The sequence below is a fragment of the Curtobacterium sp. ZW137 genome (assembly GCF_003762905.1).
Taxonomy (GTDB): Bacteria; Actinomycetota; Actinomycetes; order Actinomycetales; family Microbacteriaceae; genus Curtobacterium.
In genome coordinates this window covers 624915-1086287 of record NZ_RJKS01000001.1, presented here as the reverse complement: position 1 = coordinate 1086287, position 461373 = coordinate 624915, and the positions used below count along the sequence as shown (strand labels likewise).

Here is a 461373-nt window from a genome sequence, read left to right as displayed (position 1 = left end):
TGCAGGGAGTAGAAGGAGCCGTTCAGCTCGACCGTGGAGAACCGCTCGGCGACGTACTCGAGCCACCGCCGCTTGGCCAGTCGTTCCGGGTAGAAGTCGCCGCGCCAGCCGTCGTACTGCCACCCCGAGAGCCCGATCCGCGCGGTCATCGATCCACCGTATGCTCCGAGCGGCATGGCGGCACACCCGGGCGACACGCCTCGTTTTGGCAGGTTGCGAGCCGTGTGCCATACTTGTCGAGTTGTCGGAACGGCCCCATCGTATAGCGGCCTAGTACGCTGCCCTCTCACGGCGGTAACGCGGGTTCGAATCCCGCTGGGGTCACCACAGGTGGCTAGCCTCCGAGTCCGACAACATGCCTGCCGCGGCCCCATCGTATAGCGGCCTAGTACGCTGCCCTCTCACGGCGGTAACGCGGGTTCGAATCCCGCTGGGGTCACCAACCGAAGGTCCTCGTCCACCCGGACGGGGACCTTCGTCGTTCATGCCCGTGCTGGTTCCGCCCCGCTGGCCGTCGAGTGCGCACACGTTGCGCGCGAAGGGCGCCCTGGCCGCAACGACTGCGCTCTCGATCGGCCTGGTCGGTATGGTGGGGCGGCTCGGCGAGAGGAGAACCGCGTGACCGTGCCCCGCGACGCCCGACCACCGCACCTGCAGTGGGGGTACATCGGACTCGTCGTACTCGGCGGGGCGATCGGCACGGCGATCCGCGCGGTGCTCGCCGACCTGCTGCCCGCCGTGGACGGCGTGAGCTGGACCATCGTCGGCATCAACGTCGTCGGGGCGTTCTGTCTCGGGCTGCTCCTGGACACCCTCGCCCGCCGCGGTCCGGACGTCGGGCGACGTCGTGCGCTCCGGCTGTTCGTCGGGACCGGCGTGCTCGGCGGCTTCACGACCTACAGCACCCTGGCGGACGACACGGCGCGGTTGCTCGACGTCGGGCGGTGGGGCGCCGGCTCCGGGTACGCGCTCCTGACCGTCGTGGCCGGTCTCGCGGCGGTCGTCGCCGGGCTCTGGGTCGCGTCGCTGCTGCGTCCGCGTGGAGCCACCCGGTGAGCGCGCTCGAACTGCTCCTGGTGGCGATCGGCGGTGGCGTCGGTGCCGCGCTCCGGTTCGTCCTCGACGGCCTCGTCAAGGCGCGGGTCACCGGCTTCCCCGTCGGCACGGCGATCATCAACGTCACGGGGTCGTTCGTCCTCGGGCTCCTCACGGGACTCGGGGAGTCCGGCACGCTCGCGATCCCGGGAGTCGCCATCCTCGGCACGGGCATGATGGGTGGGTACACGACGTTCTCGACGGCGAGTGTCGAGACCGTGCAGCTCCTCCGATCCGGCAAGACCCGGCTCGCCGTCCTGAACGGCCTCGGCATGCTCGTCGTCTCGGTCGGCGCAGCCGCGCTCGGCCTCTGGATCGGAAGGAACCCATGACCTCGGAACGCCCCGGCGAACTCGTCCTCGTCCGCCACGGAGAGACGGAGTGGTCGAAGAGCGGTCAGCACACCGGCCGCACCGACATCCCGCTCACCGACAACGGCATCGAGCAGGCGGAGCGTGCCGGCCGGTACCTGGCGGACCGTGACTTCGCCCTCGCGCTCTCGAGCCCGCTGCAGCGCGCCCGCGACACCGCGGCGCTGATCGGCGTCGACCCGGAGCTCGACGAGGACCTCTACGAGTGGGACTACGGCGCGTACGAGGGACTGACCACGCCGCAGATCAAGGTGCAGCGGCACGGGCCGTGGGACCTCTGGACCGACGGCGTGCCCGAGGGGGACACCCCCGGCGAGGGCGCTGCCGAGGTCCGGGTCCGTGCGGAGCGCGTGCTGAACCGTGCGCGTCCGGTGCTCGCCGAGGGCCAGGACGCGGTGTTCGTCGCGCACGGGCACGTGCTGCGGGCGATCGGTGCCGCCTGGATCCGGCTCGCGCCGCAGGACGGCGCCGTGCTGAAGCTCGGCACGGCCTCGGTGAGCATCCTCGGGTACGAGCACGGCCGCCCGGTCATCGACGCCTGGAACATCCAGCCCGACTGACGGACGCCGCGACGGAGGTACCCGTCGCTGGCCGACTACCGCAGGACGGCTGCCATCCCCAGGCTCGGAGCGACGTCGTCGAGTCCGAGCGAGCGGTACAGCCGCTGCCCGGGCGGGTCCCCGATGAGCGAGACGTACGCGCCCTCGGGGGCTCGTGTCCGGATGTCGGCGATGAGCCACTCGAGCACGCGCCGCCCGAGGCCTCGGCGCTGGTGCGCGGGGTCGGTGGCGATGTCCGCGATGTGGAAGTACCAGCCGCCGTCACCGAGCACTCGGCCCATCGCGACGGGTGCGCCGTCGGCGGCCACCACGTGACAGGCGGACCAGCTGCCGCTGATCGCCCCGGCTCCCTGGTCCGGACGGACCGGGGTCAGCCCGGAGTCGCGGCGGAGGCGGAGGTAGTCGTCGAGCGGCGGCGGGCCCTCGACGATCCGGTAGTCGTCGTCCATGCTCTGATCCTGCCGGGCGCCGCCGACAAGCGGCCCGGCATCAGACCGTGCGGATGGCGCTCGTGGCGCCGAGCGCGCGGCCTCGCCGACGCTCGATCGCGCGCCCGACGACGAGCAGCGCGACGCTGACGAGGGCGCCGAGCGTGGTCTGCGCGACGCGGTCGAGCGCGAGGAGCTCCGGCGCCTCGGGGAGACTCAGCCACGACACCGCGAGCGCGAGCGGCGTCAGGAACAGCAGGCACACGGCGTAGTTCCGGGCGACGAAGATCTCCGCGAAGAACTGCCCGACGACGGCGATCACGACGATCCACCACGCTCCGGGTTCGAGCAGCAGGATCCCGACCGCGATCACGGTGCCGCCGATCGTGCCGATGAAGCGCTGGAACGCCCGGAGGACGGTGTGCCGCTGCCGGAGCGCCGGCAGCGTCGACACGACCGCGATCACGGCCCAGTACGGGTGCCCGAGGCCGGGGATCGACTCCGCGATCGCGCCGGCGACGAGCGCCCCGACGACGTTGAGCCCGACGGTCTCCCAGAGCGCCCCGGTCCGGAGGATGCCGAGCCCGCGCTCCTTCAGCGGCGCGAGCGGACGGAAGCGGTGCGGGGCCCGCGGGTGCCAGAACCGGCGGATGACGAAGCCGGACATCGCGACGAGCCATGCCCATGCGACGGACCCGAGGATGATGGTCACGACGAGCGGCAGGTCGGCGGGCTTCAGCGGCACGAGCGCGGACACCACGAACGCGAACGTCGGGAAGATCGGCTGTGCGGGGATCGTCCGCAGGGTGCTGAGCGTGCACACGGCCACCACGAGCACCCCGACGAGCCCGACGGCCTGCAACCAGAGCTGCGAGCCGGCCAGGGACACCGCGATCCCTGCGAACATGCACAGGATCTGCAGGCCGCCCGCGACGCCCGTCGTCACGGCACGCTGCCGGTACTGCTCCGTCGCGCCGAAGATCGCGGTGAACCCGGCGAACATCGCGAAGGCCGCGTACCCGGGCATCCCGAGCGCGATGAGCAGGGCGAGCGGAGCGCCTCCAGCGATCGCGGCGCGTGCGGCGCCCTCGAGGTTGACCGTTCGGGTGGAGTGCGCGGGGTTCGTCATGACCCGGCCATTCTCCCACCGCGACAGGTGTTGCAGAACGCACGCCGAGCCTCCCGGCCGGGTGGAACCGGCCCCGTGGCGGAGGTGGGCCAGTTGGTATACCAGTGCTAGAGTGACCGGATCGCGCCGCGACAGCGGTGTCCGACGAACGCGAACCGAAGGGTCGAGAGCATGGGCAGGACGCTCGCCGAGAAGGTGTGGGACGACCACGTCGTCGTCAAGGGTGAGGACGGGAACCCGGACCTCCTCTACATCGACCTGCACCTCGTGCACGAGGTCACGAGCCCGCAGGCCTTCGACGGGCTGCGGCAGGCCGGTCGCCCGGTGCGCCGACTCGACCTCACGATCGCGACCGAGGACCACAACACCCCGACGCTCGCCATCGACCGGCCGATCGCCGACCCGACGAGCCGCACCCAGATCGAGACGCTCCGTCGCAACTGTGCCGAGTTCGGCGTCCGCCTGCACTCGCTCGGCGACAAGGAGCAGGGGATCGTGCACGTCGTCGGCCCGCAGCTCGGCCTGACGATGCCCGGCATCACGGTGGTGTGCGGCGACTCGCACACCTCGACGCACGGCGCGTTCGGCGCGATGGCGTTCGGCATCGGCACGAGCGAGGTCGAGCACGTCCTCGCCACGCAGACCCTGCCGCTGAAGCCCTTCAAGACGATGGCGATCACCGTCGAGGGCGCACTCCGCCCGGGGGTCACGGCGAAGGACATCATCCTCGCCGTGATCGCGAAGATCGGCACCGGCGGCGGGCAGGGCTACGTGCTCGAGTACCGCGGCTCGGCGATCCGGGCGCTCTCGATGGAGGGCCGCATGACGATCTGCAACATGTCGATCGAGGCCGGCGCCCGTGCCGGCATGGTCGGCCCTGACCAGATCACCTACGACTACGTGCAGGGCCGCGACCACGCACCGGCCGGCGCCGACTGGGACGAAGCGGTCGCGTACTGGGACACGCTGAACACCGACGACGACGCGGTGTTCGACGCCGAGGTGTTCATCGACGCCGACTCGCTCGAGCCGTTCGTCACCTGGGGCACGAACCCCGGCCAGGGCGTCTCGCTCTCCGAGTCCGTGCCGAACCCGGCCGACTACGCGGACCCGAACGACCAGGCCGCCGCACAGCGCGCGCTGGAGTACATGGACATCGAGGCCGGCACGCCGATGAAGGACATCGCCGTCGACGCGGTGTTCATGGGCTCGTGCACGAACTCGCGCATCGAGGACCTCCGGGCCTTCGCGTCCGTGATCGAGGGCCGGACCAAGGCCGAGGGCGTCCGCGTGATGGTCGTGCCGGGGTCCGCCCGGGTGCGGCTCGAGGCCGAGGCCGAGGGGCTCGACAAGGTCTTCATCGACTTCGGGGCGGAGTGGCGGTTCGCCGGCTGCTCGATGTGCCTCGGCATGAACCCCGACCAGCTCGCGCCGGGGGAGCGCTGCGCGTCCACCTCGAACCGCAACTTCGAGGGACGCCAGGGCAAGGGCGGCCGGACGCACCTCGTGTCGCCGCTCGTCGCCGCCGCCACCGCCGTCCGTGGCACGCTCTCGAGCCCGTGGGACCTGGCCGAGGACGATGCACGCACCAACGTCGACGCGATCGCGTCGGAGAACACCGAAGGGGTCCGCTGATGGACAAGATCGGCACCGTCACCGGGATCGCCGCACCGCTGAAGCGGTCGAACGTCGACACCGACCAGATCATCCCGGCGGTCTACCTGAAGCGCGTCACGAAGACCGGCTTCGAGGACGCACTGTTCTCCGGCTGGCGCCAGGACCCGGCGTTCGTGCTCAACCAGCCCGAGTACCAGGGCGCCCAGGTGCTCGTCGCCGGCCCGGACTTCGGCACCGGTTCCTCGCGCGAGCACGCGGTGTGGGCACTCCGTGACTTCGGCTTCAAGGTCGTGGTCTCGCCCCGCTTCGCGGACATCTTCAAGGGCAACGCGGGCAAGCAGGGCCTGGTCACCGCAATCGTGACCGAACCGGAAGTCGAGCGGCTCTGGGCCGCGATCGAGGCGAACCCGGGCATCGAGGCGACGGTGGACCTGGCGACCCAGCGCGTGTCGCTGGGCGATGTGGACGTGGCTTTCGAGATCGACGCTTACACTCGTTGGCGGTTGATGGAAGGGCTCGACGACATCGGGCTCACCCTCCGTGACGAGACCTCGATCACGGAGTTCGAATCCCGCCGGGGAACCTGGCGGCCGAAAACATTGCCGGTGAAGTAGTGAACTCTCTCGTACAGGACGCAGCAGCTGCAGGGGCGCGCGTGGGACTCAAGTCGGACGAGATCGTCATCCGCGGCGGGAAGCCGCTGGTCGGACGCATCGAGGTGCGCGGCGCGAAGAACCTCGCGACGAAGGCCATGGTCGCCTCGCTGCTCGGCGACACCCCGTCGATCCTCAAGGACGTCCCGGACATCTCCGACGTCAAGGTCGTCCGCGCGCTGCTCGAGGTGCACGGCGTGCGCATCACCGATCCTGCACGAGGCGAGCTCATCCTCGACCCGTCGAACGTCGAGTCGGCGCACTTCGCCGAGATCGACGCCCACGCCGGGTCGAGCCGTATCCCGATCCTGTTCTGCGGCCCGCTGCTGCACAAGCTCGGTGAAGCATTCATCCCCGACCTCGGTGGCTGCCGCATCGGCGACCGCCCGATCGACTTCCACCTCGACGCGCTCCGCGCCATGGGTGCCGTCGTCGACAAGCAGATCTCCGGCATCCACATCACGGCGCCGAACGGCCTCAAGGGCGCGAACATCGAGCTCCCGTACCCGAGCGTCGGTGCGACGGAGCAGGTCCTGCTCTCGTCGACCCTCGCCGACGGCGTGACCGAACTCCGGAACGCCGCGATCGAGCCCGAGATCATGGACCTCATCGCGATCCTGCAGAAGATGGGCGCGATCATCACGGTCGAGCCGAGCCGCACGATCTTCATCGAGGGCGTCAAGTCCCTCCGCGGCTACACGCACCGTGCGATCAACGACCGCAACGAGGCAGCGAGCTGGGCGTCCGCCGCACTCGCGACCAACGGCGACATCTTCGTCGAGGGCGCGAAGCAGCAGGAGCTCATGACGTTCCTCAACGTCTTCCGCAAGGTCGGCGGCGGCTTCGACATCCAGGAAGACGGCATCCGGTTCTACCGCGAGCTCGACGTCCTGAAGCCCGTCGTCATCGAGACCGACGTGCACCCCGGCTTCATGACCGACTGGCAGCAGCCGCTCGTCGTGGCGCTGACGCAGGCCGAGGGTCGGAGCGTCGTGCACGAGACCGTCTACGAGAACCGCTTCGGCTTCACCGACGCGCTCAACGAGATGGGTGCGGACATCGTCGTGCACAAGGAGGGGCTGCCCGGGCACGACCGCCGTGTCGCCCGCCGCCCGTTCGAGCAGGCCGCGGTCATCACCGGCCCGACCAAGCTGCACGGGGCGAACGTCCGCGTGCCCGACCTCCGTGGTGGCTTCAGCCACCTGATCGCGGCGCTGACCGCGGAGGGCGAGTCGCACATCACGAACGTCGGCATCATCTCCCGCGGGTACGAGCACTTCATCCCGAAGCTGCGGAAGCTCGGCGCGGACTTCGACTTCGCGGGCTGACGTGGCAGCGAACGACGGCCCCGGCGCGCCGGACGCCGACGCGACCGGCACCGGCGCGCCGAACGCTGACGCGACCGCTGCCGGCGCGCCGGCGTCCGGCCGTGACCTCGACCGGGTCACGACCGGCCTGCCGAATCCCGGCCGCCGGTGGAAGCGCGGCGACCTGAACCTGGCGTTCCGGATCACCGCGATCTTCGTGATCCCGACGTTCCGGTTCACCGCGCGTTACCACTGGCACGGCCCGAACCGCCTCCCCGAGGACGGTGCGTTCGTGCTCGCGCCGAACCACTACACGAACATCGACCCCCTGGTCGTGGGCACCGCGGTGTACATCAGCCGCCGGCAGCCCCGCTTCCTGGCGAAGGCGTCGCTGTTCCGCGTCCCGGTGCTCGGCAAGCTGATGAGCGGCATGGGGCAGATCCCCGTCGAGCGGAGCGGCCGGACCCGGCTGAACGACCCGCTCCGCGGGGGCAAGTCCCTCGTCGAGTCGGGCGGCGCCGTGATCGTCTACCCGGAGGGCACGCTCACCCGTGACCCGGACCTGTGGCCGATGCGCGGCAAGACCGGTGCGGTGCGGATCGCGCTCGAGAACGACGTCCCGCTCATCCCGATGGCGCACTGGGGCACGCAGAAGATCATGGCGCGGTACTCGAACAAGCTCCGGCTGTTCCCGCCGTCCCGCGTGGACATCGTCTTCGGCGACCCCGTCGACCTGTCGGCGTACCGCGGCCGACCGATCGACCAGCAGATGCTCATCGAGGCGACCGCCATCGTGATGGACCGGATCACCGAGCTCGTCGAGCAGCTCCGCGGGGAGCAGGCACCGGCGAAGCGCTGGGACCCGTCCGCGAACAACCAGAAGGAAACCGGCAAGTTTGAGTGACGCAAGCGCCGCCAGCGGACCCGACCGGGCCGCCGCACCCGGCCTCCGCCCGCACGACGACCACCCGGATCCCGCCGCCGCCGCTCGTGGCGCCGTGGACACCGCCGCCATCCGTGTCGTGATGCAGTCCACCGACAAGCCCCGCGTCGCCGTGATCGGCGCCGGGAGCTGGGGGACCACGTTCGCGAAGGTCCTCGCCGAGGGCGGTGCGTCCACCGTCCTGTGGGCACGTCGTCCCGAGGTCGCGCGCGAGATCACCGAGACGAAGCGGAACTCCGAGTACCTGCCCGGCATCAACCTGCCCCGCACGCTGACCGCGTCGACGTCGCTGGCGTCCGTGCTCGACGGCGCGGAGCAGGTCTACGTCTCGGTGCCGTCGCAGACGCTGCGCTCGAACCTCGCCGCGATCCGGGAACTGCTGCCGGCCGGCGTCCCCGTCGTCAGCCTGATGAAGGGCGTCGAGAAGGGCACCGGCCTCCGGATGAGCGAGGTCCTGCTCGAGGGCCTCGGCATCGACCAGGACCGCATCGCCGTCGCGAGCGGCCCGAACCTGGCGCTCGAGATCGCCCGACGCCAGCCCACCGCGGCCGTCGTGTCCTCGTCGAGCGCCGACACCGCCAGCGCCGTCGCCGCGGTCGCGACGAACCCGTACTTCCGGTCGTTCATCAACACCGACGTGATCGGCACCGAGTTCGGCGGGGTGCTGAAGAACCTCATCGCCGTCGCGATCGGCATCGTCGACGGTGTCGGCTACGGCGAGAACACGAAGGCGTCGATCATCACGCGCGGCCTCGCCGAGATGACCGACTTCGCGGTGTCGCTCGGCGCGCAGCCCTCGACCCTCTCCGGGCTCGCCGGCCTCGGCGACCTCATCGCCACGTGCCAGTCGCCGCTGTCGCGGAACAACACCGCCGGGCGCCTGCTCGGCCAGGGGTACCGCTTCGACGAGGTCGTCCGGCAGATGAACCAGACCGCCGAGGGCCTGGCGTCCGTCGCGCCGATCCTCGAGCTCGCCGCGGCGAACGGCGTCGACATGCCCATCGTGGGGCAGGTCGCCGAGGTGCTCGCCGGTAGGCTCGATCCGCGCAACATCGCGCCGCACCTCACCGAGACCGACGAGCCCCAGGGCGAGTGACCGGTCCGGCCACTCTGCACCCGGGAGCGCCCATGACCAGCACCACCACCGTCGTCGTCCTGTTCGGCGGCCGGTCCAGCGAGCACGAGATCAGCTGCGTGACCGCCGGCGGCATCATGGACGCGGTCGACCGCGCCGCGTACGACATCGTGCCGGTCGGCATCACGAAGGACGGCGCGTTCACGCTCCAGCCCGACGACCCGGAACAGTGGGCGCTCGTCGGGCAGCAGCTGCCGACCGTGCCCGACAACGGGACGCGGGTCCGGTTCCCGAGCGCCGCGGAACCGCGCGCACTGACCGTCGAGCACGCGGACGGCAGCGTCACCACGATCCCGGTCGACCTGGTGTTCCCGATCCTGCACGGCCCCTTCGGCGAGGACGGCACCATCCAGGGCCTCCTCGAGACCGCCGGCCTGCCGTACGCCGGGGACGGTGTCCTCGCGAGCGCGCTCGCGATGGACAAGCACGTCGCGAAGGCCGTCCTGGAGCACGCCGGGCTCCGGGTCGCACCGTGGACGACGGTGCTCCGCCGCGAGTGGGAAGCGGACGAGCTCGACGTCGCCGAGCGCATCGCCGCGCACGGCTGGCCGCTGTTCGTGAAGCCGGCGCGTGCCGGGTCGAGCATGGGCGTGTCCCGTGTCGACTCGCCCGAGGACCTCGCAGCCGCCATGCGGCTCGGCTTCGAGCACGACAGCAAGGTCATCGTCGAGCCCCGGATCGTCGGCCGGGAGGTCGAGGTCGCCGTGCTCGAGGGCCGCGACGGTGTGCCGCGCACGAGCCTCCCCGGCGAGATCGTCGTCGCCGAGGACGGCTTCTACGACTTCGCCGCGAAGTACCTCGGCGGTGACGAGCAGCTGCTCTGCCCGGCGCCCCTCACTGAGGCCGAGACGGACGAGATCCGGTCCATCGGCGCCCGGGCGTTCGAGGCCATCGGCGGCTCCGGGCTGGCCCGCGTCGACTGCTTCCTCACCGACGACGGCTTCGTCGTGAACGAGGTCAACACGATGCCCGGCTTCACCCCGTTCTCGATGTACCCGCGCTGCTGGGCGGCGACCGGGGTCACCTACCCGGAGCTGGTCACCGAGCTCATCGAGCTGGGGCGCGCGGCGGTCCGCTGACCGCACCACGGCCTGTGGCCGGTTCCGTACCGGACGGGAGGCTCGGTGCGGGCCCGACCCGTGCCTCCCGGCCGGTACCGGGTCGCGTCAGCCCTGCACGTCGCGACGAGCGTCGGGGCGCGTCAGCCCTGCACGTCGCGACGAGTGTCGGGGCGCGTCAGCCCTGCACGTCGCGACGAGTGTCGGGTCGAGTCAGCCCTGCACGTCCGAGGGATCGAGGCACTTGTGCCCGTCCTTCGGCAGGGTCTCGACGGCGGTGCCGATGTCCTGCAGGACCTGACTCGTCGTCTTCGAGGTGTCGATGACGACCTGGACGGCCGGGTCGCGGCCGAAGGTCGTGTACACGATGCGCTTGTCCTGGTCGTCCCGGATCCAGTCGACCGACCCCTGCGAGAAGCACGGCAGGTCGGACACCGTCGGGACCGCGACACCGCAGTGGTAGAGCGCCGCGGACGGGTCGCCCCACGCGGCGGTCGACTGTGCGTTCGTGTTGCGGAGCGCGTACTTCGTGTCCACCGTGTCGGGCAGGCGGACCTGGGCGGCGGCGCACGCGGCGGCGTCCGCGGACGGGGCAGCGGTCATCGCGACGGCGTTCGTGCAGCCCGTCAGGCCGGCAGCCAGGGCGACGACGACGCCGAGCGCGGCGAGGATCCGGGTGGGGCGGCGCACGGTGTCCATCGGCTCCAGGCTACCGTTCTCGTGTGGACGCGAGGGACGAACGGGCTGCGCCGGTGGACTGGACCGGGCCGACGGTGGGGGAGTTGGGGGAGCTGGTCGTGCTCGACCGGGTGACCTCCCGGTTGCCGGCCGGGTCGCCGATCGTCGGACCCGGCGACGACTGCGCCGTGGTCGCAGCGCCCGACGGCCGATTCGTGGTGACGACGGACATGATGGTGCACGGCCCGGACTTCCGGTGGGCGTGGTCCTCGCCCGAGGACGTCGGGTGGAAGGCCGCGGCGACGAACCTGTCGGACGTCGCGGCGATGGGCGCGGTGCCGTCTGGACTCGTGGTCGCGATCGCGGCGCCGCAGGACACGCCCGTCGCGGTGCTCGAGGGTATCGCGGACGGGTTCCGGCTCGCGGTCGATGCGTTGGTGCCCGGGTGCGGCGTGGTCGGCGGGGACCTGTCGACCTCGTCGGCGTTCACCCTCGCGGTGACGGCGTTCGGCGACCTCGGGGGACGGGCTCCGGTGCTGCGGTCCGGTGCCCGCGCCGGGGACGTCGTGGCGGTGTCGGGAGAGCTCGGGCGTGCGGCGCGGGGGCTGTCGCGGCTGTTCCGCGACGGCGTCGATGCGTCGGGGGCGCCCTCGGCTGCGGCGACCCGGGCGAGCGGAGCCGACGAGGACCCGGACGTGGGACGGCAGCGCCGGCCGGTGCCGCCGATCGCGGACGGGCCGGCTGCAGCTGCGGGTGGGGCGACGGCGATGCTCGACCTGTCGGACGGGCTGGCGATCGACGCGGGCCGGCTGGCGCGGGCGAGCGGGGTGACGCTGTCGTTGTCCGTCCACCTCGACGATGTCTCCCTGCACGGCGGCGAGGACCACGGGCTGCTCGCGACGTTCCCGCCGGACGTGGCGCTGCCGGGTGGGTTCCGGACGATCGGCGTGGTGGTGCCCCGGGGCGCGGCGGACCTCGTCCGCGGCGGCGTGCCCGTGCCGACCACGGGGTGGGACCCGTACGCCGACTGGGACGGCGTCGCGGGCTGAGCCGCGCGCGGGCCGGGCGGTCGGGCGGGCGGGCGCTGGGCGGGCGCTGGGCGGGCGGGCGGCGCCGGGCGGGCGGCGCCGGGCGGCCTCCTGTGGAACGACAGCGTCGCTGTCGTACGACAACGAGGATGTCGTTGCCGCGCGCGTGCAACTGTTGCGGACGCGTCGGAACGACAGGGGCGCTGTCGTACGACAACGAGGGTGTCGCTCCGCGTCGGTCCCGCGGCACCCGGAAGGCGCACGGAGGGACGCTCAGGGCGCGGCGACCACGGCCTCCCAGGCGATGGTCTCGCCGTAGCTCCGCTTGCTGAAGGGCTCGAGTCCCGCGGGCCAGGTCGGCTCCGGGGAGCGCTTGCTCCGCTCCACGACGACCACGGCCTCCGCGGTGAGCCGGGGCACCAGCGCTTCGAGGACGTCCGCGATCTCGGACTCGGCGACGTCGTACGGCGGGTCGATGAACACCAGGTCGAAGGTCCGCACGGTGCCCCGCAGGAACCCGAGCACCGGCTGCGCGTGCACGTCGATCCGCACACCGGGGACCCGCTTCTGCACGGCCCGCGCGTTCTCCCGGCAGGACGTCGCCGCCGCGGAGGCCCGGTCGACCAGCACGACCTCCACCGCACCGCGCGACGCTGCCTCGAGCCCGAGCGCACCCGTCCCCGCGTAGAGGTCCGCCACCGCGGTGTCGTCCACGAGCCCCCGCGCTTCGAGCGAGGAGAACAGGGCTTCCCGCACCCGGTCGCTCGTCGGACGGGTGCCCGACTTCGGCACCCGGAGCGTCAGGGAACCGGCGGCGCCGGCGATGATGCGGGTCATGCTGCAACCGTAGCGGCCAGCGGGTGCCCACCAGGCGCTCTCCACGGGCCCATCCGGTCGTCCACAGGCCCGCCTGGTCGTCCACAGGCCCGCCGGGAGGCCCGGTGCGGGTCGGCCGTCCCGGGTACCGTTGCCGTGTGGTCACCTCCAGAGCCGCCGCACCGGCCGACACGACGCCCGACGGCCCGTCGGACGTGCCCGCGGGGACCGACTGGGGGCCGGCACCGCTCGACACCCGCCTCGCGAACGTCCTGGGCGGGCGCACCGCGAAGGCCGTCGAGAAGGCGTTCGGCTACCGCACCGTGGGGGAGTTCCTCGAGCACGCACCCCGCCGGTACGCCGAACGCGGCGCGCTGACCGCACTCGACTCGCTCGCCATCGGGGAATCGGTGACCATCGTTGCCGAGGTGGTGGACGTCCGGGAACGCACGATGCGGGCACGCCGCGGCTCCATCCTCGAAGCCAAGATCGGCGACGGCAAGGGGCTCCTGACCCTCACGTTCTTCAACCAGGGCTGGCGGACGAAGGACCTCGTCGTCGGCGCGCGGGGCATCTTCGCCGGCAAGGTCGGCGACTACCGTGGCGCCCGGCAGCTGGCGCACCCCGACTACGAGCTCTTCGACGCCGACGACCCCCGGGCCACCGCCGACCCGGAGTCCGACGAGGCGATCCGGTTCTCCCGGCAGCCGATCCCGATCTACCCGGCGACGGCGTCGCTGTCGTCGTGGCAGATCGCCAAGGCCATGGCGGTGGTGCTCGACACCTTGCCGGACATCGCCGACCCGATCCCGTCCTCGGTCCGCACCCGGCTCGACCTGGTGCCGTTCCGGCGCGCCCTCGAGCTGCTCCACCGCCCGGAGAAGGTGGCCGACTTCAAGCGCGCGCAGGACGCCCTCCGCTACCGGGAGGCCTTCGTCTTGCAGACCGCCCTCGTCAAGCGCCGGATCGCCGCGCGTGCGACCGCCTCGACCCCGCGTACGGCCACGCCGGGCGGCATCCTGGAACGCTTCGACGCCACGCTGCCGTTCACGCTCACCGACGACCAGCGCTCGGTCGGCGCGGAGATCGCCGAGGACCTCGCCGGCTCGTGGCCGATGCACCGTCTGGTCCAGGGTGAAGTCGGCTCCGGCAAGACCCTCGTGGCGATCCGCGCGATGCTGACCGTCGCCGAGTCCGGCGGGCAGTCGGCGCTCATCGCCCCGACCGAGGTCCTGGCGGCGCAGCACCTCCGCTCGATCGTGAAGTTCCTCGGCCCCGACCTGGCCGCCGAACTCCGCCCCGTGATCCTCACCGGCTCGCAGTCCACCGACGAACGCCGGCGGGCGCTCCTCGCGGCGGCGTCCGGCGGCTCGCGGCTCGTCGTCGGCACGCACGCGCTCCTCGGCGACCGGGTGGACTTCGCCGAGCTCGGGCTCGTGGTGGTGGACGAGCAGCACCGCTTCGGCGTCGAGCAGCGCGAAGCCCTGCGCACCAAGGGCCAGGCGCCGCCGCACGTGCTGGTGCTCACCGCGACGCCGATCCCGCGCACCGTGGCGATGACCGTGTTCGGCGACCTCGACGTCTCCACGATCGCGGGCATGCCTTCCGGTCGCGCGGGCGTGGAGACCTTCGCGGTCGGGCTCTCGGAGCACCCGGGATGGGAGTCCCGTATCTGGACCCGGATGGCCGAGGAACTGAGCGCCGGGCGGCAGGCCTTCGTGGTCTGCCCCGCGATCGACGACGCCCACACCGAGGACGACGGCGAGCCCGCCGTCGACGGTGAGGAGGACACCCCGAAGCGTGCTCCGTCGACGGTGCTGGCGACCGCGGAGCGGATGCGCACGATGCCCGTGCTGCAGGGACGCCGGATCGAGGTCCTGCACGGCCGGATGTCCGGCGACGAGAAGGACCGCGTGATGACCGCGTTCGCCGCGGGCGACGTGGACGTCCTCGTCGCGACCACCGTGATCGAGGTCGGGGTCGACGTCCCGAACGCCTCGATGATGGCGATCCTCGACGCCGACCGGTTCGGGGTCTCGCAGCTGCACCAGCTCCGCGGCCGCATCGGCCGTGGGCAGTACGCCGGCGTGTGCCTCCTCGTGACCACGGCAGAAGCGGAAACGGTCTCGCGGGAGCGTGTGGACGCCGTGGCCGCCTCGGACGACGGCTTCGAGCTGGCGCGGGTGGACCTCGAGCTCCGGCGTGAAGGCGACGTGCTCGGCGAGCGGCAGTCGGGTGGGCGGTCCTCGCTCAACCTGCTCCGGGTCGTGCGGGACGCGGACCTCATCGTCGACGCCCGCGGGGAAGCCGAGCGGCTGCTCGAGGCCGACCCGACGCTCGACGGGCAGGCGGAGCTCCGTGCTGCGCTGGCCCGGCGGCTCGACGAGTCCGACGCCGCATTCCTCGGCAAGAACTGACCTCGGCAAGCACTGGCCTCGGCAAGCACTGACCTCGGCAAGAACTGACCAGGCGGGGCACGCGTCCCCGCCGCCCCGGTATCGTCGGGGGCATGGCGCAGATCGCGGTCGTCCCCGGCTCCTTCGACCCCGTGACCCTCGGTCACCTCGACGTGATCGGCCGCGCGGCCCGGCTCTTCGACGAGGTGCACGTCCTCGTCGTGCACAACCCGGAGAAGCCGTCCGCGATGTTCGACGCGGTCGACCGGGTCCGGCTGATCGAGGACTCCCTCGCCGAGGTCGGTGCCCCGGCGAACATCCGGGTCGGGGAGTGGACCGCCGGTCTCCTCGTCGACTACTGCCGGCAGGTCGGTGCGACGGTCCTGGTGAAGGGCGTCCGCTCCGGTGAGGACGTGGCGTACGAGACCCCGATGGCGATCATGAACCGCCACCTCGCCGACGTCGAGACGGTGTTCCTGCTGCCGGAGGCCTCCCGTGCGCACGTGTCCAGCTCGCTCATCCGGCAGGTCTCGACGCTCGGCGGCGACGTGAGCCCGTACGTCCCCGCTGTCGTGGACGCGGCGCTCCGCACGCGGAGCCGCTGAACGCGACACGGCACGCCGCTCCTCGACCTGACGGCGAACCCGCGCTAGGATGGTCGATCGTGTCTTCCCCCGTGAACAGCCCCTACGCCCTGCGCGTGCGTGACCTCGCGCACCGCCCGGGCGAGATGCGCGAGCACACGCTCGACATCGCCGTCCCCGAGACCCTCGGTGCCGGCGTGGTGGCCGTCCGTGAGGGCGCTGACATGCACATCGAGTTGCGGCTCGAGGGCCTCCACGAGGGCGTGCTCGTCTCCGGACACGCCTCCGCTGAGGCGACGGGGCAGTGCTCGCGCTGCCTCATCGACATCTCCGAACCGGTCGAAGTCGATTTCGCCGAGCTGTTCGCGTATGATCCCTCGGAGGATTTCGACTTCCATGTTCACGATGACCACGTGGATTGTGAACCGGTCGTTCGAGACGCGGTGGTGCTGTCACTGCCGTTCCAGCCGGTCTGCCGGCCGGACTGCCCCGGACTCGACCCGGAGACGGGCGAACGCCTGGCAGACCTGGGTGACCGCGCGGCTTCCGAGCCCACGGATCCCCGCTGGGCAGCACTCGGCGGACTGATGTTCGACGACAGCGACCGCACTCCCACCGACTGACCAACCGACCAACCGAAAGAGAACCACCATGGCCGTTCCCAAGCGCAAGCAGTCCCGTGCCAACACGCACGCCCGTCGTTCGCAGTGGAAGGCCGCGCCGGTCCAGCTCGTGAAGACGATCGAGAACGGCCAGGTCACCTACAGCCTCCCGCACCGCGCGAAGGTCGTCGAGGACTCGGCCGGCACGCCCCTGTACATGGAGTACAAGGGCCGCAAGGTCGCCGACGTCTGATCGGACGAACCACATGAGCACGACGTCCGGCTCCGCGGGGTCCAACCCCGCGGGGTCGGACGTTGCTCGTCTGCGTGACCTCCTCGGGGTCCCGGTGGACCCCGAGCTGCTCCAACTCGCACTGACCCACCGCTCGTTCGCGTACGAGCACGGCGGGATCAAGCACAACGAACGCCTCGAGTTCCTCGGGGACTCGATCCTCGGCCAGGCCGTGACGGTGAAGCTCTACCGCGACTTCCCGGACCTCGACGAAGGCGACCTGGCGAAGCGCCGGGCGAGCCTCGTCTCGACGGTCGCCCTCGCGGAGATCGCCCGGATCAACGGTCTCGGCGCCTTCCTCCGGCTCGGCAAGGGCGAGGAACAGACCGGCGGCCGTGACAAGTCGTCGATCCTCGCCGACACCGTCGAAGCCATCATCGGTGCCACGTACCTCTCCGCCGGGCCCGATGAGGCCACTGCGCTCGTGCTCCGGCTCGTCGAACCGCTGCTCATCGACCCGGATCGTTTCGGTGCCGCGATGGACCCGAAGACGAGCCTGCAGGAACTCGCGTCGGCGCAGTCCCTCGGCAACCCGGCCTACCGGGTCACCGAAGAGGGCCCTGACCACGACAAGACCTTCCACGCGACCGTGGTGCTTCAGGGCGAGGACATCGCCTCCGGTTCCGGTTCCAGCAAGAAGACGGCCGAGATGTCCGCCGCGCTCGACGCCTGGACGCGACTCTCCGGCCGCACCAGCGAGACGCCGGCAGCGTAGGGCGTGCCCGAACTCCCCGAGGTCGAGGTCGTCCGCGCCGGCCTCGAACCCGCCGTCAGCGGCGCCCGGGTCCTCGCGGTCCACGTCCTGGACGACCGGGCCCTGACCCGGCACGACGGCCCAGCCGAGGACTTCGCGCACCGCCTGACCGGCCGGACGATCGCCGCCGCCGTCCGTCGCGGCAAGTTCCTCTGGATGCCCCTCGCCGAGCCCGGTGACGACGGACGTCCCGAAGCCCTCGTCGCGCACCTCGGCATGAGCGGGCAGATCCTCCTCGGCCGTGACCGCCCCGCGGCGAAGCACCGACGCATCCTGCTCGAGGTGCAGCCGGCCGGCACGGACCGCGACGGCAGCCCCGAGCAGCCGGTCGAACTCGAGTTCGTGGACCAGCGCACCTTCGGCTCGATGGCGCTCGACGCGATGGTCCCGACGATCGACGGCGCTCCCGCCGGGTTCGCCGGCGTCGTCGACGTGGCCGAGCCGGATGCCCCGTGGCGCCGGAACGTCCCCGGGCAGGTCTCGCACATCGCCCGCGACCCGCTCGACCCGGCGTTCGACGACGCCCGGTTCATCCAGATGGCCCGGAAGCGCTCGAGCGGCATCAAGCGGGTGATCCTCGACCAGGGCGTCGTGAGCGGCATCGGCAACATCTACGCGGACGAGTCGCTGTGGGCCGCGAAGCTGCACTACGACCGCCCGGCCGACCGGCTCCCGCGGGCGAGCCTGCAGCTGCTCCTCGACGAGGTCCGGAGCGTGCTCGCGCGTGCGCTCGAGGACGGGGGCACGAGCTTCGACGCGCAGTACGTCAACGTGAACGGGCAGTCCGGGTACTTCTCGCAGCGGCTCAACGTCTACGGGCAGCAGGGCAAGCCGTGTCCCCGGTGCGGCACGACGATCGTCCGGGAGGAGTTCATGAACCGGTCGAGCCACATCTGCCCCGTGTGCCAACCGCGCCCACGCCTCCGGACGCGTTAGCCTGCCCGGGAGCGAGCCAACGACCCACCCGGAGACCGCATGTACTTGAAGAGCCTGACCATCAAGGGGTTCAAGTCCTTCGCGCAGCCGACGACGTTCGCGTTCGAGCCGGGCGTCACGTGCATCGTCGGTCCGAACGGGTCGGGCAAGTCCAACGTCGTCGACGCCCTCGCCTGGGTGATGGGGGAGCAGGGGGCGAAGACCCTCCGCGGCGGCAAGATGGAGGACGTCATCTTCGCGGGCACCTCGACCCGCGGGCCGCTCGGTCGCGCGCAGGTGCTCCTGACGATCGACAACGCCGACGGGCTGCTGCCGATCGACTACAGCGAGGTGACGATCTCCCGCACGCTGTTCCGGAACGGGGGCAGCGAGTACGCGATCAACGGCGAGAACTGCCGCCTGCTGGACGTGCAGGAGCTGCTGAGCGACACGGGCCTCGGCCGTGAGATGCACGTCATCGTGGGCCAGGGCCAGCTCGACAAGGTCCTGCACGCCACCCCCGAGGACCGCCGCGGCTTCATCGAAGAGGCCGCCGGCATCCTGAAGCACCGTCGTCGCAAGGAGAAGACCCTCCGCAAGCTCGACGCGATGCAGACGAACCTGACGCGGTTGTCCGACCTGGCGGGGGAGATCCGCCGCCAGCTGAAGCCGCTGGGTCGCCAGGCCGAGGTCGCCCGCAAGGCGCAGTCCGTCGCCGCGGTCGCCCGTGACGCCAAGGCCCGGATCCTCGCGGACGACGTCGTCCGCCTGCGCCGCGAGCTCCACGAGCACCAGGAGGTCGAGGCGGGCCGGAAGTCCGAGCGGATCGTGCTCACCGAGCGCCTCGACCAGACCCGCGCACGCCAGCAGCACGTCGAGCAGAGCATGGTCGGCGACGACGTCGACCGCGCCCGCACCGTGGTGCACCGGCTGGAGAGCGTCCAGGAGCGGCTCCGGGGGCTGTCGAGCCTCGCGAACCAGCGCTTGATGTTCCTCGCCCAGCAGGCCGACGCCCCACAACAGGGCCCCACGATCACGCCGGAGCGGGTGGCCGGTGTCCGTGCCGAGGCCGACCGGCTCGGCGCGCGGGCGACCGAGATGGCGAGCGGACAGGTCGCGGCGGCCGAGGCGGTCCGGAACGCCCGCGCCACGCTCGACGCCCTCGACGAGCGGATCGCCGCGCAGGCTGCGCTCGTCTCCCAGCACGACCTCGACGCCCAGCGCCTCGCCAGCACCGTGGACGTCGCGCGGTCGAAGCGGGGCTCGGCCGTCGCCGACCGTGAACGCCGCGAGCGTGCGCTGGCCGAGGCCACCGAGCGCGCCCGCACCGCAGAGGCGGCCCTCGCCGAGGTCGGCACCGACCCGTCCGCCGACACCGACCCGGAGGCGCTGCAGGCCGCGCTCGAGACCGCCCGCGAGCGGCTCGAACGCGCGCAGACCGCCCGCGACGACCTCCGTGACCGGCTGCACGCCCTCGAACGCGAGCGGGACGCCCTCGACGCCCGCGTCGCCGCGCTCGGCATGTCGATCGACGTCCGCGACGGCTCGCAGGCACTCATCGACGCCGGCCGCGCCGGCATCGTCGGCCGGCTGGCCGACCGCCTCACCGTCACGCCCGGGTTCGAGGGGGCGATCGCGGCGGCCCTCGACGGGCTCGCCGACGCGGTCCTCGCCGAGGACCGCACCGTCGCGCTCGACGCCGTCGCGCACGCCCGCCACGAGGACATCGGCCGCATCGACGTCGTCGTCGCCGACGGCGGAGCGCCCGGAACGGCAGACACCGCGGCCGTCCCGGTCCCCGCCGGCGTCCGCCGCGCACTCGACCTGGTCACCGGCCCGCCGGCACTCGCCGCGATCCTCGCCGACACGTTGGTCGCGGTGTCCGACGACGTCGACCTGGAGGCCGTGCTCGCCGCCGCCCCGCACGCCACGGTCGTGACACGCTCCGGTGACCTCGTCCGCGCGGTCCGGGTGACCGGTGGCGGTGAGCGGACCACGTCACGCATCGAACTCGTGGCGGAGCGGGACGCCGCCGTGGAGCGACGCGACGCGATCGCGACCGACGCCGAGGACGCGGCTACGGGCCTCCAGGCCGCGCGGAGCGCCGTGGACGAGGCGAGACGCGCCGCGGACGACGCCGACCGGGCGAGCCGTGCGCATGCCGCAGCGGTTGCGGAGTACGACCGGACCAGCGCCTCGGTGCGGGCGAAGGCGGAGAACGCGAGCGCCGAGGTGGAGCGGCTGCGCGCCGCGCTCGGCGAGACCGACGGTGCCGTGGAGGCCGCAGAGGCCGTGCTGGCCGAGGCGGAGCGGACACGGGACGCACACGCCGGCGAGCCCCGACCGACCGTGGATGCCTCCGAGCGACCGGCGCTGCTGGACGCACTCGAGGCCGCTCGGGCCGCCGAGATCGAACAGCGCATCCAGATCGAGACCGTCCGGGAACGCGTGCGGTCCGAGCGGGGGCGCGCCGCCCAGCTCGCCCGGCAGCTCGAGGCCGAGCGTGCCGCGGCGGAAGAGGCGGCACGGCTCGCGGTGATCCGACGTGGGCAGATCGCGACGGCGGAGAGCGTCCTCGCAGACCTGCCCGAGGTGCTCGCCGCGGTGGACCGCTCGCTCGCCGAGGCGCGGGTGCAGCTCGCGACCGAAGAGGCCGAGCGCGCGAAGCGGAACACCGAGCTGCAGACCATCCGGAACGAGGAGCGCGAGCTGCGGGACCGGCTGCAGTCCATCACCGACGGGGTGCATTCGCTCGAGATGGAGATCTACGAGAAGAAGCTGCACGTGTCGGGGGTGCTCGACCGGGCGCAGAGCGAACTCGGGCTCGTCGAGGCCGTGCTCGTGTCCGAGTACGGCCCGGACGTGCCGGTGCCCGTCGACGTGCTCGTGGACCCGCGGGTCCTGGCCCGGAAGCACCGGGAGGCGGAGCGGGCGGCTGCTGCTGCTGCGGCGGCGGACGGCGGCCTCGCCGACCCGGCGGACGACGACGGCGACGCCGCTGACCTGGCGGACCTCGACGACGGTGACGCGGTGGACCTCGTCGACGCCGAGTCGACGCTGCCGGGCGGCCCCGCGCTCCCCGATGACCTGCCGGACGCGCTGCCGGAGTTCGACGCGACCGCCGACGTCGACCTCGCCGACGTCGAGACCGTGCCCTACGTCCGCGCCGAGCAGGAACGACGCCTCAAGGCCGCCGAGCGTGACCTGGGTCAGCTCGGCAAGGTGAACCCGCTCGCGCTCGAGGAGTTCCAGGCGCTCGAGCAGCGGCACGGGTTCCTCACCGAGCAGCTCGATGACCTGCAGAAGACCCGCACGGACCTGATGACGATCATCGAGGAGCTCGACCAGAAGATGCAGACCATCTTCGAGTCGGCGTTCAACGACACGAAGGACGCGTTCGACGTCATCTTCCCGATCCTGTTCCCGGGTGGCTCCGGGTCGATCACGCTGACGAACCCGACGGACCTGCTCGCGACGGGCATCGACGTGCAGGTGAAGCCCGCCGGCAAGAAGATCGACCGCCTGACCCTGCTGTCCGGCGGGGAGCGGTCCCTGGCGGCGGTGGCGCTGCTCGTGGCGATCTTCACCGCGCGGCCGTCGCCGTTCTACATCATGGACGAGGTGGAGGCGGCGCTCGACGACGCGAACCTCGGCCGGCTGCTGACCGTGTTCGAGCGGCTCCGCGAAGCGTCGCAGCTCATCGTCATCACGCACCAGAAGCGGACGATGGAGATCGCCGACGCGCTGTACGGGGTGTCCATGCGGCAGGACGGCGTCTCCGCGGTGGTCGGGCAGCGCGTGCAGCGCCGCGTGCCGGCGACGGCGGAGCCGGAGCCCGCCGTCGCCTGACCCGGGGCACACCGCCTGCCGGTCCGGCGCGCGCCGCCCGCCGGCCCGGGGGCGCTACGAGGCGTCGGAGGACACCGTGGGCTGCGAGCCCGTCGGGGTCAGCCCCCGCGCCTGCCGCTTGCTCGACACCACGAGCGAGGCGACCGTCGCGACGGCGATCGTCAGCATGATGAACCCGAGCGAGAACCAGATCGGGATCTCCGGCGCCCACTCGATGTGCTCGCCGCCGTTGATGAAGGGCAGCTCGTTGACGTGCATGGCGTGGAACACGAGCTTCACGCCGATGAAGCCGAGGATGACCGCGAGGCCCTGGCCCAGGTAGATGAGTCGCTCGAGCAGCCCGGCGATCAGGAAGTAGAGCTGCCGGAGGCCGAGGAGCGAGAACGCGTTCGCGGTGAACACGATGAAGGCGTCCTGCGTCAGGCCGAAGATCGCCGGGATCGAGTCGAGCGCGAAGAGCACGTCCGTCAGGCCGATCGCGACCATCACGAGCAGCATCGGGGTGAAGAGCCGCTTGCCGTCGACGCGCGTGGTGAGTCGGTCGCCGTCGTAGTGGTCCGAGGTCGGGATGACGCGCTTGAGGATCCGGATGAGCCGCGAGTCGCCCTCGTCGGCGCTGTGGTCGTTGCCGCTCCGGGCCTGGGACCACGCGAGCCAGAACAGCAGCGCGCCGAACAGGTAGAACACCCACGAGAAGTTGTCGATGATCGTCACGCCGAGGGCGATGAACACACCGCGGGCGGCGAGGGCGATCGCGACGCCGACGAGCAGCACCTTCTGCTGGAACTCCTTCGGCACCGCGAAGGAGCTCATGATGATGAGGAAGACGAACAGGTTGTCGACGGACAGTGCCTTCTCGGTCAACCACCCGGCGAAGTACTCACCGCCGGCCTGGTGTCCGCCGAACACCCAGACGCCGATGCCGAAGACGATCGCGAGGGCGATGTAGACCGCGGACCAGATCGCCGATTCGCGGATGTGCGGCACGTGCGGGGTGCGCACGTGCGAGAAGAAGTCGAACACCAGCAACGCGAGGATGCCGGCGATGGTGATGAGCCAGACTGAGGTGGGGACGTCCAACGGAGTTCCTTCAGGTCGGGAGGCACACCCAGGTGATGGGTACGCCGAGGCCTGAAGGTCTCTTCCGTCGCGATCGGTCCGAGATCCGGGCCGCTCACGACCGGCGCCCCGGGCCCGGGTCGTTCCGGGCCGTACTGACGGGGTCACCGAGAGGGAATACTCCCCTTCGTGTCACCGAGCATACCGGGGACCGGCCGGGGGCGCCGCGCCCTAAGCTGGGAGCATGGCGAGTTCCTGGTCACTGTCCTCCCGGCTGCGCGGTCTCTTCCAGCGGAAGACCATCGACGAGACCACCTGGGACGACCTCGAGACTGCGCTGATCGGTGCGGACTTCGGCCCGGACATCTCCGAGGAGATCATCGAGGACCTCCACGCACGCGTCGACCGGTACGGCACGACCGACCCCGCCGACCTGCAGCGGATGCTGCGCGAGGTGCTCGAGGAACGGCTCTCGAAGCTCGACACCACCCTGAAGCTCAGCGCCCGGCCCGCCGTCGTGCTCGTCGTCGGGGTGAACGGCGTCGGCAAGACCACCACCATCGGCAAGTTCGCCAAGTTCCTCAAGACGTACGACCGCACCGTGCTGGTCGGCGCGGCGGACACCTTCCGCGCCGCCGCCGTCGAGCAGGTCGCCACCTGGGCCGAGCGGGCGGGCGTCGACGTGGTCCGTCCCTCGCAGCCCGGGCAGGACCCGGCGTCGGTGGCGTACCAGACGGTCGAGAAGGCCATCGCGGACGGCACCGAGATCGTCGTCATCGACACCGCCGGGCGCCTGCACACCAAGGCCGGCCTGATGGACGAGCTCGGCAAGATCAAGCGCGTCGTCGAGAAGCAGACCGAGATCGCTGAGGTGCTGCTCGTGCTCGACGCGACGACCGGGCAGAACGGCCTCGCGCAGGCACAGGCGTTCATCGAGGGGGCCGGCGTCACGGGTCTCGTCATCACCAAGCTCGACGGCTCCGCGAAGGCCGGGTTCGTGCTCAGCGTCCAGGAGAAGACCGGCATCCCGATCAAGCTGATCGGCCAGGGCGAGGGCATCAACGACCTCACCGGCTTCACCCCGCACGTCTTCGTGCAGAACCTCGTGGGCTGATCTCGGGTACCGTCTTCGCAGTACAGGGATCGTCCAGGTACGTCGGAAGGAGTCCCCACATGCCAGCACTGCTGATCATCGCGATCATCGTCGGCCTCGTCCTGCTCTTCAGCGGCATCTTCGTCGGTGCACTGAAGTTCCTGCTGTGGGTCGGGATCGTCCTCATCATCCTGGCCGTCATCGGCTGGTTGCTGCGGAGCATCCGCGGCCGCGCATAGGCGCGGAACGACCGACGGGAGGCACGGTGCCAGCTGGCACCGTGCCTCCCGTTCGTCGTGGGTCGCGCGCACCCGCCGAAAGCGACACCGCACGCCGGTTCGCGCCGCGCAGACGGCCGCGCGTTGTCGCTTCCGTCGCGGTCAGACCGCCTGACGTCCCGCCGGGGCGTCCACCAGGTGCGCGAGGTGAGCCGGGACCGTGCCGCCGCGCGCGACCGTCGCCCGCGCCCACAGCCGGCCGGCACGGTACGAGGACCGGACCAGGGGCCCGGCGAGGACCCCGGCGAAGCCCATGCCCTCGGCGAGTTCGCGGAGCTCGACGAACTCCTCCGGCCTGACCCAGCGCGCGACCGGCAGGTGCCGCGGCGAGGGGCGGAGGTACTGCGTCAGCGTGATGATGTCGGTGCCCGCGTCGTGGAGCTGCTGCAGGGCGTCCTCGATCTCGGCGCGCTCCTCGCCCATCCCGAGGATGAGGTTCGACTTCGTCACGAGGCCCGCGTCGCGCCCCTGCGTGATGACGTCGAGCGAGCGCTCGAACCGGAAGGCCGGACGGATGCGCTTGAAGATGCGCGGGACCGTCTCGACGTTGTGGGCGAAGACCTCGGGCCGGGCGGCGAAGACCTGCCCGAGCTGGTCTGGCCGGCCGTTGAAGTCCGGCACCAGGATCTCCACGCCGGTGCCGGGGGAGTGCTCGTGGATCGCCCGGATGGTCTCGGCGTAGAGCCAGGCGCCGCCGTCGTCCAGGTCGTCGCGGGCCACACCGGTGACCGTGGCGTAGCGGAGCCCCATGTCGGCCACGGAGTCCGCGACCCGGCGGGGTTCGTCGCGGTCGAGGGGGTCGGGCTTCCCGGTGTCGATCTGGCAGAAGTCGCAGCGGCGCGTGCACTGCGAGCCGCCGATGAGGAAGGTGGCCTCGCGGTCCTCCCAGCACTCGAAGATGTTCGGGCAGCCGGCCTCCTGGCACACCGTGTGCAGCTGCTTGTCCTTCACCAGGGCCGAGACGTCGCGGAACTCGGGGCCCTGGGTCGCGCGGGTCTTGATCCACGCGGGCTTGGTCTCGATCGGGGTCTCGGCGTTCCGGGCCTCGACACGGAGCATGCGGCGGCCTTCGGGGGCGAGGGTCATGCGGGGATCCGTTCCTTCGTACTCGTGCTCGTGGGCGTCCTCGCCGGCGTGCTCGCGGGCGAGCTCTGCGGGTGCGCGATCCGGGTGCCGGTCTGCATGCCGTGCACCGCGCCCTGGACGCGGGACGCGACCACCGCGGCGATCTCGTCGACGGTCACGGGCCTCCCGGCGGCCCTGGTCAGGGTGGTGACGCCGGCGTCGGCGATGCCGCACGGGACGATCGCCCCGTAGGCGTCGAGCGCGTTGTCGCAGTTGATCGCGATGCCGTGGCTCGTCACGCCCTCGGCGACGTGCAGGCCGATCGCACCGACCTTGGCGGTGCCGCCGCCGTCCGACCGGACCCACGCGCCGCTCCGGCCGTCGACGCGCTCGGCACGCACGCCGACCGCGGCTGCCGCGTCGAGGATCACCTGCTCCAGGTCACGGACCCACGCGACGACGTCGAGCGGTTCCGCGAGACGGACGATCGGGTAGGCGACGAGCTGGCCGGGGCCGTGCCAGGTGATGCGGCCGCCGCGGTCGACCTCGACGACCGGTGCGCCGTTCGTCGGGAGGTCGGAGGGCTCCGTGCGTCGACCGGCGGTGTACACGGGCGGGTGCTCGCAGAGGACGAGTGCGCCGGGGGAGCGGTCGGCGACGACGTCGGCGTGGAGGGCTCGCTGCAGGGCGAGGCCGTCGGCGTAGGGGAGCAGGCCCGGTGGGCGGACGACCTCGAGTTCCGGCATGCGGCGAGCGTACGGCAGTTCTTGGACTCCGTCCAACAACTCAGGTCGCCTGTCGATCTCGTCCGGAGCCGGGGCCTGTAGAATCGTCGGATCATGGCGCAATTCGGATCCCTCTCTGATCGGCTGACCGAGACCTTCCGCAACCTGCGGACGAAGGGACGACTCTCCCCGGCGGACGTGGACGGCACCGTCCGCGAGATCCGTCGGGCCCTGCTCGACGCCGACGTCGCGCTCGAGGTCGTCAAGGCCTTCACCGCCGCGGTGCGTGAGCGTGCCCTCTCCGACGAGGTCAACCGCGCGCTGAACCCGGCGCAGCAGGTCGTCCAGATCGTCAACGAGGAACTCGTCGGCATCCTCGGCGGCCAGCAGCGTCGTCTCGAGTTCGCGAAGAAGCCGCCGACGGTCATCATGCTCGCGGGCCTCCAGGGCGCCGGCAAGACGACCCTCGCGGGCAAGCTCGGCAAGTGGCTCAAGAAGGACGGCCACACCCCGATGCTCGTCGCGGCGGACCTCCAGCGTCCGAACGCCGTGCAGCAGCTCCAGGTCGTCGGCGAGCAGGCCGGCGTGCACGTCTTCGCCCCGGAGCCCGGCAACGGCGTCGGCGACCCGGTCAAGGTCGCGAAGAACGCCATCAAGGCCGCGGTCGACCAGCAGTACGACACCGTCATCGTGGACACCGCCGGTCGTCTCGGCGTCGACGCCGAGCTCATGAAGCAGGCGGCGAACATCCGCAAGGCCGTCGACCCGGACGAGGTCCTCTTCGTCATCGACGCGATGATCGGTCAGGACGCCGTCACCACCGCCCGCGCGTTCCAGGAAGGCGTCGACTTCACCGGTGTCGTCCTGTCGAAGCTCGACGGTGACGCCCGCGGTGGTGCAGCCCTGTCGGTCGCCAGTGTCACGGGCCGCCCGATCATGTTCGCCTCCACCGGTGAGGGCCTCGACGACTTCGAGCCGTTCCACCCGGACCGCATGGCGAGCCGCATCCTCGACCTCGGCGACATCCTGTCCCTCATCGAGCAGGCGCAGGGCGCCTTCGACGAGGAAGAGGCGCGCAAGGTCGCGGACAAGATCGCGACCGACAACTTCACGCTGAACGACTTCCTGCAGCAGATGCAGCAGCTGCGCAAGGCCGGCTCGATCAAGGGCATGCTCGGCATGCTCCCCGGTGCCAAGGGCATGCGCGAGGCGCTCGACAACTTCGACGAGCGCGAGATCGTCCGCACCGAGGCGATCATCCAGTCGATGACCCCGAAGGAGCGCGAGCTCCCGAAGCTCCTCAACGGCTCGCGTCGTCTCCGCATCGCGAAGGGTGCCGGGTCGACCGTCACCGAGGTCAACCAGCTCGTGAACCGCTTCGAGCAGGCGGCGAAGATGATGAAGACCGTCGCTCGGGGTGGTGTGCCGCAGATGCCGGGCATGGGTCCGATCCCGGGCATGCACGGTGGCAAGAAGCAGCAGCAGGGCGGCGGCAAGAAGAAGTCGAAGGTCGGGAACCCGGCGAAGCGTGCGGCGATCGCGGCCGGCACGGCGGCTGCGCCGCAGCAGGCACCGCAGGGGTCCGGTCTGGGTCTCGGTGGCGGCGCCAAGGGCGGCAAGGCGCCGACCGAGGAAGAGCTGGCGAGTCTGCAGAAGTTCCTCGGTCGCTGACGCGACCACCTGAGCGACGGGAGGCCCGGTGCCAGCTGGCACCGGGCCTCCCGTCCGTCGTCTGGTGACGCGCGTTCTTTCCCATCACGGGTGCGCTGGAAAGTCGAATCGCGCGTAGGCGGTCGAAACTTCCGACCGCCCACGCGCGATTCGACTGACCACGCGCGAAACGACCCGGGCAGGTCAGAGGGAGTCGGTGAACTCCTGGACCAGGTGGCGGACGACGGCGCGCAGGTCGCCGCCGTTCTCCTGCGCGACCTTGAGCTGCCGCTGGTAGGACGCACCGCGCTCGATCATCGTGTCGAGGTGGTGCAGTTCCTCGAGGCAGCCGAGCCGTTCGGCCACGGGGTCGAGCCGGGTGACGAGGTCGTGCACCTCGTCGGTGACGAGCCGCTCGTCGCCGGCGGTGTTCGTGATGATCTCCGCCTCCATCCCGTAGCGGGCGGCACGCCACTTGTTCTCGCGGATGAACCACGGCTGCATGGTCGGCAGGGTCTCGCCGGCGTCGAGCCGGTCGGAGCACGCGGTGACGAGGCACTGCACGAGTGCGGTGACGGCGCCGACTTCCTGCAGGGTGGAGATGCCGTCGGACACGCGGTTCTCGAGCGTGCCCCACTTCGGCGACGGCCGGATGTCCCAGCGCAGGTCGCCGACGCCCTCGATGACGCCGGTGTGGGTGAGGTCACCGACGACCTCCTCGAAGTTCGCCCACGCGCCGAGCTGCGGCGGCAGGCCACCCGTGGGGAGCTGCTGGAACATCAGGGCACGGTTCGACGCGTACCCGGTGTCGGTGCCCGCCCAGAACGGGCTGGAGGCGGTGAACGCCTGCACGTGCGGCACGTACGCGAGCATCGCGCCGAGGATCGGCAGGGCCTTGTCGCGGTCGTCGATCCCGACGTGCACGTGTACGCCCCAGATCAGCATCTGGCGCCCCCACCAGCGGGTCCGGTCGATCAGCGTCGTGTAGTGCTCGCTGTCCGGGGTGATCTCCTGCTGGTCCCAGACCGCGAACGGATGCGTGCCGGAGCACATGACCTGGGCGTCGAGGGGTGCGGCCGCGTCGATGACCTCGCCGATGGTGCCGGACAGCTCGCTCGTCGCGTCGCGCACCCGGGAGTGCACACCGGTCACGACCTCCACCGTGTTGGTCAGGAGCTCCTCGGTGACCTTGTCGTGGTCGCCGAGCCGCTCGTGCACGGCGGCGATGACGGCGGGGGCGCGAGGGGTCAGGTCGCCGGTCTCGCGATCGACCAGCGGGAGCTCCCACTCGACGCCGATGGTCGACGGGCGGGACTCGGTGAAGCGGATGTCCATGGAGCCATCCTGCCGGGGCGTTGTCGGACACGCACAAGGAAGAGTTGTCCCCATCGTGCGGATCGGTTTCTCAGGACCTTCCCACCGGGACTACCGTAGAAGCGCTCAACAGGGAAGAGGAACGCATGCAGCTGGTCGTACGCGGTACGTCCGCACCGCTCGTCGGAGAGCTCGACATCCCGGTCTCGAAGTACCACGCGCACCGCGCGCTGGTGCTCGCGTCCCTGGCGAAGGGGACGAGCATCGTCTCCGGGATCAGCACGACGCGGCAGGTCGAGTGGACCGTCGGCACCCTCCGTGCGCTCGGGATCGACATCAAGCGCCGCGGGAACGAGTACCACGTCACCGGTCTCGGCGGGCGGTACGAAGCGACGGACGTCGTCGACCACGGGTCACGCGGCGCCGACGGCATCCTCAACATGGGCTCCTCCGGCACGACGCTCTACTTCATGACGGGCCTGGCGTCCCTCGCGGACAAGCCGATGACCCTGTCGGGCATGAAGTACTTCCAGCGCCGCCCGATCAAGGCGCTGCTCACCTCGCTGACGCAGATGGGCGTCGAACTCGAAGCGACGAACGACTGCCCGCCGGTCACCGTCCAGCCGAAGCGCCCGCGCGGCGGCGACGTGCAGATCGCCGGCACGCTCTCGCAGTGGATCTCCGGCCTGCTCCTCGTCGCGCCGTTCGCCGACCAGGAGACCCGGATCCACATCACCGGCGGCCGTCTCAACGAGCAGCCCTACGTCGAGCTGACGGTGCGCATGATGCGCCAGTTCGGCCTGACGGTGGAGGTCTCCGACGACTGGCTCGAGTACCGGATCCCGGCGAACCAGCAGGCGACCCCGCACGACTACGTGATCCCGCCGGACATCGGGTCGGCCGCGTTCGGCATCGCCGCCGCCGGCATCCGCGAGTCCAACGTGCTGCTCCGCGGCATGACCTCGTTCACGACCGCCGACACGGACCACCCGGAGAGCGAGTTCCTCGACCTCGCGACGGCGATGGGCGTGCCGATGCGCATCGACGAGGAAACGGGCTTCGTGCGCATCGAGCACGACGGTTCCCCGCTGAAGCCCCTCGACATCGACTGCCAGCCGATCCCGGACCTCCTGCCGATCCTGTCCACCATGGCGACCTTCGCCGAGGGCACGACCCGGCTCTGGAACGTGGCGCACATCCGCCTCAAGGAGTCCGACCGCGTCGCGGCGATGCTCCAGCTGAACCGGATGGGCGGCCGCGCCGAGCAGGGTGCCGACGAACTCCGGGTGACGGGCGTCGGCGCGGGGGAGCTGCACGGGGCCTCGATGTCCTCGTTCAACGACCACCGCGTCCTGATGTCGCTCGCGGTCGCCGCGTCCAAGGCCGAGGGTGTCTCGGCGATGACGTACCCCCGTGCGTACCGGATCTCGTACCCGACCTTCCTCGAGGCGATGAACTCCGTCGGCCTCGAGATGGAGGTCGGTGACGCCGAAGCAGCGATGGCCGCGGCCGACGCCCGTGCCGACCGCGCGGACGTGGCGAACCAGCACACCGACCTCGGTGAGGACACCGACGCGGTGACCCGCGCCGAGGACCTCCCCGAGCTGACCGGTGTGGACGCCGACCCGCTGGTCCTCAGCGAGAAGGTCCGCACCCTCTCGCAGGAGGACCCGGACGGCCTCGCCGTGATCGAGGTCGGCGGCCCGGAGCCGGTCAACACGACGTGGAAGGAACTGCAGGACGAAGCCGACAAGGTCTCCGCGCTGCTCCTCGAGCTCGGGGTCCGCACCGGCGAGTCCGTCGCGATGCAGCTCCCGAACTGGCGCGAGTTCGTCTCCATCACGCTCGGCGCGATCCAGATCGGCGCCGTCGCGACGCCGATCATGCCCGTCTTCGGCCCGCGCGAGACCACGATGACGCTGGCGCGCTCCCGTGCCCGCGTGGTGTTCCTGCCGAACGTGTTCCGGAAGCGCCGTCCCGCACTCGAGCTCCTCGACGTCGTCGACGAAGCGAAGGCGCAGAACCGCCGCCTCGCGGTCGAGCACGTCGTCGTCATCCGCTCGGAAGCCCGCGGCCAGGGGGACACCCCGACCAACCAGGCACCCCTGCCCGCTGATGCCGCCGAGCGCGTCGCCGCGAGCGAGTGGAACTGGCGGTACTTCGACACGGCGCTCGAGAGCGTCCAGGTGGACGTCGAGCAGATCGCCTCGCACGCCCCGACCCCGGACGACATCTGCCAGCTGCTCTTCACCTCCGGCACCACCGGCGAGCCCAAGGGCGTGCAGCACCCGCACCGCACGCTCGGCCTCGCCACGGCGATGCACGTCGCGCAGTCCGGGTTGACGAGCGCGGACCGGATCTACATCCCGTCGCCGCTCGCACACCAGACCGGGTTCCTCTACGGCATGCTGCTGGCGTTCCGCCTCGGCGCACCGCAGGTCATCCAGCCGGTGTGGGACGGCCGTGTCGCCCTCGAGCAGGCCTTCGGTGCGGCCGGCGCGACGTTCGTGCAGTGCGCGACGCCGTTCCTGACCGACCTCGTCGACCTGGTCGAGGCCGGGGCCCCGCAGCCCGAGGCGCTCCGGATCTTCGTCCCGACCGGTGCCGCGGTTCCCCGTGCGCTGGCCCAGCGGGCGGCGACGGTGCTCGGCACCGCGATCCTCGGTGCCTTCGGCACGAGCGAGACGTGCCTCGGTGCGCTCTCCAGCCCGACCGACGACCCGTCGGACGCGTACGGCCACGACGGCCGTGCCCTGCCCGGGATCACGATCCGCATCGTCGACGACGAGGGCAACGAACTCCCGGCGGACACCGAGGGCAACTTCGAGCTGTACTCGCCGACGATGTTCGACGGCTACCTCGACCGCCCCGACCTCACCGACGACGTCTTCACCGAGGACGGCTGGTACAAGACCGGCGACCTCGCGAAGCTGTCCGAGCAGGGCTTCCTGTCCATCACCGGACGCATCAAGGACGTCATCAACCGTGGTGGCGAGAAGATCCCGGTCGTCGAGATCGAGAACCTGCTCTACCAGCACCCGCTCGTCACCGACGTCGCCATCGTGGCGATGCCCGACGAGCGTCTCGGGGAGCGTGCCTGCGCGTTCGTGGTGTCGGCCCGCGCGGACGAGTCGCTCGACTTCGACGCCATGCAGCAGTACCTCGAGGCTGCCGGCGTGTCCAAGTACTACTGGCCGGAACGGCTCGAGTACATCGCCGAGCTGCCGCGCAACGCGGTCGGCAAGGTCCAGAAGAACGTCCTGCGCGAGCAGGCTGCAGCGCTCGTCGCGACCAAGGAGAACGAATGATGACGATGGTGATGGAAACCGCCGCCGAGCAGGACTTCCAGCAGCTCAAGGCCGAGGTCACCGAGTGGGTGCGCGGCCGTGGCGAAGAGTGGGCGAACGAGATCGAGCGCACCGGCCAGGTCGCGCCGGAGCTCTTCCAGGAGCTCAAGGACAAGGGCTGGCTGAGCCTCGCGGCGCCGACCGAGCTCGGTGGGCGCGACATCCCGTTCTCGCGCTACCTCGAGATCATGGAGATCGTGTCGCGCTCGCACGCGTCGATCCGGATGCTCGTGCACGTGATCAACGGCACCTGGCGCGCGATGGCCCCGTACGCCACCCCCGAGCAGATCGAGGAAGTGGTCAAGCCCTCCGTCGCCGGTGACAAGCTCGTCGCGTTCACGCTGACCGAGGCCACGGCCGGCACCGGCGCGGACATCCGCACCACGGTCCGCCATGATGGCGACACCTACGTGATGAACGGCGAGAAGCACCTCATCACGTTCGGCGTCAAGTGCGACTACTGGCTGATCGCGGCCCGGCTCGAGGGCACGACGGGCCAGGACGGCACCGTCGCGTTCCTGATGCCGAACACCGGGCTGCCGGGTGCTGAGGTGATCGACGACTCGGACACCATGGGCATCCGCGGCACCGACCACGCGATCCTCCGCTTCACGGACACCCCGGTCCCGGCCAGCGCGCTGCTCGGGGAAGTGGGCCAGGGCCTCGAGGTCGCGCTCGGCGGCTTCCTCCTGCCGAGCCGCGTCTCGGTCGCGATGAGCGCCGTCGGGCTGGCCGAGCGGGCGAACGAGCTCGCCGTCGAGTACGCCAACGAGCGCGAGACGTTCGGCAAGAAGCTCTCCAGCCGCCAGGCCATCCAGTTCTACATCGCGGAGAACTACGCGGACATCGCCGCTGCGCGTGCGCTCGTCCTCGAAGCCGCCCGCGCCTACGAAGAGAGCCGCCCCGATGCCGGCACGCTCTCCAGCGCCTCCAAGATGGTCGCGGTCGACATGCTCGCCCGCGTCACGGACAAGGCACTGCAGGTGCACGGCGGCCAGGGCTACTGGAAGCGCAACGCGATCGAGCGCGTGTACCGCGACGCCCGCGCGCAGCGCTTCGAAGAGGGCACCAACGAGATCCAGAAGCTGGTCGTCGGCCGCGCCGTCGTGACCGGCCAGGCCGGGTTCTAGCCGCAACCAACCACCGGACGGGAGGCCCGGTGCGGGCCCGCCCCGAGCCTCCAGTCCGTCTCGCACCACGTCAGCAAAGGACACAAGTGACCGACAGCACCGCACCCATCGCGCTCATCACCGGCGCCTCCCGCGGCATCGGCCGTCTGCTCGCGCAGAAGCTCGGCCAGCGCGGCGTGACCGTCGTCGTGACGTACAAGGGCAACGCCGACCTGGCCGAGGAGTCGCTCGCCGACGTCAAGGCCGCCGGTGGCGACGGGATCACCGCCCAGGTCGACATCGAGCAGCCGGAGTCGATCGACGCCCTGTTCGACGTGGTGCGCGACACGTACGGTCGCCTCGACTACTTCGTCGCGAACGCCGCCGCGAGCGCCTTCAAGCCGGTCGCCGACCTGAAGCTGCACCACCTCGACCGCAGCTACGCCACGAACGCCCGCTCGTTCGTGCTCGGTGCCCAGCGCGCCGCACAGCTCATGGACAAGGGCGGCCGCATCGTCGTCGTCACCTCGTACGGCTCGCTCCGTGCGTTCCCGACGTACGCCGCGCTCGGTGCCGCGAAGGCGATGAGCGAGTCCTACATGAAGTACATGGCGGTCGAGTTCGGTCCGCGCCAGATCACCGTGAACGCGGTCAACGGCGGGCTCATCGACACCGACTCGCTCGAGTACTTCTACACGAAGGTCCCCGGCCAGGCGCCGATCGAGACCGTCTACGAGAAGCTGCCGCTGCAGCGCCCGGGCACCGCGGACGACATGGCGGACGCCGTGGACTTCCTGCTCTCCGACAAGGCGTCGTACATCACGGGTCAGGTCCTCTCCGTCGACGGCGGGCTCACCGTCATCGCGCCGCCGTACTGGGCGGACACGACGTCGCCGCTCCGCGACGCGGTGCTGCCGTCGGACGGCTCGGTCACGAACGCCGCGGACGCCTCGTAGCCATGACCGTCGCCGCTCCCGACACCGCCGTCGCGACCGTCGCGTCCCCGTGGACGCTCGGCCCGCTGCACCTGCCCAACCGGGTCGTGATGGGGTCGATGCACACCGGGCTCGAGGTGCACGACGACGGCGGGGTCGGGATGGCGGCGTTCTACCGTGAGCGTGCGGCCGGCGGTGCCGCGTGCATCATCACCGGCGGGATCGCGATCTCCGACGGAGCGCGTGGTGGCCCGGACTTCGCGGTGTTCGGCGTCGACGGCGCGGACGAGCGGTTCCGCCTCGCGGTCGAGGCCGTGCACGAGTCCGGCGGCACCATCCTCGCGCAGCTGTTCCACGCCGGCCGGTACGCGCTCGTCGCGGGCATGACGGACCGGCACGGCGCTCCGCAGCGTGCGGTCGCGCCGTCCGCGCTGCCGTGGGCGGCCGCCCGTGGCGTGGTGCCGACGGAGCTGACCGGCGCGGAGGTCGAGCAGACCATCGCGGACTTCGCCGCCGCGGCGCGGAGTGCCCGGGACATCGGCTTCGACGGCGTCGAGATCATGGCGTCCGAGGGCTACCTCATCAACCAGTTCGCGTCGCCGCTGACGAACCTCCGCGACGACGAGTGGGGCGGATCGGCTGCTGCGCGGCGGCGGTTCCCGGTCGAGGTCGTCCGCGCCGTGCGTGCCGCAGTGCCCGACCTCGCAGTCACGATCCGGCTCTCCGGTGCCGACCTGATGCCCGGTTCCTCCACGGACGACGACGTCGACGCCCTGGTGCACGAACTCCTGCCGCTCGGGCTCGACGGCATCTCGGTCGGCATCGGCTGGCACGAGTCCCGCACCCCGACCGTGCAGGCCGCGGTGCCGCACGGGGCGTGGCTGTCCTACGCGGAGCGCATCGCCCGGGTGGTGCGCGCCTCGGATCACCCCGACGTCCGGGTGATCGCGTCGAACCGGATGACGGACCTCCGCGACGGTGAGGCCGTGCTCGCGGACGGGCTGATCGACGCCGTCGCCCTCGCGCGCCCGTTCCTCGCCGACCCCGAGATCGTGTCGCGTTCCCTCGGCGGACGATTCGACCTCGTCAACACCTGCATCGGCTGCAACCAGGCCTGCCTCGACCGCTCGATCATCGGCCAGCCGGTGTCCTGCCTGGTGAACCCGCGCGCCGCACGCGAAGTCGCGTTCCCGGCGCGGCCCACCGCCGAGCCGAAGCGCGTCGACGTCGTCGGCGGGGGACCGGCCGGTCTCGCCGCCGCGGTGGACGCCGCACGGCGCGGGCACCGGGTCACCCTGTGGGAAGCAACGGACACGCTCGGCGGTCAGTTCGGCCTCGCCGCGCTCGTCCCCGGGAAAGAGGACTACGCCGCGACCATCCGGGCCGCGCGCACCGAGCTCCACGACCGGGGTGCCACCGTGCACCTCGGCCGTGCGGCGACCGCTGCCGACCTCGCCGACAGCGAGGCCGTGGTCCTCGCCGCCGGGGTGGTCCCGCGCCTCGTCGACATCGCGGGCGCCGACCTGCCGCACGTCCGCTCGTACGAGCAGGCCCTCCGCGAAGGTGTCCCTGACGGCACCGTCGCGATCATCGGCGGCGGTGGGATCGGGGTCGACACGGCCGCGTTCCTCACCGAGTCCCCGGACGAGGTCGTGCGCGCAGCGGAGTTCGCTGCACGCTGGGACCTCGCCGTGGCGACCGAGGTCGTCGGCGACCTGCCGCAGCGCCAGCCCACGGCGCTCCGGACCCTGCGTCCCGGCGACCAGGTCACCGTGCTCCGCCGCTCGGGCAAGTTCGGGCAGGGCGTCGGGCTCACCTCGCGCTGGGTCGCCCTCGGCCGGCTGCGCGACGCCGGGGTGCGCATGGTCGGCGGTGTCCAGGAGTACCTGCGCATCGAACCCGGTGCGCTCTGGATCCGCGACGAGGACGGCGCGGAGCGCATGGTCCCGGCGGACAACGTCGTGATCTGCGCGGGGCAGGAGCAGGCGATCGACACCGACGGTGACGACCCCACCGGACTGGTGTCGGGCCTCCAGGCCGCGGGGGTGCCGTACGCCGTCGTCGGCGGCGCACGCGACGCCCGGAGCGTCGACGCGGTCCGCGCGACGTCCGAAGCGCTCGAAGCCGTGCGCGCACTCGCACCGTAGCGGCGCGTCCCGGCTCGCTTCTCGGGCCGACATCTGTAAGAATGAACGGTCGAAACGTGTCCGCTCGACCCTCTATCCAGCGGATCACGTATCTCTCGAGCTTCCACCGCGCGTGCCCCCACGCCCGCGGTTCCGGTTCAACCACAACAACACGCAACAGGAGCATTTGTGGCTGTCAAGATCCGTCTCAAGCGTCTCGGTAAGATCCGGGCGCCGTACTACCGCATCGTCGTCGCCGACTCGCGCACCAAGCGCGACGGTCGCGTCATCGAGGAGATCGGCAAGTACCACCCGACCGAGGAGCCCTCGTTCATCGAGGTCAAGTCGGACCGTGCGCAGTACTGGCTCGGCGTCGGCGCGCAGCCGACCGAGCAGGTCGCGGCCCTCCTCAAGCTGACTGGCGACTGGGCCAAGTTCAAGGGCGAGAAGGACACCGAGTCCAAGGTCCAGGTCAAGCAGCCGAAGGAAGCCTTCGTCGTCGACTCGTCGAAGAAGGCCGTCCTGAAGCCCAAGTCGGAGAAGAAGGCCCCGGCCGCTCCGGCCGAGGCCGACGCTGACGCAGAGACGACCGAGGCGTAATTCCTTGCTCGAATCCGCGCTGACGCACCTCGTCAAGGGGATCGTCGATCACCCTGACGACGTGCGCGTCGCCAGTTCCACCTCCGCGCGGGGCGAGGTCCTCGAGGTGCGCGTGCACCCCGAGGACCTCGGCCGCGTGATCGGACGCGCCGGTCGGACCGCCAAGGCGCTCCGCACCCTCGTCACGGCTCTCGCCGATGGCAAGCGGGTGCGGGTCGACGTGGTCGACACCGATTCCTGACGAGGCGACCCAACTCCGGGTGGGTCGCATCACCAAGGCGCACGGGCTCAAGGGCGGTCTGAAGCTCGAGCTCTACACCGACGACCCGGATCGTCGGTTCACGCACGGAGCGGTCTTCACGCTCCAGGTCCCCGACGACTCACCGTGGTCGGGGAAGACCATCGCCATCGACGAGCTCCGCTGGTACAACGGTCACCCGGTCGCCTTCTTCGAGGGCATCGCGGACCGTTCCGGCGCCGAGACGCTCGCGCGGGCGATCCTCTGGGTCGACCAGGACCCGAACGAAGAGACCGGCGAAGAAGACGCCTGGTACGACCACCAGCTGGTCGGCCTGAGCGTCGTCCGTGACGGCGTCACCGTCGGCACGGTCGCCCGTGTCGACCACCTGCCGGCGCAGGACCTGCTCGCCGTGTCGACGCCCGACCGGGGCGAGGTCCTCGTGCCGTTCGTCTCCGCGATCGTGCCGTCCGTGGACATCGCGGCCGGCATCGTCACGGTCACGCCCCCGCAGGGTCTGTTCGAGGACCCCGAGGACACGTCCCGACCCGAGACGTTCTAGCCGTGCGCATCGACATCGTCACGATCTTCCCGGAGTTCTTCGGGGTGCTCGACGTCTCGCTGCTCGGCAAGGCACGGCAGGGCGGGCTCCTCGACCTGCACGTGCACGACCTCCGCTCCTGGACCACCGACCGGCACCGCACCGTCGACGACACCCCGTACGGCGGCGGTGCCGGCATGGTGATGAAGCCGGAACCGTGGGCACAGGCGCTGTCCTCGATCCTGCGGTCCGACGGCTCGTCGACGCTCGTCGTCCCGACCCCGGCCGGCACCCCCTTCACGCAGTCGATCGCCCGGTCGCTCGCCGCGGAGTCCGACCACCTCGTGTTCGCCTGCGGACGCTACGAGGGGATCGACGCCCGTGTGTTCGAGTGGGCGGCGTCGCGCTGCTCCGTCGTCGAGCTCTCGCTCGGCGACTACGTGCTGAACGGGGGCGAGGTCGCGGCGATGGCCATGATCGAGGCCGTCGGGCGACTCGTCCCGGGGGTCGTCGGCAACCCCGAGTCCCTGGTCGAGGAATCGCACGAGGACGGCCTGCTCGAGTACCCGTCCTACACGAAGCCCGCCGTCTGGCGTGACCTGTCCGTTCCCCCGGTGCTGCTGAGCGGCCACCACGGGAACGTCGCCGCGTGGCGGCACGAGCAGCAGCTGGAGCGGACGCGGCGCGTCCGGCCGGACCTGCTGCCGGAGGACGGCGCGTAGGTTCCAGCGGTCTCGCGGGGGTTCCGCGCGTAGGCAGTCGTTTCGCGCGTGGGCAGTCGTTTCGCGCGTCGGTGGTCGTTTCTTTCGACCACCGACGCGCGTTTCCGCTTTCTCGCGCGCGCGGCATGGGACGAAACGGTCCACGGCCGGGAGGCTCGTGGCGGGGCCGCCACGAGCCTCCCGGCCGTCACACGGTTGCGTCTGCGCGCTGGGCGCGACGCAGCGTCAAGATCTCGGGACCGGTCTCGGTGACCGCCACGGTGTGCTCGACGTGCGCAGCACGGGACCCGTCGACGCTCTTGAGGGTCCAGCCGTCGTCGTCCTGGTACAGCTCGGCGGTGCCCTGCATGAGCCAGGGCTCGATCGCGACGACGAGCCCGGGGCGGAGCTTCAGCCCGCGCCCGGGGCGACCGTCGTTCGGGACGTGCGGGTCGCCGTGCATCGTGCGGCCCACGCCGTGACCGCCGAACTGCAGGTTGACGTCGTAGCCGCCCTGGTGCGCGACCTCGCCGATGGCGTGGGAGACGTCGCCCAGCTTGTTGCCGGGCGCCGCCTGTGCGATGCCCGCCGCGAGCGCGCGTTCCACCGTGTCGATGAGGCGCTGGTCCTCGGCCTGGTGCGCGCCGACCTGCACCGTGACGGCCGAGTCGGCGACCCAGCCGTCGACGCTCGCGGCGAAGTCGAGGCTCACGAGGTCGCCGTCCTGCAGGGAGTAGTCGAACGGCAGTCCGTGGAGTGCGGCGTCGTTGACGGAGGTGCAGAGGTTCTTGCCGAACGGTGACTTGCCGAAGGACGGGTGGTAGTCGACGTAGCAGCTCACCGCGCCGCGCTCCGCGATCATCCGCGCGGCCACCCGGTCGAGGTCGAGGAGGTTCACGCCGACGTCCACCGTCGTGAGGAGCTCGTCGAGCACGTCGGCGACGAACCGGCCGGCGACGCGGAGTCCGTCGAGTTCAGCGGGGGTGCGGAGTTCGATCATGCGTCCATCCTCCCGTGTTTTCTGCCTCCGCTGTTTTGTGCGGTGCGACCTCTGTGGCAGTATGGACAGCTGTGCCCTGGCTGGACTCTGCCACGGGGGAGTCGCCGACACCGGGCACATCACCACTTCATCCAATTCGATCCGCGGCGACCCGTGTGCGTCCGCAGAGAGTGACCCAATCATGAGCCAACTCCTCGACAACGTCGACGCAGCATCGCTGCGTACCGACGTCCCGGACTTCCGCGCCGGTGACACCGTCAAGGTCCACGTCAACATCATCGAAGGCACGCGTTCGCGTATCCAGGTCTTCCAGGGTGTCGTCATCGGCCGTCAGGGCCACGGCCTCGGCGAGACCTTCAAGGTCCGCAAGGTCAGCTTCCAGGTCGGTGTCGAGCGCTGGTTCCCGGTGCACTCCCCGATCATCGACCACATCGAGGTCGTCACCCGCGGTGACGTCCGTCGCGCGAAGCTGTACTACCTGCGCGAACTGCGCGGCAAGGCGGCCCGTCGCAAGATCAAGGAGAAGCGCGACAACTGATCGCCTTCACAGCGAGCGTCCGCGAGCCGGACTCTGCTGGCAGCCCCTCGTCCATGTACGGTTGTGCATCGACGGGGGGCTTTCCCGTTGCGCGGGTCCGGCCCGCGTGGGCCCCTGTTCTGCCCGCCCGCGTGGGCCCTGTTCTGCCCGTTGCGCGGGTTGTGTTCTGAACGAGAGCGGAAATGACCGACACCACCGAGGAACCGGGGCGCAGGCCCCGTCCGCACAAGCAGCGGAACGGTGTCCTGACCTTCCTCCGCGACCTGCTCATCATCTTCCTCGCGGCACTCCTGGTCTCGTTCCTCGTCAAGACGTTCCTGATCCGCTCGTTCTACATCCCGTCCGCGTCGATGGAGAACACGCTGCAGATCAACGACCGCGTGATCGTGAACGAGCTCGTCCCCGACACGGTGTCGCTCAAGCGTGGCGACGTCGTCGTCTTCAAGGACCCGGGCGGATGGCTCACCGGGTCCGAGGTGCCGAGCGTCACGCCGACCTCGCAGCCCGCGAAGGCGATCGACTGGCTCCTGACCCAGGTGGGGCTCGGGACCGGTGACAGTGACGACCACCTCATCAAGCGCGTGATCGGTCTGCCCGGGGACAAGGTGGCGTGCTGCAACGACCTCGGCCAGATGACGGTCAACGGCGTCCCCATCAAGGAGCCGTACCTGAAGCTGCCTGCGGGGGAGACCCGCGCATCCGGGACCGACTTCTCCGTCACCGTGCCGAAGGGCACGATCTGGGTGATGGGCGACAACCGCTACGACTCCAAGGACTCCCGGTACAACGGCGACACCCCGTCCAAGGGCTTCGTTCCGCTGTCCGACGTCACCGGGCGTGCGTTCGTGATCTCCTGGCCGACCAGCAGGTGGACCTGGCTCGACGACTACCCGGACGTCTTCGCCGGCGTGGAGGAGAAGGACAAGTGACCCCCGTCCGCCCGTCGCTCCGCCTCGAGAAGTCCTACTTCGCCGAGGGCCGCGTGACGGTCATCGGGGTGGACGAGGTCGGACGCGGCGCGATCGCCGGACCGGTCGCCGTGGGGGTCGCGGCGGTCACCGTCGACGTGCGCCGGGTGCCACAGGGGCTCGCGGACTCGAAGCTCCTCTCCGCGGCACGTCGTACCGAGCTCGTCCCCGTCGTCACGCGGTGGGCCCGCACGGCGGTGGGCATGGCGTCGGCCGAGTTCGTCGACGAGCGGGGGATCATGCCGGCGCTCGGACTCGCGGGAGCGCGTGCGCTGGCGTCGCTCGCGTCGTCCGGGGTGTCGTTCGACGGCGCGATCGTGGTGCTCGACGGTTCGTTCGACTGGTTGTCGAGCGCCCTGCCGCCGTCGTTGGCGCCGGTCTCGTCGCCGCTCGACGTCGTGGTCCGTGTGAAGGCGGATCGCGACTGCGCCTCGGTGGCGGCCGCGTCGGTCGTCGCCAAGGTCGAGCGTGACGCCCTGATGGTGGCCGCGCACGACGACGCCCCGCACTACGCGTGGGCGTCGAACAAGGGGTACGGGTCGACGGCGCACTACGACGCGATCCGGGCGGTCGGGCCGCACGCGCTGCACCGGAAGAGCTGGCTGCACGCCGCGTCGAGCGTCGCGCTGGACGGGTTCGACGAGCTCGTGGGGTGAGGTCGTCCGCGGTGCGCGGATGAGCTCGTGGGGTGAGGTCGTCCGCGGTGCGCGTGTGCGCCGTAGACTGTGGGCGCAATGGATGACGACGAATTCGACGACTACGACCGAGAGGTCGAGCTCGCTCTCTACCGTGAGTACCGCGACGTCGTGGCGCAGTTCCGCTACGTGGTCGAGACCGAGCGACGGTTCTACCTCGCCAACGAGGTGGAGCTCGCGCGTCGCGACACCGAGCACGACTTCTACTTCGAACTGACGATGAACGACGTCTGGGTGTGGGACGTCTACCGTTCCGACCGCTTCGTGAAGTCCGTCCGCGTGCTGACGTTCAAGGACGTGAATGTCGAAGAACTCACCTCGCGTGAACTCGAACTCCCGAAGGAACTCGCACTCGACGAGTGATCGTCATTTCGACGGAATCGCTGTGAAACGCCCAGTGCATTTCCGTGGGTGATGTATTTCCCGCTACGCTGGTCGGGAAATACATCCACCGTGCAGAGGAGTACGTAATGGCGCAGAAGGTCACCGTTCAGCTCGTCGACGACCTCGACGACTCACCGATCACCGCGGGCGACGGTCGTACCGTCGAATTCGCATTCGACGGATCCACCTACGAGATCGACTTGAGCAACGACAACGTCGACAAGTTCCGTGAAGCGATCTCCGACTACGTCGCCGCAGCGCGCAAGGTGAGCGGGCGCCGCACCGGTGGGACCGCGCCGAAGTCCGCGCCGAAGCGCGGCAATTCCGAAGAACTCGCGAAGGTCCGTGAATGGGCCAAGGAGAACGGGTACGAGGTCTCGACCCGCGGCCGTATCTCCACCCAGGTGCAGGAAGCGTACGCAGCCGCACACTGACCCTGCTCCGCGAAGCCCGGTCGACCGTCATGGTCGGCCGGGCTTCGTCGTTCCTCCACAAGGGCTCTCGAGTGCACCGCCGTCCACAGGTCTTCGTGACGGGCTTGGGTTCTGCGACGGCTTCGCGAGTCTTGCCGCATGGGAACAGCGACATTGGGAGCCCGCGGCGAGACGATCGCCGCCGAATGGCTCGAAGCACACGGCTACACGGTGGTCGAACGGAATTGGCGGTGTGCCCGCGGCGAGATCGACATCATCGCCCGACATTCCGGTGATCTCGTCTTCATCGAGGTGAAGGCCCGCGCCGGCGCCACGACCGGGCATCCGCTCGAGGCGATCACGGCAGCGAAACTCAGTCGGTTGCGGCGCCTCGTACCCGCCTGGTTCGCGGCACATCCCGAAGCGTCGGCGCGGCACATCCGGATCGACGCGATCGCCGTGCACGTCCTCGGCGCTGGCTCTGTCGTCGAGCACGTCGAGGCGATCGCATGACCGAGATCGGTCGCGCCGCCGCCGTCGCGCTGCTCGGGGTGAGCGGACGTCTCGTCGAGGTCGAAGCACACCTGACCAGCCAGCTGCCGGGGTTCAGCATCATCGGCCTGCCCGACACCTCCCTCGGCGAAGCCCGGGAACGCGTCCGCTCGGCGGCGACGAACGCCGGGTGCCCGTTGCCGGCACGGCGGATCACCGTGAACCTGACGCCCGCGGCGATCCCGAAGCGGGGATCCGGCTTCGACCTGGCGATCGGGATGGCGGTGCTCGCCGCCACGGGCACCGCGCCGCGGGCGTCCGGCCGTGTCGTCTACATCGGTGAACTCGGGCTCGACGGTCGAGTCCGTCCGGTCCCGGGCGTGATCCCGATGACCCTCGCGGCACGGGCGGCCGGAGCCGACCGCGTGGTCGTCCCGATCGGGAACCTGGACGAAGCACGGGTCGTGCCCGGAGTCGTCGTCCACGGCGTCGACTCACTCCGCGGGGCAGCGATCGACGCGGGTGCGCTCCTGCCGCCGGTCGAGGTCGACCCGGTCCTGCTCGAGTCACCCGCCGACACCGCGATGCCGCTCGCGGAACTCGGCGACGTCGTCGGCAACGAAGTGGGCGTCCGCGCGATGATCGCGGCCGCCGCCGGTGGGCACCACGTCCTGCTCCTCGGACCACCCGGAGCGGGCAAGACCATGCTCGCCGAACGGCTGCCGGGCATCATGCCCGACCTCCGTGGTGAAGCCGCGCTCGAAGTCGCGGCCGTCCGCTCCGTCGCCGGGCTCGGATCCCGGTCGTGGACCACACGGCCGCCGTGGGAAGCCCCGCACCACTCCGCATCCGCAGTCGCGCTCATCGGCGGCGGGTCCGGCACCATCCGACCGGGCGCGGTGTCCCGGGCCACCCGGGGGATCTTGTTCCTCGATGAAGCCCCCGAGTTCCCGCGGGTCGTGCTCGATGCGCTCCGACAGCCACTCGAGTCCGGGCGCATCACCGTGCACCGTGCTGCCGGCGCCGCCGAGTTCCCGGCACGGTGTCAGGTGGTCCTCGCGGCGAACCCCTGTCCGTGTGGCCACGCCGGCGCCCGCCCCGACCTCGGCGGTCCCGCGTGCGACTGCAGCCCGACGACCGTCCGGCGGTACCTCGGACGGATGTCCGGGCCGCTGCTCGACCGGATCGACATCCGCGTGCACGTGCAGCGAGTGACGACCGGCGCGATCCGACGTGCCGACGGGGCGACCCCGACGAGTGCGGGCGCCCGGGGGATCGTCGCGACCGCGCGGGACCGGATGACGACGCGGCTCGAGGGCACCGGGTGGGGCACGAACGCCGAGGTCGCGGGCAGTTGGCTGCGCAGAGCCGGACGCTCGGAGCCGGGGGCGACGTCGCTCCTCGACCGCGCACTCGACCTCGGCACGCTCACCATGCGGGGATGGGACCGGGTCATGCGCCTGGCGTGGACGATCGCCGACCTGGACGGCGTCGACCGTCCGGGTGAGGCGCAGGTCAGGGCCGCTCTGGCACTCCGGAGCGCACTGTGATGCCGGCGACTCAGGCCCGACCCGAAGCAGTCGACCTGCGGTCGGTTCGGCCGTGGGGCCTGCCCGAGGACACCGCCGACGCCCTCGCGCGCATCGCGTGGAGCACCATCGTCGAGCCGGGTGACTCGACCGCGGGCCGGCTCGTCGCGATGCTCGGAGCGTCGCGGTCGCTCGGCCTGGTGCTCGACACGATCAACGGCCGCGGCTCGTCGATCGTTCGTGCCTGCTGGGACTCCGGCGAGGTCACGGGCGACGACCTCCACTCGCTCGAGCCATCGCTCGACGCCGGGCTCGCGCGGTGGCGCCCCCGTGCCGACCGAATCGACGTGGCCGAGGTCGTCCGTGCCGCGGCAACCGTTGGCGGAGCGCTCGTCCTGCCCGGCGACCCGGACTGGCCGACGCGGTTCGACGACCTCGAGGCCCACGCACCGCTCGTGGTCTGGAGCCGAGGCACTCCGCTCGCCGACCGGTCACCCCTGGTCCACCCGCCGACGCTCGCCGTCGTGGGGTGCCGGGCGAACACGCTCGCCGGCGCCGAAGCCGCGGCAGAGATCACGTCGTCCGCGGCCGATGCGGGATGCACCGTGGTCAGTGGCGGCGCGTACGGGATCGACGCCGTCGCGCACCGGGTGGCGATCGCCGCGGGCACGCCGACGGTCGCGGTGCTCGCCGGCGGGATCGACCAGCTGTACCCGACGGGGCACGTCGAACTCCTGCGCAACGTCAGCCGGCAGGGGGTGCTCCTCGCGGAGTCGCCGCCCGGCACCCGGCCGACACGGTGGCGGTTCCTCGCCCGGAACCGGCTGATCGCCGCGCTCGGGGATGCCGTCGTCGTGGTCGAAGCCGCAGCCAGATCCGGCGCGCTCAACACCGCCAACCACGCGGCGCAGCTCGGGCGGCCGGTCCTCGCCGTACCCGGCGCGTTCTCCTCGCCCGCGTCCGTCGGGTGTCACCGGCTCGTCGCCGACGGTCGTGCCGTGCTGGCCGTCCGCCCCGAGGACCCCGCGCGGGCGGCGATCGCGGCGCACTCCGGAGTGGACCGGTTCGAGGACACCGCGCTCACCCTCAGCGGGCCGGCCGAGGACCCGGAGGTCCTGCGGGTCATCGACGCGCTCGGACGCCGCCGGGCGACCACGACCATCGACGTCGCCCGACGATCGGGGCTGTCGGTCATGGCCGCCACGGACGCGCTGGCACTCGCCGAGCTGCAGGGGCTCGTCCACCGCCGGTCCGACGGTTGGGCGGCCGTCCCACCTCCAGCGAGGCGGTCGTGATCGCGCGTGCACGACCCGCCTACGCTGGGCGGCATGGACGACCACCGAGGCGGTGCTCCCACTGGCAGGCTCGACGTGGCCGTGGAGGCGTTCCTCGCGCACGCCGCCCACGGGCGCGGGCTCAGCGAACAGACGGTCCGTGCTTACCGCGGGGACCTCGAGGACCTCCTCCGGTCGGCCGCGGTCCGTGGTGTCGAACAGCTCGACGGGCTGACGCTCGACGTCCTCCGCGACTGGCTGTGGGAAGTGAACGAGCGGGGACTGGCCCGGGCGAGCATCGCCAGGCGCTCGTCGTCCGTCCGCGCGTTCACCCGGTGGGCGAGCGAGACGGGGCTCCTGCCGACGGACCCGGGGGTGCGGTTGCGGGCGCCGAAGGGGGCGTCGCACCTCCCGCGCGTCGTGTCCGAGGACCAGGTGCGCGTGCTGCTCGACGGGCTCGCTGCCCGTGCGGCGGGGGACGATCCAGGGGCGCTCCGCGACGTCGCACTCGTCGAGCTCCTCTACGCGGCGGCGATCCGCGTGAGCGAGCTGGTGGGCATCGACACAGCCGACGTGGACCGCGGGCGGCTCACCGTCCGGGTCCTCGGCAAGGGCGGGAAGGAGCGGGTGGTGCCCTTCGGCGTGCCCGCCCGGGACGCGATGGAGGCCTGGCTGTCGCGAGGCCGCCCGGTGCTCCTCGAGCGCGCCGCGGCCGCGAGCGCAGGCTCGGCCGCTGCCGCTGCCGCTGCCGCTGCCGCTGCCGCTGCCGCTGCCGCTGCCGCTGCCGCTGCGTCTGCGGCTGCGGGCGCGGGCACGGGCGCGGGCACCGCGACGGGGAGATCGGCTGCGGCCACTGACGCGCTGTTCCTCGGGGATCGCGGTGGTCGGCTCGGGGTCCGGAGCGCGTACCGGATCGTGGCACGGCTGCTCGAGGACCTGCCCGGCGAGGGGCCGAGCGGACCGCACACCTTCCGGCACACCGCGGCGACGCACCTGCTCGACGGGGGAGCGGACCTCCGGGCCGTGCAGGAACTCCTCGGCCACGCGAGCCTCGGCACGACGCAGATCTACACCCACGTTTCCTCCGCCCGCCTCCGCGAGGTCTACCGCACGGCCCATCCCCGCGCCTGACCGCGCGCAGGTCAGCGACTCGGCTCGGTCTCGGTCTCGGTTCGGTCGCGGGACCGGCTCGTTCCCGCGGGACGAATTCGTTCCCGCGCGACCGGCTCGCTCCGGCACGACCGCCTCGGTCACGATCGGCTCGGTCTCGCGCGACCAGTGGGTCACCCGGGCCACGCCGACTCGGGCAGCAGTACCGGCCACTCCGCGGCGGGCAGGTAGGGCGTCGGATCGACGTACCGGTCGTCGAGTCGGGCACCGAGATGCACGCACGGAGCCGTCGCCGGGCAGTGCCCCACGGCGACGGCACCGACGGGATCGCCCTTGCGCACCGCGTCGCCCTTCGCCACGAGTGGCGTGACCGAGTCGAGCGTGCTCACCAGCCCCGAACCGTGGTCGATCGTCACGACCGGGCGTCCGCCGACCGACCCCGCGAACGCCACGACCCCGTCGTCGACCGCCGCCGCCGGGAGCCCGAGCGGCGCGGCCACGTCGATCCCGCGGTGTCCCGCCGAGTAGTCGTCCGCGGGGGCTTCCCACCCGCGCTCGACCACGCGAGACCCGGTCGGCCACATCCACGGCGGCTCGGTCTCGCCCGGTTCGGTCACGCGCACGGTGACGCTCGCCGGTGCCGGTGCCGGTGCCGGTGCCGGTGCAGCCGAGTCGAGCGGCCCGACCGCGCCCACGAACAGCGCCGCCACGAGGAGCGCGGGCGGTGCCAGGGATCGTTGATTCATGAGAACCAGCGTCGTGCGCTGGAGCCGCAGCGCACCGGGGCGGAGGTCCATCTGTGGATGGTGGGAGGAGCCTCCAGGCTGTGGGGGAGTCGGCGTTCCTGCATGCGTCTGCATCTTCCGACACCGCGGGTGTCGTTCGACTGGCGCGGTGTCGACGCATGCGGGTGCATCCGGTACGTCTGCATCGTCCGACACCGCGGGGCCGTTGCGCGGGCAAGCAGCGACGATGCTGATGTCGTACGACAGCGACCTCGTCGTTCCGCATCGGGCGGGGCCGTTGCGCGGGCAAGCAGCGACGATGCTGATGTCGTACGACAGCGACCTCGTCGTTCCGCATCGGGTTCCGCCCCGCCGCGCCGCCGCCCCGCGCCGCCGCCCTGCCGCTCGCCGCTCGCCCCGCCGCCCCGCCGCCGCCCCCGAACACAACCCGGTTATGACCACCAGCCGATCGGAGAGTAACGTCGGGGCCGCTCCGGACCACGCAACGCCGCTCGGACGGCGAATCGAGCCGACCGCCGGGGCACCGTGCACCATCCCGCACGGCGGCAGAACACCAGGAGCATCGTGTCGAACACAGCCACCGGGCACGGCGAAGACCGTGCGTTCAAGGGGAAGGTCACCGCGTTCGCCATCGCAGCAGCGGTGGGCGGTTTCCTCTTCGGATTCGACTCGTCCGTCATCAACGGCGCGGTCGACGCGATCAAGGGCGAGTTCGGCCTGTCCGAGGCCGCCAGCGGCTTCGCGGTCGCCTCAGCCCTCATCGGCTGCGCGTTCGGCGCGTACTTCGCCGGCCGCCTCGCGGACCGCTGGGGTCGCACCCGCGTGATGTTCTGGGCGGCGGTGCTGTTCTTCGTCTCGTCGATCGGTGCCGGCTTCGCCTTCGCCACGTGGGACTTCGTGATCTGGCGTCTCGTCGGTGGTCTCGGCATCGGGACCGCGTCGGTCATCGCGCCGGCGTACATCTCCGAGGTCTCCCCGAAGGCGATCCGCGGCCGTCTGGCGTCGTTCCAGCAGCTCGCGATCACGCTCGGCATCTTCGCCGCGCTCCTGTCCGACCAGTTCTTCGCGGTCACGGCGGGCGGCGCGTCCGAGGTCGTCGCCGGTCTTCCGGCGTGGCGCTGGATGTTCCTGGTCGGCATCGTCCCGTCGGTGGTCTACGGCATCCTGGCGATCACGCTGCCTGAGTCGCCGCGGTACCTGCTCGCGAAGGGCCGCAAGGACGACGCGCGCGAGGTCATGACGAAGATCGTGCCGCGCGACACCGTGAACACGAGCCTGGAGGAGATCCAGGACGGCATCGAGAAGGAAGCCAAGGAGAAGAAGGGCTCGATCCGCGGCAACCGCTTCGGGCTGCAGCCCATCGTCTGGGTCGGCATCATCCTCGCCGTCCTGCAGCAGTTCGTCGGCATCAACGTGATCTTCTACTACTCGACGACGCTCTGGCAGGCCGTCGGCTTCAAGGAGAGCGACTCGTTCCTGATCTCCACGATCACCTCGGTGGTCAACGTCGCGGTGACGTTCATCGCGATCTTCCTCGTCGACAAGGTCGGTCGGAAGCCGCTCCTCGTGGCCGGCTCCGCGGGCATGTTCGTGTCGCTCCTCATGGTCGCGATCGCGTTCTCGCAGTCGAAGCTCGTGGACGGCGCCCCGAGCCTCCCGGGCGCATGGGGCCTGATCGCCCTGGTCTTCGCGAACCTCTTCGTGGTGTCGTTCGGCGCCACGTGGGGACCACTCATGTGGGTCCTGCTCGGTGAGATGTTCCCGAACCGCATCCGCGCCACGGCGCTGGGGATCGGTTCGGCGGCGAACTGGATCGCGAACTTCATCGTCACGATCACGTTCCCGGTGCTCTCCGGCTTCAACCTCACGGTGACCTACGGCATCTACGCGCTGTTCGCGCTCGTCTCGCTCTTCTTCGTCATCGCGAAGATCCCCGAGACGAAGGGCCGCTCCCTCGAGGAGATGGGCATCAGTGCCGAGGGTGACACGGTGAAGGCCAAGTCCTAGCAAGACCGGAAGAACCGGCCTGGAGGCACGGTGCGGGTCCGACCCGCACCGTGCCTCCTTTCTGTTAGCATTTCTCCAGCAGTGCGCTGATGCGCGCTGACTTCGCGTGTCCACAGTGCTTGTCATCGAGCACGGCATCCGACCACCGGTCCCGCTCTCACGAGCGGGCGGTCGTGTGCCAGGACACCAGGGATCGCGACCTCCGGTCGCGTTCGACACAACCGCAACAGGTCCGCAGCACGCCTGCGCGCCGAAACACAGAAGGAGGACGGCACATGGCCGTCGTCACCATCCGCCAGCTGCTCGACAGCGGCGTCCACTTCGGACACCAGACCCGTCGGTGGAACCCGAAGGTGAAGCGCTTCATCCTCGCCGAGCGCTCGGGCATCCACATCATCGACCTGCAGCAGTCGCTGGCCTACATCGACCGCGCGTACGACTTCGTCAAGGAGACGGTCTCGCACGGTGGCACGATCCTCTTCGTGGGCACCAAGAAGCAGGCGCAGGGCTCCATCGCCGAGCAGGCGACCCGCGTCGGCCAGCCGTACGTCAACCAGCGTTGGCTCGGCGGTCTGCTCACGAACTTCCAGACGGTCTCCAAGCGCCTCGCGCGCATGAAGGAGCTCGAGGAGATCGACTTCGACGACACGACGAAGGGCTTCACCAAGAAGGAGCTCCTCATCAAGAAGCGCGAGCTGGACAAGCTCCACAAGACCCTCGGTGGTATCCGCAACCTCACGCGGACCCCGAGCGCGCTCTGGATCGTCGACACCAAGAAGGAGCACCTCGCCGTCGACGAGGCGCAGAAGCTCGGGATCCCGGTCATCGGCATCCTCGACACCAACTGCGACCCCGACGAGATCAACTACCCGATCCCGGGGAACGACGACGCGATCCGCTCCGTCGGCCTGCTGACCCGCATCATCGCGGACGCCGCTGCCGAGGGCCTCAAGACCCGCCACAACGGTGGCTCCGACGAGGAAGCGGCCGAGCCGCTCGCCGAGTGGGAGCAGGAGCTCCTCGGTGGCGAGACGACGACGGCCCCGGCCGCCGACGCCGCGCCCGAGGGCAGCACCGTCGAAGAGAACGACGCTGACGCGCAGGTCGCCGCCAAGGAGATCGGCGAGCCGATCGCCGACGAGGCGAAGAACGCCGAGCCGACCGCTGAGGCCGAGGCCGCTGCGGAGACCACCCCCGCCGAGTGAGTGTCCGAGGGCGTCGGGCCACACGGCCCGGCGCCCTCGACTCCGCTCTCCACACACGCATAGTCCAGAAAGGACGCCATTCAATGGCAAACTTCACCGCTCAGGACGTGAAGAAGCTCCGCGAGGACCTCGGGGCCGGCATGATGGACGCGAAGAACGCGCTCGTCGAGGCCGACGGCGACTACGACAAGGCCGTCGAGCTGCTCCGCATCAAGGGTGCGAAGGCCGTCGCCAAGCGCGATGACCGTGCCACCTCCGAGGGCGTCGTCGTCGCGACCGCCGACAACGGTGCCGCCACCGTCGTCGAGCTCGCCAGCGAGACCGACTTCGTCGCGAAGAACGAGAAGTTCACCACCCTCGCCGACAAGGTCCTCGCCGCGGTCGCCGCTGCGGGTGCCACCGACGTCGCCTCGGCGAACGAGGCCCCCCTCGACGGCAAGACGGTGCTCGACGTCGTCAACGAGAGCGCCGCGGCGCTCGGCGAGAAGCTCGAGGTCCGCACGGTCCGCCGTGTCGAGGGCTCGAAGTTCGAGATCTACCTGCACAAGACGAGCCAGGACCTGCCGCCGCAGATCGCCGTCGTCGTCGCCTACGACGGTGACAACGCCGCCGAGGCCCGCTCGATCGCGCAGCACGTCGCGTTCGCGAACCCGTCGTACCTGACGCGCGACGAGGTCCCGACCGAGGCGATCGAGAAGGAGCGTGCGACCGTCGAGGCGATCACGCGCGAAGAGGGCAAGCCGGAGGCCGCCCTCCCGAAGATCGTCGAAGGTCGCGTCAACGCCTTCATCAAGGGCATCGCGCTCCTCGACCAGGACTACGCGAAGGACAACAAGATCTCCGTCGCGAAGGCCGCCGAGAACGCCGGCATCACGATCCAGGGCTTCGCCCGCGTCAAGGTCGGCGCGTAACGAACCCATGACGGGGTCAGGAACCAATCGGTTCCTGGCCCCGTTTTCGCGCCCGCGGCCCACCGGCCGCCCGGGCGCTAGTAGATTCCACGAGACTCCGTAACGAAGGGCGAGCACATGACCGACGAGAAGACCGGACGACGACGGGTCCTGCTGAAGCTCTCCGGAGAGGCCTTCGGTGCCGGCTCCCTGGGCGTGAACCCCGACGTGATCGGCAGCATCGCGAAGGAGATCGCCGTCGCCGCGCGTGACGTCGAGGTCGCCATCGTGGTCGGCGGCGGGAACTTCTTCCGCGGCGCCGAGCTCTCCCAGCGCGGCATGGACCGTGGGCGTGCCGACTACATGGGCATGCTCGGCACCGTCATGAACGCCCTCGCGCTGCAGGACTTCCTCGAGCAGGCCGGTGCAGCCACGCGCGTGCAGTCCGCGATCAGCATGACCCAGGTCGCGGAGCCGTACATCCCGCGGCGCGCGGAGCGACACCTCGAGAAGGGCCGCGTCGTGATCTTCGGTGCGGGTGCGGGACTGCCGTACTTCTCGACCGACACCGTCGCCGCACAGCGTGCGCTCGAGATCGGTGCCACCGAGGTCCTCGTCGCCAAGAACGGCGTCGACGGCGTGTACTCGGCGGACCCGAAGAAGGACCCGACCGCCGAGAAGCTGCACCACGTGACCTACCAGGACGCGCTGCTCAAGGGCCTCAAGGTCGTCGACGCAACCGCGTTCTCGCTCTGCATGGACAACGGCATGCCGATGCACGTGTTCGGCATGGAGGGCGAGGGCAACGTCCAGGCCGCGATCCGCGGTGAGCGCATCGGCACGGTGGTCAGCAACTGACCTCCTCGGCTGACTAGACTCGACGACGTACCGAAGGAGAACCACCGTGATCAGTGATGTCATGAGCGAAGCCACCGAGAAGATGGCCAAGGCCGTCGACGTCGCCAAGGACGACTTCTCGACCGTCCGGACCGGCCGCATCAACGCCGCGCTCTTCCAGAAGATCCCGGTCGACTACTACGGGTCCCCGACGCCGCTCGCGCAGCTCGCGTCCCTCCAGACGCCCGAAGCGCGCACGCTGATCGTGACGCCGTACGACAAGACGGCGCTGAAGGAGATCGAGCGGTCCATCGCGACCTTCCCGAACCTCGGCGCCAGCCCCACGAACGACGGCGAGATCGTCCGTGTGACGATCCCGGAACTCACGCAGGACCGCCGCAAGGAGTTCGTCAAGCTCGTCCGGAGCAAGGGCGAAGACCACAAGGTCGTCATCCGCAACATCCGCCGGAAGGCGAAGGACGACCTCGACGCGCTGAAGGGTGAGATCTCCGACGACGAGATCGCCCGCGGCGACAAGGACCTCGAGGCCCTCACGAAGAAGCACGTCGACCTCATCGACGACGCGCTGAAGAAGAAGGAAGCCGAACTCCTCGAGGTCTGATGCCCCGTCGTGACGAGGGCGCTGACCGCCCCACAGCAGATGACCCCCGTCCGGCGGCGAAGGGCCTCAGGCACGATTTCGATGCCAGGGCCCGCGCCGCTCGGACGGACTTCGAGGCGCAGATCCGCCAGCGCCGCGCGTCCTTCGACGCCCGCAACGAGGCGCTGACCGCGCGCACCGGACGGAACCTCCCGGCCGCCATCGCGATCGCCCTGGCGTTCGCGGTGGTGATGCTCGGGTCGCTCCTGATCTGGGAGCCCGCCTTCATGGTGGTCGCCGCCTTCCTGATCGGCTTCGGTGTCTGGGAGCTCGCGAGCGCCATGCGCTTCGCCGGCCGTGACGTCCCGCGGATCCCGAGCGTCGCCACCGCCATCGCGATGGTGCCGGCGGCGTTCCTGGGCGGTCAGGTCGAAGCGCTCTTCACCATCCTCGGTGGGATCGTGCTGATCACGGTGTGGCGCCTGGTCGAGGTCCTGTTCGCCCGGCAGAAGCCGTCGGCGGGCAACGTCTTCCGTGACCTGACGAACGGCTTGTTCGTCCAGGCGTACGTCACCCTCCTCGGCGCCTGCGTCGTGCTGCTCTCCGCGCTCCAGGACGGTGCGCTCTGGGTCGTCGGCTTCATCCTCGTGGTCGTCGCGGTCGACACCGGCGCCTACGCCACCGGCCTGAACTTCGGGAAGCACCCGATGGCCCCCCGGATCAGCCCGAAGAAGACCTGGGAGGGCTTCGCGGGCTCCGTCGCGGCGAGCATCATCGTCGGGATCCTGGTCGCCTGGCTCATGCTCGGGCTGCCGTGGTGGACGGGCGTGGTCCTCGGTGTGCTCATCTCCGGGTCCGCGACGCTCGGCGACCTCACCGAGTCGATGATCAAGCGTGACCTGGGGATCAAGGACATCTCGTCCTTCCTGCCCGGGCACGGTGGGCTGCTCGACCGGATCGACAGCATCCTGCCGTCCGCGGCAGTGGCGTACCTGCTCTACCTCGTCGTCAACCACTGAGCCGCGACCGGGACCCTCGGAGCCGCTGCCCGCGCGTCCAGCTCCCACCAGGGGAGTGTGCTGGCAGAATGTCGGCGTGCCCACGACGTTCCCGACAGCTCCCCGTTCGGTCCTCGGTTACGACATCGACGAGGTCGAGCGTTTCCTCGAGGATGCCCGCAGCGCCTACACGGCCAACGACAGCGCCCCCGGCATCGAGGCGGCGAAGATCCGCGCGACCGCCTTCTCGATGAAGAAGGGCGGCTACTCGACGCAGCACGTCGACGCCGCACTCGAGCGGCTCGAGGACGCCTTCGCCACCCGGGAGCGCGAGCGCGAGATCGCCGACGTCGGGCAGAAGTCCTGGTACGCCGAGGCCCGCACGAAGGCGTCCGACGTGGTGGCCCGCCTCGAACGTCCCGAGGGGCAGCGCTTCCACCGGGTGAACTTCCTGTCGACGGGGTACCACCCCAAGGACGTCGACGCGTTCGCCAAGCGGCTCGACGGGTACTTCCGTGAAGGCAAGCCGCTCAGCCTCACCGAGGTCCGCTCGATCGTGTTCCGGCCGAAGCACGGCGGGTACCGCGAGGCCCAGGTGGACGCCCTCCTCGACGCCGTCGTCGAGGTCATGCTCGCGGTCCGGTAGCCCCGAACCGCGCCGCCGACCGCGCGAACCGACGCGCCGGGCACCGGTGCTTCGCTTTCCGTGATCGTTCCGTTATCCTGGACGGACTCATGGGCAGGCACACGGCAGACATTCGATCCGACCGCGCAACCCGGCAGCAGTTCGACCACCCCGTGGTCAGCGAACGCCGCGCGGCACAGAACCGAATCCGCACCGCGGACACCTCGGTTGCTCAGACGAACCCGACGGCGACGATGCCGGCACCCGGGAACGTCGCTCCCAAGTCCGTCGCGGAGAACCGCGTCAGTCCGCAGGTCGAACTCGCTCCGGCGACGCCCGCTGACCCGCGCATCGTGAAGCAGCGCCGCGCGAGCGTCGCCCGCACCACCACGCCGAAGGCCCTCAAGCCGGTCTCCGAGCGGGGGCTCAACGGGTTCATGCGCAAGCGCGCCACGATCCCCGCGCTCTCCTTCTTCGCCGTGTTCGGCTTCGTCGGCGGTTCGCTCTTCAACCCGCTGCAGGCGGACGTCGCGCAGGCCGCGGTCTCCACGCCCGTCCTGACGAAGGCCCCCGCGGTCCCGCAGCAGTACACCGCGCACGGCACCTACGCCGCGTTCGACGTCACCCGCGACGGCTACGACATCACGAAGCCGGCGCCGAAGGTCGTCAAGCCCGCCGTCACCGCGACCGATGACACCGACACCGCGACCGACAGCACCGCGGCCAAGACCACGGTCACCGCGTCGAACAGCATCGCCGCCGTCGCAGCGACCCCCGACCCGGGCAGCGCGCAGGCCATCGCACTCCAGCTCGTCACCGCACGCGGCTGGGGGACCGACCAGTACAACTGCCTCGTCTCCCTGTGGAACAAGGAGTCGGGCTGGCGCGTGAACGCCTACAACCCGAGCGGCGCGTACGGCATCCCGCAGGCACTGCCGGGCAGCAAGATGGCCTCGGCCGGCGCCGACTGGCAGACGAACCCCGCCACGCAGATCACGTGGGGTCTCAACTACATCTCCGGCGTCTACGGCACCCCGTGTGGCGCCTGGGGTCACAGCCAGTCCTTCAACTGGTACTGATCGGCGGTTCCGGATGCCGCGCAGCAACCGGCCGCGGCGTCCGCGTGGTCGGGTCGACGATCGTCGCGTCGCGACCCCTGACCCCGAGGAGTCCGGCCTCGACCTCCTGATGAGCGGGTGGAAGCGGACCGAGGTCCGTCGTGGGCGCGAGTACGCCGTGCAGCCGATCTCCGCCGCGTCGGCGCAGAAGGAGTACGTCTGCCCGGGCTGCGGCGGTGCCGTGCTGCCCGGCGTCGCGCACGTCGTGGTCTGGCGCACCGACGGGGTCCTGGGCGATGCCGCCGACCTCGCGTCCCGCCGCCACTGGCACACCCACTGCTGGAGGACCGCATGACCGGTGAGGAAACCCCGACCGACGGGCCCGACACGGAGATCCGCTCCGCCACCGTCCTGCCGGCCCGTCGCACCGACATCGAGCTCATCACCGACGACCACCTGACCCTCGTCGGGGAGCTCGCCGAGCCGCTCGATCGCCCTGCCCGCGGCACGATCGTCACGCTGCACCCGCTCCCCACCGCGCAGGGCTTCATGGACTCGCACGTCCTGAAGAAGGCCGCCGCGCGGCTGCCGGAACTCGCGGACATCGCGGTGCTCCGCTTCAACTTCCGCTCGGTGTCCTCACCCCGAGGCACGTCCGAGGGCACCTTCGGTGAGGGGGTCTCGGAGGGCTTCGACCTCCGCGCCGCGGTCACCGACGTCGTCGACCGCGGATTGCCGACCCCGTGGCTCGTCGGCTGGTCCTTCGGCACCGAGGTCATCCTCAAGCACGCGCTCGAGCACGTCGACGCCGGTACCGTTGCCGGGATCGTCCTGCTGTCGCCACCCCTGCACCGCACCACGGACGACGAGCTCGCCCGCTGGGCCGCGGTGTCGGTCCCGGTCGTGGCGCTGGTCCCCGAGCACGACGACTTCCTGCAGCCGGCGGAGGCCGCCCGGCGTTTCGCGCTCGCACCGAACGTCCGGGTCGTCCCCGTGGCCGGTGCGAAGCACCTCTGGGTGGGGGAGCGCTACGTCCGCATCGTGCTCGACGCGATCGCCGACCTGGTGGTCCCGGGCAGCGCACCGCTGCCGACCCGCTGGCCCCGCTGAGACCCTGCACCGGGCCGCGTGTGGGCCCGGAACCGGCCGTCTGAGCGCGGTGACCCGGTCTGGAGGCTCGTCACGGGCCTCCCGACCGGATCCGTCTCAGGAGTTGGTGGCGTCCACCCCGGCCGGGGAGTCGTCGACGACCCCTGCGGCATGCGACAGCACGCCCCGGAGGTTCTCGAGGTACCCAGCGACGGCTTCGCGCTCGGTGCGGATCGCGGCGAGGCGGTCCTCCGCCTCGGCGATCTGCTCTGCCGTGCGCTCCTCGGCTTCGGCGACGATGCGGTGCGCGCGCTCGTTCGCCTCGTGCAGGACGGTGCGCGCGTGCTCCTCAGCGTCAGCGGTGCCGGTGCGCTCGAGGTCGTTCGCCTCTTGCTGCAGGCGCTCCGCACGCTCCCGGGCCTCGGTCGCGCGGCGGGTGGCCTCCGCGAGCTGCAGGTTCGCCTCGTCCAGGTACTTCTGCGTCTCGGTGACCGTCTCGTGGTGCTTCTGCAGGTAGTCCTGCTCGGCATCGTCGCGGCGACCGGCGAGCTCGGACTCGAGCGTCGTGCGGGCTTCGTCACGCTCCCGGGCGATCTCGGCGCGGACCTCGTCGCGTTCCTTGGCGAGGTCGGCGCGCGCGGTGTCGATCTCCTGACGGAGGGCGGTGCGCTCGGCTTCGAGGGTGCCGAGTTCGGTGCTGCGGCGGTCGGCGATCTCGGTGTCGACCTCGGCGTGCTCGCGCTCCCGCCGGGCGGCGAGCTCGGCGTCGTGGTCCTGTGCTGCGCGTTCGGCGGCGGCGAGGGCCTCGGCGCGCTCCCGCTCGATGCGGCTGCGGTGCTCCTCGGTCTCGCGGGCGATCCGATCCGCGGTCTCCTGCGACAGGCGCTCGTTCTCGGCGGCCGTCTGCTCGGCGTCGACGCGGAGCTGCGCGCGAGCGGCTTCGATCTCCTGCGCGAGCGCGGTGCGGGCGGACGCCAGCTCACGGTCCCACTCGGCGCGGGCGGCGGCGAGTTCCTCGTCGAGGAGTCGGCTGCGGTCGGCGAGTTCGGCGTCGAGTTCCGCGCGGCGGCCATCGACCTCTGCGGCGAGGTCCGCGCGCCCGGTCGCGATCTCGAGCTCGAGGGCGCGGCTGCGCTCGGCGTGCTCGTGCTCCCACGCGGCGCGACCGTCGGTGATCTCGCGGTCGAGGGCTTCGCGGCGGGTGCGTTCGTCGCGGTCGAGGTCGTCCACGCGTCGGGCGTGGTCGGCATCGAAGACGCTGCGACGGTGCTCGGTCTCGCGGTCGAGGTCCGCGGCGGCGCTCCGGGCGTCCGCAGCTTCGCGCTGGGCGAGTTCGCGGAGCTCGGCGACCTCGTGCTCGACACCGGCACGGAGGGCGTTCGTGTCACGGATCGCGACCGAGCGGGTCTCTGCGGCTTCGGTCACGGCGGCACCGCGGATGGCGGCGGCTTCGTTCCGGGCGTCCTGCGTGAGCATGCCGGCTTCGGCGCGGGCGCGCTCGACGGTGTCGGCGGACTCGGCGCGGGCACGGGCGAGTTCGTTCGTCGCGCGGGTGCGGGCGTCTTCGAGGGTCTCGCGTGCTTCTTCGGTGGCTTCGCGGACGGTGCGGTCGGCCTCGGCGCGGCTGGAGGCACGGAGGCGCTGTGCGTCGATGTCGGCCTGGCTGATCAGCCGGGTGGACTGTTCTTCTGCGACGCGGAGCGTGGACTCGAGGCGTGTGCCGAGTCCGCTGTAGGTGGGGGTGCCGGCTTCGTCGAGCTCGGCCTGCACGTCGGTGAGACGGGTCTGCAGGAGACGGATCTCCTTCGCGGCTTCCGCTCGGTCGTTGTTCGACTTGATGAGCTCGCGACGCAGGTCGTTCAGAGCGCGGTCCACGTCGTCCTTGCGGTACCCCCGCATCTCGGTCCCGAACTCTGCCTCGTCGTTCGCCACGTGTCGCTCCCGCTGCTCCTCCGGACGGCTCGGTGCCGCCCGCGCGTCGAGTGTAGTGGTGCCGCTCGGGCCGCGTCTGAGCCTGTGGAAAGTGCCCCGGGATGCGCCACCCAGCGTCTCTCGCGTATCCTGGGCCGTTGATTCGCGCGCCGATTCCCCCACCCCGGCGCGGAGGGAGAGAGATCCGTGCGATTCGTCCTGGCGATCGTCGCCTTCGTCATCGGGTTGCTGCTCGTCGGCCTCGGTGTGGCACAGCGGACCGTGTTCGCCCCACCGTCGTCCATCGTCGCGCAGTCCTCCACGACCACGAAGGCGCCGGTGACCGTCATCCCGGGCACCGTCCTCAACGCGAACCCGGGGTACCAGCGGATCAACATCGCCGGTTCCGGCACGGTGTTCGCGGCCTACGGCAAGACCTCCGACGTCACGGCGTGGGTCGGTGACGCGGAGCACAACACGCTCCGCTACGACGCCGACACGTCGAAGCTCGTCGCGAAGACGACCGGCAGCGAGTCGACCGTCCCGGACCCGAAGGGCAGCGACCTCTGGTACCAGGAGTACGACGGCGCCGGGCAGTTCACGGTGCGTCTGCCCGCGGACACCTCGGTGATCATCGTGGGCGACGGCAAGTCCGCCGCTCCGGCCGACGTCTCGGTGACCTGGCCGCGTGACACCGCGACCCCCTCGGTCGGCCCGCTGATGACCGCCGGCGGGGTCTTCGTCCTCGGCGGGATCGCCCTGCTGATCTGGGCGTTCCTGCACCAGCGGCGCTCCCGCGGACCGCGTCGTCGGAGCGGTGGCACCCGTCCGCCGCGCGTGCGTGCCTCGCGCCGTGCAGCCGCCGCCGGTGCGCAGGTCCCGTCGCGGTCCCGTCGCGGCCGCCGCTCGATGATCGCCGTCCCGGTGGTCCTCGTCGGTGCACTGGCCCTGACCGGGTGCTCGTCCGAGTACTGGCCGCAGGGCGGTGGCGCCGATTCGGCGACCCCGACCCCGACGGCCTCCGCCACGGGAGCCGCCGAGCAGGCCGAGCCGACCGCAGCCACCCGGCAGCAGATCAGCCGCGTGGTGACCCGCGTCGCCGCCGTCGCCACGAAGGCGGACGCCGACCGTGACTCCACGCTCGCCGAGACCCGCTTCACGGGACCGGCGCTCGAGCTCCGCGAGGCCAACTACGCGATCCGCGCGAAGGACACCGACGTCGACGCCCCGCCGGCGATCTCGGCGTCCGACATCTCGGTGTCGCTGCCGCAGCAGACCGACAGCTGGCCGCGCACGGTGTTCGTCGTGGCGTCCGACCCCGACGACGCGAAGACCGCGCCGCAGGCGTTGACGCTCGTGCAGGAGTCCGCCCGCGACGACTACAAGGTCATGTACGACGTCTCCCTCGAGGCCGACGCCAAGCTGCCGTCCGTCGCCCCGGTGTCGATCGGCACGGCGCAGCTCGCGTCCGACACGAAGCTCCTCGCGCTCGCGCCCGACCAGGTGGCACCCGCCTACGGCGACATCCTCTCGAAGGACACCGACAGCGAGTACGCAGACCTCTTCCAGGCCGAGGGCGACGACCTCCGCGAGAAGATCGGCAAGGCGTACAAGGACAAGAAGTCCGCGTCGCTGCCGGACACCGCGAAGATCGAGTACTCGTCCGAGTCGCCCGAGGACACCGCGATCGCCCTCGCGACGAACGGCGCCGGCGCCCTCGTCTCGGTGAACCTGAACGAGATCGAGAAGGTCACCCCGACCGCGTCCGGCGCCGAGGTGAACACCGAGGGTGCCGTGAAGGCCCTCTCCGGTGTCGACTCCAGCAAGAAGGGCGTGAGCGCCACGTACGGCGTCCAGCTGCTCTTCTCCGTGCCGGCCGTCGGGTCGGACGACAAGATAGTCCTGCTCGGGTTCACGCAGGGCCTGACCGCAGCGAGTGAGGTGCAATGACGAACGTCCCCCCGACCCCGTCCGGACTCCGCGGAGCCGTCGACCTGTCATCCCTGGTCGACCGTGCGCAGCGACCGGCAGCACAGCAGCAGCCCGGCGGCGCCTCCGGTGCTGCCGGCGGCCCCGGTGGCGCCCCGTCCGGCCCCGGATCCGAGACCGGCGCGGACGTCACCGTCCCGTCGCTCGTCGTCGACATCACGGACGACACCTTCCAGGACGTCCTGCAGCTCTCGACCATCGTCCCCGTCATCGTGGACATCTGGGCCGAGTGGTGCGGGCCGTGCAAGCAGCTCTCGCCGATCCTCGAGCAGCTCACCGAGGAGTACGCGGGCCGCGTCGTGCTCGCCAAGGTCGACGCGGACACGAACCCGCAGCTCGTCCAGGCGTTCCAGGCGCAGTCGATCCCGACCGTCGCCGCGCTCATCGGCGGTCGCCCGCTCGGGCTCTTCGTCGGCGCGCTCCCCGAGGCGCAGGTCCGCGACGTCTACGAGCAGGTGCTCCAGGCCGCCGAGCAGAACGGTGTCTCCGGGCGCGTGACCGTGGACGGCGCTGCCGCCCCGGTCGAGGGTGCCGAGCAGGGCGAGCCCGAGCCGGAACCGCTCCCACCGCACCACCAGGCCGCGTACGACGCGATCGAGCAGGGCGACTACGCCACCGCGGTCCAGGAGTACAAGACCGCGATCGCGCAAGACCCGCACGACCAGATGGCCGTCGCGGGTCTCGCGCAGGTCTCGCTGCTCGACCGGCTGAACGGCCGGACCGCGGACGAGATCCGCAGTGCCGCAGGTAGCGCACCGTCGGACGTGTCGGCGCAGCTCGCCGTCGCCGACCTGGACATCAGCGGCGGCCACGTCGAGGACGCCTTCGGGCGGCTGCTCGACCTGGTCCCGACGGTGTTCGGCGAGGACCGCGAAGCACTCCGTGTCCGGCTCGTCGAGTACTTCGAGCTGATCGGTGCGGAGGACCCGCGGGTCGTGGCGGCGCGCCGCCGGCTCGCGAGCGCGCTCTACTAGGAGTCCCGGAAAGCGACAGTGCCCACGCGGGATCCGCGTGGGCACTGTCGCTTTTCCGTACCGGACGGGAGCCCGGTACCGGACGGCAGCCCGGTACCGGACGGCAGCCCGGTACCGGACGGGAGCCCGGTACCGGACGGGAGGCCCGGTGCCAGCTGGCACCGGGCCTCCCGTCCGTGGGGGGGGTCGCGACTACCGCGTCAACTTCAGCCAGACCGCGCCGAGCGGCGGCACCACGAGGTGCGCCGACGCCGGGCGCCCGGCCCACGGGGTGTCCTCGGCGGTGACGACCCCGAGGTTCCCGACCCCGGACCCGCCGTACTCGGCGGCGTCGGTGTTGAGCACCTCCTGCCACTGCCCGGCGACCGGCAGCCCGAAGCGCCGCTCGACCGGCACGCCGGAGAAGTTCACGAACACCGCGAGCCGCTCGTCCCCGGTCTTCCGGAGGAACCCGATCGTGGAGTGCGGAGCGTCGCCGCCCTCGATCCACTCGAAGCCGTCGGCCGTGGAGTCGTGCGTCCAGAGCGCCGGCGTGTCCTTGTACACCCGGTTCAGCGCGGCGACGAGGTCCTGCACGCCACGGTGGCCCGGGTCGTCGAGGTGCCACCAGTCGAGCCCGCTGGCCTCGGACCACTCCGAGATCTGCGCGAACTCCTGCCCCATGAACAGCAGCTGCTTCCCGGGGTGCGCCCACATGAACGCCAGGTACGCCCGGACGTTCGCGAGCTTCTGCCACTCGTCGCCGGGCATCTTGCCGTAGAGCGAGCCCTTGCCGTGCACGACCTCGTCGTGGCTGATCGGCAGCGTGAACTGCTCACTGAACGCGTACACGAACGAGAACGTCAGCTCGTCGTGGTGGTAGGCGCGGTACGCGGGGTCGCGCTGCACGTACTCGAGCGAGTCGTGCATCCACCCCATGTTCCACTTCTGGCCGAAGCCGAGCCCGCCGGCACTCGTCGGCTGGGTGACCCCCGGCCACGAGGTGCTCTCCTCGGCGATCATCACGATGCCGGGGTAGCGCTTGTACGCGGTGGCGTTGGTCTCCTGCAGGAACGAGATCGCCTCGAGGTACTCGCGGCCGCCGTGGATGTTCGGCAGCCAGTCGGTGCGGGAGTAGTCGAGGTACAGGATCGAGGCGACGGCGTCCACGCGGAGCCCGTCGATGTGGAACTCCTCCATCCAGTAGAGCGCGTTCGCGACCAGGAAGTTCCGCACCTGCGGCTGCCCGAAGTCGAACACGTAGGTGCCCCAGTCGAGCTGCTCGCCGCGGCGGGGGTCCGGGTGCTCGAACAGGGCGTGCCCGTCGAACTTCGCCAGTGCCCACTCGTCCTTCGGGAAGTGCCCGGGGACCCAGTCCATGATCACGCCGATGCCCGCGGAGTGCAGGCGGTCGATGAGGTACCGGAGGTCGTCGGGGGAGCCGAAGCGGGCCGTCGGTGCGTAGTACCCGGTGACCTGGTAGCCCCACGAGCCGCCGAACGGGTGCTCGGAGAGCGGCAGGAACTCGATGTGCGTGAACCCGAGGTACTGCACGTGCCCGATGAGCTGGTCGGCGACCTCGCGGTAGCTGAGGCCGGGGCGCCACGAGCCGAGGTGGACCTCGTAGACGCTCATCGGCCGGTCGTGCGTGGTCGTCTTCGCGCGGTGCTCCATCCACGCCCGGTCGCCCTCGGACCACTGGTAGTCCGAGCTGGTGATCACGGAGGCGGTGAGCGGCGGCACCTCGGTGCGGCGTGCGAACGGGTCGGCGCGCTCCACCCAGCCGCTGTCGGTGAGGATCTGGAACTTGTAGCGCTGCCCCTCGAGCGCCCCGGGCCAGAACAGCTCCCAGACGCCGAGGTCGCTGAGCCGGCGCATCGCGGTGGTGCGGCCTTCCCAGCCCTCGAAGTCGCCGATCACGCGGACGGCGGTGGCGCGGGGTGCCCAGACCGAGAACGCCGCGCCGTCGACGCCGTCCATCGTGCGGACGTGCGCACCGAGGTGGTGCCAGAGCTGTTCGTCTCGGCCTTCGCCGAAGAGGTGCAGGTCGAGTTCGCCGAGCGTCGGCGGGAACCGGTACGCGTCGTCGGTCGTCCATGTGGCGTCGTCGGTGTCCGTCGTCTCGTCGTAGTCGTAGTCCGCTTCGACCCGGTACCGGCCGAGTGCTTCGGAGGTCGCGCCGGCCCAGAGGCCGTCGCCCTCGTGGGTCAGTTCGATGTCGTCGCCGTCCAGGCGGACGAGGCGCACGGCGTGCGCCAGGTGCCGGACGACGCGGACGCTCGTGCCGCCGTCGACGGGGTGCGGGCCGAGGACGTCGTGCGGCTGGGACCAGCGGCCCTCCGCGACGGCCTGGCGCAGCCAGTCCTCGATGGGGGCGGGACGTGGCTCGGCGTGGGTCTGCTCGCCGGTGCCGGAAGCCGCCGTGTCGGTCGAGCCCGAGCCCGAAGCCGACGCCGACGCAGGGGCAGAGGCAGATGCAGAGGGCGGAGTCGGGCCGGAGGCTCGGGTCTGCTCCGCGAGGACGCTGCGGTCGTCGGGTGCGTCGCTCACGTGCCGCGGGTGCGCCGCGTCGGGGGAGTGCCCCGCGAGCGTGGCCGACTCCTCGACGCCGCGGTCCGGTGCCTCACGGCGCGGCAGGCGAGCACCCGGCAGGTCCTCACCGGGCGCCGACGTCCGCGGTTCGGTCCGCGGAGCGGGCTTCGCGGTGGCCGCCGGGACGCGCGGGGGCGCCGGGGTCGGCGCGGGCGTCGGCGCCGACGAGCTCGGGCGCGCCGCGACGGGCGGGGGTGGCGGCTGGACCGGCGGCACGCTCGGCCCCTGTCCGCGGTCCCGGGGTGTGGTCCGGTCGGCCTCGTTCGGGTCGGTGGTCATCGGTGCGGTCCTTCCACGACGAGCAGGTGCACGGGCTCCTGGAATGCGTCCAGGCGGACGTAGTTCGACGATCCCCAGACCCAGCGGGCGCCGGTCACGACGTCGCGGACGTCGAACTGCTGCTCGGGGTCGAGTCCCAGCGCGGTCAGGTCGAGGTGCACGGTGGCTTCCCGAGCGGAGTGGGGGTCGACGTTCGCGACGACGATCACGGTGTCGTCGCGGCCCGAGCGGATGAACCGTCCGGGGAGGTGCTTGGAGTACACGACGATGGCGTCGTCGTCGCTCTCGTGCACGTGCAGGTTCCGGAGCTGCCGGAGTGCGGGGTGTGCGGAGCGGAGCCGGTTCAGCATCGTCACGTACGGGGCCAGGCTCGCGCCTTCGGCTTCGGCGAGGGCGAAGTCGCGCGGCTTGTACTCGTACTTCTCGTTGTCGATGTTCTCTTCGGAGCCCGGTCGTGCGACGTCCTCGAAGAGCTCGTAGCCGGAGTACATGCCCCACGTCGGAGCACCCGTCGCGGCGAGCGCGGCCCGCACCTTGTAGCCGGCACGGCCGCCGAACTGCAGGTACTCGGTGAGGATGTCCGGCGTGTTCACGAACAGGTTCGGACGGAGGTAGTCGCTGGTCTCGTGGGCGAGCTCGTCGAAGTAGTCCGCGATCTCGTCCTTGGTGTTCCGCCACGTGAAGTACGAGTACGACTGCTGGAACCCGGCTTCGGCGAGCGCCCGCATCATCGCCGGGCGGGTGAACGCCTCGGCGAGGAACACCGTGTCCGGGTGCTCGTCGCGGATCTCGCGGATGACGCGCTCCCAGAACCACAGCGGCTTGGTGTGTGGGTTGTCGACGCGGAAGATCCGGATGCCGAGGTCGATCCAGTGGCGCAGGACCCGCTCGACTTCCGTCACGAGCCCTTCCGGGTCGGTGTCGAACTGGATCGGGTAGATGTCCTGGTAGCGCTTCGGCGGGTTCTCCGCGGTGGCGATGGAGCCGTCGGCGCGGGTGGTGAACCACTCCGGGTGCTCGGTGACCCACGGGTGGTCGGGGGAGCACTGCAGCGCGAAGTCGAGTGCGACTTCCATCCCGGTGTTCTTCGCGGTCTCGACGAAGTCGCGGAAGTCGTCTTCGGTGCCGAGGTCCGGGTGGATCGCGTCGTGGCCGCCTTCGGCCGAGCCGATCGCCCACGGGCTGCCCGGGTCGTTCGGTCCGGCGTCCAGCGTGTTGTTCGGCCCCTTGCGGGCGGTCTGCCCGATCGGGTGGATCGGCGGCAGGTAGACCACGTCGAAGCCCATCCGCGCCACGCCGGGCAGACGACGGGCAGCGGTGCGGAAGTCGCCGCTCTTCCAGGAGCCGTCCGCGTTCCGCTTCGCGCCTTCGCTGCGGGGGAAGAACTCGTACCAGGCGCCGACGCCGGCGCGGGTGCGCTCGACGTCGAGCAGCTGCACGGGGGAGTGCGTGCGGAGCGAGGTGAGCGGCGCTTCTTCGACCTCGGCGGTGATGCGGGGGTCGTCGACGGCGGCGAGGCGCTCGGCGGGGTCGAGGTCGGTGTCGCGGACGCGGGCCGCTGCACGGCTGGCAGCGGGGGAGTCGGTCTCGGTGGCGAGCCGGTCGAGCAGGACCGCGCCGTCGAGCAGCGTCGCTTCGGTGTCGACGCCCGCCGCGATCTTCAGGCGTGCTCCGTGCAGCCAGGTGTCCCAGTCGTCGGAGTACGCCTCGACGTGCCAGGCCCAGACGCCCACGTGGTCGACCTGCACGGTCGCTTCGTAGCGGTCGGTGCCCTCGGCGACGAGCCGCAGCGGGACGGTCCTGGTGCCGCCGTCGGGGCGTTCGAGGACGAGGTCGGCGCCGATCACGCCGTGTCCTTCTCGGAAGACGGTCGCGCCGAACGTGATCACCTCGCCGTCGAACGCCTTGCCCGGGAAGCCGTTCGGCGTCCTCGGGGCGAGTTCGGTGATCGGGATGCGCCCGATCTTCGGACGCCGGGGTCGGTCTGCGGTGGCCACGGACCCGACGCTACCCGGCGGCGCCCTCCGTGTTCCCCGGAACGGGCGACCTGTGGACAACTCGTCGGGGCAGTGGGGCCTCCATGCACCGGACGGGAGCCTCGTGGCGGCCTGGCACCGAGCCTCCCGTCCGGTGTGGACGCGCGTCCGCACCCATGGTGGGCGGCGTGGGTCAGAGGACGTCGAAGACGTGGATGCCGGGACCGTAGGCGGTGAACACCGTGCCGGCCGGCCGGTGCCGGTCGTGGTCGCGGTGCTTCTCGCTCGACCACGCCAGGCGGTACGCGAGCACGTCGTCCCGCACCGGCAGGGCCAGGTCACGGGTCCGACCGCTGCCGTGCACCACGACGAGCACCCGGTCGTACGGCTCGTGCTCCGGTGTCGACTCGACGAACCACTGCACGGCGCGGTGGATCGGCTGGTCCCACCACTCGCCCGTCATGGGGCCGCCGTCCGGCCCGTACCAGGTCATCCGGGACGCGCTCGGCGTGCTCTGCCCGTCGACCCCGTACCGGTACGGCCGGAGCGCGGGGTGCGCAGCACGCAGCGCCGTGAGTGCGGCGACGGTCTCCGTCATCGCCTCGGCGTCCTCGTCGTCGGACCAGCCGACCGGGGTGAGGTCCTCCGAGACCACGTACGCGTTGTTGTTGCCGTTCTGGGTGCGGCTGCGCTCGTCACCCGCGGTGAGCATCGGGATCCCGGCGGAGAGGAAGAGCGTGCCGAGCAGGTTCCGCATCGACCGCCCCCGGGCCGCACGGACACCGCGGTCCTCGGTCTCGCCCTCGACGCCGTGGTTGAACGAGCGGTTGTCGTTCGACCCGTCGCGGTTCTCCTCGCCGTTCGCCGCGTTGTGCTTGGTGTTGTACGCGGTGAGGTCGTGCAGCGTGAAGCCGTCGTGCGCGGTCACGAAGTTCACGCCCGCGAGCGGCCCGCGGGGGACCCCGAAGATGCTCCGCGACCCGGTCAGTGCGCCGGCGAGTGCGCCGATGCCGGAGCCGGGGACCCCGGAGCGGCGCTCCTGCGCGATGTCGGTGAGCCAGAACTGCCGGACGGTGTTGCGGAAGCCGTCGTTCCACTCGCTGGTGCCGGAGCCGGAGCCGCTTTCGGAGCCGCTTTCGGTGCCGGTGCCGGTGCCGGTGCCGGGGCCTCCGGTCGGTCCGAATGACCCCGTGCGCCACCCGTCCGGCCCGACGTCCCACGGCTCCGCGATGACCAGGACGTCCTGCAGGTCCGGGTCCTGCCGGATGCGTTCCAGCAGCGGGTGCGCCGGGTCGAACACGTGCGACGCGTCGCGGGCGAGTGCGGCCATCAGGTCGAAGCGGAAGCCGTCGACCTGCACCTCGCGCGCCCAGTACCGCAGGCTGTCGAGGACCAGGTCCGCGGTGGCCTCCACCGAGGTGTCGAGGGTGTTGCCGCAGCCGGTCGTGTCGAAGTACGTGTCGTCGGACGCCCAGCGGTACCGGTTCGCGCCGTCGATGCCGCGGAGCGAGGACGTCGGACCGCCGAGCCCCTCTTCTGCGGTGTGGTTGTAGACCACGTCGAGGACGACCTGGATGCCGGCCTCGTGCAGGAGCCGGACCATGCCCTTGAACTCCCGGAGCACCCCGTCCGCTCCCCGTGCCCGGGCATCGGCGGAGGCGTGCGCGGCGTGCGGCGCGAAGAACCCGAGGGTGTTGTACCCCCAGGCGTTCTCCCGCCCGGCGTCCTGCAGCCAGTGCTCGGTGTCGAACGCGTGCACGGGGAGGAGCTCGAGCGTCGTGACGCCGATGCGCTGCAGGTGCGCGATGGTGCTCTCGTGCGCGACGCCGGCGTAGGTGCCGCGGAGGTGCTCCGGCACCGCGTGGTTCGCGGCGGTCAGGGTGCGGACGTTCGCCTCGTACACGACGGCGCGGTCGAGCGGGATGACGGGCTTCACCGAGTCGCCCCAGTCGAAGGCGTCGTCCACGACGACGCTCGTCCAACGCTGAGCGGCGTCCTGGTGCTGGTCCTCGTCCCTGTCCTGGTCCTTGCCCGGGTGCTGGTCCTGGTCCTGGTGCTGGTGCTGGTGCTGGTCCGCGTCCGCGGACACGGTCGGCGTCCGGACGATGCCCCGCGCGTACGGGTCGAGCAGCGGCCGCGTCGGGTCGAAGTCGTCCCGTGGCCCCGACGGCCCGTCGACGAGCAGGTGGTACGTGTCCCCGGGGCGGACGCCCTCGAGCGACCCCGTCCACACGTCGGTCTCCGGCAGCCGCTCGAGCGTCACGGACCCGCGTCCGTCAACGACGAGTGTCGCCGAAGTCGCGGTGGCCGATCGCATCGCGAAGTGCGCGGCACCGTCACCGAGGCGGAGCCCCTGGTCGATGTCCATCGCGATCTCGTGCATCCGTCAAGAGTACGAGGACCCGCGGGTATCCTGAAAACGCTCGAAAAGGGGGTACCCATGCCGGTCTACCTCGACCACGCTGCCACGACACCGATCCTGCCCGAGGCGCTCGCCGCGTTCACCGACGCCCTGGCGACCGTCGGCAACCCCTCGTCCATCCACAGCGCCGGCCAGCGCGCGAAGATGCTGCTCGAGGACGGCCGCGCCCGCGTCGCCGCGTCGCTCGACGCCGAACCCGTCGAGATCGTCTTCACCTCCGGCGGCACCGAGAGCATCAACCTCGCCATCAAGGGCCTGTTCTGGGCCCGCCAGCAGGACCGTCCGCGCCCCCGCATCGTGGTCGCGGCGGGGGAGCACCACGCCACCGTCGACACCGTCGACTGGCTGGAGCGCCACGACGGCGCCGTCGTCGACGTGGTCCCGTTGGACGCGGACGGTCGCGTCGACCTCTCCGGCCTGGAGGCTCGGCTCGCCTCCGCCTCGGACGTCGCCCTGGTCACGTTCCTCTGGGCCAACAACGAGGTCGGCACCATCCAGCCGGTCGCCAGGATCGTGGAGCTGGCGCACGCCGCCGGCGTCCCCGTGCACTCCGACGCGGTCGCCGCCTACGGGCAGGTCCCGGTGTCCTTCCGCGGCTCCGGACTCGACGCCCTCAGCGTCTCTGCGCACAAGATCGGCGGGCCCGTGGGGATCGGCGCGCTCGTCCTCGGGCGCCGCGCCACGGTCGAGCCCCTCATCCACGGCGGTGGCCAGCAGCGGCAGGTCCGGAGCGGCACGCAGGACGCACCGGCGGCGATCGCGTTCGGGGTCGCCGCGTCCGCACCGCACGCGTCCGTGCAGGCCCTCCGTGACCGGCTGATCGCCGGGGTGCTCTCCGCAGTGCCCTCAGCGGTCCTCCGGGGCGACCCGATCGACCGGCTGCCCGGCAACGCGCACTTCACGTTCCCCGGGTGCGAGGGGGATTCGCTCCTGTTCCTCCTCGACGCAGCCGGCGTCGCCGTGTCCACGGGATCCGCGTGCCAGGCCGGCGTGCCGGAAGCGTCGCACGTCCTGCTCGCGATGGGGCTGTCCGAGGACGAAGCCCGCGGGGCGCTCCGCATCACGCTCGGGCACACCTCGACGGACGCCGACGTCGACGCGTTCCTGGCGGCGCTGCCCGACGCCGTCGCGCGTGCGAGTGCGGCGGGCATGGCGTCCCGGGAGCCGCTGCTCGGGCGGTAGGGCGGGGCGGGCGGGGCGTCCGTTCGGCGACCGCCTACCGGACGTTGAGGAGGACCGCGTGCTCCTCGGACGCGGTGAGACCCGAGCGGCGTGGCCGGCCAACTCCGCGGGAGCGTTCGTCCGCGAGGACATCGGTCACCGTGGCTTCAAGCGGCCGAGTACGGCCACCCGTCTCGTCGAACGCCCGTGCGGATCGCTGAGCGAACGCAGCATCGGAGAGGGGCAACCACAACGGCAGGGACCGAGGTCCCGCCCAATAACGAACATCCTCGGCGAGGAGTGTCTCGTCCTCGACCTCGACGAGCTCACCGTCATGGCCGGCGACGTCCGCCACACGTCGGAAGAAATCGCCCATCGCCACCGCTTTCCCGACCGCGTTGACGAGGCCGGTGTGGCCGGCACGTCCGGCCTGGCCGATCCAGGCCGCAAGATCGGCGACATCGACGACCTGAACGAAGCGACCGGAGGTTGTCGGGACCAGCGTCGGCCCGGATCTGCTGAGTCGCGCCGGCCAGTACCCGAATCGATCACTCGGGTCGCCGGGGCCGACGATGAGGCCGGGTCGTCCGATCAAGAGACGGGACCCCAGACGGGCAGCACTGCTCCGCTCGGCAGCGACTTTCGCATCCGCGTACTCCGTCATGTTCATCGGCTCCACGAGCGAGGCCCACTCGTCCGCACCCGGCTCGTCGTTCTGCGCGTACACGGAAACCGTCGAGACAAGCGTCCAGTGGGCGGCACCGTCAGCGAGCACGTTGAGGGCCGGCTCGACGAGGTCGGGCTCGTACGAGAGCTCGATCACCTCGTCCCACTCGCCATGGACGGGCCCGTAGGCGCCTGCTGCTCGCCGATCGGCCCGGACGAGACGTGCTCCCTCGGGCGCGTCACCTGACTCGCCCCGGGCAAGGCATGTGACATCGGCCCCCGCTGCGAGGAGGTCCTTGACGACCGCGCGTCCCAGCCATCCAGTTCCACCCAGCACCAGTGCTCGCATGACCCCAGTCAAGCGTGCAAACCACCCCTCGGGGCACGTGTCCGCTCCCGGCGAAGCCGAGGCGTCGCAGTGGCCGATTGGCCAGCGGGCGGTTTGCGCAGCACTCGCTGCATGCGTCTGATCGAGAGGTGTTGGCCGACCGTGAGCTCGTGCCCGAGAACCTCCTGGTCCTCATTCGCCAGGTACACATCAGCGGTGCACAGTCCACAGCGTCCAGCAATGCCGACGACCGTGTCGCCAGAGGCGACCACGTCATCGAATCCGTTCGGACCTCCGGATGCCGCCCCCGTTGCCGCTTCTTGTGGCCCATGGTCCGAGGCCGCAGCTGTCGCGGTGGTTCGGGGCGTTGCGGAGGAACTCGGTGTGGCGGCTGTGGTCGGTCCGCCCGTCGAGTTGAACCCAGACGGATCCGAGCAACTCGTCACTGTCGCGATCACTGCTGCTGTACAAGCGAACGCGAACACACCTCGGCTCGCTGCGTACATGACCACCACGGTGACGGCCGACCGCCCTGCCGCAGCGATGGTCCGTAGTCTCGCTGTGTGACGGACCGGCTTCGGCACCAGCAAGACCCGACGGAGTCCCGCACCCACGACCGATCCGGGCGGACACCCGCCGGCTGGGTCGCCCTCGGGCTTGTGCTGCTCTGGTCCGCGCTGATGGCGCTTGTGCTCTCGGTCGCCAACAGCGTCACTGCGGCAGATCTCGCCGGAACAGGCGCTCCACGGCACCCGTTCGACGACCCTCCCGTCGCCGTCGCTCGAGCAGAATTCCTGGTCGGTCTCGTCGGCATCGCCGCGCTCCCCACCGCCCTCGCCGTGATCGCGCTCGGGCACCGCGGAGTCGTCCGGGGCTGGGCCGCCGGGCATCGTGTCGGCTGGGTAGCGCTGATCATCGGTGGGGTCGGCCTCCTCCCCGCCCTGATAGCCAGCCTCTTCGGAGTGCTGATCTGCGTCCTCGACGGCGGAGTAGTCGCGGCTGGGTGACCGGCTGCACCGCCGGCGCTGGCGCCCCCTGACCCCGTGATCGGCCGTGGCGGCGCCAGCTCAGCGCCGACCATCGCTCGTACCCGGCGCCCGTCCCGCAGACCGATCCCTGATCGGCGGAGCGGTGCGAGAGCATGAGTCATGACCTACTCGCCGGTGACGAACGACGATGTCCAGGAGCTCCGCGCGTTCCTCAGCGAAGCTGACCTCACTATCGCTGGGCTCGACTCGACCGCGGTCCGACTGTGGGTAGAGCGCGACCACGATGGCAACATCGTCGGCAGCACCGGCTACGAAGCCAGCACTGACGGTGCGGACGTCTTGATCCGGAGCGTCGCGGTATCGAGCGCGCGGCGCACCGCGGGTGCCGGCACCCGTCTCGCGAGGTTCGCCCTCGAAGAAGCAGCTAGCTCGGGCGCGACGCGGGCATGGCTCTTCTCACGCCGATCGGGGCCCTTCTGGCAAAAACTCGGATTTAGTCCGGCAGACCGGGATGAGCTCGCCGCCGTGCTGTCCGACACGCAGCAGGTGTGCCTCTTCACCGAAACCGGCCAGCTCGAGCGGGAGGTCGCGTGGATGCGCGAACTCAAAGCCCTCCGCTCCGCACTTGGCGGTCCTGCCCGGTAGCCGATCCGCTGTCGGGCTTCGCCGCCTCTCCTAGAGTCAGCGCGTGAAAAGCTACGCCGTTGTTGCGCTGTTTGATCCGCTGGAAGTCGGTGCTGTCATCAATCGCCGAGCATGGCCGGCCCACGTCACCCTCGCGTCGAACTTCGTCACTTCCGCGTCGACCAGCGGGATAGCCCGGGCGGTGTACGAAGCCGCGCCCGTCGATGCGCCCATGAGGGTCCACGTCGGCGAGCAGGCTCTCTTTGGTCCGAATCGCGACGTACGAGTCCGTCTCGTGGATTCGAACCAGGCCGTCAGCGTGCACAACCGCCTTGCCGATCAGCTCGAATCTCTCCCCGGTTTCGTTCCGGAGGAGCCCGCCTACTGGCGTCAGGGATACCGCCCGCATCTCACTCTCGGCCCGGCGGCGGCGGCGGGCGAGGGCGACCGCGAGACCTCGAATTGCGTAGTCATCGTCGATATTTTCGACACCGACGCCAGGATCCTCGCTGCCTTCAACTCGCGAGGTGCGCTGTAGCCGGTCCTCGGGCGGGTACCTGACTCGTCAGCGCCTGATGAGTCCGACGACCAGCGTTACTGCTGCGATGAGGCCTCCGAGGAAGAATACGCATCCGATGAACCGCGTCAGCTCCGGAGTGATCTGGCGTCCCCGGAACTCTCCTTCGACCTTCCTCGCAATGCGGGCGATCGGGTCCGGGAAAAGCACGAGGGCACAGCCCCAGGCGATACAGATCACCGCTCCGACCGCAAGGAAGAGGACACCCACGTCCCGGACGGGACCGGATGACTGCCCGAGATGAGTGCTCTGCGTTTCGGCAGAGGATCGGCTATCGAAACGCTCGTGGTAGGTGGACGCCCGCCGATATGGCTGGCCTCTGTCTCAGTCACCGATCGGCTTCCGGTCGAGTCCGCTGTCGGCCTGGAGGCGCCTACGCACCCGCCGCTCTTGCTTGCCGTGCTCGTGGTGTGCTGCTTCTCGCGCTCCGTGCGGCGACCGTGATCGTGCTGGTCGTCGTCGTGCCGCATCTCGAGGGCGGGCGCGCCGTCGTCGCCGCCCCGCAGCGATAGACCACCAAGCGTCGGGGTCGTACTCGTGGGCGACGACTTGACACGGCTCTGACATGATCGACGCGCTCAGTGCGCCGGAGGTGTCCTCATTGCTTGAGCATGGCGACGGCGAGCTTGTGCTCGTCGTCGATCAGGTGCGAATGGTCGTCATCACCGAGGTCGATCCGCACCCACTCGATGGAACCGGTGAAGGCGTTGTTGCTCGCCTCGTACTCGGGCGAGACCGGCGAGGCCAGGTCCACACCGACGTCCACGGTCTCGTCGAATGTGAACTGGAACGGGATCGTCTTGTGCACGCGGCCCTCGCCGATCTGCTCGTCGTCGACGGACAGCGTCACGGTGCCGCCCTTCGCCAGGCCTCCGCCGTCGTAGGCGAAGTGGGCACGGAGATCGTGTTCGCCCGCCGGCACCGGACTGGTCGAGTGCACGATGTCGACATCGATTCCGAGCAGGTTGTAGGCGAACGCGAGCTTCCCGCCAGTGGCGTAGAACGACCAGCCGCCGTACGCGCCGCCCTGGGCGATGAGCACGCCCTCGGCGCCGGCGTCCGCGACCGCCACCCGGGCGGAGACGGTCCACGACTTGTTCTTGATGTTGATCGTCGTGTTCTCGCTCAGGCGTTTCATCCCCGGGTAGAACTTCTGCGAGGTGCCCGTCACGAGCTGCGGCCGACCAGCAATGTCGGGGTTCATCCGTTCCGCCGAGCGGATATCGAGCGGCAGCACGTTGAAGCGGGCGGCCTGGATCAGGAACAGGCGCTGCAAGTGCGCGAGCTTCTCCGGTTCGGCTGCGGCCAGGTCGTGCGACTGGGTCCAGTCGTGCTCGACGTCGTACAGCTCCCAAACGTCGTCGTCGAGGCCGTGAGTGGACCCTGCCCACGGGTCCTTGTGCTTCGCCACGGCCGTCCACCCCTTGTGGTAGATCGCCCGGTTGCCGACCATTTCGAAGTACTGGGTGGTGTGCTGTTCCTCGGCTTCGGCATCGTCGAACGTGTAGTTGAGCGGAGTGCCCTCGTATGGCCGCTGCGTGACCCCGTTGACGGAGCTCGGCTCCGGGATGCCCGCCGCTGCGAGCACGGTCGGCGCCACGTCGATGACGTGGGTGAACTGGTTGCGGATCCCACCCTGTTCGACGCCGCCGTTCGGCCAGCTGACGATCGTGCCGTTGCGAGTGCCTCCCCAGTGGCTTGCGACCTGCTTGGTCCATTGGTACGGGGTGTCCATGGCGTGCGCCCAGCCCACCGCGTAGTGGTTGTACGAGCGCGGCGTGCCGATGTCATCGATGTGCTCGGCGACGAACTCCTCGGTCTCGAGCTCGTTCATGTGGTTGATGGTGAACGCCTCGTTGGTGGTGCCGTGCATGGACCCCTCAGCACTCGCCCCGTTGTCGCCGATGATGACGAACACCAGGGTGTCGTCGAGGATGCCGAGCTCTTCGTAGGCGTCGAGCAGCAGACCGACATGGTGGTCGGCGTAGTCGAGAAACCCCGCGTACACCTCCATCTGGCGAGCGAGAGCGGGCTTGATGAGGTCGCTCATCTCCTCCCAGGCAGGGATCCCGGCGCTGCGTTCCGTGAGCACTGCATCGGCCGGGATCACGCCGAGCTCAATCTGACGTGCGAAGGTCTCCTTGCGCACCTCGTCCCAGCCCTGGTCGAACTGGCCTTTGTACTTGTCGGCCCACTCGGCGGGTACGTGGTGGGGTGCGTGCGTGGCACCGGGCGCGAAGTAGACGAACGAGGGGACGTCGGGAGCGAGGGTCTTCTGCTCACGAGCCCAGGCGATCGCCTTGTCGGTCATGTCGCCCATGAAGTGGTAGCCCTCCTCCGGGGTCCCCCAGGGTTCGACCGGCGTGGTGTTCTCGTACAGTGCGGGGTACCACTGATTGGTCTCGCCGCCGAGGAACCCGTAGAAGTGCTCGAAGCCGTTGCCGGGGCTCGGCCAGCCGGAGAACGGGCCGATCGCGCTGGCCTGCCACACCGGTACCTCGTGGCACTTGCCGAACTGCGCCGTGTTGTAGCCGTTGAGCTTGAGGGTCTCGGCGAGCGGGGCGCAGTTGTTGGGCCGGACCGAGCTGTATCCGGGGGCCGACGTGGCGATCTCGGTGATGCCGCCCATGCCGACCGTGTGGTGGTTGCGACCACTGAGCAGCGCCGCGCGCGTGGGCGAACACAGCGCTGTGGTGTGGAACCGCGTGTACTTCAAGCCCGCGTCGGCGACTCGTTCGAAGTTCGGCGTCTGCACCGGGCCACCGAACGCGCTGGACGCTCCGAACCCGGTGTCGTCGATCAGGATCACGAGCACGTTTGGTGCGCCCAACGGCGGGCGCACCGGGGTGATCGGCGGGAACGCGGTGTCCGGGTCGGTCGCGTCGTAAGTGACCGTGCCGGTGTAGGCGAGGTCGGGGATGGGGAGACTGGAACGCTGCAGGTCGGACATACCGCTCCTCAGGGCTTGACGACGGACCGCCCTGGTTCGTCCGAGCCGCAGTCCAACACTCGCGGTCGCACGCAGGCACACCCGTTCCGGGTGAGACCACTGGCGGTGGCCCTCGACGCTGCGCCTCCGAAGGCTCCAGCCAGACGCCTTCGCGAAGAACCGCAGACTCGTCCGCGAAGTCGAGCTGATCGGATCAGAGTTCGGGGCCACCATCGAGCATCGCTCTCGTGTGTGCTCAGTGGAGGCTTCGACGCAGCACGCATCGCGTTCGCACTTTTCGCGCGGAGCGCGACGACGATTGACAATCTGGCCTCGATGCGTTCGCACGTCCGTCAGTCGATGGGTCACCGGGCACCCATGAGCGCACCCGCAGTCGACTGCTGCGTGTCAGGACGTGGCCTGCGCCTCGGCTGACCGTCCGGCAACCAGCGCGTCGCTGAGGTCCGCCAAGGTATCGAGTCGGATGTCCGCGAGATGTGCTTCCGGCTGCTCAGCGTGAAGATGACCCCACGGGCCTCTCCGGACGAACGCGGTGCGCATGCCGGCAGCGCTTGCAGGTAGGACGTCGTTATCGAGCCGGTCACCGACGTAGAGGATCGCCCCGGGCTCGCGGCCTGCCTCCGCGACGACGCGAGCGAAGAACTCGGGTGAGGGCTTTTCCACGCCCCAGGCCGCGGAGGATGCCAGGAAGTGTGGTGAGAAACCGGCCGCGCGCAGCTGTGCCTCCACTCCCGCCGGCTGATTTCCTGCGATGCCGACGACGAGGCCGCACTCGGTGGCCGCACGAAGGCACGACAGTGCGTCGGGGTAGAGGTCTGCTTCCTCAATCAGCACGCGCCCCGCGGGCTTCTCGACGCCGAGGAGCGCCCAAACTCGACGGTGGTCTTCACCACGCGCGATCATCGCACCGAGCACTCCCATCTACGTGAACGGTGAGACGCCCGCCGCCTCCGCTTGAGCCGACCAAGCATGCGACTCGTCGACGAGCGTCTCGCCGACGTCGAAAACGACGGCGAGGATTCCTGCGGGAAGCTCGATCGGCACGAAGCGATCCTCTCACCCGAACGGCCTCCCTCAGCAACCCACCTGGCGAGCGACGGCGTCCGATAGCCGATCGGCTACCGGACGGCGTTCGTCCTGAGTGGTGAGCACATCGCCACGACCACGGAGGCAGCGAACACGAGGGTCACCGCGAGCAGCGCGACGCTATCCCCGGCGATGGTCATCAGAGCGCCGCCGCTCACTGCTCCCGCAGCCGCAAGGGTTCTGTTTGCACTGCGCATCGTGCCGTTCATCCGACCGAGAAGCGCGTCGGGTGTGACAATCTGGCGGAGGCTCATCTCATTGGCGTTCTCGCAGCCCGCGGCAGCGCCGTGCACGGCGAACGCGACGAACAAGACCACGACAGTCGCCGGCGGTGCTGCGACGCCGAGGCCAACGGTCGTGAGCGCGATGGCCGCCCACGCGATCGGGTACGCGGCTCGAGCGGCGATGATCGTCCGGCCGGCGCCGAAGCGGGCGCCGAGGCGCGGCGCTGCAGTGGCGCCGAGGAGCATCGCGACGCCGCTGACGGCGAGGATTGCCCCGTACACGGCCGCTGGGAGCGCGAGGGTGCGGAGCGCGAGTGTCGCGAAGACCGTCAATCCCGCGGCATTGGCGAGGAACCAAAGATGTGTCGACAGCGCCAGCGGCGCGAGCATCGCATGACCGTACGTCCACCGCAGACCATCAGCGATATCGCTCCGCAGCCGCGCACCCGCCACGCGTGCTGCCTTCTGCTCGACAACCTGGACCCGGGCGATGAGGACAGCGTCGACAAAGTAGCTCACCGCATCGAGCGCTACAGCCACCGGGGCGGTCACGATGCTGACCAGGACACCTCCGAGAGCCGGGCCCACCGTCTGCGCTGCCGCGTCACTCTGATCCACACGCGCATTCGCCGCCAGGAGGAGCGAGCGGGGCACGATCCGAGGCAGAAGTGACTGCGTGGCGGCGAAGCCCACGACCGACAAGATGCCGAACACGAACAGTGCTGCCGCCGTGACCCAGAGATTCAGGAGCCCCGCCGCCCAGAGCACCGGGATCGCACCGAGGCACACTCCCCGACCGACACTCGCCCAGATCAGCAGCGGCTTCCGTCGGAAGCGATCGACGTACGCGCCGACGATCAGACCGAACAATGCGTACGGCAGGAACTGGGCAGCGTTCACCAGCCCCACCTCGAACGGGCTAGCGTGCAGCACCGTCACCACGAGAACCGGCACGGACACCGCGCTCACTGCTGATCCGAACGACGACACGGTCGCGGCAGACCAGTACGGGCGGAACCCGGGCACTCGACGCAGCGTGGTCACGTCGTCGCCCATGCGCCAACGCTGGCAGACCGCAACGCTGCGAGCAAGACAAGTCGCACCACGCTCGGCCCGAGTGCCCGAGGCGTGTCCGTTCGCCGATCCGCTATCGAGACGGGGGAGAGGCCCCGCGACCGGCCGCTGGGCCCCGCGGACGAAGCGGCCTGGTCGCGCGTTCACGCAGCCAGGCCGCCTCGTCCTCCAGGTGGCAGCGAGTGCTCAGAAACCGCCGGCGGGTCGGACCTGGTAATGCGCTTCGAGCGCGGTGACTTCGTCCGGGGCGAGGTCGATGTCGACCGCGGCGGCTGCGTCGTCGAGGTGGTGGGGCTTGGTCGCGCCGATGATGGGTGCGCTGACGACCGGGTTGTTCAGGACCCACGCCATCGCGATCTGCGCCATCGGCACGTTCCGCGCCTCGGCGATCTCGTGGACGGCGTCGATGACGGGGCGGTCGCGTTCGGTGTCGGCGAAGAAGGTGTTCCCGACCGGATCGTCGGAGGAGCGCTTTGTCTGCTCGCCGGCGGGACGTGCGACGCGGCCCTTCGCCAGTGGGCTGTAGGGAATGCTCCCGACGCCCTGGTCGGCGAGGAGGCCGAACATCTCGCGCTCTTCTTCCCGGTAGAGCAGGGAGTACTGGTCCTGCATGGACACGAACCGGGTCCAGCCGTGCAGGTCCGCGGCGTGCTGCATGTTCGCGAACTGCCACGTCCACATCGCGGACGCGCCGATGTAGCGGGCCTTCCCGGCCTTGACGACGTCGTGGAGGGCTTCCATCGTCTCTTCGATCGGGGTCTCCGGGTCGAAGCGGTGGATCTGGTACAGGTCGACGTAGTCCGTGCCGAGACGGGTCAGGGACGCGTCGATCTGCTGCATGATCGCCTTCCGCGACAAGCCAGCGACGTGCAGGCCGGGGCCGGTGCCGGGTTTGTCGGAGAAGTGCGCCTTCGTGGCGAGGACGATCTCGTCACGGTTGGTGAACTGTCGGAGCGCTTCGCCGACGATGCGTTCGGAGTCGCCGTAGGAGTAGACGTTGGCGGTGTCCCAGAAGGTGATGCCGAGGTCGAGCGCCTGCCGGAAGTAGGGCAGTGCGTCGTCCTTGGGGAGGGACCACTGCAGATGGCCGCTGGCCGGGTCGCCGAAGCTCATGCAGCCGAGCGCGATGCTGCTGACTTTCAGTCCGGAGTTGCCGAGGCGGGTGTACTTCACGGGTGGGTCCTTTCGATGGGCCGGGCGAGGCCGGCCGATGTGGCCGGGTCGTCGAGCGAGAGCAGTGAGGAGCGGGCGAATTCGCCGCGGTCACTGGGTCTTGGTGGCCTCCGCGGCCGTCGTCTTGCTGGCGGCCCAGCTGGCGAGGACGCGGAGGCGTTCCTCGGACACGGAAGCGGGTTCGGTGACGTAGGTGATGATCGTGATGTCCGGCTCGCTGGCGAGCGTGAGTGCTTCACCGGTGACCTCGACCTCGCCAACGGTGGGGTTGTGGAGCGTTTTGGTGGCGCTGGTGTGCAGGCGGACGTTGTGGGATGCCCACCAGGTGCGGAACGGGTTGCTGCGGGTGCTCAGCTCACCGATGAGGTCAGTGAGAGACCGGTCGAAGGGGGTGCGGCCGGCTTCGATGCGGAACGCGGCGACCATGTCGCGGGCGACGCGTTCCCAGTCGTCGTAGAACTCCTGGGATGACGGGTCGAGGAAGAGGTACCGGGCGATGTTCGCCTGCTCCTTCCCGTTCGGCACCAGGCCTGGCATGAGGGCGGCGCCGAGCGGGTTCATCGCGATGATGTCGGTGCGGCCGTTCCGGGCGTAGGCAGGGAGTTCGGTCATCCCGTCGAGGATCCGCTGCACCCGGTTACTGGCACGGAACCGGGCTGGCGTGCGCTTCGGAGCGGGTCGGGTCAGGGCGTGCGCGGCGTTCGCCGAATGGGCGAGGTCGAACAGGTGCTGCTCTTCGGATTCGTCGAGTTGCAGCGCTCGTGCGACGGCGTAGAGGACGGATTCGGAGACGCCGGCGAGCTTGCCGCGTTCCATCCGGTTGTAGTACTCAGCGCTGACCCCGGCAAGGGTTGCGACCTCTTCTCGCCGGAGCCCCTTGACGCGCCGCCCTGTCGCGGAGGCGGTGAGGCCGACCGCTTCGGGGCTGATGCGGGCGCGGCGGGTGCGGAGGAAGTCGCTGGCCTCGGTTCCGGTGTCCATGTTCGTCAGCGTAGGCGGGCCCATGACGGTGGAACAGACACTGCCAGTACACCAAACAGCGCGGCCTGTTCCCCGCGCGGAGAGCGCTGTTCTATGGGATCACCGGCCGAACCGCAGCCGCTCCCGCTTCTCGGAAGGAACGCTCATGAGCACCATCCCCACCGTCACCCTGAACACCGGCGAGACCATGCCGCAGCTCGGCTTCGGGGTGTTCCAGATCCCCGCCGACGAGACCGAGCAGGCCGTCACCGACGCGATCACGGCCGGCTACCGCCTCATCGATACTGCAGCCTCCTACGGCAACGAGGAAGCCGTCGGGCGCGGCATCGCCGCCAGCGGCGTGCCCCGCGAGGAGCTGTTCATCACCTCGAAGCTGTGGATCCAGCGCCGCGGCGAGGAAGGCGCTCGCGACGCGATCACTGTGTCGCTGCAGAGGCTCGGTCTGGACTACCTCGACCTGTACCTGATCCACCAGCCGTTCGGTGACTACTACGGCGAGTGGCGTGCCCTCGAGCAGGCGCACAAGGACGGTCGGCTCCGCGCGATCGGCGTCTCCAACTTCGCCTCCGACCGTCTGGTGGACCTCATCGCGTTCGCCGACGTCGTGCCCGCGGTGAACCAGATGGAGACCAACCCGTTCCACCAGCAGGTGGACTTCCAGGAGCTGCTGCAGAACGAGGGCGTGCAGCTCGAAGCGTGGGCGCCGTTCGCCGAGGGCAAGAACGACCTCTTCACCAACCCGGTCCTGTCCGAGATCGGTGCCGCGCACGGCAAGTCCGTCGCGCAGGTCGTCCTCCGCTGGCTCGTCCAGCGCGGCGTCGTGGTGGTGTCGAAGTCGGTCAAGCCCGAGCGCATGCAGCAGAACCTCGACGTGCTCGACTTCGAGCTCACCGACGAGCAGATGACGAAGATCGCCGAGCTCGAGGCAGGCGCGTCCCAGTTCTTCTCCCACGCCGACCCCGACATGGTGCGCCGGCTGACCGGCCGTGCCGAGGCGTGACCCGTAGTGCCCGCCCAGCAGCCCACCCGCAGGAAGCTCCTGTGGACCGCCGCGGCCGGCACGATCAGCGCCGCCGCGGCCGGGCTGCTGGCAGCCTGCACCACCTCCGACCGTGAAAGCCGCACCGTGACCACACCCAGCAACCCCGTACCGAGCAGCCCAGATCGAACGCTGCTGGTGTACTTCTCCCGCGCCGGGGAGAACTACTGGAACGGCGGACGCCGCACTCTCGACGTCGGCAACACCGAGGTTCTCGCGAACCTGATCCGCGATCGCGTCGAGTGCGACGTGTTCCGGATCGAAGCCGCTGACGCGTACTCGGATCGGTACGACCCCACCGTCGCCCGCAACGTTGACGAGCAGAACAGCGACGCGCGCCCGGCGATCGCCGGGAACCTGCCCGACTTTGCCGGCTACGACACGGTCCTGCTCGGTAGTCCCATCTGGAACGTGCAGCCGCCGATGATCATGGCGAGCTTCGTCGAAGCCGTCGACCTCACCGGCAAAGACCTCCGGCCGTTCGTCACGTACGCCGTCAGCGACCTCGGCAGCACCGCATCGTTCTACCGAGGTCTCGACAGCGGAGCACGTCTCGGGACGGGTCTCGCCGTCCGCGGTGAAGATGTCCGCGGCGCGTCAGTGGGCACCGACGTCGACCGGTGGCTCCGCGCCGCCGACCTGGCATGAAAGGCAACACCATGACTGACCAGCTCACCGTCCTCGTCGTCGGCGCCACCGGCAGCATCGGCCACCACGTCGTCCAGACTGCGGACTCCGCAGGCCAGTCGCATTCTGCGGACGCTCAACTGAGCCGATTGCACGCCGAGAACGCGTCTCCCGAGACGATGACCCGCATCTGCCTCCAGGGGGCCGAACACGGCGACTGCATCCTGACGCGACGGCTCACTACGTCGCCGACCGAAATCAGGTGTGCGTGGCGTCCACGATCGACCAGCGAGGAACGTCCGGCGCGGAACCCGGCACCAAGAGCTGGAGCTGGTGTTGGATCCGGACCGCCGACGGCTGGCGGCTGTGGACCAGGGGCAAGGCTGACAGTGCTGACTGGGAGCGCCAACACCAACCGTTCAGCAATCGTCAACCGGACGGTTCGCAGTCCGCTGGCGCAGTGCTCACTGTGACGGTGTGAGCATTCCACCGCACCTCGGGTTCTGGCATTGTCGAGCCGTGCGCCCGTCGACGATCCTCCTCGCCGCCATCACCGTCGTCTTCGGCGCCGCGACGGTCGTCCTCGTGGTCTTGATCGGCATCGACGAGGGACGGGCCCTGTCCACCGAGCTCCGTCTCGGCATCCTCATCACGTTCGGGTTCGGCGCCGCCTGTGTCACCACCGAGGTCAACCACCGCCGGCGGGCGCGCTTACAGCAGAAGGCCGAGACCCATCCCGGCAACGTGTTCGTCACCGCGCACGCGACGGAATCGACGGCCGCCGACCTCACGGCCTGGAGCCCCAGACTGCGCGTCTGGTTCCCGTGCGACCTCGGCTTCGACAGGGCTGGCATCACGAGCTGGTCGACGCGCAACGACGGGCAGGGCACACCGATCGCCCTCCGTTCAGAGGTACTCGGCTTCGACGTGTTCAGGGAGCCCACACCGCGCGGTGTCGCATATCGATGGGGGATCGTGGTCTGCCTCGCACCCAGGACGTCGGGTCCCGGAGCGGTCCACCTGTGGGTGGCCGACGACCAGCCGGCGCAGGACGAGTACGCGATGCGCCGGACCATCAGCCGGATCGAGTCCGCGCTCGGCATGGGCCGCTGACCAAGCCCGTGCGGTACCGGCGACTCCGAGCCGTGGGGTCTACCGCTCGAGGCGGTCAGCCCGTCCGAAAGCGGATCCTCGAACGGGACGCCGGCGGCTTGAGGTGTGCCGGTCCGATCGTCCACCGGCGAACGGACGCAGGACGTGGCGGGATCCGCCCGCCGGAAGGGCGCGATCGGTACCTACGGGTCGGAGGTCGTCGGGGTCGGGACCCGTGGAATCTGTCACGTGGTGATGGTCGGGTTTCGGCGGGTCCAGTGTTCGTTGTCCGCGCAGGAGATGACGAAGTCTGCGACGTCTTTTCTCGAGATGCTGATGCCGCCCTTCGGGTTCTCGCCGTCCTCGATCCGGTAGTTCCCGGACGGGGCCTCGTCGAGGAGCCGCCCCGGCCGGACGAAGGTCCAGGGCAGGTCGCTCGCCCGGAGCGTCGATTCCATCTGTCGCATATCGCCGTAGGTGTTCTCCATGAACGGGACCATGAACGATCGGTACCACCAGGGGTGGTTCGGGTCGTCGTCGCGGACCCCGCTGGAGGTGATGCCGACAAAACGGTGGCTACCACCGACGGTCGCGTCGACGACGGCTCGGGCGACGGCGGAGTACAGACCGTTCGACTTGCGACCGGACGGGCCGACTGCTGAGACGATGACATCGCCCGGTCGGAGAGTGCTCCGCAGGACGCGGGCATCGCGAGCGTCGGCAGCGATGACCTCGAGGCCGTCACGGGCGGCGAGGTTTGCGCGTTCCGGCGAGCGGACGAGGGCGACTGCCTGGTGGCCTCTGTGGAGGGCTGATTCGAGAACGAGCCGGCCAGTGCGGCCGCCCGCGCCGAGGACGATGATCCGTGTTCGAGGGGTGGTGGTCATGAGGTGCGTGCCTTTCAGCAGGTGTGGGCGTGCGTGGGGATGCGGAGGACGAGCAGCGCGGCACACGCCATGAGTGCGATGACCACGGCGAGGCCGGTGATCATGGAGGCTGTGCTGGTGCTGGCGAGGAACACGGTGCCGAGGATCGAGATGCCGAGCGCCGCGGCGATCTGCTGCAGGGAGGTCATGGCGCCGGCGGCGCTTCCGATCTCGTGACCGTCCGCGGTGCCGAGGATCGTCTGGATGACCGGGCCGAAGAGCAGGCCCTGGCCGAGACCCGTGACGAAGATCCCGACCTCGAACACGCCGACGTTCTGGTCCATCAGCACGGCCGTGGCGATGAGGACGAGGCCGATGACCTCGACGAGGAAGCCGATGTGCAGGCCGTGTCGTCCGACGGATGCTCGGAGGCGCGCGGCGATCGGCGCACCGACAGCGATGCCGATCGCGAGGGGCGCGAGTGCGAGCCCGGTGGCGATGGCGTCCTGGCCCCCGCTCAGCTGCAGGAAGAGCGACAGCAGCAGGTTGAGTCCGCCGGTGCCGGCGAACAGGGCGGCTGCGACGGCGAGCCCCGCAACGAAGGTCGGCTTCCCGAACAGGCTCGGCTCGAGGATCGGAGCGCTGCTGCCCCGGATCTGGCGGACCAGCGCCCATCCGGCGGGGACCGCGAGTGCGAGGAGCACGAACGACCACCAGGGCCAGCCGGACTCGCGTCCCTGGATCAGCGGGAAGACGAGGAGCGCCGCTGACACGGCGACGAGCGCCGCCCCAGCAACGTCGATGCGTGTACCGGGTCGACCGTCGTCGCGCGGGAGACACCGGACCGCGGCGATGAGGACGAAGAGTCCGATCGGGACGTTGATCAGGAAGATGGCACGCCATCCGCTCCCGCCGATGTCCCAACCGATGAGCGCTCCGGCGAGGATGGGCCCACCCACCCCGGCGATCGCGTTGATCGGGCCGAAGAGGGAGAACGCCCGGCCCTGTTCGCGCTGGTCGCGGAACAGGGCTCCGACGATGCCGTACCCCTGCGGGATCAGTAGTGCGCCGAACGCGCCCTGGAGCCCCCTCGCAGCGAGCAGGATGCCGATGGACGGTGCGAACGCGCAGGCGAGTGATGCGACCACGAAGCCGGCCGCGCCGACGAGGAAGACCCTGCGGCGGCCGAGGCGGTCACCGAGTCGCCCGCCCAGGATCAACAGGATGCCGAACGGGAGCGTGTACGCCGCGGTCAGCCACTGCAGGACGGCGTCTCCTCCGTGCATTGCTTCCTGCACCGAGGGAGCAGCGACGACCATCACGGTCGAGTCCAAGAGATCCATCGCGGTTGCGCAGAGGACAGCTGCCAGAGCGACCCACCTGTGATTGTTGTGGTGTTCCAAGTTGACTCCTAAGCGAACAGCGTTCGGGGCGAACACTGTTCGTGACGAACACTGTACGCCTCGAACGTCGTTCGCCGCGTACGCTGGTCGCATGACGCCCGACACTCATCGGTCCGACTCGGCCCGGACGCGCCCTGCCAAACCACCGCTGAGCCGCGAGGCAATCGTCCGGACCGCGCTGCTGCTCATCGACGAGTCCGGGATTGACGCCGTGTCGATGCGGAAGGTCGCGACGCGCCTCGACACGGCAGCAGCGTCGCTCTACGTCTACGTCGCCGACCGCAAGGACCTGCTCGAGGCCGCCTACGACCTCGCGCTGGCCGACGTGCCGGTCGGACACGGGGGGCCCGCGGACTGGCGAGCCGAATTGGAGGGCCTCGTCACGGATCAGATCCACGTGCTCGCGACCCACGACGACATCGCTCTCGTCGCCCTGGTCGAGGCGCAGGTCGGCCCGAACGCCCTCGCCATCACTGAACGTGTCCTCGCCCTCCTCCGGAGGGGAGGTTTGGCTGAAGGGTCACTCCTGGCAGCCGCGGACCTCCTCGACCAGTACACGGCGTCGACCGCGGTCGAGCGAGCCAGCTGGGCACGCCGAGTTCGAGCGGAAGCGGAGCGTGCCGATGTGTCTGACGCGTCGATGCAGGCCGCTCGAAACCGCCTCGGGCGGGTGTACGACGCGCTTCCGGAGACCGAGTTCCCGGAGATCCGCGCGTTGCGAGCGCAACTCGACGAGTCCGACCCGGACGACCGTCACCGGTGGAAGCTCGGGGCGATCATCACCGGCATCACGAGCTGAGGCCTGATGCGAGTCGCGCAGGTCAGGCTTCATCGGAAGGACCGGACAGCTCCACATCCCATCGCCCGCAGCTGTCGCAGAAGACGATGAACAGGGATCAGCCGCGATCATCGGGGGGCTGGTGGCAGTGTTCGCCAGCGTGGGTGTGATCGTCGCATGGGCGACGGGGTTCAGCAGCTTGTAGCGATCGACCAGGAGTCGCTGAGCGACCGAGCATCGGACACGGCTCTGACGTGTGCGCGTTCTCTCCGTCGTGCGCTGCCGCTGCTACGGGAGCATCTGGTGGAACAGTGCTACCGATCGGGTGATGCCGAGGACCACGCCGATGACGAACACCGCGAGGTAGACCCACAACGGCCACATTGCCCGTCCCGGGGCGACTCTGCGCACCACGACGTACCGGCCGATGACGTAGACGATCGGCGACAGGAATGCCCACGGCCACGAGAACGGGCGAACCACGCCGCGGCGTTTCAGCACCCGGTGGTCGAAGAGCGCCAGCAGTACGTTCGCGGCGTAGAGGAGCACGCTCACGCCCTGCACGATGGCGTACCCGGCGGTGTAGATCGACGTCGGGTCGATGGTCCGGATGTGTGATGGGCCGATGAACTCGTACCGGAAGTGCGGCTGGTAGACGAGCAGCAGCGGCGCCGTGACGAGGGGGAGCAACGCCATGAGCCACACGAAGACCGTGTCGGTTCGCGTGGTGTCGGGAATCGGCGGGCGAGGCACCTGCGACGTCGGCGGTCCGACATGCTGTGTCCACTGCGCCCCATCCCACCAGCGGGTCCCGCGGGGGCCGGACGGGTCCGGGTACCAGCCTGGCGGCGGGGCATACGACATCGGCAGCTCCTCGAACGTGAACAATGATCGTTACAGCGTTCGACGCTAGACCGGCCCTGACCCGACCACAAGCGCCCGAGCGTTCCAGGCCGCGCGGTGAGGCCCTGGCTCGTCTCAGCGGTGCTGGGAAGAGGTCCTTCTCAGCTGTGTGCGGTTGTGAGACCGCGACGAGCTCCAGCCCCGATGAACACTCGGCTTTCCGCGCCTGATCGCGGGGCGAACGATCTCAAGCACTCATCGACCTTCTTCGAGCACGTCGCGTGATGCGTTCTCAGTGTCGCCCGCCTGCGGGGGGTGCCACGTCGGCGCGGCGTCCACCGCGCCCGCGACACCCCGCGCGATGGCGCCGAGCTGGCGCGCCTGCGCCGTACTGATCGTGTCGAAGACCAACCGTCGGACGAGTGCCTGGTGCGCCGGCGTCGATTCCACGACCTTCTCGTGTCCGTCGTCGGTCAGCACTGCGAGCGTGAACCGGCCGTCCGTCGGGTCGACGACACGGCGCACCCACCCCTTCCGTTCGAGTCTCGTGACAGCTCGGGACAGTCGGGAGAGTGTCGAACTCGCGTACCCGGCGAGGGTGCTCATCCGCAGAGTCCGATCAGGAGCGGTGTCGAGGGCGGTGAGTACCCCGTGTTCGAAGTGGGTGAGCCCGCTGTCCCGCTGCAGTTGCGCGTCGAGAGCGGCTGGGAGTCGCTCGAGCAACGTCGCCACGGCCGCCCATGTCTCGAGTTGCTCGCCACTGAGCTCGGGCTGCGCCATTCCCACAGCGTAGGGGAAATGACTTGCCCAGGCAACTCATTCGCTCTACGGTACTTGCTCAGGCAAGTCATCGCGTCGTCCGGCGCGGGACGATCGAGGAGGAACCGTGGACCTGCAGCTCCAGGGCAAGACAGCGTTCATCAGTGGATCGACGCAGGGCATCGGCTACGCGATCGCATCAGCTCTCGCCGCCGAAGGCGCGCGGGTGATCGTGAACGGCCGGGATCGCGTCCGCGTCGACGACGCCGTCGAGCGCCTGCGGCGAGAGCACCCGGGCACCGACCCCTCCGGGATCGCGGCCGACTTCGCCGATCCCGACGAGGTCGCGCGACTGCTCGAGGCACTCGACCACGTGGACGTCCTGGTGAACAACGTCGGACTGTTCGGCCTCGCCGACTTCGACTCGATCGCCGACGAGGACTGGGAACGGTACTTCGCGGTCAACGTGATGAGCGGTGTGCGGTTGTCACGACACCTGCTCAACGGGATGTTTGAACGGGGCTGGGGTCGCATCGTGTTCATCGGCAGCGAGTCCGGCGTCAACGTGCCGGTCGACATGATCCACTACGGCATGACGAAAGCGGCCATGATCGCCCTCGGTAACGGCCTCGCCAAACGGACACGTGGCACGGCCGTCACGGTCAACACCGTGCTCGGCGGGCCCACGTACTCGGACGGTGTCGCGTCCACGGTCGAGGCGATCGCGGCGACCCGGTCGCTCCCCGTCGAGACGGTGCAGCGGGCGATCATCAGCGAGAACCGGACTCTGCTCCTCGAACGCTTCATCGCACCGGCCGAGATCGCAGCCCTCGTGACGTACCTCGCGAGCCCGATGGCTTCCGCGACGAACGGTGCGGCCGTCCGGGCCGACGGTGGTGTGCTCACGGGTCTTCTGTAGCCGCGGCAGCAGGAGACGCGCTCGCCGGCGGACATGGAAGCCGGTGCGAAGGCGAAGGTGCAACGGGAGCAGGAGCAGTTCCGTGACCACGACATGGCCCAGGGCGCGAACACGACAGCGGCGGGGACAGCCCGGTGTGCGGAGAGCCTCGACTACGCCAGGATCTCGAGGAATCCGAGTACCGCGAGGACCACGCCGCCGATGCACCCAGCGACCCCGATGACCGTGGCGATCTGAGCGAACGCGCGAGCAGCTCCTTCGGCGTGGAACCGGTCTTGTGCCGCGGACGCCAGGAGCGTCGCTCCGAATGCCACCGGGAGGGAGGCCATCCACGTGAGGCTGAGGAGGTGACTGGCAGCCGTGACTTCCGGAGCTCGGGCTCGGAGTACGCCTCGGCCATCCGCCGGGAACGCAGCGTCGATTCGAGCGAAGTGCATGGACGCGATCGCACAGACCAGAGCGCACGCGGCCACGAGGACGACCGTGACGGTAGGCAGGACCCATACGGCCACTCGCTCGCGCGTCATGTCCTTCACGCCGTCAGCCTGCCAGACCCGCCGGGCAGATCATCGCGAGGTGATGGGCTTCGGCTCCCACGCTGGGTCCCCTGTCGGGTGTTCCTCGACGTACCGCCGCGCGCGGCGGATGCGCATGGTCATCCACGGGAGCGCCCACGCGAGGAACCCCGCCATGAGCACGAGGAAGACGGTGGAGAACGTGATCAGGTCGCCGCGCAGGATCCCGCTGGCGAGCTGGAACGCGATCGAGACGTAGAAGAGCGTGATGTACGCCGTGTTGAACTGCAACACGAGCTGCACGACCTGCGCGTACCGCACCGCGCTCGGCTGCTCGGCCTCGTCGATCGGGATGTCCTTGCCGCGGAGCACCACCTTCGCGTACCGACGCAGCCGGTCCACGTCGCGCCCGCCGGCATCGCGGAGCAACCGGCTGAAGGGGAGGGCGACGACGATCGACGCGAACGCCGTGGCGAGGAACGTGAGCTGCCCCGCCAGCAGAGCCGCGATCAGCGCATCGTGGGGAGGGTTGTGCACGAGGATGTCGAGCACGGCGACACCGACCGCCGAGACGATCGCGGCGATGACGAACGTGATGCCGATGACGACGACCTTGCGCCGGATGACGTCCGGACCGGGGAGGACCTGGTCATGGAGCGCGACCATCGGTGGTTCCAGACGGCGGAGCCGGCTCCCGATCGGACGCGCGACGACGAACAGCACCGCGGCCCCGCCGACGAGCACCACCGGCACCCACACCGGCGCCCGGGCGGACACGCTCGTAACCACGACGACGACCGCTGCGACGACGTCGACGGCGAGCACGACGAGGGAGACGCGCTGCAGGTACCGGCTGCGGCCGGACGGCGTCTGATCGTCGAAGTACGCGGCCCAGGAGCCGATGACCAGCGGCCCGAACACGAGGAACGGTGACGCGGCGGCGGCGGCGATGAGCAGTGCGTCGGGGGCTTCCCGCAGGTACAGCGCGGTGAGCAATCCTGCACCGAGAGTGAGCGCGGTCGTCACGATGATCGTCACCAGGAAGGCCAGGACTCGCATGTGTGCTCCTCGGATCGCGTCGACGCGGTGTCCACGCTGCTCCCGATCATGGCCGACTCGTACCGCGTCGGAACGAACCATGCGGTTCCCCGCAGGAGCCGTGGCGGTGCTCCTCACGATCAGCGATCCGCGCGCGCGGCGCGTGTCCGCGTCCGGCGCGCGGTCCGGTGACCAACTGCTGACGGGAGGCTCGTGGGGGCGCCGCCACGAGCCTCCAGTCCGGACAGCCATCCAGTGACGTCATCGTCGCCATCGAGCGGTGGGGGACGTCGTGGGTCGGCCCGCGCATCTGCGCCAGGCCGACTCAGGGACGTCCTGTGCGTCGCAGGGTCGCGGAGGGAAGCTCGCCGAAGCGTTCGGCGTACGTGCTGGCGAACCGGCTCACGTGGAGGAAGCCCCAGCGGGCGGCGATCTCGGACACGGTGATGCTGCCGGGGCTGGCAGTGATGAGATCCTCGCGTGCCCGCTCCAACCGGAGCCGTCGCAAGTAGGCCATCGGTGTGGTGTCGAGTGTCCGTCGGAAGCTCTCCTGGAGGCTGCGGACGCTCGTCGACACGGCGGACGCGAGCTCCCCGACCGTCCATGGCCGCACCGGGTCGTCGCGAAGGAGATCGACGGCGCGCGAGACCGATCGGGCCCCGGACCCCCCTCTCGGCATGTCGAGCGCCGTCGAGTAGTTGTGCGGCTGCCCGAGCAGCAGGCTGTGGAGGAACACCTGCTCGAGGCTGCGCACGGCGAGTGGATGTGAGAGAGGGCCTGACGTCCGCCGAGCGCCCTCGTCGACGATCCGGACGGCCTGCATCACGGCCTGGCCGCCGTCGGTGGTGAGGTCGAACTCGGTGTCGAACTCCAGCGGTGTCGAGGTCGGTGCGTCCAGCAAGAGCTCCAGCTCGGTCTGCAGGTCGCGGTGCGGGATCATGATGGCGACCTGCGCGAACCAGTCGGTGCAGTCCAGCTCCACCGATCGGCCCGGCATGAAGACCCCAGCGGTCTGCGCGGTCCCCCGGAACCGCGTCCCCCGGGCAGCACGCATGGTCATCTGCGACCGAACGGGGATGTCGAGGTGGTAGTCGACGGGTTCCGCGGTGTGCATCCGGACAGCCTCACGGAAGCGCATGTAGCCGAACGTGATGCGACCAGCGGTGAGCGCGTTCAGGTGCATGCGCAGGCCCGGACCTGGGGCAGACGGGGAGATCTGTACCGGGAGGAACACCTCACTGAGCACGGCGGCGGCCTCGTCCACGGTCGTGCTGGCGGCGACCCGGTGCGAGGCGAACATCTCCATTGCAGCCCCGGTCATGGCGCGACTCTACCGGCCGCGTTCACGTCCAACGAGCACGAACCCGCGCAGATCGACGGTGACGCCGCGCGCAACGGATGGCGCGTGGTCACGGGTTTGTCTACGGTCGGTCCAACGAGTTCGCCGCGGTCAACCACCCGATGTGCTCTCGGAAGAACCAGAGACGTGCAGGATCAGCTGCCTCAGACAGGGAGGTTGGAGATGACCATGCTGGGAGCCCCGCAACTGCCCGACCGGTCGCTCACGCCACGCGTCGTGACCGCGTCGGCGAGCGGCCCGGACTCGGACCGGATCCTCGTGTTCGGTGATGCGGTCTTCGCGCCCGATGAGCCGCTCCACAGCGCCGCGCGGACGATGGCGGAGACCTTGGCTGCGCGGTCCGGACGTGGTGCCGACGTCACCGCGGTGCCGTGGTCGAGCTGGTCCGGCCAGTCGCTGGTCTCGGCCGGGAGCGGGATCCACGTCGCCAACTACGACGTGGTGGTGGTCTGCCTGTCCGGCAGCGTGGTCCACAGCCGCACGACGAACAGCGCGGTCGTCAGCGCCGTCGAGGAAGCGCTCGTCCTGGTCGATCAGCTCCGACCGCAGCTGCTGCCCACCACGGAGATCGTGCTCACACTCGCGCACAAGGAGGGCCAGACCGCGCTCGTGACCGCATTGCAGCAGGCACGACAAGACCTGATCGTGCTCGGCGTGGACACCGACGTGACCACGTCCGTCCCTTCGCTGTTCCTCGAGGTCACGCACCTGCTGCTCGAGCAGCAACGTGCCCGCGCCGGGAGCCCCCAATGGCTCCGCTCGACGCCGCAGCCGGTCCAGCACCGGTACGACGCCATCCGTCGCATGGGCATCGTCGATGCCCCGGCCGACGCCGCCCTCGACCGGATGGTGCAGGACATGACAGAGCTCTTCCACACCAGAGGGGCAGCGATCACGTTCCTTCCAGCAGGACGGCAGTGGTCCGCTGCGAGTCTGTGGTTCCCGCGTGGGACCGGAGCGCTGCAAGACTCCTTCTGCCGTTCGACCGTGCTGCGCTCAGGACCGACGGTCATCGGGGACGCATGGGACAGGAACCGTCCGCAGGTCGCGCGGCGGGGACGGATCCGCTTCTACGCGGGACATCCGTTGGAGGACCTGGACGGGACCCGCGTCGGAGCGGTCTGCGTGTTCGACCCTTCTCCACGCGGCGAGGACGCCGTGGAGCTCGACCTCCTGCGCGACTTCGCCGTGCTGGCACGCAACGCCCTGTACCGCCGCTGAGAACTCCACCAGTTTCGGGACTGGTGGAACGCCCCGCGCCGGACGGAGCGGGGCGGAACGACGGACGGGAGGGACGGGGTCGGGTACCCCCGCCCCTCCCGTCCGCACCGATCGAGTGACGACCAGAATTCATCGTGGGCGGTAGCGTGCGCTCGTGCGGGCCGTCGAGGGCGTGTGCGTTCAGCGGAGCGATGACGACGGGTGGGGCGCGCTCCGAGACTGTTGGTGCAGTCCCTGAAGGTCGTCGTACCGATCCTGATCGTCCCGACCGTCCTGGCATCCGTCGCCGTTCTCGCGGTGACCGGAGCGGACGGCGGGTTCGGGTGGCGCATCGCCGCCATGGGGATGCTGGTGGTGTTCCTCCTTGCCTCGTTCCTCGGAACCGTCCCGATCAACATCCGTGTCAACGACTGGGACCCGACACACCCGCCGGCGGACTGGAAGCGGGTCGTGGTGCGATGGGAGCGGATCGACGTGCTCAGGTGACGGGGGATCGATGAAGATCGAGCTGTTGTGGGAACAGGGCGACCCGAACGAGGTGCTGCGGACCCGGTTCGGCTTCGCGGGCGCCGAATCAGCGCGCGATTGGGTCACGGCGGCGGTGGCGCGTCGATGGGGCGTCCATGTCGAGTCCCCTGACCGCGTCGTGATGAGCGGTGGCAACGCCCTCGCGTGGGTGCGCAGCGGCGACGAACTTCTCCTGGTCAAGTGGTCGGTCGCGCCCGAGCGGTTCGAACGGCTCGCATTCGCCGCCCACCTGACCGCATGGCTCGGAGCGCAGGGGTTGCCGGTGTCCGCACCGCTGCCGACCCTCGCGGGTGCGGTCCAGGTGAGGAACGGCGGCACGTCGATGGGCCTGCAACGCGTCATCGAGGGGGACCACCTCGATGTCGGCGACGCCGATCAGGTCGCGGCCGCAGGGGCGACGCTTGCTCGGCTGCACGACGCGCTCCGTTCTTGCCCGCTGCACGACTCGGACCACGAGGTCCTGGCTCCGCCGTCACCGCTCCGTCAGCAGGTCTCCGACTGGCTCGCCTCCGAACCGTCGACGTCGTCCCCGCACGCTCGCGACGTCGTGGAGCGCATGCTCGAACGAGCACCGGAGGGTCTTCCGCCCATGCAGATCGTGCACGGCGACTACCGTGCTTCGAACATCTTGCGTGCAGGCAGCGAGGTCGTCGGCGTGCTCGACTTCGAGGAGCTTCGACTCGACCATCGAGTCGGCGAGATCGCGCGCTCGGCGGTCTTGCTCGGCACGCTCTTCCGGGACTGGGGGCCCGTGTCGGCGTCCGTGCGACAGCAGTTCCTGGACGGCTACCAGGCAGTCCAGCCCCTCACGGACGAGGAGCTTCGCTGGTGGCCGGTCCTCGTGCTCTGGTACTCCCTGGCGTTCGTCCCTTCGGACGATGACCCCAACGGGTGGGGCCGAGCAGCGGTCGAGCAGCTCGGGCACTCAACGAGGTAGCTGGTGGCTGGTGAGGGCTTCGTGGATGAGGCGGATGTCCTTCGCGCCCTGTCCCCAGTCGGAGAACGAGAGTCGCAGCGACGGGGCGGTCCGCACCTCGATGCTCGTGCCGCCGTCCTCCTGAGCGTCGAGCTCAACGGTGATCAAGTCCCCCCAGGTCCTCCAGCTCGGTGACGACATCAGCACCACGCGTCGCGCTGTCACGTACCGAACGCGCATGCCCCGGATGTCCTCGGCAGCGGCAACCAGCCGGTCCTTCACGGTGTCGGGAGCAAGCGGCAGGGAGAACCGGGCGCTGGAGCGCGACCACCGAGTGTGGATCTCGAGCATGGATCCATTCAAGCCGCTCCGCTGCAGGTCGAGTGAGGTCGGCTGGTGCCCTGGCAGCCACGTCCGGGAAATGACCGGTTCGAGCTACCATCCCGTCGTGGCTGCAACAGGTCTCCTCGTGGCGAGCGTCGCGATCTTGGTGGGTACAGTCGCGCTCTTCGGATGGCGTGTGCGGAACCCGGCCTGGGTACGCGACGCGCAGCTCACCCAGAACGCCAGCCCCGTGATCAGCCTGCTGATGCTCGTGTTCGGCGTACTCGTGGTCGCGGTCGTCCTCGCCCTCGGGATCTTCTGGGTCGCGACCGAGCACGGCGTCGTCGGGTGGGTGATGGTCTGCGTTGCTGCGACTGGACTCGTTCACGTCTGGGTGAACGTCTGGATCCGACGACGACCACTGCTGTGAGCACCTCCCGCACAGCAACGCCAGGCTCGTGGTGGCGGTCCGCATCGGTAGTGCTCGTGAGCCGGGGGTTGATGAACACCCGCCGCGACCCGCGTGGCTGCTGACCGTCCTCCTTCACACGCGGTCAGTCGGGAGAACGGGCTGCTCGAGTTCGGCGTCGGCGGGCAGCGATGGCCATGGCGAGAAGCACTCCACCACCGACCGCGAGCAGGACTCCACCGACGACGGCACCGGGGACCGCATTGCCCCGTTGGGCGTCATCGATCGAGAATCCGGCGGCACCGAGAAGCAATCCGAGTCCGGCGAACAGGAGGACGGAGAGCCCCGCGGCGACCCAGTGGCCACGTGTCGCCCGGGCGCCTGCCCGTCCGCGACTCTTCCACGCAGCGCCGAAGGTGGACCCGTATCCGGCGATGACCAGGGTCGCGACCGGGAACGCCGTGCCGAGGGCAACCAGTGCCATCCCGCTCACCAGGAAGCCCATAAGCCAGGGAACCCACCACCGTGCGCCGACCACGTGCTTCGCGCCGTCGTCCGGGATCGATTCCACACGGGGAGCGTATTGCGTGGGCGCCGGCAGGACGACTTTCATCTCGCGGCAACGTCCGCGCTGATGGTTGTCGTCAGTACGGTCGCGTCCGGCTCGTAGCGCCCCGGCCCCAGAACGCCGCGCGTCACCTCGTTGACACGATCAAGTGATCAGACGACAGCCCAAGTCGGGGTGCCTGTCAAACCACGTGAGCGCGTCCGGTAGTCGATCCTTCACCGGGCGGTGAGTCTCTTTCGATGTCTCTGGCCGCCATCGGGCGACTCAATTCCGTCACCGACACTGGCGCCCTGAGCGCGCTTCAGCGAACAGGACGAACCCCCGCGCTGAACGCGAACGCCACGAGCTGTGCGCGGTCGCGCGCGCCGACTTTGGCCATCGCTCGGTTGGCGTGTGTCTTGACGGTGTACGGCGACAAGAAGAGCGTGTGCGCGATGGTGTTGACATCGGATCCAGCTGCGATCGCGCGCGTCACGTCGAGTTCTCGTGGCGTGAGAGTGGCGAACCGCTCGACGAGTTGCTCGTCGATGGGGTGATCGGGTTCATTTGCGACGCGCCCGATCAGTGCTGCTGCGGCCGCGGCGGACAGCGCGCCACCACCACCGAGGACTTCCTCGATCGCCGCCACGAGTTCGCGAGGTCCGGCGGACTTGCTGAGGTATCCGTTCGCTCCGGCGCGAAGCGCGGCCAGTACCGTCTCGTCGTGCTCGAAGGTGGTGAGCACGACGATCTTCAGCTCATCGCCATTCCACCGTTGACGAAGCCGCCGGGTCGTCTCGACACCGTCGATCCCCGGCATGCGGATGTCCATCAGCACGACGTCGACGGGGCTGGCTTCCATGGCTTGGATGGCCGCGAGGCCGTCCCCTGCTTCCACTGCCACGTCGAAGCTCTCATAGGTGGAGAGGATCGCGCGGAGCCCGAACCGGATCATGTCCTGGTCGTCAACGAGTGCGATCTTGATCATGTGGGGAGTCCATCCGTTGTGGGAAGTTCGACTGAGACCACGAACACGACGCTGTTCCCGTCGATCGTCACGGTGCCGCCAGCCTGGGAGATTCGTTCGCGCAAACCGATCAGTCCCAGTCCGCTGCCGCTTTGCCGTCGATCGTCGTGTGGCGCGTTCCGGACCTCGAGGTGCACGCGTCCCGGGCTGGACCAGCACGACACCGTCGCCGATCCTCGGCCGTACCTGTGCGCGTTCGTGAGGGTCTCTTGCAGGACTCGGTAGAGGGTCACTCCGACGGAACCGCTCACCTCGGCGTCGACGTCGACACGGAGGTCAGCGTCGACTCGGAGACCGATTTGTCGGTACGACTCGATGAGATCCGGGATGAGCGTCAATCCGGGAGTCGGGGCTGAACCCGGGTGGTCTTCCGCGGTCCTCAGCAGCTCCAAGATGCGCTGTGTCTCGTTCAGGACGTTGCGGATGCCTGTCCGAGCGTTGCGCAGCGCCTCTCGTGCTTGGGTTGCGTCCTCAGGAAGCACGACTTCGGCGACGCCGATGTTCATGCTGACCACGGCGACTTCATGTCCGACGACATCGTGGAGGTCCCGCGCGATTCTGAGCCGCTCTTCCGCGACACGTCGCTGCGCTTCGACTTCGCGAGTCGCGACAGCGTCCTCGGCGCGCTGCTCCAACGCAAATCGGTACTGCGTTTGCGATCGGAGGCCGAACGCGATGCCGGCACCAGCACCGATCGAGATGACCACGCCGATGGTGGTCGCAATCGGGTCTCCCAGTTCTCGGCTCGAGAGAGTTCCGATGACCACCGGGATCGCTGTCGACACCGCCATCAGAATCGGTCGCCCTCTTCGCAGAGTCACCGCGAAGAGAAGGAACACGGCGCAACTCCACTCCACCAGCGGTTCCCAACCGAACACGCCCGCGGTGAGAGCCGCGCACGATGCGATGAGCAGACCGATGTGCGGAAAGCGCAGGCTCATCACGGAGCCGACTGCGAGGAGCACCACGGCGAGTGCGCCGCCGAGCGGTACGGGACGTTCCGAGCCGACGCGGATCGCTTCGGCGATGATCGCCGCCGAAATCGCTCCACCGGTGACGAGGTAGAGCGTGCGCCCGCCGCGCATCCACGAACGCGGGGGCACGTTGGAGCGTTCGAGTGGAGTCACCCTCCCATTCTTCTCCTGAGCCGTGCCCGCACGTACTGCGATCGCAGTAGGTGCGGTTACCGCGGAGAGACGATGAGCGGGCGCAGGACGACGGCGAACATCGATGTAGGCCAAGTCGGCCGACCAACGAGCAGAAGGACATCCCATGAGCACCGAAACTCCCCTCGCCGGCACCTACGTCCCGTACGAGTACACCCGTGTCAGCGTTCCGAAGAACAAGGTGACCCTCTACCGCGACACGTACCGCAACTTCGGATGGGAAGGCGGCACCGCTGAGCGCCCCCGCCCGGGTAGTGCCACTACCGAGATCGAGTTCAAGCGCAACCGCGACATCCGCAACCGTGACGAGGTCATCGATCTGCAGCGCAAGGCGCAGGGAGCGCTCGAGACCATCACCGGTCTGGAACGGTCCCGAACGATGGTCGCATCAGTACTCGCGTACTTGATCGGCATCGTGGGAGCGGCATTCCTCGGGCTGTCCGTCTTCGCGACGCAGAGCGACGTGAACGTGCCCGCCATCGTCGAGAACGCTGCCGGGATGCCCGCAGTCATCTCGGGCGCGATCGGCATCGTGCTGTGGGTTGTCGCGCCACTGGTGTACCTCGGCGCCCGTGCCTGGCGCTCCGCGCGGGTGCAGCCTCAGATCGACCGTCAGTTCGCGGTCGTTGATGGTGCCTGCGAACAGGCGAGCCAGCGCCTCCGCCGGGTTGCGTGACATCCAGGCAGACGGCTTCTCTTCACGACGACGATCAGCAGATCGCAGCGGAGGCAGCGGGCAAGTGCCGCGGTGAGGGAAAGGGTGGGGGTTGTATTGGAACCCTCGCCCGTCTCCTCGCGCTGATCCCTGACGCGAGATGGTCCACCGCGTCGGAGGAACACAACTGCCGCGACAAACCGAATCCAGAACGCCGGCGCGCTCCGCTTGTGGGAGGCAGATGGACCTCCGGAACGGAGGCGGGACTCGGGGGGACCTGATCGTCGTCTTCCATGACGCGGAGATCGGTGATCACCGTGATTTGTTCCACCTCGCACGAGCGGTGTGCGATTCCATCGCGTTCGTCGACTACCAAGGTCGTGCGTCGCGCGAGGTCACCGAGGGAATGCCGCCGCTGGACCTCTTACATCTCGCGGCAGCGTTCGCTCTGATCGTCTTCGTCAGTACGGTCGCGTCCACCTTGTGGCGCCCCGGCCGGTACGGGGATGGGCAGAACGCGGTGCGGTCACGTCGTTCACCGAATCAAAGTAACCAAATAGACCGTCAAGACCCTTTCGCGCGCGAAACCGTCGCACTCGCCTGCAAGCAACGGCGCCTCGCAGAAGGCAAGACCAGGAGAGCGGTGAAGTGCGTGCTCAAGCGCTACATCGCCTGACGATCTTCCGCCACCGCACCGTCGCCATGCCCGTCCGGGGCTTGCTGCGAAGGTCTCAGCTCGGTCGCAGGAACACCGAGACAAGCAGCACAGCGATACCGATCCACACCAGTCCGATCGCAGGGCCCTTGAGGAGGTCCGGTTGGTGACGACCCTCCTCGTCACCGCCACGACTGACCGTGTGCAGCAAGTCAGAAAAGACACCCGGCCGGATGAACAACAGGATCCCGGCTGCGATCGCTGCTGGGCCGAGGATGAGACCTGGTATCCACATGGTCACTCCTTGTCGCGTGAATCAGGCCTCACGAGACGGCTAGTGCGCATTGCCCTGGGCGCCGTCGACATCTCTTCCGGCCTGGCGACGCCGCCTGCGAGCGAGCTGTTGGCGGAGCTTGTGGATGAAGGTTGCTTCGAGGAACCCGACCAAGGCGAGCGCTGCGATGGCGAAGAGCACGTTCGCCGGGGCCTGAGCCTGCGTGAAAACGATGATGGGCAAGCCGATGACGAGTGCGGCACACACGATGACGTTGATCCACGCGCCGACGAGGCCGCCCGGAGCGTCGGGCACTCCATCCATCCATCGGTCCGCCATACGGCGGACGCTACTCCCTTGACCCCGCACAACTGGACTGCCGCCGCGTTGAGCGCGGACATCATCAACAGAGCTCGAAGTTGTACCCGTCGAGTACGGCTGCGCAGAACGGTGCTACCGCTACGGGGTCCTCGCAGTCCACCACGACGCCACTGACTCGGCTCATGGCGCGAGCGCGTCCTCGTCCGCCGCGACGTTCTTCTGGACCGCGAACTGGGTGCGGTGCAGTTCTTCGTACCGCCCACCCATGGCCAGCAGTTCCTCGTGCGTCCCGCGCTCCACGATCGAGCCGTCCTCGACGACGAGGATCTGGTCCGCACTGCGGATGGTGGAGAGACGGTGCGCGATCACCATCGCCGTCCGTCCCTCGAGCGCCTCGCTGAGCGCCGCCTGCACCGCGGCCTCCGACGTCGAGTCGAGCGCCGCCGTCGCTTCGTCGAGGATGACGACCCGCGGCTGGGCGAGGAGGAGCCGCGCGATGGTCATCCGCTGACGCTCACCGCCGGACAACCGGTAGCCACGCTCACCGACCATCGTGTCCAACTGGTCCGGCAAGGACCGGATGAGGGATTCGAGCCTCGCGCGGCGGACGGCGTCCCACACCTCGTCGTCGGTCGCCTCGGGCCTTGCGAGGCGCAGGTTCGACCGGATGGTCTCGTGGAACAGGTGGCCGTCCTGCGTCACCATGCCCATGGTGTGCCGCATGGAGGCGAAGGTCACGTCGCGGACATCAGCCCCGGCCAGGCGGACGGCACCGCTGTCGACGTCGTACAGGCGCGAGAGGAGCTGCGCGATGGTGGACTTGCCGGCACCGGACGTGCCGACCAGGGCGACGGTCTGCCCCGGCTCGATGCGGAAGGACACGCCGTGCAGCACCTCGTCACCGCCGCGGGTGTCGAGGGTGGAGACCTCCTCCAAGGAGGCGAGGGACACCTTGTCCGCGGCGGGGTAGGCGAAGCGGACGTCGTCGAACTCGACGGACACCGGTCCGTCGGGGACGGCGTCGGCGTCGGGCTTCTCCTGGATGAGCGGCTCGAGGTCCAGCACCTCGAAGACGCGCTCGAAGCTGACCACGGCGCTCATGATCTCCACGCGAGCGTTGGCGAGGCTGGTCAGCGGCGCGTAGAGGCGGGTGAGGAGGAGCGCGAGGGTGACCACGTCACCCGTGTTCAGCTGCCCGCCGAGTGCGAGCGCCCCGCCGACCCCGTACACGAGCGCGAGGGCGAGGGCGGACACCAGGGTGAGGGCAGTGACGAAGACGAACTGCAGCAGGGCGCTCCGCACCCCGATGTCGCGAACGCGGGCGGCGCGGACCCGGAACTCCTCGGCCTCTTCGTCGGGACGGCCGAACAGCTTGACGAGCGTCGCGCCGGGCGCCGAGAAGCGCTCGGTCATCTGCGTGCTCATCGCGGCGTTGTGATCGGCGGCCTCGCGGCGCAGCGCTGCGAGACGGGTGCCCATGCGGCGTGCCGGGATCAGGAAGATCGGGAGCATCACCACCGCGAGGACCGTCACGAGCCAGGACGTGCTGAGCATGACGACCAGGGTGAGGATCAGCGCCACGACGTTCGTGACCACTCCCGACAGGGTGCCGCTGAAGGCCTGCTGCGCGCCGATCACGTCGTTGTTGAGGCGGCTCACCAGGGCGCCCGTGCGAGTGCGGGTGAAGAACGCGATCGGCATCTTCTGCACGTGGTTGAACACGGCGGTGCGGAGGTCCAGGATGACGCCCTCGCCGATCCGTGCGGAGTACCAGCGGGTCAGCAGCGACGAGGCAGCATCCGCCACGGCGACGAGGGCGATGACGACGGCGAGCCAGACGATCGTGCCGACCGCGCCGCGCGCCGCGATGACGTCGACCACCTGACCGGCGAGCACCGGCGTCGCGACCGCGAGGAACGCCCCGACGACCGAGAGCGCGATGAAGAGCACGAGCTTGGCCCGGTAGGGCACGGCGAACGTCATGATCCGCCGCACCGACTCACGGGAGAAGCCGTGCTTGCCGTCCTTGGCGGTCGAGATCTTGTAGAGCGAGCTCCAGGCTGCGCCTTCCATGCTCATTGCAGTTCCTTCCATGGGCAACGCCGACTGCGACGTCGTGCGCCCGAGCTCGGGATCCTCCCCAGTGGGGGCGAGCAGGCAGTCAGGATACGGCTCAGGACAGGATCGTGAGGAGCCGGTTGCCGAGCGCGTCCACGTTCATCCCGAAGGTGCTTGGGAAGTAGGCGCTTCCGCGACTGCCGACTTGTCGCTCAGCGGGTCGCGGACTCCCCGTCGTCGTTCTGGGTGCGCTGCAGTTCCTGTCGACGGGCGTAGGAGATCGAGCCGATCTGGACGGCGGCGAGGATCGACCAGACGATCGCCATGGACCTGTGGAATCCGGACGGATCGACGACGGCAAGGACGATCCAGACCACGGCAAGGGCGACCCACACCCACGCGAGCCACGGGAGTGGCTTGCCGACGAGTCGTTCGAGGAGGCTGCGCCGCGTCGTCTCGCTCATGTGCGCGATGCTAGCTGGCGAAGACAGGGTCTGAACGCGATCATCGCGCGCTGCGCGCGCTCATGAAAGGCAGAGTGCATGACCGAGAAGCAGGATGTTGCGCACGAGCTCCGGCACATCGTCGAGGTCGATGGGGTGCCTTACGACACGATCGGAGCGATCACCGGCACGACGCCAGAGAAGTTGCGGTCGTACGTCGAGACATCCCCCAACGGATTCGCTGACCCTGCCGACGGCGGCCTCAGCCCCGATGAAGGGGCGCGCGTGTCCGTTCTCGTCGCGCACCTCTCGGCCGTCAAGGAGATCCCCGACGCAGAACGCGTCGAGGGCATGTTGGCAGTTCTGACGCAGACCTTCGGGTTCCCGTCGATGCGCTGGCGTCCGTCATCGGCGTCGAAGCCGCCGTGCTGGACGACCTCGCAACGACTTTCGACGACCTGCCCGCGACAGTCCGGACAGCGGTCGCGTTGCGCTTGTCCTCCCTCGTGAACGCGATCAACCTGGCATCCCCGACGAGTTGATTCGACGACGACCGTGCGCCCAGGCGGGAGTCGGTCTCAGCGCACACCCCGGGGCGGTGGGTTCACGTCGTCATCGGGGCGCACGCTCCGTCGCACTGCTCGGCGGAACCGGGCGAGCACGGTGGCGCCGCCGAGCCCGACGACGACGCCGAGCGCCATCCCGCCGGTCGACCCGGCTCCGTAGTTCGACCACGGCAGTCCGAGCGCCCACTGTGCCGCGGGGCCGATCACGAGCAGTGCGCCGGCAGGACCGGCGACGACGCTCAAGGTCCGCGCGCCGCTCCAGTCGGGGTGCAGGAGCACGACGATGCCGGCCAACGCCGCGACCGCCAGGGCACCGTAGATCCACGACGCGCCGGACATCCGCCAGCCGTCGTGTGCGAACCAGTCCTGGACTCCGCGGACGGTTCGCGCCCAGGCGTGCTGTCCCGAACCGCCGTGCCTCGACGAGATCACGGGCAGCGGCCACCCGATGACGGCGAGGACACCGGCGACCGCACTCACCACTCCGAGGACCACCATCCAGAACCGTGGCCCGACGACGGGCTCGATGTCGAAGTCCGGGATGTTCACGCGGCGGACACTACCCCTCCGCTCGCATTCTCCCGCCGCGGTCACAGACCGACGTCGACCGGTGTCCCATGCCCGGAACCGTTTTCGGAAGGGGAACGAACATGTCGGAACACGTCGTGGTGATCGGTGGAGGGTACGCGGGTGTCATGGCCGCGAACCGGGTGGCGGGGAGCGGTGGCAGCGGCGCGGTCGTGACGACCCTCGTGACGGCGGAGGAGGCGTTCGTCGAGCGGATCCGTCTGCACGAGTTCGCGGCCGGGTCGTCGGCGACGGCCACGGTCACGTTCGCGTCGGTGCTCCACCCAGCCGTGCGGCTGCGTGTCTCCCGCGTCGACCTGATCGATGCGGGGGAGCGGGTCCTCACCCTCTCGGACGGCAGCCTGCTCCCGTACGACCACCTCGTCCTCGCGGCGGGGAGCAGCGGGCGCATCCCTGCTGGTGACGGTGTCCACTCGCTCGCGGACCTGCAGTCCGCAGCGCGGCTCCGCGCCGCTCTGGCGGATCTCCCGTCGGGCGCGGCCGTCGCGGTGGTCGGCGGTGGCCTGACCGGTCTGGAGGCTGTCAGCGAGATCGCGGAACGGCATCCGTCCCTGACGGTGCGGCTCCACACCGCGGGCGCGATCGCGCCGAGTGTCTCGGCCGCGAGCCGGGCCCGGCTCCGACGTCGCCTCGTCCGCCTCGGGATCGAGCTGCGCGAGGGACTGACCGTCCCTGCCGGGAGCGACCTGCGTGCGGAGCTCGACGCCGAGCTCGTGGTGTGGTGCGCGGGGTTCGCCGCGCCGGCGCTCGCCGGGGACAGCGGCCTCCCCACCGCTCCGGACGGACGCCTCCGGGTCGGCCCGACGCTTGCGGTCGTCGGCGGTGACGGGCGCGTCTTCGGAGCGGGTGACGCGGCGGTCATCGACGACCCGCGGTACGGCTACCAACGGATGAGCTGTGCTTCGGCCCTCCCGATGGGCGCCCACGCGGCCGACAACGTCCTGCGACGGATCGCCGGCGAGGCGCTGCGCCCGCTCTCGTCGGGCTTCGTCGCGCAGTGTCTCAGCCTCGGGCGGCGCGACGCGCTCGTCCAAGGCGTCACTTCCGACGACCGACCTCGCCGGGTGGCGCTTTCGGGTCGTGCCGCCGGCGTCGTGAAGGAGATGATCTGCCGTCAGACACTCCGGTGGCTGCGCGGGGAGGCCCGGCGGGGCGGCTCCTATTCTTGGCCCAGCGGCCCGGTCTCGACGGCGCCGATGGCGATGGAGGAAGCCGCGTGGAACTGACTCGGGCGGATGTGTTCCAGCAGCATCGCGGACTCGTCTTCACCATCGCGTACGACATCACCGGGTCGGTGGCCGACGCCGAGGACGTGACGCAGGAGACGTACCTGCGATGGCAGTCGGCCGACGCCGACGTGGCGGACGGCCGTGCGTACCTCGCCACGATCGCCGCGAACCAGGCCCGGAACTCCCTGCGCACGAGTGCGCGTCGCCGGGAGGACTACATCGGCCCGTGGCTCCCGGAGCCCCTCATCACCGGTGCGTCCCGGGACGACGCTCCCGACGACCCGGAACGGATGGCGCTGCAGGCCGACGCGGTGTCGACCGCGCTCCTCGTCATGCTGCAGCGCCTCAGCGACGACGAACGGATCGGCTTCCTGCTGAAGGAGGTGTTCGACTTCCCGTACCCGATGATCGCCGCGGTGTTGCGTCGGAGCGAACCAGCCACCCGGCAGCTCGTGCACCGTGCACGGGGTCGGGTGCAGAACCGCCCTCCACGGAACGAGGTCAGCGCCGCCGAGCACCGACGGGTGGTCGACCAGTTCCTCCGAGCCGCGAGCACCGGCGACGTCGAGACGCTGCTCGGCACGCTCGCCCCGGACGTCGTGCTGGTGTCCGACGGTGGCGGCAACGCCACGTCCGCGCTCCGCCCCGTCGTCGGCGCGGAGAAGACGGCGCGGTTCGTCCTCGGGCTCGCCGAGAAGCACGGATCGACCTCCGTGGCGGTCCCCACGGAGCTCAACGGCCTCGACGCCGTCCTCTTCGCCGAGCACGCCGCGATCACGACGACGTTCCAGTTCGACGTCGCCGACGGGCTGCTCCAAGCGATCTACGTCGTCCGGAACCCGGTCAAGCTCCGACACCTGCAAGCACCACCGCGCGAGGACTAGGGCTTCTCGTCGACTAGGGCTTCTCGTCGACGAGGGCGACGAACCGGCTGCCGATGCCCTCGACCTCACGCCGGACGTACCCGGCGGTGGGTTCGGGCGCCTGGTACGGCGCGTGGTAGTCGCAGACCAGGTGGTCCCAGTCCGGCCACCACTTCTTCGGCCGCGCCGTCTCGTCGTACCCGCAGACCGCGCACACGAGGTGCACCCAGACCTTCTTGGCGCCCGTGCGGTTGGCCCGGGACTGCACGAGCCAGGCCGGCGGGTCCTGCTCGATGGCGTCGAGTTCGGCTTCGCTGAGTCGCGAGGGGATCCCGTGGTGCGTCGCCATCTCGATGGGGATGTCGAGTCGAACGGCGGCGTCGCGTCGGGAGAGCATCCGTCAAGCGTAGGTCGTGCCGGAGTGTGGGGGAGGACCACCGCGACCGGCGGGGCGGGCCCGCACCGGGCCTCCAGGCCGTCGTCCGTGTCCCGCGCGCGCCGGTAGACTCGCTGACCATGGTCGAACTGGACTTCACCGAGCAGATCTCCGCCCTCCGAGAGACCTTCGGCAACATCCGCTCGGTGGTCGACGTCGACCGCCTGCAGCGCGAGATCGCCGACCTCAGCGAGCAGGCCGGGGCCCAGGACCTCTGGGACGACGTCGAGCACGCGCAGCAGGTGACGAGCGCGCTCTCGCACCGGCAGTCGGAGCTGAAGAAGATCACCGACACCGAGCAGCGCATCGACGACCTCGAAGTGCTGATCGAGATGGCGAACGAGGGCGACGACCAGGACTCCGCCGACGAAGCGGCCGCCGAGCTCAAGGCCATCACCAAGACCATGGGTGACCTCGAGGTGCAGACGCTCCTCGACGGCGAGTACGACGACCGCCCCGCCGTCATCACGATCCGCGCCGGTGCCGGTGGTGTCGACGCCGCGGACTTCGCCGAGATGCTGATGCGCATGTACCTGCGGTACGCGGAACAGCACGGCTACAAGACCACCGTGATGGACACCTCCTACGCGGAAGAAGCGGGCATCAAGTCCGCCACGTTCGAGGTCGACGCGCCGCACGCCTTCGGCACGCTCTCGGTGGAGGCCGGCACGCACCGCCTCGTCCGGATGTCGCCGTTCGGTGCCGCCGGCAAGCGCCAGACGTCCTTCGCCGCGGTCGAGGTCATCCCGCTCATGCCGGAGACCGCCGTCATCGACATCCCGGAGAACGACATCCGCGTCGACGTGTTCCGCTCGTCGGGCCCCGGCGGACAGTCCGTCAACACGACGGACTCCGCGGTCCGCCTGACCCACCTGCCGACGGGCACCGTCGTCTCGATGCAGAACGAGAAGTCGCAGATCCAGAACCGTGCGGCCGCCATGCGCGTGCTGCAGTCGCGCCTCCTGCTCCTGAAGAAGGAAGAGGAGAACGCGAAGAAGAAGGAGCTCGCCGGCAACATCACGGCGAGCTGGGGCGACCAGATCCGCTCGTACGTCCTCGCGCCGTACCAGATGGTCAAGGACCTCCGGAGCGAGCACGAGGTGAACAACCCCTCAGCGGTGTTCGACGGCGACCTCGACGGGTTCATCAACGCCGGCATCCGCTGGCGGAAGCAGTCGGTGGAGTCCTGAGCGCGGCCGCTGACGGACGTGAGCCGCGCGCCTCGCTTGCTTTCCAAGCGGGGCGACCTACCCTGATCCGGTCATGATCAAATTCGACCAGGTCACCAAGCTGTACTCGGGCAACCCGAGTCCCGCGCTCGACAACATCACCCTCGAGATCCTCAAGGGCGAGTTCGTCTTCCTCGTCGGCGCGTCCGGCTCCGGGAAGTCGAGCTTCCTGCGCCTCGTGCTCAAGGAGGAGAAGCCGACGCGCGGCCAGATCCACGTGCTCGGTCAGCGCCTCGGTGCCCTGTCCTCGCGGAAGGTGCCGTACTTCCGACGGAACCTCGGCGTGGTCTTCCAGGACTTCCGGCTGCTGCCGAACAAGAACGTCTTCGACAACGTCGCGTTCTCGCTGCAGGTGATCGGCAAGAGCAAGGGCTTCATCAGCGAAGCCGTCACCGACGTGCTGAAGCTCGTCGGCCTGAACGGCAAGGCCACCCGCATGCCGCACGAACTCTCCGGTGGTGAGCAGCAGCGCGTGGCGATCGCCCGCGCCGTCGTCAACAAGCCGTCGGTGCTCCTCGCCGACGAGCCCACCGGCAACCTCGACCCGACCACGTCGGCGGGCATCATGGCGCTCCTCGAACGCATCAACCAGGGAGGCACCACCGTGCTCATGGCGACGCACGACGCCAGCATCGTCAACCAGATGCAGCGCCGGGTGATCGAGCTCTCCGGGGGCGTCGTCCTCCGCGACGAGCAGTCCGGCGGGTACCAGACCCAGGCGCTGCCGACCATCCAGCAGGCCGGCGTCTCGAACACGACCGGCATCCAGACCATCCCGGGGCTCATCCGATGAGGCTCGGGCTCGTCATGTCCGAGGTCGGTTCCGGCCTCCGGCGGAACGCCTCGATGGTCGTCTCGGTCGTCCTGGTCACCTTCATCTCGCTCACCTTCGTGGGCACCGCGATCCTGCTCCAGATGCAGATCAACCAGATGAAGGGGTACTGGTACGACCGGGCGCAGGTCGCCGTGTACCTGTGCACCGACACCGACACCACCGGCAACTGCACGGGGGCGAAGGCCACCGACGACCAGCGCGAGCAGGTCGAGGAGCAGCTCAAGGGCTCCACGCTCGCGCCGTACATCGAGAAGACGTACTACGAGGACCAGCAGCAGGCGTACACCCGCTTCAAGCAGCAGTTCAAGGACTCGCCGGCCACGGAGTTCGTCAAGCCCGAGTACCTCAACGAGACGTACTGGGTGAACCTGAAGAACCCGTCGCAGGCGGACGTGCTGCAGGAGAGCCTGTCGAAGGTCGCCGGCGTGCAGAGCGTCGTGGACCAACGCGGGTACCTGCAGCCGATCTTCAACCTGCTGAACGCGTCCTCCTACACGGCGATCGGCATCGCGGCGCTGATGCTCATCGCGGCCGTGCTGCTCATCGCCACGACGATCCGGTTGTCCGCGTTCAGTCGACGGCGCGAACTCGGGATCATGCGACTGGTGGGCGCGTCGAACCGGTTCATCCAGACACCCTTCGTGCTCGAGGGGGTGATCGCCGCGGCAATCGGAGCAGTCCTTGCCGGCGGCGCGATCACCGCGGTGGTCTGGTTCTTCGTCCGGAACTACCTGACGAAGCGGTTCACCGGCACGGCGTTCATCGGGATGAGCGACGCCGCGATCGTGGTGCCGGCCGTGATCGTCATCGGTGTGATCCTCGCTGCGGTGTCCGCGTCGATCGCGATCCGCCGGTACCTCAAGGTCTGACGCCGCGCCGCGCCGTCCCGGGGCCCCGCCGCGCCGTCCCGGGGCCGCGCCGCGCCGGGAAGGTGCGGCGGGCCGCGGTTGTTCAGTAGGCTGTAGGGCTGCACACCGGCAGCGGACCAGCGAGAGGAGACGCGCATGGCGAAGGAACGCGGCGAGAAGATCGTGGCGACGAACCGTCGTGCGCGCCACGACTACCTCATCGAGGACACGTACGAGGCGGGCATGGTGCTCTCCGGCACCGAGGTGAAGTCCCTCCGCGAAGGCCGGGCATCGCTCGTCGACGGGTACGCCTTCGTCGACGCCGGGGAAGCCTGGCTCGACGCCGTGCACATCCCCGAGTACACCGAGGGCACGTGGAACAACCACGCACCTCGGCGCAAGCGGAAGCTGCTCCTCCACAAGCAGGAGATCGTGAAGATCTCGCACAAGACCCAGCAGGGCGGGTACACGCTCGTCCCGCTGCAGATCTACTTCCACGACGGCCGGGCCAAGGTGGAGATCGCGGTCGCGAAGGGCAAGCGCGAGTTCGACAAGCGCCAGGCCCTCCGTGAGAAGACCGACAAGCGCGAGGCCGAGCGGGCCATGCGCACCAAGAACCGCCTCGGCGACTAGCGGACGCCCAGTTCGTTCGGTAGACTGAACAGCTGCCTGCGGAAGCAGGCCTTGAAAACTCCACAGTGTGACAGCGGCTCGCTGTTCGGCCCGTACGGGGATGATCGGTTTCGACATCGCCTGTGTGCCGACGGGAAGCGGGCCGAGGACCCACGGTTATCTCGTGAACGATCCGTGGAAAACAACAAGTGCCAATTCCAAGCGCACTGACTTCGCTCTCGCTGCGTAAGCAGCCCAGCACATGAAGTCCGTCGGCCAGGTGATCGTCTCCTAACCTGAGTTCCGGCGTCATCCAGGGGGCTTGCTGCACGGTTGCGCCTCAGGGCCGTGCGGGACTTGCACTGAGACTGGGCCCGTCGTCCTAGAAGCCGGTAGCAAAGGACGGGGCCGAGCAGAACGAATCATCCGGATACGCCCGTAGAAGACGTCGAATTGCAGCGATGGACGGGGGTTCGATTCCCCCCATCTCCACCAACGCCGTAGCGACGCAGCCGCTGTCACACCGTGGTCGCCCCTCCGGTTCACCCGGCAGGACTACGCTCCGCACCAGGCGCAGGAACACGCCGGCGCCCGTGAGTGGAAGGTCCCGTCGTGCAGGAGATCGCGATCCGTGTCCGGCTGCGAGAGCAGGAACGAGTCGGCCTGGCCGAGTACGAGCGCATCGTGGGGTCCGTCGCCACGGTCGCTGCGCTCACCGCCTGGCTGCCGACGCCCGATGCCCGCCTCGTGATCCGGGGGAGGGGCGCCGAACCGGTCCGGCTCGAGACCGTCTCGTACGGCTCGACCTTCGAGATGCTCGTCGTCCTCGACCAGCGGAGCGCCGCCGTCGAGCGCGCTGCCGCTGCCGTCGCCGCACTCATCGAGTCCGTCCGGCACGAGCACGTCGAGGACGACGTGTCCGGGGTCGCCGGCGAACTCGACCGCCTCGACCGTTCCGCGCCCCGGGGCCGATCGGCCGTCGAGCGCTCGCTCCGCGCGTTCCTCGAAGGCGCTCGGGCCGATGTGCTGGCGCGGAAGAGCACGACCCGGCTCCGCGCCGCGTCCGCCCTCGTCCGCCTCGCCGAGGACGCCGCCGAGCTCACCGTCGAGCGGGTGGAGGACGCGTTGGCGTCGGAGCTCACCGAGCAGCCGGTCGACGTCCTCGCGGACACCGGTGCGGCGATCGTCGTCGAGCCGGTGGACGGCGTGGATGCGCCGGACGAGCCAGGGGCCGAGCCGGTGCCAGCGCCAGCGCCCGCGCCCGCACCGAGCCCGAAGTCGAAGCAGCAGGACAGCGGCAAGAAGAAGGACGACGGCAAGAAGGCCGACAAGAAGAAGTCCGACAAGAAGAAGGCCGACAAGAAGAGCGACAAGAAGTCCGACAAGAAGAAGGCCGACAAGAAGAGCGACAAGAAGAAGTCCAAGAAGTCCTAGCCTGAGTGCTTATACAGGGCATTTGTTTCCACCTCGTTAACAAATCGTCCGAGAACGCCGCACAGTGCCAGAGTCGATGACCACGACCCCTGCAAAGGGGCCGTGGTTCATCTCGACAGGAGCAACTGTGGCTACATCCACCTCGCAGGCGCTGCCCGATTCCGGGCTGAAGCGCAACGTCGGCTTCATCGGCCTCATCTGGGCCTCGACCGGATCCATCATCGGTTCCGGCTGGCTCTTCGGCTCGCAGGAAGCCCTCAAGACCGCCGGCCCCGCGGCGATCATCTCGTGGCTCATCGGCGGGGTCGCGATCCTCGTCCTCGCACTCGTGCACGCCGAACTCGGCGGCATGTTCCCGATCGCGGGCGGAACAGCGCGGTTCCCCCACATCGCCTTCGGCGGCGTCGCCGGAGCCTCGTTCGGCTGGTTCTCGTGGCTGCAGTCGGTCACGGTCGCCCCGATCGAGGTGGAGGCCATGATCAAGTACGCACAGCACTGGCAGTTCGCGCACCCCTGGCTGCACACCACGACGGTGGACGGCGAGACGCAGCAGCTGCTGACGGGCGCGGGCATAGCGGTGGCGGTGTTGCTGATGGCGGTCGTCACCGTGATCAACCTGCTCAGCGTGAAGATCCTCGCGAACACGAACTCTGCCGCCACGTGGTGGAAGGTCGCGATCCCGCTGCTCGTCATCATCGTCCTGGCGTTCAGCGGCTTCCACGGCTCGAACTTCACGGCGGCGGACGGCTTCATGCCCGAGGGCGCGAAGGGCATCCTCGCGGCGGTGTCGACGTCGGGCATCATCTTCGCGTTCCTCGGCTTCGAGCAGGCGGACCAGCTCGCCGGCGAGGCCAAGAACCCGAAGCGCGACATCCCGCGCGCGGTCATCGGGTCGGTGCTCATCGGCCTCGTGATCTACCTGCTGCTGCAGGTCGTGTTCCTCGGCGTGCTGCGACCCGAGGTGATCCAGGGCTCGTGGGCGACCGCGGACTTCACGAAGTACACGGGTCCCTTCGCGGACATCGCGATGGCGGCGGGCATCACCTGGCTGGCCGTGATCATCTTCATCGACGCGATCATCTCGCCGGCAGGCACCGGCCTGATCTACGTCACGGCGACGTCGCGCATCTCCTACGGCCTCAGCCGCAACGGCTACTTCCCGAAGGCGTTCGAGTGGACGACCAAGCAGGGCGTGCCGTGGGTCGGTCTCATCACGGCGTTCGTCGTCGGGTGCGCCTGCTTCGCGCCGTTCCCGTCGTGGCAGGGGCTCGTCAGCCTCATCACGAGCGCGTCGGTGCTCATGTACGCCGGGGCGCCGCTCGCACTCGGGGCGTTCCGGAAGCGGATCCCCGAGATCGAGCGTCCGTACCGGATGCCCGCGGCGACGGTGCTCTCACCGATCGCGTTCATCGTCGCGAACCTCATCATCCTCTGGACCGGGTGGGACACCGACTGGAAGCTCGGCGTCGCGATCCTGATCGGCGCCGCGGTGATCATCCTCAACAACGTGTTCCGCGGTGCTTCGAGCGTCCGGCCGCGGTGGGACTGGAAGGCGGCCCAGTGGCTGCTGCCCTACCTGGTCGGCATGGGGCTGATCGTGTTCCTCAGTGACTTCGGTCCGCTGACGAACCCGGTGTTCCCGCTCTGGATCGACATCGTCGTGGTCGCCGTCTTCTCGCTGATCATCTACTACTGGGCGATCAACTCGGCGTCCCCGCGTGAGGAGATCCTCCGCACCGCCGAGGACGTCCGCGACACCGAGGAGTCCTCGGTGGTGGACCCGATCCGCCACTGACGCCGTCAGAAGTCGAACAGGTTCGCGCGGATCCCTCCGGCGCCGTACTCGCGCCGGAGGAGTCCGCGCTGCCGCAGCACCGGTACCAGGTCGCCGAACATCCGGTGGACCTGGGCCGGGTGCAGGTCGCCGGAGAAGATGATCCCGTCGTTGTCCGCGTCCGCGCCGAGCTCCTCGATGAAGTCCGCGAACTCCCCGGCGGTCCCGACGAAGCCCGAGCGGGAGGACACCCGCCCCTTGCGGGCCTTCCGCGTCAGGAGCTCGCGGAGCGGTGCGTCCGGTGTGTCACCGACGAGGCCCCGGATCGTCCCCGCTGAGACGTGGTCGCCGAAGGTCCCCGCGGGGATCGGGGCGTCGAGGTCGAGCGCCAGCAGGTCGGTCTCGGAGTCGCTCGACCACGCGATGGCGGCGGTGCGGAGGTCGTCGTCGGACGGGTGCAGGGAGGCTTCCACGATGCGATCGGCCTCCTCCGGGGACACCGCGATCTCCGGCTTCAGGACGAACAGGATGCGGAGCTCGTCCGGGGAGCGCCCGGCGTCCGCAGCGGCCGACAGCACGCGCGCCCGGTAGTCCGACACCGCGGACGCCGACAGCGGCGCCAGCGCGAGCTGGACGTCCGAATGGGTCCCGGCGAACCCGAGTCCGCGGCCGGAGCCGCCGGGGGAGACGACGATCGGATCGGAGTCGAGCGGCAGCGCGTTGAGCGGCCCGTCGGCGGTGAAGTACGCGCCCTCGTGGTGGAACGCGTCGAGCTCGTGCCCGTCCGCGAAGTGCCAGTCGGGGCGTGACCCGACGTACCCGTCGGACCCCCAGGAGTGCCAGAACCGGCGGAGCAGGGTGATCCACTCCTCGGCGCGGTCGTACGCCTGGTCGTGGGGGAGCGGCGGCAGGCCGGCGTGCCGGGCGCTCCCGACGTCGGTCACGACGTTGATGCCGAGGCGCTCCGACGACAGGTGCGCGAGCGTGGCGAACTGCCGTGCGGCGAGGTACGGCGGGGTGATCCCCGCGTTCACGGTCGGCGCGATCCCGATGTGCGAGGTCGCGGCGAACAGGTACGGGGCGAGCAGCAGCGGGTCGTGCTTCGGGCCGCCGTACGCCTGCCGGATGCGCAGGTCGAGCGTCGACGGGTTCCCGAGCGAGATCGCGTCCTCCGCGATGACCAGGTCCATCCCGGCCTGCTCCAGCGCCCGCACGGACTGCTGGTACAGGTCCGGCTTCGTCCAGTCGTGGCCCCAGTCCCAGTCGGACCGCCCCCACGCCTGCGGGCCGAACCCGCGCGAGAAGAAGTACCCGAAGTGCTGCAGGTCCGCCATCGTCAGATCTCCTCCGCGATCACGTGACGCTCCGGGACCGTGTGTCCCATGGACTCGAGCTCCGTCCCGGAGCCGAGCCGAGCCTCCGGACCGGTTTCCCCACGCACCGCGGCGAACCCGCGTTCCAGGTCGCGGAGCAGGTCCGCGACGTCCTCGATGCCGACCGACAGACGGATCAGGCCGTCGTCGATGCCCTGCGCGGCCCGTTCCTCCGGCGTGCGGCCGGCGTGCGTCGTCGTCGCCGGGTGCAGGATGAGCGACCGGACGTCACCCAGGTGCGTCATCCGGCTGAACAGCTGCACCGCGTTGATGAAGTCGCGTGCGGCCGGCTCACCGCCGGCGAGCGTGAACGCGAACACGGACCCGGCTCCCCGGGGCAGGTACCGCTCCGCCAGGTCGTGGTACGGACTGGAGGCCAGACCCGCGTGGTCGACGCTCGTCACCTCGGGCTGCTGGTCCAGCCACTCGGCGATGGCCAGCGCGTTCGCGCTGTGCCGCTCCACCCGCAGGCTCAGGGTCTCGATGCCCTGGCGGAGCAGGAACGCGTTGAACGGGGACGGCGTCGGGCCGATGCGGGAGCTGATGACGTCACGCGCGAAGACGATGTACGCGCGGTTGCCGTACTTCTCCACGTAGCTCTGTCCGCCGAGGGACCGCTCGGGGTTCGTCAGGTGCGTCCAGCGCTCCGGCGAGGCGGACCAGTCGAACGTGCCGCCGTCGACGACCACGCCGCCGAGGCCGGAGCCGTGGCCGCTGAGGAACTTCGACGCGGAGTGCACGACGACGTCGGCGCCGTGCTCGATCGGGCGGACCAGGTACGGCGTCGCGAGGGTGTTGTCCACGATGAGCGGGACACCCGCCCGGTGCGCGGTCTCCGCGACGCCGGTGATGTCGAGCACGTCGTTCTTCGGGTTCGGGATCGTCTCCGCGAAGAAGGCCTTCGTGTTCGGACGGACCGCCGCCGCCCATGCGTCGAGGTCCCGCGCGTCGGCGACGAAGTCCACCTCGATGCCGAGCCGGCCGAGGTTCTGGAGGAGCAGCCCGCGGGTGCCCTCGTAGATGCTCTGGGCGCTGACGACGTGGTCGCCGGCCTGCAGCAGCCCGAGGAACGCCACCGTCGCCGCGGCCTGCCCGCTCGACACCAGGATCGACTCGGAGCCGCGTTCGAGCAGGGCGATGCGGCGTTCGACGTCGCCGTTCGTGGGGTTGCCGAGACGGGTGTACGTGTAGCCGTCGTCGGTTCCGGCGAAGCGGTCGCGCGCCTGGTCGAAGTCGTCGAAGAGGAAGCCGGACGACATGTGGATCGCGGGCACCCTCGCACCGTGACCGGCGTCGGGAACGAACCCGCCGTGCACCTGCTCGGTCGCGAAACCGTGGTCGTCGTTCGACATGGCATTCCTCCGATGATCTGTTGTCCGTACTCTCGCAGGCCTCGCTCCGCGGATACTCCATTGCGGCCCCCGGTTACGACGGGATGGGGGCGGCCGTGGCATCCCGGTGGGACGGTGTTCGACGGCGCCGACCTGGCACGGCGCGGCACGGCGCGGCGCGGCACGGCACGGCACGGCACGGCACGGCACCCCAGGTTCCTTCTGCGCGGTGACCGATCCGGTTCACGATCCCCGGGAATCGTGAACCGGATCGGTCACGGCCAGGAACCGGAACGTAAACCGGCGGGCGGCGGTCGGCGGACGACCAGCGGCGTGCGGTGCCCGTTCGGGTCAGTGCACCCCGTCCCGGACCGCCGACAGGACGCCCTCGAGCCGCCGAGCGAAGCCGTCGGGCAGCGCGTCGGGGAGGGCGTCGACGGGGAACCACCGGACGTCGTCGCTCTCGTCGCTGACCGTGGTCGCGGTGTCGCGTGGGACGACCGCGACGAAACCGACGTCCCAATGTGCAGCACAGGAGAATCCACCGTGCAGGTCGTGGCGGTCGAGGTCGACGATGCGGTATGACGAGAGTTCGAGGTCGGGGATGCCGGACTCCTCGCGTGCTTCGCGGCGGGCGCTCGCGGCGAGCGAGGGGTCGTCCTGCTCGAGGTGTCCGCCGAACTGCACCCAGAACCCGCCCTTGCGGTGGTGGCAGAGCAGCACGTGCGCCAGGTCTGGCGAGAACACGAAGCACGACGCCGTGAGGTGCTCGGAGCCGCCAGCTCGCCACAGCGCGGCGTCCCCGTGCTCCCCGACGAACGCCAGGTACCGGTCTCGGAGCCCGCCGGCGGGTGCAGCCCGGAGCTCGGACGCGACGGAGTCGACGCGCATCAGACGAGCGCGCGGACGCCGGCGGCGATCGTGTCCCAGACCTCGAGCAGGGGATCCCGCGCGAGCCAGACAGCGACGCCGTTCACCAGGACGAACAGCACGAACCAGAGCCCGGCGGGCAGCCGCATCTCGGCGGCCGCGATGTGGAAGTCCGTCTGCACCCGAGCGCCGGTGAGGAGCCAGCGCGCGACCTGCACCACCGACCGCAGCCCGTCCACGACGAACAGCGCACCGACCGCGGCGACGACGAGCACCGTCGCCTCGGACGGCCGCAGCGCCACCCAGAGCGCCAGCGCGTCGAAGCCGACGACGACCAGCAGCCCGAACCAGTTCCGCACGAACACGAGCGCGACCAGCCCGATCACGCCGAGCACCACGACCGGGAGCCATCGCGACCCGTGCAGCACCCCGGTGAGCAGCAGCGCGCCGGCCCAGAGCGGCGCGCTGTACCCGGCGTAGAGGTTGAGCACCCGGACGAGCCACCGGATCGCGCCGGGGACACCGCCGAGCTGCACCCAGGCCTCACCGGAGCCGTCCGGGCGGAGGTCGATGCGGCGGATCCGCCCGCCGAAGGGCACGACGACGATGCAGTGCCCCACCTCGTGCGCGATCGTCGCGGCGATCCGGGCGACCCGTCCGACCACGGGGACGAACGGGAGCACGGCACCGACCAGGATCGCGACGAACACCAGCGAAGCGGACGACACCAGCGGGACCGACGAGACCAGTGGGACCGACGAGATCAGCGAGGCGGAGGACATCGTCCGCAACTGTGGCAGATGCGGCTAGGAGAGCACCGAGGGGAGCACCAGGATGACCACCAGCGTCACCAGGACGGCCACCACGGTGAGGACGGTGAGGAACACCGTCAGACGGTTCATGCGCGGCTGCCTCGCTATTCGACCGTCACCGACTTCGCGAGGTTCCTCGGCTTGTCGACGTCGCAGCCGAGCTGCAGCGCGAGTTCGCGGGCGAGCATCTGGAGCGGCACGACGGCCTCGAGCGGACCCCACGGTCCGGTCTCCCCGAGCGCGGGGATGTCCGAGCCGTGCCCACCGATCGTGATGACGAAGCCGCCGCGGGCACGGACCTCGGCGATCGCGGCCTGCAGCCGGTGCTCGCCGTGGTCGATGACGACGACGGGGGTGCCCTCGTCGACGAGCGCCAGCGGGCCGTGCTTGAGCTCGCCGGACGGGTAGGCCTCGGCCCACCGGTAGCTGAGCTCCTTGAGCTTGAGTGCCCCCTCGGCGGCGTACGGCAGTCCGACGCCCCGCCCGAGGAACAGGAACCCGGTCGCCTCGCGGACGCTCGACACCAGCAGCGGGATGCGGTCGGCGGCGACGCGTCCGGCGTGCTCGATGCGCGCGGGCAGTTCGCGGAGCGCGGTGACGTGGACCGCGGCCTCGGCGGGGGAGATCCGCCCGGAGACGACGAGCGCCGCGATCATCGCCGCGACGCCGACGACGACCTGCGCGGTGAAGGTCTTCGTCGCGGCGACGCCGATCTCGGGGCCGGCCTGGCAGTCGAGCACCGCATCGGCGCGGCGGGCGAGCGAGGAGTGCACGTTGTTCGTCAGCGCGAGGACGGGGTGCGCGTCCCCGAAGCGGTCGAGGGCGCGGAGCACGTCGGCGGTCTCGCCGGACTGGCTGATCGCGATGACCAGGGTGCCGGGGCCGAGGACCGCCTGGTCCGCCTCGCTGGCGACGACGATGTCGGTGGGGACGCCGCCGATGCCCCGGAGCGCGGTCGCGATGACCTGCCCGGCGTTCAGCGAGGTGCCGCACGCCACGATCGCGAGCCGGTGGAACCCGGGGAGCCCGAGGCCGACCCACATGCTGCCGTCGGCGGTGCGGGCGGCGATGCGCTCGACGATCTCGGCGACGACGGCGGGCTGCTCCTCGATCTCCTTCGCCATGTGGTCCGGGTGGTCGCCGAGCTCGAGCGCCGCGGCCGCGAACGGCGAGGGCGTCGGGAACGGCACCGGGACGGACACCCCGGCGGAGGACCAGTTCCAGGACTCGCCGAGCTCGACGACGTCACCGTCGCGGAGCGCCACGAACGTCTCGCACCACTCGGCGATCGCGCCGATGTCGCTCGCCACGAAGTCCCCGCGGGGAGCCCGGGCGACGACGAGCGGCGAACGCTCGGCGGCGACGACCATCCGGCCGCTGCGGGAGTCGAGGACGACGATCGCCCACGACCCCTCGAGCTGTGCCGCCGCGATCTGCACCGCGAGCATCAGGTCCTGGTCCACGGCGAGGGCGCGCTCGACGAGGTGCGTGATGACCTCGGAGTCGACGTCCGAGCGGAACACGTGTCCCTGCGCCTCGAGCATCGTGCGCAGTCGCTCGGCGTTCTCGATGATCCCGTTGTGCACGACGCTGATCCGGCCGGTGCAGTCCAGGTGCGGGTGGGCGTTCCGCTCCGAGACGCCACCGTGCGTGGCCCAGCGGGTGTGGCCGATGCCGGTGCCGGTGAGGGCATCGCCGGAACGCGCTGCGACGAGCGTCCGGAGGTCACCCACCCGTGACACGGACCGGATGGTCTCGAAGGAGCCGGAGGCCGTCCGCACGGCGATGCCCGCGGAGTCGTAGCCGCGGTACTCGAGCCGTTCGAGGCCGTCGAGCAGGTACGGGGTCGCGTCGTCGGAGACGCGGGCCGCGATGATGCCGCACATCGGGAGTCCCTTCGGGTGGGAAGCAGGCGGTGGGGGAGCGGGGTCGGCACCGACCGCCGCTCGGGTCTGCCACGCGATCGGGGCCGTGGCCCGTACCGGCGCCCGTCCTCGGATCAGGCGAGGACGGACGTCGGCGTACGTGGGCCGACGGTTCGGGTACCGATCGGGGTACCGTGGGCTGGCCTCCGGGGAGACGCGGCGGTCGGTGCAAGAACGAGCATCACCGGCCGGGCCGCCCTCCGACAACGCTCCGCGACGCTTGTTGCGGTTCTTCGCGCGCACCGTGCGAGACCGCGCGGTGGCGTGCGGAGTCGCGCAACGGCCCGCACCGTGGGCAGACGACGAACGGGAGGCACGGTGCCAGCTGGCACCGTGCCTCCCGTCCGGGGTGACGCGTGTCCTCGATCAGGTGAGCAGCGCGACCAGGTGGGACCGCGAGCGCGCCCCGACCTTCCGGTAGATCTGCGTGAGCCGCAGCTCCACCGTCCGCTGGGACATGTAGAGCGACGAGGCGATCTCGCGGTTGCGGTACCCCTCGGTCACCTTCTGCACCACCGCACGCTCCTCCGCCGTCAGCGAGGTGAGCACCGCCGCTGCGTCCGGAGCGCTCCGCGGGGTCCCCGGCGTCATCGGGGTCGTCGCGGACAGCAGCGCGCCGGAGCGCACACCGCCCGTGAACGGACCGGAACCGATGCCGGTGCCACCGAACGACGGCATCGCGACGGTCGGGGCCGGCGTCGCGAGCGGACGTCGGAGACCGGCGGCCTCGTACGCCGCCGCGGCCGCGGCACCGAGCCGGGCACGGTCCGCCGGGACACCGATCGCGGCGAGTGCCGCGAAGGTGCGAGCACGCTCGAACTGCGAGTCCGCGGGCTGGAAGATCTCCAGTGCACGACGCCGCGAGGTGTCCCTCGTGGTGTCGTCCGCGATGAGCGCGAGGCTCCTCGCGAGGACCAGCGCACCCCAGCGGGACGGCCGGGCGTGGTGGTCGGCCGCGAGCCGCGCGGTGATGTTCCGCGCGTCGTCGGTCCGGCCGAGCCGGGAGTACGCCTCCACCAGGTCCCCGAGGTGCCGGAGCACCGCCGGGTTCCGGAGGCTGCGACCGATGGCGTCGGCGGCCTCGAGGGACGCAGCCGCCTCCTCGAGACGACCGTCGAGGAGCAGCACGCGACCACGGAGGGCGTACAGCTTCGCCGTCGCTCCCCACAGCCGGTTCGTGGAACGCTGCCGCAGGCAGTGGTCGACGACGTCGAGGGCGTCGGCGGACCGGCCCTCGGCGAAGTGCCGCCACGCGACGGCGATCGCCCGCGACGGTTCGCGGAGCCGTTCGACGACGGCCGAGCCGGCCTCCCACACGTCGATCGCGCGGAGCGCCTGCCGGAAGTTCCCGGAGCGCACCTCGTTCTCGGCGGACAGGTAGCGGGCGGCCTCGAGCCACACCGGCGCGGTGTCCGTGGCGCGGGCCAGGACGAGCGCGAAGACCCGGCGGGCGCTGCGGTAGCGCTCGGCGAGGCTCAGCGCGTGGGCGAGGAGCAGCAGTGCGGGGTCGGACATCGCGAGGAGCTTCTGCGCCGCGAGTCCGTCGTGCAGCTCCGCGTCCGGCGGCAGGGTGCCGTCGACCGCGGACACGAGGTCACGCGCCGTGCCGAGGATCTCCACGGTGTGTGCGGAGCCACGGGCTTCGAAGAGCTCGGCCCGGTGAAGCAGGTCGCGGGCCTGGTCGAGCTCCCACGCCTCCGCCCGGAAGGACGCGACCATGGCCAGGAGCCCGGCGAGCGAGTCCGCCTCGCTGTCGTCGTCGGTGTCGATCGGCACCATCAGCTCGTCCGCGTGGACCGCGTCGCCGCTGAGGTACTGGACGGAGTACTGCAGCCGGAGCCGCCGCACCTCGTCCGCGAGCTCCTTGAACGGCTTGATCGCCGCGAGGTAGCGCGCCGCGAAACCGAGGAGCCGGTGTCCGAGGAGGACCTCGGCGACACCCAGCAGGGCGACGTGCTCCGCTTCCGATCCCGTCCCGATGTGCAGGGCACGTTCGGTCAGGGCGACGGCGGCGTGCGAGTCGCCGTCGACGGCGTAGGAACGAGCGGCGCGGAGCAGCGCGGCGGCGTCGGGGACGTCGTCGACGAAGCTCGCGTGCCACGCGGCCGAACGGTCGTCGTGGGCAGCGGCGCTCGCCGCCAGCTCGGTGTGCGCCTCGCGGCGGTCCCGTGCGGGCATGCTCCAGTACAGCGCGGAGCGGACGAGCGGGTCACGGACGGAGATCGACTGCCCGCGGACCGTGGCGAGGCCGGCGCCCACGAGGTCGTCGATCGCGTCACGGTCCCAGCCGGCGACGCGCGCCGTCGGGACGAGGGCCAGCCGGGCGAGGACGTCCAGATCGCGTCCCGCAGCGGCTTCGAGGACGAGCTCCGCGGCTGCGGAGGTCGTCGGGGTCGGTCGCAGGGGCACGACGATCGGCTCGGTGCCGACGAGCTGTTCACGGCGGAGTGCGCCGATCTGCTCGCGGAGGGCACCGGGGTTGCCGCCGGTCTCCTCGGCGAGGACGGCGAGGACGCCGTCGTTCGCCTCTTCGGGTGCCATGTCCCGGGCGAGCACGAGTGCTTCGTCCGGCTGCAGCGGTTCGAGCCGCAGGATGGGCAGCGACGCCAGCGGACCGCCGGCGGGGACACGGCGGACCGTGGCCACGAGGCGGAGTGCCGTGCCGGCGAGCCGTCCCGCGAGGAACGCGATGAGCTCTTGGCTCTCGGCGTCCATGCGGTCCAGGTCGTCGATGAGCACGAGCGTCGGCGGGAGCGTCAGCGCGTGCACGGCGTCGAGGAAGTCGTGCGCTGCGGCGAGGCCCTCGTCGACGTTCCGGACCAGGCGCGCGATGTGCGCCGAGGCCCGGGGGTCGTCGAGGGCGGTGAACAGGGAGGTCACTCCCGACATCGGCCAACGGGCTTCAGAGCCGTTGACGCCGAGCCGGACGACGGGGATGGAGACGCGGTGCGAGACCGCGTCGAGGACGCTGGAGCGTCCGGAGCCAGGGTCGCCGACGACGACCATCGCGGACTCCCGAGGGAGCACTGCGAGGGTCGCGATCCGGTCGACCTCAGAACGTCGACCGGTGAGTTCCATGCGGACTCACCGGCCTCCGGGTCCTGAGACGGACTGGACGGCGGGGCGCACGGAGGCGGATCGGACGAGGGTGCGGGGGTTGGCCGCACGACTGATCGATCGTGAAGCGCTCATCAGGGGAGCGCCGGAGGATTCGTGGTTGGAATGCGGTCGAGTGAGGGTGCACTCGATCTCGCTCGGGAACGATGATGTCATCGTCTGTATCACCCCTCGGGTTAGGGTTTCGACGAACACGACCGGCCGGATCTGCATCGGGACTAGGGATCCCGAGACGCCACCTGACCTGCCGTCTGACAGCGACGATAACCCAGGCGCGGGTCGGATGAGCCAGTCCGCGCAATCGGATGTGACGCTTCATCACCCCAGTACGGGGGGTGTGACCCCCCGCGCGGGGGGTCACGATTGGTGTTGGCGAGTACTTCGTGGTACGGAAACGGGGTACACCCGTGTCCCCTGCTGCTCGGCCGCGCCCGGCGTGGTCCGGGTAGAACCGGTGGGGTAACCGACGACCTCCCCGACGACCGGACGCGCTGGCGGGCCTTCGGGGTCTGCGTGGCGGTCGCCGCACTGACGATCCTCGACCTCTCGAAGGTCAACGTGGGCCTGCCGTCGATCGAACGCTCCCTCGACGCGACGAGCTCGTCCCTGCAGCTCATCGTCGCGGGGTACGCCCTGGCGTTCGGGCTCGCACTCGTGCCCGCCGGGCGGCTGGGGGACCTGAAGAGCCGGCGTGCCCTGTTCATCACCGGGCTCGTCGCCTTCACCACCGCGAGCCTCCTCTGTGCGATCGCCCCGACCATCGAGGTGCTCATGGTCACGCGGATCCTGCAGGGGTTCGCCGCCGGCACGCAGATGCCGCAGGTGATCGGGCTCGTCCAGCAGCTGTTCCGCGGTGCCGAGCGCGGTCGTGCCTTCGGGCTGTTCGGCGCGATGATCGGCATCTCCACCGCGCTGGGTCCGACGATCGGCGGCGGGCTCATCGCGATCGGCGGCGAGCAGGACGGGTGGCGGCTGCTGTTCTGGATGAACGTGCCCCTCGGCATCGCGGCGCTGCTGTTCGCACTGAAGCTCCTGCCGAAGGGATCGCAGCGCCCGGCGGCCGACCGCGAACTCGACATCGTCGGCATCCTGCTGCTCGGCGCCGCGATCGTCACCCTGATGCTGCCGTTCGTGCTCACCACCGGTGCGGGGGACTCCGGCGCCCGGTGGCTGTGGCTCGTCGCCTTCGCGGTGTTCCTGGTGCTCTTCGTGCTGTGGGAGATGCGGTACAAGCGGCACGGGAAGTCCCCGGTGGTGCACTTCGAGCTGTTCCGGCTGTCGTCCTACCGGAACGGGCTCGCGATCGTCGCGGTCTACTTCGCGGCGCTGCCGGCCTCGTTCCTCATGGTCACCCTGTACCTGCAGGAGGGCCTCGGGCTCGCGCCGCTCTTCGCAGGCATGGTGAGCATCCCGTTCGCGGCGACGAGTGCCGTCGGCGCCTACGTCGGCGGGCGGATCGTGAACCGCGTCGGGCGGGCCCTCGTCGTGTTCGGGCTGTTCATGGTGGTCGTCGGCTTCGTGCTGCTCATGCTCGCCGCGACCCTGACCACGCCGGACGTCACCCCGTGGGCGATGGCGGGCGCGTTCCTGGTCGGCGGGCTCGGCGGCGGGTTCGTGGTGTCGCCGAACCAGACGCTGACACTCGCGGAGATCCCGGTGGAGCAGTCCGGGGTCGCCGGGTCGATGCAGCAGCTCGGGCAGCGGGTCGGCACCGCGATCGGGACGGCGGTGGTGACGAGCATCTTCTACGGGATCGTGCGCGGGTCGACGGCGGCGTCCGGGTCGGGGTCCGGGTCCGTCGGGTCTGCTGCGCGGTTGGACGCGTACCACGAGGCGTTCCGGAGCGGCACGACGTTCACGGTGTCGCTGATCGCGCTCGCGCTGGTGCTCGCGGTGGGGGACCTGGTGGTGCGGGTGCGCGCATCACGGCGCGAGGCCGTGGACGCGGGGTCCGCCGGAGGCGAGGCGCGCGCCTGACGCGGACCGGGCCTCCCGGCGGGTCGAGGGCGGGGCGCTGCGGACGCGGCCCGGCGGGCGCTCCCGACGCAGCACGGCCGGGCGCTCCCGACGCAGCATGGTCGGGCGCTCCCGACGCAGAACGACGACGTCGCTGTCGTACGACAGCCGCCCTGTCGTCGCCACGCGCCTGCAACTGTTGCGGGCGCGCGGTTGCGACGACGTCGCTGTCGTACGGCGACGACCGTGTCGCCCGCCGCGAGCGCGACGAGCGGGGTCAGCGGCGGATGACCTCGACGACGGCGTCGTGGACGAGGCCGTTCGTCGCCAGCGCGCTGCCGTGCCAGGGGCCCGGGTCGCCGTCGAGCGAGGTGAAGCGGCCGCCGGCCTCCTCCACGATGGGGACGAGCGCGGCCATGTCCCACGGCTTGAGGTCCGGTTCGCCGGCGATGTCGAGGATGCCCTCGGCCACCATCATGTACGACCACATGTCCCCGTACGCCCGGGTGCGCCACACCTTGCGGGACAGGTCGATCAGCGGCTGCAGGCGGTCGTCCTCGTCCCACTGCTGGATGCTGTTGTAGCTGAGGCTCGCGTCCTGGAGCTCGGCGACCCCGGAGACGTGCAGCTCCCCGTCGAAGGAGTGCGCGCCGAGCCCCTCGGCCGCCCACCAGCGCTTGCCGAGGGCGGGGGCGCTCACGACGCCGAGCACCGGGCGGCCGTCGACCGCGAGGGAGATCAGCGTCGCCCAGACCGGCACACCGCGGAGGTAGTTCGCGGTGCCGTCGATCGGGTCCACGACCCACTGGCGATGGCCTTCGCTGGTGGCCTCGGCGCCGGAGTCCGCGGTGGTCTCCTCGCCGAGGAACGCGTCGTCCGGGCGTTCGGCCGCGATGCTCTCCCGGAGGACCCGCTCGACGGCCTGGTCCGCGTCCGTGACGTGGGTGCTGTCGGCCTTCTTCGACACGTGCAGGTCAGCGGCGCGGAAGCGCTCCAGGCTGATCGCATCGGCGGTGTCGGCGAGGGAGCGGGCGAAGTCCAGGTCGGCGCTGAGGTCCACGGGTCGAGCGTAGCGGCGCTACGCCGCCACGACCTCTTCCTCTTCGAGGCGGCTGACCTCGCGCTCCCGGGCGATGCGGGTGCGGCGGGCGACGAGGCCGTGCACGACGACGCAGAGCAGCACCGCGCCGACGAGCCACAGCGTGAGCACGAGGGAACTCCGGCCGAGCGACGCACCGGGGAAGTACTGCAGGTCCTGCGCGGCCTGCAGCCAGGCGGCTCCGCTCCAGAAGGTGTTGAGCGCCGCGAAGAACCCGGGCTGGAACGCCGGCTGGAAGATCCCGCCTGAGGACGTGAAGTTGAGCATCACGAACAGCATCGTGAGCACCGGCGTGGTCCACCGCCCGAGGATCGGGTGCAGACCGATCCCGAGACCGATGATGATCGCGTCGTACATCCACGCGAACAGGAAGATCTGCCACTGGTGCGTCGTGATGACGCCGTAGATCGGTCCGGCGATGACGATCCCCATCCCGGCGACGACACCGGCGGTCGCGAGGCCGATGACCGCAGTCCACACCGTCCGGAGCTTCGTGGCGAACGCGGCGACCGCGATGGCCGAGGCGTACCCGCCGACGCTCAGGGCGACGAGCAGGAAGAACAGTCCCTGGCCGGTGCTGTCCTGGTCACCCGAGGGCACGACGTCCACCACGTGGAAGGGCAGGTGCTGGTCGTAGGCGATCGGCATGAAGATCTTCTGCGCCGCGGTGGCGGTGGTCTCGCTGGCCGCCGAGGAGACGTAGAGCGTGGCACCGGACGCCGAGGTGGAGAACACGGCGGCGAGGTCGCGGTCCTTCACCTGCTGCTGTGCCTTGCTGTCGCTGGCGACGACGTGGGCGACGAGGGCACCGTCGGACTGGTCCGTGACCGTCTGCGCGAAGACCTGCGTGGCGGCGCTCTGCCCGACGATGCCGACGGGGAGGTCCTTCGGCGCGGGGGCGTGGAACGCGCCGAGGTAGGCCAGGCCCATCCCGGCCGCGAGGAACAGCGGGACGAGGATGTGCGTGGCGAAGGTCAGGAGGGTGCGGCCGAGTCCGACGGGGCGGAGGACGTTCGGGGCGCGGTGCGGCGGTCGGGGAGCGGCGTGGCCCCGGTGCTGGTTCGCGGCGTCGTCGGCGCGGTCGATGGAGGCGGGAGCGTCGACGCGGGTCGGCGCAAAGTTGTACTTTGCAACTTCAGACACGAGGGGCAATGGTACGCCTCCGGTACGACTTTGTCGACGCCGGGGCCCGCCAGCGCCCGCCGGGCCCCGCCGGGCCCGCCGGCGCCCCTCGAGGCGGGCGCTGAGATCGCACTTCGTGTCGGCTTCACGCTGCGGAGGCGACACGAAGTGCGATCTCACCGGGCGGGCGGCGGCCGGGCGGCCAGGCGGGCGGCGGCCGGCGGCCGGCGGCCGGCGGCCGGCGCCGCGCGCGCCGCGCGGCTACTCCGTGCCGGGGTCGTGCGCGCCCATGCCCGTCAGGAGCGCACGGAAGGAGTCGAGCCGCTCGATGCCCGTCGGGCCGAGCTCCCCGGCCTGCACCCGGTCGACGATCTCCCAGTCGTGCGCCTGGTCCAGCGGGATGCCGTCGACGGGCGCGGCGACGGGGATCGCGTGCGAGGCGAACGCCCGGAACACGTTCGCGGGGTCGACGTGCCCGAGGCCGAACGACCGGACGCCGGGCGTGTCGATGATCCAGCCGCCGTCCCGGACCTGCAGCGCGATGGAGGACGACGACGTGTGCCGCCCGCGCCCGGTCACCGAGTTCACGACGCCAGTGGCCCGCGTGGACCCGGTGAGCGCGTTCACGAGCGTCGACTTGCCGACGCCGGAGTGCCCCACGGTCACGGTGACCTGACCGTCGAGGACCTCGTGCATGGCCTCGAACGGGACGTCGTCCGCGCGGCTCGTCACGATCCGCAGGTCGAGGCACGCGAAGTGCGCCAGGAACGGTGCCGGGTCGGCGAGGTCGGTCTTGGTGATGCAGAGGATCGGGTCGAGGCCGGCGTCGAACGCGGCGACGAGGTACCGGTCGATGAGGCGGGTCCTGGGCTCCGGGTCGGCGGCCGCAACGACGACGAGCATCTGCGTCGCGTTCGCCACGATGACGCGCTCGACGTCGTCCGAGTCGTCGGCGCTCCGGCGGAGCAGGGTCGACCGTTCCGCGACGCGGACGATGCGGGCCAGGGACCCCTCGGAGCCGGAGACGTCCCCGGCCAGGAAGACGTTGTCCCCGGTGACGACGGACTTCTTGCCGAGCTCGCGGGCCTTCGTCGCGGTGATCAGCCGGTCCCCGTCGGGTGAACTCACGAGGACGCCGAAGCGGCCGCGGTCGACGTTCGTCACCCAGCCGGTCGGGGCGTCGTCGTACGTCGGACGGACCTTGGTGCGCGGCCGGTTGCCCTTCGGGTTCGGCCGGACCCGGACGCTCGACTCGTCGTACTGGCCGTACGGCTCGTCCTCGTCCGCGTCGCCGTCGACGTCGTCCCACCAGCTCACGTCAGACCCCCGACCCGGGAGCAGGAGCAGGAGCAGGAGCAGTGTCAGAACCGGACCCGGCACCGGTCGCCACGAGCTCGGCCCACAGCTCCGGGAACTGCGGCAGCGTCTTCGCCGTCGACCCGATGTCGTCCACCGCGATGCCGTCCACGACCAGCCCGACGATCGCGCCCGCCGTCGCCATCCGGTGGTCCTCGTACGCGGCCCAGCCGCCGCCGTGGAGCCGCGCCGGCTGGACCAGGAGGCCGTCGTCGAGTTCCCGCACCGTGCCTCCCGTCTGGTTGACGTCCGCCGCCAGCGCTGCCAGGCGGTCCGTCTCGTGCCCACGCAGGTGCCCGATGCCGGTGACGGTGGTCGGTCCGTCGGCCAGCGCCGCGAGCGCGACGAGGGCGGGTGCGAGCTCGCCGCCGCGGGTCAGGTCGAGTTCGAGACCCGGGACGGAGGCGCCACCCCGGATCCCGACGCCGCCGTCGAACACCAGGTCGTCACCGTCACGGGCCACGCTCGCCCCCCACAGGGGCAGGAGCGTCTCGAGGTCGGCGCCGACCTGCGTCGTCGCGGTGGGCCAGGTGCGGATGCGCACGGTGCCGCCGGCCACGAGGGCCGCGATCGCGAAGGGAGCCGCGTTGGAGAGGTCCGGTTCGATGGTGACGTCGACGGCGGCGATCGGACCCGGGTGCACGACCCACTCACCGACGGCGGGCTCGTCGACGCGGACCCCGCGGGCGCGGAGGGCGGCGACGGTCATCTCGATGTGGGGGAGGCTCGGCAGGCGCTCACCCACGTGCGTCAGGTGCAGGCCCTCGTCGAAGCGGGGCGCGGAGAGGAGCAGGCCGGAGACGAACTGGGACGAGGCGGAGGCGTCGATCGTCAGCGCGCCGCCACGGACCGAGCCGGTGCCGGTGAACGCGAACGGCAGGGACCCGTCGCCGTCGTCGGTGACGTCGACGCCGAGGGCGACGAGGGCGTCGATGACCGGGCGCATCGGACGGCGGCGCGCGGCCTCGTCGCCGTCGAACACGACCGGGCCGGTGGCCAGGGCGGCGAGCGGCGGCAGGAAGCGCATCACCGTGCCGGCGAGGCCGCAGTCGACGCGCACGTCGCCGTGCATCGGGGCGGGGGTGATGCGGAGATCGGGGCCGTAGGGGTTCTCGCCGGGCAGTTCCTCGATGCCGACGCCCAGGGCGCGGAGTCCCTCGATCATCAGGGCGGAGTCGCGGGAGTGCAGGGGGAGCCGGATGGTCGAGGGGCCGTCGGCGAGGGCGGCGAGGACCAGCTCCCGGTTCGTCAGCGACTTCGAGCCGGGCAGCGAGACGTCGCCGCTGAGGGGGCCCGCGGCGACGGGGGCGATCCAGGGGGCGGGCTCGTGGTTCGCGCGCTGGGAATGCTGTGTCTCGGCCATCGGTTCACAAGACTACTGAAACGATCGGGAGGACCCTTGGCGACAGCACTCGCACCCACGCGGACAGACCTGCCCGCCGCGGTGACCACGCTCGCTGGACCGGGCGTCGGACACGCCGTCGCTCTCGGCGGCGTCCGCCTAGACTGGCCCGCGATGACCACCGACGAGCCGCAGGCCACACCGCACGACCTGGTCGAGGAGACCGAGGAGCAGCTCGACGCCGTCTCCGAGGAAGCGGCGGCGCTCGAAGCGTCGGACGCTGACGTGGTCGACGCGAAGACCGTGTCCGCGACGGAACTGCGGAGCCTGTTCGAAGACCAGGCGCTGCCGTTCATGGACCAGCTCTACGGCGCCGCGATGCGCATGACGCGGAACCCCGCCGATGCCTCGGACCTCGTGCAGGAGACCTTCGTCAAGGCCTTCGCCGCGTTCCGCCAGTTCCGCCAGGGCACGAACCTCAAGGCGTGGCTGTACCGGATCCTCACGAACACGTTCATCAACACGTACCGCAAGAACCAGCGGAACCCGTACCAGGGCACCATCGACGAGCTCGAGGACTGGCAGCTCGGCGGCGCGGAGAGCGTCACGCAGTCGATCTCCGCACGATCGGCCGAAGCGGACGCGATCGACCACCTGCCGTCCTCCGCCGTGAAGGACGCGCTGCAGGCCATCCCGGAGGACTTCCGGATGGCGGTCTACTTCGCCGATGTCGAGGGCTTCTCCTACCAGGAGATCGCCGACATCATGAAGACCCCCGTCGGGACGGTCATGAGCCGTCTCCACCGTGGTCGCCGGCTCCTCCGGGGGCTCCTGGCGGACCACGCCCGAGAGACCGGCATCGTCCCGGACGCAGCGTCGACGGCGACGATGCGCGGACGAGGCCGGAACACCGCGACCACTGGTCGCACCGCGAACCCGGGCCGCACCGCGGCTCAGGGCCGCACGGATCGAAAGGGTGAACGATGAGCGGCTGCGACTGCTCCAAGGCCAAGGCGGAGCTCGAGGAGTTCCTGCACGACGAACTCCGCCGCGAAGACGCGGCGGACATCCGCGAGCACATGGACGACTGCGAGGACTGCACCACCGAGCACCGCGTGAACGTCGTCCTCATGGAGACCGTGAAGCGCGCGTGCAAGGAGACCGCTCCGGACCAGCTCCGGACCGAGATCCTGGCGCGCATCCGCGTGGAGCAGGCGACGCACTGACACCCGTGCGACGCGTCGTGCGGTGTGCTCCCGGCGTCACACGGTGTGTGGCGTCGGTAGGGTCGCCAGCATGACCTTCTCCGTCGAGTCGATCACCAGCTGGTCCGACCCGGACGTCGCCGACGTCGCCGCCCTCGTCCGGACCCTCGGGCACACCGCGGACGAGTCCGCGATGCGCGCCCGGCTCGAACGCCTGACCGCCGAGGCGGGCCACCGCACGTGGTTGGTGCGCGACGACGACGGCCGCGCGGTGGCCGTCGCGGGAGCGCAGGTCACGTGGGCGTACGCGTCCGACGAGCCGACGGCGCAGCTGCTCCTGCTGGTGGTCGACCCCACGGCCAGGAGGCTCGGCACCGGTTCCGCGCTCATCAGCACGTTCGAGACGTGGGCCGTTTCGCAGGGCGCCCGGCAGCTGTCCGCCGTCAGTGCGGCCGCGACCGACAGCGCGCACCGCTTCTACCAGAAGCGCGGCTACCACGACGCGGGGGTGCGCTACACGCGCATCGTGTAGCGGCGCGCTGCGCGCGCCGCACCCGCGCGGGTCGTTCCGTGCGTGGTGAGTCGAATCGCGCGTAGGAGGTGAGAACTTCCGACCCGCTACGCGCGAATCGCCTTCCCAGTGCACCCGAGATGGGAAGGAACGCGCGACGTGCGTGGCGGAGGCGTGACGAGCCTCCCGGCGGATCCGAGCGGACGACGCGCCCCCGGACGCACAACGCGCCCCGCTGTGACGGGGCGCGTTGTCTGCGCGAGGGCGCGAAGCCGGTGTCCGGCGAGCCGAGGGGCTACCCGAGGGCCTTCGTGATCACCTCGGTCGCCTCGTGGGCGCTGCGCTTCGAGGAACCCGTCGCGGGTGCCGCACTGGCCGCGCGCGACGCGACCGAGAGCGGGCGTCCGTCGAGGTGCGGCGAGAGGTTCATGCACACGAACGGCCAGGCGCCCTGGTTCTCCGGCTCTTCCTGCGCCCACACGACGTCGGCGTTCGGGTAGCTGCCGAGGACCTCGAGGATGCGCTCGAGGGGGAGCGGGGCGAGCTGCTCGAGCCGCACGAGGGCGACGTCGGTCGTCCCGCGCTTGTCGAGCTCGGCGCGGAGGTCGTGGTGCACCTTGCCGGAGTGCAGGACCACGCGGCGCACGGCACCCTTGTCGGTGATGTGCGCGTCGTCGAGGACCTCTTCGAAGGTCCCGCTCGTGAAGTCCTCCACCGCGCTCGTCGCCTGACGGAGTCGCAGCATCGCCTTCGGGCTGAACACGATGAGCGGCTTCTGCGGGCGCTCCCAGGCCTGGCGGCGGAGCAGGTGGAAGTACGACGCCGGCGTCGACGGGCGTGCCACGACCATGTTGTCCTCGGCACAGAGCTGCAGGTAGCGCTCGATGCGTGCGGACGAGTGGTCCGGCCCCTGGCCCTCGTAGCCGTGCGGCAGGAGCAGGACGAGGCCGGAGCGCTGTCCCCACTTCTGCTCTGCGGAGGAGATGAACTCGTCGATGACCGTCTGCGCGCCGTTGGCGAAGTCGCCGAACTGCGCTTCCCAGAGCACGAGCGCCTCGGGCCGTTCGACCGAGTAGCCGTACTCGAACGCCATCGCCGCGTACTCGCTGAGCAGCGTGTCGTAGATGTAGAAGCGGGCCTGGTCCTCGGTCAGGTTCGACAGCGGCAGCCACTCCTGGCCGTTCACGCGGTCGTGGAAGACCGCCTGGCGCTGGACGAACGTGCCGCGGCGGGCGTCCTGCCCGGCGAGCCGGACCGGCTTGCCCTCGGTGAGGATCGAGCCGATCGCCATGAGCTCGGCCATCGCCCAGTCGACGCCGCCCTTGCGGGTCATGTCGGTGCGCTTGGTCAGCAGGGCCTGCAGCTTCGGGTGCACCTGGAACCCGGCGGGCGGGTTGCCGTGCGCGTCGCCGATGAGCTCGACGAGTTCCTGCGAGATCGCGGTCTCGTGGACGTCGTTCTCCGAGTCGTCGCGCTGCGAGGTCGGGCGTTCGAGCCCCTGCACGGCGCCGTCGTCGTCGACGGTGATGACCGGGATGGTGCCCGTCTGCGCTTCGTGCGTCTCCGCGAACGCGCGCTCGAGGCGGTCCTGGAAGTCGCGGTGCGCTTCGTCGTACTCCTCTTGCGTGATGTCGCCGCGGCCGACGAGCGCCTCGGTGAACAGGGTGCGGACGGAACGCTTCGCCTCGATCAGGTTGTACATCAGCGGCTGCGTCATCGAGGGGTCGTCGCCCTCGTTGTGGCCGCGTCGGCGGTAGCAGACCAGGTCGATGACGACGTCGCGGTGGAACTCGTCGCGGTACGCGAACGCGAGGTCCGCGACACGTGCCACGGCTTCGGGGTCGTCGCCGTTCACGTGGAAGATCGGCGCCTGGATCGTCTTCGCCACGTCGGTCGAGTACACCGAGGTGCGCCCGGAGTCCGGCGGGGTGGTGAAGCCGACCTGGTTGTTGATGACGAGGTGCACGGTGCCGCCGGTGCGGTACCCGCGGAGCTGGGACATCTGCAGCGTCTCGACGACGACGCCCTGGCCGGCCATCGCCGCGTCGCCGTGCACGAGCACGGGGAGCACACCGAAGGTGCCGGCGGGCTTCCGGTCCTGCTTGGCGCGGACGATGCCCTCGAGCACGCCGTCCACCGCTTCGAGGTGGGACGGGTTCGCGGCGATCGTGATCGGGATCGACGTGCCGTCGGAGGCGCGGAACACGCCTTCGGTACCGACGTGGTACTTGACGTCGCCGGAGCCCTGGCCCTGCACGGCGCCGGGGAGCGTGGTGCCCTCGAACTCGCGGAAGATCTGGCCGTAGGTCTTGCCGGCGATGTTCGTCAGCACGTTGAGACGACCGCGGTGCGCCATCCCGATCGCGACCTCTTCGAGCCCGGCGAGCGCTGCCTGCTGGATGAGGGTGTCGAGGAACGCGATCGTGGACTCGCCGCCCTCGAGCGAGAAGCGCTTCTGGCCGACGTACTTCGTCTGCAGGAAGGTCTCGAACGCCTCGGCCTCGTTGAGCTTGCCGAGGACGCGGAGCTGTTCTTCCTTCGACGGCTTCGAGTACGGGACCTCGATGCGGGACTGCACCCAGCGGCGCTGTTCCGGGTCCTGGATGTGCATGTACTCGATGCCGACGGTGCGGCAGTAGGCGTCCCGGAGGACCCCGAGGATGTCGCGGAGCGGCGCGGTCGTGGTGCCGGCGAGGCCGCCGGTGACGAACTCGCGGTCGAGGTCCCAGAACGTCAGCCCGTGGCTCTCGATCTCGAGGTCGGGGTGGGTGCGCTGGCGGTACTCGAGCGGGTCGACGTCGGCCATCAGGTGTCCGCGGACCCGGAAGCTGTTGATGAGCTCCTGCACGCGGGCCGTCTTGCCGACGCGGTGCGCCAGGTCGACGTTGATGTCGTTCGCCCACTGGATCGGCTTGTACGGGATCCGGAGGGCGGAGAAGATGCCCTCGTAGAAGCCGTGTTCGCCGATGAGCCGCTCGTGCACCTTCTTCAGGTACTCGCCCGACCCGGCGCCCTGGATGACGCGGTGGTCGTAGGTGCTCGTCAGCGTGATGGTCTTGCCGACGCCGAGCTCGACGAGGGTCTTCGGCGCGGACCCCTGGAACTGCGCGGGGTACTCGAGCGCGCCGGCGCCGATGATCGCGCCCTGGCCCTTGGTGAGGCGGGGGACCGAGTGCACGGTGCCGATGCCGCCCGGGTTCGTCAGGGAGATCGTGGTGCCCTGGAAGTCCGTCGGGGTGAGCTTGTTGTCGCGGGCTCGCTTGACCAGGTCTTCGTAGGCGGTGAGGAACTGGCCGAACGTCAGGGTCTCCGCGCGCTTGATGCTCGGGACGAGGAGCGAGCGGGTGCCGTCCTTCTTCGGGACGTCGATCGCGATGCCCAGGTTGACGTGCGCGGGCTGCACGACGAAGGGCTTGCCGTCGCGCTCCTCGTAGAAGACGTTCTGGCTCGGGAAGTCCTTGAGCGCCTGGACCATCGCCCAGCCGATGAGGTGCGTGAAGGAGATCTTGCCGCCGCGGGCACGGCGCAGGTGGTTGTTGACGACGATCCGGTTGTCGATCATCAGCTTCGCCGGGATCGTCCGGACGCTGGTCGCCGTCGGGACCGTGAGCGAGGCGTCCATGTTCGAGGCCAGCGTCTTCGCCATGCCGCGGAGCGGGGTCGCCACGTCTTCGTGGGTCTCCTCGTGGTCGTCGGCCTCGTCGTTGGCCTCGGCCGGGATCGGCTGCGGCGACGGCTGCTTCGACGTCGTCCGGGCCTGGATCTGGCCGCCCTTGCCCTCGGCGGGGGCGGCGTCCGACTGCGCGGGAGCCGAGGCGGCAGGCGCCGAGCCCGCGTCCGCGGGAGCGCTCTTGCCGGCGGCACTCTGGTGGTAGCTCTCGAGGACCGGCCACCAGGACTTGTCGACCGAGTCCTTGTCGGCGATGAACTGCTCGTAGAGCTCGTCCACGAGCCACTCGTTCGCGCCGAATTCGCCCGCGGTCTCGTCAGTTCCGGTCAGATGGCTCGACACAGCCGATCGCCCACTCTCCGTCGATTGATGCTCGTGTGTGTCGTGCGGCGCAACCCTGCCCCGCACGACGTCAAGCGTAGCCGTTTCCACATGTCCGTTCGGTGTCAGCCCGAGGCATGTCGTCGAGCAGTACGGTGGGCCGCATGAGGTTCTACGAGACCCGGCCGACGCACGACCTGACGTACTCCGACGTGTTCCTCGTCCCGAGCCGATCCGCCGTGACGAGCCGCTTCGACGTGGACCTCGCCGCGAACGACGGCTCGGGCGCCACGATCCCGATCGTCAGCGCGAACATGAACTCGGTCACGGGCCCCCGGCTCGCGGCCACCCTCGCCCGACGGGGCGGGCTCGGGGTGCTCCCGCAGGACATGCACCTGCAGGACCTCGACGCCGCGATCCGCTGGGTCAAGGACCAGCCCGTCGACTTCGACACCGCCGTCGAGATGGGGCCGGACACCACCGTCGCGGAGACCCTCGAGCAGCTCCTGCCCGTCGCCGGCCGCGGGGTCGTGGTCCGGGGCGGTGACGGCGACTACCTCGGGTGCGTCCCCGCCACCCGGCTCGGCACCGCCGGCCCCGACGCCACGCTCCGCGACCTGCTGCACGGCGCCTCCACGGGCATCGACGCCGAGGACGCCGGCACCCCGCGGCACGTCTACGACGTCCTCACCGCGGCGGGCGCGGACTTCGCGCCGGTGACCCGGCACGGCCACGTCGTCGGCACCACCAGCCCGACCAGCGCGATCCGGTCGAGCATCTACCGTCCGGCGGTGGACGCCTCCGGTCGGCTCCGTGTCGGCGCCGCGATCGGCATCAACGGCGACGTCGCGGCCAAGGCGCAGGCCCTCGCCGCTGCCGGCGTCGACGTCCTCGTGCTCGACACCGCCCACGGCCACCAGGAAGGGATGCTCCGCGCGCTCCGCACCGTCGCCGCCCTCGACCTCGGGATCCCGCTGGTCGCCGGCAACGTCGTCACCGCGGACGCCGTCCACCACCTCGTCGAGGCGGGCGCGTCGATCATCAAGGTCGGTGTGGGCCCCGGTGCCATGTGCACGACCCGGATGATGACCGCGGTCGGGCGTCCGCAGTTCTCCGCCGTGCTCGAGACCGCCGCGGCGGCGAAGGCCCTCGGCGCGCACGTCTGGGCCGACGGCGGCGTGCGGTACCCCCGTGACGTCGCACTCGCCCTGGCCGCGGGCGCGAGCGCGGTGATGATCGGCTCGTGGTTCGCCGGCACGCTCGAAGCGCCCGGTGTCCTCCGGCGCGACGCGAAGGGCGCCGCCTACAAGGAGAGCTGGGGCATGGCGTCCGCCAAGGCCGTGCGCGAACGCTTCGAGCGCCTCGACCCGTACGAGCGGGCACGCAAGGCGCTCTTCGCCGAGGGCATCTCCTCCTCGACGATCTACCTCGACCCGGAGCGGCCGAGCGTGGAGGACCTCCTCGACATGATCACGACGGGCGTCCGCAGCTCCGCCACGTACGCGGGCGCGACGAGCCTCGCGGAGTTCCACGACCGTGCGCTCGTCGGCATCCAGTCCGCCGCCGGGTACGAAGAGGGCAAGCCGCTCCCCGTCAGCTGGTAGGGGCACCACACCCGACCCCGTGACGGACGGGAGGCCCGGTGCCAGCTGGCACCGAGCCTCCCGTCCGCTTGTCCGGAGCGTCTACCGGCGTCTGGTCGCGTCCTCGACGGTGCCGACGAGCTCCTCGAGGATGTCCTCGAGGAACAGGACGCCCGTCGTCCGGCCGTCCGCGTCGAACGCCCGCGCCACGTGGCGGCCTGCGGCGCGCATCGTGGCAAGCGCGTCCTCGAGGTCCATCTCGGTGTAGAGCGAGATGAGCTGGCGGATGCGCTTCGGGGGCACCGGGTCGTCGAACTCGTCGGGGCGCAGGTCGATGACGTCCTTGACGTGCACGTAGCCGGTCGGCTCACCGGTCTCGCCGGTCAGCACGTAGCGGGAGAACCCGCGCTGCGCGACCGCGCGTTCGACGTCAGCGGGGGTGGCGTCCTCGGGGAGCGTGACCAGCTCGGACATCGGCACTGCGATGTCCCGGACCTTCTTCTCGGTGAACTCGAACGCCATCCGGAGCGTGCCGCCGTCGTCGGACAGCGTGCCCTCGCGGCGGGACTGCTCGACGATGGTCTGCACCTCCTCGACGGTGTAGGCGCTGACCGCCTCGTCCTTCGGCTCCACCTTGAACAGCCGGAGCACGGCGTTCGCGATCTCGTTGAGGCCGACGACGACCCAGTGCAGGCCGTGGCCGATGTACCAGAGCGTCGGCACGAGGAGCAGGGCCGCACGGTCGGGCATCGAGAACGAGATGTTCTTCGGCACCATCTCGCCGAAGACCACGTGCAGGAACGAGACGAGCAGCAGCGTGAAGACGAACGCCACGATGCCGATCACCTCGACGCTCCACCCGGTCAGGTGCAGCGGGACCTCGAGCAGGTGGTGGATCGCCGGCTCGGAGACGTTGAGGATGAGCAGCGAGCACACGGTGATGCCGAGCTGGGTGGTCGCGAGCATCCGGGTCGCGTGCTCCATCGCCCACAGGGTCATCTGCGCGGCGCGGGAGCCCTCTTCGGCACGGGGCTCGATCTGGGAGCGGCGTGCGGAGATCACGGCGAACTCGGCCGCGACGAAGTAGGCGTTGCCCGCGAGCAGGACGAACAGCCAGAAGATGCCCCACCAGTCGCTGCTCATCGGGTGCTCTCCTTCTGCTTGCTCTTCGCGGACGAGTTCGGGATCGTCACGCCGCCGGGCGGGGTGTCCGTGGGGGTCGGCGTCCAGCGGACCCGGTCGACCCGCCGTCCGTCGAGGCGCTCGACGCGGAACACGCCGTCCTCGAGCGGGACCTCGTCGCCGACGACCGGCAGCCGCCCGAGTGTCGACATGATGAAGCCGCCGACGGTCTCGTAGGGGCCGTCCTCGGGGACCTTGACCCCGGCGCGGTCCTCGAGCTCGTCGGGACGGAGCAGCCCGGGGAAGGTCAGCCAGTTGCGGGAACGGACGACGTCGATGCGGGCGCGGTCGTGCTCGTCCGACACCTCGCCGACGATCTCCTCGATGAGGTCCTCGAGCGTGACGACCCCGGCGGTGCCGCCGTACTCGTCGACGACGATGACCATCTGGTAGCCGCGACCGCGCACCTCGGTGAGGAGCGTGTCACCGGGCATCGTCTCGGGGACCCGCTCGGCGTCGGTCATCAGCGCGCCGACGGGGACCTCCGGACGCTTCTCACGCGGGACGGCGACGGCCTGCTTGACGTGCACGATCCCGACGACGTCGTCCGCGTCCTCCTCGATGACGGGGAAGCGGCTGAAGCCGGTCCGGCGGGCGAGCGTGATGACGTCCTCGGCGGACTCCGAGACCCGGATCGTGGACAACCGCGGGCGCGGGGTCATCACGTCGCTGGCGTCGAGCTCGGAGAAGGACAGCGTGCGCTGGAGGAGCGTCGCGGTGTCCTGTTCGAGCGAGCCCTCGGACGCCGAACGACGGAGCAGCGAGGTGAGCTCCTCGGCGCTGCGCGCACCGGAGAGCTCCTCCTGCGGCTCGATGCCGATCGCGCGGAGCACGGCGTTCGCGGTGCCGTTCAGCACGGCGACCGCTGGCTTGAAGACCGTCGTGAACGCGATCTGCAGCGGCACCACGAGCTTCGCGGTCTGCAGCGGCAGCGCGAGCGCGAAGTTCTTCGGCACGAGCTCGCCGAGGATCATCGAGAGCAGCGTCGCGATGACGAGCGCCACGATCGAGCCGACCGTCTCGACGATCCCCTCGGGGAGCGCCAGCGCCAGGAACGGTGCCTCGAGCAGCTTCGCGATCGACGGCTCGAGCAGGTAGCCGGTCAGCAGCGTCGTCAGCGTGATGCCGAGCTGTGCGCTGGACAGGTGCGTCGAGGTGACCTTGAGCGCACCGATGACCGGCGCGAGGCCGGGCTCCCCGCGGTCACGGCGCGCCTCGACGTCGGCGCGGTCGAGGTTCACGAGTGCGAACTCCGACGCGACGAAGACGCCGGTGCCGAGCGTCAGCAGGATGCCACCGACGAGCATGACGATGTCGATGGGGCTCATCGGGTCCACCCCCGGGGGCTGGACGTGCTCCGCGAGCGGACAGCGCTGCGGGCACACGACGAGTCAGGGCAGCTCACTGAGTGAGCGCCGGATGAGTGGTGGGGCGAAGAAGGATTCGGAGGATCGTCCACAGTGGTCATCATCGTAATCACGAGGTCGGGCCGGAACCCGAGAATCCGCCCTACTTCGTGACGCTTGCTCGGTGGTACTGCTGGGGCTCGTAGTCGAGTTCGACCCCGAGCTCGACCGCCGCACGGAGCGGGAAGCCCGGGTCACGGAGGAACTCACGCCCGACCATCACCACGTCGGCCTGCCCGGTCGCCACGATCTGCTCGGCCTGGAACGCCTCGGAGATCATCCCGACGGCGATCGTGCCGATGCCGGCGTTCCGCTTGATCTCCGCGGCGAAGGGTACCTGGTAGCCCGGGCCGACGGGGATCGGCGCACTCGCGACGTTGCCGCCGGTCGAGACGTCGGCGAGGTCGGCACCGTGCTCGGCGGCCCAGCGGGCGACCTCGGTGACCTCGTCGAGCGTCAGACCGCCGTCGGTCCAGTCGGTCGCGGAGAAGCGGACGACGATCGGGAAGCCCTCGCCGACCTCGGCACGCACGGCGTCGACCACGTCGAGCAGCGCGCGGGCCCGGTTCTCGAGCGAGCCCCCGAACTCGTCGGTGCGGTGGTTGCTCAGCGGGGAGAGGAACTGGTGCAGGAGGTACCCGTGCGCGGCGTGCAGCTCGACGAGGTCGAAGCCCGCCTCCACGGCACGACGTGCGGCGACGGCGAAGCCGACCGCGACGAGGCGGATGTCCTCGGTGGAGAGCTCGCGCGGGACGTCGTACCCCGGGAACGCCTCGGCGGACGGGCCGACGGCGGTCCAGCCGCCCTCGGACGCCGGGACCGTGCCGTGGGACGATTCCCAGGGGCGGTAGGTCGAGGCCTTGCGGCCCGCGTGGGCGAGCTGCACGCCGGCCGCGGCGCCCTGCGAGTGGATGAAGTCGACGATCGGGCGGAACGCGTCGCGCTGCTCGTCGTTCCAGAGGCCGAGGTCCTGCGGGCTGATCCGTCCCTCCGGCACGACCCCGGTGGCCTCGACGACGACCGCGCCGGCGCCGCCCTTGGCGAACCCGCCGAGGTGCACGAGGTGCCACGGCGTCGGGACGCCGTCCTGCTGCTCGACCGAGTACTGGCACATCGGCGAGACCCAGATGCGGTTGCGGACCGTCAGGTCGCGGATGGTGATCGGCTCGAACAGGGCGTGCGTCACGCGGTGGCTCCTTCGTGCGGGGTGGCCGTCACCGACAGCTCCTCCAGGAACCCCCGGAGCAGCGCTGGTGACGTGTAGTGGTGGCCGACCGCCCCGATCGCTTCCGCGCCGGCGGCGTTCTCGGCCCTGTTGTCCACGAACACCATCTGCGACGGCTCGATTCCCAGACGCTCGCAGGTGTCGCGGTAGATGGACAGGTCGGGCTTCAGCACGTGTTCCTCGGCGCTCACCACGACGGTCTCGAACAGCGACCCCATCGGTGACCGCCGGTACGGGTCCCCGAAGTCGAACCCGGCGTTCGACAGGAGCGCCAGCCGGGTGCCGGCGTCGTGCAGCTCCTCGACGAGGTCGAGCACCGCGGGGTCGACCTCGAACCAGCCCGTGTAGTCGATCGCCCAGAGCCGGTGGATCTCGCTGACGGACCAGGACCGGCCGGTGCGGGCAGCGATCGCGCGCCAGTACTCCAGCACGCTGAGGTCGCCGCGGTCCAGGTCGTGGCGGAGCTCCTGGTAGACGGGGAAGAGTTCGTCCTCCGGCAGCCCGGTGGCCTCGAGCAGGGCGTCCCGCGCGGCGGTGGGCGTGCGGCTGATCACCTCGCCGTAGTCGAACACGACGACACGACCGGGCAGGAACAGGCTCATGCGCTCCACCGTAACGTGGGGTCGATGAACGACTTCGTGCCCTTCTCCGTGTCCGACGCCGCCGCGTGGACGACCGCGCCGACCGGGGAGTCCACGAAGTACCGGCGAGGGGTGCTCGGCGTCGCGACCGGTTCGGCCGCCTACCCGGGTGCGGCGATCATGGGCGTCGACGCGGCCGTGCACACCGGGGTGGGGATGGTCCGGTACGTCGGACCCGACCGTGCGACGGACTTCGTGCTCGCCCGCCGTCCCGAGGTCGTGTCCGGCATCGGCCGCGTGCAGGCCTGGTTGGTCGGGTCCGGGATCTCGGCGTCCTCGCTCGGTTCGCTCGACCCGGCGACCGCTGCCGCCTTCGAGCACGCGTCCGAGGACGGCGTCCCGGTGGTCGTCGACGCCGGGGCGATCCCGCTGGTCGACCTCGGACCGCTCGCGGTGCTGACGCCGCACGCGGGGGAGCTCGCCGCGCTGCTGCACGTCTCCCGTGATGCAGTCGAGGAGGACCCGCGGGGCTCCGCGCTCCGCGCCGCCGAGCAGACCGGGAGCGTCGTGCTCCTCAAGGGCTCCGACACGCACGTCGTCACCCCGGACGGGTCCGTGCGGCTCGTCGCGTCCTCCGCCACGCCGTGGCTCGCCGCCGCCGGCGCGGGGGACGTCCTCGGTGGGGTGCTCGGGGCGCTCGTGGCCACCCGGGCGGGCTCCGGGGAGGTCGGTCCGGCGGACCTCGCGCACCTCGCGGCGGCCGCGGCGGTCGTGCACGGCACCGCGGCGCGGCGGGCGTCCGGCGGTGGGCCGTTCACGATGACGACGCTCATCGAGGCGCTGCCCGGTGTCGTCCGTGACCTCCTCGTGACCGGGGACGCGCCCGCCTGAGGCGCGCCGGGGTCGCCCGCTGCCGAGCCGGAGCGACAGGGTCGCTGTCGTACGACAGCACGGTTGTCGGTGTGCGGCGCGGCGCGCGGCGCGCGGCGGGAGCGCGGCGGGCGTGAGCGGCGCGCGGTGGCCGCCGCGTGCACTGGTCGCGACCACGGCCGGCCGGGAGGCTCGGTGGCGGACGGGTGCCGAGCCTCCAGGCCGGTGGGGTGTGCGTCCACGGCACGTGCGTGCGCATGTTCCGACACCGCGCCGGTCGATCGACTCCTGCGGTGTCGGAAGGCATCAGCGCACCCGCGGGGACGCGGCGCGTGCTCGCGGGAAGCCGCAACGACCGCGGGATCACGCATGCGGCGCGGGAGCCCGCACCGATCCCGCTGGCGGGGTGCGGGGTCCTCGTGGTGGACCCGGTGGACGCGTAGACAGACCTGTGAGGGACACCGCCGGACCGCAACCACGGGCCGGTCCGGTCCCCGGAACCGCTCGACCCAGAAAGCGATCCACGACCATGCAGGACGCACACCGCGCCGTGCGCCACGTCGATGACGACGACGGCAGCACCGCAGCTCCCACCCGACGCCGGGACGACCGATGAAGGTCTCCAGGTCACTGCTCGTGTTCGCCGCGGTCATCGCCGCCGGTGTCACCCTCGGCACCGTCTCCACGGCCGATGCCCGCGGGTGGGTGGGCGACCCCGCCTCGCCCTCCGCGACGTCGGTGTCCGCGCCGACCCCGACGCCCACCGTGCCGGCGAACGGCGCCGCCCCGACCTTCTCCGAGGACTTCGACACCCCGGCAGCTGCTGGTGGGCAGTTCGCCACCACCTACGCGGGGTCCTGGCAGCCGTACCCGGACGGCATGGCCAACCGGTACTGGTCGAACGAGATCATCAGCGCGCACGACGGCTACATGGACGTCGCGATGGACGGCAAGCGCGGGGCGGCCGGCACGTTCGGCACCCCGACGGGCGCGTGGGGACACGTCGGCGGGACGTTCAGCGTCCGGGCCCGGGCCACCGGGGGCGACGGCAACGGTGCCGCGTTCCTGCTGTGGCCGACCTCGAACGTCTGGTCCGAGGGGGAGGTCGACTTCCCCGAGGGCACGTTCCAGGGGACCGTCGGCGCGTTCAGTCACTCGATGGTGAAGGGCCAGGAACGGAGCGCGGTCGGGCTGCACACGGACGCGACGTGGCGGCAGTGGCACACCTACACGACCGAGTGGATCCCGGGGGAGGCGGTCCGCTACTACGTGGACGGGCAGATCGTCCTCACGGTGACACAGCACGTGCCGACCACGGCGCACCGGTTCATGTTCCAGATCGGCAACTGGGGGAAGCCAGGGCACCTCGAGATCGACTGGGTGAAGACCTGGGACCGTTCCTAGGCGGACGTCACCCCGCGGGCGTCGCGTGGACGAGGAACTCGACCGTGCCGTCGTCGTCGACCTTGACGAACCCGAGGCTCGGGGCCTGCACGCCGTAGTCGGCGAAGGTGATCGGGATCGAGCCGGAGATGTCGACACTGTCGCCGTTCAGGCCGACCTCGAGCGTCGCGGTGACCGCCTTCGTGACGCCGTGGAGCGTCAGGTTCCCGCTCGCCTCGACCTGCTTCGTACCGGAACCGGTGGGGACCGCGTCGGCGATCGGACCGGTGAGCGTGAACGTCGCGGTGGGGAACGCCGAGGTGTCGAGCGCGGAGTCGCGGAAGTACGAGTCGCGCTGGGCGGAGTCGGTGGCGATGTCGGCGACCTGCACCGTGATCGCGGCCGCGGTGATCGAGGAGCCGTCCACCGTGGCGGTGCCCGTCACGCTGTCGGTGCGGCCGGTGACCGTGACGTCCGAACCGTTCAGCACCTCGTGCAGGCGGTAGCCGGCCTCCGAGTCCCCGCCGACGGTCCAGGTGCCCGCGAGGTCGCTCGCATCGAGCGTCGAGGGGGCGCGGCTGGCGGCGACGCTCGGTGCGGCCGAGGCCTTCGCGTTCTCGGTGTTCGAGTACACGTTCGTGCCGATCAGGACGCCGGCGACGCCGAGGACGACGACGGCTGCGGCGACGGAGATCCAGATGGTGGCGGTGCGGCGGCGGCGGGTGGGCTTCGGCTGGCGCCCGTTGCCGCTCCGCGGGTGCTCGGGGGTCCCGTTCGTGGTCACGGGGAGACGGTGACACGTCACTCTCGGGAAGTGCTGGGTGTCGCCGCTCCGCTCATCCGGTGCTCGCTACGCTCATCCGGTGCTGAAGTCGCGCTGGTTCGAGGTCGTCTGCTTCGCCGTGGCGTTCGTGATCGTGCACGCGGTGCTGTGGTGGCTGACGTCGGTGACGGCGAACCTCCCGCTGGGTGACGTGACGATCACCTACCGGCGCTGGATCGAGACCGGGCTGCACGCGCACTCCTGGGTCGGGATCGACTCGGACTGGGTCTACCCGATCGTCGCGATCGTGCCGATGGCCGCGGCGGCACTCGGCGGGGTCGCGGCCATCGGCACCGGCTGGCTCCTGCTCATGGTCCTGCTCGACGCTGTCGCCTGCTGGTTCCTCTGGCGGTTCCGCGCGCTCGGCGTCCGCGTCGTCTGGTGGTGGCTGGTGTTCCTGCTGGCGCTCGGCCCGATCGGCCTCGGGCGGATCGACACCGTCGCGACCGCCGTGGCGCTCGTCGGTGTGGCGTACGTCGCCTCCCGTCCCGCCGTCGCCTCGGCCGTGTTCACCGTCGCGGCGTGGATCAAGGTGTGGCCGGCCGCGCTCGTCGGGGTGCTCCTCGTCCTGCGGCGCGGACACCGGCGGGGTGTGCTCACGGGTGCGCTCACCGTCACCGCACTCGTCGTGCTCGTCGACGTGCTGTTCGGCGGCGCCGCACACCTGCTCTCGTTCGTCGGGCAGCAGTCCGGCCGTGCGCTCCAGATCGAGGCGCCCCTCGCGACGCCGTTCATGTGGGTGGCCGCCGCGCACGTGCCCGGCGCCGCGGTGTTCTACGACACCGAGATCCTGACGTTCGAGGTGTCCGGCACGGGGACCCACCTCGCCGCGGCCGTGTCGACGCCGCTGATGGCGCTCGTCGTGCTGGCCGGGTTCGGGCTGGCGGTCTGGGCGGTCGCGCGCGGCGCCAAGCGCGCCGAGGTCGCTCCGGCGCTCGCGCTGCTGCTCGTCGCGGCGCTGGTCGCCACGAACAAGGTGGGGTCGCCGCAGTACATCGGGTGGTTCGCGGTGCCGATCGTGTGGGGGCTCGTCGCCGGGCGGGGGAGTGCGCGTCGCTTCCTGACCGTGGCCGTGCTCGCGCTGCCGATGGCGTTCCTGACGCAGCTGATCTATCCCGCGTACTACGACCAGGTGCTCACCGTGCAGCCGTGGATCCTCGTGGTGCTCACCGTGCGGAACGTGCTCGAGGTCGTGATCCTGGTCTGGGCGGTGGTGCTCGTGGTGCGGCTGGGGCTCCTCGCGAAGCGATCCCGCGACACGGACGGGCGGCCGACGGTCGCCGAGGGCAGGATGGACGCATGATCGTCGCGTTCTCCATCGCTCCGTCCGGCGGCCCGTCCGCGTCCTCCGACGGCTCCGTCCACGATGCGGTCGCCGCCGCAGTGCGGGTCGTGCGGGAGTCCGGGCTGCCGAACCGCACCTCCTCGATGTTCACCGAGATCGAGGGTTCGTGGGACGAGTGCATGGCCGTGGTGAAGGCCGCGACCGACGCCGTCCTGCCCTTCGGGACCCGCGTCTCGCTCGTGCTCAAGGCCGACATCCGGCCCGGACACACCGGTGAGCTGGACGGCAAGATCGAGCGGCTCGAAGCGGCGCTCGACGCCTGAGTCTCCCGGCGTGCACGCCCGGGACCCTGTGCCCCGATCTGGGGTCGACTGGGAGTTGGCTGCGTGAGAGATGCTCTCCTAGCGTGAGGACGTCCACATCCGTGGCGTCATCAGGGGGAGCACCACATGCCGTACGGCAACTACGAGTTCAGCAAGGACATGGGGGCCATCCGGGCCGACCAGGCAGCGTCCGCGAAGTCACTCAAGAGCATCGAGTTCGCCAGCGGGGCGAGCATGGTGTTCAACGGGCTCACCGCGCTCAACGCGGCGAAGGCCGCACGGAGTGCCCAGGAGCAGATCGCGCTCCAGCAGGAGCAGAACGCGCTGCAGCAGGCCATGGCGGAGCAGACCGCCCGTCACGAGTTCTCGATGTGGCGGCAGACGCCCGAAGGTGCGGCCTTCGTGGACTGGCAGCAGCGCGCGGCCGCACTCATCCCGTTCCTCCGTGACCGGGACCGGTCGTGGCAGTCCGCGTGGGCCGGTGCCATCGGGCGCGCCCGTGCGGCGACCCCGGTCGACGAACAGCGTCGTGTCGCGGGGCAGCCCGCGAGGCTCCGCCAGACGCCGCTCAAGGTGCTGTCGATCGTCGCGTTCGTCCTGCTCGTGTTCCCGCTCGTCGGACTCGGGCTGGCGGCGCTGACGTCGGCGTTCTCGAACGGGCAGCAGGCGTACCAGGACTGCCTCGGGAACGTCAGCGAGATCCTCACGCGTGCCGAGTGCGAGGCGATCAGGCCCGGGAACCCGTTCGTCGGCCCGATCGTGTGGCTCGTGCTCCTCGCCGGCCTCGGCGTCCTCTTCACGGTGCTGCGTCGTGTCCGGATGCGCGCCGCGCGGAACGACCGTCGACTCGCGGACGAGTCGGCGGCGCGCACCGAGCGGTGGGGCTTCGACCCGCTGCTGACCACCGGCGCCTGGTACGGCTGGCACGAGTCCGAGTCCTTCCAGGGGTACGCCGACCGGCTCGAGCAGCTCGTCCGGAGCGGCGCCACGACCCGCCCGACCGCCGGGCAGCTCATCCGCCTCCAGGTCCCGACACCGTGGCAGCCGGCCGACCACCTGCCCGCCGAGGTGAACGCCTTCCTGGCGACCGTCCAGCAGGAGAACGCGTCGCTCGCGGTGTGAATCGGGGGTGTCCTCCGGCGGGTCGCCGACACGCCGGAGGCCTCCCGCGGATGTCGGTGGTCGGGTGTCTCATGGGGTTCATCGAGCCGCACCCGGTGGCCCGATGACGACGAGGAGATCGCGATCATGGCGGACCTGACGATGCACGACGGTTGGTGCGAGGACTGCGATGCGCGGACGGTCGTCATCGACACCGACGCGCACGGCGAGCACGCCTGGGCGACCTGCGTCGAGTGCGGAGCGGGGTGCGTGCACCGTGACGACGCAACGGCCCCGACCGTCGTCGAGCGCGAACTGGAGCGCCGCGCGGCCTGACCTGCAGGACGCCCGCTCGAATCGTTTCGTGTCGGTGTCTTCCGTGGGTGTTTGGAGCGGTCTACACTGATCCGACCGGACCGTTGCCGCGGTCTGGCCCCGACCGGCTCCGGCTGGTCCCCGACCGGCTCCGGCCGGTTGCTTCCGTTCACCGTCGAGCGGACCGGCTGCACGCCGGTCGCGATGACGCGGTCCCCAGCCTGGAGGCCCGGCGCGGCCCCGCAGCACGCCGCACCTCCAGCCACGGCTGGGTCCAGACCCGCCCTCCCGTTCGAAGACCAGGCACCATGTCACAACTCACGCCCGCGCGCCGCGCACTCGCGCTCATCGCGCTCGCCCTCGGTGGCTTCGCCATCGGTTCCACGGAGTTCGTGGCAATGGGGCTGTTGCCGAACATCGCCGCAGCACTCCTGCCGACGCAGTACGCCGCCGACCCGGACGCCGGGGTCGCGCACGCTGGCTGGCTGGTGAGCGCCTACGCCCTCGGGGTCGTCGTCGGCGCGCCGACCATCGCCGCGATGTCGGCGAAGTTCCCGCGCAAGGGCCTCCTGCTCGTGCTGCTCATCGGCTTCGTGGTCGCAACGATCGCCAGCGCGATCCTGCCGTCGTTCGGGCTCGTCCTGGTCGCGCGCTTCGTCGCCGGGCTGCCCCACGGTGCGTACTTCGGGATCGCGTCGATCGTGGCCGGCGACATCATGGGTCCTGGCAAGCGCGGCAAGGGCATCGCGATGGTGCTGCTCGGCCTGTCGATCGCGAACGTCGTGGGTGTTCCCGCGATCACCTGGATCGGGCAGAACGCCGGCTGGCGTGTGGCGTACGGCGTCGTCTCGGTGCTGTTCGCGGCCACCTTCCTCGCCGTCGCGGCGTTCGTGCCGCGGAGCGCCCGTGACGAGTCGGCGTCCATCGGCCGCGAGCTCCGGGCCTTCCGCGTCCCGCAGGTGTGGCTCGTGATGGGCCTCGGCGCCGTCGGGTTCGGCGGGTTCTTCGCCGTCTACTCGTACATCTCGCCGCTCGTGCAGAACGTCACCGGGTTGTCGGAGGGCGCGGTGCCGCTCGTCCTCGTCGTCGTCGGGCTCGGCATGGTCGTCGGCGGTGTCCTCGGCGGGCACCTGGCGGACCACAGCGTGAAGCGCACCATCTACTTCGGGATGTTCGCGCTCATCGGGGCGTTGCTCGTGACCGTGCTGACCGCGCAGTTCACGGTCGGCATCTTCGTCGGGGCGTTCCTGCTCGGTGCGACCTCGTCCGCGATCCCGCCCGCGGTGCAGTCCCGGCTGATGGACGTCGCCGGCGACGCACGGACCATCGCGGCAGCGCTCAACCACTCGGCGTTCAACATCGGGAACTCGCTCGGCGCAGCGCTCGGTGGCGCGGTCATCGCCGCCGGGTTCGGCTTCGTCGCACCGGGGTGGCTCGGCATCGTGCTGGCGCTGCTCGGCGTCGGCATGACCGCGATCAGCTACGGCGTCGAGCGCCGTTCGACCCGCCGTGCGCGCGTGTCGTCCCCGCACCCCACGACCGGCCCGATCACGTCCCCGATCCCGATCGTCTGACCCCGCTTCGCGCCGCCCGATGCGCTGTCCCGCTCCGTGAGCGTGCTCGATCTCGGTCGGCGCAGCTCGCTCGACGGGCGGTCACGACGCACCGTGCTCGGCAGACGTGAGCGGTGTGTCGTGACCAGTGGGGTCACGCCGCAGTGCCAGGCACGCACCAGCGTCGCACCGCGCGGCACCGCACCGGGAAACGGACACAGCACCACGGGATCCCGTGGTGCTGTGTCCGTTCCGTGGTGCGAAGCCCGGAGCGCGGGCATCCCGGCGCCCGGGCCCCGCGCCGCACCGAGCGCGCGACTACAGCCCGTGCGGGCTGCCGTCCTGCACGATGATGCCGTCGGTGATCGCCCGCTTCCGGAGCGCCACCTTCGTGCCGACGTCGAAGCCGGCCACGCGGTACTTCTCGCGGATGCGCTTGAGGTAGCTCTTCGCGGTCTCCTCGGAGATGCCGAGCTGGTACGCCACGCTCTTCACCGGCTCGCCACCGCCGTAGAGCGCCATCACCCGGCGCTCCTGCGCGCTGAGCTTCGGCACGCCGCCGACGTCGCCGCTGTTGATCGCCAGGTCGAGTTCTGCGGAGACGTACTGCTCGCCGCGCTGTGCGGAGCGGATCGCCTCGACGATCATCTCGGCGTCCTCGCTCTTCACGAGGTAGCCGAGCGCGCCGGAGCCGAGGGCTTCGCGCACGACGTTCGGCTCCGAGTAGGTGCTCATCACGACGGTCTTCACGCCGGCCGTCTTGAGCGTCGAGATCTTCAACGAGACCGGGATCGAGTCCTTGAGGTCGAGGTCGAGGAGCACCACGTCGACCGGGAACGCGGGGCTCGTGAGGAGCTCCGGCCAGGTCGTCACGGCGGCGACGAGCGTGATGTCGTCGGCGGCGCCGCGGATCCACTCGGTGAGCGCGCCGAGGAGCATCTTGTGGTCGTCGACGAGGGCGAGTCGGATCGGTTCCTCTGGAGTCGCCATGCTGGCGTCCTTTCTCGTGGTCTGCGTGGCCGAGCCTAGGTGGCGGGCCCACTCGGCGAGGACAGGCTGGTCAGGGTGTCCGGCAACCCGTCACATCGTGGGGTGCCGGTCGACGACGCAGTGCGCGACGATGTGCAGCGCGCCGTCCCGCATCGTGTCGGTGTACGGGCCGATGCGCGCCAGGCCGCTCCACGCCGTCGGACCGAGCCGGCGCCGGGTGACCCCGCGCGACTCGATGACGATCGGGACGTCCATCGTGTCGTCGGAGACCGGGTGTCCGGCGGTGCCGACGGGGCCGAGCGTCACGGAGACCATCGGGACGCCGGGCTGCAGACCGCGTCCGTCGCCGACCATCTGCCAGAGCGCCTGCAGCAGGCCGTCGCGCTGCGCGGGCGTGAGGTGCCCGGCGAGGGAACTCGGATCGGCGACGCTGACCGCACGGCCGAGGTGGTCGGACTCCGTGATCGCGTGGTAGAGCCAGGTCTCGCGGCGGCCCTCGATGAGGTGCAGGCGGAGCTCCGTGGCCAGCGACGCGGCGACCGAGGACGATGCGTCGGACAGGGGGAGCGGGTCCGTGCCGTTGGCGACCGCGTCGAGGAGCTTCTCCGCGGCGAGGTCGAGTCGGGCGAGTTCGTCCGAGGCGAGCATCCCGACCGCGAACTGCGGCGCGGTGACGTTCGACTGCACGAGCACCCGGTCGAGCTCCCGCTGGACGAGCTGCCGGAAGCGGTGGGTGACGAAGATCGCCACAGAGGGCGGGACGATCACGAGCGCGAGCATCGACAGCAGCCCGGGGATCGTCTCCGAGGTGATCGGGGTCGACGCGATCGACATCCCGACGAACGCCAGGCCGAGGACGGTGATGGCTGCAGCGACCTCCCGCGCGGGGCGGAGCGTCGCCACGGGCAGGAGCGCGAAGCCGGCGGCCACCGAGGCGCTCGCGGTGTGGGCGAGGTCGTGCTCCGGCCAGACGCCGATGAAGTCGAGGGTGACGACGCAGCCGAGCACCACGCAGATCAGCGCGAAGGCCAGCCCGGTCAGGCGTTCGCCGTAGGTCATGACGCTGAGGCCGACCCCGACGGCGGCCACGATGAACAGCATCCACGCGGCGGCCGGCAGCCACGGATCGGTGTAGCCGTTCCAGTGGGCGAGGAAGACCGCGATGCCTGCGACGGCCTCGACCGCGGTGAGCACCGCGGCGCCGAGACCGAGGTGTCCCGCACCGAGCGAGGCTCCTGGCTTCGCCGCCTGCCGCAGCGATCGTGCCCCGGTCGAGGTGGAGGGGAGGCCGCGCGCCTGCCGACGTTCGGTGCCCCGATAGCGCTCACGGGCCTCCCGTCGGGTCCGCGGAGCGGGCTGCGCGCTCTCACCGGGGAGACCGCGACCGATGGTGTCCTCGGGGATGCGGCTCATCGGGGCGCCTCCAGGACGACGGTGGTGCCGGAACCCGGCGCGGAGAAGAGGCGGGCGTCGCCGCCGACTTCGCGGAGGCGGTTCACGACGCTCTCCTTGAACCCGAGCCGTTCTTCGTCGATCGCGCCGATCTCGAAGCCGACGCCGGAGTCGGTGACCATCGCGCGGACCATGTCGTTGTCGTGCACGATCGTGACGTGCGCCTCGGCGACGCCGGCGTGCCGGCGGACGTTCTCCAGGCACTCCGCGAGGGCGAGCAGGAACGCGTCGAGGACGTTCGTGGGGAGGAGTACCTGGCCGGTGCCGTGCCAGCTGACCTCGAGCCCCATCCGGCCGAAGCGCTGCTTGACCGACTCGAGGGTCTGCCCGAGCGGGGACTCCTCGGTGCGGGTGAGGGAGTAGTCGCCGGACTGCTGCGGCTGCGGCGTCGCGCCGAGCCGGAGGTGCCGGAGGAGTCTGGCGTCCTCCGCCGCCTGCTCGCGCATGGCCTGCTCGGAGACGCCGACGCCCGAGTGTGCGAGGAGTGTGAGCGTGGCGAGGACCGTGTCGTGCAGGAGGCGTGCGCCCTGGCGGCGCTGCGCCTCGGTCTCGCTGGCCTGCCGCTCCGCGCGGTGTGCCGTGCCGATGCTGTAGATGCGGCGGGCGACCCGGGGGATGCTCCGGGAGATCCAGAACGCGACGACCGCGGTGAGCACCCAGCCGAGGGCCGCGCCGCCGACCGGGGAGGTGAGGACACCGCCGGTGGCGTTGACCATGATCGCGAGCGACGCGACACCGCCGAGGACCGTCAGACCGAGGCCGACCAGGTGTCCGCGCTGCGCCATCAGCAGCGAGGAGAGGCCGCCGGCGGCGAGGGGGACGAGTGCGCTGGCCACGACCGGGCGGGCGTCGGCGTCGGCACCGGTGGTCAGGAGGAAGAGCGCTCCGAGCCCGGAGACGAGCGTCAGCGCGGTCCACCACACGGCGCCGTTCCAGCCGAAGACGACGAGGGCGGCGACCATCACGACGATGCAGGCGACGCCGGCGGCGAGCGGTCCGGCGGGGACGGCGAGGGAGCACAGGATGCTGACCAGGCTGACGAGCGTGCAGATGATCCCGACCACACGGGTCGTCGACCGGAGGAGTCGGTCACGTTCCTGTGCGAGGGGTTCCATCGGGGTCCTGATCGGTTCTGTTCTCGTCGGTGGTGCGATCGGCCGGGCGGCGGTGCGTTGCGGTGCGGTGCGGCGGCGGTGCGCTGCGGTGCGGTGCTGTGCGGCGGCGGTGCGCGTCGGCGCGGCTGGTCCGGCCATCATTCCACGGGCGACACCCATTGGGGGGTGTTCGGCACGCCCGCCAGTTGGGTTTGGCAACGAAGTTGTTATTGCAGTTGCGATCAGAACCGGGGGACCGGCGTCAGCTGGACGGAACACGTCCAGCAGGTGCGCACATCGTCCAGGCGGCCGGCCGGCCGCCGCGCCGGGCGGCCAGCAGCCGCGCGGGCGTCGCGCCCGGCGCCGCGCGGCTCAGCCCAGCAGCCGCCGCAGGTGCGCCCCGACCGCCTCGTGCTCGATGAGGAACCCGTCGTGCCCGAACTCGCTCTCGATCACCGCGGCCCGGTCACCGTCGAGCGTGTCCGGGATCCCCGCGGCGATGCGGTGCTGGTCCTCCACCGGGAACAGCCGGTCGCTCGAGATCCCGACGACCAGGGTCCGCGCCGTGATCCGCCCGAGCGCCGCAGCGACACCGCCCCGCCCCGCGCCGAGGTCGTGCGAGTCCATCGCGTGCGTCAGCGTCACGTAGGTGGACGCGTCGAAGCGCCGGGTGAACTTGTTCCCGTGGAAGTCGAGGTAGCTCTCCACCGAGAACCGTCCGTCGTCGCCGAGCGGGGACACGTCGGACTGCCAGGAGCGGTCGAAGCGCCCGTTCAGCTCGTCGGACGCGCGGTACGTCATCATCGCCATCCGCCGGGCGAGGGACAGCCCGCGGGAGGGACCGTCGCCGGGGTCGGCCTCGAAGTAGTCGCCGCCGGCGAACCCGGGGTCCATCTGGATCGCGGCGCGCTGCAGCGAGTTCGCGGCGATCTGGTCGGCGGTGGTCTGCGCCGTGCTGGCCAGGACGGCCAGCCGCGCCACCCGCGACGGGTACGAGGCGGCGAACTCCAGCGCGTGCATCCCGCCCATGGAGCCGCCGACGACCGCGGCGAACGTGTCGATGCCGAGCGCGTCGGCGAGCTGGGCCTGCGCGGCGATCTGGTCCCGCACGGTGACGAACGGGAACCGGGAGCCCCACTCGACGCCGTCCGGGGACACCGACGACGGCCCCGTCGAGCCCTGGCACCCGCCGAGCATGTTCGGTGCGACGACGAACCACCGGTCCGTGTCGATCGCGCGCCCGGGGCCGACGACGTCGCCCCACCACCCGGCGGTGCGGTGCCCGGGGCCGGCTGCGCCCGCCACGTGGGAGTCGCCGGTGAGCGCGTGGAACACCACGATCGCGTTGTCCCGAGCCGCGTTCAGTTCGCCCCAGGTCTCGTAGGCGATCCGGACGCTCGGCAGGCGGCCGCCGCGGACCCACTGCTCGCCGAGTGCGGTGAAGTGCCGGGATCCGGGGTGGTCACCAGGGCGCCAGGCACCGGTGACCGGGGGTTTCCCCAGTGTGCCGAGTGCGGTGCCCGGCACCAGGGTGGACGGCACGGAGTCCTCGGGAGTCGTCTGCCAGTCCATGGTGCGTCCATTCTCCCGGACGGGGGCGTGCCCGGTCGCCGTGTTACGTCGTCCCGGTCGCGTCCGGCGGTGGTGTGGTCGGACCGGACGGGAGGCTCGGCTCGGCTCCGCCGCGGTCGTCGCGTCCGCGGGGGGCGACACCGTCGCTGTCGTACGACGACGGGGACGTCGCTGTCCGGCGGGTGCAACAGTTGCACACGCGAGGGAACGACGAGGTCGCTGTCGTACGACAGCGACCTCGTCGTTCCGGGTCGGGAGCGCGGGTCGGGAGCGCGTGTCGGGAGCGCGGGCCGCGCTACGCGCGGAGGCCCTCCTGCGCGACGGCACGGGCTGCGGCGAGCCCGGCCTCGAGGTCCGCCTTGAGGTCCTCGACGTTCTCGATGCCGACCGACAGGCGGACGAGCCCCGGCGTGACACCGGTCGTCAGCTGCTGCTCGGGCGTGAGCTGCGAGTGCGTCGTGGACGCCGGGTGGATGACGAGCGAGCGCACGTCGCCGATGTTCGCGAGGTGCGAGAACAGCGACAGGTTGTCCACGAGCGCCCGGCCCGCGTCGACACCGCCCTTGAGCTCGAACGACAGCACCGCGCCGACGCCCTTCGGCGCGTACCGCGTGGCGGCGCCGTACCAGGGCGAGGTCGGCAGCCCGGCGTACGCGACCGTGGCGACGTCGGGGTGGCGGTCGAGCCACTCCGCGATCTCCTGCGCGTTCGCGACGTGCCGTTCGATGCGGAGCGAGAGCGTCTCGATGCCCTGCAGCAGCGCGAACGCCGTGTCCGGGGAGCTCGAGGCACCGAGGTCGCGGAGCAGCTGCACGCGCGCCTTGATGATGTAGGCCAGCGAGTTGCCGACCGCCTCCGCGAAGACGGCCCCGTGGTACGAGGGGTCCGGCGTGTTGAACTCGGGGAACTTCTCCGGGTGCTGCGACCACGGGAAGGTGCCGCCGTCGACGATGACGCCGCCGATGACGGTGCCGTGTCCACCGAGGAACTTCGTCGCGGAGTGCACCACGATGTCGGCCCCGTGCTCGAACGGACGGATCAGGTACGGCGTCGCGATCGTGTTGTCGACGATGAGCGGCACGCCGGACTCGTGCGCGATGTTCGCGACGGTGGTGATGTCGAGGACGTTGATCTTCGGGTTGCCGATGGTCTCCGCGAAGAACAGCTTCGTGTTCGGGCGGACCGCGCGGCGCCACTCCTCGGGGTCGTCCTGGTCCTCGACGAAGGTGGTCTCGATGCCGAGGCGCGCCAGCGTGTACTTGAACAGGTTGTAGGTGCCGCCGTAGATCGACGACGACGACACGATGTGGTCGCCGGCCTGCGCGATGTTCAGCACGGCGTACGTCTCGGCGGCCTGGCCGGAGGCGACGAGGAGCGCACCGGAACCACCCTCGAGCGCCGCGATGCGCTGTTCGAGGACGTCGTTCGTCGGGTTCATGATGCGCGAGTAGATGTTGCCCGGCTTGGCGAGGGCGAAGAGGTCACGCGCCTCGTCCGAGTTCGCGAAGACGTACGAGGTCGTCTTGTAGATCGGCGTGGCCCGGGCACCCGTGGTCGGGTCCGGCTGTGCGCCGGCGTGGACCTGCGTGGTCTCGAACCGCCACTGCGCGGCGTCGTTCTCGGTCATCTCGTGCTCCTGTCCGTGCAGCTGGTCGTCGGGTCGCCGTGGGCGCCGGTCGGGAGGAACGGCGCGCCTTCACGTCGTCGCACACGCTACGGACGTGGCCGGTCCGGCACCACTGCCCCCGTCTCGTGACGTAACGCATGTCGACGCCTGCGCGGGGATGTCACTGCCGGAAGAGCCAGCGCACGTTCGGCTCGAGGAGCCAGTGCATGCCGCGGCGGACGAACGGCTGCGCCAGGAACAGGCTCACCGCGCAGGCGATGGCGACCATGAGGAGCACGAACGGCCACGCGGAGTGCGGTCCGGCCAGGACGCCGGACTCGCGGATCGGGTAGAGCACGAACGTGTGCAGCAGGTAGACGTACATCGTCGCCGCGCCGAACTGCGTGATCCAGACGTTCCGCCGGGGGACCAACACCAGGAAGGACGCCGTCAGCAGCGTCGCGAGGAGCATCAGCCCGAAGCGCACTGCCCCGGCCCACCACGCGTCCTCGCCGAGCCCGGAGTAGGAGTCGTCGTAGAAGAACCAGTGGTGCAGGTCGAACTCCTTGAACTGCGGGATCCACAGCGCGCAGGACACCGCCCACGCCAGGAACACGATCCCGGCAGCGACCCGGACCCGGACGACGGTGCGCCGGGACGCCTCGTACCAGCGGTCGAACACGTCCCACTGCTTCACCTGCCACCCGAGCAGGAAGAACGGCAGCAGGCTGATCGCCCGCGACAGCGAGAGCGTCGAGTCGACGTTGTCGAAGTACCCGACGCCGATGCTGAACACGACGGCCCAGAACAGCGGCCACCGCAGCTGCGCGAGGTACGGCAGGATCAGCTTGAAGATCCCGAGGGCGAGCAGGAACCAGAGCGTCCACGTCGGCTGGGTCGGGTTGAACTTCTTCCCGCCCTCGACCAGCGCCTGCACCACGGTCCAGATCGTCTGCATGATGATGTACGGCACGACGATGTCGGTGATCGTCCGGCGCATCCGCTTCGCCGTCGGGGTGTCCGCGGACGAGAAGTACCCGCTGATCACACCGAACGCCGGCATGTGGAACGCGTAGATGAACGTGTACAGCGCCAGGGCGTGCTCGCTCGCCGTCGTCTGTCGCTGGATCGCGTGGCCGATCACCACGAGCGTCACCGCGATGAACCGCGCGGTGTCCCACATCGGGATCCGGCGAGGGGTCTTCCCGGGTTCGAGCCTCGTGTCCGGGGCCGAGGGTGCCGGGGGCGCAGCGTCCGTCGTCATCGGCGGTCACGTTACCGGATCGTGATGTGCGCGGTTCGGTACGGTTGTCCGGACATCGCATCGGTGTCGGATCTGACCTGCGCTGGAGGAAGCACATGGCACGTCGCGTCGTCGTCACGGGAGCGAGCTCGGGGATCGGGGCGGCCACCGTCCGTCTGTTCACCGCGCACGGATGGGACGTGCTGGCCGTCGCCCGACGCGCCGAACGACTCGCGGCGCTCGCCGAGGAGACCGGCGCCGACACCCTCGTGGCCGACATCACGGTGGCCGAGGACGTGGCGGCGCTCGCTGCGCGCGTCGCAGAGCTCGGGGGAGCCGACGTGCTCGTCAACAACGCCGGCGGCGCCTTCGGGTCCGCGAGCGTCGAGGACTCCGACGTCGACGACTGGCGCGCGATGTTCGAGGTCAACGTGATCGGCACGAAGCGCGTCATCGCGGCACTGCTCCCGCAGCTGCGCCGCCGCGCGGCCGATGCCGGGAGCGCCGACATCGTCACGGTGACCAGCACCGCGGGCTTCACCGCCTACGAGAACGGCGGCGGGTACAACGCCGCGAAGTTCGCCGAGCACGCGCTCGTCGGCGCGCTGCGGCTCGAGCTGAACGGCGAACCGATCCGCGTCGTCGAGATCGCCCCGGGCCTGGTGAAGACCGACGAGTTCGCGCTCGTGCGGTTCGGCGGCGACGAGGCCAAGGCCGCCGCGGTGTACGACGGCGTCGAGGACCCGCTCACGGCGGACGACGTCGCGGCGGCGATCGTGCACTCGGTCGAGCTGCCCGCCCACGTGAACCTCGACCTCATCACGATCCGTCCGGTCGCGCAGTCGGCGCAGCACAAGCTCGCGCGCGGACACCTGTCGCCCAAGTCCTGAGCGGCACCGGACCGCCCGGGCTCGCGTCCGCACGCGCCCGGGCGGCGACTGCGGGTCGCGGCAGTGGCATCCCTGCCGGTACCGTGGTCGGATGCCGATCAGCAGCGAACCCGCCGAGTCCCCGTCGCCCGCTGTCGTGACCGTGACGAGCGGGCCAGAGGTCCTGGGCTGGCTCGAGTTCGGCGACGCGGCACGACTCCTCGCGAAGGACGTCCTCTCCGCCGGGTTCGAACCCGAGGTCGTGGTGGCCGTCGCCCGCGGCGGACTCATCATCGCCGGGGCCGTCGCCTACGCGCTCGGCACCAAGGAGTGCGGCTCGATCAACGTCGAGTTCTACACCGACGTCGAGCAGCGCCTCGAAGAGCCCGTCGTGCTCGCACCGGCGCTCGACGCCCCGAGCCTGGCGGGCAAGCGCGTCCTCGTCGTGGACGACGTCTCCGACTCCGGGCGCACCCTCGCCCTCGTCGTGGACATCATCGCGAAGGCCGGCGCCGACGTCCGCAGCGCGTGCCTCTACTCCAAGCCGGGCACCGTCCTCGAGCCCGACCACGTCTGGCGTCGCGTCGACGGCTGGATCACGTTCCCCTGGAGCGCCCTCGCACCCGTGACGGCCGAGTCGTGAGCATCCACCTCGTCGGTGGCGGACTCCTCGCCGCGTCCGACGCCGCTGCTCCCTTCCTCGCCGAGGCGACCGCCCGGTCCGCCGCGGTCGGCCGCACCGTCCCGCGCATCGGGCTCCTCTCGGTCGCCGGCCCGGACGGCTCGAGCCCCTCGTCCACCGCGGACATCGCGGAGACCCTCGGCGGCGCCCGTGCCGCGGAGGTCCTCGTGACCGAGGTCGCGCCCGGCCAGCCGTTCAGCACCGCCGTCCTCAGCGACATCGACGCGCTCGTCGTCGGCGGCGGCCGCACCCCGGACTACCTCGACGCCGTCGCGCCGCTCGTGGACCAGATCCGGCTGCTCGTCTCGGACGGGCTGCCCTACCTCGGCTACTCGGCCGGCGCGATGATCGCGTCCGACCGCGCGCTCCTCGGCGGCTGGCGCGTCGGCGGCGTCGAGGTCTGCCCGGAGGGCGCGTCCGAAGGTCTCGACGAGGTGGAGCTCCGCGAGGGCCTCGGCCTGGTCGACCTCACCATCGACGTGCACGCGGTGCAGGCCGGCACCCTCGCGCGGCTCATCGCCAGCGCGGAAGCCGAGTTCGTCACCGCCGGTCTCGCCATCGACGAGGACACCGCGCTCGTCGTCGGCGAGGGCGCGCTCGAGGTCCGCGGCTCCGGCAGCGTGTGGCGGGTGGTGGCCGGCGACGAGTCGGTCTCCGTCGGGACCATGGGCGCGTAGCAGCGCACCGACACCCCGATGCAGCCCGTCCCGCTCGCCGACCTGGTCGATCCCGGCTGGGCGACCGCGCTCGCCCCGGTGGAGGACGACGTCCACCGCCTCGGCGCCTGGCTCCGCGAGGAGACCGCCGCCGGTCGTCCGTACCTGCCGGCGGGCGCATCGGTGCTCCGCGCATTCGAGTACCCCTTCGACGAGGTCAGGGTGCTCGTGATCGGGCAGGACCCGTACCCGACGCCCGGGCACCCGATCGGGCTGTCCTTCGCGGTCGACCCCGGCGTCCGCCCGGTCCCGCGCAGCCTGGCGAACATCTACCGCGAGCTGCACGACGACCTCGGGGTGACCCCGCCCGAGCACGGCGACCTCCGCCCGTGGTCCTCGCGCGGCGTGATGCTGCTCAACCGGGTGCTCACCGTCGGCGCGGGGGACGCCGGCAGCCACCGGAACAAGGGCTGGGAGCGGGTCACCGAGCAGGCCGTCCGGGCACTGGTCGCCCGCGGGAAGCCGCTCGTCGCGGTGCTCTGGGGCGCCCAGGCCGGGTCCGTCCGGCCGTTCCTCGGGGACACCCCGGTCGTCGCGTCCGCGCACCCGAGCCCGCTGAGTGCCTCCCGCGGGTTCTTCGGCAGCCGTCCCTTCTCGCAGGTGAACGAGCTGCTCGTCGCCCAGGGTGCCGACCCCGTCGACTGGACGCTGCCCGCGCGGGTGTGACGAGCCTCCAGGCCGGCCCCGTGACCGCGCGTCGGACGCGACCCTGCCCCGCGCGTCGGGCGGGACCCGTAGGCTCGGAGCGTGCTCGAGGAGGAATACCGCCAGCGGCGGGTGCTGCCGCGCCATCTGCGTGCGCCGGCCCCGTCGGAGACCGCGTTCGTCTGGTCGATCCGCGCTGCGGAGCCGTCGGACCTGCCGGACATCCGTGACATCCATTCGCACTACGTGCGGAACTCGTCGGTGACGTTCGACGGGTCGGTGCTGTCCTTCGCGGCGTGGAAGCAGCGCTACGACGAGATCCGGCGGCGGAAGCTGCCCTTCCTCGTCGCGGTGAACCCGTCCGGGCAGATCCTCGGGTACGCCCTCGTCGACCCGTGGAACCCGCGCGACCGGTCGAACCACGTCGTGGAGAACTCGATCTACCTGGGGCCGGCGTCCGGCGGCAAGGGGCTCGGACGCGCGCTGATGGAGGCGCTGCTCGACGAGTGCCGGGCCGCCGGCGTGCGCGAGGTCGTCGCGGTCATCGCCGACCGGTCCGCCGACGCCTCGATCCGGTTGCACCAGCGGCTCGGCTTCGAGGAGATCGGGCGGATGGGCAAGGTCGGCTACAAGTACGACCGGTGGCTCGGCACGGTGACGATGCGACTGCGGCTCCGCGGGCCGCGGACGCGGCGCGGCGCCCGCCGGTAGCGGCGCGGCGCCCGCCGGTAGCGGGCGCCGAGCCGGGTCAGCCCACGGCGTCAGCGCGCGGGGGTCAGCGCGCGGGAGCCAGCGCCAGGCGGGCGATGACCTCGGTGGCCTCCTCGGACGGGGTGCGGTCGGCGGCGATCGTGATGTGCGCCTCGTCCGACCCCGGGCGCTCGAGGATCGCGAGCTGGGACGCCAGCAACGACGTCGGCATGTAGTGCCCCGTGCGTGCGGACATCCGCTCCTCGATGAGCGCCCCGTCCCCTGCGACGTGCACGAACACGACCCCGGGTGCCCGGAGGACGTCGCGGTACGAGCGCTTCAGCGCCGAGCAGGTCACGACCCCGTGCGAGCCGTCGGCCAGGTGGTCGTCGATCCAGCCGGAGACCACGTCGAGCCAGGGCCACCGGTCCTCGTCGTCGAGGGGGATGCCGGCGTGCATCTTGTCGACGTTCGCCGGCGGGTGCATCGAGTCGCCCTCGGCGAAGTCCCACCCGAGTCGTTCGGCGACCATCGCGGCGACGGTGGACTTGCCGGAGCCGGAGACCCCCATCACCACGAGGACGCGGGCATCGCGCGCAGCGGAATCGGTCGAGTCGCTCACGAGATGAACACCCCGGCCAGCAGGACCCCGAGCAACCCGAACACGGAGATCAGGCACTCCAGGACCGTCCACGTCTTGAACGTCTGCCCGACGGTCATGTTGAAGTAGCTCTTCACCAGCCAGAACCCGGCGTCGTTGACGTGCGACAGGAACACCGAGCCGGCGCCGATCGCCAGGACGAGCAACGAGGTCTCTGGCGTGGACAGCCCCTGCGCGATCGGGGCCATGATGCCCGCGGCGGTGACGGTCGCGACGGTGGCGGAGCCGGTCGCGACACGGACGAGCGCGGACACGACCCACGCGACGAGGAGCACCGAGACGCCGGAGTCCTTCACCGCGTCGGCGATCACCCCGCCGATCCCGGTGTCGATGAGCACCTGCTTGAACCCACCACCGGCACCGACGATGAGGAGCACCCCGGCGACGGGCGGCAGCGCGCTCTCGAGGGACTTCGACACCGCGGACCGGTCCATGCCGCCGCCGATCGCGAAGAAGACGATCGCGTAGAGCGCGGCGAGGCCGATGGCGATCATCGGCGTGCCGAGGAAGTCGAGGAGGCCCACCCAGGTGCCGGAGGCGTCGGGGACCGTTGCTTCACGGATGGCCGCGGCGAGCATGAGCACGACGGGCAGCAGGATGCCGATGAGCGCGACCGTGAAGGACGGGCTGCGCGGTTCGGTGATGGTCCGCGTGAAGTCGCTCTTGCCGTTCGGCAGCGACGCGGTGTCCTGCGAGGGCCGTCCGCGTCGGGCCTGACGGCCTTCGTGCGCGGGATCCGAGCCGGCGCCGGAGCCGCCGCCGGAGCTCGAGCCCGAACCGGACTCGGAGCCGCCGCGCGACCCGAACAGGTCCGGCGCGGGGATCGGGACCCAGCGGGCCGCGAAGGTGGCGAAGAGCGGCCCGGAGAGGATGATCACCGGGATCGCCAGCACGATGCCGAACGCCAGCGTGGTGCCGAGGTTCGCCCCGACGGTCGAGATCGCGACGAGCGGGCCGGGGTGCGGCGGGACGAACGCGTGCATCGTGGAGAGGCCGACGAGCGCCGGGACCGCGATCTTCATGACCGGGACCTCGCTGCGCTTGGCGACGAGGACGATGATCGGGATCAGGAGCACGAGGCCGACCTCGAAGAACATCGGCAGGCCGATCAGCGCCCCGATGAGCGCCATCGTCCAGGGCAGTAGCGCCTTCGACGACTTCCGGACGAGCGTGTCCACGACCCGGTCGGCAGCGCCCGAGTCGACGAGCATCTTGCCGAACATCGACCCGAGGCCGACCAGGATGCCGACGCTCGTCATCGTGTCGCCGAATCCGGTGCCGAAGCTCTCGACCGCCTTCGCCGGGGCGAGGCCGGCACCGATGCCGACGCCGATCGCGCCGATCGTCAGGGCGATGAACGGGTGGATCTTGAGCCAGGTGATCAGCACGATGATCACGACGACGCCGGCCAGCGCTGCGATCACGAGCTGCGGCACGGTGCCGGCGGCCTTGACCGTCTCGGTCCCGGCGGCGAGCACGGTGCTGGTGACCGGGCCGCTCGCGGTGAGGGGGTGAGGCATCGGTGCCCCTTCCTGGAGCCGCTGATGCGTGGCTCCGTCGCCTTGGTTCTCGGTGGTGCTGGCGCGTCACGCCGTCACCCAATAATCTGATTAATCAGACTACATGGCGATCTGCCGCGCGGCACACTCCCGTCCGCGCAGTCTGCCGGTCTGATGGAGATCGCGTCACACCGACGCGCACGACGTACTGCACGGAGGAACGATGACGACCCCACGCGGCCTGCACGCGCAGGTGCTCGAGACGCTGGGCCAGCGGATCGTCGCCGGAGCGGTCGTCGCCGGCACGGTGCTCCGCCCCGAGGACGTCACCGCGGAGTTCGGCGTCTCGCGCTCGGTCGTGCGCGAGGCGCTCCGCGTCCTGCAGTCCCTCGGCCTGGTCGAGCCCCGGCAGCGCGTCGGCACCCAGGTGCTCCCGCCGACGTCGTGGGAGCTGCTCGCGCCGGAGGTGATCCGGTGGCGCGGTGCCTCGAGCGGGTACTTCGTGCAGCAGCGGGAGCTCCTCGAGCTCCGCCTCGGGATCGAACCCGTCGCCGCCTCCCTCGCGGCGACCCGCGGCACGGGTGCCACCGCCCCGGTGCTCGCCGCCGCGCTCGACATGGTGGACGCCGCACGGTCCGGGGACGGGACCGCCTACCTCGAGGCCGACGTGCGCTTCCACCGCGCGCTCCTCACCGGCTCCGGGAACACCGTCTTCGCGCACTTCGCGACCACCGTCGAGGCACTGCTCCGCACCCGCACCTCCGAGTCCCGCGACACCATCACCCGGTGGACGGGCGCCGCCGCAGCCCGGCACGAGGCCGTCGGACGGGCGCTGGCCGCGGGCGACGCGGCTGCGGCCGCGACGGCGACGACCGCCCTGGTGGGCGTCACCCGCGACGAGTTCATCGCCGAGGCGCCCGGCCACTGACGCCGACGTGCGATGGCCGGCCCGGGCGGTGAGCGCGCGTCACCACCGGACGGGAGGCTCGATGCGGGCCGGCACCGGGCCTCCCGTCCGGCGGTCTCAGCGTTCCGTCACGTGACCCGCCTCGACACGCCACTGGCGGTCCAGACGAACCGTCTCGAGCATCCGGCGGTCGTGCGTGACGAGCAGGAGGGTGCCGTCGTAAGAGTCGAGCGCCTGCTCGAGCTGCTCGATCGCGGCGAGGTCGAGGTGGTTCGTCGGCTCGTCGAGCACGAGGACGTTCACCCCGCGGGCCTGCAGCAGGGCCAGCCCGGCACGGGTGCGTTCGCCGGGGGAGAGCTCGCCGGCGGCGCGGCCGACGTGGTCTGCCTTGAGGCCGAACTTCGCCAGGAGCGTGCGGACCTCGGCTGTGGCCATCTCCGGGACGAGGTCCTCGACGAGCACGGCGAGCGGCTCGGTGCCGGTGAAGAGCCCGCGCGCCTGGTCGATCTCGCCGATCGCGACGTTCGCCCCGGTGCTCGCCGTGCCCGTCGTCGGTGCCTGCTTGCCGAGGAGTGCGCGGAGGAGCGTCGACTTGCCGGCGCCGTTCGGGCCGGTGATGCCGATGCGGTCGCCGCCGTCGACCTGCAGCGTCACCGGGCCGAGCGTGAAGTCGCCCTGCGTGAACGTGGCGTCGGACAGGGTCGCGACGACGGCGGAGCTGCGCGGGGCCTGGCCGATCGTGAACTCGAGCTGCCACTCCTTGCGGGGCTCCTCCACCTCGTCGAGGCGGGCGATGCGCGATTCCATCTGCCGGACCTTCTGCGCCTGCTTCTCGCTCGACTCGGACGCGGCCTTGCGGCGGATCTTGTCGTTGTCCGGTGCCTTCTTCATCGCGTTCCGGACGCCCTGGCTCGACCACTCCCGCTGCGTGCGGGCACGGGACACCAGGTCGGCCTTCGTCGCGGCGAACTCGTCGTACGCGTCGCGCTTGTGCTGCCGGGCGATCTCGCGCTCTTCGAGGTACGCGTCGTAGCCACCCCCGAAGAGCCGGTTCGAGGACTGTGCCAGGTCCAGCTCGAGGACCGCGGTGACCGAGCGGGCGAGGAACTCCCGGTCGTGGCTGACCAGGATGGCGCCGCCGCGGAGGCCGTGCACGAAGTCCTCGAGACGGCGGAGCCCGTCGAGGTCGAGGTCGTTCGTCGGCTCGTCGAGGAGCACGATGTCGAACCGCGAGAGCAGGAGCGCCGCGAGGCCCACCCGTGCCGCCTGCCCGCCGGAGAGCGCGGTCATCGGCGCCGTCGTGTCGACGGTGAGCCCGAGGTCCGCGAGGACGACCGGGACGCGTTCGTCGAGGTCCGCGGCTCCCGAGGCGAGCCACCGGTCGAGCGCGGTGGAGTAGCGGTCGGGGGCGTCGGCCCCGGCGTCCGGGTCCCCGAGCGCCGCAGCGGCGGTGTCCATCTCGGCGGTGGCCGCGGCGCAGCCCGTTCGCCGGGCCAGGTACGCCGCGACCGTCTCGCCGGCGACGCGCTCGTGCTCCTGGGGGAGCCAGCCGACGAAGGCGTCGGTCGGGGCGAGCGACACCGTGCCGGCGAGGGGTTCGTCGACGCCCGCCAGCAGCCGGAGCAGCGTCGACTTGCCGGCGCCGTTCACGCCGACGACCCCGATCACGTCACCGGGTGCGACCGTCAGGTCGAGGGAGTCGAACAGCGTGCGTGCGGCGTAGCCGCCGGCGAGGCCCTTGGCGACGAGCGTGGCGGTCATGGTGCCATCGTCCCATGGCGCGCGGGCCCGTTTTGCGGTAGCCATGGGGGTGTGAACCGTTCCGTCGCCGTCGTGGGCCCCGGCGCGATCGGGACGACCGTCGCGGCGGCGCTCCACGAGGTCGGCAGGACGCCGGCGCTGTACGGGCGACGAGCGCGTGCCGACGTCACGCTCGTCGTCGACGACCGCCGGATCGTGGTGCCGGGGCCGGTCGTCGGCGTTGGTCCCGCTCCGGCCGTGTCGGGTCCTGCTCCGGCCGTGTCGGCTCCTGCTCGGCCGGTCGATGTGGTGTTCCTCGCGGTGAAGGCGACGCAGGTGGCGGCGGCCGCCGGGTGGCTCGACGCGCTGTGCGGGCCGGACACCGTCGTCTGCGTGCTGCAGAACGGCGTCGAACAGGTCGCGGCCGTCACCCCGTACGCCGGGAGCGCGCAGGTCGTCCCCGCCGTGGTCTGGTTCCCCGCCGTCGGCGAGCCGGACGGCGCCGTGCGGTTGCTCGCGCCGGCTCGGCTGACGCTGCCGGAAACCCCGGCCGCAGCGGTCGTTCGCGACGTCCTGGACGGGTCGCGCTGCTCGGTCGAACTCGCGGACGACTTCACGTCCGTCGCGTGGCGGAAGCTCGTGCAGAACGCCGTCGCGGGACTCATGGCGCTGACGGGCCGGCGCGCCGGGGTGTTCGGCCGGCCGGACGTCGCCGAGCTCGCCCTCGCCTACGCGGGCGAGTGCGTCGCGGTCGCCCGTGCCGTCGGGGCGGACCTCGGGGACGACGTGGCGCCCGCCGTCGTCGCGGGCTTCGTCGACGCACCCGCCGACTCCGGCACCTCGATCCTCGCCGACCGCGACGCCGGCCGCCCGCTCGAGTGGGACGTCCGCAACGGCGTCGTCCGTCGGCTCGGACGCGCCCACGGAATCCCCACCCCGATCAGCGACGTCGTGGTGCCCCTCCTCGCCGCCGTGAGCGACGGACCAGGGTGACGACCGCGCTGTTCCTCCTCGCCGCCGGGGTCGTCGCCGGGGTGATCGGCACGGCCGGTGGGATCACGTCGCTCGTGGCGTACCCGGCGCTCCTCGCCGTCGGGGTGCCGGCACTCGCCGCGAACGTGACGAACTCCGTCGCGTTGCTCGGCAGCGGTGCGAGTTCGGCGCTCCGGGCCCGCGGCGACCTCGACGGGCACGGCGCGACGCTGCGGCGGTGGCTCCCGGTGACGGTCGTCGTGTCCGCCGTCGGCGCGGTGCTCCTCCTCGTGACGCCGGCGCACGTGTTCGACCGGATCGTGCCGTTCCTCGTCGCCGCCGGGTCCGTGCTGCTCCTGGCGCAGCCCTGGATCGACCGCCGCCGGGGAGCCGCGCGGATGCGCCGTGGCTCCGCCGCCGCGAGCGTCTCAGCCGTGTCGCTCTACAACGGGTACTTCGGGGCGGGGTCCGGCGTGCTGATGATCGCGGTGATGCTGCTCGACGGCGAGCCCGTGCTGCACCGGGCGAACGCGCTCAAGAACGTGCTGCTGCTCGCGGCCGACATCGTGCCCGCGGTGCTCTTCGCGGTGTCGGGGACCGTGGTGTGGGCGATGGTGTGGCCGCTCGGGGCGGGGGCCGTGATCGGTGGGCTGATCGGGCCGTCCGTCGCCCGACGGGTGCCGCAGACGCCGCTGCGGATCGCGATCGCGGTGTGCGGGTTCGTCCTGGCGGGGTACCTGCTCGTCGCGGGGTGACGGGTGCCCGGTGGCGCGTGGCGCGTGCCGGGTGTGTGGTGGCGTGTGGTGGGGCACTTCGCGCATGGTGAGTTGAATCGCGCGTAGGGGGTCGGTTCTTTCGACTGCCCGAGCCCGATTCGACCTTCCAGCGCGGATGCCATGGGAAGGAACGCGCACCGGGCACTGTGGCGGGTCGGCCTCTCGCGCCGCGCTCGGCTCGGGAGTGAGTCGCTCGATCGTCTCCGCGCGCTCGGTGAGTGCCCGCATCTGCGAGCCTCGATGCCGAGGGGTCGGTCCGACCGTCGCCCGACGGGTGCCGGGTGCTCGATCTGGTCGGCCGCGCCGCGGGGGGTTGTGTATGCATACCGGGTATGGGCATACTCGGTATGTCCGGAGCCGTCCACGAGGACGACGTCACGACGGACACGACCGCGAGGGGGATCGCATGAGCGTCAGGATGGGTGTACTCGCGCTGCTGGTGGGAGGACCCGGGTACGGGTACCAACTCCGGGGGGAGTTCGAGCACAGGACCGGCGGGACCTGGCCACTGAACATCGGCCAGGTCTACACGACGCTCGACCGCCTCGAGCGGGACGGCCTCGTGGCCCGCGGCGACGCCGACGACGACGGTCACGTCGTCTACACGGCGACGGACGCGGGCCACGAGGAGGTCGCCCGCTGGTTCAGCGAGCCGGTGCCGGCCAAGCGCAGCCGGGACGAGCTCGCGATCAAGTTCGCGCTCGCGGTGACCGTGCCCGGCGTCGACGTCGCTCGACTCGTGCAGGTGCAGCGTGCCGCGGCACTGCGGAACCTGCAGGACCTGACCCGGCTGAAGCGCTCGGCGGACCCGGCGGCGGACCTCGCATGGTCACTGGTCCTGGAGTCGATGGTGTTCCAGGCGGAGTCCGAGGTGCGGTGGCTCGACCACGTCGAGTCCTCCGTCGCGCGGTACCGTCCGTCGGCCGCGCCCACGACTACGTCGGCTTCGTCGTCTGCTGCGTCTGCTTCGGCTGCTGCGTCTGCTGCGTCTGCTTCGGCTGCGGGCTCCGCGCGAGGTGCCCGGTGACCGCGACGGGGTCGACGGTCGTGCCGCTCCTCGAGCTCGACGCCGTCAGCGTGCAGTACGGCTCCGGTGCCAAGGCGGTCACGGCGCTCGCCGGCATCGACCTGCGGGTGGCCCGGGGCGAGATGGTCGCCGTGATGGGCACGTCCGGCTCCGGGAAGTCCACGCTGCTGGCGTGCGCCGGAACCCTGCTCCCGCCGACGAGCGGCGAGGTCGTCATCGACGGCGACTGGCTGTCCGACCGTCCGGCACGGGACCTCGCGGCACTGCGCCGACGGCTCGTCGGGTTCGTCTTCCAGGACTTCAACCTCATCCCGTCGCTCACCGCTGCCGAGAACGTCGCGCTCCCGCTGGAGCTCGACGGGTGGAAGCCGAGCCGCGCCCGGCGCGCCGCCGAACTCGCGCTCGACAACGTGGAACTCGCGCACCGCATGGACGCCTACCCGGACGACCTCTCCGGCGGGCAGCAGCAGCGCGTGGCGATCGCCCGCGGCGTCGTCGGCGACCGTCGGCTCGTGCTCGCCGACGAACCGACCGGCGCGCTCGACTCCCAGACCGGGGAGGTGGTGCTGCGGATGCTCCGCCGGCACGTCGACGCCGGTGCCGGAGCACTCCTCGTCACGCACGACGCGCGGCACGCGGCGTGGGCGGACCGGATCGTCTTCCTCCGCGACGGACGGATCGTGGACGAGACGGCGTACTCCGGCGTCGAGCTGACCCTCGCGCACGGACGGTCCGGCTCGTGAGCGGCCGACGGGACTCCGCCCGGGGCCACCGTCGATCGGCAGCAGCGCGACCGGACCTCGTGGTCCGGACGCCGCTCGCGCTCCGGTCGGCGGTCCGACTCGGGCGACGGCTCGCCTTCGCCAGGCTCGGACGCGCGGCGCTGATCGTCGCGCTCATCGGCGTCCCGACCGCGGGCTTCGCGGCGGCGGCGGTCGTGGTGCAGTCGACCCAGGCGACGACGACCGAGAGGCTGGACTACTCCCTCGGGCACGCGGCCGCCCAGATGCGGGTCGTCGGGCCGGACCTGTCGGGCATGCGGCAGGACCCGGTCGACTGGCAGGTCACCGACACGCGCCGGAACTCCCCGGCGTTCCGCTCCTCCGATGCCGACCAGCCGTGGGCGTCGGTACTCGACCACGTCCCGGCCGGCGCGGTCTCGATCCCGGTGGGCTCGACGAACGTCGTCGTGGACGGGCCGAAGGGGCCCGTTGCGCTGCCGGGGACCGAGGGCAGCACGTGGGACGACGCCCTCGACGGGCACTGGCGCGTCCTGAGCGGCCGGGCGCCGACGACGCCCGCCGAGCTCATGGTCACGCCGGCGACGCTCCAGCGGCTCGACGCCCGCGTCGGCGACACCGTCGACGTCACCGACCCGATGACGAAGCGGTTCACCATCACCGGGACCATGCGCGACCTCGGGTCCGTCCCGGACGTCCAGGGCGTGTTCCTGCCATGGGGGACGACGCTCGGCAACGCGGCGGACGCCACCGCTGTGGAACCGTACGACCTCACCGTGTACCTCGCGACCGACGCCCCGACGTGGTCGGAGATCCACGCGCTCAACGCGCACGGCATCGTCGTCGAGTCCCGCCCGGTGGTCCTCGACCCGCCGGACGACCGCGTCGGTGGGCAGGGCAGCGGGATGAACTGGTACCTCGCCGGCCTCACGCTGATCGGCGTGTTCGCGCTCTTCGAGGTCGCGCTCCTCGCCGGTGCCGCCTTCCTCGTCGGGACCCGCGCGGACTCCCGCTCCTACGCGATCCTCGCGAGCGTCGGCGGCGACCGGCGGTTCGTCCGGACCGTCGTCGCCGGCTCCGGCCTGGTGCTCGGGGTCACGGCGGCCGTCCTCGGCGTCGCGGCCGGCGTCGGCATCGGACGGGTCGCGTTCGGCGTGCTCGACAACGGCGACGTGACGTCCTACCCGGGCTTCCACGTCCCCGCGCTCCTGCTGCTCGCGATCGCCGGTGCCGGGGTGCTCGCCGGACTCGTCTCGTCGCTCGTCGCCGCGCGCGCTGCGACCCGCATCGACGTCCTCAGCGCCCTGCGCGGTTCCCGACGGCCGGTCACCCCCAGCCGGAAGACCCGCGTCCGGCGACGGATCTGGGGTCCCGTGCTCGTCGTGGTCGGGGGTGTGATGACCCTCGCCTGCGGTGTCGGCGTGCTGATGCTCAACGACCGCCCGGTGCAGCACGACGACCTCGCCTGGATCGTCGGCGCCGGGGTCGCGCTCGGTCCGTGCCTCGTCCAGCTCGGCGTGGTCCTGTGCGCGCCTGAGGTGCTCGGAGCTGTCTCCCGCGCCACGGAGCGACTCGGTTTGGCGCCGCGACTCGCGGCTCGGGACGCCCGACGCAACCCGATCCGCACCGTCCCCGTGCTCGCCAGCGTCATGAGCGTGGTGTTCGTCGCGTCCGTCGTGATGACCTGGACCGCGTCGTCGCACGCCGCGTTCGTCCGCGACTACGAGTACCGCACGGCCGTCGGCGTCGCCACCGCCGACGTCTCCGTGACCAACGGCGGCTACGACGCGGCGGTGACCCGGCACGCGGCCGACGTCCTCGGCCACGTGCTCGACCACGACCGCATCCGGGTGCTCGGCGTCGCGCAGGAGCAGACGACCGAGAAGCCCGGCACACAGACGCTCCCGCACGTCTGGGAGCAGCGCGACTGCCCGACGAACGACACGACGGGGTGCTCCCGGTTCCTGCAGTCCACGGACAGCACCGCCCCGCACATCTGGGCGGGGACCGCGGACGACCTCGCGGTGCTCACCGGGCACCGCACCTCGGCTGCCGTCTCGGCAGCGCTCGCCTCCGGCAAGGCGGTCTCGCTCTGGCCGGAGTACGTCCGCGACGGTATGGTTCGCATCGACAGCTTCGAGAACCGGAAGTGGGACGACCCACTCCCGACCGGTGACACCCGACCGGATGCGAGCGTCAGCATCCCAGCGGTGCTCGACGTGCAGAGCCCACGGATCATGGTCGGGGTCTTCATGACCCGCGAGACCGCTCGGCAGCAAGGCGTGCCGACGGTTGACGGCATGCTCGTCACCCGCCTGCCCGGGCAGCTCACGACGTCGCAGTGGGACGACCTGAACTCGGCGTGGCAGGGCCGCGGGGGAGCGGACCGCGACCTGTGGGGCGGTCCGGCCTTCGGCTACGAGGCCGGACCGGTCGACGGTTCGGCCCCGGTGATGGCCGTCGCCCTGGCGCTCGCTGCCGCCGTGACGATCGGCGCGACCGGTGTCGCGGTCGGCCTGGCGCGGGCAGACGGCCGGCGCGACGACGAAGTGCTCGACGCCGTGGGGGCGGCACCGCGGCTGCGCCGGCGGATCTCCACCTGGCAGGCGGCGATCCTCTCGGCGGTCGGCGCGGTGATCGGCACGGCCCTCGGGCTGCTCCCGATCCGCGCGCTCACGCTCCGGTTCACGGACTCGGCCGTCGGTGTCACGCACACCCCCTTCGCGCCCGACTGGACGATGCTCGTGCTCCTCGCGCTCGGCCTGCCGGTCGTCGTCACGCTGGGCACCTGGCTCACGTCCGGCCGTCGGCGCCGCCCGACGGTGCGTCGCGCGCCCTGAACCCGCTCACTCCGCCGGCCCCCGCCGCCTTGCGTTGAATCGGTGTCCGAAAGCGACAGTGGTCGCGAGCCGCGCACACGACCACTGTCGCTTTCGCGCACCACTTCGCGCCGGGTAGCGTCGCGGACGTGGCGAACGTGCGGGTGGTGGCGTACCGGGAGGCGTGGGCCGGGCGGTTCGGCGAGCTGCGGGATGCGTACGCGGCCGCGCTCGGCGCATCTGGACTGGCGCCGATCGCGATCGAACACGTCGGGAGCACGGCCGTGCCGGGGCTCGCGGCGAAACCGGTGATCGACGTCGACGTCGTGGTGGACGCCGCGGACGTCGATCCCGCAATCCGAGCGCTCAGACGGATCGGGTTCGAGCCGTCCGGCGCGGGCGGCGTGCCCGGCCGGGTCGCCTTCTTCACGCCGGAGCGCTTCCGGCCCAGCAACACGTACGTCGTGACGGCGGGGTCGCTGGCGCTCCGGAACCACCTCGCGGTGCGCGACGTCCTGCGGTCCGATCGCGCACTCCGAGACGAGTACGGCACGGTCAAGCTCCGCGCGGCCGAGACCGCGGCGGACATCGACGCGTACCTGGCGGCGAAGAGCGAGGTCCTCGAGCGGATCCTGCGCAGGGCCGGGCTCAGCGACGAGGACCGGGCAGCGATCGCGGCGGCGAACCGGGCGATCGCGGAGCGGGGCGCGCTCGGCTAGGGAGTGAGTCGCTCGATCGTCTCCGCGCGCTCGGTGAGTGCCCGGATCTCGGAGCCTCGATCCCGAGGGGTCGGTCCGAGACGCTCGCCCGTGAACCGCACGAGGTCGAGGAGGACGACCGCGACACAGGCGCGGAGCACGACGGCTTCGGCGGCTCTCGCACCCGCGGTGACGATGCGTTCGACTGCAGCCGGGGTGATCCGCGCGTGGCTGAGCAGCGTCGCGAAGTCGAAGACGCGGGTTCCGCTGCCGATCGCCTCGATGTCGACGACGCCACGGACGACGCCGTCCTGGAACAAGAGGTTCGCCGGACGGAGATCACCGTGCACCATGTCGGTCCGCGGCCACGCGACACTGCCGGCACCGTCGGCCAGCCGCTCGCACACCTCGAGCAGGCGACGGTCGGCGCCCTGCTCCCGGGCGCTGGAACGGAGGCGCTCCCAGCCGTCGCCGAGTTGCTCGAGCGCGAAGTCGGTCCAGGAACGGCCCGGGTCCGGGTCGAGGCCGGCCTGCGACTCGACGACGTCGACGATCGCCGCGGCGGTGCGTTCGTCGACGAGCTCGATGGTCCGTCCGGGGCAGAACTCCTGCAGGACGTACGCGGTGCCCGTCGTGGTCGTACCGACCTCCGACCACGCCGGGGTCGGGTACCCCGCTCGCCGGACCGCGGCGACGGGACCCGCCGCGGCCGTCACCCGACGCGCCCACCCGGCGTCGGCCGTCAGCTTGAGGACCGCCGTCCGTCCGTCGTCGTGCCGGACCGACCACGCGCCGGACTGCAGCCCGCCCCGGAACGGTGAGCCGAGCCTCCATCCCGGTGCCCTGCCGTGGACCTCGTGCAGCACCTGCTCGGCGAGGGAGCGGTCGGTGGTCACGGGCACGACGCTAGCGGGTGGGCGCGGGCAGGATGGGCGCATGACACGCATCCTCGTGACGGGCAGCACCGACGGCCTCGGACGCGCGACCGCGCAGTCCCTCCTCGACGACGGGCACGACGTGGTCGTGCACGCCCGGAACGACGAGCGCGCCGCCGCGCTGGCGTCGCTGACGGACCGTGGGGCCGAGCTGCTCGTGGTCGACCTCGCGGACCGTGGGGCGGTCGTCGCCGCGGCGTCCCGGCTCGACGCGGAAGGGCCGGTGGACGCCGTCGTGCACAACGCCGGCGTCATCTCCGGCCGCTCGCTCGTCCCCGTGAACGTGGTGGCGCCCTACCTGTTCACCGCACTGCTCACGACACCGACCCGCCACGTCTACCTCAGCAGTGGCATGCACCGCGGTGGCCGCGCGGAACTCGACCGGATCGACTGGAGCGGGTCGACGGACTCGGCGAGCTACTCGGACACCAAGCTCCTCGTCACGGCGCTCGCCGCAGGCATCGCTGAGCGCTGGGCTCCCGACGTGCTGGCGAACGCCGTCGACCCCGGGTGGGTGCCGACGAAGATGGGTGGCGCGGGCGCACCCGACGACTTCGAGCTGGGGCACCGGACGCAGGAACGCCTCGTGACGGACCCAGACCTGCGGGTCAGCGGCGGGTACTGGTTCCACGGGGAGCAGCAGGAGCCGCATCCCGCCGTCCACGACCCTGCGTTCCGGGAGCGCCTGTTGGACGTGCTGGCCGCGGAGACCGGGGTGTTGTTGCCGTCACGGTGACGGCGCGTCCGGTCCGTGCGTGGCGAGCCATGCGGACGCGAGGTCGATCGCGTGTGTGGAGTCCGGCGTGCCGGGGCGGTTCAGGAACGCGTGCCTGCTGCCCGCCAGCACGTGCCGCACGACCTGGACACCCGCGGCGGTGAGCTCGGCCGCGAACCGTTCGCCGGACGCACGCATCGTGTCGTGCTCCGCGTCGACCAGGAGCGTTGGCGGGAAGGCGTCGAGCGGGTGGCCGCCCGGAAACGCGCGGGGATCCGCTCGAGCGTCGCCGTTGCGGGCATGGGCACGGTTCGCGGCGTCGAGGGCCCACGGGGCGTGCGTCAGACGACGGTGCCCGCGGACGGTCCGGGTGATCGCCGGGACACGGGGCGTGCGGGAGTGGAAGAACCCGTACGCGAGGAACGCCCCGACCGGCGCGGGCAGGTCGTCGGACGCTGGCGTCCCGGACGCGGCGAGCGCCGCCGCTGCGGCCAAGCACGCCCCCGCGCTCGCACCACCGAGCACCACCCCGTCGGAGGCGGCCTCGCTGACCGCGCGGTACGCGGCGAGGACCTCCCGGTGCGCCAGCGGGAACGGCGTCCGCGCACGGGGCCCACGCCGCGCCGCCCACGGCATCCCGGGGAGGGGTGAGAGCCGGTAGTCGACGGTCACGACGGGGACACCGCGCGCCGCGAGTGCCCGGGCGACGGCGTCCGACTCCGGCAGGTCCAGGTCACCTCGGAAGAAGCCCCCACCGTGCAGCCAGAGCAGGGTCGGTGATCCGGGGCGGACGGCGGCGGGCTCGTACCGGCGGAGCGGCACCGGACCGGACGGCCCCGCGACCAGGTCGTCCGCGAGTGAGACGGTCACGGGAGGACGTCCACCACGCGGGCGTCGCCGACGATCGGGTCGAGTGCCCCTGCCGAGGCCGCGGCGAGGTCCGCGCGCAGCACGTCGAGTTCCTGCGCGGGCACCCACAGCTCGAACGTGGCCGCTGCGCCGTAGGTGGTGTCCCCGAGGGTGGCGTCGTGGTGGTCGACCCAGGAGCGCAGCACGTTGTCGAGCCGCCCCGCGTCGGCGTGCTCGACGTCCACGCTGACCCGGGTGAGCGCGACGCGGCGGACGACCGTCGCCCGGTCGAGCGCCTCCGACACCGAGGTGGAGTACGCCCGGACGAGCCCGCCGGCGCCGAGCTTCACGCCGCCGAAGTACCGGGTGACGATCGCCACGACGTCCGTGAGGTCCCGACGGCGCAGCACCTCGAGCATCGGGACGCCCGCGGTGCCCGACGGCTCGCCGTCGTCGGAGGACCGCGCCTGGTCGCCGAGCACCCCGGTGACCATCGCGGTGCAGTGGTGGCGGGCGTCCCAGGCCGCGCGGCGAACCTCGGCGATCGCCCGGTCCGCGTCCGCGACGTCCGCCACGGGGACCACGTGCGTGATGAACCGCGACTTCGTGATCACGATCTCGTGCTCGAGGGGCGCAGCGATGGTGGACGGGTAGCTGCGGCTCACCCGACGAGCGTACCGACGGGCGACGACCGGACGCCGACGACCGGACGCCGACGACCTGGCATGCGACGGGCCTACAGTGCACCATGACCGAAACCGAACCGACACCGGGCCTCATGCGCCTCGGTGTCGTCGCGACCTCCCGGAAGGCCGATGAACACCGGCTGCCCATCCACCCCGCGCACTTCGGCCGCATCGACGCGGACCTCCGTGCGGCCATGGTCGTCGAACGCGGCTACGGGCTGCGCTTCGGCGTCCCGGACGAACAGATCGCACCCCTCGTCGGCGCCGTCGCCGACCGCGCCGAGGTGCTCGCAGCAGCCGATGTCGTCCTGCTGCCGAAGCCCCAGGCGTCCGACCTCGCCGACCTGCGGGACGGGCAGGTCCTCTGGGGCTGGCCGCACTGCGTCCAGGACCAGGAGATCACCCAGCTCGCGATCGACAAGCAGCTGACCCTGATCGCGTGGGAGGCCATGAACCACTGGCAGCCGGACGGCGGCTTCGGGCTGCACGTCTTCCACAAGAACAACGAGCTCGCCGGGTACTGCTCGGTGCTGCACGGCATGCAGCTCTGCGGCTCCACCGGGGACTACGGCCGCCGCCTGACCGCCGTCGTGATCGGCTTCGGCGCCACCGCCCGCGGCGCCGTCACCGCGCTCAACGCGCACGGGGTCCACGACGTCCGGGTGCTCACGAACCGCCGCCCGGCCGCGGTCGGGTCACCGATCCCGTCCGTCGACGTCGTGCACTTCGAACACGACGCAGCGGCCCCGCACACCAGCACCGTCAACACGGACCAGGGGCCGGTGCGCCTCGCCCCGTACCTGGCCGAGAACGACATCGTCGTGAACTGCACCCTGCAGGACCCGAACGCGCCGCTGACGTACCTCCGCACCGAGGACCTCGACGCGTTCCGCCCGGGGAGCCTCATCGTCGACGTGTCCGTGGACGAGGGCATGGGGTTCGAGTGGGCACGAGCCACCACGTTCGCCGAGCCGATGGTCACCGTGGGGGACTCGACGAACTACTACGCGGTGGACCACAGCCCGTCGCTGCTCTGGAACTCGTCGACGTGGGAGATCAGCGAGGCGCTGATGCCGTTCCTCCGGACGGTGATGACCGGGCCGTCGGCGTGGACCGGGTCCGAGACGATCCGCCGGGCGATCGAGATCGAGAACGGCCACGTCCGCAACGAGGCGATCCTCACCTTCCAGGGACGGTCGCGGGCGTACCCCTACCCGATCCGCTGAGCGTGACCGGACGCGCCAGCGCGGCCGGTCACGCCAGCGGGGCCGGCCGCGCCAGCGCCGCCGCTCACGCCAGCGGCTGCTCGCGCCAGCACGGCCGGTCACGCCAGCCGCGGCACCACCGTCGCGAAGCTGCCGTCCAACGCCGCCATGAAGGACGCGTGCACCAGGTTCCCCGGGACGGTGGTGTCCCCGAGCGTCAGGTCCGGCGCCGCGCAGGCGTCGGACACGACGGTCACCGTGAACCCGAGCTCCGACGTCGCCCGCACCGTGGAGTCGACGCACATGCTGCTCATCATCCCGACGACCACGAGCTCGGTGACCTCGGCATCGGCGAGGAGCGACTGCAGCCCCGTCCCGACGAAGCTGTTCGGCTCGTGCTTCTCCAGCACCGGCTCACCGTCCGCCGGCGCCACGAGCGGGTGGAACCCGACACCCGGCGTCCCCGGCACGAAGAAGCCGGCATCCGCCTCGGTCGCGGTGTGGAACACGTGCACGACCAGCTCACCCGAGGCACGGAACGCATCGAGCACCTCCCGCGCCGCGGCGGCCGCCGCCTCCGGCTCGACGAGGGGGAACGCGCCCCCGGGGAAGTAGTCGAGCTGGATGTCGACGAGGACGAGCGCACGGGTCATGGATGCAGCGTAACTAGGCTCGGGAACCGTGTTCGAACTCCACCACCTCTCCGCGCAGGAACTCTGGGACTGGATCCGCCGCGGCGACACCACGGCCCGCGAAGCGACCGAGCACTTCCTCGCCCGCGTCGAACGGCTCGACCCGGAACTCGGTGCCTTCGTGACGGTCACTGCCGACGACGCACGCGAGCGAGCCGACCGTCTCGGCCACCTGGTGCCGACGTCCAGACCGCTGTGGGGCCTCCCGTCCGGTGACAAGGACCTGTACGACCGGGCCGGCGTGCCCACCGGATCCGGGACCGTCTCGCTGCCGGAGCGGCCCGCGACCGCCGACCACCCGCTGGTGGCGGCGCTCGCCGCGGCCGGCGCGGTGAGCCTCGGGAAGACCGCGAGCCCCGAGTTCGGGATGTCGTCCTCGTCGGAGACCCGCCGCGGCGTCACGCGGAACCCGTACGACACCACCCGTGCGCCGGGCGGCTCGTCGAGCGGTGCGGCCGTCGCGGTGGCCGCCGGACTGCTGCCGGCGGCGGTCGGGTCCGACGGCGGGGGATCCGTGCGGATCCCGGCGGCAGCGACCGGCCTGGTCGGGCTGAAGCCGAGCCGCGGGCGGGTGCCGTCCATGCCCGGGCGGTCGGGGGCCGGCGGGCTGTCGGTCGCCGGGCCGCTGACGCGGACCGTGGCGGATGCCGGGATGTACCTCGACGCGCTCGTCGCGCCGACCGGGCTCGACGAACCCGTGCCGTACGCGCTCGTGACCCCCGACGTCGGCGACGGGCCGTTCACCGCTGCGGCGGTGCGTGGCGAGGGGCGCTTCGTCCTCGGGGTGCTCGACGGGTCCCCGTGGGACGACACCGTCGACGTCGTCGTCGACCCGGCAGCCCGTGACGCGGTCGACACCGCGGTGCGGGTGCTCTCCGAGCTCGGGCACGGGATCGAGGACGTCGCGATGCCCCGCACGCCCTACGCCTCGGCGTTCCGGGTCGCGTGGGAGAGCTCCGCGGCGCAGCTGCCGTCTGTGCCGGGGATCGACCTCACCGCCCTCACGCCGCTCGTGTCCTGGCTCGTCGCCCGCGGGCAGGCGCTCACCGGGACCCAGGTGCTCGCCGCGATGACGGCGCTCGACACGTTCTCGACGACGCTGATCAGCGCGTTCGGCCGGTTCGATGCGGTCATCACGCCGACGCTGGCGCTCACCCCGCGGCCGCTCGGCTGGTACGGGGACGACCCGTCGGAGGACTTCCGGCGCCAATGCGCATACTCGCCGTGGACCTCGATGGCGAACGTCGCGGGGCTCCCCGCGATCACGCTGCCCGTCGGGGTCACTGCGGCGGACCACCCGGACGGCGGCGGGCTGCCGATGGGCGTGCAGCTGATCGGGCGGCCGGGCGGGGAGCGGACGCTGCTGGCGCTCGGAGCGCAGCTCGAGCGGCGGCTGCGCTGGCAGCGGAGGCACCCGCCGGGGTGGTGAGCGCGGCCGCGCGGCGCGCGGCGGCGCCCGGCGGGGCGCGGCGCGGCGGGCCCGGCGGGACGGGCGGACTCGGAACGACGACATCGCTGTCGTACGACAACGCAATTGTCGTTCCCCCGCGTCCACAACCGTTGCAAGCGTCCGCCGACGACAGCCTCGCTGTCGTACGACAACGCAGTTGTCGTCGGTTGCGGACGCAACGAACGTGCCCCGCGGCCTCCACCCACCGGCCTGGAGGCTCGTGGCGGCCTGGCACCGAGCCTCCCGGCCGGCACGTGGTCGCGAGCTCCGACACGGCATCGGTCGATCGACGCCCGTGGTGTCGGAACATGCACACGCACCGGATTCGTCCGCATGATTCGACACGGCGGCAGTCGATCGACGCCCGCGATGTCGGAACATGCACACGCACCGGATCCGTCTGCATGAGTCGACACGGCGGTAGTCGATCGACGCCCGCGATGTCGGAACATGCACACGCACCGGATCCGTCTGCATGAGTCGACACGGCGGTAGTCGATCGACGCCCGCGGTGTCGGAACACTTCTGTCGCCGCCCACGCCCGCGCCCGGCGCGCGCACCGCGCCGTGCCCCGCGCCCGCGCGCCGCGCGCGCGCCGCGCCTACGGCAGCGTCGGCGCCGCCGCCACCAGCGCCCGCGTCACCGGGTGCGCCGGCGCGTCGAGCAGGGACACCGGCCCGTGCTCCACGATGCGACCGGCGGACATCACCGCGACGGTGTCGCACAGCCGCTGCACCACGCCGATGTCGTGCGACACGAGCACCATCGTCAACCCGAGCGACTCCGCGAGGGACTCCAGCAGCGCGATCACCCGCGCCCGCACCACCACGTCGAGGGCGCTCATCGGCTCGTCCCCGAACAGGATCCGCGGCCCGTGCACGACGGCCCGCGCGATCGCGATGCGCTGCCGCTGCCCGCCGGAGAACTCGTGCGGGTACCGGTCCACGGCGTCGGTGGGCAGGTCCACGCGCGCCAGCGCCGACGCGACCATCGACCGGTGCGACCCCGGGATGCGCAGGGCTCGGAGTGGCTCGGCGACGATCGACCCGACGCGCATCCGGGGGTCGAGCGAGGCGTACGGGTCCTGGAACACCACCCCGGTCTCGCGCCGGAACCAGCGCATCGCGGCCGCGGACCCGGACGCGACCACCGGTCGACCGTCGGCGGACACGCTGCCGGCGGAAGGAGCCTCCAGACCGGCGAGGAGCCGCACCAGCGTCGACTTGCCGGATCCGGACTCCCCGACGATCCCGAGTCGTTGCCCGGTGGCGACCGTCAGGTCGACGCCGTCGACGGCGGTGCGGATCGGCCCGGGTTCGAACGGTCCACGGCGGGGGAGCCGGTAGGTGCGGTGCAGGCCGGTGCCGACGAGGGCGTTCACGGGAGCCTCCTGGCGGTGGCGCGCGCGGCGTCGACGAGCGCGCGTGTCGCGGCGTGTCGCGGCGCGGCGAGCAGGTCGGCGACGCTGCCGCTCTCGACGACGCGCCCGGCGTCGAGCACGACGACGGTGTCGGCGATCCGCGCGAGGACCGCGAGGTCGTGCGTCACGAACAGGATGGAGACGTCGAGGCCGGCGAGCAGGTCGAGGATCCGCGCCTCGGTGGTGACGTCGAGCGCCGTGGTGGGCTCGTCCGCGATGATCAGCCCCGGCTGCCCCGCCATCGCCATCGCGATGCAGATCCGCTGCCGCTGCCCGCCGGAGAGCTGGTGCGGGTACTGCCGGAGCAGCGACGTCGGGTCGGGCAGACCGACCGCGCGGGCGAGGTCGAGGGCGGCCGCATCGGCACCCCGGCGGTCGAGTCCGCGGTGCAACCGGAGCGGTTCGGCGATCTGCTTCCCGACGCGGCGCAGCGGGTCGAGCGCGGTGCCGGGCTCCTGGAAGACCATGCCCATCCGGGCGCCACGGAACGCGGCGCGCGACCGGTCGGGCATCCCGACGAGTTCCGTCCCGTCCAGGCGGATGCTGCCCGTCACGTCCGCGCCGGTCGGCTCCAACCCCATCAGGGCCAGTGAGGTCATCGACTTCCCGGATCCGGATGCGCCGATCACGCCGACACGACGGCCGGGAGGCACGGTGAAGCTCACGTCGTCGAGCACCGTCCGCCCCGTGATGCGGACCGACAGGCCACGCACCTCGAGTCCGCCGGCTGCGGTCGTGCTGCCGGCCGCGGTGTTGCTCGTCGCGTCGCTGCTCGTCGGGTCGCTGCTCGTCATGCGGTCACCCCGGTCTCGGCGGAGCTCGCGTCGGTGCGGGTGGCGGTGTCCGCGCGGGCGGTGCCGCTCGCGCGGTCGCCGGACGTCAGCCGCGGGTCGGACGCGTCGCGGACGGCGTCCCCGAGGAGTGAGAGCGCCGCGACGACGAGGGCGATCGCCGCTCCCGGCCAGGTCGCGCTCCACGGGTGCACGCCGATGTACGTCTGCAGGTCGGCGAGCAGGCTGCCCCAGGACGCGGTGCCCGACCCGGCGCCGTAGCCGAGGTAGGACAGCCCGGCCTCCGCGAGGACCGCGGTCGCCATCGCGAGGGAGAGCTGCACGGTGAAGATCGGGGCCGCGTTCGGGATGAGGTGCCGGAACAGCACCCCGCCCGGTCCGACGCCGGAGGCCCGCGCCGCCGTGACGTAGTCGCTCCGCGCGATGCGGCGGATCTCGCTGCGGGCGACCCGGGCGATCGTCACGCCGAAGCTCAGCCCGACCGCCACGATCACGACTCCGAGCGAGCCGCCGAAGACCGCGGTGAGGAGCATCGCCGTGAGGAGCGTGGGGAACGCCACCAGGATGTCGAGGAGGACGGCCGTGCCCTCGCGGACCCAGCGGGCGGTGAGCGACCCGATCGCGGTGAGCACGATCCCCACGACGCTCGCGATCAGCCCGGCGCCGATCGCCACGACGAGCGTGGTCCGCGTGCCGGCCAGCAGGTAGCTGGCGATGTCCCGGCCGATGCCGTCCGTGCCGAACCAGTGCGCGGCGCTCGGCGGGTCCCACTGGTGGAACGGGTCGGTGCGGAACGGGTCCTGGGGCGTCCAGAACAGCGACACCACGGCCAGGACCACGAGCAGGCCGAGGACGACCACGGCGAAGGCCCCGGTCGGGCGGGCGACGAGTCGGCGGATGCTGGCTCCGGTCATCACGCTGCCTCCCGCTGCCGGGGGTCGAGCGTGCGGTGCACCACGTCGACCGCGAACCCGACGAGCAGCACGAGCCCGGTGAGCACGAGGAGCTCCGACTGCACCTTCGTGATGTCGCGGCGTCCGACGTCGGTGACGAGCATCCGGCCGACGCCGGGCAGCGAGAACAGTTGCTCGACGACGACGGCCCCGACGAGGAGCCCGGCGATCTGCACGCCGAGGACCGCGAGGACCGTCAGCGCGACCGAGCCGAGTCCGTGCCGGAGGAGCGCCTGCGTGCGGGTGAGCCCGATCGCCGCCGCGGTCCGGAGGTGGTCCGCGTCGAGCACCGACAGCGTCGCCGATCGGGTGAAGCGGAGGATCACCGCGCCCTCCACCGCACCGATCGTCAGCGCGGGGAGCACGAGCGAGGAGAACGCCCGACCGGGTTCTGACCAGCCGTCGAGCGGGAAGCCCTGCGTCGGCAGCCAGTGCAGCGTGACGGCGAACAGCGCGACCATGAGCATGCCGGCCCACACGATCGGCACGGACGCGACGGCCTGCGCGACGAACGCGATGACCGCCCCGCCGGCACGACGCCGGAGCACCGCAGCGATGACGCCGAGCGGCACGCCGATGACGAGCGCCGCCGCCAGGGACATCCCGGCGAGGGGCAGCGTGACGCCGAGCTTCTGCGTGATCTCCGGGGCGACGGCGCCGTTCGTGACGAGCGAGCGCCCGAGGTCACCGCGGAACACCCCGCCGATCCAGTCGAGGTACTGCACGATCGCGGGTCGGTCGAGGCCCAGCTGCTGCCGGAGCTGCTCGACCTGCGCCGGCGTCGCCTGGGTGCCCGCGACGATCTGCGCGACGTCGCCGGGCAGCACGCGGAGCGTGGCGAAGATGATGATGCTCGCCACGAGCAGGCCGACGACGAGCAGCAGCAGTCGCCCGATGAGGAACCGGGTCACAGGACGATCGTAGTTGGGTGCCGGACCCGGGCTACTTGATCGCCAGCTTCGACAGGTCCAGGCGCGAGTTCCCGCCGTCGTACGGGAAGCCCGTCACGCCCGTGCGGACCGCCGTGATCGACGTCGCGGTGTACAGCCACTCGCTGGCCGCGTCCTCGCTGACGATCTTCGCCGCCTTCCGCAGGTCCTCGGTCTTCGTCTCGGTCGACGTCGTCGCGACGGAGTCGGCGTACAGGGCCTGCACCTCGGCGTTGTCGTACCCGAAGTAGTAGTCCGGGTTCGCCCAGTTGCCGAAGTCACGTGCCTCGACGTGGTTCACCATCGACAGGTCGAAGTCCTTCTTCTCGAACACCTGCGACAGCCACGTGGCGAAGTCGACGCGCTTGACCGTGAGCGTGATGCCGACGTCGGCGAGCTGGGACTTCAGGACGTCCCCGATGGTGGTCGGGTAGACGTTCGCGTACGTGAGCGTCAGGTTCAGCTTCGGCGAGCCCGCTGCGGCGAGGAGCTTCTTCGCGTTCGCGGGGTCGTACGCGTCGATGTCGGTCAGGTCCTGGTACCCGGGGTCGAGCGCGGGGATCGGGCCGCCCTGCTCGACGCCCGTGCCGCCGATCGCCTTGATGAGCGCCTTCGCGTCGATCGCCTGGCGGATGGCCTGCCGGACGCGCTTGTCGGTGAACGGCGCCTTCGCGTCGTTGAACGCGAGCGTGTACTTGTCCGTCGTCTTGCCGGAGTGCAGCGAGATGTCCGGGTTGCCCTGCAGCTGGCTCTTCAGGGTGCCGTCGACGGCGGTCTGCACGTCGAGGTCCCCGTTCGCCATCGCGTTCACGGCCGTCGAGGGCTGGGTGATGTACCGGAAGACGATCTTCGCGACCTTCGCCTTCGTGCCCCAGTAGTCGGCGTTCCGCTTGAACGTCAGGGAGTCGCCCTGCTTCCACGAGGCGACCTCGTACGGGCCGGTGCCGTTCGCGGTGTCGGAGAGGTCGTTCTTCGCAGCCTTCTCGAGCACCAGGCCGGAGCGCCCGGTGAGGTTCCAGAGCAGGTCGGAGTCCGGCTTCGCGAGCTTGAGGACGACGGTGTCGCTCGACGGCGACGTGATCGAGGACACCCCGGCCAGGCGGGCGGAGTCGACGTAGGACGCGTTCGACTTGACCTGCTCGAGCGACCACACGACGTCGGCGGCGGTGACCGGCTTGCCGTCCTGGAAGGTGGTGTCCTTCCGGAGCGTGAACGTGTACGTCAGGCCGTCGCTCGACACGTCGTGCGACGATGCGAGGACGTTCCGGATGTCGCCGGTCGAGGTCCGGCCGACGAGGCCCTGGTAGACGTTGTCGATGAGGACCTGGTCGAGCGCCGCACCCGACTGCGTGCGGATGTCGAGGCTCGTCGGCTCGAGGACCAGGCCGACCCGTGCGGTGGCGTCGTCGCCACCGGTCGTGGTGTCCGAGGACCCCGAGCACCCGGCGAGCGTGACGCCGGCGACGAGTGCCATCGCGGCCGCGACCATCGCGGTACGACGGCGGCGGGAGAGGGAGAAGCTCATGGGTCGTGGGTTCCTTCCGGCGCACGTGGAGCGACGGTCGTCGCGCGCGCTCGGAAGAATCTACCGGCGCGCAGGGGTTTGTTCGATCCCGTGCAACAAACCGTTACGAGCGGCCCATTCCCGGATCGCGGTGGCCAGCGCGAGGGGCGCCTGGGTCTGCACCGCGTGGCGCGCCTCGACCGTGACGATCTCGGCGTGCGGCAGCCGCTCGGCGAAGGTCGTGACGAGCTTGGGGGAGACGTACCCGCGGTCGCCCCGGACGAGCAGGATCGGGACGTCGAGCGCCTCCAGGTCCGGCCAGGCGTCCGCGAACCGCCCCACCGATGACGTCCGTCCGGCGGGCAGGTGCGGGAAGTGGTGGCGACGGACGAGCTTCCCGTCCTCGCCGAGGCGCGTGGTGTGCCGGGCTTCCCGCAGCAGCACGGCGCGGTCGTCACCGACACGGGCCTCGATCGCGCGGTCGACGACCTCGTCGAGGGACGCGAACGGCTCCTCGGTCTCCAGCGCCCGCGCAATCCGGTCCACGGCACGCTGGGCGAAGTCGGGCGACATGTCGACGAGCACCAGGCCGGTCACGCGCTCGGGTGCCGTCGCGGCGATGCGGGCAGCCAGGATCGCGCCGAGGGAGTGCCCGACCAGGACACCCGGCGGGACCTCGAGCGCGTCGAGTGCGGCGAGGACGGCCGGCGCGGTCGCTGCGGCCGCGTAGTCGGCGTCGTCCCGCCACGCCGACCGGCCGTGGCCGGGCAGGTCGAGGGCGACCGCCGGCTGACCGACGGCCAGGGCCGTCGCGTCGAAACTGTGGGCGTCGATGCCGAGCCCGTGCAGGTAGGTGACCCGAGCCTCCAGACCGGGTTCCGCCGGGTCCTGCCAACGGATCGCGGAGATGTCGCCACCCTGCTGGGTCCGGATCTCCTGCCGGGAGGCTCGGAGCGGCGCCGTCACGCCGCTCGCGCGGGCGAGGTCGGCCAGGTCGCGGAATTCGTCGTCGGCATCGAGCACGGTGCCCAGTCTCGCACCCGGCGCAGTCCTTCCGCCTTCAGGGCGGTCCTTCCACCCTTAGGTTAGGCATGCCATACTTGGTCCTCGTGGCAGCCCGGTTCCGTGTCTTCTCCGTCCGTGTGGCAGCCGTCACGTCCCTCACCCCGAACTTCGTCCGGGTGACGCTGACCGGCGACGAGCTCGGCTCCTTCTCCGCGGTCGGACTCGACCAGAGGATCAAGGTCGTGCTGCCGATCCCCGGCCACGGCTTCACCGACCTCCCGGACGGCGCCGACTGGTACACGGCGTGGCGCGAGCTGCCCGATGCCACGCGCAACCCGCTCCGCACGTACACGGTGCGCTCGTTCCGCCCGGACGCCCGCGAGCTCGACATCGACTTCGTCGCGCACGGCGACACCGGCCCCGCGTCGCGCTGGGTCTCCTCCTGCATCGTGGGGGACGAGCTCCGGATCGTCGGACCCGCCGTGCCGTCCTCGCCCGCCGAGCTGCCCGCCGGCGGTGCCGAGTTCGCCCCGGGTGCCGCGAACCGGATCCTCCTCGCCGGTGACGAGACCGCCGCGCCCGCCATCTGCGCGATCCTCGAGTCGCTCGACGTCACGACCGTCGGACACGTCTTCATCGAGGTCCCGACCGATGCCGACCGGCTGCCGATCACCGCGCCCGCCGGGGTGGAGGTGCGGTGGATCGCCCGGAACGGCGCGTCGCACGGGGTCCGGATGACCGACCAGGTGCACGCGTGGGCATCGACCGCCGTGGCGGGCGCCGCGCCGTGTTCGTCGGCGGACGAGCTGGCCGACGTCGACGTCGACGAGCAGGTCCTCTGGGAGATCCCGCCCGTCACCGACTCGCAGCTCTACGCCTGGATCGCGGGAGAGGCCGGGTGCATCAAGGAGCTCCGCCGGCACCTCGTGCGCGGGGTCGGGCTCGACCGGAAGCAGGTCGCGTTCATGGGCTACTGGCGGCACGGCAAGGCCGAGAATTGACCGTGGGCCTCGCTGGTGTCGCAGTGCCGACCACGGCGCTCGGTGCCCGGGGACTGACCCTCGCCTACGACGACCGCGTGGTCGTCGAGGGGCTCGACGTGGACATACCGGACGGTGAGCTGACCGTCATCGTCGGACCGAACGCGTGCGGCAAGTCGACGCTCCTGAAGTCCCTCGCGCGGACGCTCAAGCCGAACGCGGGGACCGTGTACCTCGACGGTGCGCCGATGTCCTCCTTCCGCCCCAAGGCCGTCGCGCGCCGGGTGGCGATGCTGCCGCAGACGCCGATCGCGCCGGACGGGATCACCGTGCGGGACCTCGTGTCGCGCGGACGGTTCCCGCACCAGGACCTGCTGCACCCGACCTCCGGATCCGACCGGGCCGCCGTGCAGCTCGCGTTGACGCAGACGGACACGCTCTCCCTCGCCGACCGCGGGGTCGACGAGCTCTCCGGCGGGCAGCGGCAGCGCGTCTGGATCGCGATGGTGCTCGCGCAGGAGACCGACATCGTGCTGCTCGACGAGCCCACGACGTTCCTCGACATCGCGCACCAGTACGACGTGCTCGAGCTCGCCGCGTCGCTGCACGCGGCCGGGCGCACCGTCGTCGCGGTGCTGCACGACCTGAACCAGGCGGCGCGGTACGCGACCCACGTCATCGCGATGCGCGCGGGGTCGATCGTGGCGTCCGGCCCGCCGGCGTCGGTGGTGACGGCCGACCTCGTCGAGGACGTCTTCGGCCTGCCGTGCGTGGTCGTCCCCGACCCCGAGACGGGCACGCCCCTCGTGGTCCCGCGCCGCGCGCGCTGACGCGCCGCCGCGCCCGCGCCCGCTGAGATCGCACTTCGTGTCGGGTCCCGCACCGGAACCGGCCCGCTGAGATCGCACTTCGTGTCGGGTCCCGCACCGGACCCGGCCCGCTGAGATCGCACTTCGTGTCGGGTCCTGGTGCGGGGCCGGCCCGCTGAGATCGCACTTCGTGTCGGGTCCTGGTGCGGGCGTCAGACACGAAGTGCGATCTCACCGCTCAGGGCGAGGCGAGGCGGGCACCGAGACGAGCGGGCACCGGTCAGCGGTAGTTGCCGTCCTCCAGGCCCGCCTCGATCTCGAAGCGGTTGCGCAGGGGATCACGCCCCGCGAGCGCGTACAGCAGCGGCATCAGCATGCCGTAGCGCCGCCACTGGGCGACGTGCACGCGCTCGTGCCGGAGCACCCCTTCGCCGTCGTTGTCCCGCGTCAGGTACACCGACCCGACGCAGGTCCCGCCGCGCCGGAACACCCAGCGCGGCAGGCCCGAGCAGACGATCAGCCCGTCGACGACCCGCACCGGTCCGGTCGACAACGGCAACCCGACCGCGAGCCCGACGAGGGTCGCGAACCCCCAGCCGGCGCGGGAGACGGGGGAGTCGAGCAGCGGGTTCCGCACCCGTTACTCCGGGCGGCCGTAGGTCTCGAGGAGGCGCAGCCAGATCTCGTTCATGGTGGGGTAGGCGGGGACGGCGTGCCAGAGGCGGTCGATGGGGACCTCGCCGACGACGGCGATGGTGGCCGCGTGGAGCATCTCGGCGACGTCCTGTCCGACGAAGGTCATCCCGACGACGACCTTGCGGTCCTCGTCGACGACCATGTTCGCCCGGCCGGTGTACCCGTCGGCTTGCAGTGACGCGCCGGCGACGTTGCCGAGTTCGTACTCGACGACGCGGATGTTCAGGCCCTGCTGGCGTGCCTTGGCTTCGGTGAGGCCGATGCTGGCGACCTCGGGGTCGGTGAAGGTGACCTGTGGTGCGGCTGCGTGGTCGGCGGTCGCGACGTGCGCACCCCACGGCTCGGTGTGCAGCGGCGTGCCCTGGTGGCGGGCGGCGATCGCTTCACCGGCGGCGCGCGCCTGGTACTTGCCCTGGTGCGTCAGGAGCACACGGTGGTTGACGTCGCCGACGGCGTAGAGCCAGTCGGTGCCGGTGACGAGCATCGTGTCGTCGACGTCGAGCCAGTCCCCGGCGGTCAGGCCGACGGACTCGAGGCCGAGGTCGCGGGTGTGCGCGGAGCGGCCGGTCGCGGCGAGGACCTCGCTGGTGATCACCGTGGTGCCGTCGTCGAGGGTCGTGGTGACGAGTCCGTGCTCGTCCCGGTCCACGCGGGTCGGGTTCACGCCGGTGCGGACGTCGATGCCGGATTCGCGCATCGCGTCGGCGACGAGTTCCCCGGCGAAGGGTTCCATCCCGCCGAGGAGTCCGTGTCGTGCGACGAGGGTGACCTTCGACCCGAGCGAGGCCCACGCGGTCGCGAGCTCGGAGCCGGACACGCCGCCGCCGATGACGAGGAGGCTCTCCGGGACGTGCTGCGCACTGGTGGCCTCACGCGTGCCCCAGGGCTTCGCGTCGGCGAGGCCCGGCACGTCGGGGAGGATGTGGAGGGAGCCGGTGACCAGGGCGATCGCGGCGGCGGCGGTGTAGGTGGTGCCGTCGACCTCGATGGTCTTCTCGCCGGTGATGCGGGCGTGTCCACGGATCAGGTCGATGTTCGCGGAGTCGAGCCAGGACACCTGGCCGTCGTCCTTCCAGTCCGAGGTGAAGGAGTTGCGGCGGGCGAGGACCCGTGCGGCGTCGAGGTCGCCGGTGACGGCCTGCTTCGCGCCGTCGAGCCGCTTCGCCGCGGCGAGGGCGTGTCCGCTGCGGAGCAACGCCTTGGAGGGCATGCACGCCCAGTAGGAGCACTCGCCGCCGACGAGCTCGGCCTCCACGATCGCGACGCTGAGGCCGCGCTTCTTGGCGTAGTCCGCCACGTTCTCGCCGACAGCGCCGGCGCCGATCACGATGAGGTCGTAGTCCGTCATGGAGCCGAGCGTACGCGGAAGGGCATGGACGGCGTCAGCCGACGCGTGCGGCCGCCGTGAGTGCGCCCACCGCGCGGAGGATCACGCCCATGTCGTCGACCGCGCGGTCCGGGTCGACGGGGGCGAAGCCGGTCAGCGCCGCCCCGACCAGGCGGCGACCACGGGTGGCTGCCTGGATGCGTTCGACGAGCGCGGCCCCGTCGAGTCCGAACGGGACGGGTTCGAGGAGCCCGTCCACCTCGGACGGGTCGAGGACGTCGAGGTCGACGTGGACGTAGACGGAGTCGGCTCCGGTGGCGTCGACGGCTGCGGCGATCGCGTCGGGGGTGGCGGCGTCGACGTCGAGGTGTCGGATGCCCGCGCGCTCCACGGCGTTGGTCTCGGAGTCCTCGACGCCACGGGTGCCGGCGAGTACCACCGAGGGGGAGGCCAGGGTCGGCAGCCCGGGGAACAGCTCGGACGGCCGGTCCACCAGGATCCGCAGCGCTGCGGTCTCGGCGGCGATCGGCTGCGCGCGGTTCAGCGGGCGGTACCCACTGGAACCGGAGATGCGGACGAAGGCGGTCCCGGGTTCGAGGGCGACGCTCCCGCCGAGGGCACTCGCGCCGTCGCCTCCGATGACGAGCACGGGCTCGGAGGCGATCGAGACCTCTTCTGCGACGCGCTCGGCGACCTGGAGCACCGAGGTGTACCGGGCGACGGCCGTCTCGAGGCGGTCGCCCGCACCGGTCGGGACGTCGATGACGGTGGTGGCGGCGCGGGGGAGGTCGGCTGCTATCGCGGCGGCGCCGTCGCCGAGGCGCATCGCGCGCGACGACGCCGAACCCTGCCACTGACCGACGACGAGGAACTGCATGTCCTCATCCTGTCAGGCCGGGCCCGGCGTCGTCCGTGCGCGACGGGTCAGGACGTCAGAGCGACGAGGATCCGCCGGACTTCAGTGCCGCGAGCCGTGCTTCGACCTCGGCGTCACGGCCGACGTCCTCGAGCGACTCGAACTGCGCGTCGAGGCTCGACGACTGCAGTTCCTGCTGGCCGATGACCTTCGCTTCTTCGCGACGGACCTTCTCCTCGAAGCGCGCGAGGTCGCTCGTCGGGTCGGTGATGTCGATGTTGCCGATCGCGTCGTTGACCTTCGACTGCGCTTCGGCGGTCTTGGCACGCGCGACGAGGGTGTTGCGCTTGGACTTCAGCTCTTCGAGCTTCTGCTCCATGCCCGCCAGGCCCTGCTTGAGCTTCTCGACCTGCTCGTTCTGGGTGGCGAGCGGGGTCGCGTTGTCCTTGACTTCCTGCTCGGCGGCGATCTGCTTGCCGATCGCGATCTTGGCGAGGTTGTCGAACTTGTCGGCGTCGGCGGGCTTGCCTTCGGCGCGGTACTTGTCGGCGGCGGTCGAGGCGTTCGCGGCCTTCTGCCCCCACTCCTGCGCGGCGCGGACGTCTTCCTCGTTGTCCTGCTCGAGGAGGCGGAGGTTGCCGATGGTCTGCGCGATGGCGCTCTTCGCGTCGGCGATGTTGTTCGTGTAGTCACGCACGAGCTGGTCCAGCATCTTCTGCGGGTCCTCGGCGTCGTCGATGATCTGGTTGATGTTCGCCCGGACGAGCGAGGAGATGCGACCGAAGATCGTCTGCTTTGCCATTGCTGTTCCCTTTCTGGGGTGGTTGTCCATCGGGTTGGTACGTCAGCGGTGCACGGTCAGAAGCGACCACCGCCCGAGAAGCCGCCGCCGCCTCCGCCGCCACCGCCACCGCCACCGCCGAAGCCGCCACCCCCACCGCCGAAGCCACCGCCGCCGAACGAGCCGCCGCCGAAGCTGCCGCCGCGTCCGCCGAGGAGCCCGCCGAGGACGATGCCGGTCACGAGGCCGCCGAGCTGCGCACCGTTCCCGCCGCCCCCGGCACCGGGCCAGCCGCCCATGTCGTTGCCCGCTTCGTCCATCGCGGCCGCGGCGTACTGCTCGGCGGCACGCGCTGCCTGCAGGGCCCGGAGCGGATCGGTCGTGGCGAGCTTGACGGCGTCGTCGAGGGCGCGTTCGGCTTCGGAGAGGCGTGTCCGGGCGGTCGGCCCGACTGCGCCGCGGCGCATCGAGATGAACTCCCGCGCCTGGCTGATGCGGGTCCGGGCGTCGCGGAGGGCGGCGTCGAGGGCCTGCAGCGCACGCTGGTTCTGCTCGTCGGCGGTGCGGGCCGTGGCGAGTGCGGCGTCGATCGCGGTGTTCGCCTTCGTGAGGGCGTCGACCGCGGCGATCGGGTCCTTCGGGTCGAGGCGTTCCCGGAGCACCGTCTCCGCGGTGGTGACCGCCGCGGCGAGGTCCGGGCCACCGGTGCGCAGGGTCCGGGCGGCGGCGACGTCACCTTCGATGTCGAGGCGCATGGCGTCCACCCGTGCCGAGGCTTCCTGGAAGGTCCCCGCGGCGCCGACGGCCGAGCCGGTCAGCTGCTGCACCTGGGCGAGGGCGTGCTGGCCGTCGCGGACGGCGACGACCGCTTCGCCCTTGTCGCCGTTGGCGATCGCGGCATCGGCCGCTGCGGAGCGTTCGGTGGCGTAGGCGAGGACTTCACGCGCCTGGTCGACGCTGTCCGACACGGTCGCGAGGGTCCGCCCGGTGTACGAGCCGCGGATGCGTTCGAGCGCGGCGGCCGCCTGGTCGAGCGTCGGCGGTGCGGCCCGGACGGCTTCGGCGAGGGCGACCGCGGCTTCGTCGACGCCGTCTTCGAGAGCGCGGAGCTGGTCGAAGGACTCCGTCTGCTCGGCGATCGCCGCGTGCGCCTGCTCGCAGATGGCGATGATCTGGTTGGACCAGTCGGCGCGCTGCTGCGGGGAGTCCGGGATCTCGTCGTCGAGCTGCTGCTGGAAGGTGAAGGCCTTCCGCACGTTCTGCTTGGCCGTGGCGACGGCGTCGGCGAAGGGCTTCGCAGCGTCGGCGCCGAACTGGGCCGTGGCGAAGCCGACTTCCTGTTCGGCGGTGCGGAGTTCGTCGTCGATGGTGACGAGGGCGGCCCCGGCCGTGCGTTCGAGGTCGGCGAGGGAGGCTTCCTGCGCCTTCGTCGCCGCGGCGGTCCTGCGCTTGTTCCGGGTGCGGATGACGAGGACGATCACGACGACCGCGATGACGACGACGAGCAGCAGGATCCACAGCCACGTCAGGTTCGGCGGGTCCTGCGAGGCGGAGAGCCCGTCGGCGAAGGCGGTGGCGGCACCGGCCCAGTCGCTGTCGCGCAGCTTCGGCACGAGGTCGTCGTTGACCGCGTTCTGCACGTCCGAGGAGGTGATCGCGGTCTCGTTGGTCTGCTGGATGTCGTAGGTGCGGGCGTCCGTCGCGATCGAGAGCAGGATGCCGTTCGAGTCGATCTGGTTGAGCGACATCGTCTCGTCGCCCCACGCGGCGTGGTCGCTCGGGTCGGTGAACTCCGGCACGTAGACGACGTAGAGCTGCGTGTCCGTCTTGTCCGCGAGGTCGCGGACGGCCTTCTCCACCGCGGTCTGCTGCGAGGCGCTCAGGGCGTCGGCGTCGTCGAGGACGTAGGCACCGTCGAGCTGCACGGGCGCGGTGGCCCGGGCAGCCGTGGCCGGAGCGAGCACCAGGAGCGCCGCGATCACCGCTGCTGCGAGCCGTGCGCCCCAGCGTCCGGACGTCCCCCTGCCAGCGTCGGGCCGCCTGGTGTGCGATCCACTCTGGACCGTTCGCATCCGTTCTCCGTCCGTTCGGCAGCGCCGCCCCCGAGGGCCGCGAAGCCCGGACTGCTGCGGGAGCGCGCCGTCGCCCGGAGTCTATCCAGGGACCGCATCGCTTGGCCCGGGACGTCCAGCACCTGTGGAGAGAGTTCACCGGAGCCGGTTCCTGTCCCCCGATCGGGGTAGTATCCGCAGCAGACCGTTTCGACGACGAAAGGGGTCGGCAATGGAACGAACGATGAACACGGAGGTCGTCCCGCTCGAGGACGGCTTCCACCGGGTGTCAACACCCGCCAGCGGAGTGATCGGTTTCGTGCGCGAGCACAACGGCCGCTACGAGGTCCTGCGCGGCCGCGTGCGCCAGGCGACCCGGTCCGAGGGTCTCTACTCGACGATGAACGTGGCACTGATCGCGCTGACGCACGCCTGAGCACCACGCACGCCTGAGCACGACGCACGCCTGAGCACGACCCACGCTCGAGCATGCCGCTCACCACACGAGACACCGCCGGTCCCGGCGGCGTCTCGTTGCGTCCGGGGCGTGCCGACGACAGTTTGCCCCGGCGACAGTAGGGTGCCTGCGTGGGTGAGTCGAGCCTCCAGGCCGTGTCGGTGCGCGTGTGCACGCCGGGCGCGACCCGACAGACCGACCGGGAGGCCCTGCTCGCCTTCGTCGCGGAGGTCACCGGAGCGGATCCCGCGTCCACCGCACTCGGCCGCCGGTGCCCGCACTGCCGCGGCACCGACCACGGGCGCCCCTGGGCGACCGCGGACGGCCGCCCCGTGGGCGTGAGCCTGTCCCGCACCGACGGCGCACTCGCCCTCGCGGTGGGACCGGCTCCGCTCGGCGTCGACGTCGAGCGCGTCACCCGGGTCGCCGCGGCACCCCTCGACGCGTCCACGCCCGGGGAGCGCGTGCGGTACGGGGACGACCAGCGCGCCCGCACCGCCTGCTGGTCCGCCAAGGAAGCGGTGCTGAAGCGGGACGGCCGCGGGCTCCGCGTCGACCCGGCGACCGTCGACGTGGACCTCGACGCGGACCTCGCCGCGGGCACGGCAGCACTCGACGGCGTGCGACACCCCGTGCAGGTGCACTGGCTCGACGACGACCTGGTCCTCGCGGTGGCCGCGGGCGGCGTCCCGATCGACGTCGAGGACGCGCGCCCGGGGGACCGGCGCTAGGGGAGTTCCGGGACCCCGGACTCGTCGATCCAGGGGCCGATGACCGTCTGGATGGCGGCCGTGCTCCGGCCCGACGTGGTGGCGAAGGCGTCGACGACGTCGGACGGGGTGACCGTGCCGTGCCGGTGCCGTTCGGTGATCGTCCTGAGCCCCTCGGAGAACGCCGGGTCGCCGACCGTCCGGCGGAGTGCGTGCAGGGCGAGGGCACCGCGCTTGTACACGCGGTCGTCGAACATGTCCTTCGCGCCGGGGTCACCGACCACCAGGTCCGACGGGTGGTCGAGCAGCGCCTGACGGTGCTCGGCCGCGAGCACGTCCGCGGTGTCGCCGCCACTGTGCTCCGACCAGAGCCACTCGGCGTAGCAGGCGAACCCCTCGTGCAGCCAGATGTCCCGCCAGCGGCCGAGCGTGACCGAGTTGCCGAACCACTGGTGCGCGAGCTCGTGGGCGATGAGCCGGTCGGTGCCGTGCTCGCCGTCGACGTGGTTCCGGCCGAAGACCGCGAGGCCGTGCGCCTCGAGCGGGATCTCGAGTTCGTCGTCGGTCACCACGACGCCGTAGGCGTGGAACGGGTACGGGCCGAACCGGTCGGCGTACAGCGCGAGCATCTCCGGCACCTGCCCGAAGTCCGTCTTCACGGCGGCGGTCAGGTCGGCGGGGTGGTGGATCGTCACCGGGACCGGCGCGCCACGGAGCGTGTGGGTGCGGTAGCGGCCGATCTGCACCGTCGCCAGGTACGTCGCCATCGGGTCGGTCGTGGCGTAGGTCCACCGGGTGCCGCGGCCGGCGCGCTCTTGGCCGAGGAGCTCTCCGTTCGCCAGCACGTCGTACCCGGACTCGCACGTGACCTCCATGCGGTACGTGGCCTTGTCGTCCGGACGGTCGTTGCACGGGAACCACGACGGCGCTCCCGTGGGCTGCGCGGCGACGATGACGCCGTCGGTGAGTTCCTCCCAGCCGATCTGCCCCCACGGGCTGCGGAGTGGGTGCGGGGTCCCGCGGTACCGGACGTGCAGCGTGAACTCGGCACCGGCGGCGATCGGTTCCGCCGGGGTGACCGTCAGCTTGTGCACCGCGGTCGACGTCTTCTTCGCCCGCTGCCCGTCGACGTCGGCCCGGTCGACCGTCAGCCCGTGCAGGTCGAGGACCACACGGTCGAGCGGTTCGAGCGCGGTCGCGGTGATCGTCGCGGTGCCGTCGAGGCGGTTCGTGGCGACGCGGTAGTCGAGCCGGAGGTCGTAGTGCGTGGCGCTCCAGCGTCGGTCGCCGCTGTGCGGGGTGTACGGGTCGGCGGCTGTGTTCGTCGGCTTCACGGTGCCGGTCAGTCTGCCACGACGCCGGCGGTCGGGTCCGTGGACGCGGCCCTGGCTGTCCAGGGTGCGCTCTCCCACGGTGCGATCGGGTTGCCCGCCCAGGACGTGCCGCCCGGGACCTGCTCGCCGCGCATCACGAGCGACGCGGGTGCGATCGTCGCCCCCGGGCCGATCCCGGCGGCCGGCAGGATCACGCTGTGCGGTCCGAGGGTGCCGCCGGCATCCAGCCGGACCTCGTCGAGCTGCATCACCCGGTCGTGGAACAGGTGCGTCTGCACGACCGTGCCGCGTGCGATGGTGGCGCCGTCGCCGATCGTGACCAGGTCGGCCTCTGGCAGCCAGTACGTCTCGCACCAGACGCCGCGGCCGATCGTCGCGCCGAGGCTCCGCAACCAGGCGGCGAGCGCCGGCGTGCCGATGGCCTGCTCCGCGAACCACGGACGCGCGACGGTCTCCACGAACGTGTCCTGCACCTCGTTGCGCCAGACGAACGAGGACCACAGCGGGTGCTCCCGTGCGCGGATCCGACCGACGAACACCCACTTCGCGATCGTCGACACGGCGGCGGCCACGGCGCCGGCGACGACGAGGACGACCGCGGCGAGGAGCACCGTCCACCCGATGCCGACCGCCGACCAGAGCGCCAGGAGCGTGCCGCCGACCCCGAGGGCGATCGCCCCGGACACCATCGGCGCGACCACGCGGAGGACCTCCCAGCAGCCGCGCGCCACCCGGAGCCGCCGCGGAGGACGGAACGTGCGCTCCTCGTCGAAGGACGTCGCCGCGCGTCGGAGCCGCACCGGGGGAGAGCCGAGCCACGACGAGCCGCGCTTGGCCTTCTTCGGGACGGCGGAGAGCACCGCGACGAGCGCCTCACGCGGGACGCTCCGCCCGGCGCCGGTCATCCCGCTGTTCCCGAGGAACGCACGGCGACCCACCTTGGACCGGCCGATCGTGATGCGGCCGCCGCCGAGTTCGTACGTGGCGACCATCGTGTCGTCGGCGAGGAACGCACCGGACGCGATCTGCGTCAGGGACGGCAGCAGCAGCACCGTCGAGATCTCGGTGTTCCGCCCGACCCGTGCCCCGAGGAGCCGGAGCCACACCGGGGTGACGAGGCTCGCGTAGAGCGGGAAGAGCAGTGTGCGCGCGGCGTCGAGCACCCGTTCGGTGCACCACGCCTGCCAGCCGATCCGGGAACGCACCGGGTGCCGTCCCTCGTGCAGCCCGATCCCGAGCAGCCGGACCGCGGCGACGACGAGCCCCGCGTAGACGATCCCGGCGACGACGGTCGCGAGCGGGACGAGTGCCAGCGCGTGCAGCACCGCGGCGCCGAGCGTCGGCGCCCGCCCGACCAGCGCAGCGGTCACGAGGAGTCCGACCGCGACACCGGTCACGGGCAACCCGGCCACGGCGACGGACCCGGCCCCGTACGCGGCGAGCCAGCGTCGACGTGACGCGGGGCGAGCCTCCCGGCCGTGCCTGGCCGACCCGACGCGTTCCGCCGGCGAACCAGCCCAGCGCTCGCCCACCGGGACCCGGCCCTGGACGGCGGAGCCCGCCTCGACCTCGGCACCCGCGCCGACGACCGCCCCGGGCATGACCGTCGTGCGGCTGTGCACCACCGCGTCCGACCCGACGACGACGCGGCCGAGCCGGAACACGTCTCCGTCCACCCAGTGCCCGGCGAGGTCCACCTCGGGCTCGATCGACGCGCGCCGGCCGATCGTCAGCATCCCGGTGACCGGCGGCAGCGTGTGCAGGTCGACGTCCCGGCCGATCCGCGCCCCGAGCGCCCTGGCGTAGTAGCTGATCCACGGGGCACCCGCGGTGGAGGGCCCGTCGACCGCCTCGGCGATCCGTTCCGCGAGCCACACCCGCACGTGCACCGAACCGCCCCGCGGGTGGTCGCCCGGCCGGACGCCGAGGAGCACCAGGCGGGCGAGCGCCACCGTGACGGCCATCTTGCCCACGGGCGTCACGAAGACCAGCACCGCGGCGACGAGGACCGGCCACGGCAGCACCGGGAGGAACGGCAGGGTGGTCGCGTGCAGGACCGCTGCCACGAGGGCCGTCCACGTCAGGACCCGGAGGCCGCGGAGCACCTGGACCGGCAGCCCGAGGAGCGTCAGCGCGATCCCCGTCGCCGGCGGGGTCGGCCGGACGTCACGGTGCGCGGCGGCGACCGGGCCCGACGCGTCCAGCGCGTCCGCGAGCGCCCCGATGCGCGGGTGGTCGTAGACGTCCGCCACCGTCGTGGTGGGGTAGCGCTCGCGGATCGCCGAGACGAGCTGCGCCGCCGTCAGGGAGCCGCCACCGTGCGCGAAGAAGTCGTCGTCGACGCTCGTCGGGGGGATGCCGAGGATCGCGGCCCACCGTTCGGCGATCCACGCGACGGTGGGAGGGAGCGAGAACTCGTCCCCTCCACCCGCTGCACCCAGCGGCCACGGGAGCGCCGCCCGGTCCACCTTGCCCGACGTCCGCGTCGGCAGGGTGTCCACCACCACGAGGAGCGGCACCAGCGCCGCCGGCAGCTCCTCCCGCAGCCGGGCGTTGGCCGCCGCCGCGTCCACGACCGCACCCGCGACGGGAGCGACGTACCCGACGAGCACCTGATTCCCCGCCGGCGTCCGCTGCACCACGGCAGCCCCACCGGCGACGTCGTCGAGCGCCTGGAGCGCCGCGTCGATCTCCCCCAGCTCGATCCGCCGCCCACCGAGCTTCACCTGGTCGTCCGCCCGACCCTGGAACACCAGCCCCTCCGGGTCGTACCGCACCAGGTCACCACTCCGGTATGCCCGCTCCCACCCGAGCTCCGGGAAGGGGGCGTACTTCTCCGCGTCCTTCGCCGGGTCGAGGTACCGCCCGAGCCCCACCCCGCCGATGACGAGCTCCCCGACCGCACCCGGCGCCACCCGCGCACCCGCGGCGTCGACCACCGCGAGGTCCCAGCCGTCCAGCGGCAGCCCGATCCGGATCGGCACGCTGCAGTCCAGCAGCGAACCGCACGCCACGACCGTCGCCTCCGTCGGCCCGTACGTGTTCCAGACCTCCCGGTCCCGACTCGCGATCCGGGCCGCGAGCTCGGGCGGACACGCCTCACCACCGAAGACCACCAGCCGGACCTGCTCCAGCGCGTCGTCCGGCCACAGCGCCGCGAGCGTCGGGACCGTCGACACCACCGTGATGCCGTGCACGATCAGCCACGGCCCGAGGTCCACGCCCGTCCGCACCAGGGAGCGCGGAGCCGGCACCAGACACGCGCCGTGCCCCCACGCGAGCCACATCTCCTCACAGGACGCGTCGAACGCGACGCTGAGCCCGGCGAGCACCCGGTCACCCGGGCCGATCGGCGCCCGCTGCAGGAACATCCGCGCCTCGGCGTCGACGAACGCCGCAGCGGAACGGTGCGTCACCGCGACGCCCTTGGGCACGCCCGTCGAGCCGGAGGTGAAGATCACCCATGCGTCGTCGGCCACGTCCGGTCCGTCGGCGATCGCCGCGGGGTCGACGACCGGAGCGGGCACGCCGGGCACCCCGTCGGCGGCGTCCCCGTGCAGCACGCCGCCGGCGCCGATCACGCCGACGACCCCGGCCTCCCCGAAGACGAGCGTCGCGCGCTCCTCCGGGTCGTCCGCGTCGACGGGCACGTACGCCGCGCCGGCCGCCAGGACCGCGAGGACGGACAGGTACAGGTCGCGCCCGCCGGACGGGATCCGGATCCCCACGCGGTCGCCGCGTCGCACACCCCGCCGGGCGAGGTCGTCGGCGCGCTCCTGCACGAGCCGCAGCAGCGTCCGGTAGTCGATCGCGCCGTCGGGGTCCTCGAGCGCGAGCGCGGTCGGGTGCGCATCCGCGGTCGCCCGGAGGACGTCGAGCAGCGTGCGCGCCGGCGGTGCGAGCGTGCCGCGTGCCAGCTCGGTCTGCGGGTTCCCGGTGGCGAGCGTCATCGAGTCCTCTTCCCGGTCGTGTGCAGGTCGACCGGCCCGTGATCCTAGGGGGCCGAGGTGTCCTGTTCGGAAACAGCAGCCCGCGCCGCGTCCAGCGACGCCGCGAGGCCGATCGACTCGTCCAGTCCGTGCAGCGGCGACTCCGTCCGTCCCTCGGCGACGTAGTCCGCGAGCGCGACCGCCTGCCACACGAGTCCCTGCCGTCCACGCAGCCCGCTCGGCTCCGACCAGCGGTCCGCGTCCGCCCCGTGGTGCAGCGCGAACGAGGCCGGGAACACGAAGTGGTCCGTGTACCGCACCGTCGCCCGGCTGCCGGCGATCGTCGCCAGGCCCGGCGTCCACGCGGTCATCGACGTGGTCGCCACGGACTGCGCGCCGCCGGTGGCCGTCGACACGGTGACGGACTGGAGGTCCACCCCACCGTCCGAGACCACGCCCGTCGTGCTGCTGGTCACCGGGGCGCCGGTGGCGAACCGTGCGAACCAGTGCGCGTAGACACCCGCATCGAGCAGGGCACCGCCGCCCTGCGCCCGGTCGAACATGCGGTCGTTCGGGTCCGGCTCGTGCGGCCAGCCGACGTCGACCATCGCCAGACGCACGTCGCCGAGCTCCCCGTCGGCGAGGAGCTGCGCGATCACGGTGGTCCCCGGGAGGTACCGGGTCCACATCGCCTCCATCGCGAACACGCCGGCGTCGCGCGCGGCGCTCGCGAGGCGTCGCGTGTCGGCCTCGGAGGTGGTCATCGGCTTCTCGACGAGCACGTGCTTGCCGGCGGCGATCGCGAGGAGCGCGTGCTCGAGGTGCTGCGGGTGCGGCGAGGCGACGTAGACGACGTCGACGGTGGGGTCCGCGACGAGGGCCTCGTACGAGTCGTGCGCGGTGGGGACGCCGTGGCGTGCGGCGAAGGCGGCGGCGCGCTCGGGGGAGCGGGAGCCGACGGCGACGACGCGCTGGCCGGAGTTGGCGTGCAGCGTGGCGGTGAAGTCGTTCGCGATCTCGCCGGGGCCGATCACGCCCCACCCGAGCGTGGTGCCCCCGCGGAGCGGAACGGTGGTCGGCAGCGGAAACGTCATCGTCATCCCCCGAACCTACCGACGGACCCGCCGCACCTGCCGGAACGAACCACGGACCGCAGCGCGCTTGTCGGAACGAACACGGACCCGCCGCGCGCCTGTCGGAACGAACCACGGGCCGCAGCGCGCTTGTCGGAACGAACCACGGGGGATCAGTCGCGGCCTGCCGCGACATCGCGGGCTGCGGACTGAGCGAAGCGAAGACCACAGCTTCCGCGGAAATGTGACAGTGCCCCCAGGAGGATTCGAACCTCCGCCCCTGCCTCCGGAGGGCAGTGCTCTATCCCCTGAGCTATGGGGGCCCGGGGTGGGAACAACCGTAGCAGGTCCCAGCCGCCCCCCAGGACCACCGGTTCCCTCGTGGGGCCGTGGTCCGGTCACGGTCGGACTGGAGGCGCGGTGCGGGCCCGCACCGCGCCTCCCGTCGGGTGGGCGGTGACGCTGCACGGTGTCGCTCGCGTCAGCCGGCCGGAGTCGCGGTGGGGGTCGGCGTGGGCGTCGCGGACGGCGAGACGGACGCCCCCGGTGTCGCGGACGCGTTCGGCGCGAGCACCTGCCGCACCGCGTCGACGACCGGCTGTGCCGAGCCGGGTTCGGTGAACAGGGTGGAGGAGGTCGTGATCCAGTACGGGTCCGCGAAGGCATCGGCGCGGCCGACGTCGTCGGTGAGGGAGAAGTAGCCCTCCACCGTGTAGGTCGGCACCGAACCACCCCGCTCGTACAGGGCGTCCTTGAGGTTCGTAAGTGACTTCTCAGGCAGGTCGGCGACCGCGACGGTGATCGTGACAGAGCTGTCGGCGACCTCGTCGAAGACGCAGACCCGGCCGCGCTGCTGGGCGATCCGGGCGGCGGCGGAGCCCTTCGCGGGCTCGGCCGAGGCGTCGAGTTCGAACTGCTGGCCGTAGACGGCGAAGGCGGTGTCGGGGAGGAGTTCTGCGCACGTCTGGGTGACGCGCTTGCCGATCGGCGCCGCGGTGGCGGAGGCGCTCGGCGTCGCGCCGGCGGAGCGTGTGGCGGTGCCGTCGGCGTCGCCACCGGAGCAGGCGGCGAGCACGAGGGCGGCGGGGACGGCGAGCGCGGCGACGCTGATCGCCCGGACCGATCGTCGGGAGGTCATGCGGCCATGATGCTGCATGCGTCCGTGTGAGCGAAGGGTGCCGTCGCGTGTGCAACGGGTGCCGTCGCGTGTGCAACGGGTGTCGGCGCCACGCCCGGTAGACTCGTCCGCCGTGACTCCTGCCGAACTCTCCGCCGCGTACCTGTCGATCCTGACCGGGATCGTCGAGCGCCGAGGCGCGTCCGACACCGTGACCGTCGAGGAGTCGCACGTCGCCCTCGAACGCCCGAAGAACCGGGCACACGGGGACTGGGCCTCGAACGCCGCCATGCAGCTCGCGAAGCGCCTCGGGACCAACCCACGCGAACTCGCGACGGAGATCGCCGGCGAGCTGACCGAGCTCGACGGCGTGGACACCGTCGACGTCGCCGGCCCCGGCTTCATCAACATCACGCTCGAGGCGGCTGCTGCCGGCGAGATCGCCCGCACCATCGTGGAGAACGGCGAGACCTTCGGGCACGGCGACCTCTACGACGGCGTGCGCATCGACCTCGAGTTCGTGTCCGCGAACCCGACCGGCCCGATCCACATGGGCGGCGTCCGCTGGGCCGCGGTGGGCGACAGCCTCGCCCGCGTGTTCCAGGCGCAGGGTGGCCTCGTCACGCGGGAGTACTACTTCAACGACCACGGCAGCCAGATCGACCGGTTCGCCCGGTCGCTCGTCGCCTCCGCGCTGGGGGAGCCCACGCCGGAGGACGGCTACGGCGGCGCGTACATCGCCGAGATCGCGGCCCGGGTGCTGTCGACCTTCGACGGGGACGTGCGCGACCTGCCCCGCGACGAGGCGCAGGAGCTGTTCCGGCGCGAGGGCGTCGACTTCATGTTCGCCGACATCAAGCAGTCGCTGCACGAGTTCGGCGTCGACTTCGACGTCTACTTCCACGAGAACGCGCTGCACGAGTCGAAGGCCGTCGAGCGCGCCATCGAGCGGCTCCGCGCCAACGGGCACATGTACGAGGCCGAGGGTGCGCAGTGGCTCCGCACGACCGAGTTCGGTGACGACCGGGACCGCGTCGTCATCAAGTCCGACGGGGAGCCCGCGTACATCGCCGGCGACCTGGCGTACTACCTCGACAAGCGCGAGCGCGGGTTCGAGCGGAACCTGATCATGCTCGGTGCCGACCACCACGGCTACGTCGGCCGGATGATGGCGATGTGCGCCGCGTTCGGGGACGAGCCGGGCAAGAACCTCGAGATCCTGATCGGCCAGATGGTCAACCTGCTCAAGGACGGCGAGCCGATGCGCATGTCGAAGCGTGCGGGCACGATCGTCACGATGGAGGACCTCGTCGACGCCGTGGGTGTCGACGCGGGCCGCTACTCGCTCGTCCGGTTCGCCAGCGACACCGCGATCGACATCGACCTCGACCTGCTGACCAAGCGCACCAACGACAACCCGGTGTTCTACGTCCAGTACGCCCACGCCCGCACGCAGTCGGTCGCGCGGAACGCCGCGGCCTCGGGTGTGGACCGCTCGGCGTTCGACGCGTCGCTGCTCACCCACGACACCGAGGGCGCGCTGCTCGGGGCCCTGGCGGAGTACCCGCGCGTAGTCCGGCAGGCCGCCGAACTCCGCGAGCCGCACCGCATCGCGCGCTACATCGAGCAGCTCGCGGGCCTGTACCACCGCTGGTACGACGCCTGCCGGGTGACCCCGCTCGGCGACGAGACCGTGACCGACCTGCACCGCACGCGCCTGTGGCTGAACGACGCCACCGGCCAGGTCGTGCGGAACGGCCTCGGGCTGCTCGGGGTGAGCGCGCCCGAGCGCATGTAGCGCCGCGCGCCGGTCGCGCGTGCCGCGCCGCCCGCGCCGGGGCCGCGCCGGCCGCGCCGCCGGCCGAGCCGGCCGCGCCGGCGGCCGAGCTTCGCGTAACCGAAACCACTCCGCACCACGGAAGTCCGTGGTGCGGAGTGGTTTTGGTTGTGCGGCGCCGGCCCGCACCGCGGCGGGCGCACCGCGGCCCGCCGCACCGCGCCCGCACCGCGGCGCCGGCACCGCCCCGCCCGCACCGCGGCACCCGCCGCGCCCGCCGCGCCGGGCCCGCACCGCGCCTCCAGGCCGCATCCCGGGGGACGCTGGCAAGGTGGGACGCATGTCCACCGCACCCGCCGCCCCACGCAAGCGCCGCCGCGGCCGCACCGCAGCGATCGTCGTCATCGGCATCGTGGTGCTGCTCGCCGTGCTCGTCGTCATCGCCGAGTTCGTGCTCCGCGGCGTCGTCGACCGGATGATCGCGCAGCAGGTCGAGCAGTCGCTGCCCGACGGCACGACCGGCACCGTGGACGCCCACGCCGAGGGCGTGATCATCCCGCAGCTCATCAGCGGCACCCTCGACGACGTGGCGATCTCGTCGACGAAGCTGACGGTGGACGGCATCCCGCTCGCCGCCGACGTCACCGCGCACGACGTCCCGATCGACGGCAAGGGGAACGTGCACGACGTGGACGGCACGGTGACCCTGGCGGCGTCGAGCGTGAAGGACCTCGCGAAGTACAGCCCGCTGTTCGACCGCCTGTCGCTCGTGGACGGTGGCGTGCAGCTCTCCGGGACGACGGCCGTGCTCGGCTACGACATCTCGTACCAGGCCCGTGGCACCGTCGCCGCGCAGTCCGCGGGCAAGGGCATCACGATCACCCCGAAGACCGTGCGCATCACGAACTCGGCGCTGGACCTCAAGGTCGACGACATCCCCGGCGTCACGAACACCCCGGTGCAGGTGTGCACCGCGCAGTTCCTGCCCGAGGCGCTCCGCGTGCGATCGCTCGACGTCACCGCCGCGAAGGCGACCGTGCGGATCACCGCCGACGAGCTGCCCCTCAGCGAGGACGGTCTGCAGACCGTCGGCACGTGCTGACTTCTCCACAGCGTGCGTAACACCGGACGGGAGGCCGGGCCCGGCTCGGTAGGATCGGGTCCCGTGAGCGAGAACCCACTTGCCCCGCCGCGGCTGCGGTTCCCGACGGACGCCTCCGCGCTGACCGCGCGGATCTGGCCCGCCTCCGCGACGCGCACCGACGACGGCTCGCTCGCGATCGGCGGTGTCGCCGCATCCGACCTCGTCGCGCAGTTCGGCACGCCGCTGTACGTGGTCGACGAGCGGGACGTGCAGTCCCGCGCCGTCCGCGTGCGCAACGCCTTCAGCGAAGCGTTCGGCCGCATCGGCGCGCACGCCCACGTCTACTACGCCGGCAAGGCGTTCCTCACCACCCAGGTCGCGGCGTGGATGGCCGAAGCGGACCTCCGTGTCGACGTCTGCACCGGCGGTGAACTCGCGGTCGCCCTGGCCGGCGGCGTCGACCCCGGCCGGCTCGGGTTCCACGGCAACGACAAGTCCGACGCCGAGATCGCCCGCGCGGTGCAGGTCGGGGTCGGCACGATCGTCCTCGACTCCCACGAAGAGATCGACCGTGTCGCCGACGCCGCAGCGGCGGCCGGTGTCGTGCAGCGCGTCCGCATCCGGATCAACAGCGGGGTGCACGCCTCGACGCACGAGTACCTGGCGACCGCGCGCGAAGACCAGAAGTTCGGCATCCCCCTGACGGAAGCGGTGGACGCTGCGGAGACCATCCGGTCCCGGCCGTCGCTCGCCTTCGTCGGGCTGCACTCGCACATCGGTTCGCAGATCTTCGACGAGTCCGGGTTCCGTGAAGCCGCGCGTCGCCTGATGGACGTGCACGCCACGCTCGTGCAGTCCGGGCCGGTGCCGGAACTCAACCTCGGCGGTGGCTGGGGCATCGACTACACCGAAGCCGACTCCGCGTTCGAACCCGAAGACGTCGCCGACGCCCTCGCGACCATCGTCGCCGACGCCTGCGCCGAGCGCGGCATCCCGGTGCCGGACGTCGCGGTGGAGCCCGGGCGGTACATCGTCGGGCCGGCCGGCATCACGCTCTACCGGGTCGGCACGATCAAGCCCGTCACGCTCGAGACGACGGACACCGACGGCGCTGCCGACGGCGGCAGCGCCACCCGCACGTACGTCTCGGTCGACGGCGGGATGAGCGACAACGCCCGCCCGGCGCTGTACGGCGCCGAGTACACGGCACGGCTCGCCCGGACCTCGGACGCACCGGCGGTCCTGAGCCGGGTCGTCGGGAAGCACTGCGAGAGCGGCGACATCGTCGTCCACGACGAGTACCTGCCCGGGGACGTGCACCGCGGGGACCTCCTGGCCGTCGCGGCGACCGGTGCCTACTGCTGGAGCCTCGCGAGCAACTACAACCACGTCGGTCGTCCGCCGGTCGTCGCGGTCGCCGACGGCCGAGCACGTATCCTCGTCCGTGGTGAGACGGTCGACGACCTCCTCGCCCGCGACACCGGGGTGTCGCCCGTGGCCGCTGCCGGTGCCGCGCGGTGAGCCCCCGAGATCCCGGAGACACGCACCACATGATCGAATACCGCAACGTCCGCGTCGCGCTGCTCGGAGCCGGCTCGGTCGGCTCGCAGGTCGCGCGACTCCTGCTCGAACACGGTGACGAGCTGGCCTCGCGTGCCGGCGCCGGCCTCGAACTCGTGGGGATCGCCGTCCGTGACGTCGACGCCGAGCGGGACGTCGACCTGCCGCGCGAGCTGTTCACGACGGACGCTGCGTCGCTGATCCTCGGCGCGGACATCGTCGTCGAGCTCATCGGCGGCATCGAGCCGGCGCGCACCCTCGTGCTCCAGGCCCTGCAGTCCGGCGCCGACGTCGTCACCGGCAACAAGGCACTCCTCGCCACGCACGGCCCCGAGCTCTTCGCCGCGGCGGAGCAGGTCGGCGCGCAGCTCTACTACGAGGCAGCCGTCGCCGGGGCGATCCCGATCATCCGGCCGCTGCACGACTCCCTCGCCGGTGACCGCATCGTGCGGATCATGGGCATCGTCAACGGCACCACGAACTTCATCCTCGACCTGATGGACCGCGAAGGCGCCACGTTCGACGACGCCCTCGCCACCGCGACGGAGCTCGGGTACGCCGAGGCCGACCCGACCGCCGACATCGAGGGCTACGACGCCGCGCAGAAGGCGGCGATCCTGGCCTCGATCGCGTTCCACACCTCGGTGCCGCTCGCCGCCGTGCACCGTGAGGGCATCACCTCGGTCACCATCGAGCAGGTCCGCGCGGCGCGGAAGGCCGGCTACGTCGTGAAGATCCTCGCGACGTGCGAGCGCCTCACCGACGAGAACGGGCGCGAAGGCGTGAGCGCCCGCGTCTACCCGGCCCTCGTCCCGGAGTCGCACCCGCTCGCCAGCGTCCACGGCGCCAAGAACGCCGTCTTCGTCGAAGCCGAAGCGGCCGGCGACCTGATGTTCTACGGCGCCGGAGCCGGCGGGGTCGAGACGGCCTCCGCGGTCCTCGGCGACCTGGTCTCGGCCGCCCGCCGGCACGTGATCGGCGGCCCCGGCATCGCCGAGTCGACCCGGTCCGACCTGCCCGTCTTCCCGATCGGCACGGTCCGGACCAGCTACCAGATCACCCTGCACGTGACGGACGCCCCCGGCGTGCTGTCCACCGTCGCGGGCATCCTGGCGAAGCACGGCGTCAGCGTCGAGACCGTCGAGCAGTCGAGCGCACACGGGGTCGGCGGCACCGCCACCCTGGTGATCGGCACGCACGAAGCCCGCGAATCGGACCTCGCCGACACCGTGGTGTCCCTCCGCGGAGAGGACGTCGTCACCGACGTCGCCAGCGTGCTCCGCGTCGTCGGCGCCTGAGCCGCTCCCGATCCACCAGTCCCCACCAGCACTGCAGCACCGACAGAGAGAGAACCCCGATGGCCCACCAGTGGCAGGGCGTCCTGCGCGAGTACGCCGACCGACTCGACGTGACCGAGGCGACACCCGTCATCACGCTGGGGGAGGGCGGCACGCCGCTCATCCCGGCGCGGCGTCTCTCCGAGCGCACCGGCGCCGAGGTCTGGGTGAAGTTCGAGGGCATGAACCCGACGGGCTCCTTCAAGGACCGCGGCATGACGATGGCGATCTCGAAGGCGGTCGAGCACGGCGCGAAGGCCGTGATCTGCGCCTCGACCGGCAACACCAGCGCCTCGGCGGCCGCGTACGCCACGCACGCCGGCATCACCGCCGCCGTCCTGGTGCCGGAGGGCAAGATCGCGATGGGCAAGCTCAGCCAGGCCGTCGCCCACGACGCCCAGCTGCTGCAGGTCCAGGGCAACTTCGACGACTGCCTGGACATCGCGCGCGACCTCGCCGCGAACTACCCGGTGCACCTGGTCAACTCGGTCAACAACGACCGCATCGAGGGCCAGAAGACCGCCGCGTTCGAGGTCGTCGACGTCCTCGGTGACGCCCCGGACTTCCACTTCCTGCCCGTCGGCAACGCCGGCAACTACACGGCGTACTCCCGCGGCTACCGCGAGGACGTCGCCGCCGGTCGCTCGTCGAAGCTGCCGCGCATGTTCGGCTTCCAGGCCGCAGGCTCCGCCCCGATCGTGAACGGCGCCGTGGTCCAGCACCCGGAGACCGTCGCCTCGGCGATCCGCATCGGCAACCCGGCCTCGTGGAAGTTCGCCCTCGAAGCGCGTGAGGAGACGGACGGCTACTTCGGTGCGATCACCGACGCCGGCATCCTCGCCGCGCACCGCATCCTCTCGGCCGAGGTCGGCGTGTTCGTCGAACCGGCTTCCGCGATCGGTGTCGCCGGGCTCCTCGAGCGTGCGGACGCCGGCGAGATCCCGAAGGGCGCGAAGGTCGTCATCACGGTGACCGGCCACGGCCTCAAGGACCCGCAGTGGGCGCTCCGCACCGAGGACGGCTCCGACGTCACGCCGACCAGCGTGCCGGTGGACACCGCCGCGGTCGCCGACGTGCTCGGACTGGCCGGCGCGCGGTGAGCCCCGACCGCTCGTCCGGACCGGAAGCGGGCACGACCGCCCGCATCGCTGTACCGGCCGGACGGGCGGTCCGTGTGCGCGTCCCGGCGACCTCCGCGAACCTCGGCCCGGGGTTCGACTCGCTGGGGCTCGCGCTCTCCCTCTACGACGAGGTCGACGTCCGCGTGCGCCTCGAGCCGGGCGCGACCGTCACGGTGCAGGGCGTCGGTGCCGGTGAGGTCGCGACGGACGACACGAACCTCGTCGTCCGTGCCGTCCGCCGTGGGCTGGAGCACGCCGGAGTCGAGCAGCCCGGCCTCGAGCTGACGGCGGTGAACGCCATCCCGCACGGTCGCGGGATGGGCTCCTCCGCCGCGGCGATCGTCGCCGGGCTGATGGCAGCGCGTGGGCTGCTCGAGGGGATCGTCGACCTCGACGCCTCGACGCTCCTCACCCTGGCCACCGAGATGGAGGGGCACCCGGACAACGTCGCGCCGGCGCTCTTCGGCGGGCTCACCATCGCCTGGATGACGGCGGAGGGGCCCGCGTACAAGCGGCTCCTGGTGCACCGCGGTGTCGCGCCGGTGGTCTTCGTGCCGACCTCGACCCTGTCCACGAAGCTCGCGCGCTCCCTGCAGCCCGAGAGCGTCCCGCACGCCGATGCCGCGTTCAACGTGTCCCGGTCGGCGCTCCTCGTCGCCGCGCTCATCCAGAGCCCGGAACTCCTGCTCGCTGCGACCGAGGACCGGCTGCACCAGACCTACCGGGCGAGCGCGATGCCGGAGACGGACGCGCTGATCCGCCTGCTCCGGCAGCACGGGCTCGCCGCGGTCGTGTCCGGCGCCGGACCGAGCCTGCTCGTGCTCGGGTCCGACCCGGCGCAGCGCCTGACCGCAGCCGATCTCGTCGAACGACACGCCGAATCCACCTGGCGGCCGCTCATGCTGGCCGTCGATCTCGGTGGTGCTACAGTGAACCCGCACCCGGTGAACCACGGAGGAAACCCGTAGCGCGGCTTCGTGCCCAGCACGAACGACAGCCAGCACGTGTTCCACGGTTCGCAGGTGTGATCTCCCTCAGATCACCGCTTCCCGGTCCGTCGTCTGAACGGCGGCCGTCGCAACAGTGTCGGCACATCCCGAGTGCCACGCACCGCGCCGGAAGTCGGTGGAAACTCTCCGCGCTCTGCGGTTCGGAAGGAACACAGCAACTTGACCAACGTGAACAACTCTGCTGCCACGGCAGAGATCCCCAGCGACCTGCGCGCGCTCCGTCTGCCCGAACTGCAGCGGATCGCCTCCTCCCTCGGCATCACGGGGCTCTCGAAGCTCCGCAAGGGCGACCTCATCGCCGCGATCGAGGACAAGCGCCCCGAGACGACCGAAACCACGGCCACGGCCCCGGCCGTGACGCCGGAGCCCGAGTCCGCGACCGGCGCCGAAGCCGCCGCCGTCTCCGAGGAGCTCGCCCCGGCCGCCCTGACCCACCACGAAGCCGGCGCCGAGGCGACCGACGTCGTGGACGCCCCGACGACCGAGGCCGCGCCGTCGCGTGCCCGTCGTTCGCGCCGCGCCAGCTCCGGCGGCACCGTGACCACGGCGCCGACCACGGCCGCTGAGCACACCAACCACGGCCAGACCGGCACCGAGGACCTCCTCGCCGGCCTCGACCAGGTCCGCGCCGAGAAGGACGCCCAGGAAGCCCAGTCGGGCAGCCAGCGTCGTCGTCGCGGCCAGCAGCCGAAGGCCGACCAGGCCGCCGCTGCCGTCGCCGAGGAGGCCCCGGCCACCGAGCAGGACGCCGACGCGACGAGCGTGCAGGACGACCAGCAGGACACGGACCAGAACGACCAGGGCCAGGGTCAGAACGACCAGGACCAGAACGGCGAGAACGAGGGCGGCTCGCGCCGTGGTCGTCGCAGCCGTGGACGCGGTCGTGGCCGCGGCCAGAACGCCGAGTCCGGCGACCAGCAGCAGGGGCAGCAGTCCCAGGACGCCGAGCCGGCCGCGCAGCAGAACGGCCGCCAGCAGAACAACCGCCAGGCCGACAAGCAGGACCAGGGCGACCAGGCCGAGCAGGGCGAGCAGAAGCAGGGCCGGCAGAAGCAGGGCCAGCAGAAGCAGAACCAGAACCAGAACCAGGGCCAGCAGAACCAGGCCCAGCAGAACCAGCACCAGAACCAGGCGCAGAACCAGCAGAACCACGCCCAGCAGCAGCGCGACGACCAGCAGCGTCGCGACCAGGAAGAGGCCGAGAGCGGCCGCAGCCGTCGCCAGCGCGACCGCAAGCGCGGCCGTGGCGGGCAGAACGACGACTTCGAGCCGGAGATCACCGAGGACGACGTCCTGATCCCGGTCGCGGGCATCCTCGACGTGCTCGACAACTACGCCTTCGTGCGGACCACCGGGTACCTCCCGGGCCCGAGCGACGTCTACGTCTCCCTCGGCCAGGTGAAGAAGTACCACCTGCGCAAGGGCGACGCCGTCGTCGGTGCGATCAAGCAGCCGCGCGACAACGAGCAGCAGAGCCGCCAGAAGTACAACGCGCTGGTCAAGATCGACACGATCAACGGCCAGTCCGCGGACGAGGCGGCGAGCCGCGTCGACTTCCAGGACCTCACCCCGCTGTACCCGAACGAGCGCCTGCGCCTCGAGACCGAGCCGGCGAAGCTGTCGACCCGGATCATCGACCTGGTGTCGCCGATCGGCAAGGGTCAGCGCGGCCTGATCGTCTCGCCGCCCAAGGCCGGCAAGACCGTCGTGCTGCAGGCCATCGCGAACGCGATCTCGAAGAACAACCCCGAGGCGCACCTCATGGTCGTCCTCGTGGACGAGCGGCCCGAAGAGGTCACCGACATGCAGCGCACGGTGAAGGGCGAGGTCATCGCCTCGACCTTCGACCGTCCCGCCGAGGACCACACCACGGTCGCCGAGCTCGCCATCGAGCGTGCGAAGCGCCTGGTGGAGCTCGGCCACGACGTCGTCGTGCTGCTCGACTCGATCACCCGCCTGGGTCGCGCCTACAACCTGGCGACCCCGCCGTCGGGCCGCGTGCTCTCCGGTGGCGTCGACTCCGCAGCGCTGTACCCGGCGAAGCGCTTCTTCGGCGCCGCCCGGAACATCGAGAACGGTGGCTCGCTGACCATCCTCGCCACGGCGCTCGTCGAGACCGGGTCGAAGATGGACGAGGTGATCTTCGAGGAGTTCAAGGGCACCGGCAACATGGAGCTCCGCCTGAACCGCCACCTGGCGGACAAGCGGATCTTCCCGGCCGTCGACGTCAACGCCTCCGGCACCCGTCGCGAGGAGCAGCTGCTCTCCGCCGACGAGGTCAAGATCACGTGGCGTCTGCGCCGGGCCCTCGCCGGGCTCGACCCGCAGCAGGCCCTCGAGATCGTGCTGCGGAACCTCAAGGAGACGCAGTCGAACGTCGAGTTCCTGGTGCAGGTGCAGAAGTCGGTCCCCGCGACCGGTCACCACAACGGCCACCAGGAGTAACCGGTGTTCGAGTCGGTGGCAGGGCTGCTGGCGGAACACGAGGACCTGACGCAGCAGCTGTCGGACCCCGCGCTCCACGCCGATGCGGCCCGGGCGAAGAAGGTCAACCGGCGGTTCGCCGAACTGAACCAGATCAAGTCCGCGTACGAGGCCTGGACGGCGGCGGGGGAGGACCTCGCCGCCGCCCGGGAGCTCGCGCGTGAGGACTCGGCGTTCGCGGACGAGGTCCCCGAACTCGAGGAGCAGCTCGCGGAGCGCCAGGAGCGGCTCCGCCGTCTGCTGATCCCTCGGGACCCGGACGACGGCCGTGACGTCATCATGGAGATCAAGGGCGGCGAGGGCGGCGAGGAATCGGCGCTGTTCGCGGCCGACCTGCTGCGCATGTACTCGCACTACGCCGAGTCCAAGGGCTGGAAGGTCGAACTCCTCGAGCGCACCGAGAGCGACCTCGGCGGCTACAAGGACGTCCAGGTCGCGATCAAGTCGAACTCCTCCGACCCCGCGCAGGGCGTCTGGGCGCACCTGAAGTACGAGGGCGGCGTGCACCGCGTGCAGCGGGTCCCGCAGACCGAGTCGCAGGGGCGCATCCACACCTCGACGACCGGCGTGCTGGTCTTCCCCGAGGTGGACGAGCCCGAAGAGGTCGAGATCAACCAGAACGACCTCAAGATCGACGTGTACCGGTCCTCCGGTCCCGGCGGTCAGTCGGTGAACACGACGGACTCCGCGGTCCGCATCACGCACCTGCCCACTGGAATCACGGTCGCGATGCAGAACGAGAAGTCCCAGCTGCAGAACCGTGAGGCCGGCATGCGTGTCCTGCGTGCCCGCATCCTGGCCAAGCAGCAGGAGGAACTGGACGCCCTGGCGTCGGACGCCCGTCGTTCGCAGATCCGCGGGATGGACCGTTCGGAGCGCATCCGCACGTACAACTTCCCGGAGAACCGGATCGCGGACCACCGCACCGGGTACAAGGCGTACGACCTCGACCGCGTCATGAACGGTGCGCTCGAGCCTGTCATCGAGTCCGCCATCCGTGCGGACGAAGAGGCACGTCTGGCCGCCGTCGGCGACCAGAACGCCTAGGAACACCGCCCTGGAGGCCCGGATCACCCCCGACACGCCCCCCACGTTCGCAGCGGATCGCCTCCTCGACGAGGCGACCGCTGCGCTCGTCGCGCACGGGGTCCCGACCCCGCGCGTGGACGCGGAGCTCCTGCTCGCCTGGGCGACCGACACCTCGCGCGGCGCCGTGCAGGCCCGCGCGATGACCGGCGGCGCGATCGCGGGGGAGCACGTCGAGCGCTTCCGCCAGGCGGTCGCGCGGCGCGCCACACGCCTGCCGCTGCAGCACATCACGGGCGAGGCGCACTTCCGGGCGCTGACCCTGGCGGTCGGCCCCGGGGTGTTCGTGCCCCGGCCGGAGACCGAGTCCGTCGTGCAGTTCGGCATCGACGCGCTCCGGGCGACCGCGGTGCCCGAGCCGATCGCCGTCGACCTCGGGTCGGGCAGCGGCGCCATCGCGATCGCCATGGACACCGAGGTGCCGAACGCCCTGGTGTACGCCGTCGAGCGATCGGCCGACGCGCTGCCCTGGACCCGGCGGAACGTCGAGACGTACGGCGGCACGGTCCGACTCGTCGAGGGCGACCTGGCCGACGCGTTCCCGGAGCTCGACGGCTCGGTCTCGGTCGTCGTGTCGAACCCGCCGTACGTGCCGGACGACGCGATCCCGATCGACCCCGAGGTCCGCGACCACGACCCGGCGCTCGCGCTCTACGGCGGCGCCGACGGGCTCGACGCGGTCCGCGCCCTCACCGAGACCGCGTGGCGACTCCTGGTGCCGGGTGGGCTGCTCGTCATCGAGCACGCGGAGCCGCAGGGCGCAGCCGTGCGCGAGGTGCTGGCGCGCCGGGGGTTCCGTTCCCCGGAGACGCACGTGGACCTGACGGGACGCGACCGCACGACCACCGCCACGCGCTGACCGGGGCCGAGCCGGGCCTCCTGGCTGCGCCGAGCCGCGCGTCTACGCGGCGCGCGTTCCGCGTGTGGGAGGTCGTTGCGCGCGTAGGGGGTCGTTTCGCGCGTGGGGAGTCGTTTCGCGCGTAGGGGGTCGTTCCTTCCGACTCCCCACGCGCGTTCTCACTTCCCAGCGCACGCGCGATGGGAAGGAAGCGCAGCGCGTCTACGCGACGGTGGCGTCCTCGTGGGCCGCGACGAAGGCGCGGACCGCGTCGCGGAGGTCCGTGTCGTGCTCGACGAGCACGGCGGTGATGCCGACGGACCGGGCGCCCTCGACGTTCTCCGGCATGTCGTCCGCGAAGAACGTGTCCTCGGGACGGGCGCCGTGGTGCTCGAGGGCCCGGAGGAACACCTCGGGCTCGGGCTTGCGCGCACCGAAGTTGCTCGACGTGTCCAGGTGCTCGCCGAACAGCGGCGGCAGGGACGGTGCCCAGCGGTGGATCCAGCGCCCCGCGAGCGGCCCGTTGTTCGTGAGCAGCGCGACACGGCCGTGCTCACTGGCGATGCGGACGGCCTCGATGCGTTCGGGCAGCTCGGTCATCGCGGCACCGCGGATGCGCGCCCATTCGGCCTCGGGCACCTCGCACTCCATCGCGGCCTCGAACGCGGCGAGGTAGGCGTCGCCGTCGGGGAAGTGGCCGGCCTCGGCGCGCATCTCACCGCCGGTGCGCCACCAGCGGCGTCGGAGCTCGTCGAGCTCGTGCCCGGTGAGCTCGGTGAGACCCGCCATCCGGGTCTTCCAGTCGTACCGGACGAGCACGTCGTCCATGTCGAAGAGGAACAGGAGTCGGGGCGCAGGCGTCTCGTTCACGATGTCCACCATTGTGTCGCACTATCATCGTCGAGTCATGGCATCCCGATACGACTGCAACGACCCCGACGGGCTCCTGACCGGGATGCGGCTCGCGCGCGCAGCACTCGGCCGGGGCGAACTCGTCGTGGTCCCCACCGACACCGTGTACGGCCTCGCTGCCGACGCCTTCAACCAGGCCGCCGTCCAGCGCCTCCTCGACGCGAAGGGACGCACCCGGCAGTCACCGCCGCCGGTGCTCATCCCCGGGCCGCCGACGCTCGACGCGCTCGCGAGCGAGGTCCCGCAGCAGGTCCGCGACCTCGTCGCCGAGTTCTGGCCCGGTGGACTCACCGTCATCCTGCGGTCGCAGCCGTCCCTCGACTGGGACCTCGGCGAGACGCGGGGGACCGTGGCGCTCCGGATGCCGGACTCGCGGATCGCGCTCGAGCTCCTGCAAGAGGTCGGGCCGCTCGCGGTGTCCTCCGCGAACTCCACGGGCGACCCCGCGGCCATGGACATCGACGCTGCCGAAGCGATGCTCGGCGACAGCGTCGCGGTCTACCTCGACGGTGGATCGCTCGCCCCCCACGCCGGGTTCGAGGCCTCGACCGGCTCGACCATCGTCGACGCCACGGGCCTGTCGACGGGGGACGGTCTGCGGATCGTGCGCCACGGCGTCATCCCGGACTCCGAGATCGAACGGGTCGTGGGGGCCGACCTCGTCACATGAAGTACTACCTGCTCGCGGGGCTGATCTCGGCGGTCGTGAGCTTCCTCGTGAGCTGGCTCGTCTGGAAGCTCGGGATCCGCTACAAGTGGTACCCCAAGGTCCGCGAGCGAGACGTGCACCGGACGCCGACCCCGCGGCTCGGCGGGATCGCGATGTTCATCGGGATCATCGTCTCGCTGCTCTGCGCGTGGTTCGTCTTCCCGGAGATCGCGGGCGTGGACTACTTCCGGCTCGTCTTCGCGGAACCGCAGCGCGTGCTCGCGGTGCTGGCGGGGGCGACGATCATCGTGGTGCTCGGTGTCGCCGACGACATCTGGGACCTCGACTGGATGACGAAGCTCGCGGGGCAGATCATCGCCGCCGGCATCCTCGCCTGGCAGGGCGTCGCGATCGTGTCGCTCCCGATCGGCAATTCCCTCGGCGTCGGATCGTCCTACATGAGCCTGATCTTCACCGTGCTGGCGGTCGTCCTGGTGATGAACGCCGTGAACTTCATCGACGGGCTCGACGGCCTCGTCGCCGGGGTCGCGATCATCGCCGGTGGGGTGTTCTTCCTCTACACGTTCTTCATCAACCGCGTGGTCGTGCAGACGGAGTTCTTCTTCAACCTGCCGTCACTGTTGACCGCGGTCCTCGTGGGGGCGTGCTTCGGCTTCCTGATCCTGAACTGGCACCCGGCGAAGCTCTTCATGGGCGACGCCGGCGCGCTGCTCGTCGGCTTCCTGATGGCCACGAGCGCCGTCTCGATCACGGGCAACATCGACCCGGCCGCGGTGCGCACCCGGACGGACCTGCTGCCGGCCTTCATCCCGATCCTGCTGCCGTTCGCGATCCTCATCGTGCCGATCCTCGACTTCGGCCTCGCGGTGTTCCGTCGCCTGAGCGCCGGGAAGTCCCCGTTCTCCGCAGACCGCAAGCACCTGCACCACCGGCTGCTCGACATGGGGCACTCGCACTTCCACGCGGTGCTGATCTTCTACGCGTGGACGGCGACCGTCGCGATCGGCTGTCTGCTCTTCCTGTTCGTCGAGTGGTGGTGGGTGGTCGCGTTCGTCGCGGTCGGCTTCACCATCTGCGCGATCGCCACGTTCGCGCCGCTCGGGCGGAAGCGCACCGAGATCCGCGTGCAGACCGCCGGTGCTGCCGCCGGGGTCGTCGACGCCAGCCTCGACCCGCTGGACCGTGCGGCGGCCGCCCGTGACGGGCGTCCCGTGACGGGGCCGTCGCGGACCGCTCGTGCAGGGCGCTCCGCGCCGTCCGGCCGTTCCACGTCGTCCGCCCCGTCCGCCCCTGCCGCACCGTCGGCCCCTTCCGCCTCGTCCGACAGCTCGACCTCTGGAGACCACTCGTGACCGCACCGAACGGACTCGACCACGTCCGTCCCGTCTTCCGCCGGATCCTCGTGCAGGGAGCCGTCCTGGCGGCCGCACTCGCGGTCGTGGGCGGTCTCGTCGGGTTCCTCGTCGCCGGGGGACCGGGACTCGCCGGCGGACTGATCGGCGCGGTGATGAGCGTGGTGTTCTGCGGGCTGACCGCGGTGAGCGTGCTGCTGGCGATCCGGTTCTCCGGCGGGCAGATGATCTCCGGCGCGTTCTTCGGCACGATCATGGGGATGTTCCTCGTGAAGTTCGTGCTCTTCATCGTGGTGCTCGTGCTGTTGAAGGACCGCGACTGGGTGAGCACGCCCGTCCTGGCGATCGCGATCATCGTCGGGGTCATCGGCTCGCTCGTCATCGACGTGACGGTGATCAGCAAGGCGCGCGTGCCGATCGACGTCCGGCTCCCCGGCGCAGCGTCCACTCCGGAAGGCTCCGCGGAGCCTGAGAAGGACGACCCGCGCGTCTGAGAGCCCGGGAAGGCTCTCACACCTGGTAGTGTTTGTTGCGTCCGCGTCCGGAGCCTCGCTCGGAGCGGACAGCCTCCACACAGTCCACCATCGCGTGCCATGATGTGCGCGCGCCGACACAGGAGACAGCGCTGCTATCCCACGCTCTTCCCCTGTCCCTCACCGCTGCGGCCAACACCGTTGCGGCGGGGAGCAGTAAGGCCGCCGAGTTCCATGGTCCGTCGATCAACGAGTTCTTCCCGGACGCGATCTTCTTCGCCGGGACGCCAATCGAGATCGATCGCGTCGTCATCATCCGCTTCATCGCGGTCGCAGTGCTCCTCGTCTTCGCGTTCGCGGGCACCCGCGCACTGAAGCTCGTCCCGAACCGCGGACAGGCGTTCATCGAGTACGGCTTCGACGTCGTGCGACGGAACACCTTCGACAACCTGGGCGAGAAGGACGGCAAGCGCTTCCTGCCGCTCCTCGCGTCGATCTTCTTCGGCGTGCTGTTCATGAACCTGACGGGTCTGATCCCGGGGCTGAACCTCGCCGGCACCAGCCGCATCGCGATGCCGATGATCCTCGCGCTCATCGCGTACGTCGCCTTCATCTACGCGGGTCTCCGCAAGCACCCGGGCACGTTCCTCCGGAACTCGCTCTTCCCGCCCGGGGTGCCGTGGTACCTGTACATCATCGTGACGCCGATCGAGCTCGTCTCGACCTTCGTCCTCCGCCCGGTCACGCTGACCCTGCGACTCCTGATGAACATGGTCGTCGGGCACCTGCTGCTCGTCCTGTTCTTCTCGGCCACGCAGTTCTTCTTCTTCGACGCCTCGCTCGGCTTCAAGGCCTTCGGCATCGGGACCATCGCCTTCGGCATCGCGTTCAGCTTCTTCGAGATCCTCGTCGCGCTGCTCCAGGCCTACGTCTTCATGCTCCTCACCGCCGTCTACATCCAGCTGGCGCTGGCCGACGAGCACTGATTCCTCACTGACCCCCTACGGGACCGGCATCCGTCGGACCCGCACCTCGAAAGGAAAACACGTGGACGCAACGACCGTTCTCGCGGAGATCAACGGCAACATCGCGACGGTTGGCTACGGCCTCGCAGCGATCGGCCCGGCCATCGGCGTCGGCATCGTCGTCGGCAAGACGATCGAGTCCGTCGCTCGCCAGCCCGAGCTCCAGGGCCGCCTGACGACCCTCATGTACATCGGTATCGCCTTCACCGAGGCCCTCGCCTTCATCGGCATCGCCACGTACTTCATCTTCACCGGCACCAACTAAGGTCCGTTGATGCAGCAGGCACTCATCATCGCGGCGGAGGAAACGCACAACCCGCTGATCCCGCCGGTGTACGACATCGTGTGGTCGCTGGTGGCCTTCGTCATCATCTTCCTGGTGTTCTGGCGTGTCGTCACGCCGCGCATCACGAAGATGCTCGATGAGCGCACCGAGGCCATCGAGGGTGGCATCAAGAAGGCGGAAGCCGCGCAGGAGCAGGCCGCAGCGGCGCTCGACGAGTACAACAAGCAGCTCGCCGACGCCCGTGCGGAAGCCTCCCGCATCCGCGAGCAGGCCCGTGCCGACGCCACGGCGATCGGCAACGAGGTCCGCGAGCAGGCATCCGCCGACGCAGCGCGCATCACGTCGAACGCCCAGGCGCAGATCGAGGCGGAGCGCCAGAGCGCGCTCCAGTCGCTCCGCTCCGAGGTCGGCTCGCTCGCACTCGACCTCGCGTCGGGTGTCATCGGCGAGTCCCTCAAGGACGACGCCAAGGCCACCGCGGTCGTCGACCGCTTCCTCGCCGACCTCGAGTCGACGAACAGCGCCGACGCGTCGCAGGCCGAGACGGAGCGCTGAGCATGCGGAGCGCCACCAGAGCAGCACTCTCGTCCACGCAGGCGGTGCTCGCCGACCTCGGCGGCAACGCCGACCTGGCGAGCGGTGCTGAGATCCTCGCCGCAGGGCGAGTGGTCGCCGGTGCGTCCCAGCTCCTCACGCTGCTGGCCGACCCGACCGCCGACATCGTCGGCAAGAAGGCCGTCGTCGACCGGGTCTTCGCCGGACAGTCCGACGCCACGCGCGCCGTGCTGACCGCCGTCGCCGGTTCCCGCTGGTCCTCCCAGCAGGACCTGCTCGCCGGCATCGAGGACGCGGGCATCCGTGCCGTCGCGGCCACGGCCGAGACGGGCACCCCGATCGAAGCGGAGCTGTTCGCCTTCGAGACCGCTGTTCGTTCGGACGCCGGCCTCGAGCTGGCGCTCGGCACGAAGCTCGGCAGCCCGGAGCAGAAGAGCGCGCTCGTCGAGCGCCTCATCGGCAGCAAGTCGTCGCCGCAGACCGTGACGATCCTGTCGGCACTGGTCCAGCAGCCGCGCGGCCGCCGGATCGGTGAACTGGTCCGGGATGCCTCGCGCATCGTCGCCGACCAGGCCGAGAAGGTCGTGGCGACGGTCATCACCGCCACGGCGCTGTCGGAAGCACAGGCGGCTCGCGTCGCCCGCGGGCTGTCGGCGCGCTACGGCAAGGACATCATCGTCAACCACGTCGTCGACCCCAGGGTCGTCGGCGGGGTCCGGGTGCAGGTCGGCGGCGACGTCATCGATGGCACCGTGTCCACGCGCCTCGCCGACCTCCGGCTCCAGCTCGCCGGCTGAGCGTACGGTCGAACCGACACCCCAAGTCCACAACGGGAACTGTCCCCACCGGGCAGCATCACCCTCTCGGAGCCGAAGGGCCCCGGAAACCAACAAGGAAAATCCCATGGCAGACATCACCATCAGCCCCGATGAGATCCGTGATGCCCTGAAGGACTTCGTCTCGAACTACGAGCCGACGAAGGCCTCCACGGCCGAGGTCGGGCACGTCACCGACGCCGGTGACGGCATCGCCCACGTCGAAGGCCTCCCCGGCGTCATGGCCAACGAGCTCATCCGCTTCGAGGACGGCACACTCGGCCTCGCGCAGAACCTCGACGAGGACTCCATCGGCGCCATCGTGCTCGGCGAGTTCGCGGGTGTAGAAGAGGGCCAGGAAGTCACCCGCACCGGCGAGGTCCTCTCGGCCCCGGTCGGCGACGGCTTCCTCGGTCGCGTCGTCGACCCGCTCGGCGCCCCGATCGACGGTCTCGGCGAGATCGCGGCCGAGGGTCGTCGTGCCCTCGAGCTCCAGGCCCCCGGCGTCATGTCCCGCAAGTCGGTGCACGAGCCGCTCCAGACCGGCATCAAGGCGATCGACGCCATGATCCCCGTCGGCCGTGGCCAGCGTCAGCTGATCATCGGCGACCGCCAGACCGGCAAGACGGCGATCGCGATCGACACGATCATCAACCAGAAGGCCAACTGGGAGTCGGGCGACGAGGACAAGCAGGTCCGCTGCATCTACGTCGCCATCGGCCAGAAGGGCTCCACGATCGCCTCCGTCAAGGGTGCGCTCGAGGACGCCGGTGCGATGGAGTACACCACCATCGTCGCCGCCCCGGCCTCCGACCCGGCCGGCTTCAAGTACCTCGCCCCGTACACCGGTTCGGCCATCGGCCAGCACTGGATGTACCAGGGCAAGCACGTCCTCATCATCTTCGATGACCTGTCGAAGCAGGCCGAGGCCTACCGTGCGGTGTCGCTCCTCCTGCGTCGTCCGCCGGGACGCGAGGCCTACCCGGGCGACGTCTTCTACCTGCACTCCCGTCTGCTGGAGCGTTGCGCGAAGCTGTCCGACGAGCTCGGCGCCGGTTCGATGACGGGTCTCCCGATCATCGAGACCAAGGCGAACGACGTCTCGGCGTACATCCCGACCAACGTCATCTCCATCACCGACGGCCAGATCTTCCTGCAGTCGGACCTCTTCAACGCGAACCAGCGTCCGGCCGTCGACGTGGGCATCTCGGTGTCCCGCGTCGGTGGTGACGCCCAGGTGAAGTCGATCAAGAAGGTCTCCGGCACGCTGAAGCTCGAGCTGGCGCAGTACCGCTCGCTCGAGGCCTTCGCGATGTTCGCGTCCGACCTCGACCAGGCGTCGCGTCGTCAGCTGGACCGTGGTGCTCGCCTCACCGAGCTCCTCAAGCAGCCGCAGTACTCGCCGTACCCGGTGGAGGAGCAGGTCGTCTCGATCTGGGCCGGCACCAACGGCAAGCTCGACACGGTCCCCGTCGCCGACGTGCTCCGCTTCGAGTCCGAGCTGCTCGACCACCTGCGTCGCAACTCCGACGTGCTCACGACCCTGCGCGAGACGAACCAGCTCAGCGACGACACCGTCGCCGAGATGGGCAAGCAGATCGACGAGTTCACGAAGAGCTTCCAGACGAGCGACGGCAAGACGCTCGGGTCGGAGCAGGTCCAGGCGGCTGACGCCGAGGACGTCGACCAGGAGCAGATCGTCAAGGGTCGTCGCTAGATGGCAGCCCAGGTCCGGGTCTACCGACAGCGAATCAAGTCCGCGAAGACCACGAAGAAGGTCACGCGCGCCATGGAGTTGATCTCGGCGTCGCGGATCCAGAAGGCCCAGGCCCGCATGGCCGCGTCCGGTCCGTACTCGCGTGCGGTGACCCGGGCCGTGTCGGCCGTGGCGACGTTCTCGAACGTCGACCACGTGCTGACCACCGAACCCGAGTCGTCGACCCGCGCCGCCGTGGTGCTGTTCACCTCGGACCGCGGCCTGAACGGCGCGTTCAGCACGAACGTCCTCAAGCAGGGCGAGGAGCTCGCCTCCCTGCTCCGCAGCGAGGGCAAGGACGTCGTCTACTACCTCGTCGGCCGCAAGTCCGTCGGGTACTTCGCGTTCCGTGAGCGTTCGTCCGAGCAGCAGTGGGTCGGCAACACCGACCAGCCCGAGTTCTCGACGGCCAAGGAGATCGGCGACGCGGTCGTGTCGAAGTTCCTCCAGGACACGGCAGAGGGCGGCGTGGACGAGATCCACATCGTGTTCAACCGCTTCCTGAGCCTCGCGACCCAGGAGCCGCAGGTCGTCCGCCTGCTCCCGCTCGAGGTCGTCGACGGCGTCGACGAGCCGACGGACAACGAGCCGCTCCCGCTCTACGAGTTCGAGCCGGACGCCGACGCGGTGCTCGACTCGCTGCTCCCGGTCTACATCGAGAGCCGCATCTTCAACGCCATGCTGCAGTCGGCTGCTTCCGAGCACGCTGCACGGCAGAAGGCGATGAAGGCGGCCAGCGACAACGCCGACTCGCTGATCCGTGACTTCACCCGACTCGCGAACAACGCGCGTCAGGCCGAGATCACGCAGCAGATCTCCGAGATCGTCGGCGGCGCCGACGCCCTCTCGTCGAAGAAGAAGTAGTCCGCGTCGTTCGCGGACAGCAACCCACCCTCAGGAAGGCACCAGCCATGACCGACACCGCTACCACCGCGGTCGAGACGTCGTCGGCGCCCGGTGTCGGCCGGATCGCCCGTGTCACGGGCCCCGTCGTCGACATCGAGTTCCCGCACGACGCAATCCCGGAGATGTACAACCTCCTCTTCACGACGATCACCATCGGTGACTCGTCGCAGGAGATCGGCCTCGAGGTCGCGCAGCACCTCGGCGACGACCTGGTCCGTGCCATCTCCCTGAAGCCGACCGACGGCCTCGTCCGTGGTCAGGAAGTCCGTGACTCGGGCGCCCCGATCTCGGTCCCCGTCGGCGACGTCACCAAGGGCAAGGTCTTCGACGTGCTGGGCAACGTGCTCAACAGCGACGAGAAGCTCGAGATCACCGAGCGCTGGCCGATCCACCGCAAGGCCCCGGCATTCGACCAGCTCGAGTCCAAGACCTCGATGTTCGAGACCGGCATCAAGTCGATCGACCTCCTCACCCCGTACGTGCAGGGTGGCAAGATCGGTCTCTTCGGTGGTGCGGGCGTCGGCAAGACCGTCCTCATCCAGGAGATGATCCAGCGCGTCGCGCAGGACCACGGCGGTGTGTCGGTGTTCGCCGGTGTCGGCGAGCGCACCCGTGAGGGCAACGACCTCATCGGTGAGATGGAAGAGGCGGGGGTCTTCGACAAGACCGCCCTCGTGTTCGGCCAGATGGACGAGCCGCCGGGAACGCGTCTCCGTGTCGCCCTGTCGGCGCTGACGATGGCGGAGTACTTCCGCGATGTCCAGAAGCAGGACGTGCTCCTCTTCATCGACAACATCTTCCGCTTCACGCAGGCCGGCTCCGAGGTCTCGACGCTGCTCGGCCGCATGCCGTCCGCGGTGGGCTACCAGCCGAACCTCGCCGACGAGATGGGTGTGCTCCAGGAGCGCATCACCTCGACGCGTGGTCACTCGATCACCTCGCTGCAGGCGATCTACGTCCCGGCTGACGACTACACCGACCCGGCGCCGGCGACCACGTTCGCGCACCTCGACGCCACCACGGAGCTCTCCCGCGAGATCGCGTCGCAGGGTCTCTACCCGGCGATCGACCCGCTGACCTCGACGTCGCGCATCATGGACCCCCGGTACCTGGGCGCTGACCACTACGAGACGGCGACGCGCGTCAAGCAGATCCTCCAGAAGAACAAGGAACTGCAGGAGATCATCGCCATCCTCGGTGTCGACGAGCTCTCCGAAGAGGACAAGATCACGGTCGAGCGCGCTCGTCGTATCCAGCAGTTCCTCTCGCAGAACACGTACATGGCCAAGAAGTTCACGGGCGTCGAGGGCTCCACGGTGCCGCTGAAGGACACGATCGAGTCCTTCCGCGCGATCGCCGACGGTGAGTTCGACCACGTGGCCACGCAGGCCTTCTTCAACGTCGGTGGCATCAACGACGTCGAAGAGAAGTGGGCGCAGATCCAGAAGGAGAACCGCTGAGATGGCGGGTCTCACCGTGAGTGTCGTCTCGGCAGACCGCGAGGTCTGGACGGGCGACACCACCATGGTCGTCGCACGCACGACGGAAGGCCAGATCGGCATCCTGGCGGGTCACGAGCCGATGCTCGCGATCCTCGCCCAGGGCCAGGTCCGCATCACGCGGGCCGACGGCTCGACCGTCGCGGTCGACGCTGAGGACGGCTTCCTCTCCGTCGAGCACGACACGGTCACGATCGTGGCGCGGCAGGCCGCGCTGGCGTCCTGACCGGACTGACCGTCCTCCTCCCGCCTTCGGAGACGAAGCGGGAGGGCGGGGAACCGGGCAGCACACTCGATCTGGGTGTGCTCTCGTTCCCGGAACTGACCCGAGAGCGGGCCGCGGTGATCACCGCGGCCCGCTCCGTCAGTTCCGAGGAGTCCTCGGCGCGGACGGCGTTGAAGCTCGGTCCGAAGTCGATCAGCGAGCGGTTCCGGAACCTCGCGCTCGAGACCTCGCCGACGCTGCCGGCGATCGAGCGGTACACCGGTGTGCTCTACGACCCGCTCGACGTCCCGGCGGCGTCCGACGAGGCCCGCGCCTGGTGGTCCCGGCACGTGGTCGTGCAGTCCGCGATGTTCGGACCGATCGGTGCGGGGGACCCGATCCCTGCGTACCGCCTGTCGCACGACTCGCGGCTCGCGCCGCTGCGGCTCGCCGCGCACTGGCCCGCCGTCTCCTCGCGTGTGCTCGCGTCGCGTGCTGACGGGTTGGTGCTCGACCTCCGTTCCGAGGGGTACCGAGCGCTCGGCCCCGTCGGGGGTGCCGTGGCACTGCGCGTGGTGAGCGTCGACGGTTCTGGCCGTCGCAAGGCACTGAACCACTGGAACAAGACGGCGAAGGGGCGCCTGGTGTCGCTGCTCGGGCGGACCGGTGCCGAGGTCGGGTCGATGGACGAGCTCGTCGGCTGGGCGCGTGGAGCCGGCGTGGTGCTCGAACAGGTCGACGGTGGGTGGGACCTCGTGGCGGAGAGCCTGGAGCCCGTCCGGATCTGACCGGTGCGGTCGTTCCTGCACAGGGAGGGTGATCGGTCGCGTTCTCCACGGGGTCCGGTCCGGCACCGGCCTGGAGGCTCGGATCACGCTTCGATGGCGACATGAACCCAGACGCCATGACCTCCACCGCTGACCCGTACGTCCGCTACCCGCGTGAGATCGCTGCCGCGGTCACACTGCCGGTGGCCGCCACGGCGCTCGTCGCGCCGGGCACCGATCCGCCGTCGCCCGGTGCCAGGTCCGCGATCGGCACCGCGTGCGGAGCGCTGGCCACCCGGATGGCGCTGATCCGCTTCCTGGCGGCGCCGACCGCCGGGGAGCGCGCTGCCGGGGTTCGCCCCTTCGATCCCTTCCGTGATCCCACGCCGCTCGCGCTGCACGGGCAGGGGCCGTCCCCGGACCGTGACCGCATCCGCATCGCGGGGGACCGCGCTGTCGCCGTGTGGCACGGGTGGAAGGCACAGGGATCACCGCGCGACGACCGGCGGGGTGTCGCCGGGGCACTGGCCCTCGGCGCCTGGTGCTCCTGGGCGCTCGGGTCGTCGGCGCGGGCCGCGGTCCGGGCGCAGTACGCGCTCGACACCGTGCCGGACGACGCCCTCGCCGGGCTGGTGCAGCGCTCGTGCGCCGCCGGTTCCGCTCCGTCGTGGCAAGGGTGATGCGCGGTGCACCGGATCGTCTACGGTGGTGGTGACCACGCAGGAAGGGCACCACGTGCACGACGACGCCGACGACATCGAGGACACGGTGCTCCGTCCTCGGGTGTCCCGTCCGTCGGGGGTCGACGGCGCACGTGACGACGCCCTCGACGATGCGCTGGGGGACACGGTCATCCGTGCTCCGCGGCCCGCTCGCGCCGAGGAGCCGGACGCCCTCGACGACACGGTGGTGCGTGCAGGGGGAACCGACCACGTGCCCTGGACGCCACCGGGCGACGGCCGTGCGGCCGGTCTGCCGGGGGCGACCACGGGCCTCCCGGCGGTCGCGGAGCCGGTGCGCACCCGAGTTCCGTCGATCCGGATCGGCGACCGTGTGATCCGTCTCGACCGTCCGGTGGTCGTCGGCCGACGGCCGGCACTCCCGCGCATCGTGCGCGGCCCGGAACCAGAGCTCGTGACGGTGCGGTCCCCGAGCGGGCTGGTGTCGTCGTCGCACCTGCTCCTGCACGCCGAGGGCGAAGTGGCGGTGGTCGACGACCTCCGTTCGACCAACGGGACCCTCGTCCGGCCGGCCGGGGCTCCGGCGTACCGGATGCCGTCCGGTGCGTCGATCGTCGCGCTGACGGGTACGGTAGTCGAGATCGGGGACGGGGTCGCCATCGAGATCCTCTCGCCGCACCTCCGGGTGACCCCGCCGCCGGACGGATTCCCGCCGTTCCAGCACCAGCCTCCGATCACCCGTTGACCGGCACGCCCCGAACCCCCAGAGAGCGATCCAGAACGTGACCGAACTCGGCCGAGCCGCCGCCGCCCACGCCATCGACGTCCCGGGCAGGGACGGCGCCACCCTCACGCTCTCGTGGGGTGCCGCGACCGACGTCGGTCGTCGTCGCGACCACAACGAGGACAGCTACATCGTCGAAGCGCCGTTCTTCGTCGTCGCCGACGGCATGGGCGGTCACCTCGCCGGTGACCGCGCGAGCGACGCCGTGGTCCGTCGCCTCGGTGACGCGGTGGACGGGCCGTTCGGCAGCCGTCAGGAGATCCAGCGTGCCCTGCTGCTCGCGACGGCCGACATCGAACGTGCTGCCGGGGGCAACGCGATCGGCGCCGGCACGACCGTCACCGGGCTCGCGCTCGTGGCGTCGCACGGGCAGCCCGCCGCGCTCGTCTTCAACGTGGGGGACTCCCGCACGTACCGGGTGGAGGACGGGGTGCTCCGTCGGATCACCGTCGACCACTCTGTCGTGCAGGAGATGGTGGACGCCGGCGTCCTCCGTGCCGAGGACGCCGAGGCGCACCCGGACAGCAACGTCATCACCCGCGCCGTGGGCTTCGGCGAGCCGCCGTCGCCGGACTGGTGGACCCTGCCGCTCCGGACCGGTGACCGGTACATCGTCTGCTCGGACGGGCTGACGAAGGAGATCGGCGACGCCGGCATCGGCCGGATCGCCGCGAAGGTCACCGACCCGCAGGAACTCGCCGAGCGGCTGGTCGGGGACGCCCTCGTCGCCGGCGGCCGGGACAACGTCACGGTCGTCGTGCTGCAGGTCGACGGAGCGCCGACCGACGGCGACCTCGAGGACACGCTGCCCCGCCACTGAACCGGCCGCCGAACTGCCCCCCGAACTGGGGGACGGTGGCCGTCCACCGGATGCTGGTGTGCAGTGTTCCGGTGTCTCGCTTCCGTAGGATGGAAGGCCGCGACGTACAACGGGCCATGTCGGCCGGAGGGGAGCGAACGATGGCCCGACGCCTGCCGTCGACACCCCCTGTCATCCCCGGGTTCAGCCCGGTCCACGTGCTCGGCTCCGGCGGGTTCGCCGACGTCTTCCTCTACGAGCAGGACATGCCGCGCCGTCAGGTCGCGGTGAAGGTCCTGCTCGACGAAGTGGTCGACGACCGGGTCCGCCAGATGTTCCAGGCCGAGGCGAACCTGATGGCGCGCCTCAGCACGCACCCCTCGATCCTCACCGTCTTCCAGGCGAGCGTGGCCGCGGACGGCCGTCCCTACCTGGTGATGGAGCTGTGCTCCTCCTCGCTCAGCGAGCGCTACCGGCGCGAGCCCGTCCCGGTGTCCGAGGTCCTCTCGATCGGGATCCGGATCGGGTCCGCGCTCGAGACCGCGCACCGCGAAGGCGTGCTGCACCGCGACATCAAGCCCTCGAACATCCTGCTCACCGCGTACGGCAACCCGGTCCTGTCGGACTTCGGCATCGCCGCGACGATCGGTGGGACGGACCCGGACGAACCGATCGGCATGTCGATCCCGTGGTCGGCGCCCGAAGTCCTCATCGACGAGTCGCGCGGCACGATCCAGTCCGAGGTCTACGCCCTGGCGGCCACCGTGTTCTCGCTCCTCGCGGGCCGCAGCCCGTTCGAGGTGGTCGGCGGCAAGAACGGCGCGTCGGACCTGATGTCCCGCATCGACAAGGGCGGCGTGAAGCCCACCGGCCGAGCGGACGTCCCGCCGTCGCTCGAGCGCCTGCTCGCGACGGCGATGTCCCGGAAGACGCAGCTCCGGCCGGGCACCGTGATGGAGCTCGTCCGCGGCTTCCAGCAGGTCCAGGCCGAACTCGGCCTGCCGCAGACCGCGGCGGACGTCGCCGTGGAAGCCTGGTCCATCGCCACGCCGTCCCCGGACGGCGACCGCACCATGGTCCGCGAACTGCAGCCCCCGAGCCGCGTCGGCCGTCGCCGACGCACGCGTCGACCGGTGCAGGGCGGCGTCGCGGCCACCGGGTCGCGGAGCGTCGGCACCGTCCACCGCACCGGCTCGGTCACCCGCGGACGGCGTCGGTCCCGCCGGACAGTCGTGTGGGTGAGCTCGCTCGCCGCCGTGGTCGTCCTCGCCCTCGCCGCGACGACCGCGGTGCTCGTGTCCCGCGTCGGCTCCGGCGCGATCCCGACCGTGGCGGACGTCCGGGCGTCCTCCTCGTCGGAGTCGGTGACGTTCCGCTGGTCCGACCCCGGCCTCCACAACGGCGACACCTACGTGATCTCCTCGAACGGTGCGTCGAGCCAGCAGTCCGGCACCTCGTTCGTGGTCTCCGGCAGCAAGGGCGACGAAGAGTGCATCTCCGTCGCCGTGAACCGTGACGGCAAGACCGGCGTCGCGAGCGCCGAGCGGTGCGCGACGATCGGCAGCGGGTCGTGATCCGGCGTCTCCTGACGCAGCACCGGTCGGCAGCGGTGACGCTCGGGGTCTCGGTGCTCGTCGGTGCGCTCGTCGCCGGCGCCGCCGTCGTGTCGAGCGGCTACCACACACAGCGTGTGGCGCTCGGCGACGGGACCGTGTGGGTCCCCTCGGCCGAGTACGGCGCCGTCGGTCGCGCGAACACCGCCGTCCTGCAGCTGAACACCGCCATCGAGGCATCGTCCGACTCCCTGTCCGTGCTGCAGCGCGGCTCGACCGTCTACAGCGTGGACGAGACGAAGGGCACGGTCGCGAAGGTGGACGTCGCCGACGCCACCGTCGGGGACGCCGTCACCCTGCCGTCGGGCTCGCCCCAGGTGTTCTTCGCTGGCCGAACCGCGGTCATCGGCAACCAGGACACCGGTGAGCTCTGGTCGACGCCCGCGTCCGACCTCGACGAGTTCGACGCCTCGACCAAGGCGGACCTGACCCTCGGCGCCGATGCGGTCTTCGATGCCTCCGACGACCACGTCGCCGTCTACTCACCCCGCACCGGGACCGCCTCCCTGGTCGACGTCGGCACGACGCTCTCCGTCGCGAAGCGGTGGACCGTGCGGATGGACCGGAAGGACGACTTCCAGGTCGCGGCCGTCGGCACCCACGTCGCGGTGCTCGACCGGACCGACGGCACCCTGTCGGTCGACGGCGCCGAGGTCGATCTCGGCGACCGGGTCGGGGGGTCCCCGTCGCTCCAGCGGTCGACCACCGACGGCGACGCGGTCGTGGTCGCCGGCGCTGCCGGGCTCGTCCGGGTGACGCCGTCCGGCTCGGCGACGAGCACCGCCCTCGCCGTCTCCGGGCGTGCGGCCCGGCCCTACGTGGACGGCTCCTGCACCTACGGGGCCTGGAGCGGCGGTCAGGCGGTCGACACCTGCGCCGGCCGTGCCCTGCAGCGGCTCGACCAGGTGCCGGGCGCCGCGGCGCTGCAGATCGTGCACAACGGCGACACGATCGTCGCGAACGACCCGTCGACCGGCCGTGCGTGGGCGATCGACCGCAGCGGCCAGCTCATCGACAACTGGGCCGACCTCATCAAGCGGGACGACGACCAGCAGCAGGAACAGGTCTCCGACGACGACCCTGAGGTCGAGAAGGACCAGAAGCCGCCGGTCGCGGTCGACGACGATCTGGGCGCTCGTCCGGGACGCACCACGAGCCTCCCGGTCCTGCTCAACGACTACGACCCCAACGGCGACCCGATCGTGGTCAGCGAGATCGGGACGGTCAACGGAGCCGGCGGCTCCGTCGCCATCGTGGACGACGGCCAACGACTCCAGATCACCCTCGGCGACAGCGCCAGCGGCACCGTCGCCTTCCGGTACACGATCACCGACGGCAACGGCGGATCCGCCAGCGCGACGGTACGGGTGTCGGTGCGACCGGACTCCGAGAACGAAGCCCCGCGCCAGGTCCGTGACACCAGCGCCGACGTCGTCCAGAACGGGCACGTGTCCTCGAACGTCCTGGGGGACTGGGTCGACCCGGACGGCGATCCCGTCTACCTGAAGTCGGCGACGGCGTCCGACGGCGACCAGGCGTCGACGACACCGGACGGTCTGCTCGACTTCCGGAACGCGAGCGGGCGCACGGGGGAGCGGAACGTCCAGCTCGTCGTCAGCGACGGACGCGCCGACGGCCGGGGCTCGCTGACGGTGCACGTCGCGAAGCAGGGCAGCGTCCCGCTCCGCGCCGACGCGTTCCCGGTGCAGGGGTACGCCGGCAAGGCCTTCACGGTCGACCCCCTCGAGCACGTGCGCGGGGGCAACGGCACGGTCACCCTGACGAGCGTCTCGTCGACGAGCGGCGTGACGATCACCCCGAGCTACGACGCCGGCACCTTCCGGGTGCAGGGCGACGCGGTGGGGGACCACCAGGTCGAGTACACGGTGACCGACGGCACGAAGACCGCGAGCGGCATCGTGCGGATCACGGTCCTGGCACCGCCGGACGCCTCCACCGCGCCGATCACCACCCCGAAGACCGTCTTCGTGAACACGCTGTCCACGAAGGACACCGACGTCACCGCGACCGACATCGACCCCGCCGGCGGCGTCCTGCTCGTCACCGCGCTCGACGGCCCGGACCGGACGTCCGGCGTGCAGGCGAGCATCCTCGACCAGCACACCGTCCGGACCACCCTCACGGCGCCGCTCGACGGCCCGGTCACCTTCACCTACACCGAGACGAACGGACTCGCCTCGGCGACCGGCACCGTCACCGTGGTCGAGATCCCGAAGCCCGACCGGATCCAGCCGCCCGTCGCGCAGTCCGACAGCGCGACCGTGCGGGTCGGCGACGTGGCGAACATCGACGTCCTCGCGAACGACACCCAGCCCGAGGGCGAGCCGCTCACCCTGCAGCCCGACCTCGTGCAGAACGTGCCGGGCGATGGCGGTCTGCTCTTCGCCTCCGGGGACCACCTCCGCTACCTCGCGCCCAAGACCCCCGGCAACTACACGGCCGTGTACCGCGTCGCCGGTCCCGACGGGCAGACCGCGGACGCCGCCGTCTCGATCTCCGTCCGTGAGAAGGACAGCGCGACGAACAACCCGCCGGTGCCGGAGACGGTGACCGCGCGGGTCGTGGCCGGGCAGGCCGTGCGGATCTCGATCCCGCTCAACGCGATCGATCCCGACGGCGACTCCGTCCAGCTCGTCGGCGTCGGGTCGAACCCCGACAAGGGCTCCGTGAGCGACGTCGCCGCGGACTCCCTCACCTACGAAGCCGGTGACTACTCCGCGGGGACCGACGAGTTCACGTACACGGTCGTGGACGCCCTCGGCGCCCGTGCGACCGGCACGATCCGCGTCGGCATCGCACCGCGGGCCGAACAGGCCGCCAACCCCGTCGCCGAGGCCGACCACGTGACGATCCGGCCGGGCGGGACGGTCACCGTCCGCGTGCTCCAGAACGACTCCGACCCCGAGGGCGGTGACCTCGCCGTCACGAAGGCCGAACCCACGGCGAAGGACGTCACGGCCAAGGTCCTCCGGAAGCAGGAGATCCGGGTCACCCCGCCGAAGACGGCGAAGTCCGGGGACTTCGCGGTGCTCTACACGGTCGCGAACGAGAACGGCGGCGCGAGCACCGCGTTCCTCACCGTCACCGTCGACAAGGACGCCAGCCCGCTGCGCCCGGAAGTCGACGACACCACCCTCGACCTGCAGGACATCCTGCACCGGCAGAGCGTCACCGTGGACGTCCTCGAGAACGTGTTCTTCGCCGAGGGCTCGACGTCCGACCTGACCGTCGGCGTCGTCGACGGGTACGGCGACACCGCCAGGGTCAACGACACCGGACGCATCGTCGTACGGCTGACCGACGACTCGCAGGTCATCCCGTTCTCCGTGGCGCGCCAGGACCACCCCGACATCGTGTCCTACGGCTTCATCCACGTGCCCGGCTTCGACGACGCGCTCCCGCAGGTGAACCGGACCGCCGGTGCCATCACCGTCAAGAGCGAGGCGACGGTCCGCATCCCGCTGTCGAAGTACGTCGTCACCGCGAACGGGCAGACCGCGAAGGTGACCGACTCCGGCACGGTGAAGGCCACCCACGCGAACGGCGCCGACCTCGTCGTCGACTCCTCGACGCTGCAGTTCACGTCCGCGAAGCTCTACTACGGCAACGCGTCGATCTCGTTCGAGGTCACCGACGGGTCGAACGCGAACGGCGGCAAGGGACGCATCGCGACCCTCGTGCTGCCGGTGAAGGTCACCCCGCGGTCGAACCAGCCGCCGGCGTTCACCGGGTCCTCGATCGACATGCAGCCCGGGGACTCACGGACGATCGACCTCACGAAGCTGACCGACTACCCGTACCCGAAGGACCTCCCCGAGCTGCGGTACTCGGTCGTCAGCCAGCCCGCCTCGGGCACCACGGCGACGATCTCGGGGCAGCGTCTGACCATCAAGGTCGCCGACTCGGCCCGGAAGAACACCACGGCGACGATCGGGGTCGGGGTGGCTGACGCCACGAACTCCGGCAGGTCCGGCCTCGTCCAGGTGGGGATCGTCGCCTCCACCCGACCACTCGTCCAACCCGGCGCCGACAAGGCCACCGTCAAGCGGGGGTCCTCGACCACCATCGACGTGCTCGCCAACGACCAGCCGACCAACCCGTTCCCGGACGAGCGGCTCACCGTGACGAACATCCGTGGACTCTCCGGCGGCCTGCCCTCCGGCGTCACCATCACCCCGAGCGCCGACAAGTCCCGCCTGCAGGTGAGCGTGTCCGACTCCGCGAAGCCCGGCAACACGAACCTGCAGTACCAGGTGTCCGACGCCACGAAGGACGCCGACCGCGCGGTCTGGGGTGACGTCACGATCTCCGTGCAGGACGTCCCCGACGCCCCGGGCGCACCCACCCGGACCGGTTCCTACGACGGCGGCCAGGTGACGCTGACGTGGGCGACCCCGCAGGCGAACAACTCGCCGATCACGGGGTACCGCGTCACCGGGACCAACGGCGTCGCGAAGGACTGCGGGCTCGCCACGGTGTGCACGATCACCGGGCTCGACCCGACCGCGTCCTACCGGTTCACCGTCTCGGCCGTGAACGCCGTGGGCGCGTCGGACGCCTCGACGCAGTCCGCACCGATGAGCGCCGACTTCGTCCCGGCGCCGCCCAAGGACATCACCGTCACCGCGGACAAGAACACCCCGAACCAGCTCGACGTGTCGTGGAGCGCGGTCAAGGCGCCGAACAACGGCAGCGCGGTGAACAACTACGTCGTCACGATCGACGGCCCTGGCCTGTCCACCACGAAGAACGCCGGGACGTCGACGACCGCGACCTTCGGCGGTGCCCAGAGCGCGGCGCAGTACACGGTGACGGTCTCGCCGCGGAACAGTGCCGATCGCGACAACACGGTGGTGCAGTGGAACACCGGTTCCGCGACGGGCACAGCGATCGGTGCACCAGCGAAGCCGACGCTTTCGGCGACGGGTGACCGAGATGGCAGCAAGACGGCAGTGTCGCTGAACGCGGTTGAATCGAACTGGGCCGGCGGATCGACGTCGATGCGCATCGTCAAGTACCGCGCGGGCGCCGCCATCCCGAGCGGTTGCTCGACGTCCGGTTCTGAGTACGTTTGGAACGCAGCGTCGGCCAGTGACACGATCTCGGACCAGTACCGGTACGTCGCCCTCGCTGACAACGGGCTCTTCTGCACCGGGTCGGACGCTGCGAGCGTGCAGGGCTTCGAGACGCCGGACGCGCCGTCAGGGACGGCCTCGGTCTCGCAGGACTCGTTCAACAGCCCGAACTGGACCATCACCGTCGCGGGGTCGGGCTCCGGGGCCTACAACTACTACTCCGTGAACGGGAACACTCGGGCCCGGTTCAACGGGTCGACGAAGATCGGCGCAGGTGCCGGGTACGGCAACGCGACCACTGTTGTCCTGACGTCCTGTGCAACCGAGGACGACTACTGCGCCTCCAAGACCCTCGACCCAGTCACCGCGTTCACGACGCGTGCGACGGTGACGAGCGCCGCGGTTGGCCAGCTGCCCGTGATCAACGACAACAACGGCGGGTTCGGCGGCCCGACATACCAGATCGTCTACTGCAAGAGCGGCTTCATCTTCGACCAGTGCGACAAGACCAACCCGGTCACCGCTGAGCCTTGGGCCAAGGGCGACACCGTGCCGACCGGGTACGACACGATCCAGGTGAAGCAGACGGTCAACGGCCAGGCGGACCCCGGATCGGTCACGTTCGACATCACCGGCGACACGAGCGGCGGGGACACCGGCGGCGACCCGAGCACCCCGCCCGACACGGGCACGGACACGGACCCCGGCGCGGGCGGCTGAACCACCGCACGTCGACCAGCGACAATGTGAGTCGTGCCCCCGGGGCACGACCGACACCACGAGGAGAACTCCCCGCATGAGCATGACCCCCGAGCAGGCCACCTGGTTCGCCGACGTCGCCGGCCGCATCGTGACCAACGTCGAGCAGGTGCTCCTCGGGAAGACCTTCGTCATCCGCCTCGCGGTCACGGCGATGCTCAGCGAGGGCCACCTCCTCCTCGAGGACGTCCCCGGCACCGGCAAGACGAGCATGGCGCGGGCACTCGCGCAGAGCGTCCAGGGCTCGACGAACCGCATCCAGTTCACCCCGGACCTGCTCCCCGGCGACATCACCGGCATCAGCGTGTACGACCAGCGCAACCAGGAGTTCGAGTTCCACCGTGGTCCGGTGTTCGCGAACATCGTCCTCGCGGACGAGATCAACCGTGCGAGCCCGAAGACCCAGTCCGCACTGCTCGAGGCGATGGAGGAAGCCGCGATCACGGTCGACGGTGTCAACCACCGCCTGGCGGCCCCGTTCATGGTCATCGCGACGCAGAACCCCATCGAGCAGGCCGGCACGTACCGCCTGCCGGAAGCCCAGCTCGACCGCTTCCTCATGAAGACCTCGATCGGCTACCCGGACCACGCCGCGACGGTGAAGATCCTCGAGACGTCCTCCGCGCCGTCCTCGTCGGTGCCGCTCGCGAGCGTCGTCCCGGCCGCGACGATCACCGAGATGGCCGCCCTCGCCCGGACCGTGCACGTGGACGCGACGATCGCGGACTACGTCGCGCGCCTGGTGGACGCCACGCGCGCGGCGAGCGAGGTCCGCCTCGGCGTCAGCGTGCGCGGTGCGATGGGTCTGATGCGCGCCTCCCGCGTGTTCGCCGCGCTGAGCGGCCGTCACTACGTCACCCCCGACGACGTCAAGGCCCTCGCCGAGCCGGTCCTCGCGCACCGTCTCGTCCTCGACGCGGAGGCCGAGTTCGACGGCGTCAGCGCCACCAGTGTCGTCTCGCAGCTCCTCGTGGAGACCCCGCCGCCCGCGGACCGGGTCGCGTCGTGACGGACCGCCGGCCCGTCTCCACGCGCTCGCGTCGCCCCTCGTCGACGCGGTCGCGTCGCACGAGCACGGCGTACGAGCGCACGGGGACGGTCGCCGGCCTGACGAACGTCCGGACCCGCCTGGTCGGCGACCGTGACGGGATGGCAGCGGATGCGGTGGTCGGAGTCGTCCGTCTGTGGCGGTCGGTCTGGAGGCTCGTCACGCGCTCCTGGGACGAGGTCTCGTCCGTGGTCACCGGTCTGGGCTGGACCGTGGCCGTCCTCACGCTCGTCGCGTTCGTCGTCGGGTACCGCTTCGGCCTGCGTGAGGTCGTGGTCGTCGGCTTCGCCGGCGCCGTGCTCGTGGTGGTCGCGGCGGTCGCGCTGATCGGCCGTTCGCGGTTGCTGATCCGGATGAGCCTGCCGGTCCGGCGGGTCGCGGTCGGTGACGAGGCCGGTGTCACGGTGACCGCGGAGAACCCCACCCGGCTGCCGTCCGTCCCGACCACCGTCGAGGTCCCGGTCGGCAGCGGCCTGGTCGACGTCGCGATCCCGACCATCGCCCCGCGCGGGGCGTTCGAGCGTGCCGTCCCGGTGCCGACCCTGCGACGCGGTGTCCTGGACGTCGGCCCGGTGACCGGTGTCCGCGCGGACCCGGTCGGCCTGGTGCGCCGCGAACTCGTGTGGACCGAGCGGGAGCAGGTCATCGTGCACCCGCGGACCGTGGCGATCCCCGCGACGAGCACCGGCCTCGTTCGAGACCTGGAGGGCCAGGCGACGACGGACCTCTCCCCGGCGGACATCTCGTTCCACGCCATCCGCGAGTACATGCCGGGCGACGACCCCCGCACGATCCACTGGAAGTCGACGGCGAAGACCGGTGCCCTGATGGTGCGTCAGTTCGAGGACACCCGGCGGTCGCACCTCGTCGTGGCGCTGGGGATCTCCCGGACGGAGTTCGCCGACGACGAGGAGTTCGAGCTCGCGGTCAGCGCGGCGGCGTCCCTCGGCAGCCGGGCCGTTCGCGACGGCCGCGAGGTGACCGTGGTGGTGTCCGAGCGCACCCCGGAGTTCGCCAAGCGCCCGGTCTACGCGGTGCACGAGCTGCCCACGATCACGCCGACGCGCCTGCTCGACGACTTCGCGACGGTCTCGCTCGCGGACGCCTGCCTGCCCGTGGCGGAGGTCGCCCGGATCGTCGGCAACGACACCGCGGGCATCTCCGTCGCCTTCCTGGTCGTCGGTTCGACGGTCGAGCTGCCGGCACTCCGACTCGCGGCCACGCGGTTCCCGATCGGCGTCGAGGTCGTCGCGGTGATCTGTGAACCCGAAGCCGTGCCGCGCTTCGTGCGGGTCCCCGGACTGACCGTGATGACCATCGGCTACCTGGACGACCTCCGTCTCGCGCTGCACCGATCGGCCGCCGCATGAGCGCGCCGTCCGTCGCACCCGCACCCCCGGCGGCCCCGACCCCGCCGCGCCGGACCACCCGCCGCGCGGCCCGTCGCGTCGCTCGTCGTGTCTCCCCGTTCCGGCTCGTCGGCGGCACCCTCGTCGTCTGGCTCCTGCTCGCCGTCGCCAGCGTCGCGTGGTGGCCGATCTACCGCGACAGTGGCATGCTCGTCGCCGCGGTCACGGCCGTCGTGTTCGGGACGCTCATCGCCCTCCTCGGCGCGGTGCTCCGGCTGCCGACCGTCGTCGTGGCCGTCGCGACGGTCGCGGCGTTCACGCTCACCGGCGTCCCCGCTGCCGTTCCCGGCCAGGCCGCCGGACTCCTGCCCACCGGCCACGGGCTCCTCGACCTGTACTCGGGCGTCGCGCTCGGGTGGAAGCGCCTGATCACCATCAGCCTGCCGGTCGGGACCTACGAGGCCCTGCTGGTCCCGTTCTTCGTGACGCTCCTCGTCGCCACGGTGACGGCCGTGAGCGTGGCGACCCGTGCCTCCCGGCAGGAACTGGCGAGCATCCCGGCACTGGTCCTGTTCGCGGCCGGTGTGGTCGTCGGGCCGAGCCGACTGGACACGTCGATCGTGGTCGCGGTCGCGCTGACCGCGATCGCCCTGGTGTGGGCGGTGACGGTGCGGCACGCGCGCCGCGCGGTCGCGGTGGCGGAGACCATCGGCGCCCCCGTCGCGGTCGGCAGGTCCGTGCTCCGTCCGGCGCTCGTCGGCACCGGGACCGTCGTCGCGGCAGCCGTCGTCGCGACCGGACTCGGACTCGTCGCACCGCCGAGCACGCCACGGACCGTGGCGCGGACCGACGTGGTGAAGCCGTTCGACCCGCGCGACTACGTCAGCCCGCTCAGCGGGTTCCGCGCCTACGAGGAGTCGACCGAGGCGGACACCACGCAGTTGCGGGTGACGGGGTTGCCGGAGAACGGGTTCGTGCGGATCGCGACGCTCGACACGTACGACGGGGTGACGTACCGGGTGGGCGGGACGGACGGCGCGTCGGCGTCCGGCACGTTCGAGCGGGTGCCGACCTCCGTGGACGTGCGCGGGGTCCGGGGCACGACGGTGCACGTCGGCGTGACCGTCGACGGGTACAGCGGCGTGTGGCTGCCGACCGTCGGCGACCTGGAACGCGTCGAGTTCGGCGGCAGCGCTGGGGACCGTGAGCGCGGCTCCTTCTTCTACAACGCATCCACGGGGACCGGGGCGGTCCTCGGTGGGGTCGACGACGGCACCCGCTACGACCTCACCGCCGTCGTGCCGGACCAGCCGACCGACGAGCAGCTCGCGAAGGCGCAGCCCGGCGACGCCGCCGTGCCCGCAGCCCGCAACGTGCCGGATGCGGTGCGCGACACCGTCGAGTCGACGACGAGCGACGCCGGGAGCGACGGCGCGAAGCTGATCGCGATGATCCGGGCACTCAAGCAGAACGGCTATATCAGCCACGGTGTGGGGGACGACCGCGTCAGCCGCTCCGGGCACGGAGCCGACCGCATCCAGGAGCTCCTCACGTCCCCGCTGATGCTCGGCGACCAGGAGCAGTACGCGGTCGCCGCGGCGCTCATGGCCGAGGACATCGGGTTCCCGACCCGCGTGGTGCTCGGGTTCGCCGCCGGCGGGGACTCCGGCACCACCGCGTCGACGAGCGGCAGCGCCGGGACGACGACGTTCCGCGGGTCCGACGTGACCGCCCGCATCGAGGTGGACACCGCGCAGTGGGGCTGGGTGACGATCAACCCGAACCCGGCCGTCCGGGAGATCCCCGCGGAGCAGCAGCAGACCCCGAAGCCGGTCACGCGTCCCGAGACCGTCGTCCCGCCGCCCCCTGCCGACCAGCAGGACCAGGACCAGCAGGCACCGCCGCAGAGCGACCGGAACACCCCCGACCAGCCGCCGTTGTGGTTGCAGATCCTCCTCGCGGCGCTGCCGTGGGTGATCGGGACGCTCGCCTTCGTGGCGGTCGTGCTGCTGCCGTTCGGCGTGATCGTCCTGGTCAAGCGCGTCCGTCGGCGTCGACGACGTCGCGCGACGACCGCACGCGCGCGGATCACCGGCGCGTGGGACGAGTACCGCGACGCCCTGCTCGACCGGGGCGAGGACGTCCCGGTGACGGCCACCCGGCGCGAGGTCGCCGTGAGCGCGCCCGGTGACGGCGGGAGCGGACTCGCTGCACTCGCGGACCGTGCGGTGTTCGGACCGAGCGACGCCGACGACCGCGCGGCGGACCGGATGTGGGACGCGACCGACACCGCGATCGGGCAACTGCAGGAGGGCCGGACCCGACGGCAGCGGATCCGCACCGCGGTCTCGGTCCGCTCGCTCCGAACCGGTCCGGCGGCCGTCGCACGCGTCGGCCGGGCGGTCGCGGGACGTGCCCGCGCCGTGCGCCCCGGACGCGGAGCCGACGGTGACTACGATGTCCGGAGGCCCGCCGAGCGTCGCAGCGGGCCGGATGAGGACAGAGGCAACCTGTGATCAGATGCGAACACTGCGGATCGGTGCTCCCCGACGGGGCGATCTTCTGCGGTGAGTGCGGGCGTGCGGTGAACACGGCGTCCAGCCGCCGGACCGTCGCCCCCGAGCCCGTCGATCGGGGCACCCCGCCGCCGCTCCAGCAGCCCGACCCGCACGGGCGCCGGCCCGACCCTGCCGCCGAGGCGTGGCTGCCGGAGTCGACGCTCGACCCGGCGACCCGCGCGTGGCTGACCGGCGCCGACCGTCGCCGGAACGAGCCGGTCGCGCCGGTCCCGGTGCAGACGCCGGACTCCTTCGCACCGCGCTCGGCGCCGACGCACGTGCACGGTGCCGGCAGCGGACTCGGCGAGTGGACCGGGGCGCCCGACTCGGCCGACGCCGCCGACCCCGTCGACGCGGTGGACTCCGTCCAGGCGTCCGCGCCCGCTGAACCGCCGCTCGACCCCGATGCGTTCCCCGCAGAACCCGCCCTCGCCGAGGACGACCCGGAGATCACCCGGGTCGCGCCGCGTGCGGACGCGCCGCCCGTGGTGCCGTCGGCAGCCGCCCCGTCGCCCGTCGCTCCAGCTCCTGCTCCTGCTCCTGCCCCTGCTCCGGCCGATCTTGCTCCCGCAGCTCCCGCGGAGTCCGCGGTGCCGTTCTGGGCTGCACCCGAGGAACCTGCCGCCGCACCGGCGCCGAGCGCTCCGTCATGGTGGATCGGCCGCGCGACCGACGAGCCGGCCGAGGAAGCCGCTCCGGTCACCGACGACTCCGCGTCGACCGACGAGGCCGCCGCGGCTCCGGCCGACGGTGCCGCCGCCACCGCAGACGACGCAGTTGCTGCGCCCACGGAGGCGCCGTCGCCGACGGACTCCGCCGCACCCGTAGCGCCTGCTGCTCCCGAAGCGCCCGAGGCTCCTCGTGCGGGGGACACCGTGGCCGTCGAGCCGCTGATCGACCGGCGCCCACCGCGCCCCACGCCGCTGGTGCAGCCGGGATCGCAGCCGACGACGTGCCACGTGTGCGGCAGTCGACTCGAGCCGGACGACATCTTCTGCAACGAGTGCGGGGCGGTCCGCCCGGCCGTGACCGCTGCCTTCACGGGCCCCGTGATGCCGCTCCCGATCGCCCGCCCGGACTGGGCGGCGCAGGACGACGTGGTCGCCGACGACGAGATCGTCGACGAGATCGCGGACGACGACGAGGACGACGAGGACGACGAGGTCGCCGAGCAGCTCGACGAGATCGTCGCGGACGAGGTGGCGGATTCGGTCATGTCCGACGCCCCGGCCGACGCCCCGTCCGTCGACTCGTCGGTCGACGAACCCTCGGTCCCCGCATCACCGACCGCACCGTCCTCGGTCCCCGCACCGGACGAGTCCGGCCCGGTTCTCTCCGCGACGCCGATGGTGCCGACCGCCGCACCGCTCCCGCCGATCCCCGGCGCAGCCACGCCGGAGCTCCCGCAGCCAGCGGAGGACGCCGCCCCCTCGAGCTCCGACGCCGACGAGAGCGCCCAGCTCGACGAGGACGTGGACGAGACCCGCATCGTCACGAAGACGCCGACCCGCGCACCCTTCGTCCTGCACTTCAGCACCGGCGAGCGACTCGGGGTCCACGGCACCGGACTCCTCGGGCGCCTGCCCCGACCGGAGCCGGGCGAGCGGTTCGACGACCTGCTGACGATCCACGACCCGGGCAAGTCCGTGTCGAAGACGCACCTCGAGCTCGGGCGCGACGGGGACGACCTGTGGGTGTCGGACCGGTTCTCCGGCAACGGTTCGGTGATCCGGCACATCGACGGGTCCATCCGTCGGTGCGAGCCTGGTCGTCGTTACCGTGTCGAGCGCGGCGCGCGCGTGGACGTGGGGGAGCAGTTCTTCCTCGTGCAGTGACCCGCGCCTGCACAGCGCTCCGTTCCTGCACAGGCACGTCGACGGCATCGGTTCTCCACCGGTGCCGTCGATCTGCGTCCGTGGGGCAACGGGTGCGCTGGACTGGTGCGCATGAGGGTGGTGCTCGTCCGGAGCGTGGTGATCGTGGCAGCGGTCATGCTCGCCGTGGTCGGGTCCGACCGGTTCGTCGGCGCCGTCGCCACGCTGGCTGCCGCCGCCTGCCTGGTGGTCATCGCCTTGCTCGTGCGGAGCGTTCCCACACGCTCTGACGTCGCCGCGGTCGACATCCGCGCACCAACCGCGTCGGAAACGAGTGCACCGGCGGCCGCCGACCCGCGTGCACTGTCGGTGGGGTCGGCGTCCGACGGCAGCCCGGTCGGACTCGACGCGGCGACCGGCATCGTCGTCGTCGGTCGGGGCGCGCTCGCGGTCGGGGTGTTCGTGGCCCTGGCTGCCGAACTCGGTCGCTGTGCCACGGGTGACGACGAACTCCGCACGGTCGGTCCGTCAGCGGGTGCGCTGCCCGACGGAGTCGGCGTCGCGGTGGTCGTCGACCAGGCGGGCCAGCGCGTGGGGTCGGTCGTGCTGGTGCCCGACCTCCGGAGCACCCCGCGGCAGCGGTCGCCGACCATCGACGTCACGCGCTACGGGTGCGCGGTCCGCAGCGACCCGGACGCGCGCGCGAGCACGCGGGTCCTGCCACGCCTGCCGGTCCTCGACGGCCCGGCTGCTCCGCCGTGACCGAGCGCGGGTCAGCGCAGCCCGGCACCCGGTCGGATCGCCCCGACGCGCACCCCGCCGCCGAGCACCTTCTCGCCGGTGGCCGCGAGCACGTCGGCCACGCCGTCCGCCGGGACGACCCCGTTGCGCTCCAGCAGGGTCAGCGCGGCGAGGGTCCCGGCGCGGAGCGCTCCGTCGAGGACCTTGACGACGACGGCCGCCCCGCCGGGCTTCCCCATCACCATGACGCCCTCGGCGCCCAGCTTCGCGACGAGCCCGAGCCGCTCGATCGTGACGGTGTTCGCGCGGCCCACGCCGTCGATCGCCCACGCGTTCGCGAGCACCGCGTCGGTGAGCTCCGCGGAGTCGGCGTCGGCGCGCTGCACCAGGCCGGCGATGCCCCGAGCCAGACCGGTGAGCGTCAGCGGGAACACCGGAGCACCGCACCCGTCGATGCCGACGACGTCGACGGTCTCGCCGGTGGCGTCCTCCACGGTGGAACGCACGATGCGCTGCATCGGGTGGTCGATGTCGAGGTAGGTGGCGTCGTCCCAGCCGTTCACCCGGCAGGCGGCGAGCATGCCGGCGTGCTTGCCGGAGCAGTTCATCGTCAGGCGCCGTGGCTCGGTCATGGTGCGTCCGGTGGCGCGGTCGTAGGGCATGTCCGGCGGACACCCCAGGTCGGCCTCGACGTGGTCGAAGGACTCGAGCATGTGCTGCACGACCGCCTGGTGCGACGGCGTCCCAGCGTGGCTCGCCGTGGTGAGGACGAGTTCGGCGTCGTGGAACACCGCACCCGCACGGCGGACCGCCAGCGCCTGGAACGGCTTCATCGTGGACCGCGGGTAGATGCTCGCGCCGATGTCCCCGACGGAGTCGATCACCGTGCCGCTGGCATCGACGACGACACCGGCGCCGACGTGGCGGCTCTCGTCGAACCCGGAGCGCTCGAGCACCGCCAGCTCGACGGACCCCGCTGCGGTGAGAGGATGGCGGTCGGTGCGGACATCGGTGCTTCCCGTCATGTCGACGATCGTACCGAGACCGAACGACGCCGACGGACGGCTCGGTGGCGCACCGCACGCCGATGGACGGCTCGGTGGCGCACCGCACGCCGATGGACGGCTCGGCACCGCACCGCACGCCGACGGACCAGGGAGTTGCCATGCAGGACCACAGCTACGAAGTCGCGATCCGGTGGACCGGCGACCGCGGGACCGGCACCAGCGGGTACCGCGAGTACGGCCGCGAGCACGTCGTCACCGCCGCGGACAAGCCGGACCTGCCCGGTTCGGCCGACCCGACGTTCCGCGGCGACCGCGACCGCTGGAACCCGGAGGAGCTCGTCACCGCCGCGCTCGCGCAGTGCCACATGCTCAGCTACCTGCACGTCGCCGTCACGCAGGGCTTCACGGTCCTCGCGTACGAAGACCGTGCGACCGCGACGCTGAACCTCAACCGCGACGGTTCCGGCGAGCTGACCGGCGCGACGCTGCACCCCGTCGTGACCATCGCCGAGGCGGACCGGGTCGCGGACGCCGAGGCCGCCCACGCCGCCGCGAACGCCCTCTGCTTCATCGCCCGCTCCGTCGCGTTCCCGGTGCACCACGAGCCGGTGACCCGCGTGCAGGAGACCGTCGACGCAGACGCACTCGGAGCGGACTCATCGAAGCGTGAGGCAGACTAGGTCCCCGTGAAGCGTCTCCGCCTGCTCCCGATCGCCCTCGTTCCCGTCGTCGTCCTCGGGCTCGCCGCCTGCTCCGGCTCCGGCTCGAGCGACGCCTCTGCGTCCGCCACCGCCTCCGCGAGCGCGACGGCCTCCGCGATCACCAGCTGCCCGAAGCCCGGCAAGTCCTCCGCCGCGATCGACGTCTCCGGTGACTTCGGTGGCACGAAGGCCCCGACGGTCACGTTCGACAAGGGCCTGAAGGCGACCCCGCCGCAGGCCACCACCGTGATCAAGGGTTCCGGCGCGGCACTGAAGGACGGCGACTACGTCCAGGTCGCCTACAGCGTCTACAAGGCGTCCACGGCGAAGGCGCTCGGCACGGTCGGCTTCGACCAGGGCAACGCGCAGGTGCTCTCCGTCGGCGGGACCGGCTTCGGCGCTCTGCTCGCCTGCTCGCACGTCGGCGACCGCATCGCTGCCGTCGGTGCTTCCTCGGCGCTCGGCTTCAACACGGGCGGCAACATCGTCGTCGTCGCGGACGTCATCGCGCAGACGCCGACCAAGTCCACGGGTGCGGCGCAGACCCAGGACCCGAAGCTCCCGACCGTGAAGGACAAGGCCGACGGCGAGCCGGAGATCACGATCCCGAAGGTGGACGCGCCGTCGAAGACCACGGCCGAGGTCATCAAGCAGGGCACCGGTGACGAGATCGCCGACGGCGACACCGCACTCGTGCAGTACAAGGGCGTCCTCTACGACACGGGCAAGGAGTTCGACTCCTCCTGGTCGAAGGGTGCGCCGACGACGTTCACGGTCGCCGAGGGGTCCCTCATCAAGGGCTTCGTGACTGGTCTCGTCGGCCAGAAGATCGGTTCCCAGGTGATGATCGTCGTCACGCCGACCGACGGTTACGGCTCGACGCCGCCCGAGGGCTCGGACATCCCGAAGAACGCGACGCTCGTCTTCGTCGTCGACATCCTCGCCAAGGGCTGACGCAGGGGCCGGCTTCCTCGGCAACCGGATGAGTCACTGCGGCTGGATGAAGAACCGCGCGGATGACCGGTAGGCGGCCAGGACCTGGCCGGTGTCCGGGTCGACGAGCGCCTCGACTTCGCCTCCACCGTCCATGATCCGGGCGATGGTCTCCTCGGACTGCCGGCCGACCAACGCCGCGAGTCGCGGGTCCGGAGACGTCTCGAACGTGGAGCGGGCGTGACTGGTCGGTGGCAGTACGGCGACGCCGACCGCCAGCACGCCGGTGGCGACCACGACGGCGCACTGCTTGGTGGTGGTCCTCGTGCGGCGTGAGAGCATCGTCGCACGATAGCAGGCCCTGGTATGCCGCCGTACAGATGTGGAACACCGGAGGTCGGCAGGGCCCGAGACGAGGTGGGTACATTGAGACGGTGACCACTTCTCCAGACCGCCGCCGCGTCGTCCTCCTCGGCAGCACGGGGTCGATCGGCACCCAGGCGCTCGACGTCATCGAGCGGAACCCCGACCGCTTCGAGGTCGTCGGCCTCACCGCGGGGTCCAACGCCGACCTCATGGCCGAACAGGCCGCCGCCCACGGCGTCCGCGACACCGCACTCGGCGCCGCCGACGCCGAGCACCTCGTCCGGAGCGTCGAGGCGGACGTCGTCCTCAACGGCATCACCGGCTCGGTCGGCCTCGGCCCGACGCTCGCCACGCTCGAGACCGGCGCGACGCTGGCCCTGGCGAACAAGGAGAGCCTGATCGTCGGCGGCGCGCTCGTGCAGGCTGCCGCGGCGCCCGGCCAGATCGTCCCGGTCGACAGCGAGCACTCCGCCATCGCGCAGGCGCTCCGTTCCGGCACCGACACCGAGGTCCGGCGCCTGGTCCTGACGGCGAGCGGCGGACCGTTCCGTGGCCGTTCCCGCGACGAGCTGCAGGGCGTCACCCCGGCCGAGGCGCTCGCCCACCCGACGTGGGACATGGGCCTCGTGGTCACCACGAACTCGGCGACGCTGGTGAACAAGGGCCTCGAGGTGATCGAGGCGCACCTGCTCTTCGGCGTCCCCTACGACCGCATCGACGTCACGGTGCACGCGCAGTCGATCGTGCACTCGATGGTCGAGTTCACCGACGGTTCGACGATCGCGCAGGCCTCACCGCCGGACATGCGCCTGCCGATCGCGCTCGGTCTGGCATGGCCGCACCGCGTGCCCGGTGTGGGCGTCCCGCTCGACTGGACGACGGCGAGCACCTGGACGTTCGAACCGCTCGACACCGACGCATTCGGCGCGGTCGCGCTCGCGAAGCGGGTTGGGGAGCTCGGCGGCACCTACCCGGCGGTCTTCAACGCGGCGAACGAGCAGGCGGTCGCGGCGTTCCACGCCGGTGCGATCGGGTTCCTCGACATCGTGGACACGGTCGAGCGGATCGTGGAGTCGCACACGCCGGGGGAGTCGTCCCTCGAGGGTGTGCTCGCCGCGGAGCGCTGGGCGCGCGACGCCGCCGACCGCGCGTTGGCACGCTGACCGACGGGCGGCCCTGACGCGCATCTGGCCGGGAGGCTCGACCCACCACCCAGCGCACGCTCGGCTGGTTCTTTGGCTGCGTCCCGTACGCTCGTCCGGTGACCGTCGGAACCGTGCTCCTCTTCGTCCTCGGCGTGGTCGTCTTCATCGTCGGCCTGCTGATCTCGATCGGGCTCCACGAGCTCGGTCACCTCGCGTTCGCGAAGCTGTTCCGCGTCAAGGTGACGCAGTACTCGCTCGGGTTCGGCAAGGCGATGTGGTCGTTCCGTCGCGGCGAGACCGAGTACGGCATCCGACCGATCCTGCTGGGTGGCTACATCTCCATGGTCGGGATGCTGAAGCCCCGCGCCTCGGGCCGGGCGATCACGAACACCGGCATGTACAGCGCGTTCGTGCAGGACGCCCGCCAGGCCAGTGCCGAGCAGATCGCCGAGGCCGGCGGGGACGACTCCCGTGCGTTCTACCGGCTCACGCCGTGGAAGCGCATCATCGTGATGGTCGCGGGCCCGGCGATGAACCTCGTGATCGGGATCGTGCTCTTCGGCGTGCTGCTGGTCGGCTTCGGCGCCCCGACGACGACGTTCACCTCGAGCGTCGACTGCGTGCTGCCGACGACGGCGACCACGACGTGCTCCCCGGACGACGCGGTGTCCCCGGCGAAGGAAGCCGGCATCGAGTCCGGTGACGTCGTCCTGGCGGTCGGCGGGATCGAGGACCCGACCATCACCCAGGTGTCGGACACGTTCCAGAAGGCGGCGGGCAAGTCGGTCACGGTCGTCGTCGAGCGTGACGGCTCGCGGAAGACGCTCGAGGTCACGCCGGCCCTCGCCACCCGCGACGTCTACGACGCCGAGGGCAAGGTCGTCGAGAACGACGACGGCACCACGAAGACGCAGCAGGTCGGCGTGGTCGGCGTGTCGATCGGCCAGACGCTGGTGCGGCAGCCCGTGACCTCGGTCCTGCCGGCGACCGGCGCGCAGATCGCCGCGTCCGCGCACCTCATCATCGACCTGCCGCAGCGGCTCGTCGCGGTGTGGAACGCGGCGTTCGGCAGCCAGGCGCGCTCCGCCGACAGCCCGGTCTCGGTGGTCGGCGTCGGTCGTGCGATCGGCACGGTGTCCTCGATGAGCGGCGTGCCGGTGGTCGACAAGATCTACACGATCCTCGGTCTGCTCGCCTCGCTGAACATCGGGCTGTTCGTCCTCAACATGGTGCCGCTCCTGCCGCTCGACGGCGGGCACATCGCGGGTGCACTGTGGGAGGCCGTGAAGCGCCGGTCGTTCAAGCTCGTCGGCAAGGCGGACCCGGGTCCGATCGACCTCGCGAAGACGATGCCGCTGACGATGGCGGTCGTGGTGCTCCTCGCCGGGATGAGCGCGCTGCTGATCTACGCCGACATCGTCCGGCCGGTCAACCTCTTCGGCTAGCCCGCGCCGGTACCAGGACGCACGACGCCGCTACGCTCAGCCCATGAGCACAGCGCCCGAGGTCCGAACCGTCGAGCGGCAGGGCATCGACGTCATCGCCGAGTCCGAGCGGAAGGGGCGCCCGCGCGGGCTGTTCTGGCCGTGGTTCGCGGCGAACATCTCCGTGCTCGGCCTGAGCTACGGCTCGTTCGTCCTCGGCTTCGGGATCTCCGCGGCCCAGGCCACGATCGTCGCGGTCGTCGGCGTCGTGTTCTCGTTCCTGCTCTGCGGGATCGTCGCGATCGCCGGCAAGCGTGGGTCCGCCCCGACGATGGTCCTCAGCCGTGCCGCGTTCGGTGTCCGGGGGAACCGGCTGCCGTCGTTCCTCAGCTGGATCCTCACCGTCGGGTGGGAGACGTCGCTGGCAGCGCTGGCGGTCCTCGCGACGTCGACGGTCTTCCGCGAGCTGGGCTGGGACGACGGTGTGGTGACGAAGCTCGTCGCCCTGGTCGTCGTCGCCGCGCTCGTGATCGGCGCGGGCATCGCCGGGTTCGACGTGATCATGCGCCTCCAGACGTGGATCACCGTCATCACCGCGGTCCTGACGGTCGTCTACATCGTGCTCGTCGCACCGTCGATCGACCTCGGCGCGATCGGGGCCCTGCCGGCGGGCAGCGCGCAGAACGTGATAGGCGCCCTCGTCCTCGTGATGACCGGCTTCGGGCTCGGCTGGGTGAACGCCGCGGCGGACTACTCCCGGTACCTGCCGCGCTCGTCCTCGACCGGTGGCGTGGTCTGGTGGACGACCTTCGGCGGTGCGCTCGCGCCGGCCGTCCTGGTCGTCGTCGGGATCCTGCTCGCCGGCTCGTCGAAGGACCTCAACACGGCGATCAGCGCCGACCCGATCGGGGCGCTGACGACGCTGCTGCCGGTCTGGTTCCTCATCCCGTTCGCGATCGTCGCGATCCTCGGGCTCGTCGGCGGCGCGGTGCTCGACATCTACTCGTCGGGCCTGGCGCTCCTGAGCGCGGGCATCCGGATCCCGCGGCCGGTGGCGGCCGGGGTGGACGGCGTGTTCATGATCGCCGGCGCCGTGTACGTGGTGTTCTTCGCCACCGACTTCATCTCGCCGTTCCAGGCGTTCCTCGTCACGCTCGGTGTCCCGATCGCCGCCTGGTGCGGGGTGTTCGTCGCCGACGTCGTCCTGCGCCGGACGGCGTACGCCGAGGCGGAGCTGCACGACCGCCGTGGCCGCTACGGCGACGTCCGGTGGGGCGCGATCGGGCTCGTCGTCCTCGGGACCGCGCTCGGCTGGGGGCTCGTGACGAACACGTACGGCGTGCCGTCCTGGCTCAACTGGCAGGGGTACCTGCTGGAGCCGTTCGGCCTCGGCGGGCGGGACGGCGCGTGGGCGTACGCGAACCTCGGCGTGCTCGTGGCCCTGGTCGTCGGCTTCGTCGGCACGCTCTTCTCCCGCGGCGCGATCCGGCGCCAGGAGGCCAGGACGGTCACGCGGGAGTCCGGGACGAGCGCGCACGAGCCGCGGACGAGCGCGCCGGAGCCCCGGGCATGACCCAGCTGGACACCGACGACGCCTGGCTCGTCGCGATCGACATGCAGCACGTGTTCACCGGGGACAGCCCCTGGGCGACCCCGGGGTACGACCGAGCCGCAGCGGGCATCGAGCGCCTCATGCCGCGGTTCGCCGGCCGCACGGTGTGCACCCGCTTCGTCGCGCCGGTGCACCCGCAGGGTGCGTGGGTCGACTACTACCGGGACTGGCCCTTCGCGCTGGTGCCCGCGGACGACCCGCTGTACGACCTGACGGAGCCGTTCGCGGCACTGGACGGCCCCGTCGTCACCGCGACGACGTTCGGCAAGTGGGGGACGAGCCTCCAGGCCGTCGTCGGTGACCAGCAGCACCTGGTGCTCACCGGCGTCTCGACCGACTGCTGCGTGCTGTCGACCGCGTTGGCGGCGGCGGACGCCGGCGTCCGGGTGACCGTCGTGGCGGACGCGTGCGCCGGGGTCAGCGACGCGGACCACGAACGGGCGCTCGACGTGATGCGGCTGTACGGCCCGCTCGTCACCGTCGTCGACACCCTGTGAGCCAGCGCGCGGTCGTGTCGGCACGAGCGCGTAGAGTTCGAATCGTGCCCGCAGTGAATCTCGGTATGCCCAAGGCCCCCGAAACCCTCGCCCCCCGCCGCAAGTCCCGCCAGATCAGGGTCGGCAAGGTGCTGGTCGGTGGTGACGCGCCGGTGTCCGTGCAGTCGATGACCACGACCCCGACGACGAACATCAACGCGACCCTGCAGCAGATCGCCGAGCTCACCGCCTCCGGCTGCGACATCGTGCGCGTGGCCGTCCCCAGCCAGGACGACGCCGACGCGCTGCCGATCATCGCGAAGAAGTCGCAGATCCCGGTCATCGCGGACATCCACTTCCAGCCGAAGTACGTCTTCCAGGCGATCGACGCCGGCTGCGCCGCGGTCCGCGTGAACCCGGGCAACATCCGCAAGTTCGACGACCAGGTCGGCGCCATCGCGGCCGCGGCCAAGGCGGCGAACGTCAGCCTCCGCATCGGCGTGAACGCCGGGTCGCTCGAACCGAGCCTGCTCCAGAAGTACGGCAAGGCCACCCCGGAAGCGCTCGTCGAGTCCGCGGTGTGGGAAGCGTCCCTGTTCGAGGAGCACGACTTCCACGACTTCAAGATCTCGGTCAAGCACAACGACCCGATCGTGATGGTCAAGGCGTACCGCCAGCTCGCCGAGCGCGGTGACTGGCCGCTGCACCTCGGCGTGACCGAGGCCGGCCCGGAGTTCCAGGGCACGATCAAGAGCGCCACGGCGTTCGGCATCCTCCTCGGTGAAGGCATCGGCGACACCATCCGCGTGTCCCTGTCGGCACCCCCTGCGCAGGAGGTGAAGGTCGGCCTGCAGATCCTGCAGTCGCTGAACCTCCGCGAACGCAAGCTCGAGATCGTCTCCTGCCCGAGCTGCGGCCGCGCGCAGGTCGACGTCTACCAGCTCGCGAACGACGTCACCTCGGGGCTCGAGGGCATGACCGTCCCGCTGCGCGTCGCCGTGATGGGCTGCGTCGTGAACGGTCCCGGTGAAGCCCGCGAAGCCGACCTCGGTGTCGCCTCCGGCAACGGCAAGGGCCAGATCTTCGTCAAGGGCCAGGTCATCAAGACCGTGCCGGAGTCCGAGATCGTCGCGACCCTCATCGAAGAGGCGAACCGCCTCGCCGACGAGATGGGCCCGGCAGCCGAGACCGGCAAGCCGCTCGTCGTCACCTCGTAGCCAGGCGCGCGAGCAGGCTCCGGCACCGCCGCTAGGCTTGCCCCGTGGTCACTCGGCTTTCGCATCTGTTCCTCCGTACGCTCCGCGACGACCCCTCCGACGCCGAGGTGACGAGCGCCAAGCTGCTCGTCCGCGCCGGGTACATCCGTCGCCAGGCCCCCGGCATCTTCGCCTGGCTGCCGCTCGGGCTCCGCGTCCGCGCGCGCATCGAGGGGATCATCCGCGACGAGATGCAGGCGGCCGGTGCGCAAGAGGTGCTGCTGCCGGCGCTCGCCCCGCGCGAGCCGTACGAGGCGACGAACCGCTGGACCGAGTACGGCGACGGCATCTTCCGTCTGCAGGACCGCAAGGGCGCCGACTACCTCCTCGCCCCGACGCACGAAGAGCTCTTCGCGCTCCTGGTGAAGGACCTGTACTCCTCGTACAAGGACCTCCCCGTCACGCTGTTCCAGATCCAGGACAAGTACCGCGATGAAGCGCGGCCCCGTGCGGGTCTCCTCCGCGGCCGCGAGTTCACGATGAAGGACGCCTACTCCTTCGACGTCACCGACGAGGGGCTCGACACGAGCTACCAGACGATGCGCGACGCCTACGAGCGCATCTTCGCCCGCCTCGGCCTCGAGTACGCGATCGTCAAGGCCGACGCCGGCGCGATGGGCGGCTCCAAGTCCGAGGAGTTCCTGCACCCGATCGCCGTCGGGGAGGACACGTTCGTCCGGAGCGCCGGCGGCTACGCGGCCAACGTCGAGGCCTACGTCACCCCGGTCCCCGCCGCGCTGCCGATCGACGGCCAGCCCGAGCCGGTGCTGCTCCCCGCCGCGGACACCCCGACCATCCAGACGCTCGTCGACCACGCGAACCAGGTCGCCCCGCGCGACGGCGCGCCGTGGACCGCTGCCGACACGCTGAAGAACGTCGTGCTGGCGCTGACCCACCTCGACGGCACGCGTGAGGTCGTCGTGGTCGGCCTCCCCGGCGACCGCGACGTGGACCTCAAGCGCGCCGAGGTGGCGTTCGCCCCGGCCGAGGTCGAAGCCGCCGGCGACGAAGACTTCCGGAAGCACAAGGGCCTCGTGAAGGGCTACATCGGCCCGCAGGTGCTCGGCGCCGACAGTGCGACCGGCATCCGTTACTTCGTCGACCCGCGGGTCGTCGACGGCACCGCGTGGCTCACCGGTGCGAACGAGCGCGGCGTGCACGTGTCCGGCCTGGTCGCCGGCCGTGACTTCGTCGCCGACGGCGTCGCCGAGGTCTCCGACGTCCGCGCCGGCGACCCGGCACCCGACGGCTCCGGCCCGCTCGAGACCGCGCGCGGCATGGAGATCGGGCACGTCTTCCAGCTCGGCCGCAAGTACGCCGAGGCCCTCGGGCTCAAGGTGCAGGACGAGAACGGCAAGCTCGTGACCGTCACGATGGGCTCGTACGGCATCGGCGTGACGCGCATCCTCGCGATCCTCGCCGAGGCGCACAACGACGAGAAGGGCCTCGCCTGGCCGAAGCACGTCGCACCGTTCGACGTGCACGTGGTCGCCACGGGCAGGGACACCACCGCCTACGACCTGGCGACGAGCGTCGTCGCCGAGCTCGAAGGCGACCGCTTCGACGTCCTCTACGACGACCGCCCCAAGGTCTCGCCCGGCGTGAAGCTCCGCGACGCCGAGCTCCTCGGCATGCCGATCGTCGTCGTCGCCGGTCGCGGCGCGGCCGACGGCATCGTCGAGCTCTGGAACCGCGCGAGCGGCGAGCGCACCGAGGTGCCGGTCGCCGAGCTGCTGGACGCGGTCCGCGCGATCTAGCGGGTGGCGTGTCGCGCACTGGTCGCGACCGAGAACACGGCCTGGAGGCTCGTGGCGGGCCCCGCCACGAGCCTCCAGGCCGTTGACGGGCACGGTCCGCGACCCGCAGTGCGGTAGTCTGGACGCCGACTTCTGCGCGGTACCAGTGCGCCGGAGCGACTCAGCTGAATACGGAGGCCCTCGGTGAAGATCGATCTCGCAGTCCTGCGACTCATGGAGCGTGAACGGGAGATCCCGTTCGAAGAACTCGTCCAGATCATCGAGTCGGCCATCCTGACCGCGTACCACAAGCACACCGCCGAGAACGGCGAGCCGGCGGACGCGCAGTCGCGGGTCGAGCTCGACCGCAAGTCCGGTGAGGTCAGCGTCTTCGTGCCGGAGCGCGACGACGAAGGCACCGTCATCGGTGAAGCCGTCGACCAGCCCAGCGACTTCGGTCGCATCGCGGCGTTCGCGGCGAAGCAGGTCATCAACCAGCGTCTCCGCGACATCGGCGACGACAAGATCCTCGGCCAGTTCCGCGGCAAGGAAGGCGACATCGTCGCGGGTGTGGTCCAGCAGGGCCCGAACCCGAAGATGGTGCACGTCGACCTCGGCACCGTCGAGGCGATCCTGCCCCCCGAGGAGCAGGTGCCCGGCGAGACCTACGCGCACGGCTCGCGCATCCGCGTGTACGTGACGAGCGTCGGCCGTGGCCCCAAGGGCCCGCAGATCATCGTGTCGCGCACGCACCCGGGCCTGGTCCGGAAGCTCTTCGCGCTCGAGGTCCCGGAGATCGCGTCCGGCGTGGTGGAGATCACCTCGCTGGCCCGCGAAGCCGGTCACCGCACCAAGCTCGCGGTGAAGGCGAACGAGCCCGGCGTGAACGCCAAGGGTGCCTGCATCGGTGAGCTCGGCGCCCGCGTGCGGGCCGTGACGACGGAGCTCGGTGCCGAGAAGATCGACATCGTGGACTGGTCCCCGGACCTCGCGACGTTCGTGGCGAGCGCGCTGTCGCCGGCGAAGGTGACGAGCGCGTTCGTGCTCGACGTCTCGACGAAGGCCGTCCGCGCCCTGGTGCCGGACTACCAGCTGTCGCTCGCGATCGGCAAGGAAGGGCAGAACGCCCGTCTCGCCGCGAAGCTCACGGGCGCGCGCATCGACATCCAGCCGGACAGCATCCTGGACGACGACGAGTCCTGATCGACAAGTCCGAGAACGCGCGTCGGACCGAGTCGGCGCACGGCGTTTCGCCCGTGGCGATGCGGATCCGGGCGCGCCGGATCGCGGTCGTCAGAGGGGAGGAGTAGAGTGGTCGCCGTCAGAACGTGCATCGGCAGTCGTCGTCGCGCGCCCCGATCCTGCCTCCTCCGAGTCGTAGCCCTTGGCGAAGACCGTGTGGTGGCGGATCCGAAGGCAGTCATGCCGGGCCGGGGAGCGTGGCTCACACCGACCGTCGAAGCGTACGAACTGGCCGTCAAGCGCAAGGCTTTCCGCCGGGCGCTGCGGCTGGAACGTGAACCGGACACGTCTGCGGTGCTCGATCACCTGCGGAGCCTGCCCGACGTGGGACCCAACCACGCGGCGCAGGACGTTGCAGAAGAGCGCCCGGACACGACAGAACAGGCTGAACGGCTTATGGACAACTGATGAGCGGCTCGAAATGAGACCCATCATCCAGTGAGTCCTGCCCCTTGACGGGGTGGGACCCGTGAAGGAGAACAGTGGCGAAACCACGCGTACACGAGATCGCAAGCGAGCTCGGCGTCGACAGCAAGACCGCACTCGAGAAGCTCAAGGAGCTGGGCGAGTTCGTCAAGGGACCGAGCTCGAGTGTCGAGCCCCCCGTGGCACGGAAGCTCCGTGCCGCACTGCAGGCCGAGGGTGCTTCGGCATCCGCGAAGCCCGCAGCCGCAGCAGCCCCCGCTCCGGCGGCGGCGAAGTCGGCCGCACCGAAGCCCGGTGGCCCGAAGCCCGGCCCGAAGCGTCCCGCTCCGGCCCCGGAGCCCGAAGCCCCCGCGCAGCCGGCCGAGAACACCGACGTGCCCGTCACGCCGGCCCCCAAGTCCGTCGCGCAGCGGCAGGCCGAGGCCGAAGCAGCGCGCAAGGCCGCTGCCGAGGAGAAGGCAGCCGCCCCGAAGGACTCCGGTGACGCTCCGAGCGCGCCGAAGAACGACGCCGTCAAGCCGGGCAGCGCGAAGCCCGCGGCGGCCGGTCCGAAGCCGGGTGGCCCGAAGCCGGGCGCCCGTCCGGGCAACAACCCCTACGCGTCCAGCCAGGGCATGGGCTCGCGCCCGCCGCGCCCCGGCAACAACCCGTACTCGTCCAACCAGGGCATGGGTCAGCGTCCCGCCGGCGGTGCCGGTGGTGGCGGGATCCCGCGTCCGCAGCCCCCGCGTCCCGGCGCACCCCGTCCGGGTGCTCCGCGTCCGGGTGGTCCCGGTCAGGGCAACCGTCCGAACGGCTTCGGGCAGCGCCCGGGCCAGGGTGGCGGCGGTCGTGGCGGCCCCGGTGGCGGTCGTCCCGGTGCCGGTGGCGGCGCTGGTGGCGGTTTCCCGCGTCCGGCGTTCAGCGGCCCGCGTCCCGCCGGTGGCGGCGGTCGTGGCCGTGGCCCCGGTGGTGGTACCGCCGGTGCGTTCGGTCGCGGTGGCGGCAAGAGCCGTGCCCGCAAGTCGAAGCGGACGAAGCGCGCCGAGTACGAGATGCGGCAGGCGCCGTCGCTCGGCGGTGTGCAGGTCCCGCGCGGCGACGGCAACACGGTCGTCCGTCTGCGTCGTGGTGCGAGCATCTCGGACTTCGCGGACAAGATCGACGCGAGCCCCGGCAACCTCGTGACGGTGCTGTTCCACCTCGGTGAGATGGCGACCGCCACGGAGTCCCTCGACGAGGCGACCTTCGAGGTCCTCGGCGAAGAGCTCGGCTACAGGATCCAGATCGTGTCGCCGGAAGACGAGGACCGCGAGCTCCTCGAGGGCTTCGACATCGACATCGACGCCGAGTACGCCGACGAGGACGACTCCGTCCTGCAGCAGCGTCCCCCGGTCGTCACCGTCATGGGTCACGTCGACCACGGCAAGACGCGCCTGCTCGACGCCATCCGCAACTCCAAGGTGGTCGAGGGCGAAGCCGGCGGCATCACGCAGCACATCGGTGCGTACCAGATCGTCGCGGAGCACGAGGGCATCGAGCGTCCGATCACGTTCATCGACACCCCGGGTCACGAGGCGTTCACCGCCATGCGTGCCCGTGGTGCGCAGGTGACGGACATCGCGATCCTCGTGGTCGCGGCGGACGACGGCATCATGCCCCAGACGATCGAGGCGCTGAACCACGCGCAGTCGGCCAACGTGCCGATCGTGGTCGCGGTGAACAAGATCGACAAGGAAGGCGCGAACCCGGCCAAGGTCCGCCAGCAGCTCACCGAGTACAACCTGGTGGCCGAGGAGTACGGCGGCGACGTCATGTTCGTCGACGTCTCCGCGCGGCAGAACATCGGCATCCAGGAGCTCCTGGACGCCGTGCTGCTCACCGCTGACGCCGGGCTCGACCTGCGTGCGAACCCCGACAAGGACGCCCGCGGTGTCGCGATCGAAGCACGCCTGGACAAGGGCCGCGGTGCAGTCGCCACGGTGCTCATCCAGTCGGGTACCCTGCACGTCGGCGACGCGATCGTCGCGGGAACGGCCTACGGCCGCGTCCGTGCGATGGCCGACGAAGACGGCAACCCGGTGACCGCCGCGACGCCGAGTCGTCCGGTCCAGGTGCAGGGCCTGTCCTCGGTGCCCCGCGCCGGTGACACCTTCCTCGTCACGGAAGAAGACCGAACCGCACGTCAGATCGCTGAGAAGCGTGAAGCGGCCGAGCGCAACGCCCAGCTGGCCAAGGCCCGCAAGCGCATCTCGCTCGAGGACTTCACCCGTGCACTCGAAGAGGGCAAGGTCGACTCGCTCAACCTCATCATCAAGGGTGACGTCTCCGGTGCTGTCGAAGCACTCGAGCAGTCGCTCCTCGACATCGAGGTGGACGACAGTGTCCAGCTGCGCATCCTGCACCGCGGTGTGGGTGCGATCACCGAGTCGGACATCGACCTCGCCACGATCGACAACGCCATCGTCATCGGCTTCAACGTCCGTCCGGACGTCAAGGCCCGTGAGCGTGCGGCGCGTGAAGGCATCGACGTCCGGTTCTACTCGGTCATCTACAACGCACTCGAGGACATCGAGCAGTCCCTCAAGGGCATGCTCAAGCCCGAGTACGAAGAGGTGCAGTCCGGTGTCGCCGAGATCCGCGAGGTCTTCCGGTCCTCGAAGTTCGGCAACATCGCGGGTGTCATCGTCCGCTCCGGCACGATCACGCGCAACGCCAAGGCGCGCGTCATCCGTGACGGCGTGGTCCTCGCGGACGGGCTGGCCATCGAGTCGCTCCGTCGCTTCAAGGACGACGTCACCGAGGTCCGCACGGACTTCGAGGCGGGTATCGGTCTGGGCAAGTACAACGACATCCAGATCGGTGACGAGATCGAGACCACCGAGCTCGTCGAGAAGCCGCGCGACTGATCGTGTGACTACCCTGGGCCCCGGCCTCCCTCGCGGGAGGTCGGGGCCCACCCATTCCCAAGGAGGAACCCATGGCTGATCCGCAGCGCGCACGCAAGATGGCCGACCGCATCAAGGAAGTCGTCGCACGTCGACTGGACAAGGGTCTGCGCGACCCGCGTCTCGGCTTCGTGACGATCACCGACGTCCGCGTGACCGGTGACCTGCAGCACGCGTCGGTCTTCTACACCGTGTACGGCACCGACGAGGAACGCGCCGACTCCGCCGCCGCGCTGAAGGCCGCGACCGGCATGCTCCGCACCGAGGTCGGCAAGAACATCACGGCGCGGCTCACCCCGTCGCTCGAGTTCATCGCCGACGCCCTGCCGGACACCTCCGCGCACCTCGAGGACCTGCTCGCGCAGGCCAAGATGCGCGACGAGCAGGTCCGCTCGGCATCGGTGGGCGCCACGTTCGCCGGCGACGCCGACCCGTACAAGCGCGACGAGGACGACGACGAGTCCGAGGAACAGGCCTAGTCGGCGCCGCCGGGCAGCTGGTAGCCGCTCGCGTCGTCACCCACCGCGAGACCGTCGCGGAGGAGCGACGCGAGCGCCCGGTCCCGCTGCTCGGCGTCCGGCCAGACCATCGCGATCTCCGCGGGGGTGACGGGGACGTCGCTCGCGCGGAGTTCGGCCATCACGAGCCCCCGCACCTGCCGGTCGCTGCCGGCGAACTTCGCCTGCTTCGGCGCGCGCGGGCCGTCGTGCTCCGGGTAGCCGGCCGCACGCCACGCGCAGCGGTCCGCGATCGGGCAGGCGTCGCACGCGGGGGAGCGTGCGACGCAGACGAGCGCACCGAGTTCCATCACCGCGGCGTTCGTCGCGGCCGCGTCCTCGCGGTCCTCCGGCAGGACCGAGGCCATCAGCGGCAGGTCCTGCTTCGCGTTCGCCGGTCCGGGTCCGCCCTGCCCGAGGAGCGCCCGCGCGAGCACCCGGCGCACGTTCACGTCGACGACGGGGTGCCGGTCGCCGTACGCGAAGACCGCGACCGCCCGCGCCGTGTAGTCACCGATGCCGGGCAGCGCGAGGAGCGCGTCGACGTCCCGGGGCACGACGTTGTCGTGCTGCTCGGCGATCGCCGTCGCCGCCGCGTGCAGCGCGAGCGCCCGTCTCGGGTAGCCGAGCCGGTCCCAGGCACGCACCGCGTCCGACGGCGGTGAGTCCGCGAGGTCGCGAGGCGTCGGCCACCGGGTGAGCCATGCCTCCAGGCGGGGGATCACGCGTGCGACCTGCGTCTGCTGCAGCATGATCTCGCTGACCAGCGTGCCCCAGGCGGGGAAGCCGGGACGGCGCCAGGGGAGGTCGCGCGCCTCGGCGCGGAACCACGCGACGAGCGGGGTCGCGATGTCGGGCCGCGTCGCGCCCTGCGGGCCGGTCGCGTTCTCCACAGGCTGACGGGAGGCTCGACTCGCGTTCACCACGACAGCCTACGGTGGGTGCATGGCACGCTGGGCACCCGAAGAGACCGACACGATGGCTGCGATCGCGGGAGAGGTGATCGCACAGGTCGGCACGAACCGCACCGTCGTCGGCATCGACGGGCAGGACGGCGTCGACCTCGAACACGTCGCCGCGGCCCTGGTCGCCGGCTTCGAGCAGCACGGCGTCTCGGCGATGGCCGCTGCCGCTCCCTCCACCGACGTGGACGCGCTGCGCTCCGGACTCGTCGCGCCGTTCCGGTCCACCGGTGCGGGTGACGGGGTCCTCGTGGTGCACGGCCACGGTGTCCTCGGCGCCGGTGCGCGCGGCCTGTGGCGCTGGTCGCTCTGGGTGGAACAGGAGTCCGGTCGGCTGGAACGCCGCGCCGACGTCAAGATCGCCGCGTTCGCGGTCCTCGACGTCACCGACCCGGCGCACCCGCGTCGCGAGTGGAACGATGCCTGCTGACGTGCGCTGGTAATCTCCTCGGGTGCTCGTAACCGCTCCCGACGGCATCCTCCTCGTCGACAAACCGCAGGGGATCTCCAGCCATCGCGCGGTCTCGATCGCCCGACGCCGTCTCGACCTCAAGAAGATCGGCCACGCCGGCACCCTCGACCCGATGGCGACCGGACTGCTGCTCCTCGGAGCCGGTCCGTCCACGCGGCTCCTGACGCACCTGGTCGGCCTCGACAAGACCTACACGGCGACCATCCGGCTCGGCGTCTCCACCGACTCGGACGACGCCGACGGCGACCCCGTGGCGGCGGTGGGCGTGTCCGGCGCGGACGTCTCCGAAGCCGCGGTCGAAGCGGCCGTTGCACAGCAGCGCGGTCCCATCTCGCAGGTCCCGTCGACGGTCAGTGCGATCAAGGTCGACGGTCGACGCGCCTACGACCTGGCCCGGAAGGGCGAGGAGGTCACCCTCAAGGCCCGGGCGGTGACGATCTCGCGGTTCGAGGTCACCGGCCGGAACGAGGACGTCGTCTCCGTCGACGGGGTCCCCACGAGCGTGGTCGACCTCGACGTCGTCGTGGCCTGCTCGTCCGGCACCTACGTGCGGGCGCTCGCCCGCGACGTCGGTGCGACCCTCGGCACCGGGGCGCACCTCACGGCCCTCCGCCGGACGCTGGTCGGCCCGTTCTCCGTCGACGACGCGATCGACCTCGAGGACGACGCCGTCGACGTCCGCGCGGCCCTGGTCCGCCCGGCCGAGATCGCCCGACAGCTGTTCCCGGTCGTCACGCTCGACGCTGCCCGCGCGAAGGACCTCGCCGACGGCAAGCGCATCGACGCCGACCACCCGGACACCGACGGCCCGGTCGCGGCCGTCACCGCACGCGACGACCGGCTGATCGGTCTCGTCTCCGTCCGCCGCGGACTGCTGCGGGTCATCACCAACTTCCCCACGGCGTCAGGAGCGAACGCGTGATCGAGTGGTTCATGTGGGTGCAGCTCGTGCTGGCCTGCGTCGTCGGCGTGTTCGCCGTGGTCGTCGGCTTCATCGGCTGGAAGCCCAACGACTACACCGTCGGGTCGCTCGTGCTCATCGAGCTCCTGCTCATCGCGCAGCTCGTCGTGTCGCTGGTGCAGCCAGCGGTCGGGAACCCGGCGACGGGCAACCTGCTCGAGTTCTGGGTCTACGCGGTGTCGGTGCTGCTCGTCCCGCCGGCCACGATCGTCTGGGCGCTCATCGACCGCACGCGGTGGAGCACCGTCGTGCTCGGGGCGGGCGCGTTCACCGTGGCCGTGATGGTCTACCGGATGTACCAGATCTGGTTCGCCCTGAACTAGAGGTGTGCGGTCCGTGACGCGTGCGGCCTGTGAGGTCTTCAGTCTGCGGTCTGTGACGTGTGCGGTCGGCGGTGTCGTCGGTCGTCGGTAGAATCGGTGCAATGGCGACCAAGTCCTCCCTCGCGACCGGCATCGGGCGCGTCCTCATCGCCGTCTACGGCATCCTCGCCCTGGCAGCGACGGGCCGCAGCGTCGTCCAGATCGCCGAGAAGTTCTCCTTCGCGCCGTTCTCGTACACGCTGAGCGCCATCGCCGCCGTCGTGTACATCGTCGCGATCATCGCCCTCATCGTGCCCGGACGCTTCTGGTACCGGGTCGCCTGCGTCACCATCGTCTTCGAGATGACGGGCGTGCTCGTGATCGGGACGCTGTCGCTCTTCGACCACGCGCTGTTCCCCGACCTGACGATCTGGTCGTACTACGGCATGGGCTACGCCTTCGCGCCGCTCGTGCTGCCGATCGCGGGCCTCTGGTGGCTCCGGAAGCACCACCGCACCGCCGGAGCACCCGTCACCGAACCCGAGCCCGCCGTGGCGGCCAGCGAGTAGGCGGGGGAGCGACATGCAGTACTACGAAGACGTCGATGACGTCGCCCAGGGCTTCGGGCCGAGTGCCGTCACCATCGGCAAGTTCGACGGCGTGCACGTCGGGCACCGTGCGGTCATCGCGCACCTCGAGCGCGCCGCCCGTCAGCAGGGACTCGTGTCGACGGTCGTCACGTTCGACCGGCACCCGCTGAGCATCATCGACCCGGCGAAGGTCCCGCCCGCCCTGACGAGCATCGCGCAGCGTCGCGAGCTCCTCGACGACGTCGGTGTGGACGCCACCCTGCTGCTGCGGTTCGACGCGGAGCTGCAGTCCTGGTCGCCCGAGACCTTCGTCGCCCGGATCCTCGTCGACACCCTGAACGCCAAGCTCGTCTTCGTCGGCAGCGACTTCCGGTTCGGGGCGAAGGGCGCCGGCGACGTCGCGCTCCTCCGGTCCCTCGGCGCCCAGCACGGCTTCGCGGTCGAGCTGATCGACGACGTCGACCTCATCGACGACGTCCGCCCCGCCGGTGAGCGCCGCGTCTCCTCCACGTGGATCCGGGAGCTCCTCGGCGAAGGCCGCGTCGCCGAGGCGGCACGGCTCCTCGGGCGTGAGCACGCCGTCCGCAGCGTCGTCGTCCGCGGGAACCAGCGCGGCCGCGCGATGGGGTACCCGACCGCGAACCTCGACCCGTCGTGCGAGGGGTTCGTCCCCGCGGACGGTGTCTACGCCGCACGCGTGCTGCACAACGGCACGACGTACCCGGCGGCGGTGTCGGTGGGGAACAACCCGACGTTCGAGGGGGTCCCCGCGAAGCAGATCGAGGCGCACCTGCTCGACGTCGACATCGACCTCTACGGGGACACCATCGCGGTGCTCTTCGTGTCGTACGTCCGCGGCATGGTGAAGTTCGGCTCGATGGACGAGCTCGCGACGCAGATGCGCCAGGACGACCTCGACATCCGCACCCTGCTCGGGCTCCCCGCCCCGGTCTGACCCGGGGTGCGCCGGGCGCGCGCGACGCGGCTCTGTGCGCGCGACGCCGCGGTGTGCGCGAGACGCCGCTGTGTGGGTGAGACGCCGCGGTCTCCGGCGGCGTCTCGGCACGCGGGCGGCGTCTCGGGGCGCGGACGACAGCGGCCCCGCGACCGGATGGTCGCGGGGCCGCTGTCGTGGTGCCGTGTGATCAGCCGCCGAGGGCGTCGAGCCAGATCTTGCGGGCGTCCAGGGCTTCCTGCGCGTCCTTGATCTTGCGGGCGTCGCCGGAGGCCTTCGCTGCTTCGAGTTCGGCCTCGAGCTTGCCGATCGCGTCCTCGAGCTGGCTCGCGAGCCCGGTCGTGCGGGCCTTGCGCTCCGGGTTCGACTCGCGCCAGTGCGCGTCCTCGAGCCCGCGGACGTGGTCCTCGACGGCACGGAGGCGGTCCTCGACCCGACGGACGTCGGCGCGGGGGACCCGGCCGATCTCGTCCCAACGACGCTGGATGTCGGTCAGGGACTTCCGTGCGGCGGCACGGTCCTGCTGCTGCAGGAGCGGTTCGGCTTCGGCGACGAGCGCGAGCTTGGCCTCGAGGTTGGCGGAGTACTCCTCGTTCTCCGCGGCGCTCTCGGCGTGGCGCTGCTCGAAGAGGACGTCACCCGCGGCCTTGAAGCGGGCCCAGAGTGCGTCGTCGTGGCGCTTGCCCGCACGACCGGCGCGCTTCCAGTCGTCGAGGAGCTGGCGGTACGTCGGGATCGCGTCGGAGCCCCGGGGCGCGAGTGCCTCGGCCTGCTGGACGAGTTCCTGCTTGCGGGTCCGGGCGTCGCGGTGCTGCGCGTCGAGGTCCGAGTAGAACGCACGACGGTGCTGGTCCACGGTGGAGCGGGCCGAGCGGAACCGCTTCCAGAGCTCGTTGGCCTCGTTCTTGGGGATGCGCGGTCCCTCGTGCTGGTGCTGCTGCCAGCGCGAGAAGACGTCGTCGAGCTGCGCGGTGATCTGCTTCCACTGCGCGCGTGCCGGGTCGACGGCCGCCAGCGCCTCTGCCTCTTCGACGAGGCCGGTGCGGAACGCGAGCGCCTCGGTCAGCGCCTGCTGCGCCTGTTCGGCCTGCTCCTTGGTGAGCGACCCGAGCTGCTCGGACAGCGCCGCGACGCGGTCTTCGAGCGACTTGATGTCGCCGACGACCCGCGCTTCGGTGACGAGCGCCGTCAGGTGCTCGACCGTCCGGGCGACGTCGTTCGCCGATGCGCCGCGCTGCACGCGCTGCTCGGCGATCTTCACCTGGCCTTCGAGGTCGGCGTACTTCCGGGCGAAGTACGCGAGCGCTTCGTCGGCGGTGGCGTCCGGGTACTCACCCACGACACGCTCGGTGTCCTGGTACCGGACGTACACGGTGCCGTCGTCGTCGACGCGCCCCCAGGTCGTTGCTTCGTCAGATCCCACAGGTCTCGCCTCGATCGTGGTCGTGCATCACCGACGTCACCGTCGGCACGGTCAGGAAGCCACCCTATTGCACGGGCGGCCCCAGCGGCCCGCCGATGCGCTCGGCTGTGGACTACTGGTCCTGCTTGATGGTCGCCGCGGTGATCGTGGTGGCCACCTTCGGGGCGCCGGTGCCGTCCGAACTCGCGTCCGAGATGCCCTTCGACGTGATCTTCGACTGGAGCTCGGAGAGCCCGCTCGTGACCTTGCCGACGACGGTGTACCCACCGGTGGAGCCGTCGAGCGTGGTGTCGCCGTAGACGATGAAGAACTGGGTGGACTGCGAGGACGTCGAGGAGCTCCGCGCGATGGCGATCGTGCCCTTGTCGTAGACGTCGTCGCTCGGGGTGTTCTCGATCGGGCCGTACTCGAAGCCGGCGTCACCCGTGCCGTCGCCGTTCGCGGAGCCGCACTGCAGGAACTTGAACCCGTCGCTGTCCGCGAGCCGGTGGCAGGTGGTGCCCTCGTAGAACTGCTTGCGGATGAGGTCGATCTCGACGCTCGTGGCCTGCGGCGCCTTCTTCCCGTCGAGCTCGATCCCGAGCTTCACGTCCTTGTTCAGCGTGATCGAGCCGGTCCAGGTGCTGTTCTTCGCGATCGACTTGCTCGGCACGTCGCCCGTGTTGCTCGCGGTGGCGCTGGCGGAGGGGGTGGGCGTCGCGGACGCACTGGCACTGGCGGACGCCGAGGCGCTGGCCTTCCCGGACGGCTGCGAGCCGGCGAAGGCGAGTTGCGACCCGGTGGCGAGGGCGGCGACGACGACGAGAGCACCCAGTCCGACGAGGTTGTCGCGGCGACGGCGACGACGTTGGCGGTCGTGGAGGCCCTGTCGTGCCTCGTAGAGTCGGAGCCGCTCGCGCGCCTCGCGGTTGTCACGCGCCTGGTTCTTGGGTGCCACGGTGCTGATCTGCCCTCTCGTCGCAGTGTGCGACGAGCGTATCGGACCCCTCCCTATGAAGGAGGTGTCGGTGCGCCCGCCTACGATTGAGGACATGGCAGCGGACCGATCGGGCATGAACGCGCCCACGACCGGCGGTCGGACCGGCCTGGCGCAGGGCTCGGTGCCGCTCGCCGTGCGGATGCGGCCGACCAGTCTCGAGGAAGTGGCGGGGCAGCAGCACCTCCTCGGCCGGGGCTCGCCGCTCGTGCAGCTCGCCACCGGCACGCGGGAGAACCCCGGTGGCGTCTCCGTGATCCTCTGGGGGCCGCCCGGCACGGGCAAGACCACCCTGGCCCAGGCGATCGCCCGGCAGTCCGGGCGGGAGTTCGTCGAGCTCTCCGCGGTCACCGCCGGCGTCAAGGACGTGCGCGAAGTGATGGAGAAGGCCCTCACCCACCGTGACCTCTACGGCTCGACGACGGTGCTGTTCCTCGACGAGATCCACCGCTTCAGCAAGGCCCAGCAGGACGCCCTGCTGCCCGGCGTCGAGAACGGCTGGGTGATCCTCATCGCCGCGACGACCGAGAACCCTTCGTTCTCGGTGATCTCCCCGTTGCTCTCCCGTTCGCTGCTGCTCACCCTGAAGCCGCTCACCGACGCCGACCTCGGGATGCTCGTCGACCGCGCCGTGGAGGACCCGCGTGGTCTCGGCGGCTCCGTGGTCCTCGGCGACGAAGCCCGGTCCGCGATCGTCCGGCTCGCGTCCGGTGACGCCCGTCGTGCGCTGACGGCCCTCGAAGCCGCCGCCGCGTCCGCCGGTGCTGCGCAGGACGACGACGACGACCAGGTCCCCGTCGTCGACGCGGACACCGTCGCGGCCGCGGTCGACCGGGCACTGCTCCGCTACGACCGGCAGGGTGACGAGCACTACGACGTCATCAGCGCGTTCATCAAGTCGGTGCGGGGGAGCGACGTCGACGCCGCGCTGCACTACCTGGCCCGGATGATCGAAGCGGGGGAGGACCCCCGGTTCATCGCCAGGCGGATCATCATCTCCGCGTCGGAGGACATCGGCATGGCGGACCCGCAGGCGCTGCCCATCGCGGTCGCCGCCGCCCAGGCCGTGCAGCTCATCGGCATGCCCGAGGGCCGGATCCCCCTCGCCGAAGCCGTCGTCTACCTGGCGACCGCACCGAAGTCGAACGCCGCCTACAGCGGCGTGAACGCCGCGATGGCGGACGTCAAGGCGGGGCGGATGGGCGTCGTGCCGAACCACCTCCGGGACGCCCACTACGCCGGGGCGAAGCGGCTCGGGCACGGCAAGGGCTACATCTACTCGCACGACGCCGAGCACGGGGTCGCCCAGCAGCAGTACCTCCCGGACGCGCTCGAGGGCACCGAGTACTACACGCCGACCACGAACGGCTACGAGCGTGAAGTCGGTCCCCGCCTCGACCGGCTCCGGAAGATCACGCGTGGCGCTTCTGGCGACGCCTGAACCCTGCTATCGTTGACGGGCCTAAGTCCTGGTCCTCGCGTGCGGCTGCGTCGAGGACAGAGTGTCGCCTCCACCTCGTGTGGTCCCGCGGCACGGGGGCAGAGGTTCGGACTGTAGCCGTCCGATCCCACAGGCTCATCCCTCTGGATCCCGTCACGGGGTTCGTCGACACGTGCGCGTGCCGAGACCCGCGACAACTTCAGTTCAGTACAGAGAAAAGGACCCTGTGTCTACCAAGTCACGCACCCGCAGCAAGACCCGCCTGTCGCGCGCGCTCGGCATCCCGCTGACGCCGAAGGCGGCCCGTTACCTCGAGAAGCGCCCCTACGGGCCCGGTGAGCACGGCCGTACGCGCCGTCGTGCGGACAGCGACTACGCCGTCCGCCTCCGTGAGAAGCAGCGTCTGCGCGCCCAGTACGGCATCCGCGAGAAGCAGCTCCGCATCGTCTTCGAAGAGGCCCGCAAGACCAACGGCCTGACCGGTGAGAACCTGGTCGAGCTGCTCGAGCAGCGCCTCGACGCCCTCGTGCTCCGTGCCGGCTTCGCCCGCACGACCTCGCAGGCCCGTCAGCTGATCGTGCACCGCCACATCCTGGTGGACGGCAAGCTCGTCGACCGCCCCTCCTTCCGCGTCAAGGAGGGCCAGCTGATCCACGTCAAGCAGCGCTCCGAGTCGCTCGAGCCCTTCCAGGTCGCCGCTGCCGGTGGCCACCAGGAAGTCCTCCCGAAGGTCCCGGGTTACCTCGAGGTCGAGATCGACAAGCTCCAGGCCCGCCTCGTGCGTCGCCCGAAGCGCGCCGAGGTCCCCGTGACCTGCGAAGTGCAGCTCGTCGTCGAGTACTACGCAGCTCGCTGATCCATCGCACTGCCTGAACGGCGGGTCGTCCACTCCGGACGGCCCGCCGTTCGGCGTTCCCGGGGCTGCGGCTAAGCTGGTCGGACGCGCGCCTCGGCGTGCTCGACAAGGAGGCCCCGTGAAGCAGCTGTTCTTCGTCGCCGTCGGCGTCGTCATCGGGTTCCTCGTCGCCCACCGGGTCAGCAGGACCTCCGCAGGCGCGACGTTCCTCGCCGAGGTCGACGCCCGCACGAAGGCCTTCACGAGCGCCGTGGCCGACGGCTACCGTTCCCGCGAAGCCGAGCTCCGCACCGACGCCTGACCGTCGCGCTCACCAGCACGTCCCGCCCTCCCACGTCATCAGGAAGCACCATGCAGACCGCAGAGATCCGCCGCCGTTGGCTCCAGTACTTCGGTGACCGCGGCCACACCGTCGTCCCGTCCGCCTCGCTCGTCTCGGACGACCCGTCGCTGCTGTTCACGGTCGCCGGCATGGTCCCCTTCATCCCGTACCTCACCGGGCTGATCCCGGCGCCGTACCCCCGCGCGACGAGCGTCCAGAAGTGCATCCGCACGAACGACATCGAAGAGGTCGGCAAGACCCCGCGGCACGGCACGTTCTTCCAGATGAACGGCAACTTCTCGTTCGGGGACTACTTCAAGGAGCAGGCGATCCAGTACGCCTGGGAGTTCCTCACGGGCGCGGAGTCCGACGGAGGGCTCGGGTTCTCGGCCGACGACCTCTGGGTCACCGTGTACGAGGACGACGACGAGGCGATCGCGTTCTGGAAGCAGCACTCCTCCCTGCCCGACGAGCGCATCCAGCGCCTCGGCAAGGACACCAACTACTGGTCGACCGGGCAGCCCGGTCCGGCGGGCCCCTGCTCGGAGATCTTCTTCGACCGCGGTCCCGCATACGGCATCGACGGTGGTCCGGCGACGGACGACGACCGCTACGTCGAGATCTGGAACCTCGTGTTCATGCAGTACCAGATCGCCGACGTCCGCTCGAAGTACGACTTCGAGATCACCGGCGAGCTGCCGAACAAGAACATCGACACCGGCATGGGCCTGGAGCGCGTCGCGTTCATCAAGCAGGGCGTCGACAACATGTACGAGATCGACCAGGTCCGCCCGGTCCTCGACAAGGCGGCGGAGATCTCCGGTCGCCGGTACGGCGCGGTGCACGAGGACGACGTCCGCATGCGCGTCATCGCGGACCACGTCCGTTCCGCGCTGATGCTCATCGCCGACGGGGTCTCGCCGTCGAACGAGGGTCGCGGCTACATCCTCCGTCGCCTGCTCCGCCGCACGGTGCGCGCGATGCGCTTGCTCGGCGTGGAGACCGCGACGTTCCCGCAGCTGTTCCCGGAGTCGCGTGACGCCATGCGCGACGCCTACCCCGAGGTCGCGTCGGACTACGACCGCATCGCGCGGATCGCCTACGCCGAGGAAGAGACCTTCCTCCGCACGCTCGCGCAGGGCACGACGATCCTCGACGTCGCGGTGGAGCGTGCGAAGCAGGACGGCCAGCCGTCGATCGGCGGCGACACCGCGTTCCTGCTCCACGACACGTTCGGGTTCCCGATCGACCTGACGCTCGAGATGGCGGAGGAAGCGGGGGTCCACGTCGACCGCACCGCGTTCGACACCCTGATGTCCGAGCAGCGTGCCCGCGCCAAGGCGGACGCGAAGAGCAAGAAGACCGCCCTCGCGGACCTCAGCGTGTACAGCGCGTTCCGGGCCAGGGGCGAGACCACGTTCCTCGGCTACGACGCGCTCGAAGCCGAGTCGAACGTGCTCGGCATCATCGTCGGCGGCGTCAGCGTCGACCGCGCCGTCGTGGGCGACATCGCCGAGGTCATCCTCGGGGAGACCTCGCTCTACGCGGAGTCCGGCGGCCAGGACGCGGACCAGGGCTCGATCATCGGCAACGGCTTCGACCTCGAGGTCCTCGACGTCCAGCGCCCGGTCTCCGGCCTCTGGAGCCACACCGTGCAGGTGCGCTCGGGCGAGGTCGGTGTCGGCGACGCGGCGACCACCGTCGTCGACGCGGAGTACCGCCGCGGTGCCACGCAGGCGCACTCGGCGACCCACCTCGTCAACGCCGCACTCCGTGACATCCTCGGCCCGGAGGCGCTGCAGGCCGGCTCCTACAACAAGTCCGGCTACATGCGCCTCGACTTCTCCTGGAGCCAGCCGATCTCGCTCGCGACGCGCTCCGAGATCGAAGAGGTCGTGAACACCGCGATCCGCTCCGACCTCGAGGTCTCGACGCGCGTGCTGCCCCTCGACCAGGCCAAGGAACTCGGTGCCCAGGCGCTCTTCGGCGAGAAGTACGGCGCCGAGGTCCGCATGGTCGACATCGGCGGCCCGTGGTCCCGCGAACTCTGCGGTGGAACGCACGTCGCCTCGAGCGCGCAGGTCGGTCTGGTCAACCTGGTCGGTGAAGCCAGTGTCGGGTCGACCAACCGTCGTGTCGAGGCGCTCGTCGGCCTCGAGGGCTTCCGTGACCTCGCGGTCGAGCGCACCATCGTCTCGCAGCTCTCGAGTGCACTGAAGGCACCTCGCGACGACCTCCCGACCCGCGTCCAGTCCCTGATGGAGGACCTCCGCACCGCGCAGAAGCGCATCGCGGAGTTCGAGTCGGCGGGGCTGCAGCAGCGTGTGCCGACCATCGCCCGCCAGGCGACGACGATCGGCGGCACCACGGTCGTGGCCGAGTCGGTCGACGGCCTGAAGTCCGGTGACGACCTCCGCGCGCTCGCGACCGGTGTCCGTGCCCAGCTCGGCGACGGCGCCGCCGTGGTGATCCTCGGTGCGGTCGTCAACGACAAGCCGGTCGTCATCGTCGCCACCAACGACGCCGCGCGCGCCGCCGGTGTGCAGGCCGGCCCCCTCGCCAAGGAAGCGGCCGGTGTCCTCGGCGGCGGTGGCGGCGGCAAGCCGGACCTCGCCCAGGGCGGCGGAACGGACCCGGCTGCGCTCCCGGCGGCGCTCCGGGCGGTCACCGCCCGGCTCGCGGGCTGAGCGTGTCGATCCGCTCCGGGCGTCGGCTCGGCGTCGACGTCGGCCGTGCCCGGATCGGGGTCGCCGTGTGCGACCGCGACGGCCTGATCGCGACACCGGTGGAGACCGTCAAGCGTGACGACTCCGCTGACTTGGTCCGGATCCTCGCGATCGCGGACGAGTACGACGTGCTCGAGGTCGTGGTCGGCCTGCCGCTGTCGATGTCCGGCGGCGACACCCCGTCCACGACCGACGCCCGCGAGTTCGCCGCGCGGATCGCGGCGCACCGGCCGGTGCGCCTCGTCGACGAGCGACTGTCCACGGTGACCGCGCAGCGCGGCATGCGGCAGGCCGGGCGCAACGCCAAGAAGTCGCGGTCCGTGATCGACCAAGCGGCCGCTGTTATCATTCTGCAACATGCGCTCGACCACGAGCGCGCGTCCGGTGCCCCTCCTGGGGCCACGCTCCCCGAGTAGGGCTGCCCTCCCGCCGATCCGATCGGCGGTGCCCCCTGCGGAGCCTTCCCGACCGAGAGACCGAGGACCGTTGGCAGACGACCTGGACTGGAACGCGATCATCGCGCCCGGCAACGACGCCGAGCGGCAGGACCAGCAGTCCGCCGCCGGCGCATCAGACGACGCTCCTCGGTCCGCCGGTCCGGCAGACCCACCGCTCTCCCGCCGGGAGGCCCGTGCCCGGGAAGCCGCATCGGCTCGCCGCGCCGAGTCCCCGGCTCCAGAGCCGAAACGGCCGGTCTCGCCGGCCGACGACGGCCAGGCGGAGCCGGCCGGTGAGCCGGCAGCGCCGGCCGCCGAACCGGTGGCGGAACCCACCGACGCGCTGCACCCGGAGCTGCACCCGGAGGTGCACGCGCTGCTCGGTCCGGACGACGGCGGGGCCGACGGGGGCGATGGGGCCGCGGGAGGCGGCGGACGCGGGCGACGTGGCGGCGGCGGGCGAGCCTCCAGGCCGCCGCGGGAACCGCACCGACGGTCGCGTGGCGGACTGATCGCCGGGATCGTCATCGTCGCGGTCGTGCTGGCCGCCGGTGTCGGGGCGTACACGTTCGCGGCGCCGAAGGTGCAGCAGGTCATCGGCGCGCTGACCGGCGCCAAGGAGACCGACGACTACACCGGCTCCGGCACGTCGAAGGTCACCATCACGATCAAGCAGGGCGACATCGGCGAGGACGTCGCGAAGACCCTCCAGCGGAGCGGTGTCGTGAAGACCTCGTCCGCGTTCTACAAGCTGCTGCTGGCGTCCAGCGACGTCCAGTTCCAGCCGGGCTCGTACGCGATGAAGAAGCACATGAGCTCGAAGGCGGCACTGGCCGCGCTCCAGGACGACAAGAACAAGGTCACGGCGTCGATCGTGATCCCCGAGGGCACCGCGCTCAAGGACATCGAGGCGGGCATGGTCTCGAAGGCCGGCCTCAGCGAGGCCGAGGTGTCCGCGGCGGCGAAGGACCTCTCCGCCTACGACCTGCCGTCCGGAGTCACCACGCTCGAGGGCTGGTTGTTCCCGGCGACCTACCCGATCAACCCCGGGTGGACGGCGAAGCAGTACTTCCAGTCGATGGTCAGCACGATGAAGCAGCACCTCACCGCGGCCGGCGTCGCCGAGGCCGACCAGGAGCACGTCATCGTGTTCGCGTCGCTCGTGCAGAAGGAAGCAGGGCTCGCGGCGGACTACCCGAAGGTCGCGCGGGTCTTCCAGAACCGTCTCGACCAGGGCATGAAGCTGCAGTCCGACGCCACGGTCGCGTACGGCACCGGCAACACGCACCGGGTGACGACGACCGACGCCGAGCGGAACGACGCGTCGAACGTGTACAACACCTACCAGCACGCCGGGCTGCCGCCCGCGCCGATCTCGAACCCGGGTGATATCGCCATCAAGGCCGTCACCGCGCCCGCGACCGGCAACTGGCTGTACTTCGTGACCGTGAACCTCGAGACGGGTGAGACCGCGTTCTCGGACACGTACGCGCAGCACGAGGTCGCCGTCAAGCAGTTCCAGGCGTGGCTCCGCGCACACCCCTCCTACCAGTAGCGTGGCGTCCTCCCACGGGCGCGTCTTCGAGCCGACGCCTGTGGGAGGATGGACACCATGCTTCGTTGGTTGACCGCTGGTGAGTCCCACGGACCCGAACTGATCGCGATGCTCGAGGGCCTGCCCGCCGGCGTCCCGGTGTCGTTCGAGTCCATCCGTACCGACCTCGCGCGGCGCAAGCTCGGCTACGGCCGCGGCTCCCGCATGAAGTTCGAGCAGGACGAGTTGCACGTGTCCGGCGGCGTCCGCCACGGGTACTCCCTCGGCAGCCCGATCGCCATCCGTATCGGCAACACCGAATGGCCCAAGTGGGTCGAGGTGATGAACCCGGAGCCCGTCGAGGAGACCGAGCTCTCCCGTGGCCGCAGTGCGCCCCTGACGCGCCCCCGCCCGGGTCACGCCGACCTGGTCGGCATGCAGAAGTACGGCTTCGACGAAGCCCGCCCGATCCTCGAGCGCGCCTCGGCACGAGAGACCGCTGCCCGCGTCGCGCTCGGCGCCGTCGCGAAGTCCTTCCTCGCCGAGCTCGGCATCCGGTCCGTCGCGCACACCCTGCAGGTCGGGACCGTCCGCGTGCCGGACGGCACCGCGCTCCCGCAGCCGGACGACGTCGACCGCCTCGACGAGGACCAGCTGCGCTGTTTCGACGCGGAGACGTCGGCCCGCATGGTCACCGAGGTCGAAGCCGCGAAGAAGGACGGCGACACCCTCGGCGGTGTCGTCGAGGTGCTCTTCTACGGCGTCCCGCCGGGGCTCGGCTCGCACGTGCAGTGGGACCGCCGTCTCGACGCACGGCTCGCCGCAGCGATCATGGGCATCCAGGCGATCAAGGGCGTCGAGGTCGGTGACGGCTTCCAGACCGCCGGCCGCCGCGGCTCCGAGGCGCACGACGAGCTCTACCGTGAAGACGGCGAGATCATCCGCACGAGCGACCGTGCCGGCGGCACCGAGGGCGGCATGTCCACGGGCACCGTGCTCCGGGTCCGCGCGGGCATGAAGCCGATCGCGACGATCCCGCACGCGCTGCACACCATCGACGTCACCACGGGTGAGGACGCCTCGGCGCACCACCAGCGGTCCGACGTCTGCGCGGTCCCCGCAGCGGGCGTCGTGGCAGAGGCGATGGTCGCACTGGTGCTCGCCGACGCCGTGCTCGAGAAGTTCGGCGGCGACAACGTCGTCGAGACCAAGCGCAACCTCGAGTCGTACCTGGCCTCGATCCCGGAGACCCTGCGCTCCCGTCGGACCGAGCCGGCTGCGCACTCGTCGTCCTGGTGAGCACGGAGGGCGCCGGCACCCCGACGGCCCCGACCGCGCCCGTCGTCATCATCGGTCCGATGGGCGCGGGCAAGTCGAGCGTCGGCAAGCGGGTGGCGAAGCAGCTCGGCGTCCCGTTCACCGACACCGACCGTGTCATCGTCCGTGAGCACGGGCCGATCCCGGGGATCTTCGCGGACCGCGGGGAGCCGGCGTTCCGTGCCCTCGAGGCCGAGGCGGTCCGTCAGGCGATGGCGACCGGCGGCGTGATCGCCGTCGGTGGTGGGGCCGTCACGCACGCGGCCACCCGCGAGGCACTGGGTGGCGCGCGGGTCGTGCTGCTCACGGTCTCACCGGAGGCCGTCGCCGAACGCATCACCGGGTCCGACCGACCCCTGCTGGCGTCGGGCGGCATCGACGCGTGGCAGACCATCATGGACGAGCGCGCCGCGACCTACGCGGAACTCGCGCACACCGTCGTCGACACCTCTCGTCGGCCGATGTCCCACGTCGTCGACGACGTGGTGACCTGGCTGACGAGCACCGAAGGAGCACCGTGACCGAGTCGATCCTGCCCGAGGGCACCACCGAGATCCGCGTCGGCGGGGACGACGGGTACGTCGTCGCGGTCGGCACCGGGCTGCTCGGCTCCGTGCCGGCGCTGCTCGGACCGCGGGTCGCGAAGGTGCTCATCGTGCACGCACCGACGCTGGGCGCCCGCGCGGAGGAACTGCGCGTGCAGCTCGTCGACGCCGGCCTCGAGGCGCTCATCGCCGAGGTCCCGGACGCCGAGGGAGCCAAGCGCGTCGAGGTCGCCGCGTTCTGCTGGCAGATCATGGGCCAGTCGGACTTCACCCGCACCGACGCCGTCATCGGCCTCGGCGGGGGAGCCGTCACCGACCTCGCCGGCTTCGTCGCAGCGACGTGGCTCCGCGGCGTGCCGTACATCGCGATCCCGACGAGCGTGCTCGGCATGGTCGACGCGAGCGTCGGCGGCAAGACCGGCATCAACACGAACGAGGGCAAGAACCTCGTCGGGGCCTTCTTCGCCCCCAAGGCGGTCGTCGCGGACATCGACCTGGTGCGCACCCTGCCGAAGAACGACGTCCTGACCGGGTTCGCCGAGATCGTCAAGGCCGGGTTCATCGCCGTCCCGGAGATCCTCGACGTGATCGAGGCCGACGTCGAGCGTGCGACCGACCCCACCACGCCGGAGTTCCGCCGCGTCGTCGAGCTGGCGATCGAGCTGAAGGCGCAGGTGGTGTCCGACGACTTCACCGAGCAGGGCCGCCGCGAGATCCTGAACTACGGCCACACCCTCGGCCACGCGATCGAGCACGCCGAGCGGTACCAGTGGCGCCACGGTGCTGCGGTGTCGGTCGGCATGGTGTTCGCGGCCGAACTGGCCCGTCTCACCGGGCACCTCGACGACGCGACCGTCGATCGGCACCGGGCGATCCTGGAATCGCTGTCGCTGCCGACGACGTACCCGCTCGGCCGCTGGGAGGGGCTGCTCGCGACGATGCGCCGCGACAAGAAGGCCCGCGCCGGGATGCTCCGGTTCATCATCCTCGACGGTGTCGGCAAGCCGACCACGCTCGAGGGTCCCGAGGACCACCTCCTCTTCACCGCGTACCAGGAGGTCGGGGTCTAGCCGACCCGCTACCGGAGCACCCGGAGCGTCCGCCGCCACCACCACTTCACGTGCATCGACACCGTGACGACTCCGGTGCGCTCGTACTCCCGCCATTCGTCGACGGTCGCCCCTTCTTGCCAGGCATCGAGCACTTTGTCGTCCTCTTCGGTGCCGTTGACGTCGAACACCGGTCGGTCGGGTAGCGGGGCGAACAACGGCATCAGGGTTCCTCCTGGTCGTGCGGCGGGTGGTGGCGGTCGAGTACATGGCGCCGGAGAGCTCGGCGTGCGAGTTCCTGGTCCGGCTTGGGCGCCCACCGTACGTCGATGAGGCGCTGGAGGACAGTTCTCGAGATGTCGTATTCGGACTGGCTCCGGTTCGCGCGAACCGCCCAGGTCAGTCGTTCCCATGCGTGGTTCCGGTCGGCGGCGCGGCGGGCCTGGAACGCGCCGAACCAGCTGACCACGGCGGCCGCGATGGCGGCGGCAGCCGCGACGGCGGCGGCGATGAGTGCTGTGTCCATGGGACGAGCGTGACGCCCTGGCGGCGGTCGACCGACGGGGGCGAGCCGACCTGTGGAGAGGGAGCCGTGCCTCCCGGCTGTGGAGGAACGACCCGGGGAAGCCCAGGCCGGGGGAGCATGCTGGCCGTGTGCCCAACCCACCCCGCCTGAGCGACCTCGGCGGCGGCCCGACCGTGGACGCGGGGACCCTCAGGACCCGCGCGCGCCGCTTCGCCGAACTCCTCGCCATCGCCCGCCGCCACGGCCTCGTCCCCTTCCGCCGCCTCGACTTCACCCGCGACCCGGAGACCTCCGACAAGCGCCGTGACCAGGCCGAGCACCTGCGCCGCGCGCTCGAGGAAGCGGGCGGCGGGTTCGTGAAGATGGGCCAGCTGCTCTCCACGCGCGACGACCTGCTGCCCGACGAGTGGACCGAGGGGCTCGCGCACCTGCAGCGGAACGTCACGCCGGCGGACCCGACGGCGGTCGCCGAGCTCCTCGCGCGGGAACTGCACGCTCCCGTCGACCAGGTCTTCCAGTCCTTCGACAACACGCCGGTCGCGGCCGCGTCCATCGCGCAGGTGCACCGTGCGCGGCTGCACGACGGCACCGCGGTGGCCGTGAAGGTGCAGCGCCCCGGCATCGACGACGCGGTCCGGCGTGACGTGGACATCGCGCTGCGGGTCGTCAAGTTCATGGCGCGCACCTCCGCCGAAGCGCGACAGGTCGGCGTGCAGGACGTCGCGGCGCAGTACGCGGCCGACCTGATCCGGCAGGTCGACTTCGGGTCGGAGCTCCGGAACCTCGAGACCCTCCGCGCGGCACAGGCCAGGAGCGCCCGTCCGGACGAGATCCGGTTCCCCGATCCCTACCCGGAGCTGTCCGGCCGGCGCGTCCTGGTGATGGAGTTCCTCGAGGGCGACACGCTCAGCGCGATCCGGGCGTCCCGCGCAGACCGCGACCTGGACGAGCCGATGCGGGCGATCCTCCGGGCGTTCCTCCGGCAGGTCGTGTTCGACGGGGTCTACCACGGCGACCTGCACCCCGGGAACGTCCTGCTGCTGCCCGACGGCCGACCGGCGCTCATCGACTTCGGGTCGGTCGGGCGCCTCGACCCCGGGCTCCGCGACGTCGTGCAGGAACTGCTGGCCGCGTACATCCAGGACGACACCGCCCGCATCGCCGACGCGGTGCTGCGGATGGCACCGGTCCGACGTGCCGAGGACGAGCCGGACTTCCGTCGCGACATCGCCCGGTTCGTCGCCGACGAGCTCGGACCCGGCGCGCGCATCGGGGTGGAGACCGTCGACGACGCGGTCGAGGTGTTCGGCCGCTACCGGCTGAAGGCGCCGCCGGACTTCGTGGCGGCGGCGCGGGCACTCGCGATCTTCGAGGGGACGCTCCGCAGTCTGGTTCCCTCGTTCGACCTGCTCGAGGAGTCCCGGAACCTGGCGCGCGAGCAGATCCGCGACCAGCTCCGTCCGAGTGTCCTGCGGGACGTCGCAGCACGCGAGCTCTTCGGCCTGTTCTCGACCGTCAGACGACTGCCGCGGCGGGTCGACCGCATCGGGGAGGCGATCGAGCACGGCCGGCTCTCGGTCAACATCCGGCTGCTCTCCGACCGGCGGGACCGGCAGACCCTGTCCGGGATGATCCGGCGGGTCCTCCTGGTGCTGCTCGGGTCCGGTGCCGGGATCCTGGCGATCGTCTACCTGGCGTCGCCGGCTCGTCCCACCGCCGTCCTCGGCACCGGGACGGCCGGTGGGCTGCTCGGGGGAGCGGCGGTGGTGCTGCTCGTCTGGGCCGGGATCGACGCGTGGCGTGCCCGCCGACGGGACTGAGCCGGTCGGCTACACTCGACCGGGGCGCGCAGCCGCCCGCACACTTCATTCATCAACACGAATTGGACATCGACACCCATGGCCAGTACCACTGACATCAAGAACGGCGCCGTTCTCATCATCGACGGGCAGCTCTGGTCGGTCGTCGAGTTCCAGCACGTGAAGCCCGGCAAGGGTGGTGCGTTCGTCCGCACCAAGCTGAAGAACGTCGTCTCCGGCAAGGTCGTCGACCGCACGTTCAACGCGGGCGCGAAGATCGAGACCGCGACGGTCGACCGCCGTGACTACCAGTTCCTCTACGAGGACGGCGACTCCTACGTGTTCATGGACACCGACACCTACGACCAGATCCCGGTCCCCGCGACCGTCGTCGGCGACGCGAAGAACTTCCTCCTCGAGTCCGCGATGGTCACCATCGCGATGAACGAGGGCAACCCGCTCTACATCGAGCTCCCGACGTCGATCGTCACCGAGATCGAGACCGAGCCGGGCCTGCAGGGCGACCGCTCGTCCGGTGGGACGAAGCCCGCGACGATCAAGGCCACCGGCTACCAGATCCAGGTGCCGCTGTACCTCGAGACGGACACCAAGGTGAAGATCGACACGCGCGACGGCAACTTCCTCGGCCGCGTCAACGACTAGGCGCTGACCGTATGAGTGCTCGTTCGAAGGCCCGCAAGCGCGCCCTCGACATGCTGTACGTGGCAGAGGTCCGGGAACTCCCGATCGCGGACGTCCTCGCCACGGAGACCGTCCGGCACCTCGACCAGCCCGAGCGTGCGTCCAGCTGGGACTACGCCCGGCAGGTCGTCACAGGCATCGAGGACGCCCGCGTGGAGATCGACGCGGTGATCGTCGAACACGCCCAGGGCTGGTCGATCCCGCGGATGCCGGTCCTCGATCGCTGCATCCTCCGGATGGGCGTGTGGGAGATCCGGTTCAACCCGGAGGTCCCGGACGCCGTCGCCATCGCCGAGGCGGTCGAGCTCGCGCAGTCGCTGTCCACCGAGGAGTCGGCGGGCTTCGTCAACGGCGTGCTCGGAGCGATCGCCGGAGGCCGTGCACCGTCCGGTCGGTCGGTCGCAGGGGACCAGGAGTCCCGGTAGGGTTGACCACGTCAGCATCCTTTAAATGCCGTCCTGAGAGGCGGGGAAGGAGGTCGGCGTGGGTACCAGAACGGTCCTGCAGCACTCCGACATCACGCGTGCTCTGACACGCATCGCGCACGAGATCCTCGAGGCCAACCACGGCGCCTCGGACCTGGTGCTCCTCGGCATCCCGACCCGGGGTGCCGTCCTCGCGGAGCGGCTCGGCCGCATCCTCGCGGACATCGAACCCGAGTGGGACGGCCGCGTCGGCACGCTCGACGTCACGATGCACCGCGACGACCTCGGTCGCGGCATCGGCCGGGCGCCGCACCGGACGACCATCCCCGCCGGCGGCATCGACGGCCGGGTCGTCGTCCTGGTCGACGACGTGCTGTACTCCGGGCGCACGGTCCGCGCGGCCCTCGACGCCCTGCAGAACATCGGTCGGCCGCGGGCGGTCCGCCTCGCCGTCCTCGTGGACCGCGGGCACCGGGAGCTCCCGATCCGTGCGGACCACGTCGGCAAGAACCTGCCGACCGCGTCCGACGAGCGCGTCACCCTCCGGCTCACCGAGACCGACGGTGCCGACGAGGTCGTCATCGAACAGCCGCAGCAGCCGCAGCAGCCGCAGCCGCAGCAGCAGCCGGCACCGGGAGGCGTCGCGTGAAGCACCTCCTCTCCACCGCCGACCTCTCCCGTGGCGACGCGATCCAGATCCTCGACGTCGCCGAGGAGATGGCCGAGGTCAACCAGCGCGAGGTCCGGAAGCTCCCGGCACTCCGCGGCAAGACCGTCGTGAACCTCTTCTTCGAGGACTCCACCCGCACGCGGATCTCCTTCGAGGCCGCCGCGAAGCGCCTCTCCGCCGACGTCATCAACTTCGCCGCGAAGGGCTCCAGCGTCTCCAAGGGCGAGTCGCTCAAGGACACCGTGCAGACCCTCGGCGCGATGGGCATCGACGGCATCGTGATGCGCCACGGCGCCTCCGGTGCACCCCGGGTGCTCGCCGACGCGGACTGGATCGACGTCCCGGTGGTGAACGCCGGCGACGGCACGCACGAGCACCCGACGCAGGCGCTCCTCGACGCGTTCACGATGCGGCGGCGGCTGCACGGCGCCGGCAGCCGTGGGCAGGCGCTCGACGGGGTCCGCGTCCTCATCGTCGGCGACGTGCTGCACAGCCGCGTCGCCCGCAGCAACGCGTGGCTCCTCCGCACCCTCGGCGCGAGCGTGACCTTCGCGGCCCCGCCGACACTGCTGCCCGTCACGACGACCCCGTTCGGCGCTGCCGTGCACCACGACCTCGACACCGCCCTCGCCGAGGACCCGGACGTCGTGATGACGCTCCGCATCCAGCAGGAGCGCATGAACGACGCCTTCTTCCCGAACCCGCGCGAGTACACACGCCACTGGGGCCTCACCGCCGCGCGGTTCGCGCGGCTCTCCGAGCGCACGCTCGTGATGCACCCCGGGCCGATGAACCGCGGCCTGGAGATCGCCGGCGTCGCCGCCGACTCGCCCGCATCGACGATCGTCGAGCAGGTCGAGCACGGCGTCTCCGTCCGGATGGCCGTCCTGTACCTGGCCCTCACGGGCGACCTGGGCCTCACGGGCGCAGGCGCCCCGTCCGGCACCGACCAGAAGGAGTCCGTCGCATGACCGCTCACCTCATCCGCGGCGCGCAGCTGGTCGACGGCTCGCGTGCCGACATCCGCCTGGAGGGACGTCGCATCACCGCGATCGGGTCCGGTCTCGACGCGGCCGGCGCCACCACCGTGGACGCGGACGGCCTGATCGCCCTGCCCGGTCTCGTGGACCTGCACACCCACCTCCGCGAGCCCGGTCACGAGGAGTCCGAGACGGTCCTGTCCGGCTCGCGCGCCGCGGCCGCCGGTGGATTCACCGCCGTGAACGCGATGGCGAACTCGAGCCCGGTCGCGGACACCGCGGGCGTGGTGGAGCAGGTCCAGGCGCTCGGCGACGACGCGGGCTACGTCACGGTCCGCCCGATCGGCGCCGTCTCGCAGGGCCTGCAGGGCACGCACCTGTCCGAGATCGGTGCGATGGCGACCTCGCGGGCGAAGGTCCGGGTGTTCTCCGACGACGGCTCGTGCGTGTCCGACCCGCTCCTGATGCGCCGCGCGCTCGAGTACATCAAGGGCTTCGGCGGTGTCCTCGCGCAGCATGCACAAGAGCCCCGTCTGACCATCGGCGCGCAGATGAACGAGGGCCGCCTGTCCTCGGAGCTCGGCCTCGCCGGCTGGCCCGCCGTGGCGGAAGAGGCGATCATCGCCCGGGACGTCCTGCTCGCCGACCACGTCGGAGCACGCCTGCACGTGTGCCACGTCTCGACGGCCGGCAGCGTCGAGGTGATCCGCTGGGCCAAGTCCCGCGGGATCGACGTCACGGCCGAGGTCACGCCGCACCACCTGGTGCTCACCGAGGACCTCATCGCGGGGATCGACGGTGCTCCCGGGTACGACGCCCGCTACAAGGTGAACCCGCCGCTCCGTGCGCGTGAGGACGTGGACGCCCTCCGCGCCGCCCTCGCCGACGGCACGATCGACATCGTCGCGACGGACCACGCACCGCACACGGCAGAGGCGAAGTGCTGCGAGTGGCCGGCGGCCGCCAACGGCATGGTCGGTCTCGAGTCCGCGCTGAGCGTCGTCCAGGCCGCGGTGGTCGAGGACGGCCGCCTCGACTGGGCCGACATCGCTCGCGTGCTCTCGAGCGCTCCCGCCCGCATCGGCCAGGTCGAGGGCCACGGTCAGGCGATCGCCGAGGGCGCCCCCGCGGAGATCACCCTCTACGACCCGAGCGCGAGCCGCGAGTTCGCCGTCAGCGACCTCGCCGGGCAGTCGCAGAACTCGCCCTACCTCGGCATGCGCCTGCCCGGGCGCGTCGTCGCGACGTTCCACCACGGGTACCCGACGGTGCTCGACGGCGCGGTCGTCGACGCGGAGACCATCGCAGCAGCCGCGGCCGCAGCGCGGACGGCGGTGACCGCGTGAGCGGCGACGCCGCACGCTGGCTCCTCGGCGGCGTGATCCTGCTCGCGGTGGCCGCGCTCTTCGTGGCCATGGCGCGCACGTGGCGGACGCGGGTGCGCAAGCAGACGGAGGCCGTGCCTCCCGTCAGCGTGCCGTCCGACGTCGGACCGGCGGCCGGGGCGTGGGACGGCTTCACCGTCGCGACGACCCGTGCCGACCTGCCACTCGAACGCATCACCGCCGGCGGACTCGGCTTCCGCGGTCGCGGCGGCGTGACCGTCCACGACGACGGCGTCGTCCTGCACCTCGCCGGCGCGGACGACCGCTGGGTCGCCGCGGACGCGCTCCGCGGCGCCGACCGCGCCACGTGGGCCATCGACCGTGTGGTCGAACCCGGGGGACTGGTCCGTCTGCGATGGACGGCGACCGGCGCCGCAGGTGCGACGGACCTCGACACCTACTTCCGGTTCCCGGAGGACGACGCAGCAGCACTGCGGGCGCTCCAGGAGCTGGCGACGAAGCACAACCACCCGCACACCGCGGGCGAAGGGACGAACTGATGACACGCGAACGGGCCGTGCTGGTCCTCGAGGACGGCACCCGCTACGACGGATGGGCCTACGGCGCCCGCGGACGCACCCTCGGCGAGGTCGTCTTCGCAACCGGGATGACCGGGTACCAGGAGACGCTGACCGATCCGTCCTACGCCGGGCAGATCGTGGTGCAGACCGCGCCGCACATCGGCAACACCGGTGTGAACGACGAGGACCCCGAGTCCCGTCGCATCTGGGTCGCCGGGTACGTGGTGCGCGACCCCAGCCGCGTGGTGTCGAACCACCGTGCGAACGCCTCGCTCGACGACCACCTGGAGCGCGACGGCATCGTCGGGATCTCCGGGATCGACACCCGCGCGATCACCCGCCGGATCCGTGACGCCGGCGCGATGAAGGGCGGCGTGTTCAGCGGCCCGGACGCGGCCCTGTCGCCCGAGGAGCAGGGCCGGCTCGTGCGCGAGCAGGTCGACATGGCGGGGCAGAGCCTCTCCGCGGCGGTCTCCACCGCCGAGCCGTACGTCGTCCCCGCCGTCGGCGAGCAGATCGGCACGCTCGCCGTGCTCGACCTCGGCGTCAAGGCGTCGACCACGCGCTACCTCGCCGCCCGCGGCTTCGAGGTGCACGTGCTGCCGCAGGACTCGACGATCGAGGCGCTCCGGGACCTCGCGCCGGACGCCCTGTTCTACTCGAACGGCCCGGGTGACCCGGCCGCGTCCGAGTCGCAGGTCGCGCTGCTGCAGGAGAGCCTCCGCGACGGCCGCCCGTTCTTCGGCATCTGCTTCGGCAACCAGCTCCTCGGCCGCGCGCTCGGCTTCGGCACCTACAAGCTGCCCTTCGGCCACCGCGGCATCAACCAGCCGGTGCTCGACACCACCACCGGCAAGGTCGAGATCACGAGCCAGAACCACGGCTTCGCGGTGGACGCCCCCGTCGGCGAGGTGCTCGAGTCCCCGGTCGGCTTCGGTCGCGTCGAGGTCTCGCACTACTCGCTCAACGACAACGTCGTCGAGGGTCTCCGCGCGCTCGACATCCCGGCGTTCAGCGTGCAGTACCACCCCGAGGCGGCCGCCGGACCGCACGACAGCATGTACCTGTTCGACCGCTTCCGGGACATGGTCGTTGCGCGCAACGAGGGCCGTCCGCTGGACGCAGCCACCGCCGACGCGACCACCCCCGCAGCCGACGTCACGAAGGAAGGCAACTGATGCCGAAGCGCCCTGACATCAACTCCGTCCTGGTCATCGGCTCCGGCCCGATCGTCATCGGGCAGGCCGCCGAGTTCGACTACTCCGGCACCCAGGCCTGCCGTGTCCTCCGTGCCGAGGGCATTCGCGTGATCCTCGTCAACCCGAACCCGGCGACGATCATGACGGACCCGGACTTCGCCGACGCCACCTACATCGAGCCGATCACGAACGCCTCGATCGAGGAGATCATCCGCATCGAGCAGCCGGACGCGATCCTGCCGACGCTCGGCGGCCAGACCGCGCTGAACGCCGCGATCGCGCTCGACGAGGCCGGCATCCTCGCCGAGCACGGTGTCGAGCTCATCGGCGCCAAGGTCGACGCGATCCAGCGCGGCGAGGACCGGCAGCTCTTCAAGGAGCTCGTGCTCGAGTCCGGCGCCGACGTGGCCCGCAGCCACATCGCCCACACGCTCGAAGAAGCCAAGGAGTTCGCGAAGGACCTCGGCTACCCGCTCGTCGTCCGCCCGTCCTTCACCATGGGCGGTCTCGGCTCCGGCTTCGCGTACACCGAGGAAGAGCTGATCCGGTTCGTCGGTGACGGGCTGCAGTCCAGCCCGACGACCGAGGTCCTGCTCGAGGAGTCGATCCTCGGCTGGAAGGAGTACGAGCTCGAGCTGATGCGGGACAACTACGACAACACCGTCGTGGTCTGCTCCATCGAGAACGTCGACCCGGTCGGCGTGCACACCGGCGACTCGATCACGGTCGCCCCCGCGCTGACGCTGACCGACCGCGAGTACCAGAACATGCGGAACATCGGCATCGACATCATCCGTCGCGTCGGCGTCGACACCGGTGGCTGCAACATCCAGTTCGCCGTCGACCCGGCGAACGGCCGTCTCATCGTCATCGAGATGAACCCCCGTGTCTCGCGCTCCAGCGCGCTGGCGTCGAAGGCGACGGGCTTCCCGATCGCGAAGATCGCCGCGAAGCTCGCCATCGGGTACCGCCTCGACGAGATCCAGAACGACATCACCCGGGTCACCCCGGCGAGCTTCGAGCCGACGCTCGACTACGTCGTCGTGAAGACCCCGCGCTTCGCGTTCGAGAAGTTCCCGGCCGCCGACGCCACCCTGACCACGACGATGAAGAGCGTCGGCGAGGCGATGGCCATCGGCCGGAACTTCGCCACCGCCCTGCAGAAGTCGCTCCGCTCGCTGGAGAAGCGCGGCTCGAGCTTCCACTGGGACACCCCGGCGGCCGAGCTCGACAAGGACGCGCTCCTCGAGAAGTCGAAGATCCCGACCGACGGCCGCATCGTGACGGTGCAGCAGGCGCTCTACGCCGGTGCCACCGTGGAAGAGGTCTTCGCGGCGAACGCGATCGACCCGTGGTACCTCGACCAGATCGTGCTGATCAACGAGGTCGCGGCCGAGGTCCGTGACGCCGCCGAGCTCGACGCGGACACGATCCGCTGGGCGAAGGAGCACGGCTTCAGCGACATCCAGATCGCGGCGCTCCGCGGCATCACCGAGCAGCAGGTCCGCGACGTCCGGCACGAGCTCGGCATCCGCCCGGTCTTCAAGACGGTCGACACCTGCGCCGGCGAGTTCCCGGCCCTGACGCCGTACCACTACTCGTCCTACGACACCGAGACCGAGGTCGCCCCGTCGGGCCGCAAGAAGGTCGTCATCCTCGGCTCCGGCCCGAACCGCATCGGCCAGGGCGTCGAGTTCGACTACTCCTGCGTGCACGCGTCCTTCGCGCTGAGCGACGCCGGGTTCGAGACGATCATGATCAACTGCAACCCGGAGACGGTGTCCACCGACTACGACACCTCGGACCGGCTGTACTTCGAGCCGCTGACCACCGAGGACGTCCTCGAGGTCATCGAGGCCGAGGCCGCGTCCGGCGAACTCGTCGGTGTCGTCGTGCAGCTCGGCGGCCAGACGGCCCTCGGGCTCGCGAAGCCGCTCGAGGCTGCCGGGATCCCGATCCTCGGCACCAGCCCGACGGCGATCGACTCCGCCGAGGAGCGCGGCCAGTTCTCCGCGATCCTCGACGCGGCCGGGCTGCTCGCGCCGCGGAACGGCACCGCGCACGACCTGGAGAGCGCGACCGCCGTCGCCGAGGAGATCGGCTACCCGGTCCTCGTCCGCCCGTCGTTCGTGCTCGGTGGCCGCGGCATGGAGATCGTCTACGACGCCACCGCGATGGCCGACTACTTCGGCCGGATGGCCGACCAGGCGATCATCGGCCCGGACCTGCCGCTCCTGGTGGACCGGTTCCTCGACGACGCCGTGGAGATCGACGTCGACGCGCTGTTCGACGGCGAGCGGCTCTACATCGGCGGCATCATGGAGCACATCGAAGAGGCGGGCATCCACTCGGGTGACTCGTCCTGCACGCTCCCGCCGGTCGGTCTCGGCCGCGGCGAGATCCAGGCGGTCGTCGACGCCACCGAGAAGATCGCGCGCGGCATCGGCGTGCGCGGGCTCCTCAACGTGCAGTTCGCGATCGGCGCCGGCGTGCTCTACGTGCTCGAGGCGAACCCTCGCGCCAGCCGCACCGTGCCGTTCGTCTCGAAGGCGCTCGGCATCGCCCTGGCGAAGGCGGCCGCCCGGATCATGACCGGCACCTCGGTCGACGCCCTCGTCGAGGAAGGGCTCCTGCCCGCCCGCGACGGCGCGTTCGTGCCGGCGCAGGCCCCGGTCGCGGTCAAGGAAGCGGTGCTGCCGTTCCGCCGCTTCCGCACCGCCGAGGGCCAGGTCGTCGACTCGGTGCTCAGCCCCGAGATGCGCTCCACCGGTGAGGTCATGGGCATCGACCGCGACTTCCCGCGGGCGTTCCTCAAGTCCCAGATCGCGGCGTACGGCGGGCTGCCGACCAGCGGCACCGTGTTCGTGAGCGTCGCGGACACCGACAAGCGCGCCATCGTGCTGCCCGTGCACCGGCTGCAGCAGCTCGGCTTCACGATCACCGCGACCGAGGGCACCGCCGAGGTGCTCCGCCGCAACGGCATCCTCGTCGACGTGGTCGGCAAGTACAGCCAGGGCGGCGAGAGCGTCGTCGACCTGCTCGCGCGCAACGAGGTCGACATCGTGATCAACACGCCGAGCGGCGCGTCGGGTCGTGCGGACGGCTACGAGATCCGCGCGGCCACGGTCGCCGCGGACAAGCCGCTGTTCACGACGATCGCGCAGCTCGGCGCGGCCGTCGCGGCGATCGAGACGATCGGCACCGCGCACAGCGTGCGCAGCCTGCAGGACTACGCGCTCGAGCGGGCGGGCTGGTGACGGAGGGCCCCGTGGACGCTGCGCAGCCTGGGCCCACGCCGCCGGTTCCGGACCGACGCGCCAGCGGCGGGACGGCCGTGCCGGTGGGGGGAGGCCCGACCCCGTTCGGCGTCCGGCTCGCCGCCGCCATCGGGTCGCGTTCCGCCCTGTGCGTCGGGATCGACCCCCATGCCGCCACCCTGGCGGCGTGGGGGCTCGGTCGCGACGAGGCGGGGCTCACCGCGTTCGGCGCGACGCTCGTGGACGCGGCCGCCGGGCGCGCCGCGGTCGTGAAGCCGCAGGTCGCCTTCTTCGAGGCGGCCGGGGTGGCCGGCTACCGCGCGCTCGACGCGACGATCCGTCGGGCACGCGATGCGGGCCTCCTGGTCGTCGCCGACGTGAAGCGGGGCGACATCGGCTCGACCGGTGACGACTACGCGACCGCGTGGATCGACGCCGACGGCCCGTTCGCGGCCGACGCGATGACGGTGTCGCCGTACCTCGGGTACGGGTCCCTGCGCGGCACGATCGACGTGGCCCGGCGGAACGGCGCCGGCGTGTTCGTGCTCGCCGCGACGAGCAACCCCGAGGCCCGGGTGCTCCAGACGGCGGTCCTGGCGGAGGGGCCGCGTGCCGGGCGCTCCGTCGCTGCCGGTATCGTTCTGGACGTGGCAGACGACAACCCGGCCGTGGACGACCAGGCCATCGGGGACGTCGGGCTCGTGCTCGGCGCCACCCTCGACCTGACGGACTTCGGCATCGGCGCGGACGAGATCGGCACGTCGCCGGTCCTCGCACCGGGCTTCGGTGCCCAGGGCGCCCGCATCGAGGACCTCCGTGCCCTGTACGGCTCGCGTGCCGAACAGGTGCTCGTGAGCGAGTCCCGCGGGCTCCTGACCGACGGCCCGGACGGCGTGGCGGTCCTGGTGGCCGACCGTGCGGACCGGATCCGTCTGGCGCTGGCGTCCGACGGCGGGTCGGCCGCATGACGGACGACCGCACGGACCTCCCCGCGCACCGCAACCCGCCGGAGGTGGACCGGGCCGCCGCTGCCCGTGCCGCCGTCGCCGCCCGTCGCGCCCGCGCCGCCGTCAAGGCCGCCGTCGCGTCGGGGGAGCGGTCCGCGCTCGACGTCGCCCGCGCCGCGTGGGACGAGGACGCCACCGCCGAGACCGCCGCGGAACGCTCGCTCCGGGTCCGCGACCTGCTGACGAGCCTGAGCGGCATCGGCCCGGCCCGTGCCGAGACCATCATGGGGACGCTCCGCATCGCACCGTCGAAGCGGCTCGGCGGACTCGGCAGCCGGCAGCGTGCCGCACTGGCCGAGTGGCTGGCCGCCCGCGGCCGGAAGCGCGGCACGTCGAAGCTCGTCGTCCTCGCCGGACCCACCGCGGTCGGCAAGGGCACGGTCAGCGCGTACATCCGCGAGCAGTACCCGGACGTGAACCTCAGCGTGTCCGCGACGACCCGGAAGCCCCGCCCGGGCGAGGTCGACGGCGTGCACTACTACTTCGTCGACGACGCCGAGTTCGACCGGATGATCCGGGAACGCGAGCTGCTCGAGTGGGCGACCGTGCACAACTCGTACCGGTACGGCACCCCCCGGCCGCCGATCGACCGCGCGCTCGACGCCGGCGACAAGGTGATGCTCGAGATCGACCTGCAGGGTGCCCGGCAGGTGCGGGACGCCATGCCCGAGGCCGTGCTCGTCTTCCTGCTGCCGCCCACGTGGGAAGAACTGGTCCGCCGGCTCATCGGCCGCGGCACCGAGTCCTCCGAGGAACAGGCCCGTCGGCTCGAGACCGCGAAGGTCGAACTCGCCGCCCAGGACGAGTTCGACGTGCGGATCGTGAACTCCGATGTCGGCACCGCGGCGCGTGAGGTCGTAGACTTGTTCACTGCGCCCTAGCCGGGAGCGCGCGCCGTGCCCACGGGCACGACTCATCCTTCGTTGACTGGAGACACCATGGCCAACCCCCAGGGCATCATCGACCCGCCCATCGACGACCTGCTGTCCAAGGTCGAGTCGAAGTACGCGCTCGTCATCTTCGCGTCGAAGCGTGCGCGCCAGATCAACGACTACTACGCCGACCTGCACGAGGGCTCGCTCTTCGACAACGTCGGTCCGCTCGTCGACTCCACGATCGACGACAAGCCGCTGTCGGTGGCCCTCCACGAGATCAACGAGGACAAGCTCACCGTCACCAAGCAGCAGCCGCAGCCCACCGTCTGATCCCGGTGACGTCCAGCACGCTGCGCCTCTTCACGTCCGAGTCGGTGACGGAGGGGCACCCCGACAAGATCTGCGACCAGATCTCGGACAGCATCCTCGACGCCCTGCTCACGGTGGACCCGCACGCGCGCGTCGCCGTGGAGACCATGGTGACGACCGGACTCGTGCACGTCGCGGGTGAAGTCACCACGTCGGGCTACGTCGAGATCCCGAAGATCGTCCGCGACGTCATCACGGGCATCGGGTACAACTCGTCGGAGGTCTCCTTCGACGGCCACACCTGTGGCGTCGAGGTCTCGATCGGCGCGCAGTCGCCGGACATCGCCCAGGGCGTCGACGAGTCGCTCGACTCGCGCTCCGGCGCCGTCGACCCGCTCGACCGCCAGGGCGCCGGCGACCAGGGCATCATGTTCGGCTTCGCGACGAACGAGACCCCGGAGTACATGCCCGTCGCGATCTGGCTCGCGCACCGTCTGGCCGAGCGTCTCGCCGCCGTGCGCAAGTCCGGCGAGCTGACGTTCCTGCGCCCCGACGGCAAGACCCAGGTCACGGTCGGGTACGACGGCGTCGTCCCGAAGACCGTCGAGACCGTCGTCGTGTCGACGCAGCACTCGCCGAGCGTCACGCTCGACGAGCTCACCGCGGCGATCACCGAGCACGTCATCCGTCCGGTCCTCGACCTCGTCGACCTGGACTCCTCGCACGTCGACGTCATCGTGAACCCGACCGGCCGCTTCGAGATCGGCGGCCCCCAGGGCGACGCCGGCCTCACCGGTCGCAAGGTCATCGTGGACACCTACGGCGGTGCCTCCCGACACGGCGGTGGTGCGTTCAGCGGCAAGGACCCGTCGAAGGTGGACCGTTCGGCCGCCTACGCGCTCCGCTGGGTCGCGAAGAACGCCGTCGCCGCTGGTCTCGCCGACCGGCTGGAGGTCCAGGTCGCCTACGCGATCGGCCGTGCCGCCCCGGTCGGGCTGTACGTCGAGTCGTTCGGCACCGGACACGTCGACGACGCCACCATCGAAGCGGCGATCCGCAGCGTGTTCGACCTCCGTCCGGCCGCGATCATCCGCGACCTCGACCTGCTCAAGCCGCGCTACGCGCAGACCGCGACCTACGGCCACTTCGGCCGCGAGCTCCCCGGCTTCACCTGGGAGCAGCTCGACCGCGTCGACGCGCTCCGCGAAGCCGCAGGACTCGTCGCCGCCGCGGTCTGACCACCGCGTGACCACCGTCGCGCGCGTCGTCCTCGACTCGCCGCTCCCGCAGTTGGACCGTCTGTTCGACTACCGGGTGCCGGCCGAGCTCGAGGACGACTGCGTGCCGGGGGTCCGCGTGAAGGTCCCGCTCCGCACCGGCGCCCGGATGTCCGACGCGTACGTGGTCGAGGTCGTCGACGAGGGCGCGTTCCCCGGGGAACTCAGTCAGATCGAGACGCTCGTGAGCCCGGTGCCGGTGCTCGCGCCGGAGATCTGGACGCTCGCCCGCGCCGTCGCCGACCGTGCCGCGGGTGTCGCGTCCGACGTGCTGCGGCTCGCGGTGCCGACCCGGCAGGTCCGCGCCGAGAAGGCCTGGCTCGCCCGGGATCCCGAGCAGGTGCTGCCGGCGGTCGACGCCCCTGCCGTCACGGGCTATGCCGAGGGGGTCGTCGAGGAGATCGTCGCGACGAACGGCCGTGCTGCCGTCGCCGCGGTCCCGCATCCCGTGCAGCTCGACGCCGCAGGCGGAGACGCGGGCTGGGTCCCCGGCTGGGCAGCCACCCTCGCGCAGGCCGCCGCCCGGACCCTCGCCACCGAGCGTTCCGCCGTCCTCGCGGTGCCGGACTTCCGCGACGTGATGGACCTCGAGCGCGCGCTGCTCGCCCTGGTGCCGGCCGAACGGGTCGTCCGGTTCGACGCGAAGCAGACCAACGGGCAGCGGGCGAAGGCGCTCCTGCAGGCCCGGACGCACCCGGTCGTCGCGATCGGGAACCGCACCGCGATGTACGCCCCGGCCAGCGAGCTCGGCCTCATCGCGATGTGGGACGACGGCGACGCCTCGTTCATCGAGCAGCGCGCCCCGTACGTGCACACCCGCGACGTCGCGCTCGTCCGTGCGGCGCAGTCCGGCGCGTCGCTCCTGTTCCTCGCGCACGCCAGGAGCACCGACGTGCAGCGGCTCGTCGAGCTCGGCTGGCTCGACGACGTCGTGCCGTACCGCCAGGCGGTGCCGCACGTCGTCCCGACGGCGCAGCAGGTGAACGCCGACGGTCCCGCGGCCCAGGCCCGCATCCCGTCGAGCGCCTGGCGCGCCGCGCGAGAGGCGAGCCGCACCGGCCCCGTCCTCGTGCAGGTCGCGAACCCGGGCTTCGGCACCGGGCTCGTCTGCGCGGACTGCGGGGAGCGCGCGCACTGCCGGGTCTGCGGCGGACCGCTCGGTGCCCCGACGCACGGTGCCGTCCCGCAGTGCCGGTTCTGCGGCGCCCTCGCCGCGGGGTACCGCTGCCCGACGTGCGGCGGCGGCAAGCTCAAGGCCGTCGGACAGGGGGCGCAGCGCACCGCCGACGAACTCGGCCGGGCGTTCCCCGGCACGCGCATCGTGGTCGCCGACGGCTCCCGGCCGATCGACGAGATCCCCGCGAAGCCCGCCGTGGTGGTGGCCACCCGCGGCGCCGAACCGTCGACGCCCGGCGGGTACGCCTGCGTGCTGCTCCTCGACGGCGAGAAGATGCTCGGCCGCGAAGGACTCCGCGTGCAGGAGGAGGTGCTGCGCTTCTGGACCAACGCCGCCGCGAAGGGTGCCCCTGGCGCCGAGGTGTACCTCGTCGGCATCGGCGGGAAGCTCGCGACGGCGATGGCCCTCTGGCAGCTCGACGGTCCCGCGCACGACGAGCTCGTCGACCGCCGGGAACTCCTCTTCCCGCCGGCCGTCCGCGTCGCAACGCTCTCCGGCACCGAGGCGGCGGTGACCGCAGCGGTCGAGGCCCTCGGCGAGGCGCCCGTCGGTCCGGTCCTCGGTCCGGTCCCGGTGGACGACCAGATCCCGGGGACCGTCCGCGCCATCGTGCGCTTCCCCTACGCGCACGGCGCCGAGGTCGCGGCCACGATCAAGGCCGAGGTGATCCGGCGCTCGTCCACCCGTCGCGTGCTCCCCGGGGGCGCCAAGCGCCGCTCGGCCCCGGCCCTCCGGGCGCGGCTCGACGACGCCGAGCCCTTCTCCGAAGTCTGAGAGACTGGAACCCATGCGTCTCGTCGTCGCCGGCAGCCCCGCTGCGGCCGTCCCCACCCTCCGCCGGCTCGCGGCATCCGACCACAAGATCGCCGCGGTGCTCACCCGTCCGCCGACCCCGCAGGGCCGGAAGCGCGTGCTCACGCCGACCCCGGTCGCACAGGTCGCCGCGGAGCTCGGACTGCCCGTGATCGAGGCCTCCCGCGTCGACGACACCGTCACCGCGCAGCTCGCCGCGCTCGACGTCGACCTCGGCGTCATCGTCGCCTACGGCGCGCTGCTCCGCCGCGCCGCGCTCGACACGCCCCGACACGGCTGGGTCAACCTGCACTTCTCCGAGCTCCCCGCGTACCGCGGCGCGGCTCCGGTGCAGCGTGCGGTGATGGCCGGCGACACCCGCACGGCCGCCACGGTGTTCCAGCTCGTCGAGGCGCTCGACGCCGGTCCCGTGTACGCCTCCGAGCCGTTCACCATCGACCCCGAAGCCACCTCCGGTGAGGTCCTCGCCGCGATGGCCGAGACCGGTGCCGAGGTGGTCGCGCGGGTCGTCGACGACATCGCCGCCGGCACCGCGGTCGCCACCGAGCAGGTCGGCGAGCCGACGACGGCGCCGAAGACGACCCTCGACGACGGCCGCATCGACTTCGCGCAGCCCGCCGCGGCCGTGCACGCCCGCATCCGTGGCGTCACACCGGAGCCCGGCGCGTTCACGCACCTGGGGGAGACCCGGGTCAAGGTGCTGCGGGCGCAGCGTCCGGACCACCAGCCGGGAGGCCCGGGAGACCCCGTCCCGTCGCTCGCGCCCGGTGCGCTCCGCGTCCACGGCGGTCGGCTGTTCGTCGGGACCGCCGACGACGCGCTCGTGCTCACCGAGGTGCAGCCGGCCGGCAAGAAGGCGATGGACGCCGCCGCCTGGGCCCGTGGCCTCGGCACGCTCGACGGGAAGGTCCTCGCATGAGCCCGCACCAGCAGCAGCAGCCCCGGACCGTCCGCGGTCCGAGCGCCCGCCGTGTCGCGTACGACGTCATCCGGGCCGTCCAGGTCGACGACGCGTACGCGAACCTCCTGCTCCCCACCCGGATCCGCCGCGCCGCACTGTCAGCGCGTGACGCCGGGTTCGCCACCGAGCTCACCTACGGCACCATCCGGATGATCGGCCGCTACGACGCGATCGTCGAGGCCGCGTCCGGACGCCGTGTCGCCAACATCGAGGCCGACGTGCTCGACGTGATGCGGCTCGGCGTGCACCAGCTCCTCGCGATGCGCACCCCGACGCACGCCGCCGTCTCCGCGACCGTCGAGCTCGCCCGGGAGGTCGGCGCCCACCGTGCCACCGGCTTCGTGAACGCCGTGATGCGCAAGGTCGCCGCGAAGAGCCCGGAGGACTGGGACGCCGAGATCACCCGTGGCCTGTCCGGCGACGACCTGCTCGCGACGCGCTGGTCCCACCCGGCGTGGGTGGTGTCCTCGCTCCGGGACGCCCTGGCTGCCGAGCGGTCCCGCGACGAGCTCGTGGCACTGCTGGCCGCCGACGACGTCGCCCCGCGCGTGCAGCTCGCCGCGCTGCCCGGGCTCGCGACCGAGGCCGACGTGGCCGCGGTGACCGCTGCCGTGGCGGCGACCGACGACGAACCGACGGCCGACGACGTGACCGGAGCCGAGCCTCCCGTCGATGTCGGTGCAGAGGTCGTGGCGGACGCGGACGCCCTGCCTGTCTCTCCAGTCGGGATCCGCGGCGTCACCGGCGACCCCGCACGGGTGCCGGGCGTCGCCGCCGGACGGCTCCGCGTGCAGGACGAGGGCTCGCAGCTCGCGGCGCTGGCGCTCAGCCGGGCGTCCGCGGTGCGCGCGGGGGAGCGGTGGCTGGACCTGTGCGCCGGACCCGGCGGCAAGGCGGCGCTCCTCGCCGCCGAGGCCGCACAGGGCGGTGCGACCCTCGTCGCCAACGAGCTCGTCCCCGCGCGTGCCGGGCTCGTCCGGAAGGCCCTCGCGGACTTCGGCGAGACCGTCACCGTCGTCGAGGGCGATGCCCGTCGCTACGGTCTCGACGGCGCCGGCGTGACGTACGACCGGGTGCTGCTCGACGCGCCGTGCACCGGGCTCGGGGCGCTCCGGCGTCGCCCGGAGGCGCGCTGGCGGAAGGTACCGGAGGACGTCCAGGAGCTCGCGGTCCTGCAGGCCGAACTGCTCGACGCAGCCGTGCGGGTGCTGGCGCCCGGCGGGACGCTGGCGTACGTGACGTGCTCGCCGCACCTCGCGGAGACGCGCGGGCAGGTCGACGCGCTGATGGCGCGGCACGGTGACGTGCTCGAGCAGGTCGACACGGCCGCGGTCGTGCGGTCCGTGGCCGCGCGGGACCCGCAGGTCGCGGACGGCAACACGGCGCAGCTGTGGCCGCACCGGGTCGGTACGGACGCGATGTTCATCGCGCTTTTCCGGCGGGTCGCCTGACGGATTGCACCGCGTGCCGCCCGCGTGATATGTTGGCTGGACAAGACCGGTTCCGCCTGCTCCGCAGGTCCAGGGCCGGTCCTTTTTTCGGCCGGGGGAGGCGACGGGTGGAAGCGCCGAAGCCGTTTCGGTCGTACGAACAGCAACTCGATCAGTTGCTTGATCGCGGACTGATCGTCGATGATCCCGAGCAGGCGTTGGCGTGGCTCGCTCGCGTGAACTACTACCGGTTGAGCGGCTACTGGTACCCGTTCCGGCGTGCCGAGGACGGACGTCGGCTCGACGAATTCCGCCACGGAGCGGCCTTCACCGACGTGATCGCCCTGTACGAGTTCGACGAACGGCTGCGGACCGCGGTCTTCGCAGCGCTCGCTCCCGTCGAACTCTCGGTTCGGGCCCACCTGGGTCATGCGCTCGGCCGTCTGGACGCGGCTGCTCACCTCGCGCCCGAGATCCTCGGGCCCTTGGCTCGGAAGGGAGACGCGTACCCGGTGTGGCGTCGGAAGTTCGAGCTCAGCGTTTCCTCCTCCCGTGAGGAGTTCGTCGAGCATCACCGCACCCGGTACGGCGGGGTGCTCCCCGTCTGGGCGGCCGTCGAGGTGCTCGACTGGGGTGCCCTGGTGCGGTTGTTCGAGTTCGCTCCACCTGTGGTGCAGCATGCGGTCGCCACTGAGTACTCGCTCCGTGCTCCACAGCTCACGTCGTGGCTCCGCGCGCTGAACACCGTGCGGAACGCCTGTGCGCACCACGGTCGCCTGTTCAACCGTGTCTACTCGAAGCGACCGAAGCTGCCGCCTGTCGGATCCGACCGCTCCCTGGACTTCGCTGCGGCAAGCATGAACCGGACCTTCGGTCAGCTGACCCTCGTCCAGTTCCTGCGGAACGAGCAGGGCGTCGGGCCGTCGCGTCTCATGTCACGAGTCATCGAGAGTCACCCTGATGTCCGATTCGTGTCGCCCGCCGTGATCGGGACGCGCGACGGCTGGCAGGATCTCCCGCTGTGGCGATGAAGGGCTCCGAGGTCTCCGCGGTCAGCGGTCGACGCGGAAGCTGAAGGCGGGCTTCGTCACGAGCCTGGCCGCCGCACGCACGAACCGGGCACCTTTGCCCGGGGTGCCGTCCGGGGCTGGAGCACGGTGCTCCTCGGCCTCGCGGATGCGCCAGGCGAGGTCGGTGCCGCGAGCCTGGTACGCAACGCGCTCCATCGCCTCCAAGACGTGCTTCTCGGCGACGTCGATCGTCACCACGGCGGGCGCGGCCGTGCTCGACGCTGCGGTGCGCAGCACTGCCTCGACGGCGCTCACCCCTTCGTGAACCTGCGGGTAGGCAAGGCCGAGGCCGCCGGACATGACCAACCGGAGGGCCACCGACACCGGCTTCCCGTGGTCCAGTTCGTCGACCCGCACCTGCCCCCGACCTCCGCCGTGCTCCCACCGGCGGGCATCGCCGTGCGCGAGGAAGAAGGCGAAGTCCACCGCCTCGTGGACGTCCTCGAGCGCTCCGATCGTCTCGCTCAGCGGCACACCACGGTCCTCGGCGAACTCGACCCGCACGCGGATCGACTCCCCGTCCGAGCGGATCTGGTCATCGGTCACGATCTGCAGCCTACGGGCGCCGGTAGGGTGGTGCGGTGACGATCCGCATCTCGCCGAGCATCCTGTCCGCCGACTTCGCGAACCTCGAGCGGGAGCTCGACCGGATCGCGACCGCCGACATGGTGCACGTCGACGTGATGGACAACCACTTCGTGCCGAACCTGACGCTCGGCCTCCCGATCGTGCAGCGCCTGCAGGAGGTCTCCCCGGTGCCGCTCGACGTCCACCTGATGATCACCGACGCCGACACCGAGGCCCCGAAGTACGCCGAGACCGGCGCCGCGAGCGTGACGTTCCACTTCGAGGCGGCGACCGACCCGATCGCCACCGCCGCCGCGATCCGCTCGAACGGCGCCCGCGCGGCCGTCGCGGTGAAGCCCGGCACGCCGATCGCCCCCGTGCTCGCGCACCTGGACGCCTACGACATGATCCTGCTGATGACCGTCGAGCCCGGGTTCGGTGGCCAGTCCTTCATGCCCGAGGTGATGCCGAAGCTCGCCGACGCACGCGCCGCGGTCGACGCCTCCGGGCTCGACGTCTGGCTCGAGGTCGACGGCGGCATCTCGGTCGAGACCGTGCCGACGGCCGTGCGGAGCGGAGCCGACACCCTGGTCGCCGGGTCCGCGGTCTACGGCGGCGAGCCGGCGCCGCGCATCCGGGACCTCCGCGACGCGGCGCAACGTGCGCTCGCGGGACGGTAGCCTGGGAGCGTGAAGACGTTCGACGAGCTGTTCGCGGAGCTGACCGAGAAGGCCGCATCGCGCCCCGAGGGCTCCGGCACCGTCGCCGAACTGGACGCCGGCGTGCACCAGATCGGCAAGAAGATCGTGGAGGAAGCGGCCGAGGTCTGGATGGCGGCCGAGTACGAGGGTGACGTCCGCACGGCTGAGGAGATCTCCCAGCTCGTGTACCACCTGCAGGTGCTCATGGTCGCGAAGGGCCTCACCCCGGCGGACGTCTGGCGACATCTGTAGGACGCGCTCCGGCGCACCCGCAGCGACGTCACCGACCCCGCCGACAGAAAGCAGACCCCCTGATGCTCCGCATCGCCGTGCCCAACAAGGGTTCCCTGTCCGAGACCGCCTCCGAGATGCTGCGGGAGGCCGGGTACGCCGGTCGCCGCGACCCGAAGGCCCTGCACCTGGTCGACGAGCGCAACGGGGTGGAGTTCTTCTACCTCCGCCCGCGTGACATCGCCACGTACGTCGGCTCCGGCGCACTCGACGTCGGCATCACCGGCCGTGACCTGCTGCTCGACTCCGGGTCCGCCGCGCACGAGGTCGACGCGCTCGGCTTCGCCGACTCCACGTTCCGCTTCGCCGGGACGCCCGGTCGGTTCTCCTCCTTGCAGGACCTCGACGGCGTCCGGGTCGCGACGAGCTACCCGGGCCTCGTGGGCGAGTTCCTCGGCCGGCACGGCGTGACCGCGACCCTGGTGCAGCTCGACGGCGCGGTGGAGAGCGCGGTGCGCCTCGGCGTGGCCGACGCGGTCGCCGACGTCGTGTCCACCGGCAGCACCCTCCGCCAGGCCGGCCTGGAGATCTTCGGCCCGGTCATCCTCGAGTCGACGGCGCTGCTCATCAGCACCGACGAGACCATCGCCGGCATCGACGTGCTGCGCCGGCGGCTGCAGGGCGTCCTCGTCGCACGCGGCTACGTGATGCTCGACTACGACATCCCGACGGACCTGCTCGAGCAGGCGACCGCGATCGCGTCGGGCATCGAGTCCCCGACGGTGTCGCCGCTGCACGGCCGGGACTGGTCCGCCGTCCGGGTGATGATCCCGAAGGACGACGCCAACCTCATCATGGACGCGCTCTACGACCTCGGCGCCCGCGCCATCCTCGTGAGCCCGATCCACGCCGCACGCCTGTGAACGCCGACGTGGCCGGCGCGCTCGGCGGCGTCGCGATCCGCGTCGTCCCCTGCCTCGACGTCTCCGGCGGCCGCGTGGTCAAGGGCGTCAACTTCCTCGACCTGCAGGACGCCGGCGACCCGGTGGAGCTCGCCGCGCGGTACTACGAGCAGGGCGCCGACGAGCTGACCTTCCTCGACGTCGGCGCGACGGTGGAGAACCGCGCGACGATGTACGAGACCGTGACCCGGACCGCCGAGCAGGTCTTCATCCCACTGACCGTCGGCGGCGGCGTGCGGAGCGTCGACGACGTGTCCCGCCTGCAGCAGTGCGGCGCGGACAAGATCGGCGTGAACAGCGCCGCGATCGCCCGACCCGACCTCGTCGGTGAGATCGCCGACCGGTTCGGGGCGCAGGCCGTCGTGCTCTCGCTCGACGTCAAGCGCTCCCACCGGATGCCGTCCGGCTTCGTCGTCACCACGCACGGCGGGCGTGCCGAGACCGACATCGACGCGGTCGCCTGGGCACGCGAAGCCGTCGAGCGGGGCGCGGGGGAGCTCCTCGTGAACTCGATCGACGCCGACGGCACGAAGAACGGCTTCGACCTCGAACTCGTCCGTGCCGTGCGCGCCGTGTCCACCGTCCCGGTGATCGCCTCCGGCGGCGCCGGGCGCGTCGAGCACTTCGCCCCGGCCGTCGACGCCGGGGCCGATGCGGTGCTCGCGGCGAGCGTGTTCCACCGCGGCGAGATGACCATCGGCGACGTCAAGGCAGCGCTCCGGGAGACCGGGCACGCCGTACGCTAGGAGCCTCATGACCGACAGCACCAGCACCAGCACCGATGCGGTCCTCGACCGCGCGCGCTTCGGTGCGGACGGGCTGCTCCCGGCAGTCGTGCAAGAGGAGTCGTCCAAGGACGTCCTCATGCTCGGCTACATGGACCGGGAAGCCCTCCGCCGCACCCTGACCGAGGGGCGGGTGACCTTCTGGTCCCGCTCGCGGCAGGAGTACTGGCGGAAGGGCGACACCTCCGGACACGCGCAGTACGTGCGCGCCGCGGCGTTCGACTGCGACGCGGACACGCTCCTCGTCACCGTGCAGCAGGTCGGTGCCGCGTGCCACACCGGGGCGCACCGCTGCTTCGACGTCGACCCGCTCGACCCGACGACCGCGACCGCACCCGACACGACGGGGGCGACCCGATGACGAACGCGACCACGTCGCCTGCCCCGGCGGTCTCCGACGAGCCGCACACGACCTCCCGTCCGGAGTTCGACGACCTGGTGGCGGACGGCCACCGCGTCGTCCCGGTGGTGCGTGCGCTGTACGCCGACAGCGAGACCCCGGTCGGCGTCTACCGGAAGCTGGCCGACGGCCGGCCCGGTTCCTTCCTGCTCGAGTCCGCCGGACAGGGCGGTCTCTGGTCCCGCTGGTCCTTCGTCGGCGTGCGGAGCTTCGGCGTCCTGACGCAGGAGGGTGACCGCGCCGCGTGGATCGACACCGGCATGAGCGCCGAGCGCGCCGTCGGGTCGCTCGACGGCGAACCGCTCCACGTCCTGGCACGGCTCCACGAGCGCTGGGCGACCCCGCGCGTCCCCGGCACACCGCCGCTCGTCGGCGGGACCGTCGGGTTCATCGGCTGGGAAGCCGTCCGGCAGCTCGAACACCTGCCGAACGTCCCGCCGGCCGACTTCGACGTCCCCGGGCAGTCGCTCGCCTTCGTCGCGGAGCTCGCCGCCCTCGACCACCGCACCGGGCTCGTGCTGCTCGTCGCGAGTGCGCTGAACGACGGCACCGACGACGCCGACACGCTGTGGGCCGGGGCGCAGGAACGACTCGACCGGATGCAGGCCGACCTCGTGCAGCCGAGCATCGCCACCGTCGCCGAGGCGTTCGAGATGGCCGAGCCGACCCCGACGCACCGGTCGACGCCGGACGAGTACAGGGCCTCGGTCGTGCGCTCGAAGGACTTCATCCGCGACGGCGACGTCTTCCAGGTCGTCATCTCGCAGCGCTTCGACCACGACGTCACGGCGGACCCGCTCGACGTGTACCGGGTGCTCCGCACGCTCAACCCGAGCCCGTACATGTACTACCTGTCGCTGCAGGACACCGCGGGCAAGCCGTTCTGGATCGTCGGCGCGTCCCCGGAAGCACTCGTCAAGGTGCAGGGCGGCCGGGCGATCACGCACCCGATCGCCGGTTCACGCCCGCGCGGCGCGACGCCGGAAGAAGACGTCCGCTTCGGCGAGGACCTGCTCGAGGACCCGAAGGAGCGCGCCGAGCACCTGATGCTCGTGGACCTCTCCCGGAACGACCTGCAGAAGGTCTGCGAACCCGGCACCGTCGCGGTGACCGAGTTCATGACCGTCGAGCGGTTCAGCCACATCATGCACCTCGTGTCGAGCGTCGAGGGCGTCCTGCGTCCGGACGCCTCGGCGATCGACGTGTTCCGGGCGACGTTCCCCGCCGGGACCCTGTCCGGTGCGCCGAAGCCGCGTGCGCTGGAGATCATCGACGAGCTCGAACCCGCCAAGCGCGGGGCGTACGCGGGGGTCGTCGGCTACTTCGACTTCGCCGGGGACGCCGACCTCGCGATCGCGATCCGCACCGCGCTCATCCAGGACGGCGTCGCCCGCGTGCAGGCCGGTGCCGGTCTCGTCGCGGACTCCGACCCCGCGACCGAGCACGCCGAGGCGGTCAACAAGGCCGCGGCGCCGCTCCGGGCCGTCGCCACCGCCAACCGGATGCGGGAGGTCCGTTCGTGAAGCGCTCCCGCCCGCTCGTCGTCGTCATCGGGCTCGCCGTCGCCGGCATCGTGATGCTCTCCTGGACCCAGACGTGGTTCACGGTGCACCTCGACACGTCCGCCGCGGTCACCTCGACCGTGGTGGCCGACGGGTCCAAGGCCGTCCCGCAGTTCACCGCGCTGGCGATCGCGTCGCTCGCGCTGTTCCTCGCGATGACCATCGCCGGCAAGGTCGTCCGCATCGTGCTCGCCGCGATCGAGATCCTGCTCGGCCTCGGCATCGTGGTCTCCGGCATCACCGCGCTCCGTGACCCGGTCGGCGCCGCGAAGGGCGCCATCGGGGACGTCGCGGGCGTCAGCGACCTCGCTGCCGTCCGGCGCATCGTGACGAGCGTCGACGTGAGCGCGTGGCCGGCCGTCGGCATCGCCGGGGGAGTCCTCGCGGTGCTGCTCGGGGTCGTCGTGCTCGTCGTGCAGCGGTCCTGGCCCGGGCCGAGCCGGAAGTACGCGGCGAACCCGGCGGGGGCCGCGCCGAAGGCCGCTCCGGTCCAGCGCGACGCGATCGTGGACTGGGACGACCTGAGCGCCGGGGTGGACCCGACGGACGCCGCTGCCGTGGACGGGCCCGACGCCGCTGCCGTGGACGCGCCCGACGCCACCGTGGTGGACGCGCCCGACGCCGCCGTGGTGGAGCCGACCGGAGCCGACGACACGATAGGATCGGGAGTGCGCCGGTCGACCGACGGCGCCACCGACCACGAGGAGCACCGTGAGCACCACTGAGCCCGCAGAACTCGGCGAAGGCCACTCGCCGGCAGCCTGGACGTCCGTCATCATCATGCTGGTGGCGTTCGCGATCGGCACGATCTGCTTCTGGTTCAGCATCGTGTGGGGTGTCTGGGCCGCTGCCGCGCTGCTCGTCGTCGGACTCATCGTCGGCTACGTGATGGGCAAGGCCGGCTACGGCGTCAACGGTCCGAAGTACGTCGCCAAGCACCACAACGAGTAGGCCCGGCATGCCGAACGTGCTCGAGACCCTCGTCGCGGGCGCGCTCGAGGACGCCGCAGCCCGTCGCCTCGACCGCCCGTACTCGGACGTCGAACGCGACCTCGACCGGGTGGCATCGCCGCTCGACGCCCTCGACTTCCTCGCCCCCGGTGACCGGGTCAAGGTCCTCGCCGAGGTCAAGCGGGCCAGCCCGTCGCGCGGTTCGATGGCCCCGATCGCCGACCCGGCTGCCCTCGCGGCCGAGTACGAGCGTGGCGGTGCCTCCGCGATCAGCGTGCTGACCGAGGGGCGCAAGTTCCTCGGCACGCTCGCCGACCTCGAAGCGGTGAAGGCCCGCGTCACCGTCCCGGTGCTCCGCAAGGACTTCATCGCCGACCCGTACCAGGTGATCGAGGCGCGGGCGTCCGGAGCGGACCTCGTGCTGCTCATCGTCGCCGCGCTCGACCAGCCGCAGCTGACCGAGCTGCACGCCCTGGCGGAAGAGCTCGGCATGCGCGTCCTCGTCGAGGCCCACTCCGCGGACGAAGTCGCCCGTGGCCTCGACGCCGGTGCCCGCATCCTCGGGATCAACGCCCGGGACCTCACCGACTTCTCGCTCGACCGCGACCTCTTCGGCTCGCTCGCCGACCGGATCCCCACCGGGGTCGTCCGCGTCGCCGAGTCCGCGGTGTCCGGTCCCGCCGACGTCGCCCACTACCGCGCAGCGGGTGCCGACGTCGTCCTGGTCGGGGAAGCGCTCGTGACCGGCGCCGACCCCGCAGCAGCCCTCGCGTCGTTCCTCGACGCCTGACATCCCGTCCGGCCCCGCGCCGGACAGATCCGTCCGGCACCGTCCGGACTCGTCTGGAGCACCATCGTGACCTCACTCCGCGACCTCCACGGCCCGTACTTCGGCGACTTCGGCGGACGGTTCGTCCCCGAGTCCCTCGTGCTGGCGCTCGACGAGCTCGAAGCCGCGTTCCGCGAAGCCTGGGCGGACCCGGCCTTCCACGCCGAACTCGACGCCCTGCAGCGCGACTACACCGGCCGACCGTCGATCATCACCGAGGTGCCCCGGTTCGCCAAGCACGCCGGTGGCGCCCGGGTGATCCTCAAGCGCGAGGACCTCAACCACACCGGCTCGCACAAGATCAACAACGTGCTCGGCCAGGCCCTCGTGGCGAAGCGGCTCGGCAAGACCCGCCTCATCGCCGAGACGGGTGCGGGTCAGCACGGCGTCGCCACCGCCACGGCCGCCGCCCTGTTCGGGATGGACTGCGTCGTGTACATGGGCGCGGTCGACACCGACCGTCAGGCGCTCAACGTCGCGCGGATGCGGCTGCTCGGCGCCGAGGTGATCCCGGTCGAGACCGGCTCGAAGACCCTCAAGGACGCGATCAACGACGCGCTCCGCGACTGGGTGGCGAACGTCGACTCCACGCACTACCTGCTCGGGACGGTCGCCGGCCCGCACCCCTTCCCGGAGATGGTCCGCGAGTTCCACAAGGTGATCGGCGTCGAGGCGCGCCAGCAGGTCCTCGACCTGGTCGGCCGCCTGCCGGACGCCGTCGCCGCGTGCGTCGGCGGCGGGTCGAACGCGATGGGCATCTTCGAGGCGTTCCTCGACGACGAGTCCGTCCGGTTGCACGGGTACGAAGCGGGTGGCGACGGCGTCGAGACCGGTCGGCACGCGGCGAGCATCACGCTCGGGCGTTCCGGTGTGCTGCAGGGGGCGAAGTCGTACCTGATGCAGGACGAGGACGGCCAGACCATCGAGAGCCACAGCATCTCCGCCGGCCTCGACTACCCGAGCGTCGGGCCCGAGCACGCGTACCTGGCGTCGATCGGCCGCGCGCAGTACGAGCCGATCACCGACACCGAGGCGATGGAGGCGTTCCGGCTCCTCAGCCGCACCGAGGGCATCATCCCGGCGATCGAGTCGTCGCACGCCCTCGCCGGCGCGATGAAGCTCGGCAAGGAGCTCGGACCGGAGGGCGTCATCCTGGTGAACCTGTCCGGGCGCGGTGACAAGGACGTCGCCTCCGCCAGCCGGTACTTCGGCATCCTCGACGAGAGCGCGGTGCAGCTGTGAGCACGACGAACCCCACCCCGACCCGGACGGTCGCGTCGACGATCGACCGCGCCAACGCCGACCGTGACGGTGCCGTCATCGGCTACCTGCCCGCCGGGTACCCGGACGTGCAGACCAGCGTCGACGCGGCGGTGGCCCTCGCCGAGAACGGCGTCGACGTCATCGAGCTCGGCCTGCCGTACTCCGACCCGGTGATGGACGGCCCGGTCATCCAGCGCGCGGCCGAGGAGTCGCTCGCGAACGGCTTCCGCGTCGCGCAGGTCTTCGACGCGGTGCACCAGATCACCGAGCGGGCCGACGTCCCCGTGCTCGTGATGACGTACTGGAACCCCGTCCTCCGCTACGGCGTGGAGCGGTTCGCGGACGACCTGGTCGCCTCCGGCGCCGCCGGGCTCATCACGCCGGACCTCATCCCGGACGAAGCCCGGGAGTGGATGGACGCCTCCGAGCGCACCGGCCTCGACCGGGTCTTCCTCGCTGCGCCGTCGTCCTCGGACGTCCGGATGCGCCAGGCCGTCGAGGCCAGCCGCGGGTTCGTGTACGCGGTGTCGACGATGGGTGTGACGGGTGCGCGTGCCGGGGTCGACTCCGCCGCGCGCACGGTCGTCTCGCGGCTCCGTGACGCCGGGGTCGCCCGCACGTGCGTCGGCCTCGGGATCTCCACCGCCGACCAGGTGGCCGAGGTCCTCGACTACGCCGACGGTGCGATCGTCGGGTCCGCGTTCGTCCGCGCCCTCGCGGACCTCGGGGTCACGGGCGTCGGCCAGCGCGCAGCGGAGCTGACGGCGGGCGCGCGCCGCCGCTGACGCAGCGGCCCCTGACGATCCGGACGGGAGGCCCGGCTCGCGTCCGCCGGATCGGCGGACGTCAGCCGGGCCTCCCGTCCACCGCGCATCACGGTTTCCACAGACAGCCGCCGCTGGTTCCTGACCACCGCGCCACCCGCGCTACAGTGATCCGGGGCCGAAGCAACGTGATCGGCGTCCCCGCCCGGCCGCAATGAAAGGCACCGCACCTCCATGCCCCTCCTGAGCATCCCGAGCCCCAGCACGGCCTGGCAGTACTTCGACCTGACGGCCTGGCTCCGCGACGTGTTCGGCTGGTCGCTGCCCCTCGACTTCCGCATCCACGCGTACGCGATCTGCATCCTGCTCGGGATCGTCGCGGCCGTCATCGTGACGAACCGCCGCCTGAACGCCCGCGGCGTCGAGCGCTGGATCATCATCGACATCGCGATCTGGGCGGTCCCCGCCGGCATCATCGGCGGCCGCCTGTTCCACGTGTTCACGCACGTCAGCGACTACTTCGGCCCCGGCATCGACCCCTGGTCCTTCCTCTACATCTGGGAAGGCGGCCTCGCGATCTTCGGGGCGCTCATCCTCGGGTCGGTCGGCGCCTACATCGGCTGCCGTCAGGTCGGGCTCCGCTTCACCGCGTTCCTCGACGCCGTCGCGCCCGCGATGCTCCTCGCCCAGGCGTTCGGTCGCCTCGGCAACTACTTCAACCACGAGCTGTTCGGCATGCCGACCAGCCTGCCGTGGGGCCTGCAGATCGAGTCGTCGAACGCGGCCTACCCGACCGGCCTGCCCGAGGGCACGCTGTTCCACCCGACGTTCCTCTACGAGATCATCTGGAACGTCCTCGGCTTCGTCGTGATCATCCTGCTCGACCGCAAGTTCTCCCTGCAGTGGGGTCGCGTCCTCGCGCTCTACCTCATCTGGTACGGCGTCGGCCGGTCGTTCCTCGAGTCGATCCGCGTCGACACCAGCGAGACCTTCTTCGGCATCCGCACGAACGTCTGGGCCGCCTTCGCCGCGATCATCCTCGGCGTGATCATCTTCTGGGTGCAGTCGAAGCGGCACACCGGCAAGGAGCCGAGCCCCTACCGGCCCGGTCGCGGGCCCGCCGCGAAGTCCGATGTAGACTCAGACGACACCTACTCGGAGCACGGTGAGGACGCACCCCTCGTCACCGGTTCCGGTTCGGTCGCCACAGCAGTCGACCGTTCCTGAGTGCGCACGCCGTCGGGCCACCAGCTCCTGACGGCGAGCACGGGCACCAGTCCCGCCCGCTCCGGGCGGAACGCATCGTCGGGCCACCGCTGTCCCTGTTCCACTTCCTCGTGAGGACGGTTCCCCATGGCGCTCCTGCCACCCCAGTACTCGTCTCCGGCCAAGGCAGACGCAACGGCCACGGCCGGTGTTGCACGGCTCCGTCCGGCGCACCAGCGGTTCTCCGCGGTGCCCGAGGCCACCGGCATGTACGACCCGACGAACGAGAAGGACGCCTGCGGCCTCGCGATGGTCGCGACGCTCCGTGGGACGGCCGGCCACGACATCGTCGACGCCGCACTCGGCGCGCTCCGCAACCTGGAGCACCGCGGCGCGGTCGGCTCGGACGCGGGCACCGGTGACGGCGCCGGCATCCTCTGCCAGGTCCCCGACGAGTTCTTCCGCGCGGAAGCGCCGTTCGCGCTGCCGGCAGCGGGGGAGTACGCCGTCGGCACTGCCTACCTGCCCGTCGACGCGGCCGACCGCGCCGCCGTGAAGACCGCGGTCGAAGCGGTCGCCGTCGACGAGGGACTCCGTGTCCTCGGGTGGCGCGAGGTCCCCGTCCGCCCCGAGGTCCTCGGCACCCTGGCGCGCGCGGCGATGCCCGCCTTCGAGCAGCTCTTCGTCGCGTCGACCCGGCACGACGACCAGGGCGAGACCTGGCGCGGGATCTCCCTCGACCGCCAGACCTTCCGACTGCGCAAGCGCGTCGAGCGCGAGCACGAGATCTACTTCATGTCGCTCTCGAGCCGCACCATGGTCTACAAGGGCATGGTCACGACCCTCCAGCTCGAGCCGTTCTACCCCGACCTCAGCGACGAGCGCTTCGCGTCGAAGCTCGCGATCGTGCACTCGCGGTACTCGACGAACACCTTCCCGTCCTGGCCGCTCGCGCAGCCGTTCCGCACGCTCGCGCACAACGGCGAGATCAACACCGTTCGTGGCAACCGCAACTGGATGCGGGCGCGGCAGTCGCAGCTCGAGAGCGAACTGCTCGGGGACATGGCGCCGCTGCTGCCGATCGTCAGCCCGGGTGCGAGCGACTCGGCGTCCTTCGACGAGACCCTCGAACTCCTGACCCTGACGGGTCGGTCGCTGCCGCACGCGGTGTCGATGATGGTGCCGGAAGCCTGGGAGAACCAGGTCGACATGGACCCGGACCTCCGGGCGTTCTACGAGTACCACTCGATGCTCATGGAGCCGTGGGACGGCCCCGCCGCCATCACGTTCACCGACGGGTCGCTCGTCGGCGCCACGCTCGACCGCAACGGTCTGCGCCCCGGTCGCTTCCTCGTCACCGACGACGGTCTCATCGTGATGGGGTCGGAGACCGGCGTCATCGACGTGCCCGCAGCCAAGGTGGTCCGCAAGGGCCGCCTGCGTCCCGGCCGGATGTTCCTCGTGGACACCGAGGCCGGCCGCATCATCGAGGACGACGAGGTCAAGGCGGGCCTCGCCGGCTCCGGGCCGTGGGGCGAGTGGCTCGAAGCCGGGCGCATCAACCTCCGCGACCTGCCCGAGCGTGAGCACATCGTGCACACCCCGGCGTCCGTCACCCGCCGGCAGCGTGCCTTCGGCTACACCGAGGAAGAAGTCCGCATCCTCCTCCGCCCGATGGCGCAGACCGGCGCGGAGCCGCTCGGTGCGATGGGGTCGGACACGCCGATCGCCGTGCTGTCCGAGCGCCCCCGGCTGCTCTTCGACTACTTCACGCAGCAGTTCGCGCAGGTGACGAACCCGCCGCTGGACTCCATCCGCGAGCAGGTCATCACCTCGATGGGGATGGGCCTCGGTCCCGAGCGCAACCTGCTCGACGCGGGGCCGGAGCACGCGAAGCAGATCGTGCTCGACTTCCCGGTCATCGACAACGACCAGCTCGCCAAGGTCCAGCACTTCGAGACCGAGTCCGGCCGGCACCTCACCGTGACGATCAAGGGGCTGTACCGCGTCGACGCCGGCGAGCAGGCGATGGAGCAGCGCATCCAGGCCGTCTGCGACGAGGTGGACGAGGCGATCGAGTCCGGCAAGCAGTTCATCGTGCTGTCCGACCGTGACGGCAACGCCGAGAACGCGCCGGTCCCGAGCCTGCTGCTGCTCGCCGCGGTCCACCACCACCTGATCCGCACCGAGCAGCGCATGAAGGTCGGGCTCATCGTCGAGGCCGGCGACGTGCGGGAGGTCCACCACGTCGCGACCCTGATCGGGTACGGCGCGTCGGCGATCAACCCCTACCTGGCGATGGAGACCTGCGAGAACCTGGTCCGCCAGGGGATGATCAGCGGGATCACGCCGGAGCAGGCCGTGAAGAACGTGATCAAGGCGCTCGGCAAGGGCGTCCTGAAGATCATGTCGAAGATGGGCATCTCGACGGTGTCCAGCTACGCGGGCGCCCAGGCGTTCGAGGCGGTCGGGCTCTCCCAGGCGTTCGTCGACCGGTACTTCACCGGCACCTCGTCGATCCTCGGTGGCGTCGACATCGACGTCATCGCGAAGGAGAACGCGGAGCGCCACGTGCAGGCGTACCCGCAGGACGGTGCGGTGCTCGCACACGAGCGGCTGCAGACCGGTGGCGAGTACCAGTGGCGTCGCGAAGGCCCGCCGCACCTGTTCAACCCGGACACGGTGTTCCGCCTGCAGCACGCCACGCGTGCCCGCCGGTACGACATCTTCAAGGAGTACTCGAGCGCGGTCGACGACCAGTCCGAAGCGCTGATGACCCTCCGCGGGCTGTTCCGCTTCAAGCACGGCGAGCGGAAGCCCGTCTCGCTCGAGGACGTCGAGCCGATCGAGTCCATCGTCAAGCGGTTCAACACCGGCGCGATGTCGTACGGCTCCATCTCGAAGGAAGCCCACGAGACCCTCGCGATCGCGATGAACCGGCTCGGCGGGCGGTCGAACACGGGTGAAGGCGGCGAGGACGTCGACCGCCTCCTCGACCCGGAGCGCCGCAGTGCGATCAAGCAGGTCGCGTCCGGGCGCTTCGGCGTCACGAGCATGTACCTGACGCACGCCACCGACATCCAGCTGAAGATGGCGCAGGGCGCGAAGCCGGGCGAGGGCGGCCAGCTGCCCCCGCAGAAGGTGTACCCGTGGGTCGCGCGCACCCGGCACGCCACCGCGGGCGTCGGGCTCATCTCGCCGCCGCCGCACCACGACATCTACTCCATCGAGGACCTCAAGCAGCTGATCTTCGACGTCAAGCGCGCCAACCCCTCGGCACGCGTGCACGTCAAGCTCGTCAGCCAGTCCGGCATCGGCGCGGTCGCGGCCGGCGTGACGAAGGCCCTCGCCGACGTCGTGCTCGTGTCCGGCCACGACGGCGGCACCGGCGCGTCCCCGCTGAACTCGCTGAAGCACGCGGGCACCCCGTGGGAGATCGGCCTCGCCGAGACGCAGCAGACCCTGATGCTCAACGGCATGCGGGACCGCGTCGTGGTGCAGGTCGACGGCCAGATGAAGACCGGCCGCGACGTCGTCGTCGCCGCGCTCCTCGGCGCCGAGGAGTACGGCTTCGCGACCGCACCACTCGTGGTCGAGGGCTGCATCCTGATGCGCGTCTGCCACCTGGACACGTGCCCGGTCGGTGTCGCGACGCAGAACCCCGAGCTCCGCAAGCGCTTCTCCGGCAAGCCGGAGTTCGTCGTGAACTTCTTCGAGTTCATCGCCCAGGAAGTCCGCGAGATCCTCGCCGAGCTCGGCTTCCGCACTCTCGACGAGGCGATCGGCCGTGCCGACGCACTCGACGTCGACCGTGCGGTCGAGCACTGGAAGGCGTCCGGTCTCGACCTCGAACCCGTGCTCACCGGCCCGGACTTCGCTGCGGACGAGCCCCGTCGGCACCACCGTGAGCAGGACCACGAGCTCGAGCAGCACTTCGACGTGCCGCTCATCCACCAGGCCTCGGACGTGCTCGAGCACGGGGGCACGCTGACGCTCGACCTGCCGATCCGCAACACGGAGCGTGCGGTCGGCACGATGCTCGGCCACGAGGTCACCCTGCGCCACGGTGAGAACGGCCTGCCCGCCGGGTCGATCGACATCACGTTGCGCGGTTCCGCGGGGCAGTCGCTCGGGGCCTTCCTGCCCGCAGGCATCACGCTGCGGCTGATCGGTGACAGCAACGACTACGTCGGCAAGGGCCTCTCGGGCGGTGACATCGTCGTGCGTCCGACCGAGACGAGCGGCTTCGAGCCGTCGGAGAACGTCATCGCCGGCAACGTCATCGGCTACGGCGCGACCCAGGGCAGCATGTTCATCCGCGGCATCGTGGGCGAGCGCTTCCTGGTCCGGAACTCCGGCGCCACCGCGGTGGTCGAGGGCGTTGGTGACCACGCGCTCGAGTACATGACCGGTGGCCTGGCGCTCATCCTCGGGGAGACCGGCCGCAACCTCGGTGCCGGCATGTCCGGGGGCACCGCGTACGTCCGTGGCCTCCGCACCGAGCACGTGAACCAGGACTCGCTCGGCAGCGGGGAGCTCCGGCTCGAGGACCTCGACAGCGCCGACGTCGCGATCGTCACGGACCTGCTCCAGCGGCACGCCGCCGAGACGGGGTCGACCCTCGCCGCCGACCTGCTCGAGTCCGGCGACCTGTCCGAGTTCGTCAAGGTGCTGCCGCGCGACTACGCGGCGGTGCTCGAGACCCGCAAGCAGGCCCTCGACGAGGGCCTCGACCCCGATGGCGACGTCGTCTGGAATCGCATCATGGAGGTAACCGGTGGCTGACCCCAAGGGATTCCTGAAGGTCCAGGAACGCGAGCTGCCGAAGCGTCGGCCCGTCCCCGTGCGGCTCATGGACTGGAAAGAGGTCTACGAGCAGCAGGAGTCCGGCCAGCTGAAGCGCCAGGCCGGCCGCTGCATGGACTGCGGCGTGCCGTTCTGCCACCAGGGCTGCCCGCTCGGCAACCTCATCCCGGAGTGGAACGACCTCACGTGGCGCGGCGAGGGTCGCCAGGCGATCGAACGCCTGCACGCGACGAACAACTTCCCCGAGTTCACCGGCCGGCTCTGCCCGGCCCCCTGCGAGTCGTCCTGCGTGCTGGGCATCAACCAGCCCCCGGTGACGATCAAGCAGGTCGAGGTCTCGATCATCGACGAGGCGTTCCAGAAGGGCTGGGTCACCCCGCACCCGCCGGAGCGCCTGACCGGCAAGACGGTCGCCGTGGTCGGTTCCGGCCCCGCCGGGCTCGCCGCCGCGCAGCAGCTGACCCGTGCCGGCCACACCGTCGCGGTGTACGAGCGCGACGACCGGATCGGCGGGCTCCTCCGCTACGGCATCCCGGACTTCAAGATGGAGAAGCGCCAGATCGACGCGCGCCTCGCCCAGATGCAGGCCGAGGGCACCCGCTTCCGCGCGGGTGTGGAGATCGGGCGCGACATCACCTGGGACGACCTGAAGTCCCGCTACGACGCGGTCGTCGTCGCGACGGGTGCCACGGTCCCGCGCGACCTGCCGATCCCCGGGCGCGACCTCGAGGGCGTGCACTTCGCGATGGAGTACCTCGTCCAGCAGAACCGTGCGGGCGCCGGCACCGTGGTCGACAACCAGATCACGGCCGAGGGCAAGCACGTCGTCGTCATCGGCGGTGGCGACACCGGCGCGGACTGCATCGGCACCGCGCACCGTCAGGGCGCGCTCAGCGTCACCAACCTGGCGATCGGCAAGCAGCCGCCGCTCGAGCGTCCGGACACCCAGCCGTGGCCGATGTTCCCGACCGTGTTCGAGGTCACGAGCGCCCACGAAGAGGGCGGGGAGCGCAGTTTCCTCGCCTCGACGGTCGAGTTCCTCGCGAACGAGGCCGGCGAGGTCCGTGCCCTCCGCGTCGCGGAGACCGAGTACCTCGACGGCCGTCGCGTCCCGAAGGCCGGCACCGAGCGCGAGATCCCCGCGGACCTCGTCCTCGTCGCGATGGGCTTCACCGGTCCGGAGACCGACACGCTCGAGCCGCAGCTCGGGCTCCCGGTCGCCGTCTCCGGCGCCGTGGCCCGTCAGGCCGACTACACGACCAACGAGCCGGGTGTCTTCGTCGCGGGCGACGCCGGCCGTGGCCAGTCGCTGATCGTCTGGGCCATCGCGGAGGGCCGTGCGGCCGCCGCGAAGGTCGACGAGTACCTCGAGGGCACGACGATGCTGCCCGCCCCGGTCAAGGCGACCGACCGGGCCATCTCCATCTGATGCCCACCTCAGGGTGAGCGGGAGGCCACCAGCACTCGATAGGGTGCTGGTGGCCTCTCTTCGTATCTGCGAAGCCCCACGCACGACCAAGCAGCAGCCGCAAGCCCCACAACCACCACACGAAGGAATCCATTGAGACGCGCAAAGATCGTTTCGACCCTCGGACCGGCCACCTCGGACTACGAGACCGTCAAGGAGATCATCGAGGCGGGCGTCGACGTCGCTCGACTCAACCTCAGCCACGGTGACTACAGCGTCCACGAGGCCAACTACGAGAACGTCCGCCGTGCCGCCGCGGACCTCGGCAAGCCCGTCGCGATCCTCGTCGACCTGCAGGGTCCGAAGATCCGCCTCGCGAAGTTCGCCGACGGCCCGCACGACCTCGCGGTCGGCGACGTGTTCACCATCACGACGGAGGACGTCCCCGGCTCGAAGGAGATCTGCGGGACCACGTTCAAGGGCCTCCCGCAGGACGTCAAGCCCGGCGACCCGCTGCTCATCGACGACGGCCGTGTCCGCCTCCGCGTGCTCGACACCGACGGCGTGCGCGTCCGCACCGAGGTCGTCGTCGGCGGCACCGTCTCGAACAACAAGGGCATCAACCTGCCCGGCGTCGCCGTGAACGTCCCCGCACTGAGCGAGAAGGACGAGGCCGACCTCCGCTGGGGCATCCGCCAGGGCGCCGACCTCATCGCGCTCTCGTTCGTCCGCAACGCCTCGGACGTCGTCCGCGCCCACGAGATCATGGACGAGGAGGGCAAGCGCCTGCCCGTCATCGCGAAGATCGAGAAGCCGCAGGCCGTCGATGCGCTCGAGGAGATCATCGACGCCTTCGACTCGATCATGGTCGCCCGTGGTGACCTCGGCGTGGAGCTCCCGCTCGAAGCCGTCCCGATCGTGCAGAAGCGCGCCGTCGAGCTGGCCCGTCGCATGGCGAAGCCGGTCATCGTGGCCACGCAGATGCTCGAGTCGATGATCTCGTCGCCGATCCCGACCCGCGCCGAGACGTCCGACGTCGCGAACGCGGTCCTCGACGGTGCGGACGCGGTCATGCTCTCCGGCGAGACCAGCGTCGGCGAGTACCCGGTGCAGACCGTCCGCACGATGGCCCGCATCGTCGAGTCCACCGAGGACCACGGCCTCGAGCGCATCGCACCGCTCGGCACGAAGCCGCGCACGCTCGGTGGGGCGATCACGCTCGCCGCGGTCGAGATCGCCGAGTTCACCGAGGCGTCGTACCTCTGCGTGTTCACCGAGTCCGGCGACTCCGCACGCCGCATGTCGCGCCTCCGCCACGGCCTGCCGATCATCGCGTTCACGCCGAACGAGGCCACCCGTCGTCGCATGGCGCTGACCTGGGGCGTCCGTTCGTTCCTGGTCCCGCGCATGAAGCACACCGACGAGCTCTTCGGTCAGGTGGACGACGTCCTCATCCACAACGGTCTCGCCTCGCCCGGCGACCGCGTCATCGTGACGGCCGGGTCGCCCCCCGGACTCGAGGGCTCGACGAACGACCTCCGCGTGCACCGCGTCGGTGACGCGCACGCCGAGGCGGCGCCGGCGTACGTTCGGGACTAGTCCAGACAGTCCCAGCGCGCTGACGGGGCGCGGACGGGAGGCACGGTGCAGGTTCTGCAGACGGCCTCCGGTCCGCGCCCCGTCGCGTGCTCCCACCCCCGTCCCGTCGACAGGAGACGACCGCGATGACCGAACCGAGCCTCCAGACCGGTGTGGGCACCAGGCGTCCTGCGGACGTGCGCCGGTGGCGTCGCTACCTGGCAGACGAGCGCGCCGAAGCGGCCGTCTACCGGAACCTCGCCGCCCGACGTTCCGGTGAGGAACGCGAGATCCTGAGCGCGCTGGCCGAGGCGGAGGGCCGCCACGAGCAGCACTGGACCGACCTGCTCGGTGCCGACGTCGGCCGGCCGCTCCGGGGGAGTCTCCGCACCCGCGTGCTCGCGTCCCTGGCGAAGCGCTTCGGGTCGGTGTTCGTCCTCGCGCTGATGCAGCGGGCGGAGGACCGATCGCCGTACGCGGACGACGTCGACGCGACCGCGACCATGGCCGCCGACGAACGGATCCACGGCGAGGTCGTCCGCGGACTGGCGAACCGGGGTCGGATGCGGCTCTCGGGGACGTTCCGTGCCGCGGTCTTCGGGGCGAACGACGGCCTGGTGTCGAACCTCGCGCTCATCATCGGCATCAGCGCGTCCGGTGCGGACCGGCACTTCGTGCTGCTGAGCGGCATCGCCGGTCTCCTCGCCGGAGCGCTCTCGATGGGCGCGGGGGAGTACGTCTCGGTGCGGTCGCAGCGGGAGCTCCTCGAGGCGTCGGCACCGCACCCGGACGCCGGGGACGCCGTGGCGGACCTCGACGTCGACGCCAACGAGCTCGCACTGGTCTACCGCGCGCGGGGCATGCCCGAGGCCGAGGCGGAGGCGCACGCGACCGAGGTGCTCGCCGGGCTCGGGAGCGGTCCGGACACCCGCCCGACGCGGGTCGTCGACGACCACGAGGCGGTCGGGAACGGGATGAGCGCGGCGATCTCGAGCTTCTGCTTCTTCGCGTCCGGCGCGATCATCCCGGTGCTGCCGTACCTGTTCGGCCTCGACGGCTGGGCCGCGATCGGTGTCGCCGCCGTGCTCGTCGGGATCGCCCTGCTGGGCACCGGTGCCGTCGTCGGTGTGCTGAGCGGCGCATCCCCACTCCGCCGGGCGCTCCGGCAGCTCGCGATCGGGTTCGGCGCCGCGGTGGTCACCTACCTGCTCGGGCTGCTCTTCGGGACCGGCTCCGCGTAGGGGGCGGCCGGATCCGCGGTGTGGCGCCGCGTCCCGTCGCGTCGCGCTCAGCGGCGGACGGCCGCGCGCGGGGGGAGCAGGAGCAGCGCGCCGGCACCGACGACGATGAGCGCGATCCCGGCGAACACCATGAACACCGTCAGCGCCAGACCCGGTGCGACGAGGACCGCGACACCGCCGAGGATCGAGAGCACGCCGCTCACGAACGACGGGACGCGGGACGATCCGGGGTGGCCGACGAAGCCGCCGACGATGGCCGCGATGCCCTCGATCAGGAACCCGACGCCGGCGAGCACCGCGTAGACGACGAGCGGGACGACCGGGTCGAGGAGCGTCACGAGGCCGGCGATCGCGACGAGTGCCCCGACGACGCCGGAGGTCCAGCGCCAGACCGGGGGCGTCCCGTGCCCGCGGACCGCGGCGAACACGCGGAGCACCCCGGCGACGACGAGGTACACGCCGAAGAGGAGCGCGACCACGACGAGCGAGGGGCGGGGCCAGACGATGGCGACGATGCCGAGCGCGATCGCGACGACTGCGGTGACGACGACGAACACCCGGAACGTGCGGACGGCACGGGAATCCACGAGCACTCCTCCCTGATCTGGACTGCTGGTCGCCTCGAACGCTACCCGGCGGAGCGTCCCGCGTCCGTGCAACCGGATGCAACCCCCACGCTCGTACCGTCGGGCGCAGGCGCGCGGACCGTGCGCCACGACAGCGTCGTCGAGAGGCATCACCATGACCATCGCACCATCGCCCACCACCTACGCCGCACCCGGCGAGGAGGGTGCGCTCGTCTCGTTCCGGTCGCGCTACGACCACTTCATCGGCGGTGAGTACGTCCCGCCGGCGGGTGGGCAGTACTTCGAGAACCCGACCCCCGTCACCGGCAAGACCTTCACCGAGGTCGCACGCGGCGACTCGTCCGACGTCGACCGCGCGGTGCAGGCGGCGTGGAAGGCGTTCCCGGCGTGGGGGAAGACCAGCGTCACGGAGCGCGCGAACATCCTGAACCGCATCGCGGACCGGATGGAGCAGAACCTGGAGCTCCTCGCCGTCGCCGAGACGTGGGAGAACGGCAAGCCGATCCGGGAGACCCTCGGCGCGGACATCCCGCTCGCGATCGACCACTTCCGCTACTTCGCCGGGGCCATCCGGGCGCAGGAGGGTTCGACGGGGGAGATCGACCACGACACCGTGGCGTACCACTTCCACGAACCGCTCGGGGTGGTGGCACAGATCATCCCGTGGAACTTCCCGATCCTGATGGCGGTGTGGAAGCTCGCACCGGCCCTCGCCGCGGGCAACTGCGTCGTGCTGAAGCCGGCGGAGCAGACCCCGGCATCGATCCACGTGCTCATCGAGCTCATCCAGGACCTCATCCCCGCCGGTGTGCTCAACGTCGTGAACGGGTTCGGGTTCGAGGTCGGGGCACCGCTCGCACAGCACCCCGACGTCCGGAAGGTCGCCTTCACCGGTGAGACCACCACCGGCCGCCTGATCATGCAGTACGCGTCGCAGAACCTCATCCCCGTGACCCTGGAGCTCGGCGGCAAGAGCCCGAACGTGTTCTTCGCCGACGTGGCCCAGGAGAAGGACGCCTTCTACGACAAGGCGCTCGAGGGCTTCGCGTTCTTCAACCTCAACCAGGGCGAGGTCTGCACGTGCCCGTCCCGGGCGCTCGTCGCGAAGGAGATCTACGACGGCTTCGTCGCAGACGGTCTCGAACGGGTCCGTGCCGTGAAGCAGGGCCACCCGCTCGACATCTCGACGATGATCGGCGCGCAGGCGTCGAACGACCAGCTCGAGAAGATCCTGAGCTACATCGACATCGGCAAGCAGGAGGGCGCGAAGCTGCTCACCGGCGGCGAACGCGCCGACCTCGGTGGGGAGCTCTCCGGCGGGTACTACGTCACGCCGACGGTGTTCGAGGGCGACAACGCGATGCGGATCTTCCAGGAGGAGATCTTCGGCCCGGTGCTCGCGCTGACGTCCTTCAGCGGGTACGACGACGCCATCGCGATCGCCAACGACACGCTCTACGGACTCGGCGCCGGGGTCTGGAGCCGCGAGGCCACCACGCTCTACCGGGCCGGCCGGGACATCCAGGCGGGTCGCGTGTGGGAGAACACCTACCACCAGTACCCGGCCGGTGCGGCGTTCGGCGGGTACAAGCAGTCCGGCGTCGGACGCGAGAACCACAAGATGATGCTCGACCACTACCAGCAGACGAAGAACCTGCTCGTGTCCTACGCCGAGGGTCCGATGGGGTTCTTCTGATGCCGCACACCGAGCGCGTCGCGGTGACGGCGGCGGCGGGGGAGCTCCTGCGCTCCCTCGCCGCCCGGCACGGGCCGCTGATGTTCCACCAGTCGGGCGGCTGCTGCGACGGCTCCAGCCCGATGTGCTACCCGGTCGGCATGTTCATGACCGGGTCCGGGGACGTGCTCCTCGGCGCGCTGGAGGTCGAGGGGATCGACCGCGTCGAGGTGTACATGTCCCGGTCCCAGTTCGAGTACTGGAAGTACACGCACCTGACGATCGACGTCGTCGACGGTCGGGGCGGTGGCTTCTCGCTCGAGGTCCCGGAGGGCAAGCGCTTCCTCACCCGCTCGCGGATGTTCACCGACGCGGAACTGGAGGAGCTCGGTCTGGTCCCGGCGGCCGGCCGGACGTAGGCTGACCGCACCCGGCGCGACGACGCGGCGGGCGGACCCGGGACGGAGGACGCATGCGCGCACCCCGACCCGGATCCGTCCGACCGCTCGTCGCCGAATCATGGCGACGCTCCGCGCGGGTCGACCCCGACGGAGCGCCACGACTGACGCTCGGCACCGACGAACTCGACGCCGCCCGGCGCGACGGGCCCCTCGCGACCCTGCTGCCGATCGTGCGGCGGCTGCTGCTCGACGACTCCCGCTCGGCGGGCTGCGTCGTGGCGGTGGGCGACGCCGCGGGCCGGCTCGTCTTCGTCGACGGTGCGCGTTCCGCGCGCCGGGCCGCTGAGGACATGGGGTTCGTCCCCGGCGCCGACTGGGCCGAGGAGCACGTCGGGACGAGCGCCCCCGGCACCGCACTGCGGCTCGACCGGCCCGTGCAGATCCGCCGCGACGAGCACTACGCCACCGCCGTGAAGCCGTGGTCCTGCACCGCGGTGCCCGTGCACGACCCCAGCGGCCGGGTGGTCGGGGTCCTCGACGTCACCGGCGATGAGCGGGCCGTCGAACGCCACACCCTGCCGCTCCTCACCGCGACCGTCGCCGCTGCGGAGGCCGAGCTCGCCCTGGCGGTCCTCCGGGCGCCGAACCCACCCGCACCACGGGCCCCGGCGACCACCGCGGACGCCGAACTCGTGCTGCTCGGGGCCGACACCGCCACCCTCCGCGTCGACGGCCACGCGGTCGGGCTCTCCGCCCGGCACTCGGAGATCCTCGCGGTCCTCGCGACCGCCCCCGGCGGGCTCGCCGCCGCCGACCTCGCCGCCGCCGTCTACGGCGACCCCGGCGCGACCGTGACGCTCCGGGCAGAGGTGGTCCGGCTCCGCCGGGTCCTCGCCGCGACGGCCCCGTGCGTGACGATGGCCTCGCGCCCGTACCGGGTGGGCGGTGTGCGCACCGACGTCGACACCGTGCTGGCGGCGCTCGATCGCGGGTCGCGCCTCCAGGCCGTCAGCCGGTACCCCGGACCCGTCCTGCCGGGGTCCGACGCCCCGGGGGTGGACGCGCTCCGCGACCTGGTCCGCGGACGCTTCCGGGAAGCCGTGGTGACCGACGGGTCGGCGGAGGCGCTGCTCGCCTGGGCGCGGACGCCGGACGGGGCAGCGGACGCCCGCGTGCTGCGGGCCTTGCTCCGGACGCTGCCGCCGCGGTCGCCGCGGCGGGCCGGGCTCGTGGCCGCGGTCGAGGCGCTCGAAGGGGTGTGACCGGCTGGTAGTCTGGCCACCTCGCGAGTGTGGTGGAATCGGCAGACACGGGGCACTCAAAATGCTCTGCCTCACGGCGTGCGGGTTCAAGTCCCGCCACTCGTACTGCCCGCCTCTGCCCGGCGGAATGCGAAGCAGCACTTCCGACGTCTAGTAGGCTTTCGGTCGTGAGTGACTCAGAAGCAACTGCAACCGCACCCCGTCGCGTCGTCGTCGCCGAGGACGAGTCGCTCATCCGTCTCGACATCGTCGAGATCCTCCGTGACAACGGCTTCGACGTCGTCGGCGAAGCGGGTGACGGCGAGACCGCCGTGCAGCTCGCGACCGACCTCCGTCCCGACCTCGTCATCATGGACGTCAAGATGCCCCAGCTCGACGGCATCTCCGCGGCCGAGAAGCTCTCGAAGAACCACATCGCCCCGGTGGTCCTCCTCACGGCGTTCAGCCAGAAGGAACTCGTCGAGCGTGCGACGGAGGCCGGAGCGCTCGCGTACGTCGTGAAGCCCTTCACCCCGAACGACCTGCTGCCCGCGATCGAGATCGCACTCTCCCGGTACCAGCAGATCATCACCCTCGAAGCCGAGGTCGCCGACCTCGTCGAGCGCTTCGAGACCCGCAAGCTCGTCGACCGCGCCAAGGGCCTGCTCAACGAGAAGATGGGCCTCACCGAGCCCGAGGCGTTCCGCTGGATCCAGAAGGCCTCGATGGACCGCCGCCTGACGATGCACGACGTCGCCAAGGCGATCATCGAGCAGCTCAGCGCGAAGAAGTAGTCCGCCGGACCGGGCAGCGCTCGTGCCGGTGACCAGGGACGACCTGCCCGCCATCGTGGTCGACACGAGTGACGTCGCCGCGGTCCGGGCCCCTGCAGGACGCGGTGCGTCCACCTCGGTGTACGCGCTCGCCTACGCGTCCGGCGTGCTCGCGTTCATCGCCATCGGCGTGTACCAGAACGCCTGGCTGCACCGGAGCGTCGGCACCTCGTTCCTGCTCGCAGCCCTGTGGGTCGTGCCGTTCATCGCGATCGCACACGTCCTGGACGCCGCCCTGTACCGGGGGCGTCGTCGTGCTCGGAGCGCGACGGGCCGTCGCGCAGCCGTCCGGATCGCCGCCGCCGCCGCAGCCGCCGGGTATCCGGACCTCCCCGTCGAGCTCCTCGCGTCGCGACTGCTGCAGGACGACAACGGTCCGGTCCCGTACACCGGGGTCGGGCGGGAGCCGTACCAGCCCCTCCGCACGTGGGAACTCGCCACGGCGGACCCCTCGATCGCGGTCACGGTCACCCGCGACGGCGCTCCCGAGACCACCCGTGTCAGCGCGGCCACCGTGCCCGCACGACGCGATGGCGCACCGTAGGATCCGAGCTGTGGGGTTCTTCGACAGGTGGCGGCGACCGAAGGGCGTCGACGACGGCGTCGACCAGACCGGGTACGACATCCTGGACGAGGTCGAGCCCGACGACCAGATGGTCGACGAGGCCGTCACGGAGCGCGTGCTCCCGGGCTTCCTCCGGTTCGACGACGTCGTCGAGGCGGTCGTCGAGTGGTACGCCGACGACGTTCCCGACGAGGCCGAGTTCCGGGCGATCGTCGTCGCGCGGGCGCGTCCGATCTGGGACGCGCGGCGCCGCGGAGAAGCGTCGTGGACGTGGGGTAGCAGCCAGCACGACGAGCTCGAGCTCGCGTTCCGACGACTCGAGCGCCTCGGGTTCGTGACGGGGATGGACCTCGGCGTCGACCAGGGCGACGGCTTCCTCGAGGCGCGTGACCTGCGCACGCCGGACGAGGACGCACCCGGCGGGTTCCGGGAGTGGGCGTACGCGTACTTCCACACCCAGGACGCCGAGGGGCTCTGCCTGGACCGCCACGTGCTGCGCCTGGCCTTCGGGTCGTTCCGCCCGGCGCCCGACATCGACCCGGACCTCGTCGCGACGGCGATGCGCTCCAGCCGTGGCGAAGCCACGATCAACGAACGGTCCCAGCTCTCGGCCGGGCAGCAGGTCGCCGACGTCCTGACCGACCGCGGGTTCGAGCTCGACTGGGACGGCACCGCGGGCAAGCGCATCGGGATCGTCATCGAGCAGTGGCGGAAGGCGCTGCCGTTCAGCGACCTCGACGAGGCCCGACGGGTCGTCGCGGACGAGCACCTCCGCGTGCTGTGGCCCGGCGAACGGGGCACCTCCGACGCCGCTGCACTCGAGGAGCACGACGACGGGTGGCACGTCTGGGCGACCGACGAGAAGGGCGGCCCGTGGTCGAACGGCTCGTGGCACGATGACCTCGGCGCAGCGCTCGACCGATTCGTCCAGATCGCCCGCATCAACGCGAGGTACGCAGGGCGGTAGGCCGGGCGGACCCGAACGCACGCCCGTGACCGACGTGCCCTCGAGCCGACCATCTGCGAAGGTGGAGCCGTGAACGACGTGGTGATCCGAGCCTCCAGTCCGGCCGACATGCCCGCGGTGGCCGACCTGCGGTGGCGGTGGAGCATCGACGAGGACGGGCGCACCCCCGGACAGTCGCCCGCGGCGTACCGGGATGCGATGACGGCCTTCGCGCTGGAACACCCGGAGACGCACCGGTGCGTCGTCGCCGAACGCGACGGCGCCGTGCTCGGCATGGCGTGGCTCGGGCTCACCGCACGACCGCCCGCGCCGAATCGCCCGGGGGGACGGATCACGGCGGACGTGCAGACCGTCTACGTGCACCCGGACGTGCGTGGGGAGGGTGTCGCCGGACGGCTGGTCGACCGGCTGCTCGAGATCGCGGACGAGCTCGGCACCGAACGCGTCTCGGTGCACTCGAGTGTGGACGGCGAGCGGCTCTACCGGCGGCTCGGCTTCGGCGACGCCCGGCTGCTGCTGCAGCGCCCACCGGAGGACTGAACGCCCGCTGCCGCCACGGCTGCCGCCGCAGCGGCTGCCGTCAGCTCCGGACGGGCAGCTGCTGCAGGGTCCAGGCGTTGCCGTCGGGGTCGGTGAAGAAGACGAAGCGGCCCCAGGCCATCTCGTCGACCCCGACGGCGTTCACGTCGAGCGACTGCAGGTGTGCCAGTGCCTCGTCGGCATCGGGCACCACGACCTGGATGGACTTCAGCGACCCGGGCACGACGTCGGGCGACATGATGCCCTGGCCGAACGCGATCGAGCACGCGGATCCGGGCGGGGTGGCCTGGACGAAGCGGACCTCGTCGGAGACACGCTGGTCGTGGTCGATCGTGAAGCCGAGCGATGCGTAGAAGTCGCGGGAGCGGTCGACGTCGTTGACGGGGACCATGATGAGTTCGATCTTCCAGTCCATGAGGACTCCCTGGTGTTGCACGGGCGCGCGGCCCCGCGGGGGCGTCAGCGCACGTCGCGGATGAGGTTGGTGATGCGGACGGTGGAGCAGCGTCGCCCCTGGTCGTCGGTGAGCACGATCTCGTGCGTGGTGAGCGTGTTGCCGAGGTGGATCGCGGTGCAGACACCCGTGACGACGCCGGAGGTGGCGCTCCGCGTGTGGGACGCGTTCAGCTCGATGCCGACGGCGTAGCGCCCCTCGCCGGCGTGGACGGTGGCCGCCATCGAGCCGAGGCTCTCCGCCAGGACGACGAACGCGCCACCGTGCAGGAGCCCGACGGGCTGGCGGTTGCCCTCGACCGGGATGGTGCCGACGGCGCGCTCCGCGGAGAGCTCCGTGATGACCATGCCCATCTTGTCGGCGAGTTCGCCCATGCCCCGTTCGGCGTACTTCGCGATGCCCTCGGCGGACCCGGTGAGTGTCTGTTCGTCGGTCACGTCGCGGTGCCCTTCGCGCTGGTCGGCCCTGTCGGGGGCCGTCGGTAGGCTGTCCGGGTGTCGGACTCCGCAAAGCCTACCCTCATGGTCATCGACGGCCATTCGCTCGCCTTCCGGGCCTTCTACGCCCTGCCGGTGGACAGCTTCGTCAACCGCGACGGGCAGCACACGAACGCCATCCACGGCTTCATCTCGATGCTGCTGATGCTCCTGCAGCGGGAGAAGCCGACCCACCTGGCGGTCGCGTTCGACATCTCCCGGTTCTCCTTCCGCACGCGGGAGTACGAGGACTACAAGGGCACGCGCTCGGAGACCCCGGCGGAGTTCAAGGGGCAGATCCCGCTCCTGCAGCAGGCGCTGGAGGCGATGGGCATCACGACCGTCACGAAGGAGGACTACGAGGCGGACGACATCCTCGCGACGCTCTCCTCGCAGGGCTCCGCGCAGGGGTACCAGGTCTACGTGGTGTCCGGCGACCGCGACTCGATCCAGCTCGTCAACGACGACGTCACGCTGCTCTACCCGTCGGTCCGCGGCGTCTCCGAGCTCACCCGCTACGACCGCGACAAGGTCTACGAGCGGTACGGCATCGAACCGCACCAGTACCCGGACATCGCCGCGCTCGTCGGTGAGACCAGCGACAACCTGATCGGCATCGACAAGGTCGGCGAGAAGACCGCCGTCAAGTGGATCACCCAGTACGGCTCGCTCGACGGCGTGCTCGAGCACGCGGACGAGATCAAGGGCGTGGTCGGCAACAACCTGCGCGAGCAGAAGGACCGTGCGATCCGCAACCGCAAGCTGAACCGCCTCGTCACCGACGTCGAGCTGCCGGTCGGCCCTGGTGACGTCGCTCTGCGGCCCCTCGACGAAGCCGCCGTGCGCGAGCTCTTCGCGAAGCTGCAGTTCCGGACGCTGCTCGACCGTGTGTTCAAGGTCGCGGGCAACGGGGAGCCGAGCGACGCCACCGCGGTCGAGGGCGGCATCGAGGACGCCGGCGTCACCCCGCCGCCCGTCAAGACCCTCATCGACGAAGAGCTCGGCTACTGGCTGGAGCGCAAGAACGCCGCCGCCGCGGAGAACGGGTACGGCGTCGCGGTCGAGGTGATCGACGGCCGCCTCAGCGCCATCGGCATCGCCACCCACGACGACGCCGTGCTGGTGCCGGGCGGCAGCGGCGCGAAGGACTACGAGCAGCTCAGCGCCTGGTTCGCCTCGGACGCCCCGAAGCACTTCCACGACGCCAAGGCCGCCATCAAGGCGCTCGGCACCGTGGGCATCACCGTCAACGGGGTCGCCGGCGACGCCCGGATCATGGGCTGGCTCGCGAACCCCGGCAAGCAGGGGCAGCCCCTCACCGACCTCGTCTACCAGGAACTCGGCGAGGAACTCCCCACCGCGGACCCGAACCAGCTCGTCCCCGAGACCGACCCGGTGAACGTCGGCGTGCACGCCTGGTACGTCCTCCGGGTCACCACCGCGCTCCGCGCCAGGATCGACCCCGGCTCGCTGCAGGTCCTCGACGACATCGAGCTCCCGCTCGTCTCGGTGCTCGCGCAGATGGAGACCACGGGCGTCGGCATCGACCGCCCGGTGCTCACCGGCCTGTCGAAGGAACTGGGGGAGCGCGCCGCCGAACTCGCCCAGCAGGCCTTCGCGGAGATCGGGCACGAGGTCAACCTCGGGTCACCGAAGCAGCTGCAGGAAGTGCTGTTCACCGAGCTCGCGATGCCGAAGACCCGCAAGACGAAGACGGGCTTCTCCACCGACGCGGCCAGCCTCACGGACCTGCAGGACCAGCACCCGCACCCGTTCCTCGGGCTCCTGCTGCAGCACCGCGACGCCACGAAGCTCCGCCAGATCGTCGACACCCTCGACGCCGCGGTCGTCGACGGCCGCATCCACACCCGGTACGAGCAGACCGGCACCAGCACCGGCCGGGTGTCCTCGACGGACCCGAACCTGCAGAACATCCCGGTGAAGACCGCGGTCGGCCGTCGGATCCGGTCGGCGTTCGCCGTCGCCGAGCCGTACACGACGCTCCTCACCGCGGACTACTCGCAGATCGAGATGCGGATCATGGCGCACCTCTCCGGCGACCCCGGGCTGATCCAGGCCTTCAACGAGGGCGAAGACCTGCACCGGTTCGTCGGTGCCCGGGTCTTCGGGGTCGAGCCGTCGGACGTCTCCGCGGAGATGCGCACCAAGGTCAAGGCGATGTCCTACGGGCTCGCGTACGGCCTCAGCGCGTTCGGGCTCTCGAAGCAGCTCCGCATCGAGCAGAGTGAAGCGCGGACGTTGATGACCGAGTACTTCGCCCGGTTCGGTGCCGTCCGCGACTACCTCCGGAACGTCGTCGAGCAGGCGCGGGAAGACGGCTACACCGAGACGATCTTCGGCCGTCGCCGTCCCTTCCCGGACCTCAAGAGCCCGAACCGGGTGCTCCGCGAGAACGCCGAGCGTGCGGCGCTGAACGCCCCGATCCAGGGCTCGGCGGCGGACATCATGAAGATCGCGATGCTCGGCGTCGCGGCCGACCTGCGCGACGGCGAACTCGGGACCCGCCTGCTGCTGCAGGTGCACGACGAGCTCATCCTCGAAGTCGCGCCCGGCGAGCAGGACCGCGTCGAGGAGATCCTCCATACCCGGATGGGCGGCGCGGCCGACCTGACGGTCCCGCTCGACGTCCAGGTCGGGACCGGCGCCAACTGGGAGGCAGCAGCGCACTGACGCGCGGCTCACGGGGCACTGCGCCCGCGTCGTGACGGACGGGAGGCCCGGTGCCGGCTGGCACCGGGCCTCCCGTCGGTCATTTGGTTGCGGTGCCGCCGCCGTGGGTCCGGTCGGGGCGCGGCAGCCGTCGGTCAGACGGCGACGACGGCAAAGACCTCGCCCTGTGCTCCGGCCACGACGGCGGAGCGACCGAACGGGCTGTCGAACGGCCCCATCAGCACGGAGCCGCCGTGCGCGGTGACCGTCGCGACCGTCGCGTCCGTGTCGGTCGAGCCGAACCAGGTGAGCCAGTACCCGGGGACGCCGTCGGGCAGTCCGCCGGGCGGCGTGAACACCCCGGCGACGGGCGCGGGGTCCTCCGGGTGCAGCTTGGCGGCCGCGTACGGTTCGGCGGGGTCGCCGAACACGTCGTAGGTGTACCCGAACAGCGTGGCGTAGAAGGTCTTGGCGGCCTCGGCGTCGCGGGTGTGGACCTCGTTCCAGCAGGGTGCACCCGCCTGGTTCACGAGGCCGTACCCGTCGTGTGCCCGGCCCTGCCACAGTCCGAACACGGCACCGGTGGGATCGGCCGCGATCGCCATCCGACCGACGTCCATCACGTCGAAGGGCGGCGTGACCACGGTCCCGCCGGCGCTCGTGACGGCCGTCGCGGTGGTGTCCGCGTCGTCGGTCGCGAGGTACGCGGTCCACGAGACGGGCTGTCCCTCGCCCATGAGCGGGCCGACGCCCGCGACGGGACGGTCGTCGAGGAGCGCCATCACGTACCCGCCGGACTCGGGCGGGCCGTCCTCGAACCGCCAGCCGAGGACGCCGGCGTAGAAGTCACGCGCCGCAGGCACGTCGCCGACGCCGAGGTCCGACCAGCACGGTGATCCCGGTGCCCACGCACCAGTGTGTTCCGACATGCAACATCCTTTCGACTGGCCGGTTGGTCCGGCGGGTCGAGCGTAGCGCGCGGCACCGACGTCGGTCGGTGGGGGCCCGCGCCGCGTCGACGCCTGTCGGTAGGGTCGGAGCATGACCGAAGAGCGCCCCGTCCGCCAGCCGTCCGCCGTCGACCGCGTCGCCGAGGGATGGGTGTCCACGCTCGTCGACCTCGACCCGACGATCGCCACGTACATCGGCGTCCCCGGGCGCACGGGGGAGTACGGCGACACCTCCCCGGCCGGCGCCGCGGCGATGGCGGACGCGGCGAGGTCGGCCGCGCGGTCCCTGGCCGCGGCCGAGCCGGTGGACGACGTCGACCGCGTGACGAAGACCGACCTCGGCGCCGAGCTCGACCTCGTCGTCGAGTCGTACGACCGGAAGCTCCACCTTCGTGACCTCAACGTCATCGCGAGCCCTGCCCAGTCGCTCCGGGAGATCATCGACCTCATGCCGACCGCGACCGAGTCGGACTGGGCAGACATCGCCAGCCGCGTCGGTGCGCTGCCCGGTGCACTCGAGGGGTTCCGGGAGACGCTGCTCGAGGGCACGCGCGAGGACGTCACCCCGGCGAAGCGACAGGTGGAGCTCGTCGCGGAGCAGGCCGCCCGGAGCGGTGCGGCGGACGGGTTCTTCCGGCAGCTCGCCGCCGAGGCCACCCTGGACGACGGGTCGCCCGTGCCGGACGCACTCCGCGCGGAGCTGACCCGGCACGGCGAGGTCGCAGCGGCCGCCTACCGTTCGTTCGGACGCTTCCTCGAACACGAGCTGATGCCGCTCGCGACGCCCGTCGACGCGGTCGGACGGGACGCCTACGAGCTGCACTCCCGCCGCTTCCTCGGCGCCGTCGTCGACCTCGACGAGACCTACGAGTGGGGGCTCGAGGAGCTCGCGCGCATGCGCGACGAGCAGGAGCGCATCGCGGACCGCATCGAACCGGGCGCGTCCGTGGCGCGCGCGGTCGAGGTGCTCGACGCCGACCCGTCGCGCATGCTGCACGGCACCGACGCGCTGCAGCGGTGGATGCAGCAGACGAGCGACGCCTCGATCCGTGCGATGGACGGCGTCTACTTCGACATCGCCGACCCGATCAAGCGGCTCGAGTGCCGGATCGCACCGACGCAGGAGGGCGGGATCTACTACTCCGGTCCGTCCGACGACTTCTCCCGCCCCGGCCGCATGTGGTGGTCCGTGCCGCAGGGCGTCACCGAGTTCCAGACCTGGCGCGAGAAGACGACCGTGTACCACGAGGGCGTCCCCGGCCACCACCTGCAGATCAGCCAGGGCGTCTACAACCGCGGCGAGCTCAACACCTGGCGCCGGCAGCTGTCCGGGTCGTCCGGCCACGTCGAGGGCTGGGCGCTCTACGCGGAGCGCCTGATGGAGCAGCTCGGGTTCCTCGACGACGAGGGGGACCGGCTCGGCATGCTCGACGGGCAGCGCATGCGTGCGGCCCGGGTCGTGCTCGACATCGGGGTGCACCTGCAGAAGACGAACCCCGACGGCGGCGGGTGGACGTGGGAGTACGTGCTCGACTTCATGCGCCAGAACGTGAACATGGACGACGCCTTCGTGCGCTTCGAGGTGGCCCGGTACTTCGGGTGGCCGGGACAGGCACCGTCGTACAAGGTCGGCCAGCGCGTCTGGGAGGCAATCCGTGACGAGGTGGCCGCGCGTGAGGGTTCGGCGTTCGACCTGAAGTCCTTCCACCACCGGGCGCTCGCCCTCGGCAGCATCGGGCTCGACACGCTGCGCTCGGCGCTGCTCGACTAGACGCCCGGCGACACGCGCGGCACCCCGCTTGTGAGGGGTCGCGCGCACCGGTTAGACTTGTGCGGCGCAATCCGCGCGCCCACAACCAACCGCCACGGCGGCACCATGCGGGGACATGTCTCCCGCGTCGTCCTGGCCCGACTCATGTCCGTTCGGAGCAATCTCTACATGACAACCACTACGACCAAGGCTCCTAAGCAGGTCGCCATCAACGACATCGGTTCGGCTGATGACTTCCTGGCCGAGGTCGAGAAGACCCTGAAGTTCTTCAACGACGGCGATCTCATCTCCGGCACCGTCGTGAAGATCGACCGCGACGAGGTCCTCCTCGACGTCGGTTACAAGACCGAGGGCGTCATCCCCTCGCGCGAGCTCTCGATCAAGCACGACGTGGACCCCAACGAGGTCGTCAACGTCGGCGACGAGGTCGAGGCCCTGGTTCTCCAGAAGGAGGACAAGGAAGGCCGCCTCATCCTGTCGAAGAAGCGCGCGCAGTACGAGCGTGCGTGGGGCGACGTCGAGAAGATCAAGGAGTCCGACGGGGTCGTCACCGGCACCGTCATCGAGGTCGTCAAGGGTGGCCTCATCGTGGACATCGGTCTCCGCGGCTTCCTCCCGGCCTCGCTCATCGAGCTCCGCCGCGTGCGTGACCTCACGCCGTACCTCGGCCAGGAGATCGAGGCGAAGATCCTCGAGCTCGACAAGAACCGCAACAACGTGGTCCTGTCGCGCCGTGCGCTCCTCGAGCAGACGCAGTCCGAGTCCCGGACCACGTTCCTCAACAACCTGCACAAGGGCCAGGTCCGCAAGGGCGTCGTCTCGTCGATCGTCAACTTCGGTGCGTTCGTCGACCTCGGCGGCGTCGACGGTCTCGTCCACGTCTCCGAGCTCAGCTGGAAGCACATCGAGCACGCCAGCGAGGTCGTCGAGGTCGGTCAGGAAGTCACCGTCGAGATCCTCGAGGTGGACCTGGACCGCGAGCGCGTGTCGCTCTCCCTCAAGGCCACGCAGGAAGACCCGTGGCAGGTCTTCGCCCGCACCCACGCGATCGGCCAGATCGCACCGGGCAAGGTCACGAAGCTCGTGCCGTTCGGTGCCTTCGTCCGCGTCGCGGACGGCATCGAGGGTCTCGTCCACATCTCGGAGCTCTCGAACAAGCACGTCGAGCTCGCCGAGCAGGTCGTCTCCGTCGGCGACGAGGTCTTCGTGAAGATCATCGACATCGACCTCGACCGTCGCCGCATCTCGCTCAGCCTCAAGCAGGCGAACGAGGGCGTGGACCCGGAGAGCGCCGAGTTCGACCCGGCTCTCTACGGCATGCCGACCGAGTACGACGACAAGGGTGACTACAAGTACCCCGAGGGCTTCGACCCGGAGACCAACGAGTGGCTCGAGGGCTACGACACCCAGCGCGAAGAGTGGGAGCGTCAGTACGCCGCCGCCCAGGGTCGCTGGGAGGCCCACAAGGCCCAGGTCGCCAAGTCCCTCACCGAAGAGGCGCAGGGTGGCTTCGACCTCCCGGCCAGCGCTTCCTCGTCGTTCACGAGCGAGCAGGCCGGTCAGGGCACCCTGGCCGACGACGCCTCGCTCGCGGCGCTCCGCGAGAAGCTCAGCTCGACCAACTGATCGCAGCTGCGTGAACCGGAAGCCCGGCACCCTCACAGGGTGCCGGGCTTCCGGCGTCCCAGGAGACAGCGATTCCCGAGAAGCAGCCGCCTAGGCTGGTCGCCGTGCGCATCATCGGACTCACGGGCGGCATCGCCGCGGGCAAGTCGACCGTCTCCGGACGCTGGGCCGACCACGGGGCGGTGATCGTCGACGCCGACCGGCTCGCCCGCGACGCCGTCGCCCCCGGCAGCCAGGGTCTGGCCCGGGTCGCCGACCGGTTCGGCCCCGGCGTCATCGCGGCGGACGGCTCGCTCGACCGGCCGGCGCTCGGCGCGATCGTCTTCACGGACCCCGCCGCGCGGAAGGACCTCGAGGGGATCACCCACCCCGAGGTGTGGCGCCTCGCGCAGCAGGCCTTCGACGCGGCCGCGGCAGCCGACCCCGACGCGGTCGTCGTCTACGACGTGCCGCTCCTCGCGGAAGCGCGGGGGTCGCGCCCGCTGCACTTCGACGCGGTCGTCGTGGTGGACGCGCCCGCCGCCGTCCGGGTCGAGCGCCTCGTCGAGCACCGCGGCATGTCCCGCGACGAAGCCGAGCGTCGCGTCGGTGCGCAGGCCTCGGACGCGGAACGCCTCGCACTCGCCGACCACGTCGTCGACGCCACCGGCACGCTCGAGGACACCATCGCCTCCGCCGACGCCGTGTGGCGCCGGGTGCGTGGCTGACGCGGTCATGCGGCACCGTGTCCTGCTGATCCTCGCCGCCGTGCTCCTGGTGGCGATCGGTGGCGGCACCCTGGTCGCCGCGAACGTGATGGCGGAGCAGCGTGTGGAGCAGCACGGCCGCGAAGCGGTGCACGCGAACGGCGGCCGGAACACCAAGGCACGCGGGGACGCGAACGGCCCGCAGGACGAGTTCCACCGGTTCCGGCTCGGTGCGATCGACGGCGAACGGCTCTCCCCGAACCGTGACGACTTCGCCGCCAGGACCGCCAGCGACGGCCCGCTGCTGCTCTTCCTGCCCGCGACCCGCGCTCGCCCGGCCGAGTACCAGCGGTTCCTGACGACGGCGCTCGGGGACGGGTACCACGTGCTCGGGCTCGACTACTGGAACCTCGGCAGGACGCTCTCCGGCACATGCGAGGCCGACCCGCACTGCTACGGCGCGGTCCAGCGGAACCGGTTCGACGGCTCCCGCCCGTCCGACTTCAGCGCCGTGTCCCCGGCCGGCTCGATCGTGTCGCGCTTCCGGGACGCGATCGCGCACCTCGACGACGTGGACCCCGACGGGGGTTGGGGTCGGTTCGTGACACCGGCGAAGGAGAACCCGGGCAAGGGCCAGGACGCCGTCGACACCATCTCCTGGAAGGACATCGTCGTCGCCGGGCACTCGCAGGGCGGCGGCGAGGCGGCGTACATCTCGCACATCCGTCCGGTGCTCGGCGCACTGATGTTCTCCTCCCCGGTGGAGTCCCTCGGTCCGGTGCACGCGGCGTGGATGGACCGACCCGGTCGCACCCCGCCGGCGCGGATGTACGCCATCGACGACGTCCGGGACGTCTTCGGTCCGCGCATCCGCGGGTCGTGGCGCGCGCTCGGGCTCGACACCCCGGCGACCCCGGGCGGCGCCGCGGGGCCGTGGCGCACCGACACCGCGGCACCGCCGGAGGGGTCGGATCCGCACGCGATCCTCACCGACATCCGCGTCGGCACGCCCGCGGAGTCGCACTCGCGCACGATCAAGGACACCACGCCGCTCGACGCCTCCGGGCAGCCCCGGATGGAGGGGCTCTGGCAGTGGCTGCTGCACCGCTTCGCGCCTCATGGCGCATCCTCCGGCGAGTCATAGGAAGCGGATCTAGCATTGGCTGGTGCAGCAAGAAGGTCGATCACCTGAACCCAGCCTGCGCGCGCTGATCCGGGAGCGCGCAGCCACCGACGCGGACCGCGTGTACCTGGAGGACGCCCGGTCCGGCCGGATCCTCAGCTACGGCGCGCTCGGTGCCGCCGTCGATGCGTGGGCCGCCACCTTCGACGTGATCGGGGTCGGTGACTCCGGTGCGGTGCTCGTGGACGTGGGGGACCCGCTGTCCTTCGCCGTCGTGCACCTCGCCGCCGTGGCCTCCGGCCGTCGCGCGGTCCCCGTCGACACCGGACAGCCGACCACCGAGCCGGCACGCCTCGCCGACCTGCTCGGCGGCGCGTCGATGGTGGTGTCGGACCGTGCCGTGGACGCGACCATCCCCGGGGCGCCGGCCGCCCGCGTCGACCCGGCCACGGGCCTCCCGTCCGACGTCCGTGACGGCGACCTGCCCGGCGAGAGCCCGGACGCGCCGGGGGAGGGCTCCGTCGTCCTGTTCACGTCCGGTTCGACCGGGACGCCGAAGGGCGTCGAGCTGCCCGAGTCGCAGCTGCTGTTCGTGGCGCACGCCGTCGCCCGGCACAACCGGCTGGCGCGGGACGACCGCGGGTTCAACTCGCTGCCGCTGTTCCACGTCAACGCCGAGGTGGTCGGCCTGCTGGCGACCCTGGTCGCCGGCGCCACGCTCGTGCTCGACCGCCGCTTCCGCCGGACCGGCTTCTGGGAGCTCCTCGCCGAGCGCCGGATCACCTGGCTGAACGCGGTGCCGGCGATCCTCGCGGTGCTCGCGAAGACCGGCCCGCTCGACTTCCCGGCCGGACTGCGGTTCGTCCGGAGCGCCTCCGCGCCGCTGCCGGACCCGGTCCGCGCCGCGCTCGGGGACGTCCCGCTCATCGTCAGCTGGGGCATGACCGAGGGTGCCAGCCAGATCACGGCGACGCCGCTCGACGCTCCCGCGCGTGCCGGCACCGTCGGTGTGCCGGTCGGCTCCGAGGTCCAGGTCCGCGGTGAGGACGGCGCCGTGCTGCCCGCGGGAGAGGTCGGTGCGCTCTGGGTGCGCGGGCCCGGCATCGTGCACTCGTACCTGTTCGGCCGGGCGTCCGAACGCTTCGACGCCGACGGCTGGCTCTCGACCGGTGACGTCGGCTCGGTGTCCGAGGACGGCTGGGTGGCCCTCGCCGGCCGCTCCGACGACGTGATCAACCGCGGCGGCGAGAAGGTCTACCCGTCGGAGGTCGAGGACGTGCTCCTCGGCGATGCCCGCGTGCTCGAAGCCGTCGTGGTCGGCCGCCCGGACGACGTCCTCGGGAGCGTGCCGATCGCGTACGTGATCCCGCAGCCCGACGAACCCGTCGACGCCGAGGCACTGGTCGCCGACCTCACCGCACGCGCCGAACGCTCGCTCACGCGGTTCCGCCGCCCGGTCGAGATCGTCGTCGTACCGGACCTGCCGCGCGCACCGACGGGCAAGATCCAGCGGGCGCGTGTCCGCGGGATGGCGGCGTCGTGAGCGGAACGGACCAGCGAACGCGCCCGGGCTCGGACGGCGCGGTGGACACCCCGGCGAAGCCCGACACCCCGGCGAAGCCCCACGGCGCGGTCGACGCGCCGGCGCAGCCCGTCGGTGTGCAGACCCCCACCAGGACCGCCTCCGGCAAACCGCGGCACCTGTACGAGGTCGACGTCCTCCGGATCCTGACGTTCGCGTGCGTGCTCGGCGTGCACACCACGAGCCACACGATGGCGTCCGACGACATCGGGCTCGCCGGACTCCTCTCGCTGCTGCACTTCACGCGGCTGGTGTTCTTCACGCTCACCGTGTTCGTGCTCGTCTACAGCTACTCGATCCGCCCGAAGCCGATGTCGGTGTTCTGGCCGAAGCGCTTCCTGCTCGTCGGGGTGCCGTACCTGGCGTGGTCGTTCGTCTACGTGGCGTCCGCGTGGCTGCTCGACCCCGGGCAGCGCGGCGACGTGCCCGCGCTCGTGACGACCTTCGCGACCGGGGTCGTGACGGGGACCGCGAAGTACCACCTGTACTTCCTGCTCGTGACGATGCAGGTCTACCTGCTGCTCCCCGCGATCATGTGGCTGGTCCGGAAGACCCGCGGGCACCACGTCTGGGTGCTGGTCGTCTCGCTCGTCTTCCAGCTCGTGGTCTTCGCCGGCTACAAGTACTTCCCCGCCAGCGACGCCTGGCTGAACGGGTACCAGAAGCAGTTCTTCTTCTCGTACGTGTTCTTCATCGTGTCCGGTGCGATCGCGGCGGACCACGCCGAACGGTTCCTCGGGTTCATCCGCACGTACCGTCGCGGGATCATGTGGGCCTTCCTCGGGGGAGCGCTGCTCACCCTCGCGGTGTTCGTCGTGCAGCTGCTCGCCGGGCAGTCGCCGTACGCTGCCGGCACGCCGCTGCAGCCGATCGAGGCCGTGTGGAGCACCGTGGTCTTCGTCGGCTTCCTGGCGATCGGCGCCTGGTGGGCGGACCGTCGCGTCCCGGAGAGCCGGCTGGCGAAGGTCGTCGACTACGCCTCGGACCGGTCGTTCGGCATCTTCCTGAGCCACCCGCTGGTCATCTGGCTGCTGCTGTACGGGTCGAGCCCGCTCGAGGCTCTCGTCCCGAAGCCCTGGCTGACGCTCGTCACCTACCTGCTCGTGGTCGTGCTCGCGGTCGCGATCACCGAGGTGTTCCGCTGGACCCCGCTCAGCGTGCCGCTGACCGGTCGTCCGTCGCTGTCGTCCCGGAAGGTGCGTGCGGCGCGCGCCGCGAAGCGTGCGGCGGCTGCGGCTGCGCCGTCGGTGCCGGCGGCTTCGGCGGCTTCGGGCGCTTCGCGGGCGTAGCGCGGGAGCGGTCCGCGAAAGCGACAGTGGTCGCGTGCCTGGCACGCGACCACTGTCGCTTTCGCGGACCCGTCGGGTGGTGCGTCGACGTCGCGGCGTGCGTCCGGCGGTGGGCTGGCCACGTGCCGGCCTGGAGGCTCGGTGCGGGCCCGACCCGAGCCTCCCGTCGGGTGGGTGGTCGCGCACGGGTGCGCGCGACAGACCCGAACCTCCCGTCGGGTGGGTGGTCGCGCACGGGTGCGCGCGACTGACCCGGGCCTCCCGTCGGGTGGGTGGTCGCCGTGCGCTGCGCGTGGTGCGGGTCCGCCGGTCGACGCGCGACGCGCCGTCCCTGCGGCGGGCCGGTGTCGGCGTGCCATGCGACACCGTGCGCCGATCTGCGCCGCGCATTCGTGTACCCGATGTCGCCTGCCCCGATGCATGCACATCGAGCGACAGGCGACGATGGGAAGCGCGGCGCGAACGCACGTGTGGTGTCGCCTTCGTCGCGCCCGTACGCGCACCGGACGCACGAGAGCCCGCGCGGTCGGGGACCGGGCGGGCTCTCGGGGTGGCGGGGTCAGGCGGTGGGCTGCTGCTCCGCCTTCGGGGTGCCGATCTCGAGCACGCCGTCGGTCATGGTGAGGCGCTGCGGCTTCATGAACCAGGCGACGACCGCGGCCGCGAACAGCAGCGCGCAGGAGAGCGCGAACGGCAGCTGCCAGCCCGAGGCGTCGATGAGCAGACCGAACACGATGGGGGAGACGACGCCGGCGATGCCGAAGCCGGTGTTCATGAAGCCCGAGGCGGTGCCGGACCACTGCGGTGCGACGTCCATCGGGATCGCCCAGAGGTTCGCGTTGCAGAGCTCGAGGAAGAAGAACGACAGGGCGAGCGAGATCGTGGCGACGACGAGCCCCTGCCCGATCACGAGCGGGATGAGGCAGATCAGGGAGCCGCCGAGGCCGATCACCAGGATCGTTCGCCGGGCGTTCCGGGTGTTGCCGCCGCGGTGGATGATGCGGTCGCTGAGCATGCCGCCGACCGTGTCCCCGACGACACCGGCGAGCAGGATCAGCGTCGTGAAGAGGGCGAACGACCCGATCTCGAGGTTGTACGTCGAGCTGAGGAACGTCGGCAGCCAGGTGAGGAACACCCAGAGCGTCCAGCCGTACCCGAAGTCGACGAACGTGACCGGGAGGATCTGCTTCGCCATCTGGCCCCACGGGACCGGCGGACGCGTGGCGCGGGTCTCGACGGGGGGCAGCTCGGAGAGCTCGATCGGCTTGATGCCCTTCGCGGACTCGGGCTTGTCGCGGAAGAAGAACCACCAGACGACGGCCCACGCGAAGGACAGCACGGCGGTCGCGAAGAACGCGAGGCGCCAGCCGCTGATCGCGATGAAGTAGGCGACGACGAGCGGTGCGAGCGCGTTGCCGAGGCGGGCGGCCGAGTGCACGACGCCCTGCGCGAAGCCGTTCCGGTCGCGCGGGATCCACCGGCTCATCGCCTGCGTCGCGGTCGGGAACGCCGCCGCTTCGCTGAGGCCGAGGAGCGCGCGGGCGGCGAAGAGCGTCCAGAACCCGACCGCGAACCCGGTGAGGAGCGTCGCGACGCCCCAGATCACGGTGATCACGAAGAGCGACTTGCGGGGACCGAACTTCTCGCTGATCGTTCCGCCGAACACCTGCAGCAGCGCGTACGGCAGCGAGAACGCGGAGATGATCAGGCCGGCCGTGGCCTCGTTGAAGCCGAACTCCGCGGTGATGTGCGGCAGGGCGGTGGAGATGTTGGTGCGGTCGACGTACGAGATCGCGTACATGAAGCACAGGAGGATGAGCACGCGCCCGCGGATGCGTCCGCGGAACGGGGTGCCCTTCGTCGGTGCGGCGGGAGTCGCCGTGGTCATTGGGGGCCTCTTCGGGGGAGTGAGCGCTGGTCGGGTTGCTGAACGGTTGGGACGCTAACCCTGGTTTCTATCAGGATCCTCGATGGTTCGTCGCGGAATCCGATGGGCCAGCAGGACGCGCTACGCCGTGGGCGAGCACCCCGGCTCGCTGTCGGTGGCCCCGCCTAGCATTGAGGGCATGGCAGTGGCAATCGAACCCACCCGCGCGGTCCGCCCGTTCGAGGTGATCAGCGAGTACTCGCCGAGCGGCGACCAGCCCGCGGCGATCGCCGAACTCGCGGGCCGGATCAACGCCGGTGAGACCGACGTGGTGCTCCTCGGCGCGACCGGTACCGGCAAGTCCGCGACCACCGCGTGGCTGATCGAGCAGGTGCAGCGTCCGACGCTCGTCCTCGCGCACAACAAGACCCTCGCGGCGCAGCTCGCGACGGAGTTCCGCAGCCTCCTGCCGAACAACGCGGTCGAGTACTTCGTCTCGTACTACGACTACTACCAGCCCGAGGCGTACGTCCCGCAGACGGACACCTTCATCGAGAAGGACTCCTCGGTCAACGCCGAGGTCGAGCGGCTGCGGCACTCCACCACGAACTCGCTGCTCAGTCGGCGCGACGTCGTCGTGGTCTCGACGGTCTCCTGCATCTACGGCCTCGGCACGCCGGAGCAGTACATGAACGCCTCGGTGGCGCTGACCCGCGGCCAGACGATCTCCCGCGACCAGCTCGTCCGCCGGTTCGTCGCGATGCAGTACCAGCGCAACGACGTCGACTTCGCCCGCGGCACCTTCCGCGTGCGCGGCGACACCATCGAGATCATCCCGATGTACGAAGAGCACGCGATCCGCATCGAGATGTTCGGCGACGAAGTGGAAGCGCTCAGCTCGCTGCACCCGCTCACGGGCAACGTGATCGAAGACCTCGACGCCGTGTCGATCTTCCCGGCGTCGCACTACGTCGCCGACACCGACGTGATGCACCGCGCCATCGGCACCATCAAGGAAGAACTGGCCGAGCGGCTCGCCGAGCTCGAAGGCCAGGGCAAGCTGCTCGAGGCCCAGCGGCTCCGGATGCGCACCACGTTCGACATCGAGATGATGGAGCAGATCGGGTTCTGCTCCGGCATCGAGAACTACTCGCGGCACGTCGACGGCCGGATGCCGGGGGAAGCCCCGCACTGCCTCCTCGACTACTTCGCCGACGACTTCCTCATCGTGATCGACGAGTCGCACGTCACCGTGCCGCAGATCGGCGCGATGTACGAAGGCGACGCCTCCCGGAAGCGCACGCTCGTGGAACACGGCTTCCGGCTCCCGAGCGCGATGGACAACCGCCCCCTGCGGTGGGAAGAGTTCCTCGAGCGCGCGGGCCAGAAGGTCTACCTCTCGGCGACGCCCGGACGGTACGAGCTCGGGATCACGGACAGCGTCGTCGAGCAGATCATCCGACCGACCGGCCTGGTCGACCCGGAGATCGTCATCAAGCCCTCCGACGGCCAGATCGACGACCTGCTCGAAGAGATCCAGGTCCGCGTGGAGAAGGACGAGCGCGTGCTCGTCACCACGCTCACCAAGCGCATGGCCGAAGAGCTGACGGACTTCCTCGGGAACGCCGGCGTGCGGGTGCGGTACCTGCACTCCGACGTCGACACCCTGAAGCGCGTCGAGCTCCTGACCGAGCTGCGGCAGGGCGTCTACGACGTGCTCGTCGGCATCAACCTGCTGCGTGAGGGCCTCGACCTGCCCGAGGTGTCCCTCGTCGCGATCCTCGACGCCGACAAGGAAGGCTTCCTGCGCTCGTCGACCTCGCTCATCCAGACCATCGGGCGTGCCGCCCGCAACGTCTCCGGTCAGGTGCTGATGTACGCGGACAAGATGACCGACTCCATGAAGCAGGCGATCGAGGAGACCGACCGCCGTCGTGAGAAGCAGGTCGCGTACAACCTCGAGCACGGCATCGACCCGCAGCCGCTCCGCAAGAAGATCGGCGACATCACCGAGGCACTGGCGCGCGAGAATGACGACACCAAGGAACTCCTCGAACGCCGGAACAGCAGCGCGCGGGACGGCAAGCGGTCGCCGACGCCGTCGCTCAAGCGCACCGGCATCGCGGGCGAAGGTGCGACGCAGCTCGAAGCGACCATCGCGGACCTCAACGACCAGATGCTGCAGGCAGCGGCTGAGCTGAAGTTCGAGCTGGCAGCACGGCTCCGCGACGAGGTCCAGGACCTCAAGAAGGCGCTGCGGCAGATGGAGTCAGCCGGGCATGTCAACTGAGCGCCGCGTCGTCGTCACGGGCGCCAGCGCGGGGCTCGGGTACTGGGCGGCGGAGCAGCTCGCCGCCGCCGGGCACCGTGTGGTGCTCGCGACCCGCAGTCCGGAGCGCGCCGACGCCGCGGAGCGGAGCATCCGGCAGCACGTGCCGGACGCTGCGCTGGAACACCTGCACGTCGACCTCGCGGACCTCGACAGCGTGCGGGCTGCTGCGGACGACCTCGGCCGGCGTGGCCCCGTCGACGCGCTGGTGAACAACGCCGGCGTCGTCGGTTCCGGTACCCGGCGCTCCACCGCGCAGGGGTTCGAGCTGCAGGTCGGGACGAACCACCTCGGGCACTTCGCGCTCACCGGGCTCGTCCTGCCCCTGCTCGAGCAGTCCGCCGGCCGGGTCGTGCACCTCGGGTCGATCGCGCACCGCTGGGCGTCCCTCGACCCCGGTGACCCGTTGCGGGTCGGGCGCTACTCGAGCTACGGGCAGTACGGCCGGAGCAAGCTCGCGGTGATGCTGTTCGGGTTCGAGCTGGCCGAGCGCCTGGCCGACGCCGGGTCCTCGGTGTCGAGCGTCGTCGCACACCCGGGGCTGTCGCTCGACGCGCTGGCTCCGTCCCGGCCGCTCGTGGCCCCGGCGCGCACCGAGCCCGGCTGGACCCGTCCGGGGCAGCGCCTGTACGCGCAGGGCAAGGACGCCGGCGCCCTGCCGATCGTGCACGCGGCCGTCGGTGCCGCCGACGGGCCGGACGCGGTCCGCTCGGGGCAGTACTGGGGACCGGCGGGGTTCATGCAGCTCCGCGGGCCGGCCGCCGTGGTCCGGGCGCAGCCCCGCGCCCACGACCGAACCGAAGCAGCCCGGCTCTGGGTGGCCAGCGAGCGCGCCTCGGGGGTGGCGTTCGCTCTCGACGCACTCGTGTGAGCGCCGCGCGCGGGCGAATGTCGGACCCGGTTCGTAGAATCGTCGGTGATGACCATCACCTCTGATCGTGACTCCGCGACCGCCGGCCGGAACGCATTCGGCGAATCCGTGGACCTCGAGCCCGCAGACCTGCACCTCCCCGGTGGGACGGCACCGCACAGCACCTCGACGCTCAGCGTCCGCGGTGCGCGCGTGCACAACCTCCGCGACGTCGACCTCGAGATCCCGCGCGACTCCCTCGTCGTGTTCACCGGCCTGTCCGGGTCGGGCAAGTCCTCGTTGGCGTTCGACACGATCTTCGCCGAGGGGCAGCGGCGCTACGTGGAGTCCCTGTCGGCGTACGCCCGGCAGTTCCTCGGGCAGGTGGACCGACCCGACGTCGACTTCATCGAGGGGCTCTCGCCCGCGGTGTCGATCGACCAGAAGTCCACGAACCGCAACCCGCGCTCGACCGTCGGCACCATCACCGAGGTCTACGACTACATGCGCCTGCTCTGGGCGCGCATCGGCATCCCGCACTGCCCCGTCTGCGGTGAGGTGATCAGCAAGCAGAGCGTGCAGCAGATCGCCGACCAGCTGATGACGCAGGAGACCGGCACCCGGTTCCAGGTCCTCGCGCCGATCGTGTCCAAGAAGAAGGGCGAGTTCGTCGACCTCTTCCAGGAGCTCGCCGCGTCCGGCTACTCGCGCGCCATCGTGGACGGTGAGCGCATCCAGCTGAGCAGCCCGCCCACGCTGAAGAAGCAGGTCAAGCACGACATCTCGGTGATCGTCGACCGCCTGGTGGCCAGTGACGACATCCTCGGGCGTCTGACCGACTCCCTCGAGACCGCCCTGCGCCTGACGAACGGCACCGTCGCGATCGACCTCGTCGACCACGAAGGGCCCGGCGCGGTCCGGACCTACTCCGAGAACCTGTCCTGCCCGAACAACCACCCGCTCGCCCTCACCGAGATCGAGCCGCGGACGTTCTCGTTCAACGCGCCGTTCGGTGCGTGCCCGGAGTGCTCCGGCCTCGGCACGCGCATGTCGGTCGACCCGGACCTGGTGCTCGGCGACCCCGAAGCCTCCCTCGCCGACGGTGTGCTGCTGCCCTGGACGGGCACCAGCGGCCTGTACTCCTACTTCGAGAAGCTCCTGGCTGGCCTCGGCAAGGAGCTCGGCTTCCGCCTCGACACCCCGTGGAACCAGCTCGACCCGAAGGTCCAGGCAGCGATCCTGACCGGCAAGGACTTCGAGGTCTCGGTGTCCTGGCGCAACCGGTTCGGTCGCGAGATGCGCTACACCAGTGGGTTCGAGGGCGTGATGCCCTACATCGAGCGCAAGTTCGCCGAAGCGGAGTCGGACTCACAGCGGCAGCGCTTCCAGGGCTACCTGCGTGAAGTGCCGTGCCCGGTGTGCGACGGCACGCGCCTGAAGCCCGAGGTGCTCGGCGTGACCGTCGCGGACCGCAGCATCGCCGACGTCACCGAGTTGAGCCTCGACGACGCGTACTCCTTCATGGAGACCCTGACCCTGACGGATCGCGAAGCCCACATCGCGGCGGCGGTCTTGCGGGAGATCCGGGCGCGCCTCGAGTTCCTGCTCGAGGTCGGGCTGAACTACCTCACGCTCTCGCGCGGGGCGGGGTCCCTGTCCGGCGGCGAAGCGCAGCGCATCCGACTGGCGACCCAGATCGGTTCCGGCCTGACCGGCGTGCTCTACGTCCTCGACGAGCCGAGCATCGGGCTGCACCAGCGCGACAACCGGCGCCTCATCGACACCCTCGTCAAGCTGAAGAACCTCGGGAACACGCTCATCGTCGTCGAGCACGACGAAGACACGATCCGGACGGCCGACTGGGTCGTCGACATCGGCCCCGGTGCCGGCGTGAACGGCGGCAACGTCGTGCACTCGGGTTCCTACGACGAGATGATCGAGAACCGCGAGTCGATCACGGGGGACTACCTCGCCGGTCGCCGGGCGATCGAGATGCCGAGCGAGCGCCGGAAGATCAACAAGAAGCGCGTGATCAGCGTGCAGGGCGCCCGCGCGAACAACCTCAAGGAAGTGGACGTCGACTTCCCGCTCGGCGTGTTCACGGCGGTGACCGGCGTCAGCGGCTCCGGCAAGTCGACGCTCGTCAACGACATCCTCTACAAGGTGCTCGCGAACCAGCTCAACGGCGCACGGCACATCGCCGGCAAGCACACCCGCGTGAAGGGCCTCGACCAGCTCGACAAGGTCGTGCACGTCGACCAGGCCCCGATCGGCCGCACCCCGCGCTCGAACCCGGCGACCTACACCGGGGTGTTCGACCGCATCCGGCAGCTCTTCGCGGAGACCCCCGAAGCGAAGGCCCGCGGCTACCTGCCCGGCCGCTTCAGCTTCAACGTCAAGGGCGGTCGCTGCGAGAACTGCTCCGGTGACGGCACGATCAAGATCGAGATGAACTTCCTGCCCGACGTCTACGTCGCGTGCGAAGTCTGCGGCGGCGCGCGCTACAACCGCGAGACGCTGCAGGTGCACTACAAGGGCAAGGACATCTCCGAGGTCCTCGACATGCCGATCAGCGAAGCGGCCGAGTTCTTCGAGCCGATCTCCGCGATCCACCGGTACATGGCGACCCTCGTCGACGTGGGCCTCGGCTACGTGCGGCTCGGCCAGAGCGCCACGACCCTGTCCGGCGGCGAAGCCCAGCGCGTGAAGCTCGCGACGGAGCTCCAGCGCCGCTCGAACGGCCGCACGGTGTACGTCCTCGACGAGCCGACCACGGGTCTGCACTTCGAAGACGTGCGGAAGCTGCTCCTCGTGCTGCAGGGCCTGGTCGACAAGGGCAACACGGTCATCACGATCGAGCACAACCTCGACGTCATCAAGTCCGCCGACTGGCTCATCGACATGGGTCCGGAAGGCGGCTCGGGTGGAGGCACGGTCCTCGCGACCGGCACCCCGGAGCACGTCGCCGACGTCCCCGAGAGCCACACGGGCGTCTTCCTCCGTGAGATCCTCGAGGCGCAGGACGCCCGCGTGGGCAAGGAGCGTTCGGTCGGCGCGCGCAAGGTCGACGAGACCAAGCTCGGTGCCCTGAAGCGCAGCAGCGGCGCGGACAAGCAGACCGCGGACAAGCAGTCAGAGAAGCAGACCGCGGACAAGCAGTCAGACAAGCAGAAGGCGGGTGCTCGGTAGGTGGCGGACACCGTCTCGTGGCGCCCGAAGGCGGGGGACATCCCGACCGACCCGGGCGTCTACCGCTGGCGTGACGGCAACGGCCGGGTGCTCTACGTCGGCAAGGCGAAGAACCTCCGCGCACGGCTGAGCAACTACTTCGCGCCCCTGCCGACGCTGCACGAGCGCACGCGGCGAATGGTCCTGACGGCGAAGAGCGTCGAGTGGACGACGGTCGGCTCCGAGATCGAGGCGCTGCAGCTCGAGTACACCTGGATCAAGGAGTTCGACCCGCCGTTCAACGTCAAGTTCCGGGACGACAAGTCGTACCCGTACATGGCGATCACCCTCGGCGACGAAGCCCCGCGGGTGATGGTGACGCGGAACCGGAAGATCAAGGGCGCGAAGTACTTCGGGCCGTACCCGAAGATCTGGGCCGTGCACGACACCATCGACCTGATGATCAAGGTGTTCCCGATCCGCACCTGCTCGGACTCGTCGTACAAGCGCGCCATGCAGACGGGCAAGCCGTGCTTCCCGGGGCAGATCGGCAAGTGCGGCGGACCCTGTTCGCAGCGCGTGACGATCGCCGAGCACCGTGCCCTGGTCGAGGAGTTCGTGCGCTTCATGAACAGCTACGACCGTCGGGTGATCACCGAGCTCCGGCAGCGGATGGGCGCATCGGCGGACGCGATGCAGTACGAGCAGGCCGCCAAGTACCGCGACCAGGTCGAAGCGCTCGAAGCCGTGCTGGAGAAGTCCGCGGTGGTCCTCCGGGACTCCGTCGACCTCGACCTGTTCGGCATCGCCGAGGACGAACTGGCGGCCGCGGTGCAGCTGTTCTCCGTCCGCGGTGGCCGCATCCGCGGTGTGCGCGGCTGGGTCGTGGACAAGGAACTCGACATCTCCACCGGGGACCTGGTGGAGCAGATCGTCCAGGGCGTCTATGCCGATGGCGAGCTGTCGCCGCGGGCAGCCGGAGCGCTGCACAGTCCGACGACCGAGGAACCACCGCGCGAAGTCGTCGTCCCGGAACTCCCGGAGGACGCCGACGCCCTGCAGCAGTGGCTCAGCGAACGTCGTGGTGGCCGCGGGACCAAGCTCAGCACCGCCCAGCGCGGCGACCGGGCGGGACTCGCGCGCACCGCGTCGCAGAACGCGCAGCAGGCCCTGATGCTCTACAAGACCAAGCGCTCCGCCGACTACACCACCCGAGCGGCAGCACTCGCGGACATCCAGGACGCCCTCGGCATGACCGAGGCCCCGCTGCGCATGGAGTGCTACGACATCTCGCACCTGCAGGGCACCAACGTGGTGGCCTCGATGGTGGTGTTCGAGGACGGCCTGCCCCGCAAGGACCAGTACCGCCGCTACTCGATCGCGGAGACCCGCGACGACACGGACAGCATGCACCAGGTGCTCACCCGGCGGCTGGCGCGCCTCGACGAGGACGCCGAGCTCCCGGACCAGCCGGACCAGAACGCGGACGGCGTGGTCGCGGTGGAGAAGCCGACGAAGCGGTTCGCGTACCGCCCGCAGCTGCTCATCGTGGACGGCGGGCAGCCGCAGGTGCAGGCAGCGAAGCGGGCGATGGACGAAGCCGGCGTTCGGGACATCGCGCTCGTCGGCATCGCGAAGCGGCTCGAGGAACTCTGGCTCCCCGACGACGACTTCCCGGTGATCCTGCCGCGCAACTCGGAGGCGCTCTTCCTCATCCAGCGCATCCGCGACGAGGCGCACCGCTTCGCGATCACGCACCAGCGCGGCCGCCGGAAGCGGGACGTCCGGACGCAGCTCTCCGAGATCCCCGGCCTCGGCCCGAGCCGCGTCAGTGCGCTCCTGAAGCACTTCGGCTCGGTGACGCGCCTGCGGTCCGCCACCGCCGAGGAGATCGGCGAGGTCCCGGGCGTCGGCCCGGCGACCGCCGCCGCGGTGGTCCGGAAGCTGCAGACCGTCCCGGCGAGCACGCCGACCGGCCCGACCCCGACGAGCGCACCGGTCCCGTCGGAAGCGTCCGATGCGTCGGACGTGATCCGGTCTGGAGGCCCGGTGCGGGTCCCAGCGGTGACCAGCGACGGTCCGCACCTGCCTGCATGACGCCACCAGGAGCCTCCAGGCCGCCCGGAGCGCACCCACGCGCCGGGCGATAGCCTGGTCGCCGAGCAACAGACCACCGGGCCGCTCACGCGGGCCACACGACCGCTCGGGCGACGCGCCCGGGCAGCGACGACGGAGCACATCTCCCAGATGACCGACACCGAACCGAAGCCCCAGCACGACGTCCTGATCGTCACCGGGATGTCCGGTGCCGGGCGCTCGACCGTCGGCAAGGCGCTCGAGGACCTCGACTGGTACGTGGTCGACAACCTGCCGACGCAGATGCTCGCCACGCTGACCGACCTGGCGGACCGGGCCGGTGAGAAGATCCCGAAGCTCGCCGTCGTCGTCGACGTCCGCGGTGAGCGGTACTTCACCGACCCGGACCACGCGGTCGAGCAGCTCCGGTCCTCGACGTCGGCGCGGGTCCGCATGCTCTTCCTCGAGGCGACCGACCAGGTGCTCGTCCGCCGGTTCGAGCAGGTCCGCCGGCCGCACCCGCTGCAGGGGGAGGACACGCTCCTCGACGGCATCGCCCGGGAGCGCACCCGGCTGCTCGGCCTGCGCGAGGCGTCCGACGTGATCATCGACACGTCCGACCTGAACATCCACCAACTCGCGAACACGGTGACCGAGAAGTTCGCCGAGGACCGGTTCACCGGCGTCCAGGTCACCCTGATGAGCTTCGGGTTCAAGTACGGGCTGCCCGCCGACGCCGACATGGTGGCCGACGTCCGCTTCATCCCGAACCCCTACTGGGTCCCGGAACTGCGGGCCCACACCGGCCTCGACAAGCCGGTCTCCGACTACGTCCTGGCACAGTCCGGAGCCCGTCCGTTCGTCGACCGGTACGCCTCCGTGCTCGAGCCCGTGCTCGAGGGGTACCAGCGCGAGAACAAAAGACACGCTACGATCGCCATCGGCTGTACCGGCGGGAAGCACCGCTCGGTCGCCATCGTCGCCGAGTTGGCGAGCCTCCTCCGTGGGATGCCCAACGTCGCCGTGCGTGTGAAGAACCGAGATCTCGGCCGGGAGTGACCGTCCCACCGGCCGCTCAACACGTGCGCGCCACCGGGCCACGGTCCCCCCACCACCAGATGAACGTTAGGAATGATGCTGTGCCGTTGACTGCCGAGGTCAAGGACGAACTGGCCAGGGTCGTCGTGGGCCGCAACACGGTCCGTGCCGCCGAACTCGCGACCATCCTGCGGTTCGCGGGTGGCCTGCACGTCATCTCCGGCAGGATCGCCGTCGAGGTCGAGCTGGACACCCGGATCATCGTGCACCGGGTCCGCAAGGACCTCGCCGAGCTGTACGGCGTCCGGAGCGAGGCATCGGTGGGGTCCTCGGCATCCGCCCGTCGCGGCACCCGCTACCTGGTCCGCGTGCTCGAGGCGGGGGAGACCCTCGCACGCCAGACCGGCCTGATGGACGCCCGTCGCCGTCCGGTCCGCGGCCTCCCGAACCGCCTGACCACCGGCAACCGCGAGGACCTCGCCGCGATCTGGCGCGGTGCCTTCCTCGCCGCCGGCACCCTCACCGACCCGGGCCGGGCAGCCGCGCTCGAGGTCACCTGCCCCGGCAACGAAGCAGCGATGGCCCTGGTGGGAGCCGCGTCGCGCCTCGGGGTCGCCGCGAAGGGCCGTGAGGTCCGCGGGGTGCACCGCGTCGTCATCCGCGACGGCGAGGCCATCGGCCAGATGCTCACCGTGATGGGCGCCGCCCGCACCACCGCGGAGTGGGAGGAGATGCGGCAGCGTCGCGAGGTCCGCGCCACCGCGAACCGTCTCGTCAACTTCGACGACGCGAACCTCCGCCGCTCCGCCCAGGCCGCCGTCGCCGCGTGCGCCCGGGTCGAGCGTGCGCTCGAGATCCTCGGCGACGAGGTCCCCGACCACCTGCAGTACGCGGGCTCCCTGCGCCTCGCGCACCGTGACGCCTCGCTCGACGAGCTCGGCCAGCACGCGGACCCGCCCATGACGAAGGACGCCATCGCCGGCCGCATCCGCCGACTCCTCGCGATGGCCGACAAGCGTGCCGTCGAGCTGAACGTGCCCGGCACCGAGGCCAGCGTCCCCGAGGAGCTCGAGGGCGCCTGACCGGTCGTCGTGGCCCTGCGGTTCCTGGACGTCACACGGGCGGGGGCTGATCCCCCGACTGCTAGGGTCGTTACGGCGACGTTACGGGGCGTATCGTCCACCACACGCGGACCCGCGAAGGGTCTGCGCCTCCGAAAGCAGCGCCCCCTGGGCGCTCCACACCCACCAGGAGATCCATTGACCGTCAAGATCGGTATCAACGGCTTCGGCCGCATCGGCCGTAACTTCTTCCGGGCCGCTCTGGCCAAGGGCAGCGACCTCGAGATCGTGGCGGTGAACGACCTCACCGACAACGCCTCCCTGGCGAACCTGCTCAAGTTCGACTCGATCACGGGCAAGCTCCCCGCCACGGTCGAGCTCGACGGCGACAACATCGTCGTCGACGGCAAGCCGATCAAGGTCCTCGCTGAGCGCGACCCCGCCAACCTCCCCTGGGGCGAGCTGGGCGTCGACATCGTCATCGAGTCGACCGGCTTCTTCACCAAGGCCGCCGATGCGCAGAAGCACATCGACGCGGGCGCCAAGAAGGTCATCATCTCCGCCCCGGCCACGGGTGACGACGTCACCATCGTGCTCGGCGTGAACGAGGACCAGTACGACCCGGCGAACCACAACATCATCTCGAACGCGTCCTGCACCACGAACAGCCTCGCGCCGCTCGCCAAGGTGTTCCACGACAAGTTCGGCATCGAGCGCGGTCTCATGACGACGGTCCACGCGTACACGGCGGACCAGAACCTGCAGGACGGCCCGCACAAGGACCCGCGTCGCGCCCGTGCCGCGGCCCTGAACATCGTGCCGACCTCCACCGGTGCGGCGAAGGCCATCGGCCTCGTCCTCCCGGAGCTCGCCGGCAAGCTCGACGGCTTCGCGCTCCGCGTGCCGGTCCCGACCGGGTCGATCACCGACCTCACGCTCGAGACCAAGTCCGAGGTCACGGTCGACGAGATCAACGCCGCGTACAAGGAAGCCGCTGAGGGCCCCCTCAAGGGCATCCTGCTCTACAGCGAGGACCCGCTGGTGTCGACCGACATCACCACGGACCCGCACTCGTCGATCTACGACTCCGGCCTGACCAAGGTCATCGGCGGCCTCGTGAAGATCACCTCGTGGTACGACAACGAGTGGGGCTACTCGAACCGCCTCGTCGACCTCACCGAGTACGTGGGCGAGCGACTCTGAGCATGAGTCTCCGCACCCTCGAGCGCCTCGGCGACCTCTCCGGCAAGCGCGTCGTCGTCCGCTGTGACCTCAACGTCCCGCTCAAGGACGGCGTCATCACAGACGACGGCCGCGTGCGGGCGTCGCTCGGCACGCTGAACACGCTCATCAACGCCGGAGCACGCGTCATCGTGATCTCCCACCTCGGCCGTCCCGACGGCGAGCCCAAGCCCGAGTACTCGCTCGCGCCGGTGGCCCAGCGGCTCTCCGAGCTGCTCGGGAAAGAGGTCACGTTCGTCGGCGAGACCGTCGGTGACGACGCGACCGCCGCGGCCGAGGCCCTCGGGGACGGCGACGTCCTGCTGCTCGAGAACCTCCGGTTCAACCCGGAGGAGACTTCGAAGGACGCCGCCGAGCGCGGTGCCTTCGCGGACCGCATCGCCGCCCTCGCCGACGCCTTCGTGTCGGACGGGTTCGGCGTCGTGCACCGCAAGCAGGCCTCCGTGTACGAGCTCGCATCCGCGCTGCCCTCGGCGGCCGGTGAGCTCATCGAGACCGAACTCCGCGTGCTCGAGCGACTGACCAAGAACCCGGAGCGGCCCTACACGGTCGTCCTCGGCGGCTCGAAGGTCAGCGACAAGCTCGGCGTCATCGACCACCTGCTGCCGCAGGTGGACACGCTGTGCATCGGTGGCGGGATGCTCTTCACGTTCCTCGCCGCACAGGGCCACGGCGTCGCCAAGTCCCTGCTCGAGCAGGACCAGCTCGACGTCGTCCGCGAGTACCTCTCGCGGGCGAAGGAGCTCGGCGTCACGATCGACCTGCCGACCGACGTCGTCGTGGCGTCCGGCTTCTCGGCCGACGCCGACCACGAGACGGTCGCCGCCGACGCCATCGAGTCCTCCTCGTTCGGCGCCGACGGCATCGGCCTGGACATCGGCCCGGAGACGGCTGCTCGCTTCGCGGCGGCGGTCTCCTCCTCGAAGACCGTGTTCTGGAACGGCCCGATGGGCGTGTTCGAGTTCCCGGCCTTCGCCGCGGGCACCAAGACCGTCGCGCAGGCGCTCACCGAGGTCGACGGCCTCGGGGTCGTCGGCGGTGGTGACTCGGCCGCTGCGGTCCGGTCGCTCGGGTTCACCGACGACCAGTTCGGCCACATCTCCACGGGCGGTGGCGCGAGCCTCGAGTTCCTCGAGGGCAAGTCGCTGCCCGGCCTCGAAGCACTGGGGTGGTCCGCATGACCCGCACGCCGCTCCGTCTTGGATTCTCGGGAGGCGCAGCATGAACCGCACGCCGCTCATCGCCGGCAACTGGAAGATGAACCTGGACCACCTCCAGGCCATCGCCACCGTGCAGAAGCTCGCGTGGACGCTGAAGGACGCCCGCCACGACTTCGACGACGTCGAGGTCGCGGTGTTCCCGCCCTTCACTGATCTCCGCAGCGTGCAGACGCTCATCTCGGCGGACAAGCTCCCGATCCGCTTCGGCGCGCAGGACCTGTCCCAGTTCGACTCGGGCGCCTACACGGGCGACGTGTCCGGCGCGTTCCTCGCGGCACTCGATGCCGCGTACGTGATCGTCGGCCACTCCGAGCGTCGGACCATCCACGGCGAGACCGACGAGGTCGTGGCAGCCAAGACCGCTGCGGCCGTCAAGCACGGGCTCGTCCCGCTGGTCTGCGTCGGCGAGACCGGTGAGCAGCGCGACGAGCGCGGCGCCGGCGTCGTGCCGGTCGAGCAGCTGCAGGTCGTGCTCGACGCGGTCAAGCCGTCCGAGGTCGTCGTGGCGTACGAGCCGGTCTGGGCCATCGGTTCCGGACAGGCCGCCACCGCCGAGCAGGCCCAGGACGAGTGCGCTGCGCTCCGTCGTGGCATCGCCGCGGCCTGGGGCGACGAGATCGCCGCGGAGACCCGGGTGCTCTACGGCGGCTCGGTGAAGTCCGGCAACATCGCCGGGTTCCTCCGCGAGCCCGACATCGACGGCGCGCTCGTCGGCGGCGCTTCACTCGACGTGCAGGAGTTCGCGGCCATCGCGCGCTTCCGGCAGCACGTCGGGCTGTAGCAGTCCGCTCGGCTCTCGCAGCCCGTTCTGCACCACTCCCGCACGAGGTACCGGCCGGGCACTGCCCGGCCGGTATACTCGTACGGCTGACTGACACGAAAGGTACGTCGTGGCGATACTCTCCGTCGTGCTGCAGGTGCTCCTCGCTATCACGAGTCTCCTGCTCACGCTCCTCATCCTCCTGCACAAGGGCCGCGGTGGCGGCCTCTCCGACATGTTCGGCGGCGGTGTGACGAGCAACCTCGGGGCGTCCGGCGTGGCCGAGCGCAACCTGAACCGGATCACGGTGATCCTCGGTCTCCTCTGGATCGTGAGCATCATCGTGCTCGGTCTCATCAACAAGTTCACAGCGGGGAGCTGATCCATGGCAAGCGGAGGCAGTGCAATCCGGGGTTCGCGCGTTGGCGCGGGCCCGATGGGGGAGCAGGACCGCGGGGTCCAGGCCGAGCGGGTGGCGATCTCCTACTGGGACGCCCTCGGCAACGAGGTCGTGCGGTACTTCGCCGCGAACCTCCCCGACGAGGAGATCCCCGAGACGGTCGACTCGCCGTCCACCGGGCTCCCGGCCGGTCGTGACAAGGAGAATCCTCCGCAGGTCACGAAGACCGAGCCGTACAAGACGCACCTCGCGTACGTGAAGGAGCGCCGCACCGAAGAGGAAGCGGCGCAGCTCCTGGAAGACGCGCTGCAGCAGCTCCGGCAGCGTCGCGGTACCGCGAAGTAGCTCGTCCACGAAGGCCCCCGCACTCCGGTGCGGGGGCCTTCGTCGTGCCGCGGGCGCGCGCTGCGCGCGGCGCGGGCGGCGCCGGGCGCGCCGGGGTCGCCGGTGGTCGCCGAGATCGCACTTCGCGTCGCCTCGCGCCGCACGCGCCCGACACGAAGTGCGATCTCACCGGGTCGGACGGGTCCGCCGGACGGGCCGGACGGGCCGGCCGGGCGGGCGCACCCCACGGACGACGGGAGGCCCGGTGCCAGCTGGCACCGGGCCTCCCGTCGGAGCGACGCGTGACTAGTAGGTCGACGCGATCAGGTTCTCCGGGACGTCGCGCGCGGCGTCCTGGTCCACGAAGAACACGGTGCGCTTGCGGCCCTGCACGCCACCGACGGGGACCTCGTCCACGGCGGCGCCGGCGAGGGCGAGCCCCAGCACCGATGCCTTCTCGGCGCCGGAGAGGATGACCCACACCCGCTGCGATGCGTTGATCGCCGGGTAGGTCAGCGTCAGGCGCTGCGGCGGCGGCTTGGGGGAGTCGTCGACCGGCAGCACGATGCGGTCAGTGACCGAGAGCTGCGGGAACTCCGGGAAGAGCGACGCGGTGTGGCCGTCCGGGCCGACACCGAGGAGCGTGATGTCGAACTTCGGCGCGACGGCCGAGTCGGGCGCTGCTGCCTGGAGCTCGCGCTCGTACTGGGCAGCGGCGTCCTCGATGGTGAGTCCGGCGTCGGACGCGGCCATCGGGTGGATGTTCGACGCGGGGATCGTCACGTGGTCGAAGAAGTCGGTCTGCGTGCCGGTGATGTTGCGGTCGGCATCGCCTTCCGGAACCCAGCGCTCGTCGACCCACCAGACGTGCACCTTCGACCAGTCGACGCTCTCACGCGCCTGGGACTGACCGATGGCGGCGAGCACGAGGGACGAGACCGAACCACCGCTGATGGCGATGTCCGCTCGCTCCTGCTCGTCGAGCACGTCGATGATCTTCGTGATGAAGCGTGCGGCGACGGAGGCGCCGAGGGCCTGCTTGTCCGGGTGCACCAGCACCCGCCGTTCGTTGGTCACGTGACTCCCGTGTTCGTGGAGCGGCCACCCGATGTGACCGCCGTCGGTCCGTGCGCCCGGACCCCGTCTCGACGACGGAGCCGGGCGACCCGGACCCCGTCTCGACGACGAGGACCGGGCGACCGGACCGCTGTGGGGCTGATCAGCTCGCGACGGAATCGCGGAGCTGGGCCACCCCGTGCTTGACGACGTCCCCGAAGAGGACGTCTGGGTCGAGTCTACGGAGTTCCTCCGCCAGGCAGTCACGCAGGTTCCGGCGTGGCAGGGACAGATCGTGGACCGGCTGCCCGGGCATGGACAGCGTGGCGACGTCGACGAGCGACCGCTCGAGCTCGATCGTGCCCGACTCGCGGACGAGGGACACCCCGTGGATGCCGCTCGACCCGGTCGCGCGGGGCGACGTGACGACCGACACCGGCACCTGGAGCTGCAGCTGCAGCCATGCGGCGAGGAGGATCGTCGACGGGCTGTCGCTCGCACCGGAGACCTCGACGCCGGTGATCGGCTCGTACGGCGGCTGGTCGAGCGCCGCGGCGAGCTGGTTGCGCCAGAGCGTCAACCGGGTCCAGGCGAAGTCGGTGTCCCCGGGGACGTACGACTCGGCCAGTGCCGCGATGGCGACACTCGGGTCCTTCTGCGCTGCGGCGTCCGTGATGCGACGCTGGGCGATGCGGCCGAGGGAGGACTCCGCCGGCTTCGGCGGGGCGATCCCGGGCCACCAGGCGACGACCGGGGCGTCCGGCAGGAGCAGACCGGTGACGAGGCTCTCCTCGTCGGTGGCCGTCTCGCCGTACGCGCGGAGGACGATGACCTCGCTCGCGCCGGCGTCGCTCCCCACGCGGATCTGCGCGTCGAGACGACCGGGCGAGTGGATGTCGCCGTGGTTCTTCGACACGATGATCACGCGCATCGGGTGCTCGCGGGATGCCTCGTTCGCCGCCGCGATCGCCTCTTCCTCGTGGCCGAGGGCCGTCGAGATGATCAGCGTGAGGACACGGCCGAGTGCGACCGCGCCCCCCTCTTCGCGGATGTGGACGAGGGTCTTCTGGATCTTCGAGACCGTGGTGTTCGGCAGGTCGATCTTCATGGACGCCTCCAGGTCCGTCCGTCGCGGGCGAGGAGGTCGTCGGCCGAAGCCGGACCCCACGTCCCGGGACGGTACTGCTCGGGCTGGCCCTGCGTGGCCCAGAACTCCTCGATGGGGTCGAGGATCTTCCAGGAGAGCTCGACCTCCTGGTGCCGCGGGAACAGCGGCGGGTCGCCGAGGAGCACGTCGAGGATGAGTCGCTCGTACGCCTCGGGGGATGCCTCGGTGAACGCGTGGCCGTAGCCGAAGTCCATCGTGACGTCGCGCACCTGCGTGCCGACGCCGGGGACCTTCGAGCCGAAGCGCAGCGTCACGCCCTCGTCCGGCTGGACGCGGATGACGAGTGCGTTCTGGCCGAGGGGGGACTGCGGGATGCCGAAGACGTCCTCGGGGACGCGCTTGAACACGATCGCGATCTCGGTGACGCGGCGACCGAGGCGCTTGCCGGCGCGGAGGTAGAACGGGACGCCCTGCCAGCGACGGGTCGCGATGTTCAGCTTGATCGCCGCGAACGTCTCGGTGCCGGACTCCGGGTTCATCCCGGCTTCTTCGAGGAAGCCGAGGACCTTCTCGCCGCCCTGCCACCCGCCGGCGTACTGCCCCCGTGCGGTGGCCGTCGACAGGTCCGCCGGCAGCTCCACCGCGGAGAGGACCTTCTCCTTCTCGGCGCGGAGGTGTCCGGCCTTGAACGAGACGGGCTCCTCCATCGCGGTGAGCGCGAGGAGCTGGAGCAGGTGGTTCTGGATGACGTCGCGCGCCGCCCCGATGCCGTCGTAGTACGCGGCGCGTCCGGCGACGCCGATGTCCTCGGCCATCGTGATCTGCACGTGGTCCACGTAGTTCGAGTTCCAGATGGGTTCGTACATCTGGTTCGCGAACCGCAGCGTCAGGAGGTTCTGGACCGTCTCCTTGCCGAGGTAGTGGTCGATGCGGAACACGTCGTCAGGAGCGAAGACGCTCTCGACGATGGCGTTCAGCTCGCGCGCCGTGCGGAGGTCGGACCCGAAGGGCTTCTCCACGACGACGCGGCTCCACGAGCCGTCCTGCTTCTCGGTCAGGCCGGACAGCTTCAGCTGCTCGGTGACGACCGGGAACATCTTCGGCGGGATCGAGAGGTAGAACGCGTGGTTGCCGAGGGTTCCCCGTTCGGCGTCGAGCGCGTCGACGGTCTCCTTGAGCTGGACGAAGGCGTCGGGGTCGTCGAAGGACCCCTGGACGAAGCGGATGCCCTGTTCGAGCTGGCGCCACACGTCCTCGTCGAAGGGGGTACGCGAGTGCTCCTTGACCGCGTCGTGGACGAGCTGGGAGAAGTCTTGGTCCTCCCAGTCACGTCGAGCGAACCCGACCAGCGCGAACCCGGGAGGCAGGAGCCCCCGGTTCGCGAGGTCGTAGACCGCGGGCATCAGCTTCTTGCGGGACAGGTCGCCCGTCACGCCGAAGATGATGAGGGTGCTGGGACCCGCGATCCGGTTCAGTCGACGGTCCGTGGGCAGCCGGAGCGGGTTGTGCTCCGGGGTGATCGCCACCGGTGACATTGTCGGTGAACTCCTTTTGGTGTCAGGAAGTGGTTGCCGGGCCCGAGACCGCGGCAGTGACGACGTCCGCCAACGCGGGGAGATCCCGCGACGACAGCGTCAGCACCGGGCGGCCGTGCTGCGCGAGGACGCTGGCGTCCCCGGCTGCCTGGGCCCGGATGAGCTGGCCGAACGTGAACGGCCGGCCGGGGATCGGCAGGTCGCCCGCGTCGTCCGCGAGGATCTGCAGGAACACCCCGGTCGCGGGTCCGCCCTTGTGGTACTGGCCGGTGGAGTGCAGGAACCGCGGGCCGTACCCGAAGGTGACCGGTCGGCCGACGCGCTCCGCGATGACATCCCGCAGCACCTCGAGCTCGCGGTTCACACCGCGGTCGACGTACGCCTGGATGGCGACGTAGCCGTCGTCACCGACGGCGGACAGGAGGCTCGTCACGGCCTGGGCGATGCTGCTGCCGGCCTCGAGACCGGTCGCGGTCACCGCGATGCCCTGGTCCTCGAACGAGGGCGCGGTCGACGAGACGGGACCGCCGTCGCCCTCGAGCAGCGCGCGCGCAGCGACCTTGGCCGCCTCCACGTCGGGCTGGTCGAACGGGTCGATGCCGAGCAGACGCCCGGCGACGGCCACGGCGTACTCCCACACGAGGATCTGTCCACCGAGCGTGCCGGTGATCTCGACCTCGCCGTCGGCGACGTGGCGTTCGTCGTCGCGCGAGCCGACGAGGCGGACGATCTGCACGTCCGGCAGGCCGGCGGTGATCTCCGGGGCGTCGACGTCGAGGACGATCGGCAGGAGGCCGCGGCCGGACTTGCCCGTCGACTCGGCGAGGAGCTGTTCGATCCAGTCGCCGAAGCCGATGATGTGCGTACCGTCCGCGACGATGCCGATCTTGTCCCGGAGCGGCTCGGTGCCGGCGAGGACCGCACCGAGCACGAGCCCGGGGTTCTCGTCGATGTCGACGGAGAGGAGCGCCGAGATGGCGTCCGCCTCGTCGAGGAGCTCGGCGATGTCGGCCCCGGCGAGACCCGAGGGCACGAGCCCGAAGGCCGTCAGCGCGGAGTACCGGCCGCCGACCGTGGGGTCCGCCGTGAAGACGCGGTAGCCGGCGTCGGTCGCGGACGCCTCGAGCGGAGAGCCCGGGTCCGTGACCACGACGATCCGCTGGGCGGGGTCGATGCCGGCGTCGCGGAAGGCCTGCTCGTACACGCGGCGCTGGGAGTCGGTCTCGAGCGTCGAGCCGGACTTCGACGACACCACGAGCACGGTGCGGTCGAGGCGGTCGGTGACGGCCGCGGTGACCTGGGCCGGGTCGGTCGAGTCGAGCACCGTGAGGGGCACCCCCGCGGTGCGGGTGATGACTTCGGGCGCCAGGGACGAGCCGCCCATGCCGGCGAGGACGACGTGGTCGATCCCCTCGGCGCGGAGCTCGTCGCGCAGTGCGGTGATGCGGGGGACGAGGGGCCGCGAGACCGCGACCGCCTCGACCCATCCGAGGCGCGAGGCGGCCTCGGTCTCCGCCGACGGACCCCAGAGGTCGGGGTCCTGGGCGGTGATGCCCGACGCCACCAGGTCGGCGACGAGGCGCGGGACCACCTGGTCGATGGCCCGCGCCGCGTCACCGCTGGCGGCGATGGAGACGGTCACTACTTGCTGGCGTTCTCGAGGGCCGTCTTCACGGTGTCGACGAGCTCGCCCCAGGAGACGTTGAACTTGTCCACGCCCTCCTTCTCGAGCAGGGCCACGACGTCGTCGTAGTCGATACCGACGGCGGCGAGCTTGTCCATGACCTCGGTCGCGGCGTCGAACGAACCGGCGATCGCGTCGCCGTGGATCTCACCGTGGTCGAACGTGGCCTCGAGGGTCTTGCCCGGCATGGTGTTGACGGTGCTCGGCGCGGCGAGCTCGGTCACGTAGAGCGTGTCCGAGAGCGACGGGTCCTTGACACCGGTCGACGCCCAGAGCGGACGCTGCGTGTTCGCGCCGGCCTCGAGGAGGCCGAGGGCACGCTCGGAGGCGAACGCCTCGGTCCAGACCTGGTAGGCGAGCTGCGCGTTGGCGATGCCGGCCTTGGACTTCAGGGCCTTGGCCTCGTCGGTGCCGGCGGCGTCGAGGCGCTTGTCGATCTCGGAGTCGACACGCGACACGAAGAAGGACGCGACCGAGTGGATCTTCGAGAGGTCGTGGCCGGCGGCCTTGGCCTTCTCGAGCCCGCCGAGGTAGGCGTCGATGACGGCGCGGTAGCGCTCGAGCGAGAAGATCAGGGTGACGTTGACGGAAATGCCGGCGCCGATGACCTCGGTGATGGCCTCGAGGCCCTCGAGGGTCGCCGGGATCTTGATGAGGACGTTCTCGCGGCCGACCTTGTCGAACAGGAACTTGGCCTGCTCGATGGTCTTCGCGGTCTCGTGGGCGAGGCCCGGCTCGACCTCGATCGAGACGCGGCCGTCGAAGCCCTTGGTCTCGTCGTAGATCGTCTTGAAGACGTCGGACGCGTTCGCGACGTCCTGGGTGGTGATCTCGAAGATCGCGTCGGTCACGTCGGTGCCAGCAGCGGCGAGCTCCTTGACCTGCGCGTCGTAGCGCTCGCCCTTGGCGAGGGCCGAGGCGAAGATCGTCGGGTTCGTGGTCACGCCGACGACGTTGCGGTCCTTGATGAGGTTCTCGAGACGGCCGGTCTCGAGCAGCTCGCGGGACAGGTCGTCGAGCCAGATGCTCACGCCGACCGCGGAGAGCGCGGCGGTGGGGGTGGTGTCAGCCATGTGTTTCTCTTCTTTCGTCGACTTGGTGAGTCGGGGTCTGTGGGCGGCCACCTGAGGACGGGAGGCACGGTGCGGGGCCGCGCCGGGCCTCCCGTCAGGAGGGCCGGATCCGTGTGACGGACCCGGCCCTCATCACTCAGGATGCTGCTGCGATGGTTTCCTTCGCCGCGGCGAGGACGTGCTCGGTGGTGAAGCCGAACTCGTTGTAGAGCGTCTGGTAGTCCGCCGAGGCACCGAAGTGCTCGATGGAGACGCTGCGGCCGGCGTCGCCGACGATGTCGCGCCAGCTCATGCCGATCCCGGCCTCGACCGAGACGCGGGCCTTGATCGAGGAGGGGAGCACCGACTCGCGGTAGGCCTCGTCCTGCTGGAAGAACCACTCGAGCGACGGGGCCGAGACGACGCGGGCGTTGACGCCCTCGCTCTTCAGCTGTTCGCGCGCGTCGAGTGCGATCTGGACCTCGGAGCCGGAGCCGATGAGGATGACGTCCGGGGTGCCGTTCGGCGCCTCGGCGAGCACGTAAGCGCCCTTCGCGACGTTCTTGGCGGACGCGAACGTCTCACCGGAGGCGTCGCCCTCGCCACGCTCGAACACCGGGAGGTTCTGACGGCTGAGCGCCAGACCGGCCGGGCGGTCCGTGTGGGAGAGGATCGTCAGCCACGCGTACGCGACCTCGTTGGCGTCGGCCGGACGGACGACGTCGAGACCCGGGATCGCGCGGAGGGCGGTGAGCTGCTCGATCGGCTGGTGCGTCGGGCCGTCCTCGCCGAGGGCGATGGAGTCGTGGGTCCAGACGTACGTCGCCGGCGCCTTCATGAGCGCGGCGAGACGGACCGCCGGACGCATGTAGTCGCTGAAGATGAGGAACGTGCCACCGAAGGGGCGGGTGTTCCCGTGCAGGACGATGCCGTTGAGGATCGAGCCCATGGCGTGCTCGCGGATGCCGAAGTGCAGCACGCGACCGAACGGGTCGGTGCTCCAGGTCGACGTCGACGCCTCGGCCGGACCGAAGGACTTCGCGCCCTCGATCGTGGTGAGGTTCGACTCGGCGAGGTCCGCCGAACCGCCCCAGAACTCGGGCATCAGCGGCGCGATGGCGTTGATGACCTTGCCGGAAGCGGCGCGGGTCGAGACGGCCTTCTCGGTGCCGAACACCGGGAGCGCTGCCTCGAGGCCCTCGGGGAGCTCCTTGGCCTGCATGCGGTCGAAGAGGGCCTTCTTGTCGGCGTTGGCCGCGGCCCACGCGTCGAAGGTCTTCTGCCACTCGGCGTGCTGCGCCTGGCCCTTGGCCACGGCACCGCGGGTGTACTCGAGCACCTCGGGGGCGACCTCGAAGGTCTTCTCGGTGTCGAAGCCGAGGACCTCCTTGAGGCCCTTGATCTCCTCGGCGCCGAGCGCCGAACCGTGGATCTTGCCCGAGTTCTGCTTGGTCGGCGACGGCCAGCCGATGATCGTCTTGAGGACGATGAGCGACGGCTTGTCGGTGACCTGCTTGGCGGTCTCGATCGCGGCGTAGAGCTCCTCGACGTCCTCGGAGTACTCGCCGGTCTTCTTCCAGTCGACGATCTGGACGTGCCAGCCGAGCGCCTCGTAGCGCTCGGGGACGCTCTCCGAGAAGGCGATGTCGGTGTTGTCCTCGATCGAGATCTGGTTCGAGTCGTAGAACGCGATGAGGTTGCCGAGCTGCTGGCGACCCGCGAGGGAACCGGCTTCGTTCGTGACGCCTTCCTGCATGTCACCGTCGCCGGCGATCACGTAGGTGAAGTGGTCGAACGCCGACTGGCCGGCCGGGGTCTCCGGGTCGAACAGACCGCGCTCGAAGCGCTGGGCGTAGGCGAAGCCGACCGAGGACGCGAGGCCCTGGCCGAGCGGGCCGGTCGTGATCTCGACACCGTCGGTGTGGCCGTACTCCGGGTGACCCGGCGTCTTCGAGCCCCACTTGCGGAGGTGCTGGAGGTCCTCGATCTCGAGGCCGTAGCCGTGCAGGTAGAACTGCACGTACTGGAGGATCGATGCGTGACCGGCGGAGAGGATGAAGCGGTCACGGCCGATCCACGTGGAGTCGCTCGGGTCGCGGTGCATCACCTTCTGGAAGAGGAGGTGTGCGAGCGGGGCGAGGCTCATCGCGGTGCCGGGGTGACCGTTGCCGGCGGCCTCGACCGAATCGGCGGCGAGTACGCGGGCCGTGTCGACGGCCTTCCTGTCGATGGCGTCCCAGGTGAATTCAGCCACTTGGATGTTGACCCTTCTTGATGCGACATGTGCGAGGGCTCGTGCCATCGCACGGACATGGTTGCCACCCGGGGCCCTGTCCAGTCGCCGATCAACGGCGGCCGACCGGCTTCGTCGAGGCCGGCGTCTTCGGGGCACACTGCGGGAGGCCTCTCCAGCATAGTGACCCGCCACTCAGAAGGCGTCCAGGTGACGCGGCGATCTCACTACGCACGGACGCGCCGGTGCCGGGACCCGGGCGTGTCGGGCGCTCCGGGGCGATTCGGGTGGAGCGGGGCATCATCGCGGCGCTTCCATCGCGTAAACTGTCCGGGACCCGTGGACATTCCGGGTCAGCGCATGCCCGGACGCCGACGACGTCGTCCACCGAGTGTGCGAGCTGAAGCGAACAGACTGAGGGTCCCCTTGCCGACTGCCACCGTGACCAGGCCAGACACCGAGCGTCGCTCGACGCTGTCCCGCAAGGTCCGAGCGTACGTCTCGCTGACGAAGCCGCGGGTCATGGAGCTGCTGCTCGTGACCACCGCACCGACGATGTTCCTCGCCGAGCGCGGGGTGCCCGACCTCTGGCTGGTCCTCTGGACGCTGCTCGGCGGCGCGATGTCCGCCGGGTCCGCGTCGGCGTTCAACTGCTACATCGACCGCGACATCGACCGCCTCATGAAGCGGACGAGCACGCGGCCGCTCGTCACCGGTGAGCTCTCCGACCGCGAAGCCCTCGTCTTCTCGTGGGTGCTCGGCATCGGGTCGACCGCGGTCCTCGGCTTCCTGGTGAACTGGCTCGCCGCCGCGCTGAGCGTCGCCGCGATCCTGATCTACGTCTTCCTGTACACGCTGTGGCTGAAGCGCCGCACCCCGCAGAACATCGTCTGGGGCGGCTCCGCGGGCTGCATGCCCGTGCTCATCGGCTGGGCAGCGGTCACCGGCTCGCTCACCTGGGCGCCGGTCATCCTCTTCATGGTGATCTTCCTCTGGACGCCGCCGCACTACTGGCCGCTGTCGATGAAGTACCGCGACGACTACGACGCCGCCGACGTGCCGATGCTCGCCGTCGTCCGGGGCCGCACCGTCGTCGGGCTCCAGGTCATCCTCTACGCGTGGGCGACGCTCGTCTGCTCGCTGCTCCTGATCCCGGTCGCGCACATGGGGCCGCTGTACACGGTCGTCGCGCTGGCCGGCGGGATCTGGTTCGTCGTCGAGTCGCACAAGCTGTACAACCGGGCGATCCAGCACGTCGAGCACGTCCACCCGATGCGCGTGTTCCACAGCTCGATCACGTACCTGACGCTGCTCTTCATCGCCGTGGGCATCGACCCGCTGCTCCCGCAGGTCTTCACCTTCTAGGGGGCGCGGGCGGGCGGGTACCGACCCGGAACGACATGGTCGCTGTCGTACGACAGCGACCATGTCGTTCTCTGGATGCGCCGGCCGTTGCGGGCGCGGTGCAGCGACGAGTGCGCTGTCGTACGACAGCGGCGGCGTCGTTCCGAGTCGCGCCCGACGCCGCCAGCCGCGGCGTGCAGTGGGCGCGGCACCCACCGGCCTGGAGGCTCGTGGCGGGCCCGCACCGGGCCTCGCGTCCCGAGGGTGGCCGGCCCCGTGCACGAGGCGGCCCCGGCGTCGTGCCTGCGCCGCGCGCGCCGCCCCGCATCGCAGGCGGATTCCGACACGGCGCCAGTCGATCGACGCGTGCCGTGTCGAAGGATGCGGACGCACCTGATCCGTCTGCATGGTTCGACACGGCGCCAGTCGATCGACGCGTGCGGTGTCGAACGAGCCGCGAGCGGAGGCGGCCGTGCGGCCGGCACGGTGCGGGCGGCGCCGAGCGCTAGCGGGGGAGCGGCTCCCGGACGGCCTGGGGACCGCCGGACGCGCGGGTGGAGAGCGTCACCGCGGTGACCGCGCCGACGAGCAGCCCGGCGAGCACCATGTGCGTGCCGACCAGACCGACGGGCAGGGCGGTGCGCGCCTGGGTGAGTCCGACCGCGATCTGGACGAACTCGACGATCAGGAGCACCAGCGCCCACCGGCTCGACAGGCGCAGGCGGACGGCGCCGACGACGAGCACGAGGGTCAGCGCGAAGAGGACGTACGCCGGGACGGCGTGCACGTGCTGCAGGATCGCCGGGTCGAGGCCCGTGCGGTGCAGACGCCCGCCGTCGACGGCCGCGTCGGCGCCGGCGTGCGGACCGCTGCCCGTAGTGAGGATGCCGATGAGCACGGTGACGACCGTCGCGGCGATGGTGCCGCGGACCACGCCGACGTACCAGTTCGGCACGAGACGCGGCGCGGTCCGGGGGCCGTTCACCGCGCGGTAGACCAGCGTGGCGGTGATGGCCACGAGTGCGGTCGACACGACGAAGTGCAGGCCGACGACGTAGGGGTTCAGGTTCGTGAGGACGCTCAGGCCGCCGATGACCGCCTGGACCGGGATCGCTGCGCCCTGGGCGAACGCCAGCCAGAACAGCTCCGGGCGCGTACGGCGCATCCGGACGACCAGCAGGAACATCGCGATCGCGACGATGACGAGCACGAAGGTGAGCAGACGGTTGCCGAACTCGATGATCCCGTGGACGCCCATCTCCGGCGTCGACACGAGCGAATCCGCGGTGCAGCGCGGCCAGGTCGGGCATCCGAGGCCCGACGCGGTCAGGCGGACGAGGCCACCGGTGCCGATGAGGACGACCTCGACCACGAAGGAGGCCCAGGCGAGCACGACGACACGGGGGTCCACGACACGCGGAAGGGACCACCACCGGGTGCGGGTGTCCTGGTCGACGGGGGATCCGACGCGAGTCACGAGGGTGGTGCCTTCCTGTTGTTCCGTGCAGCGAACCTGTAGGATTCGAGGGTTCAGCAGCAGTCAAGTCTAGGCAGGCGCCGGCTCCGAACGAGCCGTGATCGCCGATCACCCCGGATGCGCACACTCAGGGCTGCGTGGAACCATCGACGTTGCGACGCAGCAACACCGAGTCCGCCGTGCACAGCACCATCGTGTCGGCGGTCTGGGATGGAATGGTGTCCAGCAGCCGCTGGTTGCCACTCGAGAAGCTGCCGCGAGAAGGAAACGAGGAGACCATGTCCGACGTGCTCATCGACCGTCCCGAGCTCGAGGGGCTCGGCCAATACGAGTTCGGCTGGTCCGACTCCGACTCGGCCGGCGCCTCCGCCCGTCGTGGCATCTCGGACGAGGTCGTCACCGACATCTCGAACCTCAAGAACGAGCCGGCGTGGATGCTGAAGAACCGGCTCAAGGGCCTGCAGCTCTTCGACCGCAAGCCGATGCCGACGTGGGGTGCCGACCTGACGGGCATCGACTTCGACAACATCAAGTACTTCGTGCGCTCCACGGAGAAGCAGGCGCAGTCGTGGGAAGACCTCCCCGAGGACATCCGCGCCACGTACGAGAAGCTCGGCATCCCGGAGGCGGAGCGCCAGCGTCTCGTCGCCGGTGTCGCCGCGCAGTACGAGTCCGAGGTGGTCTACCACCAGATCCGTGAAGACCTGGAGCAGCAGGGCGTCATCTTCATGGACACGGACACCGCGCTCCGTGAGCACCCGGAGCTCTTCCAGGAGTACTTCGGCACCGTCATCCCGGCCGGTGACAACAAGTTCGCCGCGCTGAACACGGCCGTCTGGTCCGGCGGCTCGTTCGTCTACGTCCCGAAGGGCGTGCACGTCGAGATCCCGCTCCAGGCCTACTTCCGGATCAACACCGAGAACATGGGCCAGTTCGAGCGGACGCTGATCATCGCGGACGAAGACTCCTACGTGCACTACATCGAGGGCTGCACCGCCCCGATCTACAAGTCGGACTCCCTGCACTCGGCCGTCGTCGAGATCATCGTGAAGAAGAACGCCCGCGTTCGCTACACGACGATCCAGAACTGGTCGAACAACGTCTACAACCTCGTCACCAAGCGTGCGATCGCGCACGAAGGCGCGACGATGGAGTGGATCGACGGCAACATCGGCTCGAAGGTGACGATGAAGTACCCGTCGATCTACCTCGCCGGTGAGCACGCCAAGGGCGAGACCCTCTCCGTCGCGTTCGCCGGTCCCGGCCAGCACCAGGACGCCGGCGCGAAGATGATCCACATGGCGCCGTACACGACGTCCTCGATCGTCTCGAAGTCGATCGCCCGCGGCGGTGGCCGTGCCGGGTACCGCGGTGAGGTCCGGGTCGACCCGAACGCGCACCACGCCGCCAACACGGTCCGCTGCGACGCGCTGCTCGTCGACACGATCAGCCGCTCGGACACGTACCCGGCGATCGACATCCGCGTCGACGACGTCCAGCTCGGCCACGAAGCGACCGTCTCCCGCGTCAGCGAGGAGCAGCTCTTCTACCTGATGTCCCGCGGCATGCCCGAGGACGAGGCGATGGCGATGATCGTCCGTGGCTTCATCGAGCCCATCGCCCGTGAGCTCCCGATGGAGTACGCGCTCGAACTCAACAAGCTCATCGAGATGAGCATGGAAGGATCCGTCGGCTAGATGTCCAGTTCCACCCCGACACCCCGCATCGACCAGCCAATCGAGCCCGCAGCAGCAGCTCCCACGGGTAGTGCGCACAGTGCTGGTTCAGAACAGCACGGCGCGAAGGCGCACTCCGACGGCGGCTGGGACACCAAGATCCCGGTGCAGACCCGCTCGGACCGCCCGCAGTCCGGCGACATCGAGGCGTACGCCACGGTCACCGGCCGAGAGGTCAACTGGAAGTTCGCACCGCTGGACAAGCTCGCCCCGCTCCTCGCGGGCGGCCTCGACGGCTCCGCGTACCCGTTCCTCGCGACCGAGACCGACGGCGCCGACGTCGAGTGGGGTCGCAGCGACGACCCCCGCGTCGGCACCGCCGGCCTGCCGGAGGACCGTGCGGCGGCCGCCGCCTGGACCGCCCGTGACGCCGTCCTCGCCGTCACGATCAAGGCCACCGACGCGTACGAGTCCATCACGATCACCCGGTCGGACTTCGGCTCGCAGCCCCGCGCCGCGCACACCGTCATCACGGCGGAGCCGAACGCCCAGGGAATCGTCGTCATCGACAACCGCGGCTCGGCGCTCCTCAGCGAGAACGTCGAGATCGTCGTCGGCGACAACGCCCGCCTGACGGTCGTGTCGCTGCAGGACTGGGCCGACGACGCCGTGCACGTCTCGACGCACTTCGCCGAGGTCAACCGCGACGCCTTCCTCAAGCACGTCGTGGTCTCGCTCGGCGGCGACGTCGTCCGCGTGAACCCGTCGACGCACCTCGCGAAGCAGGGCGCGGACACCGAGATGTACGGCGTGTACTTCGCCGACGCCGGCCAGTACATCGAGCAGCAGGTCTACGTGAACCACGACGCGCCGAACACGCGCGGTCGGGTCAACTACAAGGGCGCACTGCAGGGCCAGGGGGCGCACACCGTCTGGATCGGCGACGTGCTCATCGGCCGCGCCGGCGACGGCACCGACTCGTACGAGCAGAACCGCAACCTGGTCCTCACCGACGGCACCCGCGCGGACAGCATCCCGAACCTCGAGATCGAGACGGGCAACATCGAGGGCGCCGGACACGCGAGTGCCACCGGTCGCTTCGACGACGAGCAGCTGTTCTACCTGCAGGCCCGCGGCATCCCCGAGGAAGAAGCACGTCGTCTCGTCGTGCTCGGCTTCCTCGTCGAGGTCATCCAGAAGATCGGGGCGCCCGAGCTCGAGGAACGGCTCATCGCCGCGGTCGAGCAGGAGCTCCTCGAAGGCCGCACCGTGCTGGCAGAACCGGCGAACGCCGAACCGGCGAACGCCGAAGGGGCGACCGCGCAGTCGGCCGCCGCGCAGACCGAGACGGCGGTCTGATGGCCGAGAAGGTCTGCGCCGAGGACGACATCGCGGTGGACACCCCGATGCGCGTCGTCGTCGACGGCACCGCGGTGGCGATCGTCAAGGACTCCGCCGGCACCGTGCACGCCATCGGGGACACCTGCACGCACGGGGACATCTCCCTGGCGGAGGGCTTCGTCGAGGGCGACTCGCTCGAGTGCTGGGCCCACGGCTCCCGCTTCTCGCTGACCACCGGCAAGCCGCAGAACTTCCCCGCCTACGAGCCCGTCCCGGTCTTCCGGGTCGAGGTCCGTGACGGCGAGGTCTACGTCGACGTGCACGACCCCGTGCCGGTCGACTGAGACCCCCTCCACACACTTCCCGCGGCTGACGCCGCACCACAGCTGCAACCGAAGGAACGCAATGTCCACTCTCGAAATCCGCGACCTCAAGGTCTCGATCGACACCGACCAGGGTGTCAAGGAGATCCTCAAGGGCGTCGACCTCACCATCAACGAGGGTGAGATCCACGCGATCATGGGGCCGAACGGGTCGGGCAAGTCCACCCTCGCTTACACGATCGCCGGGCACCCCCGCTACCACGTCGTCGGTGGCTCGATCACCCTCGACGGGCAGAACGTCCTCGACATGAGCGTCGACGAGCGTGCCCGCGCCGGCATGTTCCTCGCCATGCAGTACCCGGTCGAGATCCCGGGCGTCACCGTGTCGAACTTCCTCCGCACCGCGAAGACCGCGATCGACGGCGAGGCACCGGCGCTCCGCGGCTGGGTCAAGGACCTCCGCACCTCGATGGCCGACCTCAAGATGGACTCGTCCTTCGCCGAGCGCAACGTCAACGAGGGCTTCTCCGGCGGCGAGAAGAAGCGCCACGAGATCATGCAGCTCGAGCTCCTCAAGCCGAAGTTCGCCGTCCTCGACGAGACCGACTCCGGCCTCGACGTCGACGCGCTGAAGATCGTGTCCGAGGGCGTCAACCGCGCCAAGGCCGCGACCGGCCTCGGCGTGCTGCTCATCACGCACTACACGCGCATCCTCCGCTACATCAAGCCGGACTTCGTGCACGTGTTCGTCGCGGGCAAGGTCGCCGAGCAGGGCGGTCCGGAGCTCGCCGACCGACTCGAGAACGAGGGCTACGACCGCTACGTGCAGGCCGCAGCCGCCGCCGCGGGGAACTGATGATCACCACACTCGCACCGGAGAAGTTCGACGAGGTCGTCGAGGGCCTGAAGGAGGTCCAGGACCCGGAGCTCGGCGTGAACATCGTCGACCTCGGGCTCATCTACGACCTGGCCTGGGACGACGAGGCATCGGCGCTCATCATCAGCATGACGCTGACCAGTGCCGGCTGCCCGCTGACCGACGTCATCGAGGGCGACACCGCGAACGCGCTCGACGGCATCGTCGACGCGTTCCGCATCAACTGGGTCTGGATGCCGCCGTGGGGTCCGGACCGGATCACCGACGACGGTCGCGAGATGATGCGCGCGCTCGGCTTCTCGATCTAGTCGCCACCACCTGCACAGACGGGAGGCCCGGTGCCAGCTGGCACCGGGCCTCCCGTCTGTCGTGTGCGCACCACGCGCCGGGGGCGACGCGCTGGGCGTGTCAGCGGCGGCCGAGCGCCTTCCAGGCGAGCGGGACGATGCCCGCGGCGATGAGCGCCTTCACGAGGCCGCCCGCGATGAACGGGTACAGGCCGGCGGCGAGCACCGACTGCAGGTCGTTCGGCGCGCCGAGCGTGCCGAGGACGACGGCCAGGTAGGGCAGGCCGGTCACGAAGGGGATCGCGCTCGCGAGCGTGAAGGCCAGCGCGGCCCGGCCGACCTTGCGGTCCCAGTTGCGGCGCGCGAGCCAGCCGATGACCCCGGCGGCGGGGACGAAGCCGATGACGTACCCGAAGCTCGGGACGGCGAGGGCGTGGATGCCGCCGGTCATGTCGGCGAAGAACGGCGCTCCGGCGAGGCCGGCGATCGCGTACACGAGCATCGAGAGGACGCCACGGCGTGCTCCGAGCGTCGCGCCGACGAGGACGACCGCGAGCGTCTGGCCGGTGATCGGCACGGGCCACATCGGCACCTCGACCTGGGCCATGGCGGCGGTGAACAGGGCACCACCCGCGACGAGGGCGGCGTTCGTGGCGAGCCCCTGCGTCCGCAGACGGTCGGCGAGGACTGCGCGGGGAGCGAACCCGGTGGCGTTCGTCATGGATTCTCCTAGAATGGACTGCTGGTCCCGTTCGGGACCATCGGTCCCGTCAGCGTAGCGGTGTACCTCCTGCACACGTCGTTGTGCAAAACCACCAACTGATTGGACTTCCACTGTGCTTGCCGTGCACGACCTCGAGATCCGCGTCGGGGCTCGCCTCCTGATGGAGAACGTGTCCTTCCGAGTGGAGAAGGGCGACAAGATCGGTCTCGTCGGCCGGAACGGCGCGGGGAAGACCACCATGACCAAGGCCCTCGCGGGGGAGCAGCCGCCGACCGACGGCAAGATCGAGCGCACCGGGGAGATCGGCTACCTGCCGCAGGACCCGCGTTCCGGCAACCCGGAGGACACCGCCCGCAAGCGCATCCTCGACGCCCGCGGCCTGGGCGAGCTCGTGGAGGGCATCCGGCAGGCCACGCTCGACATGGCGAGTGAGGACCCCACCGTCGCCGACAAGGCGATGCGCCGGTACTCCCGTCTCGACGACCAGTTCAACGCCCTCGGCGGCTACGCGGCCGAGGCAGAGGCCGCGTCGATCGCGTCGAACCTCAAGCTGCCGGACCGGATCCTCGACCAGCAGCTGAAGACGCTCTCCGGTGGTCAGCGTCGTCGCATCGAGCTCGCGCGGATCCTGTTCTCGGACGCCGAGACGATGATCCTCGACGAGCCGACGAACCACCTCGACGCCGACAGCGTCGTGTGGCTCCGCGAGCACCTGAAGACCTACCCCGGCGGCGTCATCGTGATCTCCCACGACGTCGAGCTCGTCGACGAGGTCGTCAACCGGGTGTTCTACCTGGACGCCAACCGCCAGACCATCGACGTCTACAACATGGGCTGGAAGCTGTACCAGCGGCAGCGCGTCGCCGACGAGGAGCGCCGCCGCAAGGAGCGTGCGGGCGCCGAGAAGAAGGCCGCCACGCTGAAGGACCAGGCCGCTCGGTTCGGCGCGAAGGCGTCGAAGGCGGCTGCGGCGCACCAGATGGTCGCGCGGGCGGACAAGCTGCTCGCGGGCCTCGAGGACGAGCGCGTCGCCGACCGGGTCGCGAAGATCCGGTTCCCGACGCCGGCGCCGTGCGGCCGCACGCCCCTCATGGCCGAGGGGCTGTCGAAGTCCTACGGGTCGCTCGAGATCTTCGCGGGCGTCGACCTGGCGATCGACCGTGGTTCCCGCGTGGTCATCCTCGGGTTCAACGGTGCCGGCAAGACGACGCTGCTCCGCATCCTCGCGGGTGCGGACAAGCCGGACACCGGCGAGATCCTCCCGGGTCACGGCCTGCGCATCGGGTACTACGCGCAGGAGCACGAGAACATCGACGTGAACCGCACGGTGATCGAGAACATGGTCTCGGCCTCGACCGACCTCAACGAGACCGAGGCCCGTCGTGTCCTCGGGTCGTTCCTGTTCACGGGCGACGACGGCTACAAGAAGGCCGGCGTGCTCTCCGGCGGTGAGAAGACCCGGCTCTCGCTCGCGATGATCGTGGTCTCCGGTGCGAACGTGCTGCTGCTCGACGAGCCCACGAACAACCTGGACCCGGCGTCGCGCGAGGAGATCCTCAACGCGCTGGCCGGCTTCGAGGGGGCCGTCGTCCTCGTCTCCCACGACACCGGAGCGGTCGAGGCGCTCAACCCCGAGCGTGTGCTGCTGCTGCCGGACGGCACCGAGGACCACTGGAACAAGGACTACGCCGAGCTCATCGAGCTCGCCTAGTCGCCGGGGGCGACCCCGGATCGGCCTGGAGGCTCGTGGCGGCACCGCCACGAGCCTCCAGGCCGTTGCGGGCACCGGAGACGCGCTGGCGGGACGTCAGCGCCGACGTGTGGACTCGAGGAGCTCGTCCTCGATGTCGGCGTCCGTCTTCGGGCGGGCGTCCTTCCGGCGCTGCCGCTCGAGGGCGCGCTCGCGTTCTTCCGGATCGTCCTGGTTGAGGTTCCGGTACTCCTGCACCATCAGGTACGTCAGGAACCCGAAGCCTCCTGCGGCGAACATGAACCACTGGATGAAGTAGCTCAGGTGCAGCCCGGTGTCCGCGCTCGGGCGGTCCCAGCCGAGCGGCCGAGCTTGGGTCGGGGCCGGGCTCTCGGACGCGAGCTGTCCGTAGGCGCCGGTCCAGATCGGGGGGTCGACCTTCTTCGCGACGTCGCTGAGCGTGACCGACTGCACCTGGTCGGTGTGTGCGGGGTCGGTGCGGCCGGGGATCCGCGGTTCGGTCTGCTGCAGCCGGGCGATGACCGTGACCTGGCCGGAGGGCGGCGCGGGGATGCTGTCCGGTGCGTCCTGCCGGTTGCCGGTCGGCACCCAGCCGCGGTCGACGACGAAGGCGCGGCCGTCGGCGGTGACGAGGGGCGTCAGGACTTCGAAGCCGGGCTGCCCGTTGTGGACGCGGTTCCGGACGAGGAGCTGGTCGTCGGTGTCGTACCGGCCGGTGACGCTGACGCGGAGCCAGGTCTGGTCGTCGTTCCAGCTCGAGGCACGGGGGAGCGCCTGGTCGATGGCGACCGTGGTGTGGTCGTAGTTCTGCGAGACCTGGAGGTTCTCCCGCACGGCTTCGTTCCGGCGGTCCCACTGCCACATGCCGAACAGCGCGCAGACGATCGCGAACGCGACGGCGATCGCGAAGTACCCGAGCCAGCGGCGGCTGCGGACGAAGCCCCACCCGACGAACGGATCGTCCGGGGCGCGTTCGGGGAGCTGGTCGACCGGCACCGCACGACGGGCTTCGTCAGCGGCGCGTCGGAGCCGTTCCGCGTGGCGTCGGCCGTAGCGGGAGCGTGGGTCGAACTCGCTCATCGCTCGTTCGCCGCGCGCCGCTCACCGACGTCGTTCTTCGGTGTGTCGTCGTGCTGCTTGGCGTCGTCGAGGTGGTCGACGTCCTCGTCGATGCCGGTCACGCGGACCGGGAACGTCCGGGAGCGGAGGTACCCGGCGAGGAAGTCGCGGTGCTCGTCGCAGGCGGCCCAGATCTTCACGCGGTCGATCGCGTGGATGCGGGGGTTCCGCCAGTTGACGCGCCAGCTGGCCGAAGTGGAACACCCGGCACGGGAGCAGACGGGCGTCGAGCCCGGCTCGGTGACGAGGTCGAAGGTGGCGCCCATCAGCGGTGCCCCCAGACGCGGGAGCGGTCGCCGTTGCGCTGCCATTCTTCCTGCGCGTGCTGCGCGCCCTGACGGAGACGCTCCTGCTCGTCGCGGTAGGCCTGCGCGCGGGCGTCTTCCTGCTGTTCGCGGAGTCGCGGGTCGTAGTCGGCCGCGCGCACCACGGCCCCGGCCGGTGCGACGTAGTCGGACTCGGTGTGGCTGCCGGCGTTCGCGATGACGACCGCGATCCACGGGATGATGCCAGCGAGGACGATCGGGATGAGGGCGAGCCAGGGGCTGTGCCAGACCGTGTAGACGAGGACGGCCCCGACGAAGAGGATCACGCGCACCGCCATCTGCCAGATGTACCGCGACAGACGGTGCTTCCGGTCGATCTGCGGTGTCTCCGGAAGGGCCGTGATGGCCTGCGTCGTGCGTCGCGTCATGTGTCGCGTCGTCTTCATGCGTTTCGATCTCCGTCTTCCCTGTCCCAAGCCTAAGCCCGCCCACCGACACTTGGCCGCATCATCCGGTCCGCGTCCGCACCGGTAGGCTCGTGCGGGCGTGTCGGGGCTGCGGTCCCTCCCGCGCGCCCGCGAGCACCCACCGAACGGAGCCACCATGACCACCCCCCGTACCGTCCTCATCACCGGCGGCAACCGCGGCATCGGCCACGCGCTGGCGACGCGCTTCATCGAGGCCGGGCACCGTGTCGCCGTCACCTCACGGAGCGGCGACGGCGGACCCGATGGTGCGCTCACGGTGCAGGCGGACATCACGGACTCGGCCTCGGTCGACGCGGCGTTCACCCGGGTGGAGGCCGAGCTCGGCCCGATCGAGGTCCTCGTCGCGAACGCCGGCATCACGAACGACGGGTTGCTCCTCCGCATGAGCGAGGAGGACTTCACGAGCGTCATCGACACGAACCTCACGGGGACCTTCCGCGTGGTCAAGCGGGCGACCAAGGGCATGATGCGCGCGAAGTTCGGCCGCATCGTGCTGATGTCGAGCGTCGTCGGCGCCTACGGCCAGGTCGGCCAGGTCAACTACGCCTCGTCCAAGGCGGCACTCGTCGGCATGGCGCGGTCGATCACGCGCGAGCTCGGGTCCCGCGGCATCACGGCGAACGTCGTCGCGCCCGGGTTCATCCAGACCGACATGACGGCCGCGCTCCCGGAGGAACTGCAGGCCGAGTTCAAGAAGCAGATCCCGGCCGGGCGCTACGGCACCGTGGACGACGTCGCGGACGCCACGCTGTTCCTGGCGAGCGACGGAGCCGGGTACGTCTCCGGCGCGGTCATCCCCGTCGACGGCGGCCTCGGGATGGGCCACTAGACGCCAGCGCGCCGCCGCCGGCCTGCCGGGGCCGCCGGTCTCCTGTGCGAGCGCGGCCGCGGCGCGCGTCAGCCGCGCAGGCCGAGCGCCGCGAGCACCGGGGACAGGTCCCGGTCCACCACGACGACGTCGGCGGACTCCCGCACGCGCGGCTTCGCGTCGAACGCCACCGACAGCGCGGCGACCCGCATCATCTCCAGGTCGTTCGCCCCGTCGCCGATCGCGACCGTCCGCGTGAGCGGCACGCCGTCCGTGGATGCCCACGCCCGGAGCGCCGCGGCCTTCGCGTGCGCGTCCACGACGTCGCCGAGCACCCGCCCGGTCAGCACGCCGTCGGCGACCTCGAGCCGGTTCGCCTGGCAGTGGTCCAGCCCGAGCGACGCCGCGAACGGGTCGAGCACCTCGTGGAACCCGCCGGACACGACCCCGACGGTGCCACCGGCCGCGTGCACGCCGCGGACCAGTTCCGCCGCGCCCCGCGTCACACGGACCGACTCCCGTGCACGCGCGAAGACGTCGGCCTGGAGGCCCGCAAGGGTCGCGACACGCTCCCGGAGGCTCTCGGCGAAGTCGATCTCGCCGCGCATGGCGCGCTCCGTGACCGCCTGCACCTGTGGTCGGGTCCCGGCGGCGTCGGCGAGGAGCTCGATGACCTCGTCCTCGAGCAGGGTGGAGTCGGCATCGAGGACGACGAGGAAGCGCGGCACGTCACAACGGTAACGGTGCCGCGCCTCCTGTGACGTCGGGCGTCGAGCGTCGTGCGTCGTGCGTCGAGCGTCGAGCGTCGAGCGTCGAGCGTCGGGGCGGTCGGGCGTCGGGCGCCGTCAGGCCTCGACGCGCACGCCCTTGCCGACGACGGTGATCCCGGACTCGGTGACGGTGAACCCGCGGGCCTCGTCGGCTTCGCGGTCGATGCCGACCTGGGCACCCGGCGCGATCACCACGTCCTTGTCGAGGATCGCCCGGTTCACGACGGAGCCGGCACCGATCGACGCCCGCTCGAACACGATCGAGTCGAGGACCTTCGACCCGGAGTCGATCCCGCACCACGGCCCGATGACACTGCGTTCGACGGTGGCCCCGGAGAGCAGGCAGCCGAGCGCGATGATCGAGTCCACGGTGGAGCCGGTGTTCCCGTTCGCATCCCGGACGAACTTCGCCGGCGGCAGGTTCGTCTGCTGGTTGAAGATCGGCCAGTCGGTGTTGTAGAGGTTGAACACCGGCACCGGGGCGATCAGGTCCATGTGGGCGTCGTAGAACGAGTCGATCGTCCCCACGTCGCGCCAGTAGTACTTGTCGCGGTCGTTCGACCCGGGGACCTCGTTGCCCTTGAGGTCGTAGACGCCCGCGTCGCCGCGGTTCACGAAGTCGGGGACGATGTCGCCGCCCATGTCGTGGTTCGACGTCTCGACCTGCCCGTCGCGGAGCACCGCGTCGACCAGGGCATCGGCGTCGAAGACGTAGTTGCCCATCGACGCGAGGATCTCGCCGGGGGAGTCGGCCAGCCCGATGGCGTCCGTCGGCTTCTCGAGGAACGCGTCGATCTTGGTCGGGTCGTCGGCGGCGACCTGGATGACACCGAACTGGTCGGCGAGCCCGATCGGCTGCCGGATCGCCGCGACGGTGGCGCTGCGACCGGAGGCGATGTGCGCCTCGACCATCTGGGAGAAGTCCATCCGGTAGACGTGGTCGGCGCCGACGACGACGACGATGTCCGGGCGCTCGTCGCGGAGCAGGTTGAGCGACTGCAGGATCGCGTCGGCCGAGCCGGCGAACCAGCGCTTGCCGAGCCGCTGCTGTGCCGGGACGGACGCCACGTAGGAGCCGAGCAGCCCCTCCATGCGCCAGGTCTCCGCGACGTGGCGGTCGAGGCTGTGCGACTTGTACTGGGTCAGCACGACGATGCGGTTGAGCCCGGAGTTGACCAGGTTCGACAACGCGAAGTCGATGAGGCGGAAGTTGCCACCGAACGGGACGGCTGGCTTGGCACGATCGGCGGTCAGCGGCATGAGGCGCTTTCCTTCGCCCCCCGCGAGGACGATGCCGAATATCTTCTTCGATGGCATGTGGTTCACAGTAGGCGTGCGGACTGGGAACCGGTTACGTTGAACGCGTGCGAGTCGATCTACTGACCAGGGAGTATCCGCCGGAGGTCTACGGCGGTGCTGGCGTCCACGTGGCCGAACTGACCGCGGCCTTGCGCTCGGGGACCGACACGGAGGTGCGCGTCCGTGCCTTCGGTGGGTTCCGCGACGAAGAGGGCGTGTGGGCCTACCGCACCCCCGAGGGGCTCGAGAACGCCAACGGCGCGCTCCAGGCGCTCGGCACCGACGTGCAGATCGCGGCGGACACCGAGGGTGCCGACCTCGTCCACTCGCACACCTGGTATGCCAACGGTGCCGGTCGTCTCGCGCAGCTGACGCAGGGCATCCCGCACGTCGTCACGGCGCACTCCCTCGAGCCGCTCCGCCCGTGGAAGGCCGAGCAGCTCGGCGGCGGGTACCGGCTCTCCAGCTGGCTCGAGCGGGAGTCCTTCGAGCAGGCCGACGCCGTCATCGCGGTGTCCAAGGCCATGCGCGCCGACATCCTCCGCTCGTACCCGTCCATCGACCCGGCGAAGGTGCGGGTCGTCTACAACGGCATCGACGTCGACGAGTGGAAGCCCGACGTGAACGAGGACGCGGTGCGCGCACTCGGGATCGACCCGGAGCGCCCGAGCGTCGTCTTCGTCGGCCGCATCACCCGCCAGAAGGGCCTGCCGTACCTGCTCCGCGCGGTCGCGGCGCTCCCGCCCGAGGTCCAGATCGTCCTGTGTGCCGGCGCGCCGGACACCCCGGAGATCATGGCGGAGGTCACCGGCCTCGTCGAGGACCTCCGGAAGGAGCGCGACGGCGTCGTCTGGATCGACCGGATGCTCGCGCACCAGGAGATCGTGCACGTGCTCTCCTCGGGCACCGTCTTCGTCTGCCCGTCGATCTACGAGCCGCTCGGCATCGTGAACCTCGAGGCGATGGCCTGCGGCATCCCCGTCGTCGGCACCGGCACGGGCGGCATCCCCGAGGTCGTCGCCGACGGCCTGACCGGTCGGATCGTCCCGATCGACCAGGCCACCGACGGCACCGGCACGCCGACCGACCCCGACAAGTACGTCGCGGACCTCGCGGCGACCCTCAACGAGGTGCTTTCCGACATCGGTCTCGCCAAGCTGATGGGTCGCGCCGGCCGGCTCCGCGTGGAGACCGAGTTCACGTGGGCCGCGATCGCGACGCGCACGCGCGCTGTCTACGACGAGGTGTTGGCCGCGCGCTGAGCGCACCACGGCCCTGGCACCGACGGGAGGCCCGGGTGACGTCCGCAACGGACGTCACCCGGGCCTCCCGGCCGTTGCGCACGGAACCTGCGCGGCGTAACGTACAACTCGATGGTTGTACGTGATGAGATGGACGCCGAGGCGGTGGACCGCGTGTTCGCGGCCCTCGCGGACGCGACGCGCCGGGACATCGTCCGGCGCGTCATCGTGCGCGAGCAGTCGGTGTCCTCGCTCGCCGCCGGGTACGCGATGAGCTTCGCGGCCGTGCAGAAGCACGTCGCGGTGCTCGAGCGTGCCGAGCTGGTCCGCAAGGAACGGCGTGGGCGGGAGCAGATCGTCACGAGCGAGATCGGTGGCGTGCAGCGTGCCGATCGTCTGCTGCGGTCCTACGAGGACCTGTGGCGGCACCGGGCCGAGCGGATCACGGAGCTCCTCAGCGACGAGGACCCCGCCGGTCGACCCTCCACCGCTCCCTGAGGGAGCACACCCGACCCCGAGGGGACCGGCACATGAGCACCACCATCGATGCGTCGCACGACGTCGACGCACTCACCATGACCTTCACCGCCGAGTTCGACGCGCCCGTCGAACGCGTCTGGCAGGTGTGGGAGGACCCTCGGCAGCTCGAGCGCTGGTGGGGCCCGCCGACCTGGCCGGCGACGTTCGTGCGGCACTCGCTCGAACCGGGAGCCCGGAGCGACTACTTCATGACCGGGCCAGACGGGTCGAAGGCGCCGGGCTACTGGGTCGTCACCGCGGTCGACCCGCCGCGCTCCCTGACGATCGAGGACGGGTTCGCCGACGAGTCGGGGGAGCCGGACACCTCGATGCCGATCACCACGATGGTGATGACCCTCGAGGACCTCGGCGGGCGCACCAGGATGACGAACACGGCGCACTTCGCGACGGCGGAGCAGCTCGAACAGCTCCTCGAGATGGGGATGCGCGAGGGCATGCTGCTGGCGCTCGGACAGATCGAGGGACTGCTCGCGGAGTGACCCTCGGCGTGTGCCCCGTTTCGGCACGTCCGCTCGCGTAGGGTTGGGGCATGCCCTCGGTTGTGCGCTTGTCAGACGTGTCCGTGGTCCGGAACGGGGCCACCATCCTCGACGGGATCTCGTGGGAGGTGCAGGACGACGAGCGGTGGGTCGTGCTCGGTGCGAACGGTGCCGGCAAGACCACGCTGCTGCAGGTCGCAGGTGCGCAGTCCTTCCCGACCTCGGGAGAGGTCGAGGTGCTCGGGACCGAGCTCGGCGGCGCCGACCTGTTCGAACTGCGGCCCCGCATCGGGTTCGCGTCGACCGCTCTCGCCCGCCGGATCCCGGTGACCGAGAAGGTCATCGACGTCGTCCTCACCGCCGCGTACTCGGTCACGGGTCGCTGGAACGAGGAGTACGACGAGCTCGACGTGCGCCGCGCCCAGCGGGTCCTCGACGAGTGGGGCCTCGGCGCCTTCACCGACCGGACCTTCGGGGAGCTCAGCGACGGCGAGCAGAAGCGCGTGCAGATCGCCCGAGCGGTGATGACCGACCCCGAGATCCTGTTCCTCGACGAGCCCGCCGCGTCGCTCGACCTCGGCGCGCGCGAGAGCCTCGTGCGGACGCTCGGCGGCTACGCGAAGAGCTCCGACTCGCCGGCGATCGTCATCGTGACGCACCACGTCGAGGAGATCCCCGAGGGCTTCACGCACGCCCTGATCCTGGCGGACGGGCACATCCAGGCCGCCGGCCCCATCGACGAGGTCCTCACGGACGCCACGCTGACCGAGGCGTTCGGTATCGACCTCACCGTGACGAAGGACTCCGGGCGCTTCACGGCGCGCGCAGCCTGAGTCCTGCCCCACATCGTGCCTGCCATCTGGTAACGTGGACGGCTGGCGTGAGCCAATGACTTCCGGGGCATCCGCCCCTTCTCTCAACACCGCAACCACCCCCGAGGAATCTCCATGAAGACCGCCATCCACCCCGAGTACCGCGCCATCGTCTTCCGCGACCTGGCTTCCGGTGAGACGTTCCTGACGCGTTCGACCGCGAACAGCGACAAGACCATCGAGCTCGACGGTGCCACCTACCCGGTGATCGACGTCGAGATCTCGTCCGCGTCGCACCCGTTCTACACGGGCAAGCAGCGCATCCTCGACTCGGCCGGTCGCGTCGAGAAGTTCAACCAGCGCTTCAAGGGCTTCAGCAAGTAAGCAGCCTCGCGCTCCACGGGCGGTCCTCCTTCGGGAGGGCCGCCCGTTCGCGTTCCGCGGTCGCTCGCGCGCGTGCTCGCGCGCTCGCGCGGTCGCTCGCGCGCGTGCCGCGGTGCGGATCGGCGTCGCACAAGCAAACCCGGGTCGAACCACGGACGTTCGTGGTTCGAGCCGGGTTCCGTTGCGCGGCGCCGTTCGACACCGCGGATGCGGGGACGCCTCAGTCGGCGGTGCGGTGGGGCCAGCGGCCGTCGGCGGTGAAGGAGGGGTCGCGCTTCTTGCGCATGTACTCCTGGAACGAGACCGCCTGGTCTGCGCACCAGCCGACCTGCTTGCGGTGCAGCTCTTCCGCGGAGACGGTGAGGTCGTCCGGGTACTTCACCGCGATGGCCTGCGCCACACGGCCGGCAGCGATGGCGTCGGCGCCGGCGTCGTGGGCGTCCGAGAGCGTGACGCCGTAGACCTCTGCCGCCGCTTCGAGCGTGCGCTTGCCCTTGCGGTAGGTGTCGAGCGCCTTGTCGATGACCAGCGGGTCGACGACGTTGCCGATCACCGGGGACGCGATGCCGTGCCGCTTGGCTTCCCGGTCGAGCAGCGTGAGGTCGTACGGGGCGTTGTAGATGACGAGCGGGATCCCGCGGGCGAACACCGCCTCGATCGCGGCGACGATCTCCGCCACGACTTCTCCGGCGGGACGCCCCTCGGCCTGGGCGCGCTCGGTGCTGATGCCGTGCACCGCCGAGGCCTGTTCCGGGATCGGCACACCGGGGTCGGCGAGCCACGAGCCCTCGACGATGCTGCGACCCGTCATGTCGATCAGGCCGACGTGCGCGGTGACGATCCGTGCCGTCTCGACGTCGATGCCGGTGGTCTCGAGGTCGAAGACCCCGAGTGCGTGCCACCAGGGCCGGGTCGAGAGGTCCTGCGCCGGCGTCGGCGTGTCGAGCTGTGCTGTCGTGAACGTCACGGTGTCAGGCTAACCGGACGCACCGACACACCCCGTCGCCGCGCGGGACGTCACGCGTTCGGTGCGGCGCCGACGTGCAGCCAGTAGAACGACTGCGTCCCGAGCGTCAGCGTGACGTTGCCCTCCTCGTCGAAGGACGGGAACGAGCTGCCGCCGAACAGGTCGTACAGCGGACGGCCCGCGAACTCCGGCGCGGAGATCGTCGCCGTGGTGGCGTTGACCGCGAACGAGAACACGCAGAGGACGTCCTCGGCGGAGGGACCGAACTGGGTGCCGGTGCCCTCCCACGAGCGGACGAACGCCAGGACGCTCTCGTTGTCGGTCTGCTGCACCGCGATCGACCCCATCCCGAAGACCGGGTGTGCCTTCCGCACGTGGATCACGTTGCGGACCCAGTGCAGCAGGGAACGGGACTGGGCGAGCTGCGCCTCGACGTTGACCTGCGCGTAGTTGTACACGAGTGACTGGACGACCGGCAGGAACAGCTTGCCCGGGTCGGCGGTGGAGAAGCCGGCGTTCCGGTCCGGGGTCCACTGCATCGGCGTGCGCGACGCGTCGCGGTCCGGGAGCCAGATGTTGTCGCCCATCCCGATCTCGTCGCCGTAGTACAGGAACGGCGACCCGGGCAGCGAGAACAGCAGCGCGTGGATCAGCTCGAGCTCGGCACGAGAGTTGTCGAGCAGGGGAGCGAGGCGGCGCCGGATGCCGATGTTCGACCGCATCCGCGGGTCGTAGCCGTACCAGCCGTACATCGCCTGGCGGTACTCCTCGCTCACCATCTCGAGCGTCAGCTCGTCGTGGTTGCGGAGGAACACGCCCCACGCGGCGCTCTCCGGGACGTCGAGCGTCTCGGAGAGGATCGCGGAGAGCTCCTTGGCGTGCTGGGCGCGGAGCGAGTAGAAGATGCGGGGCATCACCGGGAAGTCGAACGCCATGTGGCACTCGGGCTCCTCGTCGGTGCCGAAGAACGCGGCGGTCTCCCGGGGCCACTGGTTCGCCTCGGCGATCAGGACACGCCCGGGGTACTCCTCGTCGACCATCGCGCGGAGCTTCTTGATGAACTCGTGCGTCTCGGGCTCACCCTCACCGTTGCCCTCCTCTGACTCGAAGAGGTACGGGATCGCGTCGAGCCGGAGGCCGTCGACACCGAGGTCGAGCCAGTGCCGGACGACGTCGTACACCGCCTCGACGACGGCCGGGTTCTCGAAGTTGAGGTCCGGCTGGTGCGAGAAGAACCGGTGGAAGAAGAACTGCCGACGAACCGGGTCGAACGTCCAGTTCGACTCCTCGGTGTCGACGAAGATGATGCGGATGTTCTCGTAGTGCTCGTCGGTGTCACGCCAGACGTAGAAGTCGCCGTAGGGGCCGTCCGGGTCCTCGCGGGACTGCTGGAACCACTCGTGCTGGTCGCTGGTGTGGTTGATCACCATGTCGATCACGATGCGCATGTTCCGCTCGTGCGACTTCGTGACGAGCTCGCGGAACTCCTCGAGCGTGCCGAACTCCGGCAGGATCGCCTTGTAGTCGGCGATGTCGTAGCCGCCGTCGCGCAGCGGGGACTTGAAGAACGGCGGCAGCCACAGTGCGTCGACGCCGAGCCACTGCAGGTAGTCGAGGCGACTGATCAGCCCCTGGAGGTCGCCGGTGCCGTCCCCGTTCGAGTCGACGAACGACCGGATCATGCACTCGTAGAAGACGGATCGCTTGTACCAGAGAGGGTCGAGCGTCAGTCCGGGCAGCTGGATCGGGGCTGTGAAGGTCACCGTGCTCCTCGTCGTCATCGACGGACCCGTGGCTGGAGGCCCGCTCCGGACACGATAGGCGGCTGCTCCCGAGTGCGTTCCATAGACTGGCGCGGATGCAACCGCCGGTCCTCTCCCCGTACTCGTCGTTGATGGCGTCGACGCCCGTCGCGCACCGAGCCGTGGAGGTCGACGGCCGCACCACGCACTACTGGGAGTACGGCCCCGCCGACGCCGCGCAGACGGTCCTCGCCGTGCACGGGTTCCGCGGTGACCACCACGGCCTCGAGTCGATCGCGGCGCACCTGGTCGGTGTCCGGGTGATCGTCCCCGACCTGCCCGGCTTCGGCATCTCCGACCCGCTCGCGGTCTCCGACGTCGACTCCTACGTGGCGTGGCTCCGTGCGTTCCACGCGGCGGTCGGCCTCGACCGCACGGCGGTGGTCCTCGGGCACTCGTTCGGCTCGATCGTGGTGTCGGCAGCGGTCGCAGCCGGCCTCGACACCCGGCTGCTCGTCCTGGTGAACCCGATCGCCGCCCCAGCGCTCCAGGGCCCGCGCGCGGTCGGCACGGGCATCGCCATCGCGTACTACCGCGCGGGCGCCGCGCTGCCCCGGCCGGTCGGGCTCGGGCTCCTCCGCAACCGCGCGATCGTGCGGGTGATGAGCATCGCGATGCTCAAGTCGCGGGACCCGGAGATGCGCCGATGGGTGCACGAGCAGCACGACCGGTACTTCTCGGCGTTCGCGAACCGCACGAGCGTGCTCGAGGCCTTCCGGACGTCGGTCACGCACGACGTGTCCGAGTACGCCGACCGCATCGACGTGCCCGTGCTCATGATCGCCGCAGAGCGTGACGACATCACGGCCGTCCCGGAACAGCGCGCACTCGCCGACCGCCTGCGGAACGCGGAGCTCGTCGTCATCCCGGACGTCGGGCACCTGGTGCACTACGAGACCCCCGCCGCCGCCGCGGAGGCGACCCTGCGCCGGATGGCCGACCCCGTGCCCAAGCCGGCGCGCGGTGCCAGGGCGAGCCGAGCCTCCCGGCCGGACCGAGGCGGGGAGCGCACGTCGTGAGCCGCCTGCGGATCGGGATCGACTGCCGCTACGTGCGGATCGGACGGCACGACGGGATCAGCCGGTTCACCGCCGGCATCGTGGCGAACCTGCCGGACCGGCACGACTTCGTGCTGCTCGTCAACGACGAGCGGCAGCTCGAGTCGCTGCCGGACGGCATCCCGTGGGAGCGGATCCCGGCGCCCACCGACGCGGGGGAGCCGCTCGTCGCGCGGCACGTGAACCGGCTCGGACTCGACGCCGTGTTCTCGCCGATGCAGACGATGGGCTCGCGTGGGCGGTCGTACGCGCTCGTGCTGACGCTGCACGACCTGATCTACTACCGGAACCGGACACCGCCACGGGAGTTCTCGTGGCCGTTGCGGCTCGGGTGGCGTGCGTTCCACCTGGCGTGGTGGCCGCAGCGGATGCTGCTGAACGGTGCGGACGGGGTCGTGACGGTGTCCGCGACGACCGCCGGGCTGATCGCCGCACACCGGCTGACGAAGCGCCCGGTGACCGTGGCGTACAACGCTGCCGACCCGGCGTCCGTGCGGTCGCCTGCTGACGGCCGCACCCGCACGCTCGTGTACATGGGCTCGTTCATGCCGTACAAGAACGTCGAGACGCTGGTGGCCGCGCTGCCGCTGCTCGGCGCCGACTGGACACTGCACTGCATGTCGCGGGTGTCCGAGGCCGATCGTGCACGGCTGTCGGCGCTGGCCGGACCGGGCGCCGTGGTGTTCCACGACGGGGCATCGGACGAGGAGTACCTGGACGCGCTGCGCTCCGCGACGGCACTCGTGACGGCGTCGTACGACGAGGGGTTCGGGATCCCGCTCGTCGAGGCGATGGGGGTCGGCACGCCCGTCGCCGTCAGCGACATCCCGATCTTCCGCGAGATCGGCGCGGACGTGGCGGAGTACTTCGACCCCGGATCGCCGTCCGCGGTGGCCGCTGCGGTGCGACGGCTCGAGGCGCGGTGGGACGCTGCGTCGACGGAGTCCGTCGTGCGTGCGGGGCGGTTCCGGTGGGACGAGTCTGCGGAGCAGGTCGTGCAGGCGGTCGAGCGTGCGGTGGCGGCGCGGGGGCGGCGGGGCTGACGCGTCGCCGGGGTTCGCGGCGACGTGAGCGTCAGGACTTCGCGGGGGCGACCTCGACCGTCGCGTCCGGGAACACCCTGTGCACGGCTTCGGCGACGCGCGTCTGTGCCGTGTGCTGATCGACCCCGGTCGGGGCCGTCTCGACCGTGACGGCCTGGGCGTCCGGTTCGTCGGAGCGGCTCTCGCCGGCCGTCGTCCAGAGGCAGTGCACCTCCTGCACGCCGGGGATCGCCCGGACCGTCCACGCGAGGGCCAGCCGCTGCTCGGTGCGTTCGTCCGACGGTGAGATCCCGACCTCGACGTCACCGAAGTCCGCGACGGCCCAGACGTGCACGCCGTTCCCGCTCGTGTCCGCGGCGGCGGCACTCAAGCGGTCGACGAGGTCCTCGCGGGCGGTGTCGACGAGGCCCGGGGTCGCGGTGACGGTCGCCGTGACGTCGTAGCTCGCGAACGACGTCTTCGTCGGCTCGGCGGTGGACGTGCCAGCGACACCGGCGATGGTCCGCGCCTCGGAGGTGAACTTCGCGAGGGTGGCGTCCGGGCGGGGGAAGATCCCGCCGACGCCGGTCTGCACGCTGCCGATGATCATCGAGAGCGCGACGACGAGGACCACGGCGACCACGACGACCCCGCCGAGGAGCAGCGACCACGAGCGCACGCGCTGCGGCGTCGTCCGGACCGGCACCGACGCCGTGTCCGGTCCGAACGCGCGATCGAGGTCGTCGTCGTCCCGCGGCGGCCAGTCGCGGTGGCGGCCGCCCGTGCCGGGTCCGTCCATCGTCATGTCGCCCCCTCACGCGCGGGTCCGGGCCGTTGGGTGAACAGGATCGTAGTCCGGGGAGCGATTGGATGGGCGGCCCCGTGGGCAACGATCGCGCAACGGAGTGCACCGCTCTGGCTGACGCTCGGTACGGTGGCAGGAACGGAGAGGGGCCGTCGTGTTCGCCACGCTGCTGATCGTGTTCGCTGGACTCGTTGCGATGTGCGTCGTGTTCGCCGTCACCGGAGCCCGGCGGGCGAAGGCGCTCGAGGGGCTCGACGACCCGCTGGCGCCGCGCACGGGCGACGACGGCGCGCAGGGGATCCGGACGGCGCAGGCGAAGGCCGCACGGCCCGACGGGGCGACCGGTCTCGGCGGGTTCTTCGGCGGCCCCTAGCTCCGGCGCTCGAGGGGGTTCTGGTAGTCGAAGGCGTACTTGCCCGGGGCCTCGGAGACGTCCTCGATCGGGTCGTCGAAGCGCACCAGCTCCGCGTGGAAGCGCTCCGGGTCCCAGCGGAACGAGTGCACGGACCCGTTCCGGATCGGGGTGTGGTGCCGGTCGGCGGTGCCGGGGGCTGCGGCGTTGACGACGCTCCGGATCACGGCGCCGTGGGTCGCGACGACGATCACACCGCCGTCGTACCGCACGGCGATCTCGCCCAGGGTCTCCGTGACGCGGTCGAGCAGCGCCGCGCGGGACTCCCGCCCCGGGATGTCGTCGTGCGGGTAGTTCGCCAGGACCTCGTCGTCGGTGAGGCCCTCTGCCTCGCCGTAGGACCGCTCGGCGAGGCCCGGGTAGGTGGTCGGCGCCGGGAGCCCGAGCCGCGTGGCGATGATCGACCCGGTCTCGTACGCGCGAACGAGGGGCGATGCCACGACGGCGTCGAACGACCGGCGCGCGAGCAGGCCGGCGGTCTCGGTGGCCTGGGACCGCCCGGTGTCGTTGAGGGGGATGTCGGTCGAGCCCTGGATGCGGCGCTGCTTGTTCCAGTCGGTCTCACCGTGCCGGACGAGGTAGAGGAGGGTCGTCACCGTTCGATCATGGCAGAGCGAGCCGCAGCGCGAGTGGCAGCGCGAGCCGCAGAGCGCGCCGCAGCCCGGATTACAGCGCGAGCCGCGCCGCGAGCGCGACCAACGTCTCCGTCGTCCCCGCGTCCACCTTCACGGCCGCCCGACGATCACTCCGCGTGTCGCCGCGGTTCACGATGACGACGGGGTGCTTGCGACGGGCGGCGTGGTCGACGAGCCGCACGCCGGAGTTCACCGTCAACGAGGACCCGACGACGAGGAGCGCGTCCGCGTCCGCGACGATCGACACCGACTCGCTGAACTTCTCGGTGGGCACGAACTCGCCGAAGAACACCACGTCCGGCTTGAGCATCCCGCCGCACACGGAGCAGTCCGGCACGACGAACCGGTCGACCTCGGTGATCTCGACGTCCCCGTCGGGCTGCAGCAGGACGGATCCGGGCTCGTCGATCCACGGGTTCAGCCCGTCGATGGTCCTGGCGAGGTCGGCGCGGGCGAACACCTGTCCGCACGTCAGGCAGAGCGCGCGGTCCATCGATCCGTGGATCTCGACGACGCGGCGGGAGCCCGCGCGGAGGTGGAGTCCGTCGACGTTCTGCGTGATGACGCCGGAGACCACGCCGGCTGCTTCGAGCGCGGCGAGCGCCTGGTGTCCGGCGTTCGGCCGGGCCGCGGCGAAGGTGCGCCACCCGAGGTGCGAGCCGGCCCAGTAGCGCTGCCGCTTCGCGGGGTCGGCGCGGAACTCCTGGAAGGTCATCGGCTTCCGGACCCGACGGCCCTCGCCGCGGTAGTCCGGGATCCCGGAGTCGGTGCTGAGCCCCGCTCCGGAGAGCACGGCGACGCGCTTGCCCGCGAGGAGGTCGACGACCTCGTCCAGGCCGTCGATCACAGCGGGTGTCCCGTCGGTCGCGTCGCTCGTCGCCATCACGTTCACGGTACCCTCAACAGCCGACCGCCCCCGCCACTTCCCACGGAACGAGACCAGTGCACCCCGTCCGCATCGACACCCTCGACGACCCCCGCCTCGACGACTTCCAGCGTCTCACCGACGTCGCGCTCCGCCGGGTCTCGGAACCCGAGGGCGGGCTGTACATCGCCGAGTCGAACACGGTCATCGAGCGGGCGATCCGTGCCGGGCACGTTCCCCGCAGCGTCCTGGTGCAGGAGAAGTGGCTCGAGGACGTCCTGCCGCTCGTCGCCGACCACGACGGTCCGGTGTTCGTCGGCCCCGACGCCCTGCTCGAGGAGCTCACCGGCTTCCGGATGCACCGTGGCGCGATCGCGTCGATGCAGCGCCCGGAGCTGCCGAGCGTCGCCGACGTCGTGCGGGACGCCCGGCTGGTCGTCGTCCTGGAGGACATCGTCGACCACACCAACGTCGGCGCGGTGTTCCGGAGCGTCGCCGGGCTCGGTGCGGACGCCGTGCTGGTCAGCCCGCGATGCGCCGACCCGCTCTACCGCCGGAGCGTGCGGGTGAGCATGGGGACGGTGCTCCAGGTCCCGTGGACCCGCATCGGTGACTGGCCGGAGGCGGGGGAGGAACTCCGCGCGCAGGGCTTCCACCTCGCCGCGATGGCGTTGACGGACCGCTCGGTCGACCTCGACGTGTTCGCCGCGGACGTCCCGGAGAGGGTCGCGCTCGTGATGGGCACCGAGGGGCAGGGCCTCACGCCGGCCGCGATCGCGTCGGCGGACACGACGGTGCGGATCCCGATGCACCACGGGGTCGACTCCCTCAACGTGGCCGCGGCGAGCGCCGTCGGCCTGTGGGCGGTCGCCGCCGCCCAGCAGGCGAAGCGGACGCAGTAAGCACAGGAGTACGCAGCCGGTAGCGGCCGCGGTCTCGTCGATGGTCCGGAACCCCCGGACGGGAGGCTCGGTCCGGCTTCTCCACACCCCGGCGGTTCCCCAGACGGCCGGTACCGCCCCCCGGTACGCTCGATTCCCGTGTCACGTGTCGTCCGCCGCCCCCGCTCCGCTGTCCGGAGGCCCGTGACGATCTCGGTCGTCGCCGTCCTGATCCTGGCGATCGCGTACCTCGTCGCGGCGGCCGTCGTGCCGTTCTCGCCGGCGAGCGCCACGACCACGTCGTACGCCGCCCCGACCGCGACGCTGCCGTCGCTGACGTTCCCGACGTACGGCGCCACCGCGGTGGAGGCACCGGACTTCCCGGAGAGCCTCCGGACGAGCGGTGACACGAAGCCGCGGTCGATCGCGAGCATCTCGAAGGTCGTCACCGCGCTCGTGGTGCTCGATGCGAAGCCGCTGGCGCAGGGGCAGGCGGGTCCGACGATCGACTTCACGTCGGAGATGGAAGGGCTGTACGCGAAGTACCTGGCGGTGGACGGCGAGGTCGCCCCGATGCCGTCCGGGCTGCGCCTGTCGGAGTACCAGACGCTGCAGGTCATGCTGATGAAGTCCGCGAACAACTACGCCGGTTCCCTGGCGATCTGGGCGTTCGGGTCGCTCGACGCGTACAAGACCGCTGCGGCATCCTGGCTGCACGACCACGGTCTGGACGACACCTCGATCCAGGAACCGACCGGCCTGAACGCGGCGAACAAGTCCACCGCGACCGACCTCGTCGACCTCGGGCAGCTCGCGCTGGCGAACCCGGTGGTGAAGGAGGTCGTGGGCACGAAGGCGGTCACCGTCCCCGGGGTCGGGGACATCGAGAACTCGAACAAGCTCCTCGGCATGGACGGGGTCGAGGGGATCAAGACCGGCACCCTGGACGAAGCGGGCGCGTGCCTGCTGTTCGCCGCCACGTACGAGCGGGGCGGCAAGACCGTCACCGTGATCGGCGCGATGCTCGGCGGGGTCGACCACGACACCCTCGACGACGACGTCCAGCGGCTCCTGCACTCGGTCGCGGACAACTTCCACGTGGTGACCCTGACGCACGCCGGCCAGTCGTTCGGCACGTACTCGACCCCGTGGAAGGACGAGACCGACGCGGTGACGAAGGCCGCGTCGGAGGTCCTGGTCTGGGGGAAGACCACGGTGAAGGCGACGACGAAGCTCGACTCGGTCACCACCGGCACCAAGGGGGAGCGCGTCGGCCGGGTGCGCTTCTCGATCACCGACCACGAGGCGGTCACCGTGCCACTGGTGCTCGAGCAGGAGATCCCGGACCCGGGCATCTGGTGGCGCTGGACGAACCCGTTCGAAGGGGCGTAGTCCGCCCTCGACGGTGGGCTAGGGCGTGTCGCTCTTGTGCTCGAGGACCGTCTGCAGCTCGGGGCGCTTCGGGCTGATGCCGTCACCGGACGAGGTGTGCCGGATTCGCCGGACCACCCACGGCACGAGGTACTCCCGCGCCCAGCCGAGGTCCTCGGCGCGGGCTTCCCGCCAGGGACGGGCCGCGAGCGGCTCGGGGTTGAACGGGGCGAGTTCGTGGTCGACCCCGAGCGCGTCGAGCACCGCGGCCGCGATCGTCGCGTGGCCCATCGGGGAGTGGTGCAGCCGGTCCGGCGCCCACATGCGCGGGTCGCGGAGCACCCGGAGCGCCCACATGTCGGCGACGAGGGCGTCGTGCTTCAGCGCGATGGCGTGCAGGTGCTCGTTGTAGATCGCCGCCTTGCCGCGGACGAGCCCGAGCACCGGCGTCATCCCGACGTCCGGCCCGGTGAAGATGACGACGGTCGCGCCGTCGCGGCGGAGCTCCGTGACGGTCTTGTCGAACCGGGACGCGAGCTCGTCCGGGTCCGAGCCCGGGCGGATGATGTCGTTCCCGCCGGCGGACACGGTGATCAGGTCCGGGCCGAGCGCGAGTGCGTCCTCCACCTGCTCGTCGATGATCTGCTGGAGCAGGCGTCCGCGGACGGCGAGGTTGGCGTAGGCGAAGTCGTCGGTCTGGTTCGCGAGCACCTCGGCGACCCGGTCGGCCCAGCCGCGGTACCCGCCGGGCACGGTGGGGTCGGGGTCTCCGAGTCCCTCGGTGAACGAGTCACCGATCGCGACGTACCTGGACCAGGGATGACGATCTGACACCCCTCGGAACATAGTCTCGTGCCATGACGAAGGCAAAGCCGTGGACGGTCCCGGAGGACCTCCTCACCCGGATCGCGGAGCGTGCCCCCCGGTACGACGCGGAGAACGTGTTCTGCGCCGAGGACCTCGACGAGTTCCGCGCGGCGGGGTACCTGCGCATCGGCGTGCCGATCGCGGACGGCGGCAGCGGCCTCGGGCTCCGTGCCACCGCGGCCGTGCAGCGGACGATCGCCGGAGCCGCACCGGCGACGGCCCTGGCGCTCGGCATGCACCAGGTCTGGGTGCAGGCGGCCCGCAGCGTGTCCGCGCGGGGTGGGTCGTTCCTCCAGTCCGTCACGGACCACGCCGCGGCGGACCGCCTGCTCGCCTTCGGGGTCAGCGAACCCGGGAACGACCGCGTGCTCTTCGACTCGCTGACGACGGCGGAGCCGGACGGTGCGGGCGGGTACCGGTTCACCGGGACGAAGGTGTTCACCTCGCTCGCACCGGCGTGGGACGTCCTCAGCGTGTTCGGCAAGGACACGACGGGGGAGGCGCCGCGCCTGGTGCACGGGTTCGCCGTGCGCGCGGACGGCGGCGTCCGGCACCTCGACGACTGGGACACCCTCGGGATGCGGGCCACGCAGAGCCGCACCACCCTGCTCGAGGGCGTGCACGTGCCGGCGGACCGGATCGTGCGCACCCTGCCCGTCGGGCCGACCGCCGACCCGCTCGTGTTCGGGGTCTTCGCCGCGTTCGAGCTGCTGGTCGCCTCCGTGTACGTCGGCATCGCGACGCGTGCCCTGGAGCTCGCGGTCGCGCAGGTCCGGGAGCGCCGCGCGATGGACGGGACCCCGCGCGCGGACGACCCGGACGTCCGGCGGGCGATCGCGGACATGCGCGGCGCCGTCGACGCGATCGCGCTGCAGGTGGACGCGCTCGCCCGGGACGTCGACGAGCTCGAGGACCACGGTGCGCGCTGGTTCCCGCTCCTGGTGGGGACGAAGGCGCGCGCGGTGGACGCCGCGCAGCACGTCGTGGACGAGGCGATGCGGGTGGTCGGCGGCGGCGCGTACCGGGCGTCGAACGAGCTCGCGCGGCTGGCCCGCGACGTCCGTGCCGGTCAGTACCACCCGTCGTCGCGGGACTCGGCGGCGCGGACGATCGCGAGCGAGGTGCTCGGGCCGATCGGCAACTAGCGCTCGGGCCGATCGGCAACTAGTTCAACTGCGGTACTATGAGGGTCCGAACAGCGACCGAAGCCGGAGGCCTCCCACCCGTGACGACGGACCGCCGACCAGCACCGACGCATCGCCTCCCGCCCCGCCTGCGGAGCCCGCGCCAGCGACTCTGGGACCGGCTCCTCGTCCTCGACCCGGGCTTCGTGAAGAGCGAGGGCGCGCTCCGCACCCTGCTCTGCGTCCCCGCGGGCATGGCCGTCGGGTACGCGGTCGCGCTCCAGTTCGGGTTACCGGCGGTCCTCGGGCTGATGATCGGCGCGATGCCGGCGTTCATCACCTGCCTGGTCATCGTCGACCCGAGCGCCAGGCGGGTGGCGGGCCGGACCGGTGCCGTCATCGTGCCCTTCGTGGCAGCGCTCGCGGGCAGCATCGCCCTGCACCCGTTCCGGATCCTCGAGCTCGTGCTCATCGTGGTGCTGCTCTTCGTCCAGTTCCTCGCGTTCCAGTGGGGGAAGTGGGCTTCCGACGCCGCGATCGTGGCGTTCTCCGGGTACCTGTGCGGGCTGCTCCTGCCGTTGCCGGAGACGAGCGTCCTGCCGCTCTCGATCGTCGTGGCGGCGTCCCTGGCAGCGACGATCGTGATCCGGACCGTGTTCCTCCGGCCGGACGCGTACCGGTCGCTGCTGCGGGTGCGGCGCGGGTTCCTGGCACGAGGGGCCGACGTCCTCGAGGCCTCCGCGGCCGCCCTCGCCGTCGCCGATGACTCCCGTGCCCGCGCTCGTGCGCTCCGGCGGCTGGCACGACGTCGTTCGCAATACCACGAGATCGCGCTGACGGTCGACGGGATGCTGGCGGCGAGCGGCACCGACGCCGCTGACGAGCTGCACCGCCTGGTGTTCGACACGCACTTCGCCATCGACGAGCTCGGCCGTGCCGCCGCGACCCTCGTCGAGCAGGGTGCCCCGGAGGACGTCCGCCACGCGGCCCTCCGCGCGGTCACGATCGTCCTGCGGCACGGCGGCAGCGCCGGCGACGATGCCGGCCGGACCCTCGCCGCACGCTTCGCGATCACCGCCTCCGCGGCCGATCCGGCATCGCGGACCACCGTGCTCGTGCACCGGATGGCCCGCGAGTTCGCCGACCTCCGGACCGCCGGGCTGCGCTGGCGCGAGGTCGCCGACGAGCTCCCGCGGAGCGGCGACGGCGTGCCGTTCGCGTCGCCGGTGATCCTGGCCGGCGGCCGTCCCGCCGGAGCCGTCCCGGTCGTCGCCGACGCGGTCGCCGAGGGACCGTGGCGCCGGCTGCACATGACCGCGTCGCTCCGGACCGCGGTGCACGCCGCCATCGCCGTGGCGATCACCGAACCGCTCGCACTGCTCCTCGATGGCAGCCGCTTCTACTGGGGCGTCATCGGCGTGATGATCGTCCTCGCCGGCACGAACACCACGCACGAACGCGTCCGCAAGGGCATCCACCGCGGTGTCGGCACGGTCGTCGGCGGGATCGTCGGGATCGCGCTCGTGCACGTGCTCGGAACCGACCACCCCTGGGTGACGATGGTGCTCGTCTGCGTGCTGCTCGCCGTCGGCACGTACGGGTTCGGTGGGGTGTACGCCGTCTGGGCCGCGTGTCTCGTCGTCGTGCTCTGCCAGGTCTACGACTTTTCCGGCACCTTCACCGACGCGCTCATCCCGATCCGGCTCGCGGAGAACCTGCTCGGCGCCACGATCGCCATCCTGGTCAGCATCGTGGTGCTCCCGCTCGCCACGCGGAGCGTCGTCCGCCGGGCGGTGCGGCGGCAGCTCGTCGCGGTGCGTGCCTTCGTGCTGGCGACCGTGGGGGTGGACGTCGACGAGACGGAGCCCGCCGACGCGGCGGACCCGACCCCGGCCTCCCGTCCGACGCCTGCTGCGGCACCGGACCTGCGTGCCCGGTCACGCGCCGTCGACGCCGCCACCTACCAGCTGGAGGCGGTCCTGAAGCCGATGGTCCGGTTCCCGACGGGTGGGCCGGCGCGCGCGGACGCGCGGATGCGTGCGTCCCTGCAGGCGGCGGCGACGTTCGCCAGGGAGCTGGCCGGGAGGCCCGGCGCGGCCCCGGTGGACGTGCCCGCCACCCTGCGCGGTGCGGCCGAGGTCCTCGCCGCGTCCGTCGACCGGCTGGCGGACCGCGTCGTGGCCGGCCCCGGGACCGACGCATCCGGCTCGCCCGCGTGGACACGGATCACGGACGTGCTCGAGGGTGTCGTCGCGACCGCCGACCCGGGTGACGCCGGAGACGCGGTGCGTGCCCGGGTGCACGCGCTCGGCCGCATCGACGAGTCCCTCGCGCTCTTCGCGGAGCGGGTCGGGATGCCCGTCGTCGCGGGCGCCGCGACGCGGATGTCGGCGGTCGGTGGCACCATCTCCTCGTGAGCAAGCAGGACGGACGCAACCGGCTCGTCTCCGACCGACCGGTCGCAGACCTGACCGCGACGGTGCTGCACGTCGACATGGACGCGTTCTTCGCCTCCGTCGAACTGCTCGACCGCCCCGACCTCGTCGGGCTGCCGGTGATCGTCGGACACGACTCCGACCGCTCCGTGGTGACCGCCGCCACGTACGAAGCCCGCAAGTACGGCGTCAACTCGGCGATGCCGATGGCCGTCGCGAAACGCCGGTGCCCGAACGCGGTGATCGTCGAGCCGCACTTCGAGAAGTACCAGGCGAAGTCCGCCGCCGTGATGCACGTGTTCGAGCAGTTCACCCCGCGGGTGGAACGGCTCGGCATCGACGAGGCGTTCCTCGACGTGGCCGGCGCCGTTCGGTTGTACGGCACCCCGTGGGAGATCGGGCAGGCGATCCGGCAGAAGGTCTTCGCGGAGACCGGCCTGCACTGCTCGGTCGGTGCCGCCTCGACGAAGTTCGTCGCGAAGCTCGCCTCCAGCCGTGCCAAGCCGGACGGCCTCCTCGTCGTCCCCGCGGAACACACCGTGGCGTTCCTGCACCCGCAGCCCGTGTCGGCGCTGTGGGGCGTCGGCGGCAAGACGCAGGAGACCCTCGAACGCCGGGGCATCCGCACCGTCGGCGACCTCGCCACGACACCGCTCGCCTCCCTGGTGTCCGCGCTCGGCCCGGCCGGCGGACAGCGCCTGCACGACCTGTCCTGGGGGCGTGACCCGCGGGTCGTCGACACCGCCGTTGGAGAGAAGTCGATCGGGCACGAAGTCACGTTCGGCACCGACCTCACCGAGCGCGACGCCGTCGCCCGCGAACTCCTGCGGCTCGCCGAGAAGGTCGCCGTCCGGATGCGCCGCGCCGACGTGCAGGCCCGGACCATCGCCCTCAAGGTCCGCTACACCGACTTCACCACCCTGACCCGCTCACGCACCCTCGCCGAACCGACCGACGTCGCCCGCCGGATCCACCGCGAAGCCGTCGAGCTCTACGACGTACTGCACCGCCAGGGCAACCGGATCCGGCTGATCGGCGTCCGCGGGGAGAACCTCGTGCCCACCGCGGCGAGCAACGCGCTGTGGGACGACGACGCGCCGTGGCGGGAGACCGAGACCACGGTCGACGCGGTCACCGCCCGGTTCGGCGCCGGCGTGCTGCGACCCGCATCGCTCGTCCGCGGCACGCCCGAGCAGCGTCCGCCGCATGCCCGGCAGGACATCGGGTGACGGTAGAATCGCCTGAAGTGAGCGCAGCGGAGTACGAACAGCAGCAGTCCGCCGCGGCCGGCGGTGTCCATCCCGATCCGGCCACGGCGTCGTCCACCGAACTCGCCTCGTCGTCGGCCGAACTCGCCTCGTCGTCGGCCGGGGTCCCGCAGTCGTCGGTCGAACTGGCGCCGGCCGAACTGGCGGAGATCGCGGGCAACGCGGCCGCCGAGCACCTGTCGCCGGCGTTCCCGGACCGCGCCGCGTGGGGGACCGCGTCCAAGCTCCGCGCCTGGCAGGTCGAAGCGCTCACGAAGTACTTCGAGACCGAGCCGCGCGACTTCCTCACGGCGGCCACCCCGGGCGCCGGCAAGACCACGTTCGCGCTGCGTCTCGCCACCGAGCTCCTGGCCCGCGGCACCGTCGACCGCATCGTCGTCGTCGCACCGACCGAGCACCTGAAGCGGCAGTGGGCCGACGCCGCCGACCGCGTCAACATCCGCATCGACCCGATGTTCAAGAACGGCGACGGGATGTTCGGCCGGCACTACCAGGGCGTGGCGATCACGTACGCCCAGGTCGGCATGAACCCCGAGGTCCACAAGAAGATCACCGAGGGCGGCCGCACCCTGGTCGTCCTCGACGAGGTCCACCACGGCGGCGACGCCCTGACCTGGGGCGACGGCATCAGGGAGGCGTTCAGCGGGGCCACGCGCCGGCTGTCCCTCTCCGGCACCCCGTTCCGCTCGGACACCGCACCGATCCCGTTCGTGCAGTACGCCCCGGACGAAGCGGGCATCCGCACCTCGATCTCCGACTACAACTACGGCTACGGACGCGCCCTCGCCGACGGCGTCGTCCGCCCGGTGCTGTTCATGGCGTACGCCGGGCAGATGCGCTGGAAGACCCGGATGGGCGACGAGATGTCGGCGTCCCTGGGCGAACAGGTCACCAAGGACATCACCGCGCAGGCCTGGCGCACCGCGCTCTCACCAGAAGGCGAGTGGATGCCGGCGGTGCTCTCCGCCGCGGACAAGCGCCTGACCGAGGTCCGTCGCGGCGTGCCCGACGCCGGCGGGCTCGTCATCGCGACCGATACCACCACGGCACGCGCGTACGCCCGCATCCTGCAGCAGATCACGGGGGAGCGGCCGACGGTCGTCCTCTCCGACGAAGCCGCCGGGTCCAGCCGGATCGGGGCGTTCGCCGCCGACACCTCGCGATGGATGGTCGCGGTCCGGATGGTGTCCGAAGGCGTCGACGTCCCACGGCTCTGCGTCGGCGTGTACGCCACGAGCGCCAGCACACCGCTGTTCTTCGCCCAGGTGATCGGCCGCTTCGTGCGGGCCCGGCGTCGCGGGGAGACCGCCTCCGTGTTCCTGCCGAGCGTCCCGGGGCTGATGGCCCTCGCAGCGACGCTCGAGCTCGAGCGGGACCACGCGCTCGACCGCCCGAAGGACGCCGACGACGGGATGTACAACCCCGAGGACGCGATGGTCGCCGAGGCCAACAAGGAAGACCGTGCCTCGGAGAGCCTGCTCGACGTGCAGCCGTTCGAGGCGCTCGACTCGCAGGCCTCCTTCGACCGGGTCCTCTACGACGGCGGCGAGTTCGGGACCGGCGGCGAGATCGGCTCCCTCGAAGAACTCGACTTCATCGGGATCCCGGGGCTCCTCGAACCCGACCAGGTGCGCGACCTGCTCCGGGCGCGCCAGGCCACCCAGGCGAAGCGTTCCAAGGGTCGTGCGGTGAAGGACGGGACCTCCAAGGCTCCCGAGCCCGACCGGCCGATGTACATGACCATCAAGGAGCAGCGCTCCGAGCTCCAGCGGCTCGTGTCGATCTGGTCGCGGCACGCCAACGAGCCGCACGGGTCGATCCACGCCGAGCTCCGGCGGATCAGCGGTGGCCCGGCCGTGGCGCAGGCGAGCATCGAGCAGATCCAGAAGCGCATCGACATCCTGCGCTCCCGGATCGGCGGGCGTCGGTGACGGTGCTGGCGTGATCGTCGCCGTCGACGATCGGACTTGGCTCGTCAAGCGCTCCGAGGACTCCTCGCCCGAGGCGATCATCGACCGCTTCGGCGGGGGCTACCGGCTCCGTCGGTTCAGCCTCGTCGAGTCGCGCCGGACGGCTCACGGCGTCTTCATGGGTCTCGACCTCGCCGAGACCGCGTGGTGGCGGTTGCGCGACGGCCGTCGTTGATCTGGTGACGTTCTGGGCAATCTGCGCGGCGATCATGACGTTGCAAGCCCTGATCGGGTAGACCGGACGCATGGCAGATTCGATCCCTCACGTCCTCGTCCTCGGTGGCGGCTCCGCCGGCTACACGACCGTCAAGCAGCTGCAGAAGCACGCCGCGACGGTGCCGATGCGCATCACCCTCGTCGACCAGAACACGTACTACACGTACCTGCCGTTCCTGCCGGAGGTCGCCGGCGGCCACATCAACCCGAAGGACGTCACCGTCGAGCTGCGCCGTGCGCTCCGCAAGACCCGCGTCATCCAGGGCAAGGTGACCGCGATCTCGGCCGCCGACAAGACGGTGTCGATCGCCACGGCCGGCGGTGACGACCGCACCCTCGGCTACGACCAGCTCGTCGTCGCGCTCGGCTCCGTCACGCGGACCTTCCCGACCCCCGGGCTCGAGGAAGTGGGCGTCGGCTTCAAGAGCGTCGAAGAGGCCGCCTACGTCCGCGCGAAGCTCCTCGACAACATCGCGAAGGCCGCTGCCACGCGTGACGAGGACGAGCGTCGCCGTCTGCTCACCAGCATCTTCATCGGCGGTGGCTACACCGGCGTCGAGGCGATCGGCGAGCTCTTCGACGTGTCGCAGGCCGCGATCAAGACCTACCCGTCGCTCGCGGGGGAGCAGCCGCGCTGGGTGCTCATCGACGCGCTCGACCGGGTCGCACCAGAAGTCGGCCCGGAGCTCTCGAAGTGGACCCTCGAGTCGCTGCGCGCCCGCGGCATCGACGTCCGCCTGAAGACCACCATGCCGAGCTGCGAGGGCGGCGTCGTGAAGCTCTCCGACGGTGACGAGTTCGCCACCGGGCTGCTCGTCTGGACCGCCGGCGTCAAGCCGAACCCGCTCCTCGACGCGTCCGACCTGCCCCGCGGTCCGAAGGGCCACCTCGCCGCCAACGCGAAGCTCCAGGTCGAGGACGAGACCTCGCACGAGGTCGTCCCGGGTGTCTGGGGCCTCGGTGACGTCGCGCAGGTGCCGGACCTCACGGCCGACAAGCAGCCGGCGTACTACCCGCCGAACGCGCAGAACGCCGTGCGCCAGGCCGTCGTGGCCGCGGACAACGTCGTGGCGACGATCACGGGCAAGCCGCTCGAGGAGTACCGCCACCCGTCGATCGGCACCGTCGCGTCGTACGGTGTCGCCAAGGGTGCCGCGAACATCAAGGGCATCAAGATGACGAACCTCTTCGCCTGGCTCGCGCACCGGGCGTACCACGTGTACGCGATGCCGACGCTGAACCGCAAGGCGCGGATCATCATCGGTTGGGTGACCGGCGCGGTCTCCGGCCGTGACGCCACGTCGCTGATCAAGGAGACGGACCCGCGTCGCGCGTTCGTCGACGCGACGAAGTAGCCGCGAGCGCTCCACAGACGGGAGGCCCGGTGCCAGCTGGCACCGGGCCTCCCGTCCGTCGTGTGGCGGGCGTGCGCGGCTGCGTGCGCGTCTGCGTGCGCATCTGCGTGCGCATCGATCGAGACCGCGGGAGTCGTTCGACGCGTGTGATGTCGGAAGATGCGGGCGACCGCACGCACGCGCGGCACCAGCCAGGAGAATCCGGGCGCACAAAAACGAAAGGCCCACCCGAAGGTGAGCCTTTCGCCGCGTGTCTCAACACTGCGTGTCCGAGGGGGGACTTGAACCCCCACGCCCTAATACGGGCACTAGCACCTCAAGCTAGCGCGTCTACCAATTCCGCCACCCGGACAGGTGTTCTTCACTTGTGTCGGCCGCTCCGGCGGGTTTCCCCGGCGTTGCTGCCGGAGAAGACATTAGCACGGCTCTGAACGGCAGTTGAACACGGGCGTGCATCCCGGGCGCGTCCCGCGGAGTCACGGCGAACGAGGGCATCGGAGGCGGCCGGTAGCGTGGTGTGCATGACGGATCCCCAGGGCACCACGACGGCCACCGAGACCGGCCCGGCAGCTGACGCGGCGCGTGGCGAAGGCCGCGAGCTCGAAGCCACCGCCGCGATCGCCAGGGACCTCATCCGGATCGACACCACGAACTGGGGCGAGGGCAAGTCCCGGGGTGAGACCGAGGCCGCCCACTACGTCGAGGCGAAGCTCCGCGACCTCGGGTTCACCCCGCAGCTCTTCGAGTCCGAGCCCGACCGCGTGAGCGTCGTCGCGCGCATCCCGGGCCGCGACCGGGACAAGCCGGCCCTGGTGGTGCACGGGCACCTCGACGTCGTGCCGGCCGACCCGGCGAACTGGAGCGTCGACCCGTTCGGCGGCGTGGTCAAGGACGGCTCGCTCTGGGGCCGCGGCGCCGTGGACATGAAGAACATGGACGCGATGATGCTCACCGCCCTCGGGGACGTCGTCGCGGCGCAGGGCGCCCCCGAGCGTGACCTCGTGATCGCGTACTTCGCGGACGAGGAGGCCGGGGGAGTCCTCGGCTCGCACCACGTCGTGTCGAACCACCCCGAGGTGTTCGACGGTGCGACCGCCGCCATCAGCGAGGTCGGCGGGTACTCGATCACGCTCGGCGACCGACGCGCGTACCTGCTGCAGACGGGCGAGAAGGCCCTGATGTGGATCAAGCTCGTCGCGACGGGCACCGCCGCGCACGGCTCCCACGTGATCAAGGACAACGCGGTGACGAAGCTCGCCGCGGCGGTCGCCCGCATCGGGAGCGAGGAGTGGCCGGTCCGCCTCTCCGCCACCACCGACGCAATGGTGTCGGAGGTCGCCCGGTTCCTCGGCGTCGACCCCGCGGTGACCGGCCCGGACGAGGTCGCCCTGGCCACCGGCTCCGCGTCGCGGTTCATCCACGCCGCACTCCACACCACGACGAACCCGACGGTGCTGCAGGCCGGCTACAAGCACAACGTCATCCCCGACGCGGCCGAGGCGCTGATCGACATCCGCTGCCTCCCGGGTGACGAGGAGTCGGTGCTCGAGCGGGTGCGGGAGCTCGCCGGCGACGACGTCGAGGTGGTGATGTCCTTCCGCGACATCGGCCTCGAACAGGACTTCGGCGGCCCGCTGGTCGACGCCGTGCGGGACGTGCTCGGCCGGCACGACCCGGGCGCACCGGTGCTGCCGTACCTGCTGTCCGGCGGAACAGACAACAAGGCGCTCTCGACGCTCGGCATCGCGGGCTACGGCTTCGTCCCACTGCAGCTGCCGGCCGGTGTGGACTTCCCGGCGATGTTCCACGGCGTGGACGAGCGCGTGCCGCTCGACTCGCTCGCCTTCGGTCGGCGTGTGCTCGGCGACCTGCTCGGTTCGTACTGATATACTGCCGGGTCGCCTGACGCGACCTCCCGACGCCGACCCGCTCCCGAAAGGCCGCGCCCGTGCACATCCTCGAGGCCATCTTCCTCGGCTTCGTGCAGGGACTCACCGAGTTCCTGCCCGTCTCCTCCAGCGCGCACCTGCGCATCGTCGGCCTGTTCCTGCCCGACGCGCAGGACCCGGGCGCCGCGTTCACCGCCGTGACCCAGCTCGGCACCGAGACCGCGGTGCTCATCTACTTCTGGAGCGACATCACCCGCATCGTCCGGCGGTGGTTCCAGTCGCTCTCCGGGAAGGTCCCGCGGAACGACCCCGACGCGCGGCTGGGATGGCTGGTGATCCTCGGCACGATCCCCATCGGCATCGTCGGGCTCCTGCTGCAGGACACGATCGAGACCACCTTCCGGTCGCTCTGGATCGTCGCGGTCGTCCTCATCGGGTTCGGCATCTTGCTCGGCGTGCTCGACCGGGTCGGCCGCAAGGAACGGCGCATCGAGCACATGACGTTCGGCGGTGGCATCCTGATCGGCCTCGCGCAGGTCCTGGCCCTCGTGCCCGGCGTCTCGCGCTCCGGGGCGACCGTGTCGATGGGCCTCGCGCTCGGCTACACCCGCGCCGCCGCTGCCCGCTTCGCGTTCCTCCTCGCCGTCCCCGCGGTGTTCCTCTCCGGCTTCTACGAGGCGGCGACGTCCCTCGGTGACACCGGCGCACCGTTCGGTGTCGTGGACACGGTGATCGCCACGGTCGTCGCGTTCGTCGTCGGCTTCGTCGTGATCGCGGCGTTCATGAACTACATCAGCAAGCGCAGCTTCATGCCCTTCGTGTACTACCGGGTGGCACTCGGTATCGTTCTCATCGTGTTGCTGTCGCTCGGAGTGATCCAGCCGTGAGGGCCTGGGAGGCCCCAGACGTCCCCGATGTCCCCGGGAACGCCCCGCGTCCGGTCGTGCACGACACGGCCGCCGGGAAGCCCGTGGACCCGACCCGTGGTGACGACCGCGCCGCGCTCTACGTCTGCGGCATCACCCCGTACGACACCACCCACCTCGGCCACGCGGCGACGTACCTGGCGTTCGACACGCTCGGACGGGTCTGGCGCGACGCGGGCCTCGACGTCGAGTACGCGCAGAACACCACCGACGTCGACGACCCGCTCCTCGAGCGCGCCACGCGGGACGGTGTCGACTGGCGCGAGCTCGCGGCGTCGCAGATCGACCTCTTCCGCCGCGACATGGTGTCGCTCCGCATCCTGCCCCCGGACGACTTCGTCGCCGTCACGGACGAGGTCGAGCGCATCGCCGAGGCCGTCGCGTTCCTGCAGGAGACCGGCTACGCCTACAGCGTGCCGACGCCCGACAGCGCCGGCGACGACGTCTACTTCGACGTGCAGCGCCCGACCGAGGCGTGGGTGCTCGGCGACGAGAGCGGACTCGACCGTGACACCATGCTCACGCTCTCCGCGGAGCGCGGCGGCGACCCGGACCGTGCCGGCAAGCGCGACGCGCTCGACCCGCTGCTGTGGCGTGCCGTCCGCGCCGGCGAGCCCAGCTGGGAGTCGCCCGTCGGCGAGGGCCGCCCGGGCTGGCACATCGAGTGCAGCGTCATCGCGGGGGACCGCCTCGGCCTGCCGATCAGCGTGCAGGGCGGCGGCAGCGACCTCGTCTTCCCGCACCACGAGATGAGTGCCGGCCACGCGGCGGCCCTGGCACACCAGCCGCTCGCGAACGCGTACGTGCACACCGGGATGATCGCGTACCAGGGCGAGAAGATCTCGAAGTCGCTCGGCAACCTGGTCACCGTGCGTGGCCTGCTCGACGACGGCGCAGACCCGCGGGCGATCCGGCTCGCGCTGCTCTCGCACCGCTACTCGGACGACTGGGAGTGGTTCGACGCCGAGCTCGCGAGCGCGACGCGCCGTCTCGAGACGTGGGACGCCTGGGCCACCGGTGGTGCAGGACACGCCGACGACGCGGTCGACGTCGTGACGCGGATCCGCGCCCGCGTGGCGGACGACCTCGACACGCCGGGGGCAGTCGCCGCCGTCGACACCGCGATCGCGGGCGGCACGCGCAGCACGCCCGAGCTCGTCGACCTGATCGACGCCCTCCTCGGCATCCGCATCGGCTGACGCCGCGCTGAGATCGCACTTCGTGTCGCCCACCTGCACTGGACGCGACCCGAACTGCGATCTCAGCGTCCGGCGGTGTGCCCCGCCATCAGACGGACGGGAGGCCCGGTGCCAGCTGGCACCGGGCCTCCCGTCCGGATGTGGCCACGTCCGGGACGTGACCTGCCGCTACTGCGGCGGCTGCGGGGGCCTCCAGGGGCCCTCACCGGCCTGGCCGGGTCCGTCCTTGCCGTCCTTGCGCTCCCGACGGCGGAGGTACTGCTCGAACTCCTGCGCGATCGCGTCGCCGGACGCCTCGGGGGAGTCCACGGTGTCCCGGGCCTGCTCGAGCTGCCCGATGTAGGACGCCATGTCCTCGTCGTCCGCGGCGAGCGCGTCGATGCCCTCTTCCCACTGGGTCGCGTCGTCGAGGAGCGTGCCCCGCGGGACCGTCACGTCGGTGAGCTCCTCGATCTTGTCGAGCAGGGAGAGCGTGGCCTTCGGGGACGGCGCGTTGTGCACGTAGTGCGGCACCGAGGCCCACAGCGAGAGCGTGGTGAGTCCGGCCTTGTCCATGGTGTCGGAGAGCACGCCGAGGATGCCGGTCGGGCCCTCGTAGGAGGACTTGTCGACGTCGAAGGCCTGCCGGACGGAGGCGTTCTCGCTCGACACGAACACCGAGATCGGCCGGGTGTGCGGGACGTCGGCGAGCATCGCGCCGACGAAGACGACCGCGTCGATCGAGTAGACGTCGGCGAGGTCGATGATCTCCGCGCAGAACGCCCGCCACGTGCGGGACGGCTCCGGGCCGACGAGGACGAACACGTCGCGCTCCGCGGGGGACCCGCCGGCGCCGATCACCGGTCGGCCGAGCTCACCGGGGCCGTGCAGGACGATGCGGGGCCACTGGATGCCGCGGACGCCGTTGTCGTCGCTCCCGACGTTCGGCCGGTTGAACTGGTAGTCGACGTACCGCTCCCCGTCGATCTCCCGCAGCTCGTCGAGGCCGAGCGCGTCGACGATCCGCCGCGCGAGACCGCTGGCGGCCTCACCGGCGTCGTTCCAGCCCTCGAACGCGACGACCAGGAGCCGGCCGTCGTTGAAGGGGGAGTGCTGTGGCACGGAGCGGACCTCCTGGTGATGGAGTGGAGCGGGGCGGCGTGGGGGACGAACGCTCCACAACCGACCGGACACGATCAGGCATCCACTGTAGGCCCCTCGGGCGGGTCCGCTCCGCGTGCGCCGGTAGACTCGTCGCCCGTGACCGCGCATCCTCCCGCCCTCGTCCTGCCCGCAGCCGTGCTGTGGGACATGGACGGCACGATCATCGACACCGAACCGATCTGGCAGCAGTCCCAAGTGGAACTGACCCAGCAGTACGGTGCCGAGTGGACCCACGAGGACGGGTTGTCCCTGGTGGGCAGCGGCCTCGAGCGCTCGGGGGAGATCCTGCGCGACAAGGGCGTCGACATGGAGGTCGAGGAGATCGTCCAGTGGATGACCTCCTACGTGATGGAGCGGCTGGAGCACGGCGACCTGCCGTGGCGTCCGGGTGCGCGGGAGCTCGTCGAGGAACTCCACGCCCGCGGCATCCCGACCGCGCTCGTCACGATGTCCCGCCGTCGGATGGCGCTCGTCGCCGCCGAGGCACTCGCCGACCGCGGGTTCCAGGTCGTCGTCGCGGGTGACGACGTCGAGCACCCGAAGCCCCACCCCGAGGCGTACCTGACCGCTGCAGCGCACCTCGGTGTCGACGCGACCGCGTGCGTCGCGATCGAGGACTCGGCCACCGGCGTCGCCGCTGCCGTCGCCTCGGGCGCCGTCACCATCGCCGTCGAGCACATCGTCCCGCTGCCGGAGACCGCCGGGGACGTCTACCTCACCTCGCTGGCCGGCGTCGACGTGGACCGCCTGGTCGAGCTCACGTCGCCGGCGCTGGCGGCCCGTCAGACCTCCGAGGGGAACGCCCGATGACCGCCGAACTGCCGCACACCGCCGGCGGCGCACCGCACACCCCGCCGCGCGGCCCGTTCCGCGCCGGGGACCGGGTGCAGCTGACCGGGCCGAAGGGCAAGCTCACGACGCTCTCCCTCGAGCCCGGCGTGATCTACCACACGCACCGCGGCATGCTCGCGCACGACGACGTCATCGGGCAGCCGGACGGCTCCGTCATCACGGCCAGCTCCGGGGACGAGTACCTCGCGCTGCGGCCGCTGCTCAACGACTACGTGATGTCGATGCCCCGCGGCGCGGCCATCGTCTACCCGAAGGACGCCGCCCAGATCGTCGCGTTCGCCGACGTCTTCCCCGGCGCCCGCGTGGTGGAGGCCGGGGTCGGCTCCGGCGCACTCTCGCTCTGGCTGCTCCGTGCGATCGGCCCGACCGGTCGCCTGCAGTCGTTCGAGCGTCGTGACGAGTTCGCCGAGATCGCCCGCGGCAACGTCGGCACCTTCCTCGGCGCCGTCCCGGACAACTGGAGCGTCACCGTCGGCGACCTCGTCGAGGAGCTCCCCGGAGCCACCGAGCCGCAGAGCATCGACCGCGTGGTGCTCGACATGCTCGCGCCGTGGGAGTGCGTCGACGCCGCGGCGGACGCCCTCGTGCCCGGTGGCCTCATCGTCTGCTACGTCGCCACGGTGACGCAGCTGAGCCGGACCGCAGAGGCACTCCGCGACACCGGACGCTTCACCGACCCGCAGTCCAGCGAGACCCTGGTGCGCACCTGGCACGTCGAGGGGCTCGCCGTCCGGCCGGACCACCGGATGGTCGGGCACACCGGGTTCCTCGTCACCGCACGTCGTCTGGCGGACGGTGTGGTGCTCCCGAACCTGAAGCGTCGCGCAGGCAAGGCCGAGTTCTCCGACGAGGACGTGGAGGCCTGGACCCCCGGTGCGGTGGGCGAACGGTCCGCCAGTGACAAGAAGCTCCGCAAGGTGGCGCGGCAGGCGGCGGCACAGGCGCGGAAGGTCGCGGCGGCAGAGGCGCTCGACGCCACCGGCACCCCGGCCGAGGCTGATGGCGACGACCGGTAGGCTACGTCAGTCGCTCGTCCTGCATCGAACGGAAAGAGGGTCCGTGCGCACCATCCCCGCACTCCTGGTCACCATCGGACTGGTCGCGTCGTTGACCGCGTGTGCGTCGAGCGGGGCCGGCACCACGCCGTCCAGCTGCGACGCTCCCGGTGCCGCCTCCGAAGCCGTGACCGCGACCGGCGCGTTCGGCAAGCAGCCGAAGGTGTCCGTCCCGGCCGGTCTCACGGTCAAGGGCACGCAGGTCTCCATCCTGAAGCAGGGCGACGGACGACGCATCGACAAGGGCACCCCCGTGCTCATCGAGTACACGCTGGTCGACGGTTCGACCGGCAAGGTCGCGCAGACGAGCGGGTACGCCGGGACGACCTCCCCGATCACCGCCGGTTCGACGAACGCCGGCGCCCTCGGCGAAGCGCTCCAGTGCGCCAACGTCGGTGACCGCCTCGCCGTGGCACTCCCGCAGAGCGCCCTGAGCGACGGCACCACCTCGACGAAGAAGACCGAGTCCGCGGTCGTCGCCGTGATCGACGTGAAGAAGGCGTTCGACGCCCGCGCGACCGGCACCCCGCAGCTCGCCGGGGACGACATGCCCGCCGTGGTCCTCGCTCCCGACGGCGCGCCCGGCATCACGGTGCCGACCAAGGCTGCGCCGTCCTCGAACGAGACCCACCTGCTCCGCAAGGGCTCCGGCTCCGTCCTCACCGCCAAGGACACCGCGATCATCAAGTACACCGCCGTGACCTGGGGCACCGACTCCACCGTCGCGGGGTCGAGCTGGACCGACGGCACCGGCGCGCAGACCGTGCCGCTCGCCAAGGGCCAGGTCGACGACGGCATCCGCACGGCGCTCCTCGGCCGCAAGGTCGGCGACCAGGTGCTCGCGATCGTCCACCAGCAGGGTGTCGCCTACGCGTACGTCATCGACGTGCTCGGCTCGGTCACGTCCTAGAATCGCCTCGTGCCGACGACCCGTGTGCCCCGCGTACCGGCGGAAGAACGCCTGTTCAGCCTCGTGCTCGCGTTGCTGTCGACCGAAGCCGGTCTGACGAAGTCCGAGATCCTCGCGAACGTGCAGGGGTACCGGCAGCGGTTCACGACCGGCGGTGACAACGCGTCGCTCGAGCGCCAGTTCGAGCGCGACAAGGACGACGTCCGCGAACTCGGCATCCCGCTCGAGACCATCGAGACCCCCGGAGCCGCCGGCAACAACCAGACGCTCCGCTACCGGATCCCGAAGGGCGAGTACGACCTGCCGCTCGATGTCCGGTTCACGCCGGACGAGTCCGCCCTGCTCTCGCTCGCCGCGATGGCGTGGCGTGAAGGCGCGCTCTCCTCGGACTCCCGCCGCGCCCTGCTCAAGGTCCGTTCCGCCGGGCAGGACGACGACGCCGCCGGGGTGGCCGGGATGACCGCGTACGCTCCGCGACTCCGCGCCCGGGACGCCGCCTTCGAACCGCTCCGTGCGGCGCTCGACCGCGCCGCCGCGGTGCGCTTCGACTACATCACGCCGGGGGAGCACGAGCCCCGTCGCCGCGAACTCGAGCCCCTCGCGCTCGTGCAGCACGGCGGGCGCTGGATGCTCGCCGCGCACGAGCCATCGACCGGCGGGGACAAGAACTACCTGCTGTCCCGGATCGTCGGCCCGGTGTCGCAGTTCGAGTCCGGGCAGCACCCGGCACCGGCCGGCGCGGGGGAGCGTGCCCTCGCCGAGCTGGACCGGATCTGGTCGGCGCGCACGGCGACGATCGCCGTCGCAGCCGGGTCCGACGCCGAGCGTCGTCTCGGCCGACGTCGGGACACCACCGTCGGCGACGACGGCGTCCTCGTGCTGCACTACGTCGACCCGCAGATCCTCGCCGAGGAGCTCGCCGCCTTCGGACCGGAGGTCCGGGTGCTCGAACCGACCGAGGTGCGCGACCGCGTGGTCGCCCGTCTCGAGGGACTCGTCGCCGACCACAGCGAAGGGGTGCTCCGTGGCTGACGCCCAACCGCTGCAGGCGCAGGACAAGCTCGCGTTCCTCCTGGCGCTCGTGCCGTACCTGATCGACCGGGAGCGCGTGTCCGTGGCCGAGGCGGCGCGGCACTTCAGCGTGCCCGAGACCCGCATCCGCCGGGCCGTCGAGCTCATCGCGGTGTCCGGGATCCCCGGCGAGACGATGCAGTACCAGCACGGTGACCTGTTCGACATCGCCTGGGACGACTTCGAGCAGAACGACATGATCGTCCTGACGAACCTCGTCGCGATCGACGACTCCCCGCGACTCTCCGCCCGCGAGGCCTCGGCGCTCATCGCCGGCCTGCAGTACCTCTCCGCGCTGCCGGAGGCCGCCGACCGCGACGCCATCCGGACCCTGATGGCCAAGCTCTCCCGCGGTGCCGGCGGTGCCGCGGCGAACGTCGCCGTCGGGCAGGAACTCCACGACGCCGCGCTCACCACGATCCGTCGGGCGATGTCCGGGGGCAAGGGGCTCGTGTTCGGGTACGCCGGCCCGCGCACCCAGGGCAGCACCCGCCGGGTGGACCCGCTCCGCGTCGAGTCGATCGACACCGACTGGTACCTCCGCGCGTGGGACCTCGACCGCGGGGCGCTCCGGACCTTCCGGCTCGACCGGATGTCCGGCGTCGCGGTCGACGACCGTGTCGCAACGCACTCCATCGACGACGTCGACATCCCGGACACCCTGTTCCAGCAGACCCCGGAGGACGTCATCGTCACGCTGGAGCTCGACGCGTCGTCGCTGCCCCTCGTCGCGGACTTCCTCGCGGACACCGCCGACGCGCCCGACGCCGACGGGCGGGTGCGCATCCGGCTCGCGGCGTCGGCGGGCTTCGACGGCGTGGTGCGGCTCGTCGCGGGCCTGCCCGGCCGCGCGGTCGTGCTGGACCCGCCGGCCGCGCGCGACGCGGTGCGTGCCTTCGCCGCGTCCGCCCTCCCGCGCTGACCGGCGGGACCCGCGCGACCTGCCGCACCGCGGCACCACGTTCACCCGCGGCTCACCCGCGACGGGACGTCCGCTGTGCGTTCGTACCCCCGCCACCGTGTGTCGGTCCCGACACCGTAAGATCGACGCATGGCTTCGACGACCGCGCGCGGGCGAGAGAAGCGGCAGGGTCGCCGTCCCAACGAACCCGAAGGCCGCATGTCCCTCGGGCAACACCTCATCGAACTGCGCAACCGCCTGTTCAAGGCCGTCCTCGCAGTGCTCCTCGGTGCTGTCGGCGGCTGGTTCCTGACGCCGTTCGTGCTCGACTCGCTCCGCGCCCCGGTGGCCGAACTCGCGAAGGTCGGCGGACACACCGCTGAGCTGAACTTCCCGATGATCACGGGGGCGTTCGACCTCCGGCTGCAGATCGCGATCACGATCGGCATCGTCATCGCGAGCCCGGTGTGGCTGTACCAGATCTGGGCGTTCATCGTCCCGGCGCTCGTTCGGCGTGAGAAGCAGTACGTGTGGGGCTTCCTCGGCACCGCGATCCCGCTGTTCTTCGCCGGCTGCTACTTCGGCTGGTACGTCCTGCCGCACATCGTCGGGATCCTCGGCAGCTTCGTGTCGAGTCAGGACACGTCGATCGTCGACGCGAAGGCGTACTACGACTTCACGATCAAGCTCATCGTGGCGGTCGGCATCGCGTTCGTGCTGCCGGTGTTCCTGGTGCTGCTCAACTTCGTCGGGGTGCTGACGGCCAAGGCGATCATCAAGTCGTGGCGCGTCGCGATCCTCTGCATCCTGGTCTTCTGCGCGATCGTCACGCCGAGCGCCGACGTCATCTCGATGTTCCTCCTCGCGGTGCCGATGACGGTGCTGTACGTCGCCGCCTGTGTGGTGACGTGGTTCCACGACCGGCGGCTCGCGAAGCGGCAGGCCAAGCTCGACGCCGAGTACGGGCTGTGACGGACACCGGTCTGAGCGCAGCGGAACGGTTCCAGGCGGCCCGCGTCCGCAACCGCTCGCGCAACCTCGAGCTCTTCCGCGCCGACCTGCGGTTCGACCTCGACCCGTTCCAGTTCGCCGCGTGCGACGCCCTCGACCAGGGCCGGAGTGTCCTGGTGGCCGCACCGACCGGCGCGGGCAAGACGATCATCGCGGAGTTCGCGATCTGGCTCGCGATGCGCCAGCCGACGGCGAAGGTGTTCTACACGACGCCGATGAAGGCGCTGAGCAACCAGAAGTACGCCGAGCTGGTCGAGGCCTACGGCGAGTCCGAGGTCGGCCTGCTCACCGGTGACACGAACGTGAACCCGCGGGCCCGCGTCGTCGTGATGACGACCGAGGTGCTCCGCAACATGATCTACGCGGACTCCGACCTGCTCGACGACCTGGCCTGGGTCGTCCTGGACGAGGTGCACTACCTGGCCGACCGGTTCCGCGGCGCCGTGTGGGAAGAGGTGATCCTGCACCTCCCGACCGAGGTCCGGCTCGTCTCGCTCTCCGCCACGGTCTCCAACGCCGAGGAGTTCGGCGACTGGCTGCAGACCGTCCGCGGCGAGACCGACGTCATCGTGTCCGAGGACCGTCCGGTCCCGCTCGAGCAGCACGTCCTCGTCGGCAACAAGATGGTCGACCTGTTCGACTCGTCCGGCGCCGCCGCGACGAACCGGGTGAACCCGGAACTGCTCCGTCTGGTCGGTGGTGGCGCGCGGAACGACAGCCGCGGTGGACAGCGCGGGCGCCGGGGCCGAGGCGGCTACGTCGACCGCCGTGGGCCGCGCACCGAGAAGCTGCACCGTGAGCACATCGCGCGGATGCTCGACGAGCGGATGCTCCTCCCCGCGATCTTCTTCGTGTTCAGCCGCAACGGCTGCGACCAGGGCGTCCGGCAGGTGCTCCGCTCCGGGGTCTCGCTGACGACGCGGGAAGAACGCAACGAGATCCGCGAGACCGCGGAGTACCACTGCCGCACGCTCCTCGACGAGGACCTCGCCGTCCTCGGGTACTGGGAGTGGCTCGAGGGCCTCGAGCGCGGGGTCGCCGCACACCACGCCGGACTCCTGCCCGCCTTCAAGGAGGTCGTGGAGGACCTCTTCCAGCGCAAGCTCCTCAAGGTCGTCTTCGCGACGGAGACGCTGGCGCTCGGGGTGAACATGCCGGCCCGCACGGTGGTGCTCGAGAAGCTCGAGAAGTTCAACGGCGAAGCCCGCGTGCCGATCACGCCGGGGGAGTACACCCAGCTGACGGGTCGTGCCGGGCGCCGCGGGATCGACGTCGAGGGCCACTCGGTGATCCAGTGGACCGACGGCCTCGAACCGCAGGCCGTCGCCTCGCTGGCGAGCCGTCGCACGTACCCCCTCAACTCCTCGTTCAAGCCGACGTACAACATGGCCGTGAACCTCATCGAGCAGTTCGGGCGTCAGCGCACCCGCGAAGTGCTGGAGACGTCGTTCGCCCAGTTCCAGGCGGACCGTTCCGTGGTCGACCTGGCCCGCAAGGTGCGGTCGCAGCAGGAGTCCCTCGACGGCTACCAGCAGTCGATGCAGTGCCACCTCGGCGACTTCACCGAGTACGCGGCGCTCCGTCGGCAGCTGTCCGACCTCGAGCGCACGAACGTCCCCGGTGGGCGGGAAGCGTCGCACGGTGCGCGTGCCGAGCGGCAGGCGTCCATCACCGAGGTGCGCCGTGCCCTGCAGCGCCACCCCTGCCACGCCTGCCCCGACCGTGAAGCGCACGCCCGCTGGGCCGAGCGCTGGTACAAGCTCAAGCGCGTCAACGACAAGCTCGTGCAGCAGATCCGGTCCCGCACCGGTGCCGTCGCGACGACCTTCGACCGGGTCACGGACGTGCTCGTGCAGCTCGGCTACCTGGTGCCGTCCGAGCAGGAGGGCGAGCTCACCGTCGCCGCCGGTGGCCGCCGGCTGCAGCGGATCTACGGCGAGCGGGACCTGCTCGTCGCCGAGTGCCTCGAGGCCGGGGTCTGGAAGGAACTCACCCCCGGGCAGCTCGCCGCGATGGCCGCCACGATCGTCTACCAGCCCCGCCGCGAAGACGCGCCCGGCACCGAGCACGCCCTGCCCCGCGGCGCGTTCCGCCCGGCCCTCGACGAGACCCTGACGATCTGGTCCCGCCTGGACGACGTCGAGCGGGACGCCCGGCTCGCCGGCTCGCAGCCGCCGACCCCCGCGATCGCGCTCGGCATGTTCCGCTGGGCGTCCGGCTCCGCGCTCGACGACGTCCTGCGGGCGCTCGACCTCGCTGCCGGTGACTTCGTCCGCTGGTCGAAGCAGGTCATCGACCTCCTCGACCAGATCAAGAACGCCGGCGACCCCGAGCTCGCCGAGACCGCCCGACGGGCGACGGACGCGGTCCGCCGCGGCATCGTCGCGTACGCGACGGTCTGACGGGAGGCCCGGTGTCCGTCCGCGAGTCCGTCGCGCCTCCGCACGACGGTGGCGTCCCACCGAGACGCCGCCGTCCCACCGAGACGCCGCCGTTTCCGGCAGTGTCTGGCGGGTTCGGCGGCGTCTCGCGGCCGTCACCGTTCGCTGCGCTGCCGGTGCGGGTCGCCCTGCCGCTGGCGGTCATCGGCGGGCTGCTGTTCGCGCTGTCGTTCCCGTCGCCCGGCTGGTGGTTCCTGGCCTACCCGGCCGTCGCGTGCCTGCTCCTCGCCGCGATGGGACAGGGCTGGCGGCGCGCTGCCTGGATCGGCTACATCGGCGGTGTCGCGTTCTGGGTGCCGGCGATCTCCTGGGCCGGACGGTACCTCGGGCCGGTCCCGTGGCTGGCGCTGGCGCTCTTCGAGGCGGCCATGTTCGCGCTCGGCAGCGTGGCCATCGCGCTCGCGTACCGCTGGGTCGCCCGGGTCGTGACCTCGACCGGCGGACGCGTGTGGGGCCTCCCGGCCGTGATCGCCGCACTGTGGACCGGACGTGAGTGGTTCTCCGGGAGCTGGCCGTACGGGGGCTTCGCCTGGGGGCGCGTCGGACTGTCGCAGTCCGACAGCCCCTTCGCGCACCTGGCCGCGTACATCGGCGTGCTCGGCGTCTCGTTCGTCGTCGTGTACTGCGTCGCCGTCGTGGTGTCGCTCGGACTCGTCGTGCCGACCGTTCCGGGCGGTTCCGTCCGGCTGCCCGTCCGCGTCGCCACGGCGGGTCTCCTCGTCGCCGCGGTGCTCGCCGTGCCCGCGTGGCCGACCGCCACGGACGGCACGATCCGCGTCGAGTCCGTGCAGGGGAACGGGCCGGCCGGGTACTTCGACAACGCGGCGCCCGGCGAAGTGCTCGAGTCACAGGTCACCGCGACCGACGTCAGCGCGAAGGGTGTCGACCTGGTGGTGTGGCCGGAGGGGTCGGCGGAGTTCGACCCGCGCGCACAGCCGGTGATCGCGAGTGCGCTCGACTCCGTCGTGCAGTCGGTCGGCGCACCGATCGTCGCCGGAGCCATCACCCAGACGTCCTCCGGGGTGCTGCACAACACCTCGTTCGTGTGGACGGCGGACGGCTGGCAGTCCTCCTACGACAAGAAGCGCCCGGTGCCCTTCGGCGAGTACGTGCCGGACCGCTGGTTCTTCTCCAAGCTCGCGCCGTCGCTCATCGGGTTGCTGCAGCGCGACTACACGCCGGGGACGAAGCCGAACGTGCTGTCCGTCGCCGGGGTCAAGGCGGGCATCGCGATCTGCTTCGACATCGTCGACGACGGCCTGACGCGGGACATGGCGCGCGGGGGAGCGCAGGTGATCCTCGCACAGACGAACAACGCCGACTTCTCCGGCACCGACGAGAACCTCCAGCAGCTCGAGATCGCCCGGATGCGGGCCATCGAGACCGGGCGTTCGCTCGTGAACATCTCGACCGTCGGGGCATCGCAGGTGATCGACCCCACCGGCCGGACGATCGACCGGGTGCCGGAGTACACCGCGTCGTCGATGATCACCGACGTGCCGCTCGGGACGTCGACCACGCCCGCGACCGTCGCGTCGGGGCTCATCGCGCTGGTGCTCTCGCTCGGCGGGCTGCTGGTGCTGCTGGCGTGCGCGCCGTGGAGCCGTCGCCGGGCCTGACCGTGCGGGCGGTGGTCCGCTCGCGGTCCTGACCGTGCCCCCAGGTGGCACTGGGAACCCTCTGTGAATGCGGGCGTTCCGGAACGAACCCCCGTGGGACAGTGTTGCAAGGGGGGAACGAGCGAGAGGAGTCCACCATGGCTGATCGGAGTCTCCGCGGCATGCGGCTCGGGAGTCAGAGCCTCCAGAGCGAAGAGGGCGTCGAGCTCTCGGATCGCAAGCGCGCGGTCTACCAGGCCGACTCGGGCGAGACCTTCGACGTGGTGTTCTCGGCCGATGCCGAGGTCCCGCAGAGCTGGAACGACCCGCGCAGCGGCCGAGAAGGACGACTGCTCGGCGACGACGGCGTTCCCGTCGAGGTCGCAGCAGAGGACGTCAAGGCACCCCGTACCCACTGGGACATGCTGCTCGAGCGTCGCTCACGCGAAGAGCTCGAGGAACTGCTGCAGGAGCGCCTCGCGTTCCTGCGTGCACGACGCGGCGCGTAGCCGTCGACACCGAAGGCCCGCTCCCTGATCAGGGAGCGGGCCTTCGTGCGTCACGTGCAGTTCGTCGCTACTGCTGGTCGCCCTGCTGCCGGTCGCCCTGCTGCCGGTCGTCGTTCAGCTGCTTGCGCGTCGCTTCGGCCGCAGCGGCGAGCTTCTCCTCGACGCTGCGGTTCGACTCCGCCAGGCGCTCGTCGAGCACCGAGTCCGGGACGATGTCCGACGCCGTGGCGTTCGGGTTGGCGCCCGCGCCGTCGGTGGCGGTGGTGTTCGCCAGGCTCTCGTTCGCGAGCTTGGAGATCTTCGCGAGGAAGTCGGTGCTGCCGGCTCCGCCCGCTGCGGGAGCGCCGCCCGTTCGCTGGGTCGAGAAGCCCTTCGCGATGCCGGAGAGCGCTTCGGTGAACTCGCTCGGGATCATCCAGACCTTGTTCGCGGTGCCCTCGGCGATCTTGGGGAGCATCTGCAGGTACTGGTAGGACAGCAGCTTCTCGTCGGGGTCACCGACGTGGATGGCGTCGAAGACCGTCGCGATGGCCTGGGCTTCACCCTCGGCGCGGAGGACCTGCGCCTTGGCGGCACCCTCGGCCTGGAGGATCGCGGCCTGCCGCTGCCCCTCGGCCTCGAGGATCTGGGACTGCTTGGTGCCCTCGGCCTGCAGGATCGCGGCACGACGGTTCCGCTCCGCACGGAGCTGCTGCTCCATCGCGTCGACGATCGACACGGGCGGCTCGATCGCCTTGAGCTCGACACGGCCGACGCGGATGCCCCACTTGCCGGTCGCTTCGTCGAGGACGACCCGGAGCTGGCCGTTGATGTTGTCGCGGCTGGTCAGTGCCTCTTCGAGGTTGAGGCCACCGACCACGTTGCGGAGCGTGGTGGTCGTGAGCTGCTCGACGGCGCCGAGGTAGTTCGCGATCTCGTACGTCGCCGCGCGGGCGTCGGTCACCTGGAAGTAGACGACCGTGTCGATCGAGACGACCAGGTTGTCCTCGGTGATGACCGGCTGCGGCGGGAAGGACACGACCTGCTCGCGCATGTCCAGCAGCGGCCGGAGCCGGTCGATGAACGGCACCAGCAGGTTCAGCCCGGGCGTGAGCGTCTTGTGGTACTTGCCGAGGCGTTCGACGACCCCGGCCGTCGCCTGCGGGACGATCCGGATCGCCTTGGCGAGGACGACGATCACGAAGATGACGATGACGACGATCAGTACGAAGAGCACGATCGTCCCGGGTGTGAGGGTCATGAAGCAGCCTTCTGTTGGGTTCGGACGACGGCGGTCGAGCCCTCGATGGACTCGACGACGACATGGGTGCCGAGCGGCGGGGTGCGGTCCGGAGCGGTGGCGTCGATGCGGGCGCTCCAGGTCTCGCCGTTCGCCAGGCGGACCTGGCCGGGCGCGGAGGACGTGAACGCGACGGCGACGGTGCCCGGCATGCCGATCAGGCCCTGCACACCGGTGCGGTGCGGGTCGGCGCCACGGCCGAGCGCCAGGAGGAGGCGCGGACGGACGAGCGACAGGAGCACGAGGGCGAGTGCCGCGGCGATGATCGCGGAGAGCCACCAGGGCGCGCCGATCAGCGCGGCGATCAACCCACCGGCGGCTCCCGCGGCCAGCATGATGAAGATGAAGTCGAGCGTGAAGATCTCGACCACCCCCAGGACCAGCACCAAAGCGATCCAGACGATGGTCTGGATCCAGTCATCGATGTTCACGCGATCTCCCTCCCTCGGTCGCGCGCGGCAGCGCAGCGTCGCGACGGCCGGTTCAAGTCCGTTCAACATATCAAACGAGAACGGGCGACTCGCAGGTGATTGGTAGGCTCGTCCGGGTCGCCAGACCCGTCCCTCGAACCGTCGTCGGGCCTGCCCCCGAACAGGAGAACCACGTGAGCAACCCCCTCGCCCCCGCAGCACTCGCCGGCAAGCGCGCCCTGGTCACCGGATCGTCCCGCGGCATCGGCGCCGACACGGTCGGGTACCTCGCCGAAGCCGGCGCCAAGGTCGTCGTGAACTACCGCAACAAGGCCCGCCGTGCCGAGCAGATCGCCGAGGGCATCGTCGCCGCCGGCGGGGACGCCCTGGCCGTCGGCGCGGACCTGACCGACCACGACTCCGTGCAGGCCATGGTCGACGCCGTGGTGCAGGCATGGGGCGGCATCGACCTCCTGGTCCTCAACGCGTCCGGCGGCATGGAGTCCGGCATGGGTGACGACTACGCGCTCCGGCTGAACCGGGACGCCCAGGTCGACATGCTCCAGACCGCGGTGCCGCACATGGCCGCCGGCTCCCGCGTCGTGTTCGTCACGAGCCACCAGGCGCACTTCGTCGAGACCGCCGAGACGCTGCCCGAGTACCTGCCCGTCGCCAAGAGCAAGCACGCCGGCGAGACCGCGCTGCGCGAACTCGTCCCGCAGCTCGACGCCGCCGGCATCGAGTTCGTCGTCGTCTCCGGCGACATGATCGAGGGCACGATCACCGCGACCCTGCTGAACCGCATCAACCCCGGCGCGATCGAGGAGCGTCGCGGCGCCGTCGGCAAGCTCTACAGCGTGTCCGAGTTCGCCGCCGAGATCGCCCTCGCCGCCGTCGAGCCGATCCCGGCCGACCACACCCGCCTCGTCGGCGACGTCTCCGGCTTCACGCAGGGCTGACGGGCTCCGCGATGACCGCCCGTCCCGGCCTCCGCCACACCTCGCGGATCCTGCTGCTCGACCCCGAGGGCCGCGTGTTCCTGATGGACACGAACGCGCCGTCGAGCGACGGCTTCCACCGCTGGATCACGCCGGGCGGCGGGGTCGACCCGGGGGAGGGCCACCGGGATGCGGCGATCCGCGAGCTCCGTGAGGAGACGGGCATCGTCATCGACGACCCGGGGGAGCCGGTCTGGTCGTGGGACTTCGACGTCGTCTGGGACCAGGCGGACCACGACCGTGGGCACGCAGAGTTCTACGTGGTGCGGACGACCGGTTTCGTGCTCTCCGCAGACGAGTGGACCGACGACGAGCGCGTCGACATCCTCGACTCCCGCTGGTGGACCGCGGACGAACTCGACGCCACGGACGAGCCGTTCGAGCCCGCGGAGCTGCCGGACCTGGTGCGCCGGTTCGGCTGACGCGCGGTCACTCCCGCGGAGTGAGCACGCAGAACTCGTTGCCCTCGGGGTCCGCGAGCACGACCCACGGCACGTCGCCCTGACCGACGTCGGCGAGGCTCGCACCGCGTGCCACGAGCCCGTCCACGGCGTCCTGGTGGGAGTCGTCCGGCGCGGGGACCAGATCGATGTGCAGGCGGTTCTTCACCGCCTTGCCCTCCGGCACCGGCACGAAGACGATGCCCTGCGGCAGCTGCTCACGCGGGATCGTCCCCTCGAGCCCCTCGGCGAAGGCCGGCGCGATCACCGCTTCGTCGTCGGACTCGTACACGACGGGCCAGGAGAGCGTCTCGCCCCACCAGCGCGCGAGGGCGTGGGGGTCGGAGCTGTCGACGACGACGGAGTACCAGCGGAGTGCCATGGCGCCAGTATGGCCGCGCACGGTGGTCTCGTCCGCCTTCTCCGTGTCGGCGCCGACCAGTACCCTGATCGACATGCATACCAGTGAGTCGCCGGTGGCCGACAGCCACGACCGGATCCGGGTCCGTGGCGCGCGGGAGAACAACCTGCGGGGCATCGACGTCGACCTGCCGAAGCGCCGACTGACCGTCTTCACCGGGGTGTCCGGCTCCGGCAAGAGCTCGCTGGTCTTCGGCACCGTCGCCGCCGAGTCGCAGCGGATGATCAACGAGACCTACAGCGCCTTCGTGCAGGGGTTCATGCCGTCGCTCGGCCGTCCGGGCGTCGATGTGCTCGACGGCCTCACCACGGCGATCGTGGTCGACCAGGAACGGATCGGCGCGGACCCGCGGTCCACGGTGGGGACGGTCACGGACGCCAACGCGATGCTCCGGATCCTGTTCAGCCGGCTCGGGCAGCCGCACGTCGGCGGGCCGAACGCGTTCTCGTTCAACCTGGCGACGGTGTCGGCGGGCGGGGCCATCACCGTGCAGAAGGGCGCCGACGCGAAGGCGCAGAAGGTGTCCTTCAACCGCCTCGGCGGCATGTGCGCCCGGTGCGAAGGGCGGGGGAGCGTCACCGACATCGACCTCACGCAGCTCTTCGACGACTCGCGCGCGCTGCGGGACGGCGCACTGACGATCCCCGGGTACGGCACCGACGGCTGGAACGTCCGGCTGTACGCCGAATCCGGGTACTTCGACGGGGACAAGCCGATCCGCGACTTCACCGAGCAGGAACGGCAGGACTTCCTGTACCGCGAGCCGACCAAGCAGAAGATCGCCGGCATCAACATGACGTACGAAGGGCTCGTGCACCGGGTCCGCCGGTCGTTCCTGCAGAAGGACCGCGAAGCGATGCAGCCGCACATCCGCGCGTTCGTGGACCGCGCCGTCGCGTTCACCACCTGCCCGGACTGCGGCGGGACCCGCCTCAACGAGACTGCGCGGTCGTCGAAGGTCGCCGGCAAGGACATCGCCGAGGTCTGCGCGATGCAGATCACCGACCTCGCCGCGTGGCTGCACGGGCTCGACGAACCCTCGGTCGGACCGCTCCTCGACGGCCTCCGGGACGCCGTCGACTCCTTCGTGGAGATCGGGCTCGGGTACCTCTCACTCGACCGTCCCACCGGCACGCTCTCCGGTGGGGAAGGGCAGCGCGTGAAGATGGTGAAGCACCTCGGGTCGAGCCTCAGCGACGTCACCTACGTCTTCGACGAACCGAGCACCGGGCTGCACCCGCACGACATCGAGCGGATGAACGGGCTGCTGCTCCGCCTCCGCGACAAGGGCAACACCGTGCTGGTGGTCGAGCACAAGCCCGAGGTCATCCAGATCGCCGACCACGTCGTCGACCTCGGCCCGGGCGCCGGCACCGGTGGCGGAACACTCTGCTACCAGGGGTCGATCGACGGACTGCGGGGGAGCGGGACGGTCACCGGGAAGCACCTCGACGACCGGGTGTCCGTGAAGTCCTCCTTCCGGAGCCCCACCGGCGCGATCGAGATCCGCGGCGCGGACCGGCACAACCTGCAGCACGTGGACGTCGACGTGCCGCTCGGGGTGCTCACCGTCGTCACCGGGGTCGCCGGCTCCGGCAAGAGCACGCTCATCCACGGCTCGCTGGCTCCGCGCGACGACGTCGTGGCCATCGACCAGAGCGCCATCAAGGGGTCCCGTCGGAGCAACCCGGCCACCTACACCGGGCTCCTCGAGCCGATCCGCAAGGCCTTCGCGAAGGCGAACGGCGTCAAGCCGGCCCTGTTCAGCGCCAACTCGGAGGGTGCTTGCCCGTCGTGCAACGGGGCCGGCGTGATCTACACCGACCTCGGCATGATGGCCGGCGTCTCCACCACGTGCGCGGAGTGCGACGGCAAGCGGTTCGACCAGTCCGTGCTCGAGTACCGACTCGGCGGCAAGGACATCAGCCAGGTGCTCGCGATGCCCGTGGCCGAAGCGGAGCAGTTCTTCGCCGCCGGTGACGCCCGGATCCCCGCGGCGCACGCAATCCTGCAGCGGCTCGTCGACGTCGGGCTCGGGTACCTGACCATCGGACAGCCGCTCACGACGCTGTCCGGCGGCGAACGGCAGCGCCTGAAGCTCGCGACACACCTCGGCGAACCGGGCGGCATCATCGTCCTCGACGAACCGACGACGGGGCTGCACCTCGCCGACGTCGCGCAGCTGCTCGGGCTCCTCGACCGGCTCGTCGACTCCGGCAAGAGCGTCGTCGTCATCGAGCACCACCAGGCCGTGATGGCGCACGCGGACCGGATCATCGACCTCGGGCCCGGCGCCGGACACGACGGCGGTCGTGTGGTGTTCGAGGGCACGCCCGCCGAACTCGTCGGCGACCGCACGACCCTGACCGGGCAGCACCTGGCGGACTACGTCAGGGGCTGAACCCGGCGCCGATGCGCGCCGTCACCGCGACCCCGCGGTCCGTCCGTCGCGGAGGAACCCGAGGAAGTCGGCACGGACCCGGTCGAGGTCGGGGGAGCGGCCCGTGATCTCCCGGATGCTGGCCACCGCCTGGCCGACCGCCATCCAGCCGCCGTCAACGGTCCTCCGCCCGGCGGCCCGGGCGGCGCGCAGCAACGGCGTGTCGATCGGGAAGTAGACGGCGTCCGCGACCCAGGCGTCGGCAGGCAGCACCGACGGATCGAACGCGGCGCGTCCGTCGTCGTTCATGCCCAGGGGAGTGGCGTTGACGGCGCCGTCCGCCTGCGCCAGCACCGACGGCGCGTCGTCGAGGGCGACGGTGTCGACCACGTCCGATCCCAGCGACACCCGGAGCCCCTCGGCCCGGTCGGCGTCCGCATCGACGATCGTCAACCGCCCGACGCCGAGTGACACCAGCGCGTACGCGATCGCCGCGCCGGCGCCGCCCGCGCCGAACTGCACCACGGCGGCACCGGCGACACTGCCCGGACCCTGCTCGATCGCGATCCGGAAGCCGAGCCAGTCGGTGTTGTGGCCGATCCGGTGGCCGTCACGGAAGACGACGAGGTTGACCGCGCCGATGCGCGCCGCGTCCGGGTCGAGATCGTCGAGCAGCGGGATCACGGCCTGTTTGCACGGGTGCGTCACGTTGACGGCGGCGAAGCCCTGCGCCTGCACCTCGTCGAGCACGGCCGGCAGATCGGACGCCGGGCGCCCGAGCGCATCGAGGTCGAGGAGCCGGTACTCCGAGTCGAGGCCGAGGCGCGCGCCCTCCGACTCGTGCATCAGCGGCGTGAGCGACCTGCTGAGCCCCGAACCGATCAACCCGACGAGCACGCGTTCCACGGTGCTCGACGATAGCGCCGTTCCGCTCGGCCCGGCCACGCGGCGGACGGGAGGCTCGGTGGCGGTCGGGTGTCGAGCCTCCAGACCGGTGGGTGAGGCGCCCACGGCACGTGGTGCGGCGCCCGGACGGCTTGCGACGCGCCCAGACTGGCGCGCGTAGCGTCCGGCGCATGAGCTACAGCCAGCCAGACCCAGCCGAGGAAACCACGCAGAGCGAGGCTCCCGAGCAGCCGGACACCGACACCGACGCGGTGGAGGAGTCCGGGCGCGAGGACGCGGCGCTGGAGATCGACGCGGACGACGTGCCGACCTCCGACGCCTGAGCAGTTCGCTCCGCACGACCGAGAGCAACGAGCACCACACCACAGAACGGACACGACACGTCGGAGGACCGGGGTGTCGTGTCCGTTCTGTGGTGCCGGGTCCGTCGTGTTCCGGCTCGGCGGACAGCGCTCAGGGCAGGATCGAGTCCACGTAGCCGCCGTCGGCACGCAGCGCGCCGCCCGTCGTCGCCGATGCCCGCGGTGAGGCGAGGTAGGTCACCATGTGCGCGATCTCCTCGGGCTCGATGAGTCGTTCGATGAGGGACTGCGGGCGGTGCTCGCGCATGAACTCGCGCTGCGCCTCGTCCCACGGCAGGTCGGTCCCGACGAGCTGCGCGACGAAGTCCTCGACGCCGCCCGTGTGCGTCGGCCCGGCGATCACGGTGTTCACGGTCTCGCCCGAGCCCTTCGCCGCCTTCGCGAAACCGCGGGACACGGCGAGCAGCGCGGTCTTCGTCATGCCGTAGTGGATCATCTCCGCCGGGACCACGACGGCGGAGTCGCTGGCGATCGAGATGACGCGTCCCCACCGCCGCTCGGTCATCCCCGGCAGGTAGGTCCGGATCAGCCGGATGGCGGACAAGACGTTCACCTCGAAGTACCGACGCCACTCGTCGTCTGTGATCTCCAGGGGCGGCCTGCTCTCGAAGATGCCGAGGTTGTTGACGAGCACGTCGACGTCACGGGCCCGCTCGGCCATCGTCGTCGCGCCGGCCTCGGTGGCGAGGTCCGCGGCGACGCCGTCGACGACGGCATCCGGAACGGCACCACGGACGTGCTCCACCGCGCGGGCGACCCCGTCCTCGCTGCGGCCGTTGACCACGACGGATGCGCCGGCGCGCGCCAGGTCGACGGCGATGGCGAGTCCGATGCCCTGGGTCGATCCGGTCACGAGCGCTGTTCGGTCCTGGAGTTCGTGCTGCACGGGTGGTTCCTTCCGCCGGGGGAGTCAGTACGCTCGTGCCTGACTACCACGTCGGCGCCGCTGGCGACGGATCGGCCGGAGTCGTTCCGGTGCCGACGGTGGACAGGACGAGCCGGGCGGAGCAGGCTGACTGCATGGGACGACCCATCGTGCACGTCGAGGTCATCGGCCCGGACCCCGAGCGGCTCCGCAGGTTCTACGGCGCGCTGTTCGGCTGGGACGCACCGGCCGGAGCGCCGGTCGCGCCCGCGGTGTCCGAGCCGTCTTCGTACGCGTTCGTCGAGCCGGACCCGAGCGCGGGCGCAGCGGCAGGCGGCATCGGCGGCGGCCCCGGGTTCGGCGCGCACACAGTGTTCTACGTCGGTGTGGACGACGTGGCCGCTTCGGTCCGTCACGCCGTCGAGCTCGGGGGGACGCTGGTGATGGACGTGCAGCGGAACGAGGACGGCTTCGTCGCGGTGGCGCACATCGCGGACCCTGCGGGCAACCTGGTGGGGCTCGCCGGACCGCTCTGACGTCCTCCGGAGCACGCTCGGCCGCGCGCCGATAATGCATATTATGTCAGGTCACGTGGCGCGAGGCTCATGACCTGAGCGGCACACGAACGTCCCCACCGCCCTGACGGGTCAGCCGCTCGCCCATCGTGATCGCGGTCGGCGCCGGGACGAAGCCGCCGGCCAGGAGCGCTTCCCCCTGGCGGAAGAACGGCGACTCCTCGAGCATCGGAACGGGCACGAAGCCGAAGAGCGTCGCCAGCTCCGCGATGTCCGACGGTGAACTCATCCGCATCAGTGCGAGGTTGTCGCACTGCGAGATCACGTTCCGCTGCACCTTCGCCGGTCGCTGTGTCGAGAGCAACAGCCAGAGCCCGTACTTGCGCCCCTCGGCGGCGATCTGGACGATCCGGTCGCGGACCGCGTTCTGCAGGGGCGAGCCGTCGTCCGACGGACAGAGGTTGTGCGCCTCGTCGATGACGACGAGCAGCGGCCGTCGTCGTTCCCGCTTCGCCCAGAGGTCGTCGAGGACGGACATCGCCACGACCAGGTACTCGTCCGGGTTCGAGAAGCCCGCGAGGTCGAGCACCGTCGCGTCGGGCCGTTCGTCGAGGACCTCCGCAGCGGCTCGGTGCTCGCGCGCCCACAGGTCCCATCCGAGGAGCCCGAGGTTCTCGACCCGTGCCGAGAGCGCCCGGGCCGCGGCGGAGTCGCGCGTGCGGAGCTGCGGCACGATCTGCGTCGTGTCCTGGCTCCCCACCTCGAGCTCGAGGTGGACCAGCTCGTTGTACTCGTCGCGGTCCGCGACCGGGTCGAGCCGCAGGACAGCGGCCTTCCCCTCCATCGACAGCGCGGTGAACCGGACACGGAGTGCTTCGTGATCGCCGGGACGCGGTCGGAGCACCCGCACGCTCCGGTGCTGCAGCTCGTCCTGCGCGGCACGGCCGGCCGCCGTCGACGCGGTCCCGGCACGCTCCCCCAGGGCGACGAAGTCGCTGTTGGGATCCAGGATCACCATCGGGAGCCGCGTGTGCAGCAGGACCTGTTCGAGCAGGACGCCCAGCGCGTAGGTCTTCCCCGAGCCGCTCTGCCCGCACCAGAACGTGTGTCGGTTGAGCCGTGCGGCGAGGACGCCGACCGGGACCGGGTGACCCACACGCAGGGTCCCGAGCTCGAGCAGCTCGCCGGATCCCCCGAACAGACGCGTCGACACGTCCGGGGCCGCCGGCGCGAGCACGGCGCTCCCGAACGCGCGTGTCGCGCCCGGCGTCAGCGAGCCGTCGTCCGCGAGCGCGCCGAGGAGGGACCCGCTCCCCCGCGACGAGCCGTCCGACGAGAGCGAGAGGTCGTGCACCTGCCCGACCTGGACCCCGGCATCGTCGGTCACGGTGACGATCGACCCGATCGCGAGGCCGCTCTCGAGCGGGACGTGGAGGTCGAGGCGTCGACCGTCCTGCGATGAGGCGGTGCCGGCACGGTCGGTGCTCGGGGTGGGTTCCTGGCTGCGCTGCATGATGGGCCGAGCGTAGGAGCGGCGCAGGCGGCCTGCTTCACCCCTTGCGGATGAGGCTTCGCGCTCCGCCGTTCCGTGGCGCGGCTCAGTGCTCCGAGCTGTAGACGACGCAGTCCTGCACGAGCTCGGCCGCGTTGGACGTCGCACTGAAGGTATCGGACGTCGCCGGCGCCGCTGCCGTGTCCGCGTCCTTCGCGAGGTCGTTCACCGGCACGAGCTGCCCGTCGAAGTCACCGCTGCTCGGGTCCTTCGTGCTGCCCCACACCGCGACGTCGTCGTCCGACAGTGCGCTGCCGGACGCCGGCGTGATCGCGGCACCGATGTACCACCCACCGTCGCCCGGCTGGACCTTCGCGAGCAGGTCGCCGTCGAGGCCCTTCGCGGTCTGGGTGAGGGCGGCGACCGCGGCGCCCGAAGCGGATCCGCACTCGGCTGCCGGGGTCGTGTTCTCCGCCAGCGGGCCGGTCGCGGCGGGGTCGAGCTTCTGCGCGTTCCCGACACAGCCGCTGAGCACGAGGGCGATGCCTGCGGCGGCGAGCAGCGCCGAGACGGTCTTCCTGTTCGTCGTCATGAGCGCGACCGTAGGCGAGCCCTGGTGGGCGTCGTCTCAGACGAGCGCGACCGTCATCCCCGCCTGCGCCGCCGGACCGTCCATGGCCACGAGCGCGTCCGGGAGCTCGTCGAAGGTGATGGTGCGCCCCAGCGTGACACCCGGGTCGAGGCGTCCGGTGACGATGTCGTCGAGCATCGCGGCGTACTCCCCCACGGAGATGCCGTGGCTGCCGAGCAGCTCGAGCTCCTCGGCGATGACGCGGCCCATCGGGATCGCCGGGGCGGCTTCTTCGTCGAGCAGGAGACCGACCTGGACGTGGCGACCACGCGGGCGGAGCGACGCGACCGCGGTGACCGAGGTGGCGCGGCTGCCGAACGCGTCGATCGACAGGTGCGCTCCCCCGTCGGTGCGTGCACGGACCTCGTCGACGGCGGCCGGACCGGACGTCACGGTGTCCGCGCCGAGCGCGGCCGCACGCGCGAGTGCCGCGGGCGAGACGTCGACCGCGACGACGTGGGCTCCGGCGGCGACGGCGACCACGATCGCGGAGAGCCCGACTCCCCCGCAGCCGACGACGACGACGTGCTCACCAGCACGCACCCGCCCGCGCTCGTGGAGGGCGTGGTAGGCGGTCCCGAAGCGGCATCCGAGTCCGGCGGCGTCGACGAACGCGACCGCGTCGGGCAGCGCGACGAGGTTCACGTCGGCGTGCGGGATGGCGAGGAGCTCGGCGAACGAGCCGGGCAGCGTGAACCCTGGTTGCTCCTGCCGTGTGCAGACCTGGGTCTGTCCCGCCAGGCACTCCCGGCAGGTGCCGCACGCGAAGACGAACGGCGCGGTGACACGGGCACCGAGCCGGTGGTGTCGGACCTCGGCGCCGACCTCGACGACGACGCCCGCGAACTCGTGACCCGGGACGTGCGGCAGGTGCACGGAGTCGTCGTGGCCGCGCCAGGCGTGCCAGTCGCTCCGGCAGACGCCCGTGGCAGCCACCTCCACGACGACGCCGTCCGGAGGACACGTGGGTCGGTCGACGTCGACGATCTCGGGGAGCGTCCCGAACTGCTGGTACCGGACTGCGCGCATGCGTCCACCCTGCCAGTCCGGGGCGACGGCGAGCGTTCGACATCTCGTAGAATTGCCGCATGTCCCCCACCGCGGTCCGCCGCAGCGTCCGGATGTCCCTGTTCGCCGTCGTCGTCGGTCTGACGAGCCTGGTGCTCGCCGATCCCGCCGACGCCCACTCGGCCCTCGTGTCGAGCAACCCGACCGATGGTCAGACGGTGCACGCCCCGATCGATCGCGTCGACCTCACGTTCTCCGAGGCGCCGCTCACCGGACTCGACGCGGGACTCCGCATCGAGGTCCGGGACGGAGCCGGTGCGGACGTCTCCACCGGCCAGGTCCTGGTCGACGGCACGACGATGTCGAAGGCCGTCGCGCTGACCGACGGCGCGTACACGGTGCGCTGGCGGTACGTCTCCCCCGACGGGCACCCGATCACGGGCGAACTCGGGTTCACCGCGGCGCTGCCCGCGACCACCCCGACGGCTGCTTCCCCGAGCGTGAGCCCGAGTGAGGACCCGAGCCCGGGGCCGACCGAGATCGAGGTGACGCTCGAGGCCACGGGGCCCGCGTCGGCCGCCGACGAGAGCGGCACGCCCTGGGCGGCACTCTGGGTCGGCGGTGGCGCGCTCGTCCTCGCCGCGGCGCTCGTCGTGGTCGCGACGCTCCGCCGCTGCACCCCGTCCGACGACTGAGCCGGCTCGACGCGGCGACCGCGCCGGACGACCCCGTCCCGACCGGGCCGGGCTGGGTCGGCCGCGGGCTGCGGGCTGCCGGTCAGTACTCGATGCGGCCCGTCCGGTCGTGGAACTCGCCCGTCGGCCCGTCCGCGCCGAGCGTGGCCAGCGCGACGGTCGCGTCCGTGCCCTCGGTGACGGTCTGGTGCCCGCCGAACCCGTTGAACTCCGTCGCGGTGTACCCGGGGTCGCTCGCGTTCACCCGGAAGGTCGGCAGGTTCTTCGCGTACTGCACGGTGAGCGCGATCACGGCACCCTTCGACGCGGCGTACGGGATCGCGGGCACCGGGTACTCGTCGCGGCCCGGCGTGCTGAGCCACCGTGCGAACCCGACCCCCGACGCGACGTTGACGACGACCGGGTTCGACGACGCGCGGAGCAGCGGGAGCGCGGCCTGGGTGACCCGGACGATGCCGGTGACGTTGGTGTCGAGGACGTGGGCGATCGCGGCGGCGTCGAGGTCGTCGACGCCGAACGAGGTGCCGAGGATCCCGGCGTTGTTCACGAGGACGTCGAGCTCCGGCAGGGAGGCGATGGCCGCGTCGACGCTCGCCTGGTCGGTGACGTCGATCGCGACGACGTGTGCGCCGAGTGCCCGGGCCGCGTCGCCGGCTGCGGGGTCGCGCATCCCGGCGTACACGGTGTGGCCGGCCTCGACGAGTCGGCGGGTGGTCTCGAGCCCCAGGCTGCGGTTGGCTCCGGTGATGAGTGTGGTGGTCATGGGCCCAGCCTCGTCCCGTGGTCGCGGATGACCCAGGTGCCCTTCGACAGTGGGACCGGGAGTACCACCTCGGGGCGGCGGGTCCGAGGGAGGATGGACGCATGAGCGAGTTCGCGAACGTGCTGCGGTCCTGGCGCGACCGGGTGACCCCGGAGGAGGTCGGGCTGCCCGCGGCACCCGGCCGTCGGACGCCGGGGCTCCGCCGCGAGGAACTCGCAGCACTCGCCGGGGTGAGCGTCGACTACGTCGTGCGTCTCGAACAGGGCCGGTCGACGAACCCCTCCCCGCAGCTCCTCGGCTCGCTCGCCACCGCCCTCCGCCTCACCACGGAGGAGCGCGACCACCTGTTCCGTGTCGCCGACGCCGCTCCCCCGTCGCGCGGTGTCGTGCCCCGGCACATCACCCCGGGGGTGCAGCGTGTGGTCGACCGGCTCGGCGACGTGCCCCTCGCCGTGTTCACGGCGACCCACGACATCCTGCTGTGGAACGGCCTCTGGGCGGCGCTCACCGGCGACCCCGAGCGACTCGTCGGGCCGGAGCGGAACCTGGTGTGGCGGCACTTCATGGTCGGTCACGACGGCGTCGAGTACGACGACGACCACCAGGAGGAGTTCTCCAGCGACCTGGTCGCCGACCTCCGCGCCGCGCTCGGGCGGTACCCGGGTGACCGGCAGCTCGCCGACCTCGTCGCGCGGTTGCGCCGCGAGTCCCCGGAGTTCGAGCGGCGGTGGGCGACGGCGCGCGTGGCCGAGCACCGGGCGAGCCGGAAGACGCTCCGGACGCCGGTGGGGCCGATCGCGGTGGACTGCGACGTGCTCAGCGTGCCCGGCGGGGACCTCCGGATCGTCGTCTACACCGCGGTGCCGGGTTCCGAGGACGCCGCGAAACTCGACCTCCTCCGGGTGACCGGGCTGCAGACGCTCACGCCGCGCTGAGCACCAGCGACGCGTTCTGCCCGCCGAACCCGAACGAGTTGTTCAGCGCCGCCCGGATCGTCGTCGACCGAGCCGTCCCCGACACCACGTCGAGGTCGATCGCCGGGTCGAGGTGCTCCAGGTTCAGCGTCGGCGGCACCACCCCGGTCTCCAGCGCGCGGATGGTGAGGATCGTCTCGACAGCCCCTGCCGCACCGAACATGTGGCCGATCGCGCTCTTCGGCGCGGTGACCACCGCCTCCCGACCGACGACCCGTGCGATCGCCTGCGCCTCGCTGGCGTCCCCGACCGGCGTCGACGTGGCGTGCGCGTTGACGTGGTCGACGTCGGCACCGGTGAGCCCGGCCATCCGGAGCGCCGAGGTCATGGCGCGCTCCTGACCCGACCCGTCCGGCCGCGGCGCGGTGATGTGGAAGGCATCGGAGGTGATCCCCCACCCCGCCAGCACCGCGTGCACCCGGGTGTTCCGGGCCGCCGCGTGCGATGCCCGTTCGAGCACGACGATCCCGGCGCCCTCACCGAGCACGAAGCCGCGTCGGGACACGTCGAACGGCCGGGACAGCGTCACCGGGTCCTCACCGTTCGGCTTGGCGAGCGCCTGGGACTGCGCGAACGAGGCCATCGTGACCGGGGTGACCGCGGCCTCCGCTCCCCCGGTGACGACCACGTCCGCCTCACCGCTCCGGATCAGCCGGGCGGCCATCGCGATGGCCTCCGCACCCGACGCGCACGCCGAGACGGTCGTGTACGCACCGGCCCGGGCATCGAGGTCGATGCTGATCTGCGCGGCGGCGCCGTTCGCCATGAGCATCGGCACCGTCCGCGGCGACACCCGCCTGGCGCCGTTCCGACCGAGCTCGTCGTGCGCGTCGAGCAGGGTCTCGATCCCGCCGATCCCGGTCCCGAGGACGACCGCGAGCCGCTCGGGGTCGACGGACGGCGCGCCGGCGTCGGCCCACGCCTCCTCGGACGCGACGAGCGCGAGCTGCTGGCTCCGGTCGAGGCGTTTCGCACGCACCCGGCCGAGTGCCGCGTCGGCGTCCAGGTCCGCGTCGGCGCCGATCCGGATCGGGACCTGCGCCCAGAGGTCGCCGTCCCGCTGCAGTTCGTGGACGCCGGACCGCCCGGCGACGAGCGCGTGCCAGAGCGGGGCGACGCCGTGCCCGAACGGCGAGACGGCGCCGTAGCCGGTGATGACGATGTCGTCGGAGTCTCGATTTGTATGCTGCACAAGTGGAGTTGTACCACGTACAATTCAGCGATGGCAACCACACGGGGCACGGCGACACGCGCCCGGATCCTCTCGGCGGCGGCCGATCTCCTCGCCGACCGCAGTCCGCGCGCGCTGACCGTGAGCGAGGTCGCGCGGGCCGCCGGGGTCTACCCGAACCAGATCACGCACCACTTCGGCTCGAAGGACCGACTCGTGATCGACGCCGCCTTCGTCCGGTTCCTCCGCGACACCACGCGGTTGCAGGCGGCCGGTCGACGGGCGACGACGGCGCCGGCGTTCCGCGACGTCCTGGCCCGGACCGCACTCGCGATGCCCTCGACCGGGCTCCTCGTCACCGCGCTCGGACTCGCGCAGGACGACGACGCCCTGCGCGAGCGCACCGGCACGTTGCTCGCCGTGCTGTTCCGGCAGTCCGAGCGCTACCTCGAGCGCATCGTCGGCGACCACGGCTGGACGAGCGCGCACGGGATCCCCCGCGATGCGCGGACGTTCTGGAGCGCGGTCTTCGGGGCCACCCTGTTCGCCACCGCGGGCGCCGTCGGCGGGCCGTCCGACGTGGACGTCGCCGCGACCGTCAGCATCACCGACTGACCCCGGCGTCGCGCCTGAGCCGCCGGACCCCGGCCGCGAGCCGGAGCCGACCGACCCCGGCGACGCGCCGGAGCCGACCGGTCACTCCCCGAAGCCGGAGCGCACCAGTTCGTCGAGCGCGTCGACCGCGTCCTGGGCGTCGTCGCCGCTGGCCTCGATGGTCACCGTCGCCCCCTTGGGCAGCGCGAGCGCCATGATCCCGAGCAGGCTCTTCGCGTCGACGCCGTTCACGCGGACCGCGGCGTCGTACTTCGCGGCGGTCTTCACGAACTCGGCCGCTGGGCGGGCGTGCAGCCCGGTCTCGTTGACCAGCTCGACGGTCGTGGACGCGCTCACATCGCCGACGGGACCGGCGCCGCCATCCGGCACCGGGCCTCCAGGCCGTCCTCCGTCCGACAGGCGGTCGCCGGCATCCGGACCGGAGGCCGTGCCCGCGTCCGCCTCGGACGCTGCGGCGGACGCCGCGGCGGCCAGCACCGCGTCGACGTCACCACCGGTCTGGGCCGCGACCGCGGCGGCCACCGCACCCTCCACGATGGGGGCGTCGGACACGTGGACCCGTTCCCGGACGTCGTCGTCGAGGAAGTCCAGCGCCGTGTCGGTGGTCAGGTAGGCGGAGCCGAGGTCGCACAGGACGACGATCGCGTCGGCGCCGGAGAGCTCCTCGATGCCCGCGGTGATCGCCTCGAACGAGGTCCCGATCCCGCCGTCGTCCGTGCCGCCCGCCGCGACGAGCTGCACGTCCGCCGCCATCTGCCGGGCGAGCTCCACGGTGCCGGACGCGATCGCCGCGCTGTGCGAGACGATCAGGATGCCGACGCTCACGCCGCGTCCACCGCGGCGCGGAGGATGTAGGCCGTGGACTGTGCGCCGGGGTCGCGGTGCCCGACGGCGCGTTCGCCGAGGTAGCTGGCGCGGCCCTTGTGGGCGACGAGCGGCTCGGTGGACTCGGCGCCGGTGACCGCGGCGTCCGCGGCGGCCGCGAGCACCCGCTCCGGGCTCTCCCCCGCCTGCGCAGCGGTGGCGGCCGCGTCGACCGCCGGGGTCCACGCGTCGATCATCGTCTTGTCGCCGACGGCGGCCTTGCCGCGCGAGACGACGCCGTCGCGCGCCGCGGTGAGCACCGCGACGAGGGTGTCCGCGTCGAGCTCGGCGGCGTCACCGGCGGCCTGCGCGGCCTTGAGGTACGCGGTCCCGAAGAGCGGACCGGCGGCACCGCCGACCGTCGAGATGAGCTTCGTGGCGACCGTCTTGAAGACCGACCCGGGGGTGTCGAACGAGCCACCGTCGACGGCCTCGAGCACGGCGCGGAAGCCGCGGTCGAGGTTCTCGCCGTGGTCGCCGTCACCGATCTCGCGGTCGAGCGTGACGAGTTCCGCCCGGTGCTCGTCGATCGTCGCGGCGGTGCGTCGGACCCAGTCGATGGCCCATGCGGTGTCGAGCGCCAATTGGTGTTCCTTCCTGCGGGCCGAGCACGGCCCGGATCGGCGGCCGGACGGTGCCGGCCGGTCGGTGTCAGCGGCCCCAGCGCAGCGCCGGGGTCTCGACCGGTGCGTCCCACAGGGTGATCAGGTCGTCGTCGAGCACCGTGACGGTGATCGAGAACCCCTGCATCTCGAGGGACGTGACGTAGTCGCCCACCAAACTACGCGCGACCTCGTGGCCGCGGTCCGCGAGCACCTCGGCGGCGCGTCGGTAGGCGATGTAGAGCTCGGAGAGCGGCGTCCCGCCCATCCCGTTCACCAGGAGCAGCAGCCGGGAGCCGGCAGGGGCAGCGAGGTCGGTGAGGATCGGCTCGAGGACCCGGTCGACCAGGGCGTCCACCGGTGCCATCGCGATGCGTTCGCGTCCGGGTTCGCCGTGGATCCCGATGCCGAGCTCGGCCTCGTCGTCCCCGAGCGAGAAGGACGGCTCCCCTGCGTGCGGCACGGTGCCCGGCGCGATGGCGAGGCCCATCGACCGCGTGACGTCGTTGACGTGGCGGGCCACGGCCGCGACCGCGTCGAGGTCGTCGCCGCGCTCGGCAGCGGCACCGGCGCACTTCTCGACGACGACCGTGCCGGCCACGCCGCGGCGGCCGGCCGTGTAGAGCGAGTCCTGCACGGCGACGTCGTCGTCGACCACGACCGACTCGACCCTGATGTCGTCCATCCCGGCGAGCTCGGCGGCCGTCTCGAAGTTGAGCACGTCGCCGGTGTAGTTCTTCACGATGTGGAGCACGCCCGCTCCGCCGTCCACGGCCTTCGTCGCCGCGACGATCGGGTCCGGGGTGGGGCTCGTGAAGACGGGACCGGGAACGGCGGCGTCGAGCATGCCGTACCCGACGAAGCCCGCGTGCAGGGGTTCGTGCCCGCTGCCGCCGCCGCTGACGATGCCGACCTTGCCGGACACCGGGGCGTCGGCGCGGTGCAGGTGGATCGGGTCCTCGACGAGGACCACGTGACCGGCGTGCGCCTGGGCGAACCCCCGCACGGTCTCGATGACGACGTCCTGCGGGTCGTTGATGAGCTTCTTCATGACGGGGCCTCCACGGGTCGGACGCCCGGACGAGGCCTGCACACCGCCGACGTCGTCCGGAGTGGGCCCAGGCTACAACGGGCGTGCGTTCCCCGGACCTGCACGTTCGTGCACGGGGTGCCCGTGGGGATCCCGCCCCGGAATGGCCTGACGCACACTCCTCATGCACGTTCGTGCAACTTCCCGCAGATCGCTCACGTGTTCATCACCCGTCGGAAATCCCCGGCAGTATGCTCGCCACAATCACTCGATGGGGAGTGCCGAGCAGCATCGGGACCCCCAACCAGCGCAATGGAGGTCACCGATGGACGACATCGGCGTCAAGTTCCTTTCCGAGCTCGTCGGCACCACGATGCTCATCATCCTGGGTGGCGGTGTCGTCGCCGCCGTGTCACTCAAGAAGTCCAAGGGCTTCGGCGCAGGCTTCCTCATGGTCACGATCGGTTGGGGCTTCGCGGTCTTCGCCGGCGTCACCGTCTCGTACAAGTCCGGCGGCCAGCTGAACCCGGCCGTCAGCCTCGCCCAGGCCATCCTCGGCAACATCACCGTCGGTGAGATGTTCCTCTTCTGGCTCGCCCAGCTGATCGGCGCGATCATCGGTGCGGTCATCGTCTGGCTCGCCTACAAGCAGCACTTCGACGAGGAGCCCGACCCGGCCGCCAAGCTCGGCGTCTTCTCCACCGGCCCGGCCATCCGCTCCTACGGCTGGAACCTCGTCACCGAGATCATCGGCACCTTCGTCCTCGTCTTCGTGGTGATCGCGTTCACGAACGGCAAGACCCCGTCCGAGCTCGGCGCCATCCCCGTGGCGTTCCTCGTGATCGCGATCGGTGTCTCCCTCGGTGGCCCGACCGGGTACGCGATCAACCCGGCCCGTGACCTCGGCCCGCGCCTCGCGCACGCCTTCCTGCCCATCAAGGGCAAGGGCTCGAGCGACTGGGCCTACGCCTGGGTGCCGGTCGTCGGTCCGCTCATCGGTGGTGCGATCGCGGCAGGTCTGTCGTACGCACTGCTCCCCCTCGCCTGATCCCACACCCGTCCCCGTCGGCCGGCCCCAACGCCGGGGCCGGCCGCAGCACCGAACACCCGTAAGGAGCACCAATGGCCGACTACATCGTCGCCATCGACCAGGGCACGACCAGCACCCGTGCAATCGTCTTCGACCACTCCGGTTCGATCATCTCCGTCGGACAGAAGGAGCACGAGCAGATCTTCCCGCGCGCGGGATGGGTCGAGCACGACCCCGCCGAGATCTGGGACAACGTCCGTGAGGTGATCGGCCAGGCACTCTCCCGCGCCGACATCACCCGACACGACGTCGCCGCGGTCGGCATCACGAACCAGCGCGAGACCGCGGTCGTGTGGGACAAGACCACCGGCAAGGCCGTCTACAACGCGATCGTCTGGCAGGACACCCGCACCCAGTCGATCGTCGACAAGCTCGCCGACGGCGACACCGACCGCTACAAGTCGGTCGTCGGACTCCCGCTCGCGACGTACTTCGCCGGCACCAAGATCATGTGGATCCTCGAGAACGTCGAGGGTGCACGCGAGAAGGCCGAGGCCGGGGACCTGCTCTTCGGCACCACCGACACCTGGGTCCTCTGGAACCTGACCGGTGGCGTCGACGGCGGCGTGCACAAGACCGACGTCACGAACGCGTCCCGCACGCTGTTCATGGACCTCGAGACGCTGCAGTGGCGCGACGACATCCTGGCGGACTTCGGTGTGCCGAAGTCGATGCTCCCGGAGATCGTCAGCTCCTCCGAGGTCTACGGCCACGTCGAGTCGTCGAACCTCCTCCGCGAGGTCCCGATCGCCGGCATCCTCGGCGACCAGCAGGCCGCGACGTTCGGCCAGGCCGCGTTCGACAAGGGCGAGTCGAAGAACACGTACGGCACCGGCAACTTCCTGATCTTCAACACCGGCACGGAGATCGTCCGTTCCGAGAACGGGCTGCTGACGACCGTCGGCTACAAGCTCGGTGACCAGGAGACGCACTACGCGCTCGAGGGCTCGATCGCCGTCACGGGGTCGCTCATCCAGTGGCTCCGCGACAACCTGGGCCTCATCCAGAGCGCCCCGGAGGTCGAGGCGCTGGCGAAGACGGTCGACGACAACGGCGGCGTGTACTTCGTCCCGGCGTTCTCCGGCCTGTTCGCGCCGTACTGGCGTCCGGATGCCCGCGGTGCGATCGTCGGCCTGACGCGCTACGTCAACAAGGGCCACATCGCCCGTGCGGCCCTCGAGGCCACGGCGCTGCAGACCCGCGAGGTCCTCGACGCCGTGAACGCGGACTCCGGCGTGGACCTGACCGAGCTCAAGGTCGACGGCGGCATGACCGCCAACAACGAGCTCATGCAGTTCCAGGCGGACATCCTCGACGTGCCGGTCGTCCGACCGGTCGTCGCGGAGACCACCGCGCTCGGCGCCGCCTACGCAGCCGGCCTCGCCGTCGGTTTCTGGGCGAACCTCGACGAGCTCCGTGCCAACTGGCAGGAGGACCAGCGCTGGGAGCCGCAGCTCGACGCCGCGGAGCGCGACCGCACGCTGCGCCTCTGGAAGAAGGCCGTCACGAAGACCTTCGACTGGGTCGACGAGGACGTCCAGTAGTCGTCAGCTGACGCGACGCACCAGCCGGGAGGCCCGGTGCCGGTCCCTGGGACCGGCACCGGGCCTCCCGTCCGTGGTCCAGGGCCGTGGTGTGCCCGACGTGACCCGCGCGGTCCGTCGGCTACGCGACGGGTGCCGCGTCGACCCAGTCGGCGAGCTTCCGCTCGGCGGCACCGGAGTCGATCGCCTCGGCCGCGACGACGAGCTGCTCGCGGAAGCGGTGCAGGATCGGCCGGTCCCACTGTTCCGGGTCCTCGGCGAGGCGGAACGAGACCAGGCCGGCCGCGGCGTTCAGGAGCACGATGTCGCGGACCGGACCGGTCTCCCCCGCCAGGACACGCCGGACGATCGCCGCGTTCTCCGCGGGTTCGCCGCCGAGCAGGTCCTCCATCCGGGCACGGGCGATGCCGAGGTCGCGCGGGTCGAGGTCGTGCTCGGTGACGCGGCCGCCGGTGACCTCCCAGATGTGGCTGTGGCCGGTCGTGGTGAGCTCGTCGAGGCCGTCGTCGCCGCGGAACACCAGTGCGGTCGCGCCGCGCGTCTGGAACACGCCCGTGATGATCGGGACCAGCTCGAGCTGCGCCACGCCGACGGCGTTCGCCTCGCACCGTGCGGGGTTCACGAGCGGGCCGAGGAAGTTGAAGACGGTCGGCACGCCGATCTCACGGCGGACCGGGGCGGCGTGCGCGAAGCCCGGGTGGAAGGCGCTCGCGAAGGCGAAGGTCAGCCCGACACGCCGGAACGTGTCCGCGACGCGCACCGCGTCCATCGTGAGGTCGAGACCGAGCGCCGCGAGGACATCGCTCGAGCCCGACTTCGAGGAGCTCGCGCGGTTGCCGTGCTTGACGACCGGCACGCCGGCGGCGGCGATCACGATCGCCGCCATCGTCGACACGTTCACGGTGCCGACCACGTCGCCGCCGGTGCCGACGATGTCGAGCGCCATCGGATCGACGTCCAGCGGGACGGCGGCTTCGAGGATCGCGTCGCGGAAACCGACCACCTCGTCGACGGTCTCGCCCTTGGCGCGGAGGGCCACGGCGAAGGCGGCGATCTGGGCGTCGGTGGCGCGCCCGTGCACGATCTCCTCCATGGCCCATGTGGACTGCCTGATCGTCAGGTCCTCGCGCGCCATGAGCGCACTGATGACGGCAGGCCAGGAGAGAACGTCAGACATACCCGCGATCGTACTGTTTTCGAACGACCCGCCAGTTGCCTGGCAAAACACTGTCGGTGGTTTCGGCCATAATGGACTCTGTGACAAGCACCCCTCTCTCCAGACCAGCCAGCGGTACGGTCCTCAACAGGCCGAACCCCGTTGCCGTGGGGACGATCGTGTGGCTGGGCAGCGAGGTCATGTTCTTCGCCGGCCTGTTCGCGATCTACTTCACGCTGCGCAGCACCTCCCCCGAGCTCTGGGCGACCGAGACCGCCCACCTCGAGGTGCCGTTCGCCTCGGTGAACACGATCGTGCTGGTCCTGTCCAGCTTCGCGTGCCAGTTCGCGGTCTTCGCCGCCGAGCGCTTCCAGGTGCACCGCACGAGCTGGAACCCCCGTGACTGGGGCATGACGGAGTGGTTCTTCGTCACGTACTGCATGGGCGCGGTCTTCGTCTGCGGCCAGATCTTCGAGTACGCCAACCTCTGGCACGAGGGCATCACGCTCTCCTCCAGTGCCTACGGCTCGGCGTTCTACTTCACCACCGGCTTCCACGGCCTGCACGTGACCGGTGGCCTGATCGCCTTCCTCCTGACGCTCGGCCGTGGCTTCGCCGCGAAGAACTTCGGCCACAAGGAGGCCACCACGGCCATCGTCGTGTCGTACTACTGGCACTTCGTCGACGTGGTCTGGATCGGCCTCTTCGCCGTCATTTACCTTCTCAAGTAGGAATCGGACAGCACCCACCGCATGTTCAACAGAACCAAGTCCAAGAAGGGCCGCCGCTCCCCGCTGGCGACCGTCTCGCTCATCGTCGTCGGTCTGATGACCACCGGCGGTGCGTACGCGCTGTTCAGCTCCACGGCCTCCGCCGACGACAGCAGCACGACCACGGTCGCGGCCGCGAGCCAGTCGCAGGTGAACGAAGGCCAGAAGCTCTTCGCGTCGAACTGCGCCACCTGCCACGGCTTGTCCGCACAGGGCACCAGCGAGGGCCCGTCCCTCATCGGTGTCGGCGCAGCGTCGGTCGACTTCCAGGTCGGCACCGGTCGCATGCCGATGGCTGCCCAGGGCCCCCAGGCCGAGGAGAAGCCCTCGCAGTTCACCGACACGCAGGTCGACGCCCTCGCGGCGTACGTCGCCTCGCTCGGCCCCGGTCCGTCGATCCCCTCGACGTCGCTCACCGACGGCTCCGACGGTGACGCCGCCGCCGGTGCGGAGCTCTTCCGCATCAACTGCGCGATGTGCCACAACGTCGCCGGTGCCGGTGGTGCCCTGACCGAGGGCAAGTACGCGCCGAACCTGACGAACGTCACGGGCAAGCACATCTACGAGGCCATGGTCACGGGCCCGCAGAACATGCCGGTGTTCAACGACCTGAACATCACGCCGCAGCAGAAGGCCGACATCATCACGTACCTCAAGTACGTGCAGGACAACGCTTCGCCCGGTGGCTTCGGCCTCGGCGCCCTCGGCCCGGTGGCAGAGGGTCTGTTCATCTGGATCTTCGGACTCGGCGCGGTGGTCGCGATGACCGTCTGGCTGACCGCGAAGTCCAACTGATCGTCCGTGTCGCACGACACTGAAGGGAACACCATGGCAGAGCACGACGACGAGGCGCTGAACTCGTCCTCGGCTGTCGAGAAGCACGGCACCTCGGTGCCGGCCGGCACCGCGGTCCTGCCCGCGGAACCGTTCGAGAACCCGGGTGAGCCGCCGCACCGCGCGCGCCGCACCGACGTCGACCCGAAGAAGCAGCGGCTGGCCGAGCGCCAGGTCGCGACGTTCTTCTACCTCTCGATCGTCGGCAGCGTCCTGTCGATCGCCGCGTACGTCGCGTTCCCGATCAAGTCCGACGACTTCGGCACGGTCCGCACCGCGAACCTCTTCCTCGGTCTGGCCATCTCGCTCGCGCTGCTCGCCCTCGGCATCGGCGCGGTCTACTGGTCGAAGTCCCTGGTCTCCGACCGTGAGATCAGCGAGCTCCGCCACCCCACCCGTGGCACCGACGCGACCCGCGCGAAGGCCGTCGAGGCCTTCCAGCTCGCCGACAAGGAGTCCGGCTTCAGCCGTCGCAAGCTGATCCGCAACTCGATGATCGGCGCCCTCGTGGCGTTCCCGCTGCCCGGCATCGTGCTGGTCCGCGACCTCGCCCCGGCCGCCGACCCGAACGAGCTCCTCCGCCACACCATGTGGGCGAAGGGCACGCGCCTGACGAAGGACCCGACCGGTCTGCCGATCAAGGCCTCGGACGTCACCATCGGCTCGGTCTTCCACGTGATCCCGGACGGGCTCCTCGACAAGGAAGACATGCTCGAGGAGAAGGCCAAGGCCGCGGTGCTCCTCATGCGCCTCGACCCGAAGGACCTCAACCCCTCGAAGGGCCGCGAGAACTGGGGTTACGACGGTATCGTTGCCTACTCCAAGATCTGCACCCACGTCGGATGCCCGGTCGCGCTCTACGAGCAGCAGACGCACCACCTGCTGTGCCCCTGCCACCAGTCGACCTTCGACGTCTCGAACAACTGCGACGTCATCTTCGGTCCGGCGGCTCGCCCCCTCCCCCAACTTCCGATCGCGATCGACGACGACGGCTACCTGGTTGCGCAGAGCGACTTCCACGAGCCGGTCGGACCGTCCTTCTGGGAGCGTGAACGCTGATGACCAGCACCACCACCACGAACGCACCGAACACGGCGAGCACCAAGCCCGCTCCGGAGCGTGGGTCCCGCATCATCGGCGGGGTCGCCAACTACATCGACGAGCGCACGAGCATCTCCGGTCTGGTGAAGGAGGTCGGTCGCAAGATCTTCCCCGACCACTGGAGCTTCATGCTCGGTGAAGTCGCGCTGTACAGCTTCGTCGTCATCCTGCTGTCGGGGACGTTCCTGACGTTCTTCTTCGGTGCCTCGATGACCGAGGTCGTCTACAACGGCTCCTACGTCCCGCTCAAGGGCGTCGAGATGTCGACGGCACTCCAGTCGACGCTGAACATCTCGTTCGACATCCGTGGCGGGCTCTTCGTCCGGCAGATCCACCACTGGGCGGCCCTGCTCTTCGTCGCCTCGGTGATGCTGCACATGGCCCGCGTGTTCTTCACCGGTGCCTTCCGCAAGCCGCGCGAGCTCAACTGGGTCTTCGGCTTCGTACTGTGGGTCCTCGCCATGGCCGAGGGCTTCACCGGCTACTCGCTCCCCGACGACCTGCTCTCCGGCAACGGTCTCCGCATCATCGTCGGCATGATCGAGGGCGTCCCGGTGATCGGCGTCTGGATCGGCTACATCCTGTTCGGCGGCGAGTTCCCCGGAACCGCGATCGTCGGCCGCCTGTACACGCTGCACATCCTGCTGCTCCCGGCGATCCTCGTGGCGGTCCTCGGCGTCCACCTCGTGCTCGTCGTGGTCAACAAGCACACGCAGTACGCGGGCCCCGGCAAGACCAACGACAACGTCGTGGGCGTCCCGATCCTCCCGGCGTTCGCCGCGAAGGCCGGTGGCTTCTTCTTCATCGTCGCGGGCATCCTCGCCCTCATCGCGTCGCTGTTCACGATCAACCCGATCTGGAACTACGGCCCGTACGACCCCTCCCCGGTGTCCGCCGGTACCCAGCCCGACTGGTACATCGGCTTCGCGGACGGCGCGCTCCGACTGGTGCCCCCGCACTGGGAAGTCGTGTGGTTCGGCTACACGGTGTCGTTCAACATCCTCGCGCCGATCGCGGTGCTCGTCGGACTCATCCTGGCGATCTTCATCTACCCCTTCATCGAGGCGTGGGTCACCGGCGACAAGCGTGAGCACCACATCGCGGACCGTCCCCGCAACGCCCCGACCCGCACCGCGTTCGGCGCTGCCGGAGTCACGCTCTACGCCAGCCTCTGGGCCGCGGCGAGCTCGGACATCATCGCGACGCACTTCCTGGTCTCGATCGACAGCGTGATCCACGTCATCCAGGCCACGACCGTCCTCGGCCCGTTCGTCGCCTTCTGGATCACGAAGCGCGTGTGCCTGGCGCTGCAGAAGAAGGACCGCGAGATCGTCCTCCACGGCTACGAGTCGGGCCGCATCGTCCGACTCCCGCACGGTGAGTACATCGAGGTCCACGAGCAGCTCGACGAGTACGAGCGCTGGAAGCTCCTGCAGTTCAACGAGTACAAGCCGCTCATGATCCGTCCGAACGCCAAGGGGCAGATCACCCCGGTCCAGAAGGTCCGCGCCGGCATGTCGCGCTTCTTCTTCGAGGACCGCATCGCGCCCGTCTCGAAGTCCGAGCTCGAGGCTGCGCACGCCGCGCACCACGGCCCAGACCTCGAGGGCACGCACCAGGCCCCGCAGGTCGGAGCCGGCGGACACTGAGTCCGGACAGCGCAACGAAACAACCCCCGCCACGATCGTGGTGGGGGTTGTTTCGTGCCACGCCGCCTTCGGTTCACCCGCGATTCACGAGGGCGTGCTGGACTCGTCCAGGACGGTGTGGCATCGTGTTGCACCACGCATCTGGAACGGGCTCCTCCCCCGAGGGGCCCACCAACGGAATGAGAACCCGATGGAATCCCGGACGGCCGAGCACCCCAGGCCGAACCACTTCCTGCTCCACCTCAGCGACACCCACCTCATCGCGGGTGACGGCGACCTCTACGGGGACGTCGACTCCGCCGCACGGCTGTCGCAGATCATCGACGAGATCGAGGCATCCGGTGCCCGTCCGGAGGCGATCATCATCACCGGGGACGTGGCGGACAAGGGCGAGCCAGGGGCCTACGCCCGCGTCCGACGGATCATCGAGCCGGCTGCCGAGCGCATCGGCGCCCAGGTGATCTGGGCGATGGGCAACCACGACGAGCGCGGCGCATTCCGGCAGGAGCTCTTCGGACTCCACCCCACCGACCGGCCGGTGGACTTCGTGTACGAGGTGAACGGCCTCCGCGTCATCACCCTCGACACCAGCGTCCCGGGCGAGCACTACGGCATCGTCACCCCCGAGCAGCTCGACTGGCTCGCAGAGGTGCTCTCCGAGGCCGCACCGCACGGCACGATCCTCGCGATGCACCACCCGCCGGTCCCGAGCGTGCAGGACCTGACCGTCCTCGTGGAGCTCCGCGAGCAGCAGGCGCTTGCCGAGGTCGTCGAGGGATCCGACATCCTGGCCATCATCGCCGGGCACCTGCACTACTCGACGAGCGCCGTGTTCGCCGGCATCCCCGTCTCCGTGGCGAGTGCCACGTGCTACACGCAGGACCTCAACGAGTTCCAGGGCGGGACGCGCGGCCGCGACGGTGCGCAGTCGTTCAACCTGGTCCACGTGTACGGCCACAACGTCGTGCACTCGGTGGTGCCGATCGGGCAGTACGCCACGGTCGGTGAGCCGGTGTCGTCCGAGCAGACGGACGCCCGTCTCGCGGCGGCCGGGGTCGTCATCCCCGCGGCGGTCGAGCCGGCTCCGGTGACCTCGAGCATCCCCGTCTTCACGCTCGACTCGGTCCCCGTCTCCCCCGTCCACCGCTGACGCGCGCGCGTCCCGGTCCCGGTCCTGTACCTGGTGAGATCGCACTTCGTGTCGGATCGTCCGTGACGGACCCGACACGAAGTGCGATCTCAGCGCCAGCGCCAGCGCCAGCGCCAGCGCCAGCGCCAGCGCCAGCGTCCTCCCGGGGCGCTACGCGTCCGGGTTCTCCCACGGGGCCGGGAACGGGAAGTAGCGGTCCAGGAAGTCGGTGACGCGGGTGGTGCGCTCGTCGTCGCTGACCTCGGGGAAGCTGCCGTCGTTCAGGCAGAAGAAGTCGACGTTCCGCTTCTTCAGCAGGTCCTCGAGTGCGCGGAGCCCGGACTGCATCGTGGTGTCGATGTAGCGGACGGGCGCGTTCTCCTGCACGATCGCGCGGCCGGTGAGCAGCGCGTAGTAGTGGTAGAGCGAGTTCGTCACCGAGATGTTCTCCGCCGCACGGAACCGGGAGCCGGCGGTCGCCGCGAACTCGTCCGCGAACTCGTGCTCCATCTCGGTCATGATGCTCGCGCGGAGCGGGGTGGGAGCGTGCTCGAGGTGCCGGGTCGTCACGGCGCCGAAGCGCTGCGCGAGGAGCCGGCGGTTCACCCGCGCGGAGTTCTCGAAGCCACTGCGTGCCGGATTGTTCGAGCCGAGGCCGATCCGCGTGGTGGCGAGGATGAACTTCGTCACGGAACCCGGGCTGAAGAACACCGACGGGTCGACCTGCCGGCCGAAGAACATGTCGTCGTTCGAGTAGATGAAGTGCTCGCTGATGCCCGGGATGTGGTGCAGCTGCGACTCGACGGCCTGGGAGTTGTGCGTCGGCAGCACGGACGGGTCGGCGAAGAACTCCTCGCTGCGGACGATCCGGACGCGCGGGTGGTCCGCGAGCCACGCCGGTGCCGGGGAGTCGGTCGCGATGTAGATCGTCCGGACCCACGGCGCGTACATGTACACGGAGCGGAGAGCGTACTTGAGCTCGTTGATCTGCCGGAAGCGGGCGGGGGCGTCGTCGCCCTCCCCCAGGACGGCGGACGACTGCGCTGCCTGGCGCGCGCGCTGGTACTCGATCGCGTTGCCGTCCACCCACGAGAAGACGATGTCGATCGGGAAGCGGATGTCCGAGACGTGGTCGTCGAACATGTGCTCGACGGTGCGCCAGGTGCGACCGTAGCGCTCGATGTCGACGAGGACGAACTCCTCGACCGGCAGGCTGCGACGCATCAGGGCGTTCTCCACCGGTGCGAGGACCTCGGTGTCCGTCACCCGCCAGAACTCCATCTGGACGCTGGTCTCGGCGCCGTAGCGGAGACGACCGAGCGGCTCGACGCGCGGACGGAAGACGCGCAGGACGAGGTCGTCCGGCGAGCCGAGGCCGTCGTCGACGACGAGCACCGCGGGCTTCCCCGGCGGCTTCGCGTAGAACGGTTCGCCGACGGCGGCGTCCATCACGGCGGACTCGGCGCGCTGGCGGTCCCGCTCGTCGAGCGCGATCACCGGGCGCTGGTCGTTGCCGCGGATGAGGAGGTGGTCGACGTCCGCGGCGGTGAGCGCGTCGTCGAGGAAGAGCAGGTCTTCGATCATGGACTGCTGCGGGGTCAGGTGCCCGTTGAGCAGGGTGAAGCGCCCCTTCCGGAGCACGACATCGGATCGATCGAGACCGCCGGAGGACGGTCGAGGGTTCAGCAGAGGACTCTCGGTCACCGGCTCGGTCTCGTTGCTCATCCATGCCCTTCGTCTCGTGTGGTCGGACCACGTGCCCGACGCTGCCGATCCTACCGGGCGGGCGGTGCTTCCGTCGTTCGGGGCACCTTGACGACGATGCCGACCACGATGAACAGCGCGGCGGCGACGACCTGCAGCGCCGCCCAGACCTGCCCCGGGATCGGGACGACGACGAGCGGGTTCCAGCAGACCGCGACGGCGGCCATCAGCACGGCGGTCCACCAGGAGCGACCGCGGATGCAGAACACGAGCACGATCAGGGCCAGGACGGTGATCCCCCAGCGCACGAAGACGAACGCGGGGGCGTCCAGGAACGCGATGCACGCCAGCAGCACGATGGCCGCGAGCAGGGACGGTGCGAGCGCCGGACGGGTGAACGCCGGGGTGGCGGGTGCCGCAGGGGCCGGGCGCGCGCTGGACGCGGCAGCCCCGAACGACGACCCGACCGGGGGCCGTCCCTTCCGTGCTGCCATCAGGCGGAAGCCTCGTCCAGTTCGATCGCGGTGATGGGCCGGGACATCGGCGGGAGGCCGCGGAGCCGTTCCAGCGCCGGGACGAGTTCGGCGACGTACGCCCGGTAGCCCTCGTCGGTGAGGTGCAGGCCGTCGTCGGTGAACTGCTCGGCGAGGTGGTCCCCGTCGGCCAGGGCCGGCCAGACGTCGAGGTACTGCGCGTGACAGGTGGCGACGAACTGGCGGAGGTGCCGGTTCGCCTCTTCGATGCGCGGGGTGTACTCGGCCTGCCGCGGGAGGATGGAGACCAGCAGGAGCCGGACCCCGGGGAGCTCGCGGCGGAGCGTCACGAGGATCGTCTCGACGTTCCGCACGACGTGCTCGGCGCTCTTGCGGTGGTTGCCGAAGTCGTTGGTGCCGATGAGCAGCACGATCTCTTCCGGTGCGGCTGCCACGACGGCGTCGAGCCGCTCGAGGACGCCGTCCGTCGTGTCGCCGTTGATGCCGTGGTTCAGGGTCTGCTCGTCCGGCAGACGCTCGTCCCAGGACCCGCCTGCGGTGATGCTGTCCCCCAGGAACAGGATCGTGCCGCGTTCGTCGTCGCTCATGCTGCCTCCTCGTGCTCCGGCGTGCGAGACCCATTCTGGTGCGTGCTGTTGGCCTGCGTCGAGTCGGTGCGGTGGGCTTCGCGCTCGGCACGGGCCGTGATGCGCTCCACCATGCCGGGGAAGATGACCCCGTGGAAGGGCAGGATCGAGTACCAGTACAGCCGTCCGGCGAGTCCCTGCGGGAAGTACAGCGCCCGCTGGTGGTAGTCGCAGCCGCCGTCGTCGGTCGGCGTCACGGTCATCTCGAGCCACGCACGACCCGGTGACTTGAACTCGGCCCGGAGCCGCAGGTAGCGCCCGCGGTCGAGTCGTTCGACGCGCCACCAGTCGAGCGCGTCGCCCTGCTCGAGGCGCTTGGGGTCGCGACGGCCGCGGTTCAGCCCGACACCGCCGGCGATCTTGTCCATCCAGCCGCGTGCGACCCACGCGAGGGGGAAGGAGTACCAGCCGTTCTCGCCGCCGATGGACTCGACGACGCTCCAGACGGCCTCCGGCGGCGCGGCGCTGTGGCGGTGCCGGTCGTCCACGTAGACCGTGTGGCCGGCCCAGTCCGGGTCGCTCGGCAGCGGGTCGGCCGGCGTGCTCGCGAGCGTGGCGCTGCGCCAGCTCGTCTGGACCTCGCCCTTGCGCATCTTCGTCAGCGCGAGCCGCACGGACCGTCGGTACGAGGTGAGTCCCCCGGTGGGACGCGGGACCACGTCGTCGATGTCGTGCTCGCGCTGCACGCACTCGAACTGCAGCGACTCGATGATCGGCGTCGCGAGCTTGCGCGGGATGGGGGTGACGGCGTTGAACCAGTGGGCGGCGAGCCCCGGGGTCATGACCGGCAGCGACGAGATCGGGCGCTGGGGCAGCTTGGCCTCGACCGCGTAGCCGTTCAGCATCTGGCCGTACCGGAGCACGTCCGGCCCGCCGATGTCGAACGTCCGGTTGACGTCGTCCGGGATGTCGAGCGCCGCGACGAGGTAGTAGAGCACGTCGCGCACGGCGATCGGCTGGATCCGGTTGCGGACCCACTTCGGCGCGGGCATCCACGGCAGGACGTCGGTGACGTGCCGGATCATCTCGAACGAGGTGCTGCCGGAGCCGATCACCACACCGGCCTGGTACGCGATCGTCGGGACACCGGAGCCGAGCAGGACGTCGCCGACCTCTTTCCGGCTGCGCAGGTGCTTCGAGAGCTCACCGTCCGGGTGCAGGCCGCCGAGGTACACGAAGCGGCGCACGCCAGCGGCCTCCGCGGCGGACGCCATGGTCTCGACGGCCTTCCGCTCGGCCGACTCGAAGTCGCCGTCCGCCCCCATCGCGTGCGCCAGGTAGTAGACGGCCTCGATCCCGTCCACCGCGGTGGCCACGGCGTCGGCGTCCTGCAGGTCCCCCTGCACGATGTCGACGTCACCGTGCCACGGGACGTCGTCGAGCTTCTGCGGGGTGCGGACGAGCACCCGCACGGAGTGCCCTGCTTCGAGGAGACGGGGAACGAGACGACCGCCGATGTAGCCGGTGGCCCCGGTGACGAGGACGCGCATGCGGGGCACGGTACGCCGCGCGCCTTGAGGGTAGGCTCGTCGGGTGGACAACGCAGCCTTCCCCGTCACCGCCGACGCAGTCCGTGGACTCATCGACCACGCGATCCTCAAGCCGGAACTCACCCGTGCCGACGTCGACGCGCAGCTCGACGAAGCCGCCACGTACCGCGTCTTCAGCGTGTGCGTCCGGCCGAGCGACGTCCGGCACGCCGTGGAGCGCCTCCAGGGCACCGGGGTCGGCGTCGGGACGGTCATCGGCTTCCCGCACGGCACCACCTCGACCGAGGCCAAGGTCGCCGAGTCGCTGCAGGCCCTGGCCGACGGCGCCTTCGAGCTCGACATGGTCCAGAACATCGGCGCCGCGAAGTCCGGCGACTGGGACCGGGTCCGCAACGACGTCCGCGCCGTCGTCGACGCCGCCGGTGACACGGTCGTGAAGGTCATCCTCGAGACCGCGTTCCTCACCGACGACGAGATCGTCGCCGCCAGCCGGGCCGCGGTCGCCGGTGGAGCCGCGTTCGTGAAGACCTCGACCGGGTTCGCCGGCGGTGGCGCCACCACGGAGCACATCGCCCTGATGCGCGAGACCGTCGGCGCGGACACCGGCGTGAAGGCCTCAGGCGGCGTCCGCGGGCTCGACACCCTCATCGACATGGTCCAGGCCGGTGCCGACCGCATCGGCACCAGCGCCTCGGCACGCATCCTCGACGAGGTCGCGCACCGTCTCGAGACCGGCGCCGCGTCCGGCGCGGGTGACGACACCAGCTCGTACTGAACCGCGGCGCACTGTTCAGCAGTGCACTGCACCGCGGTGCACCGCACCCTCCCGACCACCCACCACCTGCCCTGAGCCGGGGTGCGGACCGGACGCGACGACGCGTCCCGGGGCCGCACCGGGCCTCCAGACCGTCGCATCGGAGCGAGCATGTCGAACACGGAACCCACGACCGACCACCCCGGGGCCCTCGCCCTCGCCGTCGACCTCGGCGGCACCAAGGTGGAGGCCGCGCTGGTCAGCGACCAGGGAGTCGTGCTGCCCGGCAGCCGCTTCCGGAGCCCCACCGGGCCGCAGCGCACCTCGGAGGAGCTGCAGGCCGCGGTCGACGAGGTCGTCACCGACGCGCTCGGTGCGCTCCCCGCCGACGCGACGCTCGCCGGCGTCGGGATCGGTTCCGCCGGCCCCGTCGACGAGGAGCACGGGCTCGTCTCGCCGCTCAACATGCCGGTCTGGCGCGGGTACCCGCTGCGTGACCGCATCGCCGCGCACGTGCCCGACGGCACGCCCGTGACGCTCCGCATGGACGGGCTCGCGATCACGCTCGCCGAGCACTGGCTCGGCGCGGCGCAGGGCTCCGACCACGTGATGGGCATGATCGTTTCCACCGGCGTCGGTGGCGGGCTGATCCTGCACGGCCGGACCGTCAGCGGCCCCACCGGCAACGCCGGACACATCGGGCACGTCGAGTGCGGCGGGTACGACGATCCGTGCGCCTGCGGCGGTACCGGCTGCCTGGAGGCCGTGGCCAGCGGCCCGAAGACCGTCGCGTGGGCGCAGCGTCAGGGATTCGCCGGCACCACCGGCGAGGAACTGTCGGCCGCGTACGCGGCGGGTGACGAGATCGCGGTCGCCGCGGTCAAGCGCAGCGGACGGGCGCTCGGGCAGGCCATCGCGTCGGCGACGTCGCTGGTCGACCTCGAGGTGGTGGCGATCGGCGGCGGGTTCTCGCACGTCACGCCGGACCTGTTCGAGTACGCGCGGCAGGCGGTCGCGGAGCGTCGTGAGTTCGGGTTCGTCACGAAGGTGCGGATCGTCCCGACCGGGCTCTCGCAGGACGGGCCGTTGATCGGCGCGGCGGCGCTGGTGCACCGGGCGCACGTCCTGCGCTGAGCCGGGCGCTGTCGCGCTCGTGCGCGCTTCGCCGGGCGCTGTCGCGCTCGTGCGCGCTTCGCGCGGCGCTGTCCACAAGGGGACCGGGTGGGCCGGTGGGTGCGGCAGGATGTGCGGGTGCCTCCCTCCCGCCTCGTCACCACCGAGGACTGGCCCGAAGCGGAGTTGCGCGCGGCCGTGCTCGCGGGGGAGCTCGTCGCCGTGGGAGCCTGCTGGGCATCCGTCGCCGAGCCGCAGGACCCGGCACTCCGTGCGGCGTCGTTCGCGTGGAGCACCGGTGACGACCGGGTCATCGCCTCCGGGCGGAGCGCCGCGTGGACCTGGGGTGCCCGCTCCCGGCCGCCACTCCCCCACGACGCCTGCGTCCGTGCCGGGGAACGCGTCCGCCAGAGCGGCGGCGACCGGATCCGGGAGATCGCGATCGACGAGGACGACCTGGTCCTCCTGGCGGGGACCTCGGTGACCTCGCCGACCCGGACGGCGCTGGACCTGCTGCGCACCGCCAGTCCGGACGGGTGGGCCGAGCGCGCCGCGACCGTGGTCGGGCTCCTCGCGGTCACGGGGGTGACGGCCGACCACGTTCGTGAGCGGCTGCACCGGCTCGGGACCGTGCCGATGGTGCGTCAGGCCGAGCGACGACTGGCCGAGCTCGCGGGCGCCGCAGACAGCACCGGCACGACTGCCGTGGTCCGCGCGGTGTCGCTCAGCCGGCGCTGACGCGGTACACGTCGTACACCGCGTCGATGCGGCGCACCGCGTTCAGCACGCGGTCCAGGTGGGTGGTGTCACCCATCTCGAACACGAACCGGGACAGGGCCAGACGGTCGGACGACGTGGAGACCGTCGCCGACAGGATGTTCACGTGGTGGTCCGTCAGCACCCGGGTGACGTCGCTGAGGAGCCCCGACCGATCGAGCGCTTCGATCTGGATCTGGACGAGGAACACCGACTTCGACGACGGGGCCCACTCGACCTCGATCATCCGGTCGGGCTCGTTCATCAGGGACTTGACGTTCGTGCAGGACGCCTGGTGGACGGAGACGCCCTGACCGCGGGTGATGAACCCGACGATCTGGTCCCCCGGCACCGGGGTGCAGCACTTCGCGAGCTTGACCAGGATGTCGGGCGCACCACGGACGAGCACACCGCTGTCGCTGTTGCGCAGCTGCCGGCTCGTGACCTGGCGCGGGAACGCCAGCTCGGGTTCATCGGTCTCGGTCTCCGTCTGGACGCCGGCGAGCACCTTCTCGATGACCGACTGCGTGGAGACGTGGCCCTCACCGATGGCGGCGTAGAGCGCGGAGACGTCGTCGTAGCGCATCGCCGAGGCCACCTCGGAGATGGAGTCCTGGCTCATGATGCGCTGCAGCGGCAGGTTCTGCTTGCGCATCGCCCGGGCGATCGCGTCGCGGCCCTGCTCGATGGCTTCTTCGCGGCGCTCCTTGGTGAACCACTGCTTGATCTTGTTCCGGGCGCGGGGGCTCCGGACGAAGGTCAGCCAGTCCTGCGAGGGGCCGGAGTCGGGGTTCTTCGACGTGAAGATCTCCACGACGTCACCGCTCGACAGCGAGCTCTCGAGCGGCACGAGCCGCCCGTTCACCTTCGCACCCATGGTGCGGTGGCCGATCTCGGTGTGCACGGCGTACGCGAAGTCGACGGGGGTGGCACCGGCGGGCAGGCCGATGACCTTGCCCTGCGGCGTGAAGACGTAGGTCTCCTTCGCGCCGATCTCGTAGCGCAGCGAGTCGAGGAACTCGCCCGGGTCGCTGGTCTCCGCCTGCCAGTCGGTGATGTGCGCGAGCCACGCCATGTCCTGGTCGGTGGCGCTCGAGCTGTCGACGTCGCGGCCGGCGGCACGCTGCTTGTACTTCCAGTGCGCGGCGACACCGAACTCGGCGCGCTGGTGCATCTCGTGGGTACGGATCTGGATCTCGACCGGGCGCCCCTGCGGTCCGAGGACCGAGGTGTGCAGCGACTGGTAGAGGTTGAACTTCGGCGTCGCGATGTAGTCCTTGAACCGGCCGGGCAGCGGCGTCCACCGCGCGTGCACGGACCCGAGCATCGCGTAGCAGTCACGGACCGTCGGCACGAGCACCCGGATGCCGACGAGGTCGTAGATCTCGTCGAACTCGCGGCCCCGCACGATCATCTTCTGGTAGATCGAGTAGTACTGCTTCGGCCGCCCCATGACCTCGCCGCGGACCTTCGCGGCCTTGAGGTCCTTCTTGAGGGTGCCGATGACGTTCTGCACGAACTGCTCGCGCTTCGGCTGCCGTTCCTTGACGAGGCTGTCGATCTCGACGTAGAGCTTCGGGTGCAGCACCGCGAACGAGAGGTCCTCGAGCTCCAGCTTGATCATCTGGATCCCGAGCCGGTGCGCCAGCGGCGCGTAGATCTCGAGGGTCTCCTTGGCCTTGCGGGTGGCCGAGGTCGACTCGACGAAGCCCCACGTGCGGGCGTTGTGCAGCCGGTCCGCGAGCTTGATGACGAGCACGCGGATGTCCTTCGACATCGCGATGACCATCTTGCGGACAGTCTCCGCCTGCGCGCTGTCGCCGTACTTGACCTTGTCGAGCTTCGTGACGCCGTCGACGAGCATCGCGATCTCGTCGCCGAAGTCCTGGCGCAGCTGGTCCAGCTGGTAGTCGGTGTCCTCGACCGTGTCGTGCAGCAGGGCGGCCGCGATCGTGATCGGCCCGATCCCCAGGTCTGCCAGGATCTGCGCCACCGCGACGGGGTGCGTGATGTACGGCTCGCCGGACTTGCGCTTCTGCCCGTCGTGGGCGCGCTCGGCGACGGAGTACGCGCGCTCGATGAGCGTGACGTCGGCCTTGGGGTGGTGCGAGCGCACCGTGCGGATCAGGGTGTCGACCGCACCGGCCGGCTGTGCCCGGGAGAACAGGCGAGGCAGGAGGGACCGGAGCGAGCCGAGGTTGCCCGTGGTGTTCGGGCCGAGCGGCGGGCTCGACGGCAGTGGGCTGGCGCCGGGGACCGATGCGCCCGGGCGGCTGGGCGTGGAGTCGTCCTGCTTCGAGGACTCACGGATGTCCGTCATGATGCGCCTCCCAGGACTGATCGGACCAGACTACGCGCGTGGCGTCAGTGCTCGTGACCACGTTCGCGCTGGGCGTCGGCGCGCTCCACCGGCGCACCGGCGGCTTCCCACGCGACCATGCCGCCGGCAAGGTTCACCGCGGGGACCCCGGACTGCTCCAGCGCCGCGACGACCCGTGCGGACCGCATCCCGGAGTGGCAGACGATGATCGCCGGCTCGTCGGTGGGCTGGATCTCGGTCCAGCGCTCCGACAGCTCCGACATCGGCACGAGTGTGGCCTGCGGGGCGTGGACGTCGTCCCACTCCCCCTGCTCGCGGACGTCGTACAGCCGCGAGCCGACCGCGATGCGGCGCAGGGCTTCCTCGGTGGTGATCTCCTCCACGGGATCAGGCCTCCGCCGTCGCCTTGACCTCGGCGCGCTTCTTCGCCGCGGCCTGCTTCTTGGCGTCCGCCGCCTTGATCTTCGGCTCACCTTCGCGGAGGTGTGCGTACATCGGCGACGCGATGAAGATCGTCGAGTACGTGCCCACGATGATGCCGATGAAGAGCGCGAGCGAGATGTCGCGGAGCGTCCCGGCACCGAGGACGTACGACCCGATGAAGAGGATCGCGCCGACCGGCAGGAGCGCCACGACCGAGGTGTTGATCGAGCGGACGAGCGTCTGGTTCACCGCGAGGTTCACCGACTGCACGAAGGTGCGGTGGGTCTCCATCGCGGTGTTCTCACGCACCTTGTCGAAGACCACCACGGTGTCGTAGAGCGAGTACCCGAGGATCGTCAGGAAGCCGATGACCGCCGCCGGCGTGACCTCGAGCCCGACGATGCCGTAGACACCGGCCGTGATCAGGAGGTCGTGGAGCAGCGCCACCATCGCCGAGAGCGACATCTTCCAGGTGCGGAAGTACAGCGCCATGAACACGGCTGCCAGCGCGAGGAAGATCACGAGGCCGCGGATGGCCTGCGCGAGGACATCGGCACCCCACGTCGCGCCGATGAAGGTCGATGCGACTTCGCTGCTGTCGACGTTGTACGCGTCGGCGAGGGCACCCTGCACCTGCGTGGTCTGTGCGTCGGTGAGCTGCCCGGTCTGCACGCGGATGCCGTGCGTCCCGAGCTGCGAGACGCGCGGGATCTCGTCGGTGACGATGTTCTCGACGGCGTCCGTCGCGAGGTTCTGGTCGAGGTTCTTGACGTCCGAGATCGTGAACTCGGAACCGCCGGTGAACTCGATGCCGAGCTGGTACCCGCCGCGGAGCCACGGGACGCCCAGCGAGATCAGGATCGCCGCGATGGCGATCACGTACCAGAGGCGTCGGCGGCCGACGATGTCGTACGAGCGCTTGCCCGTGTAGAGGTCGTTGCCGAACTGGCTGAAGCTCGCCATCAGCTGTCCTTCCCGTTCGGCTTGCCGCCGTTGTCGCCGTTGCCGGCCTTGCGCTCCGCGATGGTCTGTCGACGCTGTGCCTCACCGGCACTGCGCTGGCGTTTGCCGTCCACGACGGGTGCCCGGAACTGGGCACGGCCGCGGTACACGGCACCGAGGGCCGCTGGGTCGAGCCCGCTGAACCGGTGCCCCTCGTTGAAGAAGCGGCGGCGCGAGATGAGCTGGAGCATCGGGTGCGTGAAGAGGATCACGACCACGACGTCGATGAGGGTGGTGAGGAGCAGCGTGAACGCGAAGCCCTTCACGTCGCTCACCGCGAGGATGTAGAGCACGATCGCGGCGAGGAAGTTGATCGAGTCGGACGCCAGGATCGTGCGGAGTGCACGCTTCCAGCCGGACTCGACCGCGCCTTCGAGGGCTCGGCCTTCACGGAGTTCGTCGCGGATCCGCTCGAAGTAGACGATGAACGAGTCCGCTGTGATGCCGATCGCCACGATCAACCCCGCGACGCCGGCCAACGACAATCGGTAGTCGACGCGCCAGGACATGATCGCGATCACGAGGTACGTCAGCGCGGCGGCGACGCCGAGCGACAGGACCGTCACGAACGCCAGGGCCCGGTACTGGATGACCGAGTAGATGATGACGAGGATCAGACCGATCAGGCCGGCGACCAGGCCACCGATGAGCTGCGCGGTGCCGAGCGTGGCCGAGATGTTCTCGTTCGACTGCACCTTGAAGTTGATCGGCAGGGCGCCGTACTTCAGCTGGTCGGCGAGGGTCTTCGCGGACTCCGCGGTGAACGACCCGCTGATCTGCGCCTTGCCGTTGGTGATCGCGCTGTTCGTGGTCGGCGCGGTGATCACGTTGCCGTCGAGCACGATCGCGAACTGGTTCTGCGGCGCGGTCAGGGACACGAGGCGGTTCGTGACCGTGCGGAAGTCCTTCGTGCCGGTGCCGTCGAAGGTCAGGTTGACCGCCCACTCACCGGTCGTGGTGCCCTGGGAGGACGTCGCGAGGCCCGAGGTGGCGTTGCTGATGTTCGCGCCGGACACCTCGACCGGGCCGAGGATGTACTTCGCGGCACCGTCCTGGTCGCAGGTGACGAGGGGCTCGTCATCGGGCGCGGAGGAGACGTCGTCCGGAGCCGTGCACTGGTAGTTCGTGTACAGGTCCTGCAGCTTCGGCGTGACCCAGTTCAGGTCGCTCGCGTTCGACGGCTTCGCGCTCGGCGTGGCCTGGAGCGACGCCGGCGGCGAGTACGGCGTCGGCGAGGCGCTCGAGGACGACCCGTCACCGACGGAGGTGTCGGTCGCTGCCTCGGTGTAGAGGACCGGGCGGAACGTCAGCTTCGCCGCTGCCTCGATCCGCGCGATCGTCTGCTGGTCGGGCTTGCCCGGGATCGAGACGACGATGTTGTTCGCGCCCTGGGTGTTGATCTCGGACTCGGAGACACCGGTGGCGTCGATGCGCTGCCGGATGATGTTCACCGCCTGCTTGAGCTGGTCCGCGGTGACCGAGTCACCGTCGGTGCTCTGCGCCGCGAGGGTCAGCTGCGTGCCGCCCTGCAGGTCGAGGGCGAGCTCGGGGACCCAGCTCGCCCCTTCGAACCACTTGCCCGTGTCGTCCTTGGTGGTGCTGGCGAGGATCGACGCGGCCGTGTTCAGGCCAGCGAGGATCGCCATGATGATCACCAACCAGGTGAGCGAGCGCAGCGCCTTCTTGACGGGTGTCGATCGTGCCACCGGTCGTCTCGTCTTTCTGTCAGGACCGACGGCGCGCACGCCGACGGCAGAGATGTCACCGCCCGGTCACGGATGTGTCCGGGCGGGTGAGCGGATCAGTCCTCGGACTTGCGCTTCGCCTGCTCGGCGTCGTCTGCACGCTCGCCGTAGACGGGCTCACCGTTGAGTTCGGCGACGGGCTTGGGCTCGTCTTCCGGGGTGGCGGTGGTCTCGATGTCCGATGCGCTGTCGTCCACGACGCGGGAGAGCGTCTGACGGTGCACGGTCACGATGGTTCCGGGGGCGATCTCGACGTCGGCGGTGACCTTCTCGTCATCGACGGAGAGGAGTGTGCCGTAGAGGCCGAACGAGAGCATGACCCGAGCGCCCGGGACCATCTTGGTCGCGAGTTCGGACTGCTGCTTCTTGCGCTTGCGGCTGTTGTAGAACATGAAGGCCGCGAACGCCACGACGATGACGATGAGGATGACTTCTTGACCCATGATTGCGATGCCTTCTCTGGTATTTCGGTTTCGGGCCGTAGCAGTCTAGGGCACGGGGCTGTGCCCGTCGTCTCCCCCGGCTGAGACGGTCGGACTACTCGTCCTCGAACAGGCCGGGCTGTGGGCCGACGCCGCCCTGACCCGGGGTCAGGCCGAAGTGGCGCCACGCCGACGGGGTGGCGATCCGGCCGCGCGGCGTCCGCGTGACCAGGCCGATCCGGACGAGGAAGGGCTCCACCACGGACTCGATGGTCTCGGACTCTTCGCCCACGGAGACTGCGAGGGTGTTCAACCCGACCGGGCCGCCGTCGAAGCGGGTGAGCATCGTCTCGAGCACGGCGCGGTCCAGCCGGTCGAGGCCGTACTCGTCGACGTCGTACAGCTCGAGCGCGCCCTGGACCGCGGCCATGCCGTCCCGGGTGCCGTGCACGAGGGCGTAGTCCCGCACGCGGCGGAGCAGCCGGTTCGCGATGCGGGGTGTCCCCCGCGAGCGGCCCGCGATCTCCCGCAGGGCGAAGCGGTCGAAGTCGAGGTCGAGCAGGTGCGCGGCACGGATGAGGACCTGTTCGAGCTCGTCGCGCTCGTAGAACTCGAGGTGCGCGGTGAAGCCGAAGCGGTCGCGCAGCGGGTTCGGCAGGAGGCCCGCCCGGGTGGTGGCACCGACGAGCGTGAACGGCGCGAGGTCGAGCGGGATGCTGGTCGCACCCGCACCCTTGCCCACCATCACGTCGATCCGGAAGTCCTCCATCGCCAGGTAGAGCATCTCCTCCGCCGAGCGCGCCATCCGGTGGATCTCGTCGATGAAGAGGACCTCGCCCGGCATCAGCGACGACAGCACCGCGGCGAGGTCGCCGGCGTGCTGGATCGCCGGCCCGCTCGACATCCGCAGCGGGCGGCCCGACTCGTGCGCGACGATCATCGCGAGGGTCGTCTTGCCGAGCCCGGGTGGCCCCGCCATCAGGATGTGGTCAGGGGTGCGGTCCTGCATCGCCGCCGCCTTCAGCAGCAGGTCGAGCTGCCCGCGGACCTTCCGCTGTCCGACGAACTCCGCCAGGGACTTCGGCCGGAGCGCACCTTCGAAGGCGAGTTCTTCCGGGGACTGGGCGTCGGCCGCGGTGATGCCGCCGCTCATCGACCGGCACCGGTGGGACGGAGCGCGCCGAGCGCCGCGCGGAGCAGCGCCTGGGTGCCCATCGCCGCGACGCCGGGTTCGTTCGCGATCGTGTCGTCGACGGCGCTGCGCGCGGCGTCTTCGCGCCAGCCGAGCCCGACGAGCGCGATGACGACGTCTTCCGAGGCGGGGTGCGCGACACCGGCACGAGCACCGGGGGCAGCGGTCGGGGTCTCGAACGCCGCGAGCTTGCCGGAGAGCGCGACGATGATCAGCTTCGCGGTCTTCGGGCCGATGCCGGAGACCTTGCGGAAGGCGCCGTCGTCGTCGTGCGCGACGGCGTTCGCGATCTGTGCCGGGTCCATCGCCCCGAGGACGCCGAGCGCCGACTTCGGACCGACGCCGGAGACGCTCCGCAGCAGGTCGAACACGCGGAGCGCGTCCGTCGACTCGAAGCCGAAGAGCAGGTGCTCGTCTTCACGGACGATCATCGCGGTGCGCACGAAGACCTCGGCGCCGTGGCGCATGGTCAGCGCGTGCGCGGGGGTGACGGTGACGGCGTAGCCGACCCCGCCGACCTCGATCACGACGGACGATCCGGCGACGTCGATGCAGGTGCCCCGGAGACTCGCGATCATGCCCCGAGCCTACGGGCAGCCGCCGACGTCCCCGACGAGGCGCGCTGCCCGGCACCGGAGCGACCTGCCGCCGCTGCGGCGGCCGCGGCCTGCGCCAACGGCGACGACGTGGACCGTCCACCCGTGCCGGCCTGCGCGTCCCGCCACGCGCGTTGCGCCGGCGTCAGGCTGCCGGACTGCACGCCGACCTGGTCGGGTGCCCCGAGCCTCCAGGCATGGCACACCGCGAGCGCGAGCGCATCCGCGGCGTCGGCCGGCTTCGGTGCCTCCGCCAGGCCGAGGATCCGGGCGATCATCGCCTGGACCTGCTTCTTGTCGGCGTTGCCGTAGCCGGTGACCGCCGCCTTGACTTCCGACGGGGTGTGCAGGCCGACCGGGATCCCCCGGACGGCAGCGGCGTGCAGCGCGAGACCGGAGGCCTGCGCGGTGCCCATCACGGTGCGGACGTTCGCCTGGGCGAACACCCGCTCCACCGCGACGGCATCCGGGCGGTGTTCTTCGATCTGTTCGGCGATCCCGGCGGCGATGAGGACGAGGCGCTGCTCCAGCGCCATGTCCGCCGGCGTGCGGACGACCGTGACGTGCACCAGTCGGGCGCGACGGTTCGGAGTGACCTCGACCACCCCGACACCGCACCGGGTGAGCCCGGGGTCCACCCCGAGCACGCGCAGCACCTGCCTAGTCCTCGTCCTCGTCGAGCTCGGCCTGGACGTCGGCGGGGATGTCGAAGTTCGCGTAGACGTTCTGGACGTCGTCGCTGTCTTCGAGCGCGTCGATGAGCCGGAACACCTTGCGTGCCGTCTCGGCGTCGACCGGGACCTTGAGACCGGGGACGAACTCGGCGTCGGCGGAGTCGTAGTCGATGCCGGCGTCCTGCAGCGCGGTGCGGGCCGTGACGAGGTCGGATGCTTCGGTGATGACCTCGAAGCCGCCGCCCTGGTCGATGACGTCTTCGACACCGGCGTCGAGCACGGCCGTCATGACGTCGTCTTCGGACAGGCCGTCGACCTTCGTCACCGAGATGACGCCCTTGCGGGAGAAGTTGTAGGCGACGCTGCCCGGGTCGGCCATGGTGCCGCCGTTCCGCGACATCGCGGTGCGGACTTCGGCCGCTGCACGGTTCTTGTTGTCGGTGAGGCACTCGATGAGCATCGCGACGCCGTTCGGGGCGTAGCCCTCGTACATGATCGTCGTGTACTCGATCGACTCACCGGTCAGGCCGGCGCCGCGCTTGATCGCGCGGTCGATGTTGTCGTTGGGGACCGAGGTCTTCTTGGCCTTCTGCACGGCGTCGACGAGGGTCGGGTTGCCCGACATGTCGGCACCGCCCATCTTCGCGGCGACCTCGATGTTCTTGATGAGCTTCGCGAACGACTTGGCACGTCGGCCGTCGATGACGGCCTTCTTGTGCTTCGTCGTCGCCCACTTGGAATGCCCGGACACGGTTCTCCTTGCGTCTTGCGGAAAGTCAGGTTGAGTTTACGGCCTGGAGGCTCGGTGCACGTCCGGCGCGCAGGGCCTGTGGACAAGTGGCCGGGCCACGCTGGCGCGCCCCGTGGCCGGGTCAGGCGTTCCGGACCAGGTCCAGGAAGCGGCGGTGGAAGCGGTCTTCCCCCGCGACCTCCGGGTGGAACGCACTCGCGATGACGTTGCCCTGCTGCACCGCGACGACCTGGCCGTCCGACAGGGCACCGAGCACGTGCACGCCGTCACCGTGCTCCTCCACCACGGGTGCGCGGATGAACACCGCGTGCACCGGGGCGTCGCCGAGGTCGGGCATCGGGATGTCGGTCTCGAAGGAGTCGTTCTGGCTGCCGAATGCGTTGCGCCGGACCGTCGTGTCGAGGATCCCGAGGGTCTGCTGGCCGCCGATCGCGTTGGTGATGCGGTCGCTCAGCATGATCATGCCGGCGCAGGTGCCGTACGTCGGCAGCCCCTCGCGGATCGCCGCGGACAGGGGCTCCGCGACACCGAACGCGCGGGACAGCTTGTCCATCACGCTCGACTCGCCGCCGGGGATCACGACGCCGTGGAGCGACGCGATCTCCTCCGGACGACGGAGCGGCACCACCTCTGCCCCGAGCGCCGTCAGCGACGCGATGTGCTCGCGGAAGTCGCCCTGCAACGCGAGCACCCCGATGCGGGGTGCCGCGCCGGCCGTCGGACTACCAGCCACGCTCGGCCAGGCGGTGCGGTGCGGGGACGTCGGCGACGTTGATGCCGACCATCGCCTCACCCAGACCACGTGAGACCTCGGCGATGACCTTGGGGTCGTCGTGGAAGGTCGTGGCCTTGACGATCGCAGCCGCACGGGCCGCCGGGTCGCCGGACTTGAAGATGCCCGAGCCGACGAAGACGCCGTCCGCGCCGAGCTGCATCATCATCGCGGCGTCGGCAGGGGTGGCGACACCACCCGCGGTGAACAGCACGACGGGGAGCTTGCCGGTCTCGGCGACTTCCTGCACGACGTCGATCGGGGCCTGCAGTTCCTTCGCCGCGACGTACAGCTCGTCGGGACGGAGGTTGCGGAGCGCCGCGATCTCCTTCGAGATGGTGCGGATGTGCTTCGTCGCCTCGGACACGTCACCGGTGCCGGCTTCACCCTTGGAGCGGATCATGGCCGCACCTTCGGTGATGCGGCGGAGCGCTTCGCCGAGGTTGGTGGCACCGCAGACGAAGGGGGTGGTGAACTTCCACTTGTCGATGTGGTTGAGGTAGTCGGCGGGCGAGAGCACTTCGGACTCGTCGATGTAGTCGACGCCGAGCTCCTGCAGGACCTGGGCCTCGACGAAGTGGCCGATGCGGGCCTTCGCCATGACGGGGATCGACACCGCTGCGATGATCTCCTCGATCATCGAGGGGTCGGACATGCGGGCGACGCCGCCCTGCGCACGGATGTCGGCGGGGACGCGCTCGAGGGCCATGACCGCGGTCGCGCCGGCTTCTTCCGCGATGCGGGCCTGCTCGGCGTCGACGACGTCCATGATGACGCCGCCCTTGAGCATCTCCGCGAGACCGCGCTTGACACGGGAGGAGCCGGTGATCGACGTGCCGTTGACGTTCTGGCCGGGGGTGCTGGTGCTGTCGCTCATGATGGCGACCAGTCTAGTGCGCGGCGGGCCAGGCTTCCGCGACGAGCCGACGGGTGTCCCCGAGCAGCTGGGACATCGACTTCGTCCTGGCGATGATCGGGAAGAAGTTCGAGTCCGACTGCCACCGCGGCACGATGTGCTGGTGCAGGTGTCCGGCGACCCCGGCACCCGCCACCTCGCCCTGGTTCATGCCGATGTTGAAGCCGTCGCAGTGCGAGACCTGGCGCAGCACCCGCATCGCGGTCTGGGTCAGCTCGCCGATCTCCCGGAGTTCGTCGGGGGTTGCCTCGTCGTAGAGCGGGGTGTGTCGGTAGGGGCAGACCAGCAGGTGCCCGTTGTTGTAGGGGTAGAGGTTGAGCAGCACGTAGGCGTGCTCGCCCCTGGCGACGATCAGGGCGTCCTCGTCGGACTTCGCCGGCGCCTCGCAGAACGGGCAGTCGTCCCGGTGGCCACGGCCTTCCCCGGCCCGGCCGGAGTCGATGTAGGCCATCCGGTGCGGGTTCCAGAGGCGCTGGAAGGCATCCGGGACGGCGGCCTCGGTGGCCGCGTCCCGGATGACCAGCGGATCGTCGTGCTGCTCCGGCATCAGACCTGCGCGCGCTCGCGGATCGCGGTGAGGATTCGCTCCACCGCTTCGTCGACGGGCACGCCGTTGTCCTGACGGCCGTCGCGGAAGCGGAAGCTCACGGCACCGGCGTCACGGTCGTCCCCGCCGGCGATGAGCTGGAACGGGACCTTCTGCTTGGTGTGCGTGCGGATCTTCTTCTGCATGCGGTCGTCCGAGTGGTCGACCTCGGCGCGGACACCGTGGGTGCGGAGCTTCGCGATCACCTCGTCGAGGTAGTCGCCGTACTCTTCCGCGACCGGGATGCCGACGACCTGGACCGGGGCGAGCCACGCCGGGAACGCGCCGGCGTAGTGCTCGGTGAGGACGCCGAAGAACCGCTCGATCGAGCCGAACAGGGCGCGGTGGATCATCACCGGGCGCTGCCGGGTGCCGTCCGCCGCCGCGTACTCGATGCCGAAGCGCTCGGGCAGGTTGAAGTCGAGCTGCACGGTGGACATCTGCCAGGTGCGGCCGATGGCGTCACGAGCCTGGACGGAGATCTTCGGGCCGTAGAACGCGGCGCCGGCGGGGTCCGGCACGAGCTCGAGCCCGGACTCCTCGGCGACTTCCCGCAGGGTGTTCGTCGCTTCTTCCCAGACGTCGTCGTCGCCGACGTACTTCTCCGGGTCCTTGGTCGAGAGCTCGAGGTAGAAGTCGTCGAGGCCGTAGTCGCGCAGCAGCGAGAGCACGAACTCGAGCGTCGTGGTGAGCTCTTCCTTCATGCGCTCCTTCGTGGTGAAGATGTGCGCGTCGTCCTGGGTCATGCCACGGACCCGGGTGAGGCCGTGGATCACGCCGGACTTCTCGTTGCGGTAGACCGTGCCGAACTCGAACATCCGGAGCGGCAGGTCGCGGTAGGAGCGCGGCTGCGACCGGTACGCCAGGATGTGCATCGGGCAGTTCATCGGCTTGAGGTAGTAGTCGGCGCCCTGGCGGGTGACGTTGCCGTCCTCGTCCTTCGCCTCGTCCATGTGCATGGCCGGGAACATGCCGTCCTTGTACCAGCCGAGGTGCCCGGAGGTCTCGAAGAGGTCGCCCTTGGTGATGTGGGGCGTGTAGACGAACGAGTAGCCGTTCTGCTCGTGCCGACGGCGCGAGTAGTCCTCCATCTCACGGCGGATGATGCCGCCCTTGGGGTGGAAGATCGCCAGTCCGGAACCGATCTCGTCCGGGAACGAGAACAGGTCGAGCTCGGCACCGAGCTTGCGGTGGTCGCGCTTGGCCGCTTCCTCGAGCCGGACCAGGTACGCCTTCAGCTGGTCCTTGTCGGGCCATGCGGTGCCGTAGATGCGCTGCAGCTGCGGGTTCTTCTCGGAGCCGCGCCAGTACGCGGCGGCGACGCGCATGAGCTTCGCGGCGTTGCCGATCCAGCGGGTGTGCGGGACGTGCGGGCCGCGGCAGAGGTCCTGCCAGAGGACCTCGCCGCTCTTCGGGTCGACGTTCTCGTAGACGGTGAGCTCGCCGGCGCCGACCTCGACGCTCTCGCCGGAGTCGCCGTCGGAAGCGGCGCCCTTCAGGCCGATGAGCTCCTGCTTGTAGGGCTCCCCCGCCATCAGCTCGCGGGCCTGCTCGTCCGTGACGACGACGCGACGGAAGCGCTGGGCCTGCTTGATGATGCGGTCCATGCCCTTCCCGATCGCCTTGAGGTCCTCCGGGGTGAAGGGCTCGGCGACGTCGAAGTCGTAGTAGAAGCCGTCGGTGACCGGCGGACCGATCCCGAGCTTGGCGTCCGGGTTGATCTGCTGCACCGCCTGCGCGAGGACGTGCGCGGCGGAGTGGCGCAGGATGTCGAGGCCGTCCTGCTCGTCGAGGGTGACCGGCTCGGCGGTCTCGCCCGCCTGCACTTCGGCAGCGAGGTCCTTGAGGACCCCGGCCACGCGGATCGCGACGACGCCACGGACGCCGTCGAAGAGCTCGGTGCCCGTCGTCGTGGTCGTCGCGGTCACGGGCTCGGGCGCCTGGGGCGCGTCGTCGGGTGCGGGGGCGACTGACTCGGTCACGATGGTGGAACTCCCTCGATCTGGTGGTGGAGCAATGCTAGTCGGCGACCGGGGCCGTTCAGGCCGGGACGACGCCGAGCGTGGTGACGGGCAGGCGCGGCTCGAGGCGTTCGCGGCCGGCGAGCCCGTCGAGCTCGAGCAGCGCGGCGAAGCCGATCGCCTCGTACCCCGCGCGCTCGAGCAGGGTGATGCTGGCGGACGCGGTGCCGCCCGTGGCCAGGACGTCGTCGACGACGAGGACCCGGGTGCCCGCGGGGAGCTGGGCCGGGCGCAGCTCGAGCTCGGCCTCCCCGTACTCGAGCGCGTACTGCTCGCTGAGGACCTCTCCGGGGAGCTTGCCGGCCTTCCGGACCGTGAGCACGCCGACCTGGTGCTGCGCCGCGATGCCGCCGGCCAGGGCGAACCCGCGCGCCTCGATGCCGGCGACGGCCGCGAAACCCGCACCGATCGCGAACGGCGCGGCGAGTGCTTCACACACGCGGCCGAACGCCACCGGGTCCGCGAACACCGGTGTCACGTCACGGAACAGGATCCCGGGCTTCGGGAAGTCGTGGACGATCGCGGTGAGGCGCTGGACGAGGTCGGACGCGGTTTCGGTCATCCCTCAACCGTACGGGCCGCGCCGGCGCCGGCAGCGCGCGGCGGCGCTCAGCGCCAGGCGCGCATCCCGATGCCGAGCATGGCCCACTCGGCTTCCCGCTCGGCGCGCTCGCGCTCGAGCTCGGCCACCAGGGCCGGGTCGACCGGAGGCCGCACACGCCGGGTGCGGCGGCTCCAGATGATGAGTGCCATCCCGACACGGAGCGCGATCCGGTCGGTCAGGGAGACCTTCCGGGGTTCGAGCGTCGTGCCGGGCGGACGGAGGACGGACTTCGTTGACATCGTGGTCACCGTTCGATGAAGAGTGTTTGAACAAAGAGGGCATGGCGAAGAAACCCATGCATGCGAATGAATACGCGAATGGAGAATCGACCCGCAGGTCACGCGGGCCGCGATTTGTGACACGGGAAGCGTCCCAGTGACCACCGACATTTCCGGGTGCATTTCGAGCGCCGCTCGGACGAAGCGCGAACAGCGACTTCGAACGACCGACGGTCAGCTCCCGGAGCAGCGACCGCGAGCAGCGCTCAGCGGTTGCGTGTCAGATGGGCGAGGAACGCTCCGCGTCAGCGGGACCCGGCGAACGGGGCACCGGTGATCCCACGGACTGCACGGAACGGCGTCTGCATGGTGAACATTGTTGGCCCCCTTTCGGAGCGGATCGGTGAAGTGGTGCTTGCACAGTAGCGGCATTCTGCGAGACCGCGCAACCTCTTTTTCGGGATGGCGGCAAATTGCACTCCCGAACACACGAGAACGCCCCGGGACCGTGGTGGTTCCGGGGCGTTCATCCATTGTGGGCGACGCGCTATGCGACGACCGGTGCGGTGGCGCGGGCGACGAGTGCGTCCCCGTCCACGGCGATCTGCACCGTGTCACCGGCCTGCACGGC

At 70.9% G+C, this 461373-nt stretch carries 425 protein-coding genes, 5 tRNA genes, 1 other RNA gene and 1 pseudogene (2 of these 432 running past the window's edge); 277 read left to right on the top strand and 155 right to left on the bottom strand.

The window, feature by feature from the left end; all coding sequences use genetic code 11:
• Positions 1-149: the 5' end (the start) of a DUF72 domain-containing protein gene (locus EDF55_RS05085; RefSeq protein WP_123653773.1), read on the bottom strand. The gene continues 709 nt to the left of window position 1, outside the view; the window shows 149 of its 858 coding nt (coding positions 1-149); its start codon is at positions 147-149; its stop codon lies off the left edge, out of view.
• Positions 150-251: 102 nt separating this feature from the next.
• Here EDF55_RS05085 and EDF55_RS05080 point away from each other — a divergent pair.
• The 5 genes from EDF55_RS05080 to EDF55_RS05060 all read left to right on the top strand — a co-directional run bounded on the left by EDF55_RS05080 (position 252) and on the right by EDF55_RS05060 (position 2026).
• Positions 252-327: transfer RNA gene (locus EDF55_RS05080), tRNA-Glu, on the top strand.
• A 39-nt stretch (positions 328-366) separates the two neighbouring features.
• Positions 367-442: transfer RNA gene (locus EDF55_RS05075), tRNA-Glu, on the top strand.
• 176 nt (positions 443-618) lie between these two features.
• Entirely contained in the window at positions 619-1056 is a 438-nt protein-coding gene (locus tag EDF55_RS05070) for a CrcB family protein (RefSeq protein ID WP_123653772.1), read from the top strand.
• Positions 1053-1427: a fluoride efflux transporter CrcB gene (gene crcB / locus EDF55_RS05065; protein ID WP_123653771.1), complete on the top strand. Its 375-nt coding sequence runs from the start codon at positions 1053-1055 to the stop codon at positions 1425-1427. The genes EDF55_RS05070 and crcB overlap by 4 nt, the downstream gene beginning before the upstream one ends.
• Positions 1424-2026, top strand: coding sequence for a histidine phosphatase family protein (locus EDF55_RS05060; RefSeq protein WP_123653770.1), 603 nt, complete (start codon positions 1424-1426; stop codon positions 2024-2026). Before crcB ends, EDF55_RS05060 begins: the two co-directional genes overlap by 4 nt.
• Before the next feature lie 35 nt (positions 2027-2061).
• On the opposite strand, the gene EDF55_RS05055 is transcribed toward EDF55_RS05060, so the two are convergent.
• Entirely contained in the window at positions 2062-2475 is a 414-nt protein-coding gene (locus tag EDF55_RS05055; RefSeq protein WP_123653769.1) for a GNAT family N-acetyltransferase, read from the bottom strand.
• 40 nt (positions 2476-2515) lie between these two features.
• A complete protein-coding gene (locus EDF55_RS05050) occupies positions 2516-3583 on the bottom strand; it encodes an FUSC family protein (protein ID WP_123653768.1) in 1068 nt (355 codons plus the stop codon).
• 171 nt (positions 3584-3754) lie between these two features.
• Here EDF55_RS05050 and leuC point away from each other — a divergent pair, with 171 nt between their 5' ends.
• Genes leuC through EDF55_RS05020 form a run of 6 tightly spaced genes read left to right on the top strand, consistent with a single transcriptional unit; the run spans position 3755 to position 10317 of the window.
• Positions 3755-5218 carry a 3-isopropylmalate dehydratase large subunit gene (gene leuC / locus EDF55_RS05045; protein ID WP_123653767.1) on the top strand — a complete coding sequence of 488 codons (1464 nt, stop codon included), beginning with the start codon at positions 3755-3757 and terminating at the stop codon, positions 5216-5218.
• A complete protein-coding gene (gene leuD, locus EDF55_RS05040) occupies positions 5218-5814 on the top strand; it encodes a 3-isopropylmalate dehydratase small subunit (protein ID WP_123653766.1) in 597 nt (198 codons plus the stop codon). The genes leuC and leuD overlap by 1 nt, the downstream gene beginning before the upstream one ends.
• Complete coding sequence (gene murA / locus EDF55_RS05035; protein WP_123653765.1) at positions 5814-7181, top strand: UDP-N-acetylglucosamine 1-carboxyvinyltransferase; 1368 nt, start codon at positions 5814-5816, stop codon at positions 7179-7181. Before leuD ends, murA begins: the two co-directional genes overlap by 1 nt.
• 1 nt (position 7182) lies before the next feature.
• The gene (locus tag EDF55_RS05030) at positions 7183-8064 is read left to right on the top strand and encodes a 1-acyl-sn-glycerol-3-phosphate acyltransferase (RefSeq protein ID WP_260235820.1); all 882 of its coding nucleotides are present in this window, start codon (positions 7183-7185) and stop codon (positions 8062-8064) included.
• A complete protein-coding gene (locus EDF55_RS05025) occupies positions 8057-9199 on the top strand; it encodes an NAD(P)H-dependent glycerol-3-phosphate dehydrogenase (protein ID WP_395869873.1) in 1143 nt (380 codons plus the stop codon). The genes EDF55_RS05030 and EDF55_RS05025 overlap by 8 nt, the downstream gene beginning before the upstream one ends.
• 32 nt (positions 9200-9231) lie before the next feature.
• Positions 9232-10317 (top strand): D-alanine--D-alanine ligase family protein, encoded by a 1086-nt coding sequence (locus EDF55_RS05020; RefSeq protein WP_123653764.1) that lies wholly within the window; start codon positions 9232-9234, stop codon positions 10315-10317.
• A gap of 192 nt (positions 10318-10509) precedes the next feature.
• Here EDF55_RS05020 and EDF55_RS05015 read toward each other — a convergent pair whose 3' ends face one another.
• Complete coding sequence (locus tag EDF55_RS05015; protein WP_123653763.1) at positions 10510-10995, bottom strand: DUF3515 family protein; 486 nt, start codon at positions 10993-10995, stop codon at positions 10510-10512.
• A 23-nt stretch (positions 10996-11018) separates the two neighbouring features.
• Here EDF55_RS05015 and thiL point away from each other — a divergent pair, with 23 nt between their 5' ends.
• A complete protein-coding gene (gene thiL, locus EDF55_RS05010) occupies positions 11019-12023 on the top strand; it encodes a thiamine-phosphate kinase (protein ID WP_260235818.1) in 1005 nt (334 codons plus the stop codon).
• 252 nt (positions 12024-12275) lie between these two features.
• Here thiL and EDF55_RS05005 read toward each other — a convergent pair whose 3' ends face one another.
• Entirely contained in the window at positions 12276-12839 is a 564-nt protein-coding gene (locus tag EDF55_RS05005) for an RsmD family RNA methyltransferase (protein WP_123653762.1), read from the bottom strand.
• 194 nt (positions 12840-13033) lie between these two features.
• Between EDF55_RS05005 and EDF55_RS05000 the strand changes: the two genes are divergently transcribed.
• From EDF55_RS05000 to EDF55_RS04970, 7 genes are all read left to right on the top strand, one after another.
• A complete protein-coding gene (locus EDF55_RS05000; protein ID WP_123653893.1) occupies positions 13034-15235 on the top strand; it encodes an ATP-dependent DNA helicase RecG in 2202 nt (733 codons plus the stop codon).
• A gap of 92 nt (positions 15236-15327) precedes the next feature.
• Positions 15328-15819: a pantetheine-phosphate adenylyltransferase gene (coaD, locus tag EDF55_RS04995; protein ID WP_123653761.1), complete on the top strand. Its 492-nt coding sequence runs from the start codon at positions 15328-15330 to the stop codon at positions 15817-15819.
• Between the two features lie 59 nt (positions 15820-15878).
• Complete coding sequence (locus tag EDF55_RS04990; protein ID WP_311316814.1) at positions 15879-16421, top strand: DUF177 domain-containing protein; 543 nt, start codon at positions 15879-15881, stop codon at positions 16419-16421.
• A 28-nt stretch (positions 16422-16449) separates the two neighbouring features.
• A complete protein-coding gene (gene rpmF / locus EDF55_RS04985) occupies positions 16450-16653 on the top strand; it encodes a 50S ribosomal protein L32 (RefSeq protein ID WP_056126067.1) in 204 nt (67 codons plus the stop codon).
• 13 nt (positions 16654-16666) lie between these two features.
• Entirely contained in the window at positions 16667-17407 is a 741-nt protein-coding gene (gene rnc / locus EDF55_RS04980) for a ribonuclease III (protein ID WP_123653760.1), read from the top strand.
• 3 nt (positions 17408-17410) lie between these two features.
• Positions 17411-18382, top strand: a complete 972-nt coding sequence (gene mutM / locus EDF55_RS04975) for a bifunctional DNA-formamidopyrimidine glycosylase/DNA-(apurinic or apyrimidinic site) lyase (RefSeq protein WP_123653759.1) — start codon at positions 17411-17413, stop codon at positions 18380-18382.
• A gap of 39 nt (positions 18383-18421) precedes the next feature.
• Entirely contained in the window at positions 18422-22210 is a 3789-nt protein-coding gene (locus EDF55_RS04970; protein ID WP_123653758.1) for an AAA family ATPase, read from the top strand.
• 54 nt (positions 22211-22264) lie between these two features.
• Here the strand turns inward: EDF55_RS04970 and EDF55_RS04965 are convergent, their stop codons facing one another.
• A complete protein-coding gene (locus tag EDF55_RS04965; protein ID WP_123653757.1) occupies positions 22265-23290 on the bottom strand; it encodes a TerC family protein in 1026 nt (341 codons plus the stop codon).
• Positions 23291-23513: 223 nt separating this feature from the next.
• Between EDF55_RS04965 and ftsY the strand changes: the two genes are divergently transcribed.
• Positions 23514-24383 (top strand): signal recognition particle-docking protein FtsY, encoded by an 870-nt coding sequence (gene ftsY, locus EDF55_RS04960; protein ID WP_123653756.1) that lies wholly within the window; start codon positions 23514-23516, stop codon positions 24381-24383.
• 59 nt (positions 24384-24442) lie between these two features.
• The gene (locus EDF55_RS18590) at positions 24443-24601 is read left to right on the top strand and encodes a DUF4175 domain-containing protein (protein WP_139199230.1); all 159 of its coding nucleotides are present in this window, start codon (positions 24443-24445) and stop codon (positions 24599-24601) included.
• A 141-nt stretch (positions 24602-24742) separates the two neighbouring features.
• On the opposite strand, the gene lipA is transcribed toward EDF55_RS18590, so the two are convergent.
• A complete protein-coding gene (gene lipA / locus EDF55_RS04955) occupies positions 24743-25726 on the bottom strand; it encodes a lipoyl synthase (protein WP_123653755.1) in 984 nt (327 codons plus the stop codon).
• A complete protein-coding gene (gene lipB, locus EDF55_RS04950) occupies positions 25723-26451 on the bottom strand; it encodes a lipoyl(octanoyl) transferase LipB (protein WP_123653754.1) in 729 nt (242 codons plus the stop codon). The genes lipA and lipB overlap by 4 nt, the downstream gene beginning before the upstream one ends.
• Positions 26452-26544: 93 nt before the next feature.
• Here lipB and ffh point away from each other — a divergent pair, with 93 nt between their 5' ends.
• Positions 26545-28101, top strand: a complete 1557-nt coding sequence (gene ffh / locus EDF55_RS04945; RefSeq protein WP_123653753.1) for a signal recognition particle protein — start codon at positions 26545-26547, stop codon at positions 28099-28101.
• A gap of 183 nt (positions 28102-28284) precedes the next feature.
• On the opposite strand, the gene EDF55_RS04940 is transcribed toward ffh, so the two are convergent.
• On the bottom strand, positions 28285-29415 hold the full coding sequence (locus tag EDF55_RS04940) for a glutamate--cysteine ligase (RefSeq protein ID WP_123653752.1): 1131 nt from the start codon (positions 29413-29415) through the stop codon (positions 28285-28287).
• 125 nt (positions 29416-29540) lie between these two features.
• On the opposite strand from EDF55_RS04940, the gene aroA (EDF55_RS04935) reads away from it, so the two are divergent.
• The 8 genes from aroA (EDF55_RS04935) (at position 29541) to trmD (ending at position 39012) form a co-directional block, all read left to right on the top strand.
• A complete protein-coding gene (gene aroA, locus EDF55_RS04935; protein ID WP_123653751.1) occupies positions 29541-32702 on the top strand; it encodes a 3-phosphoshikimate 1-carboxyvinyltransferase in 3162 nt (1053 codons plus the stop codon).
• A 5-nt stretch (positions 32703-32707) separates the two neighbouring features.
• Positions 32708-33871 carry an acyl-CoA dehydrogenase family protein gene (locus tag EDF55_RS04930; RefSeq protein WP_221180721.1) on the top strand — a complete coding sequence of 388 codons (1164 nt, stop codon included), beginning with the start codon at positions 32708-32710 and terminating at the stop codon, positions 33869-33871.
• A gap of 86 nt (positions 33872-33957) precedes the next feature.
• Positions 33958-34806, top strand: coding sequence for an SDR family oxidoreductase (locus tag EDF55_RS04925; RefSeq protein WP_123653749.1), 849 nt, complete (start codon positions 33958-33960; stop codon positions 34804-34806).
• Positions 34807-34808: 2 nt separating this feature from the next.
• Positions 34809-36932 carry an FAD-dependent oxidoreductase gene (locus tag EDF55_RS04920; protein WP_123653748.1) on the top strand — a complete coding sequence of 708 codons (2124 nt, stop codon included), beginning with the start codon at positions 34809-34811 and terminating at the stop codon, positions 36930-36932.
• Positions 36933-37100: 168 nt separating this feature from the next.
• Positions 37101-37511 carry a 30S ribosomal protein S16 gene (rpsP, locus tag EDF55_RS04915; protein ID WP_123653747.1) on the top strand — a complete coding sequence of 137 codons (411 nt, stop codon included), beginning with the start codon at positions 37101-37103 and terminating at the stop codon, positions 37509-37511.
• A 4-nt stretch (positions 37512-37515) separates the two neighbouring features.
• The gene (locus EDF55_RS04910) at positions 37516-37752 is read left to right on the top strand and encodes an RNA-binding protein (protein WP_022905822.1); all 237 of its coding nucleotides are present in this window, start codon (positions 37516-37518) and stop codon (positions 37750-37752) included.
• The gene (gene rimM, locus EDF55_RS04905) at positions 37709-38311 is read left to right on the top strand and encodes a ribosome maturation factor RimM (protein WP_123653746.1); all 603 of its coding nucleotides are present in this window, start codon (positions 37709-37711) and stop codon (positions 38309-38311) included. Before EDF55_RS04910 ends, rimM begins: the two co-directional genes overlap by 44 nt.
• A 2-nt stretch (positions 38312-38313) precedes the next feature.
• On the top strand, positions 38314-39012 hold the full coding sequence (trmD, locus tag EDF55_RS04900; protein ID WP_123653745.1) for a tRNA (guanosine(37)-N1)-methyltransferase TrmD: 699 nt from the start codon (positions 38314-38316) through the stop codon (positions 39010-39012).
• Positions 39013-39199: 187 nt separating this feature from the next.
• On the opposite strand, the gene map is transcribed toward trmD, so the two are convergent.
• Entirely contained in the window at positions 39200-39991 is a 792-nt protein-coding gene (gene map / locus EDF55_RS04895) for a type I methionyl aminopeptidase (protein ID WP_123653744.1), read from the bottom strand.
• A 181-nt stretch (positions 39992-40172) separates the two neighbouring features.
• On the opposite strand from map, the gene rplS reads away from it, so the two are divergent.
• From rplS to EDF55_RS04850, 9 genes are all read left to right on the top strand, one after another.
• Positions 40173-40529 carry a 50S ribosomal protein L19 gene (gene rplS, locus EDF55_RS04890; RefSeq protein ID WP_056126034.1) on the top strand — a complete coding sequence of 119 codons (357 nt, stop codon included), beginning with the start codon at positions 40173-40175 and terminating at the stop codon, positions 40527-40529.
• 182 nt (positions 40530-40711) lie between these two features.
• On the top strand, positions 40712-41458 hold the full coding sequence (lepB, locus tag EDF55_RS04885; RefSeq protein WP_123653743.1) for a signal peptidase I: 747 nt from the start codon (positions 40712-40714) through the stop codon (positions 41456-41458).
• On the top strand, positions 41455-42153 hold the full coding sequence (locus tag EDF55_RS04880; protein WP_123653742.1) for a ribonuclease HII: 699 nt from the start codon (positions 41455-41457) through the stop codon (positions 42151-42153). The genes lepB and EDF55_RS04880 overlap by 4 nt, the downstream gene beginning before the upstream one ends.
• A gap of 78 nt (positions 42154-42231) precedes the next feature.
• A complete protein-coding gene (locus EDF55_RS04875) occupies positions 42232-42555 on the top strand; it encodes a DUF2469 family protein (protein ID WP_111115750.1) in 324 nt (107 codons plus the stop codon).
• Between the two features lie 44 nt (positions 42556-42599).
• On the top strand, positions 42600-43010 hold the full coding sequence (locus tag EDF55_RS04870) for an Lsr2 family protein (protein WP_395869866.1): 411 nt from the start codon (positions 42600-42602) through the stop codon (positions 43008-43010).
• A 138-nt stretch (positions 43011-43148) separates the two neighbouring features.
• Positions 43149-43502 (top strand): YraN family protein, encoded by a 354-nt coding sequence (locus EDF55_RS04865; protein ID WP_123653741.1) that lies wholly within the window; start codon positions 43149-43151, stop codon positions 43500-43502.
• Positions 43499-45031 carry a YifB family Mg chelatase-like AAA ATPase gene (locus tag EDF55_RS04860; protein WP_123653740.1) on the top strand — a complete coding sequence of 511 codons (1533 nt, stop codon included), beginning with the start codon at positions 43499-43501 and terminating at the stop codon, positions 45029-45031. The genes EDF55_RS04865 and EDF55_RS04860 overlap by 4 nt, the downstream gene beginning before the upstream one ends.
• Positions 45031-46305 (top strand): DNA-processing protein DprA, encoded by a 1275-nt coding sequence (gene dprA, locus EDF55_RS04855; protein ID WP_123653739.1) that lies wholly within the window; start codon positions 45031-45033, stop codon positions 46303-46305. The genes EDF55_RS04860 and dprA overlap by 1 nt, the downstream gene beginning before the upstream one ends.
• 33 nt (positions 46306-46338) lie before the next feature.
• The gene (locus tag EDF55_RS04850) at positions 46339-47415 is read left to right on the top strand and encodes a tyrosine recombinase XerC (protein ID WP_123653738.1); all 1077 of its coding nucleotides are present in this window, start codon (positions 46339-46341) and stop codon (positions 47413-47415) included.
• Between the two features lie 152 nt (positions 47416-47567).
• On the opposite strand, the gene EDF55_RS04845 is transcribed toward EDF55_RS04850, so the two are convergent.
• Positions 47568-48140 carry a M23 family metallopeptidase gene (locus EDF55_RS04845; RefSeq protein ID WP_185017128.1) on the bottom strand — a complete coding sequence of 191 codons (573 nt, stop codon included), beginning with the start codon at positions 48138-48140 and terminating at the stop codon, positions 47568-47570.
• Positions 48141-48704: 564 nt separating this feature from the next.
• On the opposite strand from EDF55_RS04845, the gene EDF55_RS04835 reads away from it, so the two are divergent.
• The 10 genes from EDF55_RS04835 to EDF55_RS04790 all read left to right on the top strand — a co-directional run bounded on the left by EDF55_RS04835 (position 48705) and on the right by EDF55_RS04790 (position 57471).
• On the top strand, positions 48705-50147 hold the full coding sequence (locus EDF55_RS04835) for a sugar porter family MFS transporter (RefSeq protein ID WP_260233504.1): 1443 nt from the start codon (positions 48705-48707) through the stop codon (positions 50145-50147).
• A gap of 275 nt (positions 50148-50422) precedes the next feature.
• On the top strand, positions 50423-51352 hold the full coding sequence (gene rpsB / locus EDF55_RS04830; protein WP_123653734.1) for a 30S ribosomal protein S2: 930 nt from the start codon (positions 50423-50425) through the stop codon (positions 51350-51352).
• Positions 51353-51435: 83 nt separating this feature from the next.
• Positions 51436-52263 carry a translation elongation factor Ts gene (gene tsf, locus EDF55_RS04825; protein ID WP_123653733.1) on the top strand — a complete coding sequence of 276 codons (828 nt, stop codon included), beginning with the start codon at positions 51436-51438 and terminating at the stop codon, positions 52261-52263.
• 117 nt (positions 52264-52380) lie between these two features.
• Positions 52381-53100: a UMP kinase gene (gene pyrH / locus EDF55_RS04820; protein WP_123653732.1), complete on the top strand. Its 720-nt coding sequence runs from the start codon at positions 52381-52383 to the stop codon at positions 53098-53100.
• A gap of 46 nt (positions 53101-53146) precedes the next feature.
• On the top strand, positions 53147-53701 hold the full coding sequence (gene frr / locus EDF55_RS04815) for a ribosome recycling factor (RefSeq protein WP_123653731.1): 555 nt from the start codon (positions 53147-53149) through the stop codon (positions 53699-53701).
• A complete protein-coding gene (locus tag EDF55_RS04810; protein ID WP_123653730.1) occupies positions 53701-54699 on the top strand; it encodes a phosphatidate cytidylyltransferase in 999 nt (332 codons plus the stop codon). Before frr ends, EDF55_RS04810 begins: the two co-directional genes overlap by 1 nt.
• Positions 54700-54775: 76 nt before the next feature.
• Positions 54776-55324, top strand: coding sequence for a DivIVA domain-containing protein (locus tag EDF55_RS04805; RefSeq protein WP_123653729.1), 549 nt, complete (start codon positions 54776-54778; stop codon positions 55322-55324).
• A 233-nt stretch (positions 55325-55557) separates the two neighbouring features.
• Positions 55558-56382: a lytic transglycosylase domain-containing protein gene (locus EDF55_RS04800; protein ID WP_260235815.1), complete on the top strand. Its 825-nt coding sequence runs from the start codon at positions 55558-55560 to the stop codon at positions 56380-56382.
• A gap of 13 nt (positions 56383-56395) precedes the next feature.
• Positions 56396-56716: a hypothetical protein gene (locus EDF55_RS04795; RefSeq protein ID WP_123653728.1), complete on the top strand. Its 321-nt coding sequence runs from the start codon at positions 56396-56398 to the stop codon at positions 56714-56716.
• Positions 56713-57471 carry an alpha/beta hydrolase gene (locus tag EDF55_RS04790; RefSeq protein WP_123653727.1) on the top strand — a complete coding sequence of 253 codons (759 nt, stop codon included), beginning with the start codon at positions 56713-56715 and terminating at the stop codon, positions 57469-57471. The genes EDF55_RS04795 and EDF55_RS04790 overlap by 4 nt, the downstream gene beginning before the upstream one ends.
• A gap of 96 nt (positions 57472-57567) precedes the next feature.
• Here the strand turns inward: EDF55_RS04790 and EDF55_RS04785 are convergent, their stop codons facing one another.
• Positions 57568-59382: a hypothetical protein gene (locus tag EDF55_RS04785; protein WP_123653726.1), complete on the bottom strand. Its 1815-nt coding sequence runs from the start codon at positions 59380-59382 to the stop codon at positions 57568-57570.
• A 186-nt stretch (positions 59383-59568) separates the two neighbouring features.
• On the opposite strand from EDF55_RS04785, the gene EDF55_RS18690 reads away from it, so the two are divergent.
• Both EDF55_RS18690 and EDF55_RS04770 read left to right on the top strand, forming a co-directional pair.
• Positions 59569-61311: a hypothetical protein gene (locus EDF55_RS18690; protein ID WP_185017126.1), complete on the top strand. Its 1743-nt coding sequence runs from the start codon at positions 59569-59571 to the stop codon at positions 61309-61311.
• The gene (locus EDF55_RS04770; RefSeq protein WP_123653723.1) at positions 61308-62324 is read left to right on the top strand and encodes a tetratricopeptide repeat protein; all 1017 of its coding nucleotides are present in this window, start codon (positions 61308-61310) and stop codon (positions 62322-62324) included. The genes EDF55_RS18690 and EDF55_RS04770 overlap by 4 nt, the downstream gene beginning before the upstream one ends.
• 192 nt (positions 62325-62516) lie before the next feature.
• Here EDF55_RS04770 and glgB read toward each other — a convergent pair whose 3' ends face one another.
• The 3 genes from glgB to EDF55_RS18685 form a co-directional block, all read right to left on the bottom strand.
• The gene (gene glgB / locus EDF55_RS04765; protein ID WP_260235813.1) at positions 62517-65174 is read right to left on the bottom strand and encodes a 1,4-alpha-glucan branching protein GlgB; all 2658 of its coding nucleotides are present in this window, start codon (positions 65172-65174) and stop codon (positions 62517-62519) included.
• Positions 65171-67171 (bottom strand): alpha-1,4-glucan--maltose-1-phosphate maltosyltransferase, encoded by a 2001-nt coding sequence (locus EDF55_RS04760; protein WP_243698379.1) that lies wholly within the window; start codon positions 67169-67171, stop codon positions 65171-65173. Before EDF55_RS04760 ends, glgB begins: the two co-directional genes overlap by 4 nt.
• A gap of 172 nt (positions 67172-67343) precedes the next feature.
• On the bottom strand, positions 67344-69533 hold the full coding sequence (locus EDF55_RS18685) for a glycogen-debranching protein (RefSeq protein ID WP_185017124.1): 2190 nt from the start codon (positions 69531-69533) through the stop codon (positions 67344-67346).
• Positions 69534-69590: 57 nt separating this feature from the next.
• On the opposite strand from EDF55_RS18685, the gene EDF55_RS04750 reads away from it, so the two are divergent.
• Positions 69591-70754: a cysteine desulfurase family protein gene (locus EDF55_RS04750; protein WP_123653722.1), complete on the top strand. Its 1164-nt coding sequence runs from the start codon at positions 69591-69593 to the stop codon at positions 70752-70754.
• A gap of 34 nt (positions 70755-70788) precedes the next feature.
• On the opposite strand, the gene EDF55_RS04745 is transcribed toward EDF55_RS04750, so the two are convergent.
• A complete protein-coding gene (locus EDF55_RS04745; protein ID WP_123653721.1) occupies positions 70789-71748 on the bottom strand; it encodes an NAD-dependent epimerase/dehydratase family protein in 960 nt (319 codons plus the stop codon).
• A gap of 542 nt (positions 71749-72290) precedes the next feature.
• Between EDF55_RS04745 and EDF55_RS04740 the strand changes: the two genes are divergently transcribed.
• The 3 genes from EDF55_RS04740 (at position 72291) to EDF55_RS04730 (ending at position 73878) form a co-directional block, all read left to right on the top strand.
• On the top strand, positions 72291-72734 hold the full coding sequence (locus EDF55_RS04740) for a hypothetical protein (RefSeq protein WP_123653720.1): 444 nt from the start codon (positions 72291-72293) through the stop codon (positions 72732-72734).
• 141 nt (positions 72735-72875) lie between these two features.
• Positions 72876-73361 carry a GNAT family N-acetyltransferase gene (locus EDF55_RS04735; protein WP_123653719.1) on the top strand — a complete coding sequence of 162 codons (486 nt, stop codon included), beginning with the start codon at positions 72876-72878 and terminating at the stop codon, positions 73359-73361.
• 43 nt (positions 73362-73404) lie between these two features.
• Positions 73405-73878, top strand: a complete 474-nt coding sequence (locus EDF55_RS04730) for a 2'-5' RNA ligase family protein (RefSeq protein WP_123653718.1) — start codon at positions 73405-73407, stop codon at positions 73876-73878.
• Between the two features lie 27 nt (positions 73879-73905).
• Here EDF55_RS04730 and EDF55_RS04725 read toward each other — a convergent pair whose 3' ends face one another.
• The 7 genes from EDF55_RS04725 to EDF55_RS04700 form a co-directional block, all read right to left on the bottom strand.
• A complete protein-coding gene (locus tag EDF55_RS04725; protein WP_123653717.1) occupies positions 73906-74127 on the bottom strand; it encodes a hypothetical protein in 222 nt (73 codons plus the stop codon).
• A 388-nt stretch (positions 74128-74515) separates the two neighbouring features.
• On the bottom strand, positions 74516-76867 hold the full coding sequence (locus EDF55_RS04720; protein ID WP_123653716.1) for an arylsulfatase: 2352 nt from the start codon (positions 76865-76867) through the stop codon (positions 74516-74518).
• A 387-nt stretch (positions 76868-77254) separates the two neighbouring features.
• Positions 77255-77788 (bottom strand): HAD family hydrolase, encoded by a 534-nt coding sequence (locus EDF55_RS04715; RefSeq protein WP_260235809.1) that lies wholly within the window; start codon positions 77786-77788, stop codon positions 77255-77257.
• On the bottom strand, positions 77789-77911 hold the full coding sequence (locus tag EDF55_RS19065) for a hypothetical protein (RefSeq protein WP_260235807.1): 123 nt from the start codon (positions 77909-77911) through the stop codon (positions 77789-77791).
• A 74-nt stretch (positions 77912-77985) separates the two neighbouring features.
• Positions 77986-79233 (bottom strand): MFS transporter, encoded by a 1248-nt coding sequence (locus EDF55_RS04710; RefSeq protein WP_123653715.1) that lies wholly within the window; start codon positions 79231-79233, stop codon positions 77986-77988.
• 204 nt (positions 79234-79437) lie between these two features.
• Positions 79438-80424, bottom strand: coding sequence for an aldo/keto reductase (locus EDF55_RS04705; RefSeq protein ID WP_123653714.1), 987 nt, complete (start codon positions 80422-80424; stop codon positions 79438-79440).
• A gap of 90 nt (positions 80425-80514) precedes the next feature.
• Complete coding sequence (locus EDF55_RS04700; RefSeq protein ID WP_123653713.1) at positions 80515-81405, bottom strand: helix-turn-helix domain-containing protein; 891 nt, start codon at positions 81403-81405, stop codon at positions 80515-80517.
• A gap of 145 nt (positions 81406-81550) precedes the next feature.
• On the opposite strand from EDF55_RS04700, the gene EDF55_RS04695 reads away from it, so the two are divergent.
• From EDF55_RS04695 to EDF55_RS04685, 3 genes are all read left to right on the top strand, one after another.
• The gene (locus EDF55_RS04695) at positions 81551-82405 is read left to right on the top strand and encodes an aldo/keto reductase (RefSeq protein WP_185017122.1); all 855 of its coding nucleotides are present in this window, start codon (positions 81551-81553) and stop codon (positions 82403-82405) included.
• A 6-nt stretch (positions 82406-82411) separates the two neighbouring features.
• Positions 82412-83092 carry a flavodoxin gene (locus tag EDF55_RS04690; protein WP_185017120.1) on the top strand — a complete coding sequence of 227 codons (681 nt, stop codon included), beginning with the start codon at positions 82412-82414 and terminating at the stop codon, positions 83090-83092.
• Between the two features lie 456 nt (positions 83093-83548).
• On the top strand, positions 83549-84184 hold the full coding sequence (locus EDF55_RS04685) for a hypothetical protein (protein WP_123653712.1): 636 nt from the start codon (positions 83549-83551) through the stop codon (positions 84182-84184).
• A gap of 224 nt (positions 84185-84408) precedes the next feature.
• Here the strand turns inward: EDF55_RS04685 and EDF55_RS04680 are convergent, their stop codons facing one another.
• Both EDF55_RS04680 and EDF55_RS04675 read right to left on the bottom strand, forming a co-directional pair.
• Complete coding sequence (locus EDF55_RS04680) at positions 84409-85050, bottom strand: NAD(P)-dependent oxidoreductase (protein WP_123653711.1); 642 nt, start codon at positions 85048-85050, stop codon at positions 84409-84411.
• A 14-nt stretch (positions 85051-85064) separates the two neighbouring features.
• Entirely contained in the window at positions 85065-86525 is a 1461-nt protein-coding gene (locus EDF55_RS04675) for an MFS transporter (RefSeq protein WP_123653710.1), read from the bottom strand.
• Here EDF55_RS04675 and EDF55_RS04670 point away from each other — a divergent pair.
• Positions 86524-87231, top strand: coding sequence for a TetR/AcrR family transcriptional regulator (locus EDF55_RS04670; RefSeq protein WP_123653709.1), 708 nt, complete (start codon positions 86524-86526; stop codon positions 87229-87231). The genes EDF55_RS04675 and EDF55_RS04670 overlap by 2 nt on opposite strands.
• Before the next feature lie 267 nt (positions 87232-87498).
• Here the strand turns inward: EDF55_RS04670 and EDF55_RS04665 are convergent, their stop codons facing one another.
• From EDF55_RS04665 to EDF55_RS04660, 3 genes and pseudogenes are all read right to left on the bottom strand, one after another.
• Positions 87499-87906 carry a DUF2510 domain-containing protein gene (locus EDF55_RS04665; protein ID WP_243698378.1) on the bottom strand — a complete coding sequence of 136 codons (408 nt, stop codon included), beginning with the start codon at positions 87904-87906 and terminating at the stop codon, positions 87499-87501.
• Between the two features lie 63 nt (positions 87907-87969).
• Positions 87970-88074, bottom strand: a pseudogene (locus EDF55_RS19210) (DUF2510 domain-containing protein); the annotation flags it as partial.
• A gap of 234 nt (positions 88075-88308) precedes the next feature.
• Positions 88309-88833, bottom strand: coding sequence for a MarR family winged helix-turn-helix transcriptional regulator (locus EDF55_RS04660; protein WP_123653707.1), 525 nt, complete (start codon positions 88831-88833; stop codon positions 88309-88311).
• A 106-nt stretch (positions 88834-88939) separates the two neighbouring features.
• Between EDF55_RS04660 and EDF55_RS04655 the strand changes: the two genes are divergently transcribed.
• Positions 88940-89731 (top strand): SDR family NAD(P)-dependent oxidoreductase, encoded by a 792-nt coding sequence (locus EDF55_RS04655; RefSeq protein ID WP_123653706.1) that lies wholly within the window; start codon positions 88940-88942, stop codon positions 89729-89731.
• A gap of 152 nt (positions 89732-89883) precedes the next feature.
• On the opposite strand, the gene EDF55_RS18680 is transcribed toward EDF55_RS04655, so the two are convergent.
• From EDF55_RS18680 to EDF55_RS04645, 3 genes are all read right to left on the bottom strand, one after another.
• Positions 89884-90060 carry a hypothetical protein gene (locus EDF55_RS18680; RefSeq protein ID WP_185017116.1) on the bottom strand — a complete coding sequence of 59 codons (177 nt, stop codon included), beginning with the start codon at positions 90058-90060 and terminating at the stop codon, positions 89884-89886.
• A gap of 237 nt (positions 90061-90297) precedes the next feature.
• Positions 90298-91305: a hypothetical protein gene (locus EDF55_RS04650; protein WP_123653705.1), complete on the bottom strand. Its 1008-nt coding sequence runs from the start codon at positions 91303-91305 to the stop codon at positions 90298-90300.
• 304 nt (positions 91306-91609) lie between these two features.
• Complete coding sequence (locus EDF55_RS04645) at positions 91610-92605, bottom strand: AraC family transcriptional regulator (RefSeq protein ID WP_123653704.1); 996 nt, start codon at positions 92603-92605, stop codon at positions 91610-91612.
• A 201-nt stretch (positions 92606-92806) separates the two neighbouring features.
• Between EDF55_RS04645 and EDF55_RS04640 the strand changes: the two genes are divergently transcribed.
• From EDF55_RS04640 to EDF55_RS04630, 3 genes are all read left to right on the top strand, one after another.
• Positions 92807-93865 (top strand): GAF domain-containing protein, encoded by a 1059-nt coding sequence (locus EDF55_RS04640; protein WP_123653703.1) that lies wholly within the window; start codon positions 92807-92809, stop codon positions 93863-93865.
• 225 nt (positions 93866-94090) lie between these two features.
• Positions 94091-94351 carry an anthrone oxygenase family protein gene (locus tag EDF55_RS04635; RefSeq protein ID WP_123653702.1) on the top strand — a complete coding sequence of 87 codons (261 nt, stop codon included), beginning with the start codon at positions 94091-94093 and terminating at the stop codon, positions 94349-94351.
• A gap of 10 nt (positions 94352-94361) precedes the next feature.
• The gene (locus tag EDF55_RS04630; RefSeq protein ID WP_123653701.1) at positions 94362-95330 is read left to right on the top strand and encodes a phosphotransferase; all 969 of its coding nucleotides are present in this window, start codon (positions 94362-94364) and stop codon (positions 95328-95330) included.
• Here the strand turns inward: EDF55_RS04630 and EDF55_RS18585 are convergent.
• The gene (locus EDF55_RS18585; RefSeq protein ID WP_123704660.1) at positions 95319-95660 is read right to left on the bottom strand and encodes a hypothetical protein; all 342 of its coding nucleotides are present in this window, start codon (positions 95658-95660) and stop codon (positions 95319-95321) included. The two genes, EDF55_RS04630 and EDF55_RS18585, sit on opposite strands and share 12 nt — an antisense overlap.
• Before the next feature lie 97 nt (positions 95661-95757).
• Here EDF55_RS18585 and EDF55_RS04625 point away from each other — a divergent pair, with 97 nt between their 5' ends.
• Complete coding sequence (locus tag EDF55_RS04625; protein WP_123653700.1) at positions 95758-96063, top strand: hypothetical protein; 306 nt, start codon at positions 95758-95760, stop codon at positions 96061-96063.
• A 124-nt stretch (positions 96064-96187) separates the two neighbouring features.
• Here EDF55_RS04625 and EDF55_RS04620 read toward each other — a convergent pair whose 3' ends face one another.
• From EDF55_RS04620 to EDF55_RS04610, 3 genes are all read right to left on the bottom strand, one after another.
• Positions 96188-96613, bottom strand: coding sequence for a hypothetical protein (locus tag EDF55_RS04620; RefSeq protein ID WP_123653699.1), 426 nt, complete (start codon positions 96611-96613; stop codon positions 96188-96190).
• A gap of 298 nt (positions 96614-96911) precedes the next feature.
• Positions 96912-97577: a response regulator transcription factor gene (locus tag EDF55_RS04615; protein ID WP_123653698.1), complete on the bottom strand. Its 666-nt coding sequence runs from the start codon at positions 97575-97577 to the stop codon at positions 96912-96914.
• On the bottom strand, positions 97574-98743 hold the full coding sequence (locus EDF55_RS04610; RefSeq protein WP_185017114.1) for a sensor histidine kinase: 1170 nt from the start codon (positions 98741-98743) through the stop codon (positions 97574-97576). The genes EDF55_RS04615 and EDF55_RS04610 overlap by 4 nt, the downstream gene beginning before the upstream one ends.
• A gap of 145 nt (positions 98744-98888) precedes the next feature.
• On the opposite strand from EDF55_RS04610, the gene EDF55_RS04605 reads away from it, so the two are divergent.
• Together EDF55_RS04605 and EDF55_RS04600 are read left to right on the top strand one after the other, a co-directional pair.
• Entirely contained in the window at positions 98889-99458 is a 570-nt protein-coding gene (locus EDF55_RS04605) for a hypothetical protein (RefSeq protein WP_123653696.1), read from the top strand.
• A 220-nt stretch (positions 99459-99678) separates the two neighbouring features.
• Positions 99679-100113: a hypothetical protein gene (locus tag EDF55_RS04600; RefSeq protein WP_123653695.1), complete on the top strand. Its 435-nt coding sequence runs from the start codon at positions 99679-99681 to the stop codon at positions 100111-100113.
• Between the two features lie 313 nt (positions 100114-100426).
• On the opposite strand, the gene EDF55_RS04595 is transcribed toward EDF55_RS04600, so the two are convergent.
• The 3 genes from EDF55_RS04595 to EDF55_RS04585 all read right to left on the bottom strand — a co-directional run bounded on the left by EDF55_RS04595 (position 100427) and on the right by EDF55_RS04585 (position 103209).
• Entirely contained in the window at positions 100427-100705 is a 279-nt protein-coding gene (locus EDF55_RS04595) for a hypothetical protein (protein WP_123653694.1), read from the bottom strand.
• Between the two features lie 162 nt (positions 100706-100867).
• Positions 100868-102766 (bottom strand): ABC transporter ATP-binding protein, encoded by a 1899-nt coding sequence (locus EDF55_RS04590; protein WP_123653693.1) that lies wholly within the window; start codon positions 102764-102766, stop codon positions 100868-100870.
• A gap of 191 nt (positions 102767-102957) precedes the next feature.
• Positions 102958-103209, bottom strand: coding sequence for a hypothetical protein (locus EDF55_RS04585; protein ID WP_123653692.1), 252 nt, complete (start codon positions 103207-103209; stop codon positions 102958-102960).
• A gap of 78 nt (positions 103210-103287) precedes the next feature.
• On the opposite strand from EDF55_RS04585, the gene EDF55_RS04580 reads away from it, so the two are divergent.
• Positions 103288-103698: an HTH domain-containing protein gene (locus EDF55_RS04580; RefSeq protein ID WP_123653691.1), complete on the top strand. Its 411-nt coding sequence runs from the start codon at positions 103288-103290 to the stop codon at positions 103696-103698.
• A 68-nt stretch (positions 103699-103766) separates the two neighbouring features.
• On the opposite strand, the gene EDF55_RS04575 is transcribed toward EDF55_RS04580, so the two are convergent.
• Positions 103767-104303, bottom strand: a complete 537-nt coding sequence (locus EDF55_RS04575; protein WP_123653690.1) for a hypothetical protein — start codon at positions 104301-104303, stop codon at positions 103767-103769.
• 101 nt (positions 104304-104404) lie between these two features.
• Between EDF55_RS04575 and EDF55_RS04570 the strand changes: the two genes are divergently transcribed.
• The gene (locus EDF55_RS04570; protein ID WP_185017112.1) at positions 104405-105568 is read left to right on the top strand and encodes an NAD(P)/FAD-dependent oxidoreductase; all 1164 of its coding nucleotides are present in this window, start codon (positions 104405-104407) and stop codon (positions 105566-105568) included.
• Entirely contained in the window at positions 105559-106455 is an 897-nt protein-coding gene (sigJ, locus tag EDF55_RS04565) for an RNA polymerase sigma factor SigJ (protein WP_221180720.1), read from the top strand. Before EDF55_RS04570 ends, sigJ begins: the two co-directional genes overlap by 10 nt.
• A gap of 13 nt (positions 106456-106468) precedes the next feature.
• Here sigJ and EDF55_RS04560 read toward each other — a convergent pair whose 3' ends face one another.
• Positions 106469-106831 (bottom strand): hypothetical protein, encoded by a 363-nt coding sequence (locus EDF55_RS04560; RefSeq protein WP_123653688.1) that lies wholly within the window; start codon positions 106829-106831, stop codon positions 106469-106471.
• A 119-nt stretch (positions 106832-106950) separates the two neighbouring features.
• Between EDF55_RS04560 and prfB the strand changes: the two genes are divergently transcribed.
• The 7 genes from prfB (at position 106951) to EDF55_RS04525 (ending at position 113623) form a co-directional block, all read left to right on the top strand.
• Positions 106951-108060, top strand: coding sequence for a peptide chain release factor 2 (gene prfB, locus EDF55_RS04555; RefSeq protein WP_123653687.1), 1110 nt, complete (start codon positions 106951-106953; stop codon positions 108058-108060).
• Positions 108061-108133: 73 nt separating this feature from the next.
• Positions 108134-108892, top strand: a complete 759-nt coding sequence (gene ftsE / locus EDF55_RS04550; protein ID WP_123653686.1) for a cell division ATP-binding protein FtsE — start codon at positions 108134-108136, stop codon at positions 108890-108892.
• Positions 108889-109803, top strand: a complete 915-nt coding sequence (ftsX, locus tag EDF55_RS04545; protein WP_123653685.1) for a permease-like cell division protein FtsX — start codon at positions 108889-108891, stop codon at positions 109801-109803. Before ftsE ends, ftsX begins: the two co-directional genes overlap by 4 nt.
• Before the next feature lie 135 nt (positions 109804-109938).
• Positions 109939-110415 (top strand): SsrA-binding protein SmpB, encoded by a 477-nt coding sequence (smpB, locus tag EDF55_RS04540; RefSeq protein WP_123653684.1) that lies wholly within the window; start codon positions 109939-109941, stop codon positions 110413-110415.
• A gap of 96 nt (positions 110416-110511) precedes the next feature.
• Positions 110512-110889, top strand: a transfer-messenger RNA (tmRNA) gene (gene ssrA, locus EDF55_RS04535).
• Positions 110890-111006: 117 nt separating this feature from the next.
• Positions 111007-111828: a hypothetical protein gene (locus EDF55_RS04530; protein ID WP_123653683.1), complete on the top strand. Its 822-nt coding sequence runs from the start codon at positions 111007-111009 to the stop codon at positions 111826-111828.
• A gap of 127 nt (positions 111829-111955) precedes the next feature.
• Positions 111956-113623 (top strand): APC family permease, encoded by a 1668-nt coding sequence (locus tag EDF55_RS04525; RefSeq protein WP_207909643.1) that lies wholly within the window; start codon positions 111956-111958, stop codon positions 113621-113623.
• 5 nt (positions 113624-113628) lie between these two features.
• Here the strand turns inward: EDF55_RS04525 and EDF55_RS04520 are convergent, their stop codons facing one another.
• The 6 genes from EDF55_RS04520 to EDF55_RS04495 all read right to left on the bottom strand — a co-directional run bounded on the left by EDF55_RS04520 (position 113629) and on the right by EDF55_RS04495 (position 122991).
• Entirely contained in the window at positions 113629-114936 is a 1308-nt protein-coding gene (locus EDF55_RS04520) for an LLM class flavin-dependent oxidoreductase (RefSeq protein ID WP_123653681.1), read from the bottom strand.
• A 2-nt stretch (positions 114937-114938) separates the two neighbouring features.
• A complete protein-coding gene (locus EDF55_RS04515; RefSeq protein WP_260235806.1) occupies positions 114939-116327 on the bottom strand; it encodes an O-acetylhomoserine aminocarboxypropyltransferase/cysteine synthase family protein in 1389 nt (462 codons plus the stop codon).
• Positions 116328-116657: 330 nt separating this feature from the next.
• Positions 116658-117197, bottom strand: coding sequence for an NUDIX hydrolase (locus EDF55_RS04510; protein ID WP_123653680.1), 540 nt, complete (start codon positions 117195-117197; stop codon positions 116658-116660).
• Positions 117197-117958, bottom strand: coding sequence for a M50 family metallopeptidase (locus EDF55_RS04505; RefSeq protein ID WP_123653679.1), 762 nt, complete (start codon positions 117956-117958; stop codon positions 117197-117199). Before EDF55_RS04505 ends, EDF55_RS04510 begins: the two co-directional genes overlap by 1 nt.
• Before the next feature lie 134 nt (positions 117959-118092).
• Positions 118093-119874 (bottom strand): glutamine--fructose-6-phosphate transaminase (isomerizing), encoded by a 1782-nt coding sequence (gene glmS / locus EDF55_RS04500; RefSeq protein ID WP_123653678.1) that lies wholly within the window; start codon positions 119872-119874, stop codon positions 118093-118095.
• Positions 119875-120279: 405 nt separating this feature from the next.
• The gene (locus EDF55_RS04495) at positions 120280-122991 is read right to left on the bottom strand and encodes a LuxR family transcriptional regulator (protein WP_123653677.1); all 2712 of its coding nucleotides are present in this window, start codon (positions 122989-122991) and stop codon (positions 120280-120282) included.
• 552 nt (positions 122992-123543) lie between these two features.
• Here EDF55_RS04495 and EDF55_RS04490 point away from each other — a divergent pair.
• Positions 123544-125007, top strand: coding sequence for an MFS transporter (locus tag EDF55_RS04490; protein ID WP_260235805.1), 1464 nt, complete (start codon positions 123544-123546; stop codon positions 125005-125007).
• Between the two features lie 256 nt (positions 125008-125263).
• Here EDF55_RS04490 and EDF55_RS04485 read toward each other — a convergent pair whose 3' ends face one another.
• The 4 genes from EDF55_RS04485 to aroA (EDF55_RS04470) all read right to left on the bottom strand — a co-directional run bounded on the left by EDF55_RS04485 (position 125264) and on the right by aroA (EDF55_RS04470) (position 129926).
• On the bottom strand, positions 125264-126046 hold the full coding sequence (locus EDF55_RS04485) for an inositol monophosphatase family protein (RefSeq protein ID WP_123653676.1): 783 nt from the start codon (positions 126044-126046) through the stop codon (positions 125264-125266).
• Positions 126047-126064: 18 nt separating this feature from the next.
• Positions 126065-127228, bottom strand: coding sequence for a hypothetical protein (locus tag EDF55_RS19060; RefSeq protein ID WP_260233471.1), 1164 nt, complete (start codon positions 127226-127228; stop codon positions 126065-126067).
• Between the two features lie 240 nt (positions 127229-127468).
• Positions 127469-128524 (bottom strand): ribosome small subunit-dependent GTPase A, encoded by a 1056-nt coding sequence (gene rsgA, locus EDF55_RS04475; RefSeq protein ID WP_123653675.1) that lies wholly within the window; start codon positions 128522-128524, stop codon positions 127469-127471.
• Between the two features lies 1 nt (position 128525).
• Complete coding sequence (gene aroA / locus EDF55_RS04470) at positions 128526-129926, bottom strand: 3-phosphoshikimate 1-carboxyvinyltransferase (RefSeq protein WP_123653674.1); 1401 nt, start codon at positions 129924-129926, stop codon at positions 128526-128528.
• Between the two features lie 153 nt (positions 129927-130079).
• Between aroA (EDF55_RS04470) and EDF55_RS04465 the strand changes: the two genes are divergently transcribed.
• From EDF55_RS04465 to EDF55_RS04455, 3 genes are all read left to right on the top strand, one after another.
• Complete coding sequence (locus tag EDF55_RS04465; RefSeq protein ID WP_123653673.1) at positions 130080-130892, top strand: sigma-70 family RNA polymerase sigma factor; 813 nt, start codon at positions 130080-130082, stop codon at positions 130890-130892.
• Complete coding sequence (locus tag EDF55_RS04460) at positions 130889-131131, top strand: zf-HC2 domain-containing protein (RefSeq protein ID WP_123653672.1); 243 nt, start codon at positions 130889-130891, stop codon at positions 131129-131131. The genes EDF55_RS04465 and EDF55_RS04460 overlap by 4 nt, the downstream gene beginning before the upstream one ends.
• A 70-nt stretch (positions 131132-131201) precedes the next feature.
• Positions 131202-131642, top strand: coding sequence for a GNAT family N-acetyltransferase (locus EDF55_RS04455; RefSeq protein ID WP_123653671.1), 441 nt, complete (start codon positions 131202-131204; stop codon positions 131640-131642).
• Between the two features lie 274 nt (positions 131643-131916).
• On the opposite strand, the gene EDF55_RS04450 is transcribed toward EDF55_RS04455, so the two are convergent.
• Positions 131917-135633, bottom strand: a complete 3717-nt coding sequence (locus EDF55_RS04450) for a multifunctional oxoglutarate decarboxylase/oxoglutarate dehydrogenase thiamine pyrophosphate-binding subunit/dihydrolipoyllysine-residue succinyltransferase subunit (protein ID WP_185017110.1) — start codon at positions 135631-135633, stop codon at positions 131917-131919.
• Between the two features lie 143 nt (positions 135634-135776).
• Between EDF55_RS04450 and EDF55_RS04445 the strand changes: the two genes are divergently transcribed.
• On the top strand, positions 135777-137216 hold the full coding sequence (locus EDF55_RS04445; protein ID WP_123653670.1) for a GuaB1 family IMP dehydrogenase-related protein: 1440 nt from the start codon (positions 135777-135779) through the stop codon (positions 137214-137216).
• 81 nt (positions 137217-137297) lie between these two features.
• On the opposite strand, the gene EDF55_RS04440 is transcribed toward EDF55_RS04445, so the two are convergent.
• The 4 genes from EDF55_RS04440 to EDF55_RS04425 all read right to left on the bottom strand — a co-directional run bounded on the left by EDF55_RS04440 (position 137298) and on the right by EDF55_RS04425 (position 141610).
• Positions 137298-138338, bottom strand: coding sequence for a hemolysin family protein (locus EDF55_RS04440; protein ID WP_123653669.1), 1041 nt, complete (start codon positions 138336-138338; stop codon positions 137298-137300).
• Positions 138335-139705, bottom strand: a complete 1371-nt coding sequence (locus tag EDF55_RS04435; protein WP_243698376.1) for a hemolysin family protein — start codon at positions 139703-139705, stop codon at positions 138335-138337. Before EDF55_RS04435 ends, EDF55_RS04440 begins: the two co-directional genes overlap by 4 nt.
• Positions 139706-139886: 181 nt before the next feature.
• Positions 139887-140969 (bottom strand): NADH:flavin oxidoreductase/NADH oxidase, encoded by a 1083-nt coding sequence (locus tag EDF55_RS04430; protein WP_123653668.1) that lies wholly within the window; start codon positions 140967-140969, stop codon positions 139887-139889.
• On the bottom strand, positions 140966-141610 hold the full coding sequence (locus tag EDF55_RS04425) for an HAD family phosphatase (RefSeq protein ID WP_123653667.1): 645 nt from the start codon (positions 141608-141610) through the stop codon (positions 140966-140968). The genes EDF55_RS04430 and EDF55_RS04425 overlap by 4 nt, the downstream gene beginning before the upstream one ends.
• Before the next feature lie 24 nt (positions 141611-141634).
• Here EDF55_RS04425 and EDF55_RS04420 point away from each other — a divergent pair, with 24 nt between their 5' ends.
• A complete protein-coding gene (locus EDF55_RS04420; RefSeq protein WP_123653666.1) occupies positions 141635-142480 on the top strand; it encodes an ADP/ATP-dependent (S)-NAD(P)H-hydrate dehydratase in 846 nt (281 codons plus the stop codon).
• Between the two features lie 591 nt (positions 142481-143071).
• On the top strand, positions 143072-143863 hold the full coding sequence (locus tag EDF55_RS04415) for a glycoside hydrolase family 16 protein (protein ID WP_123653665.1): 792 nt from the start codon (positions 143072-143074) through the stop codon (positions 143861-143863).
• Between the two features lie 7 nt (positions 143864-143870).
• Here the strand turns inward: EDF55_RS04415 and EDF55_RS04410 are convergent, their stop codons facing one another.
• On the bottom strand, positions 143871-144626 hold the full coding sequence (locus EDF55_RS04410; protein WP_123653664.1) for a YceI family protein: 756 nt from the start codon (positions 144624-144626) through the stop codon (positions 143871-143873).
• A gap of 79 nt (positions 144627-144705) precedes the next feature.
• Between EDF55_RS04410 and EDF55_RS04405 the strand changes: the two genes are divergently transcribed.
• The 5 genes from EDF55_RS04405 (at position 144706) to EDF55_RS04385 (ending at position 149263) form a co-directional block, all read left to right on the top strand.
• The gene (locus tag EDF55_RS04405; RefSeq protein ID WP_123653663.1) at positions 144706-145968 is read left to right on the top strand and encodes a glycosyltransferase 87 family protein; all 1263 of its coding nucleotides are present in this window, start codon (positions 144706-144708) and stop codon (positions 145966-145968) included.
• Positions 145965-146273 carry a thiamine-binding protein gene (locus tag EDF55_RS04400; RefSeq protein ID WP_123653662.1) on the top strand — a complete coding sequence of 103 codons (309 nt, stop codon included), beginning with the start codon at positions 145965-145967 and terminating at the stop codon, positions 146271-146273. Before EDF55_RS04405 ends, EDF55_RS04400 begins: the two co-directional genes overlap by 4 nt.
• Before the next feature lie 126 nt (positions 146274-146399).
• Positions 146400-147395, top strand: coding sequence for a hypothetical protein (locus tag EDF55_RS04395; RefSeq protein WP_123653661.1), 996 nt, complete (start codon positions 146400-146402; stop codon positions 147393-147395).
• Between the two features lie 126 nt (positions 147396-147521).
• Complete coding sequence (locus EDF55_RS04390; protein WP_123653660.1) at positions 147522-147710, top strand: hypothetical protein; 189 nt, start codon at positions 147522-147524, stop codon at positions 147708-147710.
• Between the two features lie 287 nt (positions 147711-147997).
• The gene (locus EDF55_RS04385) at positions 147998-149263 is read left to right on the top strand and encodes an MFS transporter (RefSeq protein WP_123653659.1); all 1266 of its coding nucleotides are present in this window, start codon (positions 147998-148000) and stop codon (positions 149261-149263) included.
• A 297-nt stretch (positions 149264-149560) separates the two neighbouring features.
• On the opposite strand, the gene EDF55_RS04380 is transcribed toward EDF55_RS04385, so the two are convergent.
• The 6 genes from EDF55_RS04380 to EDF55_RS04355 form a co-directional block, all read right to left on the bottom strand.
• On the bottom strand, positions 149561-150232 hold the full coding sequence (locus tag EDF55_RS04380) for a response regulator transcription factor (protein WP_123653658.1): 672 nt from the start codon (positions 150230-150232) through the stop codon (positions 149561-149563).
• A gap of 90 nt (positions 150233-150322) precedes the next feature.
• Positions 150323-151645, bottom strand: coding sequence for a hypothetical protein (locus tag EDF55_RS04375; protein WP_123653657.1), 1323 nt, complete (start codon positions 151643-151645; stop codon positions 150323-150325).
• Positions 151642-152799, bottom strand: coding sequence for a sensor histidine kinase (locus tag EDF55_RS04370; protein WP_123653656.1), 1158 nt, complete (start codon positions 152797-152799; stop codon positions 151642-151644). The genes EDF55_RS04375 and EDF55_RS04370 overlap by 4 nt, the downstream gene beginning before the upstream one ends.
• A 351-nt stretch (positions 152800-153150) precedes the next feature.
• Positions 153151-154350, bottom strand: a complete 1200-nt coding sequence (locus EDF55_RS04365) for a homoserine O-acetyltransferase (protein ID WP_123653655.1) — start codon at positions 154348-154350, stop codon at positions 153151-153153.
• 295 nt (positions 154351-154645) lie between these two features.
• The gene (locus EDF55_RS04360; protein WP_123653654.1) at positions 154646-155977 is read right to left on the bottom strand and encodes a bifunctional o-acetylhomoserine/o-acetylserine sulfhydrylase; all 1332 of its coding nucleotides are present in this window, start codon (positions 155975-155977) and stop codon (positions 154646-154648) included.
• Between the two features lie 160 nt (positions 155978-156137).
• Positions 156138-157220 (bottom strand): acyltransferase family protein, encoded by a 1083-nt coding sequence (locus tag EDF55_RS04355; protein WP_123653653.1) that lies wholly within the window; start codon positions 157218-157220, stop codon positions 156138-156140.
• Between the two features lie 95 nt (positions 157221-157315).
• On the opposite strand from EDF55_RS04355, the gene EDF55_RS04350 reads away from it, so the two are divergent.
• The 5 genes from EDF55_RS04350 to EDF55_RS04330 all read left to right on the top strand — a co-directional run bounded on the left by EDF55_RS04350 (position 157316) and on the right by EDF55_RS04330 (position 160822).
• Positions 157316-158089 (top strand): SDR family oxidoreductase, encoded by a 774-nt coding sequence (locus tag EDF55_RS04350; RefSeq protein ID WP_123653652.1) that lies wholly within the window; start codon positions 157316-157318, stop codon positions 158087-158089.
• Between the two features lie 91 nt (positions 158090-158180).
• Positions 158181-158711, top strand: coding sequence for a phosphoribosyltransferase (locus EDF55_RS04345; RefSeq protein ID WP_185017108.1), 531 nt, complete (start codon positions 158181-158183; stop codon positions 158709-158711).
• Positions 158708-159427, top strand: coding sequence for a Type 1 glutamine amidotransferase-like domain-containing protein (locus EDF55_RS04340; protein ID WP_123653651.1), 720 nt, complete (start codon positions 158708-158710; stop codon positions 159425-159427). Before EDF55_RS04345 ends, EDF55_RS04340 begins: the two co-directional genes overlap by 4 nt.
• 18 nt (positions 159428-159445) lie before the next feature.
• Positions 159446-160132, top strand: coding sequence for a uracil-DNA glycosylase (locus EDF55_RS04335; protein ID WP_123653650.1), 687 nt, complete (start codon positions 159446-159448; stop codon positions 160130-160132).
• Positions 160133-160213: 81 nt separating this feature from the next.
• Positions 160214-160822 carry a GNAT family N-acetyltransferase gene (locus EDF55_RS04330; protein ID WP_123653649.1) on the top strand — a complete coding sequence of 203 codons (609 nt, stop codon included), beginning with the start codon at positions 160214-160216 and terminating at the stop codon, positions 160820-160822.
• 64 nt (positions 160823-160886) lie between these two features.
• Here the strand turns inward: EDF55_RS04330 and EDF55_RS04325 are convergent, their stop codons facing one another.
• Both EDF55_RS04325 and EDF55_RS04320 read right to left on the bottom strand, forming a co-directional pair.
• Entirely contained in the window at positions 160887-161423 is a 537-nt protein-coding gene (locus EDF55_RS04325) for a gluconokinase (RefSeq protein ID WP_311317142.1), read from the bottom strand.
• Positions 161420-162982 (bottom strand): GntP family permease, encoded by a 1563-nt coding sequence (locus tag EDF55_RS04320; RefSeq protein ID WP_123653648.1) that lies wholly within the window; start codon positions 162980-162982, stop codon positions 161420-161422. The genes EDF55_RS04325 and EDF55_RS04320 overlap by 4 nt, the downstream gene beginning before the upstream one ends.
• A gap of 202 nt (positions 162983-163184) precedes the next feature.
• Between EDF55_RS04320 and EDF55_RS04315 the strand changes: the two genes are divergently transcribed.
• Positions 163185-163889, top strand: coding sequence for a FadR/GntR family transcriptional regulator (locus EDF55_RS04315; RefSeq protein ID WP_123653647.1), 705 nt, complete (start codon positions 163185-163187; stop codon positions 163887-163889).
• Between the two features lie 96 nt (positions 163890-163985).
• Here EDF55_RS04315 and EDF55_RS04310 read toward each other — a convergent pair whose 3' ends face one another.
• Positions 163986-165629 (bottom strand): ABC-F family ATP-binding cassette domain-containing protein, encoded by a 1644-nt coding sequence (locus tag EDF55_RS04310; RefSeq protein WP_123653646.1) that lies wholly within the window; start codon positions 165627-165629, stop codon positions 163986-163988.
• Positions 165630-165680: 51 nt separating this feature from the next.
• Between EDF55_RS04310 and EDF55_RS04305 the strand changes: the two genes are divergently transcribed.
• The 6 genes from EDF55_RS04305 (at position 165681) to EDF55_RS04280 (ending at position 172661) form a co-directional block, all read left to right on the top strand.
• Positions 165681-166601: an oxidoreductase gene (locus tag EDF55_RS04305; RefSeq protein WP_123653645.1), complete on the top strand. Its 921-nt coding sequence runs from the start codon at positions 165681-165683 to the stop codon at positions 166599-166601.
• The gene (locus EDF55_RS04300; protein WP_123653644.1) at positions 166598-167335 is read left to right on the top strand and encodes a sulfite exporter TauE/SafE family protein; all 738 of its coding nucleotides are present in this window, start codon (positions 166598-166600) and stop codon (positions 167333-167335) included. Before EDF55_RS04305 ends, EDF55_RS04300 begins: the two co-directional genes overlap by 4 nt.
• A gap of 427 nt (positions 167336-167762) precedes the next feature.
• A complete protein-coding gene (locus EDF55_RS04295; RefSeq protein WP_185017105.1) occupies positions 167763-168383 on the top strand; it encodes a PadR family transcriptional regulator in 621 nt (206 codons plus the stop codon).
• The gene (locus tag EDF55_RS04290) at positions 168380-169126 is read left to right on the top strand and encodes an ABC transporter ATP-binding protein (protein WP_123653643.1); all 747 of its coding nucleotides are present in this window, start codon (positions 168380-168382) and stop codon (positions 169124-169126) included. Before EDF55_RS04295 ends, EDF55_RS04290 begins: the two co-directional genes overlap by 4 nt.
• The gene (locus EDF55_RS04285) at positions 169123-171963 is read left to right on the top strand and encodes an ABC transporter permease (protein WP_123653642.1); all 2841 of its coding nucleotides are present in this window, start codon (positions 169123-169125) and stop codon (positions 171961-171963) included. Before EDF55_RS04290 ends, EDF55_RS04285 begins: the two co-directional genes overlap by 4 nt.
• A 128-nt stretch (positions 171964-172091) precedes the next feature.
• On the top strand, positions 172092-172661 hold the full coding sequence (locus EDF55_RS04280) for a GrpB family protein (RefSeq protein WP_260235803.1): 570 nt from the start codon (positions 172092-172094) through the stop codon (positions 172659-172661).
• On the opposite strand, the gene EDF55_RS04275 is transcribed toward EDF55_RS04280, so the two are convergent.
• The gene (locus EDF55_RS04275; protein ID WP_185017103.1) at positions 172658-173536 is read right to left on the bottom strand and encodes an aminoglycoside phosphotransferase family protein; all 879 of its coding nucleotides are present in this window, start codon (positions 173534-173536) and stop codon (positions 172658-172660) included. The two genes, EDF55_RS04280 and EDF55_RS04275, sit on opposite strands and share 4 nt — an antisense overlap.
• A gap of 40 nt (positions 173537-173576) precedes the next feature.
• Here EDF55_RS04275 and EDF55_RS04270 point away from each other — a divergent pair, with 40 nt between their 5' ends.
• Positions 173577-174311, top strand: coding sequence for an SDR family NAD(P)-dependent oxidoreductase (locus tag EDF55_RS04270; RefSeq protein ID WP_123653640.1), 735 nt, complete (start codon positions 173577-173579; stop codon positions 174309-174311).
• On the opposite strand, the gene EDF55_RS04265 is transcribed toward EDF55_RS04270, so the two are convergent.
• Positions 174303-175160, bottom strand: a complete 858-nt coding sequence (locus EDF55_RS04265) for an alpha/beta hydrolase (RefSeq protein WP_185017101.1) — start codon at positions 175158-175160, stop codon at positions 174303-174305. The genes EDF55_RS04270 and EDF55_RS04265 overlap by 9 nt on opposite strands.
• A complete protein-coding gene (locus EDF55_RS04260) occupies positions 175157-175804 on the bottom strand; it encodes a YigZ family protein (protein ID WP_123653638.1) in 648 nt (215 codons plus the stop codon). The genes EDF55_RS04265 and EDF55_RS04260 overlap by 4 nt, the downstream gene beginning before the upstream one ends.
• Positions 175805-175887: 83 nt before the next feature.
• Between EDF55_RS04260 and EDF55_RS04255 the strand changes: the two genes are divergently transcribed.
• Positions 175888-177051: a N(5)-(carboxyethyl)ornithine synthase gene (locus tag EDF55_RS04255; RefSeq protein WP_123653637.1), complete on the top strand. Its 1164-nt coding sequence runs from the start codon at positions 175888-175890 to the stop codon at positions 177049-177051.
• A gap of 98 nt (positions 177052-177149) precedes the next feature.
• On the opposite strand, the gene EDF55_RS04250 is transcribed toward EDF55_RS04255, so the two are convergent.
• Complete coding sequence (locus EDF55_RS04250) at positions 177150-177683, bottom strand: cysteine hydrolase family protein (protein ID WP_123653636.1); 534 nt, start codon at positions 177681-177683, stop codon at positions 177150-177152.
• Between the two features lie 28 nt (positions 177684-177711).
• On the opposite strand from EDF55_RS04250, the gene EDF55_RS04245 reads away from it, so the two are divergent.
• Complete coding sequence (locus tag EDF55_RS04245; RefSeq protein WP_123653635.1) at positions 177712-179151, top strand: amidase; 1440 nt, start codon at positions 177712-177714, stop codon at positions 179149-179151.
• A gap of 622 nt (positions 179152-179773) precedes the next feature.
• On the opposite strand, the gene EDF55_RS04240 is transcribed toward EDF55_RS04245, so the two are convergent.
• Genes EDF55_RS04240 through EDF55_RS04215 form a run of 6 tightly spaced genes read right to left on the bottom strand, consistent with a single transcriptional unit; the run spans position 179774 to position 185792 of the window.
• A complete protein-coding gene (locus EDF55_RS04240) occupies positions 179774-180553 on the bottom strand; it encodes an ABC transporter ATP-binding protein (protein WP_123653634.1) in 780 nt (259 codons plus the stop codon).
• Positions 180550-181386: an ABC transporter ATP-binding protein gene (locus EDF55_RS04235; RefSeq protein ID WP_123653633.1), complete on the bottom strand. Its 837-nt coding sequence runs from the start codon at positions 181384-181386 to the stop codon at positions 180550-180552. Before EDF55_RS04235 ends, EDF55_RS04240 begins: the two co-directional genes overlap by 4 nt.
• The gene (locus tag EDF55_RS04230; RefSeq protein WP_260235802.1) at positions 181383-182297 is read right to left on the bottom strand and encodes an ABC transporter permease; all 915 of its coding nucleotides are present in this window, start codon (positions 182295-182297) and stop codon (positions 181383-181385) included. The genes EDF55_RS04235 and EDF55_RS04230 overlap by 4 nt, the downstream gene beginning before the upstream one ends.
• Complete coding sequence (locus EDF55_RS04225; RefSeq protein ID WP_123653632.1) at positions 182297-183247, bottom strand: ABC transporter permease; 951 nt, start codon at positions 183245-183247, stop codon at positions 182297-182299. The genes EDF55_RS04230 and EDF55_RS04225 overlap by 1 nt, the downstream gene beginning before the upstream one ends.
• A 31-nt stretch (positions 183248-183278) precedes the next feature.
• Positions 183279-184790 (bottom strand): ABC transporter substrate-binding protein, encoded by a 1512-nt coding sequence (locus EDF55_RS04220; protein WP_123653631.1) that lies wholly within the window; start codon positions 184788-184790, stop codon positions 183279-183281.
• A gap of 60 nt (positions 184791-184850) precedes the next feature.
• On the bottom strand, positions 184851-185792 hold the full coding sequence (locus EDF55_RS04215; RefSeq protein WP_185017099.1) for an alpha/beta fold hydrolase: 942 nt from the start codon (positions 185790-185792) through the stop codon (positions 184851-184853).
• Positions 185793-185860: 68 nt separating this feature from the next.
• Between EDF55_RS04215 and EDF55_RS04210 the strand changes: the two genes are divergently transcribed.
• Both EDF55_RS04210 and EDF55_RS04205 read left to right on the top strand, forming a co-directional pair.
• A complete protein-coding gene (locus EDF55_RS04210; RefSeq protein WP_123653629.1) occupies positions 185861-186775 on the top strand; it encodes a siderophore-interacting protein in 915 nt (304 codons plus the stop codon).
• Positions 186776-186777: 2 nt separating this feature from the next.
• Complete coding sequence (locus EDF55_RS04205) at positions 186778-187584, top strand: ABC transporter ATP-binding protein (protein ID WP_260235801.1); 807 nt, start codon at positions 186778-186780, stop codon at positions 187582-187584.
• A 259-nt stretch (positions 187585-187843) separates the two neighbouring features.
• On the opposite strand, the gene EDF55_RS04200 is transcribed toward EDF55_RS04205, so the two are convergent.
• The 5 genes from EDF55_RS04200 to EDF55_RS04180 are packed head-to-tail and all read right to left on the bottom strand — an operon-like array spanning position 187844 to position 193205.
• Complete coding sequence (locus EDF55_RS04200; protein WP_123653627.1) at positions 187844-188200, bottom strand: Fe-S oxidoreductase; 357 nt, start codon at positions 188198-188200, stop codon at positions 187844-187846.
• 3 nt (positions 188201-188203) lie between these two features.
• The gene (locus EDF55_RS04195; protein WP_123653626.1) at positions 188204-189607 is read right to left on the bottom strand and encodes an NAD(P)/FAD-dependent oxidoreductase; all 1404 of its coding nucleotides are present in this window, start codon (positions 189605-189607) and stop codon (positions 188204-188206) included.
• Positions 189608-189641: 34 nt separating this feature from the next.
• Complete coding sequence (locus tag EDF55_RS04190) at positions 189642-190463, bottom strand: arginase family protein (RefSeq protein WP_123653625.1); 822 nt, start codon at positions 190461-190463, stop codon at positions 189642-189644.
• Positions 190464-190518: 55 nt separating this feature from the next.
• Positions 190519-191244, bottom strand: a complete 726-nt coding sequence (locus EDF55_RS04185; RefSeq protein WP_123653624.1) for a PspA/IM30 family protein — start codon at positions 191242-191244, stop codon at positions 190519-190521.
• A 56-nt stretch (positions 191245-191300) separates the two neighbouring features.
• Positions 191301-193205, bottom strand: a complete 1905-nt coding sequence (locus tag EDF55_RS04180) for a YgcG family protein (protein ID WP_185017098.1) — start codon at positions 193203-193205, stop codon at positions 191301-191303.
• A gap of 301 nt (positions 193206-193506) precedes the next feature.
• Between EDF55_RS04180 and EDF55_RS04175 the strand changes: the two genes are divergently transcribed.
• Both EDF55_RS04175 and EDF55_RS04170 read left to right on the top strand, forming a co-directional pair.
• On the top strand, positions 193507-193710 hold the full coding sequence (locus EDF55_RS04175; RefSeq protein ID WP_123704224.1) for a hypothetical protein: 204 nt from the start codon (positions 193507-193509) through the stop codon (positions 193708-193710).
• A 152-nt stretch (positions 193711-193862) separates the two neighbouring features.
• Positions 193863-194462 carry a 4'-phosphopantetheinyl transferase superfamily protein gene (locus EDF55_RS04170; RefSeq protein ID WP_123653621.1) on the top strand — a complete coding sequence of 200 codons (600 nt, stop codon included), beginning with the start codon at positions 193863-193865 and terminating at the stop codon, positions 194460-194462.
• Here the strand turns inward: EDF55_RS04170 and EDF55_RS04165 are convergent.
• The 5 genes from EDF55_RS04165 to EDF55_RS04145 form a co-directional block, all read right to left on the bottom strand.
• Positions 194459-195775, bottom strand: coding sequence for a M1 family metallopeptidase (locus EDF55_RS04165; protein ID WP_260235799.1), 1317 nt, complete (start codon positions 195773-195775; stop codon positions 194459-194461). The two genes, EDF55_RS04170 and EDF55_RS04165, sit on opposite strands and share 4 nt — an antisense overlap.
• An 8-nt stretch (positions 195776-195783) precedes the next feature.
• The gene (locus tag EDF55_RS04160) at positions 195784-199725 is read right to left on the bottom strand and encodes a Pls/PosA family non-ribosomal peptide synthetase (RefSeq protein ID WP_123653620.1); all 3942 of its coding nucleotides are present in this window, start codon (positions 199723-199725) and stop codon (positions 195784-195786) included.
• Between the two features lie 44 nt (positions 199726-199769).
• The gene (locus EDF55_RS04155; RefSeq protein ID WP_260235797.1) at positions 199770-200804 is read right to left on the bottom strand and encodes a Gfo/Idh/MocA family protein; all 1035 of its coding nucleotides are present in this window, start codon (positions 200802-200804) and stop codon (positions 199770-199772) included.
• A 224-nt stretch (positions 200805-201028) separates the two neighbouring features.
• Positions 201029-201100 (bottom strand) — tRNA-Arg (locus tag EDF55_RS04150).
• A 158-nt stretch (positions 201101-201258) separates the two neighbouring features.
• On the bottom strand, positions 201259-201915 hold the full coding sequence (locus EDF55_RS04145; protein WP_123653619.1) for a hypothetical protein: 657 nt from the start codon (positions 201913-201915) through the stop codon (positions 201259-201261).
• Positions 201916-202027: 112 nt separating this feature from the next.
• Between EDF55_RS04145 and argS the strand changes: the two genes are divergently transcribed.
• From argS to prmC, 9 genes are all read left to right on the top strand, one after another.
• The gene (argS, locus tag EDF55_RS04140) at positions 202028-203692 is read left to right on the top strand and encodes an arginine--tRNA ligase (protein WP_123653618.1); all 1665 of its coding nucleotides are present in this window, start codon (positions 202028-202030) and stop codon (positions 203690-203692) included.
• 319 nt (positions 203693-204011) lie between these two features.
• Positions 204012-204773 carry an LmeA family phospholipid-binding protein gene (locus EDF55_RS04135; protein ID WP_123653617.1) on the top strand — a complete coding sequence of 254 codons (762 nt, stop codon included), beginning with the start codon at positions 204012-204014 and terminating at the stop codon, positions 204771-204773.
• A 63-nt stretch (positions 204774-204836) separates the two neighbouring features.
• Positions 204837-206276: a diaminopimelate decarboxylase gene (gene lysA, locus EDF55_RS04130; RefSeq protein ID WP_123653616.1), complete on the top strand. Its 1440-nt coding sequence runs from the start codon at positions 204837-204839 to the stop codon at positions 206274-206276.
• Between the two features lie 29 nt (positions 206277-206305).
• Positions 206306-207613 (top strand): homoserine dehydrogenase, encoded by a 1308-nt coding sequence (locus EDF55_RS04125; RefSeq protein ID WP_123653615.1) that lies wholly within the window; start codon positions 206306-206308, stop codon positions 207611-207613.
• A 59-nt stretch (positions 207614-207672) separates the two neighbouring features.
• The gene (gene thrC / locus EDF55_RS04120) at positions 207673-208752 is read left to right on the top strand and encodes a threonine synthase (protein WP_123653614.1); all 1080 of its coding nucleotides are present in this window, start codon (positions 207673-207675) and stop codon (positions 208750-208752) included.
• Positions 208753-208796: 44 nt separating this feature from the next.
• Positions 208797-209741 carry a homoserine kinase gene (gene thrB / locus EDF55_RS04115; RefSeq protein ID WP_123653876.1) on the top strand — a complete coding sequence of 315 codons (945 nt, stop codon included), beginning with the start codon at positions 208797-208799 and terminating at the stop codon, positions 209739-209741.
• A gap of 210 nt (positions 209742-209951) precedes the next feature.
• Entirely contained in the window at positions 209952-212228 is a 2277-nt protein-coding gene (gene rho / locus EDF55_RS04110) for a transcription termination factor Rho (RefSeq protein WP_395869888.1), read from the top strand.
• Positions 212229-212231: 3 nt separating this feature from the next.
• Complete coding sequence (gene prfA / locus EDF55_RS04105; protein WP_123653612.1) at positions 212232-213314, top strand: peptide chain release factor 1; 1083 nt, start codon at positions 212232-212234, stop codon at positions 213312-213314.
• Between the two features lie 22 nt (positions 213315-213336).
• The gene (gene prmC, locus EDF55_RS04100; protein ID WP_165931530.1) at positions 213337-214212 is read left to right on the top strand and encodes a peptide chain release factor N(5)-glutamine methyltransferase; all 876 of its coding nucleotides are present in this window, start codon (positions 213337-213339) and stop codon (positions 214210-214212) included.
• Positions 214213-214413: 201 nt separating this feature from the next.
• Here prmC and EDF55_RS04095 read toward each other — a convergent pair whose 3' ends face one another.
• The gene (locus EDF55_RS04095) at positions 214414-215061 is read right to left on the bottom strand and encodes an HAD family phosphatase (RefSeq protein WP_260235795.1); all 648 of its coding nucleotides are present in this window, start codon (positions 215059-215061) and stop codon (positions 214414-214416) included.
• 37 nt (positions 215062-215098) lie between these two features.
• Between EDF55_RS04095 and EDF55_RS04090 the strand changes: the two genes are divergently transcribed.
• The 22 genes from EDF55_RS04090 to EDF55_RS03985 all read left to right on the top strand — a co-directional run bounded on the left by EDF55_RS04090 (position 215099) and on the right by EDF55_RS03985 (position 242674).
• Positions 215099-215773: an L-threonylcarbamoyladenylate synthase gene (locus tag EDF55_RS04090; RefSeq protein WP_123653609.1), complete on the top strand. Its 675-nt coding sequence runs from the start codon at positions 215099-215101 to the stop codon at positions 215771-215773.
• Positions 215770-217125, top strand: a complete 1356-nt coding sequence (locus tag EDF55_RS04085; RefSeq protein ID WP_123653608.1) for an MraY family glycosyltransferase — start codon at positions 215770-215772, stop codon at positions 217123-217125. Before EDF55_RS04090 ends, EDF55_RS04085 begins: the two co-directional genes overlap by 4 nt.
• Positions 217122-217619, top strand: a complete 498-nt coding sequence (locus tag EDF55_RS04080) for a hypothetical protein (RefSeq protein ID WP_123653607.1) — start codon at positions 217122-217124, stop codon at positions 217617-217619. The genes EDF55_RS04085 and EDF55_RS04080 overlap by 4 nt, the downstream gene beginning before the upstream one ends.
• A gap of 104 nt (positions 217620-217723) precedes the next feature.
• A complete protein-coding gene (gene atpB / locus EDF55_RS04075) occupies positions 217724-218584 on the top strand; it encodes a F0F1 ATP synthase subunit A (RefSeq protein ID WP_260235793.1) in 861 nt (286 codons plus the stop codon).
• 61 nt (positions 218585-218645) lie between these two features.
• Entirely contained in the window at positions 218646-218888 is a 243-nt protein-coding gene (gene atpE, locus EDF55_RS04070; RefSeq protein WP_017885749.1) for an ATP synthase F0 subunit C, read from the top strand.
• Positions 218889-218897: 9 nt separating this feature from the next.
• Positions 218898-219464, top strand: a complete 567-nt coding sequence (locus EDF55_RS04065) for a F0F1 ATP synthase subunit B (protein WP_123653606.1) — start codon at positions 218898-218900, stop codon at positions 219462-219464.
• A 2-nt stretch (positions 219465-219466) separates the two neighbouring features.
• Positions 219467-220261: a F0F1 ATP synthase subunit delta gene (locus EDF55_RS04060; protein WP_123653605.1), complete on the top strand. Its 795-nt coding sequence runs from the start codon at positions 219467-219469 to the stop codon at positions 220259-220261.
• A gap of 106 nt (positions 220262-220367) precedes the next feature.
• The gene (gene atpA, locus EDF55_RS04055) at positions 220368-221996 is read left to right on the top strand and encodes a F0F1 ATP synthase subunit alpha (protein WP_123653604.1); all 1629 of its coding nucleotides are present in this window, start codon (positions 220368-220370) and stop codon (positions 221994-221996) included.
• Positions 221997-222899 (top strand): F0F1 ATP synthase subunit gamma, encoded by a 903-nt coding sequence (locus tag EDF55_RS04050; RefSeq protein ID WP_123653603.1) that lies wholly within the window; start codon positions 221997-221999, stop codon positions 222897-222899.
• A 47-nt stretch (positions 222900-222946) separates the two neighbouring features.
• The gene (gene atpD, locus EDF55_RS04045) at positions 222947-224401 is read left to right on the top strand and encodes a F0F1 ATP synthase subunit beta (RefSeq protein WP_123653602.1); all 1455 of its coding nucleotides are present in this window, start codon (positions 222947-222949) and stop codon (positions 224399-224401) included.
• A 1-nt stretch (position 224402) separates the two neighbouring features.
• Positions 224403-224666, top strand: a complete 264-nt coding sequence (locus tag EDF55_RS04040) for a F0F1 ATP synthase subunit epsilon (protein ID WP_056124084.1) — start codon at positions 224403-224405, stop codon at positions 224664-224666.
• Positions 224663-225433, top strand: coding sequence for a peroxide stress protein YaaA (locus tag EDF55_RS04035; protein WP_311317144.1), 771 nt, complete (start codon positions 224663-224665; stop codon positions 225431-225433). The genes EDF55_RS04040 and EDF55_RS04035 overlap by 4 nt, the downstream gene beginning before the upstream one ends.
• A 116-nt stretch (positions 225434-225549) precedes the next feature.
• Positions 225550-226092 carry a hypothetical protein gene (locus EDF55_RS04030; RefSeq protein WP_123653600.1) on the top strand — a complete coding sequence of 181 codons (543 nt, stop codon included), beginning with the start codon at positions 225550-225552 and terminating at the stop codon, positions 226090-226092.
• Positions 226093-226123: 31 nt separating this feature from the next.
• Positions 226124-226837: an FHA domain-containing protein gene (locus tag EDF55_RS04025; protein WP_123653599.1), complete on the top strand. Its 714-nt coding sequence runs from the start codon at positions 226124-226126 to the stop codon at positions 226835-226837.
• Positions 226838-226874: 37 nt separating this feature from the next.
• Positions 226875-227696, top strand: a complete 822-nt coding sequence (locus EDF55_RS04020; RefSeq protein WP_243698368.1) for a PP2C family serine/threonine-protein phosphatase — start codon at positions 226875-226877, stop codon at positions 227694-227696.
• A gap of 140 nt (positions 227697-227836) precedes the next feature.
• The gene (locus EDF55_RS04015; protein WP_123653598.1) at positions 227837-229249 is read left to right on the top strand and encodes a serine/threonine-protein kinase; all 1413 of its coding nucleotides are present in this window, start codon (positions 227837-227839) and stop codon (positions 229247-229249) included.
• The gene (locus EDF55_RS04010; protein WP_123653597.1) at positions 229246-235104 is read left to right on the top strand and encodes an Ig-like domain-containing protein; all 5859 of its coding nucleotides are present in this window, start codon (positions 229246-229248) and stop codon (positions 235102-235104) included. Before EDF55_RS04015 ends, EDF55_RS04010 begins: the two co-directional genes overlap by 4 nt.
• A gap of 76 nt (positions 235105-235180) precedes the next feature.
• On the top strand, positions 235181-236152 hold the full coding sequence (locus tag EDF55_RS04005) for a MoxR family ATPase (RefSeq protein ID WP_123653596.1): 972 nt from the start codon (positions 235181-235183) through the stop codon (positions 236150-236152).
• The gene (locus EDF55_RS04000; RefSeq protein WP_123653595.1) at positions 236149-237561 is read left to right on the top strand and encodes a DUF58 domain-containing protein; all 1413 of its coding nucleotides are present in this window, start codon (positions 236149-236151) and stop codon (positions 237559-237561) included. Before EDF55_RS04005 ends, EDF55_RS04000 begins: the two co-directional genes overlap by 4 nt.
• Positions 237558-240056, top strand: a complete 2499-nt coding sequence (locus EDF55_RS03995; protein ID WP_123653594.1) for a transglutaminaseTgpA domain-containing protein — start codon at positions 237558-237560, stop codon at positions 240054-240056. Before EDF55_RS04000 ends, EDF55_RS03995 begins: the two co-directional genes overlap by 4 nt.
• Positions 240057-240079: 23 nt before the next feature.
• The gene (locus EDF55_RS03990) at positions 240080-241933 is read left to right on the top strand and encodes a hypothetical protein (protein WP_123653593.1); all 1854 of its coding nucleotides are present in this window, start codon (positions 240080-240082) and stop codon (positions 241931-241933) included.
• A 111-nt stretch (positions 241934-242044) separates the two neighbouring features.
• Complete coding sequence (locus EDF55_RS03985; RefSeq protein WP_123653592.1) at positions 242045-242674, top strand: hypothetical protein; 630 nt, start codon at positions 242045-242047, stop codon at positions 242672-242674.
• 11 nt (positions 242675-242685) lie between these two features.
• Here the strand turns inward: EDF55_RS03985 and EDF55_RS03980 are convergent, their stop codons facing one another.
• Positions 242686-243678, bottom strand: a complete 993-nt coding sequence (locus EDF55_RS03980; RefSeq protein ID WP_123653591.1) for an asparaginase — start codon at positions 243676-243678, stop codon at positions 242686-242688.
• Positions 243679-243722: 44 nt separating this feature from the next.
• On the opposite strand from EDF55_RS03980, the gene EDF55_RS03975 reads away from it, so the two are divergent.
• On the top strand, positions 243723-244340 hold the full coding sequence (locus EDF55_RS03975) for an OsmC family protein (RefSeq protein WP_311317141.1): 618 nt from the start codon (positions 243723-243725) through the stop codon (positions 244338-244340).
• Between the two features lie 6 nt (positions 244341-244346).
• Positions 244347-245315 (top strand): FKBP-type peptidyl-prolyl cis-trans isomerase, encoded by a 969-nt coding sequence (locus EDF55_RS03970; RefSeq protein ID WP_123653590.1) that lies wholly within the window; start codon positions 244347-244349, stop codon positions 245313-245315.
• 33 nt (positions 245316-245348) lie between these two features.
• Here EDF55_RS03970 and EDF55_RS03965 read toward each other — a convergent pair whose 3' ends face one another.
• On the bottom strand, positions 245349-245636 hold the full coding sequence (locus EDF55_RS03965; protein WP_123653589.1) for a hypothetical protein: 288 nt from the start codon (positions 245634-245636) through the stop codon (positions 245349-245351).
• Positions 245637-245728: 92 nt separating this feature from the next.
• On the opposite strand from EDF55_RS03965, the gene dxr reads away from it, so the two are divergent.
• The 10 genes from dxr (at position 245729) to rbfA (ending at position 258383) form a co-directional block, all read left to right on the top strand.
• Positions 245729-246823 (top strand): 1-deoxy-D-xylulose-5-phosphate reductoisomerase, encoded by a 1095-nt coding sequence (dxr, locus tag EDF55_RS03960; RefSeq protein WP_123653588.1) that lies wholly within the window; start codon positions 245729-245731, stop codon positions 246821-246823.
• 98 nt (positions 246824-246921) lie between these two features.
• Complete coding sequence (locus EDF55_RS03955) at positions 246922-248250, top strand: RIP metalloprotease (protein WP_185017096.1); 1329 nt, start codon at positions 246922-246924, stop codon at positions 248248-248250.
• A 43-nt stretch (positions 248251-248293) separates the two neighbouring features.
• A complete protein-coding gene (locus tag EDF55_RS03950) occupies positions 248294-249802 on the top strand; it encodes a cytosine permease (RefSeq protein ID WP_123653587.1) in 1509 nt (502 codons plus the stop codon).
• Complete coding sequence (locus EDF55_RS03945) at positions 249799-250338, top strand: cysteine hydrolase family protein (protein WP_123653586.1); 540 nt, start codon at positions 249799-249801, stop codon at positions 250336-250338. Before EDF55_RS03950 ends, EDF55_RS03945 begins: the two co-directional genes overlap by 4 nt.
• Positions 250339-250403: 65 nt before the next feature.
• Positions 250404-251534 (top strand): flavodoxin-dependent (E)-4-hydroxy-3-methylbut-2-enyl-diphosphate synthase, encoded by a 1131-nt coding sequence (gene ispG, locus EDF55_RS03940; RefSeq protein ID WP_123653871.1) that lies wholly within the window; start codon positions 250404-250406, stop codon positions 251532-251534.
• A gap of 44 nt (positions 251535-251578) precedes the next feature.
• Positions 251579-253330, top strand: coding sequence for a proline--tRNA ligase (locus tag EDF55_RS03935; RefSeq protein ID WP_123653585.1), 1752 nt, complete (start codon positions 251579-251581; stop codon positions 253328-253330).
• A 183-nt stretch (positions 253331-253513) separates the two neighbouring features.
• Positions 253514-254512 (top strand): transcription termination factor NusA, encoded by a 999-nt coding sequence (gene nusA / locus EDF55_RS03930; protein WP_123653584.1) that lies wholly within the window; start codon positions 253514-253516, stop codon positions 254510-254512.
• Between the two features lie 108 nt (positions 254513-254620).
• Positions 254621-254959, top strand: a complete 339-nt coding sequence (locus tag EDF55_RS03925) for a YlxR family protein (RefSeq protein WP_123653583.1) — start codon at positions 254621-254623, stop codon at positions 254957-254959.
• Positions 254960-255033: 74 nt separating this feature from the next.
• Positions 255034-257865 (top strand): translation initiation factor IF-2, encoded by a 2832-nt coding sequence (gene infB, locus EDF55_RS03920; RefSeq protein WP_123653582.1) that lies wholly within the window; start codon positions 255034-255036, stop codon positions 257863-257865.
• 71 nt (positions 257866-257936) lie between these two features.
• Positions 257937-258383, top strand: a complete 447-nt coding sequence (gene rbfA / locus EDF55_RS03915) for a 30S ribosome-binding factor RbfA (RefSeq protein WP_123653581.1) — start codon at positions 257937-257939, stop codon at positions 258381-258383.
• Here the strand turns inward: rbfA and EDF55_RS03910 are convergent.
• Complete coding sequence (locus EDF55_RS03910; RefSeq protein ID WP_185017094.1) at positions 258380-259294, bottom strand: A/G-specific adenine glycosylase; 915 nt, start codon at positions 259292-259294, stop codon at positions 258380-258382. The genes rbfA and EDF55_RS03910 overlap by 4 nt on opposite strands.
• 52 nt (positions 259295-259346) lie before the next feature.
• On the opposite strand from EDF55_RS03910, the gene EDF55_RS03905 reads away from it, so the two are divergent.
• From EDF55_RS03905 to EDF55_RS03885, 5 genes are all read left to right on the top strand, one after another.
• Positions 259347-259793: a hypothetical protein gene (locus tag EDF55_RS03905; protein WP_123653580.1), complete on the top strand. Its 447-nt coding sequence runs from the start codon at positions 259347-259349 to the stop codon at positions 259791-259793.
• A gap of 22 nt (positions 259794-259815) precedes the next feature.
• A complete protein-coding gene (gene truB, locus EDF55_RS03900; RefSeq protein ID WP_123653579.1) occupies positions 259816-260757 on the top strand; it encodes a tRNA pseudouridine(55) synthase TruB in 942 nt (313 codons plus the stop codon).
• The gene (locus EDF55_RS03895) at positions 260754-261119 is read left to right on the top strand and encodes a hypothetical protein (RefSeq protein WP_123653578.1); all 366 of its coding nucleotides are present in this window, start codon (positions 260754-260756) and stop codon (positions 261117-261119) included. Before truB ends, EDF55_RS03895 begins: the two co-directional genes overlap by 4 nt.
• Positions 261120-261220: 101 nt before the next feature.
• A complete protein-coding gene (locus EDF55_RS03890) occupies positions 261221-261667 on the top strand; it encodes a hypothetical protein (RefSeq protein WP_123653577.1) in 447 nt (148 codons plus the stop codon).
• A 13-nt stretch (positions 261668-261680) separates the two neighbouring features.
• A complete protein-coding gene (locus tag EDF55_RS03885) occupies positions 261681-262643 on the top strand; it encodes a bifunctional riboflavin kinase/FAD synthetase (protein WP_123653576.1) in 963 nt (320 codons plus the stop codon).
• Between the two features lie 190 nt (positions 262644-262833).
• Here EDF55_RS03885 and EDF55_RS03880 read toward each other — a convergent pair whose 3' ends face one another.
• Complete coding sequence (locus EDF55_RS03880; RefSeq protein ID WP_185017092.1) at positions 262834-264066, bottom strand: DUF349 domain-containing protein; 1233 nt, start codon at positions 264064-264066, stop codon at positions 262834-262836.
• Positions 264067-264178: 112 nt separating this feature from the next.
• Complete coding sequence (locus EDF55_RS03875; RefSeq protein WP_123653575.1) at positions 264179-265003, bottom strand: peptidylprolyl isomerase; 825 nt, start codon at positions 265001-265003, stop codon at positions 264179-264181.
• A 115-nt stretch (positions 265004-265118) separates the two neighbouring features.
• Here EDF55_RS03875 and EDF55_RS03870 point away from each other — a divergent pair, with 115 nt between their 5' ends.
• From EDF55_RS03870 to aroB, 9 genes are all read left to right on the top strand, one after another.
• A complete protein-coding gene (locus EDF55_RS03870) occupies positions 265119-266483 on the top strand; it encodes a replication-associated recombination protein A (protein ID WP_123653868.1) in 1365 nt (454 codons plus the stop codon).
• Between the two features lie 226 nt (positions 266484-266709).
• Complete coding sequence (gene rpsD / locus EDF55_RS03865; protein ID WP_071300659.1) at positions 266710-267339, top strand: 30S ribosomal protein S4; 630 nt, start codon at positions 266710-266712, stop codon at positions 267337-267339.
• A 118-nt stretch (positions 267340-267457) separates the two neighbouring features.
• Positions 267458-267640: a hypothetical protein gene (locus EDF55_RS03860; protein ID WP_123653574.1), complete on the top strand. Its 183-nt coding sequence runs from the start codon at positions 267458-267460 to the stop codon at positions 267638-267640.
• Positions 267641-267690: 50 nt separating this feature from the next.
• Entirely contained in the window at positions 267691-270348 is a 2658-nt protein-coding gene (gene alaS / locus EDF55_RS03855) for an alanine--tRNA ligase (RefSeq protein ID WP_123653573.1), read from the top strand.
• A gap of 8 nt (positions 270349-270356) precedes the next feature.
• A complete protein-coding gene (ruvX, locus tag EDF55_RS03850; protein WP_185017150.1) occupies positions 270357-270803 on the top strand; it encodes a Holliday junction resolvase RuvX in 447 nt (148 codons plus the stop codon).
• Positions 270804-270873: 70 nt separating this feature from the next.
• The gene (gene mltG / locus EDF55_RS03845) at positions 270874-272379 is read left to right on the top strand and encodes an endolytic transglycosylase MltG (RefSeq protein WP_185017090.1); all 1506 of its coding nucleotides are present in this window, start codon (positions 270874-270876) and stop codon (positions 272377-272379) included.
• A gap of 57 nt (positions 272380-272436) precedes the next feature.
• Positions 272437-273657, top strand: coding sequence for a chorismate synthase (gene aroC / locus EDF55_RS03840; protein ID WP_123653570.1), 1221 nt, complete (start codon positions 272437-272439; stop codon positions 273655-273657).
• On the top strand, positions 273654-274196 hold the full coding sequence (locus tag EDF55_RS03835; protein ID WP_260235785.1) for a shikimate kinase: 543 nt from the start codon (positions 273654-273656) through the stop codon (positions 274194-274196). The genes aroC and EDF55_RS03835 overlap by 4 nt, the downstream gene beginning before the upstream one ends.
• Positions 274193-275290: a 3-dehydroquinate synthase gene (gene aroB / locus EDF55_RS03830; RefSeq protein ID WP_395868337.1), complete on the top strand. Its 1098-nt coding sequence runs from the start codon at positions 274193-274195 to the stop codon at positions 275288-275290. The genes EDF55_RS03835 and aroB overlap by 4 nt, the downstream gene beginning before the upstream one ends.
• Before the next feature lie 8 nt (positions 275291-275298).
• Here aroB and EDF55_RS03825 read toward each other — a convergent pair whose 3' ends face one another.
• Both EDF55_RS03825 and EDF55_RS03820 read right to left on the bottom strand, forming a co-directional pair.
• Entirely contained in the window at positions 275299-275493 is a 195-nt protein-coding gene (locus tag EDF55_RS03825; RefSeq protein ID WP_123653569.1) for a hypothetical protein, read from the bottom strand.
• Positions 275493-275795, bottom strand: coding sequence for a hypothetical protein (locus EDF55_RS03820; protein ID WP_123653568.1), 303 nt, complete (start codon positions 275793-275795; stop codon positions 275493-275495). The genes EDF55_RS03825 and EDF55_RS03820 overlap by 1 nt, the downstream gene beginning before the upstream one ends.
• A gap of 128 nt (positions 275796-275923) precedes the next feature.
• Here EDF55_RS03820 and EDF55_RS03815 point away from each other — a divergent pair, with 128 nt between their 5' ends.
• The 17 genes from EDF55_RS03815 to EDF55_RS03730 all read left to right on the top strand — a co-directional run bounded on the left by EDF55_RS03815 (position 275924) and on the right by EDF55_RS03730 (position 295613).
• Positions 275924-277615, top strand: a complete 1692-nt coding sequence (locus EDF55_RS03815; protein WP_185017088.1) for an AarF/ABC1/UbiB kinase family protein — start codon at positions 275924-275926, stop codon at positions 277613-277615.
• A gap of 78 nt (positions 277616-277693) precedes the next feature.
• Positions 277694-278257, top strand: a complete 564-nt coding sequence (gene efp / locus EDF55_RS03810; protein WP_123653567.1) for an elongation factor P — start codon at positions 277694-277696, stop codon at positions 278255-278257.
• An 11-nt stretch (positions 278258-278268) separates the two neighbouring features.
• Positions 278269-278721: a transcription antitermination factor NusB gene (gene nusB / locus EDF55_RS03805; RefSeq protein ID WP_123653566.1), complete on the top strand. Its 453-nt coding sequence runs from the start codon at positions 278269-278271 to the stop codon at positions 278719-278721.
• A 58-nt stretch (positions 278722-278779) separates the two neighbouring features.
• Positions 278780-279370: a bifunctional pyr operon transcriptional regulator/uracil phosphoribosyltransferase PyrR gene (pyrR, locus tag EDF55_RS03800; RefSeq protein ID WP_123653565.1), complete on the top strand. Its 591-nt coding sequence runs from the start codon at positions 278780-278782 to the stop codon at positions 279368-279370.
• The gene (locus EDF55_RS03795) at positions 279367-280362 is read left to right on the top strand and encodes an aspartate carbamoyltransferase catalytic subunit (protein WP_123653564.1); all 996 of its coding nucleotides are present in this window, start codon (positions 279367-279369) and stop codon (positions 280360-280362) included. Before pyrR ends, EDF55_RS03795 begins: the two co-directional genes overlap by 4 nt.
• On the top strand, positions 280359-281717 hold the full coding sequence (locus EDF55_RS03790) for a dihydroorotase (protein WP_123653563.1): 1359 nt from the start codon (positions 280359-280361) through the stop codon (positions 281715-281717). The genes EDF55_RS03795 and EDF55_RS03790 overlap by 4 nt, the downstream gene beginning before the upstream one ends.
• Entirely contained in the window at positions 281714-282256 is a 543-nt protein-coding gene (locus tag EDF55_RS03785; protein ID WP_123653562.1) for a hypothetical protein, read from the top strand. Before EDF55_RS03790 ends, EDF55_RS03785 begins: the two co-directional genes overlap by 4 nt.
• Positions 282256-283455: a glutamine-hydrolyzing carbamoyl-phosphate synthase small subunit gene (carA, locus tag EDF55_RS03780; RefSeq protein WP_123653561.1), complete on the top strand. Its 1200-nt coding sequence runs from the start codon at positions 282256-282258 to the stop codon at positions 283453-283455. The genes EDF55_RS03785 and carA overlap by 1 nt, the downstream gene beginning before the upstream one ends.
• A complete protein-coding gene (gene carB, locus EDF55_RS03775) occupies positions 283455-286733 on the top strand; it encodes a carbamoyl-phosphate synthase large subunit (protein ID WP_123653560.1) in 3279 nt (1092 codons plus the stop codon). Before carA ends, carB begins: the two co-directional genes overlap by 1 nt.
• Before the next feature lie 77 nt (positions 286734-286810).
• Complete coding sequence (gene pyrF, locus EDF55_RS03765; protein WP_185017086.1) at positions 286811-287701, top strand: orotidine-5'-phosphate decarboxylase; 891 nt, start codon at positions 286811-286813, stop codon at positions 287699-287701.
• Positions 287698-288621, top strand: coding sequence for a guanylate kinase (gene gmk, locus EDF55_RS03760; RefSeq protein ID WP_123653557.1), 924 nt, complete (start codon positions 287698-287700; stop codon positions 288619-288621). Before pyrF ends, gmk begins: the two co-directional genes overlap by 4 nt.
• A 57-nt stretch (positions 288622-288678) precedes the next feature.
• On the top strand, positions 288679-288945 hold the full coding sequence (gene rpoZ, locus EDF55_RS03755) for a DNA-directed RNA polymerase subunit omega (RefSeq protein WP_056124209.1): 267 nt from the start codon (positions 288679-288681) through the stop codon (positions 288943-288945).
• Positions 288946-288950: 5 nt separating this feature from the next.
• Complete coding sequence (gene metK, locus EDF55_RS03750) at positions 288951-290162, top strand: methionine adenosyltransferase (RefSeq protein WP_185017084.1); 1212 nt, start codon at positions 288951-288953, stop codon at positions 290160-290162.
• Between the two features lie 7 nt (positions 290163-290169).
• Positions 290170-292152: a primosomal protein N' gene (locus EDF55_RS03745; protein WP_123653556.1), complete on the top strand. Its 1983-nt coding sequence runs from the start codon at positions 290170-290172 to the stop codon at positions 292150-292152.
• A gap of 13 nt (positions 292153-292165) precedes the next feature.
• Complete coding sequence (gene fmt / locus EDF55_RS03740) at positions 292166-293110, top strand: methionyl-tRNA formyltransferase (protein WP_123653555.1); 945 nt, start codon at positions 292166-292168, stop codon at positions 293108-293110.
• On the top strand, positions 293107-294603 hold the full coding sequence (locus EDF55_RS03735) for an RsmB/NOP family class I SAM-dependent RNA methyltransferase (protein ID WP_123653554.1): 1497 nt from the start codon (positions 293107-293109) through the stop codon (positions 294601-294603). Before fmt ends, EDF55_RS03735 begins: the two co-directional genes overlap by 4 nt.
• The gene (locus tag EDF55_RS03730) at positions 294543-295613 is read left to right on the top strand and encodes an Abi family protein (protein ID WP_260235781.1); all 1071 of its coding nucleotides are present in this window, start codon (positions 294543-294545) and stop codon (positions 295611-295613) included. Before EDF55_RS03735 ends, EDF55_RS03730 begins: the two co-directional genes overlap by 61 nt.
• A 21-nt stretch (positions 295614-295634) precedes the next feature.
• On the opposite strand, the gene EDF55_RS03725 is transcribed toward EDF55_RS03730, so the two are convergent.
• Positions 295635-296198 (bottom strand): hypothetical protein, encoded by a 564-nt coding sequence (locus tag EDF55_RS03725; RefSeq protein WP_123653553.1) that lies wholly within the window; start codon positions 296196-296198, stop codon positions 295635-295637.
• Positions 296199-296233: 35 nt separating this feature from the next.
• On the opposite strand from EDF55_RS03725, the gene rpe reads away from it, so the two are divergent.
• The 16 genes from rpe to EDF55_RS03645 all read left to right on the top strand — a co-directional run bounded on the left by rpe (position 296234) and on the right by EDF55_RS03645 (position 314906).
• The gene (gene rpe, locus EDF55_RS03720; RefSeq protein WP_123653552.1) at positions 296234-296899 is read left to right on the top strand and encodes a ribulose-phosphate 3-epimerase; all 666 of its coding nucleotides are present in this window, start codon (positions 296234-296236) and stop codon (positions 296897-296899) included.
• Between the two features lie 9 nt (positions 296900-296908).
• On the top strand, positions 296909-297172 hold the full coding sequence (locus EDF55_RS03715; protein ID WP_071275117.1) for a phosphoribosyl-ATP diphosphatase: 264 nt from the start codon (positions 296909-296911) through the stop codon (positions 297170-297172).
• 62 nt (positions 297173-297234) lie between these two features.
• Positions 297235-298074 (top strand): ATP phosphoribosyltransferase, encoded by an 840-nt coding sequence (gene hisG, locus EDF55_RS03710; RefSeq protein ID WP_123653551.1) that lies wholly within the window; start codon positions 297235-297237, stop codon positions 298072-298074.
• Entirely contained in the window at positions 298071-298859 is a 789-nt protein-coding gene (gene hisF / locus EDF55_RS03705; RefSeq protein ID WP_260235778.1) for an imidazole glycerol phosphate synthase subunit HisF, read from the top strand. Before hisG ends, hisF begins: the two co-directional genes overlap by 4 nt.
• Before the next feature lie 7 nt (positions 298860-298866).
• Positions 298867-299259, top strand: a complete 393-nt coding sequence (hisI, locus tag EDF55_RS03700; RefSeq protein ID WP_123653550.1) for a phosphoribosyl-AMP cyclohydrolase — start codon at positions 298867-298869, stop codon at positions 299257-299259.
• Positions 299256-300821 (top strand): anthranilate synthase component I, encoded by a 1566-nt coding sequence (locus EDF55_RS03695; RefSeq protein WP_123653549.1) that lies wholly within the window; start codon positions 299256-299258, stop codon positions 300819-300821. Before hisI ends, EDF55_RS03695 begins: the two co-directional genes overlap by 4 nt.
• Positions 300818-301585, top strand: coding sequence for a Trp biosynthesis-associated membrane protein (locus tag EDF55_RS03690; protein WP_123653548.1), 768 nt, complete (start codon positions 300818-300820; stop codon positions 301583-301585). The genes EDF55_RS03695 and EDF55_RS03690 overlap by 4 nt, the downstream gene beginning before the upstream one ends.
• Entirely contained in the window at positions 301572-301811 is a 240-nt protein-coding gene (locus tag EDF55_RS03685) for a DUF6704 family protein (RefSeq protein ID WP_123653547.1), read from the top strand. Before EDF55_RS03690 ends, EDF55_RS03685 begins: the two co-directional genes overlap by 14 nt.
• Positions 301812-301827: 16 nt before the next feature.
• Positions 301828-302601 (top strand): indole-3-glycerol phosphate synthase TrpC, encoded by a 774-nt coding sequence (trpC, locus tag EDF55_RS03680; RefSeq protein ID WP_123653861.1) that lies wholly within the window; start codon positions 301828-301830, stop codon positions 302599-302601.
• Between the two features lie 66 nt (positions 302602-302667).
• A complete protein-coding gene (trpB, locus tag EDF55_RS03675; RefSeq protein WP_123653546.1) occupies positions 302668-303882 on the top strand; it encodes a tryptophan synthase subunit beta in 1215 nt (404 codons plus the stop codon).
• A complete protein-coding gene (gene trpA / locus EDF55_RS03670; protein WP_123653545.1) occupies positions 303879-304688 on the top strand; it encodes a tryptophan synthase subunit alpha in 810 nt (269 codons plus the stop codon). The genes trpB and trpA overlap by 4 nt, the downstream gene beginning before the upstream one ends.
• Before the next feature lie 213 nt (positions 304689-304901).
• Positions 304902-305894, top strand: a complete 993-nt coding sequence (lgt, locus tag EDF55_RS03665) for a prolipoprotein diacylglyceryl transferase (RefSeq protein WP_123653544.1) — start codon at positions 304902-304904, stop codon at positions 305892-305894.
• A 126-nt stretch (positions 305895-306020) separates the two neighbouring features.
• A complete protein-coding gene (gltB, locus tag EDF55_RS03660; RefSeq protein ID WP_395869799.1) occupies positions 306021-310658 on the top strand; it encodes a glutamate synthase large subunit in 4638 nt (1545 codons plus the stop codon).
• Positions 310651-312108 carry a glutamate synthase subunit beta gene (locus EDF55_RS03655; protein WP_123653543.1) on the top strand — a complete coding sequence of 486 codons (1458 nt, stop codon included), beginning with the start codon at positions 310651-310653 and terminating at the stop codon, positions 312106-312108. Before gltB ends, EDF55_RS03655 begins: the two co-directional genes overlap by 8 nt.
• 132 nt (positions 312109-312240) lie before the next feature.
• A complete protein-coding gene (gene pyk, locus EDF55_RS03650) occupies positions 312241-313686 on the top strand; it encodes a pyruvate kinase (protein ID WP_123653542.1) in 1446 nt (481 codons plus the stop codon).
• Positions 313687-313811: 125 nt separating this feature from the next.
• A complete protein-coding gene (locus EDF55_RS03645) occupies positions 313812-314906 on the top strand; it encodes a VIT1/CCC1 transporter family protein (protein WP_123653541.1) in 1095 nt (364 codons plus the stop codon).
• Positions 314907-314953: 47 nt separating this feature from the next.
• Here EDF55_RS03645 and EDF55_RS03640 read toward each other — a convergent pair whose 3' ends face one another.
• Positions 314954-315493: an HdeD family acid-resistance protein gene (locus EDF55_RS03640; RefSeq protein ID WP_165931510.1), complete on the bottom strand. Its 540-nt coding sequence runs from the start codon at positions 315491-315493 to the stop codon at positions 314954-314956.
• Positions 315494-315647: 154 nt separating this feature from the next.
• Between EDF55_RS03640 and EDF55_RS03635 the strand changes: the two genes are divergently transcribed.
• The 8 genes from EDF55_RS03635 to EDF55_RS03595 all read left to right on the top strand — a co-directional run bounded on the left by EDF55_RS03635 (position 315648) and on the right by EDF55_RS03595 (position 321715).
• On the top strand, positions 315648-317189 hold the full coding sequence (locus EDF55_RS03635) for an aldehyde dehydrogenase family protein (RefSeq protein WP_123653539.1): 1542 nt from the start codon (positions 315648-315650) through the stop codon (positions 317187-317189).
• Positions 317189-317587: a DUF779 domain-containing protein gene (locus tag EDF55_RS03630; protein ID WP_123653538.1), complete on the top strand. Its 399-nt coding sequence runs from the start codon at positions 317189-317191 to the stop codon at positions 317585-317587. The genes EDF55_RS03635 and EDF55_RS03630 overlap by 1 nt, the downstream gene beginning before the upstream one ends.
• 53 nt (positions 317588-317640) lie before the next feature.
• Entirely contained in the window at positions 317641-318831 is a 1191-nt protein-coding gene (locus tag EDF55_RS03620; RefSeq protein WP_185017081.1) for a GAF domain-containing protein, read from the top strand.
• A gap of 23 nt (positions 318832-318854) precedes the next feature.
• A tRNA-Leu gene (locus EDF55_RS03615) sits at positions 318855-318936 on the top strand.
• 62 nt (positions 318937-318998) lie between these two features.
• On the top strand, positions 318999-319604 hold the full coding sequence (locus EDF55_RS03610) for an ANTAR domain-containing response regulator (RefSeq protein ID WP_123653536.1): 606 nt from the start codon (positions 318999-319001) through the stop codon (positions 319602-319604).
• A gap of 28 nt (positions 319605-319632) precedes the next feature.
• Positions 319633-320187, top strand: coding sequence for a hypothetical protein (locus EDF55_RS03605; protein ID WP_123653535.1), 555 nt, complete (start codon positions 319633-319635; stop codon positions 320185-320187).
• 10 nt (positions 320188-320197) lie between these two features.
• Positions 320198-321175, top strand: coding sequence for a DUF6891 domain-containing protein (locus EDF55_RS03600; protein ID WP_123653534.1), 978 nt, complete (start codon positions 320198-320200; stop codon positions 321173-321175).
• 69 nt (positions 321176-321244) lie between these two features.
• Positions 321245-321715 carry a GNAT family N-acetyltransferase gene (locus tag EDF55_RS03595; protein ID WP_260235775.1) on the top strand — a complete coding sequence of 157 codons (471 nt, stop codon included), beginning with the start codon at positions 321245-321247 and terminating at the stop codon, positions 321713-321715.
• A gap of 40 nt (positions 321716-321755) precedes the next feature.
• On the opposite strand, the gene EDF55_RS03590 is transcribed toward EDF55_RS03595, so the two are convergent.
• Both EDF55_RS03590 and EDF55_RS03585 read right to left on the bottom strand, forming a co-directional pair.
• Complete coding sequence (locus EDF55_RS03590) at positions 321756-322130, bottom strand: VOC family protein (protein ID WP_123653533.1); 375 nt, start codon at positions 322128-322130, stop codon at positions 321756-321758.
• 44 nt (positions 322131-322174) lie between these two features.
• The gene (locus EDF55_RS03585) at positions 322175-322543 is read right to left on the bottom strand and encodes a hotdog fold thioesterase (protein ID WP_123653858.1); all 369 of its coding nucleotides are present in this window, start codon (positions 322541-322543) and stop codon (positions 322175-322177) included.
• Positions 322544-322690: 147 nt separating this feature from the next.
• On the opposite strand from EDF55_RS03585, the gene polA reads away from it, so the two are divergent.
• Entirely contained in the window at positions 322691-325336 is a 2646-nt protein-coding gene (gene polA / locus EDF55_RS03580) for a DNA polymerase I (RefSeq protein WP_260235772.1), read from the top strand.
• 134 nt (positions 325337-325470) lie between these two features.
• Here polA and EDF55_RS03575 read toward each other — a convergent pair whose 3' ends face one another.
• On the bottom strand, positions 325471-326244 hold the full coding sequence (locus EDF55_RS03575) for a VOC family protein (protein WP_123653531.1): 774 nt from the start codon (positions 326242-326244) through the stop codon (positions 325471-325473).
• Positions 326245-326356: 112 nt separating this feature from the next.
• On the opposite strand from EDF55_RS03575, the gene EDF55_RS03570 reads away from it, so the two are divergent.
• From EDF55_RS03570 to EDF55_RS03545, 6 genes are all read left to right on the top strand, one after another.
• Complete coding sequence (locus tag EDF55_RS03570; protein WP_123653530.1) at positions 326357-328036, top strand: DUF885 domain-containing protein; 1680 nt, start codon at positions 326357-326359, stop codon at positions 328034-328036.
• Positions 328037-328204: 168 nt separating this feature from the next.
• Positions 328205-329662, top strand: a complete 1458-nt coding sequence (gene rpsA, locus EDF55_RS03565; RefSeq protein ID WP_123653529.1) for a 30S ribosomal protein S1 — start codon at positions 328205-328207, stop codon at positions 329660-329662.
• Between the two features lie 104 nt (positions 329663-329766).
• Positions 329767-330369 carry a dephospho-CoA kinase gene (gene coaE, locus EDF55_RS03560; protein ID WP_123653528.1) on the top strand — a complete coding sequence of 201 codons (603 nt, stop codon included), beginning with the start codon at positions 329767-329769 and terminating at the stop codon, positions 330367-330369.
• Positions 330362-331492 carry a BPSS1187 family protein gene (locus EDF55_RS03555; protein WP_123653527.1) on the top strand — a complete coding sequence of 377 codons (1131 nt, stop codon included), beginning with the start codon at positions 330362-330364 and terminating at the stop codon, positions 331490-331492. The genes coaE and EDF55_RS03555 overlap by 8 nt, the downstream gene beginning before the upstream one ends.
• Before the next feature lie 22 nt (positions 331493-331514).
• The gene (locus tag EDF55_RS03550; protein ID WP_123653526.1) at positions 331515-333014 is read left to right on the top strand and encodes a class I adenylate-forming enzyme family protein; all 1500 of its coding nucleotides are present in this window, start codon (positions 331515-331517) and stop codon (positions 333012-333014) included.
• Complete coding sequence (locus tag EDF55_RS03545; protein WP_123653525.1) at positions 333011-334342, top strand: acyltransferase; 1332 nt, start codon at positions 333011-333013, stop codon at positions 334340-334342. The genes EDF55_RS03550 and EDF55_RS03545 overlap by 4 nt, the downstream gene beginning before the upstream one ends.
• Positions 334343-334901: 559 nt before the next feature.
• Here the strand turns inward: EDF55_RS03545 and EDF55_RS03540 are convergent.
• Entirely contained in the window at positions 334902-336230 is a 1329-nt protein-coding gene (locus EDF55_RS03540) for an MFS transporter (RefSeq protein WP_123653524.1), read from the bottom strand.
• 190 nt (positions 336231-336420) lie between these two features.
• Here EDF55_RS03540 and uvrB point away from each other — a divergent pair, with 190 nt between their 5' ends.
• The 11 genes from uvrB to EDF55_RS03485 all read left to right on the top strand — a co-directional run bounded on the left by uvrB (position 336421) and on the right by EDF55_RS03485 (position 350698).
• Positions 336421-338499: an excinuclease ABC subunit UvrB gene (gene uvrB / locus EDF55_RS03535; protein ID WP_123653857.1), complete on the top strand. Its 2079-nt coding sequence runs from the start codon at positions 336421-336423 to the stop codon at positions 338497-338499.
• A complete protein-coding gene (locus tag EDF55_RS03530; protein WP_123653523.1) occupies positions 338489-339409 on the top strand; it encodes an SDR family NAD(P)-dependent oxidoreductase in 921 nt (306 codons plus the stop codon). Before uvrB ends, EDF55_RS03530 begins: the two co-directional genes overlap by 11 nt.
• A 48-nt stretch (positions 339410-339457) precedes the next feature.
• A complete protein-coding gene (uvrA, locus tag EDF55_RS03525; RefSeq protein ID WP_260235769.1) occupies positions 339458-342577 on the top strand; it encodes an excinuclease ABC subunit UvrA in 3120 nt (1039 codons plus the stop codon).
• Positions 342578-344653 carry an excinuclease ABC subunit UvrC gene (uvrC, locus tag EDF55_RS03520; RefSeq protein ID WP_123653522.1) on the top strand — a complete coding sequence of 692 codons (2076 nt, stop codon included), beginning with the start codon at positions 342578-342580 and terminating at the stop codon, positions 344651-344653. It abuts the gene before it with no gap.
• Between the two features lie 150 nt (positions 344654-344803).
• The gene (gene rapZ / locus EDF55_RS03515; protein ID WP_123653521.1) at positions 344804-345691 is read left to right on the top strand and encodes an RNase adapter RapZ; all 888 of its coding nucleotides are present in this window, start codon (positions 344804-344806) and stop codon (positions 345689-345691) included.
• Between the two features lie 80 nt (positions 345692-345771).
• Positions 345772-346752, top strand: coding sequence for a DNA-binding protein WhiA (whiA, locus tag EDF55_RS03510; RefSeq protein WP_123653520.1), 981 nt, complete (start codon positions 345772-345774; stop codon positions 346750-346752).
• 177 nt (positions 346753-346929) lie between these two features.
• The gene (gene gap / locus EDF55_RS03505) at positions 346930-347934 is read left to right on the top strand and encodes a type I glyceraldehyde-3-phosphate dehydrogenase (protein ID WP_123653519.1); all 1005 of its coding nucleotides are present in this window, start codon (positions 346930-346932) and stop codon (positions 347932-347934) included.
• Positions 347935-347936: 2 nt separating this feature from the next.
• Positions 347937-349154, top strand: a complete 1218-nt coding sequence (locus tag EDF55_RS03500; protein WP_123653518.1) for a phosphoglycerate kinase — start codon at positions 347937-347939, stop codon at positions 349152-349154.
• Positions 349155-349194: 40 nt separating this feature from the next.
• On the top strand, positions 349195-349974 hold the full coding sequence (gene tpiA, locus EDF55_RS03495; protein WP_123653517.1) for a triose-phosphate isomerase: 780 nt from the start codon (positions 349195-349197) through the stop codon (positions 349972-349974).
• 109 nt (positions 349975-350083) lie between these two features.
• The gene (gene secG, locus EDF55_RS03490) at positions 350084-350335 is read left to right on the top strand and encodes a preprotein translocase subunit SecG (RefSeq protein ID WP_056124375.1); all 252 of its coding nucleotides are present in this window, start codon (positions 350084-350086) and stop codon (positions 350333-350335) included.
• Between the two features lie 3 nt (positions 350336-350338).
• Complete coding sequence (locus EDF55_RS03485; protein WP_123653516.1) at positions 350339-350698, top strand: RNA polymerase-binding protein RbpA; 360 nt, start codon at positions 350339-350341, stop codon at positions 350696-350698.
• 285 nt (positions 350699-350983) lie between these two features.
• Here the strand turns inward: EDF55_RS03485 and pgl are convergent, their stop codons facing one another.
• The 6 genes from pgl to tkt all read right to left on the bottom strand — a co-directional run bounded on the left by pgl (position 350984) and on the right by tkt (position 359366).
• Positions 350984-351754: a 6-phosphogluconolactonase gene (gene pgl / locus EDF55_RS03480; RefSeq protein WP_123653515.1), complete on the bottom strand. Its 771-nt coding sequence runs from the start codon at positions 351752-351754 to the stop codon at positions 350984-350986.
• Between the two features lie 142 nt (positions 351755-351896).
• Positions 351897-352841 carry a glucose-6-phosphate dehydrogenase assembly protein OpcA gene (locus tag EDF55_RS03475; protein WP_123653514.1) on the bottom strand — a complete coding sequence of 315 codons (945 nt, stop codon included), beginning with the start codon at positions 352839-352841 and terminating at the stop codon, positions 351897-351899.
• Positions 352838-354376: a glucose-6-phosphate dehydrogenase gene (gene zwf, locus EDF55_RS03470; protein WP_123653513.1), complete on the bottom strand. Its 1539-nt coding sequence runs from the start codon at positions 354374-354376 to the stop codon at positions 352838-352840. Before zwf ends, EDF55_RS03475 begins: the two co-directional genes overlap by 4 nt.
• A gap of 22 nt (positions 354377-354398) precedes the next feature.
• Entirely contained in the window at positions 354399-356018 is a 1620-nt protein-coding gene (locus tag EDF55_RS03465; protein WP_123653512.1) for a glucose-6-phosphate isomerase, read from the bottom strand.
• On the bottom strand, positions 356018-357133 hold the full coding sequence (tal, locus tag EDF55_RS03460; protein WP_123653511.1) for a transaldolase: 1116 nt from the start codon (positions 357131-357133) through the stop codon (positions 356018-356020). The genes EDF55_RS03465 and tal overlap by 1 nt, the downstream gene beginning before the upstream one ends.
• A 136-nt stretch (positions 357134-357269) precedes the next feature.
• A complete protein-coding gene (tkt, locus tag EDF55_RS03455) occupies positions 357270-359366 on the bottom strand; it encodes a transketolase (protein WP_123653510.1) in 2097 nt (698 codons plus the stop codon).
• A gap of 420 nt (positions 359367-359786) precedes the next feature.
• Here tkt and EDF55_RS03450 point away from each other — a divergent pair, with 420 nt between their 5' ends.
• Positions 359787-360710, top strand: coding sequence for a heme o synthase (locus EDF55_RS03450; RefSeq protein WP_123653509.1), 924 nt, complete (start codon positions 359787-359789; stop codon positions 360708-360710).
• Positions 360711-361194: 484 nt separating this feature from the next.
• Here the strand turns inward: EDF55_RS03450 and EDF55_RS03445 are convergent, their stop codons facing one another.
• Both EDF55_RS03445 and EDF55_RS18675 read right to left on the bottom strand, forming a co-directional pair.
• Entirely contained in the window at positions 361195-362166 is a 972-nt protein-coding gene (locus EDF55_RS03445; protein WP_123653508.1) for a heme A synthase, read from the bottom strand.
• 127 nt (positions 362167-362293) lie between these two features.
• Positions 362294-362461, bottom strand: coding sequence for a hypothetical protein (locus EDF55_RS18675; protein ID WP_185017077.1), 168 nt, complete (start codon positions 362459-362461; stop codon positions 362294-362296).
• Between EDF55_RS18675 and sufB the strand changes: the two genes are divergently transcribed.
• The 5 genes from sufB (at position 362445) to EDF55_RS03420 (ending at position 366691) form a co-directional block, all read left to right on the top strand.
• Complete coding sequence (gene sufB, locus EDF55_RS03440; RefSeq protein WP_123653507.1) at positions 362445-363863, top strand: Fe-S cluster assembly protein SufB; 1419 nt, start codon at positions 362445-362447, stop codon at positions 363861-363863. The genes EDF55_RS18675 and sufB overlap by 17 nt on opposite strands.
• The gene (sufD, locus tag EDF55_RS03435; RefSeq protein WP_123653506.1) at positions 363864-365201 is read left to right on the top strand and encodes a Fe-S cluster assembly protein SufD; all 1338 of its coding nucleotides are present in this window, start codon (positions 363864-363866) and stop codon (positions 365199-365201) included.
• Positions 365201-365527, top strand: coding sequence for a non-heme iron oxygenase ferredoxin subunit (locus EDF55_RS03430; protein ID WP_123653505.1), 327 nt, complete (start codon positions 365201-365203; stop codon positions 365525-365527). The genes sufD and EDF55_RS03430 overlap by 1 nt, the downstream gene beginning before the upstream one ends.
• A 61-nt stretch (positions 365528-365588) precedes the next feature.
• Entirely contained in the window at positions 365589-366362 is a 774-nt protein-coding gene (sufC, locus tag EDF55_RS03425) for a Fe-S cluster assembly ATPase SufC (RefSeq protein ID WP_123653504.1), read from the top strand.
• A complete protein-coding gene (locus EDF55_RS03420) occupies positions 366362-366691 on the top strand; it encodes a metal-sulfur cluster assembly factor (protein ID WP_123653503.1) in 330 nt (109 codons plus the stop codon). Before sufC ends, EDF55_RS03420 begins: the two co-directional genes overlap by 1 nt.
• A gap of 100 nt (positions 366692-366791) precedes the next feature.
• On the opposite strand, the gene EDF55_RS03415 is transcribed toward EDF55_RS03420, so the two are convergent.
• Positions 366792-367391 carry a biotin transporter BioY gene (locus EDF55_RS03415; protein ID WP_123653502.1) on the bottom strand — a complete coding sequence of 200 codons (600 nt, stop codon included), beginning with the start codon at positions 367389-367391 and terminating at the stop codon, positions 366792-366794.
• 115 nt (positions 367392-367506) lie between these two features.
• On the opposite strand from EDF55_RS03415, the gene EDF55_RS03410 reads away from it, so the two are divergent.
• Positions 367507-369105 (top strand): ABC-F family ATP-binding cassette domain-containing protein, encoded by a 1599-nt coding sequence (locus EDF55_RS03410; protein WP_123653501.1) that lies wholly within the window; start codon positions 367507-367509, stop codon positions 369103-369105.
• Between the two features lie 96 nt (positions 369106-369201).
• Here the strand turns inward: EDF55_RS03410 and EDF55_RS03405 are convergent, their stop codons facing one another.
• From EDF55_RS03405 to EDF55_RS03395, 3 genes are read right to left on the bottom strand one after another with little or no spacing between them, the layout of a single operon-like run.
• Positions 369202-370185, bottom strand: coding sequence for an SURF1 family protein (locus tag EDF55_RS03405; protein ID WP_123653500.1), 984 nt, complete (start codon positions 370183-370185; stop codon positions 369202-369204).
• Positions 370182-370490, bottom strand: a complete 309-nt coding sequence (locus EDF55_RS03400) for a hypothetical protein (RefSeq protein WP_395868124.1) — start codon at positions 370488-370490, stop codon at positions 370182-370184. Before EDF55_RS03400 ends, EDF55_RS03405 begins: the two co-directional genes overlap by 4 nt.
• Entirely contained in the window at positions 370490-370918 is a 429-nt protein-coding gene (locus EDF55_RS03395; RefSeq protein ID WP_123653499.1) for a DUF3099 domain-containing protein, read from the bottom strand. Before EDF55_RS03395 ends, EDF55_RS03400 begins: the two co-directional genes overlap by 1 nt.
• Positions 370919-371093: 175 nt before the next feature.
• Here EDF55_RS03395 and fabG point away from each other — a divergent pair, with 175 nt between their 5' ends.
• Positions 371094-371807 (top strand): 3-oxoacyl-ACP reductase FabG, encoded by a 714-nt coding sequence (gene fabG / locus EDF55_RS03390; RefSeq protein WP_123653498.1) that lies wholly within the window; start codon positions 371094-371096, stop codon positions 371805-371807.
• A 68-nt stretch (positions 371808-371875) separates the two neighbouring features.
• Here the strand turns inward: fabG and serB are convergent, their stop codons facing one another.
• Positions 371876-372514, bottom strand: coding sequence for a phosphoserine phosphatase SerB (serB, locus tag EDF55_RS03385; protein ID WP_123653497.1), 639 nt, complete (start codon positions 372512-372514; stop codon positions 371876-371878).
• 117 nt (positions 372515-372631) lie between these two features.
• Positions 372632-373873 (bottom strand): glucose-1-phosphate adenylyltransferase, encoded by a 1242-nt coding sequence (locus EDF55_RS03380; protein ID WP_123653496.1) that lies wholly within the window; start codon positions 373871-373873, stop codon positions 372632-372634.
• Positions 373874-373920: 47 nt separating this feature from the next.
• Between EDF55_RS03380 and glgA the strand changes: the two genes are divergently transcribed.
• From glgA to EDF55_RS03355, 5 genes are all read left to right on the top strand, one after another.
• Entirely contained in the window at positions 373921-375117 is a 1197-nt protein-coding gene (gene glgA / locus EDF55_RS03375) for a glycogen synthase (protein ID WP_123653495.1), read from the top strand.
• A 111-nt stretch (positions 375118-375228) separates the two neighbouring features.
• Entirely contained in the window at positions 375229-375594 is a 366-nt protein-coding gene (locus EDF55_RS03370; protein WP_123653494.1) for a helix-turn-helix transcriptional regulator, read from the top strand.
• A 32-nt stretch (positions 375595-375626) separates the two neighbouring features.
• Positions 375627-376115 (top strand): SRPBCC domain-containing protein, encoded by a 489-nt coding sequence (locus EDF55_RS03365; RefSeq protein ID WP_123653493.1) that lies wholly within the window; start codon positions 375627-375629, stop codon positions 376113-376115.
• Positions 376116-376165: 50 nt separating this feature from the next.
• Complete coding sequence (locus EDF55_RS03360; RefSeq protein WP_123653492.1) at positions 376166-376948, top strand: ABC transporter ATP-binding protein; 783 nt, start codon at positions 376166-376168, stop codon at positions 376946-376948.
• 114 nt (positions 376949-377062) lie between these two features.
• Entirely contained in the window at positions 377063-377311 is a 249-nt protein-coding gene (locus EDF55_RS03355; RefSeq protein ID WP_123653491.1) for a type B 50S ribosomal protein L31, read from the top strand.
• Between the two features lie 220 nt (positions 377312-377531).
• Here EDF55_RS03355 and EDF55_RS03350 read toward each other — a convergent pair whose 3' ends face one another.
• Positions 377532-378278 (bottom strand): 3'-5' exonuclease, encoded by a 747-nt coding sequence (locus EDF55_RS03350; RefSeq protein ID WP_123653490.1) that lies wholly within the window; start codon positions 378276-378278, stop codon positions 377532-377534.
• A 50-nt stretch (positions 378279-378328) separates the two neighbouring features.
• Positions 378329-380041: a maltose alpha-D-glucosyltransferase gene (gene treS / locus EDF55_RS03345; RefSeq protein ID WP_123653489.1), complete on the bottom strand. Its 1713-nt coding sequence runs from the start codon at positions 380039-380041 to the stop codon at positions 378329-378331.
• 95 nt (positions 380042-380136) lie between these two features.
• Between treS and EDF55_RS03340 the strand changes: the two genes are divergently transcribed.
• Both EDF55_RS03340 and EDF55_RS03335 read left to right on the top strand, forming a co-directional pair.
• The gene (locus EDF55_RS03340) at positions 380137-381099 is read left to right on the top strand and encodes an alpha/beta fold hydrolase (protein WP_123653488.1); all 963 of its coding nucleotides are present in this window, start codon (positions 380137-380139) and stop codon (positions 381097-381099) included.
• Between the two features lie 5 nt (positions 381100-381104).
• A complete protein-coding gene (locus EDF55_RS03335) occupies positions 381105-382181 on the top strand; it encodes a glycosyltransferase family 1 protein (RefSeq protein WP_123653855.1) in 1077 nt (358 codons plus the stop codon).
• 31 nt (positions 382182-382212) lie between these two features.
• On the opposite strand, the gene EDF55_RS03330 is transcribed toward EDF55_RS03335, so the two are convergent.
• Positions 382213-382965 (bottom strand): hypothetical protein, encoded by a 753-nt coding sequence (locus EDF55_RS03330; protein ID WP_123653487.1) that lies wholly within the window; start codon positions 382963-382965, stop codon positions 382213-382215.
• A 154-nt stretch (positions 382966-383119) separates the two neighbouring features.
• On the opposite strand from EDF55_RS03330, the gene EDF55_RS03325 reads away from it, so the two are divergent.
• Complete coding sequence (locus tag EDF55_RS03325) at positions 383120-383338, top strand: hypothetical protein (RefSeq protein WP_123653486.1); 219 nt, start codon at positions 383120-383122, stop codon at positions 383336-383338.
• Here EDF55_RS03325 and EDF55_RS03320 read toward each other — a convergent pair.
• Together EDF55_RS03320 and EDF55_RS03315 are read right to left on the bottom strand one after the other, a co-directional pair.
• Positions 383335-383973, bottom strand: a complete 639-nt coding sequence (locus EDF55_RS03320) for a histidine phosphatase family protein (RefSeq protein ID WP_123653485.1) — start codon at positions 383971-383973, stop codon at positions 383335-383337. The genes EDF55_RS03325 and EDF55_RS03320 overlap by 4 nt on opposite strands.
• A 70-nt stretch (positions 383974-384043) precedes the next feature.
• Positions 384044-384895, bottom strand: coding sequence for a Sir2 family NAD-dependent protein deacetylase (locus EDF55_RS03315; protein ID WP_123653484.1), 852 nt, complete (start codon positions 384893-384895; stop codon positions 384044-384046).
• A gap of 59 nt (positions 384896-384954) precedes the next feature.
• Here EDF55_RS03315 and EDF55_RS03310 point away from each other — a divergent pair, with 59 nt between their 5' ends.
• Both EDF55_RS03310 and EDF55_RS03305 read left to right on the top strand, forming a co-directional pair.
• Entirely contained in the window at positions 384955-385779 is an 825-nt protein-coding gene (locus EDF55_RS03310; RefSeq protein WP_123653483.1) for an RNA methyltransferase, read from the top strand.
• Between the two features lie 138 nt (positions 385780-385917).
• Entirely contained in the window at positions 385918-387150 is a 1233-nt protein-coding gene (locus EDF55_RS03305) for a D-alanyl-D-alanine carboxypeptidase family protein (RefSeq protein ID WP_185017075.1), read from the top strand.
• 18 nt (positions 387151-387168) lie between these two features.
• Here the strand turns inward: EDF55_RS03305 and EDF55_RS03300 are convergent, their stop codons facing one another.
• On the bottom strand, positions 387169-387963 hold the full coding sequence (locus EDF55_RS03300; protein WP_123653481.1) for an SGNH/GDSL hydrolase family protein: 795 nt from the start codon (positions 387961-387963) through the stop codon (positions 387169-387171).
• A gap of 23 nt (positions 387964-387986) precedes the next feature.
• On the opposite strand from EDF55_RS03300, the gene EDF55_RS03295 reads away from it, so the two are divergent.
• The 6 genes from EDF55_RS03295 to EDF55_RS03270 all read left to right on the top strand — a co-directional run bounded on the left by EDF55_RS03295 (position 387987) and on the right by EDF55_RS03270 (position 396364).
• Entirely contained in the window at positions 387987-389141 is a 1155-nt protein-coding gene (locus EDF55_RS03295; RefSeq protein ID WP_123653480.1) for an acyl-CoA dehydrogenase family protein, read from the top strand.
• A gap of 80 nt (positions 389142-389221) precedes the next feature.
• Positions 389222-391537: an FUSC family protein gene (locus EDF55_RS03290; RefSeq protein WP_123653479.1), complete on the top strand. Its 2316-nt coding sequence runs from the start codon at positions 389222-389224 to the stop codon at positions 391535-391537.
• The gene (dinB, locus tag EDF55_RS03285; protein WP_123653478.1) at positions 391534-392784 is read left to right on the top strand and encodes a DNA polymerase IV; all 1251 of its coding nucleotides are present in this window, start codon (positions 391534-391536) and stop codon (positions 392782-392784) included. The genes EDF55_RS03290 and dinB overlap by 4 nt, the downstream gene beginning before the upstream one ends.
• Before the next feature lie 164 nt (positions 392785-392948).
• Complete coding sequence (locus EDF55_RS03280) at positions 392949-394754, top strand: DEAD/DEAH box helicase (RefSeq protein ID WP_123653854.1); 1806 nt, start codon at positions 392949-392951, stop codon at positions 394752-394754.
• 10 nt (positions 394755-394764) lie between these two features.
• Entirely contained in the window at positions 394765-394968 is a 204-nt protein-coding gene (locus EDF55_RS03275) for a hypothetical protein (protein WP_123653477.1), read from the top strand.
• A gap of 70 nt (positions 394969-395038) precedes the next feature.
• Positions 395039-396364: an NAD(P)/FAD-dependent oxidoreductase gene (locus EDF55_RS03270; RefSeq protein ID WP_123653476.1), complete on the top strand. Its 1326-nt coding sequence runs from the start codon at positions 395039-395041 to the stop codon at positions 396362-396364.
• 266 nt (positions 396365-396630) lie between these two features.
• Here the strand turns inward: EDF55_RS03270 and EDF55_RS03265 are convergent.
• Positions 396631-396716 (bottom strand) — tRNA-Leu (locus EDF55_RS03265).
• Between the two features lie 169 nt (positions 396717-396885).
• Here EDF55_RS03265 and EDF55_RS03260 point away from each other — a divergent pair.
• The 3 genes from EDF55_RS03260 to mshC all read left to right on the top strand — a co-directional run bounded on the left by EDF55_RS03260 (position 396886) and on the right by mshC (position 400378).
• A complete protein-coding gene (locus EDF55_RS03260; RefSeq protein ID WP_243698403.1) occupies positions 396886-398250 on the top strand; it encodes a M20/M25/M40 family metallo-hydrolase in 1365 nt (454 codons plus the stop codon).
• Between the two features lie 62 nt (positions 398251-398312).
• On the top strand, positions 398313-399140 hold the full coding sequence (locus tag EDF55_RS03255; RefSeq protein WP_123653475.1) for an undecaprenyl-diphosphate phosphatase: 828 nt from the start codon (positions 398313-398315) through the stop codon (positions 399138-399140).
• Positions 399137-400378: a cysteine--1-D-myo-inosityl 2-amino-2-deoxy-alpha-D-glucopyranoside ligase gene (gene mshC / locus EDF55_RS03250; RefSeq protein WP_123653474.1), complete on the top strand. Its 1242-nt coding sequence runs from the start codon at positions 399137-399139 to the stop codon at positions 400376-400378. The genes EDF55_RS03255 and mshC overlap by 4 nt, the downstream gene beginning before the upstream one ends.
• A gap of 168 nt (positions 400379-400546) precedes the next feature.
• Here mshC and EDF55_RS03245 read toward each other — a convergent pair whose 3' ends face one another.
• Positions 400547-401479 carry a proteasome assembly chaperone family protein gene (locus EDF55_RS03245; protein WP_123653473.1) on the bottom strand — a complete coding sequence of 311 codons (933 nt, stop codon included), beginning with the start codon at positions 401477-401479 and terminating at the stop codon, positions 400547-400549.
• A 138-nt stretch (positions 401480-401617) separates the two neighbouring features.
• Between EDF55_RS03245 and EDF55_RS03240 the strand changes: the two genes are divergently transcribed.
• The 9 genes from EDF55_RS03240 (at position 401618) to EDF55_RS03200 (ending at position 411869) form a co-directional block, all read left to right on the top strand.
• The gene (locus EDF55_RS03240) at positions 401618-402331 is read left to right on the top strand and encodes an HAD family phosphatase (RefSeq protein ID WP_260235765.1); all 714 of its coding nucleotides are present in this window, start codon (positions 401618-401620) and stop codon (positions 402329-402331) included.
• Positions 402328-403389, top strand: a complete 1062-nt coding sequence (locus EDF55_RS03235) for a tRNA (adenine-N1)-methyltransferase (RefSeq protein WP_123653472.1) — start codon at positions 402328-402330, stop codon at positions 403387-403389. Before EDF55_RS03240 ends, EDF55_RS03235 begins: the two co-directional genes overlap by 4 nt.
• 43 nt (positions 403390-403432) lie before the next feature.
• On the top strand, positions 403433-404338 hold the full coding sequence (locus EDF55_RS03230; protein WP_123653471.1) for an FKBP-type peptidyl-prolyl cis-trans isomerase: 906 nt from the start codon (positions 403433-403435) through the stop codon (positions 404336-404338).
• A gap of 9 nt (positions 404339-404347) precedes the next feature.
• Positions 404348-405370, top strand: coding sequence for a YafY family protein (locus EDF55_RS03225; RefSeq protein WP_123653470.1), 1023 nt, complete (start codon positions 404348-404350; stop codon positions 405368-405370).
• Positions 405363-406331, top strand: coding sequence for a YafY family protein (locus EDF55_RS03220; RefSeq protein WP_123653469.1), 969 nt, complete (start codon positions 405363-405365; stop codon positions 406329-406331). Before EDF55_RS03225 ends, EDF55_RS03220 begins: the two co-directional genes overlap by 8 nt.
• 198 nt (positions 406332-406529) lie before the next feature.
• On the top strand, positions 406530-407282 hold the full coding sequence (gene tatC, locus EDF55_RS03215; RefSeq protein WP_123653851.1) for a twin-arginine translocase subunit TatC: 753 nt from the start codon (positions 406530-406532) through the stop codon (positions 407280-407282).
• Positions 407279-409723, top strand: a complete 2445-nt coding sequence (locus tag EDF55_RS03210; RefSeq protein ID WP_123653468.1) for an RNA helicase — start codon at positions 407279-407281, stop codon at positions 409721-409723. The genes tatC and EDF55_RS03210 overlap by 4 nt, the downstream gene beginning before the upstream one ends.
• A gap of 101 nt (positions 409724-409824) precedes the next feature.
• Entirely contained in the window at positions 409825-411381 is a 1557-nt protein-coding gene (gene lnt / locus EDF55_RS03205; RefSeq protein WP_123653467.1) for an apolipoprotein N-acyltransferase, read from the top strand.
• A gap of 137 nt (positions 411382-411518) precedes the next feature.
• Complete coding sequence (locus tag EDF55_RS03200) at positions 411519-411869, top strand: RNA polymerase-binding protein RbpA (RefSeq protein WP_123653466.1); 351 nt, start codon at positions 411519-411521, stop codon at positions 411867-411869.
• A gap of 67 nt (positions 411870-411936) precedes the next feature.
• Here the strand turns inward: EDF55_RS03200 and EDF55_RS03195 are convergent, their stop codons facing one another.
• A complete protein-coding gene (locus EDF55_RS03195) occupies positions 411937-413109 on the bottom strand; it encodes an SPFH domain-containing protein (protein WP_132050096.1) in 1173 nt (390 codons plus the stop codon).
• A complete protein-coding gene (locus EDF55_RS03190; protein ID WP_243698401.1) occupies positions 413106-413579 on the bottom strand; it encodes an NfeD family protein in 474 nt (157 codons plus the stop codon). The genes EDF55_RS03195 and EDF55_RS03190 overlap by 4 nt, the downstream gene beginning before the upstream one ends.
• A 173-nt stretch (positions 413580-413752) precedes the next feature.
• Here EDF55_RS03190 and EDF55_RS03185 point away from each other — a divergent pair, with 173 nt between their 5' ends.
• Entirely contained in the window at positions 413753-414517 is a 765-nt protein-coding gene (locus EDF55_RS03185; RefSeq protein WP_123653464.1) for an SDR family oxidoreductase, read from the top strand.
• 11 nt (positions 414518-414528) lie between these two features.
• The gene (locus EDF55_RS03180) at positions 414529-414978 is read left to right on the top strand and encodes an NUDIX hydrolase (RefSeq protein ID WP_123653463.1); all 450 of its coding nucleotides are present in this window, start codon (positions 414529-414531) and stop codon (positions 414976-414978) included.
• A gap of 7 nt (positions 414979-414985) precedes the next feature.
• On the opposite strand, the gene EDF55_RS03175 is transcribed toward EDF55_RS03180, so the two are convergent.
• Complete coding sequence (locus tag EDF55_RS03175) at positions 414986-415453, bottom strand: VOC family protein (RefSeq protein WP_311317139.1); 468 nt, start codon at positions 415451-415453, stop codon at positions 414986-414988.
• Between EDF55_RS03175 and EDF55_RS03170 the strand changes: the two genes are divergently transcribed.
• Complete coding sequence (locus tag EDF55_RS03170) at positions 415452-417818, top strand: excinuclease ABC subunit UvrA (RefSeq protein WP_123653462.1); 2367 nt, start codon at positions 415452-415454, stop codon at positions 417816-417818. The genes EDF55_RS03175 and EDF55_RS03170 overlap by 2 nt on opposite strands.
• A gap of 21 nt (positions 417819-417839) precedes the next feature.
• Here EDF55_RS03170 and EDF55_RS03165 read toward each other — a convergent pair whose 3' ends face one another.
• Positions 417840-418703 carry a shikimate dehydrogenase gene (locus tag EDF55_RS03165; RefSeq protein ID WP_123653461.1) on the bottom strand — a complete coding sequence of 288 codons (864 nt, stop codon included), beginning with the start codon at positions 418701-418703 and terminating at the stop codon, positions 417840-417842.
• Positions 418704-418873: 170 nt separating this feature from the next.
• On the opposite strand from EDF55_RS03165, the gene EDF55_RS18670 reads away from it, so the two are divergent.
• Entirely contained in the window at positions 418874-419026 is a 153-nt protein-coding gene (locus EDF55_RS18670; RefSeq protein WP_165931544.1) for a hypothetical protein, read from the top strand.
• Positions 419027-419156: 130 nt separating this feature from the next.
• On the opposite strand, the gene EDF55_RS03160 is transcribed toward EDF55_RS18670, so the two are convergent.
• Positions 419157-419951: an SDR family NAD(P)-dependent oxidoreductase gene (locus EDF55_RS03160; protein WP_123653460.1), complete on the bottom strand. Its 795-nt coding sequence runs from the start codon at positions 419949-419951 to the stop codon at positions 419157-419159.
• Between the two features lie 134 nt (positions 419952-420085).
• On the opposite strand from EDF55_RS03160, the gene EDF55_RS03155 reads away from it, so the two are divergent.
• The gene (locus EDF55_RS03155; protein WP_123653459.1) at positions 420086-420466 is read left to right on the top strand and encodes a VOC family protein; all 381 of its coding nucleotides are present in this window, start codon (positions 420086-420088) and stop codon (positions 420464-420466) included.
• 67 nt (positions 420467-420533) lie between these two features.
• Here EDF55_RS03155 and EDF55_RS03150 read toward each other — a convergent pair whose 3' ends face one another.
• The 3 genes from EDF55_RS03150 to EDF55_RS03140 all read right to left on the bottom strand — a co-directional run bounded on the left by EDF55_RS03150 (position 420534) and on the right by EDF55_RS03140 (position 423597).
• Positions 420534-421958: an ATP-binding protein gene (locus EDF55_RS03150; RefSeq protein ID WP_123653458.1), complete on the bottom strand. Its 1425-nt coding sequence runs from the start codon at positions 421956-421958 to the stop codon at positions 420534-420536.
• A gap of 85 nt (positions 421959-422043) precedes the next feature.
• Positions 422044-422529 (bottom strand): hypothetical protein, encoded by a 486-nt coding sequence (locus EDF55_RS03145; protein ID WP_123653457.1) that lies wholly within the window; start codon positions 422527-422529, stop codon positions 422044-422046.
• Between the two features lie 36 nt (positions 422530-422565).
• Entirely contained in the window at positions 422566-423597 is a 1032-nt protein-coding gene (locus EDF55_RS03140) for an alcohol dehydrogenase catalytic domain-containing protein (RefSeq protein WP_123653456.1), read from the bottom strand.
• Positions 423598-423656: 59 nt separating this feature from the next.
• Here EDF55_RS03140 and EDF55_RS03135 point away from each other — a divergent pair, with 59 nt between their 5' ends.
• Positions 423657-424271 carry a copper resistance CopC family protein gene (locus tag EDF55_RS03135; RefSeq protein ID WP_123653455.1) on the top strand — a complete coding sequence of 205 codons (615 nt, stop codon included), beginning with the start codon at positions 423657-423659 and terminating at the stop codon, positions 424269-424271.
• 82 nt (positions 424272-424353) lie between these two features.
• On the opposite strand, the gene EDF55_RS03130 is transcribed toward EDF55_RS03135, so the two are convergent.
• A complete protein-coding gene (locus EDF55_RS03130; protein WP_123653454.1) occupies positions 424354-425034 on the bottom strand; it encodes an SDR family NAD(P)-dependent oxidoreductase in 681 nt (226 codons plus the stop codon).
• A gap of 101 nt (positions 425035-425135) precedes the next feature.
• Here EDF55_RS03130 and EDF55_RS03125 point away from each other — a divergent pair, with 101 nt between their 5' ends.
• Positions 425136-425969: a helix-turn-helix domain-containing protein gene (locus tag EDF55_RS03125; RefSeq protein ID WP_123653453.1), complete on the top strand. Its 834-nt coding sequence runs from the start codon at positions 425136-425138 to the stop codon at positions 425967-425969.
• Here the strand turns inward: EDF55_RS03125 and EDF55_RS03120 are convergent.
• The gene (locus EDF55_RS03120) at positions 425956-427200 is read right to left on the bottom strand and encodes a beta-ketoacyl synthase (protein WP_221180719.1); all 1245 of its coding nucleotides are present in this window, start codon (positions 427198-427200) and stop codon (positions 425956-425958) included. The genes EDF55_RS03125 and EDF55_RS03120 overlap by 14 nt on opposite strands.
• Positions 427201-427230: 30 nt before the next feature.
• Between EDF55_RS03120 and EDF55_RS03115 the strand changes: the two genes are divergently transcribed.
• Positions 427231-427794, top strand: a complete 564-nt coding sequence (locus EDF55_RS03115) for a TetR/AcrR family transcriptional regulator C-terminal domain-containing protein (protein ID WP_260235754.1) — start codon at positions 427231-427233, stop codon at positions 427792-427794.
• 81 nt (positions 427795-427875) lie between these two features.
• On the opposite strand, the gene dhaM is transcribed toward EDF55_RS03115, so the two are convergent.
• The 3 genes from dhaM to dhaK form a co-directional block, all read right to left on the bottom strand.
• Positions 427876-428619: a dihydroxyacetone kinase phosphoryl donor subunit DhaM gene (gene dhaM, locus EDF55_RS03110; protein WP_123653451.1), complete on the bottom strand. Its 744-nt coding sequence runs from the start codon at positions 428617-428619 to the stop codon at positions 427876-427878.
• Positions 428616-429242, bottom strand: a complete 627-nt coding sequence (gene dhaL / locus EDF55_RS03105) for a dihydroxyacetone kinase subunit DhaL (RefSeq protein ID WP_123653450.1) — start codon at positions 429240-429242, stop codon at positions 428616-428618. The genes dhaM and dhaL overlap by 4 nt, the downstream gene beginning before the upstream one ends.
• Before the next feature lie 67 nt (positions 429243-429309).
• A complete protein-coding gene (gene dhaK, locus EDF55_RS03100) occupies positions 429310-430311 on the bottom strand; it encodes a dihydroxyacetone kinase subunit DhaK (protein WP_123653449.1) in 1002 nt (333 codons plus the stop codon).
• Between the two features lie 304 nt (positions 430312-430615).
• Between dhaK and EDF55_RS03095 the strand changes: the two genes are divergently transcribed.
• Positions 430616-431338: an MIP/aquaporin family protein gene (locus tag EDF55_RS03095; RefSeq protein WP_123653448.1), complete on the top strand. Its 723-nt coding sequence runs from the start codon at positions 430616-430618 to the stop codon at positions 431336-431338.
• A 74-nt stretch (positions 431339-431412) separates the two neighbouring features.
• Positions 431413-432924, top strand: a complete 1512-nt coding sequence (gene glpK / locus EDF55_RS03090) for a glycerol kinase GlpK (protein ID WP_123653447.1) — start codon at positions 431413-431415, stop codon at positions 432922-432924.
• A gap of 121 nt (positions 432925-433045) precedes the next feature.
• Here glpK and trpD read toward each other — a convergent pair whose 3' ends face one another.
• Positions 433046-434101: an anthranilate phosphoribosyltransferase gene (gene trpD, locus EDF55_RS03085; protein ID WP_123653446.1), complete on the bottom strand. Its 1056-nt coding sequence runs from the start codon at positions 434099-434101 to the stop codon at positions 433046-433048.
• A gap of 71 nt (positions 434102-434172) precedes the next feature.
• Here trpD and EDF55_RS03080 point away from each other — a divergent pair, with 71 nt between their 5' ends.
• The 5 genes from EDF55_RS03080 (at position 434173) to EDF55_RS03060 (ending at position 439584) form a co-directional block, all read left to right on the top strand.
• Positions 434173-434811, top strand: coding sequence for a heme-copper oxidase subunit III (locus EDF55_RS03080; RefSeq protein WP_123653445.1), 639 nt, complete (start codon positions 434173-434175; stop codon positions 434809-434811).
• A 21-nt stretch (positions 434812-434832) separates the two neighbouring features.
• Positions 434833-435645, top strand: coding sequence for a cytochrome c (locus EDF55_RS03075; protein WP_123653444.1), 813 nt, complete (start codon positions 434833-434835; stop codon positions 435643-435645).
• A gap of 33 nt (positions 435646-435678) precedes the next feature.
• Positions 435679-436743: a ubiquinol-cytochrome c reductase iron-sulfur subunit gene (locus EDF55_RS03070; protein WP_123653443.1), complete on the top strand. Its 1065-nt coding sequence runs from the start codon at positions 435679-435681 to the stop codon at positions 436741-436743.
• The gene (locus EDF55_RS03065) at positions 436743-438434 is read left to right on the top strand and encodes a cytochrome bc complex cytochrome b subunit (RefSeq protein ID WP_123653442.1); all 1692 of its coding nucleotides are present in this window, start codon (positions 436743-436745) and stop codon (positions 438432-438434) included. Before EDF55_RS03070 ends, EDF55_RS03065 begins: the two co-directional genes overlap by 1 nt.
• Positions 438435-438624: 190 nt before the next feature.
• Entirely contained in the window at positions 438625-439584 is a 960-nt protein-coding gene (locus EDF55_RS03060; RefSeq protein ID WP_123653441.1) for a phosphodiesterase, read from the top strand.
• A 150-nt stretch (positions 439585-439734) separates the two neighbouring features.
• On the opposite strand, the gene EDF55_RS03055 is transcribed toward EDF55_RS03060, so the two are convergent.
• From EDF55_RS03055 to EDF55_RS03040, 4 genes are read right to left on the bottom strand one after another with little or no spacing between them, the layout of a single operon-like run.
• Positions 439735-441288, bottom strand: a complete 1554-nt coding sequence (locus EDF55_RS03055) for a stealth conserved region 3 domain-containing protein (RefSeq protein WP_123653440.1) — start codon at positions 441286-441288, stop codon at positions 439735-439737.
• 50 nt (positions 441289-441338) lie between these two features.
• Positions 441339-441761 carry a DUF6804 family protein gene (locus tag EDF55_RS03050; RefSeq protein WP_185017073.1) on the bottom strand — a complete coding sequence of 141 codons (423 nt, stop codon included), beginning with the start codon at positions 441759-441761 and terminating at the stop codon, positions 441339-441341.
• A complete protein-coding gene (locus EDF55_RS03045; protein WP_123653439.1) occupies positions 441761-442348 on the bottom strand; it encodes a GDSL-type esterase/lipase family protein in 588 nt (195 codons plus the stop codon). The genes EDF55_RS03050 and EDF55_RS03045 overlap by 1 nt, the downstream gene beginning before the upstream one ends.
• On the bottom strand, positions 442345-443877 hold the full coding sequence (locus EDF55_RS03040; protein WP_123653438.1) for an SDR family oxidoreductase: 1533 nt from the start codon (positions 443875-443877) through the stop codon (positions 442345-442347). Before EDF55_RS03040 ends, EDF55_RS03045 begins: the two co-directional genes overlap by 4 nt.
• 43 nt (positions 443878-443920) lie before the next feature.
• Between EDF55_RS03040 and deoC the strand changes: the two genes are divergently transcribed.
• From deoC to EDF55_RS03025, 3 genes are all read left to right on the top strand, one after another.
• Complete coding sequence (deoC, locus tag EDF55_RS03035) at positions 443921-444652, top strand: deoxyribose-phosphate aldolase (protein WP_123653437.1); 732 nt, start codon at positions 443921-443923, stop codon at positions 444650-444652.
• Positions 444653-444802: 150 nt separating this feature from the next.
• Positions 444803-445765 carry an ROK family protein gene (locus EDF55_RS03030; RefSeq protein ID WP_123653436.1) on the top strand — a complete coding sequence of 321 codons (963 nt, stop codon included), beginning with the start codon at positions 444803-444805 and terminating at the stop codon, positions 445763-445765.
• Positions 445766-445882: 117 nt separating this feature from the next.
• Positions 445883-446482, top strand: coding sequence for a hypothetical protein (locus EDF55_RS03025; RefSeq protein ID WP_123653435.1), 600 nt, complete (start codon positions 445883-445885; stop codon positions 446480-446482).
• Here EDF55_RS03025 and EDF55_RS03020 read toward each other — a convergent pair.
• From EDF55_RS03020 to EDF55_RS02945, 16 genes are all read right to left on the bottom strand, one after another.
• The gene (locus EDF55_RS03020; RefSeq protein ID WP_260235752.1) at positions 446469-448820 is read right to left on the bottom strand and encodes a bifunctional (p)ppGpp synthetase/guanosine-3',5'-bis(diphosphate) 3'-pyrophosphohydrolase; all 2352 of its coding nucleotides are present in this window, start codon (positions 448818-448820) and stop codon (positions 446469-446471) included. The two genes, EDF55_RS03025 and EDF55_RS03020, sit on opposite strands and share 14 nt — an antisense overlap.
• Positions 448821-448864: 44 nt before the next feature.
• On the bottom strand, positions 448865-449203 hold the full coding sequence (locus EDF55_RS03015) for a rhodanese-like domain-containing protein (protein WP_123653434.1): 339 nt from the start codon (positions 449201-449203) through the stop codon (positions 448865-448867).
• Positions 449204-449207: 4 nt separating this feature from the next.
• On the bottom strand, positions 449208-450206 hold the full coding sequence (gene secF / locus EDF55_RS03010; RefSeq protein ID WP_123653433.1) for a protein translocase subunit SecF: 999 nt from the start codon (positions 450204-450206) through the stop codon (positions 449208-449210).
• The gene (secD, locus tag EDF55_RS03005) at positions 450206-451951 is read right to left on the bottom strand and encodes a protein translocase subunit SecD (protein ID WP_123653432.1); all 1746 of its coding nucleotides are present in this window, start codon (positions 451949-451951) and stop codon (positions 450206-450208) included. Before secD ends, secF begins: the two co-directional genes overlap by 1 nt.
• 95 nt (positions 451952-452046) lie before the next feature.
• Positions 452047-452433, bottom strand: coding sequence for a preprotein translocase subunit YajC (yajC, locus tag EDF55_RS03000; RefSeq protein WP_123653431.1), 387 nt, complete (start codon positions 452431-452433; stop codon positions 452047-452049).
• Between the two features lie 94 nt (positions 452434-452527).
• Entirely contained in the window at positions 452528-453565 is a 1038-nt protein-coding gene (gene ruvB, locus EDF55_RS02995; protein ID WP_123653430.1) for a Holliday junction branch migration DNA helicase RuvB, read from the bottom strand.
• Positions 453562-454182 carry a Holliday junction branch migration protein RuvA gene (gene ruvA / locus EDF55_RS02990; protein WP_123653429.1) on the bottom strand — a complete coding sequence of 207 codons (621 nt, stop codon included), beginning with the start codon at positions 454180-454182 and terminating at the stop codon, positions 453562-453564. The genes ruvB and ruvA overlap by 4 nt, the downstream gene beginning before the upstream one ends.
• Positions 454179-454853, bottom strand: a complete 675-nt coding sequence (gene ruvC, locus EDF55_RS02985; RefSeq protein WP_123653846.1) for a crossover junction endodeoxyribonuclease RuvC — start codon at positions 454851-454853, stop codon at positions 454179-454181. Before ruvC ends, ruvA begins: the two co-directional genes overlap by 4 nt.
• A 7-nt stretch (positions 454854-454860) precedes the next feature.
• Complete coding sequence (locus EDF55_RS02980; RefSeq protein WP_123653428.1) at positions 454861-455625, bottom strand: YebC/PmpR family DNA-binding transcriptional regulator; 765 nt, start codon at positions 455623-455625, stop codon at positions 454861-454863.
• Positions 455626-455746: 121 nt separating this feature from the next.
• Positions 455747-456358 (bottom strand): pyridoxal 5'-phosphate synthase glutaminase subunit PdxT, encoded by a 612-nt coding sequence (pdxT, locus tag EDF55_RS02975; protein WP_123653427.1) that lies wholly within the window; start codon positions 456356-456358, stop codon positions 455747-455749.
• Positions 456348-457274: a pyridoxal 5'-phosphate synthase lyase subunit PdxS gene (pdxS, locus tag EDF55_RS02970; RefSeq protein ID WP_123653426.1), complete on the bottom strand. Its 927-nt coding sequence runs from the start codon at positions 457272-457274 to the stop codon at positions 456348-456350. The genes pdxT and pdxS overlap by 11 nt, the downstream gene beginning before the upstream one ends.
• A 13-nt stretch (positions 457275-457287) precedes the next feature.
• On the bottom strand, positions 457288-457860 hold the full coding sequence (locus EDF55_RS02965; protein ID WP_123653425.1) for an HIT domain-containing protein: 573 nt from the start codon (positions 457858-457860) through the stop codon (positions 457288-457290).
• Positions 457860-459827, bottom strand: a complete 1968-nt coding sequence (thrS, locus tag EDF55_RS02960) for a threonine--tRNA ligase (RefSeq protein WP_123653845.1) — start codon at positions 459825-459827, stop codon at positions 457860-457862. Before thrS ends, EDF55_RS02965 begins: the two co-directional genes overlap by 1 nt.
• 112 nt (positions 459828-459939) lie before the next feature.
• Complete coding sequence (locus EDF55_RS02955; RefSeq protein ID WP_123653424.1) at positions 459940-460482, bottom strand: adenine phosphoribosyltransferase; 543 nt, start codon at positions 460480-460482, stop codon at positions 459940-459942.
• Positions 460483-460529: 47 nt separating this feature from the next.
• Positions 460530-460763 (bottom strand): hypothetical protein, encoded by a 234-nt coding sequence (locus EDF55_RS02950; protein WP_123653423.1) that lies wholly within the window; start codon positions 460761-460763, stop codon positions 460530-460532.
• A gap of 526 nt (positions 460764-461289) precedes the next feature.
• A protein-coding gene (locus EDF55_RS02945) for an ATP-dependent Clp protease ATP-binding subunit (RefSeq protein WP_123653422.1) crosses the window boundary here: on the bottom strand, positions 461290-461373 show its 3' end. The gene runs 2499 nt beyond the window's last position; 84 of the gene's 2583 nt are visible here — the last part of the coding sequence; the start codon falls outside the window, past its right edge — the gene reads right to left on this strand; the stop codon is at positions 461290-461292.

What these genes read in the sequence shown, in the direction of transcription:
- EDF55_RS05060 (WP_123653770.1), top strand. Translation starts at nt 1,424, where the DNA reads ATGACCTCGGAACGCCCCGGCGAACTCGTCCTCGTCCGCCACGGAGAG.
- EDF55_RS05055 (WP_123653769.1), bottom strand. Translation starts at nt 2,475, where the DNA reads ATGGACGACGACTACCGGATCGTCGAGGGCCCGCCGCCGCTCGACGAC.
- EDF55_RS05050 (WP_123653768.1), bottom strand. Translation starts at nt 3,583, where the DNA reads ATGACGAACCCCGCGCACTCCACCCGAACGGTCAACCTCGAGGGCGCC.
- leuC (WP_123653767.1), top strand. Translation starts at nt 3,755, where the DNA reads ATGGGCAGGACGCTCGCCGAGAAGGTGTGGGACGACCACGTCGTCGTC.
- leuD (WP_123653766.1), top strand. Translation starts at nt 5,218, where the DNA reads ATGGACAAGATCGGCACCGTCACCGGGATCGCCGCACCGCTGAAGCGG.
- EDF55_RS05020 (WP_123653764.1), top strand. Translation starts at nt 9,232, where the DNA reads ATGACCAGCACCACCACCGTCGTCGTCCTGTTCGGCGGCCGGTCCAGC.
- EDF55_RS05015 (WP_123653763.1), bottom strand. Translation starts at nt 10,995, where the DNA reads ATGGACACCGTGCGCCGCCCCACCCGGATCCTCGCCGCGCTCGGCGTC.
- EDF55_RS05005 (WP_123653762.1), bottom strand. Translation starts at nt 12,839, where the DNA reads ATGACCCGCATCATCGCCGGCGCCGCCGGTTCCCTGACGCTCCGGGTG.
- coaD (WP_123653761.1), top strand. Translation starts at nt 15,328, where the DNA reads ATGGCGCAGATCGCGGTCGTCCCCGGCTCCTTCGACCCCGTGACCCTC.
- rpmF (WP_056126067.1), top strand. Translation starts at nt 16,450, where the DNA reads ATGGCCGTTCCCAAGCGCAAGCAGTCCCGTGCCAACACGCACGCCCGT.
- rnc (WP_123653760.1), top strand. Translation starts at nt 16,667, where the DNA reads ATGAGCACGACGTCCGGCTCCGCGGGGTCCAACCCCGCGGGGTCGGAC.
- EDF55_RS04970 (WP_123653758.1), top strand. Translation starts at nt 18,422, where the DNA reads ATGTACTTGAAGAGCCTGACCATCAAGGGGTTCAAGTCCTTCGCGCAG.
- ftsY (WP_123653756.1), top strand. Translation starts at nt 23,514, where the DNA reads ATGGCGAGTTCCTGGTCACTGTCCTCCCGGCTGCGCGGTCTCTTCCAG.
- EDF55_RS18590 (WP_139199230.1), top strand. Translation starts at nt 24,443, where the DNA reads ATGCCAGCACTGCTGATCATCGCGATCATCGTCGGCCTCGTCCTGCTC.
- lipA (WP_123653755.1), bottom strand. Translation starts at nt 25,726, where the DNA reads ATGACCCTCGCCCCCGAAGGCCGCCGCATGCTCCGTGTCGAGGCCCGG.
- lipB (WP_123653754.1), bottom strand. Translation starts at nt 26,451, where the DNA reads ATGCCGGAACTCGAGGTCGTCCGCCCACCGGGCCTGCTCCCCTACGCC.
- ffh (WP_123653753.1), top strand. Translation starts at nt 26,545, where the DNA reads ATGGCGCAATTCGGATCCCTCTCTGATCGGCTGACCGAGACCTTCCGC.
- EDF55_RS04940 (WP_123653752.1), bottom strand. Translation starts at nt 29,415, where the DNA reads ATGGACATCCGCTTCACCGAGTCCCGCCCGTCGACCATCGGCGTCGAG.
- aroA (WP_123653751.1), top strand. Translation starts at nt 29,541, where the DNA reads ATGCAGCTGGTCGTACGCGGTACGTCCGCACCGCTCGTCGGAGAGCTC.
- EDF55_RS04930 (WP_221180721.1), top strand. Translation starts at nt 32,708, where the DNA reads ATGGTGATGGAAACCGCCGCCGAGCAGGACTTCCAGCAGCTCAAGGCC.
- EDF55_RS04920 (WP_123653748.1), top strand. Translation starts at nt 34,809, where the DNA reads ATGACCGTCGCCGCTCCCGACACCGCCGTCGCGACCGTCGCGTCCCCG.
- rimM (WP_123653746.1), top strand. Translation starts at nt 37,709, where the DNA reads ATGGCAAGCGGGTGCGGGTCGACGTGGTCGACACCGATTCCTGACGAG.
- map (WP_123653744.1), bottom strand. Translation starts at nt 39,991, where the DNA reads ATGATCGAACTCCGCACCCCCGCTGAACTCGACGGACTCCGCGTCGCC.
- rplS (WP_056126034.1), top strand. Translation starts at nt 40,173, where the DNA reads ATGAGCCAACTCCTCGACAACGTCGACGCAGCATCGCTGCGTACCGAC.
- lepB (WP_123653743.1), top strand. Translation starts at nt 40,712, where the DNA reads ATGACCGACACCACCGAGGAACCGGGGCGCAGGCCCCGTCCGCACAAG.
- EDF55_RS04875 (WP_111115750.1), top strand. Translation starts at nt 42,232, where the DNA reads ATGGATGACGACGAATTCGACGACTACGACCGAGAGGTCGAGCTCGCT.
- EDF55_RS04865 (WP_123653741.1), top strand. Translation starts at nt 43,149, where the DNA reads ATGGGAACAGCGACATTGGGAGCCCGCGGCGAGACGATCGCCGCCGAA.
- EDF55_RS04860 (WP_123653740.1), top strand. Translation starts at nt 43,499, where the DNA reads ATGACCGAGATCGGTCGCGCCGCCGCCGTCGCGCTGCTCGGGGTGAGC.
- dprA (WP_123653739.1), top strand. Translation starts at nt 45,031, where the DNA reads ATGCCGGCGACTCAGGCCCGACCCGAAGCAGTCGACCTGCGGTCGGTT.
- EDF55_RS04850 (WP_123653738.1), top strand. Translation starts at nt 46,339, where the DNA reads ATGGACGACCACCGAGGCGGTGCTCCCACTGGCAGGCTCGACGTGGCC.
- EDF55_RS04845 (WP_185017128.1), bottom strand. Translation starts at nt 48,140, where the DNA reads ATGAATCAACGATCCCTGGCACCGCCCGCGCTCCTCGTGGCGGCGCTG.
- rpsB (WP_123653734.1), top strand. Translation starts at nt 50,423, where the DNA reads ATGGCCGTCGTCACCATCCGCCAGCTGCTCGACAGCGGCGTCCACTTC.
- tsf (WP_123653733.1), top strand. Translation starts at nt 51,436, where the DNA reads ATGGCAAACTTCACCGCTCAGGACGTGAAGAAGCTCCGCGAGGACCTC.
- pyrH (WP_123653732.1), top strand. Translation starts at nt 52,381, where the DNA reads ATGACCGACGAGAAGACCGGACGACGACGGGTCCTGCTGAAGCTCTCC.
- EDF55_RS04810 (WP_123653730.1), top strand. Translation starts at nt 53,701, where the DNA reads ATGCCCCGTCGTGACGAGGGCGCTGACCGCCCCACAGCAGATGACCCC.
- EDF55_RS04800 (WP_260235815.1), top strand. Translation starts at nt 55,558, where the DNA reads ATGCCGGCACCCGGGAACGTCGCTCCCAAGTCCGTCGCGGAGAACCGC.
- EDF55_RS04795 (WP_123653728.1), top strand. Translation starts at nt 56,396, where the DNA reads ATGCCGCGCAGCAACCGGCCGCGGCGTCCGCGTGGTCGGGTCGACGAT.
- EDF55_RS04790 (WP_123653727.1), top strand. Translation starts at nt 56,713, where the DNA reads ATGACCGGTGAGGAAACCCCGACCGACGGGCCCGACACGGAGATCCGC.
- EDF55_RS04770 (WP_123653723.1), top strand. Translation starts at nt 61,308, where the DNA reads ATGACGAACGTCCCCCCGACCCCGTCCGGACTCCGCGGAGCCGTCGAC.
- glgB (WP_260235813.1), bottom strand. Translation starts at nt 65,174, where the DNA reads ATGACCACCGACCCGAACGAGGCCGACCGGACCACACCCCGGGACCGC.
- EDF55_RS18685 (WP_185017124.1), bottom strand. Translation starts at nt 69,533, where the DNA reads ATGCACGAGATCGCGATGGACATCGACCAGGGGCTCCGCCTCGGTGAC.
- EDF55_RS04750 (WP_123653722.1), top strand. Translation starts at nt 69,591, where the DNA reads ATGCCGGTCTACCTCGACCACGCTGCCACGACACCGATCCTGCCCGAG.
- EDF55_RS04745 (WP_123653721.1), bottom strand. Translation starts at nt 71,748, where the DNA reads ATGCGAGCACTGGTGCTGGGTGGAACTGGATGGCTGGGACGCGCGGTC.
- EDF55_RS04735 (WP_123653719.1), top strand. Translation starts at nt 72,876, where the DNA reads ATGACCTACTCGCCGGTGACGAACGACGATGTCCAGGAGCTCCGCGCG.
- EDF55_RS04720 (WP_123653716.1), bottom strand. Translation starts at nt 76,867, where the DNA reads ATGTCCGACCTGCAGCGTTCCAGTCTCCCCATCCCCGACCTCGCCTAC.
- EDF55_RS04715 (WP_260235809.1), bottom strand. Translation starts at nt 77,788, where the DNA reads ATGGGAGTGCTCGGTGCGATGATCGCGCGTGGTGAAGACCACCGTCGA.
- EDF55_RS04710 (WP_123653715.1), bottom strand. Translation starts at nt 79,233, where the DNA reads ATGGGCGACGACGTGACCACGCTGCGTCGAGTGCCCGGGTTCCGCCCG.
- EDF55_RS04700 (WP_123653713.1), bottom strand. Translation starts at nt 81,405, where the DNA reads ATGGACACCGGAACCGAGGCCAGCGACTTCCTCCGCACCCGCCGCGCC.
- EDF55_RS04695 (WP_185017122.1), top strand. Translation starts at nt 81,551, where the DNA reads ATGAGCACCATCCCCACCGTCACCCTGAACACCGGCGAGACCATGCCG.
- EDF55_RS04680 (WP_123653711.1), bottom strand. Translation starts at nt 85,050, where the DNA reads ATGACCACCACCCCTCGAACACGGATCATCGTCCTCGGCGCGGGCGGC.
- EDF55_RS04670 (WP_123653709.1), top strand. Translation starts at nt 86,524, where the DNA reads ATGACGCCCGACACTCATCGGTCCGACTCGGCCCGGACGCGCCCTGCC.
- EDF55_RS04675 (WP_123653710.1), bottom strand. Translation starts at nt 86,525, where the DNA reads ATGCGACCAGCGTACGCGGCGAACGACGTTCGAGGCGTACAGTGTTCG.
- EDF55_RS04665 (WP_243698378.1), bottom strand. Translation starts at nt 87,906, where the DNA reads ATGGCGTTGCTCCCCCTCGTCACGGCGCCGCTGCTGCTCGTCTACCAG.
- EDF55_RS04660 (WP_123653707.1), bottom strand. Translation starts at nt 88,833, where the DNA reads ATGGCGCAGCCCGAGCTCAGTGGCGAGCAACTCGAGACATGGGCGGCC.
- EDF55_RS18680 (WP_185017116.1), bottom strand. Translation starts at nt 90,060, where the DNA reads ATGGCCTCCCTCCCGGTGGCATTCGGAGCGACGCTCCTGGCGTCCGCG.
- EDF55_RS04650 (WP_123653705.1), bottom strand. Translation starts at nt 91,305, where the DNA reads ATGCGAGTCCTGGCCTTCCTGGTGACGATCATCGTGACGACCGCGCTC.
- EDF55_RS04645 (WP_123653704.1), bottom strand. Translation starts at nt 92,605, where the DNA reads ATGACCGGGGCTGCAATGGAGATGTTCGCCTCGCACCGGGTCGCCGCC.
- EDF55_RS04640 (WP_123653703.1), top strand. Translation starts at nt 92,807, where the DNA reads ATGACCATGCTGGGAGCCCCGCAACTGCCCGACCGGTCGCTCACGCCA.
- EDF55_RS04630 (WP_123653701.1), top strand. Translation starts at nt 94,362, where the DNA reads ATGAAGATCGAGCTGTTGTGGGAACAGGGCGACCCGAACGAGGTGCTG.
- EDF55_RS18585 (WP_123704660.1), bottom strand. Translation starts at nt 95,660, where the DNA reads ATGCTCGAGATCCACACTCGGTGGTCGCGCTCCAGCGCCCGGTTCTCC.
- EDF55_RS04615 (WP_123653698.1), bottom strand. Translation starts at nt 97,577, where the DNA reads ATGATCAAGATCGCACTCGTTGACGACCAGGACATGATCCGGTTCGGG.
- EDF55_RS04605 (WP_123653696.1), top strand. Translation starts at nt 98,889, where the DNA reads ATGAGCACCGAAACTCCCCTCGCCGGCACCTACGTCCCGTACGAGTAC.
- EDF55_RS04600 (WP_123653695.1), top strand. Translation starts at nt 99,679, where the DNA reads ATGGACCTCCGGAACGGAGGCGGGACTCGGGGGGACCTGATCGTCGTC.
- EDF55_RS04595 (WP_123653694.1), bottom strand. Translation starts at nt 100,705, where the DNA reads ATGGCGGACCGATGGATGGATGGAGTGCCCGACGCTCCGGGCGGCCTC.
- EDF55_RS04590 (WP_123653693.1), bottom strand. Translation starts at nt 102,766, where the DNA reads ATGAGCATGGAAGGCGCAGCCTGGAGCTCGCTCTACAAGATCTCGACC.
- EDF55_RS04585 (WP_123653692.1), bottom strand. Translation starts at nt 103,209, where the DNA reads ATGAGCGAGACGACGCGGCGCAGCCTCCTCGAACGACTCGTCGGCAAG.
- EDF55_RS04580 (WP_123653691.1), top strand. Translation starts at nt 103,288, where the DNA reads ATGACCGAGAAGCAGGATGTTGCGCACGAGCTCCGGCACATCGTCGAG.
- EDF55_RS04570 (WP_185017112.1), top strand. Translation starts at nt 104,405, where the DNA reads ATGTCGGAACACGTCGTGGTGATCGGTGGAGGGTACGCGGGTGTCATG.
- EDF55_RS04560 (WP_123653688.1), bottom strand. Translation starts at nt 106,831, where the DNA reads ATGCTCTCCCGACGCGACGCCGCCGTTCGACTCGACATCCCCATCGAG.
- prfB (WP_123653687.1), top strand. Translation starts at nt 106,951, where the DNA reads ATGGTCGAACTGGACTTCACCGAGCAGATCTCCGCCCTCCGAGAGACC.
- ftsE (WP_123653686.1), top strand. Translation starts at nt 108,134, where the DNA reads ATGATCAAATTCGACCAGGTCACCAAGCTGTACTCGGGCAACCCGAGT.
- ftsX (WP_123653685.1), top strand. Translation starts at nt 108,889, where the DNA reads ATGAGGCTCGGGCTCGTCATGTCCGAGGTCGGTTCCGGCCTCCGGCGG.
- smpB (WP_123653684.1), top strand. Translation starts at nt 109,939, where the DNA reads ATGGCGAAGGAACGCGGCGAGAAGATCGTGGCGACGAACCGTCGTGCG.
- EDF55_RS04520 (WP_123653681.1), bottom strand. Translation starts at nt 114,936, where the DNA reads ATGGCGGACCTGCAGCACTTCGGGTACTTCTTCTCGCGCGGGTTCGGC.
- EDF55_RS04515 (WP_260235806.1), bottom strand. Translation starts at nt 116,327, where the DNA reads ATGTCGAACGACGACCACGGTTTCGCGACCGAGCAGGTGCACGGCGGG.
- EDF55_RS04510 (WP_123653680.1), bottom strand. Translation starts at nt 117,197, where the DNA reads ATGCGCGTCGACTCCGTCGCGTCCGAGCTCCGGGCTGCACCCGCCGGC.
- EDF55_RS04505 (WP_123653679.1), bottom strand. Translation starts at nt 117,958, where the DNA reads ATGTCCTCCGCCTCGCTGATCTCGTCGGTCCCACTGGTCTCGTCGGTC.
- glmS (WP_123653678.1), bottom strand. Translation starts at nt 119,874, where the DNA reads ATGTGCGGCATCATCGCGGCCCGCGTCTCCGACGACGCGACCCCGTAC.
- EDF55_RS04495 (WP_123653677.1), bottom strand. Translation starts at nt 122,991, where the DNA reads ATGGAACTCACCGGTCGACGTTCTGAGGTCGACCGGATCGCGACCCTC.
- aroA (WP_123653674.1), bottom strand. Translation starts at nt 129,926, where the DNA reads ATGGCCGAGACACAGCATTCCCAGCGCGCGAACCACGAGCCCGCCCCC.
- EDF55_RS04465 (WP_123653673.1), top strand. Translation starts at nt 130,080, where the DNA reads ATGACCACCGACGAGCCGCAGGCCACACCGCACGACCTGGTCGAGGAG.
- EDF55_RS04460 (WP_123653672.1), top strand. Translation starts at nt 130,889, where the DNA reads ATGAGCGGCTGCGACTGCTCCAAGGCCAAGGCGGAGCTCGAGGAGTTC.
- EDF55_RS04455 (WP_123653671.1), top strand. Translation starts at nt 131,202, where the DNA reads ATGACCTTCTCCGTCGAGTCGATCACCAGCTGGTCCGACCCGGACGTC.
- EDF55_RS04445 (WP_123653670.1), top strand. Translation starts at nt 135,777, where the DNA reads ATGAGGTTCTACGAGACCCGGCCGACGCACGACCTGACGTACTCCGAC.
- EDF55_RS04440 (WP_123653669.1), bottom strand. Translation starts at nt 138,338, where the DNA reads ATGAGCAGCGACTGGTGGGGCATCTTCTGGCTGTTCGTCCTGCTCGCG.
- EDF55_RS04435 (WP_243698376.1), bottom strand. Translation starts at nt 139,705, where the DNA reads ATGAGCCCCATCGACATCGTCATGCTCGTCGGTGGCATCCTGCTGACG.
- EDF55_RS04425 (WP_123653667.1), bottom strand. Translation starts at nt 141,610, where the DNA reads ATGAGCCTGTTCCTGCCCGGTCGTGTCGTCGTGTTCGACTACGGCGAG.
- EDF55_RS04420 (WP_123653666.1), top strand. Translation starts at nt 141,635, where the DNA reads ATGAACGACTTCGTGCCCTTCTCCGTGTCCGACGCCGCCGCGTGGACG.
- EDF55_RS04415 (WP_123653665.1), top strand. Translation starts at nt 143,072, where the DNA reads ATGAAGGTCTCCAGGTCACTGCTCGTGTTCGCCGCGGTCATCGCCGCC.
- EDF55_RS04400 (WP_123653662.1), top strand. Translation starts at nt 145,965, where the DNA reads ATGATCGTCGCGTTCTCCATCGCTCCGTCCGGCGGCCCGTCCGCGTCC.
- EDF55_RS04395 (WP_123653661.1), top strand. Translation starts at nt 146,400, where the DNA reads ATGCCGTACGGCAACTACGAGTTCAGCAAGGACATGGGGGCCATCCGG.
- EDF55_RS04390 (WP_123653660.1), top strand. Translation starts at nt 147,522, where the DNA reads ATGGCGGACCTGACGATGCACGACGGTTGGTGCGAGGACTGCGATGCG.
- EDF55_RS04385 (WP_123653659.1), top strand. Translation starts at nt 147,998, where the DNA reads ATGTCACAACTCACGCCCGCGCGCCGCGCACTCGCGCTCATCGCGCTC.
- EDF55_RS04380 (WP_123653658.1), bottom strand. Translation starts at nt 150,232, where the DNA reads ATGGCGACTCCAGAGGAACCGATCCGACTCGCCCTCGTCGACGACCAC.
- EDF55_RS04375 (WP_123653657.1), bottom strand. Translation starts at nt 151,645, where the DNA reads ATGAGCCGCATCCCCGAGGACACCATCGGTCGCGGTCTCCCCGGTGAG.
- EDF55_RS04370 (WP_123653656.1), bottom strand. Translation starts at nt 152,799, where the DNA reads ATGGAACCCCTCGCACAGGAACGTGACCGACTCCTCCGGTCGACGACC.
- EDF55_RS04365 (WP_123653655.1), bottom strand. Translation starts at nt 154,350, where the DNA reads ATGGACTGGCAGACGACTCCCGAGGACTCCGTGCCGTCCACCCTGGTG.
- EDF55_RS04360 (WP_123653654.1), bottom strand. Translation starts at nt 155,977, where the DNA reads ATGACCGAGAACGACGCCGCGCAGTGGCGGTTCGAGACCACGCAGGTC.
- EDF55_RS04355 (WP_123653653.1), bottom strand. Translation starts at nt 157,220, where the DNA reads ATGACGACGGACGCTGCGCCCCCGGCACCCTCGGCCCCGGACACGAGG.
- EDF55_RS04350 (WP_123653652.1), top strand. Translation starts at nt 157,316, where the DNA reads ATGGCACGTCGCGTCGTCGTCACGGGAGCGAGCTCGGGGATCGGGGCG.
- EDF55_RS04345 (WP_185017108.1), top strand. Translation starts at nt 158,181, where the DNA reads ATGCCGATCAGCAGCGAACCCGCCGAGTCCCCGTCGCCCGCTGTCGTG.
- EDF55_RS04335 (WP_123653650.1), top strand. Translation starts at nt 159,446, where the DNA reads ATGCAGCCCGTCCCGCTCGCCGACCTGGTCGATCCCGGCTGGGCGACC.
- EDF55_RS04320 (WP_123653648.1), bottom strand. Translation starts at nt 162,982, where the DNA reads ATGCCTCACCCCCTCACCGCGAGCGGCCCGGTCACCAGCACCGTGCTC.
- EDF55_RS04315 (WP_123653647.1), top strand. Translation starts at nt 163,185, where the DNA reads ATGACGACCCCACGCGGCCTGCACGCGCAGGTGCTCGAGACGCTGGGC.
- EDF55_RS04310 (WP_123653646.1), bottom strand. Translation starts at nt 165,629, where the DNA reads ATGACCGCCACGCTCGTCGCCAAGGGCCTCGCCGGCGGCTACGCCGCA.
- EDF55_RS04295 (WP_185017105.1), top strand. Translation starts at nt 167,763, where the DNA reads ATGAGCGTCAGGATGGGTGTACTCGCGCTGCTGGTGGGAGGACCCGGG.
- EDF55_RS04270 (WP_123653640.1), top strand. Translation starts at nt 173,577, where the DNA reads ATGACACGCATCCTCGTGACGGGCAGCACCGACGGCCTCGGACGCGCG.
- EDF55_RS04255 (WP_123653637.1), top strand. Translation starts at nt 175,888, where the DNA reads ATGACCGAAACCGAACCGACACCGGGCCTCATGCGCCTCGGTGTCGTC.
- EDF55_RS04250 (WP_123653636.1), bottom strand. Translation starts at nt 177,683, where the DNA reads ATGACCCGTGCGCTCGTCCTCGTCGACATCCAGCTCGACTACTTCCCC.
- EDF55_RS04235 (WP_123653633.1), bottom strand. Translation starts at nt 181,386, where the DNA reads ATGACGAGCAGCGACCCGACGAGCAGCGACGCGACGAGCAACACCGCG.
- EDF55_RS04230 (WP_260235802.1), bottom strand. Translation starts at nt 182,297, where the DNA reads ATGACCGGAGCCAGCATCCGCCGACTCGTCGCCCGCCCGACCGGGGCC.
- EDF55_RS04220 (WP_123653631.1), bottom strand. Translation starts at nt 184,790, where the DNA reads ATGAGCTTCTCCCTCTCCCGCCGCCGTCGTACCGCGATGGTCGCGGCC.
- EDF55_RS04210 (WP_123653629.1), top strand. Translation starts at nt 185,861, where the DNA reads ATGCCATACTTGGTCCTCGTGGCAGCCCGGTTCCGTGTCTTCTCCGTC.
- EDF55_RS04195 (WP_123653626.1), bottom strand. Translation starts at nt 189,607, where the DNA reads ATGACGGACTACGACCTCATCGTGATCGGCGCCGGCGCTGTCGGCGAG.
- EDF55_RS04190 (WP_123653625.1), bottom strand. Translation starts at nt 190,463, where the DNA reads ATGCAGTTCCTCGTCGTCGGTCAGTGGCAGGGTTCGGCGTCGTCGCGC.
- EDF55_RS04185 (WP_123653624.1), bottom strand. Translation starts at nt 191,244, where the DNA reads ATGGCAAAGCAGACGATCTTCGGTCGCATCTCCTCGCTCGTCCGGGCG.
- EDF55_RS04175 (WP_123704224.1), top strand. Translation starts at nt 193,507, where the DNA reads ATGGAACGAACGATGAACACGGAGGTCGTCCCGCTCGAGGACGGCTTC.
- EDF55_RS04160 (WP_123653620.1), bottom strand. Translation starts at nt 199,725, where the DNA reads ATGACGCTCGCCACCGGGAACCCGCAGACCGAGCTGGCACGCGGCACG.
- EDF55_RS04155 (WP_260235797.1), bottom strand. Translation starts at nt 200,804, where the DNA reads ATGACGATGACGTTTCCGCTGCCGACCACCGTTCCGCTCCGCGGGGGC.
- EDF55_RS04145 (WP_123653619.1), bottom strand. Translation starts at nt 201,915, where the DNA reads ATGACCTCCCGACGATCGGTCCGGGCGATCAGCGTCGCCGCGCTCGCC.
- EDF55_RS04135 (WP_123653617.1), top strand. Translation starts at nt 204,012, where the DNA reads ATGTCCACCGCACCCGCCGCCCCACGCAAGCGCCGCCGCGGCCGCACC.
- EDF55_RS04125 (WP_123653615.1), top strand. Translation starts at nt 206,306, where the DNA reads ATGATCGAATACCGCAACGTCCGCGTCGCGCTGCTCGGAGCCGGCTCG.
- thrC (WP_123653614.1), top strand. Translation starts at nt 207,673, where the DNA reads ATGGCCCACCAGTGGCAGGGCGTCCTGCGCGAGTACGCCGACCGACTC.
- EDF55_RS04090 (WP_123653609.1), top strand. Translation starts at nt 215,099, where the DNA reads ATGGCATCCCGATACGACTGCAACGACCCCGACGGGCTCCTGACCGGG.
- EDF55_RS04085 (WP_123653608.1), top strand. Translation starts at nt 215,770, where the DNA reads ATGAAGTACTACCTGCTCGCGGGGCTGATCTCGGCGGTCGTGAGCTTC.
- EDF55_RS04065 (WP_123653606.1), top strand. Translation starts at nt 218,898, where the DNA reads ATGCAGCAGGCACTCATCATCGCGGCGGAGGAAACGCACAACCCGCTG.
- EDF55_RS04060 (WP_123653605.1), top strand. Translation starts at nt 219,467, where the DNA reads ATGCGGAGCGCCACCAGAGCAGCACTCTCGTCCACGCAGGCGGTGCTC.
- atpA (WP_123653604.1), top strand. Translation starts at nt 220,368, where the DNA reads ATGGCAGACATCACCATCAGCCCCGATGAGATCCGTGATGCCCTGAAG.
- EDF55_RS04050 (WP_123653603.1), top strand. Translation starts at nt 221,997, where the DNA reads ATGGCAGCCCAGGTCCGGGTCTACCGACAGCGAATCAAGTCCGCGAAG.
- atpD (WP_123653602.1), top strand. Translation starts at nt 222,947, where the DNA reads ATGACCGACACCGCTACCACCGCGGTCGAGACGTCGTCGGCGCCCGGT.
- EDF55_RS04040 (WP_056124084.1), top strand. Translation starts at nt 224,403, where the DNA reads ATGGCGGGTCTCACCGTGAGTGTCGTCTCGGCAGACCGCGAGGTCTGG.
- EDF55_RS04030 (WP_123653600.1), top strand. Translation starts at nt 225,550, where the DNA reads ATGACCTCCACCGCTGACCCGTACGTCCGCTACCCGCGTGAGATCGCT.
- EDF55_RS04015 (WP_123653598.1), top strand. Translation starts at nt 227,837, where the DNA reads ATGGCCCGACGCCTGCCGTCGACACCCCCTGTCATCCCCGGGTTCAGC.
- EDF55_RS04005 (WP_123653596.1), top strand. Translation starts at nt 235,181, where the DNA reads ATGAGCATGACCCCCGAGCAGGCCACCTGGTTCGCCGACGTCGCCGGC.
- EDF55_RS03995 (WP_123653594.1), top strand. Translation starts at nt 237,558, where the DNA reads ATGAGCGCGCCGTCCGTCGCACCCGCACCCCCGGCGGCCCCGACCCCG.
- EDF55_RS03985 (WP_123653592.1), top strand. Translation starts at nt 242,045, where the DNA reads ATGAGGGTGGTGCTCGTCCGGAGCGTGGTGATCGTGGCAGCGGTCATG.
- EDF55_RS03980 (WP_123653591.1), bottom strand. Translation starts at nt 243,678, where the DNA reads ATGACGGGAAGCACCGATGTCCGCACCGACCGCCATCCTCTCACCGCA.
- EDF55_RS03965 (WP_123653589.1), bottom strand. Translation starts at nt 245,636, where the DNA reads ATGCTCTCACGCCGCACGAGGACCACCACCAAGCAGTGCGCCGTCGTG.
- EDF55_RS03950 (WP_123653587.1), top strand. Translation starts at nt 248,294, where the DNA reads ATGAGCACAGCGCCCGAGGTCCGAACCGTCGAGCGGCAGGGCATCGAC.
- EDF55_RS03945 (WP_123653586.1), top strand. Translation starts at nt 249,799, where the DNA reads ATGACCCAGCTGGACACCGACGACGCCTGGCTCGTCGCGATCGACATG.
- ispG (WP_123653871.1), top strand. Translation starts at nt 250,404, where the DNA reads ATGCCCAAGGCCCCCGAAACCCTCGCCCCCCGCCGCAAGTCCCGCCAG.
- rbfA (WP_123653581.1), top strand. Translation starts at nt 257,937, where the DNA reads ATGGCTGATCCGCAGCGCGCACGCAAGATGGCCGACCGCATCAAGGAA.
- EDF55_RS03905 (WP_123653580.1), top strand. Translation starts at nt 259,347, where the DNA reads ATGGCACGCTGGGCACCCGAAGAGACCGACACGATGGCTGCGATCGCG.
- EDF55_RS03890 (WP_123653577.1), top strand. Translation starts at nt 261,221, where the DNA reads ATGGCGACCAAGTCCTCCCTCGCGACCGGCATCGGGCGCGTCCTCATC.
- EDF55_RS03885 (WP_123653576.1), top strand. Translation starts at nt 261,681, where the DNA reads ATGCAGTACTACGAAGACGTCGATGACGTCGCCCAGGGCTTCGGGCCG.
- EDF55_RS03870 (WP_123653868.1), top strand. Translation starts at nt 265,119, where the DNA reads ATGAACGCGCCCACGACCGGCGGTCGGACCGGCCTGGCGCAGGGCTCG.
- alaS (WP_123653573.1), top strand. Translation starts at nt 267,691, where the DNA reads ATGCAGACCGCAGAGATCCGCCGCCGTTGGCTCCAGTACTTCGGTGAC.
- aroC (WP_123653570.1), top strand. Translation starts at nt 272,437, where the DNA reads ATGCTTCGTTGGTTGACCGCTGGTGAGTCCCACGGACCCGAACTGATC.
- EDF55_RS03825 (WP_123653569.1), bottom strand. Translation starts at nt 275,493, where the DNA reads ATGCCGTTGTTCGCCCCGCTACCCGACCGACCGGTGTTCGACGTCAAC.
- EDF55_RS03820 (WP_123653568.1), bottom strand. Translation starts at nt 275,795, where the DNA reads ATGGACACAGCACTCATCGCCGCCGCCGTCGCGGCTGCCGCCGCCATC.
- efp (WP_123653567.1), top strand. Translation starts at nt 277,694, where the DNA reads ATGGCCAGTACCACTGACATCAAGAACGGCGCCGTTCTCATCATCGAC.
- nusB (WP_123653566.1), top strand. Translation starts at nt 278,269, where the DNA reads ATGAGTGCTCGTTCGAAGGCCCGCAAGCGCGCCCTCGACATGCTGTAC.
- EDF55_RS03790 (WP_123653563.1), top strand. Translation starts at nt 280,359, where the DNA reads ATGACCGCTCACCTCATCCGCGGCGCGCAGCTGGTCGACGGCTCGCGT.
- carA (WP_123653561.1), top strand. Translation starts at nt 282,256, where the DNA reads ATGACACGCGAACGGGCCGTGCTGGTCCTCGAGGACGGCACCCGCTAC.
- carB (WP_123653560.1), top strand. Translation starts at nt 283,455, where the DNA reads ATGCCGAAGCGCCCTGACATCAACTCCGTCCTGGTCATCGGCTCCGGC.
- gmk (WP_123653557.1), top strand. Translation starts at nt 287,698, where the DNA reads ATGACGGACGACCGCACGGACCTCCCCGCGCACCGCAACCCGCCGGAG.
- rpoZ (WP_056124209.1), top strand. Translation starts at nt 288,679, where the DNA reads ATGGCCAACCCCCAGGGCATCATCGACCCGCCCATCGACGACCTGCTG.
- fmt (WP_123653555.1), top strand. Translation starts at nt 292,166, where the DNA reads ATGCGTCTCGTCGTCGCCGGCAGCCCCGCTGCGGCCGTCCCCACCCTC.
- EDF55_RS03735 (WP_123653554.1), top strand. Translation starts at nt 293,107, where the DNA reads ATGAGCCCGCACCAGCAGCAGCAGCCCCGGACCGTCCGCGGTCCGAGC.
- hisG (WP_123653551.1), top strand. Translation starts at nt 297,235, where the DNA reads ATGCTCCGCATCGCCGTGCCCAACAAGGGTTCCCTGTCCGAGACCGCC.
- hisI (WP_123653550.1), top strand. Translation starts at nt 298,867, where the DNA reads ATGACCGACAGCACCAGCACCAGCACCGATGCGGTCCTCGACCGCGCG.
- EDF55_RS03695 (WP_123653549.1), top strand. Translation starts at nt 299,256, where the DNA reads ATGACGAACGCGACCACGTCGCCTGCCCCGGCGGTCTCCGACGAGCCG.
- lgt (WP_123653544.1), top strand. Translation starts at nt 304,902, where the DNA reads ATGCCCCTCCTGAGCATCCCGAGCCCCAGCACGGCCTGGCAGTACTTC.
- gltB (WP_395869799.1), top strand. Translation starts at nt 306,021, where the DNA reads ATGGCGCTCCTGCCACCCCAGTACTCGTCTCCGGCCAAGGCAGACGCA.
- EDF55_RS03645 (WP_123653541.1), top strand. Translation starts at nt 313,812, where the DNA reads ATGACCGAACCGAGCCTCCAGACCGGTGTGGGCACCAGGCGTCCTGCG.
- EDF55_RS03635 (WP_123653539.1), top strand. Translation starts at nt 315,648, where the DNA reads ATGACCATCGCACCATCGCCCACCACCTACGCCGCACCCGGCGAGGAG.
- EDF55_RS03630 (WP_123653538.1), top strand. Translation starts at nt 317,189, where the DNA reads ATGCCGCACACCGAGCGCGTCGCGGTGACGGCGGCGGCGGGGGAGCTC.
- EDF55_RS03620 (WP_185017081.1), top strand. Translation starts at nt 317,641, where the DNA reads ATGCGCGCACCCCGACCCGGATCCGTCCGACCGCTCGTCGCCGAATCA.
- EDF55_RS03590 (WP_123653533.1), bottom strand. Translation starts at nt 322,130, where the DNA reads ATGGACTGGAAGATCGAACTCATCATGGTCCCCGTCAACGACGTCGAC.
- EDF55_RS03585 (WP_123653858.1), bottom strand. Translation starts at nt 322,543, where the DNA reads ATGGGCGAACTCGCCGACAAGATGGGCATGGTCATCACGGAGCTCTCC.
- polA (WP_260235772.1), top strand. Translation starts at nt 322,691, where the DNA reads ATGGTCATCGACGGCCATTCGCTCGCCTTCCGGGCCTTCTACGCCCTG.
- EDF55_RS03575 (WP_123653531.1), bottom strand. Translation starts at nt 326,244, where the DNA reads ATGTCGGAACACACTGGTGCGTGGGCACCGGGATCACCGTGCTGGTCG.
- EDF55_RS03570 (WP_123653530.1), top strand. Translation starts at nt 326,357, where the DNA reads ATGACCGAAGAGCGCCCCGTCCGCCAGCCGTCCGCCGTCGACCGCGTC.
- rpsA (WP_123653529.1), top strand. Translation starts at nt 328,205, where the DNA reads ATGACAACCACTACGACCAAGGCTCCTAAGCAGGTCGCCATCAACGAC.
- EDF55_RS03540 (WP_123653524.1), bottom strand. Translation starts at nt 336,230, where the DNA reads ATGACCACGGCGACTCCCGCCGCACCGACGAAGGGCACCCCGTTCCGC.
- EDF55_RS03530 (WP_123653523.1), top strand. Translation starts at nt 338,489, where the DNA reads ATGTCAACTGAGCGCCGCGTCGTCGTCACGGGCGCCAGCGCGGGGCTC.
- uvrA (WP_260235769.1), top strand. Translation starts at nt 339,458, where the DNA reads ATGACCATCACCTCTGATCGTGACTCCGCGACCGCCGGCCGGAACGCA.
- rapZ (WP_123653521.1), top strand. Translation starts at nt 344,804, where the DNA reads ATGACCGACACCGAACCGAAGCCCCAGCACGACGTCCTGATCGTCACC.
- EDF55_RS03500 (WP_123653518.1), top strand. Translation starts at nt 347,937, where the DNA reads ATGAGTCTCCGCACCCTCGAGCGCCTCGGCGACCTCTCCGGCAAGCGC.
- tpiA (WP_123653517.1), top strand. Translation starts at nt 349,195, where the DNA reads ATGAACCGCACGCCGCTCATCGCCGGCAACTGGAAGATGAACCTGGAC.
- EDF55_RS03485 (WP_123653516.1), top strand. Translation starts at nt 350,339, where the DNA reads ATGGCAAGCGGAGGCAGTGCAATCCGGGGTTCGCGCGTTGGCGCGGGC.
- EDF55_RS03475 (WP_123653514.1), bottom strand. Translation starts at nt 352,841, where the DNA reads ATGAAGATCGACCTGCCGAACACCACGGTCTCGAAGATCCAGAAGACC.
- zwf (WP_123653513.1), bottom strand. Translation starts at nt 354,376, where the DNA reads ATGTCACCGGTGGCGATCACCCCGGAGCACAACCCGCTCCGGCTGCCC.
- tal (WP_123653511.1), bottom strand. Translation starts at nt 357,133, where the DNA reads ATGGCTGACACCACCCCCACCGCCGCGCTCTCCGCGGTCGGCGTGAGC.
- sufB (WP_123653507.1), top strand. Translation starts at nt 362,445, where the DNA reads ATGTCCGACGTGCTCATCGACCGTCCCGAGCTCGAGGGGCTCGGCCAA.
- EDF55_RS18675 (WP_185017077.1), bottom strand. Translation starts at nt 362,461, where the DNA reads ATGAGCACGTCGGACATGGTCTCCTCGTTTCCTTCTCGCGGCAGCTTC.
- sufD (WP_123653506.1), top strand. Translation starts at nt 363,864, where the DNA reads ATGTCCAGTTCCACCCCGACACCCCGCATCGACCAGCCAATCGAGCCC.
- EDF55_RS03430 (WP_123653505.1), top strand. Translation starts at nt 365,201, where the DNA reads ATGGCCGAGAAGGTCTGCGCCGAGGACGACATCGCGGTGGACACCCCG.
- sufC (WP_123653504.1), top strand. Translation starts at nt 365,589, where the DNA reads ATGTCCACTCTCGAAATCCGCGACCTCAAGGTCTCGATCGACACCGAC.
- EDF55_RS03420 (WP_123653503.1), top strand. Translation starts at nt 366,362, where the DNA reads ATGATCACCACACTCGCACCGGAGAAGTTCGACGAGGTCGTCGAGGGC.
- EDF55_RS03415 (WP_123653502.1), bottom strand. Translation starts at nt 367,391, where the DNA reads ATGACGAACGCCACCGGGTTCGCTCCCCGCGCAGTCCTCGCCGACCGT.
- EDF55_RS03405 (WP_123653500.1), bottom strand. Translation starts at nt 370,185, where the DNA reads ATGAGCGAGTTCGACCCACGCTCCCGCTACGGCCGACGCCACGCGGAA.
- EDF55_RS03400 (WP_395868124.1), bottom strand. Translation starts at nt 370,490, where the DNA reads ATGGGCGCCACCTTCGACCTCGTCACCGAGCCGGGCTCGACGCCCGTC.
- EDF55_RS03395 (WP_123653499.1), bottom strand. Translation starts at nt 370,918, where the DNA reads ATGACGCGACGCACGACGCAGGCCATCACGGCCCTTCCGGAGACACCG.
- fabG (WP_123653498.1), top strand. Translation starts at nt 371,094, where the DNA reads ATGACCACCCCCCGTACCGTCCTCATCACCGGCGGCAACCGCGGCATC.
- EDF55_RS03380 (WP_123653496.1), bottom strand. Translation starts at nt 373,873, where the DNA reads ATGCCATCGAAGAAGATATTCGGCATCGTCCTCGCGGGGGGCGAAGGA.
- EDF55_RS03370 (WP_123653494.1), top strand. Translation starts at nt 375,229, where the DNA reads ATGGTTGTACGTGATGAGATGGACGCCGAGGCGGTGGACCGCGTGTTC.
- EDF55_RS03365 (WP_123653493.1), top strand. Translation starts at nt 375,627, where the DNA reads ATGAGCACCACCATCGATGCGTCGCACGACGTCGACGCACTCACCATG.
- EDF55_RS03360 (WP_123653492.1), top strand. Translation starts at nt 376,166, where the DNA reads ATGCCCTCGGTTGTGCGCTTGTCAGACGTGTCCGTGGTCCGGAACGGG.
- EDF55_RS03355 (WP_123653491.1), top strand. Translation starts at nt 377,063, where the DNA reads ATGAAGACCGCCATCCACCCCGAGTACCGCGCCATCGTCTTCCGCGAC.
- EDF55_RS03340 (WP_123653488.1), top strand. Translation starts at nt 380,137, where the DNA reads ATGCAACCGCCGGTCCTCTCCCCGTACTCGTCGTTGATGGCGTCGACG.
- EDF55_RS03330 (WP_123653487.1), bottom strand. Translation starts at nt 382,965, where the DNA reads ATGACGATGGACGGACCCGGCACGGGCGGCCGCCACCGCGACTGGCCG.
- EDF55_RS03315 (WP_123653484.1), bottom strand. Translation starts at nt 384,895, where the DNA reads ATGGCGACGAGCGACGCGACCGACGGGACACCCGCTGTGATCGACGGC.
- EDF55_RS03295 (WP_123653480.1), top strand. Translation starts at nt 387,987, where the DNA reads ATGACGAAGGCAAAGCCGTGGACGGTCCCGGAGGACCTCCTCACCCGG.
- EDF55_RS03270 (WP_123653476.1), top strand. Translation starts at nt 395,039, where the DNA reads ATGGCAGATTCGATCCCTCACGTCCTCGTCCTCGGTGGCGGCTCCGCC.
- EDF55_RS03260 (WP_243698403.1), top strand. Translation starts at nt 396,886, where the DNA reads ATGACGGATCCCCAGGGCACCACGACGGCCACCGAGACCGGCCCGGCA.
- EDF55_RS03235 (WP_123653472.1), top strand. Translation starts at nt 402,328, where the DNA reads ATGACCGCCGAACTGCCGCACACCGCCGGCGGCGCACCGCACACCCCG.
- tatC (WP_123653851.1), top strand. Translation starts at nt 406,530, where the DNA reads ATGTCCCTCGGGCAACACCTCATCGAACTGCGCAACCGCCTGTTCAAG.
- EDF55_RS03200 (WP_123653466.1), top strand. Translation starts at nt 411,519, where the DNA reads ATGGCTGATCGGAGTCTCCGCGGCATGCGGCTCGGGAGTCAGAGCCTC.
- EDF55_RS03195 (WP_132050096.1), bottom strand. Translation starts at nt 413,109, where the DNA reads ATGACCCTCACACCCGGGACGATCGTGCTCTTCGTACTGATCGTCGTC.
- EDF55_RS03180 (WP_123653463.1), top strand. Translation starts at nt 414,529, where the DNA reads ATGACCGCCCGTCCCGGCCTCCGCCACACCTCGCGGATCCTGCTGCTC.
- EDF55_RS03170 (WP_123653462.1), top strand. Translation starts at nt 415,452, where the DNA reads ATGCATACCAGTGAGTCGCCGGTGGCCGACAGCCACGACCGGATCCGG.
- EDF55_RS03175 (WP_311317139.1), bottom strand. Translation starts at nt 415,453, where the DNA reads ATGTCGATCAGGGTACTGGTCGGCGCCGACACGGAGAAGGCGGACGAG.
- EDF55_RS18670 (WP_165931544.1), top strand. Translation starts at nt 418,874, where the DNA reads ATGAGCTACAGCCAGCCAGACCCAGCCGAGGAAACCACGCAGAGCGAG.
- EDF55_RS03155 (WP_123653459.1), top strand. Translation starts at nt 420,086, where the DNA reads ATGGGACGACCCATCGTGCACGTCGAGGTCATCGGCCCGGACCCCGAG.
- EDF55_RS03150 (WP_123653458.1), bottom strand. Translation starts at nt 421,958, where the DNA reads ATGCAGCGCAGCCAGGAACCCACCCCGAGCACCGACCGTGCCGGCACC.
- EDF55_RS03145 (WP_123653457.1), bottom strand. Translation starts at nt 422,529, where the DNA reads ATGACGACGAACAGGAAGACCGTCTCGGCGCTGCTCGCCGCCGCAGGC.
- EDF55_RS03140 (WP_123653456.1), bottom strand. Translation starts at nt 423,597, where the DNA reads ATGCGCGCAGTCCGGTACCAGCAGTTCGGGACGCTCCCCGAGATCGTC.
- EDF55_RS03135 (WP_123653455.1), top strand. Translation starts at nt 423,657, where the DNA reads ATGTCCCCCACCGCGGTCCGCCGCAGCGTCCGGATGTCCCTGTTCGCC.
- EDF55_RS03130 (WP_123653454.1), bottom strand. Translation starts at nt 425,034, where the DNA reads ATGACCACCACACTCATCACCGGAGCCAACCGCAGCCTGGGGCTCGAG.
- EDF55_RS03125 (WP_123653453.1), top strand. Translation starts at nt 425,136, where the DNA reads ATGAGCGAGTTCGCGAACGTGCTGCGGTCCTGGCGCGACCGGGTGACC.
- EDF55_RS03115 (WP_260235754.1), top strand. Translation starts at nt 427,231, where the DNA reads ATGGCAACCACACGGGGCACGGCGACACGCGCCCGGATCCTCTCGGCG.
- dhaK (WP_123653449.1), bottom strand. Translation starts at nt 430,311, where the DNA reads ATGAAGAAGCTCATCAACGACCCGCAGGACGTCGTCATCGAGACCGTG.
- EDF55_RS03095 (WP_123653448.1), top strand. Translation starts at nt 430,616, where the DNA reads ATGGACGACATCGGCGTCAAGTTCCTTTCCGAGCTCGTCGGCACCACG.
- glpK (WP_123653447.1), top strand. Translation starts at nt 431,413, where the DNA reads ATGGCCGACTACATCGTCGCCATCGACCAGGGCACGACCAGCACCCGT.
- trpD (WP_123653446.1), bottom strand. Translation starts at nt 434,101, where the DNA reads ATGTCTGACGTTCTCTCCTGGCCTGCCGTCATCAGTGCGCTCATGGCG.
- EDF55_RS03080 (WP_123653445.1), top strand. Translation starts at nt 434,173, where the DNA reads ATGGACTCTGTGACAAGCACCCCTCTCTCCAGACCAGCCAGCGGTACG.
- EDF55_RS03075 (WP_123653444.1), top strand. Translation starts at nt 434,833, where the DNA reads ATGTTCAACAGAACCAAGTCCAAGAAGGGCCGCCGCTCCCCGCTGGCG.
- EDF55_RS03070 (WP_123653443.1), top strand. Translation starts at nt 435,679, where the DNA reads ATGGCAGAGCACGACGACGAGGCGCTGAACTCGTCCTCGGCTGTCGAG.
- EDF55_RS03065 (WP_123653442.1), top strand. Translation starts at nt 436,743, where the DNA reads ATGACCAGCACCACCACCACGAACGCACCGAACACGGCGAGCACCAAG.
- EDF55_RS03060 (WP_123653441.1), top strand. Translation starts at nt 438,625, where the DNA reads ATGGAATCCCGGACGGCCGAGCACCCCAGGCCGAACCACTTCCTGCTC.
- EDF55_RS03055 (WP_123653440.1), bottom strand. Translation starts at nt 441,288, where the DNA reads ATGAGCAACGAGACCGAGCCGGTGACCGAGAGTCCTCTGCTGAACCCT.
- EDF55_RS03050 (WP_185017073.1), bottom strand. Translation starts at nt 441,761, where the DNA reads ATGGCAGCACGGAAGGGACGGCCCCCGGTCGGGTCGTCGTTCGGGGCT.
- EDF55_RS03045 (WP_123653439.1), bottom strand. Translation starts at nt 442,348, where the DNA reads ATGAGCGACGACGAACGCGGCACGATCCTGTTCCTGGGGGACAGCATC.
- EDF55_RS03040 (WP_123653438.1), bottom strand. Translation starts at nt 443,877, where the DNA reads ATGCGCGTCCTCGTCACCGGGGCCACCGGCTACATCGGCGGTCGTCTC.
- EDF55_RS03030 (WP_123653436.1), top strand. Translation starts at nt 444,803, where the DNA reads ATGTCGAACACGGAACCCACGACCGACCACCCCGGGGCCCTCGCCCTC.
- EDF55_RS03020 (WP_260235752.1), bottom strand. Translation starts at nt 448,820, where the DNA reads ATGACGGACATCCGTGAGTCCTCGAAGCAGGACGACTCCACGCCCAGC.
- secF (WP_123653433.1), bottom strand. Translation starts at nt 450,206, where the DNA reads ATGGCGAGCTTCAGCCAGTTCGGCAACGACCTCTACACGGGCAAGCGC.
- yajC (WP_123653431.1), bottom strand. Translation starts at nt 452,433, where the DNA reads ATGGGTCAAGAAGTCATCCTCATCGTCATCGTCGTGGCGTTCGCGGCC.
- ruvB (WP_123653430.1), bottom strand. Translation starts at nt 453,565, where the DNA reads ATGAGCGGCGGCATCACCGCGGCCGACGCCCAGTCCCCGGAAGAACTC.
- ruvA (WP_123653429.1), bottom strand. Translation starts at nt 454,182, where the DNA reads ATGATCGCGAGTCTCCGGGGCACCTGCATCGACGTCGCCGGATCGTCC.
- pdxS (WP_123653426.1), bottom strand. Translation starts at nt 457,274, where the DNA reads ATGAGCGACAGCACCAGCACCCCCGGCCAGAACGTCAACGGCACGTCG.
- EDF55_RS02965 (WP_123653425.1), bottom strand. Translation starts at nt 457,860, where the DNA reads ATGCCGGAGCAGCACGACGATCCGCTGGTCATCCGGGACGCGGCCACC.
- EDF55_RS02955 (WP_123653424.1), bottom strand. Translation starts at nt 460,482, where the DNA reads ATGACCGAAACCGCGTCCGACCTCGTCCAGCGCCTCACCGCGATCGTC.
- EDF55_RS02950 (WP_123653423.1), bottom strand. Translation starts at nt 460,763, where the DNA reads ATGTCAACGAAGTCCGTCCTCCGTCCGCCCGGCACGACGCTCGAACCC.